Annotated in this window: 432 protein-coding genes, 5 tRNA genes, 1 other RNA gene, 21 pseudogenes and 1 riboswitch (2 of these 460 cut by a window edge); of the genes and pseudogenes, 201 read left to right on the forward strand and 258 right to left on the reverse strand. The window is 63.3% G+C overall.

The features are described from left to right. The 4 genes in view from ACHMW7_RS25115 to ACHMW7_RS25130 are tightly spaced (at most 42 nt apart) and all read left to right on the forward strand, a layout consistent with a single transcriptional unit that may run on beyond the window. Nucleotides 1-895, forward strand: partial view of an aminomethyltransferase family protein gene (locus tag ACHMW7_RS25115; protein WP_395448130.1) — the 3' portion only. Its footprint begins 239 nt before the window's first position; the window shows 895 of its 1,134 coding nt (coding positions 240-1,134); the start codon falls outside the window, past its left edge; it ends in the stop codon at nt 893-895. A gap of 19 nt (nt 896-914) precedes the next feature. After that, entirely contained in the window at nt 915-1,508 is a 594-nt protein-coding gene (locus ACHMW7_RS25120; protein ID WP_395448131.1) for a dimethylamine monooxygenase subunit DmmA family protein, read from the forward strand. Further along, nucleotides 1,505-2,470 carry a PDR/VanB family oxidoreductase gene (locus ACHMW7_RS25125; RefSeq protein WP_395448132.1) on the forward strand — a complete coding sequence of 322 codons (966 nt, stop codon included), beginning with the start codon at nt 1,505-1,507 and terminating at the stop codon, nt 2,468-2,470. Before ACHMW7_RS25120 ends, ACHMW7_RS25125 begins: the two co-directional genes overlap by 4 nt. Before the next feature lie 42 nt (nt 2,471-2,512). Then, nucleotides 2,513-3,553: a heme-dependent oxidative N-demethylase family protein gene (locus ACHMW7_RS25130; protein WP_395448133.1), complete on the forward strand. Its 1,041-nt coding sequence runs from the start codon at nt 2,513-2,515 to the stop codon at nt 3,551-3,553. Nucleotides 3,554-3,613: 60 nt separating this feature from the next. Here ACHMW7_RS25130 and ACHMW7_RS25135 read toward each other — a convergent pair whose 3' ends face one another. Together ACHMW7_RS25135 and ACHMW7_RS25140 are read right to left on the reverse strand one after the other, a co-directional pair. Further along, entirely contained in the window at nt 3,614-4,369 is a 756-nt protein-coding gene (locus ACHMW7_RS25135; RefSeq protein ID WP_395448134.1) for a nucleotidyltransferase domain-containing protein, read from the reverse strand. Between the two features lie 72 nt (nt 4,370-4,441). Beyond that, nucleotides 4,442-5,125, reverse strand: coding sequence for a helix-turn-helix domain-containing protein (locus ACHMW7_RS25140; protein ID WP_395451435.1), 684 nt, complete (start codon nt 5,123-5,125; stop codon nt 4,442-4,444). A 338-nt stretch (nt 5,126-5,463) separates the two neighbouring features. On the opposite strand from ACHMW7_RS25140, the gene ACHMW7_RS25145 reads away from it, so the two are divergent. Further along, complete coding sequence (locus ACHMW7_RS25145) at nt 5,464-6,060, forward strand: hypothetical protein (RefSeq protein ID WP_395448135.1); 597 nt, start codon at nt 5,464-5,466, stop codon at nt 6,058-6,060. 39 nt (nt 6,061-6,099) lie between these two features. Here ACHMW7_RS25145 and ACHMW7_RS25150 read toward each other — a convergent pair whose 3' ends face one another. The 7 genes from ACHMW7_RS25150 to ACHMW7_RS25180 form a co-directional block, all read right to left on the reverse strand. After that, nucleotides 6,100-7,035: a sugar kinase gene (locus ACHMW7_RS25150; RefSeq protein ID WP_395448136.1), complete on the reverse strand. Its 936-nt coding sequence runs from the start codon at nt 7,033-7,035 to the stop codon at nt 6,100-6,102. A 48-nt stretch (nt 7,036-7,083) separates the two neighbouring features. Further along, nucleotides 7,084-7,902 carry an IclR family transcriptional regulator gene (locus ACHMW7_RS25155; protein ID WP_395448137.1) on the reverse strand — a complete coding sequence of 273 codons (819 nt, stop codon included), beginning with the start codon at nt 7,900-7,902 and terminating at the stop codon, nt 7,084-7,086. A 43-nt stretch (nt 7,903-7,945) separates the two neighbouring features. Then, entirely contained in the window at nt 7,946-8,329 is a 384-nt protein-coding gene (locus ACHMW7_RS25160) for a RidA family protein (RefSeq protein WP_067965357.1), read from the reverse strand. 16 nt (nt 8,330-8,345) lie between these two features. Beyond that, entirely contained in the window at nt 8,346-9,116 is a 771-nt protein-coding gene (locus ACHMW7_RS25165) for an amino acid ABC transporter ATP-binding protein (protein ID WP_395448138.1), read from the reverse strand. A gap of 10 nt (nt 9,117-9,126) precedes the next feature. Then, nucleotides 9,127-9,789 carry an amino acid ABC transporter permease gene (locus ACHMW7_RS25170; RefSeq protein ID WP_395448139.1) on the reverse strand — a complete coding sequence of 221 codons (663 nt, stop codon included), beginning with the start codon at nt 9,787-9,789 and terminating at the stop codon, nt 9,127-9,129. A gap of 5 nt (nt 9,790-9,794) precedes the next feature. Continuing rightward, complete coding sequence (locus ACHMW7_RS25175) at nt 9,795-10,457, reverse strand: amino acid ABC transporter permease (protein WP_395448140.1); 663 nt, start codon at nt 10,455-10,457, stop codon at nt 9,795-9,797. A 72-nt stretch (nt 10,458-10,529) separates the two neighbouring features. Then, nucleotides 10,530-11,369: a transporter substrate-binding domain-containing protein gene (locus ACHMW7_RS25180; RefSeq protein WP_395448141.1), complete on the reverse strand. Its 840-nt coding sequence runs from the start codon at nt 11,367-11,369 to the stop codon at nt 10,530-10,532. Between the two features lie 149 nt (nt 11,370-11,518). Between ACHMW7_RS25180 and ACHMW7_RS25185 the strand changes: the two genes are divergently transcribed. Next, nucleotides 11,519-12,577 (forward strand): D-TA family PLP-dependent enzyme, encoded by a 1,059-nt coding sequence (locus tag ACHMW7_RS25185; protein WP_395448142.1) that lies wholly within the window; start codon nt 11,519-11,521, stop codon nt 12,575-12,577. A 65-nt stretch (nt 12,578-12,642) separates the two neighbouring features. On the opposite strand, the gene ACHMW7_RS25190 is transcribed toward ACHMW7_RS25185, so the two are convergent. Then, a complete protein-coding gene (locus ACHMW7_RS25190; RefSeq protein ID WP_395448143.1) occupies nt 12,643-13,092 on the reverse strand; it encodes a universal stress protein in 450 nt (149 codons plus the stop codon). A 213-nt stretch (nt 13,093-13,305) separates the two neighbouring features. On the opposite strand from ACHMW7_RS25190, the gene ACHMW7_RS25195 reads away from it, so the two are divergent. From ACHMW7_RS25195 to tsaA, 5 genes are read left to right on the forward strand one after another with little or no spacing between them, the layout of a single operon-like run. Then, nucleotides 13,306-14,358: an iron ABC transporter substrate-binding protein gene (locus ACHMW7_RS25195; RefSeq protein WP_395448144.1), complete on the forward strand. Its 1,053-nt coding sequence runs from the start codon at nt 13,306-13,308 to the stop codon at nt 14,356-14,358. A gap of 22 nt (nt 14,359-14,380) precedes the next feature. Then, complete coding sequence (locus ACHMW7_RS25200) at nt 14,381-15,412, forward strand: FecCD family ABC transporter permease (protein ID WP_395448145.1); 1,032 nt, start codon at nt 14,381-14,383, stop codon at nt 15,410-15,412. After that, nucleotides 15,409-16,197: an ABC transporter ATP-binding protein gene (locus ACHMW7_RS25205; protein ID WP_395448146.1), complete on the forward strand. Its 789-nt coding sequence runs from the start codon at nt 15,409-15,411 to the stop codon at nt 16,195-16,197. The genes ACHMW7_RS25200 and ACHMW7_RS25205 overlap by 4 nt, the downstream gene beginning before the upstream one ends. Next, nucleotides 16,194-16,400, forward strand: a complete 207-nt coding sequence (locus tag ACHMW7_RS25210; protein ID WP_395448147.1) for a molybdopterin-binding protein — start codon at nt 16,194-16,196, stop codon at nt 16,398-16,400. Before ACHMW7_RS25205 ends, ACHMW7_RS25210 begins: the two co-directional genes overlap by 4 nt. Nucleotides 16,401-16,402: 2 nt before the next feature. After that, on the forward strand, nt 16,403-16,894 hold the full coding sequence (gene tsaA, locus ACHMW7_RS25215; RefSeq protein ID WP_395448148.1) for a tRNA (N6-threonylcarbamoyladenosine(37)-N6)-methyltransferase TrmO: 492 nt from the start codon (nt 16,403-16,405) through the stop codon (nt 16,892-16,894). Nucleotides 16,895-16,952: 58 nt separating this feature from the next. On the opposite strand, the gene ACHMW7_RS25220 is transcribed toward tsaA, so the two are convergent. The 3 genes from ACHMW7_RS25220 to galE form a co-directional block, all read right to left on the reverse strand. Next, nucleotides 16,953-18,779, reverse strand: coding sequence for an alanine racemase (locus ACHMW7_RS25220; RefSeq protein ID WP_395448149.1), 1,827 nt, complete (start codon nt 18,777-18,779; stop codon nt 16,953-16,955). 3 nt (nt 18,780-18,782) lie between these two features. Next, complete coding sequence (locus tag ACHMW7_RS25225) at nt 18,783-20,033, reverse strand: D-amino acid dehydrogenase (RefSeq protein WP_395448150.1); 1,251 nt, start codon at nt 20,031-20,033, stop codon at nt 18,783-18,785. A gap of 211 nt (nt 20,034-20,244) precedes the next feature. Continuing rightward, a complete protein-coding gene (gene galE / locus ACHMW7_RS25230; protein ID WP_395448151.1) occupies nt 20,245-21,240 on the reverse strand; it encodes a UDP-glucose 4-epimerase GalE in 996 nt (331 codons plus the stop codon). Between the two features lie 249 nt (nt 21,241-21,489). Here galE and hemA point away from each other — a divergent pair, with 249 nt between their 5' ends. After that, entirely contained in the window at nt 21,490-22,767 is a 1,278-nt protein-coding gene (gene hemA, locus ACHMW7_RS25235) for a 5-aminolevulinate synthase (RefSeq protein WP_395448152.1), read from the forward strand. Between the two features lie 89 nt (nt 22,768-22,856). Here the strand turns inward: hemA and ACHMW7_RS25240 are convergent, their stop codons facing one another. Both ACHMW7_RS25240 and mscL read right to left on the reverse strand, forming a co-directional pair. After that, a complete protein-coding gene (locus ACHMW7_RS25240; RefSeq protein WP_395448153.1) occupies nt 22,857-24,023 on the reverse strand; it encodes a pyridoxal phosphate-dependent aminotransferase in 1,167 nt (388 codons plus the stop codon). 115 nt (nt 24,024-24,138) lie between these two features. Then, entirely contained in the window at nt 24,139-24,558 is a 420-nt protein-coding gene (gene mscL, locus ACHMW7_RS25245; RefSeq protein WP_395448154.1) for a large conductance mechanosensitive channel protein MscL, read from the reverse strand. Between the two features lie 234 nt (nt 24,559-24,792). Between mscL and ACHMW7_RS25250 the strand changes: the two genes are divergently transcribed. Further along, nucleotides 24,793-28,287, forward strand: coding sequence for a NahK/ErcS family hybrid sensor histidine kinase/response regulator (locus ACHMW7_RS25250; RefSeq protein WP_395448155.1), 3,495 nt, complete (start codon nt 24,793-24,795; stop codon nt 28,285-28,287). Nucleotides 28,288-28,347: 60 nt separating this feature from the next. Here ACHMW7_RS25250 and ACHMW7_RS25255 read toward each other — a convergent pair whose 3' ends face one another. Further along, complete coding sequence (locus tag ACHMW7_RS25255; RefSeq protein WP_395448156.1) at nt 28,348-29,004, reverse strand: response regulator; 657 nt, start codon at nt 29,002-29,004, stop codon at nt 28,348-28,350. Between the two features lie 151 nt (nt 29,005-29,155). Beyond that, entirely contained in the window at nt 29,156-29,587 is a 432-nt protein-coding gene (locus ACHMW7_RS25260) for a hypothetical protein (RefSeq protein WP_395448157.1), read from the reverse strand. 113 nt (nt 29,588-29,700) lie between these two features. On the opposite strand from ACHMW7_RS25260, the gene ACHMW7_RS25265 reads away from it, so the two are divergent. Both ACHMW7_RS25265 and ACHMW7_RS25270 read left to right on the forward strand, forming a co-directional pair. After that, entirely contained in the window at nt 29,701-30,048 is a 348-nt protein-coding gene (locus ACHMW7_RS25265; protein ID WP_395448158.1) for a DUF952 domain-containing protein, read from the forward strand. Then, nucleotides 30,045-31,121 carry a quinone-dependent dihydroorotate dehydrogenase gene (locus ACHMW7_RS25270; protein WP_395448159.1) on the forward strand — a complete coding sequence of 359 codons (1,077 nt, stop codon included), beginning with the start codon at nt 30,045-30,047 and terminating at the stop codon, nt 31,119-31,121. The genes ACHMW7_RS25265 and ACHMW7_RS25270 overlap by 4 nt, the downstream gene beginning before the upstream one ends. Here ACHMW7_RS25270 and ACHMW7_RS25275 read toward each other — a convergent pair. Then, entirely contained in the window at nt 31,097-32,455 is a 1,359-nt protein-coding gene (locus tag ACHMW7_RS25275; RefSeq protein ID WP_395448160.1) for an MATE family efflux transporter, read from the reverse strand. The two genes, ACHMW7_RS25270 and ACHMW7_RS25275, sit on opposite strands and share 25 nt — an antisense overlap. A 119-nt stretch (nt 32,456-32,574) precedes the next feature. Between ACHMW7_RS25275 and ACHMW7_RS25280 the strand changes: the two genes are divergently transcribed. After that, entirely contained in the window at nt 32,575-33,471 is an 897-nt protein-coding gene (locus ACHMW7_RS25280) for a histone deacetylase (RefSeq protein ID WP_395448161.1), read from the forward strand. Nucleotides 33,472-33,509: 38 nt separating this feature from the next. On the opposite strand, the gene ACHMW7_RS25285 is transcribed toward ACHMW7_RS25280, so the two are convergent. After that, nucleotides 33,510-33,773, reverse strand: coding sequence for a DUF6460 domain-containing protein (locus tag ACHMW7_RS25285; protein WP_214388160.1), 264 nt, complete (start codon nt 33,771-33,773; stop codon nt 33,510-33,512). 236 nt (nt 33,774-34,009) lie between these two features. Between ACHMW7_RS25285 and ACHMW7_RS25290 the strand changes: the two genes are divergently transcribed. Next, nucleotides 34,010-35,998 (forward strand): diguanylate cyclase domain-containing protein, encoded by a 1,989-nt coding sequence (locus ACHMW7_RS25290; RefSeq protein WP_395448162.1) that lies wholly within the window; start codon nt 34,010-34,012, stop codon nt 35,996-35,998. Between the two features lie 19 nt (nt 35,999-36,017). Here the strand turns inward: ACHMW7_RS25290 and ACHMW7_RS25295 are convergent, their stop codons facing one another. Then, nucleotides 36,018-37,049: a UDP-glucuronic acid decarboxylase family protein gene (locus ACHMW7_RS25295; RefSeq protein ID WP_395448163.1), complete on the reverse strand. Its 1,032-nt coding sequence runs from the start codon at nt 37,047-37,049 to the stop codon at nt 36,018-36,020. 66 nt (nt 37,050-37,115) lie between these two features. Here ACHMW7_RS25295 and ACHMW7_RS25300 point away from each other — a divergent pair, with 66 nt between their 5' ends. Beyond that, nucleotides 37,116-38,936 carry a glycosyltransferase gene (locus ACHMW7_RS25300; RefSeq protein WP_395448164.1) on the forward strand — a complete coding sequence of 607 codons (1,821 nt, stop codon included), beginning with the start codon at nt 37,116-37,118 and terminating at the stop codon, nt 38,934-38,936. Between the two features lie 97 nt (nt 38,937-39,033). Next, nucleotides 39,034-39,107 (forward strand) — tRNA-Gly (locus tag ACHMW7_RS25305). Between the two features lie 134 nt (nt 39,108-39,241). Here ACHMW7_RS25305 and ACHMW7_RS25310 read toward each other — a convergent pair. Both ACHMW7_RS25310 and ACHMW7_RS25315 read right to left on the reverse strand, forming a co-directional pair. Further along, nucleotides 39,242-40,024: an ABC transporter substrate-binding protein gene (locus ACHMW7_RS25310; RefSeq protein ID WP_395448165.1), complete on the reverse strand. Its 783-nt coding sequence runs from the start codon at nt 40,022-40,024 to the stop codon at nt 39,242-39,244. Nucleotides 40,025-40,131: 107 nt separating this feature from the next. Beyond that, nucleotides 40,132-41,220, reverse strand: a complete 1,089-nt coding sequence (locus ACHMW7_RS25315) for a 2'-deoxycytidine 5'-triphosphate deaminase (protein WP_395448166.1) — start codon at nt 41,218-41,220, stop codon at nt 40,132-40,134. 141 nt (nt 41,221-41,361) lie between these two features. Then, nucleotides 41,362-41,439: riboswitch (SAM riboswitch) on the forward strand. A 40-nt stretch (nt 41,440-41,479) separates the two neighbouring features. On the opposite strand from ACHMW7_RS25315, the gene ACHMW7_RS25320 reads away from it, so the two are divergent. Beyond that, the gene (locus ACHMW7_RS25320; protein ID WP_395448167.1) at nt 41,480-42,673 is read left to right on the forward strand and encodes an O-succinylhomoserine sulfhydrylase; all 1,194 of its coding nucleotides are present in this window, start codon (nt 41,480-41,482) and stop codon (nt 42,671-42,673) included. A 54-nt stretch (nt 42,674-42,727) separates the two neighbouring features. On the opposite strand, the gene ACHMW7_RS25325 is transcribed toward ACHMW7_RS25320, so the two are convergent. Beyond that, complete coding sequence (locus ACHMW7_RS25325) at nt 42,728-43,660, reverse strand: DUF6454 family protein (RefSeq protein ID WP_395448168.1); 933 nt, start codon at nt 43,658-43,660, stop codon at nt 42,728-42,730. Nucleotides 43,661-43,850: 190 nt separating this feature from the next. Here ACHMW7_RS25325 and apaG point away from each other — a divergent pair, with 190 nt between their 5' ends. After that, nucleotides 43,851-44,243 (forward strand): Co2+/Mg2+ efflux protein ApaG, encoded by a 393-nt coding sequence (gene apaG, locus ACHMW7_RS25330; protein WP_395448169.1) that lies wholly within the window; start codon nt 43,851-43,853, stop codon nt 44,241-44,243. A 60-nt stretch (nt 44,244-44,303) separates the two neighbouring features. On the opposite strand, the gene ACHMW7_RS25335 is transcribed toward apaG, so the two are convergent. The 3 genes and pseudogenes from ACHMW7_RS25335 to ACHMW7_RS25345 form a co-directional block, all read right to left on the reverse strand. Next, the gene (locus ACHMW7_RS25335; protein WP_395448170.1) at nt 44,304-45,296 is read right to left on the reverse strand and encodes an Hsp33 family molecular chaperone; all 993 of its coding nucleotides are present in this window, start codon (nt 45,294-45,296) and stop codon (nt 44,304-44,306) included. A 109-nt stretch (nt 45,297-45,405) separates the two neighbouring features. Further along, nucleotides 45,406-46,323, reverse strand: a complete 918-nt coding sequence (argF, locus tag ACHMW7_RS25340) for an ornithine carbamoyltransferase (RefSeq protein WP_395448171.1) — start codon at nt 46,321-46,323, stop codon at nt 45,406-45,408. 15 nt (nt 46,324-46,338) lie between these two features. Next, nucleotides 46,339-47,533: pseudogene (locus tag ACHMW7_RS25345) on the reverse strand (aspartate aminotransferase family protein). Nucleotides 47,534-47,886: 353 nt separating this feature from the next. Between ACHMW7_RS25345 and ACHMW7_RS25350 the strand changes: the two are divergent. Then, a complete protein-coding gene (locus ACHMW7_RS25350; RefSeq protein ID WP_395448172.1) occupies nt 47,887-48,405 on the forward strand; it encodes a GcrA family cell cycle regulator in 519 nt (172 codons plus the stop codon). A 110-nt stretch (nt 48,406-48,515) separates the two neighbouring features. Here the strand turns inward: ACHMW7_RS25350 and ACHMW7_RS25355 are convergent, their stop codons facing one another. The 5 genes and pseudogenes from ACHMW7_RS25355 to ACHMW7_RS25375 all read right to left on the reverse strand — a co-directional run bounded on the left by ACHMW7_RS25355 (nt 48,516) and on the right by ACHMW7_RS25375 (nt 52,836). Next, nucleotides 48,516-49,529, reverse strand: coding sequence for a magnesium and cobalt transport protein CorA (locus ACHMW7_RS25355; protein WP_395448173.1), 1,014 nt, complete (start codon nt 49,527-49,529; stop codon nt 48,516-48,518). An 88-nt stretch (nt 49,530-49,617) separates the two neighbouring features. Then, a pseudogene (gene phoU, locus ACHMW7_RS25360) lies at nt 49,618-50,344 on the reverse strand (phosphate signaling complex protein PhoU). Nucleotides 50,345-50,501: 157 nt separating this feature from the next. Then, entirely contained in the window at nt 50,502-51,152 is a 651-nt protein-coding gene (locus ACHMW7_RS25365) for an SdpI family protein (RefSeq protein WP_395448174.1), read from the reverse strand. Continuing rightward, nucleotides 51,149-51,418: an autorepressor SdpR family transcription factor gene (locus tag ACHMW7_RS25370; protein ID WP_395448175.1), complete on the reverse strand. Its 270-nt coding sequence runs from the start codon at nt 51,416-51,418 to the stop codon at nt 51,149-51,151. Before ACHMW7_RS25370 ends, ACHMW7_RS25365 begins: the two co-directional genes overlap by 4 nt. A 140-nt stretch (nt 51,419-51,558) precedes the next feature. After that, on the reverse strand, nt 51,559-52,836 hold the full coding sequence (locus ACHMW7_RS25375) for an ATP-binding protein (protein ID WP_395448176.1): 1,278 nt from the start codon (nt 52,834-52,836) through the stop codon (nt 51,559-51,561). 98 nt (nt 52,837-52,934) lie between these two features. On the opposite strand from ACHMW7_RS25375, the gene ppk2 reads away from it, so the two are divergent. Together ppk2 and ACHMW7_RS25385 are read left to right on the forward strand one after the other, a co-directional pair. After that, nucleotides 52,935-53,873 carry a polyphosphate kinase 2 gene (gene ppk2 / locus ACHMW7_RS25380; RefSeq protein ID WP_395448177.1) on the forward strand — a complete coding sequence of 313 codons (939 nt, stop codon included), beginning with the start codon at nt 52,935-52,937 and terminating at the stop codon, nt 53,871-53,873. Nucleotides 53,874-54,620: 747 nt separating this feature from the next. Next, entirely contained in the window at nt 54,621-55,445 is an 825-nt protein-coding gene (locus tag ACHMW7_RS25385) for a transporter substrate-binding domain-containing protein (RefSeq protein ID WP_395451436.1), read from the forward strand. A 17-nt stretch (nt 55,446-55,462) separates the two neighbouring features. On the opposite strand, the gene ACHMW7_RS25390 is transcribed toward ACHMW7_RS25385, so the two are convergent. Beyond that, nucleotides 55,463-55,876 (reverse strand): tellurite resistance TerB family protein, encoded by a 414-nt coding sequence (locus tag ACHMW7_RS25390; protein ID WP_395448178.1) that lies wholly within the window; start codon nt 55,874-55,876, stop codon nt 55,463-55,465. A gap of 153 nt (nt 55,877-56,029) precedes the next feature. On the opposite strand from ACHMW7_RS25390, the gene ACHMW7_RS25395 reads away from it, so the two are divergent. Both ACHMW7_RS25395 and ACHMW7_RS25400 read left to right on the forward strand, forming a co-directional pair. After that, entirely contained in the window at nt 56,030-57,679 is a 1,650-nt protein-coding gene (locus tag ACHMW7_RS25395; protein WP_395448179.1) for a lysine--tRNA ligase, read from the forward strand. Further along, the gene (locus ACHMW7_RS25400) at nt 57,680-58,147 is read left to right on the forward strand and encodes a GNAT family N-acetyltransferase (protein ID WP_395448180.1); all 468 of its coding nucleotides are present in this window, start codon (nt 57,680-57,682) and stop codon (nt 58,145-58,147) included. A 4-nt stretch (nt 58,148-58,151) separates the two neighbouring features. Here the strand turns inward: ACHMW7_RS25400 and ACHMW7_RS25405 are convergent, their stop codons facing one another. From ACHMW7_RS25405 to ACHMW7_RS25445, 9 genes and pseudogenes are all read right to left on the reverse strand, one after another. Next, nucleotides 58,152-58,964 carry a thermonuclease family protein gene (locus ACHMW7_RS25405; RefSeq protein ID WP_395448181.1) on the reverse strand — a complete coding sequence of 271 codons (813 nt, stop codon included), beginning with the start codon at nt 58,962-58,964 and terminating at the stop codon, nt 58,152-58,154. Nucleotides 58,965-58,969: 5 nt separating this feature from the next. Further along, complete coding sequence (locus tag ACHMW7_RS25410; RefSeq protein WP_395448182.1) at nt 58,970-59,620, reverse strand: helix-turn-helix transcriptional regulator; 651 nt, start codon at nt 59,618-59,620, stop codon at nt 58,970-58,972. Nucleotides 59,621-59,759: 139 nt separating this feature from the next. After that, nucleotides 59,760-60,065, reverse strand: coding sequence for a hypothetical protein (locus ACHMW7_RS25415; protein ID WP_395448183.1), 306 nt, complete (start codon nt 60,063-60,065; stop codon nt 59,760-59,762). A 76-nt stretch (nt 60,066-60,141) separates the two neighbouring features. Then, complete coding sequence (locus ACHMW7_RS25420; RefSeq protein WP_395448184.1) at nt 60,142-60,687, reverse strand: thioesterase family protein; 546 nt, start codon at nt 60,685-60,687, stop codon at nt 60,142-60,144. A 7-nt stretch (nt 60,688-60,694) separates the two neighbouring features. Further along, nucleotides 60,695-62,914, reverse strand: coding sequence for a 3-hydroxyacyl-CoA dehydrogenase NAD-binding domain-containing protein (locus ACHMW7_RS25425; protein WP_395448185.1), 2,220 nt, complete (start codon nt 62,912-62,914; stop codon nt 60,695-60,697). 22 nt (nt 62,915-62,936) lie between these two features. Beyond that, nucleotides 62,937-64,145 carry an acetyl-CoA C-acetyltransferase gene (locus tag ACHMW7_RS25430; RefSeq protein ID WP_395448186.1) on the reverse strand — a complete coding sequence of 403 codons (1,209 nt, stop codon included), beginning with the start codon at nt 64,143-64,145 and terminating at the stop codon, nt 62,937-62,939. Between the two features lie 31 nt (nt 64,146-64,176). Next, nucleotides 64,177-65,349 carry an acyl-CoA dehydrogenase family protein gene (locus ACHMW7_RS25435; RefSeq protein ID WP_395448187.1) on the reverse strand — a complete coding sequence of 391 codons (1,173 nt, stop codon included), beginning with the start codon at nt 65,347-65,349 and terminating at the stop codon, nt 64,177-64,179. A gap of 65 nt (nt 65,350-65,414) precedes the next feature. Continuing rightward, a pseudogene (locus ACHMW7_RS25440) lies at nt 65,415-67,210 on the reverse strand (acyl-CoA dehydrogenase). A gap of 786 nt (nt 67,211-67,996) precedes the next feature. Continuing rightward, nucleotides 67,997-68,449: a MerR family DNA-binding transcriptional regulator gene (locus ACHMW7_RS25445; protein ID WP_214388343.1), complete on the reverse strand. Its 453-nt coding sequence runs from the start codon at nt 68,447-68,449 to the stop codon at nt 67,997-67,999. Nucleotides 68,450-68,889: 440 nt separating this feature from the next. Here ACHMW7_RS25445 and ACHMW7_RS25450 point away from each other — a divergent pair, with 440 nt between their 5' ends. The 3 genes from ACHMW7_RS25450 to ACHMW7_RS25460 all read left to right on the forward strand — a co-directional run bounded on the left by ACHMW7_RS25450 (nt 68,890) and on the right by ACHMW7_RS25460 (nt 74,506). Further along, nucleotides 68,890-72,621 carry a peptidoglycan-binding protein gene (locus tag ACHMW7_RS25450; RefSeq protein WP_395448188.1) on the forward strand — a complete coding sequence of 1,244 codons (3,732 nt, stop codon included), beginning with the start codon at nt 68,890-68,892 and terminating at the stop codon, nt 72,619-72,621. 176 nt (nt 72,622-72,797) lie between these two features. Beyond that, on the forward strand, nt 72,798-73,724 hold the full coding sequence (locus ACHMW7_RS25455; protein WP_184771912.1) for a sulfite exporter TauE/SafE family protein: 927 nt from the start codon (nt 72,798-72,800) through the stop codon (nt 73,722-73,724). After that, complete coding sequence (locus tag ACHMW7_RS25460; protein WP_395448189.1) at nt 73,724-74,506, forward strand: TIGR02186 family protein; 783 nt, start codon at nt 73,724-73,726, stop codon at nt 74,504-74,506. Before ACHMW7_RS25455 ends, ACHMW7_RS25460 begins: the two co-directional genes overlap by 1 nt. A 217-nt stretch (nt 74,507-74,723) precedes the next feature. On the opposite strand, the gene pdeM is transcribed toward ACHMW7_RS25460, so the two are convergent. Both pdeM and ACHMW7_RS25470 read right to left on the reverse strand, forming a co-directional pair. Then, complete coding sequence (gene pdeM / locus ACHMW7_RS25465) at nt 74,724-75,440, reverse strand: ligase-associated DNA damage response endonuclease PdeM (RefSeq protein ID WP_395448190.1); 717 nt, start codon at nt 75,438-75,440, stop codon at nt 74,724-74,726. After that, on the reverse strand, nt 75,437-77,938 hold the full coding sequence (locus tag ACHMW7_RS25470; RefSeq protein ID WP_395451437.1) for a ligase-associated DNA damage response DEXH box helicase: 2,502 nt from the start codon (nt 77,936-77,938) through the stop codon (nt 75,437-75,439). Before ACHMW7_RS25470 ends, pdeM begins: the two co-directional genes overlap by 4 nt. A 395-nt stretch (nt 77,939-78,333) precedes the next feature. On the opposite strand from ACHMW7_RS25470, the gene ACHMW7_RS25475 reads away from it, so the two are divergent. Continuing rightward, nucleotides 78,334-78,510: a hypothetical protein gene (locus tag ACHMW7_RS25475; RefSeq protein ID WP_395448191.1), complete on the forward strand. Its 177-nt coding sequence runs from the start codon at nt 78,334-78,336 to the stop codon at nt 78,508-78,510. Here ACHMW7_RS25475 and ACHMW7_RS25480 read toward each other — a convergent pair. After that, nucleotides 78,507-79,418 carry a methyltransferase domain-containing protein gene (locus ACHMW7_RS25480; RefSeq protein WP_395448192.1) on the reverse strand — a complete coding sequence of 304 codons (912 nt, stop codon included), beginning with the start codon at nt 79,416-79,418 and terminating at the stop codon, nt 78,507-78,509. The two genes, ACHMW7_RS25475 and ACHMW7_RS25480, sit on opposite strands and share 4 nt — an antisense overlap. 84 nt (nt 79,419-79,502) lie before the next feature. Between ACHMW7_RS25480 and ACHMW7_RS25485 the strand changes: the two genes are divergently transcribed. Both ACHMW7_RS25485 and ACHMW7_RS25490 read left to right on the forward strand, forming a co-directional pair. After that, nucleotides 79,503-80,513 (forward strand): ligase-associated DNA damage response exonuclease, encoded by a 1,011-nt coding sequence (locus tag ACHMW7_RS25485; RefSeq protein ID WP_395451438.1) that lies wholly within the window; start codon nt 79,503-79,505, stop codon nt 80,511-80,513. A 268-nt stretch (nt 80,514-80,781) separates the two neighbouring features. After that, nucleotides 80,782-82,381, forward strand: a pseudogene (locus ACHMW7_RS25490) (cisplatin damage response ATP-dependent DNA ligase). 93 nt (nt 82,382-82,474) lie between these two features. On the opposite strand, the gene ACHMW7_RS25495 reads toward ACHMW7_RS25490, so the two are convergent. Next, nucleotides 82,475-83,569 carry a hypothetical protein gene (locus ACHMW7_RS25495; RefSeq protein WP_395448193.1) on the reverse strand — a complete coding sequence of 365 codons (1,095 nt, stop codon included), beginning with the start codon at nt 83,567-83,569 and terminating at the stop codon, nt 82,475-82,477. A gap of 230 nt (nt 83,570-83,799) precedes the next feature. On the opposite strand from ACHMW7_RS25495, the gene ACHMW7_RS25500 reads away from it, so the two are divergent. Continuing rightward, a complete protein-coding gene (locus ACHMW7_RS25500) occupies nt 83,800-84,756 on the forward strand; it encodes an NAD(P)H-dependent flavin oxidoreductase (protein WP_395448194.1) in 957 nt (318 codons plus the stop codon). 311 nt (nt 84,757-85,067) lie between these two features. Continuing rightward, nucleotides 85,068-85,143: transfer RNA gene (locus ACHMW7_RS25505), tRNA-Thr, on the forward strand. 239 nt (nt 85,144-85,382) lie between these two features. Here ACHMW7_RS25505 and ACHMW7_RS25510 read toward each other — a convergent pair. Next, nucleotides 85,383-85,631, reverse strand: coding sequence for a hypothetical protein (locus ACHMW7_RS25510; protein WP_395448195.1), 249 nt, complete (start codon nt 85,629-85,631; stop codon nt 85,383-85,385). 128 nt (nt 85,632-85,759) lie between these two features. Between ACHMW7_RS25510 and ACHMW7_RS25515 the strand changes: the two genes are divergently transcribed. Continuing rightward, entirely contained in the window at nt 85,760-86,053 is a 294-nt protein-coding gene (locus ACHMW7_RS25515) for a hypothetical protein (RefSeq protein WP_395448196.1), read from the forward strand. A gap of 198 nt (nt 86,054-86,251) precedes the next feature. Further along, nucleotides 86,252-87,007 (forward strand): hypothetical protein, encoded by a 756-nt coding sequence (locus ACHMW7_RS25520; RefSeq protein ID WP_395448197.1) that lies wholly within the window; start codon nt 86,252-86,254, stop codon nt 87,005-87,007. A gap of 34 nt (nt 87,008-87,041) precedes the next feature. Here ACHMW7_RS25520 and ACHMW7_RS25525 read toward each other — a convergent pair whose 3' ends face one another. Next, nucleotides 87,042-88,085 (reverse strand): polysaccharide pyruvyl transferase family protein, encoded by a 1,044-nt coding sequence (locus tag ACHMW7_RS25525; RefSeq protein WP_395448198.1) that lies wholly within the window; start codon nt 88,083-88,085, stop codon nt 87,042-87,044. 288 nt (nt 88,086-88,373) lie between these two features. On the opposite strand from ACHMW7_RS25525, the gene ACHMW7_RS25530 reads away from it, so the two are divergent. Next, on the forward strand, nt 88,374-88,640 hold the full coding sequence (locus ACHMW7_RS25530) for a hypothetical protein (RefSeq protein WP_395448199.1): 267 nt from the start codon (nt 88,374-88,376) through the stop codon (nt 88,638-88,640). 330 nt (nt 88,641-88,970) lie between these two features. Next, nucleotides 88,971-89,894, forward strand: coding sequence for an acyl-CoA desaturase (locus tag ACHMW7_RS25535; protein WP_395448200.1), 924 nt, complete (start codon nt 88,971-88,973; stop codon nt 89,892-89,894). Between the two features lie 66 nt (nt 89,895-89,960). Here the strand turns inward: ACHMW7_RS25535 and ACHMW7_RS25540 are convergent, their stop codons facing one another. The 13 genes from ACHMW7_RS25540 to ACHMW7_RS25600 form a co-directional block, all read right to left on the reverse strand. After that, complete coding sequence (locus tag ACHMW7_RS25540) at nt 89,961-90,215, reverse strand: GlsB/YeaQ/YmgE family stress response membrane protein (protein ID WP_395448201.1); 255 nt, start codon at nt 90,213-90,215, stop codon at nt 89,961-89,963. A gap of 113 nt (nt 90,216-90,328) precedes the next feature. After that, nucleotides 90,329-90,517: a YegP family protein gene (locus ACHMW7_RS25545; protein WP_395448202.1), complete on the reverse strand. Its 189-nt coding sequence runs from the start codon at nt 90,515-90,517 to the stop codon at nt 90,329-90,331. 95 nt (nt 90,518-90,612) lie between these two features. Continuing rightward, the gene (locus ACHMW7_RS25550) at nt 90,613-91,116 is read right to left on the reverse strand and encodes an L-2-amino-thiazoline-4-carboxylic acid hydrolase (RefSeq protein ID WP_395448203.1); all 504 of its coding nucleotides are present in this window, start codon (nt 91,114-91,116) and stop codon (nt 90,613-90,615) included. Next, nucleotides 91,113-91,904: an ATP-binding cassette domain-containing protein gene (locus ACHMW7_RS25555; protein ID WP_395448204.1), complete on the reverse strand. Its 792-nt coding sequence runs from the start codon at nt 91,902-91,904 to the stop codon at nt 91,113-91,115. The genes ACHMW7_RS25550 and ACHMW7_RS25555 overlap by 4 nt, the downstream gene beginning before the upstream one ends. After that, complete coding sequence (locus ACHMW7_RS25560) at nt 91,901-92,653, reverse strand: ABC transporter ATP-binding protein (RefSeq protein WP_395448205.1); 753 nt, start codon at nt 92,651-92,653, stop codon at nt 91,901-91,903. Before ACHMW7_RS25560 ends, ACHMW7_RS25555 begins: the two co-directional genes overlap by 4 nt. Beyond that, nucleotides 92,653-93,480: an ABC transporter permease gene (locus ACHMW7_RS25565; RefSeq protein WP_395448206.1), complete on the reverse strand. Its 828-nt coding sequence runs from the start codon at nt 93,478-93,480 to the stop codon at nt 92,653-92,655. Before ACHMW7_RS25565 ends, ACHMW7_RS25560 begins: the two co-directional genes overlap by 1 nt. Continuing rightward, nucleotides 93,477-94,463, reverse strand: coding sequence for an ABC transporter permease (locus tag ACHMW7_RS25570; RefSeq protein WP_395448207.1), 987 nt, complete (start codon nt 94,461-94,463; stop codon nt 93,477-93,479). The genes ACHMW7_RS25565 and ACHMW7_RS25570 overlap by 4 nt, the downstream gene beginning before the upstream one ends. A 287-nt stretch (nt 94,464-94,750) precedes the next feature. Beyond that, a complete protein-coding gene (locus ACHMW7_RS25575) occupies nt 94,751-96,358 on the reverse strand; it encodes an ABC transporter substrate-binding protein (protein ID WP_395448208.1) in 1,608 nt (535 codons plus the stop codon). A gap of 341 nt (nt 96,359-96,699) precedes the next feature. Continuing rightward, nucleotides 96,700-97,527 (reverse strand): ABC transporter ATP-binding protein, encoded by an 828-nt coding sequence (locus tag ACHMW7_RS25580; RefSeq protein ID WP_395448209.1) that lies wholly within the window; start codon nt 97,525-97,527, stop codon nt 96,700-96,702. After that, complete coding sequence (locus ACHMW7_RS25585; RefSeq protein ID WP_214393863.1) at nt 97,524-98,375, reverse strand: ABC transporter ATP-binding protein; 852 nt, start codon at nt 98,373-98,375, stop codon at nt 97,524-97,526. Before ACHMW7_RS25585 ends, ACHMW7_RS25580 begins: the two co-directional genes overlap by 4 nt. 1 nt (nt 98,376) lies before the next feature. Then, nucleotides 98,377-99,285 (reverse strand): ABC transporter permease subunit, encoded by a 909-nt coding sequence (locus tag ACHMW7_RS25590; RefSeq protein WP_395448210.1) that lies wholly within the window; start codon nt 99,283-99,285, stop codon nt 98,377-98,379. Between the two features lie 9 nt (nt 99,286-99,294). After that, nucleotides 99,295-100,299, reverse strand: a complete 1,005-nt coding sequence (locus tag ACHMW7_RS25595) for an ABC transporter permease subunit (protein ID WP_395448211.1) — start codon at nt 100,297-100,299, stop codon at nt 99,295-99,297. 110 nt (nt 100,300-100,409) lie between these two features. Next, the gene (locus ACHMW7_RS25600) at nt 100,410-102,005 is read right to left on the reverse strand and encodes an ABC transporter substrate-binding protein (protein WP_395448212.1); all 1,596 of its coding nucleotides are present in this window, start codon (nt 102,003-102,005) and stop codon (nt 100,410-100,412) included. A gap of 481 nt (nt 102,006-102,486) precedes the next feature. Between ACHMW7_RS25600 and ACHMW7_RS25605 the strand changes: the two genes are divergently transcribed. After that, nucleotides 102,487-104,760 carry a long-chain fatty acid--CoA ligase gene (locus ACHMW7_RS25605; protein ID WP_395448213.1) on the forward strand — a complete coding sequence of 758 codons (2,274 nt, stop codon included), beginning with the start codon at nt 102,487-102,489 and terminating at the stop codon, nt 104,758-104,760. A gap of 226 nt (nt 104,761-104,986) precedes the next feature. Here the strand turns inward: ACHMW7_RS25605 and ACHMW7_RS25610 are convergent, their stop codons facing one another. Continuing rightward, on the reverse strand, nt 104,987-105,475 hold the full coding sequence (locus tag ACHMW7_RS25610) for a RidA family protein (RefSeq protein WP_395448214.1): 489 nt from the start codon (nt 105,473-105,475) through the stop codon (nt 104,987-104,989). Nucleotides 105,476-105,668: 193 nt separating this feature from the next. Between ACHMW7_RS25610 and ACHMW7_RS25615 the strand changes: the two genes are divergently transcribed. The 5 genes from ACHMW7_RS25615 to ACHMW7_RS25635 all read left to right on the forward strand — a co-directional run bounded on the left by ACHMW7_RS25615 (nt 105,669) and on the right by ACHMW7_RS25635 (nt 107,873). Next, a complete protein-coding gene (locus tag ACHMW7_RS25615) occupies nt 105,669-106,355 on the forward strand; it encodes a TetR/AcrR family transcriptional regulator (protein ID WP_395448215.1) in 687 nt (228 codons plus the stop codon). 111 nt (nt 106,356-106,466) lie between these two features. Beyond that, nucleotides 106,467-106,790 (forward strand): ArsR/SmtB family transcription factor, encoded by a 324-nt coding sequence (locus tag ACHMW7_RS25620; protein ID WP_395448216.1) that lies wholly within the window; start codon nt 106,467-106,469, stop codon nt 106,788-106,790. Further along, nucleotides 106,787-107,197 (forward strand): SRPBCC domain-containing protein, encoded by a 411-nt coding sequence (locus tag ACHMW7_RS25625; protein WP_395448217.1) that lies wholly within the window; start codon nt 106,787-106,789, stop codon nt 107,195-107,197. Before ACHMW7_RS25620 ends, ACHMW7_RS25625 begins: the two co-directional genes overlap by 4 nt. A gap of 35 nt (nt 107,198-107,232) precedes the next feature. Further along, nucleotides 107,233-107,457, forward strand: coding sequence for a hypothetical protein (locus ACHMW7_RS25630; RefSeq protein WP_395448218.1), 225 nt, complete (start codon nt 107,233-107,235; stop codon nt 107,455-107,457). After that, nucleotides 107,457-107,873 (forward strand): DUF1801 domain-containing protein, encoded by a 417-nt coding sequence (locus ACHMW7_RS25635; protein ID WP_395448219.1) that lies wholly within the window; start codon nt 107,457-107,459, stop codon nt 107,871-107,873. Before ACHMW7_RS25630 ends, ACHMW7_RS25635 begins: the two co-directional genes overlap by 1 nt. Nucleotides 107,874-107,969: 96 nt before the next feature. Here the strand turns inward: ACHMW7_RS25635 and ACHMW7_RS25640 are convergent, their stop codons facing one another. From ACHMW7_RS25640 to ACHMW7_RS25655, 4 genes are all read right to left on the reverse strand, one after another. After that, entirely contained in the window at nt 107,970-108,443 is a 474-nt protein-coding gene (locus tag ACHMW7_RS25640; RefSeq protein WP_395451439.1) for a VOC family protein, read from the reverse strand. Nucleotides 108,444-108,719: 276 nt separating this feature from the next. Next, nucleotides 108,720-109,358: a class I SAM-dependent methyltransferase gene (locus tag ACHMW7_RS25645; RefSeq protein WP_395448220.1), complete on the reverse strand. Its 639-nt coding sequence runs from the start codon at nt 109,356-109,358 to the stop codon at nt 108,720-108,722. A 256-nt stretch (nt 109,359-109,614) separates the two neighbouring features. Further along, nucleotides 109,615-110,067, reverse strand: a complete 453-nt coding sequence (locus ACHMW7_RS25650) for a carbon monoxide dehydrogenase subunit G (RefSeq protein ID WP_395448221.1) — start codon at nt 110,065-110,067, stop codon at nt 109,615-109,617. A 95-nt stretch (nt 110,068-110,162) separates the two neighbouring features. Continuing rightward, nucleotides 110,163-110,900 carry a class I SAM-dependent methyltransferase gene (locus tag ACHMW7_RS25655; RefSeq protein WP_395451440.1) on the reverse strand — a complete coding sequence of 246 codons (738 nt, stop codon included), beginning with the start codon at nt 110,898-110,900 and terminating at the stop codon, nt 110,163-110,165. Between the two features lie 203 nt (nt 110,901-111,103). Between ACHMW7_RS25655 and ACHMW7_RS25660 the strand changes: the two genes are divergently transcribed. Continuing rightward, nucleotides 111,104-112,906 (forward strand): IlvD/Edd family dehydratase, encoded by a 1,803-nt coding sequence (locus ACHMW7_RS25660; RefSeq protein ID WP_395448222.1) that lies wholly within the window; start codon nt 111,104-111,106, stop codon nt 112,904-112,906. On the opposite strand, the gene ACHMW7_RS25665 is transcribed toward ACHMW7_RS25660, so the two are convergent. The 5 genes from ACHMW7_RS25665 to ACHMW7_RS25685 all read right to left on the reverse strand — a co-directional run bounded on the left by ACHMW7_RS25665 (nt 112,903) and on the right by ACHMW7_RS25685 (nt 115,453). Further along, nucleotides 112,903-113,217 (reverse strand): hypothetical protein, encoded by a 315-nt coding sequence (locus ACHMW7_RS25665; RefSeq protein ID WP_395448223.1) that lies wholly within the window; start codon nt 113,215-113,217, stop codon nt 112,903-112,905. The two genes, ACHMW7_RS25660 and ACHMW7_RS25665, sit on opposite strands and share 4 nt — an antisense overlap. Before the next feature lie 16 nt (nt 113,218-113,233). After that, complete coding sequence (locus tag ACHMW7_RS25670; RefSeq protein ID WP_395448224.1) at nt 113,234-114,004, reverse strand: DUF899 domain-containing protein; 771 nt, start codon at nt 114,002-114,004, stop codon at nt 113,234-113,236. An 86-nt stretch (nt 114,005-114,090) separates the two neighbouring features. Further along, nucleotides 114,091-114,540: a GFA family protein gene (locus ACHMW7_RS25675; protein WP_395448225.1), complete on the reverse strand. Its 450-nt coding sequence runs from the start codon at nt 114,538-114,540 to the stop codon at nt 114,091-114,093. Between the two features lie 108 nt (nt 114,541-114,648). Continuing rightward, a complete protein-coding gene (locus ACHMW7_RS25680; protein WP_395448226.1) occupies nt 114,649-115,110 on the reverse strand; it encodes an SRPBCC domain-containing protein in 462 nt (153 codons plus the stop codon). Beyond that, nucleotides 115,094-115,453: a helix-turn-helix transcriptional regulator gene (locus ACHMW7_RS25685; protein ID WP_214393876.1), complete on the reverse strand. Its 360-nt coding sequence runs from the start codon at nt 115,451-115,453 to the stop codon at nt 115,094-115,096. Before ACHMW7_RS25685 ends, ACHMW7_RS25680 begins: the two co-directional genes overlap by 17 nt. A gap of 130 nt (nt 115,454-115,583) precedes the next feature. On the opposite strand from ACHMW7_RS25685, the gene ACHMW7_RS25690 reads away from it, so the two are divergent. The 3 genes from ACHMW7_RS25690 to ACHMW7_RS25700 all read left to right on the forward strand — a co-directional run bounded on the left by ACHMW7_RS25690 (nt 115,584) and on the right by ACHMW7_RS25700 (nt 117,246). Then, nucleotides 115,584-116,294, forward strand: a complete 711-nt coding sequence (locus tag ACHMW7_RS25690) for a DUF6065 family protein (protein ID WP_395448227.1) — start codon at nt 115,584-115,586, stop codon at nt 116,292-116,294. 119 nt (nt 116,295-116,413) lie between these two features. Beyond that, nucleotides 116,414-116,776: a hypothetical protein gene (locus ACHMW7_RS25695; RefSeq protein ID WP_395448228.1), complete on the forward strand. Its 363-nt coding sequence runs from the start codon at nt 116,414-116,416 to the stop codon at nt 116,774-116,776. Between the two features lie 71 nt (nt 116,777-116,847). Further along, nucleotides 116,848-117,246 carry a hypothetical protein gene (locus tag ACHMW7_RS25700; RefSeq protein WP_395448229.1) on the forward strand — a complete coding sequence of 133 codons (399 nt, stop codon included), beginning with the start codon at nt 116,848-116,850 and terminating at the stop codon, nt 117,244-117,246. 12 nt (nt 117,247-117,258) lie between these two features. On the opposite strand, the gene ACHMW7_RS25705 is transcribed toward ACHMW7_RS25700, so the two are convergent. Continuing rightward, the gene (locus ACHMW7_RS25705) at nt 117,259-118,848 is read right to left on the reverse strand and encodes a trimethylamine methyltransferase family protein (RefSeq protein WP_395448230.1); all 1,590 of its coding nucleotides are present in this window, start codon (nt 118,846-118,848) and stop codon (nt 117,259-117,261) included. A gap of 180 nt (nt 118,849-119,028) precedes the next feature. Next, a pseudogene (locus ACHMW7_RS25710) lies at nt 119,029-120,523 on the reverse strand (PLP-dependent aminotransferase family protein). A gap of 263 nt (nt 120,524-120,786) precedes the next feature. On the opposite strand from ACHMW7_RS25710, the gene pgi reads away from it, so the two are divergent. The 3 genes from pgi to ACHMW7_RS25725 all read left to right on the forward strand — a co-directional run bounded on the left by pgi (nt 120,787) and on the right by ACHMW7_RS25725 (nt 123,719). Then, complete coding sequence (pgi, locus tag ACHMW7_RS25715; protein WP_395448231.1) at nt 120,787-122,436, forward strand: glucose-6-phosphate isomerase; 1,650 nt, start codon at nt 120,787-120,789, stop codon at nt 122,434-122,436. Between the two features lie 76 nt (nt 122,437-122,512). Next, the gene (locus ACHMW7_RS25720) at nt 122,513-123,223 is read left to right on the forward strand and encodes an HAD family hydrolase (RefSeq protein WP_395451441.1); all 711 of its coding nucleotides are present in this window, start codon (nt 122,513-122,515) and stop codon (nt 123,221-123,223) included. 31 nt (nt 123,224-123,254) lie between these two features. Further along, nucleotides 123,255-123,719, forward strand: a complete 465-nt coding sequence (locus ACHMW7_RS25725) for a GNAT family N-acetyltransferase (protein WP_395448232.1) — start codon at nt 123,255-123,257, stop codon at nt 123,717-123,719. A gap of 132 nt (nt 123,720-123,851) precedes the next feature. On the opposite strand, the gene ACHMW7_RS25730 is transcribed toward ACHMW7_RS25725, so the two are convergent. Then, entirely contained in the window at nt 123,852-125,021 is a 1,170-nt protein-coding gene (locus ACHMW7_RS25730; protein ID WP_395448233.1) for an Mrp/NBP35 family ATP-binding protein, read from the reverse strand. Between the two features lie 210 nt (nt 125,022-125,231). On the opposite strand from ACHMW7_RS25730, the gene ACHMW7_RS25735 reads away from it, so the two are divergent. The 14 genes from ACHMW7_RS25735 (at nt 125,232) to ACHMW7_RS25800 (ending at nt 137,420) form a co-directional block, all read left to right on the forward strand. Further along, nucleotides 125,232-125,645: a VOC family protein gene (locus ACHMW7_RS25735; protein ID WP_395448234.1), complete on the forward strand. Its 414-nt coding sequence runs from the start codon at nt 125,232-125,234 to the stop codon at nt 125,643-125,645. A gap of 28 nt (nt 125,646-125,673) precedes the next feature. Further along, on the forward strand, nt 125,674-126,084 hold the full coding sequence (locus ACHMW7_RS25740) for a DoxX family protein (RefSeq protein ID WP_395448235.1): 411 nt from the start codon (nt 125,674-125,676) through the stop codon (nt 126,082-126,084). A 23-nt stretch (nt 126,085-126,107) separates the two neighbouring features. Continuing rightward, nucleotides 126,108-126,659, forward strand: coding sequence for an SRPBCC family protein (locus ACHMW7_RS25745; protein WP_395448236.1), 552 nt, complete (start codon nt 126,108-126,110; stop codon nt 126,657-126,659). A gap of 110 nt (nt 126,660-126,769) precedes the next feature. After that, nucleotides 126,770-127,147: a VOC family protein gene (locus tag ACHMW7_RS25750; protein ID WP_395448237.1), complete on the forward strand. Its 378-nt coding sequence runs from the start codon at nt 126,770-126,772 to the stop codon at nt 127,145-127,147. Between the two features lie 63 nt (nt 127,148-127,210). Next, complete coding sequence (locus tag ACHMW7_RS25755; RefSeq protein WP_184772006.1) at nt 127,211-128,110, forward strand: LysR family transcriptional regulator; 900 nt, start codon at nt 127,211-127,213, stop codon at nt 128,108-128,110. Between the two features lie 141 nt (nt 128,111-128,251). Next, nucleotides 128,252-128,731: a formate dehydrogenase subunit gamma gene (locus ACHMW7_RS25760; RefSeq protein WP_395448238.1), complete on the forward strand. Its 480-nt coding sequence runs from the start codon at nt 128,252-128,254 to the stop codon at nt 128,729-128,731. Continuing rightward, nucleotides 128,728-130,284 carry a formate dehydrogenase beta subunit gene (locus ACHMW7_RS25765; RefSeq protein WP_395448239.1) on the forward strand — a complete coding sequence of 519 codons (1,557 nt, stop codon included), beginning with the start codon at nt 128,728-128,730 and terminating at the stop codon, nt 130,282-130,284. The genes ACHMW7_RS25760 and ACHMW7_RS25765 overlap by 4 nt, the downstream gene beginning before the upstream one ends. 11 nt (nt 130,285-130,295) lie before the next feature. Continuing rightward, nucleotides 130,296-133,175 carry a formate dehydrogenase subunit alpha gene (gene fdhF, locus ACHMW7_RS25770; protein WP_395448240.1) on the forward strand — a complete coding sequence of 960 codons (2,880 nt, stop codon included), beginning with the start codon at nt 130,296-130,298 and terminating at the stop codon, nt 133,173-133,175. A 152-nt stretch (nt 133,176-133,327) separates the two neighbouring features. After that, nucleotides 133,328-134,155 (forward strand): formate dehydrogenase accessory sulfurtransferase FdhD, encoded by an 828-nt coding sequence (gene fdhD / locus ACHMW7_RS25775; RefSeq protein ID WP_395448241.1) that lies wholly within the window; start codon nt 133,328-133,330, stop codon nt 134,153-134,155. A gap of 10 nt (nt 134,156-134,165) precedes the next feature. Further along, nucleotides 134,166-134,396 (forward strand): formate dehydrogenase subunit delta, encoded by a 231-nt coding sequence (locus ACHMW7_RS25780; protein ID WP_246485497.1) that lies wholly within the window; start codon nt 134,166-134,168, stop codon nt 134,394-134,396. 87 nt (nt 134,397-134,483) lie between these two features. Continuing rightward, nucleotides 134,484-136,046: an alpha/beta fold hydrolase gene (locus ACHMW7_RS25785; RefSeq protein ID WP_395448242.1), complete on the forward strand. Its 1,563-nt coding sequence runs from the start codon at nt 134,484-134,486 to the stop codon at nt 136,044-136,046. Between the two features lie 105 nt (nt 136,047-136,151). Continuing rightward, nucleotides 136,152-136,628 (forward strand): carboxymuconolactone decarboxylase family protein, encoded by a 477-nt coding sequence (locus ACHMW7_RS25790; RefSeq protein WP_395448243.1) that lies wholly within the window; start codon nt 136,152-136,154, stop codon nt 136,626-136,628. A gap of 69 nt (nt 136,629-136,697) precedes the next feature. Beyond that, nucleotides 136,698-137,060 carry a nuclear transport factor 2 family protein gene (locus ACHMW7_RS25795; protein ID WP_395448244.1) on the forward strand — a complete coding sequence of 121 codons (363 nt, stop codon included), beginning with the start codon at nt 136,698-136,700 and terminating at the stop codon, nt 137,058-137,060. 42 nt (nt 137,061-137,102) lie between these two features. Then, entirely contained in the window at nt 137,103-137,420 is a 318-nt protein-coding gene (locus ACHMW7_RS25800; protein WP_395448245.1) for a hypothetical protein, read from the forward strand. A 36-nt stretch (nt 137,421-137,456) separates the two neighbouring features. On the opposite strand, the gene ACHMW7_RS25805 is transcribed toward ACHMW7_RS25800, so the two are convergent. After that, nucleotides 137,457-138,074 (reverse strand): DedA family protein, encoded by a 618-nt coding sequence (locus ACHMW7_RS25805; RefSeq protein ID WP_395448246.1) that lies wholly within the window; start codon nt 138,072-138,074, stop codon nt 137,457-137,459. Next, complete coding sequence (locus ACHMW7_RS25810) at nt 138,071-138,670, reverse strand: class I SAM-dependent methyltransferase (RefSeq protein WP_395448247.1); 600 nt, start codon at nt 138,668-138,670, stop codon at nt 138,071-138,073. Before ACHMW7_RS25810 ends, ACHMW7_RS25805 begins: the two co-directional genes overlap by 4 nt. 210 nt (nt 138,671-138,880) lie before the next feature. Here ACHMW7_RS25810 and ACHMW7_RS25815 point away from each other — a divergent pair, with 210 nt between their 5' ends. Together ACHMW7_RS25815 and ACHMW7_RS25820 are read left to right on the forward strand one after the other, a co-directional pair. After that, nucleotides 138,881-139,555, forward strand: coding sequence for a response regulator transcription factor (locus ACHMW7_RS25815; protein ID WP_395448248.1), 675 nt, complete (start codon nt 138,881-138,883; stop codon nt 139,553-139,555). Further along, nucleotides 139,552-140,934 (forward strand): sensor histidine kinase, encoded by a 1,383-nt coding sequence (locus tag ACHMW7_RS25820; RefSeq protein ID WP_395448249.1) that lies wholly within the window; start codon nt 139,552-139,554, stop codon nt 140,932-140,934. Before ACHMW7_RS25815 ends, ACHMW7_RS25820 begins: the two co-directional genes overlap by 4 nt. On the opposite strand, the gene ACHMW7_RS25825 is transcribed toward ACHMW7_RS25820, so the two are convergent. Further along, complete coding sequence (locus ACHMW7_RS25825) at nt 140,931-141,704, reverse strand: DeoR/GlpR family DNA-binding transcription regulator (protein WP_395448250.1); 774 nt, start codon at nt 141,702-141,704, stop codon at nt 140,931-140,933. The genes ACHMW7_RS25820 and ACHMW7_RS25825 overlap by 4 nt on opposite strands. Nucleotides 141,705-142,023: 319 nt before the next feature. Here ACHMW7_RS25825 and ACHMW7_RS25830 point away from each other — a divergent pair, with 319 nt between their 5' ends. From ACHMW7_RS25830 to ACHMW7_RS25840, 3 genes are all read left to right on the forward strand, one after another. Beyond that, nucleotides 142,024-142,908, forward strand: coding sequence for a phosphotransferase (locus ACHMW7_RS25830; RefSeq protein WP_395448251.1), 885 nt, complete (start codon nt 142,024-142,026; stop codon nt 142,906-142,908). A 2-nt stretch (nt 142,909-142,910) separates the two neighbouring features. Next, nucleotides 142,911-145,352: an FAD-dependent oxidoreductase gene (locus ACHMW7_RS25835; protein WP_395448252.1), complete on the forward strand. Its 2,442-nt coding sequence runs from the start codon at nt 142,911-142,913 to the stop codon at nt 145,350-145,352. 81 nt (nt 145,353-145,433) lie between these two features. Further along, nucleotides 145,434-145,919, forward strand: a complete 486-nt coding sequence (locus ACHMW7_RS25840) for a CAP domain-containing protein (RefSeq protein ID WP_395448253.1) — start codon at nt 145,434-145,436, stop codon at nt 145,917-145,919. 142 nt (nt 145,920-146,061) lie between these two features. Here the strand turns inward: ACHMW7_RS25840 and ACHMW7_RS25845 are convergent, their stop codons facing one another. The 7 genes from ACHMW7_RS25845 to ACHMW7_RS25875 all read right to left on the reverse strand — a co-directional run bounded on the left by ACHMW7_RS25845 (nt 146,062) and on the right by ACHMW7_RS25875 (nt 153,600). Next, nucleotides 146,062-146,982, reverse strand: a complete 921-nt coding sequence (locus ACHMW7_RS25845) for a DMT family transporter (RefSeq protein WP_395448254.1) — start codon at nt 146,980-146,982, stop codon at nt 146,062-146,064. Between the two features lie 116 nt (nt 146,983-147,098). Next, nucleotides 147,099-147,326 carry a hypothetical protein gene (locus tag ACHMW7_RS25850; RefSeq protein WP_395451442.1) on the reverse strand — a complete coding sequence of 76 codons (228 nt, stop codon included), beginning with the start codon at nt 147,324-147,326 and terminating at the stop codon, nt 147,099-147,101. Nucleotides 147,327-147,439: 113 nt separating this feature from the next. Next, on the reverse strand, nt 147,440-148,732 hold the full coding sequence (locus ACHMW7_RS25855; protein ID WP_395448255.1) for an amidohydrolase family protein: 1,293 nt from the start codon (nt 148,730-148,732) through the stop codon (nt 147,440-147,442). Continuing rightward, nucleotides 148,729-149,670: an ABC transporter permease gene (locus ACHMW7_RS25860; RefSeq protein WP_395448256.1), complete on the reverse strand. Its 942-nt coding sequence runs from the start codon at nt 149,668-149,670 to the stop codon at nt 148,729-148,731. The genes ACHMW7_RS25855 and ACHMW7_RS25860 overlap by 4 nt, the downstream gene beginning before the upstream one ends. Before the next feature lie 169 nt (nt 149,671-149,839). Beyond that, complete coding sequence (locus tag ACHMW7_RS25865) at nt 149,840-150,889, reverse strand: ABC transporter permease (protein ID WP_395448257.1); 1,050 nt, start codon at nt 150,887-150,889, stop codon at nt 149,840-149,842. Beyond that, a complete protein-coding gene (locus ACHMW7_RS25870) occupies nt 150,879-152,417 on the reverse strand; it encodes an ABC transporter ATP-binding protein (protein WP_395448258.1) in 1,539 nt (512 codons plus the stop codon). Before ACHMW7_RS25870 ends, ACHMW7_RS25865 begins: the two co-directional genes overlap by 11 nt. A 157-nt stretch (nt 152,418-152,574) precedes the next feature. Further along, nucleotides 152,575-153,600, reverse strand: coding sequence for a BMP family protein (locus tag ACHMW7_RS25875; protein ID WP_395448259.1), 1,026 nt, complete (start codon nt 153,598-153,600; stop codon nt 152,575-152,577). A 232-nt stretch (nt 153,601-153,832) separates the two neighbouring features. On the opposite strand from ACHMW7_RS25875, the gene ACHMW7_RS25880 reads away from it, so the two are divergent. Then, complete coding sequence (locus tag ACHMW7_RS25880) at nt 153,833-155,587, forward strand: ABC transporter ATP-binding protein (protein WP_395448260.1); 1,755 nt, start codon at nt 153,833-153,835, stop codon at nt 155,585-155,587. Nucleotides 155,588-155,672: 85 nt separating this feature from the next. Here the strand turns inward: ACHMW7_RS25880 and ACHMW7_RS25885 are convergent, their stop codons facing one another. Both ACHMW7_RS25885 and ACHMW7_RS25890 read right to left on the reverse strand, forming a co-directional pair. Continuing rightward, nucleotides 155,673-157,106, reverse strand: coding sequence for an aldehyde dehydrogenase family protein (locus tag ACHMW7_RS25885; protein ID WP_395448261.1), 1,434 nt, complete (start codon nt 157,104-157,106; stop codon nt 155,673-155,675). Nucleotides 157,107-157,274: 168 nt separating this feature from the next. Beyond that, a complete protein-coding gene (locus ACHMW7_RS25890; protein ID WP_395448262.1) occupies nt 157,275-157,919 on the reverse strand; it encodes a carbonic anhydrase in 645 nt (214 codons plus the stop codon). 245 nt (nt 157,920-158,164) lie between these two features. Here ACHMW7_RS25890 and ACHMW7_RS25895 point away from each other — a divergent pair, with 245 nt between their 5' ends. Next, entirely contained in the window at nt 158,165-158,335 is a 171-nt protein-coding gene (locus tag ACHMW7_RS25895) for a hypothetical protein (RefSeq protein ID WP_395448263.1), read from the forward strand. Between the two features lie 35 nt (nt 158,336-158,370). Here the strand turns inward: ACHMW7_RS25895 and ACHMW7_RS25900 are convergent, their stop codons facing one another. The 15 genes and pseudogenes from ACHMW7_RS25900 to ACHMW7_RS25970 all read right to left on the reverse strand — a co-directional run bounded on the left by ACHMW7_RS25900 (nt 158,371) and on the right by ACHMW7_RS25970 (nt 175,030). Beyond that, nucleotides 158,371-158,544: a hypothetical protein gene (locus ACHMW7_RS25900; protein ID WP_395448264.1), complete on the reverse strand. Its 174-nt coding sequence runs from the start codon at nt 158,542-158,544 to the stop codon at nt 158,371-158,373. Nucleotides 158,545-158,794: 250 nt separating this feature from the next. Further along, on the reverse strand, nt 158,795-160,159 hold the full coding sequence (locus ACHMW7_RS25905) for a serine hydrolase domain-containing protein (RefSeq protein ID WP_395448265.1): 1,365 nt from the start codon (nt 160,157-160,159) through the stop codon (nt 158,795-158,797). A gap of 43 nt (nt 160,160-160,202) precedes the next feature. Then, the gene (locus ACHMW7_RS25910) at nt 160,203-161,528 is read right to left on the reverse strand and encodes an amidase family protein (protein ID WP_395448266.1); all 1,326 of its coding nucleotides are present in this window, start codon (nt 161,526-161,528) and stop codon (nt 160,203-160,205) included. Further along, a complete protein-coding gene (locus tag ACHMW7_RS25915; RefSeq protein WP_395448267.1) occupies nt 161,518-162,357 on the reverse strand; it encodes an ABC transporter substrate-binding protein in 840 nt (279 codons plus the stop codon). The genes ACHMW7_RS25910 and ACHMW7_RS25915 overlap by 11 nt, the downstream gene beginning before the upstream one ends. A 341-nt stretch (nt 162,358-162,698) precedes the next feature. Next, on the reverse strand, nt 162,699-163,640 hold the full coding sequence (locus ACHMW7_RS25920) for a transporter substrate-binding domain-containing protein (protein WP_395448268.1): 942 nt from the start codon (nt 163,638-163,640) through the stop codon (nt 162,699-162,701). A 24-nt stretch (nt 163,641-163,664) separates the two neighbouring features. Continuing rightward, nucleotides 163,665-164,432, reverse strand: a complete 768-nt coding sequence (locus ACHMW7_RS25925) for an amino acid ABC transporter ATP-binding protein (RefSeq protein ID WP_395448269.1) — start codon at nt 164,430-164,432, stop codon at nt 163,665-163,667. Nucleotides 164,433-164,436: 4 nt separating this feature from the next. Next, the gene (locus tag ACHMW7_RS25930; protein ID WP_395448270.1) at nt 164,437-165,441 is read right to left on the reverse strand and encodes an amino acid ABC transporter permease; all 1,005 of its coding nucleotides are present in this window, start codon (nt 165,439-165,441) and stop codon (nt 164,437-164,439) included. Nucleotides 165,442-166,091: 650 nt separating this feature from the next. Next, nucleotides 166,092-166,700, reverse strand: a complete 609-nt coding sequence (locus ACHMW7_RS25935; protein ID WP_395448271.1) for a 2-oxo-4-hydroxy-4-carboxy-5-ureidoimidazoline decarboxylase — start codon at nt 166,698-166,700, stop codon at nt 166,092-166,094. A gap of 852 nt (nt 166,701-167,552) precedes the next feature. Then, nucleotides 167,553-168,164: an alkylhydroperoxidase domain protein gene (locus ACHMW7_RS25940; RefSeq protein ID WP_395448272.1), complete on the reverse strand. Its 612-nt coding sequence runs from the start codon at nt 168,162-168,164 to the stop codon at nt 167,553-167,555. Between the two features lie 14 nt (nt 168,165-168,178). After that, nucleotides 168,179-168,802, reverse strand: coding sequence for a CMD domain protein (locus ACHMW7_RS25945; protein WP_395448273.1), 624 nt, complete (start codon nt 168,800-168,802; stop codon nt 168,179-168,181). Nucleotides 168,803-168,817: 15 nt separating this feature from the next. Beyond that, nucleotides 168,818-169,844, reverse strand: a pseudogene (locus tag ACHMW7_RS25950) (putative FMN-dependent luciferase-like monooxygenase). Beyond that, complete coding sequence (locus ACHMW7_RS25955) at nt 169,841-171,538, reverse strand: dipeptide ABC transporter ATP-binding protein (protein ID WP_395448274.1); 1,698 nt, start codon at nt 171,536-171,538, stop codon at nt 169,841-169,843. Before ACHMW7_RS25955 ends, ACHMW7_RS25950 begins: the two are co-directional and overlap by 4 nt. Further along, nucleotides 171,535-172,422 carry an ABC transporter permease gene (locus tag ACHMW7_RS25960; protein ID WP_395448275.1) on the reverse strand — a complete coding sequence of 296 codons (888 nt, stop codon included), beginning with the start codon at nt 172,420-172,422 and terminating at the stop codon, nt 171,535-171,537. The genes ACHMW7_RS25955 and ACHMW7_RS25960 overlap by 4 nt, the downstream gene beginning before the upstream one ends. Then, on the reverse strand, nt 172,419-173,363 hold the full coding sequence (locus tag ACHMW7_RS25965; RefSeq protein WP_395448276.1) for an ABC transporter permease: 945 nt from the start codon (nt 173,361-173,363) through the stop codon (nt 172,419-172,421). Before ACHMW7_RS25965 ends, ACHMW7_RS25960 begins: the two co-directional genes overlap by 4 nt. 66 nt (nt 173,364-173,429) lie before the next feature. After that, nucleotides 173,430-175,030 (reverse strand): annotated as a pseudogene (locus tag ACHMW7_RS25970) (TIGR04028 family ABC transporter substrate-binding protein). A gap of 398 nt (nt 175,031-175,428) precedes the next feature. On the opposite strand from ACHMW7_RS25970, the gene ACHMW7_RS25975 reads away from it, so the two are divergent. The 9 genes and pseudogenes from ACHMW7_RS25975 (at nt 175,429) to ACHMW7_RS26015 (ending at nt 183,508) form a co-directional block, all read left to right on the forward strand. Then, on the forward strand, nt 175,429-176,697 hold the full coding sequence (locus tag ACHMW7_RS25975) for an amidohydrolase family protein (RefSeq protein ID WP_395448277.1): 1,269 nt from the start codon (nt 175,429-175,431) through the stop codon (nt 176,695-176,697). A 51-nt stretch (nt 176,698-176,748) separates the two neighbouring features. Continuing rightward, nucleotides 176,749-177,741 carry a BMP family protein gene (locus tag ACHMW7_RS25980; RefSeq protein WP_395448278.1) on the forward strand — a complete coding sequence of 331 codons (993 nt, stop codon included), beginning with the start codon at nt 176,749-176,751 and terminating at the stop codon, nt 177,739-177,741. A gap of 37 nt (nt 177,742-177,778) precedes the next feature. Next, nucleotides 177,779-178,759, forward strand: coding sequence for a BMP family protein (locus tag ACHMW7_RS25985; RefSeq protein ID WP_395448279.1), 981 nt, complete (start codon nt 177,779-177,781; stop codon nt 178,757-178,759). 73 nt (nt 178,760-178,832) lie between these two features. Beyond that, on the forward strand, nt 178,833-179,924 hold the full coding sequence (locus ACHMW7_RS25990) for an ABC transporter permease (protein ID WP_395448280.1): 1,092 nt from the start codon (nt 178,833-178,835) through the stop codon (nt 179,922-179,924). Nucleotides 179,925-180,016: 92 nt separating this feature from the next. Then, a pseudogene (locus ACHMW7_RS25995) lies at nt 180,017-180,310 on the forward strand (ABC transporter permease); the annotation flags it as partial. Between the two features lie 172 nt (nt 180,311-180,482). Next, nucleotides 180,483-180,938 carry an ABC transporter permease gene (locus tag ACHMW7_RS26000; protein ID WP_395451443.1) on the forward strand — a complete coding sequence of 152 codons (456 nt, stop codon included), beginning with the start codon at nt 180,483-180,485 and terminating at the stop codon, nt 180,936-180,938. Between the two features lie 5 nt (nt 180,939-180,943). Next, entirely contained in the window at nt 180,944-182,485 is a 1,542-nt protein-coding gene (locus tag ACHMW7_RS26005) for an ABC transporter ATP-binding protein (RefSeq protein ID WP_395451444.1), read from the forward strand. A gap of 98 nt (nt 182,486-182,583) precedes the next feature. Continuing rightward, nucleotides 182,584-183,093, forward strand: a pseudogene (locus ACHMW7_RS26010) (LysR family transcriptional regulator); the annotation flags it as partial. Nucleotides 183,094-183,214: 121 nt separating this feature from the next. Next, nucleotides 183,215-183,508 (forward strand): LysR substrate-binding domain-containing protein, encoded by a 294-nt coding sequence (locus ACHMW7_RS26015; RefSeq protein ID WP_395451445.1) that lies wholly within the window; start codon nt 183,215-183,217, stop codon nt 183,506-183,508. Between the two features lie 59 nt (nt 183,509-183,567). On the opposite strand, the gene ACHMW7_RS26020 is transcribed toward ACHMW7_RS26015, so the two are convergent. From ACHMW7_RS26020 to ACHMW7_RS26070, 11 genes are all read right to left on the reverse strand, one after another. Then, nucleotides 183,568-184,056 (reverse strand): NUDIX domain-containing protein, encoded by a 489-nt coding sequence (locus ACHMW7_RS26020; RefSeq protein ID WP_395448281.1) that lies wholly within the window; start codon nt 184,054-184,056, stop codon nt 183,568-183,570. A 171-nt stretch (nt 184,057-184,227) separates the two neighbouring features. Beyond that, entirely contained in the window at nt 184,228-185,274 is a 1,047-nt protein-coding gene (locus tag ACHMW7_RS26025) for an XdhC family protein (protein ID WP_395448282.1), read from the reverse strand. A 1-nt stretch (nt 185,275) separates the two neighbouring features. Then, the gene (locus ACHMW7_RS26030; RefSeq protein ID WP_395448283.1) at nt 185,276-185,860 is read right to left on the reverse strand and encodes a UbiX family flavin prenyltransferase; all 585 of its coding nucleotides are present in this window, start codon (nt 185,858-185,860) and stop codon (nt 185,276-185,278) included. Between the two features lie 3 nt (nt 185,861-185,863). Continuing rightward, entirely contained in the window at nt 185,864-187,237 is a 1,374-nt protein-coding gene (locus ACHMW7_RS26035) for a UbiD family decarboxylase (RefSeq protein WP_395448284.1), read from the reverse strand. 59 nt (nt 187,238-187,296) lie between these two features. Beyond that, nucleotides 187,297-188,241 (reverse strand): amidohydrolase family protein, encoded by a 945-nt coding sequence (locus ACHMW7_RS26040; protein WP_395448285.1) that lies wholly within the window; start codon nt 188,239-188,241, stop codon nt 187,297-187,299. Nucleotides 188,242-188,259: 18 nt separating this feature from the next. Beyond that, nucleotides 188,260-189,183 carry an amidohydrolase family protein gene (locus ACHMW7_RS26045; RefSeq protein WP_395448286.1) on the reverse strand — a complete coding sequence of 308 codons (924 nt, stop codon included), beginning with the start codon at nt 189,181-189,183 and terminating at the stop codon, nt 188,260-188,262. Nucleotides 189,184-189,585: 402 nt separating this feature from the next. After that, nucleotides 189,586-190,713: a CobW family GTP-binding protein gene (locus tag ACHMW7_RS26050; RefSeq protein WP_395448287.1), complete on the reverse strand. Its 1,128-nt coding sequence runs from the start codon at nt 190,711-190,713 to the stop codon at nt 189,586-189,588. Then, the gene (locus ACHMW7_RS26055; protein WP_395448288.1) at nt 190,710-193,016 is read right to left on the reverse strand and encodes a xanthine dehydrogenase family protein molybdopterin-binding subunit; all 2,307 of its coding nucleotides are present in this window, start codon (nt 193,014-193,016) and stop codon (nt 190,710-190,712) included. The genes ACHMW7_RS26050 and ACHMW7_RS26055 overlap by 4 nt, the downstream gene beginning before the upstream one ends. Then, on the reverse strand, nt 193,013-193,495 hold the full coding sequence (locus ACHMW7_RS26060) for a (2Fe-2S)-binding protein (protein ID WP_395448289.1): 483 nt from the start codon (nt 193,493-193,495) through the stop codon (nt 193,013-193,015). Before ACHMW7_RS26060 ends, ACHMW7_RS26055 begins: the two co-directional genes overlap by 4 nt. Beyond that, nucleotides 193,492-194,355: an FAD binding domain-containing protein gene (locus tag ACHMW7_RS26065; protein ID WP_395448290.1), complete on the reverse strand. Its 864-nt coding sequence runs from the start codon at nt 194,353-194,355 to the stop codon at nt 193,492-193,494. The genes ACHMW7_RS26060 and ACHMW7_RS26065 overlap by 4 nt, the downstream gene beginning before the upstream one ends. Nucleotides 194,356-194,446: 91 nt before the next feature. After that, on the reverse strand, nt 194,447-195,841 hold the full coding sequence (locus tag ACHMW7_RS26070) for a nucleobase:cation symporter-2 family protein (protein ID WP_395448291.1): 1,395 nt from the start codon (nt 195,839-195,841) through the stop codon (nt 194,447-194,449). A 162-nt stretch (nt 195,842-196,003) separates the two neighbouring features. Here ACHMW7_RS26070 and ACHMW7_RS26075 point away from each other — a divergent pair. Next, a pseudogene (locus tag ACHMW7_RS26075) lies at nt 196,004-196,901 on the forward strand (LysR family transcriptional regulator). 386 nt (nt 196,902-197,287) lie between these two features. On the opposite strand, the gene ACHMW7_RS26080 reads toward ACHMW7_RS26075, so the two are convergent. From ACHMW7_RS26080 to ACHMW7_RS26105, 6 genes are all read right to left on the reverse strand, one after another. Continuing rightward, entirely contained in the window at nt 197,288-198,364 is a 1,077-nt protein-coding gene (locus ACHMW7_RS26080; protein WP_395448292.1) for a DUF930 domain-containing protein, read from the reverse strand. Nucleotides 198,365-198,670: 306 nt separating this feature from the next. Further along, nucleotides 198,671-199,489, reverse strand: a complete 819-nt coding sequence (nadE, locus tag ACHMW7_RS26085) for an ammonia-dependent NAD(+) synthetase (RefSeq protein WP_395448293.1) — start codon at nt 199,487-199,489, stop codon at nt 198,671-198,673. A gap of 240 nt (nt 199,490-199,729) precedes the next feature. Continuing rightward, nucleotides 199,730-200,923 carry an amidohydrolase gene (locus tag ACHMW7_RS26090; RefSeq protein WP_395448294.1) on the reverse strand — a complete coding sequence of 398 codons (1,194 nt, stop codon included), beginning with the start codon at nt 200,921-200,923 and terminating at the stop codon, nt 199,730-199,732. A 47-nt stretch (nt 200,924-200,970) separates the two neighbouring features. Then, nucleotides 200,971-201,747, reverse strand: a complete 777-nt coding sequence (locus tag ACHMW7_RS26095) for an amino acid ABC transporter ATP-binding protein (RefSeq protein WP_395448295.1) — start codon at nt 201,745-201,747, stop codon at nt 200,971-200,973. After that, nucleotides 201,747-202,715, reverse strand: a complete 969-nt coding sequence (locus ACHMW7_RS26100) for an amino acid ABC transporter permease (protein WP_395448296.1) — start codon at nt 202,713-202,715, stop codon at nt 201,747-201,749. Before ACHMW7_RS26100 ends, ACHMW7_RS26095 begins: the two co-directional genes overlap by 1 nt. 5 nt (nt 202,716-202,720) lie before the next feature. Further along, the gene (locus ACHMW7_RS26105) at nt 202,721-203,569 is read right to left on the reverse strand and encodes an ABC transporter substrate-binding protein (protein WP_395448297.1); all 849 of its coding nucleotides are present in this window, start codon (nt 203,567-203,569) and stop codon (nt 202,721-202,723) included. 362 nt (nt 203,570-203,931) lie between these two features. Here ACHMW7_RS26105 and ACHMW7_RS26110 point away from each other — a divergent pair, with 362 nt between their 5' ends. Next, complete coding sequence (locus ACHMW7_RS26110; RefSeq protein ID WP_395448298.1) at nt 203,932-204,798, forward strand: LysR family transcriptional regulator; 867 nt, start codon at nt 203,932-203,934, stop codon at nt 204,796-204,798. Between the two features lie 392 nt (nt 204,799-205,190). On the opposite strand, the gene ACHMW7_RS26115 is transcribed toward ACHMW7_RS26110, so the two are convergent. From ACHMW7_RS26115 to ACHMW7_RS26135, 5 genes are all read right to left on the reverse strand, one after another. Next, nucleotides 205,191-205,415 (reverse strand): hypothetical protein, encoded by a 225-nt coding sequence (locus ACHMW7_RS26115; protein ID WP_395448299.1) that lies wholly within the window; start codon nt 205,413-205,415, stop codon nt 205,191-205,193. Nucleotides 205,416-205,547: 132 nt separating this feature from the next. Next, on the reverse strand, nt 205,548-206,336 hold the full coding sequence (locus tag ACHMW7_RS26120; protein WP_395448300.1) for an inositol monophosphatase family protein: 789 nt from the start codon (nt 206,334-206,336) through the stop codon (nt 205,548-205,550). 56 nt (nt 206,337-206,392) lie between these two features. Next, nucleotides 206,393-207,460: an ABC transporter ATP-binding protein gene (locus ACHMW7_RS26125; RefSeq protein WP_395448301.1), complete on the reverse strand. Its 1,068-nt coding sequence runs from the start codon at nt 207,458-207,460 to the stop codon at nt 206,393-206,395. Then, nucleotides 207,447-208,241, reverse strand: coding sequence for a metallophosphoesterase (locus tag ACHMW7_RS26130; protein ID WP_395448302.1), 795 nt, complete (start codon nt 208,239-208,241; stop codon nt 207,447-207,449). Before ACHMW7_RS26130 ends, ACHMW7_RS26125 begins: the two co-directional genes overlap by 14 nt. Beyond that, entirely contained in the window at nt 208,238-209,281 is a 1,044-nt protein-coding gene (locus ACHMW7_RS26135) for a LacI family DNA-binding transcriptional regulator (protein ID WP_395448303.1), read from the reverse strand. Before ACHMW7_RS26135 ends, ACHMW7_RS26130 begins: the two co-directional genes overlap by 4 nt. A 148-nt stretch (nt 209,282-209,429) precedes the next feature. Here ACHMW7_RS26135 and ACHMW7_RS26140 point away from each other — a divergent pair, with 148 nt between their 5' ends. The 3 genes from ACHMW7_RS26140 (at nt 209,430) to ACHMW7_RS26150 (ending at nt 212,388) form a co-directional block, all read left to right on the forward strand. Further along, nucleotides 209,430-210,662, forward strand: coding sequence for an ABC transporter substrate-binding protein (locus ACHMW7_RS26140; RefSeq protein WP_395448304.1), 1,233 nt, complete (start codon nt 209,430-209,432; stop codon nt 210,660-210,662). A 147-nt stretch (nt 210,663-210,809) separates the two neighbouring features. Further along, the gene (locus tag ACHMW7_RS26145) at nt 210,810-211,583 is read left to right on the forward strand and encodes a carbohydrate ABC transporter permease (RefSeq protein WP_395448305.1); all 774 of its coding nucleotides are present in this window, start codon (nt 210,810-210,812) and stop codon (nt 211,581-211,583) included. Then, nucleotides 211,576-212,388 carry a carbohydrate ABC transporter permease gene (locus ACHMW7_RS26150; protein WP_395448306.1) on the forward strand — a complete coding sequence of 271 codons (813 nt, stop codon included), beginning with the start codon at nt 211,576-211,578 and terminating at the stop codon, nt 212,386-212,388. Before ACHMW7_RS26145 ends, ACHMW7_RS26150 begins: the two co-directional genes overlap by 8 nt. Before the next feature lie 406 nt (nt 212,389-212,794). Here the strand turns inward: ACHMW7_RS26150 and ACHMW7_RS26155 are convergent, their stop codons facing one another. The 6 genes from ACHMW7_RS26155 to ACHMW7_RS26180 all read right to left on the reverse strand — a co-directional run bounded on the left by ACHMW7_RS26155 (nt 212,795) and on the right by ACHMW7_RS26180 (nt 218,562). After that, nucleotides 212,795-213,583, reverse strand: a complete 789-nt coding sequence (locus ACHMW7_RS26155; protein ID WP_395448307.1) for an inositol monophosphatase family protein — start codon at nt 213,581-213,583, stop codon at nt 212,795-212,797. Then, nucleotides 213,580-214,602 carry a sugar phosphate isomerase/epimerase family protein gene (locus tag ACHMW7_RS26160; RefSeq protein ID WP_395451446.1) on the reverse strand — a complete coding sequence of 341 codons (1,023 nt, stop codon included), beginning with the start codon at nt 214,600-214,602 and terminating at the stop codon, nt 213,580-213,582. Before ACHMW7_RS26160 ends, ACHMW7_RS26155 begins: the two co-directional genes overlap by 4 nt. A gap of 52 nt (nt 214,603-214,654) precedes the next feature. Next, nucleotides 214,655-215,713: an ABC transporter ATP-binding protein gene (locus ACHMW7_RS26165; protein WP_395448308.1), complete on the reverse strand. Its 1,059-nt coding sequence runs from the start codon at nt 215,711-215,713 to the stop codon at nt 214,655-214,657. 3 nt (nt 215,714-215,716) lie between these two features. Then, on the reverse strand, nt 215,717-216,505 hold the full coding sequence (locus tag ACHMW7_RS26170; protein ID WP_395448309.1) for an ABC transporter permease: 789 nt from the start codon (nt 216,503-216,505) through the stop codon (nt 215,717-215,719). Continuing rightward, entirely contained in the window at nt 216,502-217,386 is an 885-nt protein-coding gene (locus ACHMW7_RS26175; RefSeq protein ID WP_395448310.1) for an ABC transporter permease, read from the reverse strand. The genes ACHMW7_RS26170 and ACHMW7_RS26175 overlap by 4 nt, the downstream gene beginning before the upstream one ends. A gap of 69 nt (nt 217,387-217,455) precedes the next feature. Continuing rightward, nucleotides 217,456-218,562: an ABC transporter substrate-binding protein gene (locus tag ACHMW7_RS26180; RefSeq protein WP_395448311.1), complete on the reverse strand. Its 1,107-nt coding sequence runs from the start codon at nt 218,560-218,562 to the stop codon at nt 217,456-217,458. Between the two features lie 223 nt (nt 218,563-218,785). Here ACHMW7_RS26180 and ACHMW7_RS26185 point away from each other — a divergent pair, with 223 nt between their 5' ends. After that, nucleotides 218,786-220,258: a PLP-dependent aminotransferase family protein gene (locus tag ACHMW7_RS26185; RefSeq protein WP_395448312.1), complete on the forward strand. Its 1,473-nt coding sequence runs from the start codon at nt 218,786-218,788 to the stop codon at nt 220,256-220,258. Nucleotides 220,259-220,428: 170 nt separating this feature from the next. Here ACHMW7_RS26185 and betA read toward each other — a convergent pair whose 3' ends face one another. The 5 genes from betA to speB all read right to left on the reverse strand — a co-directional run bounded on the left by betA (nt 220,429) and on the right by speB (nt 226,435). Further along, a complete protein-coding gene (gene betA / locus ACHMW7_RS26190) occupies nt 220,429-222,114 on the reverse strand; it encodes a choline dehydrogenase (RefSeq protein ID WP_395448313.1) in 1,686 nt (561 codons plus the stop codon). A gap of 16 nt (nt 222,115-222,130) precedes the next feature. Further along, nucleotides 222,131-223,594, reverse strand: a complete 1,464-nt coding sequence (locus ACHMW7_RS26195; protein ID WP_395448314.1) for a purine-cytosine permease family protein — start codon at nt 223,592-223,594, stop codon at nt 222,131-222,133. Between the two features lies 1 nt (nt 223,595). Next, nucleotides 223,596-223,763 (reverse strand): hypothetical protein, encoded by a 168-nt coding sequence (locus tag ACHMW7_RS26200; protein WP_395448315.1) that lies wholly within the window; start codon nt 223,761-223,763, stop codon nt 223,596-223,598. 127 nt (nt 223,764-223,890) lie between these two features. Further along, nucleotides 223,891-225,399: an aldehyde dehydrogenase family protein gene (locus ACHMW7_RS26205; protein WP_395448316.1), complete on the reverse strand. Its 1,509-nt coding sequence runs from the start codon at nt 225,397-225,399 to the stop codon at nt 223,891-223,893. Nucleotides 225,400-225,457: 58 nt separating this feature from the next. Next, nucleotides 225,458-226,435, reverse strand: a complete 978-nt coding sequence (gene speB / locus ACHMW7_RS26210) for an agmatinase (protein ID WP_395448317.1) — start codon at nt 226,433-226,435, stop codon at nt 225,458-225,460. 92 nt (nt 226,436-226,527) lie between these two features. Between speB and ACHMW7_RS26215 the strand changes: the two genes are divergently transcribed. From ACHMW7_RS26215 to ACHMW7_RS26250, 8 genes are all read left to right on the forward strand, one after another. Further along, on the forward strand, nt 226,528-227,460 hold the full coding sequence (locus ACHMW7_RS26215; protein ID WP_395448318.1) for a LysR family transcriptional regulator: 933 nt from the start codon (nt 226,528-226,530) through the stop codon (nt 227,458-227,460). A 137-nt stretch (nt 227,461-227,597) separates the two neighbouring features. Next, entirely contained in the window at nt 227,598-228,533 is a 936-nt protein-coding gene (locus ACHMW7_RS26220) for an amino acid ABC transporter permease (RefSeq protein WP_395448319.1), read from the forward strand. Further along, complete coding sequence (locus tag ACHMW7_RS26225; protein ID WP_395448320.1) at nt 228,530-229,294, forward strand: amino acid ABC transporter ATP-binding protein; 765 nt, start codon at nt 228,530-228,532, stop codon at nt 229,292-229,294. The genes ACHMW7_RS26220 and ACHMW7_RS26225 overlap by 4 nt, the downstream gene beginning before the upstream one ends. A 41-nt stretch (nt 229,295-229,335) precedes the next feature. Further along, nucleotides 229,336-230,184, forward strand: coding sequence for an ABC transporter substrate-binding protein (locus tag ACHMW7_RS26230; protein WP_395451447.1), 849 nt, complete (start codon nt 229,336-229,338; stop codon nt 230,182-230,184). Between the two features lie 22 nt (nt 230,185-230,206). Further along, the gene (locus ACHMW7_RS26235; protein WP_395448321.1) at nt 230,207-230,989 is read left to right on the forward strand and encodes a GntR family transcriptional regulator; all 783 of its coding nucleotides are present in this window, start codon (nt 230,207-230,209) and stop codon (nt 230,987-230,989) included. A 24-nt stretch (nt 230,990-231,013) separates the two neighbouring features. After that, a complete protein-coding gene (locus tag ACHMW7_RS26240) occupies nt 231,014-231,754 on the forward strand; it encodes a BtpA/SgcQ family protein (protein WP_395448322.1) in 741 nt (246 codons plus the stop codon). Next, nucleotides 231,751-232,263, forward strand: coding sequence for an ureidoglycolate lyase (locus ACHMW7_RS26245; RefSeq protein WP_395448323.1), 513 nt, complete (start codon nt 231,751-231,753; stop codon nt 232,261-232,263). The genes ACHMW7_RS26240 and ACHMW7_RS26245 overlap by 4 nt, the downstream gene beginning before the upstream one ends. Then, entirely contained in the window at nt 232,260-233,195 is a 936-nt protein-coding gene (locus ACHMW7_RS26250; protein WP_395448324.1) for a carbohydrate kinase family protein, read from the forward strand. Before ACHMW7_RS26245 ends, ACHMW7_RS26250 begins: the two co-directional genes overlap by 4 nt. A 339-nt stretch (nt 233,196-233,534) precedes the next feature. Here the strand turns inward: ACHMW7_RS26250 and ACHMW7_RS26255 are convergent, their stop codons facing one another. The 3 genes and pseudogenes from ACHMW7_RS26255 to ACHMW7_RS26265 form a co-directional block, all read right to left on the reverse strand. After that, on the reverse strand, nt 233,535-234,029 hold the full coding sequence (locus tag ACHMW7_RS26255) for a methyltransferase (RefSeq protein WP_395448325.1): 495 nt from the start codon (nt 234,027-234,029) through the stop codon (nt 233,535-233,537). 289 nt (nt 234,030-234,318) lie between these two features. Next, nucleotides 234,319-234,522 (reverse strand): annotated as a pseudogene (locus ACHMW7_RS26260) (16S rRNA methyltransferase); the annotation flags it as partial. 118 nt (nt 234,523-234,640) lie between these two features. Continuing rightward, complete coding sequence (locus ACHMW7_RS26265) at nt 234,641-234,796, reverse strand: hypothetical protein (RefSeq protein WP_395448326.1); 156 nt, start codon at nt 234,794-234,796, stop codon at nt 234,641-234,643. 226 nt (nt 234,797-235,022) lie between these two features. Between ACHMW7_RS26265 and ACHMW7_RS26270 the strand changes: the two genes are divergently transcribed. Together ACHMW7_RS26270 and ACHMW7_RS26275 are read left to right on the forward strand one after the other, a co-directional pair. Then, nucleotides 235,023-235,379: an ArsR/SmtB family transcription factor gene (locus ACHMW7_RS26270; RefSeq protein WP_395448327.1), complete on the forward strand. Its 357-nt coding sequence runs from the start codon at nt 235,023-235,025 to the stop codon at nt 235,377-235,379. Further along, entirely contained in the window at nt 235,354-235,842 is a 489-nt protein-coding gene (locus ACHMW7_RS26275) for an SRPBCC family protein (RefSeq protein ID WP_395448328.1), read from the forward strand. Before ACHMW7_RS26270 ends, ACHMW7_RS26275 begins: the two co-directional genes overlap by 26 nt. Nucleotides 235,843-236,439: 597 nt before the next feature. Here ACHMW7_RS26275 and ACHMW7_RS26280 read toward each other — a convergent pair. Beyond that, a tRNA-Arg gene (locus tag ACHMW7_RS26280) sits at nt 236,440-236,516 on the reverse strand. Nucleotides 236,517-237,053: 537 nt separating this feature from the next. Between ACHMW7_RS26280 and ACHMW7_RS26285 the strand changes: the two genes are divergently transcribed. Then, nucleotides 237,054-238,259: a succinylglutamate desuccinylase/aspartoacylase family protein gene (locus tag ACHMW7_RS26285; protein WP_395448329.1), complete on the forward strand. Its 1,206-nt coding sequence runs from the start codon at nt 237,054-237,056 to the stop codon at nt 238,257-238,259. Here the strand turns inward: ACHMW7_RS26285 and ACHMW7_RS26290 are convergent. Next, complete coding sequence (locus tag ACHMW7_RS26290; protein ID WP_395448330.1) at nt 238,247-238,525, reverse strand: hypothetical protein; 279 nt, start codon at nt 238,523-238,525, stop codon at nt 238,247-238,249. The genes ACHMW7_RS26285 and ACHMW7_RS26290 overlap by 13 nt on opposite strands. Before the next feature lie 318 nt (nt 238,526-238,843). Between ACHMW7_RS26290 and ACHMW7_RS26295 the strand changes: the two genes are divergently transcribed. After that, nucleotides 238,844-239,449, forward strand: a complete 606-nt coding sequence (locus ACHMW7_RS26295; protein ID WP_395448331.1) for a hypothetical protein — start codon at nt 238,844-238,846, stop codon at nt 239,447-239,449. 155 nt (nt 239,450-239,604) lie between these two features. Here the strand turns inward: ACHMW7_RS26295 and ACHMW7_RS26300 are convergent. Further along, nucleotides 239,605-239,682 (reverse strand) — tRNA-Arg (locus ACHMW7_RS26300). A 113-nt stretch (nt 239,683-239,795) separates the two neighbouring features. Beyond that, nucleotides 239,796-241,283 (reverse strand): ATP-binding protein, encoded by a 1,488-nt coding sequence (locus ACHMW7_RS26305; protein WP_395448332.1) that lies wholly within the window; start codon nt 241,281-241,283, stop codon nt 239,796-239,798. A 354-nt stretch (nt 241,284-241,637) separates the two neighbouring features. On the opposite strand from ACHMW7_RS26305, the gene rpmH reads away from it, so the two are divergent. The 5 genes from rpmH to yihA all read left to right on the forward strand — a co-directional run bounded on the left by rpmH (nt 241,638) and on the right by yihA (nt 245,642). Next, the gene (gene rpmH / locus ACHMW7_RS26310; protein ID WP_008833937.1) at nt 241,638-241,772 is read left to right on the forward strand and encodes a 50S ribosomal protein L34; all 135 of its coding nucleotides are present in this window, start codon (nt 241,638-241,640) and stop codon (nt 241,770-241,772) included. A 16-nt stretch (nt 241,773-241,788) separates the two neighbouring features. Further along, nucleotides 241,789-242,157, forward strand: a complete 369-nt coding sequence (rnpA, locus tag ACHMW7_RS26315) for a ribonuclease P protein component (protein WP_067965606.1) — start codon at nt 241,789-241,791, stop codon at nt 242,155-242,157. 9 nt (nt 242,158-242,166) lie between these two features. After that, a complete protein-coding gene (gene yidC, locus ACHMW7_RS26320) occupies nt 242,167-243,981 on the forward strand; it encodes a membrane protein insertase YidC (protein WP_395448333.1) in 1,815 nt (604 codons plus the stop codon). A gap of 363 nt (nt 243,982-244,344) precedes the next feature. Next, nucleotides 244,345-244,983 (forward strand): CatB-related O-acetyltransferase, encoded by a 639-nt coding sequence (locus ACHMW7_RS26325; RefSeq protein ID WP_395448334.1) that lies wholly within the window; start codon nt 244,345-244,347, stop codon nt 244,981-244,983. A gap of 77 nt (nt 244,984-245,060) precedes the next feature. Beyond that, complete coding sequence (gene yihA / locus ACHMW7_RS26330; protein WP_246591791.1) at nt 245,061-245,642, forward strand: ribosome biogenesis GTP-binding protein YihA/YsxC; 582 nt, start codon at nt 245,061-245,063, stop codon at nt 245,640-245,642. A gap of 39 nt (nt 245,643-245,681) precedes the next feature. Here the strand turns inward: yihA and ACHMW7_RS26335 are convergent, their stop codons facing one another. The 5 genes from ACHMW7_RS26335 to ACHMW7_RS26355 all read right to left on the reverse strand — a co-directional run bounded on the left by ACHMW7_RS26335 (nt 245,682) and on the right by ACHMW7_RS26355 (nt 248,807). Next, nucleotides 245,682-246,014: an antibiotic biosynthesis monooxygenase family protein gene (locus ACHMW7_RS26335; protein WP_395448335.1), complete on the reverse strand. Its 333-nt coding sequence runs from the start codon at nt 246,012-246,014 to the stop codon at nt 245,682-245,684. A 91-nt stretch (nt 246,015-246,105) separates the two neighbouring features. After that, nucleotides 246,106-246,603: a peptide-methionine (R)-S-oxide reductase MsrB gene (gene msrB / locus ACHMW7_RS26340; protein WP_395448336.1), complete on the reverse strand. Its 498-nt coding sequence runs from the start codon at nt 246,601-246,603 to the stop codon at nt 246,106-246,108. Between the two features lie 194 nt (nt 246,604-246,797). Then, nucleotides 246,798-247,349, reverse strand: a complete 552-nt coding sequence (locus ACHMW7_RS26345; protein WP_395448337.1) for a fasciclin domain-containing protein — start codon at nt 247,347-247,349, stop codon at nt 246,798-246,800. 190 nt (nt 247,350-247,539) lie between these two features. Next, entirely contained in the window at nt 247,540-248,271 is a 732-nt protein-coding gene (locus tag ACHMW7_RS26350) for an anti-sigma factor domain-containing protein (RefSeq protein ID WP_395448338.1), read from the reverse strand. Then, entirely contained in the window at nt 248,268-248,807 is a 540-nt protein-coding gene (locus ACHMW7_RS26355) for a sigma-70 family RNA polymerase sigma factor (RefSeq protein ID WP_395451448.1), read from the reverse strand. Before ACHMW7_RS26355 ends, ACHMW7_RS26350 begins: the two co-directional genes overlap by 4 nt. A gap of 178 nt (nt 248,808-248,985) precedes the next feature. On the opposite strand from ACHMW7_RS26355, the gene argB reads away from it, so the two are divergent. Both argB and ACHMW7_RS26365 read left to right on the forward strand, forming a co-directional pair. Further along, complete coding sequence (gene argB / locus ACHMW7_RS26360) at nt 248,986-249,888, forward strand: acetylglutamate kinase (protein ID WP_395448339.1); 903 nt, start codon at nt 248,986-248,988, stop codon at nt 249,886-249,888. 162 nt (nt 249,889-250,050) lie between these two features. Continuing rightward, the gene (locus ACHMW7_RS26365) at nt 250,051-250,833 is read left to right on the forward strand and encodes a DUF1194 domain-containing protein (RefSeq protein WP_395448340.1); all 783 of its coding nucleotides are present in this window, start codon (nt 250,051-250,053) and stop codon (nt 250,831-250,833) included. A gap of 8 nt (nt 250,834-250,841) precedes the next feature. On the opposite strand, the gene ACHMW7_RS26370 is transcribed toward ACHMW7_RS26365, so the two are convergent. After that, nucleotides 250,842-251,318, reverse strand: coding sequence for an Lrp/AsnC family transcriptional regulator (locus ACHMW7_RS26370; RefSeq protein ID WP_395448341.1), 477 nt, complete (start codon nt 251,316-251,318; stop codon nt 250,842-250,844). A 132-nt stretch (nt 251,319-251,450) separates the two neighbouring features. Between ACHMW7_RS26370 and phhA the strand changes: the two genes are divergently transcribed. Further along, the gene (phhA, locus tag ACHMW7_RS26375; protein ID WP_395448342.1) at nt 251,451-252,284 is read left to right on the forward strand and encodes a phenylalanine 4-monooxygenase; all 834 of its coding nucleotides are present in this window, start codon (nt 251,451-251,453) and stop codon (nt 252,282-252,284) included. Between the two features lie 4 nt (nt 252,285-252,288). On the opposite strand, the gene ACHMW7_RS26380 is transcribed toward phhA, so the two are convergent. The 3 genes from ACHMW7_RS26380 to ACHMW7_RS26390 form a co-directional block, all read right to left on the reverse strand. Then, nucleotides 252,289-253,194 carry an EamA family transporter gene (locus ACHMW7_RS26380; RefSeq protein WP_395448343.1) on the reverse strand — a complete coding sequence of 302 codons (906 nt, stop codon included), beginning with the start codon at nt 253,192-253,194 and terminating at the stop codon, nt 252,289-252,291. A gap of 142 nt (nt 253,195-253,336) precedes the next feature. Further along, the gene (locus tag ACHMW7_RS26385; protein ID WP_395448344.1) at nt 253,337-254,833 is read right to left on the reverse strand and encodes an MFS transporter; all 1,497 of its coding nucleotides are present in this window, start codon (nt 254,831-254,833) and stop codon (nt 253,337-253,339) included. 341 nt (nt 254,834-255,174) lie between these two features. Further along, the gene (locus ACHMW7_RS26390) at nt 255,175-255,936 is read right to left on the reverse strand and encodes a GGDEF domain-containing protein (protein ID WP_395448345.1); all 762 of its coding nucleotides are present in this window, start codon (nt 255,934-255,936) and stop codon (nt 255,175-255,177) included. A 195-nt stretch (nt 255,937-256,131) separates the two neighbouring features. On the opposite strand from ACHMW7_RS26390, the gene ACHMW7_RS26395 reads away from it, so the two are divergent. Then, entirely contained in the window at nt 256,132-256,842 is a 711-nt protein-coding gene (locus ACHMW7_RS26395) for a pyrimidine 5'-nucleotidase (RefSeq protein ID WP_395448346.1), read from the forward strand. Continuing rightward, a pseudogene (locus ACHMW7_RS26400) lies at nt 256,839-257,687 on the forward strand (DUF817 domain-containing protein); the annotation flags it as partial. The gene ACHMW7_RS26395 and the pseudogene ACHMW7_RS26400, both read left to right, overlap by 4 nt. Nucleotides 257,688-257,690: 3 nt before the next feature. Here ACHMW7_RS26400 and ACHMW7_RS26405 read toward each other — a convergent pair. Continuing rightward, complete coding sequence (locus ACHMW7_RS26405; RefSeq protein ID WP_108609491.1) at nt 257,691-258,530, reverse strand: LOG family protein; 840 nt, start codon at nt 258,528-258,530, stop codon at nt 257,691-257,693. A gap of 143 nt (nt 258,531-258,673) precedes the next feature. Between ACHMW7_RS26405 and dapD the strand changes: the two genes are divergently transcribed. From dapD to ACHMW7_RS26425, 4 genes are all read left to right on the forward strand, one after another. Continuing rightward, nucleotides 258,674-259,528 carry a 2,3,4,5-tetrahydropyridine-2,6-dicarboxylate N-succinyltransferase gene (gene dapD / locus ACHMW7_RS26410; RefSeq protein ID WP_395448347.1) on the forward strand — a complete coding sequence of 285 codons (855 nt, stop codon included), beginning with the start codon at nt 258,674-258,676 and terminating at the stop codon, nt 259,526-259,528. 75 nt (nt 259,529-259,603) lie between these two features. Then, entirely contained in the window at nt 259,604-259,957 is a 354-nt protein-coding gene (locus tag ACHMW7_RS26415) for a DUF805 domain-containing protein (protein ID WP_395448348.1), read from the forward strand. Then, on the forward strand, nt 259,950-260,321 hold the full coding sequence (locus tag ACHMW7_RS26420) for a DUF805 domain-containing protein (protein ID WP_395448349.1): 372 nt from the start codon (nt 259,950-259,952) through the stop codon (nt 260,319-260,321). Before ACHMW7_RS26415 ends, ACHMW7_RS26420 begins: the two co-directional genes overlap by 8 nt. Nucleotides 260,322-260,345: 24 nt before the next feature. Beyond that, nucleotides 260,346-261,044 carry a hypothetical protein gene (locus tag ACHMW7_RS26425; RefSeq protein WP_395448350.1) on the forward strand — a complete coding sequence of 233 codons (699 nt, stop codon included), beginning with the start codon at nt 260,346-260,348 and terminating at the stop codon, nt 261,042-261,044. Here the strand turns inward: ACHMW7_RS26425 and ACHMW7_RS26430 are convergent. After that, nucleotides 261,041-262,051, reverse strand: coding sequence for a 2-dehydropantoate 2-reductase (locus ACHMW7_RS26430; protein ID WP_395448351.1), 1,011 nt, complete (start codon nt 262,049-262,051; stop codon nt 261,041-261,043). The genes ACHMW7_RS26425 and ACHMW7_RS26430 overlap by 4 nt on opposite strands. A 97-nt stretch (nt 262,052-262,148) precedes the next feature. After that, nucleotides 262,149-263,936, reverse strand: a complete 1,788-nt coding sequence (locus tag ACHMW7_RS26435; RefSeq protein ID WP_395448352.1) for a diguanylate cyclase — start codon at nt 263,934-263,936, stop codon at nt 262,149-262,151. A gap of 216 nt (nt 263,937-264,152) precedes the next feature. Here ACHMW7_RS26435 and dapE point away from each other — a divergent pair, with 216 nt between their 5' ends. Together dapE and ACHMW7_RS26445 are read left to right on the forward strand one after the other, a co-directional pair. After that, a complete protein-coding gene (dapE, locus tag ACHMW7_RS26440; protein WP_395448353.1) occupies nt 264,153-265,340 on the forward strand; it encodes a succinyl-diaminopimelate desuccinylase in 1,188 nt (395 codons plus the stop codon). 12 nt (nt 265,341-265,352) lie between these two features. Continuing rightward, nucleotides 265,353-265,949 (forward strand): transporter, encoded by a 597-nt coding sequence (locus ACHMW7_RS26445; protein ID WP_395448354.1) that lies wholly within the window; start codon nt 265,353-265,355, stop codon nt 265,947-265,949. A 30-nt stretch (nt 265,950-265,979) separates the two neighbouring features. Here ACHMW7_RS26445 and ACHMW7_RS26450 read toward each other — a convergent pair whose 3' ends face one another. Continuing rightward, nucleotides 265,980-267,146: an MFS transporter gene (locus tag ACHMW7_RS26450; RefSeq protein WP_395448355.1), complete on the reverse strand. Its 1,167-nt coding sequence runs from the start codon at nt 267,144-267,146 to the stop codon at nt 265,980-265,982. A gap of 48 nt (nt 267,147-267,194) precedes the next feature. On the opposite strand from ACHMW7_RS26450, the gene ACHMW7_RS26455 reads away from it, so the two are divergent. Next, nucleotides 267,195-267,734, forward strand: a complete 540-nt coding sequence (locus ACHMW7_RS26455) for an Lrp/AsnC family transcriptional regulator (RefSeq protein WP_395448356.1) — start codon at nt 267,195-267,197, stop codon at nt 267,732-267,734. A gap of 9 nt (nt 267,735-267,743) precedes the next feature. Here ACHMW7_RS26455 and truA read toward each other — a convergent pair whose 3' ends face one another. The 4 genes from truA to def form a co-directional block, all read right to left on the reverse strand. Further along, a complete protein-coding gene (truA, locus tag ACHMW7_RS26460; RefSeq protein ID WP_395448357.1) occupies nt 267,744-268,487 on the reverse strand; it encodes a tRNA pseudouridine(38-40) synthase TruA in 744 nt (247 codons plus the stop codon). A gap of 23 nt (nt 268,488-268,510) precedes the next feature. After that, nucleotides 268,511-269,020: a GNAT family N-acetyltransferase gene (locus ACHMW7_RS26465; protein ID WP_395448358.1), complete on the reverse strand. Its 510-nt coding sequence runs from the start codon at nt 269,018-269,020 to the stop codon at nt 268,511-268,513. Beyond that, entirely contained in the window at nt 269,017-269,952 is a 936-nt protein-coding gene (fmt, locus tag ACHMW7_RS26470; protein ID WP_395448359.1) for a methionyl-tRNA formyltransferase, read from the reverse strand. The genes ACHMW7_RS26465 and fmt overlap by 4 nt, the downstream gene beginning before the upstream one ends. A gap of 101 nt (nt 269,953-270,053) precedes the next feature. Next, nucleotides 270,054-270,584, reverse strand: a complete 531-nt coding sequence (gene def, locus ACHMW7_RS26475) for a peptide deformylase (RefSeq protein ID WP_395451449.1) — start codon at nt 270,582-270,584, stop codon at nt 270,054-270,056. Nucleotides 270,585-270,687: 103 nt separating this feature from the next. On the opposite strand from def, the gene ACHMW7_RS26480 reads away from it, so the two are divergent. Then, entirely contained in the window at nt 270,688-271,953 is a 1,266-nt protein-coding gene (locus tag ACHMW7_RS26480) for a DNA recombination protein RmuC (RefSeq protein WP_395448360.1), read from the forward strand. Here the strand turns inward: ACHMW7_RS26480 and ACHMW7_RS26485 are convergent. After that, the gene (locus ACHMW7_RS26485; protein WP_395448361.1) at nt 271,950-272,354 is read right to left on the reverse strand and encodes a GFA family protein; all 405 of its coding nucleotides are present in this window, start codon (nt 272,352-272,354) and stop codon (nt 271,950-271,952) included. The two genes, ACHMW7_RS26480 and ACHMW7_RS26485, sit on opposite strands and share 4 nt — an antisense overlap. A 40-nt stretch (nt 272,355-272,394) precedes the next feature. Further along, nucleotides 272,395-273,372: a cation diffusion facilitator family transporter gene (locus tag ACHMW7_RS26490; protein WP_395448362.1), complete on the reverse strand. Its 978-nt coding sequence runs from the start codon at nt 273,370-273,372 to the stop codon at nt 272,395-272,397. Nucleotides 273,373-273,526: 154 nt separating this feature from the next. Here ACHMW7_RS26490 and ACHMW7_RS26495 point away from each other — a divergent pair, with 154 nt between their 5' ends. Both ACHMW7_RS26495 and sugE read left to right on the forward strand, forming a co-directional pair. Further along, nucleotides 273,527-273,652 (forward strand): hypothetical protein, encoded by a 126-nt coding sequence (locus tag ACHMW7_RS26495; protein ID WP_108609499.1) that lies wholly within the window; start codon nt 273,527-273,529, stop codon nt 273,650-273,652. A gap of 160 nt (nt 273,653-273,812) precedes the next feature. Further along, a complete protein-coding gene (sugE, locus tag ACHMW7_RS26500; protein WP_184773330.1) occupies nt 273,813-274,127 on the forward strand; it encodes a quaternary ammonium compound efflux SMR transporter SugE in 315 nt (104 codons plus the stop codon). 247 nt (nt 274,128-274,374) lie between these two features. Here the strand turns inward: sugE and ACHMW7_RS26505 are convergent, their stop codons facing one another. Then, nucleotides 274,375-274,803: a DUF6481 family protein gene (locus ACHMW7_RS26505; RefSeq protein WP_395448363.1), complete on the reverse strand. Its 429-nt coding sequence runs from the start codon at nt 274,801-274,803 to the stop codon at nt 274,375-274,377. A gap of 219 nt (nt 274,804-275,022) precedes the next feature. Between ACHMW7_RS26505 and ACHMW7_RS26510 the strand changes: the two genes are divergently transcribed. From ACHMW7_RS26510 to ACHMW7_RS26520, 3 genes are all read left to right on the forward strand, one after another. Next, the gene (locus ACHMW7_RS26510) at nt 275,023-276,081 is read left to right on the forward strand and encodes an LLM class flavin-dependent oxidoreductase (protein WP_395448364.1); all 1,059 of its coding nucleotides are present in this window, start codon (nt 275,023-275,025) and stop codon (nt 276,079-276,081) included. Nucleotides 276,082-276,197: 116 nt separating this feature from the next. Further along, nucleotides 276,198-277,022 carry an arylamine N-acetyltransferase gene (locus tag ACHMW7_RS26515; RefSeq protein ID WP_395448365.1) on the forward strand — a complete coding sequence of 275 codons (825 nt, stop codon included), beginning with the start codon at nt 276,198-276,200 and terminating at the stop codon, nt 277,020-277,022. Next, on the forward strand, nt 277,019-278,020 hold the full coding sequence (locus ACHMW7_RS26520; RefSeq protein ID WP_395448366.1) for an LLM class flavin-dependent oxidoreductase: 1,002 nt from the start codon (nt 277,019-277,021) through the stop codon (nt 278,018-278,020). Before ACHMW7_RS26515 ends, ACHMW7_RS26520 begins: the two co-directional genes overlap by 4 nt. A 149-nt stretch (nt 278,021-278,169) precedes the next feature. Here the strand turns inward: ACHMW7_RS26520 and ACHMW7_RS26525 are convergent, their stop codons facing one another. From ACHMW7_RS26525 to ACHMW7_RS26535, 3 genes are all read right to left on the reverse strand, one after another. After that, a complete protein-coding gene (locus tag ACHMW7_RS26525) occupies nt 278,170-279,417 on the reverse strand; it encodes a lytic murein transglycosylase (protein WP_395448367.1) in 1,248 nt (415 codons plus the stop codon). A 25-nt stretch (nt 279,418-279,442) separates the two neighbouring features. Further along, complete coding sequence (recR, locus tag ACHMW7_RS26530; protein WP_395448368.1) at nt 279,443-280,048, reverse strand: recombination mediator RecR; 606 nt, start codon at nt 280,046-280,048, stop codon at nt 279,443-279,445. A gap of 88 nt (nt 280,049-280,136) precedes the next feature. Continuing rightward, complete coding sequence (locus tag ACHMW7_RS26535; protein WP_395448369.1) at nt 280,137-280,850, reverse strand: cell wall hydrolase; 714 nt, start codon at nt 280,848-280,850, stop codon at nt 280,137-280,139. Nucleotides 280,851-281,043: 193 nt separating this feature from the next. Between ACHMW7_RS26535 and ACHMW7_RS26540 the strand changes: the two genes are divergently transcribed. After that, nucleotides 281,044-282,084, forward strand: a complete 1,041-nt coding sequence (locus ACHMW7_RS26540; protein ID WP_395448370.1) for a zinc-dependent alcohol dehydrogenase family protein — start codon at nt 281,044-281,046, stop codon at nt 282,082-282,084. A gap of 77 nt (nt 282,085-282,161) precedes the next feature. Here the strand turns inward: ACHMW7_RS26540 and ACHMW7_RS26545 are convergent, their stop codons facing one another. From ACHMW7_RS26545 to ACHMW7_RS26560, 4 genes and pseudogenes are all read right to left on the reverse strand, one after another. Further along, nucleotides 282,162-282,485: a YbaB/EbfC family nucleoid-associated protein gene (locus ACHMW7_RS26545; protein WP_395448371.1), complete on the reverse strand. Its 324-nt coding sequence runs from the start codon at nt 282,483-282,485 to the stop codon at nt 282,162-282,164. A gap of 18 nt (nt 282,486-282,503) precedes the next feature. Then, a pseudogene (locus tag ACHMW7_RS26550) lies at nt 282,504-284,316 on the reverse strand (DNA polymerase III subunit gamma/tau). Nucleotides 284,317-284,433: 117 nt separating this feature from the next. Then, nucleotides 284,434-284,530: signal recognition particle sRNA small type (ffs, locus tag ACHMW7_RS26555), an RNA gene on the reverse strand. A 67-nt stretch (nt 284,531-284,597) separates the two neighbouring features. Beyond that, on the reverse strand, nt 284,598-285,038 hold the full coding sequence (locus ACHMW7_RS26560) for a DUF1772 domain-containing protein (RefSeq protein WP_395448372.1): 441 nt from the start codon (nt 285,036-285,038) through the stop codon (nt 284,598-284,600). Nucleotides 285,039-285,195: 157 nt separating this feature from the next. On the opposite strand from ACHMW7_RS26560, the gene ACHMW7_RS26565 reads away from it, so the two are divergent. From ACHMW7_RS26565 to ACHMW7_RS26575, 3 genes are read left to right on the forward strand one after another with little or no spacing between them, the layout of a single operon-like run. Next, nucleotides 285,196-285,615: an HIT domain-containing protein gene (locus tag ACHMW7_RS26565; RefSeq protein ID WP_395448373.1), complete on the forward strand. Its 420-nt coding sequence runs from the start codon at nt 285,196-285,198 to the stop codon at nt 285,613-285,615. 29 nt (nt 285,616-285,644) lie between these two features. Beyond that, on the forward strand, nt 285,645-286,586 hold the full coding sequence (nudC, locus tag ACHMW7_RS26570) for an NAD(+) diphosphatase (RefSeq protein ID WP_395448374.1): 942 nt from the start codon (nt 285,645-285,647) through the stop codon (nt 286,584-286,586). Beyond that, complete coding sequence (locus tag ACHMW7_RS26575; protein WP_395448375.1) at nt 286,583-287,458, forward strand: phosphotransferase family protein; 876 nt, start codon at nt 286,583-286,585, stop codon at nt 287,456-287,458. Before nudC ends, ACHMW7_RS26575 begins: the two co-directional genes overlap by 4 nt. A gap of 27 nt (nt 287,459-287,485) precedes the next feature. On the opposite strand, the gene ACHMW7_RS26580 is transcribed toward ACHMW7_RS26575, so the two are convergent. Together ACHMW7_RS26580 and ACHMW7_RS26585 are read right to left on the reverse strand one after the other, a co-directional pair. Further along, nucleotides 287,486-288,322, reverse strand: a complete 837-nt coding sequence (locus ACHMW7_RS26580; protein WP_395448376.1) for a prephenate dehydratase — start codon at nt 288,320-288,322, stop codon at nt 287,486-287,488. Nucleotides 288,323-288,339: 17 nt separating this feature from the next. After that, nucleotides 288,340-289,068 carry a 3-deoxy-manno-octulosonate cytidylyltransferase gene (locus tag ACHMW7_RS26585; RefSeq protein WP_395448377.1) on the reverse strand — a complete coding sequence of 243 codons (729 nt, stop codon included), beginning with the start codon at nt 289,066-289,068 and terminating at the stop codon, nt 288,340-288,342. 200 nt (nt 289,069-289,268) lie between these two features. Here ACHMW7_RS26585 and ACHMW7_RS26590 point away from each other — a divergent pair, with 200 nt between their 5' ends. From ACHMW7_RS26590 to ACHMW7_RS26620, 7 genes and pseudogenes are all read left to right on the forward strand, one after another. Continuing rightward, a complete protein-coding gene (locus ACHMW7_RS26590; RefSeq protein WP_395448378.1) occupies nt 289,269-289,892 on the forward strand; it encodes a c-type cytochrome in 624 nt (207 codons plus the stop codon). 152 nt (nt 289,893-290,044) lie between these two features. Then, nucleotides 290,045-291,919, forward strand: a complete 1,875-nt coding sequence (locus ACHMW7_RS26595) for an extracellular solute-binding protein (RefSeq protein WP_395448379.1) — start codon at nt 290,045-290,047, stop codon at nt 291,917-291,919. Then, complete coding sequence (locus ACHMW7_RS26600) at nt 291,916-293,787, forward strand: extracellular solute-binding protein (protein ID WP_395448380.1); 1,872 nt, start codon at nt 291,916-291,918, stop codon at nt 293,785-293,787. Before ACHMW7_RS26595 ends, ACHMW7_RS26600 begins: the two co-directional genes overlap by 4 nt. A 45-nt stretch (nt 293,788-293,832) precedes the next feature. Then, nucleotides 293,833-294,939: a microcin C ABC transporter permease YejB gene (locus ACHMW7_RS26605; RefSeq protein ID WP_395448381.1), complete on the forward strand. Its 1,107-nt coding sequence runs from the start codon at nt 293,833-293,835 to the stop codon at nt 294,937-294,939. Beyond that, the gene (locus tag ACHMW7_RS26610; RefSeq protein WP_395448382.1) at nt 294,939-296,081 is read left to right on the forward strand and encodes an ABC transporter permease; all 1,143 of its coding nucleotides are present in this window, start codon (nt 294,939-294,941) and stop codon (nt 296,079-296,081) included. The genes ACHMW7_RS26605 and ACHMW7_RS26610 overlap by 1 nt, the downstream gene beginning before the upstream one ends. After that, nucleotides 296,078-297,708: pseudogene (locus ACHMW7_RS26615) on the forward strand (ABC transporter ATP-binding protein). Before ACHMW7_RS26610 ends, ACHMW7_RS26615 begins: the two are co-directional and overlap by 4 nt. Before the next feature lie 20 nt (nt 297,709-297,728). Next, nucleotides 297,729-298,672, forward strand: a pseudogene (locus tag ACHMW7_RS26620) (2-hydroxyacid dehydrogenase). Here the strand turns inward: ACHMW7_RS26620 and ACHMW7_RS26625 are convergent. The 3 genes from ACHMW7_RS26625 to ACHMW7_RS26635 form a co-directional block, all read right to left on the reverse strand. Next, nucleotides 298,669-299,529 (reverse strand): NlpC/P60 family protein, encoded by an 861-nt coding sequence (locus tag ACHMW7_RS26625; protein WP_395448383.1) that lies wholly within the window; start codon nt 299,527-299,529, stop codon nt 298,669-298,671. The pseudogene ACHMW7_RS26620 and the gene ACHMW7_RS26625 overlap by 4 nt on opposite strands. Beyond that, nucleotides 299,526-299,876 (reverse strand): MarR family winged helix-turn-helix transcriptional regulator, encoded by a 351-nt coding sequence (locus tag ACHMW7_RS26630; protein ID WP_395448384.1) that lies wholly within the window; start codon nt 299,874-299,876, stop codon nt 299,526-299,528. The genes ACHMW7_RS26625 and ACHMW7_RS26630 overlap by 4 nt, the downstream gene beginning before the upstream one ends. Before the next feature lie 168 nt (nt 299,877-300,044). After that, complete coding sequence (locus tag ACHMW7_RS26635; protein WP_395448385.1) at nt 300,045-301,409, reverse strand: leucyl aminopeptidase family protein; 1,365 nt, start codon at nt 301,407-301,409, stop codon at nt 300,045-300,047. Between the two features lie 135 nt (nt 301,410-301,544). Between ACHMW7_RS26635 and ACHMW7_RS26640 the strand changes: the two genes are divergently transcribed. Then, a complete protein-coding gene (locus ACHMW7_RS26640) occupies nt 301,545-302,354 on the forward strand; it encodes a tetratricopeptide repeat protein (RefSeq protein ID WP_395448386.1) in 810 nt (269 codons plus the stop codon). A 69-nt stretch (nt 302,355-302,423) separates the two neighbouring features. On the opposite strand, the gene ACHMW7_RS26645 is transcribed toward ACHMW7_RS26640, so the two are convergent. The 9 genes from ACHMW7_RS26645 to ACHMW7_RS26685 all read right to left on the reverse strand — a co-directional run bounded on the left by ACHMW7_RS26645 (nt 302,424) and on the right by ACHMW7_RS26685 (nt 311,366). Beyond that, nucleotides 302,424-303,440 (reverse strand): type II secretion system F family protein, encoded by a 1,017-nt coding sequence (locus ACHMW7_RS26645; protein ID WP_395448387.1) that lies wholly within the window; start codon nt 303,438-303,440, stop codon nt 302,424-302,426. Nucleotides 303,441-303,444: 4 nt separating this feature from the next. Beyond that, nucleotides 303,445-304,458, reverse strand: a complete 1,014-nt coding sequence (locus tag ACHMW7_RS26650; RefSeq protein ID WP_395448388.1) for a type II secretion system F family protein — start codon at nt 304,456-304,458, stop codon at nt 303,445-303,447. Between the two features lie 28 nt (nt 304,459-304,486). Beyond that, on the reverse strand, nt 304,487-305,986 hold the full coding sequence (locus ACHMW7_RS26655) for a CpaF family protein (RefSeq protein WP_395448389.1): 1,500 nt from the start codon (nt 305,984-305,986) through the stop codon (nt 304,487-304,489). Between the two features lie 29 nt (nt 305,987-306,015). Continuing rightward, nucleotides 306,016-307,299 (reverse strand): AAA family ATPase, encoded by a 1,284-nt coding sequence (locus tag ACHMW7_RS26660; RefSeq protein ID WP_395448390.1) that lies wholly within the window; start codon nt 307,297-307,299, stop codon nt 306,016-306,018. A 22-nt stretch (nt 307,300-307,321) separates the two neighbouring features. Then, nucleotides 307,322-308,011, reverse strand: coding sequence for a CpaD family pilus assembly protein (locus tag ACHMW7_RS26665; protein ID WP_395448391.1), 690 nt, complete (start codon nt 308,009-308,011; stop codon nt 307,322-307,324). A gap of 14 nt (nt 308,012-308,025) precedes the next feature. Beyond that, entirely contained in the window at nt 308,026-309,549 is a 1,524-nt protein-coding gene (locus ACHMW7_RS26670) for a type II and III secretion system protein family protein (RefSeq protein ID WP_395448392.1), read from the reverse strand. Then, on the reverse strand, nt 309,546-310,361 hold the full coding sequence (gene cpaB / locus ACHMW7_RS26675) for a Flp pilus assembly protein CpaB (protein WP_395448393.1): 816 nt from the start codon (nt 310,359-310,361) through the stop codon (nt 309,546-309,548). Before cpaB ends, ACHMW7_RS26670 begins: the two co-directional genes overlap by 4 nt. Nucleotides 310,362-310,492: 131 nt before the next feature. Further along, nucleotides 310,493-311,014 carry a prepilin peptidase gene (locus ACHMW7_RS26680; RefSeq protein ID WP_395448394.1) on the reverse strand — a complete coding sequence of 174 codons (522 nt, stop codon included), beginning with the start codon at nt 311,012-311,014 and terminating at the stop codon, nt 310,493-310,495. Nucleotides 311,015-311,186: 172 nt separating this feature from the next. After that, nucleotides 311,187-311,366, reverse strand: a complete 180-nt coding sequence (locus ACHMW7_RS26685; RefSeq protein ID WP_395448395.1) for a Flp family type IVb pilin — start codon at nt 311,364-311,366, stop codon at nt 311,187-311,189. 364 nt (nt 311,367-311,730) lie between these two features. On the opposite strand from ACHMW7_RS26685, the gene ACHMW7_RS26690 reads away from it, so the two are divergent. The 14 genes from ACHMW7_RS26690 to ACHMW7_RS26755 all read left to right on the forward strand — a co-directional run bounded on the left by ACHMW7_RS26690 (nt 311,731) and on the right by ACHMW7_RS26755 (nt 324,959). Then, nucleotides 311,731-312,156 carry a pilus assembly protein N-terminal domain-containing protein gene (locus ACHMW7_RS26690; protein WP_395448396.1) on the forward strand — a complete coding sequence of 142 codons (426 nt, stop codon included), beginning with the start codon at nt 311,731-311,733 and terminating at the stop codon, nt 312,154-312,156. Nucleotides 312,157-312,288: 132 nt separating this feature from the next. Further along, the gene (locus ACHMW7_RS26695; RefSeq protein ID WP_395448397.1) at nt 312,289-312,864 is read left to right on the forward strand and encodes a TadE/TadG family type IV pilus assembly protein; all 576 of its coding nucleotides are present in this window, start codon (nt 312,289-312,291) and stop codon (nt 312,862-312,864) included. A 142-nt stretch (nt 312,865-313,006) separates the two neighbouring features. Beyond that, nucleotides 313,007-313,528, forward strand: a complete 522-nt coding sequence (locus ACHMW7_RS26700) for a pilus assembly protein (RefSeq protein WP_395448398.1) — start codon at nt 313,007-313,009, stop codon at nt 313,526-313,528. A gap of 132 nt (nt 313,529-313,660) precedes the next feature. Beyond that, the gene (locus tag ACHMW7_RS26705; RefSeq protein ID WP_395448399.1) at nt 313,661-314,899 is read left to right on the forward strand and encodes a phosphopentomutase; all 1,239 of its coding nucleotides are present in this window, start codon (nt 313,661-313,663) and stop codon (nt 314,897-314,899) included. Then, nucleotides 314,892-315,782, forward strand: a complete 891-nt coding sequence (mutM, locus tag ACHMW7_RS26710) for a bifunctional DNA-formamidopyrimidine glycosylase/DNA-(apurinic or apyrimidinic site) lyase (protein ID WP_395448400.1) — start codon at nt 314,892-314,894, stop codon at nt 315,780-315,782. Before ACHMW7_RS26705 ends, mutM begins: the two co-directional genes overlap by 8 nt. A gap of 50 nt (nt 315,783-315,832) precedes the next feature. Beyond that, on the forward strand, nt 315,833-316,606 hold the full coding sequence (locus ACHMW7_RS26715; protein WP_395448401.1) for an enoyl-CoA hydratase: 774 nt from the start codon (nt 315,833-315,835) through the stop codon (nt 316,604-316,606). A 134-nt stretch (nt 316,607-316,740) separates the two neighbouring features. After that, nucleotides 316,741-317,007, forward strand: coding sequence for a 30S ribosomal protein S20 (gene rpsT / locus ACHMW7_RS26720; protein ID WP_067965745.1), 267 nt, complete (start codon nt 316,741-316,743; stop codon nt 317,005-317,007). 937 nt (nt 317,008-317,944) lie between these two features. Continuing rightward, nucleotides 317,945-319,480 (forward strand): chromosomal replication initiator protein DnaA, encoded by a 1,536-nt coding sequence (gene dnaA / locus ACHMW7_RS26725; RefSeq protein WP_395448402.1) that lies wholly within the window; start codon nt 317,945-317,947, stop codon nt 319,478-319,480. A gap of 202 nt (nt 319,481-319,682) precedes the next feature. Further along, nucleotides 319,683-320,801, forward strand: a complete 1,119-nt coding sequence (dnaN, locus tag ACHMW7_RS26730; RefSeq protein WP_395448403.1) for a DNA polymerase III subunit beta — start codon at nt 319,683-319,685, stop codon at nt 320,799-320,801. Nucleotides 320,802-320,850: 49 nt separating this feature from the next. After that, on the forward strand, nt 320,851-322,002 hold the full coding sequence (recF, locus tag ACHMW7_RS26735) for a DNA replication/repair protein RecF (protein ID WP_395451450.1): 1,152 nt from the start codon (nt 320,851-320,853) through the stop codon (nt 322,000-322,002). Between the two features lie 52 nt (nt 322,003-322,054). Then, nucleotides 322,055-322,813: a molybdopterin-synthase adenylyltransferase MoeB gene (locus ACHMW7_RS26740; protein ID WP_395448404.1), complete on the forward strand. Its 759-nt coding sequence runs from the start codon at nt 322,055-322,057 to the stop codon at nt 322,811-322,813. Between the two features lie 3 nt (nt 322,814-322,816). After that, nucleotides 322,817-323,299, forward strand: a complete 483-nt coding sequence (locus ACHMW7_RS26745; RefSeq protein ID WP_395448405.1) for a GNAT family N-acetyltransferase — start codon at nt 322,817-322,819, stop codon at nt 323,297-323,299. Further along, a complete protein-coding gene (locus ACHMW7_RS26750; protein WP_395448406.1) occupies nt 323,296-324,549 on the forward strand; it encodes an aconitase X in 1,254 nt (417 codons plus the stop codon). The genes ACHMW7_RS26745 and ACHMW7_RS26750 overlap by 4 nt, the downstream gene beginning before the upstream one ends. Next, nucleotides 324,546-324,959, forward strand: coding sequence for an aconitase X swivel domain-containing protein (locus ACHMW7_RS26755; protein WP_395448407.1), 414 nt, complete (start codon nt 324,546-324,548; stop codon nt 324,957-324,959). The genes ACHMW7_RS26750 and ACHMW7_RS26755 overlap by 4 nt, the downstream gene beginning before the upstream one ends. A gap of 143 nt (nt 324,960-325,102) precedes the next feature. On the opposite strand, the gene ACHMW7_RS26760 is transcribed toward ACHMW7_RS26755, so the two are convergent. Further along, nucleotides 325,103-326,104, reverse strand: coding sequence for a 2-hydroxyacid dehydrogenase (locus ACHMW7_RS26760; protein WP_395448408.1), 1,002 nt, complete (start codon nt 326,102-326,104; stop codon nt 325,103-325,105). A gap of 161 nt (nt 326,105-326,265) precedes the next feature. Here ACHMW7_RS26760 and ACHMW7_RS26765 point away from each other — a divergent pair, with 161 nt between their 5' ends. After that, nucleotides 326,266-326,823 (forward strand): SH3 domain-containing protein, encoded by a 558-nt coding sequence (locus ACHMW7_RS26765; RefSeq protein WP_395448409.1) that lies wholly within the window; start codon nt 326,266-326,268, stop codon nt 326,821-326,823. A gap of 73 nt (nt 326,824-326,896) precedes the next feature. Here the strand turns inward: ACHMW7_RS26765 and irrA are convergent, their stop codons facing one another. Continuing rightward, nucleotides 326,897-327,295 carry an iron response transcriptional regulator IrrA gene (irrA, locus tag ACHMW7_RS26770; RefSeq protein WP_395448410.1) on the reverse strand — a complete coding sequence of 133 codons (399 nt, stop codon included), beginning with the start codon at nt 327,293-327,295 and terminating at the stop codon, nt 326,897-326,899. 275 nt (nt 327,296-327,570) lie between these two features. On the opposite strand from irrA, the gene fabA reads away from it, so the two are divergent. From fabA to ACHMW7_RS26790, 4 genes are all read left to right on the forward strand, one after another. Beyond that, entirely contained in the window at nt 327,571-328,089 is a 519-nt protein-coding gene (gene fabA / locus ACHMW7_RS26775) for a 3-hydroxyacyl-[acyl-carrier-protein] dehydratase FabA (RefSeq protein WP_395448411.1), read from the forward strand. A 31-nt stretch (nt 328,090-328,120) separates the two neighbouring features. Next, the gene (gene fabB, locus ACHMW7_RS26780) at nt 328,121-329,344 is read left to right on the forward strand and encodes a beta-ketoacyl-ACP synthase I (protein WP_395448412.1); all 1,224 of its coding nucleotides are present in this window, start codon (nt 328,121-328,123) and stop codon (nt 329,342-329,344) included. Between the two features lie 10 nt (nt 329,345-329,354). Next, nucleotides 329,355-330,167: an enoyl-ACP reductase FabI gene (gene fabI, locus ACHMW7_RS26785; protein WP_395448413.1), complete on the forward strand. Its 813-nt coding sequence runs from the start codon at nt 329,355-329,357 to the stop codon at nt 330,165-330,167. A 191-nt stretch (nt 330,168-330,358) separates the two neighbouring features. Next, entirely contained in the window at nt 330,359-331,897 is a 1,539-nt protein-coding gene (locus ACHMW7_RS26790) for a putative bifunctional diguanylate cyclase/phosphodiesterase (protein WP_395448414.1), read from the forward strand. A 3-nt stretch (nt 331,898-331,900) separates the two neighbouring features. Here the strand turns inward: ACHMW7_RS26790 and ACHMW7_RS26795 are convergent, their stop codons facing one another. From ACHMW7_RS26795 to rimP, 11 genes and pseudogenes are all read right to left on the reverse strand, one after another. Beyond that, complete coding sequence (locus ACHMW7_RS26795) at nt 331,901-332,917, reverse strand: class I SAM-dependent methyltransferase (RefSeq protein ID WP_395448415.1); 1,017 nt, start codon at nt 332,915-332,917, stop codon at nt 331,901-331,903. 66 nt (nt 332,918-332,983) lie between these two features. Beyond that, nucleotides 332,984-333,397 carry a hypothetical protein gene (locus ACHMW7_RS26800; protein WP_395448416.1) on the reverse strand — a complete coding sequence of 138 codons (414 nt, stop codon included), beginning with the start codon at nt 333,395-333,397 and terminating at the stop codon, nt 332,984-332,986. A 140-nt stretch (nt 333,398-333,537) separates the two neighbouring features. After that, nucleotides 333,538-335,686, reverse strand: a pseudogene (pnp, locus tag ACHMW7_RS26805) (polyribonucleotide nucleotidyltransferase). A 367-nt stretch (nt 335,687-336,053) separates the two neighbouring features. Continuing rightward, nucleotides 336,054-336,428 carry a 30S ribosomal protein S15 gene (rpsO, locus tag ACHMW7_RS26810; protein WP_395451451.1) on the reverse strand — a complete coding sequence of 125 codons (375 nt, stop codon included), beginning with the start codon at nt 336,426-336,428 and terminating at the stop codon, nt 336,054-336,056. 58 nt (nt 336,429-336,486) lie between these two features. Further along, nucleotides 336,487-337,581 carry a magnesium/cobalt transporter CorA gene (corA, locus tag ACHMW7_RS26815; RefSeq protein WP_395448417.1) on the reverse strand — a complete coding sequence of 365 codons (1,095 nt, stop codon included), beginning with the start codon at nt 337,579-337,581 and terminating at the stop codon, nt 336,487-336,489. 61 nt (nt 337,582-337,642) lie between these two features. Next, nucleotides 337,643-338,590, reverse strand: coding sequence for a tRNA pseudouridine(55) synthase TruB (gene truB, locus ACHMW7_RS26820; protein ID WP_395448418.1), 948 nt, complete (start codon nt 338,588-338,590; stop codon nt 337,643-337,645). Between the two features lies 1 nt (nt 338,591). Then, nucleotides 338,592-338,999, reverse strand: coding sequence for a 30S ribosome-binding factor RbfA (rbfA, locus tag ACHMW7_RS26825; protein WP_395448419.1), 408 nt, complete (start codon nt 338,997-338,999; stop codon nt 338,592-338,594). Nucleotides 339,000-339,113: 114 nt separating this feature from the next. Further along, nucleotides 339,114-341,810 (reverse strand): translation initiation factor IF-2, encoded by a 2,697-nt coding sequence (gene infB / locus ACHMW7_RS26830; RefSeq protein WP_395448420.1) that lies wholly within the window; start codon nt 341,808-341,810, stop codon nt 339,114-339,116. Then, nucleotides 341,807-342,457 (reverse strand): RNA-binding protein, encoded by a 651-nt coding sequence (locus tag ACHMW7_RS26835; RefSeq protein ID WP_395451452.1) that lies wholly within the window; start codon nt 342,455-342,457, stop codon nt 341,807-341,809. The genes infB and ACHMW7_RS26835 overlap by 4 nt, the downstream gene beginning before the upstream one ends. Before the next feature lie 32 nt (nt 342,458-342,489). Then, the gene (gene nusA, locus ACHMW7_RS26840; protein WP_395448421.1) at nt 342,490-344,082 is read right to left on the reverse strand and encodes a transcription termination factor NusA; all 1,593 of its coding nucleotides are present in this window, start codon (nt 344,080-344,082) and stop codon (nt 342,490-342,492) included. 51 nt (nt 344,083-344,133) lie between these two features. Next, complete coding sequence (rimP, locus tag ACHMW7_RS26845; RefSeq protein WP_395448422.1) at nt 344,134-344,766, reverse strand: ribosome maturation factor RimP; 633 nt, start codon at nt 344,764-344,766, stop codon at nt 344,134-344,136. Nucleotides 344,767-345,037: 271 nt separating this feature from the next. Between rimP and ACHMW7_RS26850 the strand changes: the two genes are divergently transcribed. Further along, nucleotides 345,038-345,202 carry a hypothetical protein gene (locus ACHMW7_RS26850; protein ID WP_395448423.1) on the forward strand — a complete coding sequence of 55 codons (165 nt, stop codon included), beginning with the start codon at nt 345,038-345,040 and terminating at the stop codon, nt 345,200-345,202. Between the two features lie 207 nt (nt 345,203-345,409). Here ACHMW7_RS26850 and ACHMW7_RS26855 read toward each other — a convergent pair whose 3' ends face one another. The 4 genes from ACHMW7_RS26855 to ACHMW7_RS26870 form a co-directional block, all read right to left on the reverse strand. After that, a complete protein-coding gene (locus tag ACHMW7_RS26855; protein WP_395448424.1) occupies nt 345,410-346,924 on the reverse strand; it encodes a tripartite tricarboxylate transporter permease in 1,515 nt (504 codons plus the stop codon). A gap of 27 nt (nt 346,925-346,951) precedes the next feature. Then, a complete protein-coding gene (locus tag ACHMW7_RS26860) occupies nt 346,952-347,440 on the reverse strand; it encodes a tripartite tricarboxylate transporter TctB family protein (RefSeq protein WP_395448425.1) in 489 nt (162 codons plus the stop codon). Continuing rightward, nucleotides 347,437-348,381, reverse strand: coding sequence for a Bug family tripartite tricarboxylate transporter substrate binding protein (locus ACHMW7_RS26865; RefSeq protein ID WP_395448426.1), 945 nt, complete (start codon nt 348,379-348,381; stop codon nt 347,437-347,439). The genes ACHMW7_RS26860 and ACHMW7_RS26865 overlap by 4 nt, the downstream gene beginning before the upstream one ends. Nucleotides 348,382-348,691: 310 nt before the next feature. Further along, nucleotides 348,692-349,756: an ABC transporter substrate-binding protein gene (locus tag ACHMW7_RS26870; protein WP_395451453.1), complete on the reverse strand. Its 1,065-nt coding sequence runs from the start codon at nt 349,754-349,756 to the stop codon at nt 348,692-348,694. Between the two features lie 128 nt (nt 349,757-349,884). On the opposite strand from ACHMW7_RS26870, the gene ACHMW7_RS26875 reads away from it, so the two are divergent. Together ACHMW7_RS26875 and ACHMW7_RS26880 are read left to right on the forward strand one after the other, a co-directional pair. Next, entirely contained in the window at nt 349,885-350,559 is a 675-nt protein-coding gene (locus ACHMW7_RS26875) for a response regulator (protein WP_395448427.1), read from the forward strand. After that, the gene (locus ACHMW7_RS26880) at nt 350,559-351,950 is read left to right on the forward strand and encodes a sensor histidine kinase N-terminal domain-containing protein (RefSeq protein WP_395448428.1); all 1,392 of its coding nucleotides are present in this window, start codon (nt 350,559-350,561) and stop codon (nt 351,948-351,950) included. Before ACHMW7_RS26875 ends, ACHMW7_RS26880 begins: the two co-directional genes overlap by 1 nt. Nucleotides 351,951-352,105: 155 nt before the next feature. On the opposite strand, the gene ACHMW7_RS26885 is transcribed toward ACHMW7_RS26880, so the two are convergent. The 15 genes and pseudogenes from ACHMW7_RS26885 to ACHMW7_RS26955 all read right to left on the reverse strand — a co-directional run bounded on the left by ACHMW7_RS26885 (nt 352,106) and on the right by ACHMW7_RS26955 (nt 368,604). Next, nucleotides 352,106-352,807, reverse strand: a complete 702-nt coding sequence (locus ACHMW7_RS26885; RefSeq protein WP_395448429.1) for a tRNA (guanine(46)-N(7))-methyltransferase TrmB — start codon at nt 352,805-352,807, stop codon at nt 352,106-352,108. Between the two features lie 16 nt (nt 352,808-352,823). Further along, on the reverse strand, nt 352,824-354,131 hold the full coding sequence (gene metK / locus ACHMW7_RS26890) for a methionine adenosyltransferase (RefSeq protein ID WP_395451454.1): 1,308 nt from the start codon (nt 354,129-354,131) through the stop codon (nt 352,824-352,826). 212 nt (nt 354,132-354,343) lie between these two features. Next, a complete protein-coding gene (locus tag ACHMW7_RS26895; RefSeq protein ID WP_395448430.1) occupies nt 354,344-354,763 on the reverse strand; it encodes a helix-turn-helix domain-containing protein in 420 nt (139 codons plus the stop codon). A 141-nt stretch (nt 354,764-354,904) separates the two neighbouring features. Continuing rightward, nucleotides 354,905-356,497, reverse strand: a complete 1,593-nt coding sequence (gene lnt, locus ACHMW7_RS26900) for an apolipoprotein N-acyltransferase (protein ID WP_395448431.1) — start codon at nt 356,495-356,497, stop codon at nt 354,905-354,907. 88 nt (nt 356,498-356,585) lie between these two features. Then, entirely contained in the window at nt 356,586-357,656 is a 1,071-nt protein-coding gene (locus ACHMW7_RS26905; protein ID WP_395448432.1) for a hemolysin family protein, read from the reverse strand. Between the two features lie 26 nt (nt 357,657-357,682). After that, nucleotides 357,683-358,195: an rRNA maturation RNase YbeY gene (gene ybeY, locus ACHMW7_RS26910; protein WP_395448433.1), complete on the reverse strand. Its 513-nt coding sequence runs from the start codon at nt 358,193-358,195 to the stop codon at nt 357,683-357,685. A gap of 18 nt (nt 358,196-358,213) precedes the next feature. Continuing rightward, nucleotides 358,214-359,206 carry a PhoH family protein gene (locus ACHMW7_RS26915; RefSeq protein WP_395451455.1) on the reverse strand — a complete coding sequence of 331 codons (993 nt, stop codon included), beginning with the start codon at nt 359,204-359,206 and terminating at the stop codon, nt 358,214-358,216. A gap of 74 nt (nt 359,207-359,280) precedes the next feature. Next, complete coding sequence (miaB, locus tag ACHMW7_RS26920; RefSeq protein WP_395448434.1) at nt 359,281-360,690, reverse strand: tRNA (N6-isopentenyl adenosine(37)-C2)-methylthiotransferase MiaB; 1,410 nt, start codon at nt 360,688-360,690, stop codon at nt 359,281-359,283. Nucleotides 360,691-360,772: 82 nt separating this feature from the next. After that, nucleotides 360,773-361,573: a lysophospholipid acyltransferase family protein gene (locus ACHMW7_RS26925; protein WP_395448435.1), complete on the reverse strand. Its 801-nt coding sequence runs from the start codon at nt 361,571-361,573 to the stop codon at nt 360,773-360,775. Between the two features lie 32 nt (nt 361,574-361,605). Further along, a pseudogene (locus ACHMW7_RS26930) lies at nt 361,606-362,095 on the reverse strand (GNAT family N-acetyltransferase). Further along, nucleotides 362,092-362,775, reverse strand: coding sequence for a tRNA (adenosine(37)-N6)-threonylcarbamoyltransferase complex dimerization subunit type 1 TsaB (tsaB, locus tag ACHMW7_RS26935; RefSeq protein ID WP_395448436.1), 684 nt, complete (start codon nt 362,773-362,775; stop codon nt 362,092-362,094). Before tsaB ends, ACHMW7_RS26930 begins: the two are co-directional and overlap by 4 nt. Before the next feature lie 181 nt (nt 362,776-362,956). After that, entirely contained in the window at nt 362,957-365,128 is a 2,172-nt protein-coding gene (locus ACHMW7_RS26940) for a malate synthase G (RefSeq protein ID WP_395448437.1), read from the reverse strand. 148 nt (nt 365,129-365,276) lie between these two features. Then, entirely contained in the window at nt 365,277-367,310 is a 2,034-nt protein-coding gene (locus ACHMW7_RS26945; protein ID WP_395448438.1) for a hydantoinase/oxoprolinase N-terminal domain-containing protein, read from the reverse strand. A 102-nt stretch (nt 367,311-367,412) separates the two neighbouring features. Beyond that, a complete protein-coding gene (locus tag ACHMW7_RS26950; protein WP_395448439.1) occupies nt 367,413-368,042 on the reverse strand; it encodes a CDGSH iron-sulfur domain-containing protein in 630 nt (209 codons plus the stop codon). A gap of 388 nt (nt 368,043-368,430) precedes the next feature. Further along, on the reverse strand, nt 368,431-368,604 hold the full coding sequence (locus ACHMW7_RS26955; protein ID WP_395448440.1) for a hypothetical protein: 174 nt from the start codon (nt 368,602-368,604) through the stop codon (nt 368,431-368,433). Nucleotides 368,605-368,752: 148 nt separating this feature from the next. Between ACHMW7_RS26955 and ACHMW7_RS26960 the strand changes: the two genes are divergently transcribed. Beyond that, complete coding sequence (locus tag ACHMW7_RS26960; RefSeq protein WP_395448441.1) at nt 368,753-369,217, forward strand: hypothetical protein; 465 nt, start codon at nt 368,753-368,755, stop codon at nt 369,215-369,217. A gap of 70 nt (nt 369,218-369,287) precedes the next feature. Here ACHMW7_RS26960 and ACHMW7_RS26965 read toward each other — a convergent pair whose 3' ends face one another. After that, nucleotides 369,288-371,261, reverse strand: a complete 1,974-nt coding sequence (locus ACHMW7_RS26965; protein ID WP_395448442.1) for an NAD(P)-binding protein — start codon at nt 371,259-371,261, stop codon at nt 369,288-369,290. Nucleotides 371,262-371,595: 334 nt separating this feature from the next. Between ACHMW7_RS26965 and ACHMW7_RS26970 the strand changes: the two genes are divergently transcribed. After that, the gene (locus ACHMW7_RS26970; RefSeq protein ID WP_395448443.1) at nt 371,596-372,009 is read left to right on the forward strand and encodes a hypothetical protein; all 414 of its coding nucleotides are present in this window, start codon (nt 371,596-371,598) and stop codon (nt 372,007-372,009) included. 228 nt (nt 372,010-372,237) lie between these two features. Here the strand turns inward: ACHMW7_RS26970 and lepA are convergent. The 3 genes and pseudogenes from lepA to ACHMW7_RS26985 form a co-directional block, all read right to left on the reverse strand. After that, a pseudogene (gene lepA, locus ACHMW7_RS26975) lies at nt 372,238-374,047 on the reverse strand (translation elongation factor 4). A 58-nt stretch (nt 374,048-374,105) separates the two neighbouring features. Beyond that, the gene (locus tag ACHMW7_RS26980; protein WP_395448444.1) at nt 374,106-374,744 is read right to left on the reverse strand and encodes an NrsF family protein; all 639 of its coding nucleotides are present in this window, start codon (nt 374,742-374,744) and stop codon (nt 374,106-374,108) included. An 11-nt stretch (nt 374,745-374,755) separates the two neighbouring features. Further along, complete coding sequence (locus ACHMW7_RS26985; protein WP_395448445.1) at nt 374,756-375,292, reverse strand: sigma-70 family RNA polymerase sigma factor; 537 nt, start codon at nt 375,290-375,292, stop codon at nt 374,756-374,758. A gap of 116 nt (nt 375,293-375,408) precedes the next feature. On the opposite strand from ACHMW7_RS26985, the pseudogene ACHMW7_RS26990 reads away from it, so the two are divergent. The 5 genes and pseudogenes from ACHMW7_RS26990 to ACHMW7_RS27010 form a co-directional block, all read left to right on the forward strand. Further along, a pseudogene (locus tag ACHMW7_RS26990) lies at nt 375,409-375,677 on the forward strand (DoxX family membrane protein); the annotation flags it as partial. Nucleotides 375,678-375,783: 106 nt separating this feature from the next. Further along, a complete protein-coding gene (locus ACHMW7_RS26995) occupies nt 375,784-376,377 on the forward strand; it encodes a GNAT family N-acetyltransferase (RefSeq protein ID WP_395448446.1) in 594 nt (197 codons plus the stop codon). A 113-nt stretch (nt 376,378-376,490) separates the two neighbouring features. Continuing rightward, entirely contained in the window at nt 376,491-377,228 is a 738-nt protein-coding gene (locus ACHMW7_RS27000; protein ID WP_395448447.1) for a hypothetical protein, read from the forward strand. A gap of 230 nt (nt 377,229-377,458) precedes the next feature. After that, nucleotides 377,459-377,767: a hypothetical protein gene (locus ACHMW7_RS27005; protein WP_395448448.1), complete on the forward strand. Its 309-nt coding sequence runs from the start codon at nt 377,459-377,461 to the stop codon at nt 377,765-377,767. 165 nt (nt 377,768-377,932) lie between these two features. Beyond that, nucleotides 377,933-378,271, forward strand: a complete 339-nt coding sequence (locus tag ACHMW7_RS27010; RefSeq protein WP_395448449.1) for a hypothetical protein — start codon at nt 377,933-377,935, stop codon at nt 378,269-378,271. Between the two features lie 49 nt (nt 378,272-378,320). Here ACHMW7_RS27010 and ACHMW7_RS27015 read toward each other — a convergent pair whose 3' ends face one another. Further along, nucleotides 378,321-380,306, reverse strand: a complete 1,986-nt coding sequence (locus ACHMW7_RS27015) for a PhoX family protein (protein ID WP_395448450.1) — start codon at nt 380,304-380,306, stop codon at nt 378,321-378,323. A 248-nt stretch (nt 380,307-380,554) separates the two neighbouring features. On the opposite strand from ACHMW7_RS27015, the gene ACHMW7_RS27020 reads away from it, so the two are divergent. The 3 genes from ACHMW7_RS27020 (at nt 380,555) to ACHMW7_RS27030 (ending at nt 383,405) form a co-directional block, all read left to right on the forward strand. Beyond that, nucleotides 380,555-381,241 (forward strand): phosphatase PAP2 family protein, encoded by a 687-nt coding sequence (locus ACHMW7_RS27020; protein ID WP_395448451.1) that lies wholly within the window; start codon nt 380,555-380,557, stop codon nt 381,239-381,241. 89 nt (nt 381,242-381,330) lie between these two features. After that, entirely contained in the window at nt 381,331-381,573 is a 243-nt protein-coding gene (locus ACHMW7_RS27025; RefSeq protein WP_395448452.1) for a helix-turn-helix domain-containing protein, read from the forward strand. Nucleotides 381,574-381,659: 86 nt separating this feature from the next. Beyond that, nucleotides 381,660-383,405, forward strand: a complete 1,746-nt coding sequence (locus ACHMW7_RS27030) for a SulP family inorganic anion transporter (protein WP_395448453.1) — start codon at nt 381,660-381,662, stop codon at nt 383,403-383,405. Here ACHMW7_RS27030 and ACHMW7_RS27035 read toward each other — a convergent pair. Then, nucleotides 383,402-384,658 carry an Hsp70 family protein gene (locus tag ACHMW7_RS27035; RefSeq protein ID WP_395451456.1) on the reverse strand — a complete coding sequence of 419 codons (1,257 nt, stop codon included), beginning with the start codon at nt 384,656-384,658 and terminating at the stop codon, nt 383,402-383,404. The genes ACHMW7_RS27030 and ACHMW7_RS27035 overlap by 4 nt on opposite strands. Before the next feature lie 211 nt (nt 384,659-384,869). On the opposite strand from ACHMW7_RS27035, the gene ACHMW7_RS27040 reads away from it, so the two are divergent. Together ACHMW7_RS27040 and cysK are read left to right on the forward strand one after the other, a co-directional pair. Continuing rightward, nucleotides 384,870-385,487, forward strand: a complete 618-nt coding sequence (locus tag ACHMW7_RS27040) for a LysE family translocator (RefSeq protein WP_395448454.1) — start codon at nt 384,870-384,872, stop codon at nt 385,485-385,487. Between the two features lie 155 nt (nt 385,488-385,642). Then, complete coding sequence (gene cysK / locus ACHMW7_RS27045; RefSeq protein WP_395448455.1) at nt 385,643-386,623, forward strand: cysteine synthase A; 981 nt, start codon at nt 385,643-385,645, stop codon at nt 386,621-386,623. A gap of 21 nt (nt 386,624-386,644) precedes the next feature. Here cysK and ACHMW7_RS27050 read toward each other — a convergent pair. Together ACHMW7_RS27050 and ACHMW7_RS27055 are read right to left on the reverse strand one after the other, a co-directional pair. Continuing rightward, nucleotides 386,645-387,877: pseudogene (locus ACHMW7_RS27050) on the reverse strand (RNA polymerase sigma factor); the annotation flags it as partial. 12 nt (nt 387,878-387,889) lie between these two features. Then, entirely contained in the window at nt 387,890-388,240 is a 351-nt protein-coding gene (locus ACHMW7_RS27055) for a YciI family protein (RefSeq protein WP_395448456.1), read from the reverse strand. A gap of 226 nt (nt 388,241-388,466) precedes the next feature. On the opposite strand from ACHMW7_RS27055, the gene ACHMW7_RS27060 reads away from it, so the two are divergent. Next, a complete protein-coding gene (locus ACHMW7_RS27060) occupies nt 388,467-389,087 on the forward strand; it encodes a glutathione S-transferase family protein (RefSeq protein ID WP_395448457.1) in 621 nt (206 codons plus the stop codon). A 232-nt stretch (nt 389,088-389,319) separates the two neighbouring features. On the opposite strand, the gene ACHMW7_RS27065 is transcribed toward ACHMW7_RS27060, so the two are convergent. Both ACHMW7_RS27065 and ACHMW7_RS27070 read right to left on the reverse strand, forming a co-directional pair. Further along, nucleotides 389,320-389,472 carry a hypothetical protein gene (locus tag ACHMW7_RS27065; protein WP_184770089.1) on the reverse strand — a complete coding sequence of 51 codons (153 nt, stop codon included), beginning with the start codon at nt 389,470-389,472 and terminating at the stop codon, nt 389,320-389,322. A gap of 286 nt (nt 389,473-389,758) precedes the next feature. Continuing rightward, complete coding sequence (locus ACHMW7_RS27070; RefSeq protein WP_395448458.1) at nt 389,759-390,439, reverse strand: ArsR/SmtB family transcription factor; 681 nt, start codon at nt 390,437-390,439, stop codon at nt 389,759-389,761. 85 nt (nt 390,440-390,524) lie between these two features. Between ACHMW7_RS27070 and ACHMW7_RS27075 the strand changes: the two genes are divergently transcribed. The 4 genes from ACHMW7_RS27075 to ACHMW7_RS27090 all read left to right on the forward strand — a co-directional run bounded on the left by ACHMW7_RS27075 (nt 390,525) and on the right by ACHMW7_RS27090 (nt 392,549). Further along, nucleotides 390,525-390,794, forward strand: coding sequence for a DUF1127 domain-containing protein (locus ACHMW7_RS27075; RefSeq protein ID WP_395448459.1), 270 nt, complete (start codon nt 390,525-390,527; stop codon nt 390,792-390,794). Further along, nucleotides 390,791-391,177 carry an NIPSNAP family protein gene (locus ACHMW7_RS27080; protein WP_395448460.1) on the forward strand — a complete coding sequence of 129 codons (387 nt, stop codon included), beginning with the start codon at nt 390,791-390,793 and terminating at the stop codon, nt 391,175-391,177. Before ACHMW7_RS27075 ends, ACHMW7_RS27080 begins: the two co-directional genes overlap by 4 nt. Next, nucleotides 391,174-391,518 (forward strand): antibiotic biosynthesis monooxygenase family protein, encoded by a 345-nt coding sequence (locus ACHMW7_RS27085; RefSeq protein WP_395448461.1) that lies wholly within the window; start codon nt 391,174-391,176, stop codon nt 391,516-391,518. Before ACHMW7_RS27080 ends, ACHMW7_RS27085 begins: the two co-directional genes overlap by 4 nt. 266 nt (nt 391,519-391,784) lie before the next feature. After that, nucleotides 391,785-392,549 carry an SDR family oxidoreductase gene (locus ACHMW7_RS27090; RefSeq protein WP_395448462.1) on the forward strand — a complete coding sequence of 255 codons (765 nt, stop codon included), beginning with the start codon at nt 391,785-391,787 and terminating at the stop codon, nt 392,547-392,549. 12 nt (nt 392,550-392,561) lie between these two features. Here ACHMW7_RS27090 and mbfA read toward each other — a convergent pair whose 3' ends face one another. Then, the gene (mbfA, locus tag ACHMW7_RS27095; RefSeq protein WP_395448463.1) at nt 392,562-393,545 is read right to left on the reverse strand and encodes an iron exporter MbfA; all 984 of its coding nucleotides are present in this window, start codon (nt 393,543-393,545) and stop codon (nt 392,562-392,564) included. A 174-nt stretch (nt 393,546-393,719) separates the two neighbouring features. Between mbfA and ACHMW7_RS27100 the strand changes: the two genes are divergently transcribed. Beyond that, the gene (locus ACHMW7_RS27100) at nt 393,720-394,043 is read left to right on the forward strand and encodes a hypothetical protein (protein ID WP_395448464.1); all 324 of its coding nucleotides are present in this window, start codon (nt 393,720-393,722) and stop codon (nt 394,041-394,043) included. Between the two features lie 261 nt (nt 394,044-394,304). On the opposite strand, the gene ACHMW7_RS27105 is transcribed toward ACHMW7_RS27100, so the two are convergent. The 5 genes from ACHMW7_RS27105 to ACHMW7_RS27125 form a co-directional block, all read right to left on the reverse strand. Beyond that, a complete protein-coding gene (locus tag ACHMW7_RS27105; RefSeq protein ID WP_395448465.1) occupies nt 394,305-395,126 on the reverse strand; it encodes a DUF2066 domain-containing protein in 822 nt (273 codons plus the stop codon). Nucleotides 395,127-395,236: 110 nt separating this feature from the next. Then, on the reverse strand, nt 395,237-396,379 hold the full coding sequence (locus tag ACHMW7_RS27110; protein WP_395448466.1) for an ABC transporter permease: 1,143 nt from the start codon (nt 396,377-396,379) through the stop codon (nt 395,237-395,239). Further along, complete coding sequence (locus ACHMW7_RS27115; protein ID WP_395448467.1) at nt 396,376-397,293, reverse strand: ATP-binding cassette domain-containing protein; 918 nt, start codon at nt 397,291-397,293, stop codon at nt 396,376-396,378. Before ACHMW7_RS27115 ends, ACHMW7_RS27110 begins: the two co-directional genes overlap by 4 nt. A 77-nt stretch (nt 397,294-397,370) precedes the next feature. Continuing rightward, nucleotides 397,371-398,327 (reverse strand): HlyD family secretion protein, encoded by a 957-nt coding sequence (locus ACHMW7_RS27120; RefSeq protein WP_395448468.1) that lies wholly within the window; start codon nt 398,325-398,327, stop codon nt 397,371-397,373. Beyond that, nucleotides 398,324-399,001, reverse strand: a complete 678-nt coding sequence (locus ACHMW7_RS27125) for a CerR family C-terminal domain-containing protein (protein WP_395448469.1) — start codon at nt 398,999-399,001, stop codon at nt 398,324-398,326. Before ACHMW7_RS27125 ends, ACHMW7_RS27120 begins: the two co-directional genes overlap by 4 nt. Nucleotides 399,002-399,079: 78 nt before the next feature. On the opposite strand from ACHMW7_RS27125, the gene ACHMW7_RS27130 reads away from it, so the two are divergent. The 3 genes from ACHMW7_RS27130 to ACHMW7_RS27140 all read left to right on the forward strand — a co-directional run bounded on the left by ACHMW7_RS27130 (nt 399,080) and on the right by ACHMW7_RS27140 (nt 401,332). Then, on the forward strand, nt 399,080-399,553 hold the full coding sequence (locus ACHMW7_RS27130) for a CYTH domain-containing protein (RefSeq protein WP_395448470.1): 474 nt from the start codon (nt 399,080-399,082) through the stop codon (nt 399,551-399,553). 369 nt (nt 399,554-399,922) lie between these two features. Continuing rightward, nucleotides 399,923-400,483, forward strand: coding sequence for a CHAD domain-containing protein (locus tag ACHMW7_RS27135; RefSeq protein ID WP_395448471.1), 561 nt, complete (start codon nt 399,923-399,925; stop codon nt 400,481-400,483). Between the two features lie 51 nt (nt 400,484-400,534). Further along, nucleotides 400,535-401,332 (forward strand): YiiX/YebB-like N1pC/P60 family cysteine hydrolase, encoded by a 798-nt coding sequence (locus ACHMW7_RS27140; RefSeq protein ID WP_395448472.1) that lies wholly within the window; start codon nt 400,535-400,537, stop codon nt 401,330-401,332. Between the two features lie 12 nt (nt 401,333-401,344). On the opposite strand, the gene ACHMW7_RS27145 is transcribed toward ACHMW7_RS27140, so the two are convergent. Continuing rightward, on the reverse strand, nt 401,345-401,542 hold the full coding sequence (locus tag ACHMW7_RS27145) for a hypothetical protein (RefSeq protein WP_395448473.1): 198 nt from the start codon (nt 401,540-401,542) through the stop codon (nt 401,345-401,347). Nucleotides 401,543-401,862: 320 nt separating this feature from the next. On the opposite strand from ACHMW7_RS27145, the gene ACHMW7_RS27150 reads away from it, so the two are divergent. Next, a complete protein-coding gene (locus ACHMW7_RS27150) occupies nt 401,863-402,048 on the forward strand; it encodes a hypothetical protein (RefSeq protein ID WP_395448474.1) in 186 nt (61 codons plus the stop codon). 33 nt (nt 402,049-402,081) lie between these two features. Here the strand turns inward: ACHMW7_RS27150 and hrcA are convergent, their stop codons facing one another. Next, the gene (hrcA, locus tag ACHMW7_RS27155) at nt 402,082-403,152 is read right to left on the reverse strand and encodes a heat-inducible transcriptional repressor HrcA (protein WP_395451457.1); all 1,071 of its coding nucleotides are present in this window, start codon (nt 403,150-403,152) and stop codon (nt 402,082-402,084) included. 149 nt (nt 403,153-403,301) lie between these two features. On the opposite strand from hrcA, the gene rph reads away from it, so the two are divergent. From rph to ACHMW7_RS27180, 5 genes are read left to right on the forward strand one after another with little or no spacing between them, the layout of a single operon-like run. Continuing rightward, the gene (rph, locus tag ACHMW7_RS27160; RefSeq protein ID WP_395448475.1) at nt 403,302-404,018 is read left to right on the forward strand and encodes a ribonuclease PH; all 717 of its coding nucleotides are present in this window, start codon (nt 403,302-403,304) and stop codon (nt 404,016-404,018) included. Nucleotides 404,019-404,027: 9 nt separating this feature from the next. After that, entirely contained in the window at nt 404,028-404,438 is a 411-nt protein-coding gene (locus ACHMW7_RS27165) for a VOC family protein (protein WP_395448476.1), read from the forward strand. Next, the gene (gene rdgB, locus ACHMW7_RS27170) at nt 404,438-405,085 is read left to right on the forward strand and encodes an RdgB/HAM1 family non-canonical purine NTP pyrophosphatase (protein ID WP_395448477.1); all 648 of its coding nucleotides are present in this window, start codon (nt 404,438-404,440) and stop codon (nt 405,083-405,085) included. Before ACHMW7_RS27165 ends, rdgB begins: the two co-directional genes overlap by 1 nt. Continuing rightward, entirely contained in the window at nt 405,085-406,251 is a 1,167-nt protein-coding gene (hemW, locus tag ACHMW7_RS27175) for a radical SAM family heme chaperone HemW (protein WP_395448478.1), read from the forward strand. The genes rdgB and hemW overlap by 1 nt, the downstream gene beginning before the upstream one ends. A gap of 12 nt (nt 406,252-406,263) precedes the next feature. After that, nucleotides 406,264-406,584, forward strand: coding sequence for a low molecular weight protein tyrosine phosphatase family protein (locus tag ACHMW7_RS27180; RefSeq protein WP_395448479.1), 321 nt, complete (start codon nt 406,264-406,266; stop codon nt 406,582-406,584). Nucleotides 406,585-406,709: 125 nt separating this feature from the next. Here the strand turns inward: ACHMW7_RS27180 and ACHMW7_RS27185 are convergent, their stop codons facing one another. Further along, entirely contained in the window at nt 406,710-407,186 is a 477-nt protein-coding gene (locus tag ACHMW7_RS27185; RefSeq protein WP_395448480.1) for a GNAT family N-acetyltransferase, read from the reverse strand. Between the two features lie 95 nt (nt 407,187-407,281). Here ACHMW7_RS27185 and ACHMW7_RS27190 point away from each other — a divergent pair, with 95 nt between their 5' ends. The 4 genes from ACHMW7_RS27190 (at nt 407,282) to ACHMW7_RS27205 (ending at nt 409,663) form a co-directional block, all read left to right on the forward strand. Next, complete coding sequence (locus ACHMW7_RS27190; RefSeq protein ID WP_395448481.1) at nt 407,282-407,719, forward strand: EamA family transporter; 438 nt, start codon at nt 407,282-407,284, stop codon at nt 407,717-407,719. A gap of 317 nt (nt 407,720-408,036) precedes the next feature. After that, on the forward strand, nt 408,037-408,936 hold the full coding sequence (gene rsmI / locus ACHMW7_RS27195) for a 16S rRNA (cytidine(1402)-2'-O)-methyltransferase (RefSeq protein WP_395448482.1): 900 nt from the start codon (nt 408,037-408,039) through the stop codon (nt 408,934-408,936). After that, the gene (locus tag ACHMW7_RS27200) at nt 408,929-409,300 is read left to right on the forward strand and encodes a YraN family protein (RefSeq protein WP_395448483.1); all 372 of its coding nucleotides are present in this window, start codon (nt 408,929-408,931) and stop codon (nt 409,298-409,300) included. Before rsmI ends, ACHMW7_RS27200 begins: the two co-directional genes overlap by 8 nt. Nucleotides 409,301-409,432: 132 nt before the next feature. Beyond that, the gene (locus tag ACHMW7_RS27205) at nt 409,433-409,663 is read left to right on the forward strand and encodes a DUF3297 family protein (protein WP_115729434.1); all 231 of its coding nucleotides are present in this window, start codon (nt 409,433-409,435) and stop codon (nt 409,661-409,663) included. A 42-nt stretch (nt 409,664-409,705) separates the two neighbouring features. On the opposite strand, the gene ACHMW7_RS27210 is transcribed toward ACHMW7_RS27205, so the two are convergent. Together ACHMW7_RS27210 and ACHMW7_RS27215 are read right to left on the reverse strand one after the other, a co-directional pair. After that, nucleotides 409,706-409,990 (reverse strand): acylphosphatase, encoded by a 285-nt coding sequence (locus tag ACHMW7_RS27210; protein WP_395448484.1) that lies wholly within the window; start codon nt 409,988-409,990, stop codon nt 409,706-409,708. Nucleotides 409,991-410,077: 87 nt separating this feature from the next. Continuing rightward, nucleotides 410,078-411,448 carry a cytochrome P450 gene (locus ACHMW7_RS27215; RefSeq protein ID WP_395448485.1) on the reverse strand — a complete coding sequence of 457 codons (1,371 nt, stop codon included), beginning with the start codon at nt 411,446-411,448 and terminating at the stop codon, nt 410,078-410,080. Nucleotides 411,449-411,725: 277 nt separating this feature from the next. Between ACHMW7_RS27215 and ACHMW7_RS27220 the strand changes: the two genes are divergently transcribed. The 3 genes from ACHMW7_RS27220 to ACHMW7_RS27230 all read left to right on the forward strand — a co-directional run bounded on the left by ACHMW7_RS27220 (nt 411,726) and on the right by ACHMW7_RS27230 (nt 415,779). Next, nucleotides 411,726-412,295 (forward strand): NADPH-dependent FMN reductase, encoded by a 570-nt coding sequence (locus ACHMW7_RS27220; protein ID WP_395448486.1) that lies wholly within the window; start codon nt 411,726-411,728, stop codon nt 412,293-412,295. A gap of 208 nt (nt 412,296-412,503) precedes the next feature. Then, entirely contained in the window at nt 412,504-414,948 is a 2,445-nt protein-coding gene (gyrB, locus tag ACHMW7_RS27225; RefSeq protein WP_395448487.1) for a DNA topoisomerase (ATP-hydrolyzing) subunit B, read from the forward strand. Between the two features lie 174 nt (nt 414,949-415,122). Further along, the gene (locus ACHMW7_RS27230) at nt 415,123-415,779 is read left to right on the forward strand and encodes a Pr6Pr family membrane protein (RefSeq protein WP_395448488.1); all 657 of its coding nucleotides are present in this window, start codon (nt 415,123-415,125) and stop codon (nt 415,777-415,779) included. On the opposite strand, the gene ACHMW7_RS27235 is transcribed toward ACHMW7_RS27230, so the two are convergent. The 10 genes from ACHMW7_RS27235 to ubiE form a co-directional block, all read right to left on the reverse strand. After that, nucleotides 415,755-416,447, reverse strand: coding sequence for a response regulator (locus ACHMW7_RS27235; RefSeq protein WP_395448489.1), 693 nt, complete (start codon nt 416,445-416,447; stop codon nt 415,755-415,757). The genes ACHMW7_RS27230 and ACHMW7_RS27235 overlap by 25 nt on opposite strands. Beyond that, a complete protein-coding gene (locus tag ACHMW7_RS27240) occupies nt 416,444-419,167 on the reverse strand; it encodes a DUF4118 domain-containing protein (protein ID WP_395448490.1) in 2,724 nt (907 codons plus the stop codon). Before ACHMW7_RS27240 ends, ACHMW7_RS27235 begins: the two co-directional genes overlap by 4 nt. A 62-nt stretch (nt 419,168-419,229) precedes the next feature. Further along, nucleotides 419,230-419,799 (reverse strand): potassium-transporting ATPase subunit KdpC, encoded by a 570-nt coding sequence (kdpC, locus tag ACHMW7_RS27245; RefSeq protein ID WP_395448491.1) that lies wholly within the window; start codon nt 419,797-419,799, stop codon nt 419,230-419,232. A gap of 12 nt (nt 419,800-419,811) precedes the next feature. Further along, nucleotides 419,812-421,884 (reverse strand): potassium-transporting ATPase subunit KdpB, encoded by a 2,073-nt coding sequence (gene kdpB / locus ACHMW7_RS27250; protein ID WP_395448492.1) that lies wholly within the window; start codon nt 421,882-421,884, stop codon nt 419,812-419,814. Between the two features lie 37 nt (nt 421,885-421,921). Then, nucleotides 421,922-423,625 carry a potassium-transporting ATPase subunit KdpA gene (kdpA, locus tag ACHMW7_RS27255; RefSeq protein ID WP_395448493.1) on the reverse strand — a complete coding sequence of 568 codons (1,704 nt, stop codon included), beginning with the start codon at nt 423,623-423,625 and terminating at the stop codon, nt 421,922-421,924. 31 nt (nt 423,626-423,656) lie between these two features. Continuing rightward, nucleotides 423,657-423,746, reverse strand: coding sequence for a K(+)-transporting ATPase subunit F (kdpF, locus tag ACHMW7_RS27260; protein WP_067954606.1), 90 nt, complete (start codon nt 423,744-423,746; stop codon nt 423,657-423,659). 357 nt (nt 423,747-424,103) lie between these two features. Then, nucleotides 424,104-424,709 carry a glutathione transferase GstA gene (gene gstA, locus ACHMW7_RS27265; RefSeq protein WP_395448494.1) on the reverse strand — a complete coding sequence of 202 codons (606 nt, stop codon included), beginning with the start codon at nt 424,707-424,709 and terminating at the stop codon, nt 424,104-424,106. A gap of 106 nt (nt 424,710-424,815) precedes the next feature. Continuing rightward, nucleotides 424,816-426,033, reverse strand: coding sequence for a bifunctional phosphopantothenoylcysteine decarboxylase/phosphopantothenate--cysteine ligase CoaBC (coaBC, locus tag ACHMW7_RS27270; RefSeq protein ID WP_395448495.1), 1,218 nt, complete (start codon nt 426,031-426,033; stop codon nt 424,816-424,818). A 114-nt stretch (nt 426,034-426,147) separates the two neighbouring features. Next, entirely contained in the window at nt 426,148-427,722 is a 1,575-nt protein-coding gene (gene ubiB / locus ACHMW7_RS27275; RefSeq protein WP_395448496.1) for a 2-polyprenylphenol 6-hydroxylase, read from the reverse strand. Nucleotides 427,723-427,735: 13 nt separating this feature from the next. Continuing rightward, on the reverse strand, nt 427,736-428,512 hold the full coding sequence (gene ubiE / locus ACHMW7_RS27280) for a bifunctional demethylmenaquinone methyltransferase/2-methoxy-6-polyprenyl-1,4-benzoquinol methylase UbiE (RefSeq protein WP_395448497.1): 777 nt from the start codon (nt 428,510-428,512) through the stop codon (nt 427,736-427,738). 110 nt (nt 428,513-428,622) lie between these two features. On the opposite strand from ubiE, the gene ACHMW7_RS27285 reads away from it, so the two are divergent. The 3 genes from ACHMW7_RS27285 to ACHMW7_RS27295 all read left to right on the forward strand — a co-directional run bounded on the left by ACHMW7_RS27285 (nt 428,623) and on the right by ACHMW7_RS27295 (nt 430,969). Then, a complete protein-coding gene (locus ACHMW7_RS27285) occupies nt 428,623-429,597 on the forward strand; it encodes an adenosine deaminase (protein WP_395448498.1) in 975 nt (324 codons plus the stop codon). Nucleotides 429,598-429,699: 102 nt separating this feature from the next. Continuing rightward, the gene (gene upp, locus ACHMW7_RS27290) at nt 429,700-430,326 is read left to right on the forward strand and encodes a uracil phosphoribosyltransferase (RefSeq protein ID WP_109575914.1); all 627 of its coding nucleotides are present in this window, start codon (nt 429,700-429,702) and stop codon (nt 430,324-430,326) included. A 100-nt stretch (nt 430,327-430,426) separates the two neighbouring features. Beyond that, nucleotides 430,427-430,969 carry a TIGR02281 family clan AA aspartic protease gene (locus ACHMW7_RS27295; RefSeq protein WP_395448499.1) on the forward strand — a complete coding sequence of 181 codons (543 nt, stop codon included), beginning with the start codon at nt 430,427-430,429 and terminating at the stop codon, nt 430,967-430,969. 66 nt (nt 430,970-431,035) lie between these two features. On the opposite strand, the gene ACHMW7_RS27300 is transcribed toward ACHMW7_RS27295, so the two are convergent. Next, nucleotides 431,036-431,995, reverse strand: coding sequence for an AraC family transcriptional regulator (locus tag ACHMW7_RS27300; protein WP_395448500.1), 960 nt, complete (start codon nt 431,993-431,995; stop codon nt 431,036-431,038). A gap of 70 nt (nt 431,996-432,065) precedes the next feature. On the opposite strand from ACHMW7_RS27300, the gene ACHMW7_RS27305 reads away from it, so the two are divergent. Beyond that, nucleotides 432,066-433,280: an MFS transporter gene (locus ACHMW7_RS27305; RefSeq protein WP_395448501.1), complete on the forward strand. Its 1,215-nt coding sequence runs from the start codon at nt 432,066-432,068 to the stop codon at nt 433,278-433,280. 33 nt (nt 433,281-433,313) lie between these two features. Here ACHMW7_RS27305 and deoA read toward each other — a convergent pair whose 3' ends face one another. From deoA to ACHMW7_RS27335, 6 genes are all read right to left on the reverse strand, one after another. Further along, on the reverse strand, nt 433,314-434,633 hold the full coding sequence (deoA, locus tag ACHMW7_RS27310; protein ID WP_395448502.1) for a thymidine phosphorylase: 1,320 nt from the start codon (nt 434,631-434,633) through the stop codon (nt 433,314-433,316). A gap of 231 nt (nt 434,634-434,864) precedes the next feature. Beyond that, nucleotides 434,865-435,671: a purine-nucleoside phosphorylase gene (locus ACHMW7_RS27315; RefSeq protein ID WP_395448503.1), complete on the reverse strand. Its 807-nt coding sequence runs from the start codon at nt 435,669-435,671 to the stop codon at nt 434,865-434,867. Continuing rightward, nucleotides 435,668-436,060 (reverse strand): cytidine deaminase, encoded by a 393-nt coding sequence (gene cdd, locus ACHMW7_RS27320; protein ID WP_395448504.1) that lies wholly within the window; start codon nt 436,058-436,060, stop codon nt 435,668-435,670. Before cdd ends, ACHMW7_RS27315 begins: the two co-directional genes overlap by 4 nt. Nucleotides 436,061-436,062: 2 nt before the next feature. Further along, nucleotides 436,063-437,034, reverse strand: coding sequence for an ABC transporter permease (locus ACHMW7_RS27325; RefSeq protein ID WP_395448505.1), 972 nt, complete (start codon nt 437,032-437,034; stop codon nt 436,063-436,065). Between the two features lies 1 nt (nt 437,035). Beyond that, nucleotides 437,036-438,178, reverse strand: coding sequence for an ABC transporter permease (locus ACHMW7_RS27330; protein WP_395448506.1), 1,143 nt, complete (start codon nt 438,176-438,178; stop codon nt 437,036-437,038). Continuing rightward, the gene (locus ACHMW7_RS27335; protein ID WP_395448507.1) at nt 438,175-439,707 is read right to left on the reverse strand and encodes an ABC transporter ATP-binding protein; all 1,533 of its coding nucleotides are present in this window, start codon (nt 439,705-439,707) and stop codon (nt 438,175-438,177) included. The genes ACHMW7_RS27330 and ACHMW7_RS27335 overlap by 4 nt, the downstream gene beginning before the upstream one ends. A 167-nt stretch (nt 439,708-439,874) precedes the next feature. On the opposite strand from ACHMW7_RS27335, the gene ACHMW7_RS27340 reads away from it, so the two are divergent. Beyond that, nucleotides 439,875-440,084, forward strand: a complete 210-nt coding sequence (locus ACHMW7_RS27340) for a SlyX family protein (protein WP_184770038.1) — start codon at nt 439,875-439,877, stop codon at nt 440,082-440,084. A gap of 53 nt (nt 440,085-440,137) precedes the next feature. Here ACHMW7_RS27340 and ACHMW7_RS27345 read toward each other — a convergent pair whose 3' ends face one another. The 5 genes from ACHMW7_RS27345 to ACHMW7_RS27365 all read right to left on the reverse strand — a co-directional run bounded on the left by ACHMW7_RS27345 (nt 440,138) and on the right by ACHMW7_RS27365 (nt 443,594). Next, a complete protein-coding gene (locus ACHMW7_RS27345; RefSeq protein WP_395448508.1) occupies nt 440,138-440,509 on the reverse strand; it encodes a VOC family protein in 372 nt (123 codons plus the stop codon). Between the two features lie 84 nt (nt 440,510-440,593). Next, the gene (locus ACHMW7_RS27350) at nt 440,594-441,583 is read right to left on the reverse strand and encodes a BMP family protein (protein WP_395448509.1); all 990 of its coding nucleotides are present in this window, start codon (nt 441,581-441,583) and stop codon (nt 440,594-440,596) included. Nucleotides 441,584-441,775: 192 nt separating this feature from the next. Continuing rightward, a complete protein-coding gene (gene msrA / locus ACHMW7_RS27355) occupies nt 441,776-442,441 on the reverse strand; it encodes a peptide-methionine (S)-S-oxide reductase MsrA (RefSeq protein ID WP_395448510.1) in 666 nt (221 codons plus the stop codon). A 50-nt stretch (nt 442,442-442,491) separates the two neighbouring features. Beyond that, entirely contained in the window at nt 442,492-442,812 is a 321-nt protein-coding gene (locus ACHMW7_RS27360) for a hypothetical protein (RefSeq protein WP_395448511.1), read from the reverse strand. Between the two features lie 92 nt (nt 442,813-442,904). Next, nucleotides 442,905-443,594 carry a hypothetical protein gene (locus tag ACHMW7_RS27365; protein ID WP_395448512.1) on the reverse strand — a complete coding sequence of 230 codons (690 nt, stop codon included), beginning with the start codon at nt 443,592-443,594 and terminating at the stop codon, nt 442,905-442,907. Between the two features lie 350 nt (nt 443,595-443,944). Between ACHMW7_RS27365 and ACHMW7_RS27370 the strand changes: the two genes are divergently transcribed. Continuing rightward, nucleotides 443,945-444,034: transfer RNA gene (locus tag ACHMW7_RS27370), tRNA-Ser, on the forward strand. Between the two features lie 271 nt (nt 444,035-444,305). Here the strand turns inward: ACHMW7_RS27370 and ACHMW7_RS27375 are convergent. Both ACHMW7_RS27375 and ACHMW7_RS27380 read right to left on the reverse strand, forming a co-directional pair. Beyond that, entirely contained in the window at nt 444,306-444,644 is a 339-nt protein-coding gene (locus ACHMW7_RS27375; protein ID WP_395448513.1) for a hypothetical protein, read from the reverse strand. A gap of 9 nt (nt 444,645-444,653) precedes the next feature. Next, nucleotides 444,654-444,863 (reverse strand): cold-shock protein, encoded by a 210-nt coding sequence (locus ACHMW7_RS27380; protein WP_115729494.1) that lies wholly within the window; start codon nt 444,861-444,863, stop codon nt 444,654-444,656. A gap of 15 nt (nt 444,864-444,878) precedes the next feature. On the opposite strand from ACHMW7_RS27380, the gene ACHMW7_RS27385 reads away from it, so the two are divergent. The 5 genes and pseudogenes from ACHMW7_RS27385 to ACHMW7_RS27405 all read left to right on the forward strand — a co-directional run. Beyond that, on the forward strand, nt 444,879-445,010 hold the full coding sequence (locus tag ACHMW7_RS27385) for a hypothetical protein (protein WP_395448514.1): 132 nt from the start codon (nt 444,879-444,881) through the stop codon (nt 445,008-445,010). A 419-nt stretch (nt 445,011-445,429) separates the two neighbouring features. Beyond that, nucleotides 445,430-446,474, forward strand: a pseudogene (gene exbB, locus ACHMW7_RS27390) (tonB-system energizer ExbB). An 11-nt stretch (nt 446,475-446,485) separates the two neighbouring features. Beyond that, on the forward strand, nt 446,486-446,947 hold the full coding sequence (exbD, locus tag ACHMW7_RS27395) for a TonB system transport protein ExbD (protein WP_395448515.1): 462 nt from the start codon (nt 446,486-446,488) through the stop codon (nt 446,945-446,947). Continuing rightward, a complete protein-coding gene (locus ACHMW7_RS27400) occupies nt 446,944-447,855 on the forward strand; it encodes a TonB family protein (protein ID WP_395448516.1) in 912 nt (303 codons plus the stop codon). Before exbD ends, ACHMW7_RS27400 begins: the two co-directional genes overlap by 4 nt. A gap of 374 nt (nt 447,856-448,229) precedes the next feature. Then, on the forward strand, nt 448,230-448,346 hold the 5' end (the start) of the coding sequence (locus ACHMW7_RS27405; RefSeq protein WP_395448517.1) for an RNA polymerase sigma factor. It continues 387 nt past the right edge of the window; 117 of the gene's 504 nt are visible here — the first part of the coding sequence; the start codon lies at nt 448,230-448,232; its stop codon lies off the right edge, out of view.

The following is a 448,346-nucleotide window of genomic DNA, read 5'->3' on the forward strand; positions in this document are numbered from 1 at the left end:
GATCTACCCCGGCAAGTCGGTCTATGCCTGCATGCTCAACGACGCCGGCAAGTTCACCGACGACTGCGTCATTTACCGCATCTCGACCAACTCCTGGATGGTCGTGCACGGCTCGGGCTCGGGCCATGAGGAACTGACCCGCGCCTCGATCGGCCGCGATGTCTCGGTCCGCTTCGACGACAATCTGCACGATCTGTCGCTGCAGGGCCCGCTCGCCGTCGACTACCTCGCCAAGCACGTGCCTGGCATCCGCGACCTCAACTACTTCCACCACATGCAGACCCAGCTGTTCGGCCTGCCGGTGATGATCTCGCGCACCGGCTACACCGGCGAGCGCGGCTACGAAATCTTCTGCCGCGGCCAGGACGCTGGCAAGATCTGGGACACCATCGTTGCCGAAGGCAAGTCGATGGGCATCATCCCGACACGCTTCACCACGCTCGACATGCTGCGCGTCGAGAGCTACCTTCTGTTCTACCCGTACGACAACTCGCAGAAGTACCCGTTCGCAAATGAAGGCCCTGGCGATACGTTGTGGGAGCTCGGCCTCGACTTCACCGTCAGCCCCGGCAAGACCGGCTTCCGCGGCGCCGAAGAGCACTACCGCCTCAAGGGCAAGGAACGCTTCAAGATATTCGGCGTGCTGCTCGACAGCGACAAGGCAGCTGACGAAGGTGCCGAGATCTACCGCGACGGCAAGAAGGTCGGTGTCGTGACCTGTGCGATGTATTCGCCGCTGGTCAAGAAATCGATGGGCATCGCCCGTCTCGACGTCGATTGCGCCATCGTCGGCACGCCGCTCGAGATCCGCAACGCCAGCGGCACGGTCAAGGCAACGGCACAGTCGCTGCCGTTCGACGACCCGAAGAAGCTCAAGCGGACTGCAAAGGGCTGAAACCTTGGACAGCGCACCGGTGAAGACGATCCTCAGTCGCCCGGTCTACGGAACATTGTCACCGCAGGCCGGCAAGAGCCATCTTCTCGTAGCGGACGCCGAAGGGGCGTCCGCGATCCTGGACCTGGCGAAAAAGACGCCTGACGACTTCTTCGCCAACGCCCACATCATGTTCATACCGGGCCGGACCGGAGACAGCTTTCAGGCGTCGCTGAAGGCGTTGAAGCCGGCCCAGTATTACGAGGGTCCCTCGATCGCGAGTGCACTGCCGCGGCTGCGGCAGACGCTTGCCAACGCCCATATGGGCCTGCGCATGTATCTCGCCGGCACCGAAGGGCTGATCGGCCAGATGATGCAGGCAGCGCTCGAAGCCGGCATCGACCATGCGTCGATCCAGACCGAGCACCGCGGCTCGTGGGCGCGCCGCATCCAGTGCGTCCACTGCAAGGGCATCACCGAGAACGTCACCACCCAGCCGGCGACCTGCTCGCATTGCGGCCTGCTGCTGCTGGTACGCGATCACTACTCCAGGCGCCTGGCAGCCTTCCAGGGCGTCTGCATCAATGCCGAGGATCCGACCGAGGTCCCTCAGAAAGAGGAGATTTTCCGGTGAGCGCGGGAACAACCAAGCTGAACGTCACCGTGACCGAAGTGGTCGCGGTCAATGAACTGGTCAAGCGGTTCCATTTCGAACGCAGCGACGGCGGCAACCTGCCGACCTTCTCCGGCGGCGCCCATGTCGTCGTCGAAATGCGCGACGGCGACGTAACCAGGCTCAACCCCTATTCGCTGATGAGTTCGCCAATCAGCACGCGCGACTACACCATCTCGGTACGCCGCGACGATGTCGGCCGCGGCGGCTCGCTGTTCATGCACAACCGCGTCAAGCGCGGCATGGACATGGTCATCAGCTATCCGGTGAACCTGTTTTCGCTCGACCTGCGCGCCAAAAAGCACCTGATGATCGCCGGCGGCATCGGCATCACGCCGTTCCTCGCCCAGACAGCACAGCTAGCGGCGTCGGGCGGCAATTTCGAACTGCACTACACTTGCCGCTCCGAAGCACTCGGCAGCTACACCGAGGTGCTGCGCGAGCGTTATGGCAACCGGGTCAACCTCTATTACGACGAGCATAACGAGCGCATCCCGCTCGACCGGCTGCTCGCCACGCAACCACTGGGCACGCATATCTATGTCTGCGGCCCCGCCGGCATGATCCGCTGGGTGCGCGATACGGCAGCAGCCCATGGCTGGCCGGACGAGACGGTGCATTTCGAGCATTTTGCGGCCCCGCAACCGGGGGCGCCGTTCGACGTCAAGCTGGCGGTCAGCGGCCTGGAAATCCGGGTCGGCGAACAGCAGAGCCTGCTCGAAGCGATCGAGGCGGCGGGCGTCGACCCGCCCTATCTGTGCCGCGGCGGCGTCTGCGGACAGTGCGAGACCAACGTCATCTCCTATGACGGTACGTTCAAGCACAACGACCACTGGCTGAGTGATGAGGAGCACTGCTCAGGCAAGAAGATCATGCCATGCGTCTCGCGTTTCGAGGGCCGCTCGCTGGTTCTGGAACGGTAGAACATCCCGGGGCGTGCACCGCTCTGGAAGAGGGAGGAATTGATGGGAATTAACTTCAGGAAAGAAACGTTCCGCGACGATTTTACCTTCAGGAACAGTCCGGAACAGGTCAGGCGGTTTCCCTTCCCCTATCACGAAGACGCCTACATGTACTCGGTCAACATCGAGCCGCATGTGACCGGCCCCGAAGGCAGCGTGTTCGAACACCTGATCGATGTCGACGAGCATTATGTCTCCGAGATGCAGGACCGCGCCATGGTGCTGGCGGAAGATCCGCTGCGCTGCCAGTCGCTGCCGCACATGACGCTGGCCGGCTGGGACCTGCTCGAACTGCTGATGACCGAGATGGCGGAAAGCTATCCCGAGCACTTCACGCTGACGCGCGATGGCGACCGCTGGCGCTGGATCAATCGCCCGCTTGGCATCGACGACACCTTTACCTTCGGCGACGTCTCGACCCTGCCCTACGGGCCGATGGAATACATCACCCGGCAGAGCCAGGGCGACTACTGCATCCTCGACCAGCGCGACGGCAATCTGTGGATGGATGCCGGCATGATCACCACCCAGGCCGACTGGTCGCTCGATTTCGACATCGGCATGAACTTCTTCGAATGGCATGCACCGGTGCCGCTGGCGCATGAAAAGGGCATCTTCACCCGTGCCCTGAAATTCCTGACCAACATCCAGCAGGGCAAGCCGGCGCGGCGCCTCAACTGGACCATGACGATCAACCCGCGCCTCGATACCAGCCCGGAAAACTTCCACAAATGGGGCGGCGACCGGCTGACAGTGACGCCGGAGAATGTCGGCCAGAAGGTACATCTGCGCGTCGAGCTGCAGAGCTTCTGGCGGCTGCCGCGCTCCAACGCGCTGGTCTTCCCGATCCGCTGCTACCTGCTCAAGATGGACGAACTGGTGACCGTGCCGAAATGGGCGCGCCGCTTCCACCGCGTGCTGCGCGATCTGCCGGTCGAACTCGCCGAATACAAGGGCCTGACCCGCTATCGCCAGACCACCGTCGAGTGGCTGTCGAAATATGACGACGGCGCACCAACCTCGCCCGGCTTCAGCCCGGATTAGGACCTGAAGGAATTGGAGTACCATAGCGCCGCGTGTCCCTGGATACGCGGCGCTATATGCTTATGTAGGCAAGTCACTTTCCTTCGTCCGCCTTGCCGACACAGGCGCCTGCCTTCGGTCGCCGGCAAAGAAAGCCCCGCCATTCCGCGATAGCTCGCTTTCGGTAAAGGCCCGCAGGATGCTGCCTTGCCCGTTAGCCGCCGCGCGGAATGCTTCGTCGAATTGCACCGCAAGTTCACTATCTTGCTTGTGCAGCAGACGTGGGACCCACTTGCCCTTTCCTGACCATACGCCTCGACCCAGCAACGTGAGATCGGCAAGCGGCTGATAAAGGCTGGCCGAGATCGCACGGATTTCGGCCGCGGTGCGATCGCCGCGCAAGTCCTCCATGAGATCCGTTATGATGTAGCGAAGCTCTTTGCTTCGCGCATCGGCCAGCGAACCCGGTCCCCTCAGCATACGCTCGGCCGCGTCTTGCTTGAGGGCTTGTGCCAGCCCTTCATCGTCTCCGACCTGCTGTCCCTCGGCCACCATATGAGCCAGAACGGGGTGGCCGTTGCGCGCATCCTCGTCCATGAACCATGCCAGTGTCGAAGGGTCATGGACAAAGGCTTCGACAGGGAAGCCCCCTTGAACGAATGGCTCCCGCCATGCGGCGTCCAAGCGATCGAAGACAACGACCAAATCGACATCCGATGACGTCGTGCCTTGCCCGCGCATGATCGACCCCGCCACAAACGCGCAGGCGGCCCCGGAATATCGCTGCCTCACGATCTCCCTGGCGATTTCCAATACGCCTTCTGCCGCAGGTTGCACAACCTCTCCTTGTTCGAAAATCGAATCTCAAGGAATAGACGTCATGCGCAGAGGTGGATCAAGGCCGGCAGCTCAGTCGCCACTCGACCCTTGCGGATAGGAGATGATGGAGAGGTAGCGGATCGGCAGCCGCGTCAGCTCTTCCGGGCCGTGCGGGGCATCGGCGTCGAAGAACAGGCTGTCGCCCGGTGTCATGCGATAGAGGTTGCTGCCGTGGCGGTAAACGACCTCGCCCTCCAGCATGTAGAGGAACTCCATGCCCTCATGCTGGAACATCGGAAACACGTCGGAATCTTCCGACAGCGTGATCAGATAGGGCTCGACCACGACACCGGCGGTGTTTGAGCCGATATGGCCAAGCAGGTTGTATTGGTGGCCGGCGCGGGTGCCGCGGCGTTCGACGTCGACACCTTCACCGGACTTGACGAAGACCGCGTTGCGCTCCTCCTCGAAGCGCCGGAAAAACGCCGTCAGCGGCACGCCGAGCGCGCGCGACAATGACTGCAGCGTGGTCAGCGACGGCGAGGTGATGCCGTTTTCGATCTTGGACAGCATGCCGAGCGAAATGTTGGTCATCGCCGCGAGGTCGGCGACAGTGATGCCGAGCTTCTTGCGGAAGGCGCGGACCTCGTGGCCGAGCGCCACTTCCAGCACTTTTTCGGGCGTGTCGCGGACCGCGTGCGGGTCCTGGTGGAGCGGCGATGGCTGCGCTTTCGCCGCTATTGCGGCTGAAGCCCTCTTGCCGTCGGCAGTCAAAACGGCTGACAAACGGTCTTCTTTCACGCAGCTATCCCTCGTTGCAAAAACTCACAAATCCACCAGTTCACCCATGGTAAAATTTCTTTACAAAAGATTCAAGAGCCTGCCGATCAAACTGTAGGCAAAATGCATACCGAAACGGCAGGCTGCAGCGAAAAACCATTCCGCAGCAAAGCCTTGTCACCGTTGCGAGGCACGATCAGCTGACCAGACCCGGCTCGCTGATTTGATTAGGCCCCTCCCCCCATTCGATTGATTTACAGCGGCACCGGAGCGCGCGAGACTCCCGGCTCGTGCAATCGAATGTTGCAAGATGCATCAGCGGAGGAACTGCCATGAGGTCTGCCAGTTTCGCCAGTGGCGCCATTGTCGCCCTGGCTCTCGTCTGGAGTGCCGGCCCAACCATCAATACCGCCAGGGCTGAGGAGCCCAGCAAGGCGGAACTCGACGCCGCGCGCCAGGCCTTGGAAAAGTACCAGGATCCATACGTAGCTATCCGCGACCTCTATCTTTCGACGGTGGGCTGCGTCCACTACAGCGGCGAAAAGATCGAAGGACGGATGGAGTATCCAAAAGGCGCGATGGGCGTCCACTTCGTCAATCTCACCGTGAAGGGGCCGCCCGACCCCAGCAAGCCCAATGTACTTATCTACGAACCTGACGCTGACGGAAAACTTCACCTTGTCGCGGTCGAGTGGCTTGTTCCGCTGGACGCGGCAAAGGAGCGGCCAACAGTGCTAGGCCAGCCTTTCCAGGGCCCGATGGAAGGCCACGAACCCTTGATCCCCAAGGAGTTCGTCCACTACGACCTGCACGCCTGGCTGTTCAAGGACAATCCGAACGGGATGTTCAGCCCGACAAATCCCGATGTAAAATGCGACGGCTACCCGTTCAGCCTGCTGGAGGAGCCGACCAAGATGGTGCATCATTGAGGACTGGCGCCGTCAAGGCGACCTGTAGCGCCGCCGCATTCAGCCTGACTGCGCGGTCGCAATCGGTGCCTCGATCTCTGCCCGCCCCACCAGCGCGCCATGATGGCCGATGACAGCGGCCGCAACGTCGGCGGCGAAGCCCGCCGCCGCGTGGTGGTCGCCGGTCTGCAGGTAGTTGGCGAGGAAGGCGCCGTTGAAGCCGTCGCCGGCGCCAGTTGTGTCCAGCACCTTCGTTGCCGTGGCTGCGGCAACGAAGGACTGCTCGCCATCGAAGCTCAGCGTAATGCCTTCCGCGCCGTTCTTGACGACCAGCTTGCTTGCGCCCGCGGCACGATAACGCGCGATCGTCGCCTCGACCGAGGCATCGCCAAAATGCGTTGCCTCGTCCTCGAAACTCGGCATGACCAGGGATGAGGCTGCAGCACCTGATGTGATCGTCCGACGCATGGTCTCGGCATCGTCCCACAATCGCGGCCGGATGTTGGGATCGAAGGCCACGAGCTTTCCGGCTGCCTTGGCACGGCCGAGTTCGCCCAGGAGCGTTGCGACCGCCTCGGGTGCGAGGATCGCCAGCGTGATGCCGGAAAAGAAGATCACCTCCGAGGCGTCGATGGCCCCGCGCAGGGCATCGCTATCGTCGGCCAAAAGCCGCGCCGCCGAAGCCGAGCGCCAGTAGGAAAAGCTGCGCTCGCCTTCCTTGAGATGGATCATGTAGAGGCCGGGGCTGCGGCCCGGCACGCGGCGGATGAAGCCGGTACCGACGCCTGTGCCTTCAATGAAGGCCAGCATCTCTTCCGAGATCGTGTCTGTGCCGACAGCGGTGAAATAGTCGACCGGCCTTGCCTCGGGCAGGAAGGCCCTGACGTAATAGGCCGTATTGAAGCTGTCGCCGGCAAAACCCTGCTTGAGCAGCCCGCCCTCGGCCTGCCTGAGTTCGACCATGCACTCGCCGATTGCTAGAACGCGTCCCGCCATGCCCCTACGGCCAATCCTGATTTCTGTGGTTGTCCGCGAGCTTGATCGTCAGCGCTGGCCGGCGGCCCGGATGCCGGCGTGTTCGTCGTCAGCCGTGTGGCCGAGACGGCTCGACAGGTCGGCGGCAGCGTCGAGCAGCGTCTTGAGATAGCTCGCGTGGTTCTTGAGGCCATCCTCGCGCGGCGCCACCAAGCACAGTGTCGCTACGCAGATGCGATCGGCCTGGTAGACCGGCACGGCAAAGCAGTGGGTGAAGGTCTCGACCGCGCTGTTGAAGGTGTAGTAGCCGACGCGTGCCGCCTCGCGCACCTCTGATATGAACACCGCCGGGTCAAGCCACTGGCCGTTGGGCAGACGGAAATCGTCCTTCGGAATGAAATCGAGGATTTCCTGATCGCTCATATGCCCAACCAGCAGGCGGCCGGATGCCGTCCACGGGATCGACACCGGATCGCCGACATTCGACGAGATGCGGAACGGGCGCAGCCCCTCCTTCATCTGCGCAACCGTGTATTTGTTGCCTTCGAGCAGGCACATCTGCGCCGTCTCGCGCGTCTCCTCGGCAATGTGGGTGAGCAGCTTGTCACATTCGCGCATCAGGTCGAACTGCTCGGAATAAGCAACGCCGAGGAAATAGAGCTTGCGGCCGAGGAAGACCCGGCCATCCTCGCCGCGATACTCCAGGATGCCCTGGCGCATCAGCAGATTGACCAGTTCGTAGACCGAGGAACGCGGCGCGCCGATGCCTTGCGCGATCTCGTTGGGGCGCAGCGGCTGGCGCTTGAGGCGCAGGAAGTTCAGGATCTCGAAGGCGCGATCGAGACCGCGCGCGCGCCTGTTGACCATGTCGTCCGATACGTCGTCCATGTGCCGCCTCTTCCGGCAAATCGCCGGCAAAAACCTTATTCCGTCACGGCGCCTTGTAGGCGACGCAGTCGATTTCGACTTTGCAATCGACCATCATACTCGACTGTACGCAAGCGCGGGCCGGCGGATGGTCACCGAAATACTCGGCATAGACGCCATTGAACGACCAGAAGTCGCGGGGGTCGTCGAGCCAGACGCCGACGCGCACGATGTGCTCCAGCCCATAACCGGCCTCCTCGAGAATGGCGATGACGTTTTCCATCGTCTTGCGCGTCTCGGCAATGATGCCGCCGCCGACGATCTCGCCGTTCTCCATGGCGACCTGGCCGGACACGTAGAGCCAGCCATTGGCCTCGACGGCACGGGCGAAAGGCAATGCCTGCTTGCCCGCCCCGGTCTGGCCGGTGCCGTAGCGCTTGATCGTCATGTCTATTCTCCGAATGCTAGTTGAAGGTTGAAGTCTTGAGGAATTCCGCGAGCCGCTCGGTCTGCGGCTTCAAGAACATCTCGCGCGGGTTGCCCTCTTCGCCGATGCGGCCCTGGTTCATGAAGATGACGCGCGACGACACCTCATAGGCAAAGCGCATCTCGTGGGTAACGAGCAGCATGCTCATGCCGTCTCGAGCGAGGTCCTTGATGACCTGCAGCACCTCGTTGACCAGTTCGGGGTCGAGTGCTGAGGTCACCTCGTCGAACAGCATCAGCTTGGGGTTCATGGCAATCGCACGCGCAATCGCCACGCGCTGCTGCTGGCCGCCGGAGAGCTGACTCGGGAAGCGGTCGCGGCGTTCGGCCAGGCCGACGCGGTCGAGCCATTTTTCGGCGAGGCCGCGCGCCTCGTCGCGGCGCATGCCCTTGACCTTGACTAGGCCAAGCATGACGTTTTCGGCCGCACTCATATGCGGAAACAGGTTGAACTGCTGGAAGGCCATGCCGGTCATCGCGCGCTGGCGGGCGATTTCCTTTTCCTTCTTGCGGCGACGGGTGCCGCCCGTCGTCTCATAGCCGATCTCTTCACCGTCGATGCAGATCGAGCCGCCCTGGAATTCCTCCAGCATATTGATGCAGCGCAGCATGGTGGTCTTGCCGGAGCCTGAAGAGCCGATGATCGAGATGACGTCGCCCTGCGCCATGGTGCAGTCGACACCCTTGAGCACTTCGACTTCGCCGTAGCGTTTGTGCAGGTCGCGGATTTCGAGAAGGTTGCCGGTCATGGTTGCGGCCTCACGAGGGGATCGAGGTTTTGCGCTCAACGTAGCGGCCGAAACGCTCGATGCCGTAGTTGACGACGAAATAGAGGAAGCCCGCGAAGAAATAGAATTCGAGGCTCATGAAGGTGCGCGAGATCAGTTCCTGTGTCCTGAGCAGCAGTTCGGCGACGCCGATGATCGACAGAAGCGTCGAGGCCTTGACCATCTCGGCGGCGGTATTGACCCAGGCCGGCAGCACCTGGCGCAGCGCCTGCGGCCCGAGCACATAGGCAAAGGTCTGAGGGAAAGTCAGGCCGATCGCCTTTGCCGCCTCGGTCTGACCCTTGGGGATCGACTGCAGCGCACCGCGCACGATCTCGCCGACATGCGACGAACAAAACACCGCAAGCGCCAGCACGCCGGCCTGGAACGGGCCGAGGTCGATGCCGATGGTGCCGAGCACATAGTAGCTCGCCAGAACCAGCACCAGCACCGGGGTGCCGCGGATGAAGTCGGTATAGCCGCGCACCAGCCAGCGCAGCGGTCTGTTGCCATAGGTGAGCGCGAGACCGACGCCGATGCCCAAAATGGTGCCGACCAGGATTGCCAGGACCGAGATGGAGACGGTGACGCCGATGCCCTTGAGGATCGGGATGCGGGCGAGCCACAGCGTTTCAAAGAATGTCACGAGTTCCATGGCGATCACCGGGGAATGGACATGCGCCGCTCGAGCTGGCGCAGCAGGGCTGCGAGCACCGAGCAGGTGACGACGTAAAGACAACTGGCGACGATCCATGTCTCAATGACGCGGAAGGTCTCGACGTTGATCTTGCGCGCCTCGAAAGTCAGCTCCGGCACGGCGATGGCTGCGGCCAGCGAGGTGTCCTTGAACAGCGAGATCAGCGTGCTCGACAGCGACGGCAAGACGTTGCGCAGCATCAGCGGCATGACGATCGAGTTGCGGATCTGCGACTGCGTCAAGCCGATGGCGAGCCCCGCCTCCTTCAACCCGTTGGGCACGGCGAGCAGGCCGCCGCGGAACACTTCGGCGAGATAGGCGCCCGAATAGAGCGCCAGCGTCGCCACGAAGCTTTCGATCTTGCCAAGGCGAATGCCGAGTTGAGGCAGCGCGAAAAAGGTGAACAGCACCAGCACCAGTATCGGCGTGTTGCGGATGATGGTGACGTAAATGCGCGCGGGATGGCGCAGGGCGCCTTGCTTTGACAACAGACCGAAGGCGGTGATCAGACCAAGCACGCAACCGATGGCAATCGCCACGAAGGCGAGCCCCAGGCTGAGAGCCAGGCCCCAGAGCAGTTGGTCGAAGCTGCGCCAGACCGCCGAGAAATTGAGCGTGTAACCCATGGTGCCGTCAGGTTCCGATCAGAAGAATTGGCGCGGCCGTCTTGGCCAGGGGCCGCGCCACTTTTGGCGAGCTTACTTGTACTCGACCGGGAAGCCGATCTGCGGCGGCGCCAGTTCCTTGCCAAACCAGGTCTTGTAGGAATTGGCGTAGAAATCGAACTCGACGCCGGTCATCGCCTCATGCAGGGCGGTGTTGACGAAGTTCAGCCAGTCGTGGTCGCCACGCTTGACGCCGCAGGCATAGGTCTGCGGGTTCCAGCCATAGCCGGCATCCTTGTAGCGGTCGGGGTTCTGCTTCATGTACCAGGCCAGCGAAGACTGGTCGGTGGCCACCGCGTCGGCGCGGCCAGATTCCAGCGCCTGATAGATCAGGTCGACGGATTCATACTGGTCGACCTTCGCCTCTGGCAGTGCGGCATGCACCATCGCCTCGGCATAGACGTTCTGCAGCACCGAGATTGTGACGCCCGAGCCGGCGCCCTTCAGCGCCGCATAGTCGGCATATTTGCTGTCGCCCTTCAGCATCAGCCCGACGCCCTCGCGATAGTAGGGAATGGTGAAGGCGATCTGCTGGGCGCGCTCGCCGGTCACGGTCATGAACTGGCAGGTCAGGTCGACCTTGTCGGTGGTAATGTTGGGGATGCGGGCATCCGACGACTGGTTGACGTATTCAATCTTGTCGGGGTCGCCAAACAGCGCCTTGGCAACGATGCGGCCCATGTCGACGTCAAAGCCCTGCAGCTTGTCGTCGGCGCTCTTGAAATGCCACGGCGCATTGGTGCTGCCAGTGCCGAGCACCAGATGCCCACGCGCCAGAACCTCATCGAGCCTGCTTTGCTTTTCCTGCGCACCGGCAGGCATTGCGCTCATCAGCGCGAGTGCGGCCACGGCCGCTGACAGATACGCCTTCATCTCACCGATCCTCCCTGGAAAGATATTTCCTCTGTCCATTATTGTGGACATATGTCCTTAATAACGGATTGACGTATCAAAGTGCACGCGGCATTATTTGTCAAGCGCTTCGGAGACAGGGCCGACGCTTCGTTTTTGGAGGCAGAGGCATGTTCGACAAAATCCAGACACCCGCGGTGCTGGTGGATATCGATGTGGCCAGGCGCAACATCGAGCGCTTCCAGGCCTATGCCGATAGCCACGGGCTCAAGGTCCGGCCACACATCAAGACGCACAAGCTGCCGGCCATCGCCGAGTTGCAGCTCGACGCCGGTGCTGTCGGCATCACCTGCCAGAAGGTTTCGGAAGCGACAGCGATGGTCGCCGGCAGCGACCGCATCAGCGACGTGCTGATCACCTACAACATCCTCGGCGAAGACAAGCTGGCCGGGCTTTTGGAGCTGTCGCGCAAGGTGCGGCTGGCTGTCGTCGCCGACAACGCAACCGTGGTCGACGGGCTGTCGGCGGCCTTTACGGCTGCAGCTGCAACGCTCAATGTCTTTGTCGAATGCAATACCGGTGCCGACCGTTGCGGCGTCGCCTCACCCGAGGCAGCAGCCGACCTGGCATCATATATCGCCGCCGCGCCCGGCCTGCATTTTGCCGGGCTGATGACCTATCCGCCGGTCGGCGGCGCGGCCAAGGTCCAGGCTTTCATGACCGAAGCCAAGACGTTGATCGAGGCGAAAGGCATCGCAGTGCCAGCCATCACCACGGGCGGCTCGCCCGACCTGATGTCGGCACATCTGGCGCCAATCGCCACCGAGTACCGGCCCGGCACCTATGTCTACAACGACCGCTCGCTGGTCACGCGTGGCGTCGCCGCATGGGAAGACTGCGCGCTGACGGTGCTCGCAACCGTCGTCTCGGTGCCTGCGCCCGACCGCGCCATCATCGATGCCGGCTCAAAGACGCTGACCTCCGACCTGCTCGGCCTCACCGGACACGGCCATGTGCTCGGCCGGCCCGACATATCAATCGACCAGCTGTCCGAGGAACACGGCCGGCTCAGGACCGACGGCGACATCAACCTGACCGTCGGCCAGCGCATCCGCATCGTGCCTAATCATGCCTGTGTCGTCACCAACATGGTCGATGGCGTTTACGTCTACGGCAAGGACAAGGCGCCGGAGCTGTGGCCGGTGCCGGCGCGCGGCAAGATCGTCTGAACCGCGCTGCCAAGAAAAGGCCTCCCGAACCCGGGAAGCTTGTTTGTTTTTCTGGCCGACGTCGATTAGCGGACGACCAGCACCGGTACCTGGCTGTTGGTCAAGACGTCCACGGTCTGGCTGCCGAGGATGAGGCGTCCGAGGCCGCGACGGCCATGCGAAGCCATGACGATCAGGTCGCAGCCGTGATCTTTGGCGATCTGGTTGATCGCTTCGGCCGCCCACATCTCCTCGACATGGACAGCTTCGGCATTGACGCCGAGCTTTTCCGCCTGGGCCATGGCGGCATCCAGCACCTTGGCGCCATACGCCTCGCCGGCCCTCTGGTAGGCAACGATGTCCTCGGCGGTGGCGACCGGGCCATACATGCCGGCCGAAGCGAAGATCGGCGCCGGCTCCGAAACGTTCAGCACTGTCACCTTGGCACCCAGCCCCTTGGCCAGGCTCAAGCCATGATCGAGGCCCTTTTGCGCCAGCTCGGAACCGTCGGTGGCGATGAGAATATGTGCATACATCAGGCTGTCTCCATGAGCTTGGCATCGATTCAAGCCACCAGAGTCAACAGGACGCCACGCCGGGTCAAGGCAAAGCCGTGCCAAATCGAATGGGGCAGCGCCCGCGGACAGCCGGAAATCGCTTGACCGTTATATCGGCCTAAACATAACAATGCGCCCATCGTTATATTTGACTGAATATATCCACCTTCATCATTTACCCGGACAAATGCCATGAAACGCCGTCATTTTCTGCTTTCGCTCGCAACCATGGCTACGGCCCTCAACGGCTTTGCCACGCTGGCAATGGCCGAGGAGCGCATCTTCACCGATGCCGCCGGCCGCAAGGTGGCGCTACCCGCAAAAATCACCCGCGTCATGGCAGCCGGCCCGCCTGCTTCGGTACTGCTCTACTCGGTGGCGCCGGAAAAGCTCGTCGGCTGGGTGCGCGAGTTCAAGGACAGCGAGAAGGATTTCATCGCGGCCCCCTACCGCGACCTGCCGGTGCACGGCCGCCTGACCGGCAAGGGCAACACCGCCAATCTCGAAGCCGTCCTGGCAATGAAGCCCGATGTCATCCTCGACGTCGGCACGGTCGATGCGACCTATGCCTCGCTCGCCGACAAGGTGCAGGAACAGACCGGCATTCCTTACGTGCTCATCGACGGCACCTTCGCCAATTCGCCGCAGTCGCTGCGCCAGATCGGCGAATTGCTGGACGAAAAGGAACGGGCCGAAAAGCTCGCCGCCTACACCGAAGCGGCGATGCAGCGCCTCGACAAGGTCGTCGCCGGCATTGCCAGCGACCAGCGACCACGCGTCTATTATGGCCGCGGGCCCGAGGGACTGGAAACTGGCCTCGCCGGTTCGATCAACATGGAAGTGCTCGGCGCCGTCGGCGCGACCAATGTCGCCGAAGCCGCCGGCAAGGGCGGGCTCGCCAACGTCTCGCTCGAACAGGTTCTGTCTTGGAATCCGGATGTCATCCTGACGCTCGACCAGACGTTTCAGAAGTCGGTGCTGTCAGATCCGTCCTGGGCCAACATCAAGGCGGTGAAGGATGGTCGCGTGTTCCGCGCCCCATCCCTGCCCTTCGGCTGGTTCGACGCACCTCCCGGTATCAACCGTGCCATCGGTGTCGCCTGGCTGACGTCGGCGCTCTACCCCGGCAAGTCCGAAATCGACCTCAAGGCCGAGACGCGCGACTTCTACAAGCTGTTCTACCATGTCGATCTCTCCGATGAGCAACTCGGCAAACTGCTTGCCGACACCGGACCGAAGTCCTGAGGCTCGACCGGAAGCCGATCGCTTGTCGCACCACCGCAACCTTCTGTGCGCCGGGCCGATCTCGATCGGCGCGCTGGCGGTACTGCTCGTGGCCGTTGTTCTGGCCGCTATCCTGACCGGAAAGTATCCGGTGACACTGGGCGACATCCTTGCCGTCGTTGTCTCCAAGGCGACCGGCAGCCCGAGTGGCGTTGCCCCGAACGTCGAAACGGTGATCTGGAACGTGCGGCTGCCGCGGGTCGGCGCCGGCATCCTCGTCGGCGCATCGCTCGCCGCCGCCGGCGCCGTCTATCAGGGCCTGTTCCGCAACCCGCTGGTCTCGCCTGATATCCTGGGGGTTTCCGCCGGCGCCAGCTTCGGCGCCGTTACCGGCATCTTCCTGTCGCTGTCGGTGCTCGCCATCCAGGGCCTCGCCTTTGTCGGTGGCCTAGCGGCAGTCGCGCTCGTCTACGCCATCGGCTCGGTGGTGCGTGAGCGCGACCCGATCCTCGTTCTGGTGCTCGCCGGTGTCGCCATCGGCGCGCTGCTCGGTGCCTGCGTGTCGCTGCTCAAGGTCCTGGCCGATCCCTACAACCAGTTGCCGGCCATCACCTTCTGGCTGCTTGGCAGTCTCGCGAGCATCAACCGCGCCGACCTTCTGTCCATCCTGCCCGCCGTCATTGTCGCTCTGGTGCCGATGGCGTCGTTGCGCTGGCGCATGAATCTGATGACGCTCGACGACGAGGAGGCGCGCGCGCTGGGCGTCGAAACACGCTGGATCCGCATCGTCATCGTCGCTGCAGCGACCCTGATGACTGCCGCCGCCGTCTCTGTCTCGGGTATCGTCGGCTGGATCGGCCTTCTGGTGCCACATGTCGCCCGCATGTTCGTCGGTCCCGATTTTTCGCGACTCTTGCCGACCTCGATGTTGATCGGTGCTGCCTACATGGTCGGCGTCGATACGCTCGCCCGCAGCATCGCTGCAATCGAAGTGCCGCTCGGTATCCTCACGGCAGCCATAGGCGCGCCGTTCTTCCTCTATCTGCTTTTGACGACCGGGCGAGGCTGGCAATGATGCTTCAGGCAACCGATCTCGCCTTCGGTTATGGTCGCGCCAAGGTCGGCCAGGGTGTCACGCTGTCTGTCGACCGTGGCGAAGTGCTGTGCCTGCTCGGGCCCAATGGCTGTGGCAAGACCACTTTGTTCAGGACCCTGCTCGGCCTGCTGCCACGCCAGGGCGGCAGCCTTGAGCTCGGCGGCAAGGACATATCAAGCTTTTCGCGGGCGCAGTTCGCGCGCCGCATCGCCTATGTCCCGCAAGCCACCGGCGCCTACTTTCCGTTCTCGGTGTTCGACGTCGTGCTGATGGGCCGTGCCAGCCGTATCGATACCTTCGCCTCGCCGACGATGGCCGATCGGGCGAAAACGCAAGACGCGCTGGTGGTGCTCGGCATCGGCCACCTCGCCGCCCGGCCCTTCACCGACATCAGCGGCGGCGAGAAGCAGATGACGCTGATCGCTCGTGCGCTCGCCCAGGAGCCCGAGCTGATCGTCATGGACGAGCCGACGGCAAGCCTCGATTTCGGCAACCAGGCGCGGGTGCTCACCCGCATCTCCAGCTTCGCCGCTTCCGGCATGGCAGTGGTCATTTCCACCCACGACCCAAGCCATGCCTTTGCCTGTGCCAGCCGCGTCGCGTTGATGCAATCAGGCGCGCTTGTCGCCATGGGAAAACCCGCCGACGTGCTGACACCCCAATCGCTGCAAGCTCTCTATGGCGTCGGAGTTGCAGTGGCCTATCTCGAACAGGTTGGACGCCACGTCTGCACCCCAACCCTCAACGAAAGGAACACGCCATGAAGGTCAGCGCCCGCAACCAGATCAAAGGCAAGATCGTCGAAGTGACCAAGGGTGCGACCACCTCGCATGTCCGCATCGACATCGGCGGGGCCATCGTCACCGCTGCCATCACCAACGAGGCCGTCGACGACCTCAAGCTCGCTGTCGGCAAGGACGCCTATGCCGTCATCAAGGCCTCCGACGTCATGGTGGCGGTCGACTGAGCATGGACCGTGAAAACGAAATCCGCGACGGCGAAGCCGCCGTCGCGCTACCAGCCCAACATGACGCCGGCGTCTACTTCATCGGTCGCATCCACACGCCATGGACGTCACGTCTGATGACCCCGCGCCAAGGCCGCGCCGACGGCCCGATCTGCCACATCGAGATCTTCGAACCGTGGCAGGCCGCCGTCGACGGTGTCGAACAATTCGCCCGCCTCGAAGTGCTCTACTGGTTGCACCAGTCACGACGCGATCTCGTCCGCCAGAGCCCGGCCAATGACGGGACGTCGCGCGGCACCTTTGCCTTGCGCTCGCCGGTGCGGCCCAACCCGATCGGCACTCAGATCGTCGAACTGGTCGGCGTCGAGGGCAACGTTCTTACCGTGCGCGGTATGGACTGTCTCGACGGCACGCCGCTGGTCGATCTCAAGCCCGACCGGAGCTTGTTCAAGCCGATCGCCCCGCCGCAGCCCGGCGATTTCGAGACCGGCTAGAGCATGATCCCGAAAAGTGGGAACCGGTTTTCGGCAAAGATCATGCTCCAACAGGAAGTTAGAGGATCCTTTTGCCGAAGGCGGACATGACGAAGCTGACGGTTTCGCCGGCAATGCGCGGCTCGGTATCCACGCGCAATCCCGAGACATCCATCGACAGCATGCCACCCGACAGGGCTATCGCCTCCATCGCCTGGTGCGTCTCGCGCACCGTCATGCCACCGGAACCGCCGGTCCAGCCGGGCATCTCGGTGACCGAGGGCGAGTAGCTGACGTGGAAACCGACAGTGCCCGCAGAGGCGATGCGGATCGCCTCGCGCATCACCTCGCGCATGCCGGAGCCATCGATCTCGGCCATGGTGAAGGCGGTGACGCGCGAATCCTTGAGGATGCGCACCTCGGCCGGATCGGCCTCGCGCAAGCCGACAAGCACCACGTTTTCCGGCGACAGCTGCGGCTGCAGGGCGCCGGGCTTGTGGTCGAGGCCGAGCGCACGCGCCAGAACTGAACGTTCCGGCGCTTCGACCGCATCTTCGCCTTCCGGCATCAGGGCGGCGATGGAATCGATCCAGATCAAGCCCAGGGAATGCGTCGCCTCGGCTGCGGCGGCGAGCGCTTCGGACGCCGTATGCCTGTCGGCTCCGACATGCAGCCGCAGCAAGCCTGCCGGCGGGTGCTCGGCGTCGGCGATCTCGACGACGTCGAACTGCATCTGTTCGAGCCGCGAACCGACAGACTGTTTTGCCAGCACCGGCCCCGCCTCTGCGTCGGCGATGATCGACACCATGCGCCGGCCGGTAAAACCGGCGATGTCGTGCATCGGCGCCTTCTCGACATATTCCGAGGTCATCGCCGTCAGCAGCGCACCATAATTCATGTGGAAGCTGACGCGGTCGCCAACGACGAGCGGCGGCTCGGCATCGGTGATATCGAGCACGAGATGGTCGCTCGACGCACCCAGCACCCGCACGCCGGGATTGATCGGCACTAGGCCCTCGATCATCGTGTCCTCGCGGCCGATATTGGCGATGCCGCGCAGCCGGTCGCCTTCGTCGACGAACACCGGCTGGTTGCCGAAAGCGTCGTAGCCGGACTCGCCGATCGGCAGCGACGGCTTGAGCTTGACCTCGATCAGGTCGCCGGTGAGCCTGAAGGCGTTGAACTCCAATTCCTTCCAGGGCTCCTCCCTGAAGGTCTCGTAGCCACCCTGCAGGATCGCCTCGCCGATGCGCAGATTGTTGATGCCGGCAGGCAGCTTGTTTTCCAGCAGCAACGGCAGCGACGACGAATTGCCGCCCGATACCCAGTCGAGGCTGATGCCGGCGAGCCGCTCGACCTTGTAGGCATAAGCGACGAGCTGGTTGAGGTTGTCCTCCGTCGGCATGATGGCGCCGAAGCAGGTCAGGTTGGTGCCGAGGCCGGCGATGCGCACGCCCGGCAGTTCGAGCACGCGCTCGACGGTCGGCAACAGGTCGTTCGGCCAGATGCCCTCGCGCAGGTCGCCGAGATCGACCATCAGCATGATGTCGTGGACACGGCCGATGCGCTGGGCGATGCGCGACAGCTCGCGGATGATCTCCAGCTCCGACTGCAGGCTGATGTCGACTGTGCGCACCACCTCCTCGACACGGGCGATCGGGGGGCTGCGCAGCAGCATGATCGGGCAGCCGATGCCGCTTTCGCGCAGGCGGCGGATGTTTTCAAAACGCGACTCGGCCAAACCCGAAACACCGCCGCGCAGCATGGCACGCGCCACCTGCGGCAAACCGCAGCTGCCTTTGGTGACGCCGAATACCTTGATGCCTGAAAGTGCTGCGCGTTCGACGACTGCGCGCGCATTGCGCTCGATGCGCCCGAGATCGATGGCGACTTGTGGTCCAGACATGCCTCAGCCCTTATAGACCAGTCCCTGCGGATCAATTTCAGGCTTGCGACCCGCCACAAGGTCGGCAAGGAATTTGCCGGAACCGCAGGCCATGGTCCAGCCGACATGGCCATGGCCAGTGTCGAGATAGAGGTTTTGGAAGCGCGCGCGGCCGATCACCGGCACCGAGCCTGGCATCATCGGCCTCAAACCCGCCCAGACCTCGGCCTTGCGCGGGTTGAAGGCACCAGGGAAAAGCTCTTGCCCCGCCTTGAACAGGCGGGCGAAATCCTGGGGCTTGTGGCTGCGATCGAAGCCGGCGAATTCGGCGGTCGCAGCCAATCGCAGACGGTTGCCGAGGCGCGAATAGGCGATGAGATCGTCCTCGTCGGCGCCGCCCATCGTCGGCCCCTTGTCGGGATCGTCGAGCGGTACGGTCGCGGTGTAGCCCTTGACCGGGTAGACCGGCAGGTCGATGCCGTGGCGGCGGCCAAGCAGCCCGCTTTCCGGCCCCATGGCAATGACCACCGCATCGGCCATGACAATGCCCGCTGGCGTTTTCACGCCGCTGACACGATCGCCGTCGATCACCAGCTCTTCGACATTGGTGCCGAACATGAACTTCACGCCGAGCCGCTCGGTGGCATGGGCTGCCAGGCTTTCGACGAACATCCGGGAATCGCCGGTCTGGTCGATCGGCGAATAGACACCACCTGATATGCTGTCCTTGGCGGCAGCCAGACCGGGCTCCAGATCGACCATGCGGTTGCGGTCGACGATTTCGATCGGCAGGCCGTGCTCGGCCAGGAAGCGGTAGTTCTCGCTGCCTTCGTCAAGGCTCTTTTGCGAGCGGAAGAAATACAGGATGCCCTTGCGGCGTTCGTCGTAGCTGAGACCGGTTTCTGCCGAAATCTCGTTGATGCACTGGCGCGAATAGAGCGCGAGCCTGAGCTTGACCTCGCTGTTGGCGCGCAGCCGCGCGGTCGTGCACTGGAACAGGAAGCGCAGGCTCCAGGCATAGAAATAGGGATCGAGCCTCAGCCTGACCTTGATGCCAAGGTCGGGCGTGTAGAGCGAGCGGATGAAGGTCTTGAGCGCTGCCGGCGAGGCCCAAGCGGTGGCGTCGCCCGGCGAGACGAGACCGGCATTGGAATAGCTGGTGCCGCGCGCCGCTGCCGGATGCCGTTCGACGACTGTGACCTCATGGCCGTCGCGGGCCAGATAATAGGCGGCCGCCGTTCCGACCACACCCGCGCCCAGAACCAATATCTTCATGCTGCCACCCCTCAGAGCATCGCGCAGCGCCCCCAGGCACGCGGAAAGGATGCTCCAACTCTCTTGCGGGCATCGCAACAGCCGAATTCGGGCCGATGCACCAGGCTCTGGCGGGAACCCCTTCACCGTGCGGGGTCAGGCCCCGCACTCACCCATAGCGTCTGTCGCTGGAAGTTTCGAGAGAAAGCAGCGGATATCCACCACCTGTCGCTTATATAACGGAAGAGTTCTTGCGGCTCAGCTGCCGCTCCCAGTTGAGCGCATCGCCGACGATGGCATCGAGATCGTCATGCCTGGGCGCCCAGCCGAGTTCGCCGCGCGCCAGATCCGAATTGGCGACGACGGAGGCCGCGTCGCCCGGACGACGGGCCGTCTTTTCGACGGTGAAGTCGGCGCCATGAACACGCCGGACGCTGTCGATGACCTCAAGCACCGAATAGCCATGACCGTAACCGCAATTGGCGACGAGGTTGCCGCCACCAGCGCGCAGGCGAGCGAGCGCCAGCCGATGCGCGGCGACAAGGTCGGAGACGTGGATGTAGTCGCGCACGCAGGTGCCGTCGGGTGTGGCATAGTCGTTGCCGAAAACCTGCATCGAGCGGCGTTTGCCAAGCGCTGTTTCGCAAGCGACCTTGATGAGGTGCGTCGCGCCCTTGGTCGACTGGCCCGTACGCCCCTTGGGATCGGCACCGGCGACATTGAAATAGCGCAGCGCAGTGTAGGTCAGCGGGTGGGCCGCGGCGGCATCGCGCAGCATCCATTCGCTCATCAGCTTGGACAGGCCATAGGGCGATTCCGGCGCAAGCCGGGCGTCTTCGACCACCGGCTGGATGCCGGCCGCGCCATAGACGGCCGCCGTCGACGAGAAGATGAAATGCTTCACGCCGCAGCTCACCGCGGTCTCGATCAGGCTGCGGGTCTTGCAGGTGTTGTTCTCGTAATAACCGAGCGGGTCGGCGACAGATTCCGGCACCACGATCGAACCGGCGAAATGGATGATCGCGTCGACGCCATGGTCGCGGATCAGCTTGCCAACCAGTTCCTTGTCGGAGACATCCCCCGTTACGAGCTTGGCCTCGGGCGCAACGGCCCAGTCGAAACCTGTCGACAGCCGGTCGAGCACGACGACCTGCTCGCCGGCATCGAGCAGTTCCCAGACCATGTGGCTGCCGATGTAACCGGCCCCGCCCGTCACCAAAACCGCCATAGCAACACTCCGCATCAAATCCCGTCCGGCCCTGTGTAGCGCGACAATACCGGTAAATGCGAGATAGGACTTTCGTCACCCGATCACGTTGACCATTCGGTCGCAGCGCAATTTGATCCACATCAAGGGACGTTTCGGCGATCCGTGGTCGTTTGAAGCGTCGAGGGCGTGGCATTTTGACCAAAAACGGTCGATGGACGCCGAACCGGCCGTTGATTATGCTCACGGTTGAAAAATTGGGACGTCCAGATGAACTACCAGCGGTTTTTCGAAGAAGCGATCGACCAAATTCATGCCGAGCGCCGTTATCGCGTGTTCGCCGATCTTGAGCGCATCGTCGGCAAGTTCCCGCGCGCCATCTGGCGCTCCAACGGCAAGGCCGAAGAAATCACGGTCTGGTGCTCGAACGACTATCTCGGCATGGGCCAGCACCCTGACGTGGTGGCTGCGATGCAGAAGGCCGCCGGCAATATGGGCACCGGCGCAGGCGGCACGCGCAACATCTCCGGCAACAACCATCCTCTGGTCGAACTCGAGCACGAACTCGCCGACCTGCACGGCAAGGAAGCTGGCCTCGTCTTCACCTCCGGTTTCGTCTCCAACGAAGCGGCGATCTCGACCATCGCCAAGCTTCTGCCGAACTGCCTGATCCTTTCCGACGAACTCAACCACGCTTCGATGATCGAGGGCGTTCGCCGCTCCGGCGCCGAAAAGAAGGTGTTTCGCCACAACGACGTCGGCCATCTTGAAAGCCTGCTGCAAGCGGCCGGCCGCGAGCGCGCCAAGCTGATCGTATTCGAAAGCGTCTATTCGATGGACGGCGACATCGCACCGATCGCCGAGATCGCCGACCTCGCCGAGAAATACAACGCCATGACCTATATCGACGAGGTCCATGCGGTCGGCATGTATGGCCCGCGCGGCGGCGGCATCACCGAACGCGAGGGCCTTGCCCATCGCATCGATATCATCGAGGGCACGCTGGCCAAGGCATTCGGCACGCTGGGCGGCTACATCACCGCGACCCGTTCGGTGGTTGACGCCGTCCGGTCCTACGCACCGGGCTTCATCTTCACCACGGCACTGCCGCCGGCGATCGCCGCCGCGACCACCGCGTCGATCCGGCACCTGAAGAACTCGCAAGCCGAGCGCGACGCGCAGCAGCGCCAGGCGACGCAGGCCAAGCTGATGCTCGCCGACGCCGGGCTGCCTGTCATGGAGTCGCCCACGCATATCGTGCCGATCCTTGTCGGCGATCCCGAGCTTTGCAAGATGGCCAGCGACCGCCTGCTTGGCGTGCACGGCATCTACATCCAGCCAATCAACTACCCGACAGTGCCGCGCGGCACCGAACGCCTGCGCATCACGCCGACGCCGTTCCACACCGACGCGCTGATCGCCGAGCTCAAGGAAGCTTTGGTCGAGACCTGGAATGCACTGGGCATTCCCTATCGCACCGAGGGCCACACCGAAGTCGCCAAGAGCGAGCGCATCGTTTCGTTGCTGGTGCCGCAATCGGGCGGCTGAGCAGTCATACCGGCTCCTAAAATGGCCCGAAAACCGGCAGCGGTTTTCGGGCCATTTCATTTGGGCAACTTGCGTCCCGCCCTCAACCGCTACTGCGCATTGATCCACGTCGCCAAGCGGTGCGACGCCTCCTCGATCTGGTCGAGGCGACGGTGGAAGCACAGGCGTAGAAACCCTTCGCCACCGGCTGAAAAAGCCGTGCCGGGCGCGACGCCGACGGCCACCTTGTCGACGATATCGAAGGCCGCGGCTTCAGCGTTCTTCATCCCGTCGACGGAGAAGAACAGGTAGAAGGCGCCCGGCGGCACGCTGAAGCGCACCTTGCCGGTCTCGCCCAAGATCTTGCAGACGATATCGCGCGCCTGTTGCGCGCGCTCGACCTGCGAGGCGATGAAGGCGTCGCCCTCGTCGAGCGCGGCAATGCCGCCACGCTGCATGAACTGCGCCACGCCAGAGCTCGAATACTGGACCAGGTTCTCGAAGGTGCGGCTCAATGACGGGTGCGTCTTGAGCCAGCCGATGCGCCAGCCGGTCATCGCCCAGTTTTTGGAAAAGGTGTTGACGAAAAGGATCTTGTCCTCTGCAACCATGATGTCCATGAACGACGCGGCCCGGCTACCGCCGTAATGGAACAGCGCATAGATCTCGTCGGCGATGATCCACAGGTCGTGCCTGCGCGCCAGCTCGAGGATCGCCTGCAGCGTCTCGCGGTCGGCGGTCCAGCCGGTCGGGTTGGACGGCGTGTTGACAAAGATCGCCTTGCTGCGCGGGGTGATGGCAGCAGCGATCTTCTCGATGTCGCAGCTCCAGCCATTGTCGGTCATGTCGAGCAGCACCGGCACCGGCTTGATGCCGGCGATACCGGCGGCGCCGGCGAAGTTCGGCCAGGCAGGCGCGAGATAGACGGCTTCGTCACCGGCACCCGCCGTCACCTGCAACGCCATGGTGATGGCCTGCATGCCACCGACAGTGACGATGAACTCGTTGGCGCCGAACTCCATGCCGAAATGGCGCTTGTGGTAGCGCGAGATCGCCTGGCGCAGTTCCGGGATGCCGGCCTGCCAGGTGTAGAACGTCTCGCCATTGGCAAGCCCGCGCGCGGCTGCATCGCTGATGAAGGCTGGCGTCGGCATGTCGCCTTCGCCGGACCACAGCGGGATGAGGCCGGCGCGGTCGCGCCCATAATTGGCAACAGCCTCGATGCCGCTCATCGGCGCGAGGCGGGCCTCGGGGCGAACTGTGTCGATGAGGCTCATGATCGTCCCAGGTTGCGAGTTGCTGCTTGAGGCTAGTCCTATCGCGCCCTGGCAAACGAAAAAACCCCCGGCGGTCCAGCCAGCCGGGGGTTTTCGGGATGCCAGCGCTGGCCGGTTACTTCTTGGCAAGCAAGTCGCGGATTTCGGTCAGCAGCGCGACGTCGGCGGGCGGAGGACCAGCCGGCTCGGCGGCCTTCTGCTTCTCCAGACGCTTGCGCATGGTGTTCACGCCCTTGACCATCAAGAAGATGATCCAGGCGAGGATCAGGAAGTTAATGACCACAGTGATGAAGTTACCGTATGCGAAGACCGGTCCCTGTTTCTTCGCCTCTTCCAGCGAAGTCGCCGTCACCGCATCCGAAAGCGGGAGGAAATAGTTCGAGAAATCCGCACTTCCAGCCATGCCGATGATCGGCATTATGATGTCGCCGACCAGGGATGAGACGATCAGACCGAAGGCGCCGCCGATGATCACGCCAACCGCGAGGTCCATCACATTGCCCTTGGCAATGAATTCCTGGAATTCCTTAAGCATGAAACCCTCCTTGTACGATCTGCGGAAAGGCGAATCGTTCCCCACCATCCGTCGCCGAGCACTTCACCATAGCAAAAACCGCCGGTTGCAAAACCCGTCAATATCGACACGCGCCAGACAAGCTTCCGCACCGCGCACAAGCGTCTAGGCGACAAGGATAATAGACTTGCCGTCGCAGCTGTGATTGCCTCAGTGCAAAGGCAACAGAACGTTCCGAGGGAGTGAGAGTCTAGAGTGCAGGGGCTGGCCGTCGTCCTCATCGCCATTGCCTATGTCACGCTGCTGTTCGCCATCGCGAGCATCGGCGACCGCCGGGCCGCGAACTGGGGGCCGGGCCGGCCACGCCCGTTCATCTATGCGCTCAGCCTCGCCATCTACTGTACGTCGTGGACCTTCTTCGGCTCGGTCGGGCTTGCGTCCGAGCGCGGGCTCGAATTCCTTGCCATCTATATCGGCCCGGTGCTGGTGTTCATGTTCGGCTTCCCGCTGCTCAGCCGCATCATCAAGCTGGCCAAGGCAGAAAAGATCACCTCGATCGCCGACTTTCTCGGCGCGCGCTACGGCAAGAGTTTCGCCGTCGCCTCGATCGCCACCCTGATCGCCACTGTTGGCGCCATCCCCTATATCGCGCTGCAGCTGAAGGCGATCTCAGGTTCGGTCAGCCTGATGGTCGAGCACTATACCGGCTCGCCGCCGTCGTTCGATCCGTTCGTCAGCGACATCTCGCTGATCGTGGCACTGCTTCTGGCTCTGTTTGCGACCTTGTTCGGCACCCGCCATGCTGACGCCACCGAGCATCAGAACGGCCTTGTGCTGGCGGTCGCGGTCGAGTCGATCGTCAAGCTCGTCGCCTTCCTCGCCGTCGGCCTGTTCGTCACCTTCGCCCTGTTCGATGGTCCCGGCGACATGCTGCAGAGTTTCGCCGCCACCGAGCAGGTCGGCGACGCCATGAGCTACAGCACCTCGCTCGGCACCTGGCTGGTGGTGACCATCATCAGCGGCTTCGCCATCATCATGCTGCCGCGTCAGTTCTACGTCATGATCGTCGAGAACCGCAGCGAGAGCGAGCTGCGTACCGCGACCTGGGTCTTCCCGGCCTATCTGGTGGCGATCAACCTGTTTGTACTGCCGATCGCCTTCGCCGGGCTTTCCACCGTCGGCACCGCGACCACCAGCGATCTCTACGTTTTGTCGTTACCGCTGCTCAAGGGCCAGGACCTGCTCGCCATGATCGCCTTCATCGGTGGTCTGTCGGCGGCCACCGCCATGGTCATCGTTGCCAGTGTTGCGCTGTCGATCATGATCTCCAACGACCTCGTCATCCCGATCTTCGTGCGCCGCCTGATCAAGTTCAAGTCCGGCGACACCGAAGACTGGTCGGCGATCATCCTGAACATCCGCCGCGCCTCGATCTTCATCATCCTGTTCGTCGCCTTCCTCTATTACCGCGAAAGCACCACCAACACGCGGCTGGCCTCGATCGGCCTGATGTCGTTTGCCGCGATCGCCCAGTTCGCGCCGTCGTTCATCGGCGGGCTGATCTGGCGCCGCGCCAACGCAAGGGGCGCAGCACTCGGCATGGCCGCCGGCATCGCTGTCTGGTGCTACACGCTGATGCTGCCGACGCTTGCCGCACCCGACACGGCGATCCTCACGCAAGGGCTGTTCGGCATCGATGCGCTCAGGCCCCAGGCGCTGTTCGGCACCTCGGCCGAACCGCTCAATCACGGCGTGTTGTGGAGCCTCGCCATCAACACGCTGTTCTTCGTCTTCGGCTCGCTGTCGCGGGCGTCGGTGCCGCTCGAACGCATCCAGGCCTCGATCTTCGTGCCGCGCGATTCAAGCCCGATGCCTAGCCTGCGCCGCTTCCGCACCACCATCACGGTCAACGACCTCAAGGACACCATCTCCAGATATCTCGGCGTCGAGCGTACCGAGCGTTCGTTCCAGACCTTCCAGAACGAGAGCGGCAGCAAGCTCAACGGCAATGACCCGGCCGGCATGGACGTCATCCGCTTTTCCGAACAGTTGATGGCAAGTGCGGTCGGCTCTTCGTCGGCGCGGCTGATCCTGTCCTTGCTGTTCAAGCGCTCCGACAACTCCTCCAAGGACACGTTTCGCCTGCTCGACGACGCCACCGAAGCGCTGCAGCACAACCGCGACCTGTTGCAGATCGCGCTCGACCAGATGGAACAGGGCATCACCGTCTTCGATCAGGATTTCCGCCTGATCTGCTGGAACCGCCAGTACCGCTCGCTGTTCGACCTACCCGACGACATGGGCCAGGTTGGCGTTTCGATCGACCGCATCCTCGGCTATCTCGTGGCGCGCGGCGACATTCCGCCGACCTCGCGCCTGACCACGCTCGACCGCCTGACCAGATTCGGCGGCCCCTGGCAGATCGAGCTCAAGACCAGCGGCAGGATCATCGAGATGAGTTCCAACCCGATGCCCGACGGCGGCATCGTTGCGACCTACACCGACATTTCGGCGCGGGTCGCCGCCGACCTCGCGCTCAAGCGCGCCAACGAGTCGCTGGAACAGCGGGTCAAGAGCCGCACAGCCGAACTGACCCGCGTCAACGAAGAGCTGGCTCAGGCGCAGATGCTTGCCGAAGAAGCCAATCTGGGCAAGACGCGCTTCCTGGCGGCTGCCGGCCACGACATCCTGCAGCCACTCAACGCCGCCCGGCTCTACTGCTCGTCGCTGATCGAAAAGGCTGGCAAGGGCAATGCCGGGCAGGCCGCGCGCAACATCGAATCCTCACTGGAATCGGTCGAAACCATCCTTGGTGCCGTGCTCGACATCTCGCGGCTCGACGCCGGCGCCATGAAGCCCGCCGAAACCGTGTTCCGCCTCGATGGCCTTCTGCGCCAGATCGGCACCGACTTCCTGCCCATGGCTCGCGCCAAGGACCTCAAGCTGGTAATCGTGCCGTCGACACTGGCTGTCGACACCGACCGCAACCTGCTGCGGCGACTGATCCAGAACCTCGTTTCCAACGCCATCAAATACACCCGCAGCGGGCGCATTGTCGTTGGCGTCCGGCGTCGTGGCGACCTTGCAGAAATCCAGGTGATCGACAGCGGCATCGGCATCGCCGCAGACAAGCTCGGCACCGTGTTCCACGAATTCACCCGTCTCGACGACGGTATTCGCGAAGCGCAGGGGCTGGGGCTCGGCCTGTCGATCGTCGACCGCATCGCGCGCGTGCTGAAGCTCGAGATCCAGATCGAATCGCACAAGGGCCAAGGCACGCGCTTTTCGGTGATCCTGCCTGTCACCACCGCCAAGGAACTGCCGGCGGCGACCACCGCCCGGCCGCGCATCCAGGCTGCCGCTGCGCTCAATGGACTGACCGTTGTCTGCATCGACAACGATGCCCGCATCCTCGAAGGCATGCGGCTGTTGCTCGAAGGCTGGGGCTGCGAAGTCAGAACCTATTCGGGAACGGCGGCGTTCAGCGCCGGCGAGCCTGACGGGCCAGCGCCCGAAATCATCCTGGCCGACTATCATCTCGACGGCGAAAACGGCCTCGACGTCATCCGCGCGCTGCGCACGGGCTATGGCGAAGCAACACCTGCCGTGCTGATCACCGCCGACCGTTCCAACGAAGTGCGCGCCGCCGCCGACCAGATCGACGTCGCCGTGCTCAACAAGCCGCTCAAGCCGGCCGTGCTGCGTTCGATGATGAATAGGATGCGGCGCATGGCCCACGCCGCGGAGTGAGACTTTACGTCCCGAACATGGTCGTTGCCGAAAGCCGGCATCCACTTTTCGGGAACATGCTCATGCCGCCGGGCGCGGTTCGCCGCCGATCTTCGACAACAAGATGACCGCCTGAGTGCGGCTGTCGACGCCGAGTTTCTGCAGGATCGCCGAAACATGCGCCTTGATCGTCGCTTCCGACACGCCAAGCTCGTAGGCGATCTGCTTGTTGAGCAGGCCCTCGGCCAGCATGCCGAGCACGCGTGTCTGCTGCGGCGTCAGCGACTGCAGCCGCTTGATCAGGTCGGAGATCTCAGGGTCGCGTTCAACGCCGAGATCGATGTCGCCGGGCGCCGAAATCTCGCCTGACAGCACCGCTTCGATGGCGCTGCGGATATTTTCCATGCTCGCCGATTTCGAAATGAAGCCGGAGGCGCCGAGTTCGAGCGCGCGGCGGATCGTTTCGGGATCGTCATGGGCCGATACGATGACCACAGGTACCGTCGCGTGGATGCCGCGCAGCGAGATCAGGCCGGAAAGCCCGGAGGCGCCGGGCATAGACAGGTCGAGCAGGACGATGTCGATGTCTTCGTTGGCGGCAACGATCGCCTTGACGCTTTCGAAGTCGCCGGCTTCCAGAACGCTCGACACATCGGCGAGCCCGGCGATGGCTTGCTTGAGAGCGCCGCGGAAAAGCGGATGGTCGTCCGCGATGACGAACTTGTGGCCTGCTGGCAAATATCCCTCCCGAGGTCCCGACTGTCTGTACGCCTTGGACCGTCGGGCGCGATTATGCGGCCCGGTGGCGTCTTTTCAAGCAGTTAAAACAGATCGGCGAAGGAGACGGCCCATTCATGCTCAACTTTCAGGCGACGGACGCGATTTCCGCTCAAGTCTTGTTCGGTGCCGGCGCTGGCTGGGGCGCCTGCTCTTCCTTTTCCATGTCCTTGACGATGCCCATGAAGCTGCGGAAGAAGCGCTCCATATAGCCCATGCTCTTCTGGAATTCTTCTTCCGTCGGCAATGTCGATTCCAGTTTCTGGGTCAGCGAGTTCTCGAGCTTAACCACCCGGTCCTCGATCGCCTTGACTTCGCCTTGCAGGCGCCCGATCTCGTCCTGCAGCGCCGAGCGTTCGTCGGCGGCAAGCTTGCACACCAGCTGGTTGTCGCGTTCCTCGCAGATCGACATCTCACCAGTCTGCGTATCCATCCGGACATAACCCGTGTCGGTCTTTTCCATCTGGTAGCGCTGCGTTTCGGCGGCCGATGCCGGCCCAGCGCTCAGGCCGGCAATCACGGGAACAAACATCCAAAGGCGCATGACTGTCTCCATTCGCGGACGGTGCGCATTGTCGCGCCGCAATAGGCCCAAATTGCGGTGGGGCAAACAATGCCACTCTTTCCCGCATCATGCTTTCAGCCTATAGCGCCCATATGACGAAAACCATCTACAAGATCTGCCCCGAACCGATGTGGCGGCAAGCCGAACGGAGCGGGATTTTCGAAGGCGCGCCGATCGACCTCGCCGACGGCTTCATCCATTTCTCGACCGCCGAGCAGGCCGTCGAGACGGCCGCGAAACATTTCGCCGGGCAGGACAATCTGCTGCTCGTCGCCATCGACGCGGAGCGCCTCGGCCCGGCGCTCAAATACGAAGTCTCGCGTGGCGGCGCGCTGTTTCCGCATCTTTACGCGCCGCTTGAGACCAGTGCTGCCAAATGGGTTCGCCCCCTGCCACTGAAGGCCGACGGCGCCCACGATTTTCCGGAGCTTGAAGCATGAGCGCATTCGACCGTCTGGGCCGACATCTGCTGTTCAGCTTTGATGCCGAGACAGCGCACGGCATGTCGATCAAGGCGCTGCGCTGCGGCCTGCCAGTCGGCGGCCGCGCCCCGCGCGACGCCCGCTTGCGGGTTAAGGTCGCCGGTCTCGACGTCCCCAACCCGCTCGGCATGGCCGCCGGCTACGACAAGAACGGCGAAGTACCCGACGCTTTGCTCGGCCTCGGTTTCGGCTTTGCCGAGGTTGGCACGGTCACACCGCTGGCGCAGGCGGGCAATCCCAAGCCGCGCATCTTCCGCCTCGTCGAGGACGACGCCGTCATCAACCGGCTCGGCTTCAACAATGAAGGCCATGATGCCTGTGAGAAGCGGCTGATCGCCCGCACGGGCCGGCCCGGCATCGTTGGCGTCAACATCGGCGCCAACAAGGACAGCACAAACCGCATCGGCGACTATGTCAGCGGCGTGAAGCGTTTCGCTCGCCATGCCTCGTATCTCACCGTCAACATCTCCTCGCCCAACACGCCCGGCCTGCGCAACATGCAGGCACGTGAGCAGCTGGCCGAGTTGCTGGCCAGCGTCATGATCGCCCGCGCGGAAGCCGGCCATCAGGTTCCGATTTTCCTCAAGATCGCGCCGGACCTGCATGAGGCGGAGCTGGAGGACATCGCCGCCGAAGTGACCGAAAAGGGCATCGACGGCGTCATCGTTTCCAATACCACGATCGCCCGGCCGACACTGCGCAGCCCGACACATACCGGCGAGACGGGAGGCCTGTCGGGCAAGCCGCTGTTTGAACGTTCGACCGCTGTGCTCGCGCGCATGCGCAAGTTGCTCGGCCCGCAGCGCGCCATCATTGGCGTCGGTGGCGTGGATTCAACCGAGACGGCGCTGGAAAAGATCCGCGCCGGCGCCGACCTCGTCCAGCTCTACACCGGCATGGTCTATGCCGGCCCGTCGCTGCCGGCGCGCATCGTGCGTGGCATGTCCGAGTTTGCGGCCCGTGAAGGGCTCAACGGCATCTCCGAACTGCGCGACAGCAAGCTCGATCAGTGGGCGGCGGCATCGCTCTGAAACGTCGCGCGCGCCCGCGGCTTGAGGATCGCCAGCAGGCACAGGCCGCGCACGATCAGCAGCAGGTGGAGTGCCGCCCATAGCCCGGCATTGCCGTAGGTCGAAGGCAGCACCAGCAGTGCTGCGACAAACACCAGCAGCGAAATCACCATCATGTTGCGCATGTCGCGCGACCAGGCGGCGCCGATGAAGATGCCATCCATCTGGAAGGCGAGCACGCCGCTCAGCGCGGTGAACGCCGCCCAAGGCAGGAAGGCGATCGCTGCAGCACGGACGTCCTCGGCTGTCGAGATCAGGGCGATCAGGTCGGCACCGAAGATCAGCAGCGCCGCCGTCATGCTGCCGGCCAGCGCAAAGCCCCAGATCGAGCAGAGATAGACCGCCTTGCGAAATGCCGGCTCGTAGCGCGCGCCAACGGCACGGCCGGCAAGCTGTTCGGCGGCGGCGGCGAAGCCGTCGAGGAAAAAGCCGGCGGCAATGAAGAAGTTCATCAGCACCGCATTGGCCGCAAGCGTCACCGTGCCGAACTGGGCGCCCTGGCGCGTGAACAGCGCGAAGGCGACGAGCAGCGACAGCGACCTGATCATGATGTCGCGGTTGAGCACGAACAGCCGCCGGAACGCGGCCGCATCGAAGACGCGCTGACGCGCCAGTTTCGGCTCGCGGCCAAAGCGCCGCAAGAGAACCGCAATGCCGATGAGCATGCCGGCCGCCTCGCCGGCAACCGCAGCCCAGGCAACACCTTCGACGCCCCAGCCGAAGTGTAATCCGAGCATGATCGAAAGCACGATGTTGACGCCGTTGAGCGTCGCTTGCAGGAACAACGCGAAGCTGCCCTCGCCCCGCCCGAGGATGTAGCCGAGGATGGCGTAGTTGATCAGCGCGAAGGGCGCGCCAAGCATGCGGATGCGGACGTAATGGTCGAGTGTTTCGCTGACGCGCGGCTCGGCCGACATGAACCACTGCCCGGCAAGCGAGGTCAGCGGTGCCGTCAGCGCCAGCACGATGCCGGCGATCAATGCGATCACCACGGCGCGCCAGAAGATCGCCTGCTCTTCGGCCGCGTCGCCACGGCCGAACGCCTGGGCCACCAGTGCCGTCGTACCGGCGCGGAGAAAGTTGAAGCTGGTGAAGACCACATCGAAGGCAACGGCGCCCGCTGCAAGCCCACCGAGCAGGGCAGCGTCGCCGAACTGCCCGACAACGCCGGTGCCGACAAGGCCGATGAAGGGTGTGGTCAGGTAGGCCAGGGTCATTGGTACGGCAATCGCCAGCACCGAGCGGTTGGTGACGGAAAAAGGCGTCACGCGGCCCTCTGGCGATGCGTATTCCAACGAAAGTCCTCCCAGTTGCCGAATCTCCCGTTCGGGCACATGCCCCCGTTTCCCCAGCGCCCGCAACCATTTAAGTTGCGACTCCAATCGATTTTGCTCCCCTGGTTCAGTACTCCTCCATGCCGCTTCAGATCGTCAGCCACCCCGACTATGACGCCGGCTTTGCGGCCGACCACCGCTTTCCGATGGGCAAATACACCCAGTTGATGGCGCGGCTCGAGACCCTCGGCCTGACGGGCGGGCTCAACCGGCCCGAGGTCATCGCGCCGCGGCATCTGCGCCTGGCCCATGACGCGAACTATGTCGATCAGGTGCTGACCTGCACTGTGCCGCCCCACATCGAGCGCGAGATCGGCTTTTCCGTCTGCGAGCGCGTGTCGCGCCGTGCCCAGTTGGCAGCCGGCGGCACCTTGCTCGCCGCGCATCTGGCGCTTGGCCACGGCATCGCCTGCAACGCCGCCGGCGGCAGCCACCATGCCCGGCGCGCCCAGGGTGCCGGCTTCTGCACCTTCAACGACGTTGCGGTCGCAGCCCTTGCGCTGCTCGAAGACAGGCTGGTCGAAAACATCCTGGTGGTCGATCTCGACGTGCACCAGGGCGACGGCACCGCCGAGATCCTCGCCGGCAACCCCAACGTCTTCACCTTCTCGATGCATGCCGAGAAGAACTATCCAATACGCAAGGTCGCCTCCAGCCTCGACATCGGCCTGCCTGACAAGATCGGCGACCAAGCATATCTCGAGACCCTCGCCGGCGCGCTGACGCGGCTGCCAGATCACAGCGGCTGGGACATCGTCTTTTACAATGCCGGTGTCGATCCTCATCGCGAGGATCGGCTCGGCCGTCTTGCGCTGAGCGACGACGGTTTGCGCCGGCGCGAACGCCTCGTCATCGAGCATTTTCGCGCGGCCGACGTGCCGCTGTGCGGCGTGATCGGCGGTGGCTATGCGACCGACGTCGCGGCACTTGCGGCGCGCCACGCGATCCTGTTCGAAACGGCAAGCGCCTTTGCCTGAGCATGATCTGGAAAGACCATGCTCAACGGGGAAGATCGTTATTTGCGGTAGCTGAACAGCCTGAGGATGATGAAGGCCGGCACGACGATTGCCGCACCCAGCAGGAAATAACCGAGGAAGCGGTCGATGGCGCGGAAGCCCATGCGCCAGATGTCGACAAAGAAATCGCGAATGCCGTAGAGCACATCGAAAGGTGACCAGCCGAAGGCGCTCATGACGATGCCGACGAGGAAGGAGATGACCAGGAGCTTGATGAACACCCTGAGCGGGGTGTCTCCGAGAAAACGCGCCAATCCGGACAAGTTCAGTCTCCTGCAATTCTAGCCTGACAGGGATATCGTGATAACTCCGCACGCATCAAGGTGCGGCCCAGCCATTTCCGCGCAACGCACAACCTGCGCGTCATATGGCCGGCTGATATTTCACGCGGCACGATACCTCCGCGTTGACTATTTGGAAAACATTCTCAGGTGATGAGCACCTTCTGATGGATCGTTGGCCGCTGGGCTGACGCGCATGGTCGGGAGTTGAGCGCACGGTGGGGATCGACAAAAAATGGCGAGGACAGCGCGGTCTCAATAGCTATCTCGTGGCCTTGGCGCTCGCCTGTCTGGTGCCTGTCGTTGCAGTGTCGGGTATCGCCGTTTGGTCCGCCGGAACGGCCTATAAGGACTCGGCCGTCGCGCGATTGAACGACACCGCGCGGACGCTCGCCAATGCCATCGAGGGTGAACTGGACAGCCGCTTTGGCACCATGGCTGTCCTGGCCCAGCACCGCGAAACAGACATAACTGCGCTTGGCGAGGCGGACCTGGCCGGGTTCGGCGCCGACAGCACCGTGATGACGGTCTCCAGCGATCGCATCCAGGCCTTGCGCGCCAGGTCGCGTGCGGCAGCCGACGCCGCGCTCTCGGCCATCAGCGGGCGCGCAAACGTCGTCTCCAACGTGCTCACCACCGACAACAAGCCGCGCCTGGTGCTGGCCGTTCCGGCACCGGCCACCGAGCGCGGCGCAGCGGCATTCGTCATGTCGACCTCGCCGCAGGAATTGATCCTGACCTTGCAGCGCGGCAAGCGCTCGCTGACCGACATATTGGTGGCTGTGACCGACGGCAACGGCCGCATCCTGGCGCGTTCCCGCGATGCCGACCGCTTCATCGGCCAGGTCGCGCCGGATTGGCCGAAGCTCAAGGCGCTTGGCACCGACGCTGGACTGTTCGAGGCCAAGACCATCGAGGGTTTGCCGATCGTCCTGTCGTTCCAGAAGCTGGCGGGAACTCCGGGCTGGGTGATCATCGTCGGCGAGTCGACAAGCGTCTTCGATGCGCGCTGGCGCGACCCGATGCTGAATCTGCTGCTTGGGGCAGCCGCCAGCGTCCTGCTGGCCATTTGCGCCGCGATCTGGCTCGGCGCCCGCATCCTGCAGCCGGTCCAGGCCCTGGCGCGCTACAGCAATGCCATAGCGGACGGAAAGGAAACGGATACGGCTTCCGTAACGCCATCGTCCATTCGCGAATTCGAGACCCTGCGCGAGAGCTTCGCGCGCGCCGAGGGCTCGCTGCGCAACGAAAAGCGGCGCTATCGCACCATAGCCGAAACCGGCGCCATCGTGCTCTGGCGACGCGACGGCGACGGCGGCGCTGGCCTCGCCACGGGTTGGGAACAACTGACCGGCAGGCCGGAAAGCGAGGTCGAAGGCCAGGAATGGACCAGCGCCATCCATCCCGAAGACCGCCCCAACACAACGGCGGCCTGGAGCAAGGCGCTTGCGGAAGCCAAGCCGCTGGATGTCGAGTTTCGCCTCAAGGTCAGCGACGGACGCTGGCTGTGGGTTCGCTCGCAAGGCTCGCCGGTGCTCGACCAGGACGGACGGATCATCGAGTGGGTCGGGCTTCTCGAGGATATAGACGAGCGTAAACGTGCCCAGGCCGACATCGCCCACCTGGCGCACCATGACACCCTGACAGGCCTGGGCAATCGCACCTTGTTTCGCCAGCAACTCGAAGAGGCGCTGGCCAATGCCCGAGATGGCAAGGCCGGCGCGTTGCTGTGCCTCGACCTCGACCTTTTCAAACAGGTCAACGACACACTTGGCCATCCGGTTGGCGATGCGCTGCTTTGCGCGGTTGCCGACAGGTTACGCGGCTGTGTCGCCGAGGTAGATTGCCTCGTGCGCCTCGGTGGCGACGAGTTCGCCGTCATCCAGAACGAGCGCCTGCAGCCCGATGCGGCGGTATCGCTTGGCTGCAGCATCGTCGAGGCGCTCTGCGCCCCTTATGAGATTGGCGGCCACGCCATTACCATTGGCGCCAGCGTCGGCGTTACCTTGATTGGCGATGGTGCCGATAGCGGCACCTACTTCAAGCGCGCCGACGAGGCCCTCTACCGCGCCAAGCAGGAAGGCCGCGGACGCGTCTGCTTCTTCGATCAACACGATCTGCTGGTCGGCATGGCGCAGCTCGCTGCAAGAGGCGGCGCGGCGCATCCGACGAAGGAGACGGCTGAACGCAACAACGGCCGCGCCTAGGCCAGGTACCCGTTCGAACTCAGGAGGCGGCCGCCACGGTGGCGCTGGCAGCGTCGACGTTGCCCTCCCTTTCCAGCCGCTGCGCGGTCATCAGGTCTCGGAAGTAGGCGACCGTTCGCTGCAAACCAACTTGCAACGGCGTTGTTGGCTGCCAGCCCAGCCCGGCGGCCAGGGTGATGTCTGGCCTTCGCTGCCTCGGGTCGTCTTCGGGCAGCGGGAAAAACGCCAGCCGCGACGTGCTGCCGGTCTTCGACAGCACGGCATTGGCCAGCTCGACCATCGAGTACTCCTCGGGATTGCCCAGATTGACGGGACCGGTGAAATCCTTGGGCGAGGCCATCAGCTTGATCAGGCCGTCGACAAGATCGTCGACATAACAGAACGAGCGCGTCTGCGCGCCGTCGCCAAAGATCGAGATGCTCTCGCCTTTCAGGGCCTGGATGATGAAGTTCGACACGACGCGCCCGTCGTTGGGCTGCATCCTCGGCCCATAGGTGTTGAAGATCCGGGCGACCTTGATCTCCAGACCGTGCTGGCGCCGGTAGTCGAAGAACAGCGTTTCGGCGCAGCGCTTGCCTTCGTCGTAACAGGAGCGCGGCCCGATCGGATTGACGTTGCCCCAGTAGGTCTCGTCCTGGGGGTGGATGGCCGGGTCGCCATAGACTTCCGATGTCGACGCCTGAAGTACCCTGGCACCGAGACGCTTGGCGAGGCCGAGCATGTTGATGGCGCCGAGCACGCTGGTCTTGGTGGTCTGGACCGGATCGCGCTGGTAGTGGATCGGCGATGCCGGACAGGCCAGATTGTAGATCTCGTCGACATCGACATGCAACGGCACGCAAACATCGTGTTCGATCAGCTCGAAGCGGGGATGGGCATCGAGATGCGCGACATTGCTGCGTGCCCCGGTGTAGAAATTGTCGACACACAAGACGTGCGCCCCAGCTTCCAGCAGCCGCTCGCAGAGATAGGAGCCAACAAAGCCGGCTCCGCCTGTTACCAGTATCCGCTTTTCCGGATGCACGTAGGCCTCTGCTTTCGCTATAGACATCAGGTCCATGCAATGTCTTGCATGTTTCTACAAGCTCACCATTTCCAGGCCAATAGGCGCGACCGAATGAACTACTTCGACGGCAAGGCCTTCAGTTGGGATTGGACGTCCCGTCACATTCCCGTCTGGGAACAGCATTTGCGCGACCGATCGGACGAGCCTGTGAAGGTTCTGGAAATCGGTTCGTTCGAAGGCCGCTCGGCGGTGTTTTTCCTGCAGTTCCTGCCAAACTGTCACCTCACCTGCATCGACACATTCGAAGGCAGTATCGAGCACAAAACAGTCGGTGCGCGCCATCACACCGACATGGCCGACGTCGAGGCCCGTTTTGACGCCAACACGCGGCCATTTGCCCATCGGCTCGAAAAGCTGAAGGCCTTCTCGATCGACGCCTTGTCGGAGTTGCAGCGCGCAGCCCGGCGTTTCGACATCGTCTATGTCGATGGCGACCATCACGCGGCAGCCGCCTTCGCCGATGCCCAGCAAAGCTGGGACCTGCTTGTGTCAGGCGGCATCATGATCCTCGACGACTATCAATGGCAGCCCACCAAGCCCGCGACCGAGCGCCCGAAAGCTGGCATCGACGCCTTTCTCCTAGCCAGGGCCGGAGAGTACGAGTTCCTGCACCAGGACTACCAGGTGATCATCCGCAAGACCCGAGCTCCGGATCCGCATGCGGGGTCTGATTTCACCATCGGCGGACGCAGCGTCAACGAACTGTCAGGCGCGGCGATCAAGCCGCCGCTGGTCAGCTTCGTCGTCATCTCCTGGAATTATGCCCGCTACGTCGGCGCCACGATCGACTCCATCAAGGCGCAGGACTACGCGAATTTCGAGTGCCTGGTCATCGACAACGGCTCAACCGACGACAGTGCCGAGGTGATTGCCAGGCATGTCGCTGGCGACAGCCGCTTCACGGTCGAGAACCTGCCGGAAAACCTGGGCCAGCTCGGCGCGGCCTTCTGGTCGCTGGACAAGATCAAGGGCGGCTTTGTCACCTTCGTCGACGCCGACGATGTGCTGCTGTCGACCTACGCTTCAATGCATGTCCAGGCTCACTTGGCGCTTCGGCAGAGCGTTGCCTTCACATCCTCGAGCGTCGCGGAGATGGACGCGCTCGGAAACATCCTGGCCGCCGCCGGCGGCAGCGTCACCATCAACAGCCAGACACGAAACTTGCACCCCGAGGCGTCAACACTGCGCCTGCCGACTGTCTCGCACCAGGTATTCCAGCATCTGTCCGCGCGGACAGTGCTTGTCCCGAAGTCGGCGACCGGCTGGCACTGGAGCCCTGGCACGGCAAACATGTATCGTGCATCTCAACTGCGGCTGGTCCGGCGCGGCGGCGAGCCCAGATATATGCGTTCGGCGGACGGCTACTTCAACTTCATGTGCCATGGATTTGGCGGCAGCGCGCTCATCGATATCGTCCTGTCGGGCTACAGGTTACACGGCGAAAACGCGTTCTCGAACCATGAAAGCTCACCTTGGCTTCGGTCTGGAACACCGGAGTACTATCGGCTCGCCCACGAAGCGACGCTGACGGACATCGATTTTCTCATGGCCAACGCAGTCAGATATGTCTGGATGCTCGACGGTGGCTTCTGGTCAGTGCTGGACCTCATCACCCGCGAAACACCCAAACGGCTGCGCAGGTTCTACGGCGACCCAAAGGTGTTCGAGATATTCTTGGCCAACGCGCCAAAGCTCGCAGTCCAGTTCCGTTCGCGCGTATTCTGCCGCGAAATCCTCGCGCGCTACTCCGGCAGCCAGGCCCGCAAGATCCTGCGCGCCGGCTTCGGCGGCAAGCTCAAGCCACGTGCCTATGGCGAGATGGCGCTGTCCCGGCTCCGGAGAGCACGCGCGATACTGCAGAAACGAAAATAGCAGCGTTCAGCCAGAGCATCGAATTGCGTGCGCGGTCGCGTGGACACCTCGTTTCCCGATTGCCGTTCAGCAACGCTGATGCTAACCAGATGCCCGCGCGGGTATGATGTAATGGTAGCCTGTCAGCTTCCCAAGCTGAACGCGCGGGTTCGATTCCCGCTACCCGCTCCAGCTTTTCCAAAAAGACATTGCGCCTCATCTGAACATCGCCGGGGCTGGCGGTTTTACAGCCAGTCTTACGGTACCCCAGAAACAAAAAAGGCCGGACGCAAAGCGCGCCCGGCCTGGTTTCTCAGCCTTTACCCTCAATCGGCGCCGTAGATGTCGAAGTCGAAATACTTGGCGTTGATCTTGGCGTAGGTGCCGTCCTTGACGATGGCGTCGATGGCCGCGTTGAGCTTATCGCGCAGGGCCTCATTGCCCAGATGCACGGCAATGCCGGTCTCGGACTCGGTGCCCTTGAGATCGCCGATCATCTTGCAGCAATCCTGGCCGGTGGTCTTCATCCAGTCGACCAGCACGAACTTGTCGGCCACAACCGCATCGAGACGGCCGTTGGTCAGGTCGGCCACGGCCTCATCCTGCGTCGGATAGAGCTTCACGTCGGCGCCTGCCTTGGCGTAGTGGTCCTCGGCATAGATGCTCTGGGTGGTCGACGCCTGGGCGCCCACCGTCTTGCCCTTGAGCGCATCAGGCTCCGGCGAGGTCAGGTCGGAGGTCTTTGCCGCGATCAGCGCCAGCGGCGTTGTGTAGTACTTGTTGGTGAACAGCACCTGCTTCTTGCGCTCGTCGGTGATGGTCATCGAGGCAACGATGGCGTCGAACTTGCCACCCTGCAGCGCCGGGATGATGCCGTCCCAATCCTGGGCGGCGATCTCGCACTCGACTTTCATCTGGGCGCACAGCGCGTTGGCGACATCGACGTCGAAGCCGATCAGCTTGCCGTCGGCGGTCAGGCTGTTGAAGGGCGGGTAAGCACCTTCGGTGGCGATCTTAAGTTTTGCGGCATCCTGCGCCCAAGTTGCGCCAGCGGTCGACAACAGCGCTGCCAGCGACGCAGCGCATGCGAATTTCCACGAAATCTGCATGGTCCTCTCCATTTGCCAGGCGCCCTTATGCGAGCGTCCTGGCTCCAGCCAAGCACAGCGGCCGGAAATGGACAAGCAGACTGAGGTCTGCGCACCATGACGTAAGGTCAGTCCATGCGAAAATGCTTGGAAAGCTTCAGCCCCTGGGCCTGGTAGTTGGAACCGAGATCAGTGCCATAGAGCGCCTTGGGGCGCGCCAGCATATGCTCGTAGACCAGGCGGCCGACGACCTGGCCGTGCTCGAGGATGAAGGGGACTTCGTGGCTGCGCACCTCGAGCACGGCGCGGCTGCCGGTGCCGCCAGCGCTGGAATGGCCAAAACCGGGATCGAAGAAGCCGGCATAGTGGACGCGGAATTCGCCAACCAACGGATCGAACGGCGTCATCTCGGCAGCGTAGAGCGGCGGCACATGCACCGCCTCGCGCGAGACCAGGATGTAGAACTCGTCGGGATCGAGCACCAGTTCCTCGGCACCGTGATTGTAGATCGGCTCCCAGAAATCGACGACCTTCTGGGCGGCGCGCTTGTCGACGTCGACGAGGCCGGTGTGGTGCTTGCCGCGGTAGCCGACAATGCTGCCCGGCGCACCGGCAAGGTCGATGGAGAGCGCTATGCCGCCGCCTGAAATGTTCGGCGGGTCGATGGCCACCAGACGGTCGGACAGATGCAGCGCATGCAATTCGGCTTCTGACAGCAGCGCATTGCCCTTGCGGAAACGGATCTGCGACAGGCGCGAGCCCTTGCGCGCGACGATCGGGAAGGTGCGCGGGCTGACTTCGAGATAGAGCGGGCCGGCATAGCCGGCGGGGATCTTGTCGAACTCCTGGCCGCGGTCGGTCATCACGCGGGTGAAGATGTCAAGGCGGCCGGTCGAGCTCTTCGGGTTGGCCGAGGCCGAAATCTCGGCCGGCAGCGCGAGGCTTTCGAGCAGCGGCACGATATAGACACAGCCTGTTTCCAGCACCGCACCGTTGGTCAGGTCGATCTCGTGCAGCTTGAGCCGGTCGAGCTTTTCCGAGACCAGCGAATTGGGGCCCGGCAGGAAGCTGGCGCGGGTGCGGAATGCCGTTGCGCCCAGCCTGAGATCCAGGCTCGCCGGCTGGATCTGGCCGACGTCGAGCGGCGGCGCCGTGAGCGCGCCCGACGCAAACAGCGCCGCGATATCCTGGTCCGGAAGTATGCCCGACTGCCGCAATTGCCTCACTCCTCTGCAGCGCCACCAGCCCAAATGGTGAGCCAAGGCCGCTGGATCCCGACCATGTTCGGGGTCATGTGCGTGGCCCAAAACGTTTAGTCGACCCCGCGATTGACGCAAGCAGGCTGCGGGTCTAAAGGACATTTATCCCGTGGTGATTTGGCCGGTCGGCTTGCAGCCACGTTAAACAAGTCGCTAAAGGGCCGTCGATGGACCGGTTGCGACTTCGCGACCGGTTTTTTTGTATTTGGATTTGGCTATGAGCTCCGAAAAGCAGCGTAACTGGAAACCCCAGACCACCCTCGTCCATGGCGGAACCCTCCGCTCCGGCTTCGGCGAAACCTCGGAATCGATCTTCCTCACCCAAGGCTATGTCTATGACAGCGCCGAAAGTGCCGAAGCCCGCTTCAAAGGAGAGAGCCCGGGTTTCATCTATTCGCGCTACGCCAACCCCACCGTCGACATGTTCGAAAAGCGCATGTGCGCGCTCGAGGGCGCGGAAGACGCACGCGCCACGGCCTCGGGCATGGCAGCGGTCACGGCCGCCATCCTGTGCGGCCTGAAAGCCGGCGACCATATCGTTGCCGCCCGCGCGCTGTTCGGCTCCTGCCGCTGGGTGGTCGAGACGCTGGCGCCGAAATACGGCATCGAGGCGACGCTGGTTGACGGTACGCTGATCGAGAACTGGGAAAAGGCGGTCCAGCCCAACACCAAGCTGTTTTTCCTGGAAAGCCCGACCAACCCGACGCTCGAAGTCGTCGACATTGCAGCGGTCGCAGCCCTTGCCAATTCGATCGGCGCGCGGCTTGTCGTCGACAACGTCTTCGCCACCCCGATGCAGCAGAAGCCACTCGAACTCGGCGCCCATATCGTTGTCTATTCGGCGACCAAGCACATTGACGGCCAGGGCCGCTGCCTCGGCGGCGTGATCCTGTCGGACAAGAAGTGGATCGACGAGAATCTGCACGACTATTTCCGCCACACCGGTCCGAGCCTGTCGCCTTTCAACGCCTGGACGCTGCTCAAGGGCCTCGAAACCCTGCCACTGCGCGTGCGCCAGCAGACCGAGTCCGCCGGCAAGATCGCCGACTTCCTGGCCGAAAGTCCTGAAGTGTCGCGCCTGATCTATCCGGGCCGGGCCGACCACCCGCAGGCCGACATCGTCAAGAAGCAGATGTCGGGCGGTTCGACCTTGATCTGCTTCGACGTCAAGGGCGGCAAGAAGGCGGCCTTCGCCTTCGAAAACGCGCTCAATATCATCCTGATCTCGAACAATCTCGGCGACTCGAAGAGCCTGATCACCCATCCGGCGACGACGACGCACAAGAACCTCACCGACGAGGCTCGCGCCGAACTCGGTATCGACGACGGCACACTGCGCCTGTCGGTCGGCCTGGAAGACGCCGACGACCTGCTCAACGACATCGGCGATGCGTTGAAGGCGGCCCGCTAAGCCTACAGATGTACGGCGCTCCGCATGCCGGAGCGCCGCCCGCCTCAATCCGTCTTACGGCAGCTTGGTTTCGTAGACGTAGAGCTTGGTCTCGTTGTCTTCCGGGGCCGCCGTCAGGCGCAGGCCCGTCTCGGTCTTTTCGATCAGCACCGGATTGCCGGCGATCGACTTGCCTTTTTCCGTCCAGATCTGGATCGGCATCTGAAACAGCGGGCGGCCATCCTTGAGATCGACTGTTTCGATGCCGCCGAGGCGGAAGACCTGCCCGTCAGGACCCGGGCGGTATTCGGTGAGGCCGGTGCAGACGGCCTGGCCCGGCTTGGCCAGCGCGCAATCCTGATAGTCGATGTAGTGCGAGGGATTGAGCGTGCGTGTCTTCTCCGGGTCGAGCGCCGCATCCGGCACCGTCAGATCCTCCGTGACCTTCCAGTTGTAGAAGCGGCGCGACCCCCAGCTGACGGCGTGCAGCATGCCGTTTTCGGGATCGGAGACGATACCGCCAATGTGGTCGGGGAAACGGAAGACTTCGGTCGCCTCCAGGGTTTCCGGATCGACGCGGTAGATGATCGACTTGCTGTTCGGCCGGTATTCAGCCACCGGCACCCACAGCCAGCGACCGTCATAGTCGATGCCGCCCGGATGGTAGATCGCACCGTCGCCGAGCTTGACCTGGCCGACAAGCTTGCCGCTTGCATCGAGCTTGAACAGATGGCCGGCACCCTTGCCCTCGTCGCGGTCGAGCCCGTTCTGCGGTGCCTCGAACTTCTTGGTCCGTTCGATGATCTCGACGGACGACATGAACAGCGCATCGCCGACACGCGCGAAGCCCTGGGGGTGGAAGGTGTCGAACTCCAGCCTGGGAGATTTGACCAGCTGCCACTCGGTGCCCCTGGTCAGCTTTTCGATGCCGCTTGCCAGATCGTTCGCATGGGCAACTGTGCCGGCAAGGCAGGCCGAGGCGAAAAGAAGGGCGATGAGACGTTTCATGGCTGAGATTCCTTGTCGTTGGATGACGCAGAAACTGGCCTTGTGGCATGACAGCGGGGTGACGCCGATGCGTCGTTGACGTGAAATCCGCCACAGCCTCATCACAATTGGTGTGAATTCGTCTAACGCCAGTTGACCCGCCGCCCTGCGCGGCGGACTCTGTCGTCGTGCAGGCCAAGGAGCGCAGCATATGTATCGCGCAATCACCCGCAACATCGCGGTCGAGGTCGAGCCGTTTTACCTGGAGGAGCGTTCCGAGCCCTCGGAAAACCGCTATGTCTGGGGCTATCGCGTCACCATCGAAAACAACTCGGACGAGTTCGTCCAGCTTTTGGCGCGCTACTGGCACATCACCGACGCCACTGGCCGGGTCGAGGAAGTCCAGGGCCCAGGCGTCGTCGGCGACCAGCCAGAACTCAATCCAGGCGACAGCTATCAATATGCGTCGGGCTGCCCGCTCTCAACGCCATCGGGAATCATGGTCGGGCGCTACACCATGCGCACCGAAGCAGGCGAGATGTTCGACATCGCCATTCCCGCCTTTTCACTGGATCTACCCGGCGCGCGTCACAGGCTGAACTAGAGCATGAGCCCGAAAACCGGGCGCCGGTTTTCAAGGCCGTGCTCCGGTAGCCAGATGGAGTTACTGGACCGGTGCGAACTCGGCGGGATCGAACTCGTAGGACTTGGAGCAGAACTCGCAAGCGACCCGGATAACGCCGTCTTCGACGCTCTCGGTGATTTCCTCGGCCGTGAAGCCCTGCAGGATACCCTTGATCTTCTGGCTCGAGCACGAGCATTCGTCGGCAACACGCACACCCTCGTAGACGACTGCGCCATGTTCGTGAAACAGGCGGTAGAGAAGCCGCTCGGTGCCAACTGTCGGGTCGATCAACTCGGTCGGCTCGATGGTTCCGACCAGCGCCAGGAGTTCCTGCCAGGAATTGTCGTCGGGGTGTGCTGCCACATCGCGCTCGTCGCCGTCGCCGCCATGGATGTCGGCCACGCGCCGGCGCTCGGGTGAGTCAGGCAGGAACTGCGCCAGAAGGCCACCGGCGCGCCAATGCTCGCGCGGGCCGCCTTCGGCCGGAAGCACAAGCTTTGCCACCGAAAGCCTTACCTCGGTCGGGATCTGCTCCGACTGGCGGAAATAGGCGCGCGCCGCCTCTTCGAGCGTGATGCCGTTGAGCTCGACGATGCCCTGGTAGCGTGTGGTGTGCTCGCCCTGGTCAATGGTCAGCGCCAGGACGCCGCTGCCCAGAAGGTCTTCGGGCGCGGTCATGCCGGCCTCGATCGCCGCATCGACCCGGTCGGCATCGTAGCGCGCATAGGCGCGCAGCGAATGCGGCGTGGTGAAATCGGCGACCAGCATGTCCACCGGCCCGTCGGTGCGGGTCTGGAAGATGAACTTGCCTTCGAACTTCAACGATGTACCGAGCAGCACCGTGACCACGCAGGCCTCGGCCAGAAGCCTGGCCACCGGTTCCGGATAGTCGTGCCGTTCAAGAATCTGGTCGAGCAGCGGGCCAAGCTGGACGGTGCGGCCGCGCACGTCGAGCGGCTCCACCGCGAATGGAACAACATGGTCGTCACCGGCGAACCCATATTCGCCGAGCTTGCGTTCGATCTCAGCCACTGGAACTTATCCCGTAAAATGGTTTCCGCGACCTATCGGCCTGCCGAGGGTCGCAGAATAACGTGCAAATGTGTGATCCCGCACCAGATAGGAGCGGCTGATCAGGCATTCAAGCGCCCAGGCACCAGGCGAGCACGGCCTTCTGGGCGTGGAGCCGGTTTTCCGCCTCGTCGAAGACCACCGAGTTGGGGCCGTCGATGACCTCGTCAGTCACTTCCTCGCCGCGATGGGCCGGCAGGCAGTGCATGAACAGGGCGTCGGGCTTGGCGTGCTTCATCAGGTCGGCATTGACCTGATAGGGCAGGAACACGTTGTGGCCGCGGGCGCGATGCTCCTGGCCCATCGACACCCAGCAGTCGGTGACGATCGCATCGACGTTGCGCACCGCATCCTCGGCCGAACGGGTGATCATGACCTTGCCGCCATTGGCGCGCGACCAGTCGATGTACTTCTCTTCCGGTTCGCTGCCTTCAGGCACCGCGATATTGACATTGAAGCTGAAGCGGGCCGAGGCCTCGAGCAGCGAATGCAGCACGTTGTTGCCGTCGCCGGTCCAGGCAAAGGTCTTGCCGCGCACCGGCCCGCGATGTTCCTCGAACGTCAGGATGTCGGCCATCAGCTGGCACGGGTGGGTGTCGTCGGTCAGGCCGTTGATGACGGGAATGGTCGCGTTTTCGGTCAGCTCGATCAGCCGGTCATGCGCCGTGGTACGGATCATGATCGCATCGACATAGCGCGACAGCACCTTGGCGGTGTCGGCGATCGACTCCGAACGACCAAGCTGCATCTCGGTGCCGGTCAGCATGATGGTTTCGCCGCCGAGCTGGCGCATGCCGACGTCGAACGAGATGCGCGTGCGGGTCGACGGCTTGTCGAAGATCATTGCCAGCACCTTGCCCTCCAGCGGCTTCGATCGTTCGCCGGCTTTCAGGCGCGCCTTGCGTGCCGCCGCGTCGTCGAAAATCCCGCGAAGGTCGCTCCCGGAAAGTGCCGAGAGGTCGGTGAAATGGCGAATCCCGCTGGTCATGTAACTTCCTTGGGTTCAGCCGCCGCTGGCGGCGGCCTTGGAGAGGCTGGCAGCTCCGGCGCGAACGCGCGCTAGCGCCTCTTGGATGTCCGCGTCGCTGGTCGTCAGCGGCGGCAGCAGGCGGATCACATTGTCGCCCGCCGGCACCGCAAGCAGCTTCTGGTCACGCAACGCCATGTTCACCTTGGTGTTGGGCATGGTGCATTTGAGACCAAGCATCAGGCCGGAGCCACGGATGCCTTCGATCACGTCGGGGAATTCGTCGGCGACGGCGGCGAGACCCTGCTTGATCAGCAGCGCCTTGCGGCTAACTTCGTCAAGGAAGCCTTCTTCGAGTACGACGTCGAGCACGGCGTTGCCGACCGCCATGGCGAGCGGATTGCCGCCAAAGGTCGTGCCATGGACGCCAGCGGTCATCGCGCTGGCAGCCTCTTCGGTGGCAAGGCAGGCGCCCATCGGGAAACCGCCGCCGATGCCCTTGGCGATCGCCATCAGGTCGGGATTCACGCCGGCCCATTCATGGGCAAACAGCTTGCCGGTCCGGCCGATGCCGCACTGGACCTCATCGAAAATCAGCAGCAGGCCGTGCTTGTCGCACAGCTGGCGCAGGCGCTTCAGCGACTGCGTCGGGGAACGGGCGGATGCCGCCTTCGCCCTGCACGGGCTCGAGCAGGATCGCCGCCGTCTCGGGGCCGATCAGCTTCTCTGCCGCATCGATGTCATCGAAGGCGACCTGATCGAAGCCTTCGACCTTCGGACCGAAACCCTCGAGGTATTTGGCCTGGCCGCCGGCGGCGATGGTCGCCAGCGTACGGCCGTGGAAGGCGCCCTCGAAGGTGATGACGCGGTAGCGCTCGGGATGGCCGTTGACATACTGGTAGCGGCGGGCGGTCTTGATCGCGCATTCGAGCGCTTCCGCACCGGAATTGGTGAAGAAGATGCGGTCGGCGAAGGAGTTCTCGGCAAGGCGCTCGCCCAGCCGGCTCTGGCCGGGGATCTGGTACAGGTTGGAGACGTGCCACAGCTTGGCGGCCTGTTCGGTCAGCGCCTCGACGAGATGCGGATGGCTGTGGCCCAACGAATTGACCGCGATGCCACCAGCAAAATCGAGATATCGCTCGCCGTTCTCGGTGATCAGCCAAGAGCCCTCACCTCGCTCGAAAGCCAAAGGTGCACGAGCAAACGTCTCGAAAAGCGCCGATCCGCTCATTATATGTCTCTCCGAACCCGGAAAAAATCAAAAAGCCGCCTCAGAGCGGCGGCCTGCGGCTATATCAGGTTTTTCTGCCATGAAGTCAACGAAAACGTCGCTTAGGGCGATGCAATCCAACCCACTCGTTGCCATGTAGCCACGTTACGTCGGCAAGTTGGGGAAAACCGTAAAAACCGAATCGCAAAGCCCCCGCGACTCTTGTCACGGACTCGGCGCATCGGTAATTGTAATTGAGAAATAACTAGATTTCGTGCGGCGGACATATTCACCGAATAGATGTGGTGTCCACCCGGCTTGCCGGGACGGAAAACGATTCCGAATTCTGCGCGTTAAATCAGGAGCACTGTCTCATGAACTGGACTGACGAGCGGGTCGAACTTCTCAGGAAATTGTGGTCTGAAGGTCTGAGCGCGAGCCAGATTGCAGCACAATTGGGTGGCGTGAGCCGCAATGCCGTCATCGGCAAGGTTCACCGCCTGAAGCTGTCGAGCCGCGGCCGCGCCACGGCGGCACCGGCGCGCCAAAAGAAGACGACGCAGGCAACGACCGCGACCAAATCGGTGCAGCGCACCGTGACCGCAACGCGTACCGTGACCGCCAGCATCGGCGCCACGGCGCTGCAGGCGCAGTTCGACGTCGAGCCGGTTGCACGGCACTACATCCGCCCGGTGGAGAATGTCGTGGTGCCGATCTCGCGCCGCCTGCAACTGGTCCAGCTCAGCGAGCGGACCTGCAAATGGCCGAACGGCGATCCGCTGAGCGAAGACTTCAGCTTCTGCGGCAACGAAGCCGGCGAGAGCGGGCCTTATTGCGGCTACCACTCGAAGATCGCCTTCCAGCCGGCTTCGGAGCGTCGCCGCTCGCGCTGAGCGAATAGCGAATAGCGAATAGCGAATAGTACAAATTGGAAGGGCCTCGGATCGCAAGTGTTCCGGGGCCCTTTCTCTATTCGCTACTCACTATTCGCTATTTCGCCCTTTCACAGCCAACCGTTCTTCTTGAACCGCCAATAGAGGATCGAGCAGATGGTCACGATAGCCACCAGCACGGTCGGATAGCCGTATTCGAAATGCAGCTCCGGCATGTCGTTGAAGTTCATGCCGTAGATGCCGGCGAGCGCGGTCGGCACCGCCAGGATCGCCGCCCAGGAGGCCAGCTTCTTGGCGATTGCGGTTTCCTGGCTCTGCCCGACCAGCAGGCTCGCCTCGAAGGCAAAGGCCAGCACCTCGCGCAGATTGTCGACCTTCTCCAGCACCGTGCGGATGTGGTCGGTGACGTCACGAAACAACGGATGCATCGCCGGGCGCAATTGCGGCAGATCGGCGCTGGTCAGGCGGCGGCAGACCTCGACAAGCGGTCCCGCGGCATTGCGCAGGCGCAGCAGGTCGCGGCGCAGCATATAGAGCCGCTCGATGTCCTTCGACGTCATCGGCCTAGCCAGCACGCCGTCCTCGATGACATCGACCTCCTCTTCGATCTGCTCAAGCACCGGCATGTAGTTGTCGACGATGAAATCGAGGATCGCGTAGAGAATGAAGTCTTCGCCCTTGGCCAGCGCCGACGGGCAGGATTCCCAGTGCTGGCGGACCGCCGCATAGGACGTAGAGACGCCGTGGCGGACGCTGACGATGTAGCCCTTGCCGACGAACATGTGCGTTTCGCCGAAATTGACCCGGCCCTGCACCAGCTGGGCCGTGCGCGCGACGATGAACAGCGCATCGCCATATTGCTCGATCTTCGGGCGCTGGTGGGGGTGCTCGGCATCCTCGATGGCGAGGTCGTGCAGGTTGAACTGTCGCTGCACCCTGAGCAGCAACTCGCGGTCCGGCTCCAACAGGCCGATCCAGACGACGTGGCCTTCCTTGGCCGCCCAGTTGCCGGCTTCTTCAATGGGGATATCGGCGATGCGGCGGCCGCCGAAATAGACGCTGGACGCGACGACGCCGCCTTCCAGCTCGGGGTCCTTGTCGAACTTCCTGGCAAGTTCGGTCATACTGCACCCCTGCGAAGCTTGAGCCTCGCCTGATCAGATCGTCAGTCTAAACCTTCCACGGCGCAGGCAGAAGCCCGTTTGCCCGGGCTCATCCAGCCTTGCCTTCGCCCGACAACGTCACGCGATGGCTCTTGTCTTCCTTCGGCCGTTCGGGCGGCATCTGTTCGCCGGTGACGATGTAGTAGATCGTCTCGGCAATGTTGGTGGCATGGTCGCCGATGCGCTCGATGTTCTTGGCGACAAAACAGCAGGTGCGTGCACGGCGTGATGTTGCGCGGATCTTCCATCATGTAGGTCAAAAGCTCGCGGAACAGCGAGGTGTACATGGCGTCGATCTGCTCATCGCGATCACGCACGAAGCCGATGCGCTCGACCGAGCGCGAGGCATAGACGTCGAGCACTTCCTTGAGCTGGGTCAGCGCCAATTCCGCCAGCGCCTCAAGGCCGCGGAACAGGCTGTTCGGCTGCCGACCTTCGGCCACCGCCGATACACGCTTGGCGATGTTCTTGCCGAGATCGCCGACGCGTTCGAGGTCGGCCGAGATGCGGATCGCGCCGATGATTTCGCGCAGGTCGGTGGCCATCGGCTGGCGCCTGGCGATGATCAGGATCGCCTTGTCGTCGATCTCGCGCTGGGCTTCGTCGAGCACGACGTCGTCCTGGATCACCCTTTGGCCAAGAGCCGGGTCGGCATTGACGAGTGCGGCGATCGCCTGGTCGACCATGCGCTCGGCCTGGCCGCCCATCGCGGCGATCTTCCTCGCCAGGAACTTCAGTTCGTCGTCGTAGGCACTGACAATGTGTTGTGACTGCATGGCCGAATTTTCTTTCGTCGGTCCCCGTTCGGGAATCGTGATCCTGAATCTAGCGCTTTACGCTAGCCGCATGACGGAAAAAAGAAACCGCAGAAGCATTTAGCGAAATCCGCATTGGCAGCGCCGCCAATATACAATTTTGCCGGCTTCGGCGCGATCACCGCGTGCGATGGGCCAGCCGATAGCTGTAAAAACTGCCGACTACGAGCGGCACCAGGAAGGCTGCAAGCAGCGCAACGATCAGCCAGGTCGGGTGCTGAACCACTATTGCGCAAGCGACGAGCACGATACCGCCGGCAACGAACAACATGCCGGTGAGCCGTTGCGTGGCACGCCAGAGGGCGGGGTCGTTCATGATCCATGGCAAGCGCACGCCGGCGATGGCATTGGGCTGCGTCTTGGGCATGATATTGCCCAGCAGCATCAGCATGACGCCGAGGGACAGCGTGATGACGCGCACCATCTGGTCGGGATAACCAAGGCCGATCAGGACAATCGAGCCCTGGATCGCCAGCATCAGCCCCGTCATGGCCGGTATGAGCGTCGCAAAGGCATGCTTGCTCGACGCCATTTGCTCCGGGGCCACGCGGCCGCCAATGAAAGCGAGCAGCAGCGACAACGCTACCACTGCCGCCGGCGCCAAAAGCAGGGCCGTGTTGCGCGGCCAGAACGCGTCTGGTTCACCGCTCGGCCCCCAGTGGATCGGCAACAGCATCTCGGCTGGCACCAGTAGATAGCCGGCGAGCGTGACGGCGACGAGGGCCGCGACAAGCGCGAGGTTGACGCGCGAAAACAAAGCCTGGTTCATGTTTCCTGGTCCTTCAGGCTGAGAAGCCCAGACAGGGCCTCTTCAAGGATCGACGTGTTGAGATGGTAGATCAGGCTCGTGCCACGCCGTTCGACGGCGACCAGCGCGGCCTCCTTCAATTTGTTGAAATGCACCGACAATGTCGGCTTGGTCAGGTCGAAATGCCGGGCCAGTTCGCCAGCACTCAGCGGCCCGCTCTTGAGCAGCGCCAGGATCTTGCGCCTGACCGGATGTGAAAGAGCCTCGAAGACCGCGTTGATGCCCATCTGGCCACCGCTGATTTGTGTCGAATGGCTTTAATTAGACAATCGTCTAATTAGAGTCAAGACGAATGATTTCAGCACAATGCGTCACCTGCATCCAAGGCTGATGATCGGGCTTGGTTCGTGGCGAGACGGCTCGCCGTTCAGGTGGCGGGAAAATGCACGGTGAAGGCTGCGCCCTCGCCCAGCTTGGAGCGGATCGACAGCCGCGCGCCATGCCGGGTCAGGATGTGCTTGACGATCGACAGGCCGAGGCCGGTGCCTTTCTGGGCGCGGCTGGTCTCGACATCGACGCGGTAGAAACGCTCGGTGACGCGCGGAATATGCTCGTCCGGAATGCCCGGACCGAAATCACGGACGGTGACCTCGAGCTCGGCGTCGCTGCCTTGCCCCGTCCGCTGCATCGTCACCTGCACGCGTCCTCCCGACTGGCCGTACTTGCAGGCGTTTTCGAGCAGGTTCTGGAACACCTGGAACAGTTCGTCGCGATCGCCGCGAACCTCGAATGGCCCGTCGGCGAAATCGCGCTCGATCACCACGCCCGTCTCGCCAGCCAGCGGGCCCAGCGAGGCGATGACGGCTTCCACCGTCTGGCGCAAATCGACGCGAACACCGGGCTTGAGATAGGGCTTCATCTCCAGCCGTGACAGCGACAACAGATCATCGATCAGGCGCGCCATGCGCCCGGTCTGGTTCTGCATGATCTGCAGGAACTGGTCGCGCGCATTGGGGTCGTTGCGGGCCGGGCCGCGCAACGTCTCGACGAAGCCGGCGATGGAAGCGAGCGGCGTACGCAGTTCATGGCTGGCGTTGGCAATGAAGTCGGCGCGCATGCGGTCGATGCGGCGCGCCTCGCTCTGGTCCTTGAAGGCAAGCACGAACAGTCCCGTGCCGCGCCCCACGGCCGAGGCGGCAACGCGATAGACGCGCTCGAACGGCACGCGTTCGACATAGTCGGTCGTCTGGCCGTTGCCCTCGCCGGCCAGCACCGCCTCGATCAGCGCCTGCATCTCGGGGGCGCGGAATTTCAGCAGCAGCGGCAATTCGGGCCTGATCGCGCCGAAGGCGGTTTCGGCGGCGGCGTTGGCGTGCACCACCGTGCCGTCGCGATCGAAGATGATCAGCGGATCGGCGACCGCCGCCGCCAGCTTTTCGCCCGACAGCCGGTCAAGCGGCGAGCGATCGACCCGCGCGCTGGCGTCCGCGAGCCGGCGTGCCGCTGGCGTGCGTGGCGCAACGAATGCGAACAGCACCAACGCGGCAATGGCCGCAAGCGCGAAGGCAGTGGAGGTGCCACCGAAGGCATGAACGGCGACAACGGCGAGGATCGCGGCGGCGAGCATCCAGCGGTTCTGGTACAGCCGGCCGGCCCTGAGCCGTGCCGTCCGCCTTGCCTTCGTCTGCGTGGTGGTCTCTGCCATGCGAAAATTTCCGACGCGACAGCGCCTTCAAGAAGCCTCTGGACCGCTCCCAAGCCACCCAATAGCATGACTTGCCGAGCTGGAAAGGTGCCGAGGTCATGAAAAAAGACAAGGAAAGCAAGAAGGACAACGCCGCCGGCGCGGCGGTGAAGGTGGATGCCGTGCCAAAAGTCGGCCCTGTCGAGATCAAGATCGGCAAGGACGAGCGCAGCTTCGACATCAACGACCCAACCTTGCCGGACTGGATCGACAAGAAGGCGCTGACGTCGGGCCATTACCCTTATGACGACAAGCTGCCGCAAAAGGAATACGAGCAGACGCTCGAACGGCTGCAGATTGAACTGGTCAAGCTTCAGGCCTGGATGCAGGCCGCCGGCAAGCGCGTGCTGGTCCTGTTCGAGGGGCGCGACGCCGCCGGCAAGGGCGGCACCATCGCTGCCGTGCGCGAATACATGAACCCGCGTACTGCGCGCAATGTCGCGCTGACCAAGCCGACAGAAACCGAGCGCGGCCAATGGTACTATCAGCGCTACGTCGCCCAGTTCCCGACATCGGGCGAGTTCGTCACCTTTGACCGCTCCTGGTACAACCGCGCCGGCGTCGAGCCGGTGATGGGCTTTTGCACGCCCGAGCAGCATCGGCAGTTTCTCGATGAGACGCCAAGCTTTGAGAAGATGGTCGTCAACGAGGGCATCCATTTCTTCAAGTTCTGGCTCGACATCAGCCAGGAGATGCAGCTCAAACGCTTCCACGACCGGCGCCACAGCCTGCTCAAAAGCTGGAAATTCTCGCCGATGGACATCGCCGGCATCAGCAAGTGGGACGACTACACCACCGCGCTCAATCTGATGGTCGAAAAGACCCACACCCAGCATGCGCCATGGATCGTCGTCCAGGCCAACGACAAAAGGCGCAGCCGCATCGCCGTCATCCGCCATATCCTGCGCGCACTGCCCTATGAAGGGCGCGATCTCGACGCAGTCGGCAGGCCCGACGGCAAGATCATCGCCGAGGGCATGAAGTTCCTGAAGGACTAGAAGGCCCGCGCCGTGCGATGCGGCGTCTTCGCCCAATGGTGCGGACGCCGCCACTGCTCGATGAAGGCGCACCATGCGGCCCATGACAACATGGTCCAATACACCGGCGTGAACAGGCACAGAAGCCACAGCGCTCTTTCGGCGCAAGCACCAGCCAGCCCAGGAACAAGAAGCAGAAACAGCCCAGTATCACGCTTGTTATGGCGAGGGCGACAAGCCGCGTCTGCCAAACGCCCCATGGCTGACCAGGGGGCAGGCCGGATGCAGAAAAAGCGGGGCGGATGGTCGCGTGACTGGAGTCGAGCGCAACCATCACGCACCCACGGCCTGCGAGCCGCAAATTTGGATACTACGACAGTAATCGAACCAAGCCACGCCAGCTGCATCAAACAGCTCGCACGCGAACGTGCATCCTCCCCAAGGCGACCGGTCCAGTTCCATTGCAACACCCCCATGCTGCAATTCCCCACGGCAATTATGCATATCGGGATCGCCGAGGCCATGCCCCGAATGGGTGAGACGCCGACTAATTAAGACAAATTGTCATACTCCGTCGCGAGCTTGCGATGCCTGTCGTGCATAGCCACACAATCGCTTTGCCTGACGGCAATCGTGACGTTAAAGCTTCTGCTGGACAACCATGTCGCGCGGCCATCTGGTCGCACGGCGCAAGTGAAATTGCGTCTCGCCCCTCAAGGCGCTACGCGAGTCGAGGGCCGGAGCGCAGCCATGAACCCCGCACCGCTGATGTTAGCGATCGTCATGTCGCTCGCAGCACTGCTCGGCCCGGCCAAATCGGCCGAACCGCAGGTGCCTATGCTGTGGGACAGCAAGGAACGGTTGCCAAAGCCGGACCTTTCAACGCTGCCACGCCTGCGCTTCCTGACCACGACCGATTTCCCCCCTTTCAACTTCATCGACAAGAGCGGCCGGCTGTCGGGTTTCCATGTCGATCTCGCCCGTTCCATCTGTGCCGAACTGGGTATCGCCGAGAAGTGTCAGATCCAGGCCCTGCCCTGGGCCGAACTTGAGAGCGCGCTGAACAAGGGTGAAGGCGAAGCGCTGATCGCGGGCGTGCCGGCAACGGCCGAGACGCGCGAGAAATATGCCTTCTCGCGACCCTATCTCCAGTTCCCGGCGCGCTTCATCATGAAGAAGACGCAGGCCGTCACCGAGCCGCTCGTCGACAAGCTCAGGGACAAGCGTGTCGGCGTGCTGGCCGGCTCGGCGCATGAGCGGGTGCTCAGGGACTATTTCGGCAATCTCAAGGTCGTCACCTACGCCAAGCCGGATTGGCTCAACGCCGATCTCAAGGACGGCAAGCTCGACGCCGTCTTCGGCGACGGCATGCGCTTGTCGTTCTGGCTTAGCGGCACGGATGCCGCCGGCTGCTGCCGCTTTGCCGGTGGGCCTTATCTGGCGCCTGAATATCTCGGAACCGGGCTGGCGATCGCGGCCAAGCCGGACAATGCCGCTCTCGCTGCAGCCTTCGACTACGCGCTGCACGAGATCTCGGCCAAGGGCACCTTCGCCGAGCTTTATCTCAGGTATTTCCCGGTCAGCTTCTTCTGACCGAAGGCCCGGCCTTCTCAGGTCAGCGTGCGGTGGCGCGCCTTGGTGGCGCGCTCGATCGCCGCGACCGTCAAGGCATCGACGCTCAAATTCTGGCGCAGGCGCTGCAGGATGCGCACCTCCTCCATCCGCATTTCAAGATCGACCGATGCCACCTCGAAGGCCGCGGCATAGGCCGTCTCGTGCAACCGCTCGGGAATGACCCGCCTTGCCGTGTCGAGGACATCGTCGAGGCCGTTGTCGGCATGCAGCATCAGTTGGCAATCCTGGGCCACCGCGATCAGCCGCCTGTGGTCGAAATCCATGAAGACCGGCCATGTCTTGACCACCTCGCCGATCCGCGCCAGCTCGACATCGGTCATGTCGCGGTCGGAAGCTGACGTCGTGACCATCAGGTAGATCAGCGCCTCGTGGGCGGTCGGCAAGGGCATGGAGTTCTCCAGAGCGTTGAATGCTATTGGAACTTAGGAACGTGAACCCGCCGGTGCAACGAAAAATGGCCGGAATCGTTGACGCCCGCGGCATGCGCGCATAGAGCATGCCCTCTTCGGCGGAAATTCCGTCCAACGAAAAGGGCTCTCGACATGACGAGATCAAACATCATCGATCTCAACCCCGAACTCCTCGCGGCAGCGGCTGAAAGCAAAGCCTGGCCGTTCGAGGAGGCCAAAAAGATTGTCGAGCGCTACAAAGGCAAGGAATTCCCTGACACCGTGCTGTTCGAGACCGGCTACGGCCCATCTGGCCTGCCGCATATCGGCACCTTCGGTGAAGTCGCGCGCACCACGATGGTGCGCCACGCCTTCCGCGTGCTGACCGAAGACAAGGTCAAGACCAGGCTTCTGTGCTTCTCCGACGACATGGACGGCATGCGCAAGATTCCGGAAAACGTGCCGGACCGCGCGTTCCTCGAGCCGCATCTGCACAAGCCGCTGACATCAGTGCCCAATCCCTTCGGCGGCGACTATGCCAGCTTTGGCGACCACAACAACGCGATGCTGTGCCGCTTCCTCGACACCTTCGGTTTCGACTATGATTTCGCCAGCGCGACCGAGTACTACAAGGCAGGCAAGTTCGACGCCATGCTGCTGCGCGCCGCCGAGCGCTACGACCAGATCATGGCGGTGATGCTGCCGACGCTCGGCGAAGAACGCCAGGCGACCTACAGCCCGTTCCTGCCGATTTCGCCGAAGAGCGGCCGCGTGCTTTACGTGCCGATGAAGCATGTCGACGCCAAGGCCGGTACCATCACCTTCGACGACGAAGGCACCGAAACGACGCTGTCGGTCACCGGCGGCAAGGTCAAGCTGCAGTGGAAGCCGGATTTCGGCATGCGCTGGGCAGCGCTCGGCGTCGACTTCGAAATGTTCGGCAAGGATCACCAGACCAATGCGGTGATCTACGACCGCATCTGCAACCTCCTCGGCGGCCACGCGCCTGAGCATTTTGTCTACGAACTGTTCCTCGACGAGAACGGCCAGAAGATCTCGAAGTCGAAGGGTAATGGCCTCACCATCGACGAGTGGCTGACCTATGCGCCGACCGAGAGCCTCGGCCTCTATATGTTCCAGCGGCCGCGCCAGGCCAAAAAGCTCTATTTCGACGTCATCCCGCGCGCCGTGGACGAGTATTACACCTTCCTGTCCGCCTATGGCAGGCAGGAGTGGAAGGAGCGGCTGGGTAACCCGGTCTGGCACATGCATGACGGCAACCCGCCTGTCGTCGACATGCCGGTGCCGTTCTCGATGCTGCTCAACCTCGTCAGCGCCTCCAACGCGCATGACAAGGCGGTGCTGTGGGGCTTCATCTCGCGCCACGCCCCTGGTGTTACGCCCGAGACGCATCCCGAGCTCGACAAGCTGACTGGCTATGCCGTCCGCTACTTCGACGACTTCGTGAAGCCGACAAAGACCTTCCGCGCCGCCGACGATGTCGAACGCGAAGCGCTGGAGACACTCGAAAAAACGCTGAGCGCTCTGCCGGCAGGTGCCGATGGCGAAGCGATCCAGAATGCCGCGCTCAACGTCGCCCGCCAGATCGAACGCTACCAGGATCATTCCAAGAAGAGCCCCGAAGGCGGTCCAGGTGTTTCGGGCGCCTTCTTCCAGATGATCTACCAGGTGCTGATCGGCCAGGAACGCGGGCCACGCTTCGGCTCGTTCGCCGCGCTCTATGGCATCGCCGAAACCCGTGCGCTGATCACCAAGGCGCGGGAAGGCAAGCTGGCTGCGTAAATGCCAGATGCCGGCTCGACTGTCGCTTTCCGCTTCGGGCCGGCGCAAGCCTCTGATTTCGAGCGCCTGTTCGACATCAGGCTGCTGGCGATGCGCGACAGCCTCGAACGCATCGGTCGGTTCGATCCGGACCGGGCGCGCAAGCGCTTTAACGAAAGCTTCCGACCCGGGCATACACGGCTGATGTTTGACGCAGGCGGTCAACTGCTCGGCTGCGTCGCCTTCGGCCCGCACGACGGCGCGCTGCTGCTCGAACATTTTTATCTTTTGCCGAAGGCACAAGGCCAAGGCATTGGTGGCGCGGTGCTGCGGCGGCTGCTGGACGAAGCCGATGCAGCCGGCCTGGCTGTCCGGCTCGATGTTCTGCGCGGCAGCGACGCCAGGCGCTTCTATGACCGCCACGGCTTTGTCGAAACGCATCGCGACGCATTCGACATCTACATGGAACGACCGCCGTTCGGCGCCTGAGCGTTTACTGGATCGGCGTCTCAACCGCCGGCTCAACAGGCGGCGCCTCGACTTCGGGCAAGCTCGTCCCGGTCGGTGTGAGCGTCATTTCAATGCGTGTGGGCGCCGGCCCGTAAATACCTTTCTTCTCGGCCTCGGCCTTCTGGCCGGCCTCGGCATAGGGGCCGCCGGCGTCGGCCTTGGCCCAGCCATTGGCGACCAGCCATTCGCCGACATCCTGCTTGCCTACACGGCAGCGGGCGACGACGACGCCGCGCTCGGCATCGGGCGGCACGTCGCACACCACCGCACGTGAGCGCAGAAAGCCGCGAAACGCCGTCCGCGCCCGCGTGCCGCAGTTCCATTCCTTGCCCTCGAACGAGCAGCTTTCGCCTGCATCCACCGGGGTCACGCCCGATATCGCGACGCTGAAGCCCTTGGCCTCGATCAACCCGGCAGCCGACGCCACGGGCTGGAACAATGTGGTGCCGTCCCAATCGTCAGGCATCTTCGGCTTGGGCGGCAGTGCCAGGCTGAGTTCGCTCAGCGGCGGGCGCGGCGGCTCGCGCACGAGGTCGCCTTGCTCGACCGGCGGCGGGACGACTTCTTCGGGTGCGACCGGACGCGATGCGGCCTCGGTGTCGGACGCCTGCGGCTCGGTCAGTTCGACCGCTGAAGTGCTGCCTTCTTCAGGCGGCAGCACTTCCGGGATGTCGTTCTCGTCGATGACGTCGATGGATGGCGCTTCGATCGCGGCCAGGCGCTGCCCGCCCATGGTCACCAGCACAATGGCAATGCCGAAACCGGCGGCGGCGATGGCTATGGCTGCCGGGCGCATCGGCCTTACTGGCTCGCCCAGACGATGCGCGCGACCCATTCGACTTCGTGGGTCTGGAAACGCCTGATCGGATGCTCGGGGTTGAGCGACACCAGTTCGATGATGCCTTGCGTCTGGCGTTCGAGCACCTTGGCCATGACCTCGCCCGAGATCGTCTTGACCACGACGCGGTCGCCCTTGCGCACCATGGCGCCAGGCTCGACGATCAAGACGTCGCCGTTGCGGTAGAGCGGCAGCATCGAGTCGCCCTGGACCTCGAGCGCGTAGGAACTCTCGGTGGCGCGCGCCGGAAGCTCGATCAGGTCCCAGCCCTGCCCTGCGGGGAAACCGGCGTCGTCGAAGAAGCCGCCGGCGCCGGCCTGCGCAAAGCCGAGCAGCGGCACGCCGGCCGCCCGTTCTCGCACCTTGGCCCTGCCGACCGTCCTCGCTGGTTCGACAAAGCCCAAAAACTCCTCGAGCGAGGAATTGGTGGCCTCGATGATCTTGGCGAGCGACTCCGTCGAAGGCCAGCGCGGCCGCCCGTCGACGGACTGGCGCTTGGATTTGTTGAACGCTGTCGAGTCGAGCCCGGCCTTCTTGGCGAGGCCCGACGCCGAAAGCGAATAGCGCTCGGCGAGAGCGTCGATCGCGGCCCAGACACGTTCATGCGAGAGCATGGCGCTCCCCTTAGGACAGGAAAAAATACCTTTCGGCATTTAACCACGACTGTCGCCATTGTCCACCGCCAATGCGGGCGGACAGCACGCCGACGCCGGTGCGCCACGTAGCAATGAACGTGCAACCTGATGAAAAAAATCAGCCCGCCAGTGCGGCCATCGCCGCCGGCAGGCCCTTCCTCAAATCCTCTGCATTCATGACGGGGATCATGTCGACGCTGGCGTTGAAGCCAAAGAAAAAGCGTTCGGCGACCATCGGCATGTCGGACGCATGGGCCATGTCGATGAAGATGAACGCCGTGCGCCGCCCGCCTTCGGCGGTGAAATAGGCTGCCTCGGGCTTGAGGTCGGCCATGGCACGCTCGATGGCCTTAGGCAGCGTGCCGTCCTTTATCGCCCTGTTGCCATCTTCGGTGGGGATAGAAACCTTCAGCATCATGCGCATGGCGATCACTCCTCCCAATGCACAATCGTTCAGGCTTTATTGATTTAGCACTTTCTAATGTTAATCAGAAGAGGCGTCAGGCCTTCGACTTGGCCAGTGTCCGCAGGCCCTTGTGCGAGGCGATGAAGATCTCCTCTTCCGGGCTCACGGCGCGCGGCGTGGCATCAACGCCAAGCTGCCGCATCAGATCGCTGATCTCGACAAAGCGCCTGTTGTCGCGATCATAAACGCCAGCGCTGGTCATGATCAGGGCCGCGGTCTCGCCATTGTCGAGCACGAAGCGGTGCTTGCCGATCACCTCGGAGCCGTTCCAGGTCTCGATCGAGGACACCACCTCGAAGCGCTTCCACAGCCTGATTTCACGCACAAACACCGTCTGAAGGCCGCCGAGCATCGGCGCCCAGCCGCGCTTGCGGGCGAGTTCGATCAGGCCGCTGCGCATGAAGATGTCGATGCGGCCAACATCGGCCAGCATCATGTAGCGCGCGTTGTTGAGATGCATGTTGAAGTCGATGTCGGTCGGCAAGCAGCGGAACGACAGCCGGCCTTCATCGCCAAAACGGTAAGGGCCGCGACGAGATTTCGTCGCGGCCATACGAGCCAGTCTTGCCCAGACGTACATTCTCGCCTCAGGCCGCCTTCTTTTCTTCGACCTTGGCGTAGGGGTCGAAGCGCTGGTAGAAGCTCTCGCCCTTCTCGGCCATATCGAGCAGAAGCTTGGGCGCCTTGAACTCGGCACCGTATTTCTTCTGCAGCTCCTTGGCGATCTTGACGAACTTCTTGGCACCGATGCCGTCGATGTAGGACAGCGCACCGCCGGTGTAGGGCGCAAAGCCGAAGGCCAGGATCGAGCCGACATCCGCCTCGCGCGGATCGGTGACGATGCCTTCTTCCATCACCCGCGCCGCTTCGAGCGCGATGACGGACAGCAGGCGCTGCTTGAGCTCCTCGACGTCGACCTTTTCCGGTGCGAGCTGCGGATAGAGGTCCTTGAGGCCCGGCCACAGCTTCTTCTTCGCCGGCTTCGCCGGGTAGTCGTAGAAGCCCTTGGTGTTCTTGCGTCCGAGACGACCATGTGTATCGACCATGGTGTTGATCAGCGTCATCTGGCGCGGATCGACGGCCTTTTCGCCGAGATCCCTGATCGTCTGCTTCATGATCTTCTGGGCGAGGTCGACCGCCGTCTCGTCGGTCAGCGCCAGCGGGCCAACCGGCATGCCGGCAGCCTTGGCGGCGTTTTCGATCATCGCCGCCGGCACGCCTTCGATCAGCATCTTGAAGGCTTCCGACATGTAGCGCAGCACGCAGCGGTTGACGTAGAAGCCGCGCGTGTCGTTGACGACGATCGGCGTCTTCTTAATCGCACGCACGAAGTCCATTGCCACCGCCAGCGCCTTGTCGCCTGTTTTCTTGCCCATGATGATCTCGACCAGCATCATCTTGTCGACCGGCGAGAAGAAGTGGATGCCGATAAAGTTCTTCGGCCGCACCGAATTCTTGGCCAGCGAGGTGATCGGAATGGTCGAGGTGTTGGAGGCAAATACCGCCGACGCCTTGAGCACGGCCTCGGCCTTTTCGGTAGCGCCCTTCTTGACTTCGGAATCCTCGAACACCGCCTCGACCACCAGGTCGCAGCCATTGAGGTCGGCGTAGTCGGCCGTCGGCGTGATCAGCGACAACAGCTTTTCGCGCTCTTCTGCCTTGACCCGGCCCTTCTTGACCTGCTCGGAGATCAGGCTGTCGCAATGGGCCTTGCCCTTCTCCGCCAATTCCAAGTCGCGGTCGAGCAGAACCACCGGAATGCCGGCCTTGGCGGTAACATAGGCGATGCCCGCACCCATGAAGCCGGCACCGAGGATGCCGATCTTCTTGAACTTTGTGTCGGCAATGCCTTCGGGGCGGCGGGCGCCCTTGTTCAGCTCCTGCAGCGACACGAACAGCGAGCGGATCATCGCCGCCGCTTCCTTGGTCTGCATGATCTCGGTGAAGTAGCGCTGCTCGATGCGCAGGCCGGTGTCGAACGGCACCAGCAGGCCCTCATAGACCGACTTCAGGATCGCGGTCGCAGCCGGATAATTGCCATAGGTCTCACGGCGCAGGATGGCGATTGCCGGCGGCCAGAGATTGGCGCCCGCCGCTGAATAGACCGGGCCGCCGGGCAGCTTGAAGCCCTTCTCGTCCCACGGCTGGACCGGCTTCAAGCCGTTCTTGATCATCGCCTTGGCGGTTTCGATCAGCTTCTTGGGCTCGGCGATCTCGTGGATCAGGCCCATGCTCTTGGCCTTCTGAGGCGAAAGCGTCTGGCCCGATGTCAGCATCTGCAGCGCCTGCTGCGTGTCGGTCAGCCTCGGCACGCGCTGGGTGCCGCCGGCGCCCGGGAAGATGCCGACCTTGACTTCCGGCAGGGCCATCTTGACCTTGTCTGAGTCAGCTGCGACGCGGCCATGGCAAGCCAAAGACAGCTCGAAAGCGCCGCCCATGCAGGTGCCGTTGATCGCCGAAACCCACGGTTTTCCAGACGTTTCAAGCTTGCGCCACAGGCTGCCCATGCGGCCGGCATTGTCGAACAGCAGCTTGGCTGCCTTCTCCGGATCCTTGGCCTTTTCCTTGGCGTAGAGCTTGAGCATCTTCTGCAGCATTGTCAGGTCGGCGCCGCCGGAGAAGGTCTCCTTGCCCGAGGTGATGACAGCACCCTTGATGCCGGCATCCGCCACCACCTGGTCGATGATCTTGTCGAGCTCGTTCATCACCTCTTCGGTGAAGACGTTCATCGAGCGGTCGGGCATGTTCCAGGTGACGAGTGCGATACCATCGGCATCAACGTCGACCGTAAAGTTCGTGTAGGTCATGTCTGTCTCCTTCCGGCCGAAATCAAACGCGTTCGATGATCGTTGCGGTGCCCATGCCGGCGCCGATGCACAGCGTCACAAGCGCCGTGTTCAGGTCGCGGCGCTCGAGTTCGTCGAGCACGGTGCCGAGAATCATCGCGCCGGTGGCGCCGAGCGGGTGGCCCATGGCAATGGCGCCGCCATTGACGTTGATCCTGTCGTGCGGGATTTCGAAGGCCTGCATGTAGCGCAGCACCACCGAGGCGAAGGCCTCGTTGAGCTCGAACAGATCGATGTCGGAGATCTTCATCTTGGCGCGCTTCAAAAGCTTCTCGGTGACGTCGACCGGACCAGTCAGCATCATCGCCGGCTCGGAGCCGATATTGGAGAAGGCACGGATACGAGCGCGCGGCTTGAGGCCAAGCGTCTTGCCTGCCTTCTTGGAGCCGAGCAGCACGGCGGCTGCACCATCGACGATGCCGGACGAGTTGCCGGCATGGTGGACGTGGTTGATCTCTTCGAGTTCGGGATAGCGTTGCACCGCGACCGCGTCGAAGCCGCCCATCTCGCCCGGCATGACGAAGGACGGGTTGAGCTGGCCGAGCGACTGCATGTCGGTCGTCGGGCGCATGTGCTCGTCATGGTCGAGGATGGTCAGGCCGTTCTGGTCCTTCACCGGCACGACCGACTTCTTGAAATAGCCCTTCTCCCACGCCTTGGCGGCGCGCTTCTGGCTCTCGACCGCATAGCCATCGACGTCGTCACGGCTGAAACCATATTTGGTGGCGATCAGATCGGCGGATACGCCCTGCGGCATGAACCAGGCCGGCATGCCGACCGAAGGATCCATGAACCAGGCGCCGCCCGACATGCCCATGCCGACACGCGACATCGACTCGACACCACCGGCAATGACGATCTCGTCCGCCCCTTGCGCGATTTTGGCGGCGCCGAAGTTGATGGCGTCGAGACCGGAAGCGCAAAAGCGCGAGATCTGCATGCCCGGCGCCTTGTTGTCGTAGCCAGCCTCGAAGGCGGCCGAGCGCGGGATCACCGAGCCTGCTTCGCCGACCGGGTCGACGCAGCCGAAGATGATGTCGTCGACCTGGGCGGTGTCGAGCCCGTTGCGGTCGCGCAGCGCTTCAAGCACCTTGGCGCCAAGGCGTACCGCCGGCACTTCATGCAGCGATCCGTCCTTCTTGCCCTTGCCGCGCGGTGTGCGCACGGCGTCATAGACAAAAGCGTCAGCCATTTTTCTGCTCCTTGGTTTCCGGACCGGCTGCTCAGAGCGAGCGCGCGATCAGCAACTTCATGATCTCGTTGGTGCCGCCATAGATGCGCTGCACGCGAGCGTCGCGATACATGCGGGCGATCGGGTATTCATTCATATAACCATAGCCGCCGAACAATTGCAGGCATTCGTCGACGATCTTGCATTGCAGGTCCGACAGCCAATACTTGGCCATCGAAGCAGTTACCGGATCGAGCCCGCCAGAAATGTGACGAGCAACGCAGTCATTGTAGAAGACGCGCCCGATCGTCGCCTCGGTCTTGAGCTCGGCCAGCTTGAACTGGGTGTTCTGGAAGTCGAGGATCGCCTTGCCGAAGGCCTTGCGGTCCTTGACGTAGTCGATGGTCTCGGCCAGCGCGCGCTCGATCATGGCGATGGCGCCGGTACCGATCTGCAACCGCTCCTGTGGCAGCTGCTGCATCAGTTGGACGAAGCCCTGCCCTTCCTCGGAACCCAGCAGGTTGGAAGTCGGCACGCGCACGTCGTTGAAGAACAGCTCCGACGTGTCGTTGGCCTTCAGTCCGATCTTGTCGAGGTTGCGGCCGCGCTCGAAACCATCGACCTCGTCGGTCTCGACGACGATCAGCGAGGTACCCTTGGCACCCCTGGACGGGTCGGTCTTGGTCACGACGATGATCAGGTTGGCGTGCTGGCCATTGGTGATGAAGGTCTTGGAGCCGTTGATGCGGTAATGGTTGCCATCCTTCTCGGCGCGCGTCTTGACGCCTTGCAGGTCGGAGCCGGCACCCGGCTCGGTCATGGCGATGGCGCCGATCAGCTCGCCGGTCGCCATCTTGGGCAACCACCTCTTCTTCTGCTCTTCCGAGCCATAGTGAAGGATGTAGGGTGCCACGATCGAATTGTGCAGGGCGATGCCGAAGCCGTCGACGCCGACATGGCCGATCGCCTCGATGATCGCGCTTTCATGGGCGAAAGTGCCGCCCGAACCGCCATACTCCTCCGGCATCGAAGCACAGAGCAGGCCGGCGGCGCCGGCCTTTTCCCAGCTGGCGCGGTCGACCATCTCGTTTTTCTCGAACGCGTCATAGTGCGGCAGGATTTCTTCCGACATGAAGCGGTGCGCCATGTCGTAGAGCATCGCCACATCGTCCGCCGCCCAGGTGGGTTTGGGCAGGCTCAGAACCTCTGATGGAATTGTCGCCACGATCTCCTCCGCGTTTCGACGCCGCACCTAGAAGGACGGCCGAAAACGGCCGCCCGTATCCTTGATCAGAACGCCTCCGCGGCAAGCTCCATCATCGTCGCCGAACCGGTCGACAGACGGGCAAGATGCGCCGAGGTCTCGGGCATGACGCGCTCCATGAAGTAGCGGCCGGTGACCAGCTTGGTCTCGTAGAATTCAGCCGAGCCGTTGGCGCCGGTCGCCAGCTTGTCCTGCGCCGTCTTGACCATCCGGCCCCACATGTAGCCGAGCGCGACGAGGCCGAAGAGATGCATATAGTCGGTCGAGGCGGCACCGGCATTGTCCGGATTGGCCATGCCATTCTGCACCAGCCACATGGTCGCGGCCTGGAGGTCGTTGAGACCCTTCTTCAGCCCCTTGGTGTAAGGCGCCATCTGCTCGTCGCCGCGATTGGCCTCGCAGAACTCGCCGACTTCCTTGAAGAAGGCCTGCACCGCGCGGCCACCATTGAGGCCGAGCTTGCGGCCGACAAGGTCGAGCGCCTGCACGCCATTGGCGCCCTCATAGATCATGGCGATGCGGGCATCGCGCACGAACTGGCTCATGCCGTGCTCTTCGATGTAACCGTGGCCGCCAAACACCTGCTGCGCCATGACGGCATGCTCGAAACCCTTGTCGGTGAGCACGCCCTTCACCACCGGCGTCATCAGCCCCATGTGGTCGTCGGCAGCCTGGCGCTCGGCGCCGTCTTCGGAGCGGTGGGCGACGTCGGAGTTGATCGCGGTCCACAGCACCAGCGCCCGGCCGGCCTCGTTGAAGGCCTTCATGGTCATCAGCTTGCGGCGGATGTCGGGTGGACGATGATCGGATCAGCCTTCTTTTCGGGCGCCTTCGGCCCGGTCAGCGAACGGCCCTGGATGCGGTCCTTGGCGTAGGCGACGGCGTTCTGGTAGGCGACTTCCGAGACGGCGAGGCCCTGCAGGCCGACGCCGAGACGCGCTTCGTTCATCATCGTGAACATCGCCTTCAGGCCGCCATTGGCTTCGCCGAGCAGGTAGCCCTCGGCCTCGTCATAGTTCATGACGCAGGTCGAATTGCCGTGGATGCCCATCTTCTCTTCGATCGAGCCGCACGACACCGCATTGCGCGTGCCGGGGTTGCCCGAAGCGTCGAGATTGAACTTCGGCACGATGAACAGCGAGATGCCCTTCACGCCTTCGGGCGCGCCCTCGATGCGGGCCAGCACCAGGTGGATGATGTTATCCGACATGTCGTGTTCGCCGGCCGAGATGAAGATCTTCTGGCCCGAAATCTTGTAAGAGCCGTCGCCGTTCGGCACCGCCTTCGAGCGCAGCAGGCCGAGGTCGGTGCCGCAATGCGGCTCGGTCAGGTTCATGGTGCCGGTCCAGGCGCCCTCGACCATCTTGGGCAGCCAGGTCGCCTTCTGCTCGTCCGTGCCGTGGACGAGCACGGCTGCGATCGCGCCCTGGGTCAGGCCGGGATACATCATCAGCGCCATGTTGGCCGCCGACATGTATTCGCCGACCGCCGAGTGAACCGTGTAGGGCAGGCCCTGGCCGCCAAATTCAGCAGGCACCGCCAAGCCCATCCAGCCGCCCTCGCGATACTGGTCGAACGCTTCCTTGAAACCCTTGGGCGTGGTCACAGAGCCGTCGTCGTTGCGGACACAGCCTTCCATGTCGCCGACCCGATTGAGCGGATGCATGACGTTTTCCGAGAGCTTGGCGCCTTCGGCCAGGATCGCTTCAAGCACGTCGGGGCTGGCGTCGGAAAAGCCGGCAAGGTTGCTATAGCGCTCGTAGCCGAGCACGTCGTTGAGCACAAAAAGGGTGTCTTGGACCGGCGCGCGGAATATCGGCATTGCTCTTCCTCCAGCAAATGTGAGCCGGTTCCGGCCAGACGGTATGCGACGGGGAACCGCTTGTCGAACGGCGATTAGCAAAAATTGACGTTTGCGTAAACGTCAATTTTTGCAATTCCGCCTGCCATTCGATTTTTCCGTGGATTCAGGTGGTTTTGGAGCTGCGTCACCGGCTCTTGCGACGGCAAGAACAGATCGCGCAGGTGCAAATTCAGCTGATCGAGGACGCAGTCCCGACTATCTCCTGGAAATTGATGCGGGTGCACGGCGCTCACGATGTTGCCTGTTTCTGGACCGGCGCTGACGTCGTGACCTTCACGGCATGGATTCCCGACACTCTCCGCTCCCTGCGGTCGCTCGCGAACTCGGGAATGACGGGTCGTGGTCGCAGGTCTGCTCAGCCGACCTTCGACCCTCCCCAGATTGCCGTTTCCGCCAATCGCTGAAATGGAGACTTGCGAAGGCTTCCCCTGCAATTCGTCATTCCCGACCTCGTGAGCGAGCAACGCCAGCGGAGAGTGTCGGGAACTCATGCCGTGACAGCGTCGAGACCGGTCGGCGCAGACTTAGCTCCTGCCTATGTCCGGCCAAGAGACGGAAGCGATGCATCTACATGTTCGCCCCCGCGGAGAGGCTGCAGTCAGTGTGACGTCCGGCCTCCCCGAGCGCCAGCCGCCCATCAGACGGGGACCCACCGAAAAACAACCCGCCGCCCGAACCCCAAAACGCAAAACGACCCGGCGCAGTCACCCGCGCCGGGTCGTTTCAGAAAGCGAAGTCGCCTGATTAGCTGGCGGCACTTGCCTGCACGGCAGTGCGCTCGGCCAATAGCTGGCGAACGACGGTCATGTGGTTGTTCAGCTCGCCAATCGCCTCGTCGAGCAGCTGGCGCTGCTTCTGGAGGCGGCCGAGCTGCTTGTCCGACTTGTCGAGGGTCAGGCGCAATTGCTTGGCGTTGGTGCCGGTCGGATCGTAAAGGTCGATCATCTGCTTGACGTCACGCAGCGAGAAACCGACTTTCCTGCCGAGCAGGATCAGCTTCAGCCGCGCACGGTCGCGACGGGTGTAAAGGCGCGTTGCGCCCTCACGCTTGGGGTTCAACAACCCCTTGTCTTCGTAAAAGCGCAACGTCCGCAAGGTGACGCCATACTTCTTTGCCATTTCGCCGATGCGGACATAGTCCTCGCCGGAGAGATTGTTTTCATTGGCCGCAACGTCGGCGACCGACACAAGCTTCATCATCTACTCTGCTATCCCCAATTGCGAGCAAGGCGGCGGAGCCGGCCGGTGCTCTGATGGAAGCCGCAGGGGGCGGGGCTTCCGATCGTGGTTTCTATGTAAATGCTTCCAAAGACGGCGATCTGTACACGTCTTACGTTTACGTAAATGCTATAACGATACCGCCTACCCTACGCAAGGGAAATCTGGCCGATTTCACCGCCAAGGCGGTTACAGAACGTCGCAGTTTCTTAAGTTTGGTTAAGAGCTTGTTTACCACGTTGAGGGAAATGTACCCGTGCCGGTTCCCCCGTGGTCATCATGTATCGAATTGTTCACGGTTTCGGAGGGCGGCGAAAAGCCCCGGAAGCCAAGTTCCGTGGCCTCTCGCAGCCTCCGTTCCCGGCAAGGATTTGAGACTTCTGGTTCCGACACCAGCACTCTGGCCAACGGGCGTTTCGATGAACAGCAAGCGGTCCTATCTCGACTCCCTGAACGAAGGCAGGCAGCGCCGCCCGCATGCGTCGCTCGACCAGCTCAACCGTTCCTTGGAAAACCTCGAGGCGCGGCTCGAACGCGCCCGCGAGGAAAGTGCTGAATCCTACCGCTCACCGCCGCCGCGCCAGGCACCGCCAGCCGGCTACGCGCCGCGCGGCGAATATGGCCGCAGCGCACCTTACGAACGGCCCTACCAGACCATCGCCCGCGACATCGACCGCGCCCGCGGTCAGGAGGACGGCGTCGCCGCTGTCGGCAAGATCGCCGGTGAACTTCGCGCGCTGCGCGAAGAGATGCGCCACCAGATGAGCACCGGGTTGCAGCGCGAATTCGACCTGCTGCGCAAGGACATCGACCGCGCCAGCCAGGCCGGTGCCGCCGGCGGCCAGGCCGTCGAGCTCGGACTTGAGCTGGAGCGGCTGTCGGGCGCCATCCACTCGCTCGCCGAACGCAGCGACGACAAGAGCGTCAATACGCTGCGCCTCGAACTCGAACAGGTCCGCCGCTCGCTGGGCGAACTGGCGCGCGAGGAGACCGTGCTTTCGGTCGATCGCCGCTGGGACGATTTCGACCGCCGCTGGGTCGAGTTCTCCGACCGGATGTCGGCCGATGTCCGCCAGCGTCCCGAGGACCCGGCTCTTGCCGCTCTTGCCGGCCGCCTCGAACAGATCAACGACGCCGTCAACAGCCTGCCCGAATCGCTGTCGCTGCGTTCCATCGAAGACAAGGTCCGCACCCTTGCCAGCGCCGTCGACCAGTTCGTGCGCCAGCGCGACAGCCATGGCGACGAGATGTTCAGCCTCATCGACGAGCGCCTCGATGAAATCTCGCGCGCCATCGTCGCTTCGACGGTCGCGGCGCAAACGCCGCATTTCAATCCCGAACCGTTCGAGCGGATCGAGGTGCGCATCGCGGCCCTTGCCCACCAGATCGAAGAGATCACCGCCGAACAGCCGACCGCCGAGATCATCGACCGCCTCAATGTGCTTTCCGAGCGCGTCGACGACATCGCCCTGCGCAGCGACATTCCCGAGCAGGCCGTCGAGCGCCTGACCCGTCAGATCTCGCTGATCGCCGACAAGATCGAACGCACGCCCCAGGCACCAGACGCCGGCCTCATCTTCCAGGGCATCGAGCAGCGCTTCGACGCGCTGGCCGACGTCTTCGAGCGCCGCCAGGGTGACGCCTTCGAACACGGCAATGTGCTGTTCCGCGATCTCGAGCGCCGCCTCGAGGATCTCGGCGACCGTCTCGACCGCCAGGCCTCCCAGCCCGCCGCCGATCAGTCCGGCATCATGGAAGCCATCGACGCCCGCTTCACGGCTTTTGCCCAGCGGCTCGAGAGCAACCGCCAGCCTGATCCGGCCACCGAGCTTGCGATGCGCGGCCTCGAAGCCCGCCTCGAAGACATCTCCGGCCGCCTCGAAATGTCGGCGGCCCAGGTATCGAGCATCGACCCCGACCTGATCCGCGGCCTTGAGGCCCAGGTCAGCGAGTTGTCGAACCATCTGGCACGGCCCGGCTCGCCGCTGCCCGAATTCGAAGACATCCGTCCGCGCCTCGACGAGATCGAGCGCTCCATATCAGGCAATCATCACGCGCTTGTCGAAGCGGCCCGACAGGCCGCCGAAAATGCCGTGCGCACCTTCTCGGGCTCAAGCACCGAGACTGCCGCCGTCGCCGGTCTGGCGCAGGATCTGAAAGCACTGGAAGCGCTGACCCGTCGTTCCGACGAACGCAACGGCAAGACCTTCGAGGCGATCCATGACACGCTGCTGAAGATCGTCGACCGGCTCGGCTCGATCGAAACCAACGAAGCGCCGGCGCCCGTCGAGGCACCGCCGGCTTCCGTCGCCGAGCTGCTGTCGACCACCATGCTTTCGCCGGCACCGAAGCTCTCGCTCAGCGAAACGCCGGCGCTCGATTCGGAAGCACCGGCACCGCTGCCCGAGGCCAGCCACACCTTCGGCCGCCGCGCCAGCGACCGGCCAAACGAAGATGAACGCCCTGCCCGCAGCCCGGCCCAGGCCGCCGCCGAGGCTGCCGCCGCGGTCGCGGCCCTCGACGGCGTCCGCACTGAGAAAAAGGAGCAGAAGCCGGCCAGGACCTCGATGTTCAGCGGGCTTGCCCGCGCCTTTACCAGCAAGAAGGACAAGCAGCAGCCCGCCATTGCCGAAGCCGCCGAGCCGGTGGTCGAGACGCCGTCGCAGTCCGTCATGCTCGATGCGCCGCTCGATCCCAAGATCGCCAACCGTCCGCTGGAGCCCGGCTCCGGCGCGCCAGACCTCAACGCCATCATGCGCCGCGTCCGCGACGAACGTGGCGAGACGGTGCGTGCCAACGAGCCCGACGCGTCGAAATCCGACTTCATCGCGGCCGCCCGCCGCGCCGCCCAGGCTGCCGCGGCCGAAGCCGATGCGGCCAAGCGCAGCTCCGATCTCAAGGGCCCGGTGCGCGCGCTGCGCATCGGCGATCTCATCAAGTCGCGCCGCAAGTCGGTGCTGATGGCCGTTGGCGCGGTGATGCTGGCGCTCGCCGGCATGCAGCTCGGCAAGGCGTTCCTCAGCGACCCGATCGAAACGGCAGGCGTCACTGTGGCACCTGCCGTGTCGCAGCCGGCCAAGGTCGCCGCAACAGCGCCAGTAAAGCCCGTCGAACTCGCCGCACTTCCGGTTCGCAATGTCGACAAGCCGGAGGTCGCCAGCGCCCCACTCGTCGAGCCCGAGCAGATGGCTGACACGTCGATGAACTCGGTGCCCGCCGGTGCCGCCCTCGACCAGACCAGTACGCAGTCGATCCCGGCTCAGCCGGTCACCATCGAAACGATCAAGCCGTCGGTCACCCCGGCCGCCTTCATGCCGGAAACCGTCGGTCCGGAAGCGCTGCGCCAGGCAGCCAATGCCGGCGACGCCAAGGCGCTGTACGAGATGGGGTCGCGTTATGCCGAGGCCCGCGGCACCAATGCCGATATGAAGGCTGCTGCCCAGTGGTATGAAAAGGCGGCCGAGCTCGGCTTCGCGCCGGCGCAGTACCGTATCGGCAACATGTACGAGAAGGGCACCGGCGTCGACCGCGACGCCGCCAAGGCCAAGACCTGGTACCAGCTCGCCGCTGCCCAGGGCAACGCCAGCGCCATGCACAATCTTGCGGTGCTGTTCGCCATGGGCGCCGATGGCACTGTCGACAACGACTCGGCCAATCGCTGGTTCGTAAGTGCTGCCGAACTCGGCATCAAGGACAGCCAGTTCAATCTCGGCATCCTCGCCGCCAAGGGGGTCGGGATGAAGCAGAACCTCGAAGAGTCCTACAAGTGGTTCGCTGTCGTCGCCAAGCAGGGTGACAACGATGCCGCCGCCAAGCGCGACGAGATCGCCAAGGCGCTCAACCCCGAACAGCTCAAGCGCGCCAAGGAAACGACGGCACTCTGGCAGCCCAAGCCACTCGACCCCGCTTCCAACTCGGTCGAGGTACCTGCAGCCTGGGAAGATGCGCCTGCCGCCAACATCGACATGAAGAAGGCCGTCCACAACATCCAGGCGATCCTCAACAAGAACGGCTACGAAGCCGGCAAGCCCGACGGCATGATGGGCCAGAAGACCAAGGATGCGATCATGGCGTTCCAAAAGGACAATGCGCTGGCGCCCACCGGCAATGTCGACGCCCCCCTGGTCGAGGCGCTGCTGGCGCGCAAATAGTTCACCATGACAGGCTTTCAGTAGCCCGCCTTTACCGGCGGGTTAACTGATTGAGTTATTTTTCGTTTTGTGCTCGGCGAAGTTTGACTTCGCCGCAATGTCGGCGCAAGTACCCGGTAGCCAACAAGCTCCCAGGGATGGGCGTCGGCAACAATTCGATTTGCAGAGTCTGACGGGTGGGCATCTATCTCCCGATTGCGGAAATGTCGGTCAATGTGTTCGTGCTCCTGGCGATGGGCGCGGCGGTCGGCTTCCTGTCGGGCATGTTCGGGGTCGGTGGCGGTTTCCTGATCACGCCGCTTTTGATCTTCTACAACATCCCGCCTGCCATCGCGGTTGCCACCGGTGCCAACCAGGTCATCGCCTCGTCATTCTCGGGCGCACTCGCCCATCTCAAGCGCGGCACGCTCGACTTCAAGCTCGGCACCGTGCTGTTGATCGGCGGCATCGCCGGTTCCGCCGCCGGCGGCTTTGTCTTTGCGCTGTTGCGCGCACTCGGCCAGCTCGACCTGTTCATCTCGCTGCTCTACGTCGTCTTTTTGGGCACCGTCGGTGGGCTGATGCTGATCGAAAGCGTCAATGCCTTGCGCCTGACCAAGGGCGGGGTGCCGCCGGCGCTGAAGAAATCGGGCCAGCACAACTGGATCCACCGCCTGCCCTTCAAGATGCGCTTCCGCACCTCGAAGCTGTTTGTCTCGGTCATCCCCGTGCTCGGCATCGGTGCCGGCATCGGTTTCCTCTCCGCCATCATGGGCGTTGGCGGCGGCTTCATCATGGTGCCGGCACTGATCTACCTGCTCAAGGTTCCGACCAATGTCGTCGTCGGCACCTCGCTGTTCCAGATCGTCGTCGTCTCGGCCTTCACCACTTTGGTGCATTCCTCGACCAACCAGACCGTCGACATCATCCTGGCGCTGGTGCTGATGGTCGGCGGCGTTGCCGGTGCGCAATATGGCGCCAAGGCCGGCCAGAAGCTGCGCGGCGAACAGCTGCGCGCCCTTTTGGCGCTGCTGGTGCTGGCGGTGGCCTTGCGCCTTGGCTTCGACCTGTTCGTCAAGCCGCAGAACCTCTATTCGCTGACCGGCGTGAGCGGGCTGTTGTGATGCGGGCGGCGGCATGTCTGGCAGCGCTGGTCCTGGCTGCAGCACTTCCGGCGCGCGCCCAGGAAGCAGCCCACCCCGAAAGCATCCAGATCGGGCTCTCCACCGACCGCGTCGCCATCACCGCCGACTTCTCGGGCGCCGACCTCACCATCTTCGGCGCGCTCGAAAACGCCGACCCGCTGATCAACCGCCAGGGCCGCTACGACGTCTATGTCGTGCTCGAAGGCCCGGCCCGGCCTGTTGTCGTGCGGCGCAAGAGCCGCGTGCTCGGCATGTGGATCAACACCCAGTCCGAAACCTTCGTCAACGTGCCGGTGTCCTATTCGGTGGCGACCACCCGCCAGCCGCAGGACATCACCGATCCCAACAACTACCGCCAGCTGTCGCTGGGTGCCAACAACATCTACATGGAGCCCGAAGACAAGCGCGACAGCCCGCTGACCATCCAGGAGTTCACCGATGCGCTGCGCGAGCGCAAGCAGGCGATCGGGCTCTACTCCGACAATATCGGCGGCGTGCAGTTCCTGTCGCAGAGCCTGTTTCGCGCCACATTGCACCTTGCCCCCAACGTGCCCGTCGGCACCCACAAGGCACGCGCCTTCCTGTTTCGCAACGGCATCTTCATCAAGGAAACCTCCGCCCAGCTTGCCATCGTCAAATCCGGCTTCGAGCAGACCATCTACCGCTTCGCCACCGACCACGGCTTCGGCTACGGCCTGTTCGCCATCGGCCTTGCCATGTTCACCGGATGGCTCGGAAGAATCGTCTTCAGGAAGGACTGAGGAGGTCGACGGCGTCAACCGCTTTTGGTGGCTCGCCGTTGCGGCATGCGCTTGCCCTGCTCTGCTCTGCGATCGGCCTGATCTTCCACGTCCAACGTTGATCGGCCTCTAGAGGGGAAAGCGAAATCCTGCACCGCTACAAGTATCGTCATCAAAAGGCTTGGCGACGGTGTGAAGTGAAGGCGTAAGCGCACGTCCCGACAGCCGAAGACAGCGACTACCCCGGCCTCAGCAACGACCCGGCAATCGGATAAACGCGACTGGCACCGATCATGTAGGCGGTCGGCGCGCCATTGCGGAACATGCCCTTGTAGGCGCGGTCGAGCACGTTGAGCGAACCGGTGAACGCGCCGAATGCCGGCATCACCAGCCGCGCGCCGTCGCTGGCAAAGCAGCGGCGCCGTACCGAACGGCTGCGCTGGACGATGCGGGCGCAAGGATGCAAGTGGCCCGCGACTTCGCCCTCGGCATGGCCCTTCGACGGCTCATGGCGAAACACCAGACCGCCGACGGCGAGTTCCTGCACGGTCTCGCCGGGCAGGTCGTCGGGCGCGTCGGGATCGTGATTGCCGGCGACCCAGAACCAGTCGCGCCCCTTCATCATGCCTAAGAGGCTGTCGCGAAAAGGCTCCGGCAGGCGGGCGGCACCCTCGCCGTCATGAAAGCTGTCACCAAGGCTGACGATGGTTCTCGGCGCGTAATCCTCGACGACCGAAGCCAGCCGCAAAAGCGTCGCCGCCGTGTCGTAAGGCGGGATCAGCCGGCCGCGGCGGGCAAAGGACGAGCCCTTTTCGAGATGCAGGTCGGAAACGACGAGAAGGTCGAGCTCGGGAAAATGCAGTGCTGCGCGCTGGTCGCAGACCGCGCGCACGCCTGAAATGGCGATCGTCTCGCAACCGGCAGCCTTACCCAATTCGCGCGCCGCAATGTTCATGCGCTTCCCATTGCCTCTTCGATCAGGTCTGCCGCCTCGAGCAGCAGCGTATCGTTGGCCTCGCCATTGACCGATTCCCTGCCGATCTCAAGCATCACCGGCACCGCCAACGGCGAAATCTGGTCGAGCATCTTATGAACGATTCGGCCATGAATGCGCGAGAGCATCTCGGCCAGCCTCCTGACATCGAGCAGGCCGGATGCCGCATCGGCGCGCGTCGCCTTGAGCAGGATGTGGTCGGGCTCATGGCTGCGCAAGACGTCGTAAATGAGGTCGGCCGAAACAGTGACCTGCCGCCCATTCTTTTCCTGGCCGGGAAAGCGTTTCTCGATCAAGCCTGAAATGACGGCGCAATTGCGGAAGGTGCGCTTGAGCAGCCAGCTGTCGGAGAGCCAGGCCTCGAGATCGTCGCCCAGCATGTCCTCGTCGAACAGTTCGGCAAGCGCGGGCTGCCTGTTCTTGAACATCGCACCGAGATCGCCGAGCGCCCAGATGGCGAGCGAATAGTCGGTGGCGACGAAGCCGAGCGGCCGGGCGCCGGCGCGCTCCAGCCGCCGCGTCAAAAGCATGCCGAGTGTCTGGTGCGCCAGCCGGCCTTCGAAGGGATAAGCCACCATGTAGTGGCGCTCGCCGCGCGGAAAGGTCTCGACCAGCAGATCCTCGCGCCTCGGCAGGATCGATTTCAGCTGCTGCATGCGCAGCCAATCCGACACCTGATCGGGCAGCGCCTTCCAGCGCGCCGGATCGGCCAGCATGCCGCGCACCTGGTCGGCGAGATAGGTCGAAAGCGGAAACTTGCCGCCGGCATAAGATGGCACCAGTACGTTGCCGCCGCCGCCGGTCGAGACGTAGCACTCGTTTTCGCGGATGCCCTCGAAGCGCAGCACCTTGCCGGCGAAGATGAACATGTCGCCGATCGACAGTGTCTCGACGAAATACTCCTCGATCTTGCCGAGCACCGGCCCGCCGCGCAAGGCCAGCGACTGGGCGCTGCCAGCACCCGATTTGCCCTTGGCGCGGGTGTAGCGAACATTCAGCATCGGCGCCTCGATGATGGTGCCGACGTTGAGTCTGTACTGCTGGGCGATGCGCGGATGCGAGACCCGCCAGGTGCCGTCCTTGGTCAGCCGGATGCGGGCGTAGCGCTCATAGCTGCGCAGCGCGTAGCCGCCGGTGGCGACGAAATCGACGACGCGGTCGAAACTTTCGCGGTCGAGCCCTGCATAGGGTGCAGCCCCCCTCACCTCGGCGAACAGCTCGTCGGCACGGAACGGCTCGCCGCAAGCGCAGCCGAGCACATGCTGGGCCAAAACGTCGAGCGCACCCTCGAGCAGCGGCGGGGTGTCCTGGGCGCCGAGATAGTTGGCCTCCAGTGCCGCCCGGCACTCCAGCACCTCGAAGCGGTTGGCCGGCACCAGGATCGCCCGGCTCGGCTCGTCCATCCGGTGGTTGGCGCGGCCGATACGCTGGGCCAGCCGGCTCGCGCCCTTCGGCGCCCCGACATGGACGACAAGGTCGACGTCGCCCCAGTCGATGCCGAGGTCGAGCGTCGAGGTGGCAACGACGGCGCGCAGCACGTTGTCGGCCATCGCCTTCTCGACCTTGCGGCGCTGGCCGACGTCGAGCGAACCATGGTGCAGAGCTATCGGCAGGTTGTCGTCGTTGACGCGCCAAAGCTCCTGGAACAGCAGCTCCGCCTGGCTGCGGGTGTTGACGAACAACAGCGTCGTCTTGTGCTTGCGGATCGCCTCATAGACATCGGGAATGGCGTAACGGGCCGAATGACCCGACCATGGCACGCGCTCCTCGGAATCGAGGATCGATATCTCGGGCTTGGCGCCGCCCGACACCGTGATCAGTTCGGCCATCTCGCCTGTCGGGTTCTGGTTGACCAGCCAGCGCCTGAGTTCATCCGGCTCGGCCACCGTCGCCGACAGGCCGATCGCCTGCAGGTGGGGCACGAATTTCCTGAGACGCGCCAGCCCAAGCGACAACAGATGGCCGCGCTTGGAGGTCACCAGCGAATGCAGCTCGTCGAGTACGATGTAACGCAGGTCGGAGAAAAAGCGCTCGGCATCCGGCGATGCGATCAGCAGCGCAAGCTGCTCAGGCGTCGTCAACAGGATCTCGGGCGGTGACAGCTTCTGACGCGCGCGCTTGTGCTGTGGCGTGTCGCCAGTGCGCGTCTCCATCGTGATCGGCAAGCCGATCTCGGCGACCGGCTTGCCGAGGTTGCGCTCGATGTCGACCGCCAGCGCCTTGAGCGGCGAGATATAGAGCGTATGCACGCCGCGATGCGCCTCGCCCGGGCGTTTCTTCGGGCGCATGGCAAGATCGGTCAGTGCCGGCAGGAAACCGGCCAGCGTCTTGCCGGCACCCGTCGGCGCGATCAAAAGCACCGAATTGCCTTGCTGCGCCGTCGCCAGCAAGTCGAGCTGGTGGGCACGCGGCGACCAGCCACGCTCGGCGAACCATCGCACGAATGGCTCCGGCAGCATGGCGGCAGTCGAATTCGGCTCCAGGCGCGCTTGGCTCGTCACGCCCCAGACCTAGCGCGCGCGCGCCGCCGCGCCAAGCGGAATCTGGAACAAAAAGGGATCAAGAATGGGTCCAGCGCGACGGCTCCAGCGTCTCGTTCCGTCGCACCCCCCTCTGGCCTGCCGGCCATATCCCCCACAAGCAGGGAGATCACGCCTGCATCGGCATGATCGTCAATCACCAACATTGCAACGCTGATCTTGGGAACTCGCAGGATGAGCGACGCCGGCGACGCGACCAATCTCCCTCCTGTGGGCGCCGGCAGGCCAGAGGGGGTGGGGAAGGATCGCGATGCAACAGACTTGCATCCCAGGTACCGCCGTATCAGATGAGCAGCCCAAACCGAGAGCCGCCCATGCCCGACACAGCCTCCCACGAAGCCCGCATTGCCGAACTGGAACGGCTCGTCCGCGAGCTCCAGCAGCAGCTTGAAGCGCTGCAAAAACAAACGGGCATCACTGCGAAGCCGGCAGAAAAGCCGCTGCGCTCGCGCGGCATGCTCGGCAGCCCAAGCAGCAGCCGCCAGCGCTAGGCCGCGCGCTCCGTCACCACGATCAGCCCCTCGACCGGCTCGCGGCGATCCTGGCGGATCACCGCGTGCTCGAGCAAAACCAGCCTCAGACCGGCAGCCATGATCAGCCCATGCACATAGGCTTCGGAATGGGCATAGCGGCGCGATTCCTGCAGCTCGAAGACACCCTCGCCGGCAAGACGCTCGACCGAAAAGGCAAACAATCCGCCCGGTGCCAGCATCTTCATCACGCTCGCAAACACCTTATCGAGCGCGCCGAGATACATGAACACGTCGGCGGCGGTAACAAGGTCGGCCGTCTCGCCGGCAAATTCCAGCTCCTGCAGATCGGCCTTGTCGAGCCTGTCATAGACACCCTTGTCGCGCGCCTTGCGCAGCATCTCGGCCGAGATGTCGTAGCCGTCGAGGCGTTGCGCCACCGGCCTGAGCTTGACGCCCATCAGCCCGGTGCCGCAGCCGAGATCGACGGCATGGCCGAACTGCCGCCGGCCGGTTGCGGCGATTGCCGCCGTCAACAGTTCCGGCACGCGGTAATGCAGCGTCTCGACCAGCGCGTGGTCGAATTTTTCCGCATACTGGTCAAACAGCATCTCGACAAAGGCGCTCGGCGGACAGTCGGCGGCGGGGACTGCGCCGATCAGCTGCAGCTTGAGCGCCGCACCCGGCCGATCGGTGGGCTCGAGCTTCAGCGACATGCGCCAGGCTTCGGCAGCGGCTTCCATCTGCCCGGCGGCTTGCTGCATCTCACCGAGGCGAAACCAGCCCATCGCCCATTTCGGCGCGATTTCCAGCGCCCCCAGCATCAGCTCGGCAGCGGCCGCATGGTCGCCCGAGCCGAACAGCATTTCGGCATAGTCTGCCCGCCGGTCGGCCAGCAGGTCGTTGGAAGAGAGCTGCAGCGGCGTCAAGCGCAAAATCCACAAAAAGGAGGGTGGCGCGCATTACTGCCAAAGCGGGCTTCCACGCAAGCGGCAAATGCCTATCTTGTGGCAATGCGGCCCAGCGACCTGCTCCATTCCCGCCCCGAGGGGCTCTATTGCCCATCGGGCGATTTCTACATCGACCCGGTGCGGGCGGTGGAACGGGCGCTGATCACGCATGGCCATTCCGACCACGCCCGCCCCGGCCACGCCAAGGTTCTGGCGACGCGCGAGACGCTCGACATCATGGCGATCCGCTGCGGGCCGGATTTCGCTGGTGCCACCCAGGCGATGCCGCTTGGCGACAAGATCAAGCTCGGCGATGTCACCGTGTCGTTCCATCCGGCCGGCCATGTGCTCGGCTCGGCGCAGATCGCGGTCGAGCGCAATGGCATGCGCATCGTCGCCTCGGGCGACTACAAGCGCGCCAGGGACCCGACCTGCGCCGCCTTCGAGGTCGTGCCCTGCGACGTCTTCATTTCCGAAGCCACTTTCGCCCTGCCGGTCTTCCGCCACCCCGATGCATCGGACGAGATCGGCAAGCTGCTCAAATCGATCCGGCAGTTTCCCGAGCGCGCCCATCTTGTCGGCGCCTATGCGCTCGGCAAGGCGCAGCGGGTGATGCGGCTGCTGCGCGACAGCGGCTACGACAAGCCGATCTATATCCATGGCGCGCTGACGCGGCTGAGCGAATATTATCAGAGCCAGGGCGTCGATCTTGGCGACCTCCAACCCGCGACCGTCGAGGATGGCGACAGAAGCGATTTCGCCGGTGCCATCATCGTCGCCCCGTCATCGACCTTCGCCGACCGCTGGGCGCGGCGCTTCCCCGACCCGCTCGCCGCCTTTGCCTCGGGCTGGATGCGCATCCGCCAGCGCGCCAGGCAAGGTGGCGTCGAACTGCCGCTCATCATCTCCGACCATGCCGACTGGGACGAGCTGACCGAAACGATCAAGGACACCGGCGCCGGCGAGGTCTGGGTCACCCATGGCCGCGAGGAGGCGCTGGTGCGCTGGTGCGAACTCAACGGGATATCAGCCCGGCCGCTGCATCTTGTCGGCTACGAGGACGAGGGCGATTGATGGCCGCCATCGTATTCCTTCGCACACACTCCTGCCCGGTCGCGGGCGGCAGGACTGCCGGGCCCGCGAGACAGCACCCCCCTCTGTTCTGCCGGACATCTCCTCCGCAAGGGGGGAGATCAGCCGTCATCACCGCCTTCACCAATCGCCACCGTCGCAGGACGAGCGCCAACAGCGGAGCTGCCAATCTCCCCCCTTGCGGCGGAGATGGCCGGCAGGCCAGAGGGGGGTGGGACGGAACTCGCCCTTCGCGGGAAGCCCCCGCCCCATGAACCGCTTCGCCGAGCTCCTCGACCGTCTCGTGCTGACGCCATCGCGCAACGGCAAGCTGAAGCTCATCACCGATCATTTCCGTTCGGTCGAAGATCCCGACCGCGGGCTGGCGCTCGCCGCACTGACCGGCGAGCTCGACATTGCCTCCGTCAAGCCGGCCATGTTGCGCCAGCTCGTCTCCGAGCGCATAGATTCCATCCTTTTCGGCTATTCCTACGACTATGTCGGCGACCTCGCCGAGACCGTGTCGCTGGTCTGGCCCGAGACGCCGGGCAGCCGGCCCAACCACGCCATCACGCTCGCCGAAGTGGTCGAGAAACTTCAGTCAGCCAGCCGCTCCGACGGTCCAGCCGTGCTTGCCCGCCTGCTTGACCAGGCCGGTGTCTCGGCCCGCTTCGCCATCATCAAGCTCGTCACCGGCGGCCTGCGCATCGGCGTCTCCGCCCGCCTCGCCAAGCAGGCGCTGGCCGATCTCGGCCCGGTCGACGTGTCCGAGATTGAAGAGCTGTGGCATGGCCTCGCTCCGCCTTATATCGGCCTGTTCGCCTGGCTGGAGGGCAAGGCCCCGAAGCCGGAGAAGGCCGCAAGGGCATTGTTCAGGCCGGTCATGCTGTCCAATCCGGTTGGCGACGGCGATCTCGCAAAGCTCGATCCGACCGACTACGCGGCCGAATGGAAATGGGACGGCATCCGCGTCCAGGCGGTATCGGAAGGCGGCATCCGCCGGCTCTATTCGCGCACCGGCGACGATGTCTCAGGCGCCTTCCCCGATGTCGTCGCGGCGATGGACTTCGATGCCACGCTTGACGGCGAACTGCTCGTCGGCGTGCCGCGCGAGGCGACCGGCACTTTCTCCGACCTGCAGCAGCGGCTCAACCGCAAGACCGTGTCAGTCAAGATGCAGGACCGTTATCCCGCCTTCGTGCGCTGCTACGACCTGCTCCAGCACGGCGGCGAAGACCTGCGCGCGGTGCCGTTCACCGAGCGCCGCGCGCGCCTCGAAACATTCATCGCCACGCTCGACCCCGACCGTTTCGACCTGTCGCCGCTCATTGCCTTCGACAGATGGGAGCAGCTCGAGAAAATGCGCAGCACTCCGCCGCATCCGATCATCGAGGGCGTCATGCTGAAGCGCCTCGACTCGCCCTATCTCGCCGGTCGCCCCAAGGGTCCGTGGTTCAAGTGGAAACGCGATCCGCACACGGTCGACGCGGTGCTGATGTATGCCCAGCGCGGCCATGGCAAACGCTCGAGCTTCTATTCGGACTACACTTTTGGCGTCTGGTCGGGCGTGGAAGGCCAAGAGGAGCTGGTGCCGGTGGGAAAAGCCTATTTCGGCTTTACCGACGAAGAGCTCAAACAGATCGACAAATTCGTCCGCGACAACACCATCGAGCGCTTCGGCCCGGTGCGCTCGGTGCGCGCCGACAGGGCACACGGGCTGGTGCTGGAAGTCGCGTTCGAGGGCCTCAACCGCTCGACGCGCCACAAGTCGGGCGTCGCCATGCGAATTCCCACGGATATCGCGCCTGCGCTGGGACAAGCCGCCCGCCGAAGCCGACCGCATCGAAACGCTGCAGGCGCTGCTCGACTAGCGCATCGGCCCGAAAATCGGGACCGATTTTCGGAAATCACTATGCCTAGATTGAATCTATTAGAGTGCCCTTTGTGCATCGGATGCACAGCCGCTATTCGGTCACCGACACCCTGATCTCGTAGATGTCGACCGCCTTGCCTTCCTTGGCCAGGTCCGAATTGATGGCGATGGTGCCGGCAGCGCCGGGCTGCTTGTCGGGCACGTCCATCTCGAACAGGTATTCGCCGCGCTGGTAGCCGACGAGATAACGCTTGCGACCGCAGTCACCGAGCTCGCCGAAATTGCAATCGACGGCCATCTGCGTTTCCTTGCCGTCCTCGGCGCGGGCGACGATGTCGAACACGGCATGCTTGCCGGCGATCTGCTCGAGCACACCCTGGCCGACATCGAAGCTGACCGCCGAGCCGGTGCTGCCAGAGCGGATGCGCAGGAAGCTGCCGGTGTCGTCCTTGGCAACTTCGGCCGAGGTGCCGCTCGGCGCGCTGACGTCAGTCGGGTCGGTCGGCGTGAACACGGTGATCCAGTTGCGCGCCTGGTCGACCTGGCCCGGCCGTGCCGGCCCGGCATCGGTGGGCGAAAAATCCTCACTCTCGAGCTGCTTCGGCGGGTTGTGCACCGAGGTGTCGATCTCTTCGGCCGATTTAAACTGGTCGGTCTGCACCGCCCACCAGGCGCCGATGCCGCCCATGGCGAGCAGGGTGACGGCAAAAAACATCGCCGCATAAGGCCGCCGTCTTTCGGCACGCGCGCTGGCCCGGTCGGCCGCCCGCCGTTCCGCCCGGCTGCGCTTTTCGGTGATCTCGGTAGGCGGCCCGCCGGGCAAGGTCGCATCGGGCATGATGTCGGGCACGACGGGTGTCACACCTGCCGCCGGGTTGCCGATCGAAACGGACGGAGCCCTGGCCGCGCCATTGCCGTTGAGCGATATTTCCGGTGCCGATGCCGCATCCGCCGCGCCCAGCGAGACCGCGGGCGCCGCCGGCATGAATTCCGATTCGATCTCGGTGATCTTGGCCTGCAGCGACTTGCGGCGGTTGATCGCCGCTTCGACGGTCATCGCCGGATTGGCCTTGAGCGCGCGGTCGAGCGCGCCAAACGCGGCGCGATAGACCTTTTCGCGAAACTCGCGGTTCTCGGGATCGCCTTTTTCGAAAGCGTTCCGGATCGCCTTTTCGATCGAATCCAATCGATGCTCCTCGCAACGGCGCCTGTGTTGCCAGATGGTTAGCGGCAGAAAAGGCATCAATCAACGGCGCTGTTAGCGAATTGTCGGCCAAAACGGGGTGCAATGCGCCTTGGGGCCGGCAAAACAACCGAAGCGACGACCACACCCCGTCCATTGTCGAGACGATGCGATCTGCTATATGGAGTGACGTTTACGGAAACGTCAAAAATCGAGAGCCGGGAGAGACGAGCGTGGCGCTGCCTGAAATCCTCAAGAAGAACTTGCGTGTTCCCGTCGTCGGCGCGCCGCTGTTCATCATCTCACATCCGCCGCTGGTGCTGGCCCAATGCAAGGCCGGCATCGTCGGCTCGTTCCCGGCGCTGAACGCCCGCCCCGAAGCCCAGCTCGACGAGTGGCTGGCCATGATCACAGAAGACCTCGCCGCTCATGACGCCGCCAAGCCGGACCGCCCGGCCGCGCCCTTTGCCGTCAACCAGATCGTCCACAAGTCCAACAAGCGGCTCGAACATGATTTGCGCCTGTGTGTGAAGTACAAGGTGCCGATCGTCATTTCGTCGCTCGGCGCGGTCGAGGAGGTCAACCAGGCCGTCCATTCCTATGGCGGCATCGTGCTGCACGACATCATCCACGACCGCCACGCCCGCAAGGCGATCAAGATGGGGGCTGACGGACTGATCGCGGTCGCCGCCGGTGCCGGCGGCCATGCCGGCACGCTGTCGCCGTTTGCCCTGATCCAGGAGATCCGCCAGTGGTTCGACGGCGCGCTGCTGCTGTCGGGCGCCATCGCCAATGGCGGCGCGGTGCTCGCGGCCCAGGCCATGGGCGCCGATCTCGCCTATATCGGCTCGCCCTTCATCGCCACCGAAGAGGCCCGCGCGGCCGACGCCTACAAGCAGATGATCGTCGAATCCAAGGCCGCCGACATCGTCTATTCCAACCTGTTCACTGGCATCCACGGCAACTATCTCAAGGGCTCTGTCCGCGCCGCCGGCATGGATCCGGACAACCTCGCCGTCTCCGATCCCACCCACATGGATTTCGAGGGCGACAACAAATACAAGGCCTGGAAGGACATCTGGGGCTGCGGCCAGGGCATCGGCGCTGTCGACAAGGTCGTGCCGGTGGCCGAACTGGTCGAGCGCCTGGCTGGCGAATACGCCGCCGCCAAGGCCCGCCTCGCCGGCTGAAGTCACTGACCGCTGCGGCACGTAACTGGACGTCCAGGCCGTCGACGCTTTCGCCTCCGCGCAATGTGGGTGCCCGGACCTTCCGGGGCCCCCAACGCCTCCTGACTACTTCCGCTGGGGGGCGCCCCTCGACTTTGCGCGATGTGGGCGGCTCCGAGCCGACATCCCGTGCCGGGCTGTGGCCTTACGCCACGACACGCGGCGACTTCTTCGCCTCTTGTCAAAACCCTGCAAAGGCCGCTTGAAATCCGCGCGCAATGAAGTTATCACGCGCTCACTGTCTCGCGCCCTTCGGGTCGCGAAGCCTGGAAGCCGCTTTAGCTCAGTTGGTAGAGCACATCATTCGTAATGATGGGGTCAGGTGTTCGAGTCACCTAAGCGGCACCAAACTTCCAAATAAAACCAATCACTTGCAGTTGAGCACCGCTCCAAACGAACTCGCTCGGAGAACGTTGGGACACCTTTTCTGGGGATGGCACTTGTCGCCATATTCCCTCAATACGAGAAGATCATCTCGCACATTTTTGGCGTGCCTGCCGCTTTCGCCATCTCGCAATCGACGGCTTACTATTTCTTCTTCCGCAACAAGCGCCTTCCTTCGAGCACGGAATACTGGCGATTGGCAGCTACTGCACGGTTATCAGCGTCGGGTGGGCGATTGCATTGCTCTTACTGTCCGATTCCGGATTGGCCGACATGTCAGCAAGCTTCATCGTCTTCTTGATGGCCATGGTCATCGGCGCGCAGTTCGCTCTGCTTGCCATCTCCTTCTCGAGCTGGGTTGGCCGGAGGCTTTTGGCCATAGGGCAGCCGATGCGCGTGACAATCTCGTCCAGTAGGTGCGTCAGCGTGCGGTCGTCCCCTGTCCGCCGCATACTGCTTCCGCATCCCGCACTTTTCGCACGAGACAACGACCCTTTTTGGAAGGGAATTCATCGGCGTGGTATTCGGCGCGTCGAGCGCTATTCTCTGGCAGATTGGCTACTAAGGCTTGGAAACCTGCATGGCGGGGCTACCGGACGATAGTTTTGCAGACATCGCTCGTCTCATAGAGAGTGCCGGCACCCCATTTCCGACTTCGCATATCCGACGCATGGTTCTGCGCGCAACGTCCGTATACGAGGCCACCGAGGAGATTGCCCATCTGATCGAACGATTGAACTTCAGCCTCGATATTCTGGAAATCGTCCTCGCAGAAATCGGTGACGGCCCGAACTTCAATCGGCTCAACGCCCTCGACGATCTCCGCAAACTCGAAGCCGCGTGCGATCGGCAGCGGCAGTCTTTTATTCGATAGATAAAGGTGAGCAGCAGCCTCTAGAGGCAAAGCGCAAGGAATGGCAGGCCTGGTTAGCCAGCGAAGGGTGGACAAAAGGTCGGTGTCTTGCTGGACCAACGCTCAGCTCAAGTTGAGTTAGAACCTACTTGAACAACCGTACGTTCAATGCAAAGAGAGCCGTGGGGCTAAGCATGAACTGCATTGGGCAATGGGGAAATGTCGGAAGTTGTAAATGCGGTCTGGATCGGCCGCAAATTGGGCCCCGTGCACGCTGCGTGCCTGAGGTCTTTTTTAAAGCATGGGTATGGGGTTCTACTTCATACTTTTGAACGTCCAGAAGACACACCGGATGGTGTTGAGATCTTCGACGCCCATCAGTTGATGAAACCGGAGGAAATCGTGCAGCATCGGGCATCCGGCAGCTACGCGTTGGCTTCGGACATCTACCGCTATCGAATCCAAAGGGAAGGCATGGGACTGTACGTCGATGCGGACATGTACTGTCTTCGCCCTTTTCCGGTTTCTGATTGCGTGCTCGGCTGGGAGTCAGATAACTATCTCGGAAGTGCAGTACTTAAGTTTCCGCAACAGAGCAAGTTTCTTGCTGCTGTGATTGAATCTGCGGAAAATCCACACTTCATCCCCCCGTGGATGTCATCTGGACGACGTCGCACGCTTGCAGCGCGGCGGTTACTCGGTCGGCCGAAGCATGTGAGCAGAATGCCTTGGGGCACTATCGGCCCACACCTCATTACCTATTGGGCAAAGAAGCTCAACGCTTTGCGCCAAGCTTCTCCGATCGATTATTTTTACCCGCTGCATTACGAGCAAACGAAACTGCTGATGCAGCCAGGTTTGTCGGTTGAGGATATCGCGTCGCCGCGCTCATACCTTATGCATCTCTGGAGTTCGCAGCTCGGAGATGTCGACCCGACGCCGGGAACACCGCTTGCGGAAATCATCCGCACGTAATGGCCACTGGCAGCCCTCAACATGAGAGGGCTGCCTAGTCTTCTATCGCTGCCACGCTTGCAGCAAGAGCCTCGTCAGTCATTCCCCTGATTTGGCCCTGTGCCGCGAGGACCTGGGCCTGCCAATCTCCGCGTCGCAGGTTGTCGACGGCTTCGTGAATTGTTTCGGGACCGACATTCTCAGCGCGAAACACAAACGGCCAACCAGTTTTCCCAACCACTGCCGCAACCTTCGCCCCGCCGGGAACCTGGTCAATAGCGATGACCGGCTTGCCCGCTGCTAATGCCAAAAGCGCGCCATGCATCCGGGTGGTCAACACGATATCAGAGGCGGCGAGCTGTGCATTGATCGTCGCCGGGGTGTTTTTCGCCGACAACACCGTATCGATTGAGATTGGCTGGAACCCGTTTTGGCGAACGACGTCTTGAAACACCGTTTCCGCCAGCTGAGCCATGCCCTTGCGAGCATCGCCATATTCGCCTTGAGGCCCTCGGAGACACACGCCGACGGTGCTGAAGGTTGTTCCCCGTTGGGCAGGCGCAACAAACTCTGCGATTGCCAGGTCAAAGTAGGACCTGTCGGCGCCATCGCGGGCAACAATGCGGTCGAACCGCCCATTCATCGTCGACTGGTTCGTGAGCACACTAACGCCAACTGCTACTTTCTTGGCTCGTGCATGGATGGAGAGCAGATCGCGAAGCTCGCGGTTATCTGTGACCGGACCACATACGAAGACCAGTTTTTGAGCTGGCTGGATTGAATAAATGTCATCGACCGACAGGTGATCGGGCAATCGCAAGTCGGTGTGCGAAACGACTGCATGTTCGATTCCGCCACGCGCAAGTCGAGCCGACAGATTGTTCACAGCCATCAGATCGCCAAGCGTCGGGCCGCCTTTGTAACCGTAGCTTCCCCACCAGAACAAAAGCAGCGGTGGAGCCTCCACGGTCTTCGCCGTTAGGTGCTTTCGCTCAAACGATACCCACGCCGTCCTGAGAGACATCTCTTCGCCCTGTTGCCCGGAGCGGGTATATCTATCGAAGATACGCGATGCCAGAGCGTAGCCGACACGGTCCAAAGCGAAATTCGAAGACGTTTGAAGGGGCCTGGCGCGCCTGAACCGGGCTTCAGGCCAGAGTTGAAACGATAGCTTCAGGCGGCGTCAGCAGATTGGCGCGCGCCTGACGAAGCCGTTTTGAGACGGCACTGTGACGGTCTTTGCGCATTGCGCGGGAGAATTAACGCCACGCGTGTTTTCCATGCGCTGCGGAAACAAAAAATTGATCGGCAAAAGCTGTGTTCCATGCACAAACCAGGGACGAACAGCGCCGCATCAATCTATCGATCTAGTTGACCCAGACGATTGATGAGCGAGTATTACCGAGGGCAAAAGATAAAAAATTGGGCGGTGCTTGGCATGGCAAATCAACTATCTTACTCACAGCGCGAGGCCCGGGACGCATTGCTTCGCCGACGCGAGAGTTATTTCGCGATACAAAAAATTCTTTCACGGCCTTCGCGCGACGAAGAAGGTGGCAATCTGGAATGCGTCCACTGCCACAATCGCTTCACCGGCGTGACGGCGGCTGCCTGGAAATTCGGACTTTGCGACAATTGCCTGCACCACGACTGAATGCGGAAGACAGGTTCCCGCGACGCTGCGCTTGGCGCAACGACGGCGAACCTGTCCATTGGCGCCCAGTCGGTGACCGCGCCAGCCTTCATCGCTGACATGGCCCCACATTTGTCGGCCGGGCGATCTGCCCATCTCCTGTGATCTGGCCGCCGTTGCATCTGCCGTCGCAACAGGCCGTGCCCAACTGGCGGCTCGCCCGCCACACGCATATTTCGAGCCAATCCCGAACTTGACTTGACCATGCATTAGAAACTGCGCAACCTCGCTCGAAATGGAGGAGGTGGCTCGATCGCCAAGACGCGTTCCGGGCCACGACGGGGAGCAAGCATGTCCGACCAGACCGCGGAGTCGTCCGCCACCCACGCCGTTATGCGTCAGCCGCTGCTGGCGCGTATCGACTGGCTCAATGTCAGCGGCCTCGCCTTCTACCATCTCGTGGCACTTTATGCCTTGCTGCCGTGGTTCTTCAGCTGGACCGGTGTCATCCTCTGCATTGCCGGCATCTATGTCTTCGGCACGCTGGGCATCAATCTCTGTTACCATCGCCTGCTCACCCATCGCGGCTTCACCTGCCCGAAATGGCTGGAGCACGGGCTGGCGATCATCGCCGTCTGCGCCTTCCAGGACACGCCGGCGCGCTGGGTGGCCGTGCATCGCCGCCATCATGAACATGCCGACGAGGAGCCCGACCCGCACAGCCCGGTCATCAACTTCCTCTGGGCCCATGTCGGCTGGCTGATGGTCAGATCGCCCGACATGGAGCGCATGCAGATCTACGGACGCTACGCCAAGGACATCGTCCGCGACCCGTTCTACCGCAAGCTCGACAAGCCGCATGTCTATCTCGGCATCATCCTGGCCTCGTGGGCGGCATTTTTCGGCGGCGGCGTGGCCGCCAGCCTGATCGCCGGGCAGGCGACAGGCGAAGCCCTGCAGTTCGGCCTCAGCCTGCTGGTCTGGGGCGTGTTCCTGCGCACCGTCATTACCTGGCACATCACCTGGTCGGTCAATTCGGTCACCCATGTCTGGGGTTACCGCAACTACGAAACCAGCGACGACAGCACCAACAACATGATCGTCGGTCTGCTCAGCAATGGCGAGGGCTGGCACAACAACCACCATGCCGACCCGCGCTCGGCGCGCCACGGCCACCACTGGTGGGAATTCGATGTGACCTACCTGTCGATCCGGCTGCTTGGACTGCTCGGACTGGCCGACAAGATCGCCGAGCCACGGCGGCATACTGACTGACGTCCCAAAGAAATCGCCGGCGAAGCAGCGCTTGCCGGCGATCTCTAGAAGCTTTGGGCCGCTTTGCTACGCCTGTTTGACCAGCCTCAGCAGCACCAGCAGGATCACCGCACCGATCGTCGCGTGGATGATGGCGGCGATGATGCCCGAGCCAAGGCTGATGCCGATGGCCGGAAACAGCCAACCGGCAATCAGCGCGCCAACGATGCCGACGACGATGTTGCCGATCAGGCCGAAGCCATAACCCTTGACGAGTTGGCCTGCGAGCCAGCCGGCGACCGCACCGACGATGAGGAAGATAAGAAGGCTTTCGATACCCATATGATCTCTCCTGATTTCGCGCATCGGCCCGGAACCCCGCTCAGGTTTTCGGAAAGCTCGATACGCTGGTTCAACGATGGTGCGCGTCCAGCTGGACCCGCGGCAGTGCAGGATCAGGCGGTGGCCGTGGTCTGGTCTTCGACGGCGGCACCTGGTGCGTTCTTCTTGATCGACTCGATCGCCTTCAGCGCCGATGCCTTGGCCGCGTAGCCTTCCGAACCGAACATCACCTCGCCGTTGGACGCCCTGAAGCGGAAGCGGAACTCGCCGCCCTTGTCCTTGTAGACCTCGAATTTGTACATCGCCTTGCCTCATGTTGCCGGCCCACGACTCACGCCGGTAGCGGAATCGTCGCATGACCCGCCGGGCGAAGTCCATCGTCCCGCGATTTGGGCTTTCAGCCGTCACGGTCGGTCAGGCAGATGTGGCAGCAGCCGGAGCCGTGGCCCGGCGTCCAGGTGACATTGTCGAAGCGCACGCCGGTCGCCTCGAACAGGCCGCGATCGAAGGCACCGGCGATCCGGCACAAGGTCGCCAGCCTGTCATCGCCGACGCCGGCATCGACCCAGGCGTCCTTCAGCGGGCAACGCTTGACCTTGAAGGCGATGTGGTGGTCGCTGCGCTCGACATCGGTCGGATACATCCGCCCGCCATCGGGGCTGACAGCCAGGAACGCCTCGCCGATGGCACGCGCGTCGTTCGGTCCGAACTGGGCGAAGGCCACTTCGGCGACCTCGCGGCCGCGCTTTTCGATCGCCCGCACCAGGATCTCCTCGGCCTTGTCGTCGCCCAGATCGACAGCCAGTTCGTCCAGCATCAGCCGGTACAGGTCGGCGCGGTTGCGAAAGGCCGCGTCGAGTTCGGCGGCAAGTTTCTCCGCCCTTGCGGCATGTTCGGTCACGAAACGGTCTCCTTGGTAACAGGCAGTTCGGGCGTGGCCGCCACCAGCGCCTTGCCGGTCGCGGAAGCAGGGCTTGCGATCACCGCCCGCGCCGCGCCCTGTTCGACGATCTTGCCGCCATCAATGATGGCGATGCGGTGGGCGACGGCACGCACCGCGCCCAGGTCGTGCGAGATGAAAAGATAAGCGATACCCTCGTCTTTTTGCAGACCGGCGAGCAGGCGCAGGATATCGGCGCGCACCAAAACATCGAGCGCCGATACCGCCTCGTCGAGCACGATCAGCGCCGGTTTGGTGGCAAGGGCACGTGCTATCGCGACGCGCTGGCGCTGGCCGCCCGAGATTTCGTGCACGGCGCGCCCGGCAAGCTCGGCGGCAAGCCCGACGCGCTCCAGCAACGTTGCAATCGCCGTTGGCCGCCCGCCCCTGTCGACAATGCCATGGATGCGCAGCGGATCGTCAAGCAGCCGCGCAACCGTCGCGCGCGGATTGAATGCTGCCAGCGGATCCTGGAACACCATCTGCAGCCTTGCTCGCGTCGCCCGGAGCGCACCACCTCTTAGCCGCAGCAGATCCTCGCCCTCGAAGCGTATGCTGCCGGCGTCGGCTTCGATCAGCCGGAGCAGGATGCGCGCCACCGTCGACTTGCCGCTGCCTGAGGGCCCAACAAGTGCCAGTGTCTCGCCCGCGGCGATGGAAAAGCCGACACCGTCGAGTGCGGCAAAGCCCTTGCCGCCGCGCGAAAAACGCTTCGACAGGCCCGCGACCTCAAGCAACGCCGGGCTCATGCGTCGAGCCCCAGATGCGCGTCGAGCAGCGCGCGGGTGTAGTCGCTCACCGGTGCCGCGATCATCTCACCCGTCATCCCTGCCTCGACCAGACGGCCATGCCGGAACACGGCAATGTTGTCGGCGAGGTTGGCCGCCAATGCGATGTCATGGCTGACGAACAACAGCGCCATGCCGTCCTCGTCGACCAGGCCGCGGATCAGCGAAACGATCTCGGCCTGGACGATGGTGTCGAGCGCGCTCGTCGCCTCGTCGGCGATCAAGAGCCTTGGCCCGGCGGCAATCGCTGCGGCAATCGCCACGCGCTGTTTCTGACCGCCGGAAAGCTGGTGCGGATAGGCCTTGGCCAGCAATGCCGGCTCCGGCAGTTTGACCCGGTCGAGCAGTTCGACAGCCAATCTGCGCGCCGCCGGCCAGGCCATGTCGAGATTGACACGGACCACCTCGGCGACCTGAGCGCCGACCGAAATGACAGGATCGAGGCTCGATCCCGGATCCTGGAAAACAAAGCCGATGTCGCGGCCGTTTCGCGCCACACGTCCGAGTTCCGGCCAAGCAATGCTGCCTTCAACCGTCGCCGCCGGCGGCAGCAGCCCGGCGATAGCACGCGCCAGCGTGCTCTTGCCCGAACCGCTCTCACCGATGATCGCCAGGCGTTCGCCGGCGTCGAGATCGAGGTCAACACCCTCGAGAGCCAGGACATCATTGTCGTAGCGGACGCCAAGTCCGCGCACATGGAGCAGCGGCATCAGGCGTTCCCCCGCCTGGTGGCCGCGCTTTCGACGATGCCTTCGCCGGCGAGATAGACGCCGAGTACGGCGAGCACCAGGGCGATGCCGGGGATGATGGAGAGGAATGGCGCCGAACGCAGCACCGCCCTGCCCTCCGCAATCATGCCGCCCCAGGTGACGCGGTTGGGATCGCCCAATCCAAGGAAGGACAGCGCCGCCTCGGTCAGGATCGCGGCGGCGACGATCACCGACGACAGCGCCAGCACCGGCGGCAGCGCGTTGGGCAGCACCTCGCGGAAGGCGATTTCGAGCGGACGCATGCCGATGACCCGCGCGCTGGCGACATAATCGCGCTCGCGGATCGACAGCACTTCGGCCCGCGCGATGCGCGCCGGCCCGGTCCAGGCGCTGAGCGCGATCGCCGCAACGACGACCCCGAGCGAAGGTCCGACGACACTGACCAGCGCCAGCGACAACAGGAACCCCGGCACGGTCTGGAACGCGTCGGTGATGCGCATCAGCACCTCGTCGACAAGCCCGCCAGCGAAGCCGGCGACAGTGCCGACCACGCTGCCGACCAGGATCGAGGCGGTCGCCGCCGCAAGCCCGACGGCCAGCGAGGTGCGCGCGCCATGGAACAGCCCGGCCAGCACGTCGCGGCCGAGCCTGTCGGTGCCGAGTGGCAACGCCCAGTCCTGAAACGGCCGCAACAAAGGCGCCCCGGCAATCGACAGCGGATCGCGCGGAAACAGCACCGGTGCCAACAGGGCCATCAGCACCAGGCAACCGAGAATGACGAAGCCGGCCACGGCCTCGGGCGAGCGGGTCAGGCGGCGCAGCGTCATGCACCGGCCTCGCTGGCACCAACGCGCGGATCAAGCGCGGCATAGGCGATATCGACCAGCAGGTTGATGACGATCACCAGCACGGCGCTGACCAGTATGATGCCGATCAGCAGCGGCGTGTCGCGCGCGCCCACCGCCTCCTGTGCCAGCCGGCCGAGGCCAGGCACCGAAAACACGCTTTCGATCACGACACTGCCGCCGAGCATCGCCGCCGATTGCAGGCCGAGCATGGTGACCAGCGGCAGAAGCGCGTTGCGCGCGACATGGCGCCAGACGATACGCCTGCGGCCGATGCCCCGGGCACGCGCCGCAAGGGTAAAGTCCATGCGCCAGACCTCGGCCATGCCGGCGCGCATCATCCTGAGGTAAAGCGCGAGATAGATGATGCCGAGGCTCGTCACCGGCAGCACCAGATGGCGCGCAATATCGAGCCCGCGCGAAAGGCCAGTCTTGCCCGAGGCGATGGTTTCCATGCCGGCGAGCGGCAGCCAGCGCAGCTGCACCGAAAAGACGATCGTCAGAACCAAAGCCAGCCAGAAGCCGGGCACGGCATACAACGCCAGCGAGCCGATCGACAGGAAGCGGTCGCGAAAACCTCCCGGCCGCGAGCCCGCGACGATGCCGAGCGCGGTGCCGAGGAAGAACGAAAGTGCCGTGGCACTGCCCATCAACAGCAGCGTGTTGGGCAACCGCTCCAGCACCACCGATAGCACCGGCCGCGACAGGGCGACGGAGTGACCGAGGTCGAGATGCAAGAGCGCCCAGAGATAGGCGGCAAGCCGCGTCGCCGGCGAGGCATCGAGCCCCCAGCTCTGGCGCAGCGCCTCGATCATGCCGGCGTCGCCGCCAACGGAAACGATGTAGGCGTCGACAGCATCGCCGGGCGCTGTCTCGAGCAACAGGAACGAGCCGACGACAACGATCAGCAGCACCGGAATGCTGCCGACCAGCCGGCGCCGGAGGAGGCGAAATGCGCGGTTCATGCGCGTCCTGCCCTCGCCCTTGTGGGGAGAGAGCCCCTGGCGGGCGGGTCGTTCCTTCTCACCCCCCTCTGGCCTGCCGGCCATCTCCCCCTCAAGGGGGGAGATCGGCTGTCATCGAAGCAGCGTCTTTCCGTCAGCGTTGCAGATACGCGCGCCAAGACCCCCACCGGCCGATCTCCTGCCTTGAGGGGGAGATGGCCGGCAGGCCAGAGGGGGGCAACGTAAGGCACCACAAATGTGAAGGGCATGCTCAATAACGGGTCATCATCCCAACTGGAGAGATGATGTCACGTTTCGACATAGGTGTCCGCCCAGTTCGAAACCGCCCAGCGCGGGTTGTTGGCAACGTTCTTGACCGTGTCGCGGGCAACGGTGATGAAGCCCCATTCGGCGACGTTGATCAGCGGCAGCTCCTCGACCACCTTCTTCTGGAACTCGTTGTAGAGCTCCGTGCGTGCCTTGGCGTCGAGCGTCTCCGCCGCCTTGGCGATCAGCGCGTCGAGCGCCTCGTTCTTGTAGCCGCCCTGGTTGGAGAACGGTACGCCGTCGGGAATGCCCGACTGCACCAGGATCGTCGTCGAGATCGCCGGGTCGCCACGGAACACCGGCGGGGCGATGGCAAGGTCGAAGGCGTGGTCGGTGTAGACCGCCTTCTGATGCGCGGCCGAGTCGTTGTTGACCAGTTCGGCATCGATACCGACAGCCGCCAGCGCCTGGCGCAGATAGTCACCAAACTGCTTGGTCTCGTTGAAATAGGGTGCCGGCAGAAGCTTCAGGGCAAAGCGCTTGCCGTCGTCCTTCTTGGGATATCCAGCCTCGTCGAGCAGCGCATTGGCCTTGGCGACGTCGAAGCCATAGGCCGGCACATCTGATGTGTAGAACTGCTTGTCGTTCTGCGGCACCGGCCCAGTCGCCGGCTTGGCGTAGCCAAGGAAGATCGTCTTGACGACGAAATCCTTGTCGATGGCATGCGCGATCGCCTGGCGCACTTTGAGGTCGGCCAGCTCCTTGCGGCGATGGTTGATTTCGACCACCAGCTGATAGGTCAGCGCCTCGTAGCCCTCGGTGATGACCTTGATGCCCGGCACCTTGGAAATTCGTTCGAGGTCGGCCAGCGGTACCGCCGAAAACGCCGCCAGCTGGATCTCCTCGGCTTCCAGCGCGCCGGCCGCCGCGGCACGGTCGGGCAGCACGCGGTAGATGATCTCATCGAGCGCCGGCTCGCTTTCGCCCCAGTATTTGTCGTAACGCTCGAGCCGGTAAAATTCGCCGGCCTTGTGCTCGGCGAACTTGAATGGCCCGGTGCCAACAGGCGCGTTGTTGGCCGGGTTTGCGGCAATGTCGCTGCCCTCGTAGACGTGCCTGGGCACCACAGACGTCAGCGCCGGCAGCGCATTCTTGACCAGTTGCAGCGGCGTCGGCTTGGAGAACTTGAAGATTGCCGTGTGCGCGTCAGGGGTGTCGACCGCCTCGAGGTTCTTGAACACGACGCGGCCAAGATTTTGCAGCGGCTTCCAGATGCTGAGCGCCGAGAACGCCACGTCAGCGGAGGTGAAGGGCTTGCCGTCGTGCCAGGTCACGCCCTGGCGCAGCTTGAAGGTCACCGACAACCCGTCATCCGATCCTTCCCAGCTTGTCGCAAGCCTGGGCTCAAGCCCGCCCTCGCCATCGAACGAAGCTTCGGCCAGCGGCTCGACGACCTTGCTCGAAACGAAGAACACGCCGTTGGAGGCAACGATCGCCGGGTTCAGGTTGCGCGGCTCGGAATCAGCCGCCACGACAAGGCGCCCGCCCTTTTTCGCTTGGGTCCAGCCAATCGATGGCAGCGCCGTCGAGGCCAGCAGGAAAGCCGACCCGGCCAGCACCTTGCGCCTGGAAATTTTGAAACCCGCCATGTCAGCCTCCATGCCCTCGGCACGGCGACATCGCCGGCCCGCCTGGTGCATGACCCCGAAAATCGGAATCGATTTTCAGAAAGGATCATGCACCGATCCAACTTCACAGCGTCCGTTGCGCGTCCAAATGGACGCGCGGCGCTGTAGTCATGGCCGGGATTATGATCCGGGAATGCCGATTTGCGAGAGACGAAATTGGCTTTTTGGGGTGCTGGCCCAAAACATTGTGCTCCTTGAGCACCGCAACGCCCGCGTGATCGCCTCTCAAATGCGTCGGCCCGGAAACCGTTTCCGATTTCCGGGCCGAAGCAGCGAACAGTCAGTCGACGTCAGGTCGCCGTTCAGGCGGCCTTCTTCTTGGCCAGGCGGGCGCGGATGCTTTCGACGTCAGCGCGTGGCGTCGCCGCAAACAGCGTCTTGGTGTAGCTGTGCTTGGGGTCGGCGAAGACCTCGTCGCGGCTGCCATATTCGACCGCCTCGCCGAAATACATCACCATCACCTCGTCGGCGATGTAGCGCACCACACTGAGGTCGTGGCTGATGAAGACGTAGGTCAGCTGGAACTCGTCCTGCAGGTCGGCAAGCAGGTTCAGCACCTGGGCCTGCACCGACAGGTCGAGCGCCGAGACGGGCTCATCCAGCACCAGCAGCTTCGGGTTCAGCATCAGGGCACGCGCGATGGCGATGCGCTGGCGCTGGCCACCTGAGAACATGTGCGGATAGCGGTTGTAATGCTTGTCTTCGAGGCCAACCTTCTTCAGCAGCGCCATCGCCCGGTCGCGGCGTTCGTCGGCCGGCGTGTTGGTGTTGATGACCAGCGGCTCGGTCAGGATGTCGCCGATCTTCTGGCGCGGGTTGAGCGAACCATAAGGGTTCTGGAAGACGATCTGCACCTTGCGGCGCATCTCCGGCGTGAGATCCCCCTTGGCGATGTCGACCTTGTTGCCTTCGAGCAGCAAGTCGCCCGACGTCGCCGGGTCGATCAGCGTCAGGATGCGGCCGAGCGTGGACTTGCCGCAGCCGCTTTCGCCGACGATCGCCAGCGTCTTGCCCTTCTCGACCTGGAAGCTCACGCCCTTGACGGCATGAACGGTCTTGGCCTTCTTCAGAAAGCTGCCGGGCACATGGTAGTCGCGCACGATGTTGCGCGCTTCGAGAATGACGCTCATCGTGCAGCCCCTTCCACCTGGTCGTCGACGAAGAGTTCGGAGATCGTCGGCAGCCGGTCGCCCGTCGCATTGTCGGGCAATGCCGCCAGCAGCGCGCGCGTGTAGTTGCTCTTCGGATTCTCGAACAGCGTCAGCACGTCGGCTTCTTCCATCTTGCGGCCCTTGTACTGCACGACCACGCGGTCGGCGGTCTCGGCCACGACGCCCATGTTGTGGGTGATCATGATCAGGCCCATGCCATGGTCGGCCTGCAGCTTCATCAGCAGATCGAGGATCTGCTTCTGGATCGTCACGTCGAGTGCTGTGGTCGGCTCGTCGGCGATGAGCAGCTTCGGGTTGCAGGCGATCGCGATGGCGATCATCACGCGCTGGCACTGGCCGCCCGACATCTGGTGCGGGTAGGAACCAAGGCGCTCCGCCGGATCGGCAATGCCGACCGACTGGAACAGTTCGATCGCGCGCTTGCGGCGGGCGGACTTGTCGAGGCCCATGTGCACGCGCAGCACTTCCTCGATCTGGAAGCCGACGGTGAAGCACGGGTTGAGGCTCGCCACCGGCTCCTGGAAGATCATGGCAATGTCCTTGCCGATGATCTTGCGCCGTTCGTTGGCGGGCATCGCCAGCAGGTCGCGGCCGTTGAACGTCAGCTTGTCGGCGGTGACATTGGCCGTCCAGGGCAAAAGCCCCATCGCCGCCAGCATCGACACCGACTTGCCCGAACCGGATTCGCCGACGATGGCAAGAACCTCGCGCTCGTGGACCTTCATCGACACGCCGTTGACCGCCCGGAACGGACCGGAGGCCGTCTGGAACTCGACGACAAGGTTTTCGATTTCGAGAAGCGCCATGTCAGGACCTCTTCAGCTTGGGATCGAGCGCATCGCGCAGGCCATCGCCCATCAGGTTGATCGCCAGCACGGTGATGAGGATCGCCACGCCCGGAAGCGTCACCACCCACCACTTGCTCTGGATGAACTCGCGGGCCTCGGCCAGCATGGTGCCCCATTCCGGCGTCGGCGGCTGCGCACCCATGCCGAGGAAGCCCAGTGCCGCGGCGTCGAGAATGGCGGACGAAAACGACAGCGTCGCCTGGACGATCAGCGGTGCCATGCAGTTCGGCAGGATGGTCTTGAACATCAGCCGGGTATGGCTGGCGCCGGCGACCTTGGCGGCAACGACGTAGTCGCGGGACTTTTCGCTCATCACGGCCGCGCGCGCCAGGCGCACGAAATGCGGCTGGTAGACGAGCGAAATCGCGATCATCGCGTTGACCAGGCCCGGCCCGAGGATGGCCACCAGCACGAGGGCAAGCAGCAGCGACGGGAATGCGAGAATGATGTCCATCACCCGCATGATGGCGGTGTCGACCCAGCCGCGGAAATAGCCGGCAATGACGCCGAAGACAACGCCGACGACAAGCGACAGCGTCGTCACGATGACGCCGACGAACAGCGAGAACTGGGTGCCGTAGATCAGGCGCGAAAGCATGTCGCGGCCGACCGCGTCAGTGCCGAGCAGGAAGCCGGCGCGGCCGCCCTCCTGCCAGACCGGCGGAACCAGAACCGCGTCGCGGTATTGCTGGGTCGGATCGTGCGGCGCGATCAGCGGCGCGAAGATCGCCACCAACACGAGAAAGATGAAGAACACGAGGCCGATGACGGCGCCGCGGTTTTCGGAAAAGTAGTACCAGAATTCGGCCAATCGCGCCCGGCGGGACGGATCGGTCGAGACGGCGCTGGTTGCAGCAGCTTGTGACATGACGCCCTCCTAGTGCCGGATACGCGGATTGATGAGACCGTAGAGCAGGTCCACGGCAAGGTTCACCAGCATGATGACCGCGGCGATCATCAGCAGGCCGCCCTGGATGACCGCATAGTCGCGCCGCGACACGGAATCGACCATCCACTTGCCGATACCCGGCCAGGAGAAGATCGTCTCTGTCAGGATCGCGCCGGCAAGCATCACGCCGACCTGCAGGCCGATCGTGGTGACGACCGGGATCATGGCGTTGCGCAGCGCATGGACGCCGACGACACGGAAGGTCGACAGGCCCTTGGCACGCGCGGTGCGGACATAATCCTCCGACAGCACTTCCAGCATCGCCGAGCGCGTCTGGCGCGCAATGACAGCGAGCGGAATGGTGCCCAGCACGATGGTCGGCAGGATCAGGTGGCTGACGGCCGACTTGAAAGCGCCGGCCTGGCCTGAGAGCAACGAGTCGATCAGCATGAAGCCGGTGACGGGCGGGAAATAGAACATCAGCGAGATGCGACCAGAGACGGGCGTCCAGCCGAGCATGCCTGATATCAGCATGATCAGCAGCAAGCCCCACCAGAAGATCGGCATCGAGAAGCCGACGAGTGCCGTTCCCATCATCGCCTGGTCGGCGAAGGAGCCGCGCTTGATCGCAGCGATGATGCCAGCGGGAACGCCGAGCACGATGGCGAAGATGATGGCGCAGAGCGAAAGCTCGACGGTCGCCGGGAACAGTTCGAAGAACTGGTCGACAACCGGCCGCTTGGTGACGATCGACGTGCCGAAATCGCCGCGCACCACGCCCCAGAGATAGTCGAGGTACTGGATGACGATGGGCCGGTCGAAGCCGAGCTGGGCGGAGATTTCCGCGTGCCGTTCGGGCGACATGACGCGTTCGCCTGACAGCAGAGCGACAGGATCGCCAGGCAGCAGTCGGATGAACGAGAATGCGATGATGGAGACACCGACGAATGTCGGGATAAGGACGGCGAGCCGTCCCAACAGGAACCGGAGCATGTCGAACCTTTAAGTGAATGTTCCGAGAAAAGGTAAGGGTAGCACAAAATGTGCATTGGGGCGCTTGTGATCCAAGCGCCCCAACCCAAGGCTGGCCTGTTTAGGCAACCTTACTCCGTGATGTCAACACCGTCGAAAGCGAAGTCGCCGAGCGGGCTCTGAACGAAGCCTTCGACGCCCTTGCGCATCGGAACGATCGACAGCGAGTGGTCGATGGTTGCCCAGGGAGCATCCTTCTTGAACACGACCTGCGCCTGCTCGTAGAGCTTGGTGCGCTCGGCAATGTCGGAGGTCTCCTTGGCCTTGGTCACCAGGTCGTCGAACTCCTTGTTGCACCACTGGGCGCGGTTGTTGCCGCCGACGGCGTCGCAACCAAGCAGGGTGTCGAGGAAGTTGTCCGGATCGCCATTGTCGCCGGTCCAGCCGAGCATGACGGCGCCGTCACGATCCTTGGCCTTCGACTTGTCGAGGTACTCGGCCCACTCGTAGGAGACGATCTCGACCGTGACGCCAACCTTGGCGAAATCGGACTGGATCAGCTCCGCCGCGCGGCGGGCGTTGAGCATGTAGGGACGCGAAACCGGCATCGCCCAGACCTTCATCTTGAGGTCCTTGACGCCAGCGGCTTCAAGACCCTTCTTCGATGCTTCCGGATCATACTTATCGTCTTCGACGGCCTTGTTGTACGACCACATGGTCGGCGGGATCGGGTTGGTTGCAGGCGTTGCAGCACCCTGGAACACCGCGTCGACGATGGCCTGCTTGTTGATGGCCTGGTTGAGCGCCTTGCGGACTTCCGGCTTGTCGAACGGAGCCTGGGTGGTGTTGTAGGCGAGGTAGGCGACGTTCAGGCCAGCCTGCTCCACGACCTTCAGGTTCGAGTCAGCCTTCATCGCGGCCACGTCGGCAGCGTTCGGGAACGGCATCAGGTGGCATTCGCCGGCCTTCAGCTTCTGATAGCGAACCGACGCGTCAGGGGTGATCGCGAAGACGAGGTCGTCGATCTTCTGCTTGCCGCCCCAGTAATCCGGGTTGGCCTTGTAGCGGATGATGGCGTCCTGCTGGTAGGCGACGAACGCGAACGGACCGGTGCCGAGCGGCTGCTGGTTCATCTGGTTCATCTTGCCGTCAGCCTGCAGCTTGTCGGCATATTCCTTCGACACGATCGAAGCGAACGGCATCGCGATGTTGGCGAGGAACGGCGCTTCCTTGCGCGTCAGGGAGATCTTGACGGTCAGGTCGTCGACCTTCTCGACCGACTTGATCACTTCCGGGAAGCCCATGCCGGCAGCGTATTCCCACGAAGCGCCGGTCACGTACTTGTTCCAGGGATTGTCAGCCTTCAGCTGGCGCTCGAACGAGAACACGACGTCGTCGGCGTTGAAGTCACGGCTCGGCGTGAAGAACTCGGTGGTCTGGTACTTGACGCCCGGACGCAGCTTGAAAGTGTACTCCAGGCCATCGTCGGAAACCGTGTAGCTCTCGGCCAGGCCCGGCTCGGTCTCGGTGGTGCCCTTCTTGAACTCAAGCAGGCGGTTGTAGACAGTGTGCGCGGCGGCGTCGAAGGTCGTACCGGCGGTGTAGAGGCCTGGATCAAAGCCTTCCGGCGAACCTTCCGAGCAGTACACGAACGTCTTTGCGCTCGCCGCACCGCTGAGGACGGTTGCAGCCAGCAACGCGGCCGCAAAGGTCGTTTTTTTCAACATTGAACACTCCCTATGATTTTTCCCAAGCCCTACCCGTCAGGCTCGCAGGCGCGCATATAAGCACCGTTTATCCAGCTTTGGAACTCCCCGCCTACCTGCCCTTTGGTAAGCAGAATAATTTACCCACAGATGACTTCGAAATAGTCGAAAATTGGCGTTTTCCATTGCCGGAACCGGCATTTGCACTTCGCGTTAGATTCGGTGGCGCCAAGTTTTATCATCGCGGCGGACGGCAATTCGAACGCTCTTGCTGGTCCATCTGGATATAACTGCGAATCCTAAAATTCGTTCTGCGAGGTGACGTTGGGTGATACTTGCCGTTAACGTCATGTCGCAATACAAACAACTACAACATGCCCCGACGCGGCACTGTTCTTGCGGCGCTGCGACGTGGACGAGGGCGAAAGCCGGCGGACTATCAACGCCGGAAACAAGAACAACCAGGGAGGCTGCATTGGCTAAATCGACCGGCAAGGCAAGCATGGCAAAGACCGCAACCACGAAGGCGGCCGCCAAGCCAGCCGATGCGACCAGGCCCGAAACCAAACCCGCAGCGAAGGCCGCCGTAGCCAAAGCAGCGCCTGCCAGGACAGCGGCGGCGAAAGCCGCGCCGGTCAAGGCCGCAGCCGTGGCGCCAGCCAAGGCGACCGCTTCGCCCAAGGCCCAGTCAACCAAACCTGCCGCCAAGCCTGCAACCAAGGCACCGGCCAACAAGGCCGAGGCAAAGCCCGCCGCCGCCAAGGCCGCCGCGACTGTGAAGGCCGCGCCATCCAAGCCGGCCCCGGTCAAGGCAGCAGCAACGAAACCCGCGGCCAAGGCCGCGCCCGTGAAGTCCGAAGCCGCAAAGCCAGCCGCGCCGAAGCCGGCACCAAGGACTGCCCCGGCCAAGGCGAAGTCGGTCCCCGCCGCCAAGGTCGCGGCCACGCAACCCAAGCCCGCAGCAGCCGCGCCGGCCAAGATCGCCGAAATGCCGAAGCCAGCTGCCAAGGCAAAGGCTCCGACCGCCAAGGCCAAGCCTGCCGCCAAGGCACCGGCGGCGAAGGCAGCACCCGCGGCCAAGGCTGCCGCACCTGCCAAGGCAGTCAAGTCCGGCGCCAAGCCGTGGCTGAAGAGCTACCCGGCCAACGTTCCGGCCGAAATGCCGCCGCTCGCCCACAGCTCGATCGGCGATCTCCTCACCGAAGCCTGCCGTCAATATGCCGGCCGCCCGGCCTTCTCATGCATGGGCAAGTCGCTGAGCTATGGCGAACTCGAGCGCATGTCGACCGCCTTCGCCGCATGGTTGCAGTCGAAGGGCCTGGCCAAGGGCGCGCGCGTCGCGATCATGATGCCCAACGTGCTGCAATATCCGGTCGCGATGATGGCGATCCTGCGCGCCGGCTACACGGTGGTGAACGTCAACCCGCTCTACACGCCGCGCGAGCTCGAGCACCAGCTCAAGGACTCGGGCGCCGAAGCCATCATCATCCTCGAAAACTTCGCCACCACGCTGCAGGCCGTCGTCGCCAGGACCCAGGTCAGGCACGTCGTCGTTGCCTCGATGGGCGAGATGCTCGGGCTCAAGGGCCTGCTGGTCAATCTCGTCGTGCGCAAGGTCAAGAAGCTGGTGCCGGCCTGGTCGCTGCCCGGCCACGTCAAGTTCCTGACCGCGATGAAGGAAGGCTCCGGCCTCAGCTTCAAGCCGGTCGCGGTCAAGGCCGACGACATCGCCTTCCTGCAATATACCGGCGGCACGACAGGCGTCTCGAAGGGCGCGATGCTGATCCACTCCAACGTGCTGGCCAACGTCGCCCAGTTGGCACTGTGGGTCGAGGACGCCTACACCGTGCGGCCGAAGCCGCCGCATCTGACCTTCGTCTGCGCGCTGCCGCTCTATCATATCTTCGCGCTCACGGTGAACGCGCTGATGGGCATGCAGCAGGGCGCGCTCAACGTGCTGATCCCCAACCCGCGCGACATCCCCGGCTTCGTCAAGGAGCTGGGCAAGTTCAAGTTCAACATCTTCCCCGGCCTCAACACGCTGTTCAACGCGCTGACCAACAATGAAGACTTCCGCAAGCTCGACTTCAGCGGCCTGATCCTCAGCTTGGGCGGCGGCATGGCGGTGCAAAGGCCGGTCGCCGAGCGCTGGAAGAAGGCGACGGGCAACCACATCACCGAGGGCTATGGCCTGTCGGAAACCTCGCCGGTGGCAACCGCCAACAAGTGTTCGTCGCCCGATTTCACCGGCACCATCGGCCTGCCCCTGCCCTCGACCGAAATCGCCATCCGCGGCGAGGACGACAACGACATGCCGCTCGGCGAGGTCGGCGAGATCTGCATCAGGGGACCGCAGGTGATGGCCGGCTACTGGAACCGCCCCGACGAGACCGCCAAGGTGATGACCTCGGACGGCTACTTCAAGTCCGGTGACATGGGCTTCATGGACGAGCGTGGTTTCACCAAGATCGTCGACCGTAAGAAGGACATGATCCTGGTCTCGGGCTTCAACGTCTATCCGAACGAACTCGAAGACGTTGTCGCCCAGCATCCCGGCGTGCTCGAGGTCGCGGCCATCGGCGTGCCGGACGAGCATTCGGGCGAAGTGCCAAAACTGTTCGTCGTGCGCAAGGACCCCAACCTCACCGTCGAGACGCTGATTGCCTACTGCCGCGAAAACCTGACCGGCTACAAGCGACCGAAATACATCGAGTTCCGCACCGAATTGCCGAAAACCAATGTCGGCAAGATCCTCAGGCGCGAACTCAGGGGGTAAGTCTCCGCCCTATCCTGAACATCAATCGGCCACCGTGGAATAATTCTCCACGGTGGCCGATTTGTTTGAGGCGCGCGTTTGATCGGCCATGCCCTTCTCTACGTCCGACAAGGCTGGCTTCAGGTCGTTCGAGCCGTGGCAAAATTCGGTCGCATCATGAAGCCAACTTTCGTGAGCGACATTTGCGACAGCCGGCCTTTGGACAGCCTGAGGGCGACCGGCGCCACTACTCCAGAACCACGACGGCTTCGACCTCGAAGAGCATGGGGTCAATCGCAAGCTTGGGAACCGGGACCAGCGTCTGCGCCGGCAGCGTCTCACCAAACATTTCCTTGACGTTCTGGGTCAACACCCCAAGCTTGGACATATCGTGATCGACCACGAAGACCGTGAGCTTGGCGACCTGATCCGGCCTGGCCCCGAGCGCATCAAGCGCGGCGCGCAAGTTCGCGTAGGCCTGCTTAACCTGGGCAGCGAAGTCGGGCGACAGGGCCCCCGTGCTGTCTTGGCCGCCCTGCCCGGAGATGTAGGCCACCCTTGAATTGTTGGGCACAATCACCGCCGTGCTGTAGCCATTCGGCGACGGGTCGTGGAGGTTTGGTGGATTGACGATGGTCAACTTGCGATCAGTCTCATTCGCTGTCGTTGCAGTGGGAACTCCCATGGTCATGACGATTAGCCCTCCGATAAGCAGATGCTTGATTGCGCGTGACATTGTTTTCTCTCGGCTCCGCGGGCTGCGAGCAACGTACCCTCGCGGCCGGCATGATCGAACTTTGAGCCATCGCCATGCGATGGCTCGTACGATGTCCGAGTCATCGTATGGTACAGTGTACTAGTCAACTGCCCAGCATCGACATTGCTGACGTTGGCTGCCAAAATCGCGGTTGCGACCAGCGAGGAAACGAATGGCAGCCAAAGGTAGCGGCACCCGGAGCAAACGGTCCCGACGGCCACTCCAGCCCGTGCAGGAGCCGCGCAGTGAACCGCCGCTCTCGCGAGAACGCATCGTGGCGACTGCGGTCGAATTGCTGGATGCCCAGGGACGTGACGGATTGACGATGCGTCGGCTGGCCGATCGCCTCGGCTCGGGCGTGATGAGCCTGTATTGGCACGTCGACAACAAAGAGGATGTCTTTGACCTGGCGCTCGACTTGGCGCTCGAATATCGCGGACCGCCTGGGACGGCTGAGCCTCAGGGCTGGCGCGGAGAAGTCTTTCATATGCTCGAAGACTGGCGCGCCAGCATGCTGCGCCATCCCTGGTCGGCATCGCTGTTGCCGCGCCGGGCGCTCGGCCCGAACATCCTCGGTCGCCTGGAACTGCTGAGCAAGACACTGTCCGCAGCCGGCGTAGCGGACGCAGATCTGAACGCCGCGATATGGTCGCTCTGGAACTATGTGATGGGCGCCACCATCACCCGCGCGAATTTCGACCTCTCGGATGACGACAAGGCCGCCGCACAGCAGCGCCTTACGCGCCTCAGCGAACGCTACCCGACAATCGAACGCTCCCGCCTGCTGCTGGACAACGATTGGGACGGCGCTTTCCGGAAAGGCCTCGACTTCCTGCTCGATGGCCTCGCTCCAAGGTAATGAATGTTCCCCAAAAGGGGGAGAGCGGACGTTTGCTCATACGTCACGGGGCATTGACAGTCCCATACCCAATTGGCTATGCGTTATCTCATAGTCATTTGGGTATGAGTTATGACCGAACCTCAGGACGCGATCTTTCGCGCGCTTTCCGATCCGACACGCCGCGGCCTGTTCGAGCGTCTCTGCCGCAATGGTGACACCACCGTCGTCGGTCTCCTGGGCGAGGCCGGCGTATCGCAGCCGGTTGTGTCCAAGCACCTCAAGATCCTGAAGGCCGCTGGGCTGGTGCGTGACCGGCATGAAGGCCGCTACACCTATTACAGCGCCGAGCGCGACGCGCTCAGGACGCTGACCGACTGGACGACAGAGATGTCCGGTTTCTGGAGCGACCGATTCGACGATCTCGACAATTTACTCAAGAGGATGGACCAATGACCGAAACAATGGAAACCACGCGCTCGGTCGTGGTCGAACGCGACTTTCCCTATCCGCCCGAAAAGCTCTGGCGCGCTTTGACCCAGCCGCATCTCATCGCCGAATGGCTGATGAACAACGATTTCAGCCCTGTGGCCGGCCGCCGCTTCACGCTCTCCGCCGACTGGGGCCAGGTCGATTGCGAGGTCGAGACCGTCGAGGAGCACCGGGCGCTGTCCTATCGCTGGGACACCAAGGACCTCCGGAGCATCGTCACCTGGACGCTCGCCCCCACCCCATCGGGCACAAGCCTGCGCATGGAGCAGCGCGGCTTCACCACTGCCCAGAAGGCCTACTTCCAGGGTGCATCGGTCGGCTGGCCGCGCTTCTTCGACCAACTGGGCAACGTCGTCGCCAAGCTCGACTGACCGCAGCGACGCCATCGATTTCAGGGAGTATTGCAATGAACCAAGCGATCCGCATCATCCATCGCTTGACCTCGCTCCTGTTCAGCCTGATCGTCGCATCGATCTTTGCCGGCATGGCCATCACCACCCTGCCCGAGTGGTTCTACTATCTGCCCCTGCCCCCGCTCGCCGTGCTTCTGCCGACCGGGCTCTACATGTTCTTCCTGCCCTATCTGAGCGGGCAGCGGGATGGTGTGCCAGCTTCCAAGGGCCAAGCCTGATGGGGAAAGACCCAGCACCCAAGCTGCTTTCCGGCGGCAATCCGCAGATCGCGAAGGGTTATGGCGACGCCGTCGTCCAGTCCTACATCGACGCCATGCCCGGTTGGAAACAGGACATCGGGCGCCGCCTCGATGCCCTCATCACCGGGGCGGTTCCTGGTGTCGCCAAGGCGGTGAAGTGGAACTCGCCCTTCTACGGCACCGAGAAGGACATCTGGTTCCTCGGCTTCCACTGCCTGACCAAATACGTCAAGGTCGCCTTCTTCAAGGGTGCGTCGCTCACCCCGCTCCCGCCCGGCACGTCGAAGCAGGCCGACGTGCGCTATCTCGACATCTACGAAGACTGCCCGTTCGACGAGCAGCAGTTCTCGGACTGGGTCAGGCACGCCAGCGCCCTGCCCGGGGTGAAGATGTGAAACGCACCAGCCTGACAGGCGCTGCTTATTCAGCAGGGCCTCAGCAGCTCAAGAACGGCGATTGCGTCAATGGAGGCGACGACTCGACCAGGATCGTCAGCCGCGTCGTGCCGCCTCGATTGCAGCGACGTCGATCTTCCTCATATCCATCATCGCGGCAAAGGCGCGCTTGGCTTCACCGCCGCCAATGGCCAGCGCCTCGGTCAGCACGCGTGGCGTGATCTGCCAGTTGACGCCCCACTTGTCCTTGCACCAGCCGCAGGCGCTTTCCTGACCACCATTGCCGACGATGGCGTTCCAGTAGCGGTCGGTCTCCGCCTGATCGTCGGTGGCGATCTGGAACGAGAAGGCTTCGTTGTGCTGGAACGCGGGACCTCCGTTGAGGCCGAGGCAAGGGATGCCGGCGACGGTGAATTCCACCGTCAGCACGTCGCCCTCCTTGCCGGACGGGTAGTCGCCGGGAGCTCGATGGGCCGCTTTCACGGCACTGTTGGGAAAAATCTCGGCATAGAAGCGGGCGGCAGCCTCGGCGTCCTTGTCGTACCACAGGCAGATCGTGTTCTTGGCAATTGTCATCGCGCATACCCTTCGCTTTGAAACCAAAATTTCGGCCGTGTTTTCCGCCCACTTCCGAAATAGGCAGCCAACCGTTTTTGTCCACCCCCCGGAAAGCGACGGCCTCACCCGTTCGCAAAGGGCAGCTTACCTTAACGTCGCTGTCCGCTTTGGGTCGAGAGCCGACGATTCCCGGGGTTCATTGCAGCTATCACCGCTCCAGCGAGCACCTTCTGCCAGCAATGTGCGAAAGCGCGTCGAAGCAAGAGCGGACAGCCTTGCCCGCGGAAATCACCTCTTGCGCGCCACGATGTAGGGACGGGCCTCATTGGCCTTGGTTGCGTGGGCCTCAGTGGCGAGAATGTCGAAGCCGGCAGCAGATAGGAACTGGCTCAGTTCCGCCACGCGAAAGACGTTGGCATAGGGCGCCTTGCCGATCGCCCGCATCGCGGGCAACAAGGCAAGGCGGATGAGCAGATTCATCTCCCCGACACAAGGGGTTTTGGAGATGAACAGGCCATCGGCTGCCAGCAGGCCATGAATGCGGCGCAGCGTGCCAGGCAGGTCGCGGACGAGATGGAGATAGTTGAACCCGAGCACCGCGTCGAACTGCCCGACCCCGGGCTCAAGCGTCTCCGCGGTCGCGGTGCGGAAGGATAGCCCAGGCTTCGGGTCGACGGCGTGTTTCACCTCGGCTATCGCGATCATTTCAGATGAGATGTCCGTCGCAAGGTAGCTTTTCACGTCACCTGCAAGCAGCAGTGCCGTTGTTCCCGTTCCGCAGCCCAGCTCCAGCACCCGGGCGCGAGGTCCCATCAACGCGCGGGTCCGGTCCAGCGTGCGCTCATATCCGACCCGATCCGCAATCGCGGCCGTGGCATACTTCCGGGACGTCCGGTCCCAGAAACGGGCGTCGCTTGCCGTGCTCACAACGGGGTACTCCTTTGCTAAGCGCCGAGAAACTCGCCCGAACGGCGTGACGTCAGCAAGTCGCCCGGCTCACGCTTTCATCAGGGCCCCGGCAATCACGAACGTAGCAATGCCTGTTTGTTGCTTCTTGCGAACTCGCAGGATGGGCGCCGCCGGGGACGTGACTAATCTCCCCAGCTGTGGGGGAGATAGGCGGCAGGCCAGAGGAGAAATGTAGGATGCTACCTTGCCGCCGCCCCCCGCAGCGCGAGAAATCCTACGCTCCGCCCACCTTCTCGCCGAAGGTCGAGAAAAACTGGCCGGCCAGCTTCTTCGAGGTCGAGGTGATCAGGCGGCTGCCGAGCTGGGCGATCTTGCCGCCGACATCGGCCTTGGCCTCGTATTTGAGGATCGTCGCATCGGGCCCGTCCTCGGTCAGCGTGACGTCGGCGCCGCCCTTGGCGAAGCCGGCGATGCCGCCCTTGCCTTCGCCAACGATGGTATAGGAGTGCGGCGGCTTGAGGTTCTTCAGCGTCACCTCGCCGGTGAAGGTCGCCTTGATCGGCCCGATCTTGAGCACCACCTTGGCGGCCATCTCGGTCGGCGAACTCATCTCCAGGCTCTCGCAGCCAGGGATGCTGTCCTTGAGCACGGCGGGATCGTTGAGCGCCTGCCACACCACGCCGATGGGTGCCGCGATCTTTTCTTCGCCTTCGATCACCAGGGCCATGCGTTATCCTCCCGAATGCCTATCCTTGAGGGGTAACGCAGCGTCCGGCGCTTGTCCATTGCGGCGCCCGGATCAGGCCTTGCGGCCGATCGGGGTCAGGCCTTGCGGCCGATCGGGATGATCTCGTCCATGCCGGGCGTATAGGGCGCGCCGTGCCAGTTGCCGAGCCAACGGTCGACGACAAGCCCGGCCTCGGCCATCATCGCGGCGAGCGGTTCCTTCTCGCAAAAGGCAATGCGCGACCGGGCATGGAACTGCCGCCCGTCAATCGGGATGCGGTAGAACGTGTCGTAGGTGACGATGCCCGTCGCCTCGTCCTGGACGGCGTCGTTCCAGGCCTCGACGGCGCCGAAGGTCGGGTGCTCGATTGTGCGCCGCGAATCGTCAGGCCCCCATTCCAGCCATTCCCTGGCCAGCGGATTGCGGGTGTCGAAGATGAAGCGGCCGCCCGGCGCGAGATGGGCGGCAATGGTGTCGAGCGCGGCGCGCTGGTCCTCGGCTGTCAGGAACACCTGGAAGGCGTGGCCGGTCAGCAGCACAAGGTCGAAGCTCTTGCCGAGGCGCAGCGAACGCGCATCGCCTTCGACCCACTCGACGTGGTCGCCGCCGGGGCGCTTGCGAGCGACATCGAGCATGGCTGGCGCCGGGTCGGCGCCTGTGACGGCACGGCCGTGCGCCAGCATCACCGTCAGCGCGCCGGTGCCGCAGCCGAGATCGAGCACGCTGCGGGCAGCGCCGACGAACTGCATGATGAAGTCGACGTCCTCACCGCCTTCGTTCTCAAGGTCGTAGAACTGGACAAGCTCGGGGTCGATGTAGAGGCGGTCGTCAATCAAGGCACTGCTGCTCCCATGCTGGCGGCGTATTCATACCATCGCAACGCGGCGAGAAAAGCCTCGCATGCCGGACCAGCTGCCGGGCGAAAGTTGCGCCACACGATGTCTGGTGCCGCATCCCGCAAGCTGCATCCTTCGTCGCCCTTGCAGCGATTTGGTCCTTGCCATAACGATGCAGGTCCGGATTTCGGGAGGAATTGATGGCCGGCCAAAAGACGACGAAGAAGCTCCGTTCGCAGGAGTGGTTCGACAATCCCGACAATCCCGGCATGACTGCGCTCTATCTCGAGCGCTACCTGAATTTCGGCCTGACGCGCGAGGAACTGCAGTCGGGCAAGCCGCTGATCGGCATTGCCCAGACCGGCTCGGACCTGTCGCCGTGCAACCGCCACCACATCGAACTGGCCAAGCGGGTGCGCGACGGCATCGTTGCCGCCGGCGGCGTGCCGTTCGAGTTTCCCTGCCACCCGATCCAGGAAACGGGCAAGCGCCCGACCGCCTCGCTCGACCGCAACCTCGCTTATCTCAGCCTCGTCGAGGTGCTCTACGGCTACCCGCTCGACGGCGTGGTGCTGACCGTCGGCTGCGACAAGACCACGCCGGCGCTGCTGATGGCAGCGGCCACCGTCAACATCCCGGCGATCGCACTTTCGGTCGGCCCGATGCTCAACGGCTGGCACAAGGGCGAGCGCACCGGCTCGGGTACCATCGTATGGAAGTCACGCGAAAAGCTGTCGTCCGGCGAGATCGACTACGACCAGTTCATGGACATCGTTGCTTCGTCGGCGCCCTCGGTTGGCTACTGCAACACCATGGGCACGGCCACAACGATGAACAGCCTGGCCGAGGCACTGGGCATGCAATTGCCCGGTGCAGCGGCGATCCCCGCGCCCTACCGCGAGCGCGGCCAGATCTCTTACGAAACCGGCAAGCGCATCGTCGACATGGTGCGCGAAGACCTGAAGCCGTCAGACATCATGACCCGCGAAGCCTTCGAAAACGCCATCGTCATCAATTCGGCGATCGGCGGCTCAACCAATGCGCCGATCCATCTCAACGCGATCGCCCGCCATCTCGGCGTGCCGCTGAACAATGACGACTGGCAGAAGGTCGGCCACCATGTGCCGCTGCTGGTCAACCTGCAGCCAGCCGGCGAATATCTCGGCGAGGACTATCACCATGCCGGCGGCGTGCCGGCCGTCGTCGCCGAACTGATGAAGGCAGGGCTGCTGCCGCATCCGGACGCGATCACCGCCAACGGCAAGACCATGGGCGAGAATTGCGCTGCCGCCGAAAACATGGACCCCAAGGTCATCCGGTCGGTGGCGGACCCGCTCAAGAAGGATGCCGGCTTCATCAACCTCAAGGGCAATCTGTTCGACAGCGCGATCATGAAGACCAGCGTGATCTCGCCTGAGTTCCGCGACCGCTACCTGTCGAACCCACGGGATCCCGAAGCCTTCGAAGGCACCGCAAAAGTGTTCGACGGGCCGGAGGATTATCACGCCCGTATCGACGACCCGGCCGAAAACATCGACGAGAACACGGTGCTGTTCATGCGCGGTGCCGGACCCGTCGGCTACCCCGGCGGCGCCGAGGTGGTCAACATGCAGCCACCAGCCTACCTGCTCAAGCGCGGCATCCACTCGTTGCCTTGTATCGGCGACGGCCGCCAGTCGGGCACGTCGGGTTCGCCGTCGATCCTCAACGCTTCGCCGGAGGCTGCTGTCGGCGGCGGGCTGGCGCTGCTGAAATCGGGCGACCGGGTGCGCATCGATCTCAGGAAAGGCACTGCCGACATACTCGTCACCGACGACGAAATCACCCGTCGCCGCGCCGAGCTGCAGAATAATGGCGGCTACCAGTTCCCGGCGCACCAGACGCCGTGGCAGGAAATCCAGCGCTCGATGGTCGACCAGCTGTCGGAAGGCATGGTGCTGAAGCCGGCGGTGAAGTACCAGCGCGTCGCCCAGACCAAGGGCATCCCGCGCGACAATCACTAGAGAAACCAAGGCGCAAGCGCCTCGGTCAGTGGAGCAACGACAGCAACTGCCCCATTCGGGCGGCGCGTAGACGCGCCGTCGCAGATTGGCTGTGCCAGGATTTCGGCCAGCACCGTGCGCCGATGGGCCTCGGCGCGCGCGGCGTAGTGGCCGAAATGCTGCGTCGCAGCGGCCGCGCCGACTCCGAGGGCCAGGGCCATGGCAACCGCCGCAGCCCATCGCACCCCGCGATGCCAGCTTGACGCCGCGTTCAGCATGCGGCGCCAGGCGGCAATCCCAGCGATGATCAGCGCTCCCAGGGCGCAACACATCGGCGTCGCTCCTTGGTCAGGCGTGCTTGCCACAGCCGCAGTCGGCCGGATGGTAGCGACCGGTCGGCTCGACCATGCCGCCCTTGCCGTACATGTCGTGCGGGCGGACCCAGTCGGCGAGCAGGTGGAACGGCCCGTTTTCGTTACGGCCCTTCGGCATCACGTCGAGAAAGCCGTAAGTGCCGAGGAACTGTTCGCCGCCGCGGCCAAAGGTCGAGTAGGTGTGGAAGATCAGGCCGTCATCATCCTTGTAGAAGACGCTGTCGCCGGACAGATCTTCGATCTCGAAATCGAGCGGCGCGAAATTGTAGACCGCGCGTTTCGCCGCCAGTTGTTCGGGGGTGTAGGAGACGTTGAAGTCGTAGTTGAAGTCGCTGCCGAACGACGAGACGAAGCGGGCGCGCCAGCCCATGCGTCGTTTCAGGGCCTCGATCTCAGCCAATGGTGCACGCGCTACCGCAACGTAGCTGACATCGTGGTTTTCGAGATGCACGATCACGCTGTCGGCGTTGTCGAGTTCGAACGAGCAGCCGACGCAATGATGCACCTGCCCCGGGCCCATCATGAAATGCTTGATGAACAGCTGGCTGCGGCCCTGGAACAGGTCGGACAGCGAGAGCCTGCCCTCGGGTCCGTCGAAAAAGTACTGCTTGTCGATCCTGACCCAGGGCAGTTTGCGCCGCTCGGCGCTCAACTCGTCACGCGCCCTGGTCATCGCCTTTTCTTTGGCCAGCAGCGCACGGCGCGCCGCCACCCACTCGTCTCGAGTTACGATTTCGTGTTGCATAATGCTCTCCATCGTTTGGACACAGGTTTCCCGCCGGCCGCGGGATTGCGGCCGGTATGCTTCGCTTTGAACTGTCAGTGTCAGGGCTAGAGGTAGGAGGTCACCTCAGGTGGCCGGTCCCAGGCGTCGTTCTTGCCGTCCTCATAGATGACTGGCACGGCAGCCAGGTCCTCGGGCGATACGTCATCTAGGCAGGCAATGTTGACGGCGTGGAAGTCGCCACCCATCATTTCGAAACTCGCCGAAGCGAACGGATGAACGCCGCAGCGGCTGCAGAAAGTGTGGCGGATGGCGGTCTCGCCGAAGCGGTACTCGGTCAACGCGTCGGCGCCAGAGGTGAGGCGAAAACCGGCGGGACGGGCAAAGTTCTTCCAGAAGCGGGTCTTGGCACACCACGAACAGTTGCAGCGAAAGCTGGACGTCCACCAGACGCCGTCGAGTTCGGGCTTGGAGCGCTGGCCCGCGGGCGCCAGATCAAGCTGGCATTCGAAATGCACCGCCCCGCAATGGCAGCTGCCATGATAGGCCTTCATCATCGTCCATTCTCCCAGGCATGGCGCATCGATCCGAAGATCGGTGACGATCTTCGGCGAGCGCAGGATTCATCAGACACGTAACGAATGCCGAACTTGGCGCGCGAAGATTCAGACCACGGGACGGCCAGCGAGAGCGTCGGCCAGGCGATCGAGGCATTCACCCCAGCCACCCATGTGCGAGTCGCGGGTTTCGATATCGAGGAAAGGCTCCTGCCGGAAGGTCAGCCGGGTGCCTGTGCCTTCGGCCGCGAGCGTCACCGTCACCAGCGTCTGCCAGTCAGGGTCGTGATCCCAGGCGAAGGTGAAGACGATCCGCTCATTTTCGACGATCTCGCGGAAGGTGCCGGTCATGCCGTCCTGGACATCGCCATGGATCAGCAGATGGTAGCTGCCGCCCTTGCGGAACTCGAGCTTGTTGCAGCTCGACGTAAAGCCCTTCGGCCCCCACCAGCGCGTCAGATGTTCGGGGCTCGACCACATCCTGAAGACGAGCGCTGGCGGAGCGTCGAAAACGCGCGATAACTCAAGCGAAAGCGACTGTGCGGCGACGGTGTCAGTTCTTGCGGTCATCGGGACCTCCCTTCGGTTTGGCTGTCTGCAATTCCTTCAGATAGTCGGCCATGCGGTCAAAGCTCGCATCCCAGAAGCGGCGGTAATGCTCGACCCAGTTGGCGATGTCCTTGAGTGGCGCGGCCTCCAGCCGGCACGGCCGCCACTGCGCCTCGCGGCCGCGGCTGATCAGCCCGGCACGCTCCAGCACCTTCAAATGACGCGAAATGGCCGGCAGGCTCATGGCGAACGGTTCGGCGAGTTCGTTGACCGTCGCCTCGCCCTGGGCGAGCCGGGCAAGGATGGCGCGCCGCGTCGGGTCGGCGAGCGAGGAGAAGGTGGCGTCGAGGCGATCGTCCATCATCTTATTTAGCATTCTTGTTAATTAACTTGTTTGCTAAATACGACTGAAAGAGCGCCCTGTCAAGTGTGCTGATACGGACGGAATAGAACCGGGGTCCGCACGTTCTCCCGCCATCACGCAGGAGATCCCGATGTTTTCATTGTCGCCCAAGCCGCGCTCGATCCGCTTCTTATGCCGCCCCGAAGATGACGGCGTCATCCCGCCACCGGTACCGGCCAAGACCTTCCTGCCGGACTGGTTTCGCAAATTGCCAGCGGTCGACCCGGCCAAGCTTTCGACCGGCGACAGCGGGTTGACCATCAAGCGTTGCATGCCGTTTCTCGACGCGATGACGGCAGGCTGGATCATCAGGCTGCCGGCGACGGTGCGGATGGAAATCTCGGACGGTGGCAAGAGCGTGGACACGGCCTGGGACTTCGACCGTGCGCTGGTCAGCAATCACGGTGCGCACCAGGTTGCAGGCAACCCACGCCAGCCCGCCCCGCCGTGCAAGTTCCACAACTACTGGACCGTCCGCACGCCGCCGGGCTGGAGCTGCCTGTTCGTGCAGCCGCTCAACCGGCCAAATGGCATTTTCGACCTGGTCTCGGGCGTTGTCGACACCGACACCTACACGGCCGAGGTCCACTTTCCATTCTTCGCCACCGGCGCCGATGGCCTGCACATCATCGAAAAAGGTGCGCCGCTGGTGCAGGTCATTCCTTTCGAACGCAAGGCGCTTGAGCTCGTTGCCGACATTCGTGCCGAAGGCCAGGACGAAGGGCAGGATCGTCGCCGCGTCTTCCGCAACACCATCGCCTCCGATGGCTGGTACAGGAAGGTGGCGCGGGCGCTGCGCTAGATCGGTTGCAGCCAAAACGAAAGGGCCGGTGGAAGTTTCCACCAGCCCTTTTTGCTTGATGCCATGGCTGCGATCAGTCGTCGTCCGACGACGAATTCGAAGAACTGTTCGAACTTGAATTGGACGACGAGTTGGAGCTGGAATTCGAGCTGGAGTTGCCTGACGAGTTGGACGAGCTGTTGGAGCTCGAGTTGTTCGAAGAGTTCGACGAACGGTTGGAACTCGAATTTTTCGACGAGTTGCTGTTCGAATTCGACCAGCTCGAACCGCCCGACTTGCCGCCCGATATGACCGTCTTGAAGAACTTCGAAATGTCGTCGTCGGCATGGGCAGTGGTATGCGCCGCCGGCGCTGCGAGCAGCATTGTGCCAAGGATGGCGAACATCTTTTTCATCTGTCATCTCCTGTTGGACAATCTTGGCGATTGCCGGGGAGGAACGGCAGAGGACGACGGCTATTCCATCCGCTGGAGAAAAAACTGACCGAGGCGAGCCACCCATCTTTGAAATCCGCCACCGAGCGACTAACTGGAAACCAAAGGAACTGATGTCCCATGGCCAAACGGCGTTCTTCCCTCGGCTTTCTCGGCATGTTCGGCCGTTCGAGCGACCTGCGCGAACTGGACGCGGCCTTGCGCACATTCGACCTGCATCCCGCGCTGGTGCCGGAGGGCGTCAAGCTCACCATCGTCAACCTGATGAAGGATCACTGGCCAAACGATCCGCCATCCCAGGCGTACCCGCCGGTGGCGCAATTGTTCGGCTATTGCATCGCCGGCCCGGAGGTCTTCGCGCAGGCCAATGGGCCCGACCTTATGCTGGAGGCAGAGCAGCGCATCGAAGCCGCACTTGAAGCCGGCGACGGTTTCGATGCCGAGATCGTCCTGCTCGCCCTGCATGCCAAGCTGATCAACCCCGACGTCGTCGAGCGTTTCGAGCTGAGCACCGGTTAGCGGCGAGCCGTCCTAGCCGCCCATACCGGAGCGCGGCAGCTTGATCAGTTCGCCGAAACGGGCGCGCAGCTTGTCGTCGGTCGTTCTTGCGACATGGCGCGGGAAACGTTCGGCCAGGATGCGTTTCTTCTCGACGACCGCCTTGCCCAGCAGGTCGGGTTTGCCCTTCTCGATCCACTCCTTGGGCGAGAAGCGGTCGGCGACGGCAGGATAGAAATACTCGGTCTGCATCAATCTCAGCGTCTGTTCGTTGCCGAGATAATGGCCTGGACCGTTGAGACAGACCTCGGAGATGGTGGCGATCGACAGCGCTTCTTCGGTGACCTCGATGCCGCGCACGCAGCGCAGGCATTGGCCCAGCATGTCGTTGTCGATGATCAGGCTTTCGAGGCAAAAGCCGAGCAGCGAGGCATGCATGCCGGCGGACTCATAGACCAGATTGAGGCCCGACAGACCGGCCATGACGTTGGTGATGCCCTTCTCGTAGCCGGACTGGATGTCGGGCAGCTTGGAGTCGGCCATGCCGGCAGCCGAACCACCTGGCAGGTCGTAGAACTGCGCCATCTGGGCGCAGGCCGAGGTCAGCAGCGCCTGTTCGGCCGAGCCGCCGGACATCGCACCGGTGCGCAGATCCGACACGAACGGCCAGGTGCCGAAGATGGCGGGATGGCCTGGCTTCAATGCGTTGACATAAACGAGGCCGGCCAGCACTTCGGCGACCGCCTGGACAACGGCGCCGGCAATCGCCGCCGGTGCGGTCGCGCCCGCCTGCCCCGCCGACAACAGCAGGATCGGGATGCCGCCTTCGACGCAGGCTTCGAGCACGCCACAGGCGTCCTCGGCGAACTTCATCGGCGGCACGACGAAACAGTTGGAATTGGACACGAAGGGCCGGGCGCGGAAATTCGCCTCGCCGCCAGCGATCTCGTAGAGCATCTCCAAGGCAGGGGCGACGTTCTCGCGCACGGTGAAGCTGGTGCCGACATGCTTCGACGTGCCCGACACGCAGGCATAAAGCGTGTTGAAATCCATATCGAGCGGATCGGGAATGTCGCGCGGCACCATCGGACGCTGGAAGAAATGGATATTGTCGAGACCGTCAACGATGCGGGCGGCATCGTAGATGTCCTGCAGCAGGCTTTCGCGGTACTCGCGCTTTTCGACATCGACGAGATGCACGGCGGCACCGGCTGTGCCGTAATGCACGCGTTTGCCCTGGATCAGCATGTCATGCTTGGGGTCCTGGCCGCAAAGCGTGAAGTTGCGGGCAGCATTCTCGATCGTCGACAGGACCAGCGCGCGGGGAAAGCGGATGCGGCCGTCATCGCTGTAGGTCGCACCGACCCGTTTCAGCGCCTCGATGCAACTCGGTATGGCGTTGGCGAAGCCGACGGTTTCGAGCAGCGTCAGCACCGCTTCGTGGATGCGTTCGAGATCGCTCTGGGCCAAAGCCTTGAAGCGGCCACCTTCGAGGCCGGCACGGATGGGGCGGATGTCATCGGCGAGCGGAGCGGCACGCATCGCCCGCCTGGCTTCCCGACCGCCGGAGCGGCGCGAGCGTTGCTCCGCCGACAGGTCATGACTTTCGATGGCAACTGACATGCAGGTCCTCCGAATTCTTGTGAGGCTGGCCCGCAGTGATTATGCCACCGTCGTGTCGCCTCGTTCCCTTTGCGCGACTATGCAACGTCCATTGGCCCAGACTATGGGCCAGCAGATTCCGCCGGATATGCCAGAGCACTCATATATGCCAGCGGCACGGAGGGGCCGCCGGTAAAGGGATCACGCGGCCGCGGGACGACGTCCGGCGGCAGTCGCCAGTTCGCGGATTTCCGGGCTCGATGTGCTGCAGGGCAATCGAGGAAATACCTAGCCGCATGAAGCGTGTAGGCTTGTCGGAATGCTCGAAGAAACGCTCGCCCGGCTCGATGATGACGCTGCGTGCGGCAGCTGCCGCCGCAAGCCCGCGCGAGTCGGTGCCGCGTGGCCCTTCGAGCCACAGCGAAGTACCGCCAGCCGAGTCCGTCGACTGCCAGTCTGGCAGAAAAGCGGAGATCGCCTGGACCAATCGCTTGCGCCTCTCGGTAAAGGCCGTCGACAGGCGTCGTACCAGCGCCTCGTGGTGGCCGAGCGACAGGAACAGCGCGACCGCACGCTGGTTGTTGGCCGGCGGATGACGCAGCATGAAACGGCGCAGGGCCCGCAATTCGGCGATGAGATCCGCCGAGGCGACGATGTAGCCAAGGCGCAGGCCAGGCGCCAGCGTCTTCGACATCGAGCCGACATAGACGACGCGGCCCGAGCGATCGAGGCTCTTCAGCGCCTGCTGCGGCGCCTCGTCGAGCAACTGGCTGTCGTAGCCGTCCTCGATGATGATCTGGTTGTTGCGCGTGGCACGGGCAAGCAGGTCCTGCCGGCGCTCGGCGCTGAGCGGCACCATCGTCGGGCACTGGTGGCTCGGCGTGACGAAGACAAAGCCGGTATCCGACGGGATCGCCTGGGTGACGATGCCCGAATGGTCGACCGGAACCGGCTCGATGTCGGCACCGGCGAGGCGGAAGATCGAGCGCGCATCCGGATAGCCCGGGTCTTCCATGGCAACCTTTGAGCCCTTGGTCATCAAGAGCGTGGCCAGCATGTAGAGCGCGTTCTGGGCGCCAAGGGTGACGATGATCTCATCGGGATTGGCAAAGATGCCGCGACGCGGCAGCAGCCGCGCCTGGATCTGCTCGATCAGCAGCGGGTCGTCGCGGTCGACCATGTCGGCCGCCCAGTTGCGGATCTCGAGCACGGCCAGCGCCATGCGGTTGCATTCGCGCCATTCGGCGGTCGGAAACAGCGTCGGATCGAACTGGCCGTAGACGAAGGGATAGGACGACTTGATCCAGTTATCGAGCTTGGCCGGCGGCTGCATGTCGGAGGCAGCGATCTGGCGGCGCGCCTTCCAATCGATTTCATTGGCCTGATCGGGGCTCTTCTGCTGCGGCTTGGCCGGTGTCGCCAGCACTTCGGGATTGACGAAGTGGCCGCGACGCTCGCGCGCCACGAGGAAGCCCTGGTCGACGAGTTGCTGGAACGCCAGCACCACTGTGCCGCGCGCAACGCCGAGCTTTTCGGCGAGGATGCGGCACGAAGGCAGCGGCATCGAGGCCGCGATCTGGCGGTCGAGAATGGCGGCGACGATCGCCTGCCTGATCTGGGCCTGTAGCGTCTGACCTGATTCCGCCGAAATACGGAACAAGCCTGACCAGATCGCCGTGTCGTTTCGCTGTGGCATGGGGACGTTTCCTGCATGTCCAGTCTTTTTGACTTTGCTGGACCATAGAAAGCTATCCTTGGCACAAGCAGTTGCACCAATCAATTTTTCTAATCCTATAGATTTATGCCAGTGAACCTTTCCAGCGCCGGTTGTAAAAGCGAGCAGTTGAATCGATTGAAATTTGCCGCGATAGTCCGCCGCAACGCCTCTCAATGAGTTCCAAGGTCTGCTAGGATGATGTTGTAGGCGATGCGGGCAGAGCAAAATTCCGGAGTTCCCAGGTGATCGACCAACCCTTCCACGCAGCGCTGACCGCGCTTCGCAACCACCATCAGGACGCACCGAAGAACTTGCGGGCGGCATTTGCCTCCGACCCGAAGCGGTTCCAGCATTTTTCCGCCGAGGACGACGATCTTTTGCTCGACTGGTCGAAATGCGCTGTCGACGCCACCACCATGGCGCTGCTGGCAAAGCTGGCGCAGGCTGTCGATCTCGAAGGCAAGCGCGCGGCGATGTTTGCGGGTGCGCGCATCAATGTGACCGAAGACCGCGCGGTGCTGCACACGGCATTGCGCAGCCCGCCGGGCGCGGCAGTGATGCTCGACGGCCACGACGTGACATCAGACGTGCATGCCGTGCTCGACGCGATGTCGGCTTTCGCCGATGACGTCCGCTCGGGCAAGGCGGGGGGCGCCACCGGCAAGAAGATCACCGACATCGTCAATATCGGCATCGGCGGCTCCGACCTTGGCCCGGCCATGGCAACGCTGGCGCTGGCGCCGTACCATGACGGGCCGCGCGCGCATTTCGTCTCCAACATCGACGGCGCCCATATCCACGACACGCTGAAGGGGCTCGACGCCGGGACCACGCTGTTCATCATCGCGTCGAAGACCTTCACGACAGTCGAAACCATGACCAATGCCGCCACCGCCAGGCGCTGGGTCGAGGAGAAGCTGGGTGCCAAGGCGGTGGGCAGCCATTTCGCCGCCGTGTCGACGGCGCTCGACAAGGTTGCCGCCTTCGGCATCGAGCCTACGCGCGTGTTCGGCTTCTGGGACTGGGTCGGCGGGCGCTACTCCTTGTGGTCGGCGATCGGCCTGCCGATCATGATTGCCATAGGCCCGAAGAATTTCCGCGAATTCCTGGCCGGCGCACACGCCATGGACAGGCACTTCGTCGAGGCGCCGCTGCTCAAGAACATTCCCGTGCTGATGGGGCTGGTCGGCTTCTGGCACCGGGCGGTGTGCAACTATCCGGCCCGCGCCGTCATTCCTTACGACCAGCGCCTGTCGCGCCTGCCGGCCTATCTGCAGCAGCTCGACATGGAATCGAACGGCAAGAGCGTGACGATATCAGGCGGCGGCGTGGTGACGCCGACAGGTCCGCTGGTGTGGGGCGAACCCGGCACCAACGGCCAGCACGCCTTTTTCCAGCTGCTGCACCAGGGCACCGATTTCATCCCGGTCGAATTCCTGGCGGCGGCCGAAGGCCATGAGCCCGACCTTAAGGAACATCACGACCTGCTGCTCGCCAATTGCCTGGCGCAATCGGAAGCGCTGATGAAGGGCCGGACGCTGGAAGAGGCGCGGCGGCAGATGCTGACCAAGGGCATCAAGCCCGAAGAGGTCGACAAGATCGCGCCGCACCGCGTTTTCTCGGGCAATCGCCCGTCGGTGACCCTCCTCTACCGCAAGCTCGATCCGCATATGCTTGGCCGCCTGATCGCGCTTTACGAGCACCGCGTCTTCGTCGAAGCGCAGCTGTTCGGCATCAACGCCTTCGACCAATGGGGCGTCGAACTGGGCAAGGAACTGGCGACGGGACTGCTGCCTGTCGTGGATGGGCGAGAAAATGCCGCGCGTCATGACTCCTCGACAGCCGGCCTCGTGGAGCATATCCACCGCCTCAGAGCGCCACGCGACAATTAGGCCGCGGACGGCGCGCCAGGCATGCACCTGCGCATCGGCCCTTTCGCCGGTGCGCAAGGTCGGAGGAGTGAGTGATTTGCGGGGCATCAAGGGCATACTTTTCGACAAGGACGGAACCCTTGTCGATTTCCAGGCGACGTGGTTTGCCATCGGCGAAATGATGGCGCTGAGGGCGGCGGATGGCGACCAGGCGCGGGCAAATGCGCTGATGGAAGCTGCCGGCTACGATTTCGGGGCCCATTGCTTCAAGGCCGATTCGGTGTTCGCTGCGGGCACCAACGCCGACATCGTCGAGCTTTGGTATCCTTCCGCCAGCACCGCCGAGCGAGTGGCGATGGTCAAGCATTTCGACGAGGTGACGGCGGAGGAAGGTGCTGCCAAGGCCGTGGCGCTGCCGGGCAGCAAGGACGCGCTGGCAAGCCTGCACAGCGCAGGCTTCCGGCTCGGCGTCGCCACCAACGATTCGACCGGCGGGGCGGAAAAGACGCTGCTGTCGCTCGGCGTCGCCCAGATGTTCGATGCCGCCTATGGCTACGATGCGGTCGCCAACCCCAAGCCGGCGCCGGATGCGATCCACGCCTTTTCCGACCTCACCGGCCTCAAGCCGTCGGAGATCGCGATGGTCGGCGACAACCGCCACGACCTCGAAATGGCGAAAGCTGGCGGCGCACTGGCAATCGCCGTGCTGTCGGGCACCGGCACGCGGGAATCGCTGACGCCGATGGCCGACGTGGTGCTCGATTCGATTGCCGACCTGCCGGCATTCCTCGCATCCAACAACAGCTGAGTCGGGTGGCTGCCAAAGCCCGGGAGTTCCCATGGCATCGGAGATCATCGTTCGCCGGGCGACCGGCGAAGACCTGCCCGAGCTCATTCAGCTTTACCGGCACCTCGTTCCCGGCGACGAGCCGCTCGACGACGGCAAGGCCCGTGCTATCTGGGAGCGGTTCTCGCGCCTCGAAGACGCGTCGATATTTCTCGCGGTGCGCAGCACAACCCTCGTCGCCACCTGCACGCTTGTCGTCATCCCGAATTTCGTCCGCAGCGGCGCATCCTATGCACTGATCGAGAACGTCGTGACACACGCCGATTTTCGCGGCCACGGCTATGGCAAAGCGGTGCTCGCCCATGCTGTCGAAACGGCTTGGGCGCTGGGTTGCTACAAGGTGATGCTGCTGACCGGCTCGAAAGACCCGGCAACGCTTGGCTTCTACCGAAATGCCGGCTTTCAGACGACCAAGACCGGCTTCGAGATGCGAAGGCTGCCGCCAAGAGAGAGCTGAGGCTCGCGGCACTTACGACCAGGGAGCGTCACGTCACGCCCCCGTATCCCCCCACGAGGGGGGCGTGAAAGAACTTTACCTCTAGGCAGTCGCGCACCGCATTCGAATACCGCGCAGCGACGGAAAACGCCCCTATTCGAACACGATGGTCGGCACAGCCGCCTCGGATGCACCCTTCTCTTCCTGGATCCGCTCCCAGACCTTGGTCGCGATGTCACGATAGATCTTGGCTTCGGCGCCCTCCGGTTTCGACACCGTGACCGGCGTGCCGGCGTCGGAGCTTTCGCGGATGCCCATTTCCAGCGGCACTTCGCCGAGGAAGGTGACGCCAAGGCGCTCAGCTTCCTTCCTCGCGCCGCCATGGCCGAAAATGTCGTAGCGCTTGCCGGTGTCGGGGGCGATGAAATAGCTCATGTTCTCGACGATGCCGAGCAGCGGCACATCGACCTTTTTGAACATGTTCAGGCCCTTGCGGGCGTCGATCAGGGCGAGGTCCTGCGGCGTCGAGACGATGACGGCACCGGCCAGCGGCACCTGCTGCGCCATGGTCAGCTGGGCGTCGCCAGTGCCGGGCGGCATGTCGACGACGAGCACGTCGAGCGGGCCCCATTCGACCTCGCGCAGCATCTGGGTCAGCGCCGACATGACCATCGGGCCGCGCCAGATCATCGGCGTCTCCTCGTCGACGAGGAAACCCATCGACATCACCTTGAGGCCGTAGTTCTGCATCGGCTTGAGGATCTTGCCGTCGACGGTCTCGGGGCGGCCATGGATGTTGAGCAGGCGCGGCATTGACGGGCCGTAGATGTCGGCATCGAGCACGCCGACCTTGAGGCCATTGGCGGCTAGACCGAGCGCGATGTTGACGGCGGTCGTCGACTTGCCGACGCCGCCCTTGCCGGAAGCGACAGCGATGATCGCGTCGATGCCCGGCACGCCGCGCTTGCCCTGGCTTTGCGAGGCAGGTGCAGGCGGAACGGGGCGCGCAGCCGGTGCAGGCGCCGGACGGGGTGCTGCCGGCTTTGATGGCACCGGCGCTTCCATGCCGCCGCCCTTCTTTTCGGCGGTCAGCGCCACGACGGCGCCATTGACGCCGGGAATCGCTTTCACGACACGCTCGGCTGCGGCGCGCAGCGGCTCCATCTCCTGGGCGCGCGCGGCCGGAACGGTGATCGAGAAGAACACCTTGCCGTCGGCGATGAAGATGTCGGAAACCAATCCGAGATCGACGATGTTGCCTGAGAAATCCGGGCCGTTGACCGTCTTGAGACGCTCCACAACGATTTCTTTGGTGACTGTCATGTGTCGAACCTGCTGCTGCCTGTTGGGCATCAGATAATGCAGTTTGCCGCAAGAACCAAGCTACCCGAAATGGCAGCGGCCCCTGCCCGATGGGAAAGCCAGCCGAACGCCCCATATTGTCGGGCAAAGAAATTTTCGCCCGCATGTAGGATCGGCGCTGGCTGCATCGTCCTTGGGGCATACGAAGCGAAATCATCTTGGAGAACAGCGATGAAATTCGTCAACTATCTCTTGTTCAACGGAAACTGCCGCGAAGCTTTCGAGTTCTATGCCAAAGTATTCGACGGCGAGATCGTCGGCATGCTTACTCACCGCGAAACGCCCGCCAGCAAAGACGTCTCCGAGGAATGGCAAGACAAGATCATCAATGCCCAGCTCGTCATCGGCGACCAGTCGATCATGGCCTCCGACGCACCACCACAATACCGGACGGAGATGTCGGGATTTTCGGTGTCGGTCGATACCAACGACCTGGCCAGGGCCGAAACCATCTTCGCTGCGCTTGCCGATGGCGGCACCGTCAACATGCCGTTCAGCCCGACCTTCTGGGCCAAGGGTTTCGGCATGGTGAAGGACAAATTCGGTACGCCGTGGATGATCAGCAGTGGCAACGCCGGCGAATAAGCAGCACAAAAGATCTTACGAGGAAAACATGACGCATTCAGCCATTGAAACTCCTGCCATTTCGAACGCAGCACTTTGGACCGGCCGCGTGCTGAGCGGCGCCCTGATCGCATTCCTGGTCTTTGACGCGGTGATCAAGCTCGTGCCGCTGCAGGTGGTGGTCGAAACCACCGCTGCACTCGGCTTTCCACCTGAATTGGCCCGGACCCTCGGCGTACTGACGCTTGTCTGCACGGCACTCTACGCCTGGCCGCGGACCGCGATCCTCGGTGCGATTCTCCTGACCGGCTATCTCGGCGGTGCGATCGCCATCCACCTGCGCGTCGGCAACCCGATGTTTTCGCACACCATGTTCGGCGTCTATCTCGGGCTGATGGCCTGGGGCGGGCTCTACCTGCGTGACCCGCGCCTGCAGGCGCTGATCCCCTTCCGCCGCTGATCCAGCCGTTTCAGGAGACGACCATGCCAATTCTTGCCATCATCTTCGGACTTGTCGTGCTTGCGATCCTTGTCGTCCTGGCGATCGCCGCGACCAAGCCAGCCACTTTCACCATTCAGCGAAGGACCGATATCGACGCCGCGCCGGAGGCCATCTTTCCGCTGATCAACGACTTCCACAACTGGCGCGACTGGTCGCCATGGGAAGCGCTCGACCCCGACCTCAAGCGCAAGATGAGCGGTGCGGAGTCCGGCCGCGGCGCGGTCTACGAATGGGAAGGCAACAAAAAGGTCGGCAGTGGCCGGATGGAGATCACCGAGGTGACGGCACCAAACAAGGTGGTCATCAAGCTCGACTTCCTGAAGCCGTTCGAAGCGCACAATGTGGCTCGCTTCACCATGGCGCCACAGGGCGGCAAAACGCGCCTGAACTGGGAAATGACAGGTCCATCGCCCTTCATGTCCAAGGTGATGCAAGTGTTCATGAACTTCGACAAGATGGTCGGCAAGGACTTCGAAAAGGGCCTCGCCAACCTCAAGGCGATCGCCGAGCGGAAACGCCTTGCCGGCTCATGAACTTGCCGATCTGACGCGCAGCAAGACCTGTCACCCCACCGGGGCGGCACTATCGCTAGCTGAAAGCAGGGCTTCACCTGAAAGCGGGGGCAAACAAAGAGGAGACTGACATGCTTGGTCAAATCAATGCCGTTGCCAATCTGGCCGTCAAGGATCTCGGACGCGCCAAATCCTTCTACGAGGGCACGCTCGGCCTCAAGGAGGTCGAGCATATGGGCGCGGAGGTGTCGGTGCTGAAGAGCGGCGATACCATGATCAATGTCTACCGCTCGGATTATGCCGGAACCAACAAGGCGACGGCTGTCACCTGGGCCGTGGGCGACAAGATCGAGCGAATGGTCGAGGAGCTGAAGTCGAAAGGCGTACATTTCGAACATTACGACATGCCCGATGTCAGGCTCGAAGGCGACGTCCACGTCTTCGGCGAGCTCAAGGTCGCCTGGTTCAAGGATCCCGACGGCAATATCCTCAACCTCATCAACCAATGATTTTGATGCGGTAGTCCATTGTGAAGACTGGCTAATCCGGTCGGCGCCGGATAGCCTTCCGGCATGATAGACAAGCTTGAGTTCTTCATCGCACTCGCAAGGGAGCAACATTTCGGCCGCGCCGCAGAGGAATGCGGCGTCACCCAGCCGACGCTGTCCGCCGGCATAAAGCAGCTCGAGGACATATTGGGCGTGATGCTGGTGCAGCGCGGTTCGCGCTTCCAGGGCTTGACGCCGGAAGGCCGGCAGGTGCTGGACTGGGCGCGCCGCATCGTCGGCGACACCCGCGCCATGCGCGAGGAAATGCGCGCCGCCCGCCATGGCCTTTCCGGGCGTATCCGCATTGCCGCCATCCCGACAGCGCTCGCCATGGTGCCTAGGCTGACGACGCCGTTCCGCGAAAAGCATCCCGGCGTCACCTTCTCGATCCTGTCGCGCACTTCGATCGAGGTTTTGTCGCTGCTCGGCAATTTCGAGATCGACGCGGGAATCACCTATCTCGACAACGAGCCGCTCGGCCGGGTGACCAGCGTGCCGCTTTACGCCGAGCGTTACCAACTGATCACGGCGGTGGGGAACGAATATTCCGATCGCGACAAGGTGACATGGGAAGAGGTCAGCACGCTGCCGCTGTGCCTTTTGACCCCTGACATGCAGAACCGCCGCATCATCGACCAGCATCTCGCCGACGCCGGCGTGCAGGTGCGGCCGACACTCGAATCGAACTCGATGATCGTGCTGTTTTCACATATCAGGACCGGCAAATGGTCGTCGATCATGCCGCTCAACCTGGCGGAAACGTTCGGTTTTGCCGAACCGATCCGGGCCATTCCGATCGTCGAGCCGGATGCCAGCCACACCGTCGGGCTCGTCGTGGCGCGGCGTGATCCCAACACCACGCTGGTCCAGGCGCTGCTTGACGAAGCCATGACGCTGGCAGGCGATTTCCGCCGCAAGGCGTGAGCTATGATGCCCCTGCTTTCGTCCACTCGATAGAAAATTTTTATCATGTGACGAAACAGCTTTATTGATTCCGGCCCCAAAGATCGGGTTCAATAGGGATATAGCGCCCAAGTCAGGCGCCAGTGTCAGGGAGGGCGCTGCGTGGTCATGCAGCCAGCAAGTACCGAACTCACCGCGCGAACCGCCGCGGTGATCAGCGAATTGAAGAACCTCGAGGGTCCGCTGATCCCGATCCTTCATGGCGTCCAGGAGGAGTTTGGCTATGTTCCGCAGGAAACGCTGCCGATCATCGCGGAAGCGCTGAACCTGTCGCGTGCCGAAGTGCACGGCGTCTTCACCTTCTACCACGATTTCCGCCACCACCCGGCCGGCCGGCATGTGCTCAAGGTCTGCCAGGCCGAAGCCTGCCAGTCGATGGGCAGCGACGCGATCGCCGCCCAGATCAAGCAGAAGCTCGGCATCGGCTTCCACGAGACAAGCAAGGACGGCGCCGTGACACTGGAGCCGATCTACTGCCTCGGCCTGTGCGCCTGTGCGCCAGCGGCGATGCTCGACGGCGAAGTGATCGGCCGGCTCGATGCCGACAAGATCGATGAAATTGCCGAGGAGATCCGCTCATGAGCGTGACGATCTACACTCCCGGCGATTCGGGTTCGCTGTCGCTCGGCGCCGAAAAGGTCGCCAAGGCGGTCGAAAAAGAAATTGCAGCGCGCGGCATCGACGCCAAAATCGTGCGCAACGGCTCGCGCGGCCTGTACTGGCTCGAACCGATGGTTGAAGTGGCGACGGAAGCAGGCCGCGTCGCCTACGGCCCTGTGACGGCCAAGGACGTCGCCTCGCTGTTTGACGCAGGCCTTGTCTCAGGCGGCCAGCACAAGCTGTCGCTCGGCGACCCGGAAAAGCTGCCTTTCATCGCCAAGCAGACGCGCCTGACCTTTGCCCGTTGCGGCATCACCGATCCGGTGTCACTGGAAGATTACGAAGCGCATGGCGGCCTCGTCGGCTTGCGCAAGGCTGTGGCCATGGCGCCCGCCGACATCGTCAAGCAGGTCACCGAGTCCGGCCTGCGCGGTCGCGGCGGTGCGGGTTTCCCGACCGGCATCAAGTGGAAGACCGTCCTCGATACGCCAGGCGAGCAGAAATACATCGTCTGCAACGCCGACGAAGGCGACTCGGCTACCTTCGCTGACCGCATGATCATGGAAGGCGACCCCTTCGTGCTGATCGAAGGCATGGCGATCGCTGGCCTCGCGACCCACGCCACCAAGGGCTACGTCTACATCCGCTCGGAATATCCGCACGCCATCGCGGTGATGGAAAAGGCGGTCAAGGTGGCGCGGCGCGCCGGCGTGCTCGGCAACAGCGTTCTCGGATCCTCCCAAGGCTTCGACATCGAGATCCGCTCGGGTGCTGGCGCCTATGTCTGCGGCGAAGAGACCTCGCTGCTCAACAGCCTCGAAGGCAAGCGCGGCGTGGTGCGCGCCAAGCCGCCGCTGCCGGCGATCCAGGGCCTGTTCGGCAAACCGACCGTCATCAACAACGTCATTTCGCTCGCCTCCGTGCCCATCGTCATGGACAAGGGCGCCCAGTACTACAAGGACTTCGGCATGGGCCGCTCGCGCGGCACCATCCCGATCCAGATCGCCGGCAACGTCAAGCATGGCGGCCTGTTCGAAGTGGCCTTCGGCCTGACGCTCGGCGAGATCGTCGACGAGATCGGCGGCGGCACCGCGACTGGCCGTCCGGTCAAGGCGGTACAGGTCGGCGGCCCGCTTGGCGCCTACTTCCCGCGCGCGCTGTTCGACACGCCGTTCGACTACGAAGAATTTGCCAAGCGCGACGGCCTGATCGGCCATGCCGGCATCACTGTCTTCGACGACAGCGCCGACATGCTGAAGCAGGCACGCTTTGCCATGGAATTCTGCGCCATCGAAAGCTGCGGCAAGTGCACGCCCTGCCGCATCGGCTCGACGCGTGGCGTCGAGACGCTCGACAAGCTCAAGCAGAACATCGAGCCGGAAAAGCAGCTCGCGCTGGTGACCGACCTCTGCAACACGATGAAGTTTGGTTCGCTGTGCGCGCTTGGCGGCTTCACGCCCTACCCCGTGATGAGCGCCATCAACCATTTCCCCGAAGATTTCCGGCCGGCAGCGGTCGCCCAGGCAGCGGAATAGGAGACAACATCATGGGTCTCATTCAAGAAATCGACTTCGGCACCCCTGCCTCCAAGTCTGAAAAGCAGATCACGCTGACCGTCGACGGCTTCGAGGTCACAGTGCCGGAAGGCACCTCGATCATGCGCGCCTCGATGGAAGCGGGCATCGCCATTCCGAAACTCTGCGCCACCGACATGGTCGACGCCTTCGGTTCGTGCCGGCTTTGCCTGGTCGAGATCGAAGGCCGCAACGGCACGCCGTCGTCCTGCACGACGCCTGTCATGCCCGGCATGGTGGTCCACACCCAGACCGGCCGTCTCAAGGACATCCGCAAGGGCGTGATGGAGCTCTATATCTCCGACCACCCGCTCGATTGCCTGACCTGTGCTGCCAATGGCGACTGCGAATTGCAGGACATGGCCGGCGCTGTCGGCCTGCGCGACGTGCGCTATGGCTATGAAGGCGACAACCACGTTCGCGCCAAGAACGACGGCGTCGAAAACTTCAAGTGGATGGCCAAGGACGAGTCCAACCCCTACTTCACCTACGACCCCTCCAAGTGCATCGTCTGCTCACGCTGCGTCCGTGCCTGTGAAGAGGTGCAAGGTACCTTCGCGCTGACCATCGAAGGCCGTGGCTTCGGCTCTCGCGTGTCGCCGGGCGCACATGAACTGTTCCTCGACAGCGAGTGCGTGTCCTGTGGTGCCTGTGTGCAGGCCTGCCCGACGGCGACGCTGACGGAAAAGTCGGTCATCCAGATCGGCCAGCCTGAGCATTCCGTCGTCACCACCTGCGCCTATTGCGGCGTCGGCTGCTCGTTCAAGGCCGAAATGCGCGGCGACGAGCTGGTGCGCATGGTGCCGTGGAAGGACGGCAAGGCCAATCGCGGCCACTCCTGCGTCAAGGGCCGCTTTGCCTACGGCTATGCCACGCACAAGGAGCGCATCCTCAACCCGATGATCCGCGAGAAGATCTCCGATCCGTGGCGCGAAGTGTCATGGGAAGAGGCGCTGACGCATACCGCCAAGGAATTCCGCCGCATCCAGTATCAGTACGGCCGTGGCGCCATCGGCGGCATCACCTCGTCGCGCTGCACCAACGAAGAAACTTTCCTCGTCCAGAAGCTGATCCGCCAGGGTTTCGGCAACAACAACGTCGACACCTGCGCCCGTGTCTGCCATTCGCCGACCGGCTACGGCCTCGGCCAGACCTATGGCACGTCGGCCGGCACCCAGGACTTCGACTCGGTCGAAGACACCGACGTCGCGCTGATCATCGGCGCCAACCCGGCCTCGGCTCACCCGGTGTTCGCTTCGCGCCTGAAGAAGCGTCTGCGCGCCGGCGCCAAGCTGATCGTCATCGATCCGCGCCGCACCGAGATGGTGAAGTCGGCCCATATCGAGGCTGAGCACCACCTCGCACTGAAGCCGGGCACCAACGTTGCGGTGGTCACCGCAATCGCGCATGTCATCGTCACCGAAGGCCTGTTCGACGAGAAGTTCATCCGCGAGCGCTGCGACTGGTCGGAATTCCAGGATTACGCCGAATTCGTCTCCGACCCGCGCCACAGCCCCGAGGAAGTCGAGAAGCTTTCGGGCGTTCCGGCCGAGACGATCCGCGGCGCTGCCCGCCTCTATGCCACCGGCGGCAACGGCGCGATCTATTATGGCCTCGGCGTCACCGAGCACAGCCAGGGTTCGACGACGGTCATCGGCATCGCCAACCTCGCCATGCTGACCGGCAACATCGGCCGCAAGGGCGTCGGCGTGAACCCGCTGCGCGGCCAGAACAACGTTCAGGGCGCCTGCGACATGGGCTCGTTCCCGCACGAACTGCCGGGCTACCGCCACATTTCGGGCGACGCCGTGCGCGACATCTATGACAGCCTGTGGGGCGTCAAGCTCGACAATGAGCCGGGCCTGCGCATCCCCAACATGCTCGATGCCGCCGTCGACGGCACCTTCAAGGGCATCTACATCCAGGGCGAGGACATCCTGCAGTCGGACCCCGACACCAAGCACGTCTCGGCAGGTCTCGAAGCCATGGAATGCGTCGTCGTGCAGGACCTGTTCCTCAACGAGACCGCCAACTACGCCCACGTCTTCCTGCCCGGCTCGACCTTCCTCGAGAAGGACGGCACCTTCACCAACGCCGAGCGCCGCATCAACCGCGTGCGCAAGGTCATGGCACCGAAGAACGGTCTCGCCGACTGGGAAGTGACGCAGCGCCTCGCCCAGGCGATGGGCCTGAACTGGAACTACCAGCATCCGTCCGAGATCATGGACGAGGTCGCCAAGACGACGCCGAGCTTCGCCAACGTCTCCTACGAGTTCCTGGAGAAAATGGGCTCGGTACAGTGGCCGTGCAACGAGAAGGCTCCGGAAGGCACGCCGATCATGCACATCGACGGCTTCGTCCGTGGCAAGGGCAAGTTCATCCGCACCGAATATGTCGCGACCGACGAAAAGACCGGCCCGCGCTTCCCGCTGCTTTTGACCACCGGCCGCATCCTCAGCCAGTACAATGTCGGCGCGCAGACCCGGCGCACCGAAAACGTCGCCTGGCATGCCGAAGACTTGCTGGAAATCCACCCGCACGATGCCGAAAATCGTGGCCTGCGCGATGGCGACTGGGTGCGGCTGCAGAGCCGGGCCGGCGAAACGACGCTCAGGGCACAGATCACCGACAGGGTGTCGCCGGGCGTGGTCTACACCACCTTCCACCACCCCGACACGCAGGCCAACGTCATCACCACCGACTTCTCGGACTGGGCAACCAACTGTCCGGAGTACAAGGTGACAGCGGTTCAGGTCGGCGCCTCCAACGGGCCGTCGGAATGGCAGAAGGGCTACAACGAGCAGGCGCAGCAGAGCCGCCGCATCGCCGGCCATCTGGAAGCCGCGGAGTAGGATCGTGCACAGGACGCAAGCCTTGCCTTCTCCCCGTTCACGGGGGAAGCTGGCCTGAAAGGCCGGATGAGGGGCTGTGCCAGCCTCGACAGGTTTGCGCTGCCCCTCATCTGCCTGCCGGCATCTTCTCCCCGTAAACGGGGAGAAGAACGATGACCGACCGCCCCGCCATCACCCAGACAAGCCGTCTCGCCCGCCGGGCGAGCGGCACGACGGTGGCCAACCGCATGGTGCCGGAAGAGACGCCGATCGCGCTGTCTTACGGCGGCACCACCCATGCGGTGATGATGGCGAGCCCGGCCGACTTCGAAGATTTCGCGCTCGGCTTCTCGCTGACCGAAGGCATCATCGGCTCGGTTGATGAAATCGAGTCGATCGAGGTTCAGGACGTCGAGGCCGGCATCGATATCCAGATCAGGCTCAAGGACAAGGCCAACAAGCGCTTCGAGCAGCGCCGCCGCCGCCTCGCCGGCCCTGTCGGCTGTGGCCTGTGCGGCATCGAATCCATCGAAGAAGCGATGCGCTCGGTCGACGACGTACACCAGCCGAAACTAGGGCTTTCAGCTGATGACATCGTTCAGGCGGTGAAGCTCTTGTCCAAAGTCCAGCCGCTGCACGCCGAAACCGGCGCGGTCCACGCCGCCGGCTTCTATGTGCCCGGCAAGGGCATTGTCGCGGCGCGCGAGGACGTCGGCCGCCACAATGCGCTCGACAAGCTTGCCGGCGCGCTCGACAAGGCCCACATCGACGGCGGCTCGGGCGCCGTGGTGGTGACCAGCCGGGTGTCGGTGGAAATGGTGCAGAAGACGGCGGCCATCGGCGCGCCCTTCATCATTGCCGTGTCGGCGCCGACAGCCTTGGCCATCCGCACCGCCGAACAGGCCGGCATGACGCTGATCGCGCTCGTGCGTGGCGACGATTTCGACATCTTCACCCATCCAGACCGCGTCAGTACCGGAGCCGCCAAAAATGTCGCATGAAGAGCACAAGATGGGGACGAAGGAAAAGCTCGTCTACATGGCGAACCAGATCGCGACCTTCTTCGAAACCAAGCCGCATGACGAGGGTGTGGCCGGTGTCGCCAAGCACATCAACGATTTCTGGGATCCGCGCATGCGGCGCCAGTTCTTCGAGATGTTCGATGAAGGCGGCAAGGGCATGAAGCCACTGGTGATCGAAGCGGCCGCCACGATCCGCCGCCCCAGGCAGGACGCGGCCTGAGCGCAGCAGCGGGGCCAGGCGAAGGCCCCTCACCTTCCAGCCTGAAACCTGCTATCTTAGCCATTCCTGATGCAAGTCGCAGGCGGAATGGCTGTGCCAAGGCCGATCGCTACTCGATATGCGCGCAGCGGTGACGTCCGGATCGCCTATCAGGTGGTTGGCCAGGGTCCGCTCGACCTTGTCTTTGTTCCCGGTTTCATCTCCAATCTCGACCTGCACTGGGAAGACGAGGGCTACAGCCGGCTGTTGTCGCGCCTCTCCGCCTTCTCCCGGCTGATCCTGTTCGACAAGCGTGGCACCGGCCTCTCCGACCGTGTCGACGCGCACGCGCTACCCAGCCTCGAAACACGCATGGACGACGTGCGCGCCGTGATGGATGCGGCGGGCTCCAGCCGTGCTGCGATCCTCGGCGCTTCGGAAGGCGCGCCGATGGCAATCCTGTTTGCCGCCACCTACCCCGAGCGAACGCGTTCGCTGGTGCTTTATGCCGGCTACGCCCAGTTCCACAAATGGGTGATGGACCCAACGCGGTTGCAGGCCTTCATCGATGCGGCCGAGACAAACTGGGGCACAGGTGCTACGCTTCAGAACTTCGCCCCGGGGCGGCTCGACGATATCAGGTTCGCCGCCTGGTGGGCGCGTTTCGAGCGGCTGTCGGCGAGCCCGACCGCGGCGGCGGCACTTGCCCGCATGAACGCCGAAATCGACGTGCGCGGCGCCCTCGCCAGCATCCGGGCGCCAACGCTGCTGATTCACCGCCGCAACGACGCGCGGGTCGACCCCGAGGCCAGCCGCTATCTCGCACAGAAGATACCAGGGGCGCGGCTCGTAGAGATCCCCGGGCGCGACCATCCGATCTGGACCGGCGACGTCAACCGGGTCGCCGACCTGATCGAGGAATTCCTGACCGGCACGCATGCACCACCCGACACCGAGCGTGTGCTGGCGGCCCTTCTGGTGACGCGGATCTCGGATACGGCGCGTCTGGGCGACCGGATGTGGAGCGAACGCAGCCAGCGTTTCCAGGAAGCTTTACGCCTGCTTGTCGTCCGTCATGGCGGCCGCTTGGCCGACCAGTATGGCGACATCGCGATTTCGCGTTTCGACGGGCCGGCGCGCGCCATCCGCTGTGCGGCGGCACTGCGCGACACAGCCCAGGGCATCGGCATTGCCAGCGCCCAGGGCGTGCATGTCGGCGAGATCGAGGCGCGGGGCCCGCCTTCGGGCCTGACTGTACGCGTCGCCGTCAAGATCGCCGAGCATGCCGGGCGCGGCGGCATACTCGCATCGCGCCTTGTCGCCGAAATCGCTACTGGTTCGGGCGTGCATTTCGTTGATGCCGGTCGCATGGCGCTCGACGAGTTCGACGGCCCCCTGACACTTGTCGAGGCGACGTCGGAACAACACCTCGAACCGGCGTGCCGAAGCCGAGCGATCGCGGTTGAACCTTCAGCCCTGACGGCGCGTGAGAATGAAGTCGTGGCGCTGATTGCCGACGGCAAGAGCAATGCGGCGATCGCCGCCGAACTCAGCCTCAGCGAACACACGGTGAAGCGCCATGTCGCCAACATCCTGATGAAGCTTGACCTGCCATCACGGGCGGCGGCGGCGGCTTTCGCGGTCCGTCAGACTGGCCCGGACGGGCCATAGGACCAGTGGCCTGTTCGGGCGAAGCGGTGATGCGGCGCCCGGGACTACAGTTTTCCCATGCAGGCAGGCGGAAACAGCGCCTCGAACCTGCCAATGGAGGAAGACATGACCAAGGCAAGTGGAATGCTCACCACGCTGGCGATGGCCGCAGGTTTCGCCGCGCTGGTCGTTTCGAATGCTGTCGCCGAAGACAGCTCGGCTGCGGCAACCTACAAGGACATCGAAGCCACGCTCGGCTCGGTGCCCAGCTTCTTCAAGGCGTTTCCGGAGTCGGGCATTTCAGGCGCCTGGGCCGAGTTCAAGGGCATACAGCTCAATCCCAAGACCGAGTTGAACGGCAAGACCAAGGAGTTGGTCGGCCTGGCCGTCGCTGCCCAGATTCCGTGCGGATATTGCATCTATTTCCACACCGCGGCCGCCAAGGCCAATGGCGCGACGGACGAAGAGATCCGCGAGGCGGTGGCGATGGCGGCTGTCGTTCGCCACTGGTCGACGGTGCTGAACGGCATGCAGGTCGACTTCCCACAGTTCAAGCAAGAGGTCGACACGGCGATGGCCGCCGCCAAGGCGAAGTCGCAATAGCTTCCCGGTTCCGGTCTGGAACCACCACCAACACAGGGCCGCCCGAAGGCCGGCCGACAGGAGGATAAAATGCTTGCCACCAAGGAAGCCGTCACCGGTGCCTCGATCAAGAAGGCGATCGAAGGCCGTGACGGCCCGATGCTCTCCAGCTTTTATGCCGACGACGCGCTGGTGCGGGTCATCGACCGCAACAACCCGCCCAGCAAGCCGCGCGAAATCCGCGGGCGAGCGGCGATCACCACCTTCTGGGACGATATCTGCAGCCGCGCGATGAGCCATCGTGTCGACCTAACGATTGCGCAAGGCGACAATCTCGCTTTCTCGCAGGACTGTGCCTACCCCGACGGCACCAAGGTTTTCTGTGCGGCCATGCTGGAACTCAAGGACGGCAAGATCGCGCGGCAAACCGTCGTGCAGGCCTGGGACGAGTGATCGAATGCAGGCGAATGGTCGCCTGCAAGATGGGAGGAAGCCATGTTCGTCGCACGCTGGAAGATCGATGCCCGCTTCGGGCACAAGCAAAGCGCCATCGATCTGTTGCGCCAATGGGAACGGGAAATCGGTCCGCAGGCCGGGACCGACAAGATGGCGATGCAGATCCTGACCGGGTCGATCGGCGCCAAGGAAGCCACCGTCGAGGTCAACCACACAGTCGAAAGCCTGGCGCAGATCGAAGAGATGTTCGCCAAGATCTCCAAGATCGACGCCCACGCCCAATGGGGAAAGAAGCTCGAGCCTTTCGTGGTCTCAGGCTCGTCCTACTGGAACTTCTATCGGGTGATCCAGGACTAGACCGGCTCCTGCCTGCGGCGGGCTACCGCCGCAGGCCTAGGGATGCGTTTCGCCCGAGGGATGGTCCTTGGCCGTCCCTCGGGTACTGTGCCGCAGGCCGATGAGAAAGATGATCTCGGCGACAACGACGATGGCGATGATGCGGAAACCGATCGTCACCGGGTCGTGGTCGCTGTCGCGCATCAAATAGCCGCCGATCAGGAAGGCGGCATTCCAGATGAAGGCACCGGTCATCGTGGCGAGCGCGAAGGGCACGAACGACAGCCTGAGGACACCCGCTTCGAGCGCGAGATAGGTCCGCGCCACCGGCACGAGCTGGGCGATCAGCGAAGCTCGGAAGTTGTTGCGGCGATAGGCCTGCGTCAGCCTCTGATAGGTCGCGTGCTTGAGGAAGATGTACTTGCCGAACCGCTTGACCGCTGCGTCGGCGCGGTCAGGCCCCAGCCAGTTGCCACCGCTGTACCAGATCATCGATCCCAGGGTCGAGCCGAGCGTTGTCGCCAGCATCAGCGCGACAAGCATCGGCACATCGGGTGCTGCCGTCATGCCGAGAAACAGCAGCAGCACATGTGACGGTGGGATCGGCGAAATCTTTTCGGTGAAGGCAAGACATGCCGCGCCGAGCAGACCGAAGCCCAGGATCGATGGAATCATGCAAAACGCCAGTCATAACTCTTTGCCGGCTTCATCCTGGTGATCCGATAGACAGCCGCCGGCGGCAGATTGCGGAAAGTATGGCCAATGCGTGTCACTTCGAGATCGAGCCTGTCGAGCAGCGGCTGTTCAATAGGGCATCGGAAGCCGTAAGTGAACATATACATCGCCCCGTCGGGCCTGACATTGGCAAAAACGCCTTCGAGGATGGCCAACGTCTGGCGCGGCGGGATTGCCAGGAACGGCAGGCCGCTGATGGCGGCACCGGCGACCGGGCCGTCATAGATCGGCCGGTAGCGCAGTTCGGCCGCATCCATCTCCAGTACACGGGATTTGGGGAACCGGTGCCTGAGCAAATGGGCGAAATCGGAGTTGAACTCGATCAGCGTCATGTCGCTTTCCTTGACGCCGCGCGCCAGCATGGCGCGGGTGAACGGCCCGGTGCCGGCGCCAAGCTCGAGAACCGGTCCGGTGTCGGGACCAAGCTCTTGGGTCATCAGCGTCGCCAGGCTGGTGCTGGACGGCGTGATGGACGCGACCTTGAGTGGTGCGGTGGCCCATGCCATGAGAAAGGATAAAGTGTCATTTGCGGCCATTGCGAACCTCTTTCGAAATCGTCTGCCAGCGAATCGGTCGCCGGCCTTTAGCGAAAGCTGTTTGAGGCCACTGGATTACACATGCATTGCGTGAAAAGCACAGAACCAGTCATTTTGGCCGCTGCACCCGTTCGCCGTCTTCATTTCGCAATGCTTCTGCAATGTTGGGGGAATAGCCGGGCGGCACCGAGGGGCCCTTCGAGGAAACAAATGCGCATATTGCTTGTGGAAGACGAGCCAGAACTGGCGTCGGCTTTGAAAACGGCGTTGCGGCGATATGACATGGTCGTGGATCACGCGGCATCGCTTCTGGAGGCTGGCGATTTTGCCGCCAGCGAGAACTACGACGCAATCCTGCTCGACCGTCAATTGCCGGACGGCGACGGCCTGACGCTGGTGCCGAAGATCCGGGCGCGCGGCAACGCGACGCCGGTGCTGGTGCTGACTGCGCGCAGCGATACCTCCGACAAGGTCGACGGGCTCGACATGGGCGCTGACGACTATCTGGCCAAGCCCTTCGCCTTCGAGGAACTGCTGGCGCGTCTGCGCGCCCTGCTGCGCCGGCCGGCCAATGTACAGACGCAGGTTATCCGCGCCGGCGACCTGGCCTTCGATCTCGGCCATCGCGAGGTTCTGGTCCGCGGCGATCCGCTGACCTTGCCGCGCCGCGAGCTGCTGGTGCTGGAAGCGCTGTTGCGGCGGACGGGCCGCATGGTGCAGCGTTCGTCGCTGATGGAAGCGGTGTTCGGCCTCGACGACGAAATCCAGTCCAATGCGCTCGACACGCATGTGTCGCGGCTTCGTCGCAAGCTGGCGGAAGCTGACGCCAAGGTCGAAATCAATGGCGTGCGCGGCGTCGGCTACCTCCTGCGCGAGATTTCATGACCATTCAGAAGATCATCCGCCTGCTGGGGCGTTTCTTCCGCCCGATCTCGCTGAAATGGCGGCTGGTGTGGCGTCTGGTGATCCTGCAGGTGATCCTGCTGACGCTGCTGATCGGCATGATCCTCGGCGCCCTGATCGTCACCGGCGTCATCCCGGAGAATTACGAGGGCCGGGCGGTCGACGTGCTGCGCAAGGTGGTGCGCCGGGACGATGCCGGCGAGCTTGTGCTCAAGAACACAGCGCGCCTGCAGGATCTGCGCGAGGAAGTGCCCGACCTCTGGTTCGTGTTGCGCGACGAACAGGGGCACATGCTGAAGGAAGGCACGATCCCGCCCGAATTCACCCGCATGGCCGCCGCGCTCGATCATATCGACAACGCCAAGCTGGTCTGGAAGAAGGGCTCGACCCTGCCCGCCGCGACCGTGCAGTGGTATGACACTAGCGCTGGAAAAGTGCAGATATTCACCGGCGCGCAAGGTCGTTTCAGGGTTTCGGCGCTGCTCGACGTGACACCGGAACTGTTCCTGGAGATCATCCTGCCCATCGGCGGCGTGATGGCGGTGGCAACGCTGCTGGTGATCCCGCTCGTGGTGCGCAGTGCCTTCCGCGGCCTGCGCCAGGCCGCAGTATTGGCCGAGCGGATCGACATCGACGAACGCGGGGTGCGGCTGCCGGTGGAGCGCATCCCTTCGGAGATCGCGCCGCTGGTGAGGGCGGTCAACGGCGCGCTCGACCGCCTTGACAAGGGTTATGAACGGCACAAACGCTTCCTAATCGACGCAGCGCATGAACTGCGCACGCCGGTCGCCATCCTCAACACCCGCATCACCTCGCTGCCGGCAACACCCGAACGGGCGCGGCTTTTGCAAGATACGGCGCGGCTATCGACGCTGACCGACCAGTTGCTCGACATCCAGCGCCTCGGCCGGCAGACGCAACAATTCACCCGTTTCGATCTCGTGGCGGTGGCGCGCGGGGTCGTCGTCGATCTGGCGCCAATGGCCTTCGCAGCCGGCTACGAAATGTCGTTCGAGCCGGCACGCGGCGAGCTGTTCGCCAATGGCGACCGAACCGCCGTCGAGCGCGCGATCACCAATCTGGTGCAGAACGCGATCGAACATGGCGGCAATGCTGGCCGGATCACCATCGGCGTCAACAGCCCGGCCACCATCGAGGTTTCGGACGAAGGCGACGGCGTGCCGGCAGCGGAGCGGGAAAAGATCTTCGAGCCGTTTTATCGGCTGCGCCCGCGCGGCCATGGTGCGGGCCTCGGCCTCAATCTGGTGCACGAAATCATGCAGATCCATGGCGGCCGGATCGAGCTCGCCGGCAGCGACAGGAAGGGCGCCTGCTTCAGGCTGGTCTTCGCACAGGCCTAAGTCCTGGCCTGGCCCGCGATGGTGAGTTGCGCTCCGGCGTCGCTGAGCGCCTGGGCCAGGTCTTCGGACGGCTGCCTGTCGGTGACGAGTTCGCTAAAGCCGGAGAAGCCGCAGACCTGGACAAGCCCCTGACGACCGAACTTGCTGTGGTCGGTGACGACGACCGAGCGCTGGCCACGTGCCAGCACCACGCGGGCGAACTCGGCTTCCTCGAGATTGTAGTCCATCACCCCATTGGCGGCGTCGACAGCACCGGCCGAGATCACCGCATGGCTGACGGCGAAGCGGCTGACAAACTCGATCGCCGACACGCCGAAGGCAGCACCGCTGTCGCTGCGCAATTCACCGCCGGCCATATAGACCTTGTTGCCGTTCACTGTTGCCAGCGTGCGGGCGATGTCGGAAGAATTGGTGACGACGGTCAGCCGGCGGTGGCCGAGCAGTTCACGTGCGAGATAGCTGGTGGTGGTGCCGGTATCGAGCATGACCGACTCACCGTCATGGATGGTGGCGGCGACTGCCTTGGCGATGGCGCGCTTGGCTTCGGCATTGTCGCGCATGCGCCGTTCGAAAGGCGCCTCGCCCACCACCGACGGCAGGCCGATGGAACCATGCATCTTGAGGATCGAACCGGCGGAGGTCAGCGGCTTGACGTCGCGGCGCACGGTTTCGAGCGACACACCGAGCTTGTCGGCAAGGTCGGCGATGGTGATCGTGCCCTCGTCATTGAGCAGGCGCAGGATCTCACTATGACGCTTGGAATGGTTCATCGTTCGGCCCTGGTCGAATGGCGGCATGGCCGCAACTGAGGAAAATCCTGCCCGAGTCTACCGCAGTATCGCGAAACTTCTCAACAGATACGGTCAGAAAAACAACAAAAACCACAAACTCACATTGACATCGGCGCTTCCGCTGCGTGAGACTACCACCCAAAAAGCCTACAGCGCCGCGCGTCCAGTAGGACGCGCAAAGGACGCTGTAGAACTTTGAATCGGTGCATGCCTCTTGCCAAAAATCGATTCCGATTTTCGGGGGCATGCACGGGGCGCGACAACGGGGAACGCGCCGTCCACAGCGTGGAGGGGCTGGATGACAACAAGCGAGGACCGCATCCGTGCCTTGCCGCTGTGGAGCGGGACGGTGACGATCGCGCCTCTGAAGGGCGGCATCAGCAATGAAAGCTGGGTAGTCTCAGACGCATCGGGCCGCCATGTCGTGCGCTTTGGCAAGGATTTCCCGTTCCACCACGTCTTCCGCGACCGCGAGGTGATGGTGGCCAAGGCCGCCTATGAGGCGGGCTTTGCACCGGAGCTGCAATATGCCGAGCCGGGTGTGATGGTAACCGAATTCCTCGGCGCCAGGACCTATGGCGCCGACGACGTGCGGGCCAATGCCGCCAACATCGCCCAGCTCATCCGCCGCTTCCACGACGAGATGCCCCGCCACGTGTCGGGGCCCGGCTTCATGTTCTGGGCTTTCCACGTCATTCGCGATTATGCCCGCACGCTTGCCGCCGGCAACAGCCGCATGACAGCGGAACTTCCGCGCTATCTCGCATTGGCGGACAGGCTTGAAAAAGCGCAGGCGCCATTGCCTGTTATCTTCAGCCACAACGACCTGTTGCCGGCCAACTTCCTCGACGACGGCGGCAGGCTGTGGCTGATCGATTTCGAATATGCCGGCTTTTCGACCGCGATGTTCGACCTTGCCGGCACCGCTTCCAATGCGGGCATGACGTTGGAGGAGTCCGACGAACTGCTAAGCGTCTATTTCGGTGGCAAGCCGGACCAGGCGATCCGCCGCTCGCACACGGCGATGCAATGCGCCTCGCTGCTGCGCGAGGCGATGTGGAGCATGGTGTCGGAACTCCATCTCTCCGCCCCCGGCGTCGACTATGTCGCCTACACCGCCGAGAATCTCGAGAAGCTCGAGGTCGCGCTCGAAACCTATCGCACGCAATACGGAAAGCTCTGATCATGGCCCTCCCCTCACATGCCCAGATCGTCGTCATCGGCGGCGGCATCATCGGCTGCTCGACGGCCTATCACCTCGCCCGCGACCACAAGGCCGACGTCATCCTGCTCGAACAAGGCAAGCTGACCTCTGGTTCAACCTGGCATGCCGCGGGGTTGGTGGGCCAGTTGCGCTCGTCGGCGTCGATCACGCGCGTGCTCAAATATTCGGTCGATCTCTACAAGGGGCTGGAGGCCGAGACCGGGCTTGCCACCGGCTGGAAGATGACCGGTTGCCTGCGGCTCGCCACCAACCAGGACCGCTGGACCGAATACAAGAGGCTGGCGACCACGGCCAAGAGCTTCGGCATGGACATGCAGTTGGTGTCGCCCGAAGAGGTCAAGCGCATGTGGCCCCTGATGGAAACCTCGGATCTCGTCGGCGCTTCATGGCTGCCGACGGACGGCCAGGCGAGCCCCTCCGACATCACCCAGTCGCTGGCCAAGGGCGCGCGCATGCACGGCGCGAAACTGTTCGAGAATGTGCGCGTGACCGGCTTCGAGATGAAGGACGGCCGCATCCTGAGTGTGAAGACCGACCAGGGCGACGTCACCTGCGACAAGGTGGTGAACTGCGCCGGACAGTGGGCACGGCAGGTCGGCGCCATGGCCGGCATCAACGTGCCGCTGCAGCCGGTCAAGCACCAGTACATCATCACCGAGAAGGTGCCGGGGCTTTCGACCGATGCGCCGACGCTGCGCGATCCCGACCGGCGCACCTATTTCAAGGAGGAGGTCGGCGGGCTGGTCATGGGCGGCTATGAGCCGAACCCGCAAGGATGGACCACGGGCGACGTGCCCAATGACTGGGAGTTCCGCCTGTTCGACGACGACTATGACCATTTCGAGCAGCATATGATGCAGGCCATCGCGCGTGTTCCCGCTTTGGAGACCGTCGGCGTCAAGCAGATGATCAACGGCCCGGAGAGTTTTACCCCCGACGGCAATTTCATCCTCGGTTCGGCGCCCGAGTGCTCCAACATGTTCGTCGGCGCCGGCTTCAATGCCTTCGGCATCGCCTCGGGCGGCGGCGCCGGCTGGGTGCTGGCGCAGTGGGTGGTCGATGGCGAAGCGCCTCTCGACCTGTGGGTCGTCGACATCAGGCGCTTCTCGAACCTGCACCGCGATCGCAATTGGGTGTCGGACCGCACGCTCGAAGCCTATGGCAAGCACTACACCATCGGCTTTCCGCATGAGGAGTATCAGAGCGGGCGGCCCCATATCGTCTCGCCGCTCTATGAGCGGCTGAAACAGCTTGGCGCCGTATTCGGCTCCAAGCTCGGATGGGAGCGGCCGAACTGGTTCGCGCCTGCGGGCACGGAAGCAAAGGACGTCTATTCGATGGGCCGGCAGAACTGGTTCACACCGGTCGGCGACGAGCACCGCCATGTTCGCGAAGCAGTCGGCGTGTTCGACCAGTCGTCCTTCGCCAAATACGAGATGACGGGCAAGGATGCGCAGAAGGCGCTCGACTTCATCTGCGCCAACGACGTGTCCAAGCCGGCGGGGCGACTGACCTACACGCAGTTGCTCAACACGCGCGGCGGCATCGAGGCCGACCTCACCGTGGCGCGGCTCGCTGATGACAGGTTCTACATCGTCACCGGCACCGGCTTCCGGACGCATGACCTCGCCTGGATCAGCGACCATATCCCATCAGGGCTGGACACCAAGCTGGTAGACGTCACCGAGCAGTATGGCACGCTGTCGCTGATGGGGCCGAGTGCAAGGAAGGTACTAGAGGCTGCCACGAACGCCGATGTCTCAAACGCCGGCTTCCCGTTCGGCCATGTCAGGGAACTCGCCATAGCGGGAACGCTGGTCAGGGCGCTGCGCGTCACCTATGTCGGCGAACTTGGCTGGGAACTGCATGTGCCGATCGCGGCCACCGGCGAGGTGTTCGACGCGCTGATGGCAGCAGGCAAGCCGCACGGCATCCGCCCCGTCGGCTATCGTGCGCTGGAATCGCTGCGCCTGGAAAAGGGTTACCGTGCCTGGGGCTCCGACATCACGCCCAACGACACGCCATTCGAGGCCGGGCTGGGCTGGGCGGTGAAGCTCAGGAAGGACACCGATTTCCTCGGGCGAAAGGCGCTGGAAAAGCTCAGCGGCGCAGCGCTGACCAAGCGGCTCACGGGCTTCACCGTCGACGACAAGGATGTGGTGCTGGTCGGGCGTGAGACGATCCTGCGCGACGGCCAGCCGGTCGGCTATCTCACCAGCGGCGGCTATGGCTACACGATTGGCAAAAACATCGGCTATGGCTATGTCCGCAACGCGGCCGGGGTCAGCGACGCCTTCCTCAAATCGGGTACCTATCAGCTTGTCGTGGCGACGGAAAGGGTACCCGCCACAATCCATCTCGAGCCAATGTTCGACCCGACAGCTGCCAGGGTGAAGGCCTGAGCAGCGCTGCCGCTCGCCAAAAAGCCATGATCTGCCTTATCAACGGTCGGCCAAAGACGGCGACCAGACAAGGACTTGATCATGGCAAAGCGGATGATGGGCATGGCGACGAAGGCTGCGGCTTTGGGTGGCCTGTTTTTCCTGGCCGCCTGCCAGACCGGTTCGAACGTAGCCGGCGATGGTGCTGGCGCTTCGGCATCGGGCATCGCCTATCTCCAGACCATCCGCTCGGAGCATGGCCTGCCGCCGCTCCGCCCCGATTCCACGCTGGAACGCGCCGCGCTGCAGCAGGCAGCCTATATGGCGCGCAGCGGCAAGATGGAGCACACCACCGGCTGGGGCAAGGATTTCGCCGCGCGCATGGACGACAATGGCGTCGCTGGTGCGGCGGCCGAAAACATCGCCCATGGCGGCATGGAGCCGGCCAAGCTGTTTTCGATGTGGATGAATTCGGCTGGCCATCGCCGCAACATGCTCGACCCCCGCTTCGGCAAATTCGGCCTCGCCTATGTGCGCGAGGCCAAGGGCAGCGACAGGCGCTACTGGGCGCTCGTGCTGGGGCGGTAGCTTCGGCCTTCGATGGGCAGATTTCTTGACCGTCGGCAGGTCTCATTTCCGAGACGGTGACGAAGGCGCCGACGGGTTCAGGCACCTCAAACAGCCAGCCAATTGCAGGCCAGCACCGGCAGCCGGATGAGGGTCGACCAGATCAGTGAACGCTGGTCGGGACCGTTTCAGGCTCGGCCTTGTCCACCACCTTCTGACGGTGGAAGATGAACAGGCCGGCAAGGACGATGATCGCCGAACCGACAAGCCCCTGCGCATCGGGGTAGTCGCCGAAGAAGGCGATGCCCATGACCACCGCCCACAGAAGCAGCGTGTATTGCAGCGGTGCCAGAAGCGAGGCCGGCGCCAGCTTGAGCGCGCGCGTGATCATCAGATGCGCAGCACACGAGACGACGCCGAGCAGCAGCATCGCCGACCAGTCGAGCGCACTCGGCGTGCGCCAGTCGGCCACCGCCAGCACGCCGCCAGCGGCAAGGGCACCCAGCGTCTGCCAGGTAACCAGCGTGGTGTCGTTGGTGGCGCGCAGCTTGCGGCTGAGGATCAGCGTGACCGCGAAGGACAGACTGCCGACGATGGCAAACAGCGACGGCCAGGACAATGAAGCGGTCGATGGGCGCAGTGCGATGACCACACCACAGAAGCCGAGCACGATGGCGATCCAGCGGCGCCAGCCGACCTTTTCGCCAAGGAAGAAATGCGAAAGTGCGGCGATGTAGATCGGGCCGGCCATATAAAAGGTCATGACGTCGGCCAGCGGCAGATAGGCGACGGCGGCATAGAAAAACCCGGTATCGGCAGTGGCAAGGACGACGCGCAACACCTGCAGGCCGGGGCGCTCGACCTTGGTCAAGGGCCCGACGCCTTGCTTGGCAATCATCGGGCCGAGGATGATGAAAGCGCCGATCGAGCGGATGAACAGCACCTGCCCGACGGAGAAGCTGGTGACCAGCCATTTGCCCATGGCGTCGTTGAGCGCGAACATGAAGTCGCCCAGCAACATGAGCAGAATGCCCGCAAGAACCAGATTGTTCTTCGGGAGGGCCAAGGCTTGTCGAAATGTCATGGTGCCATCCGCCGGGCAACCCGCCCGGATGACGGCTATTTATGCCCTTGAAACGTCGATGGCGAGACCTATCTGGCCTGGACCATGCGTTGCTGCGTCGCAGCGCGACAAAGCTGCTATTTGGGCGCGACGACAACCGGCCGATAGACCACGATCGGCCTTGTCATTGGCCAGTCGTCGAGGTCGCTGCGGCGGCGGAATTCGGCGCGCCGGTCGAGCTCGATGCGCTGCAGGCATTCGGCGAAGGCGTCGTTGCGCTTGGCGAAGCCATAGGAGCGGCACTTTGCTTCGTCGAGCGTGCGCTGTTCTTCCGACGACACGCAGCCACCAAGCAGAGCGACCATGAAGAGCAAGCAAACCGTCCTCAACACCATGGCACTATTCCTTCCGCCAATCGCGCGAATCTTGAGTGCGATTGTAGATTTTATTGTGACATCCGGCCAGACGCTGTCGGGCGTCAGTCCGCCTGCTGCGGCACCACATGGCGGCGGTTGATCGTAGCCGGACGGCCTTTGATCGACAACGCCGTATCGCGCTTGGGGCGCTCGGCAACGACTTTGCCCCTGGCGATGACGCACAGCCGCTCAGCACGCAGGCGCACCGCCTCGATCGGGTTGCCGGCATCGAGCACGACGAGGCTCGCCGTCTTGCCAACTGCAAGGCCGAGATGGTCGAGCCCCATGATCTCGGCATTGACCCTGGTGACCATGTCGAAGCAGCGGCGCATGTCAGCGGGGCTCGACATCTGGGCGACGTGCAGGCCCATGAAGGCGACGTCGAGCATGTCGGCGGTGCCGAGCGAATACCAGGGATCGAGCACACAATCCTGGCCCCAGCCGACACGGATGCCGGCCTTAAGCATCTCGGGCACGCGGGTCATGCCGCGACGCTTGGGGTAGGTGTCGTGGCGGCCCTGCAGCATGATGTTGATCAGCGGATTGGGAATGGCCGACACGCCGGCTTCTGATATCAGCGGCAGCAGCTTGGAGACGTAGTAATTGTCCATCGAATGCATCGATGTCAGATGCGAGCCGGCCACCCTGCCCTGCAGGCTGAGACGCTGGGTCTCATAAGCCAGCTGCTCGATGTGCCGCGACAGCGGATCGTCGGTCTCGTCGCAGTGCAGGTCGACCATCAGGCCACGCTCGGCGGCGATTTCACAGAGCTCGGTCACCGACCGGGTGCCGTCGGCCATGGTACGCTCGAAATGCGGAATGCCACCAACGACATCGACGCCCATGTCGAGGGCGCGAATTGTATTCGTGCGGGCTGTAGGCGAGCGGTAGAGGCCGTCCTGCGGGAAGGCGACGAGCTGGAGGTCGATATAGGGCGCGATCTCCTTCTTGACCTCGAGCAGGGCCTCGACGGCAAGCAGGCGGTCGTCGCAGGTGTCGACATGGGTGCGGATGGCGAGCAGGCCCATCGACACGGCCCAGTCGCAATAGGCGAGCGCGCGCTCCTTGACCGCCTCATGGGTCAACAGCGGCTTGAGTTCGCCCCACAGCGAGATGCCTTCGAGCAGCGTGCCCGAGGCATTGATGCGGGGCAGGCCGTAAGACAGCGTAGCATCCATATGGAAATGCGGATCGACGAAGGGCTGGGAGACGAGGTTGCCGGAGGCATCGACGACAGTCTTGGCCGCAGCTTCGATCTTCGGCTCAATCGCGGCGATCTTGTCGCCCTTGATGCCGATGTCGGCAACGGTTCCATCTGATAGCGTGCCGCCCTTGACGATCAGGTCGAAACTCATCTCTCGCCTTTCTGATAGGGGATCATCAGCGCCTTGGGATAGGTGGCGCGGCGCGCCACCAGGATCAGCGCCAGGATCGATAGTGCATAAGGCATCATCAGGAACACCTGATAGGGCACGAGGCCGCCGGACAGCTGCTGCAGCCGGACCTGGTAGGCATCGAAAGCGGCAAACAGGATGGCGCCAAGCAAGGCCTTGCCCGGCCGCCACGAGCCGAAAACCACCAGTGCTATGCAGATCCAGCCGCGGCCGTTGATCATCTCGAAAAAGAACGAGTTGAACGCCGACATGGTCAGGAAGGCACCGCCGACCGCCATCAGCGCGCTGCCGACCATGACTGCGCCCATGCGGATGGCGGTGACGGAGATGCCTTGCGCCTCGACCGCCGAGGGGTTTTCGCCTGCGGCGCGGACGGCAAGGCCGACCGGCGTGCGGTAGAGAACCCAGGCGACCACGGCGACAGTGATGAAGGCGAAATAGGTCAGCGGCGTCTGCGAAAACAGCGCCTCGCCGAGCACCGGGATGCCAGACAGGCCGGGGATCGGCAACGGCTGGAACGGTTCGATCTTGGGCGGCGATGTCACTTCGGGCAGTGCCAGGCGATAGGTGAAATAGGTGAGACTTGTGGCGAGCAGGGTGACGCCGATGCCGACGACATGCTGCGACAGGCCAAGCGGCACGGTCAGCGTGGCATGCAGCAGGCCAAACATCGCGCCGGCAAGGGCAGCCACCAGCACGCCGGTCCACAGGTCACCACCGGCATAGACGGTGAACCAGCCGGCGAAGGCGCCAGCGGTCATGATGCCTTCAATGCCGAGATTGAGCACGCCAGCGCGCTCGCAGATCAGTTCGCCCATCGTGGCGAAAATCAGCGGCGAGGCGATGCGGATGGCAGCGACCCAGAACGAGGCGGTGAAGAGGATGTCGAGGGCGTCCATCAAAAGCATCCTCGCACCATGTGAAACGCCCCTCTCCACCTCGCTGCGCTCGGCACCTCTCCCCAGAGCGGCGAGGAAGCGCAGTTGCGACGCCTCTCCAGCTTGGGTTCCTCGCCCCTTTGGGGAGAGGTGGCCCGAAGGGCCGAAGAGAGGTTATTGTTGGGCCGCATCACCTCCACCTCACCTTGAACCGCGTGAGCAAGATCGCCACCACCATGGTCAGCAGCGAGGTGGCAACCATGACATCGGCGATGTAGCTCGGCACCTTGGCTGTGCGGCTCATGGCGTCGGCGCCGACGAATATACCAGCGACAAAAATGGCGGAGGCGATGACCCCAAGCGGATTGAGCATCGCCAGCATGGCGACAACAATGCCCGAATAGCCATAGCCCGGCGACAGGTCGAGCGTCAGATTGCCCTTGAGACCCGAAACTTCGGAGAAACCCGCCAGGGCAGCAAGACCGCCTGACAGCAGTGCTGTCTTCATCAGCGCGCGGTTGACCGGGATGCCGACGAAGCGCGCGCCTTCCGGATTGTGGCCGACGGCGCGCATCTCGTAGCCGAGCACCGTCTTCTTCATGATGACCCAGACGACGATCGCCGAAACGATGGCGACAACGAAGCCATAGTGCAGCCGTTTGCCCTGGATGATGCGCGGCAGTTGCGCATCGGCGATGACCTTCTGCGATTGCGGCCAGCCAAGGCCCATCGGATCCTTGAGCACGCCTTCCAGCAGCATCGAGACGAACAGCAGCACGATGAAGTTGAGCAGCAGCGTGGTCACCACCTCGTCGACGCCGAAGCGGGTCTTGAGGATAGCCGGCCCAAGCAGCAGCAGCCCGCCGGCAAGCATCGCCGCCAGCATGATGATGGGAATGAGGATCACCGAGGGCAGCGGCAAGGCGCCGGTGCCGAGCACGACTGTGACGATGCCGCCGACATAGAGCTGCGCCTCAGCGCCAATGTTCCACAGCTTGGCTCGGAAGGCGACCGCGACGGCGAGACCGGTGAAGATCAGCGGAGTGGCGCGGGTCAGCGTCTCAAGCAGGGCGAACTGCGAGCCGGCGGCACCCTTGGCGACGAGGTAAAAGACCGATAGCGGCGAAGCACCGGCGGCAAGCACCAGCAGCGAAGTCAGAACCAGCGTGGCTACGATGGCCGCCAACGGAAACAGCAAGGTGAACGCAAGCGACGGCGCAGGTTTGGGCTCAAGCCGCATGATCGCTGCGCTCCCCGCCGTGTCCGGCCATCAGTTCCCCCAGCTCGCGAATGCTGCGCTCGCCACGAGCAGAGGGGCTCGACAGCCGGCCCTTGGACATCACGACGATACGGTCGGACAGCGCCAAAATCTCTTCGAGGTCCTCGGAAATCAGCAGGATCGCAGCCCCCCTTTGCCGTGCGGCAATCAGCATGCGGTGGACATAGGCCACAGCGCCGACATCAAGGCCGCGCGTCGGCTGGCTGGCCAGGATGACCGACGGCTCGGGATCGAGCGCACGGCCTAGGATCAGCTTTTGCATGTTGCCGCCCGACAGCAGGCGGATGCGCGCCTCGGGAGACGGGCATTTGACATCGTAGTCGGCGATGATCTGTTCGGCGAAACCGCGCGCCGCGTTCCAATCGAGGAACCCCATGCGGCTGAAGCGCGGGCTGGCATAACGTTCGGCAATGACATTTTCCGTCACACTCATGTCGCCGATGGTGCCGACCGCGTGGCGGTCCTCGGGGATGCGGGCAATGCCGTGACCGAGCGCTACCTTGGGCGACCAGTCGCCAATTTGCGTTCCGCCGATTGCGATCGTTCCGCCGGTGGGGCGTTCGGTACCGGCGAGCAAAGCGGCAAGCGCCGCCTGTCCATTGCCTGAGACGCCGGCAAGGCCCGTGATCTCACCGGCGCGCAAGGTGAGCGACACGCCGTCGAGTGCCGCGCCATTGCGGCGAGCGGTGGAGACGACATCGAGTACGAGAAGCGCTGCGCCCGGCTCGACCGGCACGACCTCTGCCGGCTTGACCTCCTGGCCAACCATCAGCGCCGCAAGCTCCTTGCGGTCGGTCGCGTCTGTAGCGCGTTCGCCGGCAAGACGACCTGACCGCAGCACCAGCACGCGGTCGCTGACGGCCATGACCTCATGCAGCTTGTGCGAGATGAAGATGATCGACAGCCCCTTGGCGACGAGCAGCTTGAGCGTGCGGAACAGCGCATCGGTCTCGGCCGGCGTCAGCACCGCCGTCGGCTCGTCCAGGATCAGGATGCGGGCGTCGCGGTAAAGTGCCTTGAGGATTTCGACACGCTGGCGCTCGCCCACCGACAAGGCGGAAACGGTCGCAGCTGGATCGACGGCCAGGCCGAAATCAGCCGAAAGCTGCTCGATGCGCCGGCGTGCGGCGGCCCGGTCGAGACGCGGACGCCACAGGCTCTGGGTGCCGAGCGCGATGTTTTCCAGCACCGTCATATTGTCGGCCAAGGTGAAATGCTGGTGTACCATGCCGATGCCGGCGTTGAGTGCGGCACGCGGATCGCCTGGCGGCAGCGGCTTGCCAAACGCCTCGACCGCACCCTCGTCAGCAACATAGTGGCCAAACAGGATGTTCATCAGCGTCGTCTTGCCAGCGCCATTCTCACCCAGCAGCGCGATGACCTCGCCACGCTTGAGCTCAAAGGAAATGGCGTCGTTGGCCACGAGCGGGCCGAACCGCTTGGTGATGCCGGAGAGGCGCAGGACGGGGGAGGCAGAGGCAATGGACATGGGATGGCCGCGGCGATGGAGGTCCCTTCTCCCCGTTCACGGGGAGAAGGTGGCCCGAAGGGCCGGATGAGGGGCAGCGCCAACTTCCGAGAGGTAGAGCCACCCCTCATCTGCCTGCTGGCATCTTCTCCCCGTGAACGGGAGAAGAGCGCTGTCATCAACTCGACTTCGGCTCGGCGTCGTTGATCTCGACGGTGAATGAGCCGTCCTTGATCGCCTTTTCCTTCTCCGCGACCTTGGCCTTGATCTCGGCGGGCACCTTGCCGTCGAAGGTGCCAAGCGGGGCGAGCGAGCAGCCGCCGGCCTTCATGAAGGAATAGACGCCATAGTCGTCGGCCTTGAAGGTGCCGGCCTTGACCTCGGCGATCGCCTTGTCGAGCGTCGGCTCGAAGTGCCACAGCGCCGAAGCAACGACGGTATCAGGGTAATCGGCCTGGGTGTCGATGACGTTGCCGATCGCGAGCACCTTCTTTTCCTTGGCAGCGTCCGAGACACCGAAACGCTCGGCGTAGAGCAGGTCGGCACCGCCGTCGATCTGGGCGAAGGCGGTCTCCTTGGCCTTGGGCGGGTCGAACCAGGAGCCGATGAAGGCGACCTGGAACTTGGTGTCGGGCGCTGATTCCTTCACACCCGCCATGAAGGCGTTCATCAGCCGGTTGACCTCGGGGATCGGATAGCCGCCGACCATGCCGATGTTCTTCGACTTGGTCATCGCGCCGGCAACGATGCCGGAGAGGTAGGAAGCGTCCTGGATGTAGTTGTCGAAGACCGAGAAGTTCGGCACGGCAGCGTCCGGCTTGAAGCTCGAGCCCATCAGGAAGGCAACGTCGGGATAGTCCTTGGCGACGGCGCGGGCGGCGTCCTCGACACCGAACACTTCGCCGAGGATCAGCTTGTGGCCGGCCTCGGCATATTCGCGCATGACGCGCTCATAGTCGTTGTTGGCGGTGTTTTCCGAATAGACATATTCGATGTCGCCACGTTCCTTGGCGGCGTTGGCCGCCTTATGGATACGGCTGACCCACTGCTGCTCGACCGGCACAGTGTAGACGGCGGCAACCTTGATCGGATCCGCCGCAAACAGGCGCACCGGCAGGCCCGCAACAGCAACGGCTGCGGATGCACCCGCCGCCTTGATCAAGGCACGACGAGACAAGCCGAAATCGTTTGAATTTCTTGGCATTCTTTCCACCTCTGGCTGGTTTTGGTCTTCTTTGGCGAAGGCGACTTTTTATCGTTTGGTCAACGGTATGCGAAATCGCAGATAGCGGCAATCCGCGCCATTTCACTGTCCACCGTGCCATTACGGGCTGCGACAGTACGCCTGATGCCTCCGATCAACAGCGGTTCCCCTTCGCTGACAGGTGCTTTATATAGGCCGGCGCGGGGGATTGCGGCCCAAGGGACCCATTGATTTGCTTCGATTTTTTCGTCCGACGCAGAATCATCTGCTGATCTGGAGACTGATCAGGGAGTCATTCCGCCAGCATGCGCTTGGCTATGGCATCGCCATCATTGCGATGCTGGTGGTGGCCGGCATGACGGCGGCCAGCGCCTGGATCATGCAGGACATCACCAACGAGTTCGTCATCGGCAAGGACATCAACCGCGTCTACATGATCGCGGCCATGGTGGCGGGCATCTTCACCCTCAAGGGTATCGCCACCTTCGTGCAGGCGTTCTTCCTGAGCCGCGTCGGCAACTCCATCATCGCCGAACGCCAGCGCAACATCTACGACCGCATCCTGGCGCAAGGTATTTCCTTTTATCACTCGATCCCGTCATCAGACCTGATCACCCGCGTCACCCACAATGCGCAGGCAGCCCGGGTGGTGCTTGATGTCATCGTCACCTCGTTCGTGCGCGACCTGTTTTCGCTGCTCGGCCTGGTCGCGGTGATGATCTACCAGCAGCCAATGATGTCGCTGGTCGCCTTCATCGTCGGGCCGATCGCCATATTCGGCGTCAACCAGATCCTGCGCCGGGTGCGCAAGATCATGGAGGCCGAGTTCATGTCGCTGGCCCAGATCGTCCAGGTGATGCAGGAAACGACGGTGGGCGTGCGCATCGTCAAGTCGTTCAACCTCGAGCAGGTGATGCGCGGCCGCATGCATCGTGCCGTCTCCGATGTTGAAAAGCGCGCCAACGCGATCGCAGCGCTCGAAGCCGGTACGAGCCCGATCATGGAAACGCTGGCTGGCCTTGCCATCGCCGGCGTAGTTCTGGTCAGCGGCTATCTGGTTGTCCAGGGCGGCCAGACGCCGGGCAGCATCATGTCGTTCATCACCGCACTTCTGCTCGCCTACGAGCCCGCCAAGCGGCTGGCGCGTTTCCGCGTCTCGCTGGAAGCAGGCCTCGTCGGCGTGCGCATGATGTATGAACTTTCCGACCGACCGCTGACGCTCGCCGAAAAGCCAGGTGCCGAAGCACTGGTGCCAGGCACCGGCAAGATCGAGCTCAAGGACGTCAGCTTCTCTTATGCCGATGGCGAGCCAGTCCTGCGCGATCTCGATCTCGTTTTCCCGCCCGGCAAGATGACAGCACTTGTCGGCCCGTCCGGCAGCGGCAAGTCGACGATCATGAACCTGATCATGCGCATGTATGATCCTGACAGCGGTCAGGTGCTGTTCGACGGGCAGGACATTGCCCATGCGACGCTGCATTCGGTGCGCGACCGCATCGCCTATGTCAGCCAGGACACGTTCCTATTCACCGGCACGATCATGCACAACATCCGTCTTGGCCGCGAAGGCGCCAGCGACGATGAAGTGATCGAAGCCGCCAAGGCCGCCAACGCCCACGACTTCATCATGTCGCTCAAGCATGGCTACGACACCCAGGTCGGCGAAAACGGCGCCCTGCTTTCGGGCGGGCAAAAGCAGCGCCTGTCCATCGCTCGCGCCATCCTGCGCGACGCCAACGTTCTGCTGCTCGACGAAGCGACCAGCGCGCTCGACGCCGAGTCCGAGGCACTGTTCCGCGAGGCGCTGGAGAAGCTGTCGGCAGGGCGCACGACGATCGCCATCGCGCACCGGCTGTCGACCGTGCACCAGGCAGACAACATCGTGGTGATGCAGGACGGCAAGGTCGCCGAGCAGGGCCGCCATGTCGACCTGATCGAAGCCGAGGGCCTCTATCGCAGGCTCTATGAATTCCAGCTGATGCGCTGAGCCAAAGCCAACCAGCAACGAAATGCCAAAACCGCGACCGCAACCCGGGCGCGGCTTTTTGCTGGTCCGCAGTGCGGTTACAGCCTCAGTCGATGCGGATGAACACACCCTTGGTGTTGAGATATTCGTCGAGGTGCTCGCCACCACCCTCACGACCGTAGCCGCTCATCTTGTAGCCACCAAAAGGCACCGCCGGATCAATGGCATGGTAGGTGTTGACCCACACCGAGCCGGCATGCAGCCGCCGCGACAGCTGGTGCGCGGTTGCGAGGTCGCGGGTGAAAACACCAGCGGCGAGACCGTAAGGCGTATCGTTGGCGCGCCGCACCACCTCGTCGAGCGTATCGAAGGGCAGCGCCGAAATGACGGGGCCGAAAATCTCCTCGCGCGCAATGCGCATGGTGTCGGAGACGCCAGCAAAGACGGTGGGCGCGACGAAATTGCCGGCAGCGAACACACCATCGGCGAGCCTGCCACCTCCGGCGACGAGGCGAGCGCCCTCCTCGGTTCCGGCGCGCAGGTAACCCTCGACGCGTTGGAGCTGTCGTGGCGAAATCAGCGGGCCGATCTCGGTCGCGGGGTCGATGCCATTGCCGATGCGCAAGGCGCCGGCATAGGCGGCAAGGCGCGCGACGAACTCGTCATGAATGGGCCGCGCGACGAACAGCCTGGAGCCGGCGATGCAGATCTGGCCGGAATTGGCGAAAACCGACATCGCCGCCACAGGCACAGCGCGCTCGATATCGGCGTCGGCGCAGACAATGACCGGCGACTTGCCGCCAAGTTCCAGCGACACACGCTTGAGGTTGCCGGCCGAGGCGCGGACGATGCTCTGGCCGGTGGCGGTCGAGCCGGTGAAGACGATCTTGTCGACGCCCATATGCTCGGCAAGCGCAGCACCTGCTTCGAGGCCCGTGCCGGTGACGATGTTGACGACACCGTCGGGCACGCCAGCCTCGGCCATCAGCTCGGCGATCAAAAGCGGTGTCAGCGGCGCTTCCTCCGACGGCTTCAACACCACGGTACAACCCGTCGCCAAGGCTGGACCGATCTTCCACACCGAGGCGGCAGTCGGCGCATTCCAGGGAATGATGGCGCCGACGACACCGACGGGCTCCTTGCGGGTGTAGGAGACGATGTCGCCGGCCAGCGAGTTCTCGATGGTCTGGCCGTGCAGCGCCGTCGCCATGCCAGCGTAATAGCGCAACATACCAAGGACGCGGTTGGCGTTGCCGCGCGCCCGGACGATCGGCAGGCCCATGTCGGTGGTGTCGGAGACGCAGATTTCTTCCCAGTGGTGCTCGAACAGATCGGCGATCTTCAGCAGCAGTTTCTGCCGCTCATGCGGCTTGAAACGGCTCCATGGCCCATCGAATGCATTGCGTGCGGCCGCAACCGCGCGCTCGATGTCGCGCTTGCCGGCGCGCGGCACCGTGGCGATGACCGCGCCGGTGGCGGGATTGCGCGTTTCCATCGTCTCGCCGGACGCCGCCTCCACCCACGCGCCGCCAATGAACATCCGGCGATGGCTGCCGTCGAGCACATGGCGGATGGGGGGTGATGGTCATGACTTGGCCCTCCGTTGGCGCAGCCATGGGCACAGGCGCCCGAGGCTTTGCCGACCCGTAAAGCTAGGCCGGAGATATCAAGCCATTCAAGTCATTGAGATGAGGCCAGCCGCCAAATGTCAGGCGATGGCGGTGCGCTCGAAGTCGCCGGTGTTGCGATCCATGACCCACAACTCGCCCGCCGAAATATCGAACCAGGCGCCGAAAAGCTCCAGGCGCCCTTTCTGCTCGAGAATCTTCACGCATGGGAAAGTGCGCAGATTGGCAATCGAGTAGCGGATCGAGATCCGCTCGAGCGCGGTCTGGCGTTCGGTCTGGGTCATCATCGTGTTGCCGGTCACCGTCTCGGCGGCCGGTGCAACCAAGCTCATCCACTTGCCGATGAAATCGCCCGGCGACAATGGTGCGGCATTGGGATCGAGCGCCGAGCGGATGCCGCCGCAACGGCCATGGCCCATGACGATGATGTTCTTGACCTTGAGCGCCTGCACCGCGAATTCCAATGCAGCCGAGGTGGAATGGAATTCGCCATCCGGCGAATAGGGCGGCACGAGATTGGCGACGTTGCGGACGACAAAAAGCTCGCCAGGGCCGGAATCGAAGATGGTTTCGGGCGCAGCGCGGGAGTCGCAGCAGGCTATGACCATGGTTTCGGGCGACTGGCCTTCACGCGCCAGGGACTTGTAACGGTCCGTCTCGGCCGCATAGCGACCGGACATGAAGTTGCGATAACCGGCGAGCAGAGTCTCGGGCAAGTGCGACATAAGCTTGGCCTTAAACAAAAATAGCCGTCGCCGCAAATGCAAATGCGTCAGTTCCCCAACGTCGGTTCAGCGGGGTGCGCGGGTGCCCTGCCCGGCCAGCAGCCGTTCAGGCCGATGCTTTACCACGATGCTGGTTGGGCTATGCTGCCGTAGGGGCATTTTTGCCTGCAATGGCCTGGATTGCGCACCGCCAGGCGGCAATCTTGTGGGTATTGTCGTTCCGCCCCTGCTACAAGGAGAGTGAAATGCGCCTGCTCCTTTTCGCCTTCTCGATCGCCATTGTCGCAATCACCTCCGCCAGCGGGCCAGTGTCCGTCACCCGCGCCCAGGCTCAGGAATGCAGTGGCGAAAACTGCCCGCAGCCGAGCGGCCAAGGCACGGACTGCGAACACAAGAAGGAAAACACCGTCAGCTGAGCGGCTAGCTGAGAAGGGCGTTATCCGGCATCCCTTCACACCGTCCAATTTGCGACCAGGTCGACTTCGGCGTCGCTGAATCCGAACCGCGCCATCATCACACGATGTTTGTCGGAGCCGAGGAACGCTGCCAACGCTTGATCGACAGCGCAACGCAGCTGGTTGTCGTCCAGGCCGAAGGCAAACGACCCAAGGCGGGAGGTTTTCATCCGGGGGAACGATGATCAAGTACAACTCGGCATCCGGATGCTGTTCGATGAACCCCACATACCTCGTCCGGCGAAGGCGCGCAGTACAGGGTGGACTGAAAGGCCGGCGACGCTTTCATGATTGGACGGCTTGGTCACGGGCATCTTCTGTTTTGCCTGTTTGGCAGTTGGTGCCTTGATGGCCGCGCGAGATTACATTGGCCTCGTTGGTCGGATGACGGCACTAGGATCGAGACGACGAAGTCACCCGTCACATCCACGGCCGGTATGCCTTCACGCTGGCGCGCATTCCGTTGTGGATGTACTGCCGGGCGGGATCGTCGGGATGCCGAAGGAAATGGAACTCCCTGGTGGCCGACATGTAGGAATGCGCCCCGACTTTCCTGAACATGTCGGAGAGGCTGGCCGCGCCGTGCGGCGTTTTTTGTCCGAACCAGTTGGCTTCGTCCTGAGGTGACGATATCTCGTCGACAACAAGCTCGTTAGTTGAGGCGGGCCGTACCAGAATGGTCGAGTTCAGGCGCAGATAACGGCCCGAAAGTTCCGCGTTGGCCGGCAAGCGCCACGCGCCATACGCCTCCAGGGCGTCGCGTCGCCGTTTGATGGTCGCACGTCCAGTGCCGTTGCGCAGGCCGGTCAACATCGACTCCGCCAACTGGCCTGCTTGTGAAGCGGCCCAGACGGCATTGGTCGAAACGACGACCGTCTCGGGCCCACCGTCGGCGAGGCGAACCGCGCAGGCCTGGCCGGATGTCGTGCCGTCATGCCCCCAGGCGAGACTGCCATCCGCGAGCCGGTAGCGCGCCATCCCCATGCCCCATCCCTCGTACCGCCAGCCGATTGTCCGGGTGAGTTGGCCATCGCTGTGGAGCGGTTCCAGACCGAGCCTTCGCCGCACCGGCTTCATCAGCCTGGCCAGGTCCAGTGCCGTGGCCACCAGCCCTCCGCCCGGCGACAGCGCCAGAGGCGCATACCATCGGGTTGCCGCCAGGGGCGCGCCGCCCGGCTCCGCAGGCTTGCGGTAACCGGTCGCCGACGGCTGCAAGAGGATGTCTTCGGGACGCGCCGAAATGGAATGCTCGCCGAGATATCGAGCGACCGTATCGCGAACGGTTTCCTCCCAGCAGGTTCCCGCCAACAGATCGACCAGATAGCCCGCCAGGACGAAGGCCGGCCCCGAATATGAAAACAGCTCGCCGGGACGGGCGATGAGCGGCGTCGCGGCAATAGCCCGGGCCGCTTGCCGGCGGGCGCAATCTCCCCGGCCAAGATCCACCCACCATTGGGAATCGAGACCGCTGGCGTGGGAAAGCAAGTGCCGGACGGTGATATCGTGAAATGCCCGCTCGTTGCTGGCCTCCAGATCCGGGGCGAGTTCCACCACGGGCGTGTCGACGGAGAGCCCCTTATCCGCCAGAATTTCCAGCAGTACGAAGGCGGTGATGACCTTGGATACTGAACCGAGCTGGAACGCGGTTTCCACGGTCACCGGCGTTCGGGTGCGAAGGTCGGCTACACCACGGTTGAAGCAACGGATTTCACGACCATCGTCGATCGCCACCGACACACCTGGGGCTCCGGTCTGCTCAAGCCACGCCGTCAATTCGTCAAGCATGTCTGGTCACCCTGTTTCGGAATTTCGTTGAATTCGTGCCTGTTCATTGCAAACAGGCGTCGGCCTGATCCAGTTCAATGTGGCGAGCACAGGCCACCAGACCCGACAACGGCACCGTGATCCCGTGCAGCATCACCGAGCGTCGCCAGCCCTCGGGCGACCTCTCCACCGGAACCGAGAGACTGTCGAAGTCGTAGATGTTCGATATGGCGGTGAACCGCCCGCCCACTGCGGACAGTTCCCGCGGCGTGCCAGCGTCCTTGCGGATATCTGGCCGGGGAATGCTTGGCGTAAGCAGGATATCGAGCCCCGCTGCATGGGCCTGATCGAGCAGCCGCTGTTGATGGCCGACAAGCCGTCGCCTCGCCGCCGCCGCGTCTTTTGGTTCTATCGCCGCGCCCGCCCGCATGACGCGATAGACAGCCGGATCGTAGATCTCGGGATGCTCCGCCATCAGCGGTTGGTGGAATTTCCAATTTTCAAAGCTCATGACGAGAAAGAAATCGTCCTGTGCCTCTTGCGTCATCCACATGGGCGTCGACACCACTTTGTGGCCCATCTCCGCAAGCCGAGACATCGACGACCGCAGGGCGGACTCGGCTGCGGGATCTATGCCGCCCCATGAGACGCCTGGAACGCCGATGGTTGGCCGTTCCTTGTCAAAAATTGCCCGGTCGTCTGGCTCGACATGCAAGGAGGGACATCTTGCCAGGATCAGCGCGATATCGTCCGCGCTGCGCGCGATGAGACCAGTGCTTTGTCCCGACAGCGAACCATTGATCTGCCCCGCATCTGAAATCGATCCCTTTCGCGGGCGCAACCCTGCGACCCCAGCCAAGGCGGCGGGATGCCTCACCGAACCCGCGGCGTCACTGCCCAAGGCGAGGCGCGTGAACCCGGCGGCGACCGCGACAGCCCCGCCGACCGTCGAGCCTCCGGCAAAATACGTCGTTCCGCGGATGCTCTGCGTCTGCGCCGGCCCAGCACTTGAGCAGAACTGATTTGTCGCCTGTTTGGCCATGATGACAGCACCGGCATCCTGGAGTGCGGTCACCGCGGGGCTCTGTGGCAACCCAAGCAACTGCCCGACATCGGCCTGTGTGCCAGCCTTCGTCGGCAATCCGGAAACGACGATGGTGTCCTTCACCCCAACAGGGAGTCCAAAGAGCGACGGCTTCTTGGGAGCCGGACGGGATCCGATCCGATCGAGCTCGGAAGCCAGCCAGTCCCAGCTTGGCTCGCACATGGAATGATAGAAGGCGTCCCGGCTTTCGACGTCCGTGGACAACATCAGGTAGCGCTCGCGCAGCTGTTCGGGCTGAGTGGTCGCCTGCTCCAAAAGAGAGTGGAGAGGAGTGTCAAAGAACATCCAGATATTCCCTCAATTGCCTACCGGGCGCGATCAGTCCGCCAAGCTCCAGCGCGTCCGACCATCGCTTCACCTGATCCAGTTGGAGAGTGCTTGAGGCGGCCCACAGGTCGAGGCTCCGATGCAGCTCGACAACCGCCAGCAGCCGCCCTGGGCTTACATCTGGAAAAAAGGGAGCCAGGGCACGCGCGATCGTTTCCGTCGTCTCGGCTCGCAGCCATTTCAGGCTGTGGTCCAATGCCTGGGCGAAGCGCCGCAACAGCTCGCGCCTTGGCTCGATACTTCGCCGGTCCATCATGTAGACGCTCCATGGCAGCCGGCCTGCCTGCCGGCTCACCGGCAATGCGATACGCAGGTCGTCACGCAGGGCTGTATCGCCATCAATGAAAAGAACATCGCCGACGCCGCGGACAAACTCGCTGATCGCGTCTTCCGCGGTGTAGCCAACAATCGGTTTGACCTCCCCCAGGGAGATGCCGCTGTTGTTGAGCGCATAGGCGAATGCCGCCCAAGCCGTGGGCGTCTGGCCGGGATGAACGACAATGGCCTTACCCCGCAAGTCGGACCATTGCGGATGCCACGAGCAGTCCGCCCGCTGGGCGAGTACGTGCCGTGTCTGCTGATTGCTCTGCGCGACGACGACGGGGCTCACGCCCGTTTCGGCCAACCTGACGCCGTAAAGGCAGGTGCCTAGCAGGAGATCGACTTCGCCGCGATTGACGGCTCCAACGGTATCTTCGCAGCTGCCGTTGTTCCTGTAGAACTCGAGATGAATCGACTGTTCAGAGAACAGTCCGGTGGAAATCCCCGCGTATTGAGGCGCATACATGACGTCTTGCGCGCAAGAGATCCTCAATGTGTCCACTTGTTCATTCCGCACGTCGTCTTGAGTTAAAATGATGCACCAATGACCGTGGACCGCGCGACGTGCATCGGAGGGCGCGGTGGCCCATGCGGTGGGCGTGGTTCCATGGCCAACTTGCAAACTGTCGCCACCCCCGGGTTGCCCCGAAGTGGCGACAGTCGTCTTGCGGTCTCGGGAGAGAGACCCAGGGGTAAGCTGCCCGTTCAGACGAAGCGAACGCGTCGCCAAGATCGTGATAGGCCATTGCCATACCTGTCGGCCGCCAGCATGGTCAGCGCCGCGATCTCACGCGTGTCGCCGATGGATCAATCGATCCCGCCGGCGTTGCCGGCCGGCTCCGGCTGGTTCACCACGATGTCGTCGATGATGACATCGGGATATCCATAGTGCTCGGCAATGGCTTTGAGGGTTCCCTCCGCCTTCGTCGCCTTCAGCGCGATCTCGAGCGCCTTGGTCAACTCGGATTCGGATTTCAGTACGGCGAAGCCACCATTGGCGAGCTTCCACCCCCGCGGGCTGTTTTCCGGCTTGATGATGCGGAACTGGCCGCCGTTTTCCTTGCTGTTGAGGATCGTCGTCGCCGACACCAGGCCGGTGATCTCGGAGTCGACCGAGCCACTCTTCACCGCCAGCAGTGCGGCGTTGGGATCGGGGTAGGTCCTGACGTCGATCTTCTCCTTGCCGGCCGCCTGGCATTTGGGCTGCAGCTTCTCCTCCACCCAGGGGCCAAACACGTCGCCATTGATGCGGCTCACCGACTTGCCGCAGAGATCCATGAGGCCGTTGATCGACTTGTCGCCTTCGCGGGTCAGAACGACGAGGCCGAGTGTGGTGTAGTTGATGAAGTTGAGGATCTGCTCGCGCTTCTTGTTGTCGCCCATGCCTGCGGCGATCATGTCGGCCTTGCCGGCCTGGAGGCTTGGAATGGTGCCTTCGAACTTGATGTTGTCGAAGGTGACCTTGACGCCCATCTTGGCGGCGACGGTCTTGACGACGTCGATCTCGATGCCCGTCAGCTCGTTCTTGTCGTCGAAGAACATCCACGGCGCATAGGGCGCCGAGACGACGAGGCGGAGCGTGCCGTTGAACTTGGCGGGAACCAGCGATGCGGCTGCTTCATCCTTGGTGATTGTCTTGCCGAGAACGACCTGGTCCGTCCCAGACTGGGCGAGCGCCGTGCTTGCGAAGGCCGTGCAGGCGAGTGCGCCGGCGACGAAGGAGGCGAGTAGTTTCGTCGTGGTATGCATTACGTGTTCCTCTCTGTTGGGCTGCTAAAGAAGTCTGCGTAGGAATTCCCGGGTGCGCTCATGCTTGGGATCGAGCAGGACCTCGCCCGGCAGGCCCTGTTCGACTATCTCTCCGTCGGCCATGAAGATGACGCGGTCGCAGACCTCGCGTGCGAAGCCGATCTCATGGGTGACGACGATCATGGTCATGCCCTCCTGCGCCAGCGTCCGCATGACCTCGAGCACGTCGCCGACCAGTTCGGGATCGAGGGCGCTGGTGGGTTCGTCGAAGAGCATCACGCGCGGCTTCATGGCGAGCGCACGGGCGATCGCGATGCGCTGCTGCTGGCCGCCCGAGAGCTGCATCGGGTAGTGATCAGCCCAATCGCCGAGGCCGACCAGGCCTAGCAATAGCCTGGCATCCCGCTCCACCTCGGCGCGGGGGAGCTTGAGGACGCGGATCGGCCCTTCCATGATGTTTTCCAGCGCCGTCATGTGCTGGAACAGGTTGAAGCCCTGAAACACCATGCCGATGCTGCGGCGCTGGTAGGAGAGGACCTTGTCGGATACCTCGTGCAGCTCGCCATGCCTCACGGCGTAGCCGACCGGTTCGCCGGCAACCAGGACGCAGCCGCTGTCCTGGCCTTCCAGATGGTTCATGCAACGCAGCAGCGTGCTCTTGCCCGAGCCGCTCGGCCCGATCAGCGCGACGACTTCGCCCTCGGCCACGTCGAGATCGATGCGCTTGAGAACAACCTTGTGGCCGTAGGATTTGGTCAGGGTCCTGACGCTGACGAGTGGATGTGAGGTCATGGGATCAGCTCCTTTCGCCACCAGCGGTGACGCTGCGCAGGCGCATGTTCCAAAGGCCCCGGAGGCGGCTTTGCTGGCGAGGGGAACGGGTGCGGGCCACGGATTGGCCGAACCGCCGCTCGAGCCATGTTTGCGGAATGGTGAGAAGGGAGACCAGGATCAGGTACCAGATGCTGGCCACGATCAGCAGCGGGATGATCTGGAACGTCTGCGAATAGACGTTCTGCAGATTTGTCATGAGATCGTTGCCGGCAATGACGGAGACGAGCGAGGTGCCCTTCAGCATGGCGATCACCTCGTTGCCCATTGGCGGGATGATCACTCTGAGAGCCTGAGGCATCACCACCCGGCGAAACGCCTGAAGCCGCGTCATGCCGACGGATCTCGCCGCCTCGACCTGGCCTCTTGGAACGGAGAGGATACCGCTTCTGACGATTTCGGCCGAATAGGCAGCCGCGTTCAGCGACAGGGCCAGAATTGCCGCGACCATCGGGGTGACGACGTCAGAGGTCGGAAAGGAAAAGATGGTGCCAATGCCCGGAAGGCTGAGCGAGATGTCGGGCGTAAAGATGCCGAGATAACCCCAGAAGATGAGCTGCACGAGCAGCGGCGTGCCTCTGAAGATGGAGATGTACAATCGCGCCAGAGTTGAAAGCACGATGTTGTCCGACAAGTGCATCATCGCCAGGATGATCGCGCCGGCGATACCGGCCACCATCGATATGGCCGTCAGGTACAGGGTTACGCCGACACCCCTGAGCGTTACGTCCTTGAAGAGATATTCCAGGATAACGGCGCGGTCGACGACCGGGTTCTCGAGAAATCTCCATAGCAAGAACGCAAAAATGGCGATGCACGCGACGGCGGCCACCGGCGTCCACGGCTGAGGCCGAGGGATGAGGCGCGCATCGTCGGGCAGGATGGGAAGCTCCCATCCTTGCGAATGCGGTTTGCGATCGATTGCCGTCTCTTGACGGAGATACTTTGACGGCCGCGGCAGATTCATCATGCGAAGGCCCTTTCCCCTGTCGACGGCGAGTTCGCGAGTGGCGGACAACCCGGGATTTTGTCAGTCATGGTTTTTGAATCTGCGGCCGCTCTTTCGAGACCGGCCTGACTGCGGGCAAAGATCGACCCGCCAGCGCCTGCCCGTGGCAGGCGCCCCATATGAGGCATTGAAGCATCTCGACCCTCCCAGCCGATGTTGCGTCGTTGGCTTTGTTAGTAGCCGAATATGTATATACAAGCAAGCAATTTTCGATACAATCGTGTATACAATTATTTTTTGACGCAAAGAAAAACATTCCAACTTGCCGACCGGGGCGCCCGCCTGAGCCCTCGTCGGAGTTCAGCCGGCTATTGGCAGTTTGATGGCAAATCACATAAAAATTGGCCTTCCTGCAAGCAGAACAGGCCGCGAGCCCGACCGCCGGCGCCAAAAGTGACGTCGGCTTTTCGTTGAATTATTGTATACAATAATGAACGGAAAATGCCCTGCCATGCCTGATCAAACCAGCATGACATGGCGGAGGCGGCGATTGCGCTTTGCCCTTTGGCAAGACGTCCAACAGCAGGAATTGAGCAGCGGGAGCATATGCGCCTGACCCCGCCGCGCTAATGATCGACTTGAGCTGGGCAATCTCTGCCCTTACGAGCCGCTCAGGTGAATTGTGCTTCAACCTGAATTTGGGCCAGGCGTTCCACTTCACTGTAGGTGATGGCGAGCTCAGCTTGATGGTCGCCGACGACCCGAACTTCGAGCGAGGCGAGCAGTTCGGCTGTCGTGTAGGCACGCACCACGAAGATTGCATCAAAGCCGAATTTTTTCCGATACGCCGCCAACATGTCGAGCAACCTACCTTGCTGATAAGCGGTCATACGGCCTAGGCGCTCGGATCGAGCCTCGTCCGCGACGATCTCGGCCGATTTGATGGCGGGATCGAGCGGGGTGTAGTGCTTCAGAAGTTCGAATTTCTCGGCGTCGCCAGCCGCCCGGAACTGCTGGCGTAGCGCGGAGAATATGGTCTGGCTGTCGACCAGTGTGCCGGATGCCTCCTCATAGGCGCGCCCGGCAAGCGCCGCGCCGCCGCGGAAGCAATTGGCGAACTTTTCGACAAAACTCGCCTTGTCGAACCTGGCCTGGGTCGTCGCTGGTATCGGATTGTTTTGCATTTCGTTGGAAGCCCTGAGGACGTTTTGGAGACGCTGCGGATTCTTGCTGCTCGGTGAAGCGACCGCGCGAGCAGCTTCACCCATGAGTTTGGTCATCGAAGCGGTTTGGATTGATAAGCTTGATCCGCATGCTCTCCCCAATACGCCATGATCTGGATACAATCATCGAATGCCATTCCATGCGGCCGATCGCTCGCGCGAAAGTCGTCCTCGCCCGGCAATCCATTCGGCATCACGCTGCTTTGGAGCAGCACACCTTCAGAACCATGAGACTCAATCTGTTATGCGGTACGCCGCTGCTTGAGTTCGCCAGGCGCAGGGCTGTGTCAGCCCAGTTTAGTATACAATTATATAGCAGTATCGTATACACGCCAACGGAAGTATGTCTATACAAAAAAAGACAAGCTTCCGATTTTCCGACTCTGCGAAACGGCAACGGTTGCGCGCCAACTGGTGTATGGCCCGTCTCATCAGCCTTGGACGTGTGAGATTGACAAAAGCGCATATGACCGGAGTTCGACCACTCCGTGATACTTATGCGCGCGCTCGTCCAATCCGTGACAGCAATCGGCAATTGCGACACAACCACGATGACCGCTCATCCGCCCCGATCGGAAATTGTGGGTCAACGGTCATGCTAATTTCAGTCACCAATTTCTGCCGGAACGCTGAATGAAGCGGTACGACTCGGAACGCATGACGTTATCGACTTCTGGCGACACCATAGTGTGGTTATGGCCCGGTTCGCCGGAGAAAACGATCAACGGGCGCTAGAAGTCGCACGCAAGGTGGTTAGGACCAAGCCGGGCTTCATTCGGGGAGCTGGGAGCCGACAAGATGCCCCAAGCCTCGAGAAATTTTCGCCCTTTGGTCGCCGAGCGTCATTTGGAAATCGCCGCCGATTGGCGGCGCTACCAATTGGCGGCGTTACCGATGTCGCCTAGGGCGTCACGCCACTGAGGCCGGCGGTGTTGGCTCACCGAGGGACAGCATCAGACGGTTCGCCCAGTTGAAGAATGCGGCACCGTTGATCACGTCGACGATCGCCACGTCGTCCAGACCGGCTCGGCGCAGCTCGTCGATATGGCTTTCCGTGAAACCCTGGGGCGTCTTTGTCAGGGCAGCAGAAGCGTCAATGATCGCATTCCAGCTCGGATCGATATCCGTGTAGATGCCCTCTTCGAGGAGCTTCTGAACATCTTCGTCGCGCTTGGAATGCTGATAGGCGAAGCGCGAATGAACGGAGGCGCAGAAGATGCACCCGTTGGTGCGGGACGCGGCGGTCGCTGCGATCTCGCGTTCGGCCCGCGGCAGGCCGCTCTTGGTGTTGTAGAAGATGTCCTTGTCGGTCCTGGTGCGCGCGCCGAGGATATCCGGGTCTCGCGCCAGCAGCATGAAATAGGGTGACTTGGCGCGGGAGGGATCGACCAGACCGGCATGGTGGCGTGATGTCAGCTCGTCCTCGGCCAGCGGCTGCAGCCAGGGAACCCAGCCGAGTTCATCGCGGGTGAAGACATTCGGTTCGATGTTGTCGGGATAGGTGATTGCTTGATCGGTCATGTCGTTGATCCCTGTCATTCCGCTGCGTCGAGGCGGTCGGCGGCAAACTTCCTGTCGAGCACACGCAGGCCGGCCACCACCCTGATCTGAAAGGCAAGGAAGGCAATGATCTGCGACAGCGTGACGATGCCGGTCACACTCCAGCCGGCGTCGAGCAGCGCCTGAAGCGCTACCGGGCTGGCATCGCGCGGGTGCAGCACCAGCAGATGCGCATGTTCGAGCCCGGCCGCGAGCTTTGTACCCAGGACCTCGCGGCTCGCTTCGGCGACGCGGTAGGACGGGCCGGTCACATTCTCCCGCGTCAGCGGCCCGGCGGGATAGGCACCGTAGGGACCGCTGGCCTTGCCCTGCCGCACCTCATGCGCGATGGCGCTCGCCAGCGCCTTGGACGGCTTTTCTGCGTCGAACTTGTCGAGATAGTGCTTCGTGACCCTGTCGTCGCCATGCAGTCCGACGACGAAACTCGCGATCGCAAAGCGGTCGCGGACAGAAACCTCGCTCTGGTCGTCCGGGTCGAACAGCGCGACATAGCTCTTCTGTGCGTGGTCGCGGGCCTCGACGCGGTCATAGCGGATGAGATCGAGCCTGGAGCCGACAACAATGCCGGCAAGCTCGTCGATGATATCGGGGTTGCTCATGGTTCTGGCCTCCGTTCAGGCAACGAGTTTCGGGGAGTGTGGTATCGACCTGCCCCAGCCGAGCGCAGGCGCAACCTTCTGGGCGGTGAGTTCGATCGAGCGCAGCGTGCGCTCATGGCCGGGGTCGACCGAATGGACCTGGAACACGACGTCGGTGACACGCCTGAGGCTGGTGTCGGCCGACAGGCTGGCGATCACTGCATCGGGCGAGCCCGCATGGGTGTCGAATGCGGTCGCGAGCTCCTCGACGCTGTCGCCCGGCGCGGTGTGGCCGGTGGCGATGAAATGATCGCGCACCCGGCGCAGCCCCTTCTCTACAAGCTGCAGGGCTTCCGAATGGCTGTCGGCCACAAAGGCTGCGTGAGCCCAGAATGCGCGGGGCGACACCCTCAGGCAGTGCTGCCAGATAGGCGTCGATGATCGGGTTCTGCACCTCGTCCAACGCAGCGCTCGGATTGTCCTTGGGGCGTGGTTGCGTCCGCGACAGCATGAGGCCATCGCCGGCGAGACCGGCACGACGACCGCCTTCGATCGAGAAGGTTGCCTGCCAGATCCGGCCGGCAAGCGCCGGGGCGGCCGGATACAGCGTGTCGTCACCGGCGAACGGCTTGCCCGCAAAAGCGCTTCGCAAAACTTGGAGATGCACATCGAGCAGCTCGCCGCGCCTGATACTGTCCAGTCCGAAGGCGGTGAAGGATGAGGGCGTTCCGCCCGAACCGACGCCCAGCTCGAGCCGTCCGCCCGAGATGAGGTCGAGCACGGCGGCGTCCTCGGCGACACGCAGTGCATTTTCCAGCGGCAGCGTGATGATCCCGGTGCCGAGCCGGATGGTGCGGGTGCGGGCGGCCACATTGGCAAGCAGGATCAGCGGCGACGGCAGCCCGCCTTCGGCGGCGCGGAAATGATGCTGCGCCACCCAGGCCGCGTCGAAACCCTCTCGTTCGGCGGTGAGTATCTGTTCGGTTGCGAAACGGTAGCGGTCGGCCGGCGATGCCTCCTCGAGCAGGCGGGTGAAAAACCCGAGCCTTTTCCTCTCGGTCATGAAGCAGTTCCTTCAATTGGCCGGACTGCGCGGGCGAGGAAGCCTGCTCCAGACTTCAGCTTGCTGCCCGGGATCGCGGCGATGAGTTCGCATGTGTAGTCGTGCGCCGGGCGCTCGAAGACATCTTCGATGCTGCCCTGCTCGACCTGCTTGCCGTCGCGCAGCACCGACACGGTGTCGGCGATCTGCCTGACCACGGCGAGGTCGTGCGAGACGAACAGATAAGTCAGGCCGAGCGAGCGCTGGAGTTCGTCGAGAAGCTCCAGGATCTGCGCCTGGACCGTGACGTCGAGCGCCGACACCGCCTCGTCGAGCACAAGGATTTCAGGGTTCAGGATGATTGCCCGGGCGATGGCCACGCGCTGCCGCTGTCCGCCTGATAGGGCCGCCGGCAGCCGGGCTAGCGATGCCTCCGGCAGCCCGACCCGCTTGAGGATCGCATGGACGCGCTCCCTGCGCTCGGCCTTGGGCACCGGATCGAAGTTGAGCAGCGGCTCCTCGACGATGTCGAAGATACTCTGGCGTGGATCGAGCGATGCGAACGGATTCTGGTAGACGAGCTGGATGCGCCGACGAAACTGACGCAACTGCTCGCCGCGCAGCGACGACACATCCTGGCCATCGACGACGATGCGACCGGATTCAAGCTTCTGGAAACCTGAAATGGCGCGCACCGTCGTCGTCTTGCCCGAGCCGGATTCACCAACCAAGGCGTGGGTGGTTCCCCGCGCGACGTCGAAGGAAACACCGTCGACGGCACAGAGCTGCCGGCCGCCCGACAGCGGGAAATGCTGGACCAGATTCTCGACCACGATGGCCGGCTCGGCGTTTGCCCGGAGCTCGTTCCGCGCGGTCTTCGGCGTGGCAAAAGCCGGCGCGTCGTTGAGCAACTGCCTCGTATAGGCCGACTTCGGCGCGGCGAGCACGTCGGCCACGGTCCCCGTCTCCTGGATCTGACCGCCCTGCAGCACCACGATCCGATCGGCCCTGTCGGCAGCAACACCGAGGTCATGGGTGACAAGCAAAACCGATGTGCCGGACTCGGCCCGCAATTCGTCGATCAGGTCGAGTACCCGGCGCTGGACGGTGACGTCGAGCGCGCTGGTCGGTTCGTCGGCGATGATCAAGGCCGGCCGGAGTGCGACCGCGATGGCGATCAGCACGCGCTGGCGCATGCCGCCCGAAAGCTGATGCGGATACTGCCTGGCCCTGAGCTCGGGCTGCTGCAGCCCGACGCGATCGAGCAGTTCGATGACGCGCTCGTCGATCGCGCGCCGGTCGCCCCAACGATGCACCTTGAGGATTTCGCGGACCTGGTCGCCGATTGTCTTGACGGGATTGAGCGAGCTGACCGGATCCTGCGAGATCAGGCTCACCACCTTGCCGCGGATCGTGTCCAGGCGCTTGTCGGCCCAGCCTGAAATGCTGGTGCCGTTCAGCCTGATGTCGCCGGCCTCGACGCGACCGTTTTCGGGCAACAGCCCGATCACCGCATGCGCCGTCGTCGACTTGCCGGAGCCGGATTCGCCGACCAGCGCCACCACTTCGCCCGGCTGCACCGAAAACGAGATGCCGTGGACGACAGTTTCGCGGCGCGTCCCATGGCCATAGGAAACGACCAGCTTGTCGACTTCGAGCACAGGGGCCGCAGCATCGGCCGGCGCCGCCTTGCTGGCCAGTTTCAACTCGGTCATGCCCGGCTCCCGCCGAAGGAGCGGCTGATGCGATTGGCTGACAGCACGACCAGCACCACGACGATCCCAGGTGCCGTCGTCAGCCACCATGCTGTGGAAACGTAGTTGCGGCCTTCGGCGATCAGCAGGCCCCATTCCGGCGTCGGCGGCGGCGCGCCATAGCCGAGGAAGCCAAGTGTCGAGATGTTGAGGATGGCATTGCCGAACTGCAGCGCGGCAAAGGCGATGACCGACGTCAGCGAGTTGGGCAGGACATGGCGGAACAGCACCGATGTGAAGCTGCCGCCGCTGCCGAAGGCGGCCTCGACATAGTCGCTGCGGCGCACGCGGACCACTTCGGACCGAGCCAGCCGGGCGAAGCTGCCGATGGAGGCGGCGCCTACGGCAATGGCCGCGTTCACGGTGCCGAAGCCGAGCAGGATGATGATGGTGAGCGACAAAAGCAGGCTCGGGATCGACAGCAGCACGTCGACGATGCGCATGACGACATCCTCGACACGCCCGCCGGCGGCGGCAGCGACCACGCCAAGGGCGGTGCCGATGACGAGGCCGACGCCGACAGCGGCAAAAGCGCCGCTGAGCGAATGGACCGCGCCATAGACGATGCGTGCATAAACGTCGCGACCGAGCGCATCCGTGCCCAGAAGATGCTGCGCGCTCGGCCCGGTGAGCTTTTCGGCAGCCACGCCTTCGGTGCCGCTATAGCCGGTGAACAGCCCGGGCAGCAGTGCCCACATAACGACGATCGAGATGACCAGCCAGGCCAGAACCAGGCTGGGCTGGAGCCGTTTCAACCGTTCGGCAAAGTCTTCGCGATCGTAGGCCGCATTTGCGTCTCGGGGCTCCAGGCCGCCGACGGCGCCCAGTGAATCGATGATGGTCATGCGCTGGCTCCTGCGGGATTGCGAAGACGGGGATCGAAGACCGGGTAGAGAAGATCGACGATCAGGTTTGTGAGCACGAAGCCGGCAGCGGAAATCAGCACGATCGCCTGGAGGACAGTGACGTCCTGGGTGTTGACCGACAGGTAGGTCAGTGCGCCGATGCCGTTGAGGCCGAACACGGTTTCGGTGATGACTGCACCTGCGACGAGCTCGCCGAACAGCACACCGCCGATGGTCAGAACGGGCAGGATGGCGTTGCCCGCGACATGGCTCACCAGCACGCGCCTGTGGCTGGCACCCTTGGCCCGGGCCACTGCCACGAACGGACGCGTGCGCACCTCGTCGATGCTGCGGATGAGGATCTGCGCCAGCGGCGCCGAAATCGGCACGGCGATGGCCAATACCGGCAGCACCAGCATTTCCACCGGTCCGGGATTGATGACCGAGATCAGCTTCAGCCGGAACGAAAAGACCTGGATCAGGGCAATGCCCAGCCAGAAGACGGGGATCGAGATGAATAGCGACGGCAGCGAATGGAGCGTATTGCGCAACCACGCGCTACGACTGACGGTCGCGACATAGGCGATTGCACCGGCGACCAGCACCGACACGACAAGGGCAATCGCTGCCAGCCGCAAGGTCGTCGGCAAGGTGGTTGCCAGCAGCGACGTCACCGGCACGCCGGCGCGGACCGAATAGCCGAAATCCCCTGACAGCACCGACCCGAGGGTCGACAGATATTGCTGCCAGATAGGGGCGTCGGCGCCGTAGGCGATACGGATTTCGGCAAGCTGCTCGGGGCTGAGGCCAAGTTCCGGATTGAGGAACTTGATCAGCACGCCGTCGGCCGGCAACAGCTGCAGCAACACGAAGCTGACGGTGAAGGCCGCCCAGAGGACGAGAACGGCCTGGCCTATCCGGCCGATGACATATCGCGACATGAAGGATCTCCGTCGAAGCGATCAGGAGAATGATCCCGTCTCACCGGAGACGGGACCATTCGGACCTCAGTCGCGCGGCGACAGCCAGACGCGATAGAAGGACGGACGCCCGACCGCCTCGAAGGCGACATCATGAACGTTGGGCGCGCCGGCAAAGGCCTGTGGTTCCTCGAAGATCGGGATCGCATAGGCCTGGTCGAGCACATAGGCCTGAACCTCGCCTGATATCGCCAGCCGCTTGTCGCGGTTCGGCTCGGAGGCGAGCGCCTCGAGCAGGCCGTTGAGCTTGTCGTCGACGAAGCTCTGGACCTTGTCGCTGACGCCGCCCTTCTGCTGCAGCACGTTGCGATTCCTCGGGTAGTACTGGCTCTTGATGACATCGGGATCGGCGCGGCCGACCATCGCCGGCGCCACCGGGGTCTTCAGCGGATCGAGGTTGTCGGCTGCGGCACTGCCGGAATCGCCGGCGAGCACGGAGAGTTTCACGCCGACCTTGTTCCACTGCTGGGCGATCAGCTGCAGCGTTTCCTTGTTCTGCGGTTGCGGCAGCGATTCATAGGCTGTCAGCACCAGTTCCTTGCCGTCCTTGGCGCGCACGCCGTTGGCGCCCAGCGCCCAGCCCGCTTCGTCGAGCAGCTTGCCGGCAAGGGCCGGGTCATAGGCGAGCTTCGCCGATTGGTCGACATAACCCTGGGCCGCCTTGGCGATGATCGACGTCGCCTGCGGATAATTGGCCGAGAACAGCGTCTCGACGATCTCCTTGGCATTGGTGGCGTGCAGCAGCGCCTGGCGCACCTTGACGTCGGCAACAAGCTGATTGTCCGGCCGGAAGACGACCGAATTGTTCACGCCGCGGGTGCCGGGTGCGTAGATCTTGTAGTCGGCCGCCTCGACCTGCTTTTCGTCATAAGCCTGGACCTGGCGGATGAAGTCGGCCTGGCCGGCCAGCAGCGCGCCGATGCGCACGCTGTCCTCCGGCGTGATCAGGTATTTGATCTCGTCGAGCAGCGCCCTGCCCTGATGTTTCAGCTTGGCCGGTCCCCAGGCATAGTCGTCGCGTGCCTTGAGCACCAGTTCGCGTCCGAGCACTTCGCTTTCGACGACGAACGGCCGGAGCCGATGATCTTGGTCGCGTCACCGAGCTGCTCGAAGGGCAGTTCCAGCGTCTTCGGCGACACCAGTCCCGAGCCGATCACCGACGTGCCCTGCAGGAAGCCCGGCGACGGCGCCTTGAAGTGGAACTTCACCGTCAGCGGATCGACAACCTCGCTGCGGTCGTAATTGTTGATGACCTCCGAAACCGGCAGCTTCAGCTCCTTGTTGCCCTTGCCGAAGGTGTCGAAGTTCCGGGCCACGGCGACAGCATCCAGTGGCGTGCCGTCGGAGAAGGTGACGCCAGGACGCAGCTTGAAGGTGTATTCGGTGGCGGTGTCGTTGACCGTCCAGGATTCGGCGACCCAGGGCTCGATCTCGAGGGTGTCGGGATTCTGGTAGGTCAGCTTGTCGGTGATCTGGTTCAGCACCCCGCCATTGGGGTAGAAGCCGCCCGCCGGCGGGTAGAGGTTGGTGTGCGCCTGCTGCTCGAGATAGACCAGCGTGCCGCCTTTCACCGGCGTGTCCGACTGTGCGAACCCGTGGGCCGCAAAGCCGAGCGATGTCGCTGCCATCAATCCGATCAGCGTGAGTTTGAGTGTCGAGCGTCGTGTGTGCGACATAGCCATCCCCTTGATAACGACCGGAAATCGATAACCCTTGGGAGGATCGGGATCGCACCGGTCTGCCTGTTTGCTGTCAAAAGGATAGGCGTGGTGGCTGCTTGGATGACAGGAATTGAGTTCCATCGCGGTCATCAGACGGGAATTAATTCTACTTAGTTGATAGAAATCCTAGAATTTCTTGGGAGAGCTTCCCATGGCCAAAGGCCGAGAATGCGAGCGACGCATTGTTATCTTTTACTCATTAAAAGATTGAAATAATAAATTTGTCTAAACTAATCGCTCGTGCTCTCTTTCCCGCCATAACAAGAATGCGGGAACAAGCTGTGCGCGATATTCCAACGGCATCGATGTCAGACCTTATCTCTGGACGGTCCTTTGCACTTACCGGGGGAGCTGTCATTCAGGCAGATGGTTCGCAAGCGGTCAGCGACATCATCGTTGGGGCGGATGGGCGCTTTGTCGCAATCGGGCCGCTTCTGGACACCAAGTCCTGCAGCGCCTGCGTCGACATTACCGGCATGCTGGTTTCGCCCGGCTTCCTCGATGCGCACCAGCACCTCGACAAGACCGGAGTGCTGCCGTTCACTCCCAATCCTTCCGGTACGCTCCAAGGCGCCCGCGAGGCCTTCGCCAGATATGCCCGAACCGCCGGTCCCGACGACATCCGTAAGCGGGCGACGCGCACCATCAGGCGGTGTCTTTCCCGCGGCACGACGGCCATTCGCAGCCATGTCAACGTCGACAAGGATGCGGGCTTCCATGGCATCGAGACGCTGGCAGGCATCCGCGACGGGGCAAAAGACGACATCACTCTCCAGCTCGTCGCCTTCATGACACCGCATCCCGGCCAGGACTTCGATTGGCTGGCTGAGAACATCGACGGCGCGGTGGCGCTCGCCGATGCAGTGGGTGGCACACCTGCTGTCTCCGAAGACCCGCCACGTTACCTCGACATGTTGTTTTCTGCCGCCGTGAAGGCGGGAAAACCGGTCGATCTGCACCTCGACGAACACCTCAAGGCCGATGTGCACCTGCTGGATGCCGCGCTCGAACGGGTCGAGCGCTTCGGCATGCAGGGCCGCACGGTGTTCAGCCACGTCTCCGTGCTGAGCGCCCTGCCCCGCAAGGAATTCCAGCGTATCGCCGAACGTCTTCTGGCGCTTGATGTCGGCGTCGTCACATTGCCGGCCGCGAACCTCTACCTGCAGGGCCGCGACGCCGAGATGCTGCCGCCGCGCGGCCTGACGCGCGTCGCCGAGCTCTACCGCGCCGGCGTCACCATCGCCACAGCGTCCGACAATATCCAGGACCCGTTCGTACCGACCGGCTCGGGCGACATGCTGGAAATCGCGCGCTGGACGCTGCTCGCCGGCCATCTTCGCGGCGACGAGCTCGCAGCCGCCCACCGCATGATCACCACGGCCCCGGCCCGCCTGATGGGCCTCGGCAAGGAGCACGGCCTCAAGGCTGGCGCCCGCGCCGACTTCATCGTCACCGACTGCATCGACACCGACACGCTGGTTGCCGGCGGGCCGGATCGGGCCTTCGTCTTCTCGAAGGGGCGTCTCGTCTCGCAGAGCGCGACCGACACCATTGCCATGATGGAGGATGCATAACCGAGCGGCGACTCCGGGGGGATTGGACGTCAATCTAATGGGAGGAATGAAATGAAGAAGACCGTAGTTTCACGTCGTTCGCTGCTTGCATCCACTCTCGCACTCACCGTCGCCGGCATGGTCTGGCAGGACCGCGCCCATGCCGAAGACTTCAAGATGGGCCTGCTCGTGCCCGGTAGCGTGGCGGAAGAAGGCTGGAATCGGATCGCCTACGACGCGCTGAAGCGGGTCGAAAAGGAACTCGGCGCCCAGGTCAGCTACGTCGAACTGCCCGACAACCCGGCAGCCTTCGAAAAGGCGTTCCGCGACTATGCGAGCCACGGCTATCAGGTCGTCCTGGGCCACGGCTTCCAGTTCCAGGACGCTGCCCTGACGACGGCGGAGGATTTTCCCGAGACCGTCTTTCTCGTCTCGTCAAGCTATGTGCATGAAGGCAACGTCATCGGCCTCAACACCGATGCCAGCCAGCCCTTCTATCTGATGGGCATGATCGCCGCGAAGATGGGCAAGGGCGCGGGCCTCATCGGGGGCATGGAAATACCCCCGATCGCGCATGCCTTCGAGGGCTTCCGGAAAGGTGCCGAGAGCGTGAACCCGGATTTCCCCGTGTCCACGGTCTTCATCAACAGCTTCACCGATGCGAGTGCTGCCAAGGAAGCCGCCGTGAGCATGATGTCCCAGGGCGCCGACTTCGTCGTTCCCAACGCGAATGCCGCGGGACTGGGCGTCATCCAGGCCGCGCAGGAAGCGGGCACGCAGTCCGGCACTTTCAGCGTCTACAGCGACTATACGGAGGTCGCCCCCAAGAACATCCTCGGCACGTTCATCGCCGATTACGGTCAAGGCATCGTGCGCATCGTCTCGGGCATTCGGGACGGCACCGTGCCGCAAAGCAATGTCGACTTCGGCCTGAAGGATAAGGACGTCATCAAGTTCACCTTCAACGACGAAGCCGCCAGATCGATACCGCAGGACCTGCGCAAGCACCTGGAGGAGGTGAGTGCGAAGATCGTAGCGGGCGAGATCCAGACACGCGCGAAATAAGCGCGGTTCCTGCGAACTATCAAATGGGAGGAATGCAATGAGACTTTCAAGAAGGACGTTCCTGGAAGGAGTGGCGGCGCTGTCCATCGCCGTTTCCGTTCCGGCAATGGGGTATGCCGAAGACTTCAAGATGGGCCTTCTCGTGCCCGGCAGCGTTTCGGAAGAAGGATGGAACCGGATCGGCTTCAATGCGCTGAAGGGCGTCGAAGCGCAGCTCGGCGCAAAGATCAGCTATGTCGAACTGCAGCAGAACCCGGCCTCGTTTGAAAAGGCGTTCCGCGACTATGCCAGCCAGGGCTACAAGGTCATCCTCGGCCACGGCTTCGAGTTCCAGGACGCCGCGCTCGAAGTCGCGCTCGATTATCCGGACACCTATTTCCTGATCTCGTCGAGCAGCATCCATGAAGGCAATGTCATCGGCCTCAACACCGATACCAGCCAGCCCTTCTACCTCATGGGCGTCATCGCAGCGAAGATGGGCAAAAAGGCCGGTCTCGTCGGCGGCATGGAAATCCCGCCGATCCAGCAGGCCTTCGCCGGCTTCAAGAACGGCGCCAAGAGCGTCAATCCGGACTTCCCGATCAGCGAGGCCTATATCGGCAACTTCACCGATACGACCGCCGCCAAGGAAGCGGCCCTCAGCATGATCTCGCAGGGTGCCGATTTCGTCGTACCGAACGCCTCGGGCGCCACCGTCGGCGGCTACCAGGCGATCTCGGAATCCGGCCCCGACGTGCGATCCTTCTCGATCTTCAGCGACTTCACGCAGGTCGCGCCCAACAACATTCTCGGCCTCTACGTCGCCGATTATGCGCAGGGTGTTGTGGAGGTCGTGCGCTCGATCAAGGACGGCAGCCCGCCAACGGAAAACGTGATCTTCGGCCTCAAGGACCCTAAGGTCATGTCCTTCACCTTCCGCGATGACGGCCCGATCTCGGTGCCGGAAGACATCCGCGCCGAAGTCAAGGCGATCAGCGACAAGATCGCTGCCGGCGAGATCAAAACCGGCGCTGAGTAGCCGGCATGCGCTGCGGCCGCCCCATCCGGCCGCAGCGTATCATTGCACGCCACACCAACATCCGGACCGATTCATGGAACAGGTAAACCAGGGGCGTGAGAACGTGTATCCTCAAGCAGCCCAAGCCCTCTACCGGACGCTCTCGCAAGCCGCGATCAGCGCCGTGACCCCTGTCGCGGCGGTGCTGGTGGCGCTCGCCTTCGGCGCCGCCCTCCTGTGGCTGAACGGCTTCGACGGGACCGACGTGGTCACGGTGATGATCTTCGGCTCCTTCCAGGACGCGCGCTCGGTCGCCGAAATCCTCTTGAAGGCAACGCCCCTCATCCTTATCGGCGCGGGGCTTTGCGTCGCCTTCCGGTGCAGCATCTGGAACATCGGCGCCGAGGGACAGCTTTACGTCGGCGCGATCGCCGCCACCTATGTCGGCACCAGCATCGACGGGCTTTCCGTCTGGGTGCATGCGCCGCTGGTCATGCTGGCGGGCGCCGTGGCGGGTGCTGCCTGGGCCGGCATTGCCGGCTATCTCAAGGTCCGCTTCCGGGCGAGCGAGATCGTCACGACGATCATGCTCAACTACATCGCCATCATCCTGACGAGCTATCTCGTCACCGGGCCGATGAAGGATGCGAGCGCTGCCTATCCGCAATCGGCCCGCCTCGTGCGAGAAGCCTGGACGCCGCGCATTGTCTCGGACATGCGGCTGCACGTCGGCATCCTCGTCGCGGTGGTGCTGGCGGTGGCGCTCTATATCTTCCTGCAGAAAAGCAGCCGAGGTTTTGCGCTTCGCGTCGTCGGCCTCAATCCGCATGCGGCGCGTTATGCCGGCATGGATGTGCGTCGCAATGTGATGATCGCCATCTGTATCAGCGGGGCGCTTGCGGGACTTGCCGGCGCTTTCGAGGTGGCGGGCGTCACGCACCGGCTCTACCAGAACATCTCGCCGGGCTACGGTTTCGAGGGCATCGCGGTGGCGCTGCTTGCCAACAACAATCCCTTGGCGGCGATCATCTCGGGCGGGCTCTTCGCGACGCTCCGATCCGGTTCGGAAGTGCTCCAGATCACCTCGCAAGTGCCGCAGGTCCTCGTGCTTGTCATCCAGGGCATGGTCATCCTGTCGGTCGTCGCCTTCGCGAAGTTCCGCGACATCCTCAGGATCGTGGCTTGAAAGAATGGAAACTCCCGCAAAGCACACAGCAGCTTTGCGGGAAAACAAAACTTGGGCGACATCCCTGAAGGGCCTGTTCAATGGACGACATGATGTTTCTCACCTTCCTCGCGACGCTGGCCGGCGCTGCCTGGCGGCTTGCGACCCCACTGATCTTCGCCTCGATCGGCGAGGTCTTTTCCGAGCGCGCCGGCGTTCTCAACATCGGGCTGGAAGGCACCATGCTCGTCGGCGCTTTTTGTGGTTTCGCCGCCGCCTTTGCGACTGGCAGCGTCTTGCTGGGGCTCATCGCGGGCATCGCGGGGGGGATGCTGTTTGGGCTGATCTTCGCCTTCTTCACCATTACCATCAAGGCGGACCAGATCGTCGTCGGCGCAGCACTCAACCTGCTCGGCATGGGGCTCACGGCCTTCCTGTTTTCGGACCTACTACGTCTCGACCGGCAAGGGCATCGAGATCGCCCAGCCTGTCCATATCCCCTGGCTCAGCGACCTGCCTTTCCTCGGCGAAGCCTTCTTCCGACAGAACCTCATCGTCTACTCGACGATCCTCGTCGCGATCCTCGCCACGCTTGTCCTCTACCGCACCTCCTTTGGCCTGACGCTGCGTGCGGTCGGCGAACACCCCAAGGCCGTGGACGTCGCCGGCCGCAACGTCGCGGGCTACCGCTATGCGGCGGTGCTGGTCGGCACGGGGCTTGCGGGGCTCGGCGGGGCGTTCCTGACGCTTGGCCATTCGAACCAGTTCGTCGAGGGCATCACCTCGGGGCGCGGCTTCATCGCGCTTGCCGTGGTGGTCTTCGCGCGCTGGTCGCCGATCGGGGCCTTCTTCGTCTCGCTGCTGTTCGGCCTGTTTTATGCCCTGCAGCTCATGCTCCAGGCCCAGGCGTCCATCGTCGTGCCCTACCAGCTCCTGCAGGCGCTTCCCTACATCATGACGATCATCACGCTGGTCGTGGTCCGCGGCAAGGGTTCAGCTCCAAGCAAGCTCGGCCAGCCCTACGAGATGAGGTAATCGACATGTCCGCAAAACCTTTCCTGCGCATCGACAATATCCGCAAACGCTTCGGCTCCATCGTCGCCAGCGACGGCGTCTCCTTGGAGATCGAAGAGGGCGAGATCCACGCGCTGCTCGGCGAGAACGGTGCGGGCAAGAGCGTGCTGATGAGCATGATCTGCGGCATGGTGCGGCCCGACGAGGGCGAAATCGTCTACCGGGGCCAGTCCGTGCGCTTCAACAGCCCGCGCGAGGCGATCCGCCAGCGCATCGGGATGGTGCACCAGCATTTCATGCTCGTGCCCAATCTCACGGTCGCGGAAAACTATATCCTCGGCCAGGGATCAGCCCTCCGGGTCATCAACGACATGGACAAGGTGCATGCCAAGATCCGCGAACTTTCGGATCGCTATGCGCTGGACGTGCGCCCGGACGCGGTCATCGAGGACTTGTCGGTCGGCGAGCAGCAGCGCGTCGAAATCCTGAAAGTCCTGTTCCACGGCATCGATCTTCTCATCCTCGACGAGCCAACAGCGGTTCTGACGCCGCAGGAAACCGACCGGCTGCTCGCGCTGATGGGCGATCTCGTCAAGGATGGAAAGACAGTGGTCTTCATTTCGCACAAGCTCGACGAGGTGATGCGCGTCAGCAACCGCATCAGCGTCATGCGCGACGGGCGCCTGGTGCAAACCGTCAACGTTGCCGACACGGATGCCCGTGGCCTTGCCCGCATGATGGTTGGCCGCGACGTGGGCATGGAGCTGCCGCGCGGCGCCGCAGCGCCCGGTCGCATCGTGCTGTCGGTCGAGAACCTTACCTGCCGCAGCGAGACCGGCCTGCCTGCGGTGCGCAGCGTCAGCCTCGATGTGCGCAGTGGCGAGATTGTCGGTATTGCCGGCGTTTCTGGCAACGGACAGACCGAACTCTCGCTTGCCCTTTGCGGCCTGCTGCCCGTCGATTCAGGCCGCGTCGTGCTGAATGGCCAAGACATCACCGGGCTTGATCCCGCCCGCATCAATGCCAGCAGCTTCGCCCATATCCCCGAGGATAGGCACAAGCATGGTGTTGTACTGCAGCTCTCGCTCAGTGAGAACACGATCCTCCAGCGTTACAACGAAAGGCCTTTCGCCACCCGCGGCATGCTCAATCGCCGCCCCATCAGGGAGCATACTCGCGACCTGATCAGACGTTTCCGCATCAAATCCCGTGACGCAGACCAGCAGATCAGCGAACTTTCCGGCGGCAACCAGCAGAAGCTGGTCGTGGCACGAGAACTTGCCCGCAATCCCGATTTCATCCTCGTCAATCAGCTCGCCCGCGGTATCGATATTGGCGCCATGGAATTCGTCATGGAGGAGATGCTGAAACAGCGCGACGCTGGCCGCGCCATCCTGCTCATCTCCACCGAACTCGAGGAACTCTTCGCGATCTGCGACCGCATCCTCGTGATGTTTCACGGCGAAATTCTCGGCGAACTACCGCCGGACCGCAATCGCTTGGACGAACTTGGCCTGCTGATGGCGGGCCAGACGGCGAATGTAGTACAACCGACACTTGCCAGCTAGACAGGAAGGCCCCCTGCATCGTTCGATGGCACCAAACCATTAGATATGCATAACGGACCATCTATAGGCGGCTGGTCGCGAAAGGTGGGTGGCTCGATATGAATATAACGCTGCGGCAACTCAGGGCTTTCATAGCGGTGGCTGAATTCGGACAGTTCAATCTTGCCGCCAGCAGCCTCCACCTCACCCAGTCTGCCGTCAGCATAATCATTCGAGATCTGGAAACGGAGATCGGCGTACGCCTGTTTGACCGCCACACCCGGATGGTTTCGCTCACCCTCGTGGGCCAGGAATTCCTGCCGCAGGCCCGCAAGATACTGAAAGACCTGGAACTTGCGGTTGGCGACATGCGCGACAACGCCTCGTTGAAGCGCGGCCAGGTGACGATCGCTGCCGCAATCGTGCTCGCCGCCACCATTGTGCCGCCTATCATCGCAGCGTTCGTGAGCATGCATCCCGAAATCCTGGTCAGCATCCGCGACATGCCGGAAGAGGCAATCAGCCCGGCGCTCAAGCGCAACGAGGTCGATATCGCCATCGGCACGCTCTCAGAAGACGATCCCGAAATCACCGCTACGCCTCTCATGCGCGACAAGCTCATGCTGGTCTGCCGGGAAGACCATCGTTTCGCCAGGCAAAAATCCGTGCGCTGGGCCGAGCTGAAGGACGAGAACTCTCATTACACTCGCTGCCGCGAATCCGCTTCGGAGCATTGTCGAGCACAACCTCATCCGTGTTGTGCCCAATTTCCAGCCAAAATACGAAGTGCGCTTCTCGACCACCGCCATCAGCATGATCTCCGCCGGCATGGGCGTGGCCGTCTTGCCGGAGAATTCCAGCCAACTGGCGTCGGCGGTGCGCGTCACCACCGTGGATCTCGTCGACCCGACCGTAATGCGCAATGTCTCCCTGTTGCAACGGCGTCATCACAGCCTGTCACCGGCAGCAGAACATTTGAAAGCGGCCTTCGTGGCGGCGATGCCAACTGAAAATGCTGGCGCAGGCACGCTCGCTCACACTTAGCTGTGCGATCCAACCGCACTCATCTGGTTTTCGGCGAGTTTGCGGCTTGCCTGGACCTGTCAGGATGCACTGAACATTACGAGCTCGCGGCTCTTGAGCGCGCTGATGGTCTCTTCGGCGACACCTTTCGGCGGCTGACTTGCCGGAAACCAGCGTGCCTCATCCAATTGGCCAGAGGCTGTCACGCGCGGATCTCCGGAAATGATTGAAACTGCATAGGTGATCGAAAGTGTGTGGTTGCCACCAACGTTATCAAACTGGTCATTTATGAAAACTGCCGAGACTGGCCATGTGAGGATTCCCAGATCGTCGTGAAGGCATCGAACAATCGCCATGGCGCAGCTTTCTCCGCGCCGTATTTGGCGACCCGGCATCTGCCATAGGCAGTCAGCAGAATTCTTGGACCTGACCAACAGGATGCTGCCACGCTCATTCCTGATGAGTGCGCGAGAAGTCAGTTCGATGCGATTTGACAAAGGCGCCGCCGCGCCTTGGGGACATGCACCTGGGATGCTGCCGTTTGCTCTTGGAATGGAAACGCTCTTCATCAATTCGCCTTTCAACTGATGGCTGGCAATGCGGGCCGAGCAGGATAAGGAGCCGGCGACGCCAGGGAGCGTAGTGGGAACCCCTGAATGCGCCGCCGGCCTACGCCGGGCTTTGGGAACACGCTGGGCAAGCTGGGAGGCTTGAGGCCCGCGAAAAGCCCGGACGTATCGCTAGTCGACCACCGCGCTTGTGATGCATTCGCTTGCGTGCATGGGGTCGAAGCACTTGTTGATCTCTTTGAGCGCAAGCGTGTGGGCGATCATCGGGTCGGTCTGGACCTTGCCCTTCATGTCGAGCAGTCTTGCCTGCGCAAGGTCAGCGACGACCGAAAGGGCAAGCGAATTTGCGTCTGTCGCCTTGTCGAAGATGCCGATTGGCGCCTTGATCCGGGCCAGCGTGGTCTCGCCGTGACCGCGTTTGCGCAAGGCCTCACAACGTTTAGCGTGGGTACGGCGACTTCCCAGGGCGCCAATGTAGAAGGCGGGTGAGGCGAGAGCGGCCTCGAGCAGCGGCAATTCGCGGTCGATGTCATGGAAGAGGAGCACGACGGCCGTGTCAGCGTCCAGCTGGTCCGGCGATGGAGTTTGGCCGCGCTCGATCTTGACGACTTCGTAGCCGGATATTTCCGCCACACGCGCCACCGCGCCAGTCTCCAGGGGCGTGCCGGCAACAAGCATGCGCTGCCTTGGGCGGTAGGCTCGGACAAATTCCTCCCCTTCCCAGCCACTCACGCCCTCGCCCGGTTCGAAGAAAAGAGCCTGCCTGCCAGGATGGTACCGGAGACGCCCAGCTGCGCGGCGGTGCAGCGCGGCAAGCATATGGCGGAGCGCGGTGGCATCGCGCAGGACGTGGATAGCCAGCGTGATCCCGCCGCCACAGGGCAGCACGATGTCGAAGAAGGGCGAACCTTCGCCGAGGCGAAGCTTGCGGTCGATGCCTTTTTGGAGCGCGATCACGGCGTCAGCAGCGACGGCCGCTTCGGTGCAGCCGCCGGAGACGAAGCCGCAATAAAGGCCGTCATCGCGCACTACCATCTGCGCGCCGATGGCGCGGGCAGCGCCGCCGCGAATTTCAACGAGCGTGATGAGGGCGGCGGCCTGGCCCTGTTTGAGCGCTTCCGCGGCGAAGGCCAGGATGTCGATCGCATCGTCCGAGAGGAAGGCAGCACTGGGTTCTGGCGTGAGCATTTTCGGCTCGCTGGCAATGCGGGCGGCCATATCATTCCCCTCCCTGCGTTCCCGGCCAGCGGCGCACAATGCCGGGGTCGAGATCGAAAAGGTCGAGCACCCGTCCCACTGTGTGGTCGACCATTTCTTCAAGGCTTTGCGGCTTGGCGTAAAAGGCCGGAACGGGCGGATAGATGATGCCACCCATTTCGGTGACCTGCGCCATGTTGCGGATATGGCCAAGATGGAGCGGTGTCTCGCGCAGCATCAAGACGAGGCGGCGACGTTCCTTCAGCACGACGTCGGCGGCGCGGGAAAGCAGATTGTCGGTCGTACCAGTCGCAATTTCCGCCATGGTCTTCACCGAACACGGGGCGACGATCATGCCGAGCGTCTTGTAGGAGCCGGAAGAGCAGACGGCACCGATATCCTTGTTGGAATGGGTGACCGTGGCCAGCGCCTCAAGGTCCTGCTTGGTGAAATCCGCCTCGGCAGTAAGCGTGATGCAGGCGGCGCGCGACATGATCAGGTGCGTCTCGATTTCGAGGTCGCGCAGCACTTCAAGGATGCGCTTGCCGTAGACCACGCCGGAAGCGCCCGAAATGCCGATGATCATGCGTCTTGGCCGCGTCGTCATGGCCTATCCCACACTTTTGAGGAGTGCTGCAGCGCGGGCGGAGGCCTCGTCGCTGATGCGGGCACGGACGCCGTGGAAGTTCGGGCCGCGTGTCGCGTCGAGGCCCATGCGCGAGGTGGTGCCGATACCGCTCGCCGAAGGGTCGAGCGCGTTGCCCGGCAGGCCCTCGATGATGACCACATCCTTGTGCGGCTGGAAATGGGTGGCAAGCGCCCAGAGCACTTCGCTATCGCGGGTGATGTCGACATCGGCATCCACCACCACGACGGTCTTGAGGTACTGGTCCCAGCCGAGCAGGCCGAGCATGACCTGGCGCGCCTCGCCCTCGCGCGTCTGGTTCATCGCGATATAGGCGTGGAAATGGGTGCCGGAGGAGGGGTAGTGCACGGCGGTGATCGACGGGAAACGCGCCTTCAGCTTTTCCACTACCTCTGCCTCGCGCGGTACGCGGCCGAGATTGAGATGCTCGGCCGAATTGCCACCGGCGACGGAGATGAGGATCGGATCGCGCCGGCGCATGATGGTTTCGACGGTGAAGAGGTTGTTGGTCGAACGATCGGAGGAATAGCCGGTGAACTCGCCGAACGGCCCCTCCTCCACATGGGCCTCGGGATCGAGCACGCCCTCCAGCACGATCTCGGCATGGGCTGGAACGCGGATGCCGTATTTTGGCGTGCGCACGACCTGCAGGGGTTCGCCCATCAGGCCGCCGGCGACATCGCGCTCGTCCTCGCCGAAGGCAAGGCGGGCGGAGGCGGCGATCATGAACAGCGGATGGCCGCCAATCACCATGGCGACCGGCATCGGCTCGCCCTTCTCCTTCGCCATGTTCATCAGGCGCCAGAGATGGCCGCGCGAATGCAGCGAGGTCGCGAGCGAATTCTTCGAATGGATCATCGCGCGGTGATAGCTGAGATTGCCGGCCCCGGTTTCCGGGTGCTCGCCGATGATGATGCCACTGGTGATGTATTTCGCGCGGTCGGTGTCGAAATGCTTCAGCATCGGCAACGCGTGCAGGTCGACGGCATCGCCGGAAATGATTTCTTCCGTGATCGGGCCGCTTTCCAACATCTCCGGCGCGAACGGCCGGTTGGAGCGGGCCTGATACGCCTCATGCAGCCTTTCTGCGGTGGAGCCGAGCAGGCGGGCGATGCGGTCACGCGAGGCAAAGATGTTGCAGACGACCTCACTGCCGATGCCGGTGACATCCTTGAGATGCAGCATCGGATGTTGACCCTTGTCTGCCAGATTCCAGATCAGCGCGGTTGCGTCCTGATCGTCCGAGACCGGCCCGTCGATGGTGATGACGTCCTCGGGATGCTGGTCCCGGTAGTCGGCCAGGAAGCGGCGGACGTCTTGCTTGTGGTAGTGGGTCATGTCTCGGCCTCGATGCTGCGGGGGGAGAGCGGCGCCCCGGAGGGCGCCGCCCTGGTCAATCACGCGAACTCCAGATGCCTGCCGGTGGCGCGGTCGACGCCGGCGTAGGAATCCTTGAGGCGTGCCTGGGCATCCTTCATGTCACGCGGCGGCGGCGACGGGTCGATGCCGACGAGCTTGGCGATGTTGTTGCCGAGATAGCCCTCCAGATCGTCCTCGGAGAGGTTGATGCCGTGCGGCGGGTCCTTGCAAAGCACTTCCAGTTCACGCAGCCACATACCCGGATCGTTCGGCGGGCTGTCCGTGCCGAAGACGATCTTGTTCTTCGGCAACTGCTGGGCGAACTCCACGATACGCGACTGAAAACACCAGCCGGATTCGCAGTAGACGTTCGGCGTATCCATCGCCATCCAGAAGGATTCGAACGAGTAGTTGCCGCCCGTCTGGATACCGAAATGGCCGATGATGAAGTTGACCATCGGGAACTCACGGATGATCGGGTAGAACATCGTCGGGATGGTGTACGGGCCGTCGCCGGTGTGGATCAGCACCACCACGCCGAGTTCGGCGCATTTCTTCATCGCCGGGCGCAGCCAGTCGAGTGCGCGGTCGGGGCGGTAGCCGTGCATGTTGGCATGCAGCTTCAGCATCTTGAAGCCGTATTCCTTGACGTGGAATTCCAGCTCCGCCGCACCGTTTTCAGGGCCCCAGCGCGGGTTGTAGTTGAAGTTGCCGATGAAGCGGTCCGGGTATGTCTGGCAAAGCTCGGCGCAATAGGCCATGTAGTCGCGAATGCCGTCGCGGCCCTTGCGGTTGCCGTCGCGGTAGCCGGTATTGCCGGGCGGCGGCTGGATGAAGCCCATGTCGATCCGGCGCGGCTTGCCGTTGATCATGTAGGGGCCGTCCATCAGTTTCAGCATGCGCTCACCCGTGAAGGGCGAACCGGTATGACGCCATGCCTCGTCCACGAGGTTCGTCGGGTGAAGATGGGTATCGATGATCATAGTTCGCTCCGTTCAGTTTTACGCGGCGAGCGCAACGCCGTGCTGGCGCAGATACGCTTCGGCTTCCTCGACGCTCGCCGGCGGCTTGGTCGGCTCGAGACCGATCATGCGGGCGGTGTTGTTGCCGAGGTAATCCTCCAGCGTATCCTCATCGAGGTTGAGGCCCTGCGGCGGCTCGTGACAGAGGACTTCCAGAAGGTTGATCCACATGCCTGGTTCGTTCGGCGGCGTATCGGAGCCGAACAGGATCTTGTGCTTGGGCAGGACCTTGGCGAACTCGACGATGCGCGACTGCAGGCACCAGCCGGATTCGACGTAGACGCTCGGCGTGTCGAGCGCCATCTGCATCGGTTCGAACACGTAGACGCCGCCGGTCTGAACGCCGAAATGCGCGAGGATGAAGTTCACTTCCGGGAACTCGCGGATGATCGGGTAGAACTCCGTCGGGATCGAGTACGGACCGTCGCCGGTATGCACCTTCACCATCAGGCCGAGCTCGGCGCATTTCTTCATGGCTGGACGCAGCCAGTCGAGCGCGCGGTCGGGGCGGTAGGCATGCATATTCGCCTGCAGCTGCACCATCTTGAAATCGAACTCCTTGGCGTAGCGTTCGATTTCTTCGGCACCGTTCTGCGTGCCATAGCGCGGGTTGTAGACGAAGCAGCCAAGGAAACGGTCCGGGTGCTCCGTCACCATCTTTTCCGTATAGGCCATGTACTGGCGGATGGCGGCCTTGCCTTCCAGGTCCATGACTTCATGCGTGTAGATGGTGTTGCCTTGCGGCGGCTGGATGAAGGCTTTGTCAATGCGGCGCGGCTTGCCGTTCACATAGTACGGGCCGTCCATCATCTTCAAAAGCTTGTCGCCGGTGAACGGCGGTCCGTCGTGGCGCCAAGCCAGGTCCACCAGATCGGTGGGGTAGCAGCTTAGATCAATGATCATCCTTGTTCTCCTGTCGTAGAGGGTCCGGTCGATGCGGGGCCGCGCGATGAACCCCAGGCCGGCGAAAAGCCGACATGGAAGCGCGATCTCAGGGAATGCCGATGACAGGGAAGGAAAGTCGGTGCGGATGCCGCAGGGCGGCTGCAACCGACAGGTGTTCCTTTCGCAGTGAGCATCGACATCGCGGCCTCATCGTCCAACAGACGGTGAGCAATTGTCGGCGCTTCTACTCGCCTTTGAAGAAACCATAAGACCGACCTTATGTCAACAGACAAATTCGCTAACCTATTATTTTTAAAGGATTTTTCTTAGGATCAGCGTCGACCGCCCGCGCGCTGGAGATTGCGCGGACGGGTTCACACAGGGGGCTTGGGCAGACGGTCTATGACGGGAGAAGTGCTGCTAGGCGGCCAGGCATGCGCGCAAGTTCCTGTCTATGCCGTCACGGTCGAGATTGCGGCCGATGAAGACGAACTTCGACTTCCGCGTGTCCTCGCCCCAGCTGTGATCCGGGCGGAAATCGACCAGCTTGTGCACCGCCTGGAGCACGAAGAAGCGCTCGTCATTGGCCACCGAAACAATGCCCTTGGTACGGAAGATGTCGTCGCCGCGCTCGCCGAGATAATCCTTCAGGAAGGTGGCGAGCTTCTCGCCGTCGAAGGAGTGCGGGTAGACGAAGGAGTGGGATTTCACCGTCGCGTCATGGCTGTGCGGGCGCAGGACCGATGCTTGGCCGTGGCCGTGGTCATGATGGTGCCCGTGGTCATGGTCCGGGTGGTCGCAGGCCGCATCGTGGCATTCGTCGTGGTGATGGCCATGTGCGTCGTGGTCGTCGTCCATGTCGATGTCGAGTATTTCCGCCCGCTCGCGCACATAGGACGGACGGAACCCGTTGACACCGAGGATGTTGGAAAGATCGACCACACCGTAGCTGGAACGCAGGATGGGCGCTGTCTGGTTGAGCTTGCGCAGCGATGCCTCCAGCGAGTTGAGCGCCTCTTCGCCGGCAAGGTCGATCTTGTTGACGATGATACGGTCGGCCGCGACGATCTGGTTGACCGCCTGGTTGTCGCTGCCGTCTAGCACGGGATCGTAGAGGTGCTGGTCGATATGCATGGCATCGACCAGCGTGACGATGGCGTCCAGCTCGACCTCGTCGGCGACGCTGCGGTCGACGAAAAAGGCGGTGGCGACGGGGGTCGGGTCCGCCAAGCCCGAAGTCTCGACGATGATGTGGTCGAACTTGTCCTTGTGGCTCAACAGCTTCTTCATCACGTCGATGAGGTCGTTGCGCACGTCGACGAAGCAGCAGATGCAGCCGTTCTGCATCTGGAAGATTTCCTCATCGGAGGCGAGCACTAGGTCGCTGTCGACGTCGACTTCGCCAAACTCGTTCTCGATCACCGCGATGCGGTGGCCGTGGCGTTCGGTAAGGATGTAGTTGAGCAGCGTCGTCTTTCCCGATCCGAGGAACCCGGTGAGGATCGTGATGGGGAGTTTCTGGCTCACGGGTTCGATATGCATGTTCATGCGCCCTTCTCCCTCAAGGCTTTCAGGATGTCTTCCGGGGTGATCGGATAGTGGCGGAAACGGACGCCGATGGCATCGTGGATGGCATTGGCGATGGCCGGGCCGATGGCGATGATCGGATCTTCGCCGACGCCCTTGGCACCCCAGGGGCCACCCGGATCGGGTGCGGCTTCGAGGATGATCGTCTCGATATCAGGCATGTCCATGGAGAGTGGCATCTTGTAGTCGACGAGGCCGGCGTTGAGCGACCGGCCGGTCTTCTTGTCGATGATGTAGTCTTCAGTCAGCGTGTGGCCGATGCCCTGCTGGATGCCGCCCTCGATCTGGCCTTGTGCGGCGATCGGATGGATGACCCGGCCGACATCGTGCACCGGTATGACGCGCTTGACCTCGACGATGCCGGTTTCCGTATCGACATGCACCTCAGCGAAATGGGCGGCGAAGGAATAGGATTTCGTCGGCTCGTAGGTACCGTTCGCCACGATATTGGCGGCGGGAATGCCACGCGAAGGCCCCATCGCCTCGGCGACCGTCATGAACCGGCCGGGATCGGTGATGACGAAGACCTTGCCTTCGGAAAGGTCGATCTCGGCCGGCGAGACCTGCAGCTTCATCGCCGCGCGATCGAGAACAGCCGCGCGCACCTTGCCGGCGGCCATCTTGGCAGCCGTGCCGACGAGATAGGTCGTATGGCTGGCAAACGCGCCGATGTCCCACGGCACCACATCCGTATCGCCATGGACGGTGCCGACATCCTCGAAGCGCACGCCGAGTTCTTCCGCAACGATCTGCGCCAGCGCGGTGTGCGCGCCGGTGCCGAGGCCGGCGGCCCCGGTGAGCAGGGTCACGGTGCCGTCCTCATTGACCTTCACCGTGGCGTTGCCCTGTTCCTTGATGCCGGGATAGGCGGAGGAACCGTGCATTTCGCAGCCGATACCCCAGCCGGTGCGCATGTGGGGGCGCTTGGGATCCGGCGTACGGTCACGGCTGCGCAGCTTTTTCCAATCGAGCACGTCGATGCCATGCTGGAGGCAGATTTCAAGGCCGTGACCGAGGATCGGGTGGCCCGACGGCGCGATATCTCCAGCGCGGACCACGTTCTTAAGTTTCAGCTCCGCCGGGTCCATGCCCAGCAGCTCGGCCGCCTCGTCCATCTGGATGTCGAGTGCATAATAGCTCTGCACCACGCCATAGCCGCGGAAAGCGCCGTTGATCGGCGTGTTGGTGTAGACGCAGCGCCCTTCGAGCCGCACGTTGTCGCAGCGATAGAGCGAGGTGGCGGCCGTCGTGCCGACGATGGTGACGCCCGGACCATGCGAGCCGTAGGCGCCGGAATCGTAGACCAGCTTCATGTCACGCGCGACGAGCGTGCCGTCGTTCTTGAAACCCTGTTTCAGCCAGATCCTGCACGGGTGGCGCGAGCGGCCGGCGACGAAGGTCTCGTGGCGGGTGAACTCCATCTTCACCGGCCGGCGCGTTTCTTTCGCAAGCAGCGCGCAGAGGAATTCGTGCTGGAACAGGTCCTGCTTGGCCCCGAAGCCGCCGCCCATATGGTCGACGAGCACGCGCACCTTGGTGAGCGGCAGGCCGAGCACTTCGGCAAGGATGCCGCGCACCATGAAGGAGGTCTGGGTGGAGGTCCAGAAGGTCAGCTTGTTGGAGCCGTCCCAATCCGCGATACAGACATTCGGCTCCATATAGGCCGGATGCGGCCGCCCGCCGGAAAAGATGCCTTCGAGCACGAAATCCGCCTGGGCAAAAGCGACGTCCACATCGCCGCGATTGACGCGCACCGGATCGAGCACCAGGTTGCCGCCAGGGCCGACGTCGTGAATGAGCGGCGCACCCTGCTGGGCTGCATCTTCCGGCTCGAAGACGGCCGGCAATGGCTCGTATTCGACGTCGATCAGGTCGAGCGCCTCGTCGGCGATCTCCTCGCTGATGGCGGCGACGGCGGCGACGCCCTCGCCCCAGAAGCGCACCTTGTCATCGAGGATATACTGGTCCTTGGTGCAAGAAGCCGAGCGCGGATGCGGAGAGCCGTAATGCAGCACGCGCGGCACGTTCTCATGGGTCAGCACAGCCTTGACGCCGGGATAGGCGAGCGCCTTGCTGACATCGATGCTCTTGATGCGGGCATGCGCGATGGTGGCGCGCTTGATCTTGCCGTGCAGCATGCCCGACAATTTGACGTCGCCGGTATACTCGGCCTCGCCCGTCACCTTTTCGAGCACGTCGTCGCGGCGAACGCTCTTGCCGACGATCTTGAAATCGCGCTGTTCGATCGGGGTCGTCACATTCATGATCTTGCTGCCTCCATCTCGATCGCGGCGGATTTGATCGCGTCGAAAATCTTGGTGTAGCCGGTGCAGCGGCAGATATTGCCGCTAAGGCCGAAGCGGATGTCGTCGTCCGTCGGTCGCGGATTGTCGTCGAGCAGCTTCTTGGCCATCATCAGGATGCCTGGCGTACAGAAGCCGCATTGCGAGGCGCCGTGGCGCATGAAGGCATCCTGCAACGGATGCAGCGTATCGACGCCCGGCTGAAGCCCCTCCACCGTCTCGACCGAGCGGCCTTCGGCCTCCACCGCAAGCATCAGACAGGCATTGACCGGCTCGCCATCGACAATGACAGTGCAGGCACCGCAATCGCCGACGTCGCAGCCCTTCTTGGTGCCGGTAAGGCCGACATCGTCGCGCAGCGCATCGAGCAGCGAGCGGCAGCCATCCACCGTCATGTCGCGCGGCTCGCCATTAATGGTGAGTTCAACGATCCGTTTCATGCGAAAGCTTCCAATGCCTGTTTGATGGCGCGACCCGTCAGCACACCGACCATGTCGCGGCGGTAATCAGCGCTGGCGCGCACGTTGCTGATCGGCGTGCACTCTTCCATCGCCTTGTTGGCGGCGTTCTTGACTGTTGCCGCGTCGAGCGACGTGCCGCGCAGCATGGCCTCGGCTTCGGGGGCGCGCAGCACGGTTGCTCCGACCGCCCCGAGCGCGATGCGGATGTCGTTGCAGAGACCATCTTCCATGGTGAGGCTGACAGCGACGCCGACGGTGGAGAGTTCCATTGCCTTGCGGCGGCCGTGCTTGAGATAGGCCTTGCCGGAGTTGTCGCTGGCGGGCGGCACGGTGATGCCGGTGACGATCTCGCCCTTGGCCAGCACCGTCTTGCCGGGGCCGGTGAAAAATTCGGCAAGCGGCACGACGCGCATGTTGGTGCGGCTGTAGATGTGGATGAATGCGCCATCGGCAATCAGCGGTGGGATCGTATCGGCCGACGGCGAGGCACGACAGACATTGCCTGCCACCGTTGCACGGTTGCGCACCTGGATGGAGCCGAGCGAGGCGAAGGCCGCATGCAGGTTCGGATAACGCTGGCGCACCAGGGCCAGGCGCTCCAGCCGGCCCACGGTCACCAGCGCGCCGAAAGTCAGGCCGCGCGTTTCGTCATAGGTGATGTCGGACAGGCCCGGGATCTGCTTGATGTCGACGACGTTGCGCACCCGGCGCAGCCGTTCGCGGATTTCGACCAGAAGGTCCGTACCACCGTTGAACAAAAAGGTGTCATCACCGAGATCGGTGAGAAGACGGGACGCCTGCTCCAGCGTGTCCGCCCGATGGTATTCAAAGCGCCTCATGGCATTCCTCTTGGATTCTGGCCGCTTGGCCTCTCGGGCTGCGCGGCTCGGGGCTCCGGCGGCCAAGGCCGCCGGACTAATGCAGTGCTGTTCAGGCGAGGTCGGCAGCCGGCGTATGGTTCTGCAGCTCGCTCACCTCAGGCTCTTTCGCGGGCACGCCGTTGAAGAGGATGTTGAGGAGTGCAGCCGCAAACGTGCCGACGAGCACGCCACTGTGCAGGAACTTTTCGACTGCGGCCGGAAGCTGGGCGAAGATGTTGTCGGCCACGACCGGCACCATGGCGAGGCCGACGCTGACCGCGACGATGTAAAGGTTGCGGCGGTTTGCGACGAAATCCACCTTCGCCAGGATCTTCACACCCGTTGCCGAGACCATGCCGAACATGACGATAGCGGCACCGCCAACGACGTAGCTTGGGATCGATGCGCTGATGAAGGCAACCTTCGGCAGCGAACCGAGCAGGATCAGGATGACGCCGCCCGCCGCGACCACGAAGCGGCTCAAGACGCCGGTGATCTGGAGCAGGCCGACATTCTGCGCGTAGGTCGTGTAGGTGAAGGTGTTGAGCAGGCCACCGATGATGTTGCCCACGCCGTCGGTTCTGAGGCCGCGGGTAAGCTCAGCCTGGGTGATCTTGCGTCCAGCCATGTCGCCGACCGCCAGGAATTGCCCGGTCGATTCGATCATCATGACGGTCATGACCGCACACAGAGACAGGATCGACCAGAATTCAAAGACCGGCCAGCCGAAGGCGAGCGGGTGGATGATGCGCACCCAGCCGGCGTCCGCAACGCCATGGAAATCAACCTTGCCGAATGCGATCGCGATGGCAAAGCCGATGCCGATGCCCATCAGCACCGCAAGGTTGGACAAGAAGCCCTTGAGAACCCGTGTGAGCAGCAGGATCGACAGCAACACGACGGCTGCAACGGCGAGCGCGAAGGGTGCGCCATAGGCGGGGTTCGGGATCATGCCTTCCGGCCCCCGGATCATCGGCTGGCCACCGGCGGCCCAGTTCACGCCGACGCGCATCAGCGAAAGGCCGATGACCAGCATGACCGTACCGGTGACGACCGGTGGGAAGAACCGCACCCAGCGTCCGAAGAAGGGAGCGGCGATGATGGTGAAGACACCGGAGCCGATGACCGCGCCGATGACACCGGGCATGCCAAGGTCCGGATTGTTGCCCGTCGCGATGATCGAGGGAACGGCAGTGAACGAGATGCCCATCATGATCGGCAGCCTGATGCCGACATGGCGGCCGAAACCGAGCGCCTGGATGAGGGTGACGATGCCGCAACAAAACAGATCCGCGCTGACCAGCATCGCGATCTGATCCTTGGGCAAATGCAGCGCACTGCCGACGATGAGCGGTACGGCGACAGCGCCGGCATACATGACGAGAACGTGTTGCAGTCCTAGAGCGAAAAGGCTCGGAATCGGGTACTTCTTCTCGACGGGATCCGTCGTCTCAAGATTGGGCATTCGCTATCCTCCCAGCGAATAGTGTTCCGGCGCGGTGGGGGGCATCTTGGCCTCATGTTTTGTCACCGCACGCCGTACAAGGGGGATCATGCGGCTGGCCAAATCAGCAAACAATCGGCACAATCATATTTATTCATCTAACAACTGAATGAATGGATCGGAATGGACGTCACGCTGAAACAGCTTCGCGCCTTTGTCACCGTAGCCAATCTCGGGCAGTTCACGCTGGCCGCCGACAAGCTCGGCTCGTCGCAATCGGCCATCAGCACGCTGGTGCGGCAGCTGGAACAAAATCTCAATCTTCGTCTCTTCGACCGGCACACCCGCCTGCTGCGCCTCACCCAGGCGGGCATGGACATTCTGCCCATCGCAGCCCGCGCCGTTGCCGATATCGAAGGCATGGTGGAGAGCTCGCGGGAACTGAATGCGCTGCGGCGCGGCAAGGTCACGATGGCCGCCGGCACGGTTCAGGCCGCCCTGATGCTGCCGCAACTCGTCAACGCCTTCACCAAGCTCTACAGCGAGATCACCGTCGAGTTGCACGATGTCGCGGAGAAGACCGTACTGGAGCAGGTCGCCAGCGGTTTGGTGGACCTCGGAACTCGGTACGGTGCCGGAAGACGATTCAGAACTCGTCGGCACGCGGCTCTCCACCGACGAGTTCTTGGTGGTACTCCATGCCGATGACCCGCTGGTGAAACGTCCCGAACTACGCTGGACCGACCTTGCCAACTGCAGGCTGATCGGCCCGCAGCGCGGCAACCCGATCCGCGACCGGCTGGAAAACGAACTGGCGCGCAACGGCATCGTGCTGCCGCTCGACAAGTCGATGCAAGAAGTGGCGCTGCCGCTGACCATCATCGGCATGGTCGAAGGCGGTCTCGGCGTCGCGATCATGACCTCGGCGGTCACGCGCCTTGCGACCTCCATGGGCCTCGTCGTGCGCACACCGACCGAGCCGCACATCAAGCGCGAGGTCAGCCTGATCCAGAAACGGACACGTTCCCTCTCGCCTGCCGCACGATGCTTCCGCGATTTTCTGCTGAAGTCAGTTCATTGACCCGCGACCTGTTCGGCGCCATCTGACGTTTCTTTCGCGACCTTCTCTATCGCAGGACCGCGGTGCGCCCGAGCGTCATGCGGAAATGGCTCGCCGCCCATCGGGCGCGTCGCCAACCTGATGGTCGGGGTCAACCCGTGGGCCGTAACATCGCTAGACGTCGAGATGGGGGCGCAAGCGGAACGGCAGCTTCCGGGGGCAAATGGTAGGAGCTGACATCCAAGTTGGACACTTCACCATTGCTGGACCAATGCCGGCAGGACGACTATTCAGAAGGCACCGTCTTGCGGGAAAGCGAAGAGCCGGAGCATTGCCAGCCGACACTTTCTCCTACGTTTCCCAATTGGCGCCATAGCCAAGATCGGGATCCACTTTTCGGCAAACCTCTAGTCGTTTGCAGGGAGCCCTAGACCCGCCCATTGGTCGCGGGGGATCGTAGCTCCGACGCGGAAGGACAACGACAGGATTGTCGTCGCGTCGGTGTCGACCTCGCATCGGAAGCGCAGAGCGTGCCATGCAGTTCGCGTGCGGAAGGCAGCCTCCGGGACGTCAAGGACATTGCCCTGCTTTAGCGGAACAAGTGGCACCAGGTCGGGGGAATAGGAAGCGCCGACCAATTGCCGCTGCAACGCGCTGGCGCAGAGTTTGGCGGCCCGCTGGTCGCGCGGCACGCCGGCCATTGAGGTCGTCGCCAACGCATCGCCGGTAGCACCTTGCGATTGGGGCTTTCGAACACCCGGCAATCCCGAATAGGGCTGCGATGCGGCAACCTCCGCATTCTTGGAATTCCCCCTGGTACTGCCGTTTCCGGGTTTCGCGATCTTCGCAAGGCTGGGCTCCGACGCATTCGCGGGTCTGGGCTGTGGCGCCTTGGCCAAGGCGGGAAGCGCTATCTCACCGTCGTTGCCGGCAGCACCCAACGGCATTGGTGCCGCCGCTGTCTGCTTGTCGGCACCGTCCATCAGGCCCTGTTGTTTGTCGGTTGCCTGCTTGCCTGTGTCCTGGTTCGAGGCGGCGTCGTGCTCCTGGGCGGCCTTGGTATCCTTTGCCGCGGCTGCCTGCTTTTCGGCGTCGCTGGCTGCATCCGGCGGCATCTCGGAAGGCGGCTTCACATCGTCACCCTTCGCCTGTGAAGGCGAGGTCCCTTGAACGCTGCTTTCTTCCTGAGATTTGCCGGAGCCGGCATCCTTGTCCCCGAACCGGAAAACAGGTTTCAGGACCTCGATTTGCGCCGGCTTGGGTGGTCGACTCTCCGACGCCGGCAGTTGCTTCGACTTCGGCTCCGCAGGCTTTTCGGCAGCGGGGTCCTTTGGCGGAGGAGCAGGTTTCGGCTTCGGCTGTTCCGGCGGAGGCACGAGCGTGACGTTGACCGCCTCCTCCTGTTGCTCCTGAGCAAGCCTCGGCTGGCTGTAGGCCACCAGGACCGTGATGAGCAGCCCATGCAGGATCAGCGAGGTGGGCAAGGCCCACTGCAAGTCCCGACGTCGGTTCCTAGTCTCATCCTCCATGTTGACCGATGTGCAGCGAAAAAGAGGCGGCATCAAGCATGATCGTCGGTGTCGCGCAAAATCACCGTTGCCAGCAAGGCTTGCAAAGAAGCCTGTTCAGCTCCCGTCTCAGGAGACTCGTTGGAGGGAACGACGACCATGCTGTCGTCGCTTCCGGCTTGATGCCGCCCGCCTGTTTGCGTGCCTGCTGATCTTGCGCGATGAACTCCGCCGGCAACGTTGCCCAATGCCGCGTGATCGAAGTGCTGGCCGTTTCAGCGCTTAGTCTGGCGTGACCGGCAAGGCACGTTTGTGCGCTGTCGCCACGTGGGTCGTGAGGATTCGCTGGCGGGCTGGTTCGGCAACCGACTTACCTTCCAGAAAGTCGTCGATGTCGTCGTATGTAACGCCGTACACGTCTTCATCTGGCCGTAGCGGTGCATCGCTTTCAAGGTCAGCGGTGGGCACCTTGTCGATCAGTTCCTGCGGCGCACCAAGATGTGCGGAGATCGCACGCACGCGCCGCTTTGTGAGACCTGAAAGCGGCAGAACATCGGCCGCGCCGTCGCCGAACTTGGTGAAGAACCCCATCAGCGCTTCGGCTGCATGATCGGTCCCGATCACTATGCCGCGCACAGCGCCGGCCAACGCATACTGCGCAATCATGCGCTGGCGAGCCTTGATGTTGCCTAGATGAAAATCCAGCCGCGCCAGCTCGAAGAGATCACCTGCCTCACGACGGACTTCCGCCAACATGGCGTCGACGGCCGGCTTGATGTTGATCGTCACGGTGCGGTCGGGGCCAATCACATCGAGCGCCGTCCGCGCGTCGGCTTCATCGGCCTGGATACCGTATGGCAGGCGCACGGCGATAAACTGCGCCTCGTGGCCGTGGTCGCGCAGGCGCCGCACGGCGGCCTGCGCGAGCATCGCAGCAGTCAAGGAGTCAACGCCACCGCTGATCCCAAGGACATAGGCGCGCATCGCGGATGCCCTGAGATAGTCGGCCAGAAACGTGATGCGCCGCTCGGTCTCCGCACCAACGTCGAAGACCGAAGCCACCCTGAGGGTCCGGATGATATCAGCCTGTAGGTCAAGCACGATGGTCGCTCCCCGTTTTGGCGCGGTAATACCAGCTTTTGGAGAAAAAAGGTTCCGCTTGCGAGGTAGTTCGCAAAGCGCGGGTGGCAGTATCGATGCCCTCCCTTGACGAGAGGCATTGCCAACATTCCGAACTTTCTTTCACCTGCCGAACGACGCCAGCTCTGATGGGATGCCGGCGCCGCTTGTTCCAGTCAGTATGGAAACCGTCGAGGCTCATAAGCCGGTATTCGAGAGTGCTCAGACCAACACGTCGCCGTCACGGGCGACCACGCGTCCGCCCGAGATCACCAGACGGCGCGGCGGACAACGGATCAGTGCGTCAGAGACATTCTCGGCATCGACCAGCACGATGTCTGCTCGCGATCCCGCAACGAGGTCATGCACATCACGTCCGACGAAATGCGCACCGCCCTTGGTTGCCAGTTCCACCGCGGCAAGAAGCTTGTCGTCGTGGCGCAGCCCGCTCAACCGTGCGAACTGATGCGCGACGCGCAGCATGTCGCCGTCGCCGAAGGGCGACCACAAATCGCGGGTGCCATCGGTACCAAGCCCGAGAGGCACTGACCGTTGTTGCATCTGCTGCCAGGGAAGCGGCGCCGTCCCGCCCATGGCAACCGTCGTCCACGACACACCCGCTTCGGCGAGCTTTTCGACGATCTCCTCCTGGACATTCTGGGGCAACGTGCCGAGCACGAAACCGTGCGAGATGGTAACGCGCCCCTGCAGGCCGGCATCGATCGTGCGCCGCATGACCTGCCGAAACTCGTAGACGCCGAGTGAGCCAAACTCGTGCAGGTGGAAGTCGAGCCCGACGTCACGCTTCACAGCGATGTCGAAGAGACCGTCCAGCACAGCTTCGACATTGCCGTCGATCGTGCCCGGGTCGAGGCCACCGATGTTGTCGGCGCCAGCTTTTGCGGCCTCGTCGAGCAGTTGCATCACGCCGGGGCGGCGCAACACGCCGTCCTGCGGGAAAGCGACGGTCTCGACCTGGATGGCATCGCCAAGCTCGGCCTTCGCAGCCTCGACACACTCCAGCCCACGCAGGCCGACACCCAGATCAACGTCAACATGGGTGCGGGTCGCCGTCGTGCCGTTGCGAATGAACTGGCGCAGCACGGCAGCGCTCGATGCCACATTCGGTACGCCATACTTGTCGCGCTGGGCGCGCTCATTGGCGATCCAGCCTTCGACAGTCGGACGATCGGAGTATGTGTAACCAACCCAGGGCTTGCCCCACCAACTCTTGTCGATATGCGCGTGGGTGTTGACGAAACCCGGCATGGCAAGCAGGCCGCCGCCATCGACGCCGCCTGCTTCAGGCCTTGTGGCCGGACGGACACCGGCAATCCGGTCACCCTCGATGAGGATGTCCACCGGATCGGCGCCCCACGGGCGTACGTTGGACAGCGCGTAACTCTTGTCTTTCATGATGTTAGTCCTTGAATTGTAGTCGTGTGTCCGGGCTGGGCCAAAACTCAGTGGACTCGGCGTAGGAACGCCGCTGTGCGCTCGTGCTTGGGGTTGTCGAGTACGTCGCGAGCCGGCCCGTCCTCGAGGACGCGGCCCTGGTCCATGAACACCACTCGGTCGGCGACCTCGCGGGCAAAACCGATCTCGTGTGTGACGACGAGCATGGTCATGCCCTCCTCGGCCACTTTGCGCATGGTGGTAAGCACCTCGCCGACGAGCTCAGGGTCGAGCGCGCTGGTCGGCTCGTCGAACATCATCAGCCGCGGCTCCATCGCCAGCGCCCGGGCGATTGCCACTCGCTGCTGCTGGCCACCCGAGAGCTGGCTCGGATACGCATCCGCGCGATCGGACATCCCGACGAGGGCGAGGAGATGCCGCGCCTTGTCGACACTCTCTTTGCGCGGATGCTTCAGGATTTTCACCGGGCCGTAGACGACGTTCTCCAGAGCGGTCATGTTGCCGAATAGATTGAAGTGCTGAAACACCATCCCAATGTGTTGGCGCGCCTTGGCGACTGCCTGCTCATGCTGTTCATAGAGTACGCCGCCCCTCAGCTCGTAGCCGATGCGTTCGCCCGCCACTTCGATCACGCCACCGTCAACGGGATCCAGATGATTGATGCAGCGCAGCAGTGTGCTTTTGCCCGAGCCGGAAGGGCCCAGGACGCATACGATCTCACCTTTGCGGACTGCAATGTCGACGCCACGCAGGACATGGTTTTCGCCGAGCCATTTGTTGACGCCCTCGACCTTGAGCATCGTGTTTGTCATCGCTGCACCCATCACGCGGTCCCCCCATTCACGGCGACGGCCACACTTGTGGTCGCCGGACGTTGCTTCTTCCGGCGGGCCAAGCGCGATCCTGGCTGGGTTACATTGAAATGCTTTTCCAGGAAGTGCTGCCCGATGCTGGCGACGGTGACCAGGATCAGGTACCAGAGCACCGCAACGATCAGCAGCGGCAGGATCTTGAAGTTCTGGCCATAGACCAGCTGCGCCCTGGTGAGCAGGTCGCTGCCGCCGATGACCGAGACCAGCGACGTCGCCTTGAGCATGCCGATGAACTGATTGCCCGTGGGCGGGATGATCACGCGAATGCTCTGTGGCAAGACGATCTTGCGAAGCGCCTCGCCGCGGGTCAGTCCGAGGCTCATCCCCGCATCCATCTGGCCGGCCGGTACCGACAGCATGCCACCGCGGATGACCTCCGCCATGTAGCCGGACTCGGCCAACGATAGAGCAATCAGGCCGGCTGAAAATCCTGATATGAGGCTGTTCGTGCTGTACCCGAAGATGGTCGGAAACAGGACCGCGAGGTTGTACCACAGCAGAACCTGCACGAGCATCGGAACGCCGCGGAAGAACCAGACATACACACGCCCGATGACGCTCGCGACCTTGTTCTGGCTCTGGATCATCAACGCGATGACCAGCGCGAGCACGATGGAGATCAGCATCGCGAGCACGGACAGCTGGATCGTCACCCCGACGCCGCCGAGAATGACCGGATGGAACATGAACTGAGCAGCCACGCCCCACTCCATGTTCGGATTGGCCGCCTGGGAAGCTGTGAACATCGCCAGCAGCGCGACGACGATCAGCGCGGAGACAATCTGCCCGTACTTCATGCGTTGCTTGGCGCGCAGAGGCGTGGACTGTGCTACGGGCTCTTCGCCCGGCCGCCGCACATAGTGTGCAACGGCCGGGCTGACCTCGTCTTGTTCAGAGCCCTCGAAGTTGAGAGTCGACATGAGAGTCAGTCCTTCGCCAGATTGACCCCGTAGTCTTCAAGTTTGATGACTTCGACCTTCCAATCGGCAAGAATCTTGTCATATGTGCCGTCTTCGTGGATGGCCTTGAGTGCCGCCACGAAGCCGTCGCGCAGCGCGCTCTCCTCCTTGTTGAAAGTCATCCCAAGATAGACCTTCGGCTCGAAGTCGATCGGCAGCGAATCGAGGGTGTCCCCGGTTTCGCGGGTGAGGACAGACACAGCAAGGTCGGGCCAGATCATCGCGTCAACCCGGCCGGAGGTCAGGGCGAGGTTCTTGTCGCTGCTGTTTGGGTAAGAGACCAGCTTCGTCGGCTCCTTGCCTTCGGCGGTGCAGGCAGCGGCCATCAGGTCGACCAGGCGCTGCGCATCGCTGCCCTTGACGTCGCCGATTGTGATGCCGCAACCGCCATTCACCGCGCCAGTTATCCCCTTGGGATTGCCCTTGGCGATCATGAACACCGAGCCGGCGAGCTGATAGTCGATGAAGTCGACTTTCTCCTGGCGGTTCTTGCGGTCCGTCATGCCCGCGATCGCGGCATCGAACTTCTTGCTCTGCATGCCGATAAGGATCTGGTCGAAGGGGACTTTGTCCCACTGGACCGGCAAGCCCAGCTTGGCTGCCATCGCCTCCATGAGGTCAACGTTGTAGCCCTTGATGTCGGACTCGCCGATCGGCGTGAAGTTCGCGGGCTCGAAGTCGGGCTGGGTTGCAATCACCAGCCCCCCCTTTTCGCGATATTTCTCAGGCACTAGATTTGCCAGCGGCGCGCTTGCGTTGAACCCGGCCTCTGCGGCCGCGGCTGGGCCATGGGCGGCACCGCCGAGCAGGGTCAAGCTCGCTGCTGCCGCACCAACCATCATGCAGACACGATGCTTCCAAGGGTATGACATTGCTATTTCTCCTCCGTTTATTGCGACCGATAAACCGTGGGCCTCCTCCGGCCGCACGTCGGTCAGGGTTCGTGCTACGATCGGCTTACGGTCTCGGCTGTGATCTCGGGCGCGCGGCGGTACGCGTGGCGCGGACCCTGAAATACCCTGTGTCGGAGCGTGCTCTGTTCATGCAGTTCAATCTGTCCGAGATGGCCAAAGCGTTTGCAGTCGGCAGTCCTCAGTAGCCGCACTTTAGAGCATTTGAAAATTAAATAGCTGGATGATATCCATTCTAAAATTCAATGCCAAAGGACGCACCGCTCGTGTTCGACCCTCGCCTTCTGCGTGCCTTCGTCGGCATCCTCGACACCGGAAGCTTCACCCGGGCCGCAGAGCAGCTGCACCTGACGCAATCCACGATCAGCCAGCAGCTCGCCCGGCTGGAGGAGACTGTTGGGCATGCGCTTGTCGATCGGGATGCAAGACCAATCTGCGCCACGGCCTCGGGCGAGCGCCTGCAAGGCTACGCCCGACGCATCCTCACGCTGCAGCAGGAGGCTCAAGCGGCACTGGGTGATCCAGCGGGCTTGACGGCCATCCGCATTGGCCTGGCCGAAGACATCTTCGATGGTCCGATGGCGACGCTGTTCCGCGACTTTGCGCGGGGGCGCCGCGAGATCAGGATGGACGTGACCTCGGGGTTGAGCCGCGATCTGACCCGGCGTTTTCGGGACGGCGAATTCGACATTGCCGTGGTCAAGGAGCCCGCACCGAGTGCCGATGCACGCGCGTCATTCCCTGAGCCGATGGGCTGGTTCGAGGCAATGGATGCCGAACACGATTGGCCGGACCCGATGCCGCTGGTGGTCTTCTCCCCGGGCGGCCTATATCGAGACCAGATGTTCGAGCGTATTGAGCGGGAGCGGCGGCGTTGGTACGTCGCCTTCTCAAGCAGCAGCCTTCCGAACATCCTTGTTGCTGTCGAAGCTGGATTTGGCATCACGCTCCTGCCCGTCGCAACCACGCCGGGCCGACGGATCAGGGGCTACACACCTTTCGGTACCGAGCCGCCGATCGCCGTCTCCATTTACGCCTGGGAGCAGACCGGCCCGGTCAAGGAACTTGTCGAATGGATGTCTGCCGTGCTGGGGCTACGCGGAGGCATGTCCAACGCCGTCGTTCACCGCTGATCAGCACAAGTGATCGACAAGGCGGCCTTGACCCCGCAAGCACGGCTCCCGCTGGAGCGTAGGCGTTTCGATCTCGCCGACAGGCTCAGGAGTAGGGGTATGGAGCTTTGGCTCGATCCTCGACACTGCGGATGTTGCTCGAACGGCCTTGGCGGAGAATATCGTATTGGCACCGGGCAACGTCTTCAGCCTGGCCCAGAGCTTGGACGAACGCGCCTTCAAGGTGCTTCGCTCACCCGACGAACGCTAGATTAGACACCGCCCCGTCGGGCTCAGCCAGCAACCTGTAAAAGGCGGTAACGGAGCCAGTAGCGGACTGGCAGCCTTGCGCTGAAGCAATTGGCAGGCGGACGTTCCGCTGGCCTCCGTTCCGTTAGGCAGCGTGCGGTCTGCTACGGGATGCCAAAGGCAAACTTGCCTTGGGTGAGCGCTAGACCTTCGACTTGCGCCAGCCGGCCCACCAAGCTTCCCATTGCGAGCACTACCAGCGCTCGCCGCGCCAGGTTCACTCCCGTCTCGAGGTAATAGGACTGGCCAGGCATATGATGGATATGCTCGCCGCGTTCATTGATCTTGCCCTTGATGTTGCAGCCCGCTTTGTCACCGGCGGACGGCACTGAGGTCGAGCCGAAGGAATGAACGCGTGGTCGGGCTGTCGTCGATCGCCAGATAGACGACCAGTGTCACGCTCAGCAGTGTCGTCAGCAGCCAGCTCAACAGCTCTTCTGAGAAGGCTTGGGCGCCAGAGCTCAAATGTCGATGCCCGCCACCTCGCCCAAGGCTGAAGCCAAGGGTGGGGCGCAACAGAGAACTGGATTTCCGTCGTTGATGGCGTCGCCGCTGAAGTAGTCGCTGCAGGCAGCGCCCGCCTCTCGTGCGATCAGGATGGCAGCGCCGACGTCCCAGCAGTTGATGTGCAATTCGACGAAGCCGTCGGAGGTGCCGGTCGCGACGCGGCAGATGCCGAGCGCGCCTGAGCCCATGCGCTTGATCGAAGCGCCCGCCGATATCCCGCTTTCGATTAGCGACAGATAGCGCCCGGCAGGCACTCGAGCCGACCACCCGCATTCGATGGCCGCCTTGGAAAGATCGGACTGCGCAGAGACCCTGATGTTTGATCCATTGAGGAAAGCACCTTCGCCGCTCCTGGCGGTAAAGGTCTGATCGAGCGCCGGCGCCAGGATTATCCCGATCTCCGGTTCTCCACGGCGCAGAAATGCGATGGAAACACACCAGTTTGGATCGCCATGGGCGAAGTTCGCCGTGCCGTCGATCGGATCGATCACCCAAAGGCAATCGGAATATGCCCCACCCATTTCTTCGCCAAGGATCGAATCTTGCGGAAACAGCTCAGCAAGCCTCTCCCGGATCAACGCCTCCACCGCGCCGTCGGCGACCGTCAGCCAGTCCTGCGCGCCCTTCATCGACACATCGAGCTTGTCGCGATTCTGGAAATATCCAAGGGCCAAATCAGCGGCCTCATGCGCAACGCCGAGCGCGGCATAGTAGCGTAGATTGGTGGTCATCGGTCTGGACATGGCGTTCAAGGTTCATCCCTCTCCAAATTGATCGACTGCGCGCCTGGACGCAGGTTTCAGACCGCGGCGCTTATGCGCCGCTCTTCATTGGAAAACAGGGAGACGTCGTCGTCGCGCACTTTGAGCTTGATGTTGTCACCCCGCCTGAAGGTTCTTCGCGACAGGTCCAGGGCGATGACGGGATTGGCGCCGGCGATGCAATGCAGCAGCTTCTGCGCGCCGATGTCCTCGACGAAGTCGATCGTGGCGTCGAGTTCAGCATCCGAAACGACGAGATTTTCGGCGCGTATGCCGACGGCCACAGGTTGGTTGTCGGCCAATCCAGCACCGGAACGGGGCCTAGACAGAGACCAGCCGTTCGCCAGCGCAATGCTGTCGGAACCCGATACCCGCCCCTGGATGATGTTCATGGGCGGTGTTCCGACGAACCCGGCGACGAACAGGTCCGCAGGGGTGTGATAGATAGCGGATGGACTGCCGATCTGCGCGATGGTTCCCTTGTTCATCACGATGATCTTGTCCGCGAGTGTCATGGCCTCGACCTGATCGTGGGTCACGAAAATGCTCGTCGCGCCCAGCCGGTCATGCAACTTGCGCAGCTCCGTGCGCATCGTGGTGCGCAGCTTGGCGTCAAGATTGGACAAAGGCTCGTCAAACAGGAAGACGTTGGGTTCGCGGGCGATTGCCCGGGCGATCGCGACACGCTGCCTTTGCCCGCCCGAGAGCTGACCGGGCTTGCGGTCGAGCAACTGGTCCAGTTCCAGCAGCGTCGCAACTTCCCTGACTTTCGCGGCACGCTGGGACGCTGGCATGCGCGCCACGCGCAAGCCGTACTCGATGTTGCCGCGAACCGTCAGGTGCGGGTACAGCGCGTAGTTCTGAAACACCATCGCGCAGCCGCGGTCCTTGGGCGGCAAATGGTCGACCCGACGCCCTGCAATGTGGATCTCGCCACCTGTCGCCTCTTCCAGGCCGGCGATCATGCGCAACGTCGTTGATTTGCCGCAGCCCGACGGCCCAAGAATCACGACGAATTCGCCCTGCTTCACCTCGGCGGATATACCGTGGATCGTCTTGGCGGTGCCGAAGGCCTTTTCCAGATTTCGCAATTCAACATACGCCATGGGCTGTCTCCTGCTGCAAATCGGCCCGACCTGCCGGTCGGGGCTCCAGATTGATGTTGTGGATCACGAAGTCGGGCCCTTCGACCAACAGGATGGAATAGCCTACCGTGCCCATTGGGTTGCTGCGATACACAGGCCGGTCAAAGACCGGCATCGAAGGGCTGACCAGGGACGGAATGCAGAGGGCCGGAACCCCGGCCACGCTCCCGCCAACCGGCATGTGACAATGACCGAAAAACACAGCGCGGATCTTCGAACTGTGCCGAGCGATGCAGCGGTGGAGGTCGGCGCGATCGGACAAGCCTTCCAGATCGAAGGCCGGCACGCCGATGCTGATCGGGGGATGGTGCATCAGGACGAACCCCGGGGCGTGCGAGTGGGCAAGCGACCTTTCAAGATCTTCGAGACGTCCATTGCCGAGGCTGCCCGCGACCTGCCCATCTTCGAGCGTATCGAGCAGGTGAAACGGAATGCCACCCGGTTCGACCGTTCCCTGGACATATCCCTGGCCGCCGAAGACCTCGCGGTAGGCAACGCGGCTGTCGTGGTTGCCCATCAGGAAATGAACCGGGACGGGAAAGCCCTTCACCGCCGCAGCCAACGCGCCGTACTCACGAGGCCCGCCATCGTGGGTCAGATCGCCAAGGACGAACAGAGCGGCAGCATCGGCGTGATTGGCCGCCACGTCGGCCAGCGCCGAAGACAGCTGGGCAACGGGATCGCGGCCGCACGCCATCCGTCCAGGCATTAGGTGGGCATCGCTGAAAAGAACGATTTTCATGAAAAAAGCCGCCGGGTGGTGTCCCTGACCGTCAGCTGCACGGGGATGCGGGCGCGGATCGGCGGCAGATCAGGATCATCGAGGCGGGCCTTCAGCACGCCAATCACTTCGCCCACCACGCGGCTGACCGGATAGTTCACCGTCGTGAGCCTGTAGGTTCTGCGCTCGGCGGCGGGAACATTGTTGAAGCCGACCACGGAAAGGGCGTCAGGAACGGCGATCCCCAAGGCCTTGGCCGCCTCGATGACGCTGAACGCCAGGCGATCCGTGGCACAGAACACCGCATCAGGAGGATGGGGGGAGCCGAGCATTGCGGCGGCGGCTTCGAAGACGTCATTGTCCGTGCGCGTGGCAACCTTGACCCATTCCGCCGGGATTCCCGCGGCACCGCTGGTCGAGCAGAAGGCGTCGCCGCGTTCTTGGTCCGCCGGGCTTGGGGCGTCGAAACCGAAATAGCAGGGACGCTGGCAACCGGTCCTCAGGAGGAGCTCGGCAACCTGCCGCCCTCCATCAGCATTGTCGGCGCTGACGCAATCGATACCTTCCTCGTCGACGAACCGTCCGGCGAGGATGACCGGCACCCCTCCCCGCACCAGGGCCTGCGTCGCCTCAATAGGCATCGTGCCGGCGGCGATGATCACAGCGTCCGACTGATCGTCGAGCGCCTGATAAACGCCACCGCTGTTCTGCTTTTGCTTGCTTGCGGGCGCAACGACGAGCTTGTGCCCCATATCTGCCAGCCCTTCCGCCAATTGCTCGAGAAACAAGGCGTCGAAAGTGTCCCACATACGCCCGGTCACGAGGGTGACGGTCTGCGATCGCTGGCTGGCAAGGCCACGCGCGACCAGCGAAGGGCGATAGCCCAGGCGATCGGCCACTTCCAGGATGCTGTCACGCTTTTCTTTCGCGAGACTGCCATTGGAGAACGCCCTCGATACGGCCGAGATCGACACGCCAGCTTCCCGGGCAACATCTTTGATTGTGGTGCGCTTCATGAGATCGACATAAGACGGCAAAGCAATATTTGCAAGCGCTTTCAACGCTGCCTGGCGACATACAGCGTCCAATTCCGGCTCTTTTCACTGATCTTGTCGCAAAATTCCGCTTGGAATCCTTCACGGCTGCAGATATGGTCCAGTCGCATTGAAAGCGTTTTCAATCAAGTGTGGCGTCAGGGAGGACCCTCGCATGAAAAACATACTGAGCGGGCTTGCGCTCGTATTGATGCTGCCTGCATCGACGTCCTGGGCGGACAAGCTGGTCATAGCAGGACGTGACGGCGCCTATGGCCAGGCGCTCAAGATCGCGGCCGCGGCGTATCGGGAAAAGCATCCCGACGTCGAGTTCGAGCAGCTTGAACTGAATGGCTCCGGCCTGCTCGAAAAGGTCACCATCGCGATGCGTGAGAAGTCGTCGGCCTACGACGTCATCATGCTCGACGATCCCTGGGCGCCTGAATTCATGTCGAAGGGCTGGCTTGCCAATCTGGATACCTTGGGCGGCGGTGTGGACGACGACTTCGTTGCCACCACGCGCAATGTCGCCCGCCACCCCGTCGGCACCGGCGCCTACTTTGCAGTACCGTTCGTCGGCAATGTCGAAATGTTTGCCTACAACAAGGATATCCTCGCCCAGCATGGCCTGGCGGCGCCACAGAAGTGGACCGACGTGCTGGCAGCCGCGAAGACAATCTCCGAAAGCGGCAAGGGTCCATCCGGCCTGGTGTTCCGGGGCAAGAAGGCCAACCCGATCGTCACCGGCTTCCTTCCCATTCTCTGGGCCTATGGCGGAGACGTCATCAACGCCGACGGGCAGGCGGTCCTGGACAGCCAAAACGCAAATGCCGCGCTTGGCATGTTCCTCGAGCTTGCCAAATACGCACCGAAGGGCGTCGAGACCTATGACGCGACGGAGGTGCGCGACGCACTCCAGCAGGGCAGCACCGCGATATCCATCGAGGTCTGGCCTGCCTGGGTCCCATCGATGGACGACCCGAAGACTTCCAAGGTGCCCGGTCAGGTGGAAGTCATGCCGGCGCCCGGCCAGAATGCCGGCTCCACACCGATGCTAGGGTCATGGCTTGTGGCCGTGCCGGAAAGCTCCGCCAACAAGGAGCGCGCGCGCGATTTCATCAATTTCCTGACGTCCGCGTCGATGCAGAAGCGTCTGGCCCTCGAGACAGGCAATCCGCCGACACGCGCCAGCGTTTACGCGGATCCGGAAATTCTCGCCGCCTATCGTTGGTATCCGGCCCAGTACGCGGCCCTGCAGATCGCAAAGCCGCGCCCGCGGACCGAGAAATGGGCAAAGATCGAGGCGATCATCGGAGATTATCTGCAGCTTGCCCTGATTGGCGAGATGAAGCCCGCAGACGCCCTCGCCGAGGCCAATCAGCGCATCGCTGACGCCATCGCCAACTAACTCAAATCGATGAGGCGCAGCAGGTTCGCCTGCTGCGTAATTCCTTTCATGAAGTCCAATAGCAGCAGCTCAGCTTTCCTGATGATCCTGCCAGCGTCTGTCTTGCTGGCGGCTCTCACGGCCTATCCTTTGGGTCGGGGCCTTGCCTTGTCCTTCTTCGCCACGGAATACGGCTTTGAAGACGCGCGTTTCGTCGGGGTCCAGAATTACGTTCGCCTTGGCTCGGACAGATTCTTCCGGACGGCGATTTCCAACACGGTCTGGTTCACGATTCTTGCCACCGTTGCCGAGGTCGCGCTGGGACTGGCCCTGGCCTTGCTCGTCAACCGGCGCTTTCCCGGCCGCGCGGTGGTGATCACCCTGCTGATCGCGCCATTCGTCCTGTCGACGATGGTGGTGACGGCAATCTGGAGCGCCTGGTTTCACTATGACTACGGCTATCTGAACAACGTCGTTGCCGCTGTTGGCCTTGACCGCGTTGCCTGGCTGTCCAGCCCGCGCATTGCACTGTACTCGATCGTGCTGGTTGACGTGTGGCAGACCGTTCCATTCGTGTTCCTGATCCTGTTGGCAGGCCTGCAGTCGATCGACAAGGAAATCTACGAAGCCGCGCGGATGGACGGTGCCGGTCCGGTGCACGTGCTCATGACCGTGACCATTCCGCTCCTGATGCCGCACATCGCCCTGGCCGCGCTGCTGCGGTCGATCGACAGCTTCAAGATCTTCGACAAGGTCTTCGCGCTGACCGGCGGCGGGCCAGGTCAGTCGACGGAAACGCTGTCCGTCTACCTCTACCGTCTCGGGTTCAAGTTTTCCGAAATCGGCATGGCGTCGGCAGTCGCGATGATCATGGTGGTGCTGGCAGGAATGCTGGCCTGCATCTATGCGGCGAAGATCTTGAAGGAAGGCCGAAATGCGTAAGCTGCACTCGCCATTGGTCTATGTGGTGACGGCCGTCATGCTGCTGCCGATCATCTGGATGGCGGCGACATCGTTCAAGCCGCCGATGGAGTACGTATCGACATCCGTGGCACTGCTGCCGGATGCCCCTACCCTTGCGCACTACCAGGAATTGCTCGGCCGCGACGACGTTGCCGGCAAGATCCTCAACAGCCTGGTCGTGACGCTCGGCGCTGCGGCACTATCGCTCGCCGTAGGCTTTCCCGCGGCTTATGCCCTGGTGCGGATGCAGTTGCCCAAGCGGCTCGACGCAGGGTTCCTGATGTTTGTCCTGCTGGTGAAGCTCGCCCCGCCGCTGGTCCTGGCAATCCCGCTCTATCAGGTATTGCGGAGCGTGAACCTGCTCGACACGCATGCCGGCCTGATCTTCGTCTATCAGGTCTACACCTTGCCTTTTGCGATTTGGATGCTGATCGGGTTCGTCCGCGACGTCTCTCCAAGCTATGAGGAAGCTGCGATGATGGACGGCGCCGGCCTGCTGCGCCGACTGCTGACCATCGTCCTGCCAATCATGGCACCTGGCATAGCGGCAACGCTGGTCCTGCTGATCATCATCAGTTGGAACGAGTTCGCCTACGCGATGCTGTTCATCCAGACACCGTCGAAGTTCACGCTGCCGACCTTCATCGCGACGCTGATCACCGAGGACGAAACGTTCTGGGGGCGCCTCACTGCAATCGGACTCATTGCGTCCGTTCCGATCCTCTTCATCCTGGCGTTCTTCCAGAAATACTTGGTGCGAGGGCTGGCTGGAGGCCTCAAGTAAACCTTCCGCGGGTCGCGCGAACAGCGCCTGAACACAGGGTGGCAATTGCGGCAAGCAGACTGCCGAAGCCTTGGTGCGACGCGATGGAATCAAACCGGGTCGGAGGGTGGAGACGGCCTGGCTCGGCCGAGCACACGGACGGGTTGTTGGGGACGCATCCGGCCTGCAATGTTTTAACTGCGAGATTGTCGAAGGCTTGTCCGGCGCGTTCATAGTGCATTCGCCCCGCCAAGGTCCTAATCGGGGGCCGTCAGCGGATGGTCCGCTTCGAAAGGCAAATTGGTTGCAGCGGACCTTCGGCAAGCGACCCATCGGGCTCGTCTCCCATTGGCAGTTCAACGAGACGACCAATGCTCACCTGCAACTATCAGCCGCCAACCAGCTACACTGGTCGCTCGACTGAAAATCATACGCGGCAAAGGATATCCAATGCGGCCCTGTGGAGCTCGCCGTTCGCCGCCATCAGCACTGTTGCGTATCTCCGAGCGTCCTTGATCGGCTGCCCGTCCCAGTCGGTCACGATGCCGCCCGCAGCCTGCACGATGGGCATTTGCGGGAGGATGTCATAGTCGAAAACATCGCTTTCGATGAGAAGATCGATGCCGCCAAGTGCGAGAAGACCCGCAGCGTAGCAGTCGTGCGACAGCCGGGTGAAGCGGACACTGGCGGCAAGCGCCGAGAACCGGTCATGGCGTGGCCGGTCGAACTGTTCGAGCGCCGACGTGTAGAGGATCGCCTGATCGAGCGCGGTCCTTTCGCTGGTGCGGATCGGCTCCCCGCTAAGGATGGCCATGCCCCCCGCCCCGACCCAGCGTTCGCCCGTGATCGGCTGGTTGATCATGCCGAGCACCGGCTCGCCCCGATGGAGGAGCGCGATCTGCGTGCCGAAGGCAAGCGAACCGGAGACGAAGGATTTCGTGCCGTCGATCGGATCAAGCACCCAGACCCATTCGGCGTCGGTGCGGCAGGCGCCCAACTCCTCGCCCCTGATGCCGTGGTCGGGAAACTCAGCTTCGATCATCCGCCGCATCACGGCCTCGGCATCGCGATCGGCAACGGTGACGGGGCTGGCATCGGCCTTGGCGTCGATGGCGATACGCGTGCGGAAATGCGGGCGGATCACTTGGGCGGCGGCATCCGCCATCGCATGAGCGAGCGCCAGGCAGGCGGGGGGACAGGCGGGGCCTTGGTTCATTCTTGGGTCCTTTCAGCTTCGGCGGCGATCTCATCCAGCATCGCCCTGACGGTTTCGACCTGCCGATGGGCGGCTAGGGCCTCCTGTTGCAACCGCGCCGAGAGGTCGTCGGTTCCAAGGTCGGTGAAACTGGCGGAGCGGGCCGGAATGAACGGGTCGGGCTCTTCGGCGGTGAAGCGCAGGGCGGGAGCGAAATAGCCCTCCTCCTCCTCCAGCCCGAAGGCCAGGATCTGCGGCCGGCCCTCGCCCAGAAGCAGCAGGTCCACGAACATCGCCTGCATCGGCAGGTGGCCGCCACCCGACTGGCAGGCCAGATGCGCCCAGCCGCCACGATCCGGCATCACCAGGCAATCCTTGACATGCACTTCGGTGACATGGGGCGCCTGTGCGGCGAGCGCCGGCAGCGGCATTTCATAGGCATTGATCATGTTGGCGAAATCAAACAGCAGGCTGAGGCGAGGATTGGCGACGGCCTGCAGGATGCGGATCAGCTCATCCGACTTGAGGTCCTCGTGCTGCTCGAGCGTGAAACGCAGTTTTCCCTCGGGGTCGAGGGTGGTCAACCGGCGGAGGTCGGCGATCGTCCAGGCGATGATGTCGGAAACGCGTCCCTCATAACGCGGATAGCAGCGCAACGAGGTGGCACCGGTGGCAAGAGCGATCCGCACGGCGTCTCCGAGCCCGTCCGCCTCCGTCGTGCTGGTCTCGACATGCAGTTCCAGCCCAAGATGGCTTATCGCTGTTCCGTAGGCGCGTAGCGCCGCATCGCGCATGCGGGCAAGACTTGCGCCTTCGCCGTCCTCGACATGGATCTTCAGCCCGCAAAGCCCCTGCTCCTTGGTGAATTCGGCAAGGTGCAGCGGCGTCATGCCGCCGAAGCGCATGTTGAGATGAAAGGCATAGGCATGGGCGAAGAGCGGCGCGCTCCTTGCACGTGCGGCAAGCCGGGCGCGGCTTTGCATCGGAAGCTGTGCAATACGTGCCCGCCAGTCGGCGAACTGCGCCGTATTCCAAGGCATGTCGATCAATGTGCCAGCTCCTTCGCTGGTGATTTCAAGGCTTCGAGACCCATCAGGCGGCGAGCACCAGAAGGTCGCGCTGCGACATGCTGATATCGACCGTCGCTCCGATCGAAGGGGGCGGCCTGTCGGCCTGGTTGAACGTGTCGAGCGCGATTGAGCCGCCGCCTTCCACCGAGACGCGGACACGGATCACCGGCCCGAGGAAATGCACCTCAGTGATCCGACCCGGCAGGACGATGTCGCCTCCCCCGCGCCCGAGCGCCACCGTCTCAGGCCGGAGCGCCAGGCTGATACGCTCCCCGGCGCGGCCCGGCGGCGCTCTGTCCAGCGTCACCGGCACACCGGCCAGCCGGATGTGGCCAGCTGCGGAATCGATCAGATCGGCGTCGATAAGGTTCAGGGTGCCGACGAACTCGGCGACAAAACGCGTCGCCGGCCGGTTGTAGATTTCGAACGGCGTACCGACCTGGTCGGCGACGCCCTGGTGCATGACAACGACGCGGTCCGACATGGACAGCGCCTCCTCCTGGTCATGGGTTACGAAGATCGTGGTGATGCCGAGGTCACGCTGGATACGGCGGATTTCCTCGCGCAGGCTGACGCGGATCTTCGCATCGAGCGCCGACAGCGGCTCGTCGAGCAACAGCACCTGCGGCCGCGGCGCGAGCGCGCGGGCCAGCGCCACGCGCTGCTGCTGGCCGCCGGAGAGCTGGAAGGGATAGCGGCTGCCGAGTTGTGGCAGGCCGATCAGCTCCAGCATTTCGGCAACCCGCCGTGCTATCTCCGCCTTGCCTTCCCCGGCCACCTTGAGGCCGAAGCCGATGTTGTCCGCCACCGTCAGGTTCGGGAAAAGTGCATAGGCTTGAAACACCATCCCGATCTTGCGCCGGTTGGCCGGCAGGCCCGTGACGTCGCGTCCGTCGATGCTGGTGGCGCCCGATGTCGGCGTCTCGAAGCCGGCAACCATGCGCAGCACGGTGGTCTTGCCGCAGCCGGATGGGCCGAGGAAAGAAACGAACTCGCCCTTCTCGATGCCGAGGGTGAAGTCCTTCACGACGCGATGCGCGCCAAAGGATTTTTGCAGATGGCGAATATCGAGGAAGGACACGGGTCAGCGCCTCGCAGTGGAGAATTTGGAAAAGCGGGTGAAAAGCTGGATCAGCCCCATGCAGGCCCAGGTGATGGCGAAAGCGACGACGGCGAGTGCCGAAGGCTCGTAGGCCCGGTTACCGCCCATCCAGACCATGTAGGGACCGAAGGAATTGACGTTCAGCAGGGCGGCGAAGACATATTCGCCAATGACGATGGCGAAGGTCAAAAAGGCCCCCGACAGAACCGAGACGAAGACGTTCGGCAGGATCACAACCGCAAGGATGCGTGCCCAGCCGGCACCGAGCGACTGCGCTGCCTCGGTGAGGCTGGCGATGTCGATGGCGCGCAGGCCCGTATCCACCGAGCGGTACATGTAGGGCAGCGACAGCACCGCATAGCCACAGAGCAGCAGGATGTTCGTCCCCCACCAGCTCCCCGTCAGCGGCAGCACGGACGAGGTGTTGTAGATGCGGATGTAGCCGAAGACGATGACGATGGGCGGGATGACCAGAGGAAGCAACGTTATGAACTCGATGGCCGGCCGAAGGCCTGGAAAGCGCAAGCGTACGAAATAGGCGGTCGGCACGACGAGCAGGATGCCGAGGACGATGGTCAGCAAAGCCAGCGCGACCGAATAGCCGAAGGTCTGCTGGAACTGCGGATCGGCGAGCACGATGCGATAGGCTTCGAACGAATAGACGCCACGCTGCATGCGCATCGAGAAATCGAACATGCCGACCAGCGGCAGCAGGAAATAGAGCCCGGCGAACGCGACGGCGAGCCAGGACCACAGCTGCTTTCCTGTCATTTGAGCCACCTTTCGGCACGCATGCGCAGGAGGATGTAGATGCCGTTGGCGATGGCCGTCAGCACGATCATGGCAAAGGCGATGGCGTAGCCAAGATGCGGATCGTTGAGCACGTCGCCGCGGATCTGCGCGAAGAGCACGATCGGCGCGATTGACAGCGAGGAACCGGTGAGCGCAATGGCGGTGGCGACGGCACCGAAGGCATTGGCGAAGAGCAGCGCCAGCGTGCCGAGCAGCGAGGGCCACAGCACCGGCAGCGCCACCATGCGCCAATATTGGGCGCCGGAAGCCCCAAGGCTTTCGGCAGCTTCGCGCCATTCACGTTTCAAGCCTTCCAGCGCCGGCGTGATGATCAGCACCATCAGTGGAATCTGGAAATAGAGATAGGTGAGCGCGAGGCCGAGGAACGAGACGATGTTGAAGCCGCTGCCGTAGAGATTGATGCCGAACCAGTGGCGCAACAGCATGGTGACGAAGCCGAGGCGTCCGAGCGTCGCGATGAAGGCGAAGGCGAGCGGTACGCCGGCGAAATTGGAGGCAACACCGGAAAAGGTCAGGATGGCATTGCGCAACGGGCGCGGCAGGCCACCGAGGGTGATGGCGGCGGCAATGAGGAAGCCGAAAAGGCAGCCGAGCACCGCCGTCAGCAGGCTGAGCTCGATCGAGATCCAGAAGGCTGAGCGGATGGAGGGCGAGAGCAGCTTGCCGACGTTCTCCAGCGTGACCTGCCCCTGCGGATTGCGAAAGGCGCCAACAACGATGTTGAGCGTCGGCAAGATCAGGAACAGGAGGGCGAAGAGGAAGAAGGGGGCAACCCCGAACCAGCTGAGCACCTGCCTCGGCTGCCGCACCGATGGCAGAGATAGGGCGATTGTCGTCATCCGATTGTTCCCAACGGGCGCGATGGCGAAAGGCCCGCCGCAAGCGGGCCTTCCTACCGTGTACGCGGCTTACTTAATGTTGGCGCCGACGACCTTGTCCCATCCCCCTGTGATGGCCGTCTTGTTGGCGTCCAGTTCCTCGACGGCCGGGAAGATCGCCTTTTCATAGGCTTCGGCCGGCGGCAGCTTGTCGAGCAGGTCCTGGGGGAACTTTCCGGCCTTCAGCATGGCGGCAAAGCGCGCCGGATGGCAGTAGCCTTTCAGCCAGCCGGTCTGGCCCTCGTCGGAATAGAGATATTCCATCCAGAGCTTTGCTGCGTTCGGATGAGGCGCATAGGCCGAGATCGCCTGGACATAGACACCGGCCACCACGCCGCTCTTGGGCACTACGACTTCCATCGGCGGATTGCCGTTCAACGCATCGCGCCAGGCAAGCAGGTTGTAGTCCCAGGCGGCGACGATCGGCGTCTGGCCCTGTGCGATCGTGCCGGCCTTGCCGAGCACCGGCACGAAGTTGCCGGCCTTATTCAGCTCAGCAAACAGTTCCAGACCCTTGGCGCCGGATTCGGCACCGGGTTTGGCACCGCGCGAGATACCCGCCGACATCAGCGCCAGGATTGCCTGCGCCGAGGAACGCGGATCACCGGTGAGCGCCACCGCACCGGAATATTCGGGCTTGGAAAGGTCCGACCAGTCGGCTGGCGCCGTCGCCAGCAGGTCCTTGTTCACGCCGAAGGCCATGACGCCATAGTAGTCGCCATACCAGTAGCCGCTCGCGTCCTTGATGTTATCGGGGATCTCGTCCCAGGTGGCCACCTTGTGAGGCTGCAATAAGCCTTCCTTGGCAGCAGTCGGCGCAAAGGCGAGACCCAGGTCGACGACGTCGGGGGCCTGCGAGCCAGTGTTGCCCTTGTTGGCGCGGATCGCCTCCAACTCATCGGCCGTGCCGGCATCGGGGTTCAACTCATTGACCGTGATGCCAGGATACTTCGCCTTGAAGCTGGCGATGACCTCGCCGTAATTGCACCAGTCATGCGGCAGGGCGATGACCGTCAGCATGCCTTCCTTGGTCGCGGCGTCGACGAGGTCCTGTGCCGGCTCTGCCCGAGCAACAGCCGGCAAGGCCGCCGCGAGGGCGAGCGCGGAAACGAATGCGCGCGAGATGAAGCGGTTCATGAAGTCCTCCTGTTGACCGTCAGCGACGGTTCGTGGGCGATGGCTGCGTTGATCCTTGCGTCCGGCCGTCGGCCCTGCCGTTCGCGCCGATTCCCCTGGCACCTGTCTGCGTCCTTTGGGGGCTGCATCGGTGCGTTCTCGTGTAGGTAGAGCATGTAACAATTGGACAACAATAAAACGTCCATTATCATGCATTTGACTAGACCAATTTTAGGACATTACCTTGGCCAAGCAGTTCGAGGGCCCGATCCTGCCCTTCCTTCGCCTCGAAGGTTCCGCTTCGCTGCCGAAGTTCCGGCAGGTGCAGGACCAATTGCGCACGGCGATCCTGCGCGGGCACTTGCGCGCAGGCACGCGTCTGCCGGCAAGCCGCATCCTGGCCCAGGAGTTGGGGCTGTCGCGCCAGACGCTGGTTCGCGTCTTGGAAAACCTGAAGGCGGAGGGGTATCTGGAGGCGCGACAAGGCGCCGGCACGTTCGTTTCGACCGCCCTGCCCCGCCAGCAGCCACAGCCCGGTGCCGCACAACCACTGGGCGATGCACCGCCGCGGCTGTCGCAGATCGGTACCCTGGCGGGTGGAGTGTCGGCCGAGATCGGCAAGATGGAGCATCGGCCCTTCCTGCCCAACCAGCCGGCGCTCGACCGTTTTCCCTTCGCCCAATGGCGCAAATGCTGGAATTCAGTGACGCGCGGCGGCAAGGCAGCCATGGGCTATGGCGATGTCGCGGGTGAACTGGTGCTGCGACAGCGGATCGCCGAGTACCTCGCCCTGCACCGGCGTGATCCCTGTGACCCCGAGCAGATCGTCATTACGCCAGGAGGACACGCCGCCTTCACGCTGGCGGCGCTGGCGCTCGCCGATCCCGGCGACGGTATCTGGTTCGAGGATCCCGGCCCTGTCACCACCAGCAACCTTTTCCGCACGCTTGGCCTGAACCTGTGCCCCGTGGATGTAGATGCCGATGGCATGGATGTCGCCGGTGCCATGGCGCGCCACCCCGATGTGCGTCTCGCCTTCGTCATGCCCTCGCGACACCATCCGCTCGGGGTGACGCTCTCGCTGGCGCGCCGGCTTGCACTTTTGGAATGGGCACGGACAAACGATGCCTGGATCATCGAGGACGACTATGACAGCGAGTTCCGCTATGACGGCGCGCCGCTGCCCTCGATGCGCTCCATCGACAGCCACGGCCGTGTGATCTATGCGGGCAGCTTCAGCAAGGCGCTCTATCCGGGCATTCGCATCGGCTATCTCGTGCTGCCTCCGGCGCTCGTCGGCGCGTTCCGCAACCTTGCCGGCCTCATCCATCGCAGCGTGCCGGTGGAAAGCCAGCTCGTACTGGCCGAATTCATCGGGGGCGGGCATTTCGCCAGCCATCTGCGCCGCATGCGCAGCCTCTATGCCGAGCGCCGCGAAGCCTTCAAGGAGGCCGGTCATGCAGCTCTCGCCGGCCTTGCCCGCATCGACTGTTCCGAAAGCGGGCTCAATGCGCTCGCCTGGCTGGACGGCGGGCGAGAGGATCGGGCCGCCCATCGCGCAGCAATCGAGGCCGGGCTGCAATGCTATCCGCTGTCCGACTATGCGATCGGCCCGGCAGCCCGGGCCAATGCGCTCATCCTCGGTTATGCGGGTGTTCCGGCAGAGCGCATGAAGCCCTATCTCGGTCGTCTCGCCGAGGCACTCGCCCGGCTGTGATGCCGCTGCGATATGACCAAGGCAAACAAGCAGGGGAAGCGGGCTCGCAGCCCGCGAAGGAAGGCCTCCATGAAGAGAGCCCGATCGTGCGGCTCCTCCGGTTCGTCACGATCCTGTCGGCAGACCACATAGCCAATTCCACGTTCCACCATCCCCGCCTCCCGGCCAACTCAATGTTGGACGACGCGCATGGGATTGCCGCTACGCTGGCTGACCCCGACGCCGGGGGCAAGGCCCACCGGCGCATTGGAAGCGGCGAGCAGCGGTTTTCCGCGCACGATGTCGGAAGCCCGTTCGGCAAGCATGATGGTCGGCGCATTGAGGTTGGCGTTCGGCTCCGAGGGGAACACCGAGCTGTCGATGACACGGAGCCCTTCGAGGCCGCGAACCTTGAGGTTGCTGTCGACGACGGCCATCTCGTCCTCGCCCATGCGGCAGGAGCCGCAAGGGTGGTAGGTGCTTTCCATCGTCTCGCGGACCCAGGCGTCGATCTCGTCATTGCCGCGCACATCCTTGCCGGGGGCAATCTCCTCGCCACGGAACCTGTCGAAGGCCGGCTGTGCGACGATTTCGCGGGTCAGCCGCAGGCAACGACGAAAGCCCTCGCGGTCCTCCTCTCGGTCGAGATAATTGAAGAGAATGTCGGGTTGCTCGTGCGCCTCGGGTGAGCGCAGGCGCACATGGCCGCGGCTTTTCGGCTTGTTCGGTCCGGTCAGCACCATGAAGCCGTGGCCGTCGAGCGGCTTCTTGCCATCATAGCGCATGGCAGCGGGCAGAAAGTGGAACTGAATATCCGGCCATTCGAGCGCGGCATCGGAGCGGATGAAACCGCCGCTCTCGAAATGGTTGGAGACCGAAAGTCCCTTCTTGAACAGCAGCCATTCCGCGCCGATCAGGGCGCGGCTCAAGAGCCCCATCTTGCCGTTGAGCGTTATCGGCTCCTTGCAGGCGTATTGGATGTAGACCTCGGAATGGTCCTGGAGGTTCTCGCCGACGCCGGGCAGATCGTGCAGCACCTCGACACCCGCCTGCCGCAGCATCGCCGCCGGGCCGATACCGGAGCGTTGCAAAAGATGCGGCGAGCCGATTGGGCCGGAGGAAATAAGGACCTCTCGGCTCGCCTTGGCCACGACGCGTTCGCCGCCGAGTTCATACTCGACGCCGGCGGCGCGCTTACCTTCGAGCAGCACGCGCCGCGTCATGGCATGGGTGATGACGGTGAGCTTCGGTCGGCTCATCGCCGGTTTCAGATAGGCATTGGCCGTGGACCAGCGTACGCCGTCCTTGACGGTCATGTGCATCGGGCCGAAACCTTCCTGCATATGGCCGTTCGGATCTTCCGTCGTGATGTAGCCTGCCTCGTGGCCGGCATCGACGAAGGCCTTGTAGAGCGGGTTCTTCATCTTGTTGCCGGCATTGGTGGCGAGCGGGCCGGTGGCGCCGCGATAGGCGTCGCCCCCGTCCTGCCAGCTTTCGGCGCGCTGGAAATAGGGCAGGCAATTGGCGTAGCGCCAGCCGCGCGCCCCCAGTTCCTCCCACTCATCGAAGTCGCGGGCGTGGCCGCGCATATAGACGAGCCCGTTGATCGAGGAGGAGCCGCCGATGACCTTGCCGCGCGGACAATGGACCCGGCGGCCGTCGAGACCCGGCTCAGGCAGGGTCATGTATTTCCAGTTGTACTTGGTGCCGTTCATCGGGATGGACAGCGCCGTCGGCATCTGGATGAAGACGGACTTGTCGCTACCGCCATATTCCAGGACCAGCACCTTCGTGGCCGGATCTTCCGAGAGGCGGTTGGCGAGCACGCAGCCGGCCGATCCGGCGCCGATGATGATGTAGTCGTAGGTCTCGGTCATGGCGGTCATCCAGAGGTTAAGGATAGAGCCCCCAGCCGCGCCCGCGGGCAAACAGCCGGGTCAGGACATAGTGGACGCAGCCGGCAGCAAGGCAGGAGGGCACAGAGGCGGTCAGGTACTTGAAGGCCGGAACGCTCGCCAGCGTCTGCGGATTGAAGATCATCACATAGACGATGAAGCCGATGGCAAGGGCTGCGAGTCCGATCGGGTTGAAACCCGCGCAGAAGCGGTAGGGACCGTTTTCCTGCGGGCCATGCAGGCTGCGCATGTCCAGCTTCTGGCCGCGCAGGAAGAAATAATCGGCGATGCCGATGCCGGCGAGCGCGGAATTGAGCGCCGATGTCCAGACCAGGAAGATGAAGAAGCCGTCATACATCTGCGGATAGAAGATCACGAGGCCGAGCGGGATCAGGCAGAACAGGAAGAGGATCGTGCCCCAGGAAATGGCGCGCACGGATGCCGTTCCCACCTGCCTGAGACCGACGATGGAGGTGTAGAGGATGTTCGCCATCGAGGTCATGTTGGCGAAGGCAACAAAGAGCAGGGCGATGATGCCGATCATCGGGCCGGCGATCCTGGTCATCCAGATCGTCGGATCGCTTTCACCAAGGGCCACGGCGGCGAGCAGGCCGACGATTTCACCGAGAGCGGCGGCGCCGAAGATGCCCAGGATGTTCGGCCAGAAGGCGGTGCGCTCGTTCTTGGTGAGGCGCGCGAGGTTGCCGATATAGGGCCACCAGGAGAAGCCGGCGGCAAGGTTGACCTCGACGGCGATGATGAAGTTGAGCGTGTCGTCCTCAAAGGGCGGTGCAAGCGCCGGCATCGCCAGGAGTTCGGTGAAGGAACGGTTCTGGAGGATGAGGTAGAGCATCACGATCATCAGGATCACCAGCGCGGGCGAGACGACCATGTTGAAGAACTTGATCGAGGTCGGCCCCTTGGCGACGATGAACCAGGTGACGAGGATGGCGCCGACGGCGGCGATGACCATCTTGATGCCAGTCGGATTGGCCGCCTCGCCCGCGCTCAGCGCGGCGAGGCCATCGATCGAGCGGCCGAACATCATGGCCAGCACGGCAAGCCAACCCATGGTCAGCACGACGACGGCAAGCACATAGACGACGCGACTGCCGTTGTAGCCGAACTGGCTGCGCAGCGCGACAAACTGCTCGATACCATAGCGGCCGGAGAGCGGCGTCGTGGCGAGCGCCGTCAGCACGACTCCGACGATGTTGCCGATGACGATGGCCGCTATGCCTTCCTTCGGCCCGACGAAGAGGCCGATGGCGCCACCGATCAGGAAGGCCCAGGTGGCGATGGCGAGCGCCGAGTTGGCGTAGGTGAATTCCCAGAAGCCCCAGAGCCTTTCAGAGGGGAGAAGCGGCGCATCACCGCGTTCAGCGGCCTCACGATTGCGAGTGGCTTCCTGGCGTTCGGCTGCAGCGGTCGCAAGTCCCGCATTGACAACGTGATCGGTCATCTCACGCCCCCCAGATCCAGAATCCGACGACCAGCACGAGCGTCAGGACGGTCATGCCGGCATAGTCGAGCGTGGTCATCACACCCTCGAAGCGGCCGCCAGCCTCGATGTCCTCATAGATGCGGGCACGCCGCTCGAGTTCTTGCTGCCAGGCGATATCGGTTTCCATTGTCGTTCCCCTTTCGCGTCGCGCCTTCGGCGTCTGTCCGCGATGAATGCGGCTCCATCAGCCGCCGATCTTGCCAACCGGCCGCCCATGGGCGACGGCCGGAGAAATGCTCATCGGGCGCCGAGCCTCATGGCAGGGTGATCCACACGGCCTTCGTCTCCATCAGGTAGTCCAGCTGCTCGGGGCCAAGGTCCTTGCCAAAGCCCGAGGCCTTGAACCCGCCGAAAGGCATGGAAGGATCGATCGTGCTGTGGGCATTGACGTAGATCGAACCCGCATGCAGGCGCGGGATCAGCCCGTGCACCCGCGACAGGTCGTTCGAGTAGATCGCAGCCGCCAGGCCGAACGGCGTGTCATTGGCCAGGGCTACCGCATCATCGAGGTCGTCGAAGGCGTCGGTCACCAGCACGGGACCGAAAATCTCCTCGCGTACGATCGTCATTTCGGGCTTGCAGCGCGCGAAGATGGCCGGCTCGATGAAGTGGCCTGGCCGGTCAAGGCTCGCGCCGCCATGGATCAGCTCGGCGCCTTCCCTGCGGCCGGCCTCGATGTAGGACGAGACCACCTTCTTCTGCTGCGCCGAGACCAGCGGGCCGATATAGCAATCGCGGTCGAGGCCGGGCGCGATCTTCAGCGTTCGCGTGACGGCGACAAGTTCGTCGAGGAAAGCGTCATGCACCGAGCGCTGGACATAGACGCGCGTGCCGGCGTCACAAACCTGCCCGGAATTGAAGAACACGCCGTTCACCACAGCCTTGGCCGCGCTCGCGAGGTCGGCATCGTCGAGAACAAGCACCGGCGACTTGCCGCCCAGTTCCAGCGTGACATGCTTGAGATTGCCGACGGCGGTACGGCCGACCTCCTGACCGACTGGCGTCGAGCCGGTGAAGGTCACCTTGTCGATACCGGGATGGGTCGACATGGCGGCGCCGATCACGCTGCCCCGGCCCGTCACGATGTTGACGACGCCATCCGGGATGCCGGCCTCCTGCACCAATTCGGCAAAGCGCAGGGTGGAAAGCGAGGTCAGTTCGGCCGGCTTGACGATGACCGTGCAGCCGACCGCCAGTGCTGCCGCGAGTTTCCAGGCCATGGTCTGGAGCGGAAAGTTCCACGGCACGATGGCCGCGACGACACCCAGCGGTTCCTTGCGGGTGTAGGCGAGATAGTTGCCAGGAATGGAAGGCTCGACGGTGCGCCCGTGCAGCTTGGTAGGCCAGCCGGCGAAATAGCGGAACGTATCAACCGTGCCCTGGATGTCGATCTCGCGGGCGAAGGTCACCGACTTGCCCATGTCGATCGCCTCGATTTCCGCCAGTTCGTCGGCATGCAGCTCGATCAGATCGGCAAGGCGGTGCAGCAGGCGCTCGCGCTCGAGCGGCTTGAGGCGGCGCCAGGCCCCGCCATCAAACTGACGTCGAGCGGCCAGGACAGCCCGGTCGAGATCCTCTGTCGTGCCGGAAGGGGCGCGGCTGACCAGCCCGCCGGTCGAGGGTTCGTAAATGTCGAAGGTCGCACCGTTGCTGCTATCGACCCAGGCGCCGTCGATGAACATCTTTTGCGGTTTCGCCAGAAACCGCCGCGTCGCGTCGCTGACACCGTAGTGGTCGAGATAATTGCGGACGTTTTCGTCCATGGGCTTCCTCCTCCTCAGCCGAACGTCGTAAGCGCGCTGGCTCTCCTAAGTTCTTCGGTCAGCGTTGTTTTGACCTGGCATGCATGACGCGGCCGATAAGGTTCATCAGAACCTGCGCGGCCAGGATCGCGGTGCCGCCGGTATGGTCGTAATCAGGTGCCACCTCGACCAGATCGATGCCGACGATGGTGCCGCGCTTGGCGAGTGCGGCCAGGATCTCCAGCACCTCGTAATAGATAAAGCCGCCATGCGAGGGCGTGCCGGTGCCCGGCGCGATTGAGGGATCGAAACCGTCGATATCGATGGTGACGTAGTAGCGCGCGCCGGCGGGCACGCGTTCGGCGACGGCAGCACTTCCAAGGGCACGGATCTGGCGGACCGAGAGGATGTCGGAGCCCATCTTGCGAGCGTCTTCGTAACCCTCCTTCGCGGTGGACGAGACGTTGCGGATGCCGAGTTGCGACAGGCCACTGACATAGGGCTTTTCCGCCGCGCGCCGCATTGGATTGCCGTGGCCGTAACGCACGCCATGGCGCTCGTCGACGAAGTCGAGATGGGCGTCGATCTGCACGATGTGGATCGGGCCGTTCTCGGCGCAGTCATCGGAGAATGCGTTGACGCAGGGAATGTTGACGGAATGGTCGCCGCCGAGCACCACCGGCAGTGCGCCGGCTGCCAGGATCTTGCGCACGCCGAATTCGATGTTGGCGTGGCTCTTCATCGTATCGGTGTGCACGATGTCGGCGTCACCGATGTCGATGATGGAGACTTCGCCGCTCGGAAGGTAGGTGACGTCGTCCTCATGGTCATAGGCACCGCCGTGACCGAAGGAAAACAGCGTCGAGGCTTCGCGGATCGAGCGCGGCCCAAAGCGCGTTCCGGCGCGCCACTGCGTACCGCAGTCGAAGGGCGCGCCGAGGATCGCCACGTCAGCATCAATGGCATCCCAGTCCGGCTGATAGGGATATTTGCCGAACGTGCAGATGCCGACAAACGGCAGGTTCAGGCGCCCGGTTTCATAGGAATTGCTGGCCATATACCCTCCTCCAAAGGTCGGAGGAGTGTGCCAAATGCCGATACGTTTAAAAGCATCTATGATTGGATGTTTACTTGTGCATTAATCAATGAATGATCAACAAGGTTCGCCACCGCGTCCTCAACCTTTCGCTTGGCGATGCGGAACTCAGGCTGCTGCGTGTCTTCGCCTCCGTCGTGCAGCACGGCGGCTTTTCCGCCGCGCAATCGGCGCTCGGCATGACCCAGGCGACGATCTCCACCCATATGCGTCACCTGGAGGAACGGCTGAACTTGCGCCTGTGCAGCCGCGGGCGCGGCGGCTTCCTGCTCACTGACGAGGGGCGGCTGGTCTATGACGCAGCACTCGAACTCTTTGGATCGCTCGAAAAATTCCAGAGCCGCATCGGCGAGGCGCAGGGGGAACTGACCGGCAATCTCAGCTTCGGCACCGTCGATGCCATGATCACCAACCGTGACCTCGACCTGCAGGGAGCACTGGCAGCCTTCCACCACGCGGCCCCGCGCGTTCATCTGGAAATCGACGTCGCAGCACCGCAGGTGCTGCACCAGGGCCTGCTGAACGGGGCCTATCAGATCGTATTGATGCCGTCGGTCGGCAGCGTCACGCCGCATTTCCGAACCCAGCCGGCCTTCTCGGAAGTCCAGAAGCTCTACTGTGCCGAAAGCCACGCGCTTTTTGCCATCCCCGACGCCGACCTTACCGACGAGCGCCTCGCCGCTCAGCCCTTCGCCGGTCGCACCTATATGCTGAACGAGACGATCTGCGGTGTGAACTTCACCTGGGCGGCGGCAACGCCTCACATGGAAGGCACGCTGCTCCTCCTCCTCTCTGGCGCCTATATTGGCTTCCTGCCCGACCACTATGCCGACGAATGGGTTCGTACCGGCCGTCTTCGCGTGCTGGCGCCCGAGCGTATGGTCTTCGAGGATATGTTCCACATAGCCTATCCGCGCAACAAACCTTCACGCGCAGCCGAAACCCTGGCGCAGACCATCACGGATTCCGTGCGCAAGCCGCACTGACATCATCCTCGATCCCGCCTTTCAGCATCACCGCCCTGCCCCTGGATCTTGTGCCGCCGTCCTTCGGAGGCGCTGAACAAACGCGGCTTGACTCCATTCGGAACGCCTCATATTAAGTTGTAGGCCTAACCCTACAATTGGATGCCATATCCCAGTCGCTTCCACCTTCAACTGCTGCATTGCCGCTGGCCGATCTGCCGGCGCGCGACGTCGCCGTTCGCCGCCTGCATCATCCCGGCCGCTGGATCAGCGGTGGCATCGTGCTTCTGCTGCTCGCCGTCATCGGCCGTGCCTTTGCTGTCGGGCAGATCCAATGGCCGGTGGTCGGAGAGTTCCTGACGGCAGGCGTCATCGTGACCGGCTTCGGCTGGACGCTGCTGATCTCGGCCGTGGCATTGGCGCTCGGCGTGGCGCTCGGCTTCGCCTTCGGCATCATGCGGCTGTCGGCAAATCCGATCCTGCGTTTTGCCGCCTGGCTCTATGTCTGGGTGTTCCGCGGCACACCCGTTCTGCTGCAGTTGCTCATCTGGTTCAACATCGCGCTGGTCTTCCCGCGTCTCTACATTCCCGGCCTGGTCGACGCACGCATGGTCGACGTGGTGACACCTTTCGTCGCCGCCGTGCTCGGGCTCGGCGTCAATGAGGGCTCTTACCTGACGGAAGTGGTGCGCGGCGGTATCGCCTCGGTTGACCGTGGCCAGACAGAAGCGGCCCATACGCTTGGCATGACGCCTGGGCAGACGATGCGTCGCATCATCCTGCCGCAGACGCTGCGGCTGATCCTGCCGGTGCTTGGCAACAGCGCCATCGGCATGTTGAAGTTCTCCTCACTCGCCGCGACCATCGCCATGGGCGAGATGCTGAACGCTGCGCAGCGCATCTATTTCATCAATGGCGCGGTCATCGAATTGCTGTTCGTCTGCGCCGCCTGGTACCTCGCCGGAACCACCGTCCTCTCCATCGGCCAGTATTACCTCGAACGTCATTTTGGCCGCGATGCCACGGCCGCTGCCGGTCAACGCAGCTGGTTCAAAGGCTGGGCGCGCCGGGCTGTCGCCAGGGGGCAAGCATGAGTCTCGCGGTCAAGGCGGTCGGAATCCGCAAGAGTTTTGGCGAACACGAGGTCCTCAAGGGTCTCGACCTGGACGTCGCCTATGGCGAGGTGCTCTGCATCCTCGGCCCTTCCGGCAGCGGAAAGAGCACGTTCCTGCGCTGCATCAACCATCTGGAAACGCCCAACGGCGGCTATGTCTGGGTCGACGGCGCCATCATGGGCTACCGATACGCCAACGGCACCCTGCAGGAATTGCCGGTCAAGCATCTGCGCGCCCAGCAAAGCCAGCTCGGCATGGTGTTCCAGCATTTCAACCTGTTCGCCCACCGCACGGTGCTTGGCAACGTCATCGAAGGGCCGATGGTGGTGCGCGGCCTCAAGCGCGCCGAGGCGGAGGCCCGAGCCATGGAGCTGCTGGAGCAGGTCGGCATGGCTGGCAAGGCCTTGGCCTATCCCTCCCAGCTGTCCGGCGGCCAGAAGCAGCGCGTGGCAATCGCCCGGGCGCTCGCCATGGAGCCGCGCGTCATGCTGTTCGACGAGCCGACCAGCGCGCTCGACCCGGAACTCGTCGGCGAGGTGCTGGAGGTGATGCGCGCACTGGCCCGCGGCGGCACCACCATGATCGTCGTTACCCATGAGATCGGCTTTGCCCGCGAGGTAGCCGACCGCGTCGTGGTGATGATCGACGGCGAAATCCGCGAAATGGGGGTGCCGGGCGACGTGCTTAGCAACCCCGCCGATCCACGCGTGCGCTCGTTCCTGAGCCGCGTGCTCGCCTGACCCTTTCAGTCCAACACATGGGAGTACGGACAGTGAAGAAAATGCTACCGATGGTTTTGGGGCTCGCCTCGGCCACCTTCATCAGCCTGGCAGGCGCGGCTCACGCCGCCGGCGACGGAAAGCTGGCAGCCGCCCTGCCCGAGGCCGTGCGTTCGGCCGGCAAGCTCAACGTCACGATCAGCCTTGCCTACCCGCCGATGGAATACAGCGATGCCGGCTCGACTGACCTGAAGGGCTTCGACATCGATCTCGCCAAGGCCATCGCCGAACGCCTCGGCCTGACGGCTGAATTCCAGAACGTCGAGTTTCCGCAGCTCATCCCGCAGGTCGTCACCGGCCGCTCGGACCTGATCATGACGGCGTTTTCCGACAAGGTCGAACGCCAGACCCAGCTCGATTTCATCGACTACTTCAAGACCGGCAACGTCTTCTATTCGAGCGCCGACCATCAGGGCGAAATCAAGACCGAGACCGACCTCTGCGGCACGACGGTGGCCGTGGCGACAGGCACGAGCTGGGTCACCTGGGCCGAAGAGCTTGGCAAATCCATCTGCCCGGCGGACAAGCTGATCACCGTCATCCAGATCCCGACCCAGGCCGAGCACATCATGCAGATCCGCCAGGGCCGCGCCCAGGCATCGGTCATCGGTCTCGAGGGCCTGCTCGACCTGATGAAGCAGGAGCCGGGCAAGTTCTACCAGATCGGCCAGGTCGGTGACGTCAACCACTACGGCATCGCCTTTGCCAAGGCGAACGGCGAATTGCGTGATGCCGTGTTGGCCACGCTCGACGCTCTGAAGGCCGACGGAACTTATGCACAGATCCTCGACCGCCACGGCTTGAAAGAGGCCGGCGTGGAAGAGTTCAAGATAAACGGATCCACGAAATAACGGTACCGCGCCGGAGCCGCCCTTGACCCAACCTTCCACACCAGATGCTGCAATGACGGGTGAACGCCCCGACGACAGGCTGTCGCGCTTTCGCCTCGATCAATATTCGAGCGAACAGCTCTACCGGCAGCTCTATCGGGCGCTGCGCGCCGCCATATTGAGCGGCGATTTCTCCGAGGGGGAAGCCATTCCTTCGGAGAACCAGCTGCGCGACCAGTTCGGCATCGCCCGAACGACGGTGCGCAATGCGATGGCGCTTCTGGTGTCGGAAGGACTGGTTCAACAGGTGCGAGGCCGGGGCACGATCGTCTCGCACCGGCCGATCAGCCACAACATCTGGAACTTTGGCAGCTTCACTGAACTGGCACGCCGGCAAGGCCTGCGACCGGTGACGCAGACGCTGGAGCATCGGGTGGAAAACGGCGAGCTCCTTCTGGTGCGCGCCCGCGGCCTCGCCAATGGCGAGACGATCAACTGGCTGAACGTCGACACGTCCCAGCTCGACCTCGCGCTTTATCCCGGCATCGAGGCCTACGATTTCGCGGCGCAATCGCTCTACGCGGTTTTGCGCCGCGATTATGACCGCCATCCACTGCGCTCGGAACTGCTGCTCACCGTCGTGCCGCCGTCCGATCGACTGCGGACGGTTTTCGGCCCGGCACCTGCAGTGCCTGGCTACCTTTGCGCCAGCGGGGACGTACTCGACGCCGACGACCGATTGGTCGAGCGCACGTCGATCGTCTACTCGCCGGCTGTCCAGATGAAATTCGCTACCCGCTGGGGACGCGATACCGCGCCTGCCTGAGGGCGGCGCGCAGGAGAAGAAGAGATGAGCCGTCTTAGTCAGACATTCACCACCGTAAAGCCGATCCTCGGCATGCTGCACCTTGCCGGTGACGGCGCCGCGGCAAAACTTGTCCAGGCCGAGGAAGAAGCCCGCATCATGGCAGGCGAAGGCGTCGACGGGCTGGTGGTGGAGAACTATTTCGGCGAGGCCGATGACGTCGAGCGTGTGCTCGATCGCCTGTGCGGCCTCGATCTCGGCGCCAAGATCGGCGTCAACGTGCTGCGCGACGACGCGCGTGCCTTCGCGCTGGCAAAGCGCTACCCGGTTGCCTTCATCCAGGTCGATTCCGTCGCCGGCCACCTACTGCCGGAGGCCGACGGCCCTTTCGCCACGGGCCTCGCAGAAAGACGGGCAAGCGTTTCCGCCCTGCTGCTCGGCGGCGTACGCTTCAAATACCAGCCGGTACTTTCAGGCCGGCCCGAGGACGAGGACGTGCGCATCGGTGCATCCCGCTGCGACGGTCTGGTCGTGACATCGGATGCCACCGGGCAGCCAACGGACATGGACAAGGTGGCGCGCTTCCGCGCCGCCACCGGCGGCACTGTACCGCTCCTCATCGGTGCCGGCCTGACCGAGTCAAATGCCGCCGAGCAGCTCGCCTCGGCCGATGGCGCCGTGGTCGGCAGCTGGTTCAAGCACGACCACAAGGATACCGGCCGCGTCGAGGCACCTCATGTCGCCCGCCTGATGCACGCCGTCCGCTCCCTCAGGAGCGCTGCATGAACGTGCCGGACGCAGTCGTCGCCCAGCCGGTGACGCCAGAGAATTTTGCGCTCTACGGCAAGGTCTATGATCTCACGGGCGACGCAGAGTCCACTGTCATCTGGACCGCCGGCGACGGCTGGGACGACGGGTTCACCCGCGCCCCGCTGATCGATGGTGCGGGACACCTCGGCATCACCCGTGGTGGCGGCGCGCCATGGTCATGTGCGGCGATGGAGCGGCATCCAGGAACGGAGGAGGCAATTTTCTGCGCCGCCGAGCCCGTCATTCTCGCTGTCGCTCCCGCCTCGGTAGCCGGCGCTCCGCACCGCGACGACATCGAGGCCTTCGTGATCGCCCCTGGCCAGGCCGTGGTGATGCACCGCAATGTCTGGCACGACGCCTGCCGGGGCCTTTCTGGCCCGGCGCCCTATTACTGGATGGCAGTCTGCGGCCTCGGCGAGAGCCCATGGGTGCCGGTCGAAGGCGGACCGCGCCAGGTGCAGGCTGCGCAAGGACGGCGCCTATGACCACCTTCTTCATCGGCGACGTTGCGCTCGACGAATATTACGTCGCCGATCGCTGGCCGGGCCGGGCCGACAAGGGCATGGTCCGGGAGCTGCCGGCCGAGATCGGCGGCTCCATCGCCAATGCCGCCGTCGTGCACGCCGCGCTCGGCGGCGACACCCAGTTCATCTCGCTGCTCAATGACGGCCCGCTGTCGCGCCGGCTGATCGAAGACCTCCGGCAAAATGGCGTCGGCGTCGATCATATGCTGATCGATCCCGCAATTGCGGAGTCGCGCAACCTGATCTTCCTGATCGACGGCGAGCATGTCGTGCTGACCGTGGAGATGGGCGAGCAGCCGATGTGGCTGGCTCCGGCAACGTTGGCGGCCTTGCGCCAGCCGGGCTTGCTCTACACGACGCTCTATCGCGTCCGCCGGCTGCATGCCCAGACGCAACAGGGACTGCTCAAGCAGGCAGACCTCGTCGCCGACCTGCGGCACCACGGTCGCCGCGCCATCTTCGACCTCGACGTCGGCGGCTGCACGCCCGAGGACATGCCCTATCTTGCCGGTGCTGCGGTCGTCATCTTCAACCAGGTCGGCTTCCGCGCCGCCTTCGGCCATGACGATGTCTCCCGCATCGGCGATTGGATACGCGATCACCAGATCGGCTGGGTTGTGCGCACGCTGGCCGCTGATGGCGCCGAGGCATATGCCGGCCAAACCCGCCTGCAGGCAGCCGGCTACCCAGTCGACGTGGTCGACGTGACCGGTGCCGGCGACACATTCGGCGGCGCGCTGACCTGGTGCCTGACACAGGGCCGGCCCTTCGCCGATGCACTGGATTTCTCCATCGCCGCCGCCTCCCGCTCGGTCACCATCCACGGCCCGCGCGGCGGCAAGGCCGACGCGGACGCTGTGCATGCATGGCGTGACGAAAACCGCCGAGGCTAATGCAGAACGTCGGGTGCATGGCCGAAAGCAGACTGGCAGCTTCCGGCCGAAGACCCTTGATTGCACACACTGAGGTCGGCGTGGCCTGCTCTCGTCAGGTATGAGACAACCATCTGGGTGCTGATGGTTGCTGTCCGGGATCCGTGAAACCTGCCAGCGACGGCGCCATCGAAAGGTGGTCCCGTAGTTTCCACTTCCAGGTAGGAGCTGGTGGACCGGCACTACCTTCCCGGCCAATCCACCAGCAGGCGACAGCGAAACCGGCGACGGGCTGCTCTTGGTGCAGGTGGCCTCGACGGCGAAGCGACAGCGCGGCGCAAAGCTGCAATCTTAGGCGAGTCAGCCCGGGAGGCGCCCACGGAACAACGTGGTGCCGTCCGTCAGGCGCGACCTCGAGATGTCAAGCAATCCAGCCTCGGTCATCCACGCACGATACTGACCTTCAGTGTACGCCTCGCCGTGCCGGTAGAGGTTCAGGAAGGTGAGGTTCAGAAAGACACCCTCAGGCGGGCCAAGGCGGTCGTCATCGACGACACCCCACCCGGCAATTGCGATCTCGCCTCCGGGTGCGAGACAACGCGCCGCGTTCAGGATCGAACGGCGCGCCTGATCAGGCGGAAGCACCTGGACGACGGCCTTCAGGATCGCTAGATCGTGCCGGCCGATCGATGGCGCGACAGTGATGTCGCCCTCTTCGACAACCACGTCGTCGGCACCATATTCCGACAGGATATCTGGCGCGACCGCTGCGACCGTCGGGAGTTCCATCAGCGTTGCCGCAATCTGCGGCCGCTGCTCGCGAAGACCGACAAGAATGGTGCCTGCGCCCCCCACCGATGTCGATCGCCGAACCGACCCCCGAGAGGTCAATCTCTTGGGCCAGCTGTCGGCCGAAAATCACCCCGCCCGGTGCGAGCATGCGGCTGAAGGCCGCCGCGGACGCTGGGCCAGCTTCGGAAAAGTCGTGCAGCGCAGCCGGCCGGTTCTGTCGCAGCGACTCTGCGGTCAAAAGGTCGGCGCCCCAGAGCTCGCGCAGCAGCGCATGATCGCCGCCACGATAGCTCGGCTTGGACGCGTCGAGGAAGGCCGAAGCTTCGGCGCCGTTGCGAAACTGGCCATCCTCGACTTCGAGCAGACCGATGCTGGCGAGTGCGTAGAGCAGCCGCGACAGACGATCGGGCGCGACGTTGAGCGCGGCCCCAAGGCTGTCGGCAGTCACCGCGCTGCCACCAAGTCGGGTGAAGATGCCAAGGTCAAGTCCGGCGCGAAGCGCCAAAGCGGGGGGCACCGCTGCGATCAGCTTTTCGATCCGATCAGAACCCACCATGCCATATCCCCTTGCGCGATCCAGGCCCTTGCGCGATCCAGGACCGACTTTGAAGCAGTTCGCGAGATCGGATTCAACCGGGGCAGTCTGCGGGCAGAGCAATACGCGAGTGGCTGCGCTACTTCTCTCGCTTTTCGATCTTCAGGTTTGGGAGGTCGGGTCGCTTGGATTTCACCCCGGCTTCCTTCAAGGCCGTGTATCCCACCTTTTTGAGGAGCTTCTCTGTTTTGGCGCGCTCCTTGTCGAGGGCGCTCTCACCTTTGACCTTGGGCATCCGTCCTCCATTTGGTTCGTTGTCGTTCGCCAGCAAACAAGATTGCCAGCGCTATCGCGCGCGATGTCAGCATTGAGGCCGCGGCAGGGATCACGTCAATGACCGAAATCAGGCGCCTTGCCGAACTGGTCTAGATCTGCCGGTCTGTTGGCGGTCGGGCGACGCATACTAAGGCATGTGCCTTAATGTTCTTGACTCGCGTCATCAACCTGCATTACTAAGGCACATGCCTTACCATTCAACCCCTCTCGACCTCGCCTTTCACGCCCTCAGCGACCCGACCCGCCGCGCGGTGGTGTCGCGGCTGGCCGGGGGCGAGGTGCCGGTCAGCGCCCTGGCCGCGCCGTTCGACATGGCCCTGCCCTCCTTCGCCCAGCACCTCAAGGTGCTGGAGGAGTGCGGGCTGATCGAAAGCGAGAAGCGCGGGCGCAGCCGCTGGTGCCGGCTGGTGCCGGCGCGCTTCTACGAGGCGGCGGACTGGATGGAAGCGGAGCGCCGGCGTTGGGCCGAGCGGCTGGATCGGCTGGAAGTCTATTTGGACAAGACCGAAGAGGAGGATGAAGCACATGGCAAACCTGTTTGAGACCTGGTCGCTCGATCGCGAGATCGTGCTGGTCAAGCTGCTCAACCACCCACGCGACAAGGTCTTTGCCGCCTGGATGAACCCCAAGGCGCTGGCGCAATGGTACGGCCCAGCCGGTCTGAGCATCGAAAACCACGAGGCCGATATCCGCGAGGGCGGGGTCTGGCGGTTCGACATGGTGGGCGTGTTCGAGGGCCGTGAGCAGCGCTTCCCGAACCTCATGCGTTTTTTGGAGATCGTGCCGAACGAGCGGATCGTGATCGACTATGGTACGCCCGACCCAGACGACCCCGACCGTTTCCGCGTCACAGTGACCTTCGATGAGCAGAGCGACGGCAAGACGGTGCTGACCATGCGCCAACTCCACCCCACCGCCAAGCGGCGTCAGGTGGTCATCGGCTTTGGCGCGGTGGAATACGGGCTGCAGACGCTGGATGGCCTCGCCGCCTGGCTGGACGGCTGATCATTTGGCCACTCGGTTGCCGCGCGCGCCTTGACGGGCCACACCCGATGTCTGCTTTCCGGCGGCCGCTATCTCGATCTGAACGACAGCATAGGGGGCGCAAAGCCGACATCTCAAAAGGGACATGGAGCCGGCGCGGCTTCATTCCTCGTTGGATGCCTACCTGAAATCTGCCGATCGGCGATCAGATCAAAACATGGAGAGGTTGAGCCGGATGCGGCTATCCCACAAGGAAGCCTCTATGACGCGCCTGCTCACTCTTGTTGGGAAGGGGCTGCTGAAGACCCGACCCGCGCGAACGTCTCGTCGATTTGAAGTTACAACGCGACGAACTGACCACCGACATCGCCGAATTGCAAAAGCGCATCACCAGCGGTGACCCATCATCACACTGGGGAGATCGACCCGGCTCTGCTGTGCGACAGGCGGTCCTACGGAACCCCAGCATTGAAGCAGGCTTATGTACGGCTGAAAATGAAGGAGGTCAGTGGAAGGACAAGGAAATCCGCATTGCACGCTCAAAGGCTGTTCTTGCCAGAGCTGCCTTCACAAGGTCTGGCTAAAACCCCGCCTTCGGTTCTCTCTTTTGTTCGAAAATGGCGCGCCCGAAAGGATTCGAACCTCTGACCCCCAGATTCGTAGTCTGGTGCTCTATCCAGCTGAGCTACGGGCGCGCAACGGGCCATCAAGGAAACGGCCGGGACGCTCCGATCAATCGACCGCAGCGACCGGCGCTAACTAGCCGCTGACATGGCGAATTGCAAGCCGCCGCCTTCAAACTTTTCTGGGAAAACCTGCCGGCGTCCCGCGACGCTGCCGGGACAAAGCGGCAAATCCACTGGCGCCGGGCTCCTGAGCCGGCACATATTGGAACTTGGGACAGCGGCCGCAAGCCCGACGTCTTGAGAACGGGGCCTTGGCGGCAACGTCACAATGGCGAAGACGAGCCGGCGTTTCAGCGGATGGCCTGGCAGACCTCCCGAACGCAACCTCGTGCGGCCAACGACGCGCTGGATCAGCGCCGCGCCGCGGGTGCCAGAACAATGAGACGCAGCACATTGCGAAACAGGGCATCCGCTTCGGAACCGGGCCACCTGGCGGCGGCCAGCAAAGATCAGGGGAGATCTTACGGCCCTTGAAGCTGTGCGCGATCACGATCGACGTGTATGCTGTTGTCGAAACGTCGCTTTTCTCACAGCAAGGGCCTCGTCATGTCAAACAAGCCCAAAGAAAGCCTCGATCGCCGCGACTTCATGATCGCGTCCATTGCCACGGTCGGCGCGTCGGCTGCTCTCGCGGCCCATGTTGGCACGGCGACCGCCCAAGACGCAGCGGTACCCTCTGCCGGCGCGGCGTCGGCGGCACCGTCAGCAACGGTCTATACCGGCGATGTGATCCAGGGGAAGAAAGTCGTCAGCGCGCTTGACGTCAACGACCTGGAGCCCGGCAAGAAGCACCTGTTGTACTTTCAGGGTGTACAGATGCCCACCGGACAGCACTGGTATGTGTCCGTGACGGTCGCCAAAGGGGCCAAGCCCGGCAAGCGCGTCGTCCTGACCAGTGGCGTGCATGGCGACGAGATGAGCTCCGTGCATACGGTTCAGATGGTGATGGACCAGCTCGAGCCGGCCGAGATGTCGGGCACGGTGATGGCGGTCACTGATGTGTCCCGCCCGGCAATCGAAGGCATGCAGCGCAGATGGCCCAATTTCGGCAGGGGCAACGACCTGATCGACATGAACAGGGAATGGCCCGGCAACGAGAACGGCGCCACCGCGCCCAGCCGGCACGCCGGGCTGCTGTTCAACCGGCTGCTGCGGCCGAACGCCGACGCCGCGATCGACTTCCACACCGGGACAACCGGGTTCGATGTCACCGCATTCAACATCGGCGGCACGGATGTGCCCGAAATCAAGGCGATGCTGGAACTCTATCCAGTCGGCCAGATCTTCGACAGTCATGTCTATCCCGGTGTCCTGCACAACGCATTCGTCGACGCCGGCATTCCGGCCTTTTGCCCCGAGATCGGTGCTGCGCGTGTGCTGGACCTCGAGATGATCTCGCTGTTCGTCGAAGGAACGATGAACGTCCTCAAGCATCATGGCATCGTGGCCGGACCGATGGGGCGCACGGGCAAGGACGTGGATGTCTTTGTCGGCAACAGCGCGTTCCCGATCCTGGCGACCCATGGCGGGCTCGTCGAGCATCTGGTCAAGCTCAACGACAAGGTCGAAGCCGGACAGAAGGTGGCGGTCCAGCGCAACAGCTTCGGCGAAGTGGTTACGGAATATACAAGCGGCGTGGCTGGAGAGGTGACGGGACAGCGCAGCGACGCAATGTCCGAGCCCGGCAATCCTTTGGTATTCATCCTCTTCAACAAGGCGCCGCCGGAGGGCGTCGAGGTCTATCCCGAGTAACGCGTTAGAGCGCGGAACTGCTGCCGCATGTCCATGACGAAAGCCCGGACACGGGCGGTGCGCCGGAAATCGCGGTGATACAGTACCCAGACATCCTTGTCCGACGGCTCCTGCAGCCCGGGCAGCTGGATCAAGTCCAGGATGGCAGCGCCGACCATGACCGGCAGTTCCACCACCCCCAATGCCGGCGCATGCCGCGACCAGGCCCGTCGATTGGCCGTCCACCTTGGCGACGACACGTCCCTGCGGAAATAACGCTGAGCCACTGCGGCCTGCGCCAAATTGCCTGTCTGGCGTCAGTCAATTGCTGGCAAGGGCCCTGCTGTCCACCGCGCCTTGCCTCGCGGAACCGAAGCGCGCCCACAGACATCCAGTTCGGTCATCCAGTTCGGTGAAATACAGAGGGAAGTTGGCGCGCCCATGAGGACGAAACCGGGAAACTGCTACGCGAGCGGCAGGCGGGCGAAAACGGCAATTTATATCATAATATCAATCTATTATCGGCGCATTGGTTTGCGCCTGGCATGCATTCTGCTATGATTTCGCTGTTGCCGCTTCGGCACTTCTCCGACGTGAGGAGCCCCATGACAGCACAAACACCCGAGAGAATACTCATCGATGGTAAGCCGCATTTGTTACATGCACTGCCGCTCTATCGCCTGCTTGCTTCCCGCCGGACTAAAATAGAAGCTCCCGACGTCTGGACGACGGCCTGTCATCGTCAGTACGTGGGCACTTGGGATATTGTCGATGGTAAGTTGTGGCTCGTCGGTTTGAGTACTTATGGCGACAAGGAGCTGCCGCTCTCGGATGCCATGCGCACTTGGTTTTTGCGGCTCGTGCCAGCGAACGGATTTCCAGTATGCGCCGAGTGGTTCAGCGGTCACCTTCGCATCCCGACAGGACCAAGGCTCGTGTGGGGCTTCCACGGCGGGTCATCGTGGTTCACCCGAGAGCGCGTCATCACTTGCCGGCGAGGCAGGATCGTTCGCGACCGCGAGGTCGATACATTGGCAATGCTGGAATGGGCATTGCGCCGATGCGACGGTTTGAAGCAAAGTCTTGATCCAGAGAACAGACTCGGGGAGCCGCTGGCCTGGATTACCGACGACGACTACGAGCACCTGCGCGGAGACTGGTGGCCGCCTGAATGGGAGGGTCAGCGCACTCCGACCACTCCTGGTTCTTAGTCGTCCGTGGCACATGGTTTAGGCGCCGATGAGCCCTAGGGGGCAAGACCTACTCCGAAACTTCATTGGGTTGGTGGCGCGGCAAAGTCCGACGCAGCACAAAAATGACCAAGCTGTGACCAGGATCGGAGACTTGCGGCGTTGCAGCTTAGAATTGGCGCGCCCGAAAGGATTCGAACCTCTGACCCCCCAGATTCGTAGTCTGGTGCTCTATCCAGCTGAGCTACGGGCGCGCATCAGGCCGAGTGAACGGCCAACACGCTGCGGTCAATCGACTGCAGCGACCGGCGCTACCTAGCGGCTCGAATTGTGAAATGCAAGCCGCTGCCGGCAAAGTTTTTTACAATCAGGCCGGACGGCGCATGCCCTGACGCGCCTCGTCGAGGCGAACCGGCTGATCGGGGATGGTGACGGCGAACACCGTGCGTCCGCCAGCACTCTCGACGAGCTCCAACTGCCCGCCATGGGCGCGCACCAGTTCATAGGCGATGGCGAGGCCGAGACCGGTGCCGCCGCTGCGGGCCGAACCGCGGAAGGCGGCAAACAGGTTCTCGCGCGCCTTTTGCGGCAGGCCGGGGCCGGTATCGGCAACGAGGATGCGACTGACGCTGCCTTCGCGCTCGGCATAGACCGTCAAACGATTGACGATGGCGCTGTCGGCAGCACCGGCCATCGCCTGCACGGCGTTGCGGCACAGATTGGTCAGTACCCTGAACAACTGGTCGGGATCGGCCTCGATCTCAAATTCGGTGTCGACGGCGTTGAAGAACTCGATGCCCGAATCGGGTTCGAGGCCGAGCAGGCCGTGCACGTCGTCGACAAGCTGGCTGAGCCGCAGGCGTCGGCGCGCCGGCGCTGGTTCCTGGGCGCGGCCATAAGACAGCACGTTTTCCGAATAGGCTACGGCGCGATCGAGCGTGCGCAGCAATTTCGGCGCAAAGGCCTGCACGGCCGGGTCCTTGACCATGCGCAGGCGGTCGGACATCAGCTGTGCCGACGCCAGGATGTTGCGCATGTCGTGATTGATCTTCGACACCGCCAGGCCGAGGTCGGCCAGATGCTTCTGCTCGTGCAGCATTCGCTGCAGATGCGTCTGCATCGCCGCCAGTTCGCGCTCGGCCAGGCCGATCTCGTCGGAACGGGCTTCGGGAACGATGACCCCGGCGGGATTGTCCGGGGCATCGGAGAAGGTCAGCATCGAGCGCGTCATGGCACGGATCGGCTTGATCATGATGCGATCGATGGCGGCATAGACAAGAGCTGCGGTGAACAGCGAAATCAGAAGCGAAACGAACACGATGTAGCGCGCATTGGCCAGCATGGCCCGGTGCAGCCGGTAATCAGGGATGACGAGCTCGAACTCCTTGGCACTCTCGCCGACCCGGCCGTAGACGCGCAGCATGCGGTTGCCGCCGAACAGCAGCGTGTCGATGGCGGCCGGCATCGAGTCCAGCACGCCTTCCTTGGCGATGTCGATATGCTCGTCGACCTCGGGCGGCATGTCGGCAACGACCAGCAGGCGGGAGACGCCGCCATCGCGCACGGCAATCGCCTTGGCGCCGATCGCCGCCAGCACGTCGTTCTGGGCAGCGCGCGACAATGACGTCGGGTCGCCCTGCACCAGAATTGTCGCAACGGCGGCCGCCGTGGCCAAGCGTTCCTCGAGCCAGCGAATGCGGAAGCTTGCGACCGAGGGCAGGAAGAACAGAACTTCGGCGAAAAGTACAAAAGCGATGGTCAAGAGCAGCAGCTTTGCCGAGAGGCCGCGCGAAAGCGGAACCGAACGGTCCGCCTGTTTTCCGGCATATGCACCGGTATCGGCTGCTTCAGTCATGCTGTTCTTTGCTGCGAGGCCAATTCGAGAATGATGCGCTTCGGACTAAAATGAGTACGAACTGCCTTGCATCCCCTTTGTTGCAAAGATAGGCGATCACAACGCAGTTGCAAATTCCGCACTGCAAAATGTCACTGCCGCCGCCCAGTCCCCTGTCGCCTGCTGACAGCATAATCAACCTTCGGTAGCGCCAGGGTCGGCGGATTGACTTCGCGACACCTTCTTTCTATAAGCCCGCACACGCTCGGGACCCGCTTCCGTCGCGGTTTTTGATCGCGTCGAAGCAAGCTGAGCCAAGCTCCTGTTACAGTGTGACAGAATCAAGAAGGGCCGCACCCCGCGGTATAAAAACAAATGAAGCGTACCTATCAGCCTTCCAAACTCGTCCGTAAGCGCCGTCATGGTTTCCGTGCTCGCATGGCTACCAAGGGCGGTCGTGGCGTCGTCGCAGCTCGCCGCAACCGCGGCCGCAAGCGGCTCTCCGCCTAAGCCATAGGCGGGAACCTTGCCCGCTGACGGCAAGCCAGAGGGGTCTGCTCCGCATGGACGCGGCCCCGAACGGCTTCTGAAAAGAAAACAGTTTCTGGCCGTCCGCCGCGGTGACAAGCGGCGCGGGCGGTTTTTTCTCGTCGAGGTTCTGGATCGCGACGACAGTGCGGGGCCGCGCGTCGGCTATACCGTCACCAAGAAGGTCGGCAACGCGGTTGTCCGCAATCGTGTCAAACGGCGCCTCAGGGAAGCCGTTCGTACACATGCCGCAGGTGACATGGCCGCCGGCAAAGACTATGTGATCGTCGGGCGCGAAGATGTGCTCACCGCCCCTTTCGGCCAGATCACGGCCGAACTTTCTCGGCGCATTCGCGGAACGCGATAAGGGCTTTCGATGGAAAACAACCGTAATTTCTTTATCACCATCGCCTTGTCGGTGCTGATCCTGACGCTCTGGCAGGTGTTCTACATGAACCCCCGCGTCGAAACGCAGCGGGAAGCCGCGCGAATCGAAGCCGAGCGCGTGGCCGAGCAGCAGAAGGCCGCGCAGCCGGCGGGCACGACGCCTGGCACCGGAACGCCGGCAGCACCGCAAGCCGGCATCCCCGGCGCGCCGACGACCCAGGTCGCCGTCGCCGACCGTGCCCAGGCGATTGCCGCTTCGGGCCGCATCGCGCTCGACACGCCGAGCCTGAAGGGTTCGATCAACCTGACCGGCGCGCGGATCGACGATATCAGCCTCAAGCACTACCGCGTCGCCGTCGATCCGAATTCGCCTGTCATCGAGCTGTTGAACCCGCAGGCCCTGCCGTCCGGCTTCTATGGCGAGATCGGCTTCGTCGGCAGCGAAGCGACAGGCCCAGTGCCCGGCCCCGACACCGTCTGGACGGCCGAGAGCAACGCCACGCTGACGCCGGCCACGCCGGTGACGCTGACCTACACCAACGACAAGGGCCTGACCTTCAAGCGGACCATCGCTGTCGACCAGAACTACATGTTCACGGTGACCGACACGGTGACCAACGCCGGCGCCGCCGATGTTGCGCTGTCGAACTACGGCCGCCTTACCCGCTTCGACAAGCCGCTGCATGCCTCGACCTACGTGCTGCACGAAGGCCTGATCGGCGTGACCGGCACCGAAGGCCTGCAGGAGCTCAAGTACTCGACCATCGAAAGCGACAAGCAGGTCCTGCCCGGCAAGTCGACCGACGGCTGGCTCGGCATCACCGACAAGTACTGGGCCGCATCGCTGATCCCCTCGGGCAAGCAGCCGTTCCAGCCGCGCTTCTCCTATTTCGAAGACGGCCGCCCGCGCTACCAGGCCGATTATATGACCGATCCGATCACTGTCGCAGCCGGTCAGTCGGCAACTGTCGAGACACTGGTTTTCGCCGGCGCCAAGGAAGTGGCCAAGATCAACGCTTATGAGAAGGACCGCCAGATCAGGCAGTTCAACCTGCTGATCGACTGGGGCTGGTTCTACTTCATCACCAAGCCGATGTTCTGGCTGATCGACACGCTTTACAAATTCCTCGGCAATTTCGGCCTGGCGATCCTCGCCACCACCGTCATCGTCAAGGCCATCTTCTTCCCGCTCGCCAACAAGTCGTACAAGTCGATGGCGAACATGAAGATGGTACAGCCCAAGATGCTGGAGATCCGCGAGAAATACGCGGATGACAAGATGAAGCAGCAGCAGGCGATGATGGAGCTGTACAAGACCGAGAAGATCAATCCGCTGGCCGGCTGCTGGCCTGTGCTGATCCAGATCCCGGTGTTCTTCGCGCTCTACAAGGTGCTCTACGTCACCATCGAAATGCGCCATGCGCCGTTCTTCGGCTGGATCCACGATCTGGCGGCACCCGATCCGACGTCGCTGTTCAATCTGTTCGGCCTGCTGCCTTGGGGCGTGCCCGCCTTCCTGATGATCGGCGTCTGGCCGTTGATCATGGGCGTGACCATGTTCCTGCAGATGCGCATGAACCCAACACCTCCGGATCCGACCCAGGCGATGATCTTCACCTGGATGCCGATCCTGTTCACCTTCATGCTGGCGTCGTTCCCGGCGGGCCTCGTCATCTACTGGGCGTGGAACAACTCGCTGTCGATCTTGCAGCAGGGCGTGATCATGAAGCGCCAGGGCGCCAAGATCGAGCTGTGGGACAATCTGGTGGCGTTGTTCAAGAAAAAACCAACGCCGGCAGAATAGCCGGACATCCGAGACACAACGAAAAAGCCCCGGAAATTCCGGGGCTTTTTGCTTTTCGCGGATTTTGCGGTTTTTTCAACTGGGAGCTGAAACTATTGCCCCGACAGCAGCGTAGCTGAGCGATGCCTCTCAAGCATCAGCTTGCGGGGTGACGGTTTCTGACCATCCCCCCGGTCAGAATTGAACCGTCTCGGCAAAGGCCGGGGTTCCGCAAGCCCTTGTGGAACCCCGGTTTGCAATCCGGTCCGGCGACCGACCCCTACATTGGAAAAAACCAGACAGCGAAGATCTATGCCTGACGATGTCTTCGTCGCGGATCGCGCTATACTGTCATTTCATACGCATCCACACGGACGATAAACCATGCTCGGACCGAACCCCGCGATCAAGCACCCGATACCGATGCATAAGCGCGTCGGCTTCCTAAAATCCCTTGTCGACGCCGAAAACATCGAGATCGGCGACTTCACCTATTACGACGACCCAGAAGGGCCGGACCTGTTCCAGCAGAAATGCGTGCTGCATCACTACCCGTTCATCGGCGACAAGCTGATCATCGGAAAGTTCTGCGCCATCGCCGAGGGCGCGCGTTTCATCATGAACGGCGCCAACCACGCCATGTCTGGATTTTCGACCTTTCCGTTCAACATTTTCGGCCATGGCTGGGAGGACGGCTTCGACGTTTCCACCTGGCAGCAGGAGGTGCGCGGCGACACGGTGCTTGGCAATGACGTGTGGATCGGCATGGAAGCGGTGATCCTGCCGGGGGTTCATATCGGCCACGGCGCCATCGTTGCTGCGAAATCGGTTGTCAGCAGGCACGTACCGCCTTATGCGATCGTAGCCGGCAATCCTTCCGTCGTGGTCAAGAAGCGTTTCGACGACAAGACCATCGAACGGCTTTTGACGATTGCCTGGTGGGATTGGCCGGTGGACAAGATCGGCCGCAACCTCAATGCCATTCGCGGCTCGGATATTTCTCTGCTGGAGGCAGCGGCTTGAACCAATACACGACCAACGGCCCGGTGGATGCCGAGCTTTTCAAGCGCCCATGGATCTTCATCCGTGGCGTGCCCGCCATGAAGTTCTTGCCGCCCGAAGGGCCGCCGGAGATCGCCTTCGCCGGCCGTTCGAATGTCGGCAAGTCGTCGCTGATCAACGCGCTGGTTCGCCATGGCGGGCTGGCACGCACTTCGAACACACCGGGGCGCACGCAAGAACTCAACTATTTCGTGCCCGACGGCTATTCCGGCGAAGCCGGCGACCTGCCGCCGATGGCCCTGGTCGACATGCCCGGCTACGGCTACGCCCAGGCGCCGAAGGAACAGGTCGACCAGTGGACCAAGCTGGTGTTTGACTATCTGCGCGGCCGGGTGACGCTCAAGCGCGTCTACCTGCTGATCGATTCCCGCCACGGCATCAAGAAGAACGACGAAGAGGTTCTGACCCTGCTCGACAAGGCGGCGATCTCCTACCAGATCGTCCTGACCAAGACCGACAAGATCAAGGCCGCCGGCGTGCAGCCGCTGATCGAAGACACGCTGTTGAAGATCAAGAAGCGCGCCGCCGCCTTCCCAACCGTACTGGCGACGTCGTCGGAAAAGAACGAAGGCCTGGACGAACTGCGGGCAGCGATCGCGCTGGTGGTCAACGGCGGCTGAATAACAGCCGCCGCCGGGCGCTTGCGGGGGCGATCCGCATCATGCCTGCGTCACCTCGTGGACGAGCTGATAATAGGCCGGCGTCACGCTCTCGATCAGCGGTCCGACCTTGGCGATATGCTCGGTGAAACCTTGCGTCTGATGCACGCGCTGGTGATCGACAACCGTGTCGAAGGTGCTGATCATGATCGCCGTGTCGCCATCGATCGCCCGGTGCAGCCGGCTGCCGCGCCAGCCCGGCACATTGCCTATCGAACGATCCAGGTTGATCTTCTGCAGGGCGATGAACTCGTCCAGCTTGCCCGGCTTCAGGGTGAAGATGTTGACGAACGCCACCGGGCCGTTCTGTTCATTCTCTGCGTTCTGGCTCATTGCCGCTCTCCTTTTCGATTCTGGTTCTCGTGAGAGCGCATTCATGCAACCTCAATATATCTTGAGGTCAAGAGAAATTTTTGGAAAACGATCAGGCGGCAGCCGGCCGGAACGCCAGGGCCAGCCCGTTGATGCAATGGCGCTTGCCGGTCGGCGGCGGGCCATCGTCAAAAATGTGACCGAAATGGCCGCCGCAGCGGCGGCAATGCACTTCGGTGCGGGTCATCAGCAGCGACGTATCGACATTGGTGCCGATCGCATTGGGCAACGCGTCCCAGAAGCTCGGCCAGCCGGTGCCGGAATCGAACTTGGTGTCGGACGAATAGGCGGCGAGGTCGCAGCCGGCGCAGTTGAACGTGCCCTTACGGTGCTCGTTGAGCAGCGGGCTCGACCCTGGCGGCTCGGTGTCCTCCTGGCGCAGCACGGCAAACGCCGCGGGAGAGAGGATTGCCCGCCACTGGGCATCTGTCTTGGTGACTTCGAAGTTTTCAGCCAATGCCGGGGCGGCGATGGTCAATCGCCTCGAGACGACAAAGCCGGCAAGAACGGCGATCGCGGCACTGCCCAGCAGGAATGTACGGCGGTCCATGGCATTTCTCCTGGCCGACCATAGGCCGGCAGCAAATCACGGCGAAATCAACAGGGCTTGAGGGTCTGGCGCGTAAGCCGACGGGCCGGCGCACAACAAACCACGCCCCGCAACGGTGACCGTTGCGGGGCGCGTTGCCGATTGCGCGAGCCTCAGGGAGCGACAGCGTCGCACAACCACACTGCCCCCCGGGCTTACATCTTGGGCAGCAGAACCTTGTCGATGACATGGATGACGCCGTTCGACTGCTCGACATCGGCGATCGTCACATTGGCGACATTGCCGTTCTCGTCAGTCACGGTGACCTTGCCACCATCGGCCTTCAGCGTCAGTTCGCAACCACCAACGGTCTTGGCCTTGTGGGCACCGCCATCATCCGCGACCATCTTGGTGACATCGCCGGCCATCGCCTTGGCGCCGACCACATGGCAGGTCAGGATCTTGGTCAGCTTGTCCTTGTTTTCAGGCTTGAGCAGGGTTTCGACCGTGCCGGCCGGAAGTGCCGCAAACGCCTCGTTGGTCGGCGCGAAGACCGTGAACGGGCCTTTGCCCTGCAGCGTCTCTACCAGACCGGCCGCCTTCACTGCAGCGACGAGCGTGGTGTGGTCCTTGGAGTTGACCGCGTTCTCGACGATGTTCTTGTCGGCGAACATCGCAGCACCGCCAACCATCGGGTTTTCGGCATAGGCAAAGGTTGCAAGAGCGGAGAAAGCACCGGCGAGCAAAACGAGAGAGATCTTACGCATATTGTAACTCCTTGGGTTGTTTCCCTAGATGGAAAGGCACAAGGAATTACGACGATGAGATTATATAGTTTCACTTTCGTGCGTGAAATATCTCACTTACTTCAATATAATCTTTGCCAAACCTTATAGGTACGAACGGCATTGAGATAAAGTTTCAGCCCAGTTCGAATTCAGGCAATTTTTCTCTGGATTAGATGTCGCGCAGGTCGCCAGCGGCAACAACCGGTCCGGTCGGCTGACCGGTCGGCGAGCCGCCCGTCGGCTCGAGGCTGACGGCAAGCACGGCACCGGCAGCGAGCTTGGCGCGGATGTCTTCCTTGACTGGCATCTTCATGGTCGTGCCCGCAGGGATGACGCCCATCGAAACCGGCGGGTTGCTACCTTCGATCATCCAGAGCTCGAAGTCCTTGCCGGCACCACGTTCGCCCGCGACATGTGAAAGGCCGACTTCGCCGGAAGCAGCGTCGTACATGACCATGTACTTGACGTCGCTGCCGTCAGCGGCAAGCGATGCAACCATGCGCTCCTGCGGCAACTCGGCGGGCGGGTTGACGTAGGGGACAGCGACATAAAGGGCGAGCGCGGCGACAGCTGCCGTTGCCAGGCCACGCCAGAAGGCGAGGCTGGCCCACAAACCGGCAGAGCCTTGCGAGCTGGGCGCCGACGACGTCGCGGTCCCCGAGAACAGCCTGCGGTCGATCGCCGGCTTGACCGAGGCCGGAGGCTCGATCTCCGGGTAGGCCGCAGCAAGGGGAGAGAAATGCACTTCCCACTGGTCGACCATGCGGGCGAAACCAGGCTCGCCATCGATGCGGGTGCTGGCTTGACGCCGCTCGTCGGCAGGCAGGACGCCGAGAACGTATTCGGCGGCGACCAGATCGTCGCCTCCACGTTCCTGTCCATTGTCTTGCGCGAGCGTCATCTTTCCAGACATTCCCTAAGTTTGAGCAGGCTGCGGCGCAGCCAGGTACGCATGGTGTTGAGCGGCACGCCGTGGCGTTCCGCGAGTTCGTTATAACTCTCTCCCTTGAGATAGGCGCCGCGGACCGCAGCAGCCTTGTCCTTCTCCAGTTCCTCCAGGCAGCCATGGATGCGCTCGGCTTCGCCGCCCGCCACTGCTGCAGCCTCTGGCCCCGGCCCCGGGTCCGCAACCTCGAGCGCCTCGTCGATCGCGAGAGGCGCCTGACGCCGCGCCCGAATGCGATCGATCGCATGGTTGCGGGCGATTGCTACAAGCCACGAGATGGGGCTGAGATCAGAAACTGCGAAGCGGTCCGCTTTCGTCCAGATCTTGACGAAGACCTCTTGCAGCGCTTCCTCGGCATCTGCCCTGTCGTTCAATACACGCAGGCAGACCCCGAAAAGTTTCGCGCTCGTCTGCCGGTAGAGCAAATCGAAGGCCGCACGATCCTTCATCGAGGTCCGAACAATCAGCTTGGTGATGTCCTGCGGCGTCATGTTCGCCAAGTTACGTCGCGCAAAACTATTTGCAACTCCTGTTTAGGTTGTCGAGCGACATACAACCCTTTCCCCCTGCGCGCCGGCAAAACAGCATGCGCGCCAAACCATCGAACCATTTGCCCCCTGCCCGGTTTCCGGCTAAGACCGCGCCGACCTTTTCCACCTATCCGGGACCATGCCGATGACGACGAATGTCGCCGCCACCGCCGAAATGCAGGCTGCCCTGCTCTCCGCGGCCTTGCCCTACATGCAGCGCTACGAAAACAAGACCGTCGTGGTGAAATATGGCGGCCACGCCATGGGCAATGTCGAGCTCGGCCGTGCCTTCGCCCGCGACATCGCATTGCTCAAGCAGTCGGGCGTCAACCCGATCGTCGTGCATGGCGGCGGCCCGCAGATCGGCGCCATGCTGTCCAAGATGGGCATCGAATCGAAGTTCGAAGGCGGCCTGCGCGTCACCGACCAGAAGACGGTCGAGATCGTCGAGATGGTGCTGGCCGGGTCGATCAACAAAGAGATCGTCGCCCTCATCAACGCCGAAGGCGAATGGGCGATCGGCCTGTGCGGCAAGGACGGCAACATGGTCTTCGCCGAAAAGGCCAAGAAGACCATGGTCGACCCCGACAGCAACATCGAGAAGGTGATTGATCTCGGCTTCGTCGGCGAGCCGGTCGAAGTCGACCGCACGCTGCTCGACCTTCTGGCCCGTTCCGAAATGATCCCGGTGCTGGCGCCTGTCGCGCCGGGGCGCGACGGCCACACCTACAACATCAACGCCGACACTTTCGCCGGTGCGATTGCAGGTGCTGTGAAGGCTTCGCGGCTGCTGTTTTTGACCGACGTGCCCGGCGTACTCGACAAGGACAAGAAGCTGATCGACGAACTGACGGTCGCCGACGCCAAGGCGCTGATCAAGGATGGCACGATTTCGGGCGGCATGATCCCCAAGGTCGAGACCTGCATCGAGGCGATCGAGCGCGGTGTCGAGGGAGTCGTCATCCTCAACGGCAAGACGCCGCATTCGGTGCTGCTCGAGCTGTTCACCGAGCACGGTGCGGGCACGCTGATCGTTCCGTAAGGAGCTGCCGCAATTCCTGCCCAATGGGCAAAGACGGGCCGGCTTTTGCCGGCCTTGTCGTTTCAAGAACAGGCCTCATATTCACGAAGCATTGAAGCGGCACAGCTTTCATTTTTCCCGCATTGACGCACACTGATTTCCGGGTTCCTCGGACGACGAACAATGCTGGCTGCGCTGGCGCTGATCCTGTGCACGAGTTGCGAACTGCCTGTCGCGCCGATCATCGGCGTGGATGATCGGACAGTGGATATCGAACTGGTGCTGGCCGTCGACGTTTCGAGTTCGATGGACGAAGGCGAGTTCGCGCTTCAGCGCGCCGGCTACGTCAAGGCGTTGCGCCACCCCGACTTCATCAATGCCGTCCTGGCGGGTTCGAGGGGCCGGATTGCGGTCACCTATTTCGAGTGGGCGGGGACCGTGCGGCCAGAATCGGTCATTCCCTGGCAGATCATCGACGGCGCGGTGAGCGCCGATGCCTTCGCAGCCGCGCTCGCCGTCAAGCCCATTGGCGGATCCGGCGGCACTTCGATCTCGAACGCCGTAGCGTTCGGTGCGAACCTGCTGGAGCAAAATCTCTTCCGGGGCGAAAAGAAGGTCATCGACGTCTCAGGCGACGGACCGAACAACCTCGGTGCACCGGTGGAGGTCGCCCGCAACAATGCGGTTGCAAAAGGCATCGTCATCAACGGCCTGCCGATCCTCGTCCGGCCGACCGGAAGCCTCGAAGACATCGATCGCTACTACGCCGAATGCGTGACCGGCGGACCCGGCTCGTTCGTGCTGCCCATTCACCTGGCATCGGAGTTCATCACAGCTATCCGCCGCAAGCTGGTCCTCGAAGTCAGCGGCGTCACCGATGCGCCAGACGTCCTGAAGATCCAGGCGACTGAACCCGTCAACTGCCTCGTCGGCGAGCGTTACCGGCTCGTCTATCCAGAACCGTAGCCGCTGCCCTAGCCTCGCAAATGCGCGAGCGGCACATGGCCAGGGCCCTTGATGTTCTGCAGCACCAACTGGGTGTGCACATCGCGCACACCCGACAGACGCATCAGCCGGTGCATGACGAAGGCGTTGAGGTCATCGACGTTGGGCACCATGACGTGCAGCAGGAAGTCGTAGTCGCCGGTCATCGTCCAGCAGGCCGAGACCTCGTCCATCCGCTGCACGGCGGCAATGAATTTTTCCGGCGAATCGTCGCTATGGCTGACCAGCCTGACCTGGACGAAGACCTCGACCATCAGGCCAACCGCGCGGCGGCCGATGCGAGCGGAAAACCCCTTGATGACACCGGCTTCCTGCAGCGCCTCGAAGCGGCGCGCGCACGGCGTGTTGGACAAGCCAATCTCCTGCGCGATCTCGGAAACCGGCTTGCGCCCGTCACGCTGGAGGATGTCGAGCATCCTGATCTCGAACTCGTCAAACTGAGGCATTTCCACCATCCACTTCGTTCATTTGGGTGAATGTACCTCAAATCGCGACCAAATGCGCGCAAAGAGGTGAATTCCGCTCGACCTCAGCGCTTATCATTCCTCATCGAAGCTGTTTCCGGGGAGGATCGGACCATGAGCGTGAGTGTTCAAGACTATGCACAGGAATGTGCGGCCCAAGGGCTGCGCGGCGACTACAGCGTCTGCCGGGCGGATTTCACCGTCGAACAGAAATACGACTACAGTCCGGCCGAGCAGGATGTGTGGCGTACGCTTTGCGACCGCCAGACCAAGCTGACCCAGCGGCTGGCGCACAAATCCTATCTCGACGGCATGTCGGCCCTCGGTCTGGTCGACCGCATTCCGGATTTCCATGACGTCAGCGAAAAGCTGCGCAAGCTCTCCGGCTGGGAGATCGTGGCGGTACCCGGCCTGATCCCAGCGCAGCCCTTCTTCGACCATCTGGCCAACCGCCGCTTCCCCGTGACCAACTGGCTGAGGACGCGCGACGAGCTCGACTACATCGTCGAGCCCGACATGTTCCACGATTTCTTCGGCCATGTGCCGGTGCTAAGCCAGCCGGTGTTCGGCGATTTCATGCAGATGTATGGCGAGAAGGCGACCGATCTCATCGCGCTTGGCGGCGACGAGATGATCACCCGGCTCTATTGGTACACAGCCGAATACGGGCTGATGCAGGAACCCGGCCAGCCGCTCAAGGCATTCGGCGCCGGCCTGATGTCGTCTTTCACCGAGTTGCAGTTCGCGGTCGAAAGTCCCGATGCGCACCAGGTGCCCTTCGACATCGAGACGGTGATGCGCACGACCTATGAGATCGACAAGTTCCAGCGCGCCTATTTCGTGCTGCCGTCGTTCGACACGCTAAAGGATGCGTTCCAGAACAGCGATCTGGCCGGCATCATCAAGCGCTGGAAAGCCGAGCCGCCGCGCGATCCCGCGACGATCTAAAGGCTCAGCCTACGGCAAGCAGCACCAGGATGCCGCCGACAATCAGCACGCAACCGGCCATTTCGAGCCGGTTGATGCGCTCGCGGAAGAAGAAGACGCTCGACGCGAAGGTGAACAGCATCTCGATCTGGGCGAGCGACTTGACGATCGCCGCCTGCTGCAACGTCATCGCCATGAACCAGCCGAATGAGGCGGAGGCGCCGACAAGACCGGTGAATAGTGCCGGGCGCCAGGCCTTGGCGATGCGAGGCAACTCGTCGCGCTCCTTCCACAGGATCCAGACCAGCATCAACACCGTCTGGAAGACGATGACGACGGCAAGCGTGACTGCCGCCTGCATCATGAAATTCGGCCCGCCGAGCGCCAGCGACGCGGCGCGATAGGCGACCGCCGAAATGCCGAAAAACGTGCCCGAGGCCAACCCGATCAGCGCATTGCGGCTGAGCACCGAGGTTACCAGCGTACGCGCGGTGAACGTCGTGTGGGCGACCGAGATCAGCATCACGCCGAAGACGCTGATGGCGATGGCAGCGATTGCGCCCGCCGTCGCGCGCTCGCCGAGAAACAACAGCCCGAACAGGGCCGCCTGCGCCGGTTCGGTGCGCGAATAGGCAGTACCGACGGCAAAGTTCCGGAACGAGAACAGGTGGATCAACAGGAAGGTGGCGGCGATCTGGCCAAGGCCGCCGACCACCGCCCAGATGAAGAACGTCCTGTTCAGGGCCGGGAGTTGGTAGCCGACTACGAAATGCAGCACGCCGACAAAAGCGAGCGCGAAGGGGAAGCCAAAACCGAAGCGGACGAATGTGGCACCGGTCGTGCCCATCACGCCTTTCAGGTGCTTCTGTACCACCGACCGCAGGTTCTGCAGGAAGGCGGCAGCAATGGTGATGGGAATCCACAATGGCATATTGGTTCAGTATCGGCTGGAAAGCGGCCGGAGCGGCCGCACTTGCGCGTCTACAGCATCGCCCTGAAATTCGGAATCGATTTTCAGGGCGATGCGTCGATTCAGACGAACGGCGAACCCGGCCGAACGCGCATTCGTCCCGCTACATCTCCACGGGAACCGGCTGCCTGTCGTCGACATTTTGGCCCCGGCTGCCTTGCGGCGTTGCCGGCTTGAGGAAAATGACCATCGCCGCGACGAGGGCGAATGCCGCCATTTCATAGATAAGCGCGTGCTCCATGGCGGAGATAAAGGCCATGTGCGGATGCTCGCTCACCCTGCCGTCCAGGGTCGAAAAGAAGATCTGCCCCGTCACGGCAATGCCGAGGGCAGCACCTATCTGCTGGAAGGCCTGCACCGCCCCCGATCCCGAACCGGCATCGCGTGGCGGCACCGTCGAAAGTACGGTCTGGAACAGCGACGAGATGGCTATGCCCATGCCGAAGCCGCACATCAGCAGCGGCAGGACAAAATGCCAGTGATCGACGGCATCGCCGACGCCGGCGACGACGAAACGCAACCAGCCCATGCCAATGCCCATGACCAGCGCACCGGCGACGATGCGCCGCTGCGGCCAGCGGCTGCCCAGCCGCCCCGAGATGACCGAGGCGATCAGCACGCCTAAAGGAAATGGCACTGTCGTCAACCCGGACTGCAACGGCGTCAGCCCGAACCCGGTCTGCAGGAATACGGCCAGGACCAGGAAGAAGCCCGCAACGCCGGAGAAGAACGTCATGGTCATCACGGAGCCGAGCAGGAAATTGCCGTTGGTCATCAGAGCTACCGGCAGCAATTGGCTCTGCTCGCGTTTCGCCCGTGTCTTTTGATGCAGGAAGAAACCGACCATGGCGATGACGGACAGGCCGATCATTGCAAAGGTCCACACCGGCCAGCCATAGGCATGGCCCTCAATGAGGGGAAATACCAGCAGGAAGACTGCAGCGCTGGCGATCAGGATGCCGACCGGATCCTGGGTCAGTTCAGGCCGGCCAGGCATATCGGGAATGAGTGCCCGGCCGGCAATGACAGCCAGAATCCCGACCGGAATGTTGACCAAAAAGATCGGCCGCCAGTCGAGGCCAAACAGGTCGGCGCTGATCAGCATGCCACCGGCGAGCGGGCCGGCGACAGAGGCGAGGCCCGCGGACAGACCGAACAGTGAAAAGGCGAAACCACGTTCCTGCGGCGGAAAGATCACCTGGGTGATCGCCAGGACCTGCGGCATCATCATGGCGCCAGCCAGTCCCTGAAGGACGCGCGCGACGATCAAAGTCGTCATGGTCGGCGCCAGCCCGCACAGCGCCGAAAAGACAGTGAAACTCGCGACACCGACCAGAAACAGGCGCTTGCGGCCGACCACGTCGCCGAGCCGGCCAAACGGCAGCAGGCCGAGCGCGAAGGCCAGGACATAGGCTGCCACCACCCATTCGATCTGGCTGCTCGTCGCGCCAAGGCCGGACTGCAGGCGCGGCAGCGCGACGTTGACGATGGTCACGTCGATCAGGTTCATGAACCCGGCCAGAAGCAGGATCGCCATCGCAATCCAACGCTTGGGATAGGCGTCCTCCGGCGTTGCTGGCGAGCTATGGGAAAATGTCATTTCCGGTTCCTTTAACTGCGAAAGCTGAGCAATGCAGCTATCCGCTTATGACATCGCGTCCTGCATGCGGACAGATGTCGTTCTGAATCGCCTGATTTCGACAGGCTCAGAAAAATACTGCACCAGCCATTTCGGCAACATCCGAGAACTACGTGTCGATCTAGAGCGAATCGTTCAGCTTTCTACGCCAGGGCCTAGGTTTGGCGCCGACACGATCGAAATGAACAGCGTTTTCTTGCAGGCACTACGTCGTGCCTAGCAGCATTGGTGATCGCCAGAGCGAAAAAGGACGGCGGCAAATGCCGTCGTCCCAAAGCAAGCCATGCAGGATTCGAGCGCCGTCAGGCCGCTTCTGAAACACCCATGTCGAAGATAGCGCGGTTGCGCCCGCGGCGCTTGGCCTCGTAGAGGCGCTTGTCGGCGGCGCGCATCAGTTCCGAAACATTGGCTTCGGACTCGCATTTGGTGCCGCCGATGCTGACCGTCAGCGGGACGGCAGGCTCGTCATTGGGTTGGAAGCGCAGGCGCTCCACTTCGCTGCGAATACGCTCGGCGACGAGCTTGGCCTCGTCTTCCGAAGCACCGACCAGGAAGGCGCCAAATTCCTCGCCGCCGATGCGGCCAAGGATGTCGCCGCTACGCACGCCGCGGGTGATCGCGGCAGCGATCTGCAGCAGGGCCTGGTCGCCGGTCAGGTGGCCGAAGCTGTCATTGATCTGCTTGAAGTGGTCGGCATCGATGATCAGCAGGGCGCCACGGTCCGACTTGCGTCGTGAACCGTCGAGCGCGGCAAAGAAATTCTCGCGGTTGAGCATGCCGGTCATTTCGTCGCGACTCGCCTTTTCCGAAAGGCGGCGATGGGCGGCGGCAAGCTGGGCGTGGGCCCGCATCAGGTCGTCATGGGCGACTTTCAACTTCTGGCCCTGCAGGAAGGTGAAGAATCCCAGCGGCGTTGCGATGAACAGCGGGCAAACGAAGCACATCAGCCAGCCAATAGCGCCAACTGTTCCGCCAAGGGCCGGCACGATCGTCAAGACCAATGCAAGCGAACCCAAGATCGAAATCAAGGTCACGGCGGCTGTTTTCAGAATGACGCTTTTCATTTCAACTCCCTGCCGGCTTTGAAATGCCAGCATCAACTGAAGGTCATCTTTCATCGGTAGTTAAAATTTGACCTATCTTGGCGAATTTGGCCACAGGCCGAATCTCTCCGCCTGCCGAATTTGGCCATTGTCGGATGCGAGGCTGGCCTGATGCAGCCGCTTCCAAAATTCTCGAACCGTGCCATAAGGGGCGTTATGACCGATATTCCCGATCCCGCCCGCTTCGACCACGTCACCGACTGGGTCTTCGACCTCGACAACACGCTGTATCCGCACCATTCGAATCTGTTTTCGCAGATCGACGTGAAGATGACGGGTTATGTCGCGGAGCTTTTGACGCTGTCGCGCGAGGACGCGCGCAAGCTGCAAAAAGAGCTCTACCTGGAATACGGCACGACGCTGAACGGGCTGATGCAGCGCCACAACATCGATCCCGACGCGTTCCTCGAACATGTCCACGACATCGACTATTCCTGGCTGGTTCCAGACCCAGTGCTGGGCGCCGCCATCCGCCAGTTGCCGGGGCGCAAGTTCATCTTCACCAACGGCAACCGCAGCCACGCCGAGCGCACCGCGCGCCAGTTGGGCATCCTTGATCATTTCGACGACATCTTCGATATCGTCGCTGCCGGTTTGACACCCAAGCCGGCACGCCAGCCCTACGAGACCTTCGCCGCGCTGCACAAGGTCACCGGCGCCAACGCGGTGATGTTCGAGGACCTGGCGCGCAATCTCTCGGTGCCTAAATCGCTCGGTATGACCACGGTGCTGATCGTGCCGCGCAACTTCGAGCCGACCTTCTCCGAGATCTGGGAAAGCGACCCGACCCACGAGGACGACGTCGACTTCGTCACCGACGATCTCGCGACCTTCCTGACGACGATCGTCGAGGCCAACGCCGCTTGAGCCGCTTCACTTCCGTCGAGGCGCGGATCGATGCGGCGGCACATGCCGTGCTCGACCGCTTGCCCCGCGGAGGCTTCTACGGGACGCTTGTCGAGTTCCTTGTCTTCGGGCTGAAGCAGGCCTGGGCCTGCCTGTTCGGCGGCGCCATGCTGGCGCTGATCATGGCGACCAAGCTGTGGTGGCCGCACGAATCGGGGCTGGCGCGCTACGACTTCCTGTTCGTCTCGGCGGTTGCCATCCAATTGGCCATGCTGGCTTTGCGGCTGGAAAAGCCATCCGAGGCCAAGGTCATCCTGATCTTCCACATCGTCGGAACAGTGATGGAGATCTTCAAGACTTCGGCCGGCTCGTGGGTCTATCCGGAAGAGAACTTCTTCCGCCTCGGCGGCGTGCCGTTGTTTTCCGGCTTCATGTATGCGGCGGTTGGCTCCTACCTCGCCCGCGTCAGCCGCATCTTCGACATGCGCTACACCTTCTATCCGCCGCTATGGGCGACGGTGCTTTTGTGCGCAGCGATCTATGTCAACTTCTTCGCCCACCATTTCATCATCGACATCCGCTATGGACTGTTTGCCATCACGGCAGTGCTCTACTTCCGCACTGTCGTGCACTACCGCGTCTTCCGCTTTCGCCATCGCATGCCGCTGCTGCTCGGCTTCCTTTTGGTCGCACTGTTCATCTGGTTCGCCGAAAACATCGGCACCTGGTCGCGCGCCTGGATCTATCCCGGCCAGCACGACGGATGGACGCCGGTTTCGATCCAGAAGCTCGGCGCCTGGTATCTGTTGATGATCATTTCATTCGTGCTGGTGACGCTGGTCCACCGGCCGAGGCCGATGGACGCCGGCTCAAAGGCTGTAGAATTTGGCGATGATGTCCCAGGCCTCGTCGGCGGTGTCGACAAAGTCGATGATGTCCTGGTCACCCGGCGTGATGGTGCCCTGGTCGGCGAGGAAATCGAGATCGATCGCCCGCTCCCAAAATGACTTGCCAAACAGGATGACCGGCACGCGCTCCATGCGTCCGGTCTGAATCAGCGTCAACGTCTCGAAGAACTCATCCATCGTGCCGAAACCGCCGGGGAATACGGCGACAGCCTTGGCGCGCATGACGAAATGCATCTTGCGGATGGCGAAATAGTGAAAATTGAAACACAGCTCCGGCGTCACATAGGCATTGGGCGCCTGCTCGTGCGGCAAAACGATGTTGAGACCGATGGAGGGTGCTCCGACATCGTCGGCGCCGCGGTTGCCCGCTTCCATGACGCCGGGACCACCCCCGGTGACGACGACGAACTCACGATAATAGGACGCGGCAGAATGCTGCGAGCAGAGGCGGGCAAACTTGCGCGCTTCCTCGTAGTAGCGGCTGTTGGCCTCGAGGTTCTTGCGCTGCGTCTCGTTTTTCGCCGCCCAGGCTTCGCCGCCCGGTTCCGGGATGCGCGCGCCGCCGAACAGGATGACCGTCGAGCGGATACCGCGTTCGGCGAGGATCATCTCGGTCTTGAGCAGTTCGAGCTGCAGCCGCACCGGGCGCAGGTCGCGCTGGGTCATGAAGTCTTCGTCGTTCCAGGCCAGCCTGTAGGTCGAGGCGCGTGTCTGCGGCGTATCGGGCACGCTCTTGGAACGCTCCAGATCCTCGTCGGAGTGCGGCAGCGGCGTCCAGCCAGCCTTGTCCATTGGATTCATTATATGCTCGACCTCAAATTTCGTTGCCCGCGACATTCCGCGGCGTCACCGCGATTGACCCCCAGATAAGCCTGAAATAGGGTCCGCGCGATTTTATGCCAGCTTAGAAGCCTTAACCTTAACGGCACGTAACGGAGATGTTTATGTCGAAGCCCGATCTCGCCAGCCTGGAAAAGACCATCGATCGGGCGTTCGAGGAACGTGACGGCATTTCGACGTCAACCCGAGGCGAAGTCCGCGAAGCCATCGAGATCGCGCTCGACCTTTTGGACAAGGGCACTGCGCGTGTCGCGCAGCGTCAGGACGATGGCAAATGGCAGGTCAACCAGTGGCTCAAGAAGGCGGTGCTGCTGTCGTTCCGCCTCAACCCGATGGAGCTGATTTCGGGTGCGCCCGGCGGCGCCTCGTGGTGGGACAAGGTGCCGTCCAAGTTCGACGGCTGGGGCGCTGTCGACTTCGAAAAGGCCGGCTTCCGCGCCGTGCCTTCGGCCGTCGTGCGCAAGTCGGCCTTCGTTGCCCCAGGTGCGGTGCTGATGCCGTCCTTCGTCAATGTCGGCGCCTATGTCGACACCGGCACGATGGTCGACACCTGGGCCTCGGTCGGCTCCTGTGCCCAGATCGGCAAGAACGTGCATCTGTCCGGCGGCGTCGGCATTGGCGGCGTGCTCGAGCCGATGCAGGCCGGCCCGACGATCATCGAGGACAATTGCTTCATCGGCGCGCGTTCGGAAGTCGTCGAGGGCTGCATCGTGCGCGAAGGCTCGGTGCTCGGCATGGGCGTGTTCATCGGCCAGTCGACCAAGATCGTCGACCGCGCCACTGGCGAGGTGTTCTACGGCGAAGTGCCGGCCAATTCGGTGGTCGTCGCAGGCTCCCTGCCCGGCAAGCCGCTGCCCAATGGCGATGCCGGCCCGAGCCTCTACTGCGCCGTCATCGTCAAGCGTGTCGATGCCAAGACCCGTTCCAAGACCTCGATCAACGAATTGCTCAGAGATTGATCTTTCCCTGAATCCGAAGCAACGTCGGGCTGGCGCGCGAGGTGCGCGCCAGTATTTCAGCTTCGGAGGGGTGACATGGACTGGAAATATCTTCTGACCAGCTTCGATGGTCGCATCAACCGCGCCAAGTTCTGGGCCGGCATCGGCGTCATGATCGCCATCAGCATCGTCGCCAAGCTGCTCGACATGATGCTCGGGCTCGACATCGGCGATTCGGGCGCCGGCGTCATCAGCATCATCGTCACGATCGGGATGATCTATTTCGCGCTGGCAATCTATGCCAAACGCTGGCATGACCGCGACAAGTCGGGCTGGTGGAGCCTGATCGCACTCGTGCCCGTCATCGGCGCCATCTGGATCCTGGTCGAACTTGGCATCCTCGAAGGCACCAGGGGCGCCAACCAATTCGGACCGGACCCTCTTGCCTGACAAATCCCAGCTTTTCTGGTTGTTCTTTCGCTTCTCGGGTCGCGTCAACCGCGCGGCCTATCTGCTCGGCTTCCTGTTCATGCTGGTGGTGATGTCGTTCCCGCTCTACCAGTTCATGCGCGTGCACCCGGAAAGCGGCGCAGCCCAGGTCTGGTCGGTGCTGTTTGGTCTGACCTTCCTGATCTTCCTGTGGGCGCATATCGCCTTCAGCGTCAAACGCCTGCACGATTTCGACAAGCCCGGCCTGTTCGCCGTAGCGCTGTTCATCCCGGTGGTTTCGATCTTTGCCTTCATCGCGCTGTGTTTGTTCCCGGGCACGCCTGGACCGAACCAGTTCGGCAATCATACCAACGCGCCACAATAACCGCAGGCGAAGGGCCGGGGGGCGATGTCCTACAGAACGCTCGACCCAGCCAAGATCATCGCAACGGCCGAAACGCTGAGCCAGCGCATCACCGAGCGCTTTCCCGATGCCGGGCTGGCTCGCGTGAGCCAGGAACTGGTTCGACTGGCAGGTGACCTCGCCGCTTCGGCAAAAGCACTGGAGCAGCCGATCTGGTGGCTGCGAATCTTGATCGGCCTTGCCATCGCCACCGGTACCGGCGTTTTCCTGTTCATCGGCACGATCCTGTCGTTCGATCGCATTTCGACCGGGGCCTTCGACTTTGTGCAAGGCATCGAGGCTTCGCTCAACACGCTGATCCTCGCTGCGCTGGGCTTCCTCGCGCTGATCCGCACCGAAGAACACATCAAGCGCAAGCGAACGTTCAGGCAGTTGCACGGGCTGCGCTCGCTGATCCACGTCATCGACATGCACCAGCTGACCAAGGATCCTGCTGCATTGTCGGACAGCTTTAGTCCGACCGCGCATTCGCCAGCGCGGATCACCAAGGCCGCCGACCTCGCACGCTATCTCGACTACTGCTCCGAGATGCTGTCGCTGACCGGCAAGCTCGCCGCTTTGTTCGCGCAATCGGTCAATGACGACGTGGTGATGAAGACGGTCAACGACATCGAAGAGCTCGGCTCGAACCTGTCGCGCAAGATCTGGCAGAAGATCACGATGATCGAAACGGCCCGCCGCTAGATCTGCTCAGGCTTCAACCTGGGCGAACCCTTGCCCCTGGCTTCGGCATCACGCACCAGCGCGACGATACGCTGGGTTTGTGCTGCGCCTGTGCCGGCCTTGCGTGCGAGCCCAAGGATGACGCCTTGCAGAGCGTCGATCTCGGTCGGCCGGCGCCGCTCGAGGTCCTCCCACATCGACGACCGTGCCATCGGGTCTATCGCCAGCATGCGCCGCGCCAGGCGCAGGAACAGCCAGTCAGGCACGCGCAGCACGGTTGGCAGCAGCGCAGGCGGCACCGCCGCCACTTTGGCCGGTACGATGCCATTTGCCTTCATCGCCGCCAGCGCCTCGTCGATCTGCCCGGCTAGGATGCGCCGCCATCTGGCATCAGCCAATTGTGCCGCCAGGGGTAGACCGGACAGCGCGACAAGGGCGTTGTTGAGGTTCATCAAGAGCTTGCCCCACTGGACAGCCGGCATGTCGGCGTGGGTCGCAACCGCAAAGCCCTCAACGTCGAGCAGCTTGCGCAGGCTCTCGTCACCCGCTTCGATCAGCACCGTGCCGGCACTGGCGCGGTGAACATGCAGCGGCAACTCGCCTGCTGCCGACTGGACGACGTTGAACGGCACCATGCCGGCGACAACCCGGCGTCGGCCGAGTGCAGCCCGGAGCCGGGCGACGTTGTCGATGCCGTTCTGCAGGCTGACGACGACGGCACTTTCCGGCGTGTGCCGGGCGACAAGCTCGGCCATGGCGGCGGTGTCGCTGCTCTTCACCGCAACCAGCACGACATCGGCGTGCGAAAGCACCGAGGGGTCGACCGTGAGCGGGATGGCACCATCGCCTAGCAGGCGATCAAAGCCATCGATATCGCTGACCCGCAGGCCGCCGGCATTGATCGCGTCAGCGACGCGAGACCGAGCCAACAGGGTCACTTCACGCCCGGCCAGCGCCAGGCACGCCCCGGCGTGGCAACCAATGCTGCCGGCGCCTGCAATGACGATAGACTGATGGTCCTTGGCCATAGGCCCTCCCGCAGCCTCCTATAAGCAACGGCAGCCCCCGCCTGACAATGCTCCAGAACATGGCATCGTCTAACGTCGACATGCGCTGAGCAGCGCCTCAGGCAGACTTTCTGATCTTGCTTGCGGCGATGGTCCGGTCGCGGCCGCCGGCTTTCGCTTCCAGCAGGGCGGCATCGGCGCGCGTCACAAGTGTCTCGACCGAACCGCCCGTGGGCGAAGCTGCCACGCCTACGGATACGGAGACCGCGCCGAGAACCTGGCCGGCATGGGAGAGTGCGACGCCGCCGATCTTGTCGCGCAGCATGTCGGCAAGCGCCACGGCGTCCGCCTCGCCAAAGGACGGCAGAAGTGCCGTAAACTCTTCGCCGCCGAAGCGGAAGGCATCGCCAGCAGACGCGCAGGCTTCGCGCAGGGACTGCCCGACGAATTGCATGACGAGATCGCCCGCGTCATGGCCGAACTGGTCGTTGAAGCGCTTGAAATGGTCGATGTCGATCATCAGGCAGGCGAGCGGCTCGTCCCTGCGGTCCCGGGCGTGCCGCCGCAGCGTCTCGTCGAGGAACCGACGGTTGAACAGGCCGGTGAGCGGATCGCTCACGGCAAGTGCGGTCAGCTTTTCTTGCAATTGTAGATTGGCAATGGCGAGGCCGACATTCTCGGCGATCAGTTCGAGATAAAGCCGCGGCCCTGCCGGCTCGAGCGCGCCATCTTCGCGCTCTTCGAGATAGAGCAGCCCGATCATGTCGCCTTGGGCCGTGAGCGGAACACAGAGCGTCGCCACCCCTGGCGGATCTACATGCTGGCACGGAACGTCAGCGCCATTGACGCCACTATGATGCGAGCGTCCGCGCCGCAGGCCCCAGCATGCGGTGGCTGGAAACTCCGACGCGGAATGTTCCGGATCAAGCCACAGGCCGACGCGTGCCAATGCTGTCTTGCCTTCGTTGAGGACATAAAGGCCGCCGGCAAGCTCAGGGAAAATCTGGGGCGCAAAGCGCACGATCACATCAGTCAGTTCCACCTGGTCACGGCATGCCTGCACGCGGTGCATCATCTGGAGGATGAGGTCTTTCATATGCTGGTCGGCAAACCGTTCGGCGTCGAGCTTTTCGCGCTCGATCAGGTTTGTACGGAAGCCCTCGATCGCGTCGCTCATCTCGCCGATTTCGTCGGCCCGACGATGGATCGGGAGCTCGACGCTGTAATCCTGCCTGGCCAGCCGGCTGACGATCCCGGTCATGTGGCGCAGCGGCGTCGCCACCCGTCGGCTGAGAACGAAATAGAGCACCGCCAGAAACAGCGCCCCTGTGGTCGCCAGCATGATCTTGGCGACAAGGCTCCACCAGTTGCTGCGCTCGCGAGCCGCATCGAGTGTTGCAGTCGTGCGCGCCGCGGTCAGGTCGCGAAGATGGGCGACCGTCTGAAGCAGCACATTCTGGACCCTTTCGTGCTCGGCGCCGAAGAGGGCCTCCTGCGCGGCCGCCTTGTTGCCATTCTGGTACGCTTCGATGGCGGCGGCTTCGATCTTGTCCAATTCCTCCGCCTGGCCATCGATCGCCTGTATCGCCGCCACCTCCGCCGGCGCTGGATCGCGTGCCGCCAGTTCCGACGTGACAACCTCCAGCCGCCGTTCCGCAACCTCTTGCGTGCGGAATGCCTGGAGATGACGCTCCTCGCCACGCATCACGTAAAGTCTCGCCTCGTCGCTGCGGACTTCAGCGCCAAGGGCGAGTTCTTCGGTCAGTGTGTCGAGTGTCAGATGTTCTTCGGCCGCAGCACGCTCCTGGAGGGCGCTGTTGGACGACAGGATGAACGAAACGCCGGAAAGCGCCGTCAGGACGACAGTGATGCCGTAGGCCCAATGGGTGATCGTGGCGATTCTCATGCCTCGACAATAGCAGTCGCTGATTGCAGGAGACTTAAGAACAGGCTTAAAATCGCTGGTGTCGTCGGCCGCCGCTACCGCAGGCGCTCGACCGCGCCGTGGCCTTTCCGCAGGGCGGCTCGAGTTCACGTCACGCTTTTGCGAAGCTGGAGGCCGAGGTCGCTGGTACAATCGACCGTCGTGACAGGAACCGGCGATTCGATTATCGCTGTCGCCATGAAGCTGCCTACAGATCCCGCCGAGAACCTCGCCGCCCTCATCCGCTGCCCGTCGGTTACGCCAGCCGAGGGTGGTGCGCTGACGGCACTTGAGACCATGCTGAAGCCGCTCGGCTTCGCTGTCGACCGCCCGACCTTCTCCGAGGACGGCACGCCCGACATCGAGAACCTCTATGCCCGTCGCTCGGGCAATGGGCCGCATCTGATGTTTGCCGGCCATACCGACGTCGTGCCGGTCGGCGACGAGGCGGCCTGGACGCATCCGCCCTTCTCCGGAGCGGTCGCCAATGGCGAGATGTACGGGCGCGGCGCGGTCGACATGAAGGGCGGCATCGCCTGCTTCGTTGCCGCTGTCGCCCGCCACGTCGCGGCAAATGGCGGTCCCAAGGGCTCGGTTTCGCTGCTGATCACCGGCGACGAGGAAGGCCCCTCGATCAACGGTACGGTGAAGCTGCTCGAATGGGCTGCGGCGCGCGGCGAGAAGTGGGATGCCTCGCTGGTCGGCGAGCCGACAAATCCCGACGCGCTCGGCGACATGATCAAGATCGGCCGCCGCGGCTCGCTGTCGGCGACGATCACCGTCCATGGCCGCCAGGGCCACGTCGCCTATCCGCATCTGGCCGACAATCCCGTGCGCGGGCTGATGACGCTGGTCGATGCGCTGCTCAACCCGGTTTTCGACAAGGGCACCAAGGATTTCCAGCCGTCCAACCTCGAAGTCACCACCTTCGATGTCGGCAATGCGGCCACCAACGTCATTGCGGCCAAGGCAACGGCGACATTCAACATCCGCTACAACGACAGCTGGACCGACGAGACACTGCAGGCGGAGATTCACAACCGCCTGGACAAGGCGAGTGGGCGCAAGAAGTACCGCGCCGGGCGCAAGGAACCGATCGAGTTCGAGCTCATCTGGCGTGATCGGCCAAGCCATGTCTTCCTGACCCGCAACGACAAGCTGATCGACGCGCTGGCCGGTTCCATCAAGACGGTCACCGGCCGCCAGCCCAAGCTGTCGACCACCGGCGGCACATCAGATGCGCGCTTCATCAAGAACTATTGTCCGGTTGTCGAATTCGGCCTGGTGGGCAAGACCATGCATATGGTCGACGAGCGCGTGCCGCTTGCCGAACTGGAGATGCTGACACAGGTCTACCAGCAGTTCCTCGCAGACTGGTTCGGGTGACGAAAAGCCGTCATGCTGGCAACCGACGACATCGAGCAAAATCTTGCGGGCGCCTGGCGGCTGATGCTGGGCAAGGCCGATGGCCTGCGCCTGCTCGATCTCAGTGCAGATGGCTTCTGGAACTCATTCTTCGCCATTGTGATTGCGATACCGGCGCTGATCGTCGGCTGGGTCGGGGTTTCAAACGAGGTTGCACTGCAAACGGCAACCTTCGCCGGGCGCTTCGGCATCGTCGTGCGGCTGGCCACGGTCGACATCGGCGCCTGGGTATTGCCGCTGATCGCGCTTGCGCTTGTGGCGCCGCGCGCCGGCATCGGCGACCGCTTCGTCCACTATGTGGTCGCCAGCAACTGGACGTCGGCGATCATCGCCTGGCTGATGTTGCCGGCAGCCCTTTCGCGCATGCTGTTTCCGGCTGCGGAGAACTTCACCAACCTGCTGTCGTTGGCAGTCTTCGGCTTGGCGATGGTGTTCACCTGGCGCATGACCAATGCGACGATCGGCAAAGGTGCCGCCATCGGATCGGCCGTCTTCACCGGCATGTTCTTCGTTTCCCTGCTCGTGCTGTTTTCGCTGCAGGCGCTGCTCGGGATCGAACTCCAGAGCTGATCAGCCCAACGGGCAGCGGGCACGCCGACCTCAGCGCCAGGCAGCCGCGGCGGCAACCAGCATCAGCACAGCTGCGACGACAGCCGAAGCGGCAAAGCCGTAACTGGCGTAGAGCGGGCCGAAAGCGGTGGTGCCGACCGACACGGCGAGATAGGTCACCGCGCTGTTCAGCCCCATGATGGTGCCACGCCTGCCAGGGTCGAGCATCGACAGGCGCATGACCAGCACGTTCAGCCCGAAATGGTTGCCCAGCCCCCACAAGGCCATGGTGGCGATCAGCACGGCAAAATTGCCTGCAACGGCTGATATCAGCACATAGATTACCGCCACGCCGAGATAGGCGATCGGCATGACACGCCGGGCACCGAGCCGGTCGACGATGCCGTCGAGCAGTGCCGCGGCACCGAAACCGATGCCGTAGGAAATGGCCGCCAGGCCGTTGGCGCTGACCGGCCGGCCGAGCGCCTGGTGCAGATGATCACCCAGATAGCCATAGACACTGTAGAACGCCGTCATGAAGGCACCGCAGGCAATCAGCAGCGGCACGATTCCAGGCGTTGCCAGCGCCCCCAGCGGCGCGGGCGCGACACCTCCGGCAGGCTTGTCGTCCGCAGACATCGCTGAAATCGCCACAAGCGCGATGGCAGCGAGCAGTGCCACTGCTGCAAATACCGCGCGCCAGTGAAAGAGGTCGGCGAGCACCGCCGACAGCGATACGCCGGCAACCATGGACAGCGTCCAGCCGGTCAGCACCACGCCGATGGTTCCACTTTCCCGACCTGGCGGCGCAATCGCGGCGGCGCTGGCATAGATCGCCGGCAGTGCGATGCCAGCAGCGATGCCGGCGATCAATTGTGCTGCGACCAGCACGATGACCTGAGGTGCCGCAGCACTCGCCACAAGGGCTACGGCCAGCAGCGCCAGCGCGCATTGCAGCATGCGCTTGGCGCCGAAGCGGTCGATGTAGCGGGCGAGGAACAGGGCGCTCGCCGCGGTGCCCAATCCGAATGCCGACGCGGCCGTCATGACCATGGGCACGGAACTGCCGAAGCCGACCGCCACCTCGGGCGCGATCGGTCCGAGGACCAGCGAATTGGAGCCGATGACGGCAATGCAGCCCGTCAGCAGATAGGCGGCCCTGGGGATGCGGGCCACGGGTTCGGCAAGGGCAGGTAACAATTGATCATAGTTCGACATGAGCGCATATTCGCCGAATGATATTCAGCTTCAACGGAGAATTTCCCGATGGATGAAGAAACAGACACCATTCGGCAGAACCGTTTGCCGGAGCGCACGGTCGACGCGGCCGACCGAAGGCTGTTAGGCGTCCTGGTCGAGGACGCGACAGTCTCCTACGCCGAGCTGGGCGAAAAAGCCGGCCTGTCGGCGCCGGCAGCACACGAGCGGGTCAAGCGCTTGCGCCGGTCAGGCGCCATCCGCCAGACCGTGGCGATGCCGGATCCCAAGGCGATGGGCAAGCCCTTGCTGGCCTTCGTCCATGTCGACACAAGGGGCTGGGGCAAGACACCCGAACTGATGGCCGTTTCGTCGTTTCCTGAGGTCGAGGAGATACACACCGTTGCCGGCGACGCCTGCCTGCTGCTCAAGGTGCGGACCGAGGACACGCGCGCGCTCGAAGGGCTTCTTGCGCGCCTCTACGACACGCCGGGCGTAACCTCGACACGCAGCTATGTCGTGCTGTCGACCTATCTGGAACGGCCAGTGCAGCCCGGCATCACCCAGGACTGGCCGGCGCCCAAACACATGGCGCAGCCGCTTTACTAGGATCGTGGCTTAATAGTCGACGCCGCTGAGATAGAGCCCGTCGGGCGGGGCGACCTGGCCGCAGGCCGCACGATCGCGCGCCTCCAGCGCTGCCTGGAGGTCGCTAGCACTCCAGCCGCCCTCGCCGACACGCTTCAGGCTGCCGACCATCGAGCGGACCTGATTGTGCAGGAACGAGCGCGCCGACGTCCTGACCTCGATCACGTCGTCAATACGCGTCACGTCGAGTTGGGCGAGCGTCCGCAGCGGACTGTTGGCCTGGCACTGGGTCGAGCGGAAAGTGGTGAAGTCGTGCCGGCCGAGCAAGAGCTTGGCGGCCTCGGCCATGGCCTCGTGGTCGAGGCGCTTGGGCACCCACCAGACCTTGCCGCGCTCAAGGGCAGCAGGCGCCCGGCGATTGAGGATGCGGTAGATGTAATGACGTCCTTTAGCCGAGAAGCGGGCATCGAACTCATCAGGCACCTGCTGTGCCACAAGCACCGCCACCGTCTCGCCCGCGGCCTGCAGATGCGCGTTGACGGCGTCGCGAACCTTGTCGTTGGCCCAAGCCTTGGTCAGGTCGGCATGGGCCACCTGCGCGGTGGCGTGCACGCCGGCATCGGTGCGGCCGGCACCGCGCAACGAGATCTCGTCGCCAGAAAATTTCAGGATCGCCTGCTCGATCGCCGCCTGTACCGTGTGCAGGCCGGCCTGCCGCTGCCATCCGGCATAGGCGCGACCGTCATATTCGAGATCGAGTCGATAGCGCGGCATGTGCTGCAAGAACTCCGGCCGCGTTACGCGGCCAGAGCCGTACCGAACGCCGAGGCGTAGACCAGCTTGCCGGTCTCGGGTGCATCGCCCCAGGCCAGCGCCTGCAGCGCCTCGCACTGGTAATCGCTCTCGAACTTCGCCGCGCGATCATGCGCATAACCGAAGCGGCCGTAATAGGCCGGATCGCCAAGCACCACGGCCAGCGTCTCGCCGGCATCCTTGAGGCGGATATGGGCTTCGCGGATCAGCGCGCCGCCGATGCCGGTGCCGTGGAAATCGGGCTCGACTGCCAGCGGTGCAAGCGCGACCGCCGGAACGGTCTTGCCGCCGTTCTGGACATAGAGCCTGGAAAACAGGATATGGCCGACAACGTCGCCATCCTCTTCGGCCACCAGTTCGACGACCGCGTCGCCTTCGGCGACCAGTGCGTCGACGAGACCAGCCTCGGCCTGCTGCCCGAAGGCGTGTTCTTCAACGAGGCGGATCGCCTCGCGGTCGCGGGGCGTAGCCGCCCGGATCGACATCATGCTCATGACAACTTCATTCCTTTTTCGATCTTGGCACCGCGCAGGAATTCATCCGCGGTGACGGGTTTTCCTCCCGCCCTTTGTACCTCGACCAGCCTGACGGCAGCTTCGCCGCAGGCAATCTCCAACCGGTCGTCGAGAACCGTTCCCGGCTCTCCTTGTCCAGCGGCACGTTGCGAGCGCAATATTTTCAAGCGCTCGGCTCGTCCGCCGATTTCGATTTCGCACCACGCGCCGGGAAATGGCGACAGGCCGCGGATATTGTTGTCGACCGCCGTTGCCGGCAAGGTCCAATCGATCCGCGTCTCCGCTTTATCGATTTTTTTGGCGTAGGTCACGCCTTCGCTGGCCTGGGACGCCGTTTCCAGCCTGCCCGCTTCGAGTTCCGCCAGTGCTTGTACCATCAGCGAAGCACCCACCGCCATCAGACGATCGTGCAACGCGCCAGCTGTCATGTCGGGTCCAATCGCGACTTTTTCAAGTCGCGCCACCGGTCCGGTGTCCAACCCCTCTTCCATCCGCATGATCATCATGCCGGTTTCAGCGTCGCCCGCCATGATGGCGCGCTGGATCGGAGCCGCCCCGCGCCAGCGCGGCAGAAGCGAGGCATGGCCGTTGTAGCAGCCGAGTCGCGTGCCCTCTAGAATGGCCTTTGGCAACAGCAGGCCGTAAGCGACAACCACGGCGACATCCGCCTTGAGGTCGGCAAACGCGGCCTGCTCGGCCGCGCTTTTCAGCGACAGCGGCGTGCGCACCTCGATGCCAAGGCGCTCGGCTTCGCGCTGCACCGGCGACGGTGTCAGCTCAAGCCCGCGGCGGCCGGCGGCGCGTGGCGGCTGGCTGTAGACGGCAACGACCTCGTGCCCGGCCTCTGATATCGCGCGCAGCGTCGGCACGGAAAAATCCGGCGTTCCCATGAAGATGACACGAAGGCTCATTCGGCTCTGGCTATCCCGCAACGCCCCGGATGGCGTCGGCCGTCCGTTCAGGCGATAGCTTCAAACGGGTTTACGTGCCTAAGGTCAAGCCCGTCGGGATCTCACCCCACCATGCGGCTCGGCGGACGGTCCTTGGCGAGCTTCTTGAACTTCTTCATCACCATGTCGCGCTTGAGCTTGGAGATGTAGTCGATGAACAGCACGCCGTTCAAATGGTCGATCTCATGCTGCAGGCAGGTGGCGAGCAGGCCATCTGCTTCCACTTCCTGCGCTTTGCCATGCTCGTCGAGATACTTGACTCGCACCGTCGCCGGGCGTTCGACCTCGGCGTAATAGTCGGGGATCGACAGGCAGCCCTCTTCATAGATCGAACGGTCGTCGCCGCTCGCCAGAATCTCGGGATTGATGACGATGCGCGGCGCCGGCTCCTCGCCCTCCTTGGCAAGGTCGATCACCAGCATGCGGAGCGGCTCGCCAACCTGGATCGCAGCGAGGCCAATGCCAGGCGCGTCATACATGGTGTCGAGCATGTCGCGCGCGAACTTGCGCACACCGTCGTCGATGCGTTCGACCGGCTTGGATTGCTCGCGCAGGAGCGGATCGGGAAGAAGGATGAGCGGCTTGATCGTCATGCGCATCAACTAAGATGCCGGACGAAAACCGTCAACTGGTCTGACGCGGCGATGTTCCCGCTTTGATCTGACCCTTCAGTGCGAATCGGTTATGGTGCGCGCCATGAACGAGCTTTCCGGCATCTTGTCAGCCCCCATTGCCCAGCTTGGCGCCACCATCATCACGCTCGGCCAGGCGCTTGGATTCGCAGCCTTGCTGTTTGTCGCCCTGGTCGCCGTCCTGATGATCGCGCTGTGGCGCTCGGCCAGGGCACGCGCTGTCGCTGCGGCCGAAGCCGCCGACCACGCCCGCGATGCCGAGGCGCGCATGGCCGGCATCCTGCAGGCGCAAGCGGAGATGCAGGGCCGGCTCGGCACCGTCGCCGACATCTTCGGCGCGCGCCAGGCAGAACTGACCCAGTCGCTCGGCCAGCGCCTCGACGCGATGACCGGCCGCATCGGCCAGACCATGGTCGAGCAGACCAAGTCGACGCATGACAGCCTGGCCAAGCTGCAGGAGCGGCTGGCCGTCATCGACACTGCCCAGGGCAACATCCAGTCGCTCGCCGGCCAGGTCGTGCAGTTGCAGGCGATCTTGTCCAACAAGCAGACGCGCGGCGCCTTTGGCCAATCGCGCATGGAAACGATCGTTGCCGACGGCCTGCCCCTTGGCGCCTACGAATTCCAGGCGACACTGTCGAACAACAACCGCCCGGACTGCCTGGTCAAGATGCCGAACGGCGCGCCGTCACTGGTGATCGACGCCAAGTTCCCGCTCGAGGCCTGGAACGCCATCCGCGCAGCAGCCGATGTCGAGGGTGCCGCGGATGCACAAAAGTATGCCGCCCAGGCCTTCCGGCGCGACCTTGAGGTCCACATCAAGGCGATCTCGGAGAAATATCTGATATCGGGCGAGACGCAGGACACCGCCTTCATGTTCGTGCCCTCGGAATCGATCTTCGCCGAGATCCACGAGAATTTCGAATCGCTGGTGCATCGCGCTCACCGCGCCCGCATCGTCATCGTCTCGCCGTCGCTTTTGATGCTGTCGATCCAGGTCATCCAGGCGATCCTCAAGGATGCCCGCATGCGCGAACAGGCCCACCTGATCCAGGGCGAGGTCATCCGCCTGATGGAAGACGTCGGCCGCCTCGACGAGCGCGTGCGCAAGCTGCAGACGCATTTCGGCCAGGCCAGCAGGGACATCGACGACATCCTGGTGTCGTCGTCCAAGGTCACCAAGCGCGGCGAAAAGATCGAGGCGCTGGAGTTCGGCGCGTCGCATCCCGGCGAGGCGGACGAAGCCGCGAAACCTCAAGCACCAAACGCCCGTGTCGCCGATTCCAAGACCGGCCAGCTCAGGCTGCGGGTGGTCGAGGAGAGCGACTAGGACTGCCTCTCGACCGTCTCCATGCTGTCGAACTCGGGCAGCCAGTGCAGCGCCGAGCGGTGCCAAACCTGCTTGCGCGGCACCAGTTGCTCGCGCTGGTCGGAAGTGCCCGTCCTGAGGCCATAGACTTTCGGTCCGTCGCCGACGGAGGTGGCAAACAGATGCGACCCGCATTCGGCGCAAAAGCCCTGCGCCCGCTTGTTGCCGCTCTCGCCAACCTTGACGTAAATCTTCGGCGTACCCGAAAACGCGATCTTGTCCTCCGCTACCGGAACCGTGACGCGGAAGGCCGTTCCGGTCAGCTTCTGGCAATCGGTGCAATGGCAGATCGCCGTCTTTTCGGGGTCAACCTCGGCCTTGTAGGTGATGGCGCCACAGTGGCACCCGCCCTCGATCTTCATGAAATGCCTCCTCGTCGGAAATGGTGATGTCGGCGGCATCCTAGTTCATTTCGGGTGCGGCCGTCCCGCCTTGCGGGTTCACGATTCGCTCCCGCCGCTCCTGCCAGTGTTGCGCTGTCTGCGGCTTGACGAAAACGGCCGTCACTTCCGGCACCTCGGCCTTGAGCTTGGCCTCCAGCCGCTCGACGCAGGTCTCGATCTCGGCGGCCGAGATATGATCGACGAAATCGAGGCTGAGGCCGGCGACGATCTGCTCCGGCCCCATGTGCACGGTCAGCACGCCATTGGCCTTCTCGACGGCCGGATCGGCCTGGGCGATCGCCAGGACCTTGGCTTGCACATCCGGCAGCGCCGGTTCGCCCATCAGCAGCCCCTTGCTCTCACGTGCCAGGAACACCGCGGTAGCGGCCAGAATCAGGCTGATGCCGATCGAGGCGGCACCATCGAGCCAGGGCTGTTCGAAATATTGCGCGGCTGAAATGCCAATGAAGGCGATCACCAGGCCAAGCAGTGCCGCGCTATCTTCGAACAGCACGGTATAGACGCTCGGATCCTTGCTGCGGCGGACGGCCTGGATGTAGCCCAGCGTGCCCTTGCTACGGCGGAATTCCTTGAGCGCGACCAGCCACGAGCCGGCCTCGAACACCAGGCACAATCCAAGCACGACATAGTTGATCAGCGGATTTTCGATCGGCTCGGGGGCAAGCATGTGGATGATGCCTTCGTAGAAGGCGACCCCGGCACCGAGCGCGAAGACCAAAAGAGCGACGATGAAGCTCCAGAAGTAGAGCTCGCGGCCGTGGCCGAACGGGTGCATCAGGTCCGCCGGCTGGGCGGCACGATGGAGGCCGTAGAGCAGCAACAGGCCGTTGCCGGTATCGACGAGCGAATGTACACCTTCCGACAGCATCGCCGAGCTGCCGGTGAAGGCCGCGGCAACGAACTTGGTGACGGCGATGAGCAGATTGCCCGCTATCGCCGCGAAGATCACAAGCTTCGAACCGGAATGTGCCGCCATCTCTCCCTCGCCTTCTCAGACTGTAGCGGGGACAATTTCGCACTCAAGCATTTTCGCCCGGCGCCAGACCCACAGCCGACACCCTCAATAGCCCTCTTGCAAGCGAGCCAACTTCGCGTTTCACTTCGCGTCTCAGCAGCGGGAGAAACGAATCATGGCCAAAGGTGCGATGAAAGCCGGGAAAGAAGCCCGGAAACCCAAAAAGGATGCCAAGAAGCCAGCGCCAGCGCCGGCATTCAAGGCACCTCCGGTGCAAGCGACCAAGATCAAGGACAAGTAAGTCCCTCCTGGTTTCGCGCCAATCTACGGCGCCCGGTCTCGGCCGGGCGCAAGGTTGAACTCTTCTCCGAAAAATCCTATCTATCCGGGCGCAAGGACGACCTTGCGCTTTCCCAATAAAAACCCGGCCGGGACGACCCGCCATCCCAATGGAGCACTCCATGGCTTGGACTTATCTGTTTTTCGCGGGGATTTTCGAGATCGGCTGGGCTATCGGCCTGAAATACACCGACGGCTTTACCAAGCCGATGCCAACTATCCTCACCATCGCTTCGATGATCGTCAGCCTCGGTCTGCTCGGCCTGGCTTTGAAGACGCTGCCTGTCGGCACCGCCTATGCGATCTGGACCGGCATCGGCACGGTTGGTACCGCGATGCTTGGCATCTGGCTGCTGGGCGAGCCGGCAACGGCGCTTCGCCTCGCCTGCATCGGCCTGATTGTCTCCGGCATCGTCGGCCTCAAGCTCGTCGCCTGATCACCAGCCAACGTCCAACGGCCTGCCCGAAACGGGCGGGCCGCACCCGTCCTCCTTGCAAATCTCTCATGCCTGTCGGGATCGATTCCGATTTCCGCAGCCATGTATCAGACGCGCGAAAGCGATCCGCGCCCGGGGCTTGGCAATACCCCCGGTCGCGAATCGCTAGCGATGTGAATTTGCTATCGAGCCCGATTACCGGGCCGATGAGTCATTCAAGCGAATTTGGCTAATTAAGCCTGCGTGCTCAGCCGTAGTTGGCCGAGGGCGGCATCCGCTTGCCGCGCGCCTTGCGCGCAGCGTAGCGCGCATCGCGCTTGGCCTTGCGCTCAGCCTCGTCGGAGAGCACGCGGCTGATACGGTCGGCCTCTTCGGCCTCGCGCGCCTTGGCATCCGCCTGTGCGGCCTCTTCGGCGGCCAGTCGTTCGGCTTCAGCCTTGGCTTCGCGCTCGGCCTTCTCAGCCGCTTCGCGAGCCAGGCGTTCCTGCCTCAGCTTTTCCTTCTCGGCTTCGCGGATGGCGCGAGCCTCTAGGATGGCCTTGCGTTCGGCCTGGCGTGCCACGACCGCTGGGTCGTCGGCTGCCGGGCGTGCCTTGTACTTTTCGAGGAGAGCTTTCTTTGCGTCATTGGCAGCATTGCGCCGCTCGAAGACGTCTTTTTCCCTGTAGATTGCCAATTTGATTTCCCTGGAGTCACTTCGCGCCGTTTACATACGCGCGCGAAGGCATAGTTCAAGCGCCAAAAAGGCATGTCTCCCATGAATTCGCGCGATGTTGCGGATAGGAAACGCTCTTTGACGCCAATCTCGATATGGATTGTTCACTAGACCGCATCTGGCGGCTTTGTGGAGCGATGGCTACCTGTAGCACGAATAACAGCGACAGGACCAGCGATCATGGAACTTGGCCTCTACACTTTTGCAGACGTTAGCCCAGAGCCGAGCCCCGGTGCCATCGGAGCGCATCAGCGGTTGCGCAATCTCATCGAAGAAATCGAACTGGCTGACCAGGTCGGGCTCGACGTTTTCGGCCTCGGCGAGCATCACCGCCCCGACTATGCCGCCTCCGCGCCCGTGTTGGCGCTTGCCGCCGCGGCAGAGCGCACCAAGCGCATCCGGCTGTCCAGCGCCGTCACCGTTTTGTCCTCCGACGACCCAGTGCGCGTGTTCCAGCAGTTCGCCACCCTCGATCTGCTCTCCAACGGCCGCGCCGAGATCATGGCAGGGCGCGGCTCGTTCATCGAATCGTTCCCGCTGTTTGGCTACAATCTCGAGGACTATGACGAGCTGTTCGCCGAAAAGCTCGATCTGCTCCTGGCATTGCGCGACAGCGAACGCGTGACCTGGACCGGCACGCATCGCGCGCCGATCAGCGATCGTGGCGTCTATCCCCGTCCCTATCAGGACAATCTGCCGATCTGGATCGCCATTGGCGGCACGCCGCAGTCGGCGGCACGCGCCGGTGTGCTTGGCCTGCCCCTGGCGCTTGCCATCATCGGTGGCGAACCGGCGCGATTCGCGCCGCTGTTCGATATCTATCGCGAGGCGGCACGCCGCGGCGGCCAGGATCCGGCCAAGCTCGCGACCAGCATCAACGTGCATGGTTTTGTCGGCGAAACCACCGAGCAGGCGGCCGACGATTTCTACGGGCCACAGGCCGAAGTGATGAACCGCATCGGCCGCGAGCGCGGCTGGGGTCCGACATCTCGGGCGCATTTCGACCAGTCGCGTTCGCCCAGCGGCGCGCTGTTTGTCGGCAACCCGGAAGTGGTGGCGGAAAAGATCGTCGCGCAGCACAAGATCTTCAACAACGACCGCTTCCTGCTGCAGATGGCGATCGGCCTGATGCCGCACGACAAGATCATGAAGGCGATCGAGCTCTACGGCACCAAGGTCGCACCGCAGGTGCGCAAGGAATTGGGCACTGACATATCGCAGCCCGGTGCGGCTGCCTGACAAGACAGGCCGCAGGATGATCTCATCTTGCGGCCCGCACCGCATTTCTGATTAGGCCAGCCTTTGCGGCGGGCAATCAGCGTCCCTATATCGGAACGGCAACCGGTAGACCCGCCATGGCCGATTTCGATCTCAGCGCCTATTTCCAGCGTATTGGCTATGCCGGCCCAGGCGAGCCTACGCTTGATGCCCTGCGGGCACTGCACCTGCTGCATCCGCAAGCCATACCCTTCGAGAACCTCGACCCTTTCCTGCATCGCCCGGTCGACCTCGACCCGGCAGTTGTGCAGCGCAAACTGGTGGCAAGCGGGCGCGGCGGCTACTGCTTCGAGCACAACCTGCTGTTCATGGAAGCATTGAAAGGGCTCGGCTTCAGCGTGTCGGGCCTTGCCGCCCGCGTCCTGTGGGGCCAGCCCGAGGACGCCATCACAGCGCGCGGCCACATGCTGCTCAAGGTCGAACTCGACGGACAGACTTGGCTCGTCGACGTCGGCTTTGGCGGGCTGACCCAGACCGCGCCGCTTTTGTTTCAGCTCGGGCGCGAACAGGCAACGCCACACGAAACCTTCCGCATCATCGAAACCGACGGCCATTTCCGCACCCAGGCGAACACCGGCGGCGAATGGCGCACGCTCTACCGCTTCGACCTGCAGGAGCAATATCCGGTCGACTATTCCGTCTCCAACTATTTCCTGTCGACCAATCCGGCCTCACATTTCCGCATCAACCTGATCGCTGCGCGCGCCTTGCCCGAGGGGCGGCTGGCGCTCGCCAACAACAGGCTGTCGCACTATCACGCCGGCGGCCGCGTCGAGCGCCGCGAACTCGCGAACGCCACCGAACTGGCTGACATCATCACCACACAATTCGGCATCGACATCCCCGATGCGGATGCCTTCAGCGCCTTGGCGCGCGAGAAAATCTTCCAGGAGAAGCCATGACCACCCTGTCCGTGCTCGATCTGTCACCGGTCATCGAAGGCAGCACCGCTGGTCAATCCCTGCGCAATACGCTCGATCTCGCCCGCCACGCCGAGAAACTCGGCTTCCACCGCTACTGGCTGGCCGAACACCACAACATGGCCGGCATCGCCAGCGCCGCGACATCAGTGGTCATCGCGCACGTTGCTGCGGGCACCAGTACGATTCGTGTCGGCGCCGGCGGCATCATGTTGCCCAACCATGCGCCTCTTGTGATCGCCGAGCAGTTCGGCACGCTGGCCGCCCTTCACCCAGGCCGCATCGACCTCGGCATCGGCCGCGCGCCCGGCACCGACATGCTCACCGCACGGGCGCTGCGTCGCAATCTCGAAGCCGGGGTCGACAATTTTCCGCAGGATGTCGTCGAGCTCATGGGATACTTCGAGCCGGCGACGCCGGAACAACGCATCCGCGCGGTGCCCGGCGAAGGCGAACAGGTCGAGGTCTGGGTGCTCGGCTCAAGCCTCTATGGCGCCCAGCTCGCCGCCATGCTCGGCCTTCCCTACGCCTTTGCCTCGCATTTCGCTCCGTCAGAACTCGACCATGCGCTCGAGATCTATCGCTCGCGCTTCCAGCCCTCGGAACGGCTGGCCAAGCCTTATGTCATGGCCGGCATCAACATCGTGGCAGCCGACACGGACGCCGAGGCAAAGCTGCTGTTTAGCTCGGTACAGCAGGCTTTCGTCAATTTGCGCAGCGGCCGGCCGGGTCGCCTGCCGGCTCCGCTCGAAGGTTATGAGCGCGAACTTGATCCGGTCGCCCGTCAGATGCTGTCGCAGACGCTCGCCTGCGCGGTTGTCGGTTCACCTGAAACGGTGCGACGCGGCGTCGAGGCGTTCATCGCCCGCACCGGTGCGGACGAACTGATGGTCACGGCGCAGGTGTTCGACCACACCGCACGCAAGCGCTCCTACGAGATTTTGGCTGAGGTTGGCGCTGGCCTGTCGAAGGCGGCGTGAGCGCACCTGCCTTCTCCCTTGTGGGACAAGGTGACCGAGCAAAACGAGGTCGGATGGGGGTGTTGGGCGGAGCGCCATGCTGCCCCCTCATCCGCCTTAACTCCGTCAGGTACCTTCTTCCACAGGGGAGAAAGACGGACGTCTGCTGGTTACCGCATCGCCTCGACGATGGCTTTGTCCGGGAAACACGTCGCGGCCTGGCCATTCTTGGCCTGCCAGTCGCCGATCGAGCGTCGGGTCTTGAACCCAGGCAGTCCGTCGGCGCCGCCGACGTCGTAACCGAGCTTTTCCAGACCCCGCTGCATCGAGGCGACATCGGAGCGATAGAGCCCATCGACCTTGCCCCAGGCGCCGGTGAAACGCTTGTCGCCTGACGCAATGCGGTCGGCGCCGTGGCCGATGAACAGGGCGTAGACGTCACTCTCGTTGTATTCCTTGAGCACGTAGAAGTTGGGCGTGACAATGAAGGCCGGACCGTTGCGCCCCGCCGGCATCATCAGGAAACCTTCGGCGCGCGCCTCGTTTTGCGGGAACGGCTTGCCGCCGGCGCGAGTGATGCCCAAAGCCGTCCAGTCGGCGATCTTCTTGCCCCGGTCCGGGCCTTCGAGCGCGCAAGAGACATTGCCGGGCAGCGTCACCTCAAAACCCCAGTCGCGGCCCTTCACCCAGCCATAGTGGACGAGATAGTTGGCGATCGAGGCCAGCGTGTCGGGTGTCGAGTTCCAGATGTCGGCGCGGCCGTCACCGTCGAAATCGACAGCATGCTCGAGGAACGACGTCGGCAGGAATTGCGGCTGCCCGAGCGCACCGGCCCAGGACGAACGCATGGCCTTGCGGCTGACCAGCCCGCGCTCGACCATTTCAAGGCCGGCGAGCAGCTCCTTGCGGAACATGTCCTTGCGGGTGGCAAGAAACGCCTTCGTGCCCAGCACCTCGAAGGCATCATAGGGCATCTTCGCCGCACCGAAGCCGGACTCGCGCCCCCAGATGGCGAGCACCACACCCGCGGGCACGCCGAAACGTTTCTCGATCGCGGCAAGCGTCTTGGCGTTGGCCCCGGCGCGCGAGCGTCCGCCTGCGGTCACCGCGCCCAGCGTCTTCTCAGCGAAATAATTACCCGGTGAGCCGAACTCGGCCTGATGCTGCGTCTTCGGCGTCTTGGGCTTTTCGCCCGGCAAAACGAGGTCGGGCAGCTTGAGATTCGGCGAAACGCCTGAAAAAGCCGCGTCGAATGTTGCCTTGGAGATGCCCTTGGCCTTGGCTTCCGGCCACAGGTCCTTGATGAGCCAGACCTGGAACTGGTCGTCGATCTTGGCGGCGGAGGCGGGGATGGCGAATGCGAACAACGCTGCGGCAAGGGCGGCGAGAATTGAAAGCAGCGAAGAAAGTCTTTTCATCCAACCTCCCTGCCGGGCAATTGCGTCAAAACACGGTCCGTGATTTGAGCGCCGCCGACAGCGTGCCTTCGTCGAGATAATCGAGTTCGCCGCCGACCGGCACGCCATGGGCCAGCCGCGTGACCTTGATGTCGAAACCGGAGAGCTGGTCGGTGAGATAATGCGCCGTGGTCTGGCCCTCGACAGTGGCGTTGACGGCGAGGATGACCTCGCTGACGCCGCCTTCGGCAATCCGCGTTACCAGTTGCTTGATGGTGAGCTGGTCCGGGCCAATGCCGTCGAGCGGCGACAGCGTGCCGCCGAGCACGTGGAAACGCGCGTTCATGGCGCCGGCCCGTTCCAGTGCCCACAGGTCGGAGACGTCCTCGACAACAATGATGGTGGTCGGGTCACGGCGCGGGTCGATGCAGATCATGCACGGATCCGAGGTATCGACATTGCCGCAGGTCGAGCACACCCGCACCTTGTCGACCGCCTCGCCCATGGCGGCCGCCAGCGGCGCGAGCAGCTGCTCTTTTTTCTTGATCAGATGAAGTGCGGCGCGGCGGGCCGAGCGCGGCCCAAGCCCCGGCACCTTGGCCAGGAGCTGGATCAGGCGTTCGATCTCGGGACCAGCGATTCGCTTCGACATGGAAGCGATATAAAACGAGTAGGCAATGGTGAGTAGCGAATAGTGAAGACCGAGGCAAACTGACCGCCCCATTCCCTAATCGTTACTCTCACTCCTGCATCGGCCGATCCTGGCTGGCGATGAGCGCACCGATGGCGTCGGCGTCCGCTGGTGTTGCCTGGAACGACATCGCACTGGCCAGCGCCGCATCGGAACCGGCGGAAGCGACAGTGGTCGGCGCCTCGACCACACCGGGTAGCGTTGGCTGCCCGGCTGAGGCGACCATCGTTTCGGGCTCCATGACCGCCGGCAGCTTGCGCCTGCTGCGCTTCTCGTAGAAGGCATTGCCGCCGGCCACGGTCGTGTAGTGCATGTTCTTGTAGGGGAATTTCAGCCCGGCGGTATGGAAGAACATCACGTCGTCCTTCACCTTGGGATGGCGTTCGCCCTTGAGCACGGCGTCGGCAGCGGCCTGGACATCGGGCAGCGCCTGGGAATTCATCGGCCGCGACAGTACGCCGGGGGCGAACTGGCCTTTCTGGCCGACGACACCGCAGACTGTCTCGCCATACTCGCCCGATTTGAGCCGGTTCATGACGACGCTGCCGACGGCGACAAGGCCGTCGCGGCTTGAGCGGTTGGATTCGAAGAACATCGCCCGCGCCAGGCATTCTTTGTCCTTCGCCGTATAGGCGTAGGAACTCGAGCGTATTGAGCTCGTGGTGACCCCGTCAGCGAGCTTGCTGGTGGTGCAGCCGGAAACGACAAACGGTGAGGCAATGACGCCGACGAAGATCGGCATCTTCCATTTATTGGCGATCAAAAGCGCCCCTCTTCTAAGCCCGCCACGTCCCCAGATTGCAGCAACAATGAGCCCGTTTCGGGCAAAATGATGACCATGTGGTTAAAACTGCGTCTTTGCCGGGCTCGCCTCGGCAACGCCCGGTCGCTATGGTCGGGCCAAAGACACGAAACCGGCACGCCGTGCGGCGGCCAAAGAGCGCGAGGAAAAGACCGTGAAAGCTGTCCTGTTCGAACAGTTTGGGCAGCCGCCAAGGGTGCAGAACGTTGCCGATCCGACGCCTTCTTCGGGCGGCGTCGTCATCAAGGTCGAGGCGACAGGCCTGTGCCGCAGCGACTGGCACGGCTGGATGGGGCATGACGCCGACATCGTGCTGCCGCACGTACCCGGGCACGAGCTCGCCGGCACGATCTCGGCGCTTGGCAGCCAGGTCACGCGGTGGCGCATCGGCGACCGCGTCACCGTGCCCTTCGTCGGTGGCTGCGGCCATTGCTTCGAATGCAACTCGGGCAATCATCAGGTCTGCGAACACCAGTTCCAGCCCGGCTTCACCGCCTGGGGTTCATTCGCCGAATATGTCGCTGTCGATTTCGCCGACACCAATCTGGTGCGGCTGCCCGAAACACTCGACTTCGCCACCGCCGCCAGTCTCGGCTGCCGCTTCGTCACCTCGTTCCGCGCGGTTGTCGACCAGGGTTGTGTCAAGCCGGGCGAATGGGTTGCCGTGCATGGCTGCGGCGGTGTCGGGCTGTCGGCGATCATGATCGCGTCAGCCGCGGGGGCCAATGTCATTGCCATCGACCTCGCCGATGACAAGCTGGAATTTGCCCGCAAGATCGGGGCGATAGCCACGATCAATGCCTCCAGCACCAATGACGTTGTCGGTGCTGTCAGGGAGATCACCAGGGGTGGCGCGCATCTGTCGCTCGACGCGCTCGGCCACCCCACGACCTGCTTCAATTCGATCGCCAATCTTCGCCGGCGCGGCCGCCATGTCCAGGTCGGGCTGATGCTCGGCGACCACCATCACCCCAAGATCCCGATGGACAAGGTGATCGCCCACGAGCTCGAAATCCTCGGCAGCCACGGCATGCAGGCGTTCCGCTACCAGGCGATGATGGAGATGATCGAGACCGGCAAACTCAAGCCCCAGATGCTGGTCGGCAAACATCTCAGCCTCGACGAAGCCCCCGGCGCGCTGATGGCGATGGACAAGTTCGAGGGGCTGGGGATCAGCGTGGTGACCCGGTTCTAGCGAGTAGTTTGACGGGCGAAGGCGCCTGAACTTCAAGCGCTACCTCACTACTCCCTGCTCCCTATTCGCTTACTGGTTCAGAACGGCAGCTTCATGCCGGGCGGGATCGGCAGGCCGGCGGTCAGCGCCTTGGTCTTTTCCTGCATCGTCGCCTCGACCTTGGCCTTGGCATCATTATGCGCGGCAACGATCAGGTCCTCGAGGATCTCGCCCTCGCCGTCCCTGAGCAGCGACGGATCGATCTTCACCGACTTCATTTCCGACTTGCCCGAGAGCGTCACGACGACCATGCCACCGCCGGACTGGCCTGTGGCTTCGATCTGGGCGACCTCTTCCTGCATGGCCTGCAACTTGGCCTGCATTTCCTTCGCCTTGCCCATCAGGCCAAGCAGATCCTTCATGGTCGTGTTCCTTTCATCTCAAAACGGGTCGTCATCGTCGTTGTCGATGCCCGGATCGGGCGGCAACTCGGTGTCGATGTCCAGATCGGGCGCATCAGGCGCTGTCGGCAGGCGCACATCGATGATCTTGGCGCCGGGGAAGCGCGACAGGATCGCAGCCACCGTCGGGTCGGCCTTGGCATCGGTAAGTGCGACCTCGCGCTTGTTGGCCTCGATCTCGGCGAGCGTCGGCCCGCCCTCCTCGCGCGACAGGGAAACCATCCAGTGTCGGCCGGTCCAGATCTTCAGCTTGGTCGTCAGGTCGTTGAGGAAAGTGCGCGGCGCATCTGATGTCAGGCTGCATTCGATGTGGCCGGGCTCGATGCGCACCGGGCGCACGGCGCGGCGGATCAACACCTTGAACGCCATTTCCCGGTTCGCTTCAGCCAGGTTCGCCAATTCGGCGATCGTACGCACAGGCACGGCATCAGCAACGGGTTCCGGCGCCGGCGTCGGCGCAACGAAGGCCGCGGGCGCACTTTCCACCAGGCGCATCGCCTGGCCACCGCCATTGCTGACCGGCATGCGCGCCTGCGACACGGCCGAGGCACCAGCCCCCGCCATTGCCGGCACCGGGTGCCATGCCGCCATTTCGTGGTCCAGGCGACGGCTGCGACGGCGCGTCGCCCAGCGATTTCAGCGCTTCGTCGAGCGTTGGCAGGTCGGCGGCGTGCGCCAGCCTGATCAACACCATTTCGGCGGCACTGACCGGCCTGTTGGATGACTGCACCTCGGGAATGCCCTTCAGCAGCATCTGCCAGGCGCGCGACAGCACGCGCACCGACAGGCTCTGGGCGAACTCGACACCGCGCTTGCGTTCGTCTTCCGACAGCGAGGCGTCGTCGGCAGCCGACGGCACGAAGCGCAGGCGCGTGACCAGATGGGTGAACTCGGCAAGGTCGTTGAGTACTGCGACGGGATCTGCGCCGGTGTCGTACTGGGCGCGCAACTCGCCGAGCGCTGCGGCGATGTCGCCCTTCATGATGTTTTCGAACAGGTCGACGACACGGGCGCGGTCGGCAAGGCCGAGCATGGCGCGCACCGCCTCTGATGTCACCTTGCCGCCGCCATGCGCGATGGCCTGGTCGAGGATCGACAGCGAATCGCGTGCCGAGCCTTCGGCGGCACGCGCCACCATCGCCAGCGCGTCGTCTTCGACCTCGATGCCTTCCTGCGCCGAAATGCTGCGCAGGTGGCCGACAAGCTTGCCGGCATCGATGCGGCGCAGGTCGAAGCGCTGGCAGCGCGACAGCACGGTGATCGGGACCTTGCGGATTTCAGTGGTGGCGAAGATGAACTTCACATGCGGAGGCGGCTCTTCCAGCGTCTTGAGCAGGCCGTTGAAGGCCTGCGTCGAGAGCATATGCACCTCGTCGATGATGTAGACTTTGTAGCGCGCCGAAACGGGCGCATAACGGACGCGATCGATGATGTCGCGGATGTCGTCGATGCCGGTGTGCGAGGCGGCGTCCATCTCGATGACGTCGACATGGCGGCCTTCCATGATCGCCTGGCAATGTTCGCCAAGCACGGTCAGGTCGACCGAGGGACGGTCGATGTCCGATGTCTTGTAATTGAGCGCGCGGGCGAGAATGCGGGCGGTGGTGGTCTTGCCGACACCGCGAACGCCGGTCAGCATCCAGGCTTGGGCGATACGTCCGGAGGAAAAGGCGTTGGTCAGCGTCTGGACCATCGGCTCCTGGCCGACGAGTGCTGTGAAATCCGCAGGCCGGTACTTGCGCGCGAGAACGCGGTAGGCCTTGCTCTTTTCGGTTTGTCCGGCTTCGCTCATCCGCCCCGTCGCCCGTTCGTATTGGCGCCCCTGCCTCGGCCGCAACGGGCCGATTCCGCGAAACGAGTTTCGCCCGCACGGCGCAACGCCGTCAATGACGCGGAGAAGGGCGAAGAGGCGGGAGGCTGGAACAATGACCCGTTCCGGGCTCGTTAGGGCTGCTTCCTTCCGGACCTGACCCGGTTGGCGAGTGGATCGTCCACCACCAACCTCCCAACCCCCATATCGGCAATTGCCGCACCAATTGCAAGAGCCAAGGGTGACATGTCCGCAGGAGAGAATCAGGCAACGCCGAAATTCAGCGCCCAGAGATAGGCGGCCGTCGCAGCGATACCCAGGCCGGTGCGCAGCGCATGCAACGTTCCCCAATGTACGATCAGCCGGCGGGATGCGGCGCCGCCTTCCTCGTTCGGTATCGCCTCGAGCCGCTTGTTGGTCGGCATGATGCCGAGCATCGTGTAGGGCCAGTTGGCAAGCATCAGCACGGCGCCGACGCCCCATCGCCAGTCGGCCGTCAGCCAGGCGGCGAGCAGGCCAAGCAAACCGGAGACGACAGCAAGGCTTGCCTGCATGGTGAAACCGGCAGCATAGCTCGGCTTCCACTGCGCGAGCAGGTTCTTGTCATCTAGGCCAAGCCGCGCGGGTTGCTCGGCGAAATTGATGTAGAATGCCGCGCCGGCAAAGGCGGCCGCGAGAACGAGGGCGATCTGACCGGCAAACATCGCGTATCTCCACTGGGAGTTCGACCTATAACATATCGTCGCAACGCCAGTGCGTGTCAGCACGTCCCAAGCATGGCTTCGGGCCTGCCTATTTCAATGATTCGCTTGCAGCCACGGCAGCCACACTCTAGCCTTCGCCTAAACAAGGGAAACGCAAATGATGTCGGGGCTCAAGGCCGGGTTTACGCTGGATTCGCGTCTCGACGCCGACAGCGAACCGCTGATGTGGCTCGGCCTTTGCGAATTGCGCATCATGAACGACCGGCGCTGGCCCTGGCTGGTGCTGGTGCCGCAGCGCCCCGGCGTCGAGGAAATCCATGACCTGACCCCGCTCGACCAGGCAATGCTGACCTTCGAGAGCAACATGGTGGCGCATGCGCTGAAGCAATCCACCGGCTGCGCCAAGATCAACAGTGGTGCGCTTGGCAACATCGTGCGCCAGCTGCACTTCCATATCGTCGCCCGCTCGGAGGGCGATCCCGGCTGGCCAGGCCCGGTCTGGGGCCATGGCGTGCGCGAGCCCTATCGCCGCGACGATCTCCACCGGTTTGCCGAGCGCATCAAGACCGCCCTATAAAGCGGCGACCAATCCGGACCGAGTTTCAGATGCCTTTCAGCCTGTTTAACGCACCGCCGCGTGAAGCCAGCCATTTCCTCGGCTTCGCCGGCAACATCATCGACCGCCAATCGGAAAAGCGCAGTGACGATTCAGCACGGCTGGCGCTAGCCGAACCCGACGCAAGGCTGCTTCTGGTCGCGTCAGGGCGGCTGGTGCTCGATTTCAGCGACACTTCGCCCACCCCTTATTTCACGCTCGCGGCGGCCGAGGCACTCGGCGCCCAGACCGGCGAGGCGATCCTGCTCGGCCGCGCAGATGACATCGCCATGCTGGCCCTGCCCATCACTGCCGAACAGGAAGTCCTGCCGGAGCACCTGAAGGCCATCGACTTCCGCTCGATCCTGGCGCAACGCCTGACCGACGAGGCCGGGCTCGGCGCCCTGGCGCAGGGCGCAGCACTGCTTGCCTGGAACGCCAGCCACCGCTTCTGCGGTCGCTGCGGCGCTGAAACCGAGATGCGCGCCGGCGGCTACAAGCGGCGCTGCACGGGATGCGGTACCGAACATTTTCCCCGCACCGACCCTGTCGCCATCATGCTGACCGTGTCGGGCGACAAGTGCCTGATGGGGCGAGGCCGGCATTTCGCGCCCGGCGTCTATTCGGCGCTTGCCGGCTTCATCGAGCCGGGCGAAACCATCGAGGCGGCGGTGCGGCGCGAAACGCTTGAGGAAGCAGGCATCCGGCTTGGCCGCGTCGTCTACCATTCGAGCCAGCCCTGGCCGTTCCCCTATTCACTGATGATCGGCTGTTACGGCGAGGCGCTCAACGAGGACATCTCCATCGACGCCGACGAACTGGAGGACTGCCGCTGGTTCCCGCGCGATGAAGTCCTGCAAATGCTCGACGGCACACATCCGGGCGCACTTAGAGTACCGCCGGGCCATGCCATCGCCCACCAGCTCATCCGCACCTGGGCAGACGCAGAGTGACGCCGGAGACGACCCTCGACGCCTTCCGCTCAGCAATCGTCCGGGCCTTTGCTGAACTCGAAGACGCAAGTTTCACACTGCTCGCCCCGGGCTGGCACAGCAACGCTGTCGACGTCGACGACCGGCTGGTGTTCAAGTTCCCGCGTCACGAAGCGGCCGAACAGGCGCTTTCAAGGGAAGCCCGGCTGCTCGCCCTTGTCCGCCCGGGCGTCACCATGCCGGTGCCGGACCTGACATTACATGGCGGCCCGCCTGTATTTTCCCGCCACGACAAGCTCAGGGGCGAACATCTTCTGACAGTGCGTTATGAAGCATTGCCCGACCGTGCCCGCCACGAGCTGGCCGAGAAGCTGGCGCTGTTTTACGCCGAGCTCCACCGGCTCGACCAACCCGCGATGGAAGCTGCCGGCGCCGGGCCGATCGAAGCCTGGATCGAGCCGGACGCGATACTTCGGCGTAGCTGGCCAGTATTGCCGGAACATCTGCGGGCCTACGCGGACCGCACCATCGCCGCATGGCAGAACCTGCCGCCCGATCCACACGGCACGACATATGGCTTCTTCGACGGCCACGGCTGGAACATGGCGTTCGACCATTCAGCCCAACGACTCAACGGGATCTATGATTTTGCCGATTCAGGCTTCGGCGACCTGCAGCAGGAATTCATCTACTCGAACTTCATCGCGCCCGACCTGACGGCGCGGATCGTCGCCGCATATGAGATGCTGACCGGCCGCCACCTCGACCGGCAACGCATCGAGCTGCTCAGCAGCGTGCTCAGGCTGTCGGAGCTGGCCAGTGCGGCTGACGATCCCGAGCATCTGCCTGCGATGCTCGGCTATGTCGCCAACTGGGCTACGCGAGAAGCCTAGTCGCCGTTGTTCTGCGTGCCACGGAATTCATTCGGCCTCGTAGACGCCGAGGATGCGCACCTCGCGGGTGAAGAAGCGCAGCTCCTCCAGTGCGAGCGCCACTAGGCGATCGTCGGGATGCCCCTCGATATCCGAGTAGAACTGGGTCGCGGTGAACTCGCCACCGAGCTGGTAGCTTTCCAGCTTGGTCATGTTGACGCCGTTGGTGGCGAAACCGCCCATCGCCTTGTAGAGCGCTGCCGGTACGTTGCGAACGCGGAAGACAAACGTCGTCATCATCTTGGTGTCGGGATTGCTGCGCTCGGCCCAGCTCTTGCCTTTCGACAAAACGACGAAGCGGGTGACGTTGTTTTCGGTGTCCTCGACATTTTCTTCGAGAATATCGAGACCATAGAGCGAAGAGGCCAGCCGTGGCGCGAGTGCCGCCATCGTCGGGTCCTTGACCTCGGAGACGAACTTGGCGGCACCGGCGGTGTCGCCGGCGACCACCGGCTTCCAGCTGTTCTTGCGGATGTATTTGCGGCACTGGCCGAGCGCGTGGATGTGGCTGTGCACCGTCTTGATCTCCGAGCGCTTGACGCCCGGCAGCACCATCAGCTGGAAATGGATCGGCAGGAAGTATTCGCCGACGATGTGCAGCTTGGATTCCGGCAGCAAATGGTGGATGTCGGCGACGCGGCCGGCGATGGTGTTTTCGATCGGGATCATCGCCAGATCGGCCTTGCCGGTCTCGACCGCGTTGAATGCGTCCTCAAAGGTCGGGCAAGGCAACGGCTCCATATCGGGATAAACGTTGCGGCAGGCGGTGTCGGAATTGGCACCCTGCTCGCCCTGGAAGGCGATCTTTTTGGTCGTGGTCGGCATGGTTGACCTGTCTTTGTCTATTTCGAGAGGAGTTCGCGAGCGCGTTCGAGATGTTCCGGCGTGTCGACGCCCAACGGCACCGTGTCGACGATTTCGACGTCGATGCGCATACCGGCTTCCAGCGCGCGCAGCTGTTCGAGACGCTCGCGCCTTTCGAGCGGCGACGGGCCAAGCCCGACAAAACGCTCGAGCGCGGCACGGCGGTAAACATAAAGCCCGACATGATGATAGAGCGGGCCGTCGCCCCAAGGCGCCGTCGCACGGGTGAAATAGAGCGCCCTCATCCGCTGCGCCGACAGCGGCGAGCCAATGATCTTGGGAACGTTGGGATCGACCTTTTCCTCGTGGCGGGTGATTTCCACGCCGAGCGTGGAAATGTCGACTGTCGCTTCATCAAGCGGCCGCAGTGCGGCCTGGATGATCGCCGGGTCGATCGTCGGCAGGTCGCCCTGCACATTGACGATTGTGTCGACCGTGCCCTTCGGGTCGAGCGTGGTCAGCGCCTCGAAAATGCGGTCCGAACCCGACTCATGATCGACGCGGGTCATCACCGCTTCGAAGCCATGCGCCCTCACCGTTTCTGCCACGATCTCGGTGTCTGTCGCCACCACGACGCGGCCAAGCCCGCTTTCCGACGCGCGGGCCGCGACATGGACGATCATCGGGCGGCCGGCGATATCGGCCAACGGCTTGCCAGGCAAGCGCGTCGAGGCCATGCGGGCGGGGATCAGGATTAGGGTGGACATGGCTGGCGTGACTGTTTCTAAATGGCGTTGGAAAGTGGCAAAAGGTCTCACTGGAAGGGCCCTTATAGGTGTTGCAACCGGCAAGCAAAAGACCTAGTTTCCGCGCGATTTCACCCGGCCTGCCGGGGCGATAGACGATACCGACGAACGGCAGCGGTCGCAGAGGATGGCGATCGGCCGGATAAGGGAGCCAGGGGCGTATGGACTCATTTGAAGTGAACAAGATACTCGGCGGCCTGCTGGGTACTGCCTTTGTGGTGTTCTCGATCTCGCTGGTGTCGGACTCGATCTTCGCAGCTCCGGTTCCCGAAAAGCCGGGCTTTGCCATCGAGGCCGCTGAAGAAGGCGGCGCAGGTGCCGGCGGCGGTGAAGCCGCTCCGGCTGTCGTTCCGATCGCGCAGCTGCTGGCAAGCGCCAACGCCGAAGCCGGTGCTGCCATATTCAAAAAGTGCACCGCCTGCCATTCCATCGAAAAGGGCGGCCCCAACAAGGTCGGTCCGGATCTCTGGGGCGTGGTGAACCGTCCGATCGCCTCACATGAAGGCTTCGCCTATTCGGGCCCGATCAAGGAATTCTCCGAAGGTGGCAAGGTCGTCTGGGACTTCGAGCATCTCAACCACTTCCTGACCTCACCCAAGGGCTACATCAAGGGCACCGCGATGGGCTTCGCCGGCATCAAGAAGGATGACGAGCGCGCAAACCTGATCGCCTACCTGAATTCGCAGTCGGATAGCCCGGCACCGTTGCCCGCAGCTGATGCGGCTCCGGCCGCAACACCTGCTGCAGCTCCAGCCGAAGGCGCTGCACCGGCGACCGCTCACTAAGCGATTTGTAATCTTCGCATCTTGAAAAAGCCGGGTTTAGCCCGGCTTTTTTATTGCCTGGCGCAAACATGAGGCGACAATCGTCTAACAGTGGTTTCCATGCGCCGGGAATGAATTAGAGTGTCGCAAAGCACCGGGCGAAGGGGATTTTCATGAAGGCTTGCCTGACCAGGTTTCTTGCCGTTGCGGCTCTCGCCGCGGCGGCTCTGTCCGGCGCGGCCGCTTCCGCCACTGCCCAGGAATGGCAGACCAGCTCGTCGTTGAACGGCACTTCGAAATACGGCCAGGATTTCAAGCAATACGACTACGTCAACCCGAACGCCCCCAAGGGCGGGACGTTGAATTCGACGGTCGGCGGCACCTTCGACAGCTTCAATCCGTATATCGTCAAAGGCGCGTCGGCCGCCGGCTTCTCCTATTTCGGCGGCGGCCTGCTCTATGAAACGCTGATGGAGCAATCGCTCGACGAACCCAGCACCAGCCATCCCATGATCGCCGATGCCTACAAGTTTCCGGCCGATTACTCTTCCGCGACGTATCGGCTCGACCCGCGCGCCAAGTGGCACGACGGCAAGCCGATCACCACGGACGATGTCATCTGGTCGTTCAATTTCCTGAAGGCAAACAGCCCGCAATACGGCCAGTACTACACCAACGTGAAGGAGGCCGTCGCAACTTCGGACCGCGAGGTCGAGTTCCGTTTCGACCAGAAGGGCAACCGCGAGCTTCCCAAGATCATGGGCGATCTGGTGGTCCTGCCGAAGCACTGGTGGGAGGGTACCGACGCCTCGGGCAAGAAGCGCGACATCACCCGTCCGACGCTCGAAATCCCGCTCGGCTCCGGTCCCTACAAGGTCGAGAGCTTCAAGCCGGGCACGGAGATCGTCTGGAGTCGTGTACCCGACCATTGGGGGGCCACCGTCGGGGTCAATGTCGGACGCAACAACTTCGACAAGCGCCGCTACTCCTACTTCCTCGACGACAGCGCCGAATGGCAGGCCTTCACCAAAGGCGGGATTCAGGACATCAAGGCTGAAAACAGTTCGCGACGCTGGTCGACCCAATACACGTTCCCTGCCTTCCAGGCCGGCGACGTCATCAAGCGGGTGTTCGAGACGACATCCGGCGAGCCGTTTCAAGGCTACGCGCTCAACCTGCGTCGGCCCCAGTTTCAGGATCGCCGCGTCAGGCAGGCGCTGACGCTGGCCTACAATTTCGAATACATGAACCGCACGCTGTTTTTCGGGCTCAACACCCGAACCAGCAGCTATTTCCAGGGCCAGGATCTGGCCTCCAGCGGCCTGCCTACCGGCAAGGAACTGGAGCTGCTCACACCCTTCAAGGACAAGCTGCCGCCCGAGCTTTTCACCGAGGCGTTCAAGCTGCCGGTCTACGATACACCGCAGGCTGAGCGGCAGTATCTGCGCCAGGCAGTCGCGCTGCTTGCCGAAGCCGGCTGGCGCGCCAGCGGCGGCAAGCTGATGAACGAGAAGACCGGCGAGCAGTTCAAGATCGAGTTCCTCGGCAAGGACACCACCGACGAAGTTATTGCCAGCCCCTTCATCGACAGCCTGCGCAGGCTTGGCATAGACGCGACCCTGCGCATGGTCGACACCAGCCAGTACATCAACCGGATCAATGAATTCGACTTCGACGTGACGACGACAACGCTCAACCAGTCGTCCTCGCCCGGCAACGAGCAGCGCGACTTCTGGAGTTCGAAATCGGCCGCCAAGCCGGGTTCGCGCAACATCATGGGCATCAACGATCCTATTGTCGACGCGCTGGTCGAACGAGTCATCTTCGCTACCGATCGTGATGACCTGCTTGCCGCAACCCATGCGCTCGACCGGGTGCTGTTGTGGAACTACTATGTCGTTCCGCAGTACCACCGGGCGGTCGTCTGGCTGGCCTACTGGAACAAGTTCGGCATTCCTGAAAGGCAGCCGAGCTTCATCGGTGCCGACATCGATTCCTGGTGGATCGACAAGGACAAGGAAGCCGCGCTGGCGGCCAAATACAAGTGAGCCCGCGCCCGACCCGCCGCGATTTCCTGGCGCTCGGCGTTGCCGCTGTCGCAGCGCCATTGCTGCCGGGACGCGCCTTTGCAGCGAGCCCGACAGGCACGGGCCTGCATGGCCTGTCGGCCTTCGGCGACCTCAAATACGGCCCCGACTTCACGCATTTCGACTTCGTCAATGTCGACGCGCCCAAGGGCGGCACCTTCAACTTCTCGCCGCCCAACTGGGTTTTCAACCAGAGCCCGCTGACCTTCAACACGCTGAACACCTTCGTTGCCCGTGGCGACGCCCCACCGCGCATGGGGCTGTGCTACGATTCGCTGATGACGTCGGCGCTCGACGAGCCGGACGCGATCTACGGCCTGCTGGCGAAGTCGGTGACCATTTCGGACGACCGCAACAGCTTCGATTTCGCGCTTCGGCCCGAGGCGCGGTTCCATGACGGCACGCCGGTCACCGCCGAAGATGCGGCCTACGCTTTCGAGCTGTTCAAGAAGGATGGCCACCCGAGCCTTCTCCTGCCGCTCAGCCACCTGACCGAAGCCAAGGCGCTCGATGCCCATACGCTGCGGCTCAGCTTCGACGGCAAGCAGTCCGACCGGACGTTCCTCGACATCGCAACCTTTCCCATCCCGGCCAAAGCCTTCTTCGAGGCCAATCCCTTCGACGCTTCGCAGCTCAAGCAGCCGCTGGGATCCGGGCCCTACAAGGTCGGCCGCGTCTCCCCGGGCCAGACCGTCGAGTTCGAGCGGGTGGCCGACTATCGGGGCCGCGACCTGCCGGTCAATCGTGGCCTCTACAATTTCGATCGTATCCGCATCGAGTTCTACCAGGACAGGCAAGCCGGATTCGAGGCCTTCAAGAAGGGCGATATTCTCTTCCGCCAGGAATTCACCTCGCGCGTCTGGGCAACGGGCTACGATTTCCCCGCGCTCAAGGCAGGCAAGGTGGTCAAGCGCGAATTCCCCAGCGAGAAGCGGCCGACGATGCAGGCGACGGCGCTCAACCAGCGGCGCGAGCGTTTCCGCGACCCGCGCGTGCGCCGGGCCGTTGCGCTGTGTTTCGACTTCGAATGGACCAACCGCAACCTGTTCTACAGCGCCTACCAGCGTTCGCAATCGACCTTCGAGAAGTCGCCCTATCGCGCCGAGGGCCTGCCCTCGCCCGCTGAACTGGCACTGCTTGAACCTTTCCGCGGCCGCGTTCCCGACGAAGCTTTCGGCGAGGCGGTGCTGCAGCCGCCATCCGACGGCTCTGGTCGCGACCGCAAGCTGCTCGGGCAGGCAACGAAGCTGCTTGCCGAGGCAGGCTGGGCGCGCAAGGACGGCAGCCTGCGCAATGCCAGGGGCGAGGCTTTGACACTGGAAGTGCTTGTCGATGACGACACGTTCGTCAGGGTGTTTTCGCCCTGGATCGAGAACATGCGGGCAATCGGCATCGACGCATCCGCGCGGATGGTCGACTCGACACAATATCAGGCGCGACAGACGAGCTTCGACTTCGATGCGATCGTCATGGCCGTGTCCTTTTCGGCAACACCCAGCCGCGACGAGATCGACGGGCTGTTCCATTCGCGCGCGGCCGGCATGCAGGGCTCGACCAATCTGCCCGGTACGGCCGACCCTGCCATCGACGCGCTGATCGACGCCGTGGGTGCGGCCAAGGACCGCGATACGCTGACGGTTGCCATGCGCGCACTGGATCGGGTCTTGCGCGCCCGGCAAGACTGGATTCCAAATTGGTTTTCGGCGAATCACCGCGCCGCCTTCTGGGATATGTTCGGCTACAAGGAGCCGAAGCCGGATTTCGGCTTCCCAGTCGAGGTCATGTGGTGGTTCGACAAGGACAAGGCTGCACGTATTGGCAAGACCTGAGATTTCTTCATATGACACCACGCTCCGTGTGAGGGGCCTCGCCTGATGGGCGCTTATATCCTCCGCCGCCTCCTGTTGATGATCCCGACCCTGTTCGGCATCATGGCGATCTCGTTTGCCGTCATCCAGTTCGCGCCGGGCGGCCCGGTCGAGCAGGTCATCGCCAAGCTGACGGGCCAGGGCGGCGACGCAGGCGACCGCCTCTCCGGCGGCGGCAGCGGCGATGCCGCCGGCAACACCTTCGATGCCGCGGGCGGCGAAGGCTCGTCCAAGTATCGCGGCGCCCAAGGCCTCGACCCGGAATTCATCGCCAAGCTCGAAAAGCAGTTCGGCTTCGACAAGCCGCCGCTCGAGCGCTTCGGCATGATGCTGTGGAACTACATCCGCTTCGATTTCGGCGAGAGCTATTTCCGCGACGTCTCGGTGCTCGACCTGATCCTCGAAAAGATGCCGGTGTCGATCTCGCTCGGCATCTGGATCACGCTTCTGTCCTACCTGATCTCGATCCCGCTCGGCATCCGCAAGGCGGTCAAGGACGGCTCGACTTTCGACATCTGGACCAGTGGCGTCATCATCATCGGCTACGCCATCCCGGCCTTCCTGTTCGCCATCCTGCTGATGGTGCTGTTTGCCGGTGGGTCGTTCTTCGACTGGTTCCCGCTGCGCGGCCTGACCTCGGAGAATTTCGATCAGCTGTCGCTCGGTGGCAAAGCGCTCGACTATCTCTGGCATCTCGCGCTGCCGCTGACCGCGCTGGTGCTGTCGGCCTTCGCCACAACCACGCTCCTGACCAAGAACTCGTTCCTCGACGAGATCCGCAAGCAATATGTCGTCACCGCCCGTGCCAAGGGCCTGTCGCAGCGCCAGGTGCTCTACGGCCACGTCTTCCGCAACGCCATGCTGATCGTCATCGCCGGTTTCCCCGGTGCCTTCATCTCGGCCTTCTTCACGGGATCGCTGCTCATCGAAAACATCTTCTCGCTCGACGGGCTCGGCCTGCTCGGCTTCCGCTCGGTGCTCGACCGCGACTACCCGGTGGTCTTCGCCAATCTCTACATCTTCTCGCTGCTCGGGCTGTTCGTCGGCCTGCTCTCCGACCTGCTCTATACCTGGATCGATCCTCGCATCGATTTCGAGCGGAGGGATGTCTGATGTCGGCGGTCGATAGCGTCGCCGTGGCGGTCAAGCGGCCGTGGCTCTCACCGATCAACAAGCGGCGCTGGCTGAGCTTCAAGGCCAACCGTCGCGGCTACTGGTCGTTGTGGATCTTTCTCGTCCTGTTCGTGCTGTCGCTGTTTTCCGAACTGATCGCCAATGACAGGCCGCTGCTGATCCGCTTCAAGGGCGAGTTCTATTCGCCGATCGTCAGCAACTATGAAGAAAGTACATTCCTCGGCGATGAGGGCTTCCTGCCGGTTACCGACTACCGCATCTCGGTGGTGCAAGAGGCGATCGCCGCCAATGGCTGGGTGATCTGGCCGCCGATCCGCTACTCCTACCGCACCACCAACAACGAGATCCCCGAGGCGGCACCCGCCAAGCCGTCCTGGATGTATGCCAAGGACGTGCGCTGCCAGCGCTATCCCGCGGGGGTCGACGACCCCAACTGCACGGTCGGCAACTGGAACTGGCTCGGCACCGACGACCAGGCCCGCGATGTGCTGGCCCGCGTCATCTACGGCTTCCGCGTCTCGGTGCTGTTCGGCCTGATCCTGACCGCCGGCTCGGCGCTGATCGGCGTCACCGCCGGCGCGATGCAGGGCTATTTCGGCGGCTGGACCGACCTGCTGTTCCAGCGCTTCATCGAAATCTGGTCGGCGATCCCGGTGCTCTATTTGCTGTTGATCGTCGCCGCCATCCTGCCGCCGGGCTTCTTCATCCTGCTCGGGCTGATGCTCTTGTTTTCCTGGGTGGCGCTGGTCGGCGTGGTACGGGCCGAGTTCCTGCGCGCCCGCAATTTCGAATACGTCAACGCCGCCCGCGCGCTCGGCGTGCCCAACCGCACGATCATCTTCCGCCACCTGTTGCCCAACGCCATGGTGGCGACGCTGACCTTCCTGCCGTTCATCCTCAACAGCTCGATCTCGACGCTGACCTCGCTCGACTTCCTCGGTTTCGGCCTGCCGCCCGGCTCGGCCTCACTCGGCGAACTGCTCAAGCAGGGCCAGCGCAACCTCAATGCGCCATGGCTCGGCTTGTCCGGCTTCGTGGTCATCTCGCTGATGCTGTCGCTGCTGATTTTCGTCGGCGAAGCGACCCGCGACGCCTTCGACCCAAGGAAGACGTTCAAGTGAGCGACGCCCCTCTCCTTTCGGTCCAGGACCTGTCGGTCGCCTTCAGCCAGGGCGGCGCGACGACGATTGCCGTCGACCACATCTCCTTCGACATCGCCAAGGGCGAGACGGTGGCGCTTGTCGGCGAATCGGGTTCCGGCAAGTCGGTATCGGCCTTGTCGGTGCTCAAGCTCCTGCCCTATCCGCCGGCAAGCCACCCGTCGGGCAAGATGATGTTTGGCGGCCAGGACCTGCTGGCGCTCGACGAAAATGCATTGCGCAAGGTGCGCGGCAACAAGATCACCATGATCTTCCAGGAGCCGATGACCTCGCTCAACCCGCTGCACACGATCGAGCACCAGATCGTCGAGGTGCTGTCGCTGCATCAGGGCATGCGCGACAAGCAGGCCAAGGCGCGCACGCTCGAACTGCTTGAGGAAGTCGGCATCCGTGATCCCAAGAAGCGGCTCGACGCCTATCCGCACCAGCTCTCAGGCGGCCAGCGCCAGCGCGTGATGATCGCCATGGCACTCGCCAACGAACCCGAGCTGTTGATCGCCGACGAGCCAACGACTGCGCTCGACGTCACGGTCCAGGCGCAGATCCTCGAGCTGCTCGCCAAGCTGAAAGCCCGCAAGGGCATGTCGATGCTGTTCATCACCCATGACCTCGGCATCGTCCGACGTATCGCCGACCGCGTCTGCGTCATGACCAAGGGCCAGATCGTCGAGACCGGGCCGACGAAGGAGATCTTCGCCAACCCGCAGCACAGCTACACGCGCCATCTGCTCGCAGCCGAACCGAAGGGCAAGCCGCCGGTCGTCGATGCCTCGGCCAAGACTGTGATGTCGGGTTCAGACGTCAAGGTGTGGTTCCCGATCAAGCAGGGTTTCTTCCGCAAGACCGTCGACCATGTGAAGGCCGTCGACGGCATCGATGTTGCCGTGCGCGCCGGCCAGACCGTCGGTGTGGTCGGCGAATCCGGCTCGGGCAAGACCACGCTGGGGCTGGCGCTGACCCGCATGATCTCGTCGCAAGGCCGGATCGACTTCGACGGCCGCGAGATCGACAAGTTCAGCTTCAGCGCCATGCGGCCGCTGCGGCGCGAGATGCAAATCGTGTTCCAGGACCCGTTCGGCTCGCTCAGCCCACGCATGTCGGTCGCCGACATCATCGAAGAGGGTCTCAAGATCCACGAGCCCGCTCTCAAGGCCGCCGAGCGCGATCGCAAGGTTGTCGACGTGCTGCGCGAGGTCGGCCTCGATCCCGAGACGCGCTTCCGCTATCCGCACGAATTCTCCGGCGGCCAGCGCCAGCGCATCGCCATTGCCCGCGCCATGGTGCTCAAGCCGCGCTTTGTCATGCTCGACGAGCCGACCTCGGCGCTCGACATGAGCGTGCAGGCGCAGGTTGTCGACCTGTTGCGCTCGCTGCAGGCCAAGCACGACCTTGCCTATCTGTTCATCAGCCACGATCTCAAGGTGGTGCGCGCGCTGGCCAATGAGGTCATCGTGATGCGCAACGGCAAGGTGGTGGAAGCGGTCCGTCCGAACAGATTTTCGAGCGTCCGCAAACCGACTACACTCGGGCGCTGATCTCGGCGGCATTCAGGATCGAAACCGCGCCGACCGGCGTGGTCAGCGAATAGCAGGACTTCAAGGGAAGAGCATGTCGACCAAGGGCAAGATCCTTCTTTCGATCACCGGGTTCAATCCGCAGCGCTGGTACGAATTGCTGTCGGCGGAGCGCGACGTCGTGCTCGAACCCGATGGCGCGGCCGACCCTTCGATCGAATATGCCGTGGTGTGGAAGCAGAAGCCTGGCACGCTCGCCAAGCTGCCGAACCTCAAGGCGATCTTTTCGATCGGCGCCGGCGTCGACCATGTCTTTGCCGACCCCGGCCTGCCCGAGGTGCCGATCGTGCGCGTGGTCGCCGACAATCTCAGCCAGCATATGACCGAATATGTGATGTGGCGGGTGCTCGACCATCACCGTCAGGGTCAGCTCTACCGCGCCCAGCAGACCAAGAAGGCCTGGCACGAGCCGCCGCAGCGGCCGGCAGAGGACATTTCGGTCGGCATCATGGGCATGGGCAATCTCGGCCGCGCCGCAGCCGACGTGCTCAAGGCCGTCGGCTTCCGCATCAATGGCTGGAGCCGCAGGCCGCAGGAGGTCGCTGGCGTCACCACCTTCAGCGGCGATGCCGGGCTGGTGCCGTTCCTCAATGCAACCGACATTCTCGTCGTGCTGCTGCCGCTGACGGAAGCGACCAAGGGCATCATCAACTATGGCCTGCTCAAGGAACTGCGCCGGCGCAACGGCCTCGGCGGTGCCGTGCTGATCAATGCCGGGCGTGGCAGATTGCAGCGCGACGCCGACATTCTGCGCGCGCTCGACGACGGTACGCTGAAGGAAGCGAGCCTCGACGTGTTCGAGGTCGAGCCGCTGCCCAAGACGAGCCCGATGTGGAATCACCCAAGGTGTTCGTCACCCCGCATGCTGCGGCGACCTCCGACCCGGCGCATCTGGTGGCACCCATGCTCAAGCAGATGGATGCCTTCGAGCGCGGCGAACCGCTGGAGAATATCGTCGACCGCAACGCGGGGTATTAAGGCCGTCTGAAGCCGGTCGGGCCGCCATAGAGGTAGCCGATGCGGTCGATGGCTTCGCGCAGGCCCTCGCGGGCGACGGTCATGGTGTGGCCGTTGGCATGGATCATGTTCTCGCCGTCGGTCATGATGGCGACATGGCCTTTCCAGAAGACGAGGTCGCCGCGCCTGAGCTGTGAAAAATCCGCGCCCGCATCGACCGGTGTGCCGAGCGAAGCTTCCTGCATGTCCGAATCGCGCAACACATTGCGCCCTGTCATGCGCATCGACAGCTGGACCAGGCCGGAGCAATCGATGCCGAAGGCGCTGAAGCCGCCCCAGAGATAGGGCGTGTCGATCAGCCGTTCCGCAACTAAAACGAAGTCGTTGGCCTTGGTGTCTACCGGCGCCAGGTGCTGGGTAACCAGCGCTTCGCCCGACGCCAGCAGGCCGTAGCGCGTGCCGCGCGTCTCGGCGAAGCCGGTGATGGCGACACACGAACCGATGGACAGTTGGCCACTGCGCGGAAACTTCATGTCTGGGCCGGGATAGACGAAGGTGCGCTGGGCGGTGACGACATGTGTCGGCTCAGCTCCACGCGGGGCAAGATCGCCCGCCGAGACATAACCGACATAACCGTCGCGCTCGGCCTGGAGCCAGGCAAACCCTTCGTTCTCCTCGAAGACCAGGACCTCGTCGCCATAGAGAAGCTGGGTGTTGAGGCCGGCATCGGGACGCGGCGCCTTGCGCACGTCGGCGACGGGTACGGAAATGCGCGTCGGGCGGCCGGCGACAAAGCGCTCGGCGGCGACCTCGCCTTGAAGGCGGGCGTCGGCAAGGTCTGGACGGAAGGCGTGAAGGCGGCTGTCGCGGGCGGTCAAATCGGAAGCTCCATGGCTTTGGCGATGATAGCATCGCCCAAACGCTCGACATAGAGCGCACCTTCGACGGTGCGCCGGATCAGGACGTTACGCTTGTCACTCTCGTCGCGGTGGCGCGACACCAGCTTGAGCGCGCCCATGGTGTCGAGCGCGCGGGTGATGACCGGCTTGCTGACACCGAGCCGGGCCGCAAGCCCACGTATCGTATGCGGCGGCGGGTCGAGATAGATGGTGAGCAGGATCGCCATCTGGCGCAGCGTCAGGTCGGGCGCGTCGTCACGCACCTCGGACAGGGAAAACTGCTGCAGCAGTCTCAGCGACTGGCTCGGACGCAATGCGATCGGCATGACGCCAGCATCCACGCTAATTGTTTCGGTTCCGTTTCAGTCAAGAAGGAATTTACGGCGAAGGCAAGGCGGCCCAAGACATAACGCCCTCTCCGCCTCGCCCCTTCGACGAGCTCCAGGGCTCGACACCCCTCCCCGCAATGCGGGGGCGAGGAACTTGCGCCAGCCTCAGCCAAAGCGCGCCGAAATCACCTTCTCCAGCGCGCGGATGGCTTGCGCCTCGCCGCCGGTCGGGCCGTGCGGGCGGTCGGCGGGGTTCCAGGCGAAGATGTCGAAATGCGCCCAGCTGGACGTCTTTTCGACAAAGCGCTTGAGGAACAAAGCAGCGGTGATTGAACCGGCGAAGCCGTCCGTCGTGACGTTGTTCATGTCGGCGATCTTCGACGACAGTTTCGAATCATAGGGCTTCCACAACGGCATGCGCCAGATCGGATCCTCGACGGCAACGGATGCCGCGGCGAGTTCGGCGGCGAGCGCTTCGTCGTCAGTGTAGAACGGCGGCAGGTCGGGGCCGAGCGCCACACGCGCGGCACCCGTCAGCGTCGCCATGTCGATCAGCATTTCGGGCTGTTCTTCATCGGCAAGGGCCAGCGCATCGGCGAGCACCAGCCGGCCCTCGGCATCGGTGTTGCCGATTTCGACCGTGATGCCCTTGCGGCTTTGCAGCACGTCGCCGGGGCGGAAGGCGTTGGCGGAGATCGAATTCTCGACCGCCGGGATGAGCACGCGCAGCCTGACATTGAGCTTGGCCGCCATGATCATCGCGGCGAGGCCAAGCACGTTGGCAGCGCCGCCCATGTCCTTCTTCATCAACAGCATGCTCGACGCCGGCTTGATGTCGAGGCCGCCGGTATCGAAGCACACGCCCTTGCCGACAAGCGTGACCTTGGGCGCATCGTTCGGGCCCCAATTCAGGTCGACGAGGCGCGGCGCATCGTCGGAGGCGCGGCCAACCGCATGGATCATCGGAAAATTATGCTTGAGCAGGTCGTCGCCAAGCGTGACCCTGACCTCGGCGCCGTGGGCGCTAGCCAGCTTCCTGACCGCAGCCTCCAACGCCGACGGCCCCATGTCGTTTGTCGGCGTGTTGACGAGGTCGCGGACGAGGAACACCGACTCGACGATGCGGTTCAGCCTGATAGCGTCGACACCTGCGGGCACGGCAAGGCCAAGCTCCCGGCCCGGCTTCTTGCCGTAGCGGGTGAAGGCGTAGCCGCCGAGAGCGGTGCCAAGCGCGGCCAGTTCGGGCTGTGCCGGCGCGCTGGCGAAATGCCAGTTGCCTGCGGGCAGGTTGCGCGCGAGCGTACCGAAAGCAAGTCCGCTGTCGCCCTGGCCGGTGCCGAACAGCGCGCCTGCCAGCCTGCCGTCAGTGCCGGGGATTGCCAGCACCTTGCCCACCTCGCCGGCGAAACCGTTGGCATTGGCCCAGGCCAGGATTTCGGCGGAGAGCCCGGCATTTTCGAGACCGCCCTTGGCGACGAGGTGAATCGGCAAGGCGTCGGAGGGCTTTTGCTCGAACAGTTCGACCGGCATATCGGCTTCCTTCAGTCTCGGATGGAACAGCGTTTCAGCGCGTTCTTAACCATCCGTTAGGGTTAACAGAATATTTCTCCAAAGCGGGGAAATGGCCGGAGAATGGCCACGCGGACGAATGGAGACCCGTCGCCGATGTTGACCAATCGCTCGATGAACGCAACGGGAAAACGCCTTGTCAGGGCGGCATTGCTGACGCTGCTGATGGCAAGCGTTGCCGGCTGCGGCGCCTCCAGGATGACCACCGGTTCGATCGGCCGCGGCAAATCGGTCGACACCATGTCGACCGGCGCCATTGGTGGCTCCGCCGACCAGATCGGCCGCACCTATGCCAGCGACCCCAACAACAAGCCGGTGGCAATGCAATACGCCTCGGTGCTGCAGATGAAGGGCCAGACTGACCAGTCGCTGGCGGTGATGCGCAAGCTCGCCATCGGTTATCCCAAGGACCGCGACGTGCTTGCCGCCTATGGCAAGGCCCTCGCCGCTTCGGGCGAGTTGGAACCGGCACTTGATGCCGTGCGCCGCGCCCAGACGCCTGAATATCCGGACTGGAAGCTGGTGTCGGCGGAAGCTGCGATCCTCGACCAGCTTGGCCAGACACAAGAAGCGCGCGGCCTCTATCGCAAGGCGCTCGACCTCAAGCCGAACGAGCCGACGATCCTGTCCAATCTCGGCATGTCCTATGTGCTCGAAGGCGACCTGAAGTCGGCCGAGACCTATCTGCGTTCGGCGGCGTCACAGCCCGGCGCCGACAGCCGCGTGCGCCAGAATCTGGCCCTGGCGGTCGGGTTGCAGGGCCGCTTCGACGAGGCCGAGCAGATCGCCAGCCAGGAGCTTTCGCCCGAGCAGGCGCAGGCCAATGTCAGCTATCTCAGGGGCATGCTGGCGCAGCAGAACGCCTGGAACCAGATCAAGGCCAACGACAAGCCAAAGAAGAATTGACCGGCCCGTCTGCTTGAAATGAAAAAAGCCGCGTCGTGACGCGGCTTTTTTGTTTGTCCGTATCAGGCCTTATTCGCTGCTCGACTGCTTCGCGTCGCCGAAAATGCCACGCTCGCTGACTTGCATGCCGGCCGGGCCGAGGATGACAGCAAACAGTACCGGCAGGAAAAACAGGATCATCGGCACGGTCAGCTTGGGCGGCAAGGCTGCCGCCTTCTTTTCGGCGGCGTTCATGCGCATGTCGCGGCTTTCGGCCGCCAGCACGCGCAGCGCATGGGCCACAGGCGTGCCGTAACGTTCGGCCTGGATCAGTGCCTGGGTGACGGACTTGACCGAATCGAGACCGGTGCGGGAGGCCAGGTTCTCATAGGCCTGGCGGCGTTCGGTGAGATAAGACAGCTCGGCATTGGTGAGCACGAACTCCTCGGCAAGATCGACAGACTGGGCACCGATCTCGTCGGCGACCTTGCGCAGCGCAGCTTCGACCGACATGCCAGACTCGACGCAGATCAGCATCAGGTCGAGCGCGTCAGGCCAGGCCGCCTGGATCGACTGCTTGCGCTTGGTGGCGCGGTTGGTGACATAAAGCACCGGTGCGTAGAAGCCGGCATAAGCCAGCACCACGCAGACGAAAAGCTTCATGAAAAACGGCTTTTCCGCAAATCCGCCAAGCACGAAGACATAGAACGCACCAAGTGCCAGGCCAATGAAGGGAAGAACGAGACGAAAGAACAGGAACCGGGTCAGCGGGTTCTGGCCGCGGAAGCCGGCGATCTTGAGCTTGATGAGCGTCGCCTCGTCAACCAGGGCGCGACGCAGGTCCAGCCGTTCGACGATGTTGCGCATGCCGATCGACTGCTGCTCGCGCAGGCCCTTGTGGCGGCGGTCGGCTTCCGCAGCGAGACGGATGCGCTGCTTGGCCCGCAGTTCGTCGCGTTCGAGCGCCACAGCCTTCATCCGCCCCTTGAGCGGATTGCCGCTCAGCGAAGGCAAGACGGTAAAGACGGTGGCGAACACCGCGACCGCGACGAGCAACGCGATGAGGAAGGACGGATCGGTGAGCGATTTGACGATCTGGTCTGTCACGGTCCTAAACCTCGAAATTCATCATCTTGCGCATCACGAAGATGCCGATCGCCATCCACACGCCGGAGACGCCGAGAATGAGGTTGCCGGTACTCGTGGTGAACAGCGGCATGATGTAGTTCGGGCTTGAGAGGTAGACGAGCAAAGCAACGATGATCGGCAACGATCCGATGATGGCGGCCGAGGCCTTGGCTTCCATCGACAGCGCCTGGATCTTGGCTTTCATCTTCTTGCGGTCGCGCAGCACCCGCGACAGGTTGCCGAGCGCTTCGGAAAGATTGCCGCCGGCCTGGCTCTGAATCTGGATGACGATGCCGAAAAAGCCGGCCTCGGGGCACGGCATCGTCTCGGTCATGCGCAAGGCGGCTTCCGGGATCGAGACGCCGACCTGCTGGGCTTCGACCAGGCGCCGGAATTCACCGCGAACCGGCTCGGGCGATTCCGAAGCAATGAGGCGGATGCCGTCATTGAGGGGCAGGCCGGACTTCACCGCGCGGACGATGATGTCGAGCGCATTGGGGAACTCTTCGAGGAACTGCTTGACGCGGCGGCTGCGACGGAAGGAGACAAACCACCTGGGCAAACCAATGCTACCGGCAAGCAGCGCGCCGGGCAAAATGATCAGCGGCGCGCCGGCAATAAACAGCAAGCCAGTGACAATCACTCCACAGATGGCCGAATAGACATAAAAGCGCTCGATCGTGACCAACATGCCGGCCTGGCGAATCTGGACGCGCAGCGGCGGCTTCTTGATGTTGCGGTCCTTGGCCTTCTGCTTTTCCTCGAGCTCCTTGATCGTGTCCTGGACAGACTTGCGCCGCTTGGCGACTTCGGCGACCCGGTCGCGCGAGGCCTTGACCACCGACCGATCGGAATCGGTCTGCCGGACGGACGCAATGCGCCGATTTGTATTGCTCTGGGTCTCGATGCGGTTGAACAAAAAGGCATAGGCCACCGCGCCGGCGCTCAGACCGGCAAGGGCGATGAAGATCAGCATCATGGCGTCGAGGCCGAACATGGCGCGTCAGATCCTCATCTTGTGCATATCAGTCCGCTGCCTTTTCCATGGCTTCGAGAGCAGTCGCCAGACGCGCCTCCTCACCATAATAGCGGGCGCGATCCCAGAAGTTCGGTCGTCCGATGCCGGTGGAGACATGCTGGCCAATCAGCCGGCCATTCTGGTCTTCGCCCTTGATGTTGTAGAGCACCAGGTCCTGCGTGATGATGACATCGCCTTCCATGCCGATCACCTCGGTGATGTGGGTGATGCGGCGAGAACCGTCGCGCAGGCGCGCCGCCTGGATGATGATGTCGACGGAGCCGACGACGATCTCGCGCACGGTCTTTTGCGGCAGCGAATAACCACCCATGGCAATCATCGCCTCGATACGGTTGAGGCATTCGCGCGGGCTGTTGGAGTGGATGGTGCCCATCGAGCCGTCATGGCCGGTGTTCATCGCCTGCAGCAGATCGAAGACCTCAGGTCCGCGCACTTCGCCGACGATGATGCGCTCGGGGCGCATGCGCAGGCAGTTCTTGACGAGATCGCGCATCGTCACCTCGCCCTCGCCTTCCAGATTGGCCGGGCGCGTTTCGAGGCGGACCACATGTGGCTGCTGCAGCTGCAGTTCGGCCGAGTCTTCGCAGGTGATGACGCGTTCATCGCGGTCGATATAGTTGGTCAGGCAGTTGAGCAGCGTCGTCTTGCCCGAACCCGTACCGCCGGAGATGATGATATTGCACCGGACACGGCCGATGATCTTCAGCACTTCCGCGCCATGCGGCGAGATCGCACCAAACTTGACGAGCTGATCGAGTGTCAGCTTGTCCTTCTTGAACTTGCGGATGGTCAGCGCAGCGCCATCGATCGACAGCGGCGGTGCGATGACGTTGACGCGGGAGCCGTCCGGCAGGCGCGCATCGCAGATCGGCGAGGATTCATCGACCCGGCGGCCGACCTGGCTGACGATGCGCTGGCAGATGTTGAGCAGCTGCTGGTTGTCGCGGAAGCGGATGGAGGTCTGCTCGACCTTGCCGTTGACCTCGATGTAGACGTTCTTGGCGCCGTTGACCATGATGTCGGCGATTTCATCGCGCGCCAGCAGCGGCTCAAGCGGACCGTAGCCGAGCACGTCGTTGCAGATGTCTTCGAGCAGTTCTTCCTGCTCGGAGATCGACATCGCGAAATTCTTGATCGCGATGATGTCGTTGACGATGTCGCGGATTTCCTCACGCGCACTGTCGGGGTCGAGCTTGGCAAGCTGCGACAGATCGATGGTGTCGATCAGCGCCGAAAACACCTGGCTTTTGGTGTCGTAGTAGCTTTCGCTGCGTTCGCGCTGCGCCTTGCGTGGCTCGGGTGCAAAGGACGGCGATGTCTCGAAGGTACGGCGTGGCGCAGCTGCCGGAGCGGCAGGCGAAGGCGTCGCGGGGCGCGGCGCGACCAGCGTGTCGCCAGCCTGGGGCGCCACGGGCGGGGGCGTTGCGAGCGGCCGGAATCCCGGTGGGGCGCGGTTACCGTCGTCGTTGCCTCTCTTACCGAACATGATCGACTAACACCTCCGCCGCACTGGCGTCACTTCTTGCGGGCCTTGAGCCGATTGAGAATTCCGCCGAGACCGGACGTCTTCTTGGCTTTGGCCTCGGACCTTCCGGTCAGGACATGGGCGATCTCGTTGATCGTCTGGACGATCGCGTTCTTGGCGTCCATCTCGCCGAGCATGCGGCCATTATTGGCGGCGTTGCCAAACAACAGCGCGTCGAACGGGATGACTGCCATCGGGGTGATGCCAAGCGGCTCGGAGAAATCGGCAGGCGATATCTCCGGGCGTTTCGGCACCCCTGCCTGATTGAGGACCAATCTGGGTGGCGGATCGTTGGGTCGAAGCCGCTTCAGCATGTCGACCAAGTTCTTGGTGTTGCGCAGGTTGGCCAGTTCCGGCGTCGCGGTAATGACCACCTCGTCGGCGCGGATCAGCGTGTTCTTGCTCCAGCCGCTCCAGATATGGGGAACGTCGAGCACAAGCATCGGTGAGCTGCGCTGCGCAGTGTCGATGATCGAGGCGAAGGCCTCGGGGTCGAAATCATAGACACGCTCCAGCGTCGACGGTGCGGCAAGCAGCGACAGATGCTCGGAACATTGGGCAAGCAGGCGGTCGAGATAGACCTCGTCGACCCGCTCGGGGGCGAACACCGCTTCGGCGATGCCTTGCGCGGGATCCTGGTCGAAGTTGATGTTGGCCGTGCCGAAAGCGAGATCAAGGTCGGCGACAACGACCTCGGATTTGAACAAGGTCGACATCGCCCAGGCGACATTATGGGCGATGGTGGAAGAACCGACACCGCCCTTGGCGCCGATAAAGGCGATCGAGCGGCCGATAGGTTCGGCGTCGGGATCGACGAAAATCGAGGAAATGACGCTGACGACATCCGCTGTCGAAACCGGCGCCACCACATATTCGGAGATGCCCGAGCGGATCAGCTCGCGATAAAGCGCGACGTCATTGTAGTGGCCGATGACCACGACCTTGGAACTCGGATCGCAATATTCAGACAGCCGATGCAGCGTCTCGAGCAAGGTCTTTGGCTCGCCACGCGATTCGAGAATGATCAGGTTGGGCGTCGGTGTACCGCTGTAAACTTCGATCGCGGTTTCGATGCCCCCCATATGGACCTGAAGATGGGCCTTGGCCATGCGGCGGTCCTCGCCGGCGCGCTGGATCGGCCCTGCGACGCTATCTGTCTCGCAGAATGCCTGGATCGAGATGCGCGGCACCGGCCTCAATGTCTGCATGACATCGAGATCCTGCTGCGACAGCTCGTCGCTGCCGGGCTGGGAGTCGTAGGCGAGATTGCTCATGTCGAACTGCCTCCAATTCCCATCAGTAGGTCGTTTCTGGCTGCCAAGCGGCTGGTGGCTTTCGATACTGATCGATCACGACATTTCGATTCTCGGCATCAATCTCGGTTTGCTTGCGCGGTCCGAGCAGGTCAGCCGGGTTGGCGATCTGCGCGGCGAGATTGTTCTGATAGGAACAGCCGAAATTGGCGTAGTGCTTGTTGTCGGTGGTGTCGGCGACATCCGCCGGCCAGCTGCCGCAACGGTTGGTCTGAGCCCGCATCGCCGAATAGGTGGCCCGGATCGGCGAAGACGCCTCGGGGTATTCCGACTGATAGCTGGTGATCGCAATACGGTTCTTCGGAACGCCCGCCTTCATCGCGATGGTCATCAATCCACGTGCGGCCTTGGAGGCCGCGGCATCGTTTGCGCCCCCCACGGGGGTCATGATTGTCAGCGTCGACGCCGCCTGGCGATCATAGTTCTGCAGGAACCCCTCGAAGGTGACCTTCTGACCCTGGGTGACACCACGATCACCGACGCCGACGGGAATGTCGATGGTCTGGTTCTTTTCGGCGATGACGATCGGATGATTGGTGCGATAGTCGTCGGGGATCGAACCGACAGTGACGCTGTCGCGATTGGCGCAGCCAGCCAAAAGCGCAACCGTGGCCATGGCAAGAAGCCTCAACCGGTTGCGGTTGGCGCTGCGCTTGACGATTGCCTGAGACATGCCCCTATCCCCGCTCATTTGTAGATGAAGCCGACGACGCCGTGGTAACGGCCCATGGGCTTGTCTGTTTTCATGGTGCCGTAGACGCGGTTGACGCGGCCGAGGAACATGCCGGCGCCATCGCTGGTGGCGTTGAAATTGTCATCCGGCTTGGCGAGTTCGTTGCGAGCGGTCGGGCGGGCCAGATATGGCGTGACAATGATGACCAGCTCGGTTTCGTTGCGGATGAAATCGCGACTGCGAAACAGCGTGCCAAGGATCGGCACCTTTGACAGACCTGGCACGCCGCCCATGACCTGCTTGACGTCGTCGCGAACAAGTCCGGCAATCATCATCGACCCACCAGAGGGAAGTTCAACTGTCGTGTCGGCAAGACGCTTGCGTAGCGATGGCAGCGTCGGACCGCCGCCGCCAAGGCCTGACGATTCGTTTGTCGGCTCGGAAACCGACGTGCGAACCTTCAAACTGATACGCCCCGCCGAAAGGACAACCGGCTTGAAGTCAAGGCTGATGCCGTATTCTACTTGCTCGTAAACGAGGCCACCTGGATCGGTAACACCTTTGTCATCACGCTTCGCAGCCTCCACCTTCCGCAGCATGTTGAATTCACCACCAACGCGAAAGGACGCCTGCTCGCCGGAAACAGCTGTCAAAATCGGTTCGGCCAGTGTCTTCATCACACCGGCCTGTTCCATCGCGTTGATCGAGGCACCTAGGCCATTCTTTGCGAAACTGAACGTGCCGGCGCTGCCTACCAAGGGTGCGCCAAGACCACCTGGAATGGCGTTTTCTATGCCCCAGTTGATGCCATTGGAGTTGCCCGAACCGATCATGTTGACGCCAAGCTGCTTCATCACATTGCGGCTGACCTCAGCCACAGTGACCTTGAGCATCACCTGATCGTCGCCGATGATCTGGAGCAGATTGACGATCTTGCTTTTCTGGCGGGTCTGATCGGGATTGTTGATGTCGACGCCGCCATTGTCGGAGCCGCCGGTAGCTGTCTGCGAATACTGACCGGTCGTCGCCTCACCGCCGGTGACGAAGATCGTCGCCAGGTCGACCGCGCGCTTGGCATCAAGAGGGGTGTCGACAGTGCCGGTCAGCACGACGTTGTCATTCAACAGTTCGACCTTGATGTCGGCGCCCGGAATGAAGCGCTTGATATAGTCCTCGAGGCCGGCGACATCTCGCTCGACTGCGAGATCGAGGCTGACAATCTGCTCGCCATTCGGGCCGAAGACGAAGATGTTGGTTTCGCCGACCGCCTTGCCAAAGAGATAGATGCGGCGGGCCGTGCGCGTAACCGCGTCGGCCACAGCAGGGTTGGCTACCAGAATGTCATAAGCATCGCTCGGGAGGTCTATGACAACCGACTTGTTGAGGCCAAGCTTGACGCGCTGGATGCTGGCGGTATTCGAACTGACCTGTGCCCGCGAAGCGGCGGAGACCGGGGCGAGGTGAGGAATGACAGCGCCTGCGGCAAGGATGCCGAGGGCAGCGGTGGCGGTGGCCCAAAATCTGATGCAGGACCTCATTTCCGTGCTCCCGATTCAGAAATCTCGCCGGATTTGATGAGCCGCACGGTGCCGCGCTTGCCACTGCCCGAAACCAGATAATCGGCTTCAGCGAGGTTCTTTTGCTGCGTATCGGCAACAGAGCGCAGCGCCAGTGTGAGCCGGTCGGCCATCTGTTGCGCAACCGTGATGATCTCGGCCTGCTGTGCCGTAAGCTCCAGCGTCGCGGTTTCGCCAACCTTGACCTTCTTGCCCTCCTCGTCCTCCTGGATGGCCTGGTCGATGGCCAACACGCGGATATTGCTGAGGATGGTTTCAGTGGTGAAGCCACTGCCGGATTTTGCCGCATCCGAGCGGCGCGTCATGATGACGTCGACATAGTCGTTGGGCAGGATGAAGCCGCCAGCAGACGTATCGGCGGAGATCGTCGTGGCGACGGCTCGCATTCCGGCCGGCAGCACGGCGGACATGAAGCTCTGGCCTTCGCCGATCAGCTTGGACTTGCGCAGCGGTTCGCCGCTGTACATCGCAAGACGAGCAACCGAGCCCTTGAATTTCTCAAGCGCTTCAGGCTCGGCATTTCGGGTGATGAAATTGGGGTTGATGCCGTCACTGGGCCAGGGCTGCCAGCTGATGTTGTTTTCCACCGTAGCGCCCATCGGCACATCGCCGGTCAGCACCAGGACATCGGTCAGGGCGATTTGAGGCTGCTGGGGGCCGGATTCAACGATGACCTCGGCGGGCGGCGGCGCCGACATGTTCTTTGCGACGAAACCGGCGCCGCCTGCGGCAGCGACCGCTACGCCCAGTATCATCAATCGCGATGCAGCCATTTGTCCGAAACCTCGCCCTGGCACCCCATCAAGCCAAGCCGGACTTTGCATAGGCAATCGTCAACTTATGGTTAATGCAGTCCTTACGAGCGTGATTAATTGTTTCTTACGCAGGCCTGCTGGCCATGCAGTTATTGTGCCGCCAAACGCTCGACCGCCCAGACCACCAGCGGCGACGCGGGATAGGTGACAAGCCCGCCGAGCCCGAGTGCGATCCCGTAAGGCACGCCGCCCGCATCCTTGGAAAAATTCCTGAGAAACATGTTCTGCCCGGTGATGTGCGACAGTGCCGAGCTGCGGAAGGACAGGATCGCAAGCGTCAACAGGCCACCAAGGATCGCCGAAGTGAGAAGATACTGCATCAACGGCGCTCCGAACCCCATCCAGACACCGGTGGCAGCGATCAGCTTGGCGTCACCGCCGCCCATGCCGCCAAGTGCGAAGAGCGCGAATGTGATGGTCAGCAGCAAAGCGCCCGTGGCCAAATGCGTACCGATCCCGACCCAGCCCATGCCAGTCAGAGGCGCAACGATGAGGAACACGCCGAGCAACAGCAACGGCACACGGTTGGCGATGGTCATCGACATCGTATCGGAGACGGCCGAATAGACCATGCAAAAGGGGAAAACGACAAAGATCAGTGCTTCAAGCATGGCCAGGTGCTCGCGATCCAGAACATCTATCAATCTAACATCTCGGCGTTAAGCTTCGATGAAGTTAGCGGCAACATCTCCGGCAGCCGCAGAAAGCAAAAAGGCCACCCATGCGGGCAGCCTTCTTACGTAATTTGCCGACAAAAGCGCCGCAAAAGGCCTCAGGCCAAAATCACGGGGCCGGCACAGCCGAAAGGGTCGTAGCGACATTCGTGAACTTCGCGGCCAACTGCGTGCCAACGGCGGTAGCGCCGGTGATGATGGCGAGGGCGATAAGGGCGGCGATCAGACCGTATTCGATGGCGGTCGCGCCGGATTCGTCCTTCACAAAACGTGCGATGAGGTTAGACATTGAAAGCTCCTTGCTCCGTGTTACAGCACTTCCGCCAACATTTCTTTGTCGTCGATCGGATGACTGCAACCTAGCGGGGAGCTCTTTCAATCGACTTAATAAACAGCCTTACCGAAACCTTTCGCCGCGGCTTGGCTTCGTGTGGTTAACCGCAAACTAAGCCAGGCCCAACAATTGTCGGTGATCCAGCCGCTCAGAAGTCGCGGCTGTTTGCTGTTGCAGCTTGGGCATGCGAGCACGTCAGCGCGGTGCCGTTTCGCCCTGCGGTTGTCCTGGCCAGGCGCTTAACCGTTGGTTCACCAAAGTCGTTCATCTTCCATTGAACAGTTGACCGATACCGACAGCCGCCAAGGGGGCGCCTATCATGGCCAAGCCAAACCTATATGTCCTGGGAGCCTGCACCTGGCTGGCATCGCTTGCCGCTGCAACACATACATATGCGGGCGCGGGTATCGAAGTGACGATGAACCAGGCCAAGATCGTGCGGCTTACCCGCCCGGCCGACACCATCGTGGTTGGCAACTCGTCCATCGCCGATGCTGCGATCCAGGACGCCTCGACCATCGTGCTCACCGGCAAGGGTTTCGGCGTCACCAACCTTGTCGTGCTCGATGCCGAAGGCAGCCCGATCGTCGACGAGCAGGTGACTGTCATCCGCCATGACGCCTCGTCCGTGCGGATCTACCGGCGCTCGGAGGTCCAGACACTTTCATGCACGCCCTATTGCGAGAGTTCCTACAAGAGTGACGCCGAGCGGATGTCCGAGAGCGAGATGAACGCCAGCCAATAGTTTGGCGCATGAGTTCATCAGGCATGGTCAACGGCCGGTAAACCGAGCATGCGCAATTTTCCGGATCATTCAAACCGGGCTTCAAGAGCTTTCCCTTATACGTCGGCCTGAACCACTCGAGGCGGTCGGGACATGAGCAAAGCAGCGGCTGCAGAAAGCAATGATGTGAACGGACCGAAGCGAGGCTTCCTTGCCCGTTTCATGCGGGACCAGAGCGGCAGTACGGCGATCGAGTTCGTCATACTGGCAATACCGTTTTCGTTGCTGGTCTTCGCCATTCTGGAAAGCTGCATCGCCTTTGCCGGCCAGCAGGTGTTGTCCAACGCCGCCGACGATGTCGCCAGGCAACTGCGCACAGGGCAGGTCAGGGCGGCGACTGTTACGAAAGTCTCCTTGGAGAAGATGATCTGCGACAAGCTGGAGATCCTTGTTGCCAAGGGCTGCCCCGAGCTGGTCGTCGATCTGCGCAGCTATCCAACCTTTGCCGATGCGGCAAAGGTAAAGATCAAGCTGACAAGCGACAAGGATATCGACACGACGGGTTTCGCGGTGACGCCAGGTCCGTCAATGTCCAAGAACATGCTGCAGGTCTTCTACAGATGGCCTGTCATCACCGACTTCATGCGGGCGTCGATGTCGAACCTCAAGGGCGGCAAGTTTTTGCAATATGCGACCGTCACCTGGCAGAACGAGCCGTTTAACGACTGACTGGACTGGCCGGCCGTCAAAGACCGTGGCCTGGGAAAGGGGCAACATGTCTGTCTGCGCGAGATCCATGCTGGAGCGATGGCGGTCTTGCGCGCGCGCCCTGATCAGTGACAAGCGCGGCATTGCGGCGGTCGAATTCGCCTTGATCGCGCCGCTGCTTTTTTCGCTCTATTTCGTGACCATGGAAGTCTCGCAAGCGATCGAGACCAACAAGAAGGTCAGCCGCGCCGGATCGATGATCGCCGATCTGATCACCCAACAGCAGACCATCACCAGCACTGAAGTCGACGCGGTAATGAGCATCGGTGAGTCTATCCTGCAGCCCTACAATCGCAGTACTGGCAAGATCATCGTCACCGCGATCGAGATCACCGACGAAGCGACACCAAAAGTGCAAGTCGTTTGGTCACGCAAGCTCGTCAACGGCGTGGCGAGCGTGGATGCTGTGAAAGGGACCGCCACGACGGTGCCGCCCGCTCTCAAGATCAAGGGCACGTTCCTCATTCGCGTCGAAAGCGACCTCGAATACAAGCCGGTCATTACGTGGGCGGCGCAAAGCAAGCCTGTGCTTGGGCTTGCCGCCGCTTTCGACGGCATTTCGATGTCCGAGTCCTATTATCTACGTCCACGCATGAGCCAGAGCGTTCCCTGCACGGGCTGCTGAACGCTAAGCCTGCCCGAACATCAAACTGTGGATTTGCATCGCGACCCCTGTCAGCTGCCTTTCACCGGATAATTGCCAATACCGGCGACTGATCTTATGTCTGGCAGACTGGCAACCGAGAACCCATTGTAGATGGCGCGTGCATTCCTGTTCGTCCTGGATTCCTTCGGCATCGGCGGAGCGGCGGACGCCGCGCGCTTTGGCGACGTCGGATCGGACACCTTCGGACATATCGCGCGCGCCTGCGCTGAAGGCCGCGCTGACCGCGAAGGGCTACGCGCCGGCCCGCTCGACGTTCCCAACATGGCATCGCTCGGACTTGGCCGCGCGGCGAAAGTGGCGAGCGGCTTCGATTTCGCCGGCGGCACGCCGCTGCGCGCTGATGCCTTTCATGGTGCAGCCCAGGAAATCTCGAGCGGCAAGGACACACCATCTGGCCATTGGGAAATCGCAGCCCTGCCGGTGACCTTCGACTGGGGTTATTTCCCGCAGACCGTTCCGACATTTCCTGCTTCACTGACCAAGGCGATCATCCACGAGGGCAAGGTCCCAGGCATTTTGGGCGACTGCCACGCCGGAGGCATCGAGATCATCGAACGCTTCGGCGAAGAGCATATCAGGACTGGAAAGCCGATCTGCTACACCTCGGTGGATTCCGTGCTGCAGATCGCCGCGCACGAGACCCATTTCGGGCTGGAGCGGCTCTATGAACTGTGCCAGGTCGTCCGCCGCCTCGTCGACCCGCTGAACATCGGCCGGGTCATCGCCCGTCCCTTCCTCGGCGAGAGCAAAGAGACGTTCCTGCGCACGCCCAACCGCCGCGACTACGCCACCCCCCCGCCAGAGGCGACGCTACTCGACAGGCTGACCGCGCGCGGCAGCAAGGTCATCGGCATCGGCAAGATCGGCGATATTTTTGCCCATCGCGGCATCAGCGAAATCCGCAAGGGCGTCGGCAACATGGCGATGTTCGACAAGGCGCTCGGCGCCATGGACGATGCCCGCGACGGCGATCTGGTCTTCGCCAATTTCGTCGACTTCGATACCGAGTTCGGCCACCGCCGCGACGTGCCGGGTTATGCTGCTGCTTTGGAAGCATTTGACAAACGCCTGCCGGAAGCATTCGCGCAGCTCAAGCCGGGTGACCTGCTCATCCTCACCGCCGACCACGGCAACGATCCGAGCTGGCCTGGTACCGACCACACGCGCGAGCGCATTCCGGTGATCGGTATTGCCCAGGGCCTTCCCGGCGGCGATGTTGGCCTGAGGCCAACCTTCGCCGACATCGGCGAGACCGTGGCCGAACATCTCAGCCTGGCGCCCGGGCGCCACGGCAACTCCTTCCTCGAAACGATCGCCAGCCATGCCTGAATTGCCCGAAGTCGAAACCGTCCGGCGTGGACTGCAGCCGGTGCTGGAAGGCGCGCGCATCGAGCGCGTCGAGACGCGCCGGCCGAATTTGCGCTACCCCTTCCCCGAGCAGTTCGGCGAGCGCCTGGCGGGCAGAAAGATCACCTCGCTTGGCCGGCGCGCCAAATATCTGATCGCCGACGTCGAGGACGCCCCGCTGTTGATCTGCCATCTCGGCATGTCCGGCTCGTTCCGCGTCGAAACCGACGAGGACGCGGCGACACCGGGCAGCTTCCATCACGAACGGTCGAAGTCGGAGACGCATGACCACGTCGTCTTTCACGTTGCCGATGCCAAGGGCGTGCCGGCGCGTGTCGTCTTCAACGACCCCAGGCGGTTCGGCTTCATGCTGTTTGCCGAGCGCAACGGCGTGGAACATCCGATGCTGTCGGGTCTCGGCGTCGAGCCGACCGGCAACACGCTCGACGGCGCGCTTCTTGCCCAGCTGTTCGAAGGCAAGAAGACACCGCTCAAGGCGGCCCTGCTCGACCAGCGACTGATCGCCGGCCTCGGCAACATCTATGTCGCAGAAGCGCTGTGGCGCGCCAGGCTTTCCCCCACGCGGGCCGCCGGCACCATCGCCGGCACCGGCAAGGTCGCGCGGGAGCGGGCAACGCTGCTTGCGACCTCCGTGCGAGAGGTGATTGCCGATGCGATCGCCGCAGGAGGGTCTTCGCTGCGCGACTACGTCCACACCGACGGCTCGCTGGGTTACTTCCAGCACTCCTTCTCCGTCTATGACCGCGAGGGCGAACCCTGCCCGCACAGCGGCTGTGCCGGCCATATTGAGCGCATCGTGCAGAGCGGGCGCTCAACCTTCTATTGCCGCCAGTGCCAGCGCTGAGCTAGAGCAAAGCCTCATTGGTAGCGCTGCGAGACAGGGAGAGCCGCAAGATGGCCTATGAAACGATCATCGTGGAAACACGCGGCAAGGTCGGGCTGATCACGCTCAACCGACCGAAGGCGCTCAATGCGCTGAACTCGCAAGTGCTCGCCGAACTCCTGGCAGCCACCGGCAGCTTCGAAGCGGACCAGGGCGTCGGCGCCATTGTCATCACCGGCTCGGAAAAGGCCTTCGCGGCCGGCGCCGATATCAAGGAGATGCAGGCCAAGAGCTATGTCGACGCCTATATGGAAGACTTCTTCTCCGGCTGGGAGGCCTTCGCCCGCAACCGCAAGCCGATGATCGCCGCGGTCGCCGGCTACGCGCTGGGCGGCGGCTGCGAGCTCGCCATGATGTGCGACTTCATCATCGCCGCCGACTCTGCCAAGTTCGGCCAGCCCGAGATCACACTTGGCGTCATGCCCGGCATGGGCGGCTCGCAACGACTCACCCGTTTCGTCGGCAAGTCGAAGGCAATGGACATGTGCCTGACCGGCCGGATGATGGATGCGGCCGAGGCCGAGCGCTCCGGCCTCGTCTCGCGAGTCGTGCCGGCGGCCGACCTGATGGAAGAAGCGATGAAGGCGGCGGCCAAGATCGCCGACTTCTCCTTGCCGGCAGTCATGATGTGCAAGGAAGCGGTCAATCGTTCTTATGAAGTAACGCTTGCCGAAGGCCTGCGCTTCGAGCGCCGCGTGTTTCATTCGATGTTCTCGCTCGACGACCAGAAGGAAGGCATGGCCGCCTTTGCCGAGAAAAGGACTGCGAATTTCCACAACCGCTGACCTGAATCGCGTTGACGTTGGAAGCAAGCTGAACTATAAGCCGCACCAACTGAGGCGCCCCTAGGGACGCCCGACTGATTTTTGCGCTCTGCGGGAAGCCGCTCGCGCCCACCTAGAGATCAAAGAGAGGCACCATGGCCAATACCTCCTCGGCCAAGAAGGCAACGCGCAAGATCGCCCGCCGCGCAGCGGTCAACAAGAACCGCCGCTCACGCGTCCGGACTTATGTCCGCCAGGTCGAAGAGGCTCTGGCCTCGGGTGACAAGGCAAAGGCAGAGGCCGCCTTCAACGCCGCCCAGCCGGAACTGATGCGCGCCGCCACCAAGGGCGTCCTGCACAAGAACACCGCCTCGCGCAAGGTTTCGCGTCTGGCACAGCGGCTCAAGGCGCTTTCCGCCTAAGCCCTGCAAGCAATTGGATTTCTGATCAACCCGGCCTCACCAGCCGGGTTTTTCTTTTGCCGGCAGTTGGCCGAAAAAGCCGCCCCATGGGCCGCTGGAGCATGCCCTTAGAGGGCCAAGATCTTTGCCGGCATATGCGGCTATTCTGATAACTACAACTGTCGGAAGCAGGCCTACAACCAGACTCACCGTGTCAGAAATTCCCCTGTGATTTCATGGGCTTGTGCACGGTCATCCACAGCTTGTTCAAGCTGCCCGCAGGGCTCGGGGGACAAGTTGGTGTCAAGCGGATTCTTTTAAAATTATTTCGGGCGGGGTGCGGTTTTTTTCGATCCCCGGAAAAGGGTTTGAATCACAACGGCTTTGTCCGTTTGAAGGGGACCCGCAAGCTTTGAATCCGACGCCGAGGTAAGCAGATTCATTAAAAACGGGTTAGACTCGGCCTTGCCCTGTCCACAGCGATTTTTGTAAGGTCTTTTTATCGAAGGGACGGGCACCTAGCCCTCAGCCAAGCCAAAAAATCGGCGGCGTTCTCGGCGTGGATGGAATCCGCGTCCGGGGGAGGTATGCCCAATTCGATATATATACTTGGGGCGTGTGGGGATACACGGCATGGTGACTTTGCATTGCACCGGCGACTTCGCCGGATGGCTACGCATTTGCCTGGAGTTGCAGCCCCCGCGGCTCCAGCCAGAAGACAGCGTAAAGCGCGCTGACGACTGGCAACGACAGCGCCACATGTCCGTTCGGACGTGCAAGGACGCTGCAGCACAATGAAACTGTGCGCGGACCCTTCCGAAGATCGGTGTCGATCTCCGGAGGCCATGCACTGGGGGCTACAGCCGGAAGCGGCCAGCATCCTGAATGAAATACCGGTGGAGATGCGAGCGGCGCATCCCCATACGGCAACGAGGACCGAAGGTTAGGGATTGCGACAATGCAAAGCGGCATCGAAAGGGAAGCAAATGCGGGCTTTCTTTTTACCGGCGAACTGATCGAGGGCAACGCAGTGGCAGCAACCAGCGCCGCAGAGAAGAATTTTGACCGGGTCAAGACGCAGCTTCAGGTTCGCCTGGGCAGCGAGGTCTTCTCGAGCTGGTTTGGCCGCATGAAGCTTGCGGAAACATCCAAGGGCGTCGTGCGCCTTTCGGTGCCGACCGCTTTCTTGCGTTCCTGGATCAACAGCCATTATCTCGACCTCATTTCCGAGCTGTGGCGCCAGGAAGAGCCGGAGCTTCTGAAGCTTGAGATCATCATCCGTACGGCGACCCGCATGGCGCGTCCCGGCGTGGAAACCGAAGCCGCATCGCTGCGCAAGCCGGTGCGCCAGGCGCAGACGGCCCTTGCCACCAGCACGGCGGCGGCCGGGCGTACGGCTGAACGCCCCGCCCCAACGCGCAATGGCACCGCAGACCAGGAGTTCAAGCAGAACGTCCTCGGCTCGCCGCTCGACCCGCGTTATACTTTCCAGTCCTTCGTCGAAGGCCCTTCCAACCGCGTGGCGCTCGCTGCGGCGCGTGCGGTGGCGGAATCGAACTCGCGCTTCAACCCACTGTTCCTCCATGCCACCGTTGGCCTCGGCAAGACGCACCTGCTTCAGGCGATCGCGGCTGAGTCGCTGCGCCAGAACCCGAAGTCGCGCGTCGTCTACCTGACTGCCGAATACTTCATGTGGCGTTTTGCGACCGCGATCCGCGACAACAACGCGCTGACCCTCAAGGAGCAGCTGCGCGACATCGACCTGCTGATCATCGACGACATGCAGTTCCTGCAAGGCAAGTCGATCCAGCACGAGTTCTGCCATCTCATCAACATGCTGCTCGATTCGGCCAAGCAGGTGGTGGTTGCCGCTGACCGTCCGCCGGCGGAGCTGGAATCGCTCGAGCCACGTGTGCGTTCGCGCCTCAATGGCGGCGTGGCGCTCGAAATGTCGGCGCCGGACTTCGGCATGCGCCTTGGCATGCTCAAGCTGCGCTTTGCCGGCGCCAAGAACGAAGACCCAAACCTTGCCATGGATGAGGAGATCCTCACCCATGTCGCCCGCACCGTCACCGGCTCGGGCCGCGAGCTTGAAGGCGCCTTCAACCAGCTGATCTTCCGCCAGTCGTTCGAACCGCAGCTGTCGATCGAGCGCATCGACGAGATCCTCGGCCACATCTATCGCTCGGGCGAACCCAAGCGCGTGCGCATCGAAGACATCCAGCGCATCGTCGCCCGCCACTACAACGTGTCGAAGACCGAGCTTCTGTCGAACCGCCGCACTCGCACCATCGTCAAGCCGCGCCAGATCGCGATGTATCTGGCCAAGGTGATGACGCCGCGCTCGCTGCCCGAGATCGGCCGGCGTTTTGGCGGCCGCGACCACACCACCGTGCTGCATGCGGTGCGCAAGATCGAGGACCTGTCGGGTGGCGACAACACGCTGGCCCAGGAGCTCGAACTGCTGAGAAGGCTGATCAACGACCAGGCCTGATGGTTTGTCGGCGCAGGCGACAGTTTGACGCCTGAGACTTATCCCCAGAACGCCCGTGCAACGGCCTTGGAGTCGCTGCGCGGGCTTGCCTTTCCATAGTTTTTACTGTCAGACTCAGCACAATTCCGATCGTGTTGCGGGCTTTCCCGGGCGCATTCGAGCCCGCGAACCCGCACCTTCAAAGAAGCGAGCCTGTTTCGTCATGCGTGTTATCCTGGAACGCTCCAACCTGTTGAAGTCGCTGAACCACGTGCACCGCGTGGTCGAACGGCGGAACACGATTCCGATCCTGTCCAACGTGCTGCTGCAGGCCAATGGCGCGAGCCTCGAACTGAAAGCGACCGATCTCGATCTCGAGATTGCGGAAGCGACGCCGGCGAGCGTCGAACAGGGCGGCGCCACCACGGTTCCGGCGCACCTGCTCTACGACATCGTGCGCAAGCTGCCCGATGGCGCGGAAGTGATGCTGAAGACCGACGAGGACGGCAACGCCATGTCGGTGGTGTCGGGCCGCTCGAGCTTCCGCCTGCAGTGCCTGCCGCAGTCGGATTTCCCCGAGCTTTCGGCCGGCACGTTTTCCCATATCTTCCGGCTCGAGGCCAACGCGCTGAAGGGCCTGATCGACAAGACCCAGTTCGCCATCTCCACCGAAGAGACACGCTATTATCTCAACGGCATCTACCTGCACACGCATGAAAGCGGCGGCAAGCTGATGCTGCGCGCGGTTGCCACCGACGGCCACCGCCTGGCGCGTGCCGAGGTCGAGGCGCCGGCCGGCTCCGAGGGCATGCCGGGCATCATCATCCCGCGCAAGACCGTGTCCGAGTTGCAGAAGCTGATCGACGATCCGGATGTCGCGGTGACGACCGAGATTTCCGATACCAAGATGCGCCTGACCATCGGCGGCGTGATCCTGACCTCCAAGCTGATCGACGGCACCTTCCCCGACTATCAGCGTGTCATTCCGAGCGGCAACGACAAGAAGCTGATCATCGACCGCCAGAGCTTTGCCGCGGCCGTTGACCGTGTGTCGACGATCTCGTCGGAACGCGGCCGCGCGGTGAAGCTGTCGATCGCCGACGGGCTGGTGACGCTCGCCGTCAACAACCCCGATTCGGGCAGTGCTGTCGAAGAACTTGCCGCTGACTATTCGTCGGACCCCATCGAGATCGGCTTCAACGCCAAATACCTGCTCGACGTCGCCGCTCAGCTCAAGGGCAGCGAAGCCCGCTTCATGCTGGCGGATGCCGGTTCGCCCACGCTCATCCACGACACAGCCGACGAGAACGCTCTCTACGTGCTGATGCCGATGCGCGTGTAGCGCGCGCAACCCAATGCAAGAGCCGGATACGGGGGGAGAGCGGAAACGCATCCCCTCGACGTTTATCAGTAAGCTTACACTTACGGACTTCCGCAATTACAACTCGCTGTCGCTCGACCTCAGGCCGGGCGCGGTGGTGTTCACCGGCGAGAACGGCGCCGGCAAAACCAACCTGCTCGAGGCGATCTCGTTGCTCACGCCCGGGCGCGGCCTGCGCCGCGCGCCTTATCCCGATGTCGCCCGCGAGGGCAGCGCGGGCAGCTTTGCCGTGCATGCCGCAATCAAAGGACCGATCGGCGATGCCGAGATTGGCACCGGCACAGCACCAGAAGCCATGGGCGAAGCAGGACGGCGCGTCCGCATCAACGGTGCTGCCGCCAAGGCCGACCACATGCTCGAATGGCTGCGCGTGGTGTGGCTGACACCGTCGATGGACGCGCTGTTCACCGGCCCCGCCGGCGACCGCAGGCGCTTCCTCGACCGGCTGGTGCTGGCGATCGATCCGGCGCACGGCCAGCGCGCGCTCGATTATGAAAAGGCGATGCGCGGCCGCAACCGTCTGCTTGCCGAGGACCGTCGCGACAACGCCTGGTTCGACGCGATCGAGATCCAGATGGCCGAGACAGGAGCGGCGATCGCCGCTGCGCGTGTCGAGATGGTGCGGCTTTTGACGGCGATGATCGGGCGGATGCCTGAGACCGGCCCTTTCCCGCAGGCCGAACTGAGCCTCGCCGGAAGCCTCGAACAAAGTATCGGCGACATGCCGGCGGTGGAGCTGGAAGAGCGATTCCGGCAAGCGCTGGCCGACGGGCGCGAGCGCGATCGTGCGTCCGGACGCACGCTTGATGGCCCACATCGCTCGGACCTTTTGGTGCGTCACAAGCCGAAATCCATGCCGGCGGAGCTGTGTTCGACCGGCGAGCAGAAGGCGTTGTTGATCGGCATCGTCATTTCGCATGCACGGCTGACCGGCGAGATGGCGGGCGCAGCACCCATCCTTCTGCTCGACGAGATCGCCGCCCATCTCGATGCCGGCCGCCGCGCGGCACTGTTTTCGATCCTTGAAGAGCTGAATTGCCAGGCCTTCATGACCGGCACCGAAGCGAGCCTGTTTTCGAGCCTTATCGGACGGGCACAGTTTTTGACTGTCGACCATGGCAGCGTCAGCGCCACCGTTTTCCCGGACAGGGTGGACCGATAGATCCCGCCACTACCGGACTGACAAGCAGAACTGGCGGCGATATGGTTGTGCCATGAACCAGGCAGCACCGCTTTCCCCGGAAGAACTCGAACGCTATGCGCGCCATATCGTGCTGCCGGAGATCGGCGGTCCGGGCCAGCAGAAGCTCAAGCGCGCGCGCGTATTGGTGATCGGCGCCGGCGGTCTCGGCGCACCGGTGCTGGAATATCTTGCGGCAGCGGGCGTCGGTACGCTCGGCATCGTCGACGACGATCATGTCTCGCTGTCCAATTTGCAGCGCCAGGTGATCCACGATACCCAGTCGGTCGGTTTGTCCAAGGCGGAGAGCGCAAAGGCGGCGATTGCCCGCATCAACCCGCATGTGACGGTCGAACTGCACAAGCTCAGGCTGACGACCGAAAATGCTGCCGAGTTGATCGCCGGTTACGATCTGGTGATCGACGGTTCTGACAATTTCGAGACGCGTTATGCGGTTGCCGATGCCAGTGCCGCAGTGAAGCGGCCGCTGGTGCATGCCGCTGTCGGGCGCTTCGACGGCTCGATCACCGTGCTGAAGCCGTTCGAGACGGGTGCCGACGGCCGCCGCAACCCCGGATATCGCGACCTGTTCCCCGAACCGCCGCCGGCGGGCCTGGTGCCGTCTTGTGCCCAGGCCGGCGTGCTCGGTGCCCTGACCGGTGTCATGGGAACCTTGCAGGCGATGGAGGCGATCAAGCTGATCACCGGCGTCGGCGAGCCGCTTGTCGGCCGGTTGCTGCTTTACGATGCGCTCGCAGCGCGTTTCGACACCGTGCGTTACAAAGCCTCGTGAGCCATGACCGCTGACGTGACCATTGCCCGCCTGCCCCAGGATTTTGACCGCTGGGCTGAACTGCTCGACCTGATCATGCGCTCCTTCGCCTATATGGACGGCGTCATCGACCCGCCATCGTCGGCGCATCGGCTGACGCTGGCCAATCTGCTGGACAAGGCCAGGGACGAAGTCTGCTTCATCGCCATGCTTGAAGGGCGGCTCGTCGGCTGCATCTTCGCCGCCGAACGGGCCGAGGTGTTTTATGTCGGCAAGCTGGCAGTCGACGACAGCGCGCGCGGCGCGGGCATCGGCCGGGCACTGATGGTCGCAGCCGAGCGTTACGCCATCGAACAGGGCAAACCAGTGCTCGAACTGCAGACGCGGATCGAGCTCGCTGCCAACCACACGACCTTCGCGCGGATGGGTTTCGTCGAGTTCGAGCGTACTGCACATGAGGGCTTCGACCGTCCGACCTCGATCACCTTTCGAAAGATGCTCGGTTGAGCCTCGCACTCACAAATGACGAGCGGCGAATCGCCAGCGGCAGCGATGGCGCGGCGATGGCGATGCGCATCGTCGCCGAAAGTGCCGCCCTGCTCGGCGCGCCCAGGCTGATCCCGATTGCCTCGGCGCATATCGACGGCGCGCTCTACCATGGCGATTCGGGTACGCTGTTCGCCGAGAGGCTGGTCGAGGGCCGCGCCCACGTTGCCGTGCGTTCGACACTCAATGTCGGCGCGCTCGATCTCATGGGCTGCTCGCGCGTGCGCCTGGAAGAGCCGCAACGCTCCATGGCGCGGCGGATGATGGAAGCCTACCGCAAGCTCGGTTGCGAGCCGAGCTGGACCTGCGCGCCCTATCAGGCCGGCCACCGGCCCGCTTTCGGCGCTGATGTCGCCTGGGGCGAATCGAATGCGGTGGTGTTCTGCAATTCGGTGCTCGGCGCGCGCACCAACCGTTATGGCGATTTCCTCGACATCGCCTGCGCGATATCGGGCCGTGCGCCCGACTATGGTCTGCACCGCCAGGAGAACCGCCTGGCGAATCTGGTCTTCGACGTCTCGGCCCTACCCCGGGCATTCCTCGCTTCCGAAATCGCCTGGCCGGTGCTCGGCAGCCTCTATGGCCGCGAGGTTGGCGACGCCATCGGCGTGGTGACAGGCGTGACCCAAAGTCCCGGCGAGGACGCGCTCAAGGCGTTCGGCGCGGCGGCCGCCTCGTCGGGTGCTGTCGGGCTGTTCCATTTATCTGGCGTGACACCGGAAGCACCCGATGCCAAGACGGCGCTGGGCGGCCTCGACGCGGAAACAACGATCCGGGTGACGCCACAGATGGTCGCTTCTGCCCAGGCCAGGCTATCGACCGCCGAAGGCACAGAGCGAATCGACGCCGTCGCCATCGGCAGCCCGCATCTGTCGCTGGCCGAATTCGACTCGCTGGAGCGGCTGATATCGGGGCGACGGCTCAGCGTGCCGATCCATGCCTGCACCGGGCGACATGTCCTGACCGAGCTCGACCGCAACGGGCGGCGCAAGGCGCTGGAGGTCCTGGGCGTGGTCGTCGTCGCCGACACCTGCGTGGTGGTGACGCCGATCCTGCCTGACCGCACAAACGGCGTGCTGATGACCAATTCGGGGAAGTTCGCGCAATACGCGCCTGCCAACACCGGCTACGCCGTGCTTTATGGCTCGCTTGCCGATTGCGTCGAAAGTGCCGTTCTTGGTCGACCGGTGTTTGCGAGGCTCAGCTCATGAACACGCGCGCCGAAATCCTGGTTCCTGGCAGGACGGGCGAAGGCCCGGGCCTTATCCTGTCGGCACCTATCAGCTTCTGGGGCGGGGTTGATCCCAAATCCGGGCGCATCGCCGATGTGCGCCATCCCGAATGCGGCCAGGGCATATCAGGAAAGGTGCTGTTTTTGCCCGGTACCATCGGCTCGTCTTCGGCATCGGCGGTGTTGATGGAACTGGTCCATGCCGGCCATGCGCCGGCAGCGCTGGTGCTGCACGAGCCCGACGCCATCCTGCTGCTCGGGCTGATCGTGGCGCGCGAGATGGGCTGGGAAACGCCGGTGGCGGTGAAGCTTGGGCGGGAAGCTTTCGCGGCCTTCAACGGCAAGCAAGTGCGTGTCGGCGTTGATGGCGACATCCGTATTTCTGGTTAGATTGACGCTGCCTCACCCTTACCCTCTCCCCGTAAACGGGGCGACGAGGGCATAGACGTTGCCGCTTGTCCCTTCTCCCCGTTTACGGGGAGAAGGTGCCGGCAGGCGGATGAGGGGCAACGCAAACCTGATACGAAAGAACCTCAGGTCCTGAGCGGCAGCACGCGGTCAGGCGGGCGGTGCCCGTCGACATGAGCGCGGATGTTGATGATGACCTTCTCGCCCATGTCGATGCGGCCCTCGATGGTGGCCGAGCCCATATGCGGCATCAGCACTACCTTGCCCTTGGCAGCGAGCTTGAGCAGCTTGTGGTTGACCGCCGGCTCATGCTCGAAGACGTCGAGGGCTGCGCCGGCAAGCTTGCCGTCCTGCAGCATCTTGACCAAAGCGTCCTCGTCGATGATGTCGCCGCGGGCGATGTTGACCAGATAGGCGTGCGGTTGCATCAGCGCGAGCCTGCGGCCCGACAGCAGATGGAAGGTCGCCGGCGTCGAGGGGCAGTTGATCGAGATGATGTCCATGCGGGCGAGCATCTGGTCGAGGCTCTCCCAATAGGTCGCCTCCAGCTCGTCTTCGACCGACTGCAGCACGCGGTGGCGATTGTGGTAGTGGATCGACAGGCCGAAAGCCTTGGCGCGGCGGGCAACGGCGGTGCCGATACGGCCCATGCCGACGATGCCGAGACGCTTGCCGCCGATGCGGCGGCCGAGCATCCAGGTCGGCGACCAGCCGGCCCATTTCTTGTCACTGGTGAGAACGCTGGCGCCTTCGGTCAGGCGGCGCGGCACGGCGAGCATCAACGCCATGGCCATGTCGGCGGTGTCTTCGGTCAAGACGTTCGGCGTGTTGGTGACGGTAATGCCGCGCTTGGAAGCCGCGGTAACGTCGATCTTGTCGACGCCGTTGCCGAAATTGGCGATCAGCTTGAGATTGGGTCCGGCCTGCTCGATCAGGGCGGCATCGATGGTGTCGGTGACCGTCGGCACCAGAACGTCGGCCTCTTTGACCGCCGCGACCAGTTCCGGCTGGCTCATCGGCCGGTCGTCGACGTTGAGCCGCGCGTCGAAGAGTTCGCGCATGCGCGTCTCGACCTGGTCGGGCAGCTTGCGCGTAATGACGACGAGAGGCTTTTTTCGACCGGCCATTCTATCCTCGACGAAGATCTCGTTGAGACCTCTTTAACCAAGACCGGCGAAACTGCAATCCGATCCATGAGTGGTAATCTGTGTAACAAGCAGTGCCGCCGAAGACAAAGAAAAAAGGGTGCCCGCCCCAAGGGCGCCAAGTTCAAACAGAGGTTACGGAAGTGTCTGGTTTTGCGTCGCTCCGTCTGGCCGTCAGCGCAGCACTGATCGGCCTTGCTTTCGTTTCGCCTGATGCCGGCTTCGTCGGCCCTGCCATGGCCGCCCAGAACGGAACGCTCGGCCCGAGCGGGCTGCCGCTGCCGCGATTCGTCAGCCTCAAGTCGGGCAAGGTCAATTCCCGCATCGGCCCTGGCGTCAATTATCCGGTCGACTGGCTTTACCTGAAGCCGGGCCTGCCGATGGAAATCATCCAGGAATATGACAACTGGCGCCGCGTGCGCGATTCCGAAGGTGCGGAGGGCTGGATCAACCAGTCGCTGCTATCGGGTCACCGCACGGCAATGACAGCCCCCTGGCAACGCGGCAAGCCGGCGCAGCTCAACCTGCTCGCCAAGCCCGAACAGGGCGCGCGTACCGTTGCCATCATCGACCCCGGCGTCATCGGCTCGATCAAGCAGTGCAATGGCGATTGGTGCGAAATGAGTTTCGCCGGCACGAGCGGCTGGCTCAACCAGTCTCAGGTCTGGGGTGCCTATCCAGGCGAAAGCATCGAGAACTGATGACCTGCAGCGCCGCGCGTCCCCTGGGACGGCCAACGGGCGCCAAGAATCCAGCTGTCAGGATTGCGCGGGCTTAGGCCGGGCGCTTGGGCCTGAGCCTCACCACGATATCGACATTGGCGATTTCCATGCCTTCCGGAGGCTCCGGCAGGTTGGTGACCGTGACGGGGCCCGATTCGATATCGAATACCCGGTTTTCGCCTTCGATGAAGAAGTGGTGGTGGTCGGAGGTGTTGGTGTCGAAATAGGTCTTTGAGCCTTCGACAGCCAGGATGCGCAAAAGGCCCGACTCGGTGAACTGGTGCAGCGCATTGTAGACGGTCGCCAGCGACACCGGCACCCCGGCCGACAGGGCCTCCTCGTGCAGCTCTTCAGCCGAGAGGTGCCGATCGCCCTTGGCAAACAGGAGTTCGGCCAACGCGATGCGCTGACGCGTGGGCCTGAGCCCCGCATCGCGGACACGCGTTTCCACAGCAATGCTAGCCTTGTGGGAATCCACTCGTTGCCTCGTCGAAGTTAGCCTTCGCCCCAATTGTAGCCTGTAAACGTGCCAAAAACTGGATAGGCAGCCGGCAAGCTAAGCCTGACATATATTCTGTCACTCAAATGCGATCAATAGCGCGCATTGACCCACACGGATGGGCACGTTAATCGCAATCGCCGGTTTCCGGCTGCAAACAGTCTGTGCTAGTGAGAGCACACAAGAAGGGCGTGGCACCGCCCGAAACGTTGACGGGGAAGGTGTTCATGGCCGATCAGAAATCCAGCTACGGCTACGAGGAATTGCTGGCCTGTGCCCGCGGCGAGCTGTTCGGACCCGGCAATGCCCAGCTGCCTGCTCCGCCGATGCTGATGTTCGATCGCATCACCGAGATCAGCGAGACCGGCGGCGAGTTCGACAAGGGCTTCGTTCGCGCCGAATTCGACATCAGGCCGGACCTGTGGTTCTTCCCCTGCCACTTCATCGGCAACCCCATCATGCCGGGCTGCCTCGGTCTCGACGCCATGTGGCAGCTGACCGGCTTCTTCCTCGGCTGGCTCGGCGAGTCCGGCAAGGGCATGGCGCTCTCGACTGGCGAGGTGAAGTTCAAGGGCATGGTCACGCCTTCGGTCAAGAAGGTCGAATACGGCATCGACTTCAAGCGCGTCATGCGCGGCCGCCTGGTCCTGGGCATCGCCGATGGCTGGTTGAAGGCCGATGGCGAACCTATCTACAAGGCCACCGACCTCAAGGTCGGGCTCTCGAAGCAGGAAGCCGCAGCCTAAGGGCTGCCGGACATTCTGAAAGGAAATCTGAATGAGACGGGTCGTCGTAACTGGCCTTGGAATCGTGTCGTCCATCGGCAACAACGCTTCCGAAGTGCAAGCCTCGCTGCGTGACGCCAAGTCCGGCATCAGCTTCTCCGAATCCTTCGCCGAACATGGCTTCAAGTGCCAGGTCTGGGGTTCGCCGAACCTCGACACGACCGAGCTTGTCGACCGCCGCGCCGCCCGCTTCCTGTCGCAGGGCGGCATGTGGAACCACGTCGCCATGAAGCAGGCGATTGCCGACAGCAGTCTCGAAGAGAGCGATATTTCAGGCAACGAACGCACCGGCATCATCATGGGGTCGGGCGGTCCGTCGACGCGCACGATCGTCGAAGCGTCGGAAATCACGCTCAAAAACAACAGCCCCAAGCGCATCGGGCCGTTCGCGGTGCCGAAGGCGATGTCGTCGACGGCGTCGGCGACGCTCGCCACCTGGTTCAAGATCCACGGCGTCAACTATTCGATCTCGTCGGCCTGCTCGACCTCGGCGCATTGCATCGGCAACGCAGCTGAGATGATCCAGTGGGGCAAGCAAGACATCATGTTCGCCGGTGGCCACGAGGACCTCGACTGGACGATGTCGAACCTGTTCGACGCGATGGGCGCGATGTCGTCCAAGTACAACGACCGCGCTTCGGTCGCTTCGCGCGCCTATGACCTCAACCGCGACGGCTTCGTCATCGCCGGCGGCGCGGGTGTGCTGGTGCTGGAAGAACTCGAGCATGCCAAGGCGCGCGGCGCTAGGATCTATTGCGAACTCGTCGGCTACGGCGCGACCTCGGACGGCTACGACATGGTCGCCCCGTCGGGCGAAGGCGCGATGCGCTGCATGCGCCAGGCGCTGGCGACGGTGAAGGGATCGGTCGACTACATCAACACCCACGGCACTTCGACGCCGGTGGGCGACAGCAAGGAAATGGGCGCCATCCGCGAGGTGTTCGCCGGCAACCTGCCCAACATCACCTCGACCAAGTCGCTGACCGGCCACTCGCTGGGTGCGGCCGGCGTGCAGGAATCGATCTACTCGATCCTGATGATGCAGGGTGGCTTCATCGGCGAAAGCGCCCATATCGAAGAGCTGGATCCTGAATTCGAAGGCATGCCGATCGTGCGCAAGCGCATCGACAATGCCAAGATAGATACCGTGCTGTCGAACTCCTTCGGCTTCGGCGGCACCAACGCCACGCTCGTTTTCCAGCGCCATTCCGCATAGGGACCCTGACATGGATGGATTGATGAAGGGCAAGCGCGGGCTCATCATGGGTGTCGCGAACGACCACTCGATTGCCTGGGGCATTGCCCAGAAGCTTGCTGAGCACGGTGCCGAGCTCGCCTTCACCTATCAGGGCGAGGCCTTCGGACGCCGCGTCAAGCCGCTGGCCGAGAAGGTCGGGGCCTCGATCCTGGTGCCTTGCGATGTCGAAGACAGCGCGTCCGTCGCCGCGGCCTTCGAGACATTGAAGGAAAAGTGGGGCGGCATCGACTTCCTGGTCCACGCCATCGGCTTCTCCGACAAGAACGAGCTCAAGGGCCTCTACGCCGACACCACGCGCGAGAACTTCGTGCGCACCATGGTGATCTCGTGCTTCTCCTTCACCGAGGTCGCCAAGCACGCGGCAGCGCTGATGAACGAAGGCGGCTCGATGATCACGCTGACCTATGCAGGCTCGGTGCGCGTCATGCCGAACTACAACGTCATGGGCGTCGCCAAGGCCGGGCTTGAGGCCAGTGTGCGTTATCTCGCCAACGACTACGGTCCGCGCGGCATCCGCATCAACGGCATCTCGGCCGGCCCGGTGCGCACACTGGCGGGCGCTGGCATCGCCGATGCACGCCACATGTTCTCCTACCAGCAGCGCAACTCGCCGCTGCGCCGCACCGTGACCCTCGACGAGGTCGGCGGCTCGGCGCTGTATCTGCTGTCCGACCTGTCGTCGGGCGTCACCGGCGAGATCCATTACGTCGATTCCGGCTATCACATCGTCTCGATGCCGACGCTGGACGAGCTCAAGCAGATGGATGGCGGGCGCGATTAGTGCATGACCCCGAAAATCGAAACGATTTTCGGGGTCATGCGCAGATTCAGAACTGTTACAGCGTCTTTTGCGCGTCCAGGAGGACGCGCGGCGCTGTAACAAACCGTCTGCTGGTAAAATTGTAGACAATCGTCACAATCGATCTTAACGAGCGAATCGGTAGAAATGCCACGCAAGTTAGGAAAATCAGCATGCCTGCCGTCAGGAACCCCCGTCGAAGCCCAACGTTTCGGCTTATCACCATCGCCGCTTCAGGCATGGGCAGCTTCGTGCTGGGCATGTGGGGCCTGAAACTTGGCCTTGGCGAGAATGTCGGCGGCCTGTCGGGCGATACGATCAGCGCGGTCATCGCGGCACTTTGCGCACTGGCAGCCTCGATCGCTGCGATGTCGTTCTTCGCCGGCGTCGATGAATCCGCCGACTACGTCTTCAACGAGACCTTCTACGACAAGCTGACCGGGCTACTGGCGCGGCCGGCGATGGTCGGCAAGATCGCCGAAGCTGCGTCCGCCACCGCCCGCACCGGCAAGCCGATGTTCCTGATCGACATCGATATCGACCGCTTCAAGCAGATCAACGACGCCATCGGCTACAGCAATGGCGACGCCCTGATCCGCGCCTTCACCGCCCGGCTCAAGGCGGCCCTGCCCCGCGACATGGTCATCGGCCGCATCGGCGCCGGCGAATTCGCCATTCTCTATCCCGACCAGATGTTGCGCTGCTCGCTCGAGACGCTCATCGAACGCCTGATCCACGACCTGATGCGGCCTTACCAGTTGCAGTCCCACCAGCAGTCGGTCAACGTCTCGGTCGGCGTCGTTGCCATGCCCAAGGACGGCTACGACCCGGTCGTGCTTTTGCGCCGCTCTAATCTTGCGCTGCAGAATGCACGCGCCAGCGGCATCGGCGACTGGGCTGTGTTCCAGCCCGAAATGGGCAAGGTTGCCGACCATCGCCAATGGGTGGAATCGGAACTGCATGGCGCCTTCCAGCGCGGCGACTTCGACCTGCATTACCAGCCGCAACTCGACCTGACGTCAGGTCGCGTCGTCGGCTACGAGGCACTGATCCGCTGGCACCACCCCGAGCGCGGCATGATCCCGCCGGTCGAGTTCATCTCGGTCGCTGAAGAGACCGGCATGATCGCACCGATCGGCGAGTGGGTACTGCGCAAGGCCTGTACCGATGCACGCCTGCTACCGGAAGACTGCTTCGTTGCGGTCAACATTTCGCCGGTTCAGTTCATGACCCGCGACTTCGTCGGCATGGTCGAGCGGATCATCAAGGAAACCGGCATCGAGCCCAAGCGGCTCGAACTGGAACTGACCGAGTCGGCGATGATGCAGGACCGCGACCGCGCCGCCCTGATCCTCAAGCAGCTGACGGCAATGGGCATCTCGGTGGCGGTCGACGATTTCGGCACCGGCTACTCGAACCTCGCCTATCTGATCGACTTCTCGTTCCACAAGCTCAAGATCGACCGCTCCTTCGTCAGCCGCATGGAAACCGACAGCAATTCGGGCGCCGTGGTGTCGACGATCGTCGGCCTGTCGCGGGCGCTCGGCGTGCGTACGATCGCCGAGGGCGTCGAGACGGAAAACCAGGCGACCCTGCTCAGGGCCGCCGGTTGCCAGGAAGTGCAGGGCTATTTCTTCGGCCGCCCGGCGCCGCTCAGCCTCGGCGACCCGGCGTTGACGCAGGGCACCGAAGGCATTGCCAGCGTGCACTGACCGTCAGCGCTTGGCGGAATAGACCCTGAAGGCACTGTCGACGGCGATTTCTTCGACCGACGAAAAGGCCTGCGCCAGCACCGGCATATAGGGCAGATGGCGGTTGGCCACCATGAACAGGCGCCCGCCCGGCTTGAGCGCTGCGGCTGCCGCCTTGATCATGCGCTGGCCGATCTCCGGGTCCGCGTCACGATCCTGGTGGAAGGGCGGGTTCATCACCACCATGTCGTAGCGCCGTTCGACCGGCTCCTTGGCGAGGTCTTGCCAATGGAAAGCAGGCGCGACCGGAGCAACGGGCAGGTTGGCCTTGGCCGCTTCAAGTGCATCGAAGTCGGCCTCGAACAGGTCGAGCGCCTTGAGGTCCTTGGCACGCGTGACCACCTCGGCGGCGACATAACCCCAGCCGGCGCAGAAGTCGGCGACCTTGCCCTTGATGTCAGCAGGCAGATTGTCGGCCAGTAGGCGCGAGCCAGCATCGACGCGTTCGAACGAGAACATGCCGGGCGCGGTGTGGAAACGGCCCTCGACCAGCATGTCGGGATTGTCGGCCCGCAAGGCTACAGCGGCCGTGTCCATTTGGGCGGTGCGGCGAAACCACAGCGCGGTGCCGTGATATTTCGGCAGGTGGTCCTCGATCTCGAGCAGACCGCCGAGCCGCTTGCGCAGGCTGGCGATGCCATCGTCCTTGCCGCCGGCGACGACGATCAGCCCGCCTGGCGCCGTACGCTCGATCGCCTCGGCGACACGCAGCTCGTTCAGTCCGCGATGGCGCCCGGCCAGCACCAGCGTGATGTCGAAGCCGTCTTCCTCGGCACGCGCCGTAACATCGTGCCCAGCGGCCGCCAGAGCCAGCACATGCGGCCGGAAGCCCTGAACCAGCGAGAGCCTGGCATCGAAGCCCTGGGGCTTCCTGAAGCCCGGCTCGGCCCCGATGAACAGGGCACGCGTGCCCTGCCCCGGCATCGCCAGAAGCTCGGCCTCAAAGGGATAGAACAGCGTCTTCAGTGCATCGCGTGGCATGGTGTCTTCCGGGTGTGTCTGGGCGTTCGATCAGGAGCCAGTCTTAGCAGCCGCCAAGTCTCTCGCTTACTCGTTCTTTGCCTGACCGCCAACCTTGGCAAGAAGCAAACCTGGCAATTGTCCGCGCAGAGATGTCACCTCCGGTTGGCCGGATGTGACGAACTCCAGGACGGAGTCGTGGAAAGCGAATACAAAATGACGGTCAGCTGCAAACATCCTGTCCGAATGGCTCCGATGTAAACGATTGGCCGCCGTCATTTCAGCGATCCACTCTGAGTCCAGCACCTCATAAGCTTCGTAGGCCGTGAGCCCCAACGGCGCATAACGATGCCCGATCAGTGCCTCGTCGTTGGGATAACCGAACTTGAGGGCGCGATACGAATCGGCGCTGACAATCGCGCAAGTCTCGAACGAACCATCACCGGAACGAGGCTGCAGGTAGTAACCGAAGAGCAGGCGCTCTTCATCGGCGACAACCATTGGCGCGGGAGGCCCCGGAGTCGCAGTCCGGAACATCAATCCGTCTCAGACTTGGCTTGCGGTCACCCATGATCCCCCCAATGTAAAAAGGGGCGCGGCCATGTGGCCGCGCCCCTTCCATTATTGCATCAAGCAGCAGCTCAAGCGGCGGTTTCTTCGCCTTCGGCCTTCTTGTCGCGAGCAATTTCCTTGCCCGTTTCCTGGTCGACGACCTTCATCGACAGACGGACCTTGCCGCGCTCGTCGAAGCCCATCAGCTTGACCCAGACCTTGTCGCCTTCCTTGACCACATCCGAGGTCTTGGCAACGCGGTCGTTGGCAAGCTGCGAGATGTGGACGAGGCCGTCGCGCGGGCCGAAGAAGTTGACGAAGGCGCCGAAGTCCGCGGTCTTGACGACCGTGCCTTCGTAGATCTCGCCGACTTCCGGCTCAGCCACGATGGTGTGGATCCACTTCTTGGCCGCCTCGATCTCCTTGGCGTTCGACGAAGCGATCTTGACCGTGCCGTCGTCTTCGATGTTGATCTTGGCGCCGGTCTTTTCGACGATCTCGCGGATGACCTTGCCGCCCGAACCGATGACTTCACGGATCTTGTCGGTCGGGATGTGCATGACCTCGATGCGCGGAGCGAACTCGCCGAGTTCCTTGCGGCCTTCCGACAGAGCCTTGGCCATTTCGCCGAGGATGTGCAGGCGGCCGTCCTTGGCCTGGCCGAGCGCGATGTTCATGATCTCTTCGGTGATACCGTCGATCTTGATGTCCATCTGCAGCGCAGTGATGCCGTTGGTCGTGCCGGCAACCTTGAAGTCCATGTCGCCGAGGTGATCCTCGTCGCCCAGGATGTCGGACAGGACGGCGAAACGCTCGCCTTCCTTGATCAGGCCCATGGCGATGCCGGCAACCGGCTTCTGCAGCGGAACGCCCGCATCCATCAGCGCCAGCGAGGTGCCGCAGACGGTGGCCATCGACGACGAGCCGTTCGAACTCGGTGATCTCGGAGACGACGCGCAGCGTGTAGGGGAACTGCTCGGCAACCGGCAGCATCGGGCGCACTGCGCGCCAAGCGAGCTTGCCGTGGCCGATTTCGCGGCGGCCAGGCGAACCCATGCGACCGGTTTCACCAACCGAGTAGGGCGGGAAGTTGTAGTGAAGGAGGAACTTCTCCTTGTACATGCCGGTCAGCGAGTCGACATACTGCTCGTCTTCGCCGGTACCGAGCGTGGCAACGACCAGCGCCTGGGTCTCGCCGCGGGTGAACAGCGACGAACCGTGGGTGCGCGGCAGGACGCCAACTTCGGAGACGATCTGGCGAACGGTGCTGAGGTCACGGCCGTCGATGCGCGAACCGGTGTCGAGGATGTTCCAGCGCACGATCTTGGCCTGGAGTTCCTTGAACACGGTGGCGACCTTGTCGGCCGACCACTTCGGAGCTTCGTCGCCTTCAGCAGCGAAGGCGGCCTTGACCTTGGACTTGACCGCGTCGACGGCGGTGTAGCGGGCCTGCTTGTCAGTGATCTTGTAGGCGTCACGCAGTTCGCCTTCGACGATCTTCAGCATCTCTGCTTCAAGTTCGGAATAGTCAGGCGCGGTGAAATCGCGCGGATCCTTGGCAGCCACTTCAGCCAGCTTGATGATGGCGTCGATGACCGGCTGGAAGCCGCGGTGACCGAACATGACGGCGCCGAGCATGATGTCTTCAGCCAGTTCCTTGGCTTCCGACTCGACCATCAGCACGGCGGCATCGGTGCCGGCGACGACGAGGTCGAGCTTCGATTCCTGCATCTCGTCGATGTGCGGGTTGAGCACGTATTCGCCGTTGATGTAGCCGACGCGCGCGCCGCCGATCGGGCCCATGAAAGGCACGCCCGAGAGCGTCAGGGCAGCCGAGGTGGCAACGATCGACAGGATATCAGGATCATTTTCGAGGTCGTGCTGGACAACCGTGATGACGACCTGGGTATCGTTCTTGTAGCCGGCTGCGAAGAGCGGGCGGATCGGGCGGTCGATCAGGCGGGAGACCAGCGTCTCCTTCTCGCTCGGACGGCCTTCACGCTTGAAGTAGCCGCCGGGGATCTTGCCGGCTGCGTAGGTCTTTTCCTGGTAGTTGACGGTCAGCGGGAAGAAGTCGAAGCCCGGCTTCGGCTCCTTGGCCGAAACGACGGTGGCGAGCACGACGGTCTCGCCGTAGGTGGCGAGCACGGCGGCATCAGCCTGACGCGCGATCTTGCCGGTCTCGAGGATGAGCGGACGGCCGCCCCATTCGATTTCAACTTTGTGGTGATTGAACATGTTCTGTCCTTCGTGGCGGGAAAGGCCCACGCCGCATTCCGGCGCGCCAATTCCCTGGCTTGTTCGACGCGCCGTTAGGGAAAACCGTCTGGTCTTCCGCACGCGCCTTGGCTTCGGTTTGGCCAGCCACGGGCAAGACAACAAGAAGCTCGGTGGAATATGTGGGCCGCAAAGCGGCTGACCGAACGTCCTGCAATCCTGCCCCATGACCGTCCATGGGCGGTTCGGGCGCTTCGCTGTGGCGCTCCGGAACCTTTTTCAACGCGACCGCACCCCTGTGGCGCGATCGGGCCAATGGACCATCAAAAAGGATGGCCCGAATGCGCGACCGGCGGGCTCTCGCAGGGAGAGCCCGCCGGCCAATTCATCAGCGGCGCAGACCGAGCTTCTCGATCAGCGTCTGATAGCGTGCGTCGTCCTTGCGCTTGAGGTAGTCAAGCAGCGAGCGACGCAGGGAAACGAGCGCCAGAAGGCCACGACGGGAGTGGTTGTCCTTCTTGTGGTCCTTGAAGTGCTCGGTCAGGTTCTTGATGCGCTCGGAGAGGATGGCAACCTGGACTTCCGGCGAACCGGTGTCGCCCTTGGCGGTTGCGAATTCAGTCATCAATTCCGACTTGCGCTCGGCAGTAATCGACATCGTGTTTTTCCTTTCGATCTGGAGGAAACGGGACGCCCTCGGCCGGGATGTCGTCCAGCTGGGGCCAATGAACAAGGCACTCAAAAGCGCAATGTTGCGGCGCATATAGTGGAATTTGGCAACAAAAGCCAGTCCCATTCGCAAGCCGGCTCGGAGACGCCGCTCAGAGCCATTTCCGCCAGCGGAAATACAGCACCAGCGAGATTGCCACCAGGGCCATGAAACCAAGCGCTGCGGGATAGCCATAAGGCGACAGCAACTCGGGCATGTTCCACGGCGAGGTCGTGGGGTCGAAGTTCATGCCCCAAATGCCGGCGAGAAAGGTCAGCGGAATGAAGATCGCCGAGACGATCGTCAGGACGCTGATGATCTCGTTGGTCCGCGATTGCGACAGCGACAGCTGCATCTCGATCAGGCCGATCATCGTTTCGCGCTGGGATTCGACGGTTTCAGCCAACCTGATCGAATGGTCGAGCGTGTCGTTGAAATAGACCTTTGTTTCAGCCGAGATGAAATCTGCGTCCGAGCGGATCAGGGTGCTCAGCGCATCGCGCAATGGCATGATCGTGCGCTTGAGCTGACTGGTAGCCCGGCGCAGGCCGTGCAGCTGACTGATGTGCTGCTTCCTGGGGGCGGCCAGCAGTTCGTCCTCGATGGCGTCGACCTTGTCGCCTGTCGCGTCGACGATCGGGAAGTAGCTGTCGACCACTGCGTCGATCAGTGCGTAGGCGAGGTAGTCGGCCTTGCGATGGCGCAGACGGCTCGGATTGGACGTGCGGATGCGCTGGCGCACCGGCTCGAACGGATCACCCTCGCGCTCCTGGAAGGTGACGACGAATTTGTCGCCGAAGAAGAAGGAAATCTGCTCGTAACGGCTGGTTTTCGCGTCGTCGATCATGCTGAGCACGAAGAAGGCGTGATCGTCAAAGAAGTCGGCCTTGGGCCGCTGGCCGGTGTTGACCACATCTTCCAGCGCCAACGTATGCAGGCCGAAAATCCTGCCGATCTCCTCGATCAGGCCGACATTGGCGAGGCCAACGCAATCGAGCCAGATCAACGGCCATCCGTCGCAAGCCGCTTCGACGTCGTCGAGGCTGGCATTGTCGACGAACTCGCAGGCTTCGGGCGAGATCAGCGTCATGTTGAGCGCCGACTGGCGCGCCGACGGATCGGCGATCAGCGTACCGGGCGACGCCCCGACAGGCGCGCGCACGCGCTGGTGATGGCCACGATTGCCGGTGGTTTCAGCCAGTGCCATTGCGTCTCGTCCGCGGAATCATGTCTGCGATCCAATCGGAAACGACACCGGCATACAAGTGTCAGGCAGTGAACACCCGCTTGGGCTTGAACATGCCCTGCTCGATGGCACCGATGGCAACGAGCTTGCCGCGCGCGGTGGCGCAGGCCTCTTCGGCTTCCACCGGCGCATCGCGACCGCGCACGATGACGGGATTGCCGAGCCTGATCTTGTTGGCTGCCTCGTCGGTCACCGCAACCTGCGGCAGGCAGTCGAGCGCAGCCGAAGTGTCAACCACGAATTCATCGATGGCGGTGAAGTCCCACTTGCCCTCTTCACCATCCGGCTGACCGGCGGTGCGAGCGGCCTCGAGTTCGGCGATGGTGACGAAGTCCTCTGATGTGAACGGATCGACTTCGGTGCGACGAAGCTCCGAGATATGGCCAAAGCAGCCGAGATCGCGGCCCATGTCGCGGGCCAACGAGCGGACATAGGTGCCCTTGCCGCAATCGATCTCGAACACGGTGCGACCGGCGCTGTTTTCGATGATTTCGAGGCGGCCGATTTCGACCTCGCGCGCTGGGATATCGACCGTCGCACCCTCGCGGGCAAGGTCATAGGCACGCTCGCCGGCGATCTTGATCGCTGAGAACTGCGGCGGCGTCTGCATGATGACGCCGGTGTAATTCGGCATGACGGCACGGATCTCTTCTTCGGACGGACGCTTGTCCGAGGTCTTGGTCACCGGACCTTCGAGGTCGTCGGTCGAGCGCTCTTCGCCCCACGACACGGTGAAGCGATACACCTTGGCGCCGTCCATGACGTAAGGCACGGTCTTGGTGGCTTCGCCGAGCGCGATCGGCAGCATGCCGGATGCGAGCGGGTCGAGCGTTCCGGCATGTCCGGCCTTTTCGGCATTGAACAGCCATTTGATCTTGGAGACGGCCTCGGTCGAGCCCATGCCCACAGGTTTGTCCAGCACCAGCCAGCCGGAGACGGGCCGGCCTTTCTTCTTGCCGCGACGCGACATGTCAGTCTTCCTTGTCTTCTTCGCCGCCGAGGTCGCGCACCACTTCGGGTGAACGCAGCAGATCGTTGATCTTGGCGAAATTGTCGTAACTGGTGTCCAGCCGGAAACGGAATTCCGGCATGTATTTCATCTGCCGCAAGGCAAAGGAAACGCGGCCACGGATGAACTTGGCGTATTTGTTGAGTGCCTCGATGACGGCATCGGGGTCCTTGGCGCCGAGCGGCGACACAAAAGCAGTGGCGATCTTGAGGTCAGGCGACATGCGCACTTCGGTGATCGAAATCACCGCCGTTTCGACCACCGGATCGATGATCTCGCCGCGCTGGAGCGTTTCGGAAAGTGCGTGACGCACCTGCTCGCCGACGCGAAGCTGACGCTGGGATGGGCCGGAACTCTGAAAACGCGACATGGTCCTGAAAATCCATATGTCGCAGGAGGCGGAATGGGACCGCACTTCCTGCTGCACGAAAACGGACGGTGGCTGAACGGCCACCGTCCAAACGATTAGGCAGATGCCAGAGGCTTAGAGCCTCCGGGTCACCATCTCCACGCGGAAGCACTCGATGACATCGCCAGCGCGCATGTCTTCGTAGTTCTGGAAGGCCATACCGCATTCCTGGCCAACCGGCACTTCGGAGACTTCGTCCTTGAAACGCTTGAGCGTCTTGAGCGTGCCTTCGTGGATGACAACGTTGTCGCGGATCAGGCGGACGCCTGCGCCACGTTCGACCTTGCCTTCGGTGACACGGCAGCCCGCGACCTTGCCGGTCTTCGTAATGTTGAAGACTTCGAGGATCTCGGCGTTGCCGATGAAGGTTTCGCGACGTTCCGGCGACAGCAGGCCCGACATCGCATCCTTAACGTCATCCACGAGGTTGTAGATGATGTTGTAGTAACGGATCTCGATCCCGGACTGTTCAGCGGCGTGACGCGCCTGCGCATTGGCGCGGACGTTGAAGCCGATGATCGCCGCACCCGAAGTTTCGGCGAGCGTGACGTCGCTTTCGGTGATGGCGCCGGCGCCCGAATGGACGATGCGGGCACGCACCTCGTCGGTGCCGAGCTTGTCGAGCGCTGCAATGATCGCTTCGACCGAACCCTGCACGTCACCCTTGATGATGAGCGGGAACTCTTTCAGGCCGGACGACTGCAGCTGCGACATCATCTGCTCGAGCGAACCGCGCTGCGTGGCGTGCTTGGCGACAGCCTTGTCGCGCGCCAGACGCTGGCGGTACTCGGTGATCTCGCGGGCACGGGCCTCGTTGTTGACCACCGCGAAGCGGTCGCCAGCCTGAGGCGTGCCCTGAAGGCCGAGAATCTCGACCGGCATCGCCGGCGGAGCTTCTTCGAGACGGTTGCCACGATCGTCGACCAGAGCACGGACGCGGCCCCACTGGTCGCCGGCGACGAGAATGTCGCCCGGCAGCAGCGTACCGGTCTGGACCAGCACGGTCGCAACCGGACCACGGCCCTTGTCGAGCTTTGCTTCGATGACGACACCCTCGGCCGTACGGTCGGGGTTGGCCTTGAGGTCGAGAACTTCTGCCTGCAGCAGGATCGCCTCGAGCAGCTTGTCGAGATTGGTGCCGTTCTTCGCCGAAACCTCGACGTCGAGCACTTCACCGCCCATCGATTCCACGAAGACTTCGTGGCGCAGCAGCTCGGTACGGACCTTCTGCGCGTCCGCCGACGGCTTGTCGATCTTGTTGATCGCAACAATGATCGGCACGCCGGCAGCCTTGGCATGGCTGATCGACTCGATGGTCTGCGGCATGACGGAGTCGTCGGCCGCCACCACCAGGATCGCGATGTCGGTCGCCTGGGCACCACGGGCACGCATCGCCGTGAAGGCGGCGTGGCCGGGGGTGTCGATGAAGGTGATCTTCTGACCGTTCTTCTCGACCTGATAGGCGCCGATGTGCTGGGTGATGCCGCCGGCTTCGCCGGAAACGACGTTGGCCTGGCGGATGGCGTCGAGCAGCGAGGTCTTGCCGTGATCGACGTGGCCCATGATGGTGACGACAGGCGGACGCGTAACCAGCGTCTCGCTGTGATCGGCGATGTCGAACAGGCCTTCTTCGATGTCGGACTCAGCGACGCGGCGAACCGTGTGGCCAAATTCGGAAGCGACCAGCTCGGCCGTATCGGCGTCGATGACGTCGCCCGGCTTCATCATCTGGCCTTGCTTCATGAAGAACTTGACGACCTCGACGGCGCGTTCGGACATGCGCTGGGCCAGTTCCTGAATGGTGATGGTCTCAGGAAGAATGACCTCACGCACGATCTTCTCGCGCGTCTCTTGATGCATCGCACGCTTGAACTTCTCCTGGCGGCGACGCATCGCCGACAGCGAACGAGAGCGCGCATCACCATCCACGGAAGACAGCGCCGTGTTGAGCGTCAGCTTGCCGCGACGACGGTCGTCCTCGGTCTTGGTCTTGGCCGGACGGGCAACCTCTGGGGTCGCGATGCGGCGGATCGGCGTTGCAGCGGCAGCACCGGGACCAACGCGGCCCTTCGGCTTGGCTTCGACCTCGTCCGGCACATTGGCCTCAAGCGCTGCAGCAGGCGCACGGCGACGGGCTTCGTCTTCGGCGCGACGGCGCGATTCTGCCTCGGTCTTGAGACGGGCCTCTTCCTCTGCCTGGCGGCGGGCGGAATCCTCGCGCTCCTTGCGGCGGCGCTCTTCTTCCTCGAGACGACGACGTGCGTCCTCGACAGCGCGCAGGCGGTCTTCCTGTTCACGCACAACAGAGCCTTCAAGCGCGCGACGACGCGCTTCCATCTCGCTGCGCGACAATGAATTCAGCACCATGCCCGAACGCTCGGGCTGACGAGCAGGCCTGGGCGCCTCTCTCGCAACAGGGGCGGCCGGAGCGGGAGCTGCCACGACCGGAGCTGGTGCAACCGGCGCCATTGCTACCGGAGCCGATGCAACCGGAGCCGCCACGACAGGTGCTGCCGCGACCGGTGCTACCGGCGCAGGCGCTACGGGCTGGGGCTTGGGTGCAAAGACCGTCGCCGCTGTCGGTGTGGGCTCGTGCTTGTCGCCGGGCATGGAGAACTTACGCTTCTTCGTCTCCACGACGACCTGCTTTGTGCGGCCGTGCGAGAAGTTCTGGCGTACGGTTCCCTGCTCCGATCCCGGGCGCTTCAGCGTCAAGGTCTTCTTCGGAGTGACGCTCAACGTGTTGTCATCGCCCGATTTAGTGTCGCTCATTCCATATCCTCTGCGGCATCATCGTCGTAGGCAATCGCCGCAATCATTGCCAGATCATCCGGGGATCCGCCCCGATATCGGTCAAGCGCAACCATGCGCTTCGCGACCGCCTTGCCCGCTTCTCCCGCGAGGACGGCAGCATGTATCACATTTGTTGCCCCCAATGCCAAACTCAATTCGGCTTCCGAAAAAAGTTTATAGGCAGGCGTTGCAGGCCCGCCGATATGCACTGTGGCCTTGCGGGCCTGGGTGATCTTGCGGACGCCGTCTTCGGCGCCCTCATAAGCATGGAGTACGAAAAGCGCCTTGCCGGCGCGGACCGTCGAGTCGACCTTGGCAGCACCTAGTGCCACCAGACCGGCCTTCCGGGCAAGCCCGAGCGCGCCAAGCGCCGATCTGACGAGCAGATTGTCGACCATGGCGCCCAATTCGGGCGGCACGACGACCTGCGCCTTGAAGGCGCGGGCGAACATGCCCTTGGCCTCAGCCTTGTCGATATGTAGGCGGTCGGCCGTCACCCAGCAACCGCGGCCGGGCAGATTTCTCTTGAGGTCCGGAAAAACGGTCGAATCCGGGCCGACGACGAAACGGATCAGATCATCCGGTTCGGCGCTTTTGCGCGTGACGATGCAGGTGCGATCGTTCATCTCGTCCAAGGGGTTCTCCGGCCGGCCTCACGTCACTCACCGGCGACGTCGGCTGGCTCTTCCTCGGACACAACTTCGTCCTCGGAAATCCAACCAACCATGCGTCGGGCAGCAACGACCATCTGTTCTGCATCGGTGCGCGACACGCCGTAGTCGGCCAGCACGCCTGGGAAGAACTTGGTCTCTCCGTCCTTGCGTTCCTTCCAGCCGACGAGATCGTCGGCCGCATAGCCGGCGAAGTCCTCGACCGTCTTCACACCATCATTGCCGAGCGCCACCAGCATTGCGGTGGTGATGCCGGGGATCTCGCGCAGCTCGTCCTGAACGCCGAGCGCCTGACGCTTCTCGTCGTGTTCGGCTTCGATCTTGCCGAGATATTCGCGGGCGCGGGTCTGGATTTCGGACGCCGTGTCCTCGTCGAAGCCGTCGATCGATGCGATTTCGTCGGCATCGACATAAGCGACTTCCTCGACCGAGGTGAAGCCTTCGGAAGCCAGCACCTGGCCGACCATCTCGTCGACGTCGAGCGATTCCATGAACAGCGTGGAACGTTCGACGAATTCCTTCTGGCGGCGCTCCGACTCTTCCTGCTCGGTGAGGATGTCGATATCCCAGCCGGTCAGCTGCGAAGCCAGACGCACGTTCTGGCCGCGGCGGCCGATGGCCAGCGACAGCTGATCATCCGGAACCACGACTTCGATGCGCTCTGCGTCTTCGTCAAGAACGACCTTGGCGACTTCAGCCGGCTGCAGCGCGTTGACGATGAAGGAGGCGGCCGAAGGCGACCACGGAATGATGTCGATCTTTTCGCCCTGAAGCTCGCCGACGACGGCCTGGACGCGCGAACCACGCATACCGACGCAGGCGCCGACCGGATCGATCGAGCTGTCACGCGAGATGACGGCGATCTTGGCGCGCGAACCGGGATCGCGGGCAACCGACTTGATCTCGATGATGCCGTCATAGATCTCGGGCACTTCCATGGTGAACAGCTTCGCCATGAACTGCGGATGGGTACGCGACAGGAAGATCTGCGGGCCACGCTGTTCACGGCGCACGTCGTAGACATAAGCGCGGACGCGGTCGCCGTACTTGTAGTTTTCGCGGGGGATCAGCTCGTCGCGGCGGATGATCGCCTCGCCACGGCCGAGATCGACGATGACGTTGCCGTATTCGACGCGCTTGACCGTGCCATTGACGATCTCGCCGATGCGATCCTTGTATTCGTCATACTGGCGATCGCGCTCGGCTTCACGCACCTTCTGGACGATGACCTGCTTGGCCGACTGGGCGGCGATGCGGCCGAAATCCATCGGCGGCAGCTGTTCGGCGATGAAGTCGCCGAGCTGGGCGTCGGGATTGCGCTCGCGCGCCGAGCTCAGCGCGATCTGGATGGCGTAGTCATCGACCTTCTCGACGACTTCCATCAGGCGCTGCAGCTTCATCTCACCCGTAGTGGGGTTGATGTCGGCGCGGATGTTGGTCTCTTGACCATAGCGCGAGCGCGCTGCCTTCTGGATCGCGTCGGCCATGGCGGCGATGACGATCGACTTGTCGATCGACTTCTCGCGGGCGACCGCGTCGGCGATCTGCAGCAGTTCGAGCCTGTTGGCGCTTACAACCATTGTCTTTCTCCCGGAGCGTCCGGCCGGATCGGGTCCAGCCGCGCGGCTCTATCAATCTTCCGTTTCGGTTTCTTCGTCTTCCGGCGCATCTTCGTCTTCGCCGCGACGCTTCCGTGCTTCCTTGCGCGCCTGATTGTCCTTGCTCAGGGCATCGCGAATGAGATCGTCGGTGAGGATCAGCCGCGCCTCGGAAATCGCCTCGAAAGGCACGCGCACGGTCGGCTCCTCGCCGTAGGCAGCCTGGTCACGCTGGAGCAGGATGCCTTCTTCGTCAGCCTCGGCGATCTTGCCGCGGAAGCGCTTGCGGTCGGCAACCATGACCGAGGTCTCCATCTTGACGATGTGACCGATCCAGTTGCCGAAATCCGACTTGCGGACCAGCGGCCGGTCGATGCCCGGCGACGACACTTCGAGATGATACGCCTTTTCGATCGGATCATCGACATCGAGAGCAGGCGAAACCGCACGGCTCACTTCTTCGCAATCCTGGACGGTCATGGTGCCGTCTTCGCGCTCGGCCATGATCTGCAGCGTCAACCCGCTCTGCCCCGAAAGGCGAATGCGAACGAGGCGGAAGCCGATCGCGCGAAGGACGGGCTGAACGATCAGGGCGATGCGGGCGTCGATGCCGGTTTCGCGGATGATGCGGTCGTCGCCTGTCTGTTCGACTGCGTTTTCGGTCATAGAATCTCCAGACGGTCGGCAGGTAACAAAAAGAGCGGGACCGGGTGGACCCACTCTTCGTCATACCGACCAAGAATTTGAGGCTGATATAGCCGAAGGCGACGCGCCTTTCAAGTCCTGTGGCCGGTTGCGTCCACTGCCACTGATTTAGTCGACCATTGCAGCAGATGCATGGCAAGCATGCGCTGAGACCCCTACCGGATTCCCTGACGGCACCTATATTTGCTGCGTTGCACAAAAACGATGATGCAACGCGAAAAAGGACACCGAGATGAACACCCGCAAGCAATTTGGACGCATTGGCGAACTGGTCCGCACCTTTGGTAGCGCCGTTGCCGCGGCCGCTGCTGTCGAGCGCGGTCACCGTCCGAACAACCAGGACCTGGTCATGCTAGGCATCGATCCCCGCCACTTCGACCGTATCCGCCGGTTCTAAGGCTTCTGTTTCAGGGTAGAGAGCGCACACCGCTGCCCACGTCATTGGCGTAGGCCGAGACGTCGGCCAAGTGGGCCGTGCTCCGGAGCGGCAGGTTATTTTGGCCGTCGCTCTGTCCCTGGCAGTTTCCGCCTCCCCTGAGAGGCAAAGAAAAAGCCGAGGCCGGAAATCCGGGCCTCGGCTTTTTTGTTTCAGGACCGACCAGTCTCAGTCTTCGTTGGCGCCAAGCTGAGCCAGCACCTTGCCGCGGCCACGGGCGCGCAAATAGAGCGGCAGCAGCACCGCGGTGGCCGCAAGCAACAGCAGAATGACCGCAATCGGCGATCCCAGCAGGATCGACGGGTCGCCCTGGCTGATCGCCAGCGCGCGACGCAACTGCTGCTCGGCCATTGGCCCCAGAATCAACCCCACCACCACAGGTGCTATCGGATAACCGAAGCGGCGCAGGCCGTAGCCGAGCAGGCCGAATGCCAGAAGCATGCCGAGTTCGAATGTCGACGGGTTGGCGCCGATAGTGCCAAGCGTCGCGAACAGCAAGATGCCCGAGTAGAGCCAGGGCAGCGGGATGGTCAGGAGCCTGACCCAGACGCCGATCAGCGGCAGGTTGAGCACCAGCAGCATCAGGTTTGCAACCAGCAAGGAGGCGATCAGGCCCCAGACCAGCTGCGGGTTGGTGGCGAAGAGCAGCGGGCCCGGCTGCAGGCCGAACTGCTGGAAGCCAGCGAGCATGATCGCGGCGGTCGCCGTGGTCGGCAGGCCGAGCGTCAGCAGCGGCACCAGCGTGCCGGCAGCCGACGCATTGTTGGCCGCTTCCGGTCCAGCGACGCCTTCGATCGCGCCATGGCCGAACTCTTCGGGCTTCTTGGCCAGGTTCTTTTCCACCGAATACGACAGGAAGGTACCGATTTCAGCACCGCCAGCCGGCATGGCGCCGATCGGGAAACCGATCGCGGTGCCACGCAGCCATGGCTTCCATGACCGGCTCCAGTCTTCGCGCGTCATCCAGACCGATCCCTTGATCGCCTGGATGGTCGAATCGCCGCCCTTACTGGCGGCAACGCTGAGCGCTTCGCCGACGGCGAACAACGCCACCGCAAGCGTCGTCACCTCGATGCCGTCGAGCAGGTCGGGGATGCCGAAGGCCAGGCGCGCCTGGCCAGTCTGCAGGTCGATACCGATCAGGCCGAGCCCCAGGCCGATGAACAGCGCGGTCAGACCGCGCAGCGTCGAGTCGCCGAAGGCAGCGGAGACGGTCATGAAGGCCAGGATCATCAGCGCGAAATACTCGGCCGGGCCGAACGACAGCGCCATCTTGACGACTGTCGGTGCGATGAAGGCGAGGCCGATGGTGGCGATCAGGCCGGCGACGAACGAGCCGATGGCGGCCGTCGCCAAAGCAGGTCCGCCGCGCCCGGCGCGCGCCATCTTGTTACCTTCGAGCGCCGTGACGATCGAGGCACTTTCGCCAGGCGTGTTGAGCAGGATCGACGTCGTCGAGCCGCCATACATGCCGCCGTAATAGATGCCGGCAAACATGATCAGCGACCCCGCGGGATCAAGCTTGTAGGTGACGGGCAGCAGCAGGGCGACGGTAAGTGCCGGGCCGATGCCGGGAAGAACGCCGACAGCCGTGCCGAGCGTCACGCCGATCAGCGCATACAGCATGTTCATCGGCTCAAGAGCCGTGAGCAATCCCTGCGCGAGCAGACCAAAGGTATCCATTTAGAGCCGAGCTCCCTTGATAATCGCTCAGAACAGCAGGTGTTCGAGCGGGCCGGCGGGCAGCGAGAGCTGCAGTCCCTTGGCGAAAATGACCCAGACGACGAACGAAAGCACGATGCCGATGGGGATCGTCTTCCACAACGGCCCGCGGCCGAATGCGCGTGCTGTCGCGGCGAAGAGCAATCCGGTGGCGATCGAGAAGCCGGCCGCCTTGAGCAGCAGCATCTGCGCGGCAAGACCGCCGACGATCCACAGGATCGGGCTGATTTCTTGTTTCTCGCGCTCGGGAAAATCGCCACGCCAGGCTTCGAAGACCGTCCAGATCGACAGGCCGAAGAACGCCACTGATATCACATAGGGAAACGTCGTCGGGCCGACCCGGGCATAGTTGGCGCCGGCGCCATGGCTGGCGGTGCTCCAGGCGATGACGACCGAAACCACCATGAGCAGGGCGGCGATGGCAAGCGCCGCCCAATCGGGGCGGCGCCTTTCTTGCTGCTGGTTGTCCAGGCTCATTTCACCAGGCCGATGTCTTTCAGGATCGCGGACGTCGCCTCGGTGTCCTTCTTCAGCTGGGCTGCGAAGTCGTCGCCGGCGAGGTAGGTGTTGGCCCAGCCCTTGTCAGCGAGGATCTTCGTCCACGAGGCCGAAGTCACCATCTTCTCGACGTCGGCGAGCACAGCTGCCTTCTGCTCGGCCGAGATGCCGGGAGCAGCAGCGACCATGCGCCAGTTCTGGATCGAGACGTCAACGCCGCCTTCCTTGAAGGTCGGGGCGTCGATGCCCTCGACCTTGGCATCGGACGAGATGCCGATGATGCGCAGCGTGCCGGCCTTGATCTGCTCGGCGAATTCGCCGTAGCCGGAAATGCCGACGGTCACCTGGCCGCCGAGGATGGCAGCGAGTGCTTCGCCACCGCCGGAGTAGGCGATGTAGTTGACCTTGGTCGGGTCGACGCCGGTTGCCTTGGCAATCAGGCCCGCCGTGATGTGGTCGGTGCCGCCGGCCGAGCCGCCGCCCCAGGAAACCGCACCCGGATCAGCCTTGAGCTTGGCAACGAGGCCAGCCATGTCCTTGATGTCGGAGGCGGCCGGGACGACCAGCGCTTCGTATTCGCCGGTCAAGCGGGCGATCGGGGTGACCTGGTCGAGCGTGACGGGCGAGGCGTTGGTCAGGATGGCGCCGACCATGACGTAGCCGCCGACGATGAGCTGGGCCGGGTCGCCGCTGGCCTGGTTGACGAACTGGGCGAGGCCGATGGTGCCGCCGGCGCCCGGAACGTTGTTGACCTGGACCGAGCTGGAGATCTTCTCGTCCTGGAGCGCGGTCTGCATCGAACGCGCGGTCTGGTCCCAACCGCCGCCGGGGGCTGCAGGTGCCATGATCTTGTAGTCGGCCGCGGCGGCCGGCAGGGCAAGCGCGCCCGCGATGATGGATGCCAATACGAACTGCTTCATTGCTGTTCCTCCCTTGCCCACGCGCGCGGGGCAAAATGCTTTTTCAGTTTCGAAGCCCGCGCCTGAGGCAGCGTCTCGGAACCTGGGGAGAAGGAACTGGCCGGCTTAAGGGCCTGCCATGACAGCAGCGTTTCCCGGCTCCTCTGCGCAGCGGTGAGAACCGCCGTCGGGTAGCCTTAGCGGAAACGTGTTCGAAGTCCTCCCGAACTTTCCGAGCCTCGCCGCCTCCAACGGATGGGCCAAAACTTCCCTATCGCAGCAACCTGACATCAGACTGACACCGATGCAACAGCTTGGGTACATCCTGACGTCAAGGGTTGCGCAGGGCCTCGTTCCAGCGCTCGATGACACGGCTACGCTTGACCTGGTCGAGATAGACCATCAGGCCGGGACTGACCGGCACCGGACGCAATTGGCCGCCGAGCACCTCCTGCATCCGGTTGGCGGTGTTCTCGCCCGACACCTCCGGATTGACGGCGGCGATCTGCAATTCGCGCGCCATCACCGTCTGACCTTCGGCCGACATGAAATATTCGAGATAGCGGCGGCCGAGGTCGGGCGACTTGGCCGCCGCCGGCACCAGGCCGATGCGCGACATCACCACCGTGTAGTCCTTGGGCAGGACGATGCCGACATCGGGATTACGCGCCGCCCAGTCGGCGGCATAGGAGCCGAGGATGTTGTAGCCAAGCACGAAACGGCCGTCGGCGATGCGCTCCAGGATCGCGCCGCTTGTCGAATACAGCTTCACCCCTGCCGCCCCCATGGCGCGGATCACCGACCAGATGTCGGGGTACTGCTCCTGGTCGCGCGCCATGAACATGAAGCCGACGCCGGAGCGCTCGATGTCGTAGGTGGCGATCCGGCCATAGACCTTGTCGCCCTGGGTCTTGAGATAGTCGACGAACTGGCCGCGCGTCGCCGGTGGCGGGGCGTCCCTGAAGCTCGGCTTGTGGTAGACGAACACCGCCGGCTCGTAGGTCAGCGCATAGGCGGTGTCGCGCCAGTTGGCCCAGCGCGGCCAGCGCTCTGATAGAGGCAACCGGCTTTCCTGGGCATAGCCGTCATTGGCGAGCTTGACCTGAAGGTCCATGGCCGAGGAAAAGGCGATGTCGGCGGTGCCCTTGCCGGCGTCGGTCTCGGCGACGACGCGGTCGTAGATGTCGACGGTCTGGAGATCTTCGTACCTGACGGCGACGCCGGGATTGGCTTTCTGGAAACCTTCGATCATCGGCTTGGCCAACGGCGCGTCGAGCGAGGAATAGACGACAAGCGTACGCGCATCCGAAGCGCCGTTGAGCGCCGGGAAGACGGTGACTTCGGCCCGGGCGGGCACTGAAAGGCAAAGCAGAGCGGTGAGGATGGCCAGGCGCATGATCGCCGGACCATGCAACAGCAACGCCTGCGGCACAACGGCGAAGCACTGATGATACACATGAGGGGCACTGGACCTTTGCCTGGCGAATAGGCATCGTCCTGATGGGGCGGGCAAGGAGAATACGGGTGCGCATTCTGGTGGTGGAGGACAACGCGACGCTGGCCGGCGGGCTGGCGGCAGTGCTCAAGGGCAGCGGCTATGCCGTCGATGTCGTCGGCGATGGCGCCTCCGCCGTGGCGGTGCTGGCTACCGAGCGTTTCGACCTCGTTATTCTCGACCTCAACCTGCCCGAAATGGACGGCCTCGACGTTTTGCGTACCATGCGCGGACGCCAGCATGACGCCGCCGTGCTGATCCTGTCGGCGCGGCATTCGCTCGACGAGCGGGTCAAGGGGCTTGACCTCGGTGCTGACGACTACATGGTCAAGCCGTTCGACGTCGGCGAACTGGAGGCCCGGGTACGCACGCTGTTGCGCCGCCGCGCCGGGCTCAAGGCAGCGACAGTCACCTTCGGCGAGGTGGCGCTCGACCTCAATACACGCAGCTTCTCGTCGCGTGGGGCGGCCATCGACATTCCGGCACGCGAGCTGGCGCTGCTCGAAACGCTGTTCATGCGCGCCGGCAAGGTTGTCGCCAAGCAGGCGATCATCGAATCGCTGGCCGGCTTCGACGAGGATTTGAGCGCCAACGCCATCGAGCAATATGTCAGCCGCCTGCGCAAGCGCCTCGCCCCTTACGGCCTGACGGTACGGACGGCGCGCGGCATCGGCTACTATCTCGAAAAGATCCTAAGCCGCTGATGGCACGGACCAGACCCTATTCGCTGCGCAGCCGGCTGCTGCTGTGGCTGCTGGTGCCGCTGGTCACTATCGGCCTGATCGCGCTCGCCGACACCTATCGCGAAGCTGTCGATACCGCCAACGCCGTCTCCGATCGCGTGCTGGCCGGCTCGGCCCTGGCGATTGCCGAGCGCGTCGTGGTGGCCGAAGACGGCACGCTCGAAGTCGACATTCCTTACGTGGCGCTCGAAATGCTGACCTCGGCGGCACAGGACCGCGTTTTCTACCGCGTCGACGGGCCCGACGGTTTCATCACCGGCTATCAGGCGCTGCCGGTCATCGAGGGGCTTGAGCAGGAGGAAAGCGGTTATGCCGACGCCAATTTCCGCGGCGAGCCGATCCGGCTGACCTCGCTGTCTCGCGCCGCCTCGACGGGCGCAACCTCGATACCGTTCGTCGTCACCATTGCCGAGACGACGATCGCCCGCACCCAGCTGGCGCAGACGATCCTGCTGCGCTCGGCGCTCAGGCTCGCCATCCTGATCGGCAGCGCCGCCGCCATCGTCTGGCTCGCCGTCACCTTCTCGCTTCGTCCGCTCTACCGGCTGCGCGACGCGATTGCCGAACGCAATCCCGACGACCTGCATCCGATCGAGCAGTCGGTACCGAAGGAGGTGCGCGGGCTTGTCGACACCGTCAATTCCTTCATGGGCCGGCTCGGATCGGCGCTCGGCGCGATGCGGCATTTCACCGGCAATGCCAGCCACCAGCTGCGCACGCCGCTGACCATCATCCGCACCCAACTGGCGCTTGCCTCGCGCGCGCACTCGCTCGAGGAGGCACGCCGCGCAGCCCGCATCGGCGACGAGGCGGTGGCCCATGCCGAGCGCGTCATCGCCCAGTTGCTGCTGCTTGCCAAGGTCGATGAAGCGGCATCCGACAGGCTCAAGAACCTCGGCGCGGTCAATCTGACCGAACTTGCCCAGCAGCTCACCGCCGACCGGGTCACCCAGGCCCATGCCGCCGGCATCGACCTCGGCTTCGAGGGTGAAGAGGCACTGTATGTGCGCGGCGAACCGATAATGCTCAGCGAAATGATCCGCAACCTGATCGAAAACGTGCTCGCTTATGCCGGCAATGGCGCGGAGGCGACCGTGAAGGTGCTCGACAGCGGCCCGGACGTGGTGCTGGAGGTCGAAGACACGGGGCCCGGCATTCCGGCGGGAGAGCTTGAAAGCGTGCGCCAGCGTTTCGTGCGTGGGCGCGAGGGCGACAAGCCAGGAGCCGGCCTTGGCCTGCCGATCGTCGAGGAAATCGCCTCGCTTTTTGGCGGCCGGCTGGAGCTGTTGGCGGGCGCCGACGGGCGCGGGCTCAGGGTACGGGTGGCGTTTGCTGCGGCCACCGAGGGCTGACAGGCTCTCCGAGGGCAGATGTTTGGCGCGCAAGGACAAACAGCGCCAGTCATACAGCCTATTCCGCCCAGTCAGGCTTCCCTGCCCCGTCCATTACCCGCCTTCACTGCGTTCAGGCGCCTTGTCCCACAAGGGGATAGGGAAAGGCGCGGGGTTTAGACGCGAATGAACGTCAAATACGCCGGGGTGCGGTTTTCGCGGATCGCCTTGGCCTCGTAACGCGTCCGCGTCCAGCCCTCATAGGGCGTGTGCCAGTCGGCGGCGTCGGCCGCCTGCCACTCGAAGGCAGGATGGGCCCGGCAATGCTGCAGCGTCCAGTTCACATAGGTGTCGATGTCGGAGGCAAAGCGGAATTTCGCGCCGCTTTTCAGCACGCGGGCAAAGCGGTCGAGATTGACCGGGCTGACGAAGCGGCGCTTCCAGTGCTTCTTCTTGCGCCACGGGTCGGGATAAAGCAGGTCGATGCCGTCGAGCGAGGCCTCAGGCAGCCAGTCGAGCAACTGGGTGGCGTCTTCGTCATAGAGGCGGATGTTGGCGAGCGGCTTTTCGTCGAGCACAGCCGTCATCTTGGCCATGCCATTGACGAAGGGCTCGATGCCGATAAAGCCGTCATCGGGATTGTTCGCGGCGATATGGCGAAGGTGTTCGCCGCCGCCGAAACCGATCTCCAGCCTGACCTTCGAAACCTTAGCTTCGAACATCGAGCGCAGATCGGCGGGAGCGGCCACGCCAAGGTCGATGCCAAGGCGGGCCAGTCCTGACTCAAGCGCCTCCGCCTGATGCGGGCGGATAGCCTTGCCGCGCCGCCGCCCGAAAAAGGCTTCGCTGGTGCGCGTGCGGCGCGGTTCCTGTTCCATCGATATCACGGTCGCCTTAGGCGGCGACCGCATCCTTGATTGCCTTCACCAGATCGGTCTTTTCCCACGAGAAAGAACCGTCGCGACCGGCCTTGCGGCCGAAATGGCCGTAGGACGAGGTCTTGGCGTAGATCGGCTTGTTGAGGTCGAGGTGACGGCGGATGCCCGACGGCGACAGGTCCATGACCAGGCGCAGCGCATCTTCCAGCACCGCCTCGTCGACCTTGCCGGTGCCGTGCAGGTCGACATAGACCGACAGCGGCTGGGCAACGCCGATGGCGTAGGACAGCTGGATGGTGCAGCGGTCAGCAAGCTTCGCCGCAACCACGTTCTTGGCGAGGTAACGCGCGGCATAGGCGGCCGAACGGTCGACCTTGGTGGTGTCCTTGCCGGAGAACGCGCCGCCGCCATGCGGGGCTGCGCCGCCGTAGGTGTCGACGATGATCTTGCGGCCGGTCAGGCCAGCATCGCCGTCAGGACCACCGATGACGAACTTGCCGGTCGGGTTGATGTACCAGTTGCAGTCGTTGGCGATTTCGAGGTCGCCCAGGGCTTCGCGGATGTAGGGCTCGACGACCTTACGGACCTTGCCCGAATCCCAGCTGCCGTCGAGGTGCTGGGTCGACAGCACGATCTGTGTGACCTCGTGGGCCTTGCCATCCTGGTAGCGCACGGTGACCTGGCTCTTAGCGTCAGGACCGAGCTTGCCGGCATCGCCCTTGTTTTCGTGGCGGGCGGTAGCGAGCAGTTCGAGAATCTTGTGGCTGTAGTAGATCGGCGCCGGCATCAAATCAGGCGTCTCGCGGCAGGCATAACCGAACATGATGCCCTGGTCGCCGGCACCTTCCTCGCCCTGGCGGTCGGAAGCGCTGTCGACGCCCTGGCCGATGTCGGGCGACTGGCCATGCAGCAGCACATCGATGCGGGCAGTCTTCCAGTGGAAGCCGGCCTGCTCGTAGCCGATGGCGCGGATGGCCTTGCGAGCCACCGACTTGAACTTGGACGGATTGACGACCGGGTGGCCGGCGGCATCCTTCACGATCTGGCCGTTCTTGTCTTTCTTCAGCAGCGTGTCGGGCACGCGGACTTCGCCGGCGATCACGACGCGGTTGGTGGTTGCCAGAGTTTCACAGGCAACGCGGACCTTCCACGGATCCATGCCGGTCTTTTTGGCTTCACGGTAGACGAGATCGACGATCTCATCGGAAATGCGGTCGCACACCTTGTCGGGGTGACCTTCGGATACGGACTCGGAAGTGAAGAGATAATTCTGCCGCTGCACGGGATGTCCCCTCTGGAAAGCGATCGGCGCGATGCCGATCATTTGGCGCGACACGTGTTAGCGAAGCCTGCCAGACCTCGTCAAGCAGGCTTTCGTCGCGGAACTCTTGTTAATGCAAGGGCGTGGCGACGGCGCATCGCCGCCACCCTCGCGCATCGGCCCGAAAATCGAACTCGATCTTCGAAAACACGATGTGCAATTCAAACACCTAGAGCGCCCTTTGTGCGTCGGTTCGGACGCACGGCGCCCTGGCGTTACTGCTCTTCGTCGTCGGCCAGAACCTTGGCCAATTCGATAACTTTGCGCCGGACCTTGGGGTTGGAAATCCGGGCAAAGGCGCGGTTGAGCTGGAGACCTTCGGCACTCGAGAGAAAATCGACCACGAAAGAGGTGGACGAATCTTCCGACAGGCCTTTTTGCTCGCTGCCGTCAGCACCAGGGGCGTCCTCGAAGAAGAAGGCGACCGGAACGCTCAGGATTTGAGCGATGGCTTGCAAGCGACTCGCTCCAACCCGATTCGTTCCTTTTTCATACTTCTGGATCTGCTGGAAAGTAATCCCCAGGCTCTCCCCAAGTTTTTCTTGGCTCATACCTAGCATATTGCGTCGCAGGCGAATGCGTCCGCCGACGTATACGTCGGTCGGATTTGGTTTTTTCTTGTTCTCTTTTTCCACTGTCTTTCCTCGCCGGATTTTTCCAGCTTATTATTTGGGCAGGTAACCCACTTCAGGGCAGTTTATATCGTCCGCGCGTGGACGTTGATTGGCGCAGCTTCAGGCTGCGCGGCGACATATGAGTTTCTAACAACCGCAGTGTCAATTCGCCCTGAGCCTCTGTCTGAGCTTCAAGCCACTTGCCGCAACGGCAATCAACAACATGATCAGGAAACCGTTAACGCGCGAAGGCAGCGGCGGGGCAGCGCCAATGGCCGCCACCGGAAGCGAGACATCGATGGTGCCGCGAACATTCATCGCAAGTGCATCCACAACTCGTCCGCTTGGGTCGATAATGCCGGAAATTCCTGTGTTGGCCGCGCGCAGGACCGGCAACCCATTCTCGACTGCGCGGACCTGCGATTGCCGGAAATGCTGGTATGGGCCCGGGGTGTCGCCAAACCACGCGTCGTTGGTCACATTCACCATAATCTCAGTTGACGCTGCGTCAACTGCAACCAGACGGGGAAAGATTATTTCGTAGCAGATGAAGGCCGCCGCCTTGAGGCCGCCCGGCAGATCGAGCGGGCGCCGGTTGGCCCCGGCGGAGAAGTTCATCGGCCCGGCCACCAGTTGCGAAAGCCCGATCCGCTCCATCAGCCCGGCGAACGGGATATATTCGCCGAAAGGAACAAGGTGCACCTTGTCGACGGCGTCGACAATCTCGCCCTTGTCGTTGATGCTGACGACGGAATTGTAATAGCGGGCTTCCTCGCCGGCGCCTGATTCGCCCTCGGCACGCACGGTGCCGGCCATCAGCATCTGGCCCTCGGCCAGCATGTCGCCGATCGCCACCAGCGCGTCCGGCCGCTCGGTGAACAGGAACGGCACGGACGTTTCGGGCCAGACAATCAGGTCCGGCTTGCTGGCGCCCGGCTTGGGTGCCGCAGCCGACAGCTGAAGCATGCTGGCAAAGATGCGGTCACGGACGCGGCCATCCCATTTTTCGCTGAGGTCGATGTTGGGCTGGACGACACGGACATTGATCGTGCGGCCGGCAGGCGCGGCAGGTGTCACCAGCCTGACATAACCGTAGGCGGCGTGCGCGGCGACCAGCACCGCCGCCAGCGAAAGGCCAAGCTTGAGATTGCGTCGGTCGGCAAGCAGCGCTGGCATGGCGAAGACGAAAATAGCCAGCACGTTCATGCCGGTGACGCCGATCACCGACACGCTCTGCATGAACAGCGGCGTCGGCATGGCGGCAAAGCCGAGCGGGTTCCATGGGAAACCGGTGAACAGGAAGGTGCGCAGCCATTCGGTCAGACCGAAGGCGAAGGCCAAGGCCGCGATGCGGCCGATGCCGTCGCTCCACAACAGCCGCGCCAATGCCGCGGCGAAGCCGTAGAAGAAGGCCAGGATCAGCGGAATGCCGACAACGGCAAAAGGCAACGCCCAGGCAAAACTCTCGGCCTCGACCAGAAGCGCGCCGCCGACCCACCACAGCCCGGCAAGGAAATAGCCGAAACCGAACCACCAGCCGGTGGCAAAGGCCGGCACGAGCCGACGCAGGAAACCTGCCGGCCTGTCGGCGACGGCACCATCAAGCAGCCAGACAAGAATCGGGAAAGAAACGAAGCAGGCAGCGAAGAAATCGTAGGGTGCCTGGCCCAGGACGGCGAAGGCGCCGGCCACAAAGGCGACCAGCGCCCTTTTCCATCCCCACAGCAGAATTATCCGCCCAGCGTGGCGCTCCATCCGTGCCCCTCTTCGCAGAATCACGGATCGAAGGTGTAGCAGCACCGCAAGGCGGCACCAAATGGCGGACCGCCCGGGCAGGCAAGGCTCACGCCTGTTCAGCCTTGGCGCGACGGCGGCGCTCGCTCTTGACGCTGTGGACGATGCGAACGCGCTTGACCCGGCGTGGGTCGGCGTCAAGCACGTGGAACTCGAAGCCGGGGATCGCCTGCACCACCTCGCCGCGCGCCGGCACGCGGCCGAGCGCGTTGAAGATCATGCCGCCGATGGTGTCGACATATTCGCTGTGTTCGCCGGGCGAGAATTCCTCACCCAGCACCTTGGCGACTTCCTCGATCTCGGCCTTGCCGTCGACGACATAGACGCCGTCTCCCGCCTGGGTGATCATCGGCTCGTCGTCATCATGCTCGTCTTCGATGTCGCCGACGACCATCTCGACGATGTCTTCCAGCGAAACCAGCCCGTCGGTGCCGCCATATTCGTCGATGACCAGCGCCATCTGGGTGCGCGTCGCCTGCATGCGGCTCATCAGGTCGGAGGCCAGCATCGACGGCGGCACGAACAGCACCGTGCGGATGAGGTTCAGTTCGCCGATGTTGCGCTTGAGGTCGACCTGGGCGAGGTCGATCTGCACGTCAGCGGGCTGGGTCTTGCGCGCCCTGCCCTTCTTGACGCGCGCACCACGGGTGATGTGGGCCAGCACGTCGCGGATATGGACCATGCCGCGCGGATCATCGAGGGTTTCGACATAGACCGGCATGCGCGAGTGGCCGGACTGCTCGAACACCGCGAGAAGTTCTCCCAGTGTCGTCGACAGCTCGATCGCCTCGACGTCGGCGCGCGGCACCATGACGTCCTCGACCCTGACTTCGCGGAGCCTAAGGATGTTGTTGAGCATGGCGCGTTCGCCGGGCGAAAACGAATCGGCGTCGCTGCCGGTTTCGGCCAGCGCGTCGACAATTTCCTCACGGATATTGGTGCCGTTGCTGCGGTGACGGAAAAGCCTGGTCAGCCGCTCGATGAAGGATGGCCGGTCGGCCTGGGGGTCGTGCGTCGCTTGTAACGGCGCACTGGTACTAGGTCCGTCCTCGGTCTGGTCGGAGGCCTTTGCCGCGGTTCCCGGATCGGGCGTGGCGGCAGTCTCTGTTTTGTCGTTCATCGTCTTCCGGTCGTTGTTCGTCCCTGTTACGCGTAGGGATCGGGAATGGCAAGCCTCGCCAGCGCCTGGCGCTCCAGGGCCTCCATCTCCTCGGCCTCCTCGTCGGTCTCGTGATCATACCCCAAAAGGTGCAGGAGTCCGTGGATTATGAGGTGGGTGATGTGGTTTTCGAGCGACTTTCCTTCAAGCTCGGCCTCGCGCACCACCGTCTCGTAGGCGAGAACGATGTCGCCGAGCATCGGCGGCAGCGGGTCGCCCGGCGCCATCGGAAAGGCCGGAAAGGACAGCACGTTGGTCGGCTTGTCCTTTTGGCGCCATTCGGCGTTGAGGCTCTGGATGCTGTCGTCGTCGGTGAAAACCAGGCTGAGTTCGACGCCCTCGACGACGTCCACCTCGGCTTCCGCCAAAGCGGCAGGCACGGCGCGGTCGACAAGCGCCCGAAGCGCGTCCTCGCTTGGCCAGCCGCCTTCCTCGATCATCAGATCGATGTCGAGGCCGCCCTCCGCGAAGGAGGACGGCGTTGTCTTCTTGTCAGGCATTGCCAAAACCGTTCCCGATCAACCCTCGGTGCCGAGGCCGCGCGCGACCTTGCCGTCACGGTCATAGGCCCGGACGATCTCGGCGACGAGCGGGTGGCGGACCACGTCGGTGTCGTTGAAGCGCACCGTCACCGCGCCCGGCACACCGTCAAGGATGCGCAAAGCCTCGACAAGGCCCGACTTGGTGTTGGGCGGCAGGTCGATCTGGGTCGGATCGCCTGTGATGATCATGCGCGAATTCTCGCCGAGACGCGTCAGGAACATCTTCATCTGCATCGAGGTGGTGTTCTGCGCCTCGTCGAGGATGACCGCGGCATGGGCCAGCGTGCGGCCGCGCATGAAGGCGAGCGGGGCGATCTCGATGACCTCGGCGGCGATGGCGCGCTCGACCTTGTCGGCCGGCATCATGTCGTAGAGCGCGTCATAGAGCGGGCGCAGGTAGGGATCGACCTTTTCCTTCATGTCGCCGGGCAGGAAGCCCAGGCGTTCGCCCGCCTCGACAGCCGGGCGTGACAGGATGATGCGCTCGACCATGCCGCGTTCGAGCAGCATGGCGGCATGCGCCACCGCGAGATAGGTCTTGCCGGTACCGGCGGGACCGATGCCGAACACCAGTTCCGAACGCTCCAGCGCGCGCATATAGGCGTCCTGGTTGAGCGAACGGGCATAGATCGTACGCTTGCGCGTCGAGATCTGGGCGGCCGCCATCTTGCCCTTGCGCTCCAGCGTCGGCAGCGTCAGCTGGTCGTCAGGGGCAACTGCCATGCGCACGGCACCGTCTACGTCGGACTGGGCCAATTCGCCGCCTTTCTGCAGGATGGCATAAAGATGATCGAGGGCGCGGCGTGCCTGTTCGGCTGATGTGGCGCTGCCCTTGATGGTCAGCTGGTTGCCGCGCGAACGAATGTCGACGCCGAGTTTCTGTTCGAGACGGGCCAGGTTCTCGTCGAACTGGCCGTATAGCGCACTGGCTAGCTTGTTGTTGTCGAAGGTCAGTACGATGTGCGCCATGTCAGACGCCCCGGAGGGCAGGTTCTTGAGTTCAGCAGCGCTCAACCGTCTCTCCTCATCTGCCGTACGGCCGATCAGACCGCTTCGGCGAACAGGCTGTTGGTGCCTGTCTTCGTGATTCGCACATCAACAATGTCACCGATTTCGCCGGCCTTTTCATCAACAATAACCGGCTGCAACCAAGGAGAGCGTCCGACGATCTGTCCGGGCTCGCGGCCGGGCTTTTCGATCAGGGTCGAAATCGTCATGCCGACCAGCCCGTCGGCGAAGGCATGCTGCTGCTGGGTGATCAGCTGCTGCAGCCTCTGCAGGCGAACGTCCTTGATCTTTTCCTCGACATGGCCGTCCATTTCGGCGCCCGGCGTGCCGGGGCGCGGCGAATATTTGAACGTATAGGCCGAGGCGTAATTGGTGGCTCGCACGATCTCCATCGTAGCTTCGAAATCTTCATCCGTCTCGCCCGGAAATCCGACGATGAAGTCGCCCGACATGGCGATATCGGGACGTGCGCCACGGATGCGGTCGATCAGCTTGAGATAATCGGCCGCCGTATGCCGGCGGTTCATCGCCTTCAAGATGCGGTCCGAGCCCGACTGCACCGGCAGATGCAGGTAAGGCATCAACGCTGCGAGGTCGCGATGGGCTGCAATCAGTTCGTCGTCCATGTCACGCGGATGGCTGGTGGTGTAGCGCAGCCTGGCTATGCCGGGGATTTCAGCGAGGCGGTAAAGCAGTCGCCCCAGACCCCATTCCTTGCCGTCGGCACCCTCGCCGTGCCAGGCGTTGACGTTTTGGCCAAGCAGGGTGACTTCGCGCACGCCGGCCTCGGCCAGCCTTTCGGCCTCGGTGACGATCTGGGCGACCGAGCGCGACACTTCCGAGCCCCTGGTATAAGGCACGACACAGAAGGTGCAGAACTTGTCGCAACCTTCCTGCACCGTCAGGAAGGCGGTGACGCCGCGCTTGGCGACCTCGGACTTCCTTGGCTGCGGCAGGTGCTCGAACTTGTCTTCGAGCGCATATTCTGTCTCGACGACCTTCTGACCGCCGCGCGCCCTGCGCACGACCTCCGGCAAGCGATGATAGGTCTGTGGGCCGACGACCAGATCGACGGCCGAGGCGCGGCGAAGGATTTCGCGGCCTTCGGCCTGGGCGACACAGCCGGTGACGCCGACGATCAATTCGCGGCCGTTTTCAGCCCGCTCGGCCTTGAGTTTGCCCAGACGGCCGAGCTGCGAATAGACCTTCTCCGCTGCCTTCTCCCTGATGTGGCAGGTGTTGAGCAAAATGAGGTCGGCTTCTTCGATGGTCTCGGTCGCGGCATAGCCGTCGGCAGCGAGCGCATCGCTCATGCGCTGCGAGTCGTAGACATTCATCTGGCAGCCATAGGTCTTGATGAAGACCTTCTTAGCCGAGCCTGTTGCCGTCGAGGCCAGCTCCGCTGAGCTTGCCGGGACTATGGTAGAGATGTCATCGAGTTCCATGCGGCGCCTATTAGCGCCTTTCCGCAGCAAAAAACAGCCGGTTTAGGCCCAGCGCATCGGCGCCGTTCGGTCAGGCGGCGTTCTACCGCGCCGGCACCGGCTGACCGAGCGACTGCAGCATCATTTCGTGCACGCGCTCTTCCATCAGCCGGGTCGCTTCCTTGCGGCTCGACTTGGCCGAAAAATCGATCGGTTCGCCGAAGCGGATTTCAACGTCGAGCCCGCCTTCGGCCAGCAACTGGCCGACATGCGGCACCAGATCCATGTCGCCGATCCAGCTGGCGATCGGACGATGCTGGCGACCGAGCGGAATGCCGTGGATGCGGGTATAGGCGATCGACACCGGCTGGATGACGACATGCTCGGCTGCCCCTTCGGCAATCGCCATCGAGGCTGCGCCAAACAGCGTGCTCTTGAACGGCAAAAGCAAATTACCGTCGCCGGTGCTGCCTTCGGCAAACAGCACCATCGCATTGCCGGCGGCGAGGCGCCGGGCGATCTCGCTGGCCTGGTCGCCCGACTTGCGCTTGCGTTCGCGCTCGATGAAGACGGTGCGCTGCAGCCGCGACAGGAAACCGAAGATCGGCCAGCCGTTCAGTTCCGACTTGGCGATGAAGGTGACGTCGAACCTGGAACCGAGCGCCATGATGTCGCTCCACGAGATGTGGTTGGACGCGATCATCAGCGGCCGGGTCTTTACCATCTCGCCGACGACGTGCACCCGCATGCCAAGCGCCCTGAGCATGGCGCGGTGCCAGACCTTCAGGATCACGGTTTCCGGCCACCAGCCGGTCTTCATCGAGATGACCTGCAGCGGCACGAGCACCAGCGAGGCCACAACCATCCAAGCGAGCGCGAGCCCTGTGCGGATCTTTCCGATCATGTAGCCCTCAACGCCCCCGAACGGGCCTCTGGCTAGCGAAGATCGAGCCGCATGACAAGCGCGCCTGTCGCGCCTTGCGCCGACTGGTAATAATTCGGGCGTTTGCCGACCTCGTGGAAACCGAACTTGCGGTAGAGCCCGATTGCCGGCGCATTGGTCTCGTCGACCTCGAGGAACAGCGCTTCGGCACGCTGGGCATGCAACTCGCGCAGCACCGCATCCATCAGCCGCCAGCCCAGGCCGTAGCGGCGATGCGCACGCGACACGGCAATGGTCAGGATTTCCGCCTCGCCCGCCGCCAGCCGCGCCAGCACGAAGCCTGCCGGTGCCTCGGCGCCATGGCCGATCTGGCGCACAGCAAAGCCGAACACCGTGTCCTGTGCGAGCAGCGACGAAAACTCGTCGCCCGACCAGGGGACGAACGAAATCCTCGCGATGCAGAGGAGCGATTACCGCGCTGTCGTCGACCGAGAGCGGCTGGAGCGCATAGTCACGGCGCAGCGGCCAGAACGGCAGTTTCATTTCTGTTCCCTCGGCAAGACAAAGCCGGCTTGCGGCTTGGCATCGGGCGCGCGGAGATAGACCGGCCTCGGCCGTTCGCCAGGCTCCTTGCCAGCAGCAATGCGCGCATAGGTGCCGATGTCGGCGGTCGCCAGCCGGGGACCGAAGGCGAACGCCTTGTCGACCGCCACCGCGTCGGCGACCAGCCGCGCAGCGGTTCCGGCCAACGCCATCCGCCCGGAGGCGGCTATCGCGGCAGCCTCAGCCAGCGACAGGACCCCCGGTTGGCGCAGCACCTGTCCTTTTTCGTCATAGACAGCCGCGTGGATTTCCTCACGGCCGGCGTCGAGCGCGGCAAGCACAGTCGTCGGGCCAAGCAGGGCACGCGTTTCCGCAGCCAACGCTTCCAGCGTGGTGACGCCGACCGCCGGGACCTTCAGCGCCAGCGAAAAGCCGCGCGCCGCCGATACAGCGACCCGCACGCCGGTAAACGAGCCTGGACCGGTGGACACCGCAATCCGCCCGAGATCGGCATAAGCGACGCCAGCTTGCGCAAGTGCTTCTCCCACCACCGCCATCAGGTGCTCGGCGTGGCCCTTGCCGAGATCGCGCACGGAACGGCCAAGCTCGCGGCCGGCGTCGGCATCATGGACGCTGGCGGCACAGAGGCTTGCGGCACAGTCGATGGCGAGCAGGATCATGATGCTGGCCCGTATTGCTGATTTTCCCCTTGTGGGGAGTGAGATGCGGTCCACGAAGCGGACGAAAAGCCAATTGCTTGGCTTTTCGAGCATCGAACGCCGGCAGGCCAGAGGGGGGTGCGAAGGAACGCGTACATGCGCATCAATTTATCACGGACTGCGTCGCATTCCGTTTGAAACATCAACCCCGCGCCTGTGCCTTGAGTTCGAGGCGGCGCTTGTGGAGGACCGGTTCGGTGTAGCCATTGGGCTGGGCGCGGCCTTCGAAGACGAGGTCGCAGGCGGCACGGAAGGCGGTCGACTGGTCGAACTCGGGTGCCATCGGTCTGTAGAGCGGATCACCGACATTCTGTCGGTCGACGATCGCTGCCATGCGCTGCAGCGAATCCATCACCTGGATATGCGAGCAGACATCGTGGCGCAGCCAGTTGGCGATGTGCTGGGAGGAAATGCGCAAGGTGGCGCGGTCTTCCATCAGCCCGACGTCGTTGATGTCGGGAACCTTCGAGCAGCCGACGCCCTGGTCGATCCAGCGCACGACATAGCCGAGGATGCCTTGCGCGTTGTTGTCGAGCTCGCGCTGAACCTCGTCAGGCGTCCAGTTGGGACGGACAACGACCGGCACCGACAGGATGTCGTCGAGCCGCGCCTTGGGACGAGACTTCAGCTCGGCCTGGACGGCGTGCACGTCGACCTTGTGGTAGTGGGTGGCATGAAGGGTGGCTGCCGTCGGCGACGGCACCCAGGCGGTGTTGGCGCCGGCCTTGGGGTGGGCGATCTTCTGTTCCAGCATCGCTGCCATCAGATCGGGCATCGCCCACATGCCCTTGCCGATCTGGGCATGGCCCGACAGACCACATTCCAGCCCGGTGTCGACATTCCAGGCTTCATAGGCATTGATCCACGGCGCCTGCTTCATGTCGCCCTTGCGCACCATCGGGCCGGCTTCCATCGAGCTGTGGATCTCGTCGCCGGTGCGGTCGAGGAAGCCGGTGTTGATGAACACCACACGTTCCTTGGCAGCACGGATGCACTCCTTGAGGTTGATCGTGGTGCGCCGCTCCTCGTCCATGATGCCCATCTTGATGGTCTTCCTGGGCATGCCGACCAGGCGCTCGACACGGTCGAAGATCTCGACGGCAAAGGCCACTTCCTCGGGGCCATGCATCTTCGGCTTGACGACATACATCGAGCCCGCGCGGGAGTTCATGCGACGGCCATTGGTGCCGACGTCGTGCAGCGCAATCAAGGCGGTGATCGCCGCATCCATGATGCCTTCGGGCACCTGGTTGCCGTCGCGGTCGATGATCGCTGGATTGGTCATCAGGTGGCCGACATTGCGCACCAGCATCAAAGAGCGGCCGGGCAGCTTGACCACGCCGCCATCGGGAGCGGTGTAGGAACGATCGGCGTTGAGCTTGCGGGTGACCGGCTTGCCGCCCTTGTCGAAGGTCTCGGACAGGTCGCCGCGCATCAGGCCGAGCCAGTTGCGGTAGACCACGACCTTGTCTTCGGCATCGACCGCGGCAACCGAATCCTCGCAGTCCTGGATGGTGGTCAGGGCCGACTCCAGCACCATGTCGGAGATGCCGGCCGGATCGGTCTTGCCGATCGCACTTTCCCTGTTGACCACCACTTCGACATGCAGGCCGTTCTTGGACAGCAGCACGGCGTCGGGATTCTTGGCCTCACCGCGATAGCCGGCGAATTGTCTTGCGTCGCCCAGCGAAACTGCACCGGAAGCAGCGGCAAGCACCAGCTTGCCATCAACAACCGCAAGCCCGCTGACATCGCTCCAGCTACCAGAGGCCAAAGGTGCCGACTGATCGAGGAACGCCTTGGCCCAGGCGATGACCTTTTGGCCACGCTTGGGATTATAGCCCTTGGTCTTTTCGGCACCATCGGCATCGGAGATCGCGTCGGTGCCGTAAAGCGCATCATAGAGCGAACCCCAGCGCGCATTGGCGGCGTTGAGCGCGTAACGCGCATTCATCACCGGCACCACCAGCTGCGGCCCGGCGACGGTGGCGATCTCGGCATCGACATTGTCGGTGGTGACGGCAAAGGCCGGGCCTTCCGCCACGAGATAACCGATCTCGGACAAAAACGCCTTGTAGGCGGCCATGTCGTGCGGCGCGCCATGCTTGCGGTACCAGGCATCGAGCTTGAGCTGGAAGTCGTCGCGCTTTTCCAAAAGCGCCCGGTTCTTCGGGCCAAGATCATGCACGATATCAGCAAACCCCGCCCAGAACGCATCGACCTCGACACCAGTCCCCGGCAAAGCCTCCGCAACAACAAAGTCGTGAAGATCGCGCGCAATCGAAAGGCCGTGAAGATCGACAGTATCGGTCATGAGATGCGCTCCAGAATGCCGGCGCCGCGGGGGCGGTCAAGACAAGGTTTTCGGGCGTTTGGCACGCAAAGCGCGCAGGGTCAATTCGTCCAATGTTGCAAGGCAGTATTTGATTTGGCGCCAGCCGCCGTGCAAATCGATTTAGCCGTCAAACCGCTATCCGAGGCCTGCCGGCGGCAATTGCCACGACATGCGCCTCGATGAACATGCGCTGGCCTTCGACCGTGGAGACGTTGACCTCGGTCGCGATCTCGACTTCGGCCGCATCGGTGCCGGCATCGTTCGCCCGCACGGCGACGATGGCGCGCGCCTCGGCTTCGGCAGCGGCCATCGCCGCGTCCTCGTCGGTGAAGTCTCGCAGGATTTCGCCAACCGACAGCCGGAACAGCCCTTCCTTGGGCTGGCTGACGCGCGCCTCGGCGGTCACGCGCACCTGTCCGACCACGGCGCCAAGTGCGTTGGCAACGTCGGTATCTTCAGGCACCACGCATTCGTTGCCGACCAGTTGTGGCAGGCCGGCATAATGCAGCGGCGCGGAAGCGCCCAGGCCGATCACCGGACGGTCGAGCGCGACAGACAGCCGGGCGATGCCTTCATGGCCATCGACGGCACGCTGCACCAGCGCGTGCGCCACCGTCGCAGCTCCATCGAGCCCGTCTTCGGCAAAGGCAGTTTCGAGGATCACTTCGGCCGAGAGGCGGGTGAGCGTCGCCAGCACGCGTTCGGACAAGGCTTCCGGCGTCGCGGCGATCGGCTGGCCGCGTCCGTCGCGCTTGCGGGCGAACAGCTCAGCACCTAGCCGCGCCGCCGCCTCGTCCCAATTGGCCTGCCTGCCAAGCACATGGGCGGCGTCGGACGGGGTGAAGCCTGAGACATGAACCAGCCCGCGCGACACCAGGCGATTGAGCGTGGCGCTCTGGGCGTTGGAAGTCAGCAGCCGGTCGATAGGTTGCGGCACATCCGTGATCGTGTCGTAGAGCTTGGCTTCGGGCGGCGTCAGCCCGGCGGCCAGATGTTCAGGCACGCCGGTGCGGACAGCGAACCGGCCATCCATGCGGCCTGGATTGGGCGCGCGCAGTTGCCGCTCCAATTCGCTCGTCACCGCCTCGCCATGCATCATGCCGGCGAGCGCCAGCGGCACCAGCCGGCGCGGCCCGAGCGACATTTTGGGCTTCAGCCCGCCCTCCTCCAGCGCCACTTCCGAATCCCCGCCGAGACCGAAGGTGCGCATCGCAACCGCCTCGACCATGGTGCGGAAACCGCCGACGGTGGCGCCCTCGGGATCGAGCCGCGGCCGGCCATGCTCAAGCACGGCAACGTCGGTGGTGGTACCGCCGATATCGGAGACGACGGCATTGTCGAGCCCGGTCATGTGGCGGGCGCCGACAAGGCTGGCGGCAGGACCGGACAGGATGGTCTCGATCGGGCGCTGGCGGGCGAACGCGGCCGAGACCAGCGCACCATCGCCGCGCACCACCATCAGCGGGGCATTGATGCCGCGCATGTCGAGAAAACCCTCGGTGGCGGCGACGAGGCGGTCGATCATCGAGATCAGCCGCGCGTTGAGCAGCGTCGTCAGCGCCCGGCGCGGACCGCCGAGCTTGGCCGAGAGCTCGTGGCTGGCAGTCACCGGCAGGCCGGTCTTTTGCCGGATCAGGTCACGGGCGGCGATCTCATGGGCCGGGTTGCGGGTGGCGAAATAGGCGCAAACGGCGAAACCGGAGACGGATTTTGCAAGGTCGGGCAGTGCCGCCGCAAGCGCAGCGAGATCGAGTGTGCGGGCGTTGCCATGGACATCATGGCCGCCGGAGCAGAGCACCAGCGGGTCGGTGCCGAGCGCGGTCTTCAAGCCGTCGCGGGCGAGGTCGGCCTCGGCAAAGCCGATCATGACAAGTGCGACGCGCCCGCCCTGGCCCTCGACCAACGCGTTGGTGGCAAGCGTCGTCGACATCGACACCAGCTTGATGGCGGCGGGGTTGACGCCCGCTTTGTCCAGCACCGCATCGACAGCCCCCGAAATGCCGACGGCGAGATCGTGGCGGGTGGTCAGCGCCTTGGCCTTGGCCAGCACCTTGCCCTGCGGGCCCGATGCCTCGGACCACAATACGGCATCGGTGTAGGTGCCGCCGGTGTCGATCCCGAGAAAAAGCGGGGCGTGGCGGAGGGGATGGCTGGCGTGCATGCGCAGGAGTTCCGGAGTTCTTAATCTCCGTCCCGCTTAGCCGATATCCCCGACAAAGGAAAATTGGCCAGCTGTCTGAAACGAAGGGGGCAGCTCAGCGCGTCATGCAACGAAGCCGATCTTCTTGTGGGTGTTGTCGCACCAGGGCTTGTTGGCCGACTGGCCGCAGCGGCAGAGCCAGACCTTGGTGGCGCGGTCGACCGTCTTGCCGGTGCCGGTGACGATCTCGACATTGCCCTCGAGCTTGAGGTTGCCATTGGGCTGCGGCGTGACGACGAGCGGGCCATCGCGCGCAGCAAGCGGCAGGGACTCCTTCGGCGGCGGCTCGCCGGTGGCGGCAAAGCCTGTTTTGCTGTGGCTGCCGTCGCAGAACGGCTTATTCTCAGAGGCGCCGCAGCGGCACATAGTGGCGCGGTGGAGGGTCTCGCCGTTGAAGACGATCTCGGCATGCAAGGCGAGCGGCCCGTTCTCGCGGATGCGAACCGTGTTGACCACCGGCGGCGCCTCATCCGGTCCGCCATCCCTGCGGCGATAGGTGATGGCGCCCGAGGGGCAGCTTTCGGCGATCGTCACGATCTGCTCGACCGAGGCTGCGTCGGGGTGGATCCACTCGCCCGGCGCGTTGGGCTCGAAGACATGCGGATTGGCGAGCACGCAATTGCGCGAATGGATGCAGCGGCGACCGGAAAAGCCGACCTCGATCTTCTCGCCCTCGACCATGCCCCTGGACATCTTTTTCGCGGCCTCCGTGGATATGTCAGAAGCTTATCGCTACGGCGGGCGCTGGCAAGGGTAGCTTGCGCAAGGCGCAGATCCTGAGAGCTTGCGTTCCTTCGCCCCCCCTCTGCCCTGCCGGGCATCTCCCCCACAAGGAGGGAGATTAGTCGCGTCGCCGGCGGCGCTCGTCCTGCGAGCCGGTCATAAATCCCCTTGCGACGCGGGTGGTTAGCCGCAGGGCAGATGACAGCGTGATCTCCCTCCTTGTGGGGGCGCAGCGCACGAAAAGCCAATTGCTTGGCTTTTCGAGCATCGAACGCCGGCAGGCCAGAGGGGGTGCGAAGAAATGAACCCGAGCAGGCAAAGCGAAAGACCGTTGCAGGCGTGGAGAAGCTCTCCCCGCTCAGCCCTGCGAAATCTGCTCGTCCTGCTCGACCGTCAGCGGCTTGACGCCTGCCGGCAGCGGCTCCGGCTGCACGGCGGCCGGCGGGGTGGCCACAGGCGCGGGTGGTACCGGCGCGCGGGCAGCGCAGGCGGACAGGGTTGCCAGGGCAAGGAGAGCGGCGAGCAGTTTCATGCAACGGGCGTTAGGGGCAAGGTGTGGCGGGATCGCGGCGGCAGATGAGCCCGCAGCACGGCCAAGGTCAAGCCGCCCCTGACATCTCCTGACAGCAGCCTGTCAGCAGGCATCGGCTATGCTGCGCGAAATCCAGGGGGAGAACGGCATGAGCGGCTTTGATGATTTCGATTTCCTGATCGGCGACTGGACGGTGACCAACGAGCGCCTGCGCCAGCGGCTCGTCGGCTCGACCGAGTGGGAGACGTTTACGGCGTTCTCGCACGTCGAAAAGGTGATGCAGGCACCCGATGGCACCTTCGGCGGCAATCTCGACCAGATGACTGTACCCGAGCGCGGTTTCACCGGCATGACCTTGCGCCTCTACAGTCCGGAAACCGGGCTGTGGTCGATCTACTGGAATGACACCAAAAGCTACCGGCTGTTTCCGCCGACGATCGGGCGGTTCGCGAACGGCCGCGGCGAGTTTTTTGGCGACGATGTCGAAGGTGGTGTGCCGGTGGGCGTGCGGTTCATCTGGACGCCTGGTGCCAGCCCGCGCTGGGAGCAGGCGATGTCCAGGGATGGTGGCGAGACGTGGGAGTTGAACTGGGTGATGCGGTTTGGGAGGTGACGTGCCCGCTTGGAGGAGCTGCCTTGGCAGGTGCCCGCCGCAAGTGCTGCGGCGGGCCTTGTTGCTTAGCTCACAGCTCGATCTTATCCGCCGGCGGGCCGGGGAAGCGCGAAAACTCCGGTGCCCCTTCCGGCGTGCCGAGCAGGTCGCGGATGGCGCGGACGCCCTGGTCGATCGCCGAATGGGCGTAGGCGTAGGCGCCGCTGTCGGCATTGGCGATGGCAATGCGGCCCCATGGCTTGCGCGCGGCTTCGATGGGCAGCGGGCCGTCGGGCCAGAAGCGGTCGCCCGGGCGCATGTATTCGTAAGCGTAGCCGTGCGACCAGCGATTGCAGGTGATGGCCTCGATGTCGCGGGCGGGGTCGAAGCCGCCGCCCGATAGCGCGCGGCCAAGCAGGTCGCGGATCGAGCGCTCCATCTCCTCGAAGCTCAGCACCATCAATGCGCGGCGGCCGGCAAGCGCCTGCTCGCGCGGGGCGAGCCCCGGGCTGGTCATCACCTTGGACAAGTGCAGGACGACCGGATCCCCTGGCTTGTCGGCGAACTTGTAGGCGCCCATCGTGACAGGAAAATCGATGTCGGCGCCGCTCCAGAAATCGCCGCGTGCCCTGAAGCCGTCGATCTTGAGCTTGTCGAAGGCCTCCCAATTGCGGAGCTGGACGTTGGTGTAGATCAGCGGCACCTTCTGCTGGTCGTTGAGGGCAGCTATCTGCTCAGTGCCGAGTTCGTCGGTGAGATAGGGAATGACGCGGTGCCAGCAGGCGAGCACGACGTGACCGGCCTTGACGCCGACCGGCTTGCCGGCAGCGTCGGCATAGGTGACGGTGACCGAGCTGGCGCTGTCGGCTGTGCCATCATGGGCGACCTTGACGACTGTCGAATTCAGCCTGACGCGGACGGGGCTGTCTGCCTTGTCGAGCGCTGTGTAGTCGACAGTTTCGGTGACCAGCTCTTCCATCGTTGAGCCGGCCAAGGCGCCGGGCACCAGCGCACGCACCAGAGCGCGGGCGATGCCGGCGTTGCCGTCGGGGAAATGGTAGATGTAGTCGTCGGGGTCGGTGAAGGCGAGACGGCCAGACGGGCTGTTGTATCTGGACACGGCGTCGCCGAGATCCATGCCGTCGAAACCGGGATTGCCGTTGGCGCGCGCATCGAGCGCGCTGGCGGCATCGATGCCGACGCCGAAATAGCCATTGGTCGAGGTGGCGAAGTAGTCGGCCACTTGAGGGTCGACCTTGGCATGGTCAAGCAGGAAGGCCTTGTAGGTGATCTCCGACAGCTTCTCCAGGCGCTGCTCGGTGGTCAGGCCAGGCAGATAGTCGCCGGGCGCATCGATCAGCGCGATCAGATCGACCTTGGCCTTGTCGCTGAGCGGCGTCTGCGCCACCCATTCAGGCGTCTTGCCGGCGCGGATGACCAGTCTGTCTTCGCCCCACTGCTCCTTGGAAAAGAAGATGGCACCCGAAAGCCCGCGATCCTCGGACCACTTCTGGTCGTAGAAGGTTTCGAAGCGCTTGGGATCGATGCCGATATCGGCGAGCAGCGCATTGACGGCGGGGCTGAAGAAGGTCGGCGTCTGCATCGACTGGCTGCCGCCATAGCCGATGAGCTTTGCACCGTTGGAGGCGGTGAACTCGTTCCGCTTGGCGTGGCCGCCAAAATCCTCGAGCGGATCGACGATCAGCACACGTTTGTCAGCGCCGGCCTGCTTGCGGAACGTGTGGGCAGCGGCAAGGCCCGAAATGCCGGCGCCAACGACCACCAGGTCATAACTCTCGGCGCTATCGGCAACCGGACCGGCGCTGGACCAGAAGGTGCCGTCGCGGACGGAGTGCATGACGTTTTGCGCCGCATCGGTCTGGCCCAGCAGTCCCGTGCCGATCGGCGGATACGCGACAGGCGCGGCTTGCGCATGCGCCGGGGCAGGCCCCATGGCGCGCAACGCCATTGCGCCGCCAATCGCCATCGCAACACCATCCATGAAATCGCGCCTGGATATGGCGCGATCCATACCCAGTTTCTTATCTTTTTCAGTCCAGTTCATGATATTTCCTCTGGCAGAATGCGAGGGGAAGGCTAGCCATCTTCACGGTGTCAGTAAATCGACAGAACAGTCTATGCCGTGTGGCAATGAATAATTCGACGCTGCAATGCAATACAAGTTTGCACTGCAGGAAAACTGTTGACCCGGGCGACAACGCTATGCATCAGGCTGAGTGAGGGAGAAGGCGATGCAGCAGCTCTCATGGTGAGCTTGCCGAACCCAGGCGCAAGTCCGCCCTCATGGACAAATCCCAGGCGTTCCGCTCTACCAAGCGGCCGCGGGCGCGTACCGCATGAGTCGGGCGCGAGCGGCGGTTTCAATCCAGGGGAAAAGCATGCGCATTCGGTCGATGATGATGGGGGCAGCCGCGCTGCTGGCGGTTGGGGCGTTCGCGCAGTACGCGCAGGCCGAAGGGTTCGAAAACATCGTTCTGTCGGCCAGCGAGGACGCGGAAGCGACAGAGACGACGTTTGCGCCTGAAACGGCGAAGATTTTCCTCTCCGCCGACCTGACAGATGCTGTCGCTTCGGGATCGAAGCTTACCGTGAGCTGGATTTCGGTCGATTCAGGCGGCGTTGCGCCGGCGAACTACAAGATCGACGAGGTCAGCTTCGAAATCGGCATGATCGAAAACCACGTCGACGCCTCGATGACCAAGCCGGATGCCGGCTGGCCGGTCGGCACCTATCAGGTGCAGATCGCCGTTGATGGTACGGTGAAGGAAACGGTGGATTTTGCGGTGAAGTGATGGGGTGGGGCGAAAGCCCCCTCACCCGGCCGCTACTCGGCCACTGCCTTCTCGCTGGGAGAGGAAGGTTTGCAGCGTTTGCGCCGCCCCTCATCCGGCCCTGCGGGCCACCGCCCTCCGCTATGGCTCCGGGCGTTCGTCGCTTCAGTCGACAAATCATTGTCGACTGATCGGCCGTTGGCCAAGCACTCCTCACCCCCGTGAACGGGGAGAAGGAAAAAGAGAACGCTAGTTATCGCCCATCTTGAGCGCCTGGATGAAGGCTTCCTGCGGGATGTCGACCTTGCCGAACTGGCGCATGCGCTTCTTGCCCTCTTTCTGCTTCTCGAGCAGCTTGCGCTTGCGGGTGACGTCGCCGCCATAACATTTTGCGGTGACGTCCTTGCGCAGGGCGGAAATCGTTTCGCGGGCAATGACCTTGCCGCCGATCGCCGCCTGGATCGGGATCTTGAACATGTGCTGGGGGATCAGCTCCTTCAACTTCTCGACCATGACGCGGCCGCGCTTTTCGGCGGCCGTGCGGTGGACCAGCATGGAGAGCGCGTCGACCGGCTCCTCATTGACCAGGATCGACATCTTGACGAGGTCGCCTTCCTTGTAGTCGGTGAGGTGGTAGTCGAACGAGGCGTAGCCCTTGGAGATCGACTTCAGCCGATCGTAGAAATCGAACACGACCTCGTTGAGCGGCAGGTCGTAGACAAGCATGGCGCGCTTGCCGACATAAGACAGGTCGGCCTGGATGCCGCGGCGCTCCTGGCACAGCTTGAGGATCGAGCCGAGATAGTCGTCCGGCGTCAGGATGGTGGCGCGGATCCACGGCTCCTCGATCGCAGCAATCTTGACCACGTCAGGCATGTCGGCGGGGTTGTGCAGTTCCTTGACCGAGCCGTCGTTGAGATTCATGCGGTAGACGACTGACGGGGCAGTGGCGATGAGGTCGAGGTTGAACTCGCGCTCGAGCCGCTCCTGGATGATCTCGAGGTGCAGAAGGCCAAGGAAGCCACAGCGGAAGCCGAAACCGAGGGCCGCCGAGGTTTCCATTTCAAACGAGAAACTGGCGTCGTTGAGGCGCAGCTTGCCCATGGCCGCGCGCAGGTCCTCGAAGTCGGCGGCATCGACCGGGAACAGGCCGCAGAACACCACCGGCTGGGCCGGCTTGAAGCCCGGCAGGGCCTTGGCGGTGGGACGCTTGTCCTCGGTGATGGTGTCGCCGACGCGGGTGTCAGCCACTTCCTTGATCGAGCCGGTGAAGAAGCCGAACTCGCCGGGGCCGAGTTCTTCGACCTGGATCATCTTGGGGGTGAAGACGCCGGTGCGCTCGACCAGGTATTTGGCGTTGGTCTCCATCATGCGGATGGTCTGGCCCTTCTTGAGCTTGCCATCGATGATGCGCACCAGCACGATGACGCCGAGATAGGTGTCGTACCAGGAGTTCGACCAGCATCGCCTTGAGCGGCGCGTCGATGTCGCCCTCGCGCGGCGGCGGCAGCTGGTTGACGATCGCTTCCAGAACATCGGGGATGCCGAGGCCTGTCTTGGCCGAGATGTAGACGGCTTGCGAGGCGTCGATGCCAATGACTTCCTCGACCTGTTCCTTGATGCGCTCGGGCTCGGCGGCAGGCAGGTCGATCTTGTTGAGCACCACGACGATCTCGTGGTTGTTGTCGATGGCCTGGTAGACATTGGCGAGCGTCTGCGCCTCGACGCCCTGGGAGGCGTCGACGACGAGCAGCGAACCCTCGCAGGCCGACAGCGAACGCGACACTTCATAGGCGAAGTCGACGTGGCCGGGCGTGTCGATCAGGTTGAGGATGTAGTCCTCGCCATTGTTGGCCTTGTAGTTGAGGCGAACGGTCTGGGCCTTGATGGTGATGCCGCGCTCACGCTCGATGTCCATGTTGTCGAGGACCTGTTCGGTCATCTCGCGCAGTTCCAGCCCGCCGGTGGACTGGATCAGCCGGTCGGCAAGCGTGGATTTGCCATGATCGATATGGGCAACGATGGAGAAATTGCGGATGTGGTCGAGCGGTGTGGTCATGCGCCGCGCTTTAGCAGGGGCGGCAAAGCTTAACAAGCGCGGCTTTGCGGGCCTTTTGCTACCAGCGCAGCACGTAGCGGCCGGCGACAGCGCCGGCGATCGTCAGCATGGCGATGGCGAGCGAATACCAGGTGGCGACGAAGAACGGCGAATCGTCGAAGCAATGGGCGGCGTAGAGCGTGGCGGCGAGGCCCCCGGCGAGCAGTCCGCAGGCAGCGCCGGCGAGCGCGGGCCGCGTTGGCGCGCCCTGGCGCATGGCGGCGAGGAAGACGGCAAGCGGGCCAAGCCCGATCAGCGGGATCAGCGTCAGGCAGACCCGGGCGTTGGTGCCGATGAGCCGGGTCGCCCATTCGGCCGTCGGAATGGTGGCGAGCTCGATCAGGATGGCGCCAAGCAGGATGGCGGGTGCGACGGCGAGCAAAGCGACGCGCAGTCCGACCCGCGCATCAGGACGGGCGAGAGCAAAAGCAAGGGCGCCTGATGTGCCGACAAGCGCCAGGGTGATGACGAACTTGGTGAGGAAGCGCCAGGTTGCGGCGGCGGCGGCGAAATCGGCACGCGGGCCGGCGACAATGGAAAAGACGATCACGCCGATGACGCTGGCCACAACGAAGGCGGCGAGCAGTAGCGTGCCGGGCGAACGCTGGCGGGAAGCCGCATCGCTGGAAATCGCCTTGATCAGATCCTTCGTTTCCATGTCCGTTCCGTTCAGTCCTGTCCGAAGCGACGGGCGATCGCCTTGAGGCCGCGATGCAGTGCCACCCGCACCGCCGTCTCCGTCATTCCAAGTGCATTGGCCGTCTCGCCGATCGAGGCGCCCTCGACCGAAACCGAGGCAACGACGCTGCGCTGCACCGGGGCCAGGCCGTCGAGCGCGCGAGTGATGTCGCGCTCGCCCACTTCGTCCTTTTCGGGCTCGGCGAGCGTTTCGGCGAAGTCCGCGATGTCGACCTCGATGCGCTTGCCGCGGCGGCGGAAGGCGTCGATCAGCTTGTAGCGGGCGATGGCGTAGACCCAAGGCGTCACGGCTTCGTCCTGACGCCAAGTATGGCGTTTCAGGTGAATCGCAAGCAGCACCTCCTGCACGACATCCTCCGGCTCGACACCGCCATGGACAATCCGCCTGCGGCAGTAACCGCGGACCAATTGCGCCACGCCATCCAGAAAAACAGCGTAAGCGCTTTCGTCTCCTGAAATTGCCGCCCCGAAAAGCCGGGCGAGTTCGGCGTCATCCGTCCTCGTCAAGCTTGGCTTCCTCCTGTTCGGCTCAAAAAGCCGTTTGTTACTTCGGTCGACGCAGAAATATTATCACCAACTGCCACCTTACTCATCTGTTCACCAGGAATTTTCCCTGCACATCCAGCCAGTATCCCTATCCGGTGCCGATCCTGATGGCGACACTGGCCGGCATCGGCGAAATCGTGCTGCCTGTCCTGCTGGTGCTGGGCTCGGCATGCGCTTTGCCGCGCTCGGCATCCTCTTGATGACGGCGGTGATCCAGCTGACGGTGCCGGAAGGCTGGGCCACCTTCCATCTGCCCTGGGCGGCGATGGCGCTGGCGCTTGCCATCTATGGCGGCGGGCCATTGGCGCTCGACAGGCTGCTCGGGCTGGGCACACGCAAAAGCTGAGCCGGCGACCGGCGCGAGACACACAGGTCGGCGGTTGACGTCGCCGGCAACGCGCGCTCCTATACCGCCCGCAGCGAGGGGACGCTGTGGACTGGAGAACAGTGTCATGCCCGAGAAGGCTCACAGCGACGAGGGTTTGACTGCCGAGGCGCGGCCCGCCACCAAGGAGGACGCACCCATCCTGGCCAAGCTGGTCAACATGGCCGGCGACGGGCTGCCGCTCTATATCTGGACCAAGATGGCCGAGGGCGGTGACCCCTGGGAGGTCGGGCGCCAGCGGGCACGTCGCGAGGAAGGCAGCTTTTCCTACCGCAATGCAGTGGTGCTGGAGCACGGCAAGGTGATTGCCTGCCTGATCGGCTATCCGATCGTACCTTCGCTGCCCGATCCCGACACCCCTGCCATGTTCGTGCCGTTCAACATGCTCGAGGCCCTGGCCGTCGGCAGCTGGTACGTCAACGTCATGGCGACGCTGCCCGAGGCCCGCGAACGCGGCTATGGTTCGCGGCTTCTGGCCATGGCCGACACCATTGCCGAGGCCACCGGCTGCACCGGCACCAGCCTGATCGTTTCCGACGCCAACACCACCGCCCGCCACCTCTATGACAGCGTCGGATACCGCGCGATCGCGACGGAGCCGATGGTCAAGGAGGGCTGGACCGGCGAAGGCGAAAACTGGGTGCTGATGGTCAAGCCGTAGACGTTTCGACCTGACATGAGCGCGCTCGGGAGCCCTGCCGCATGGACTTTCCCAGATGAAATTCTGGCCCAGATGAAATTCTGCCCCAGATGAAATTCTGCGACGACACAGTCATGGCGTACGACGCGTCGCGCCGGATTTTCAGTCCAGGCGAGGCCCTGACCCTCGACGACGCCTATCGGCTCGCCCACCTGCCGCTGGTGGCACCCGGCCACCCCACGATCATCAGCGCCAAGGACGGGACGGATTATCGCAACGGGACCTACGAGACATCAAGACATTCGCTGGTCGTGCCCGTCGATGCCGGGCAACTGGCCAGATCCGAAACGTTCCGGCAGTTCGAGGCGGAGCTTCGCTCGTTTTCATTCAGCGACAAGATCGCCTGGCAGGTCGGCCGCGAGCGCGTCGGCAAGCTTCATGCGACCGTCGTCGGCGGCCTTTCCGAGCGGGATTTCGCGCGGTGCGCAGATGCCGCCGCCACCACACTCGCACCGCTGGGCGCCATTTCGCTGCGCATCGGCGGGCCATTCCTGGGGCGGATCAACACTGGCAGAATCTATCTGCCTGTTTATCCCGAATGCCGAGATGGCGAGGACGTGTTCGCGCTCGTCCAGAGCGCCTGCGGTGCGCGGCCGACCCGCTTCTACGTGATCGGCTACTACCATTTTGCCGAGCCGTTGACGGTTGCAGAGACGGCTGATCTCGCGGGACTGACGGAGCGGTGGCGCCGGGTCACACTGGCCGAACTGCCGGTGACTTCGCTCGTGGTGCAGGCGACGAACGACGACCTCGCGCTTTCCGGACGGGTCGTTGCGACGATCCCTATAGAAAGACGCCAGCCTGCCACCTGACAGGCTGGATGATGCGCGCCTCTGCACCGATGTTGCCATGCGTGACAGAGACGCCATCAAAGTCGGAAAGGCGTGGCTTGCCACACGCCCACGGCCTGATGTCGCGTGGCGAAAGGCGACGCTGGAATTCGCTCGAACTTTTTCCGTGAACCTTCTTCTCCGACCGGGACACCCATGATCGTGGCGGCCAGCGAGCTGCAAAATCAAAGGTGTCCAAAGGAGAACCTGACATGAGCATGACCAACACGATCATCCGTTCGTCGCTGATCGCGACGCTCGCTCTTTCAATGTCGGCCTTTGCCGGCGCGGCGTCGGCCGCACAGCTCAAGGCCCGCGTGCCGGCACCGCCGCCGCACCAGCTTGGCCTCAAGGCAGCGCCTGGCGGCGGCCAGGCTGAAGGCCACGTCGAGACCTGCAACAACAAGGCGTCGTGCAACCTGATGATCGCCTATTGCGCCGGCCATGGCGGCGACTGGGAAGAGACCGGCACGCCCGGCCCGCAGGGCGAACCGCAGAAGGGCAAGTGTACCTATCCCTGATGGCATCAGGGGCTCCCAAGACTTGAGCCAAGCGCCCTCCCGCCTCACGACGGGAGGGTTTTTGCGCGCCATGGCGCGATAGTGACGAAGCGTGTCGCCGGCCTGCTTGACGCCAAGGCGGCATTCGGAGCAAATCGCCAGGCATTCGTGGGAGCTTGCCTAAAAATGTCCGCCATCGGCCTTTCGCTGCTCGGTTTTTCGACCGTCATCTTCCTGATCGCTGCGATGGTGGCCAAGACCTGGGGCATCGAGCCGACAATCGGCAAGCTGGTGGTGACGCTGATCCTCTATTCGCTCGGCAACCTGATCATGCTGCGGCTGGTGCGCGACTTCGGCATGTCGGTGTCGTTTTCGCTGTCGGCGGTGATCCAGCTGATCGCCGTCAACGCCGTCGCCATCATCTTTTTCGGCGAAAAGCTGAGCGGCATCCAGAGCATCGGCGTGGGGCTCGCGGTCGTCGCTGTGGCGCTGATCACGCTTGGGCCAGCCCTGGCCGGGAAATGAAAACGGCCGCTGATCGCGGCCGTCTTCCTTCATCAATCTGTCGCAGCCATCAGACGGCGATCTTGCCGCCGCCCTGCCTGGTGATGGCGACGACGGCCGGACGCACCGGCATGTCGGGCTTGAAGTCGGGCCAGCGGGTCGACAGGTCCTCGTAGTAGGACGGACGGCCAAAGCCTTCCCAATCCTCGCCGCCGTCGCCGGGATGCTGGACGGCGACGAAGGCGGTCTGGTCGTCGGGCGCAAACAGCGGGCCGCACATTTCAGCACCTACCGGCACGCGGAAGAACAGCTTCGAGGTGGCGCGCGCCTCGCCTTCGGTATCGACCGCCCACAGGCCGTCGGTACGGCCGGTGGCCTTGGGATTGTTGCCGTCGGTGGCGACCCAGAGGCGGCCGGCGGAATCGACGGCGCAGTTGTCGGGCATGCCGAACCAGCCATTCTGCGTGGTCGAGGTCGAGAACGAGGCCCCGACCTCGGCGACCGAGGGATCGCCGCATTTGAGCAGCACTTCCCACTTGCCCTTGGTAGCGGCGAAATCACCTGCGTCTTCGACCAGCTCGATGATGTGGCCGAAGGCGTTTTCGGCGCGCGGGTTGGCGGCGTCGACCTGGTCGGCCTTGCGCTTGGTGTTGTTGGTCAGCATGACATAGACCTTGCCGTTGACGGCATTGGGCTGGATGTCTTCGGGGCGGTCCATCTTGGTGGCGCCGAGCAGGTCGCCGGCGCGGCGGGCCTCGATGACCACGTCGGCCTGGCTGACAAAGCCGTTGTCGGCGGTCAGCGGGCCCTCGCCCTGGACCAGCGGCAACCAGGCGAACGAGCCGTCCTCAGCAAACTTGGCGACGTAGAGCGTGCCTTCGTCGAGCAGGTCGAGATTGGCGGCGCGGTCGTTGGGGTTGAACTTGCCCGCGGTGACGAACTTGTAAACGTAGTCAAAGCGCTCGTCGTCGCCGAGATAGAAGACGACGCGGCCGTCGGCGGCGACGATGGACTCGGCCCCTTCATGCTTGAAGCGGCCAAGTGCAGTGCGCTTCTTCGGCAGCGCGTTCGGATCGTTGACGTCAACCTCGACGATCCAGCCGAAGCGGTTGGGCTCGTTGGGCTCCTTGGAGACGTCGAAGCGGTCGTAGAACTTGAACCACTCATAGGTGCCTTCCGGCACGCCAAGGCGCTTGTAGTTGGCGGCTTCGGGATGGTCGGCCGCAAGCTCGCCGCCGAAATAGCCGTGGAAGTTTTCCTCGGCCATGATGTAGGTGCCCCAGGGCGTGACGCCGCCGGCGCAGTTGTTGAGCGTGCCGAAGACCTTGGTGCCCGAGGCATCGGCATTGGTCTTGAGGCGATCGTGGCCGGCGGCCGGGCCAGTCAGCTGCATCTCGGTGGTCGAGGTGATGCGGCGATTGAGCTTGCCGTCGCGGACGACCTGCCACTTGCCCGCGTCCTTGCGGATCTCGACGATCGAACCACCATGGGCGGCCATCTCGATGTCGACGCGCTTCTGGTCGGCCGGCGCAACGTCGATCTTGCCTTCGACGATCTTGACGATGCCGGGGAACATCAGGTGCTCGTTGGTGTATTCGTGGTTGACGACAAGCAGGCCGTGCTCGGACGAGCCTTCGAGCTCGATGTAGCCGACATAGTCGTTGTTGTAGCCGAACTGCTTGGCCTGCGCTTCCGCCGACTGGTTGGTGGGGTCGAATTCAGGGGCATCGGCAAAGATCGGATCGCCCCAGCGCAGCAGTATGTCGGCATCGTAGCCCGCGGCGACATGGTGCTTGTCGTCGATGCCGGCCTCGATCTCGTCGAAGGCGAAGGCGGATGCCGAGGCGGCGCGGGCATCGTCGGCGAGCAGGATGGCGATCGGGCTGACGGTGGCGGCGATGGCCGAGACGGCGAGCGAGCCCTGGAGGAAGCCGCGGCGGGAGAAGCGCCGGGCGATGATGTCGCCCATGGTGCGGTTGTCGGTCGGGTTGTGGCCGGGACCGTCATTCTCCTCGAGCATCGAGGTGCGGAATTTCTGATCGTGGGGCTGGTTCATGGCGTCGACCTCTGGCTGGGTGTTCGGCTTGGGGTTCGCCGAGACCGCTAGTTGCCGAGCATAACAACAGCATGACAATTTGGTCGAAAATCCACAGCACGCCAAAGCGTGACCGGCGAGGCCGGGCTGCGACCTTTGCATGGACGCCTTTTCTTTGGGAAAGCCATCCCCACCTGTTGCGAACTGGCCCGGAAGCGGCCATCCCAAGGGCGGAACGGCCCCAAGGCTGAACGGAACGGCAGGACGCGATGCAGCAGAAACTGTGGCACAGGATCGAGTTTTCGCTTTTGGCGGCGGGCATCATCATTGCCGGCGGCCTGTGGGGCTTTGTCGAGCTGTCCGAGATCGCCCGCGATGCGGCGCCGCATGCCTTCGACACCGACATATTGCTGTTCTTCCGCGAGGCCGGCAACACGGCTGATCCCATCGGCCCTTCCTGGGTGGAGGAGGCGATGCGCGATATCACCGCGCTCGGCAGTGCCGCGGTGCTGATCTACATCACCGCGATCACCATCATCTTTCTTGGCGTCACCAAGCGCTGGGGCCCGGCGCTGTTCGTGTTCGCCTCGGTGGCCGGCGGCCAGGTGCTGTCGAGCCTGCTCAAGCTCGGCATCGACCGGCCAAGGCCCGACCTCGTGCCGCATCTGGCGCAGGTCCACACAATGAGCTTTCCGAGCGGGCACGCGATGCTGTCGGCGGTGACGTACCTGACGCTCGGCGCATTGTTTGCACGCTTCCTGCCCGGACGGGCGACGACGGTGTTCGTGTTCGGCGTCGCCGTGCTGACGACGCTGATGGTCGGCATCAGCCGTGTCTATCTCGGCGTGCACTGGCCGTCTGACGTGCTCGCCGGCTGGTGCGCCGGCTTTGCCTGGGCGACGCTGTGCTGGCTGGTTAGCCGCGCCTTGATGCGGTCGGATGGCGGCGAGGCATAGAACATGCTCCAAGCATCAATAATGATGCTTGAAACATCACTATGAATGTATGATACATTCATAGTGCGGATCGAGACGGGAACATCTCAGTGATCACAGCCGCACAGATGCGCGCCGCACGAGCGCTGGCAGGCATCGACCAGAAGACGCTCGCCGAACTGGCCGGCGTCTCGGTGCCGACGATCCAGCGCATGGAAGCGAGCGAGGGCGTGGTGCGTGGCGTGGTCGACACGCTGACCAAGGTCGTCCAGGCGATCGAAGATGCCGGGGTGGAACTGATCGGCGAGAACGAGACGGGCGGCCGGGGCGTACGCCTCAAGAAAAAGGCCTGAGGCTTCCGGCAATCCGCATGATGTAGTCGCGACGGCGACCGCCGACAGTATTGCCGACGATCCCGCCCGCGTTTCCAGTGGTACGGATGATGGATGCAGGCGGCAATTCAGGACGGTACCAGTCAGGACAGCACAGGCAACCGACCTTTGCGGAACTGTTCACGCCCAAGCTGGTGACGGTTTTGCGCGAGGGCTATGGCACAAGGCAATTCAAGGCCGACGCGATATCAGGCCTGACGGTGGCAATCGTGGCTCTGCCATTGTCGATGGCAATCGCCATCGCATCGGGCGTGTCGCCTGACAAAGGGCTGTTCACGGCAATCGTCGGCGGCTTCATCGTCTCGGCTTTCGGCGGCAGCCGGTTCCAGATCGGCGGGCCGGCCGGCGCCTTCATCGTGCTGGTGGCAGCAACCGTGGCGCGCGAGGGCGTCGAAGGGGTAATCCTCGCCACGATGATGTCAGGTGTCATCCTGCTCGCCATCGGCTTCCTCAGGCTCGGCACCTATATCAAATTCATTCCCTATCCAGTGACGGTGGGCTTCACCGCAGGCATCGCCGTGATCATCTTCGCCAGCCAAATCAGCGAGATGTTCGGACTGACGCTCGGTGGCAAGGAACCGGGTCCGCTGGTGCCGAAGCTGTTGGCGCTGACGGACGCGATGGGCACGGTCAACACCGCGGCTCTGGCGGTGACACTGCTGACCATCGGCACCATCCTGGTGCTCAAGCGCTGGCGCCCGGGCTGGCCGGGCATGCTGATCGCCGTCGGCGTCGCATCCGTGGCCGTAGCACTACTGGCCCTGCCGGTAGAGACCATCGGCACGCGCTTTGGCGGCATTCCCCGCAGCCTGCCCTGGCCTGCCCTGCCCACCTTCAGCGTAGACAAGGCGATTGCGGTGCTGCCGGACGCACTTGCCTTCGCGCTTCTCGGCGCGATCGAGTCACTGCTGTCCGCCGTCGTCGCCGACGGCATGACCGGCAGGCGGCATCGCTCGAATTGCGAACTGGTGGCACAAGGCTTTGCCAATATCGGTGCCGCGCTGTTTGGAGGCGTCTGCGTGACCGGTACGATTGCCCGAACGGCAACCAATGTGCGGGCGGGCGCGCACGGCCCGGTATCAGGCATGCTGCATTCGGTGTTCTTGCTCGCCTTCATGCTGGTGGCAGCACCGCTTGCCGCCTACATCCCGCTCGCTGCACTGGCCGGCGTACTCGCGGTCGTGGCCTGGAACATGGTTGAAAAACAGGCCTTCGCGACGCTGATCCGCTCGTCATGGGGCGACGCGCTGGTGCTGATGGTCACATTCCTGCTGGTGGTGTTCCGCGACCTGACCGAAGGCATCGTCGTCGGCTTCGCGCTCGGTTCGATCCTGTTCATCGACCGCATGGCAAAAAGCATCGCGGTGGAGAGCGATCAGCCGCTGGTGCAGGAGGATGTCGCCGACGCCACCAATGGCAGCCGCCACGCCTATGAGGCGAGCGATGCGGGCGATGCCGACACCGTCATCTACCGTATCTCGGGGGCGTTCTTCTTCGGCGCGGCCTCGACGGTGGGGGCCGTGCTCGACCGCATCGCCGACCAGCGCAAGAACTTCATCCTCGACTGTTCGGGCGTGCCGTTTCTCGATTCAACGGCGGCGAACGTGCTCGAAGGCGCCGCGCGCAAGGCACGGCAGGCAGGCGTCCGCTTCTTCATCACGGGAGCATCGCCGCAGACGCGGCGGATGCTGATCAACCACGGCGTCAAGTACCCCGCCGTCAGCTACGCCGCCTCGGTGAAGGACGCACTCGACCTGCTCAAGCCCGGGAAGGCCGCCACCCTGGAGCGTTAGGCGAACTTGCGCTGGGCGTCGAGGGCGAGGCCGAGGCCGACCGAGCCGAAGGCGTCGCCCTGGACGATCTGGGCGCCTGACACCAATGCCAGAATGCTCTCGCGTGCCAGCGGGATGGCGGTCGAGCCGCCGGTCAGAAACACTGCTGTGATGTCCTTTGCGCCAACCTGCGCTTCGGCGAGCGTGTCGGCAACGGTCGCGGTGACGCGTTCGACGGCGCCGCGGATGGTGTCTTCGAGACCTTGCCTGGTGAGCGGCGCGGTGAACTTCGCTCCTGGCAGCGCGACGTCGATGGCGGCGTCGGCAGCGTCGGTCAGCTCGATCTTGGCCTTTTCGACCTTGGTCGCCAAGGCGTGGCCGAAACGCTGGTCGACGACCTCGATCAGCCTGTCGATGAGGTCGGGGCGGGCTGCCTCGAAGCGGATCTGGCGCAGGTCGAGCTTGGCCTTGGGCGTGTAAAGCAGGTTGATGCGCTGCCAGGTCGCCAGATCGATGAAATAGCCCGCCGGCAGGTTGCGCTTGCCGTCCTTGGTCTGGGTGAGATAGCCGAGCTCGGGCATGACGTGGGCGATGCTGAGCAGGCGGTCGAAATCGGTACCGCCGATATGGACGCCGCGATTGGCGAGGATGTCGGCCTTGCGGTCGCCGGAGGCGGCACGCTCGGGCGAAACGCGGACGATGGAGAAGTCGGACGTACCACCGCCCATATCGACGATCAGCGCCAGCTCTTCGCGCGTCACCGTGCGCTCGTAGTCGAGGGCGGCGGCGATCGGCTCGAACTGGAAGTCGATATGCTTGAAACCTTGCGCGCGGGCGGCCTTTTCAAGCTCGCTCTGGGCTGCCGCGTCGGCTTCGGGATTGTCGTCGACGAACTGCACCGGGCGGCCGAGCACGACGTTTTCGACCGGGCCGCCGACATGGCCTTCGAGGCGATCCTTGAGGTGGCCGACAAACATGCCGACGATGTCGGTGAAGGCGATGTAGCGCGCCTTGATGCGGGTCTTTTCGTGCACCAGCGATGAACCGAGCACGCTCTTCAGCGCACGCATCAGGCGGCCTTCGGCACCGTCGGTGTATTCGCCGATGGCGCGGCGGCCGAGCGCTGTCTGGTTGTCTTCGAAGTTGAAGAAGATGGCCGATGGCAGCGTGACGCTGTCGCCTTCAAGGGCGACGAGCCGCGGGCGGCCGTTTTCGATCACGCCGACGGTCGAATTGGAAGTGCCGAAGTCTATGCCGCCGAAAGCCGGTCGCATCGTCTCGTCCTGAATTTTCTGCATGAATGGGCGACCCTCGCGTTTCTACCGGGCCGCAATCGGACCGTGCGCCTACACGACGGGCGGAGGAATGTCGATGTCTTCAAGGTATTTTCCGACAAAATGTGATCGCTGGCCCAACCCCCGCGACATTCCAAGCGGACCGCTTTCGTGCGATATCGGCAGCTAACAACTGAGCCGAGAAGCTGCCATGACCCTTGCAGGATTCCTTGCCTATAGCGGCGCGCTCGCGGTCGCTGCCGCCATTCCCGGCCCCGGCGTGACGGCACTCGTCGCACGCGCGCTCGGTTCGGGCTTCCGTTCGTCGCTGGCGATGTCGCTCGGACTGGTGGTCGGCGACCTGACCTATCTCACCGCCGTGGTGCTTGGGCTGGCATTCGTTGCCCAGTCGTTCGGCATGGTGTTTCTGGCGGTCAAGTGGTTCGGCGTCGCCTATCTTGCCTGGCTCGCCTGGAACTTCTGGACCAGCGGCATCACGCCCGAGACGGTCGAGGCGAAGAAGGGCAAGGGCGGGCTTTTGTCGAGCTTCCTCGCCGGGCTAACGGTGACGCTGGGCAATCCCAAGACGATGATCTTCTACCTGGCGATCACGCCGACGGTGGTCGACCTGCATTCGCTGACGCTTGGCGACTACGGCATTCTCGTTGCCATCACGGTCGCCGTGCTGATGGTCGTGCTGGTGCCTTATCTGCTGCTAGCCTCGAAGGCACGCTGGTTTCTCAAGACGCCGCGCGCGCTCAAGCTGCTCAACCGCACGGCCGCCGGCTTCATGGCGGGTGCCGCAGCCGCGATCGCCGTCCGTCAGTAACGACACCAACCTGGAATTTCATTCCTCTGATTTGGCGTTCACGGAAACATGTTTCCGTGAACCAACCCTAATCAGCACGGTACCCACTCGGAATTTGCCCGGCGACACCCTATCTTCGCAGTTCAAATCTCAGGCCTATTTCGGGAGCGAAATCGATGAACAAGCCCGTTACCTCCACGCGCGTGCCCGGTCGTGGACGCATCTATGGCTCGATCACCGAAACCATCGGCGATACCCCGCTGGTGCGGCTCGACAAATTCGCCAGGGAAAAGGGCGTGGTGGCGAACCTCATCGCCAAGCTCGAATTCTTCAACCCGATCGCCAGCGTCAAGGACCGCATCGGCGTCGCCATGGTCGAAGCGCTGGAGGCCGACGGCCGCATCACGCCTGGCAAGAGCACGCTGATCGAACCGACCTCGGGCAACACCGGCATCGCACTTGCCTTCGCCGCCGCCGCCAAGGGCTACAAGCTGATCCTGACCATGCCCGAGACGATGTCGATCGAGCGCCGCAAGATGTTGGCGCTGCTCGGTGCGGAGCTGGTGCTGACCGAAGGCGCCAAAGGCATGAAGGGCGCCATCGCCAAGGCCGAGGAATTGGTGCAGACCATTCCGAACGCCGTCATTCCGCAGCAGTTCGAGAACCCCGCCAATCCCGAGATCCACCGCGCGACTACCGCCGAAGAGATCTGGAACGACACGCAAGGGTCGATCGACATCCTTGTTGCCGGCATCGGCACCGGCGGCACGATCACCGGCGTCGGCCAGGTGATCAAGAAGCGCAAGGCTTCGCTGCAGGTCGTGGCGGTCGAACCTGAGGGATCGCCGGTTCTGTCGGGTGGCCAGCCCGGCCCGCACAAGATCCAGGGCATCGGCGCCGGCTTCGCGCCGAAGGTGCTCGACACCACTATCTATGACGAGATCATCAAGGTTTCGAACGAGGATGCCGTGGCTAACGCCCGCCTCGTTGCGCGCCTCGAGGGCGTGCCGGTCGGCATTTCTTCGGGTGCCGCACTTCAGGCGGCGGTCACTGTCGGTTCACGGCCGGAAAACGCCGGCAAGAACATCGTCATCATCATCCCCTCCTTCGCCGAACGTTATCTCTCGACGGTGCTGTTCGAAGGGCTGGGGGGATAACAATCCGACGCCAAGAGGCAGTCACCGCGCGGCCAGAGCCCGTTTTCGCTTGAGGAAGGCGCGGACGGCCTGGTCGGTCTCAAGGCCGATGGCAAGCTGGTAGGCTTGGTCGGCTTCGGCAAGTTTGCCCGCCAGCGACAGCAGTTCGGCACGTGCCGCCCAATAGGGCTGGTATTCATTGAGCCTCGCGTCATCGATGGCGTCGAGCAGGGTTATGCCCCGTTGCAACGCGCCGGCATAGGCCACCGCGACAGCATGGTTGACGGCAACGACAGGCGAGGCCGAGAGCGTCATCAGGCCGGCATAGAGGGTCGCGATCGCCGTCCAGTCGGTGCGGCCGGCGAAGCGCCGCGCCGCGTGCGCCGACTGGATCGCCGCCTCGATCTGATAGCGGCCGATGCCGTCGAAGGCGCCGGCATGCTGAAGCAATGCGTCCGCCTCGGCGATCAACTCAGCGTCCCACAACAGCGTGTCCTGTTCGCTGAGTGGCACGAAGTTGCCGGCAGGGTCGCGGCGGGCGGCGCGGCGGGCTTCGGCGTGCAGCATCAGCGACAACAGCCCTAATGCTTCCGGCTCTTGCGGCATCAGCTGGACCACCAGCCTGCCGAGCCAGATAGCTTCGCTGGCAAGGTTGCGCCGGCGCGATTCCGTTCCCGCCGGGTCGGTCCAGCCCTCGGAGAAGGCGGCGTAGATCGCCTCCAGCACCGCTGACAGCCTTTCGCCGAGCTCGGCTGTTTCAGGGATGCGGAACGGGATGCCGGCCTGTTTGATGCGCGACTTGGCCCGCACCAGGCGCTGGCCCATGGTCGCAGGTGAAACCAGGAAAGCCGAGGCGATGGTCGCGGCATCGAAGCCGAGGATCGTCTGCAGGATCAGCGGCGCGCGCACGCCAGCTTCGATCGCCGGATGGGCGCAGGCGAAGATCAGGCCGAGCCGGTCGTCGGGAAATTTCTCGCGCGCCATCTCCTGTTCCAGTTCTTCGCCGATCAGCCTGAGATGGGCCTGGCCGGCCTCGCCAGTCAGGCGCCGCCGTCGCTGGTCGATCGAGCGGCGCCGCGCCACCGTCAAAAGCCAGGCTTCGGGACGGTCCGGCACGCCTGTCTCCGGCCATTTGGCCAGCGCCGCGGCAAAGGCATCGGCGAGCGCGTCCTCGGCACCGGCGACATCGCGGGTGCGCGCCGCCAGATAAGCGACGAGCCTGCCATAACTCTGGCGGGCAGCGGCTTCCGCCGCCGCCCGTGCCTGATCAGCGCCCTCCGGCCATGCCTAGCGGGTCGGCCAGATCGGTCGCACTTCGATGGTGCCATAGCTGGCGCTGGGGCAACGCGCCGCCCAGTTGAGTGCGGCATCGAGATCCGGCGCCTCGATGATGTAGAAACCGCCGAGTTGCTCCTTGGTGGTGGCGAAGGGCCCGTCGAGCACCTCGGTCTTGTCGTTGCGCACGCGCACGGTGGTGGCCGTGGAAGGGCCTTGCAGACGCTCGCCCGAAACCATCGCCCCGGCTTTGATCAGCGCTTCGTTGTAGGCCATGTAGGGCGCGCTCATCTTGTCCCGGTCTTGCGGGCTTGCCGCGGCGAACGGCGTGTCGTCGTGGTGAAGCAGAAGCATGTACTGCATTGTCGTCTCCTGTTGTTTGCGGCCGCATCGTTGCGGCTGAACGGACGTCGCGCGGCCGCGCCGGATTTCGACAGGCCAGCAGAATCTTTTTCGGCCCCGAGCCTAACACATGGAAATGGCTGGCTGGACCGGTGAAAATTCAGCTCTGGTGGGCATCCGCCCGGCTTGAGGAACAGGATGGCGGCATGCCATATCCGACCGCCGGGGAGCGGCAGGGGGATAAAAAATGTACAGGCTTTACACGCGCGCCGGCAGCGGCGGCTTCGTCGTCGAGGCGGCATTCGAACTGGCTGGCGTACCGTTCGAGCGCATCGAGGTGGTCAAGGGCGTCGGGCCCGCCGCGGAATTCCACAACATCAGCCCGCTCGGCCAGGTGCCGGCGCTGGTGCTGCCGGATGGCCATGCGATGACCGAATCCGCCGCCATGTGCCAGCTGATCGCCGAGCGCCATCCTTATGCACGGCTGGCACCCGCAGCGGATGCACCCGGGCGCGCCGATTTCCTGCGCTGGCTCACCTTCCTGTCATCGGTGATGTATCCAGCACTGCTGCGCTACTTTTATGCACAGCGCTACACGGCCGACGCGCATGGCATCGAAGCGGTGAAGGTCGCGGCGATCGCCGAGAGCGACCGGGGTTTCGGTGTTCTCGACAAAGCTCTCGAGGGCCGCGACTGGCTTGCCGGCGAGCGCATGTCGGTTGCCGACATCTATCTGCTGATGCTGGTGCACTGGCACCCCGAGGCTGGCAAGGTTGCCGCAACCTGGGCGAATGTCGAGCGCGTCTGCGCGGCACAGCGCGACATCCCCGTCATCAGGGACCTCAACGCCAGCCACGAGATGTGGTGAGGGCGAACCGGCCCGTGGGCCGGGCCGATCGGCAAAGTGCGGCGCCCGCAAGGATGCGGCACGCCAGATCATCATCTTGTCTTGAAGCAGCCGGGCTTGCGCCGCCGGCGAAGCGCGACGGCCTAAAGGCGCGTCGAAGCAAGCGCCCGGCGTTCGCCGCGCAAGGTGGTCGAGCGGTGATCGCTGGTCGGCCGCGCGATGCGGCTTTCGTGACGTCCGGTAACGGTCATGATCAGTGGAACGTCACGCGCGCCTGGAGCGTGCTGGTGCGACGCGCACAGGCAGGTCCCGGACCGCGCATGTAGTGGCGCTCGGGGCGGTAAGTCGGTGCGATGAATTCGCGAAACGCCACAGCGGCGAAAGTAAGGTGGTTCCAGATAGCCATTGTTCTTATCCCTGTCCGCCCGGGGCTCGTCCCGAACGTGAAAGCGATCATAGCCGGCGGATGTGAATCTTCGGTGAACGCGATGTTAATCTTCGTGTGAAAATGCGCCCGATCAGGGCTGAATTGCGTTCTTTTCTGGGCATTTAGGCCTGATCGGGCGGCATTGGTTAAGATGTGTCTTTTGCGCCACGGATGTAACGGCCGATTGCCGCGAAACTATCCACAGGTTTCGAGGCGCGGTTACATCGGCAGAGGCCGATTGAAGGCCGCGGCAACAGATTTGCCGTCAGGCGAGGAAGAGTTTCTCGAATGCCTTGCGTCCCGGCGGGGTGAATTCGATGACGCGGCTGCCTGCCGGGCGACGTGCCCACTTCTCGGCGATGATCTTGTCGAGGATGGCGGTGCCGAGCGATCCCGCAAGATGCGAGCGCCTGACGCTCCAGTCGAGGCAGGCACGGCACATCGGCCGGCGCGATTTGCCAAGGCCCGACGTGTCGATGCCAACGGCGGCAAAGAAGCCCGGCCCTGCCGGCCCGAGCCGGATCGAATCGTCGTCGCGGACGATGATCTCCTCGGCGACGAAGCGGTCGAACATTGCAACGGCATGATCGCCGGCGAGGTGGTCGTAACAGACGCGGGCCTCGCGCATCGACTTGTCGCGCGGCCCTGGCCTGGCGCGTTGCGGGCCGGAATGGGCGGCGACGCCGCTGATCGCCTCGATCATGTTCGCAACCTCGGTGCCTGATAGCGCGTAGTAGCGATGCCGCCCCTGGCTTGCGACCGTCAAAAGCTTGCCGTCCATCAGCTTGGCGAGATGCGAACTTGCCGTGGGCAGGGAAACGCCGGCTTCGAGCGCCAGCTCGCTTGCCGTCAGCGCACCGCCGTCCATCAGTGCGGTCAGCATGTTGGCCCGCGCCGGGTCGCCGACCAGGCTGGCGATGCGGGCGATATCGGGACCTTCCTTCATGACGCAACTACCTCCATGGTTCGATGGTAGTCGAAGCATTCTCGTCAGGCAATGCGTATTCTCCGACCATAGAAAGGGGCATGCCATGACGACGAACACCGAAACCGCCACCGCGCCGAACCGCCCGAAACACGGGGCATTTCGCCGTGTGCTGAGGTTCCTGGCCCGCGGTTATGACCGCCACCTGCAACGGCTCGACCTTTCCGAACTGACCGACGAACAGCTCGACGACATCGGCATCAGCCGCCGCGACGCCAGCCGCGAAAGTGCAAGCCGTTCTGGCGTTAGCCTGCCACGCCATCTCGGCCTGATACTTCGATGCCCGCCTAACCGTCCTCAACGGAGACCAAAATGACCATCACCTGCTTCATCCGCTACGAGATCGACCCGTTCGGCAAGGCGGCGTTCGAGCAATATGCCCGCAGCTGGGGCCAGGCGATCCCGCGCTGCGGTGCTGACCTGATCGGCTATTTCGCCCCGCACGAGGGTTCGGCGACGACCGCCTACGGCGTCTACAACATCGAAAACCTGGCCGCCTACGAGGCCTATCGGGCGCGGCTTGCCGCTGACCCGATGGGCCGGGAGAACTACGAATTCTCCAAGCGCGAGAAGTTCATCCTCAAGGAGGACCGCATCTTCCTGAAGCTGGTTTCGGGACCGCATGCGGCCTTGCATGACCCCGAAAAGTTGCAGACTTTTCGGACAGGGATCATGCAACAGGAATGCGTGAAGCCATGATCGCCGTGATCTTCGAGGTCGAGCCGGCTGAAGGCCTGCGCGAGGCCTATCTCGGCATCGCCTCCGACCTGCGCCCACTGCTCGATGGCATCGACGGCTTCCTGTCGATCGAACGGTTCCAGAGCCTCGCCAACCCTGGTCGGTTGCTGTCCTTGTCATTCTGGCGCGACGAGGAAGCGGTGAAGTCGTGGCGCAACACGGAGGAGCATAGGCAGGCGCAGATGGTCGGGCGTGGTGGGGTGTTTTCAGGCTACCGGCTGCGCATCGCACATGTCATGCGCGACTACGGGCTGACCGAACGCACGGAGGCGCCGGCAGATAGCAGGCGGGTGCATGGGTGAGATGTCAGCGCCGCTCGCGCTCGCCTGCCGCACGTTTTTGACTGCTTCTTTGCCCGGAATGCTCCATTTCTGAGTATTTGGTGAGTACCTTACTTTTTTGTCTGTACTTGAGCATGGGAAAGTAAAGCCCCAGCTATCGGCCATGACGCCGGGCTCGCTGGATGGATCATCCGGCAGACGGCGCTTCAAAGGGGCCGGCCGCTCTTGACGGCGGCACCTCAACGTCGATTGCACCGCGGCAAAGCCGGGTCGAAAGGGGACAGATCATGAGTAGCTACAAGGGCAAGAAGGCCGTAATCGTCGGCGGCACGCATGGCATGGGGCTCGCCGTCGCGCAGGCTCTGGTCGCCGGCGGCGCCGACGTGCTGATCACCGGCCGCACCGAAAAGACGCTCGACGAGGCGCGGCGCGTACTCGGCGACAACGCCTACGTCGTCCGCTCCGACATTGCCGACCTGCGCGAGATCGCCAAGCTTGGCACCGAAGTGAGCGAAAAGCTCGGCCAGATCGACTTCCTGCACATGAATGCCGGCATTTCCGAACTCGAGCCGTACGACCAGGTCACTGAAGCCTCCTTCGACCGCCAGTTCAGCACCAACACCAAAGGCACTTTCTTCACCACACAGCGCCTTGTGCCGCTGATCCGGGAAGGCGGCGCCATCGTTTTCACCTCGTCGGTCGCCGATGATTCCGGCACGCCCGGCATGGTGGTGTATTCCGCCACCAAGGCTGCGGTGCGGTCGTTCAGCAAAGTGCTGGCCGCCGAGCTTCTGCCACGCAAGATCCGGGTCAACGTGGTCAGCCCCGGCTTCATCGACACGCCAACCATGGGCGTCGCCGGCGCGACAGCCGACGAACGTGCCGCCTTCATGGCGATCGGCGACGCAGTGACGCCGATGAAGCGCCACGGCACGCCGGACGAGGTGGCGCGCGCTGTGCTGTTTCTCGGCTTCGACGCGACCTTCACCACCGGTGAGCAGATCAAGGTCGACGGCGGGCTCGGCCAGAACCTGTCGGTTTCGCCGGACTGAGAAGAGCGCCAGCTAGGCGTTGCCGATCAACACCCCCGCCGCAAACACCAGCGCGCCGCCGAGCACCACCTGGAAAGCGGCGCGGAGGAACGGCGTCTGCATGTAGCGGTTCTGGATGTAGGCGATGATCCAGAGCTCGAAGAACACGACGACCGCGGCGACCATCGTGGCGGTCCAGAAATGCGGGATCAGATAGGGCAGCGCATGGCCGAGGCCACCCAGCGTTGTCATCAGGCCGGTGGTGATGCCGCGCTTGACCGGTGAGCCACGCCCCGACAGCTTGCCGTCGTCCGAGGCCACCTCGGTGAAGCCCATTGAGATGCCGGCGCCGATCGACGCTGCGAGGCCGACGAGAAAGGTCTGCCAGGTGTCGTGGGTGGCGAAGGCGGCGGCGAAGATCGGCGCCAGCGTCGACACCGAGCCGTCCATCAGTCCGGCGAGGCCCGGCTGGACATAAGTCAGGATGAACTGGCGGCGTTCGGCCAGCGTTTCCTTTTCGCTGACATGCTCGGGCACGTGCTTCTGCTCGAGCTTCTGGGCGAGCGATTCATGGCTCTGCTCGGCGAGCGCGAGATCGTCGAGCAGCTTGCGGGTCGAGGCGTCGCTCGTGCGCTTGGACGCCTCGACGTAGAAGCGATAGGCCTGCCGCTCCATCTGCTCGGCCTGCTCGCGCACCTTGTCGACGCCGAGCGGCCGCACCAGCCAGTCGGGCTTGCGTTCGTAATAGCCGCGCACATGCTCGCGGCGGATCAGCGGGATGCGTTCGCCAAAGCGCTTGCGGTGCTGTTCGATGAGCTGATCGCGATGGCTATCCTCCTCCTCGGCCATGTCTTCGAACACCTTGGCCGATTGCGGAAACTCGTCGCGCAACCCGTCGGCATAGGCTCGGTAGATGCGACCGTCATCTTCCTCCGATGAAATGGCAAGCGCCAGAATCTCCTGCTCGGACAAGGAATCGAAGGCGCGGCGGCCGAAGCCGAAGACACGGGACAACATCAGCGAATCTTCCAGTTTAGAATAGTTCTAAACTATGCATTTGACGCCTGCCGGTCAATGCGCGCGCTGCGCGTGATCTATTTGCCGCATGTCGAAGAAGGTGCAGCCACGTCCCTTGTTATAGGGCAATGTGTGGCTATATAGCCTAATCTCACCCGATAGAAGGATTGCACAATGGCGGCCAAGCAGCACGCGCATCACATCGACCCCAAGCCCGTGCTCGAGCTGATCGCCAGCATCGAAGCAGATCTTGCCCGCCTCAAGGGCATGCTCGAACCGCAGCCGGAACAGTTCGACCCGGCCAATCCGCACAACAAGACCTGCGACGGCAAGCTGACGCCCGATGGCGTCGAATGCTGCTACCGCCTGTTCGACGAAGGCAAGTCGCGCTACTCGGTGGCCCAGGCGATGAAGATCTCGTTTGCCGCAGCGACCCATCGCTTCAACGCCTGGCGCAAGGCAGGCGGCGAGAAGCGGGTGCGGTCGCTGCTGGGGTGAGGCGTGTTGACCGCAGGCAAGAAATGCCAACGATCTGGCTTTTCTAACGAGGAACGCCCAGAGCCATAGCGGAGGGCCGGAGGGCGTCAAAGCAAAGCCGAAGCGCCCACGCCGCCAATGCCATCGCCGCCAAATCCGCCCTCACCGGCCGCCACGCGGCCACCTCTCCCCCACTTCGTGAGGGAGAGGAAACGCCAATCTCATAGGGACCAACCTCGCAGAACCTGAATTCCTCGCCTCCACAAGAGAGGAGGGAGGCCACTAAGGGTCGGCATGCCCCGACAGCACTTGCGCAGCACCTGATACGGCGTTGCGGAAGGCATCGTCGAAGCCGACGCCACTGATACCCCAGCGCGTAGCAGGTGGCTCGTCGGCAATGCGCCATTCGGCAACCCAGCCGGCCGGCCGATTGTTCCAGACGATGGTGCCGACAAGCGCCCTCTCGCCGCCGGCCATCCGGGCCAAGGTGCCGAGGCGCGCCGGATCGGCTGCCGGCAAAGTCCTGACACTCAAGCCGGACTGCATGATTTGTGCTTGCGACGGCAGGACGAGCGGCAATGCCAGCTTGTCGGCAGCGGCGATGAGCGCGGTACGCATGTCCTGATCGCGCGGGCCAAGGCTGTCACTGGCAAGCATGCTTGCGGCCCCTTTCATGTCGCGAATGCCGATGACAGCAACAAGGCGCGGACGCTTGAGCCATGGCTTGCGGTCGAGCGACTTCAAAAACGCGTTGAGCTTCGCCTCATCGAAAACGCAGGTGAGATCGTGCGGCCGGTCGTAGCTGCCCTGCTCGTCGTGGATCGGCGTGCCGCTCATACGGTCGCGAAATGTGTAGCTGGCGACAAGCTCGCTGGCATGTCGAACCTGTTCGGCAAGGCGCGGCGCGTTGAGCAGCCTGGAGTCGCCCGTGATGCGGACCACGACATCGCGCAGGCAGGTGACAAAGCCGATGTCGCGGCGTTCGGGCGCGGTGCCACTGGTGATTGTGCCGGTCGTGTAGAGCTCGGATGCCAACGCCTGGCCAAGGCATGTGACGACCAGCAGCGCCGCTGCCAGCACGGTCCTCATTCCGCCGCGAAGCATGTGCCGCACCCTCCCTTCGGAGGGTGCAACCTAGCAGAGCAGGCAGCGATGAAAAAGGCGGCGGCACCGGACGTTGCTCGGATGCGCAAAACGATGCTGGCAAGCCGGTACTAGTCCAGCGTGCGGCGGAACCTGAACAGGGCAAGTCCGGCGAAGATGGCGACGAACAGGCCGAGTATGCCGACCTCGGCTGATATGGCCGGGAATTCGGCGCCCTTCAGCATGACGGCGCGGATGATGCGCAGGAAGTGCGTCAGCGGCAGGATTTCGCCCAGCGCCTGGGCCCAGCCGGGCATGCCGCGATAGGGAAACATGAAGCCCGACAGCAGGATCGACGGCAGGAAGAAGAAGAAGGTCAGCTGCATCGCCTGCATCTGGGTGCGGGCGATCGTCGAGATGGTGTAGCCGAGCAGCACCAGCGCCAGCACAAAGACCAGGATCGCCGACAAAAGCAGCGACAGCGAGCCGATGAAGGGGATGGCAAACAACAGCTTCGAGGCGACCAGCACGACCGTCACCTGCACCGCGCCGACGACCAGATAGGGCAAGACCTTGCCGAGCATGATCTCGGCCGGGCTCGCCGGCATGGCGAGCAGGTTTTCCATCGTGCCGCGCTCGGTTTCGCGGGTCAGCGCCATCGAGGTCATCATCACCATGGTCATCTGCAGGATCACGCCGAGCAGGCCAGGCACGATGTTGTATTGCGAGATGCCCTCGGGGTTGTAGCGACGGTGGACGACGACCTCGAGCTGGCCCTTGGCCGTCGCGGCCGCGGCGGCCTGCATGCCTTGCGCCCTCAGCAGCGCCTGGTTGGCGACGGTGCCGAGCGTCGACACAGCACCGCTCGACGCCGAGGGATCGGTGGCGTCGGCCTCGATCAGTATCTGCGGCGTGTCGCCGGCGGCGACCCGGCGGCCGAAATCGGCCGGGATGGTGACGACGAAGGCGACCTCGCCGCTGGCCATCAGTTGTTCCGCCTCGGCTGATGTCTCGGCGATGTGGTCGAAGCGGTAGTAGTTGGTGTTCTGCAGCGCCGAGACCATGGCGCGGGTGTATTGGTCGTTGCTGGTGGCAACGAGTGCCGCCGGCAGGCTCTTGGGGTCGCTGTTGATGGCGAAGCCGAATAGCACCAGCTGCATCAGCGGCACGCCGAGCATCATGGCGAAGGTGATGCGGTCACGCCGCATCTGGATGAATTCCTTGGTCAGCAGCGCACCGAGCCGCGCAAAGGAAAAGAAGCCGTTGGCGGTCATGACATATTGTCCCTGGAAGCGGCCATGAACTGGATGAAGACGTCCTCGAGGCTGGTCTCGCCCGGCTCGACGGTCACGCCTTCGCGGCTGCCGATGTCGGCAAGGGCTGCCTCAAGCTTCTGCCTGTCGGAGCCGACGACATGAAGTGTGGCGCCGAAGGGGGCGACCTGCTCGACGCCGGGCCGGCCTTCGAGCGCTGCGGCGATCTGGTCGAGGCGCGGGCCCGACACCACGAAGGTGGTCAGCCCGGCATTGCGCACGACGTCCTCGACGGTGCCCGACGCCAGCATCTTGCCATAGGAGATGTAGCTGATGCGGTGGCAGCGCTCGGCCTCGTCCATGTAGTGGGTCGACACCAGAACGGTCAGCCCGCCGCGCGCCAGGCGGTGGATCTCGTCCCAGAACTCACGCCGCGCCTTGGGGTCAACACCGGCGGTGGGTTCGTCGAGCAAAAGCAGCTTCGGCTTGTGCATGATGCAGGCGGCGAGCGCCAGGCGCTGTTTCCAGCCACCTGACAGCGTGCCGGCAAGCTGGTTGCGGCGCGTGGTCAGGCCGAGCTCTTCGAGCGTCCGGGCGACATGCTCCTCGACAGGCCTGAGCTTGTAGAGCCGGGCGACGAATTCGAGGTTTTCGCCGATCGTCAGGTCCTCGTAGAACGAGAACTTCTGCGTCATGTAGCCGACTTCGCGCTTGATCTTGAGGCTGTCGGTGCGCAGGTCGTAGCCCAGCACCTGGCCCTCGCCCTCGTCAGGCGTGAGCAGGCCGCACATGATGCGGATCGTTGTGGTTTTGCCCGAGCCGTTGGGCCCGAGGAAACCGACGATCTCGCCCTCGGCGACCGTCATGGTGACGTGATCGACGACGGTCTTGTCGCCGAAGCGCTTGACCAGATTGGTGACTTCAATGGCGTTCATTGGGTGCCGTAGGCAGGGGAGCAGGGGAATGGGGCAATAGGGCAGGGCAGCAACGCACCTGACATTGCCCTACTGCCTTACTCCCCTGCTCCCTTCTGCAGTGCCACATCGACGATCTGGCCCGGCTGCAGCGCCGAGTTGGCATCTTCGGGGCGGGCCTCGACGAGGTAGACGAGCTTCTGCCGGTTCTCGAGCGAATAGATGACCGGCGGGGTGAATTCCGGGTCGGGCGAGACGTAGCTGACCTTGGCTGTCAGCCCATCGGCGCAGCCGTCGCAGCGCACGGCAAGACGGGTGCCGACCCTGACCGAGGAAAAGGCCTTTTCGGGGATGAACAGCGTCAGCTTGACCGCACCGTCCGGCAGCACCGACAGCACCGGCGACGACGGGCCGGCGGTGTCACCGGCATTGCGGATGACATCGTCGATGCGGCCGGCCGCAGGTGCTGTCAGTGTGCGCTTGGACAGCCGCCACTGGGCCTGGCCGAGTGCGGATCGCGCCTGCTCGACCTGCTTGTCGGCGGCCTTGATCGCGTCTTCACGCGCCGGCAGGCCGGCAACGTCAAGGTTGGCTTCGGCAAGGCCGATCGCCGCCTGCGAGACCTCGACCTGCGTCTTTGCCTCATCCATCTGCGCCTGGGTGGCGATGCCGCGCCTGAACAGGTCTTGCGTCCGCACCAGGACGCGGCTCGCCTCGTCCGACTGGGCCTTGGCCGAGCGCACCGTTGCCTCAAGGGCTGCGATCTCTTCCGGGCGCTTGCCGACCTTGAGATCGGCCAGTTGCGCCTCGGCCTGGGCAAGGGCGGCCTCGGCCTGGGTCACTGCGATCCTGGCGTCGCCGCTTTCAAGCGTGACAATCGGCTTGCCGGCTTCGACACGATCGCCGCGGCGCACGGATACGGTTTCAACCTGCGCCACTTCGATCGGCGCAAGTTGGACATAGTCGCCCTCGACATAACCGACAGCGAGCGGCGCCGGGGCGGCGCAGGCCGAAAACAAGGACGCCGCAAAGGGAATCGAACAAAGGATGCTCATTTCTTTCCTGCCTTTCGCGCGGCGATGATGGCCGCGACGTTTTCCTTGGCGACACCGATGACCTTGGCGGCCTCGGCGGGACCGATGTCGGCCCAGTCCATGCGCCGCATGACGGCGGCGCGGGCAATGCGGAAGTAGACGACCTGGCCGATCATCATAAACACGCTGATGCGGGTCTTTTCACTCTCCGCCTCTTCGCCGGTGGCCGCGGCCCAAAGCTGGCACAGCCGGCGATGCACCGGCTCGAAGACGCCGGTGTAGATGCGGTCGAGCGCGTCGGTCGGCGTCGACAGCTCGCGCAGCACGAACTGCACGATCTCGCCGGCTTCGGGACGAGCGACCATGAAGCCAACCATGCGCTCGACCGTTGCGTCGATCTGTGCTTCGGCCTGTTCTGATGTCACCCGCTGGATCTGTGCGGCACCGCCGAAGGCCTGGGCGACAATGGTCCGGATCGTCTCGACGATGTAATCGGCGGCGGCGAGCCGGAGCCCTTCCTTGCCGCCGAAGTGATAGGCGATGGAGCCGATGTTGGCATTGGCCTGAGCCGCGATCTCGCGGGTCGAGGTGCCGTCGAAGCCCTGGCGGCCGAACAGCTGGAGTGCTGCCATCACCAAGGCCATCCGGGTGGCGTCGGCTGCGGAATTTGTTTGTGGGGTCTGTGTCTTGCTCATGCAGCGTATTTAATCAATCGATTGATTAAAGTCAAATGAAATGTTGCGCCGCCTGCCGGGCCGCGCTTTATTGGCGCGATGGCGAAGGAAATCGAGCGCAAGTTCCTGGTGAACGGACAGGAGTGGCGGAGCCTTGTCGAAGACAGGATCCGCATCCGGCAGTTCTATCTCGCATCGAACACCGGCAGGTCCGTGCGGCTTCGCATTTCGGATGGCGAGTTGGCGACGCTGACGCTGAAATTCGGCTCCAGGGGCCGCGAGCGCGACGAATTCGAATATGCGGTGCCCCTCGCCGAGGCCGAGGAGATGATGGATTTCGCCATCGGCCGTGTCATCGAGAAGACACGTCATCATGTTAGCCATCGTGGCCGTCTCTATGAGATCGATGTGTTCGGCGGCGAATTGAGGGGGCTGGTCATCGCAGAGCTCGAGACGCCGGAAGATGTCCCGGCTTCGGAACTGCCAGCATGGATCGGCCGGGAGGTCACCAGCGATCCGCGCTACTACAATGCGTCGCTTGCCCTCAGCGACGTCCCGGAGGCTGTTGCATGAGCTTTCGCATCGATCCGCGCCTGGCGCTTACCGGCGAGGTTCGTCGTATTGCCGGCGAAGAGATCGAAAAGATCGCCGCCTATCTGAACACCGCCCGCGACAATCCCGAAAAGGCCCTGCACAACGCCCGCAAGCGTCTCAAGGCGCTGCGCGCGCTGCTGCATCTCGTCCGACCGGGCGACGAGGCCCTGTGCCGCGCCGAGAACGACCGCTATCGCGCCATCTCGCTATCGATCGCCGGCCCGCGCCAGGCGACCGCGCTGATCGAGACCATCGACCGGCTGGCCGAAGATTTCGCCGAGGACGCAAACGCTGCCGGGCTGGCAGCGATCCGCGCCAGGCTGGTGCGCCATCGCGCGCAAAGTGCTTATGGCGAGGCGGGGGCTTGGCGCGGTGCTCGACGATGCCGTCGCCGAATGCCAGGCGGGATTCGCAGCGCTGCAGGCACTCTCCCTTCCCGACCTGCCCGAGAACGCCGCCGACGTTTTGGCCGATGGCGCGCTGGCGACATTGCGGCGGGCACGCAAGGCGTTGCAGCAGTCGCGCGAGCGCGGCGAAGCCGACGATTTCCACGACCTGCGCAAGGCGGTGAAGCGGCATGCCGCCCACCTGTCGCTGCTGCGCAAACTCTGGCCGGCGCCGGTCAAGCCGCGCCGCGAACGTGTCGAGGCGCTTGGCGAAAGCCTGGGCGAGTTGCACGACGTGTTCGTCATGCGCAGGCTGATCGAGGCCGGCGAAGCGCCGTTCGACGTGCCGGAGCCGAAACATCTGGTGAAGTTGCTCAAACGTTCGGAAAGGGCCTTGCGCAAGCTGTGCCTTGCGGACGCCGCCGAACTGTTCGAGGAAAAGCCCAAGCGCACGGTGCGCAAGCTGGCGAAGAACGTCCGCGACGACCTCAGCGAAAGCATGGCGGATACTGAAGCCGACTAGCATCCGCAGCGCTGGCATCGCCGGCCCGCCTCATGTTACGTCCTGTGCGTCATGACGCAAAAGACCGACACCTTGCTCGATCGCCTCGGCCGCTGGCTCGCCTCCCGGCTGCAGGTCGAATCCTCAGGCTACGAGCCCTACACGCCATCCGATCCGGACACGCTGCGCCGTACGCTGGAACCCGGCGACATCCTGCTGATCGAAGGCAACCAGCGGATTTCGGCCGTCATCAAGTACCTGACCCAGTCGACCTGGTCGCATTCGGCACTTTACATCGGCGATGCGCTGCCGGAGCCCGCAGACGGCTCGGAACGGCCGCGGCTGATCGAGGTCAATCTCGGCGAAGGCTGCGTTGCCGTGCCGCTGTCGAAGTACCGCACCTACAATACCCGCATCTGCCGGGCCAACGGCCTGTCTCCAGAGGATCGCGACCATGTCGTCAGGTTCATGGTCGAGCGGCTCGGCCTGAAATACGACCTCAAGAACATCACCGACATGCTGCGCTTTTTCATCCCGCGGCCACCGGTGCCGGTACGCTGGCGCCGCCGCATGCTGGCCTTCGGCTCGGGCGACCCGACGCGTGCCATCTGCTCGACGATGATCGCCGAAGCCTATGACCAGATCCGCTATCCGATCCTGCCCGAGATCACGCGCGCGCCCGGCCGTGCCTCGGCGCAATCGACCTATATGCGCCAAGAGATCATGCACATCCGCCACCACTCGCTGTACACGCCGCGCGACTTCGACCTGTCGCCCTATTTTCGCATCGTCAAGCCGACGCTGGAATATGGCTTCGACTACAGGCAAGTGACATGGGGAGAGCAGAAGCAGGCTGGCAACGGCGCGTGATCGCCCACAAGCTCATTCGTCCTGTTTGGAGAAGTCGTCGTCGAGGCGCTTTTCCAGATCGACGAGGTCCTTGGGCAGCGGCAAGCCTTGCGCGCGCAACTCGCTCAGCTTCTCGCGCAGTTGCTCCTGCAGTTCGTGGGAATCCTCGGGCTGGTTGACCATCTCCTGGAGCAGGACCGCTATCTGGGCCTTGATCTGTTCGAGCGCCATGGTCCGGTCCTCCGTGGTTTTCAACTTGCCTCAGCATGCGCGAAATCAGCCGCGCCGTACAGTCGACATCGGCAGATGGTCATGACTGAACCAAATCAGGCCAAGCCGCCAAAACGCTGGCGATAGTTTGCCGGCGTGATGCCAACCTGCCTCAGGAAGGCGCGGTGCAAGGAAGCGAGGCTGCCAAAGCCGGGTCCGCTCGGCGACATGCCCAAGCGGCCTTCGAGATGCCGGCTTCGACGAGATCGCGTTCGCCCTGACGGCGGATGCCTGGTCACGAACCTATTGATCGCAAGCCGTCGCCACGAGTTCGCGTAAAGGTGGCCAATTCCCGCCATGGTCCGCGCCTTGCAGCCGACAAGCCGCGCGCTGGCCGACAAATTCTTGCGCCGAACGAATTGCAGGGCAACGCGGCGCTCGACGCCACGCTGGAGGAAATTTCGCACCGCTATGGCCAGCCGACCGCTGACTTTGTCCGGCAGCAGCTCGAATATCCCAGACCGTAGAAGGATAGTGTGCGCCAACTGATGGCGCACAACTCAGCGCAGCATGCGCGAGATCAGCTGCGCCGTATAGTCGACCATCGGCACGATGCGGGCATAGTTGAGCCGCGTCGGGCCGATGACGCCGAGCGCGCCGACGACGCGGGCATCCTTGTCGCGATAGGGCGCAACGACCAGCGACGAGCCGGAGAGCGAAAACAGCCGGTTTTCCGAACCGATGAAGATGCGCACGCCCGAGCCCTCCTCGGCGAGGTCGAGAAGCTGGATCAACCCGTCCTGGGTTTCCATGTCCTCGAACAGGTGCTTGAGCAGTTCGATGTCGGCCTGGGCGGTGACGTTTTCGAGCAGATTGGCGCGGCCACGCACGATCAGCCGCGACGGCAGCCCGCTTTCGGCGCCGGCCCAGACGGCGAGGCCCTTTTCGACAAGATCCTGTGACAGCGTGTCGAGGGCTGCCTTGGTCTCGTCCTTGATGCGGGCGATCTCGATCCGGGCCTCGGCCAAAGTGCGGCCACGGATATGGGCGTTGAGGAAGTTGGACGCCTCATGCAATTGGGAGACGGTGACGCCAATCGGCAGCTCGACGACGCGGTTTTCGACATCGCCGTTCTGCGACACCAGCACGGCGAGCGCCTTGGTCGGTTCGAGCTGGATGAACTCGATGTGCTTGAGCGCGACCTCGTTCTTGGCGGCGAGCACGAGGCCCGCGCCACGCGACATGCCCGACAGCATCTGGCTCGCCTCGGTCAGCATGTGCTCCAGCGTGGCGCCCTCGCCCGAAGCCTTGACCTGAGCCTCGATCACGCGGCGCTCATCGTCCGAGAGATCGCCGAGTTCCATGAAGGCATCGACGAAGAAACGCAGGCCCTTCTGCGTCGGCAGGCGGCCGGCGGAAATGTGCGGGGCGTAGACGAGCCCGAGTTGCTCGAGATCGCTCATGACGTTGCGCACGGTCGCCGGCGACAGCGACGAGGGCAGCATGCGCGACAGGTTGCGCGACCCCACAGGCTCGCCGTCGCGCAGATAAGAATCGACGATGCGCCGGAAGATGTCGCGCGAACGCATGTCGAGCGATTGTAGCGTGGGATCGGGTACCGCTTTGGTCATCTGCTTCATGGTCTCCGTCCAAAATGATATAGACCCCCACAGCGCGAACACAACTGCTGCTGCAGCGGAACCGGTTTTCCTTTGCGCTGGTCCTGCCATGGAGCTACAAGCCGGCAACAATTTCCGATTTCGCTATAGAAAGTAGCCGTATGCGCCCCTCCAAACGCCAATTCGACGAAATGCGCGCCATCTCCTTCGAGCGCAACGTGTCCAAGCACGCTGAAGGTTCCTGCCTGGTGAAGTTCGGCGACACCCATGTCCTGTGCACGGCGAGCCTGGAAGAAAAGGTGCCGGGCTGGATGCGCAATTCCGGCAAGGGCTGGGTGACAGCCGAATACGGCATGCTGCCGCGCTCGACCGGCGAACGCATGCGCCGCGAGGCCTCTTCGGGCAAGCAGGGCGGCCGCACGCTGGAAATCCAGCGCCTGATAGGCCGCAGCTTGCGCGCCGTCGTCGACATGGGCGCGCTCGGCGAACGCCAGATCACCGTCGACTGCGACGTGATCCAGGCCGATGGCGGTACCCGCACGGCCTCGATCACCGGCGCCTGGATCGCGCTTTACGACTGCCTGCGCTGGATGGAGACACGCCAGATGGTCAGCGTCGACAAGGTGCTGAAGGATCATGTCGCGGCAATTTCGTGCGGCATCCATGACGGCCAGCCGGTGATCGACCTCGACTATCTCGAGGATTCCTCGGCCGGCACCGACGCCAATTTTGTCATGACCGGCAAGGGCGGCATCGTCGAGATTCAGGGCACCGCCGAAGGCACCCCGTTCTCGGAAGAAGAGTTCCTGCAGCTGATGGGCCTCGCCCGCAAGGGCATCACCCGGCTGGTCGACCTGCAGAAGATGGCGGTGGGCTGAGGCTTCGCCATGCGGCCCTCGGCGATCCTTGAATCCGCGCTCTACGTCACCAACCTCGACGCCGCAGAGGCGTTCTATGGTGAGGTGATAGGGCTGGAGCGGATCGCCAAGGTGCCAGGGCGGCATGTGTTCTTCCGCTGCGGCCAGGGCGTGCTGTTGTTGTTTTACGCGGAAGCGACACTGCAGCCGCCGAAGCCCGATGCCAGGCTGCCCGTGCCACCGCATGGCACAACGGGTCAGGGGCATCTGTGCTTTGCCGCGACGGCTGAGGGAGTCGAGCAATGGAAGAGGCGGCTCGAAGGCGAAGGCATCGCCATCGAAGCCGATTTCGAATGGCCAAATGGCGGTCGTTCCATCTATTTTCGCGATCCCTCGGGCAACTCGCTTGAAATCGCCGAGCCGAAACTATGGGGTCTTTGATGCGCAAGCTTGCCGACAACGAGATCGTGATCGCCAGCCACAATGCCGGCAAGCTGCGCGAATTCGCCGACCTGATGGCACCATTCGGCATCGGCGCCAAGTCGGCCAAGGAATACGGCCTGCCCGAACCCGACGAGACCGGCACGACCTTCGAGGAAAACGCCTACATCAAGGCGCTGGCCGCCGCGACCGCGACCGGGCTGCCGGCGATGTCGGACGATTCCGGGCTGGTGGTCGACGTGCTCGACGGCGCACCTGGCGTCTACACCGCCAACTGGGCCGAAAGGCCGGACGGCACCCGCGACTTCGCCATGGCGATGCAGCGCACCGAAGACGCCATGCAGGAGCGCGGCGCCAAGGCCAGCGACCAGCGCACCGGCCGTTTCGTTGCCGTCATCTGCCTGGCCTGGCCTGACGGGCATGCCGAATATTTCCGCGGCGAAGCCGAAGGCAATCTGGTGTGGCCACCACGCGGCGAAAAGGGCTTTGGTTACGACCCGGTGTTTTTGCCTGAAGGGTTCGACAAGACCTTCGGCGAGATGAGTGCTGAGGAAAAGCACGGCTGGAAGCCCGGCCAGGCCGACGCGCTGTCGCACCGGGCGCGTGCGTTCCAGAAGTTCGCCCGCGCCATGCTCGGTTCGGCTTGATGGGGGTTACGTCGCTCAGCCGCGACCCCGGCTTCGGCGTCTATGTGCACTGGCCGTTTTGCGCGGCCAAATGCCCTTACTGCGACTTCAACAGCCATGTCCGCCACCAGCCGGTGGACCAGGAGCGTTTTGCCCGCGCCTTCGCCACCGAACTGGCGACGATGCGCGCACGCACCGGTCCGCGCGAGGTGACGAGCGTGTTCCTCGGCGGCGGCACGCCCTCGCTGATGCGGCCAGAGACTGTGGGCGCCGTGCTCGATGCCATCGCCGCCAATTGGACGATTGCGGCCAATGCCGAGATCACGCTGGAGGCGAACCCCTCGTCGGTCGAGGCCGAACGCTTCCGCGGCTATCGCGCGGCGGGCGTCAACCGCGTGTCGCTGGGCGTACAGGCGCTGAACGATGCCGACCTGCGCTTTCTCGGCCGGCTGCACAATGTTCCCGAAGCACTGCATGCCATCGGCCTTGCGCGCGAGATCTTCCCGCGCCTGTCGTTCGACCTGATCTATGCCCGCCCCAGCCAGAAGCCCGACGCCTGGGCCGCCGAGCTTGAACAGGCGATCGGCTATGCCGTCGACCATCTGTCGCTGTACCAGCTGACCATCGAGGAAGGCACCCGCTTCTTCCAGCTCTACAATGCCGGCAAATTCGAGATCCCCGACGGCGAGCACGCCGCTGAACTATATTCGATTACGCAAGAGGTCACGGCGGCCCACGGGCTGCCGGCCTACGAGATTTCCAACCACGCCAGGCCTGGCGCCGAAAGCCGGCACAATTTGACCTACTGGCGTTACGGCGAGTATGTCGGCGTTGGCCCCGGCGCGCACGGCCGTTTTCTCGAAGATGGCACGCGCATCGTCACCATCGCCGAGAAGCTGCCCGAGCGCTGGGCCGAGTTGGTCGAGGAGCGCGGCCACGGCATCACCGGCGGCGAGACGCTGAACCGTTCGGAAGAGGCCGACGAGTTCCTGTTGATGGGCCTGAGGCTCGTCGAGGGCATCGACCTCGCCCGCTACGAGCAGCTTTCCGGCAAGTCGCTGTCGTCGGCGCGGCTGTCGATCCTGCAGGGCGAAGGGCTGGTGGCGCCGATCGGCAACTCACGCCTGCGCGCCACAGCAGAAGGCATGATCGTGCTCGATGCCGTCGTCGCCGATCTGGCGCGCTAGGCGGAAGCTGCGGTGAAGAACGTGCTCTTCGTCTGCAGCCAGAACAAGTTGCGCAGCCCGACCGCCGAACAGGTGTTTGCCGCCCGTCGCGACATCGAGGTCGATTCCGCCGGCACCAACCACGACGCAGAGAACCCGCTGACGGCGGAACTGGTGGCCTGGGCCGACATCATCTTCGTGATGGAGAAGGCCCACCGCGTAAAGCTGCAGAAGAAGTTCGCCAAGGCACTCTCGGCCCGTGTCGTCTGCCTCGACATCCCCGACAACTACGCCTTCATGGACCCGGCACTGATCGCGCTGCTGGAAGAACGGGTCCCGAAGCACCTACGCTGATATCTCCTCGACGTCCGGGTAGCCGCTCAACGTATTGGTTCGCCCGCCAAGGCCGCGGCAAACGACGCGAGCCGCAAGAAAGATCGCGTAACGACTTGAGACCCGGGGCGACGGCCGAGTCTGTTTCAGGCCCTTCGTTGCATCGAAAACACGTTGGTCCCTTCGACATCTTCCTCGATCTTCTGCCAGCCCATGCCTTCGTAGTAGGCAGTCAGGCGTGGCTTGGCGCAGAGATAGACGGTCTCGAAACCCTGCTTGAACGCGGCCTCGGCCCCTGCTCGCGCAAGTGCGGTGCCGACGCCTGACTTGCGTGCGGCTTCGTCGACCCACAACGCGGCTACCCACGGCGAGTATTGCGGGCGCGATTCAAGATCGCTGTCGATCAAGTGGGCGGTGCCCAAGAAGGTGTCGCCTTCATGGGCGACGAGCGCCATGGGCAGCCCTGTCGAGGAAAAGTTCTCGTCCACCAAACCCTGGATGAAGTCGAGCTGGTGGCCGTCGTCGCGCCACCATGCGTTCCAGATACGATCGGCGACGTCGGCCGCGAATTCCGGCCTGTCGCGCAGATCGGAGATGGAATAATGCTGGGCGTTCGTCATCATGCTTGCTGCCAATTCCAAACTTCAAAGATTGGCGAGTGGTACTAGGCGAGCAACCGACTATCCATTGGCCAACAGTTTCATTTCAGGGAGCCAACATGAATTCAGCCGCAGAATCCTGGCAATTCTGGGCCATCCTCTCGGCCACATTCGCGGCGCTGACGGCGATCTTCGCCAAGGTCGGCATCGAAAACATCAATTCCGACTTCGCCACGCTGATCAGGACTGTTGTCATCTTGCTTGTGCTTGGCGCGATCATCGCCGCAACAGGGCAATTCCAGCCGCTCGCCGAAATTTCGCGCAAGACCTATCTGTTCCTGGTGCTTTCGGGGCTGGCCACGGGCGCGTCGTGGCTGTGCTACTTCCGCGCGCTGAAGCTCGGAAATGCGGCGCAGGTGGCGCCAATCGACAAGCTAAGCGTCGTTCTTGTCGCGGTGTTTGGCGTCATTTTCCTTGGCGAGCGACTTAGCACGGCGAACTGGCTCGGCGTCGCGCTGATCGCGGCGGGGGCGGTTCTGGTCGCCACCAGGTCGTGACGGTGGGGCCGCTTTGGTGGCGGCGTCAAGGCGGGAGATGAAGGCGTCGAAACGATGGGGCATGGCCTGTACGATTGCCTCTGTTCACGAATCGCTCTCGTTCCGATCCGCGGCGGCGATTTGTTTCCCGCACTGTGGCAAAGCCATGGCGAAAACGATCACATCCTTTTGCAAGCCAGGCCGGGCCATGCCAATTAGGGGCTAGAGCCTTGCCATTCCGCTTGAAGCGGAATGGGGCTCTATTTTCTTGTTGGAGCATGATCTTATCCGAAAACCGGTTCCCACTTTTCGGGATCATGCTCTAGAAGCGAGGCGGCGTGCAGAACAACGAAAACAAGCGGGTCTATGTCATCGGCCAGACCGAGATCGCTGCGCGGCCGCTTGTGCCGGCGCTGTATCTGGTGGCGACGCCGATCGGCAATCTTGGCGACATCACGCTGCGCGCGCTCGAAACGCTGGCCGGGGCCGACCACGTCGCCTGCGAGGACACGCGGGTGACGCGCGTTTTGCTCGACCGCTACGGCATCCGCCAGCGCCCGACCGCCTATCACGAGCACAATGCCAGCGAAGCCGGGCCACGGCTGATCGAAGCGCTGGAGAACGGCCGCAGCGTAGCGCTGGTCTCCGATGCCGGCACGCCGCTGGTCTCGGACCCAGGCTTCCGCCTCGTAGGGCAGGCACAGGAACGCGGCATCCGTGTCGTGCCGATCCCCGGTGCTTCGGCGGTGCTTGCCGCACTGACCGCCTCGGGCCTGCCGTCGGATGCGTTTTTCTTCGCCGGTTTCCTGCCGGTCAAGGACGGGCAGAAGCGGACGCGGCTCGAAGAGGTCAAGGCCGTGCCGGGCACGCTGATCTTCTTTGAATCGCCGCGCCGGCTGGCCGACACGCTCGGTGCCATGGCCGACGTGCTCGGCCCGCGCCAGGCGGCGATCGGGCGCGAACTGACCAAGACCTTCGAAGAAATCCGCACCGGCACCCTGGCTGAACTGGCCACGCACTATGCCGAAGCCGACACGCCCAAGGGCGAGGTCGTCATCTGCGTCGCCCCACCTGAAGAGCGGACAGAGACAGCCGACGATGTCGACAAGCTGCTGTTGTCACTGGCCAAGGAGATGCCGGCGTCGAAGGCGGCAGCGGAAGCGGCGCGGATGACCGGCGGGCAGAAGCCAGCACTTTACCGCCGCCTGCTGGAACTGCGCGAAGGGACGGATGACTGACCGCCCCGCCCGCCAGTACGCTCAACGCCGCGGCCATCGCGGCGAGTGGCTGGCGGCATTGGCACTGATGCTCAAGGGCTACCGGATCGTTGCCCGGCGCTACAAGACCAAGCTCGGCGAGATCGACCTGATCGCCCGGCGCGGCAATCTTGTGCTGATCGTCGAGGTCAAGGCGCGCAAGACCCTGATCGAGGCGATGGAGGCTGTCGCCTACAGCTCGGAACGGCGCATCGAGGGCGCCGCCGACCTGTGGCTGGCGCGGCAGCCGGACTACGGCAAGCTCTCGGTGCGGTTCGACATGGTGGCGGTGCTGCCAAGGCGCTGGCCGGTGCATGTCGAGAATGCATTCCAGGGACGGAGCTGAGCATGGAGCGGCGCATCGTGCGACGCGATGGGCCTTTACGCCTGCGGCCAATGCCCTTAACAGGCCTCGCAAGCCCGCGTCGCGGGCAATAGAGGTTCGCGCCCGAAGGCGCCCGAGTTACTGGAGATGGCAATGTCCCTTCCCGACCGCCTGAGCAACGACCCGCGCAGCCCGTTTTTCAACGCCGAGGCGCTGCAGGCGGGCGTCGGCATCCTGTTCAACGGCAAAGAGCGCCAGGACGTCAGCGAGTATTGCGTCAGCGAAGGCTGGGTCCGCGTGCCGGCCGGCAAGTCGAAGGACCGCTACGGCGAGCCGATCACCATCAAGCTCAAGGGCACTGTCGAGGCTTTTCCGAAGCCTTGATCCAGTCCGCAGCGTAGGCGATCAGGGCTGAGCCCCTTTGGCTCAGCCGGTAATGTCGAAGCCCGCAGGGACGCCGGTCGCATCGGCCGGTTCCGGCACGACGCTCCTGACGTCAGCGCCTGGCGGGCCCTGCCAGAAAGCTTCCAGCATCGATGCGACCGCTTCGTCCGGGCCCGATATCAGGGCGGTGACGGAACCGTCGCGCTCATTGCGGACCCAGCCGCGCAGGCCGAGGCGGCGTGCCTCGCGTTGCGTCCAGACGCGAAAGCTGACGCCCTGGACATGGCCGGCGATGTGGAGGCGGACGGCTTTCTGGTCGATTGGCATCAGCTATCTCCAGATTCGGTCGGGGCAAGCGCTGCTCCTCATCCGCCTGCCGGCACCTTCTCCTCGCAAACGGGGAGAAGGAAACCTTCATCGCCTGGTCACCCGCATCGGCAGGCCGCCCTGCGGCTGGGTGGTCAGCTTCTGCACCGGCCACGGCTTGGTTTCCGCAGTCGTATCGAAGCGGAAACGCGAAAGCAGGATGGCAAGGGCGATGATCGCCTCCTGCATGGCGAAGCTCATGCCGATGCAGACGCGCGGGCCAGCGCCAAACGGCAAATACTGGTAGCGGTCGATCCTGTCGCGGTTCTCGGGATGGAAACGCTCGGGCATGAAGGCGTTGGGGCGGTCCCACAGCTTGCGGTGGCGGTGTACCGTCCAGGGCATGACCAGCACCTGCGCCTTGCGCGGGATCCTGAAGCCTTTGTATTCGTCTTCAACGATCGGCTCGCGGTTGATCGAGGGTGCCGGCGGATAAAGTCTGAGCGCTTCTTCGAAGACGGCGCGAGTGTAAGGCATGGCATCGAGCCATTTGACCGGGTCGGGCTCGCGCGACAGCACCGCATCGATCTCCTGTTCGACCCTGTCGCGCTCCCAGGTCGCCTCCGCGAGGCAGTAGATGGTCCAGCCGAGTGCCCGCGCCGTGGTCTCGTGGCCGGCGCCGATGAAGGTGATGATGTTGTCTTCGATTTCCTGGCGGGAGAGCCCGTCCGGCCCCTCGGCACGCAGCAGCAGCGTCAAGAAGTCCTCAGGCGCGCCGTCGGGATTGCGGGCCAGTTTTTCGCTGCGCATCGCCACCGTATCGGTGACGATCTTGCGGAAATAGGCCATGGTCTTGCGACCGCGCAGCCGGGTGAGGCGCGGCAGCCACTCCGGCGCGCGCAACAGGTCGAGCGGGTCGACGCGGCCCATGGTTTCGAACAGCCGGTCGATCTCGTGGGCGAAACTGCCGGCTTCGCCTGCGATTTCGCCCGAAAACAGCGTTTCAGCCAAAATTTCGTAGGTCAAAATGGTCATGTCGTGGGCGACATCGACCGAGCCAGTTACGTCTTCGTAGCGTTTGACGAAGTCGAGCGTGCGGGCCAGCATCGGCTGGGCAAAGCCGAAGATGTGGCGCGGGGTGAAGACCGGCGCCATCGCCTTGCGCGAGCGCCTCCAGACATCGCCTTCGGCGGTCAAAAGCCCGTCGCGCAGGATCGGCCTGAGGATCATCTGGCGAACGGTCGCCATCTTGTAGTTTTTGGCGTTGTCGACCAGCACGTGGCGGATGAGGCCGGGATCGTTGGCAATGACCAGTGGGCCGCCAACGCCATTCACCAAAATCCACGGTTCGTTGTAGGACGGCTCGCCCCACAGCTCGAGCGGGTTGCGGTAGACGATCCGCATCATCTCCAGCGTCGAGGGTGGCTTGGTGCGCGGTATCGGTGCTGGAGGAACGAAAGGTTCCGGCCTGGTGTCCATCAGATGTGCCTCATCGGCTGAATGTAGGCGTGGCGAAGCCATGCGTCCATGCGGCGGAGGCGCATGGTGACCCAGATGTGACCTACAGCGCGCGCGTCCCACAGGATGCGCAAAGGGTGCTGTAACTCTTTGAACGAGGCATGAGCCGTCCCGCAAAACGGAAACGATTTTCGGGGCCATGCATTAGTCACCAAAAGGTGCCTTCTTGCCATTGGAGGGTCCCGGCGACTATTTGCTGACAGTCACTATTGGATACCTGCCACCAAGGACTGAAATCTTGAAACACCAGCTCAATATCGTCGTGGCCAGCACCCGCCCCGGCCGCGTCGGACCCGTTTTTGCCCGCTGGCTCGAAGCCTATGCGCGCGAACACGGCAAATTCGAACCCGTTATCACCGACATCGACGCCTTCGGCCTGCCGATCTTCGATGAACCCAAGCACCCCAGGCTTGGCCAGTACGAAAACGAACACACCAAGCAATGGTCGGAGGCAATCAAGCCAGCCGACGCCTTCGTGTTCGTGACGCCGGAATACAACTACTTCGCCGCACCGGCGCTGGTGAACGCCATCGATTACCTCTCCCGCGAGTGGAACTACAAGCCGGCAGGTTTCCTGAGCTATGGCGGCGTTTCGGCCGGCTTGCGCGCGGTGCAGTCGGAAAAGCTGCTGCTGACCTCGGTCAAGATCATGCCTATCCCCGAGGCGATCGCGATCCCCGCCTTCACCCAGCATCTCCAAGAGAATGGCGAGTTCAAGTCGAACGCGCTGATCGACGACAGCGCCAAGACGATGCTCAACGAGCTGTTCCGCTGGAGCGAAGCACTGAAGCCGCTGCGGGCTGGCTGAGCCGCCCGAAACCAAAGCGATCCGCCGTCAAAAACCGCGGATCGCCGCCCTGCCGCCAGGGCTCGTGACGCCGTCGCCCGTCCCCAGCCAAAAGCCCCGTAAAACTTGGAAAAACCACACTTAACGCCTATATCTTGGGTACCAACGGGCGTGCGATTCGGGGCCGATTTTGCCGCGTCCTCCTGCGGCAGTCAGACGAAAGTTTTTCATGAGCGACCAGTCCGAGAACCTTCCCGGCGCAGAAGCCGAGTACGGCGCAGATTCCATCAAGGTTTTGAAGGGGTTGGACGCTGTCCGCAAGCGCCCTGGCATGTATATCGGCGACACCGACGATGGTTCGGGCCTGCACCACATGGTCTACGAGGTCGTCGACAACGCCATCGACGAGGCGCTGGCCGGCCACGCGACGCTGGTGACGGTGTCGCTCAACCCCGATGGTTCGGTGACCGTGACCGACAACGGCCGCGGCATTCCGACCGATATGCACGAAGAGGGCGTGTCGGCGGCCGAGGTCATCATGACGCAGCTGCATGCCGGCGGTAAGTTCGACCAGAATTCCTACAAGGTTTCGGGCGGCCTGCACGGCGTCGGCGTCTCCGTCGTCAACGCGCTGTCGGTGTTCCTCAAGCTGAAAATCCGCCGCAAGGGCAAGATCTTCGAGATGAGCTTCACCCATGGCGTGGCCGACGCGCCACTGCGCGAAACCGGCGATGCGGGCAACGAGACCGGCACCGAAGTCACCTTCATGCCGTCGAGCGAAACCTTCACCATGATCGAGTTCGACTATGGCACGCTGGAGCACCGGCTGCGCGAACTCGCCTTCCTCAATTCGGGCGTGCGCATCGTGCTTTCCGACAAGCGCCATGCCGACATCAAGAGCCAGGAACTGCTCTATGACGGCGGCCTTGTCGAGTTCGTGAAATATCTCGACCGTGCCAAGAAGCCGCTGATCAGCGCGCCGATCGCCATCCGGGCCGAACGCGACGGCATCACCGTCGAAGTGGCGATGTGGTGGAATGACAGCTACCACGAGAACGTGCTGGCCTTCACCAACAACATCCCGCAGCGCGACGGCGGCACCCATCTCGCCGGTTTCCGCGGCGCGCTGACGCGCCAGGTGACCGGCTATGCCGAAACCTCCGGCATCGCCAAGAAGGAAAAGGTCTCGATCACCGGCGACGACAGCCGCGAGGGTCTGACGGCGGTGCTGTCGGTCAAGGTTCCGGATCCGAAATTCTCGTCGCAGACCAAGGACAAGCTGGTTTCGTCGGAAGTCCGCCCGGTGGTCGAAAGCCTGGTCAACGAGGCGCTCGGCACCTGGCTCGAGGAACACCCGGCGGAAGCCAAGACGCTGATCGCCAAGGTGGTGGAAGCCGCAGCCGCACGCGAAGCCGCACGCAAGGCGCGCGAACTGACCCGCCGCAAGGGCGTGCTCGACATCACCTCGCTGCCCGGCAAGCTCGCCGACTGCCAGGAACGCGACCCCGCCAAGTCCGAAATCTTCATCGTCGAGGGTGACTCGGCAGGTGGCTCCGCCAAAAGTGGGCGCTCGCGCCAGAACCAGGCGATCCTGCCGCTGCGCGGCAAGATCCTGAACGTCGAGCGCGCGCGCTTCGACCGCATGCTGTCATCGGAAATGATCGGCACGCTGATCACCGCACTTGGCACGTCGATCGGCAAGGACGAGTTCAACGCCGACAAGCTGCGCTATCACAAGATCATCATCATGACCGACGCCGACGTCGATGGCGCTCACATTCGTACGCTGCTGTTGACGTTCTTCTTCCGCCAGATGCCGGTGTTGATCGAGCGCGGGCACCTCTATATCGCCCAGCCGCCGCTCTACAAGGTGGCGCGTGGCAAGAGCTCGCAATACCTCAAGGACGAAAGCGCCTTCGAGGCGTATCTTGTCGACGTCGGCCTCGACGAGGCGTCGCTGACGCTGTCGTCAGGCGAAGTGCGGACCGGCCAGGATTTGCGCGCAGCGGTGACCGACGCGCTCGGCGTGCGCACGCTGATCGACGGGCTGCACACACGCTATTCGCGCTCAGTGGTCGAGCAGGCGGCAATCGCCGGTGCGCTCAACCCCGACATCTTCAACAATCTCGGCAGCGCCAAGGCAATGGCCGAAACCATCGCCCAGCGCCTCGACCTGATCTCGGAAGATATCGAGCGCGGCTGGACCGGCCATATCTCGACCGACAATGACGGCTCCGGCGGCTACGTCTTCGAACGTACGCTGCGCAGCGTCAAGGAGAGCGTCCATCTCGACATGGCGCTTATCAACTCGGCCGATGCACGCGCGCTCGACCGCTATGCCGGCCGCCTGGGCGAGCTCTATGCCCAGCCGCCGGTGCTGCGCCGCAAGGACGTCTCGGAAAACATCGCCGGACCGATGGCGCTTCTGGCCGCTGTGTTCGCGTCGGGCCGCAAGGGCCTGACGATGCAGCGCTACAAGGGTCTGGGCGAGATGAACGCCGAGCAGTTGTGGGAAACGACGCTCGATCCGAACGTGCGCACGCTGCTGCAGGTCAAGGTGCATGACGCGACCGACGCCGACGCGCTGTTCTCGCGCCTGATGGGCGACGAGGTCGAGCCGCGCCGCGACTTCATCCAGGAAAACGCGCTCAGCGTCGCCAATCTCGACGTCTAGAACCGCGCATTCAGCGCTAGCTTTATCGCCCCCTCCCCATAATCGAGGAGGGGGCGATTGTATTTTCGGGTCCTGCTCCATCGGCGCCTGCGCCTGATCGTGTGCGCGCGTTGCAATGATCAACGACTGATGTCAGCTTGCACCGGACGCCGTTTCTGAAGGGAAAACACTGGCATGCAGCGCGGTCTCGCCTCGATCACCGCAATTGTCGCCTGGGCGGCACTTGCCCTGCAACTTGGCCTGCTCATCGGCGAGATGACCGGTGGTGGCGCGTCGGTGGCCGAAGCGGTGTGGCGGTTCTTCGGTTTCTTCACCATCATCATGAACTTGATGGTGGCGGTCGTTGCCAGCGCCATGAGCCTGCGCCCTGCAAGCGCACTTGCCGCACCAAAGTCGCGACTGGTGACGGCGGCTGCGATCGTGTTCGGCGGGCTGGTCTATTCCGTGTTGCTGCGGGCGATCTGGCAGCCGACGGGCTGGCAGGCCGTCGCCGACCATGCGCTTCATGATGCGACGCCGGTGCTGTTCTTCCTGACCTGGCTGGCCTGGGAGCACGGCGGGCTGCGCTGGCGCGATGCGCTGTGGGCGGCCGCACCACCGCTTGCCTATTGCGTTTATGCCTTCGCCAGAGGTACCGCAGACGGCTGGTACGCCTACTGGTTCCTCAACCCGGAAGCGCTGAACGCAACACAGCTATCGGCCAGCATCGTGTTGCTCACAGCGGCCTTTATCATCGTTGCCATCACCTTGATCGCAATCGACCACTTGCTGGCGCGCAGGCGCAACAGCGCGGTTCGCCCCGCCGGTCAGTCGGCCTCGCGCAGCCTGTAGCCGACGCCGGTTTCGGTGGTGATGTATTGCGGCTCGTCGGGCGTCTTTTCGATCTTCTGGCGCAACTGGCGGACATAGACGCGGAGATATTGCACGTCGGCCGAACCGCCCCAGACATGCTCGAGCAGAAAGCGGTGGGTCAGAACCTTGCCGGCATGCTGCACCAGCACGCGCAGGATATCGTACTCCTTGGGCGACAGCTTCACCTCCTGACCGCCCAGCCTGACGATACGCTTGACCAGATCGACGGAGAGTTCGCCGGTCTGAAACACCGGCTTCTCGCCCTGTTCCTGGAGGCGATGGCGGAGTGCCACGCGGATACGCGCGGCCAATTCGTTCATGCCGAACGGCTTCGACACATAGTCGTCGGCGCCCAACTCCAGCGCCTTGACGATACCGGCTTCGTCGGTGCGGCTCGACAGGATGATGACGGGCGTCTGCATGCCCTCCTGCCGCCAGACGGCGAGCAGATCGTGCCCGGCCATGTCGGGCAGGCCGAGATCGAGCAGGATCAGATCAGGCCTCTCGTCCTTGACCATGACCATTGCCGGCTTGGCCGCCGGCGCCTCGGAGATGGCATAGCCCTGGGTCGAAAGGCCGACACGCAACAGCTTGCGGATGGGCGGCTCGTCATCGACGATCAGTATCTTTACCAACGTGTTGGTCATGCAATTTCGTCCAGGTTTGGTCCGTCGAGATTTGGCCGCTCGGCCGGCACCGGCATGGTGATGGTGAAGACCGCGCCGGGCCGGTCGGCCCGGTTGGAGGCAACGATGGTGCCGCCCATCGCCTCGACAAAACCACGGCAGATCGACAGGCCAAGGCCCGTACCGGCGCGGACATGGTCGCCCTTGCGGACGCGATAGAACGTATCGAAGATACGCTCCAGATCCGCCTGTGGAATACCGGGGCCTTCGTCCATGATCTGGATCACCACCGACGTCCTGTCGGCCCAGCCGCGAATGCGGATCATCGAACCTTCCGGCGCATATTTCGCGGCATTGTCGAGCAGGTTGAACAGCACCTGCTCGAACAGCACCGGGTCAAGCTTCAGCATCGGCAGGTCGGCCGGCATGTCGACTTCGGTCTTGTGCTGGGCGGTGATCTTGGCCGCGCGGCGGAGTGCTGAGCCTACGATGTCGCCAGGATAATGCAGCGCCGAATTGGGCTCCATCGCGCCCGACTCGATCTTGGTCATGTCGAGCAGGTTGGCGATGAAGCGATTGAGCCGTTCGGACTCGTCGAGCACCGTCGAGACCAGTTCCGCCCGGCCCTCCTCGGGCAACGAGACGCCGAACTCGCGCAGCGCACCGGCCGCGCCCATGATGCTGGCGAGCGGGGTCTTGAGGTCATGCGAGATCGAGGTCAGCAGTGCCGAGCGCAACCTGTCGGCCTCGACGGCAAGCTTGGCACGGTCGACATCGGCGACGAGCTGGATGCGCTCGATGGCAACCGCCGCCTGGTCGGCCAGCGCATCGAACAGCCGCTGCTGCTCGGGTGTCAGAAGCGGTCCCTGGCGGTCATTGTCGAGACCGACGACACCCACCGCCATGCGACCGGTACGCAGCGGCAGATAAAGCCGCTTGGCGCCAGGCAAGGTGTCGGCGCCGCGGCCGGCAGCGCGGTTGTGCTCCCAGGCCCATTTGGCGGCGGCAATGTCGGCATCGACGAGCGTGTCGTCGGGCGGATAACCGGCCTTGACGGCAATGGTGCCATCCTCGGGCAGGAGCAGCACGACGCGGACCTTGAGCATCGAGGCGATCTGGAAGGCCGTTGCCCACAAGACATCATCAAGCGTGCCCGTGCCGGCCAGCTTCTTGGAGAAGAGATAGAGGTCCTCTGTCAGGCGGGCGCGGTCGCGGGCAGCGGCGGCCTGGCGCTGGACGCGGCCGGTCAGGTTGGAGGCGATGACCGCGACGATGAGGAAAAACAGCAGCGCGACCACGCTTTCTGGGTCGGAGATGTCGAGCGTGTAGAGCGGCGGCAGGAAGAAGAAATTGTAGGCGGCGGCACTCATCAGCGAGGCAAACAGCGCCGGCCACAAGCCAAGCGTGACCGCTGAACTCAACACCGCCATCAGGAAGACCAGCGCGATGTTGCGGACGTCAAGGAACTGCTGCAGCGCCATGCCGACGACAAGCGCACCGACAACGTGCAGTGCTGCCGTGAGATAAGGCCAGGGATCGAAGCGCCGCCGCGGGGTGGCCGTCTTCACGCCCTGCGAGGCGAGCGCCGCGTCCTGTTCGGTGCCTGAGGTGACATGGACGCTGATGTTGCCGGCCTGGCGGATCAGGTCATGGGTGACCGAGCCCTCGAAATATTCGCGCCAGCGCGACTTGACCGGCTTGCCGACGACGATGTGGGTGAAATTGTGCGTGCCGGCATGGCGGACAATGTCTTCGGCCACAGACTGGCCGGGAATGGTGATCGCCTCGCCGCCCAGTTGCTCGGCCAGCCGCATGGTCGCGGCGAGCCGGTCCTTGTCAGCCTCGGGCAGATTGGCCGAACGCGATGTCTCGACATGGAGCGCGGCCCATGGGCAGCGCAGGCGGTCGGCCTGGCGTCGCGCATAACGGACCAGCGAAGCGCCGCGCGGGTGCTCGTCGACGGCGACAAGCACCCGGTCGCCGGCGGCCCATGGCCCCTCGATGGCGTGCGCCTGCATGTGGGTGAGCAGTTGCTCGTCGACGCGCTGGGCGGTGCGGCGCAGTGCGAGTTCGCGCAGTGCCGTCAGGTTGCCGGGCGAAAAGTAGTTCTCGATGGCCCGGCGTGCCGTGGTCGGCACATAGACCTTGCCCTCGTGCAGGCGCTTGATCAGGTCGTCGGGGGTGAGGTCGATGATCTCGACGTCGTCGGCGCGGTCGATGATCAGGTCCGGCACCGTCTCGCGTACGGTGACGCGGGTGATCTGGGCGACGATGTCGTTGAGGCTCTCGACATGCTGGATGTTGAGCGTGGTGTAGACATCGATGCCCTGGGACAGAAGCTCCTGGACGTCGAGATAACGCTTGGGATGGCGGCTGCCCGGCGCGTTGGTGTGGGCGAGCTCGTCGACAAGCGCCAGTGCGGGCCTGCGCGTGATGATGGCGTCGAGATCCATCTCGTCGAGTGTGCGGCCCTTGTAGTCGACGGCCTTGCGCGGGATGACCTCGAAGCCTTCGACGAGCGCCTGGGTTTCGCGCCGGCCATGGGTCTCGACCACGCCGATGACGACATCAGTGCCGTCGGCGAGCCGGGCTCGGCCCGACATCAGCATTTCATAGGTCTTGCCAACGCCGGGGGCAGCACCGAGGAAGATCTTCAGACGGCCGAGGCCTTCGCGTGCTGCTGCCTCAAGCAGCGCGTCCGGCGAAGGCCTGGTTTCCTTGTCCCTGATATCGTCTGGCATCTAGTCTCTTACAGTCTGAGGCGCCGGAGTTCTTGCAATGCTGGAACTCCGGCGCGACCTTGTCAGGGCGCTATCGCTGCGTCGAGCGCCAAATTCAGCTTCAGCACGTTGACGACAGGCTCGCCCATGAAGCCGAGTTCGCGCGCCTCGACATGGCTGTCGACGAGTTTGCGGATGAAGGCCTCGTCGGCACCACGCGCCTTGGCCACCCGCGCCACCTGATAGTAGGCGGCTTCGGGCGAAAGGTGTGGATCAAGGCCGCTGCCCGAGGCGGTGACCAGTTCCATCGGAACCGGCGCGCCAGGGTTGGCCTGCTTCAGCGTATCAGCTTCGGCCTTGATGCGGTCGATCAGCTTGGCACTGGTCGGCCCGAGGTTGGAGCCGCTGGAAGCGGCTGCGTTGTAGCCATCGCCGGCGGCCGAGGGACGGCCGTGGAAATAGCGCTCGCCGGTGAAGGCCTGGCCGATCAGCTCGGAGCCGATCACCGTGCCGTCCTTGACGATCAGGCTGCCATTGGCCTGGTGCGGGAACAGCGCTTGCGCGATGCCGGTCATGCCGAGCGGATAGATGAGGCCGGTGATGACGGTGAGCGCCGCGATCATGACGAGGGCAGGTCTGATTTGCTTCAACATGATGAAGGTCCTTTACACGAGGCCGATGGCATTGATCGCCATGTCGATGGACTTGATGCCGATGAAGGGCACGATGATGCCGCCAAGGCCGTAGACGAGCAGGTTGCGGCGGAGCAGCGCACCGGCACCGATGGGCCGGTATTTGACGCCTTTCAGCGACAGTGGGATGAGCGCGACGATGATCAGCGCGTTGAAGATGATCGCCGACAGGATGGCGCTCTGCGGGGTCGCAAGACCCATGACGTTGAGTGCGCCGAGCTGCGGGTAGAAGGCCAGGAACATTGCCGGGATGATGGCGAAATACTTGGCGATGTCGTTGGCGATCGAGAAGGTCGTGAGCGCGCCACGCGTCATCAGCAACTGCTTGCCGATCTCGACGATCTCGATGAGCTTGGTCGGGTCGCTGTCGAGATCGACCATGTTGCCGGCCTCACGCGCTGCGACAGTGCCGGTGTTCATGGCGACGCCGACGTCAGCCTGGGCAAGGGCCGGGGCATCGTTGGTGCCGTCGCCGCACATGGCGACCAGCTTGCCCTTGGCCTGCTCCTCGCGGATCAGGCTGAGCTTGTTCTCAGGTGTCGCCTGGGCAAGGAAGTCATCGACGCCGGCCTCGGCGGCAATGGCAGCGGCCGTCATCGGGTTGTCGCCGGTGATCATCACTGTGCGGATGCCCATGCGGCGCAGCTCGGTGAAGCGCTCCTTGATGCCGCCTTTGACGATGTCCTTGAGGTAGATAACGCCGAGCAGGCGGGCATCGCGGACAACAGCAAGCGGGGTGCCGCCGAGCTTGGCGATCTCGTCCGAGATCGCCTGGATGCCGCGAACGGCTTCAGTGTCGACACGCGCGCCCGAGGCCGAGGCGGCACTCGATTTGACGTAGTTGAGCACCGAGTCGACAGCGCCCTTGCGAATGGAGGAGCCGTCGAAGTCGACGCCGCTCATCCGGCTCTGGGCGGTGAAGGGCACGAAGTGCGCATGCAGCGACCCCATGTCGCGGGCACGGATGCCGTAGCGATCCTTGGCCAGAACGACGATCGAGCGGCCTTCCGGGGTTTCGTCGGCGAGTGAGGCGAGTTGGGCGGCGTCAGCCAGTTCCTGCTCGGTGACACCCTTGACCGGGCGGAACTCGGTCGCCTGGCGGTTGCCGAGCGTGATCGTGCCGGTCTTGTCGAGCAGCAGCGTGTCGACGTCGCCGGCGGCCTCGACGGCACGGCCTGACATGGCGAGCACGTTGAAGCGGACAAGACGGTCCATGCCGGCGATGCCGATGGCCGACAGAAGCGCGCCAATGGTTGTCGGGATCAGCGTGACGAACAGTGCGACCAGGACGATGACCGGGATGTAGCCGCCGGCATAGGTGGCGAAGCTCGGGATGGTGGCGACGGCGAGCACGAAGATCAGCGTCATGCCGGCGAGCAGGATGTTGAGCGCGATCTCGTTCGGCGTCTTCTGGCGCTCGGCGCCCTCGACCAGCGAAATCATGCGGTCGAGGAAGGTCGAGCCAGCGGCAGCGGTGATGCGGACGCGGATCCAGTCGGACAGCACCTGGGTGCCGCCGGTGACAGCCGAACGGTCGCCGCCCGACTCGCGAATGACGGGAGCGGATTCACCAGTGATAGCGGCTTCGTTGACAGAAGCGACACCTTCAATGACTTCACCATCGGAAGGGATGATGTCGCCGGCTTCGACCAGAACGATCTGGCCGACCTTCAGCGCCGTGCCCGGCACCATCTTGTAGGTGGTGCGGCTTTCGCCCTCGAGCAGCTTGGCCTGGGTTTCGGTACGCGCCTTGCGCAGCGAGTCGGCCTGGGCCTTGCCGCGGCCTTCGGCGACGGCCTCGGCGAAGTTGGCGAACAGCACGGTGAACCACAGCCACAGGATGATCTGGAACGAGAAGCCGAGGCCGTCCGCACCTGATATCAGATCCTTGACGAACAGCACCGTGGTCAGTGCCGTGACGACGGCGACGACGAACATGACCGGGTTCTTGGCCAGGCTGCGCGGGTCAAGCTTCTTGAACGCGTCGCCCATGGCGGGGAGAATGATGCGAGCGTCGAGCAGGCTCGCAGATTTGTGGGCACTCATGTGAGAGACTCCAATTCCTTGGTTTTGCGGCGCTGCGTCAGAAGGTCTGGCCAACGATCATGGCGAGGTGCTCGACGATCGGGCCGACGGCGAGCGCCGGGAAGAAGGTCAGGCCGCCAACGATCAGGATGACGCCGGCAAGCAGGCCGACGAACAGCGGACTGTCGGTCGGGAAAGTGCCGGCGGAAGCGGGAACCGTCTTCTTCGTCACCAGCGAACCGGCGATTGCGAGTGCGGGGATGATGACCAGGAAGCGGCCCATCAGCATGGCGAGACCAATTGATATGTTGTACCAGGGCGTATTGCCGGTGAGACCGCCAAAGGCCGAGCCATTGTTGGCCGCTCCCGAGGTGTAGGCGTAGAGGATCTCGGAGAAGCCGTGCGGACCTGATGTGCCGACCGAGGCGACGGCACTCGGGATCAGCACCGCAATCGCAGTGAAGCCGAGCATGGCGAGCGGCAGGCAAAGGATGGCGAGCACCGCCATCTTGATCTCCTTGGCCTCGATCTTCTTGCCGAGATATTCGGGCGTGCGCCCGACCATCAGGCCGGCGACGAAGATGGCGATGACCACGAACATCAGGATGCCGTAGAAACCTGCGCCGACACCGCCGACGATGACTTCGCCGAGTTCCATGTTGATCAGCGGGATGAGGCCGCCCAATGCGGTGAACGAGCCATGCATGGCATTGACCGCGCCGCAGGAGGCGGCGGTGGTGATGACGGCGAAGAGCGACGACAAGACGATGCCGAAGCGCACTTCCTTGCCTTCCATGTTGCCGCCGTCGATGCCGAGCGCATGGACGATCGGGTTGCCGGCAGCCTCGGCCCAGTAGGTGACAGCGACGCCGGCGACAAACAGGATGCCCATGGTGGCGAGGATCGCCCAGCCCTGGCGCTGGTTGCCGACCATGCGGCCGAAGACGTTGGTGAGTGCTGCGCCGAGTGCGAAGATCGAGACCATCTGGATGAAATTGGCGATGGCATCGGGGTTTTCGAACGGGTGCGCCGAGTTGGCGTTGAAGAAGCCGCCGCCATTGGTGCCGAGCATCTTGATGGCCAGCTGCGAGGCGACGGGGCCAACCGCGATGGTCTGCTGGGCGCCCTCGACGGTGGTCGCGGCCACGTAGGAGCCGATCGTCTGCGGCACGCCAAGCCAGACATAGGCGAGCGTCAGCACGACGCACAGCGGCAGCAGAACGTAAAGCGTGGAGCGGGTCAGGTCGACCCAGAAATTGCCGATCGACTTGCCCGAGGCGCGGGCGAAGCCGCGGATCAGCGCCATGCCGACGGCAATGCCGGTGGCGGCAGAAACGAAGTTCTGCACCGTCAGGCCAGCCATCTGCACGAGATAGGACATCGTGCTTTCGCCGCCGTAGTTCTGCCAGTTGGTGTTGGTGACAAAGCTGACGGCGGTGTTGAAGGAAAGCTCTGGCGGCACGGCAGCCATGGCGGCCGGGTTGAAGGGCAGCGAGCCCTGGAACCGCTGCATCATGTAGAGCAGCAGGAAGCCGGCGATGTTGAACGACAGCATGGCGGCGGCATAGCCGGTCCAATGCTGGTCCTCGCGTTCACTGGTGCCGGCAAGCCGGTAGAGCACGCGCTCGACGTGGCCGAGCACGGGCGACAAAAGCGTGCGCTCGCCATTGAAGACGCGGGTCATGTAGCCGCCGAGCGGCTTCACGAGCAGAATGATGATCGCGCAGAATGCGGCGATCTGTATCCAGCCATTGATGGTCATTTGAGAAACTTTCCGTGCGAGCGCTGGACGGTCAGAACCGTTCGGGGCGGATGAGCGCGTAGGTCAGATAGGCGAGCAGGAACACGGTCACTGCGCCGCCGAGTATGTATTCGAGCAACATTTGGCGTTCCTTCAGAGGATGTCGCAGGCTTTGACGTAGGCAAAACACAAGGCGAAGAAGACGATGCCTATGGCGAGAACGAAGATGTCCATCTTCGAAAGCTCCTGTTCCGTTGAGACCTTGCACCGAGGGCACAAAGACCATGGCCACGCGCCAAACGACGGCGTCAGCATTGCTGACGACGTTGGCCGGGTCTGGATTTCGAAACGGAATATGGCCCCGGACCACATTAAGGTTCGAGACAGCGGGGCAGGGAAAGAAATAGGAATTGCATAAAGAAAACGGCCCTCAGGCGGATGCCTGAGGGCCGTTTGTCGTGCGAGCTTGGACTGCCGCGTCAGAGACGCGGCAAGCGGATCAGGCCAGGCCTTCGGCGCGCAGAGCCTTCTGCACGGCCGGGCGGGCGGCCACGGTACCGAGATAGCGCTGGATGTTGGCGAAGGAGCTGAGGTCGATGCCGACATGCTTGGCCCAGCCGAGGATCGTCCAGAGATAGGCGTCGGCCGCAGTGAAGGCGTCGCCCATCAGGTAGGCGCGGCCGTCGAGCTTGCCGTCGACATAGGCAAGGCGCCTGGCGAGCAGCTCGCGGTTGATCTCCTTGGTCGCCTCGGGCGTGTTCGGCTTGAAGAACGCACCGAAGACCTTGTGCAGTTCGGTGGCGACGAAGGCCAGCCACTGCTGGACACGGTAGCGTGCCATGTCGCCGGGCTTGGGCATCAGGCCGCTCTCGGGCTTCTGGTCGGCGAGGTACTGGACCAGGACCGAGGATTCGGTCATCAGCTCGCCATCGCCGAGGACAAGAGCCGGCACGTAGCCGTTGGGATTGGTGGCGAGGAAGTCCTGCTGGGTTTCGGTGGTCTTGGTCTTGCCGTCGACCCTGACGAGCTCGAGGTCGATACCGACTTCATTGGCAATGATATGCGGGGCCAGCGAACAGGCGCCGGGCATGTAGAAAAGCTTCATTTCGCGGGAGACTCCGAATGTTGATGCCTCCCCCTCGCACGCGCGGGTGGAGCGGCCAAGCACCCATCCGGTGAACACTCTGTTGCCGATGCCGGACGGCGGTGGCTCAAACGGTGACCGTCTTCAGCTTCTCGGCGATGAGGTTTGCCAACCGTTCGGCGACCTCTTCCTTGGAAAGATCGGGCCATTCATCGACGCCGCTTTTGCTGACGATGCGGACGCGGTTGCGGTCGCCGCCCATGACGCCGCCATCGTGACTGACATCGTTGGCAACGATGAAATCGGCACCTTTCTTGGCCAGCTTGGCCTGGGCGTTCTTGAGCACGTCCTGGGTCTCGGCGGCAAAACCGACGACCAGCCAGGGCCGCTGTTTGTGGTGGCCGATGCCGGCGAGGATATCGGGGTTTTCGACCATCTGCAGCGCGGGCGGCCCCTCGCCCGCCACTTTCTTGATCTTCTCGCCGGCGGCATTGTCGGTGCGCCAGTCGGCGACGGCGGCGACGAAGACCGCCGCATCGGCGGGCAGCAGCTGCTCGACCGCATCGCGCATTTCACGCGCGCTTTCGACATGGACGGTCTTCACGTCAGCGGGGTCGGCAATGGTGACCGGGCCGGAGACGAGGCGGACATCCGCGCCAAGTTTGGCAAGGGCTGCGGCAATGGCATGGCCCTGCTTGCCCGACGAGCGGTTGGCGATATAGCGCACCGGGTCGATGGGTTCGTGCGTCGGGCCTGAGGTGACGATGATCTTCTTGCCCGACAGCGGCTTGGGTCTGGCATCGAGCAGTGCTTCGATGGCTGCAACGATCTCCAGCGGTTCGGCCATGCGGCCTTCGCCCGCCTCGCCGCTCTCAGCCATCTCGCCGCTCTTTGGGCCAACGAAATGGCTGCCGTCCCTTTCCAGCGTCGCGCGGTTGCGGCGGGTTGCCGGATGCGACCACATCTTGGGGTTCATTGCAGGCGCCAGCAGCACCTTCTTGTCGGTGGCAAGCAGCACCGTCGAAGCGAGATCATTGGCGTGGCCGTTGGCGAGCTTGGCCATCAGGTCGGCGGTGGCAGGGGCAACGACCAGGAGATCGGCTTCCCGTGACAGCCTGATGTGGCCGATGTCGTGCTCGTCCTGACGGTCGAAGAGATCGGAGAAAACATGATCGGCGGTCAGCGCGCCGACCGACAGCGGCGTGACAAACTCCTGCGCAGCCGACGTCATGACCGCCCGCACCGACGCGCCGCGTTCGCGCAGGCGCCGGATCAGGTCGAGCGACTTGTAGGCCGCGATGCCGCCGCCGATGATGAGCAGGATGCGCTTGCCGGAAAGGATCATGCCAGGTCCGCCGTCTCGTCAGGCCGGCTTGAGCGCCGGCTCGATGTCGGTATGGAATAAGCGATGAAAGTCCGGCTTTCAATGACAGCTGGCAATACTGTCATTGATATCGTGTCAGACAATCTGCCAGGCGAGGAACACCAGCGTCGCCGCAATGACCCAGAGGGCGACACGGCCGGAGCGGTTATAGCGCGCCTCGGCCTTTCCGATGGCCTTGGCGGTCTCGGCATCGAAGCGCAGGCCGTTTTCGGCCATGGCGTCGATCTGGCGCGACAGGCGTTCGGTGCGGGCGGCGAAATCCGGGGCTTGGCGGACAAGCGACATCAGCGCGCCAAACCCGTCGCGGGCGTCGATGAGCAGGCCTTGCGGGCCAAGATTGCCCGCGATCCAGTGGCCGACCACCGGCTCGGCGGTCTTCCACATGTTGAAGGCCGGATCGAGCGTGCGAGCAACGCCCTCGACCACGACCATTGTCTTTTGCAGCAGCACCAGTTCGGGCCGTGTCTCCATATCGAACAGTTCGGTGACCTCGAACAGCAAAGTCAGAAGCTTGGCCATCGAGATTGTCTCGGCTGGTTGGCCGTGGATCGGCTCGCCGATGGCGCGGATCGCCTGGGCGAAGGCCGCGACATTGTGATGACGCGGCACGTAGCCAGCCTCGAAATGCACTTCGGCGACACGCATGTAGTTGCGGGTGATGAAGCCGTAGAGGATCTCGGCGAGGAAGCGCTGCTCCTTCTTGCCGAGGCGACCGGAAATACCAAGATCGACGGCAACGATGTCGCCCTTGGCGTCGACGAACATGTTGCCGGGGTGCATGTCGGCATGGAAGAAGCCGTCGCGCAGCGTATGCCGCAGGAACGACTGAACCAGCGTCGCGGCAATCGCCTTGAGATCGTAGCCGCCGGCGCGAAGTCCTTCGATGTCGTTGAGCTTGACGCCGTCGATCCACTCCATGGTGAGCACGTCGCGGCCGGTGCGCTCCCAGTCGACTGTCGGCACGCGAAAACCGGGATCATCCTTGGTATTCTCGCCAAGCTCGGAATAGGCAGCCGCCTCGAGGCGAAAATCCATCTCGATCTTGGTGGTCTGGGCCATCGTCTCGGTGATCTCGACCGGGCGCAGCCGGCGGCTCGACGGGACGAAACGCTCCTGCAGCCGGGCGGCGAGGAAGTAGCTTTCGAGATCCTGGAAGAAGCGGCGGCGCACGCCGGGGCGGATGACCTTGACGGCGACCTTGCGCGGCCCATCAGGCGTGTCGACCTCGGCCGGATGGACCTGGGCGATCGAGGCAGCGGCGATCGGCGCATCGATGTTGAGATAGAGATCGGAAACCTTGCGGCCGAGCGAACCTTCGATGGCCTCGACAGCTTCCGACATCGGGAAGGTCGCCATGCTGTCCTGGAGCAATGCCAGGTCGAGCGCGATGTCGTCGCCAACGACGTCGGGACGCGTTGCCAGGAACTGGCCAAGCTTGACGTAAGAGGGGCCGAGGCGCGCCACTGCATTGGCCAAGCGATCGCTGCGCACGCTTTTGCGGGCGCGGCGGCGGGTGAACAGCTTGGCGACACGCCAGCCGAATTTCGGCATGCCGGTCAGCTGATCGCCCGGCAAGGCCGCGACCACACCCTCGCGCACCAGGACCCAGCCCGCGCGCGCGAGCCGGAAAGACGCCCCGAGACTGCTCATCGCGCGCCGTCCGTCAAAGCTTCCAGCCCGAGTGAAGGGCCGCGATGCCGCCAGTGTAATTGCGGAAGGTGACGCGGTCGAAGCCGGCGCGCGTGATCATCGCGGCAAAGTTCTGCTGGTTGGGGAACTTGCGGATCGATTCGACGAGATAGGCATAAGGCTCGCCGTCGCCTGTCACAGCCTGGCCGATGCGCGGGATGGCGTTGAACGACCAGGCTTCGTAGACGCGGTCGAGCAGCGGCATGTCGACCTCGGAGAATTCGAGGCAAAGCAGGCGCCCGCCCGGCTTCAGCACGCGGTAGGCTTCCGACAGCGCCACGTCGATGCGCGGCACGTTACGGATGCCGAAGGCGATCGTATAGGCGTCGAAGGTCTCGTCGGCGAAGGGCAGTTCCTCGGCATTGGCCTCGACGAAGTCGGTCTTGTCGGCAAGGCCGCGCTTTTCAGCCCGCTCACGGCCGACGCCAAGCATCGAGCCGTTGATGTCGAGCACGGTGGCATGCGCGTTGCCATGCGAGGCATCGATGATGCGGAAAGCAACGTCGCCGGTGCCGCCGGCAACATCGAGCACCTTCCAGCCCGGACGCTTCGGCGGATTGAGCCAGGCAACCATGGCGTCTTTCCACACACGGTGCAGCCCGCCCGACATCAGGTCGTTCATCATGTCGTAGCGATTGGCAACCTTGTGGAAGACCTCATTGACGAGGCCCTGCTTGTCGCCCGCGCCGACATTGCGGAAACCGTATGAAGTTTCCATGCCGCCGACAGCTGTCGTCCGTTGTTCTGACATTTTGTTGTCCAATCAAATCCGGCGGGACCATAGCCGATCACACCAGCGGGCGCTATTGTTTGAGGCGCGGTTTTAGGCCGCGCCCGCGCCGACAAGACAAGGAACAACGAATGCCTTTGAAAGCCGAGCTGCACTGCCACATAGAAGGCGCGGCGGCACCCGAACTCGTCATCCGTCAGGCGCAGAAATACGGCAAGGACGTCTCACCCTTCATCCAGAACGGCTCCTTCGTGTGGAACGATTTCACCTCGTTCCTTGCAGCCTACGACTTCGCCGCCGACCTTTTCCGCACCGAAGAGGACTATGCCCGGCTGTCCGAACACTATCTGACCAGCCTCGCCCGCGACGGCGCCATCTATTCCGAGGTGTTCACCTCTCCCGATCATGCCATCAAGGCCGGACTGTCGCCCAAGGCCTACACCGACGCGCTCGGCGAAGGCATGGAGCGAGCCAAGGCCAAGACCGGCATCGAAGGCCGCATGATCGTCACCGGCGTGCGCCATGTCGGCGTCGAATCAATCGAGGCGGCGGCGCGCTTCGCCGCCAAGTGCAATCATCCGCTGGTGACCGGCTTCGGCGTTGCCGGCGACGAGCGCATGGGCGAGTTCGAGGATTATGTGCGCGCCTTCGAGATCGCCCGCGAGGCCGGGCTCGGCATCACCATCCATGCCGGCGAGCTGATGGGCTGGGAGAGCGTGGCGCTGGCGCTCGACCACATCAAGCCGTCGCGTATCGGCCATGGCGTGCGTGCCATCGAAAACCCCGACCTGGTCAAGCGCATCGCCGACGAGGGCGTGGTGCTCGAGATCTGCCCGGGGTCGAACATCGCACTGAAGGTATTCGACAGCTTTGCCGACCACCCGTTCGCGAAATTGCGCGACGCCGGCTGCAAGGTGACGCTGAACTCGGACGATCCGCCCTATTTCTGGACGACGCTGAAGCGCGAATACGACATTGCGTCGGAGCATTTCGGCATGGACGACAAGGCACTGCTGGCAACGACGCGGACGGCGATCGAGGCCGCTTTCGTCGACAAGAAGACCAAAGCTGCCCTGCTTGCCCGTCTCGACGGCCATAAACGCTGAAATTGGCCGACAAAACTGTGGTTCAAGGCCGGCGCGACATTGGTCGACGGCGCGCCAGCCGATAGTATGGCCTGAATTATCCGAGTTCCAGGAGCGTAAGCCATGACCGTGACCGTCGTCGACCATCCGCTTGTGCAGCACAAGCTGACCATCATGCGCGACAAGGAAACCTCGACGGCCGGCTTCCGCCGCCTGCTGCGCGAGATCTCGCTTTTGCTCGGCTATGAGGTGACCCGCGACCTCGAACTGACCACCAAGATGATCGAAACGCCGATCGAGACGATGGAAGCGCCGACGCTGGAAGGCAAGAAGCTGGTGTTTGCTTCGGTGCTGCGCGCCGGCAACGGCCTGCTGGAAGGCCTGCTCGACCTGGTGCCGGCGGCACGCGTCGCCCATGTCGGGCTCTATCGCGACCACGAGACGCTGGAAGCGGTCGAGTATTTCTTCAAGGCGCCGAGCGACCTCGGCGACCGTCTGGTGATCGTCGTCGACCCGATGCTGGCAACCGCCAATTCGGCTATCGCCGCCATCGACAAGCTGAAGGGCCGTGGCGCCACCAATCTGCGCTTTCTCTGCCTTTTGGCTTCGCCCGAAGGCATCGAGCGCTTCACCAAGGCACATCCCGACGTGCCGGTGTTTACCGCCTCGATCGACCGCGAGCTCAACGAGAAGGGCTACATCATCCCGGGCCTCGGCGACGCCGGCGACCGCATGTACGGCACCAAATAGGCCTTAACCCACGGTTTACCGCCTTTGACATTGGGATGGCCGCGTTAAAGCCGCGATCACCTTGTCTGGCCTAGGGTGACGCCTCAATTCAGGGCGTCACATGCTGCGTAAACTCATCATATTCGGCGTCTGCGCCGGTGCATCCGCGTCGGTGCCGATGCTTTGGGACAAGGACGGCGAAAAGTTCAAGGCACTGGTGCAGATGGCGACTGGCGACACAGTGCCCGCACCCCGGCCGATCGAGGTCAGCGCCGCCACTGCCTCCACCGCGGGTCGACGCGTGACAATCGACGCCGACATGCGCGGCCACTTCACAGCAAGCTTCAAGATCAACGGCCGCTCGGTCGACGCCCTGGTCGACACGGGTGCGACACTCGTGGCGATCAACATCTCGACCGCGCGGCGGGCAGGCATAAAGGTTGCGGCCGCTGACTTCACGCAGCAGGTCAACACCGCCAACGGTCCCGCGCGCGCAGCACTTGCCCGCATCGACAGGCTGCAGATCGGCCGGATCAGCGTCGACGACGTGCCAGTGGTGGTGCTCGAAGACAAGGCGCTCGACGGCACGCTGATCGGCATGAGCTTCCTGTCGCGGCTGAAGAAATACCAGGTCGAAAACGGCGCGCTGCTGCTGGTGCAGTAAGCGCTTGAGCTTTCATTGAAGCATGATCTTATCCGAAAACCGGTTCCCACTTTTCGGGATCATGCTTTAGCCTCTCGCATGATCCCCTGCCCTGAAGTGGCCAGGCGGCTGGCCGATGACGCGTTTGAAGGCGCGACTGAAGGCGGCTTCCGAATCGTAGCCAAGCCGGGACGCGACGACCGAAATGCGCAAGCGGTCGCGGACGAGCCATTGCCTTGCCTGATGCATCCTGACCTGGGTGACATAGCGCGCCGGCGTTTCACCGACGATGACCGCAAAGCGGTCGGCGAAACCCGAGCGCGAGGCGCCCATCATCCGGGCCAGCGCCTCGACAGTCCAGTCGCGGCTTGGCTCGAGATGGATCGCGGCCAGCACCTTGCCGATCTTGGGATCCCTGACCGCGGCGATCCAGCCACTCGAATCGCCGCAGCCGCGTTCGACCCATGAACGGATGATGATGGCGGCAAGCACATCGGCGAGGCGCGCGACGATGCCGGCGGAGCCGACGCGCTCGAGCTTGACCTCGCGCGCCATGGTCTCAAGCAGGTGCGTGATGCCAGGATCATAAGCCTCGAGCTCGGTGGTGCGCATGACGTCGGGCATCATGCCGAGCAGCGGGTGCAGACCGTCAAGGTTGAAATACATGCTGCCGCAGAACAGCAGCGTGCCCGGCTTGCAGCCCTCGGTCGACAGGCAAAAGACCTTCTCGCAGATTTGCTTGATCTCGTAGCCGTTGATCGGCGACGACTTGGCGCCTGGCTCGCTGGCCAGCGCATGGGCAACGCCGCGCGGCAAAAGCACGGCATCGCCACATCTGAGCTCCACCCATTCACCGCTGGGCTGGCGCAGCCAGCAGGCTTTCTGGCCGACGAAATAGAAACGCGCCGTGGCCTGGGCCGGGAACTCGATGTTCCACGGCTCCTTCAGTTCCCAGCGACCATACTCGACGCCTTCGAGGCGCAGGCCACGCAGAATGTCGGTCAGCGGATCGCTGGCAATGGGAAGTTTGGACGAATGGGCATTCATGGTGGGGTTTCTAGCATGGAAACGCCAATTGGCCACTCCCATCTTGCATGCATTCAATCGGAGACTTCTCATGACCGAACCCGCAACCGCAGTGTTGGACGGCGCTCTGCTCGATTCCGTGACGCCCAAGGAACGAACCGATCCGGCATGGGGAGCGGTCGTCTCCCTGGCGCTCGGCGTGTTTGGACTGGTCACCGCCGAATTCCTGCCGGCCAGCCTGCTGACGCCGCTGGCGCAGGATCTCGGCATCACCGAAGGCACGGCCGGACAGGCGGTGACGGCGACGGCAGTCGTCGGCGCGATCGCCGCCCCCACAATGTCGATCATCACCAAGCGCATCGACCGCCGGCACGTCATGCTGGGCCTGACGCTCTTGCTGATTGTCTCAAGCGTGCTTGCAGCGACCGCCTGGTCGCTGCCCTCGCTGCTGTTTGCGCGTGTCCTGCTGGGCATAGCGCTCGGCGGGTTCTGGTCGATGTCGGCAGCCCTCGCGATGCGGCTGGTGCCGAGCGACGTCTTCCCGCGCGCCATGTCGATCATCCTCACCGGCGTTTCCGTAGCCACCGTCTGCGCCGCACCGATCGGCGCCTATGTCAGCGAAATCTGGGGATGGCGCACTGCCTTCATGCTCGCCGCCGCAGTCGGGGTTGCGACGCTGATCGTCCAGTTCGCCACCCTGCCCAAGCTGCCGCCGGTGAGCGTGTCCAGCTTCCGCGGCCTGGTTGATGTGTCCAGGAACCCGATGGTCCGGGTCGTGCTGCTCGTCGTCCTGCTGACGGCGTCCGGGCATTTCGCCGGCTTCACCTATGTCAGGGCCTTCCTGGAACAGGTTCCCGTGCTCACCATCGAAAACGTCTCGCTGGTGCTGCTGGCCTTCGGCATTGGCGGCTTCTTCGGCAATTTCGCCGGCGGCTTCCTCGCCGAGCGTAGCCTCAAGGCAGCCGTCGCGCTGGCTCCGCTGCTGATTGCAATCGCCGCTGCCGCGCTGCTGCTGCAGGGTTCGTCGGCGACTGTTTCCGCAATTGCCGTTGCGGCCTGGGGCTTTGCCTTCGGCGCGGTTCCGGTCGGCGTGCAGACGTGGATGGTGCGCGCCGCTCCCGACCAGGCGGAAAGTGCCGGCGGATTGTTGGTCGCGACCTTCCAGGTGGCGATTGCGCTCGGCGCGGTTTTCGGCGGCCTGCTGGTCGACAATTCAGGCGTTGCCAGCGCCTTCGGCTACAGCGCCGTAGCGACCTTGCTCGCAGCACTTGCCGTCTTCCTGCTCGGCCCGAAGCGGCCGGCATAACCGGCTTTATCGAAGCCTTGCCGCGCGGCTGGCCTAGCCGCGCGGCAAAATGCGCCTGATGACAGCCTTGGCTGCCACGGGTTTGGCCTCACCGACACTGTAGGCGGCCTGTACCGCGGCCGCTGCGGCCTCGGCATCCGAAGCGTTGCGGGCATGAACCAGCGCCAGCGGCTCGCCCGCCCGAACTTCCGTGGCGACAGGCAGCAGCCTGGTGATGCCGACGGCATGGTCGACCTTGTCTTGCGGTCGCGTCCGCCCGCCACCAAGGGCGACGACGGCCAGGCCGATGTCGCGCGTTGCGACGCCCGTGACGAAGCCGTTACGCTTAGCCTTTACGGCAAGCTCGACATCCGCCCTGGGCAGATATTTTTCTGGTTTCGACACGAAACCCTTGGGGCCACCCAGCGCAGTGCTCATCCGGCCGAAGATCTCGGCGGCACGGCCATCGTCCAACGCGGCACGCGCCAAACGAAATGCCTGCTGGTTGGACGCAGCGATTCCTGCCGAGACCAGCATCTCGGCAGCGAGCGCCAGCGTCACCTGCTCAAGACGCGGATCGCGAAAGCGACCGGTGAGGAAATCGACCGCGTTGGTGACCTCGACGGCATTGCCGGCGGCGGAGGCCAGCGGCTCGTTCATGCCGGTGATCAGCGCTGTGGTCCTGAGCCCGGCGCCATTGGCGACTTCGACGAGGCTGGTGGCAAGGGCTGCGGCGTCGCGGGCCTTTTCCATGAAGGCGCCGTTGCCGATCTTGACGTCGAGCACCAGCGACTGGAGCCCGGCGGCGAGCTTCTTCGACAGGATCGAGGCGGTGATCAGCGGTACCGATTCGACCGTCGCGGTGACGTCGCGCACGCCGTAGAAACGCTTGTCGGCAGGGGCGAGATCTGATGTCTGGCCGATGATGGCGCAGCCGGCTTCGCGCACCGTGCGCCTGAACAGGGCAAGATCGGGCTGGCTGGCGTAGCCCGGGATCGAATCCATCTTGTCGAGCGTGCCGCCGGTATGGCCAAGGCCACGCCCCGAGATCATCGGCACATAGGCGCCGCAGGCAGCGACGATAGGGGCGAGCATCAGCGAGACATTGTCGCCGACACCGCCGGTGGAATGCTTGTCGGTGACCGGGCCAGGCAGGTCCGACCAGTCGAGCACGTCGCCGGAATCTCGCATGGCCAGCGTCAGCGCCACGGCCTCGTCGCGGCTCATGCCGTTGAAGAACACTGCCATGCCGAAAGCGGCGATCTGACCCTCGGAGACGGTATCAGTGGCGATGCCCTGGACGAAGGCTGCGATCTGGTCGGCGCTGAGCGTCTTGCCGTCGCGCTTGTGGCGGATGATTTCCTGGGGGAGCATCAGAGTGCGCCCGAAATCTGTGAAGGTTGGCACTCGATGTTGCCCCCCTCTGGCCTGCCGGCCATCTCCGCCTCGAGGGGGGAGATCAGCAGCTTTGAGGCTCGCACCCGTTCTGCAGCGTGGACGATTTGCGAAAGTCGATGTGATGGTTGATCTCCCCCCTTGAGGGGGAGATGGCCGGCAGGCCAGAGGGGGGCGCGAGAAAGCTCCATGCTCACTCCGGCCTAAACCTCACCCATTCAGCCCGCCCTTTTCGAACATCTTGCGCAGCACCGTGGCGAGGCGACCGCCGCCGATGGGCGCCATGTCCTTGGTCTCGCGATGCGACAGTTCGGCCCCGGTCATGCCAGCGGCAAGGTTGGTGATGACAGAACAGGCAAGCACCTTGAGGCCGAGGAAACGGGCGATGATCGCTTCGGGCACCGTCGACATGCCGACCGCATTGGCGCCGAACATGCGGGCCATGCGGATTTCGGCCGGGGTTTCGAAGGACGGGCCGGAAAACCACATGTAGACGCCTTTGTGCAGATCGATGCCGGCGGCATCTGCAGCAGCCTCGAACGCGCTGCGCAGGCGTGCGTCATAGGCCTCGGTCATGCCGACGAAGCGACGGTCGGTCGGCTCGCCGAACAAGGGATTGGTGCCGGCGAAATTGATGTGGTCCTCGATCAGCATGATCGAGCCGGGCAGCATCTCGGGATCGACGGAGCCGGCGGCATTGGTCAGCACCAGCTGGGTTATGCCGATGCCGGCCAGTGTTTCCAGCGCCGGACGCATCACCGATGCGTCGCCGTGCTCGTAATAGTGGGCGCGGCCGGCCATCATGATGACGGGCTGGCCACCGAAGAGGCCAGCGACAAGCTCGCCGGCATGACCGGTAACGCCGCTCCTGGGGAAGCCGGGCAAGGCGGCATAAGGAATGCGGACGGCGTTTTCGACCTCGTCGACGAGGCCACCGAGGCCGGAGCCCAGCACCATGGCGGTCGCCGGGGCGAGACCGCCGAGCTGTTCGACGAGACGATCGACGGCTTCCTTCATTTCAGGATCTCGCCTTCAAAACCGTAGGGCAGCATCTGCCCCATGGTCACCGTTTCAACAATGCCGGCATCGTCGCAGAGATACAGCTTGGTATCCGGGCTGGTGAATTCGGCAAGGCGCTGGCGGCAGCCGCCGCAGGGTGTGATGCGGGCCATGCGCTCGGCGACGACCGCGATCTCGGTGATCTTGCCACCGCCGGCCATGATGTAATGGCCAAGGGCTGTGGTCTCGGCGCACCAGCCCTCGGGATAGGAGGCGACCTCGATGTTGGCGCCTGAGAACACGCGGCCATCCTCGGTACGCAGCGCAGCGCCGACCGGGAACTTCGAATAGGGCGCGTAGGCCTTGGCCATTGCGGCGGTCGCCGCCTGGAAGAGATCGTGGGACAAAATTACCGCTCCTTCACATAAGGCACGCCACCGGCACGTGGCGGGATGGCCTTGCCGATGAAGCCGGCGAGCAGGATGACGGTGAGGATGTAAGGCAGTGCCTGCATCAGCTGCACCGGCACCTTGCCGATGATCGGCAGTGGTGTGCCCTGCAGGCGGATCGACAGCGCGTCGAGGAAACCGAACAGCAAGCAGGCGAACATCGCCGGCACCGGCTTCCATTTGGCGAAGATCAGGGCTGCGAGCGCGATGTAGCCGCGTCCGGCGGTCATGTCCTTGACGAAGCCGGCGTTCTGGGCGAGCGCCATATAGGAGCCCGCCAAGCCGGTGAGGATGCCGGTGCAGATGACGGCACGATAGCGCAGCCAGGCAACCGAGATGCCGGCGGTGTCTACGGCAGCCGGGTTTTCGCCGACGGCGCGCAGGCGCAGGCCAAAGCGGGTGCGGAACAGCACCCACCAGGTGAACGGCACGGCGAGGAAGGCGACATAGGTCAAAAGCGAGTGGCCCGACAGCAGGCCAGAATAGAGCTGGCCGATGACGGGCACGTCGCGCAGCGCATCGGCGCCGGGCAGCTTGATCTCGCCGAAGCGGGCTTCCGGCGGCAGCGACGGCGTACGCCCGCCCTGCTGGAACCAGGCCTGGCCGAGGATGATGGTCGAGCCGGCAGCGATGAAGTTGATCGCGACGCCCGACACGATCTGGTTGCCGCGATGGGTGATCGAGGCGAAGCCATGGACCAGCGCCATGCCGACCGAAACCAGGATGGCGACAAGCAGGCCGATCCAGGCCGAGGCGAAGACGGCCGCGGCCGCGGCACCGGCGAAAGCGCCGGCCAGCATCTTGCCTTCAAGCCCGATGTCGAAGACGCCGGCGCGTTCCGAATAGAGGCCGGCCAGGCAGGCGAGCAAAAGCGGCACCGAAACGCGGATCGTCGAGTTCAGGATGTTGATGAGCGTGTCTACGAATTCCATTTCAGGCACGCTCCCCTTTGGTCGCCGATATGCCGACCGATCGTGGACTGACGCTCGCAAAAATGCCCTGGATCGTCGGGCGGAACATGTTCTCCAGTGCGCCGGCGAACAGGATCACCAGGCCCTGGATGATGACGATCATGTCGCGGCTGATGTTGGGCATCTCGAAGGCGAGCTCGGCGCCGCCCTGGTAGAGCATGCCAAACAGGATCGCCGCCGGCACGATGCCGGCAGGGTGCGAGCGGCCCATCAGCGCCACCGCGATGCCGACAAAACCAGCACCGCTGACGAAATCGAGCGGCACGTTGTGCTGGTCGCCCATGATCGGGTTGAGCGCCATCATGCCGGCCAGCGCGCCCGAGATCAGCATGGTGACGATGATGATGCGGGTTTCCGAAATGCCGGCGTAGCGCGCCGCCTTGGAACTGAAGCCATAGGTGCGGATCTCGTAGCCGAGCTTGGTGCGCCAGATCAGCACCCAGACGAGGAAGGCCATGACCAGCGCCAGCAGGAACGAGATGTTGAGCGGCGCCGACGGCCTGACCTTGAGACCGAATTCGGCCAGCAGCCAGCCGAGCTTGGGCAACTGCCCGCCTTCGAGGAACTGGCGCGTCTGCGGCGCCATCGACCCAGCCGGCTTCAGGACGTTGACCAGCATGTAGACCATCACGCTGGCAGCGATGAAGTTGAACATGATTGTGGTGATGACGATGTGCGAGCCGCGCTTGGCCTGGAGATAGGCTGGGATCAGCGCCCACAAGGCACCGAGGAGGGCCGAGGCGATGATCGCCAGCGGAAAGACGAGCCACCAGGGCAGCGTGCTGTCGAAGGTCAGGGCAACGATGCCGATGCCAAGGCCGGCGATATAGGCCTGACCCTCGCCGCCGATGTTGAACAGGCCGCAATGGAAGGCCACAGCCACGGCAAGGCCGGTGAAGATGAAGTTGGTGGCGTAAAACAGCGTGTAGGCGATGCCCTGGCCGCTGCCGAAGGCGCCGTCGACAAGGATGACCGCGGCGCGCAGCGGGTTTTCGCCGACGAGCAGCACGACAAGGCCGGCGACGACGAAGGCGACGAGCAGGTTGATGAGGGGAATGAGCCCATAATCGGCCCAGGCCGGGAGTTTTGCGTAAGGCGTGCTCATTCGGCGGCCTCCTTGTGTTCGACGCCAGCCATCAGCAGGCCGAGCTCGCCTTCGCTGGTTTCAGGGCCGCGCTCGCCGACGACGCGGCCAGCGAACATCACCAGGATGCGGTCGGACAGCGAGCGGATCTCGTCGAGCTCGACGGAGATCAGCAGTACCGCCTTGCCCTGGTCGCGCATGGCGATCAGGCGCTTGTGGATGAATTCGATGGCGCCAACGTCGACGCCGCGGGTCGGCTGACCGACGATCAAAACGCCGGGGTCCTGCTCGATTTCGCGGGCGAGCACGATCTTCTGCTGGTTGCCGCCGGAGAAATTGGCGGTCTTGAGCCGGGGATTGGCCGGGCGGATGTCGTATTTCTCGATCTTTTCCTGCGCGTCCTTCTGGATCGCATCGAGATTGAGGAACGGGCCTTTGAGATATTGCGGCTTGTCGTGATAGCCGAGGATCGAGTTCTCGCTCTCGTCAAAGGCGAGCACCAGCCCGACATGATGCCGGTCTTCCGGCACGTGGGCCAGGCCACGATCGCGCAACTCGCCGGGATCGGCCTGACCGGTCAGGTCGATCGGCGTGCCGTCGAGCATGACGGTACCGGAGACAGCCTTGCGGATGCCGGAGACAGCCTCCATCAGCTCGGACTGGCCATTGCCGGCGACACCGGCGATGCCGACGATCTCGCCGGCACGGATGTCGAAGGAGACGTCGTCGACCATGGTGACGCCGCGTGAATCCTTGACCGTCAGGTTCTTGACCGCAAGCTTGACCGCGCCCGGCTTTGCCTCGCCCTTTTCGACACGCAGCAGCACACGGCGCCCAACCATCAGCTCGGCCAGTTCCTCGACAGTGGTTTCGCTTGTCTTGCGGGTCGCCACCATCGTGCCCTGGCGCATGACCGAGACATTGTCGGTGATCGCCATGATCTCGCGCAGCTTGTGGGTGATCAGCACCACCGTCTTGCCCTGCTCCTTGAGCTGCTCGAGGATGCGGAACAGGTGATCGGCCTCGGCCGGGGTCAAGACCCCCGTCGGCTCGTCGAGGATCAGGATTTCGGCGCCGCGATAGAGCGCCTTGAGGATTTCCACGCGCTGCTGCAGGCCGACCGGCAGCTCTTCGATGAGCGCGTCTGGGTCGACCTCGAGGCCATATTCCTGCTCCAGCCGGCGAAGCTCCGAACGCGCCTTGGAGATGGAGTTCTTGAGCAGGGCCTCGCCTTCGGCGCCGAGGATGATGTTTTCCAGAACCGAGAAATTCTCGACCAGCATGAAGTGCTGGTGGACCATGCCGATGCCGGCGGCGATGGCGTCGTTGGGCGTCTTGATGTTGGTCGGCTTGCCGTTAACGCGGATCTCGCCGCTGTCGGCCTGGTAAAAGCCGTAGAGGATCGACATCAGCGTCGACTTGCCGGCGCCGTTTTCACCGATGATGCCGTGGATGGTGCCGCGCGGTATTTCGAGCGCGATATCGCGGTTGGCGCGGACCGCACCAAAACTCTTGTTGATGCCGATCAGTTCGATAGCAGCTTCCGCCATACGACCGTCCCACCTCAGGTTTCTTATGTTCTTGTTATGGCTTGCCGAAAGAGCTAGCACGCCGATACTGCCCTGCCAATCTGCTCGCCTTGCTGCCCCATGGAATTGGCCGACCCATGACCAATTTCGGCGCACCGACCGAAATGCCGACCCAAGAGGATCGCACCATGACCACGCCCGATGACCGGCTGACGACGCTGGAAATACGCGCCGCCGAACAGGAGCATACGATCGAGGAGCTTTCCGGCCAGATCGCCGAACAATGGAAGACCATCGAGCGGATGCAGAAGAAGCTCGACGCCCTCGCCGAGCGCTTCCTGGTGCTCGAGGAGCAGACGGCACCGGACACGCCGGTGACCAAGCCGCCCCACTGGTGAATCCAGCTTTCCGATCAAGATTGAGGCCGACCAAGATTCGAGCTGACCAAGATTCAGGCCAGACCTGCCGCGTCGGATGGCTGCCACAGCTCGATCGGATTGCCCTCTGGATCGTGGATCCGACAGAACCGACCGACCTCCGAGTCCCATTCCGCTCGCGTTTCCACCGCGATTCCGGCTGCCTTCAGGTCGGACATCGCGGCATCGAGGTCATCGACACGCAGATTGATCAACCATTGCTGCTCCGGGCGGCCGAAGTACTCGGTGTCCTGGCTGAAAGGCGCGAGGATTGTCGGCCCCGCCTGTTGTTTCCAGACCTCACGCGCAATGTCGTAGATGCCGAGGTGCTTTTCGTACCAGGCAGCGAGCGCTTGGGGATCCTTGGCGCGAAAGAAGAAGCCGCCAATTCCGGTCACGGTGAACATTGACTGCCGTTCCAACGACTGGGCCACAATGACCCACGCCGCCGGACGCTGCCCGGCGGCGTGGGTTTCGATCGACCTAACCGATCAATAGGGGCACTTGTCGTCCGAAGTGTAGTCATGCACCTGGACCGTGCCGGCGATGATGTCGGCCTTGGCCTTTTCGACGGCAGCCTTCATCTCGTCGGTGACGAGCGCCTTGTTGTTGTCGTCCATGGCGTAGTCGACGCCACCTTCCTTGAGGCCGAGATTGTTGATGCCGCCTTCGAACTTGTCGTTCTTGGCATCCATGAAGGCGTTGTAAACGGCGACGTCGACGCGCTTGAGCATCGAGGTCAGCACCTTGCCCGGCTGCAGGCCGTTCTGGTTGGAGTCGACGCCGATGCCGAGCTTGCCGCCGTCGGCAGCAGCCTGGAGCACGCCGACACCGGTGCCGCCGGCCGCGGCATAGATGACATCAGCGCCTTGCGAGATCTGGGTCTTGGTGATTTCACCGCCCTTGGTCGGGTCGTTCCAGGCAGCCGGGGTATCGCCGGTCATGTTCTGGATGACTTCGGTCGCACCGGCAGCCTTGGCGCCGCCGACATAACCGCAGCCGAACTTGCGGATCAGCGGAACGTCCATGCCGCCGACGAAGCCGACCTTCTTGGACTTGGAGGCGAGAGCGGCCATGACGCCGACGAGGTAGGAGCCTTCATGTTCCTTGAAGACGATCGACTTGACGTTGGGCTTTTCGACAACCATGTCGATGATGGCGAACTTCAGGTCCGGATAGTCGACCGCTACCTTGGCGAGCGCTTCGGACCAGGCGAAGCCGGCCATGACGATCGGATTGCGGCCATCCTCGGCAAAGCGGCGCAACGCCTGATCGCGCTGCGAGGCATTGGAGACTTCGAACTCGACATAAGGGATGCCGGTCTCGGCCTTGAACTTTTCGGCGCCGTTGAAGGACGCTTCGTTGAACGACTTGTCGAACTTGCCTCCGAGATCATAGAGCAGCGCCGGCTGAACATCAGCAGCGAGCGCCGGAAGGCACATGGCGGTGGCTGCCAAAAGGCCAAGGACAATACGTTTCATGTGATCCACACCCTGTCGGTTGTCTTTTTTGCGATCGCCGCGCGAGCCGTTCCTCCGGCTGCCGCACAGCGTATGGCGGCGATTTCCCCCCGCGCATCGGCATATCTTGCACGGGCCAAGACAAAATTCACGCGGAATCTTGACCTTTTGGAAAAATGCACAGGCGTCGCAAATGGACTGTGAAACGAATGTCTAAACAGTGGCCTTGTCGGGGATCGCGCAAGCAACGCCGGTGCCCTTGAGGCCGCAATAGCCATGGGGATTCTTGGCCAGATACTGCTGATGGTCCTCTTCGGCGAAATAGAACTGAGGCGCTGCCTCGATCTCGGTGGTGATCCTTTCGCGGCCGGCAGCCTTGAGCGCTACCTGATAGACATCACGCGAGGCGATCGCTTCCGCCTGCTGGGCATCGGAGAAGCTATAGATCGCCGAGCGGTAGGTCGTGCCGACGTCGTTGCCCTGGCGCATGCCCTGTGTCGGGTCATGCGCTTCCCAGAATATCGTCAGCAGGTCGGCATAAGAGACTTGTGTCGGATCGAAAACCATCCGCACGACCTCGGCATGGCCGGTGAGCCCGGTGCAAGTCTCCTGGTAAGTTGGATTGGGCGTCAGGCCACCGGCATAACCGACAGCCGTCACCCACACGCCCGGCGTCTGCCAGAACAGCCGCTCGGCACCCCAGAAACAGCCAAGGCCGAACATTGCGGTCTCAAACCCTTCGGGATAAGGCCCCTTGAGCGGGCGTTTCGAGACATGATGTTTCGACGTTGTCGGGATAGCCCGCTCGCGGCCGGGCAACGCCTCGTTGGCAGCGGGCAGCTTGAGCTTCTTGTTCAGCATGTCGCTCAGGAAAAACATTTGGGGCATTCTCCCTCGTCGTTGCGCCGAAACCGTGTCGTGGTCCGGCGTCAGACCTCTGCCGTGAAGCGGCCCGGCCGCCGCCTGTGGCCGATCGCATAGAGCAGGAAGGCAATAACGGCGAAAATCGCGAAGCCCGGCTGATTGAGCACCGGAACGACAAAGCTGTCCCAGAAGGCTGGGCTGGCCTTTTCGCGGACGAATGTTTCGGTCGCGGCAAGGGTGGTCGGCGAGGCCGTCGACCAGCTTGTATCGAGCGGCGTCATGACCAGCCGCGAGACCGCGACAGTGCGCGTGGCGTCGAGCACAGCCATGATGACAGCGACCGAGAGCGCGATTGCGGCGGCGAGACGGAACACGAAGCGGATCATCGGCGGTCCTGGATATCGGTTTCGAAACGAGAAATAGGCCGCGTGACGTTCGGGCGCAATCGCCGACACGGCCAATTTACAGGCGATTAAGGTCAGGCCACCGCCTTCGCCTTGCGGCGGTTGACCCGCCAGACGGCGAAAATGCCGCCGGCGACGGCACCGACCAGCATGCCACCGAGGCCTAGGAAGATAATGAAGTAGCCGCAGGCACCTTCGAAGCAGCTCATGTCGGTGACCTCGGAGAGGACCGTGCCAAAGACCATTGCCAGACCAAAACCGATCGCGGCACCGACGACGACGCCAAGCACGGCAGCTATGACCGAGACCAGCAGCGTCGGGCGTTGGCGCTCATTGCCGATCAAGGCGCGCGACTGGCCCTGTCGGTTGACCAGCCAGATCATGACAAGGCCGATGGCGATCTCGCCGAAATCCCAGGCAAGGCCGACAAAACCGAAGGCGAAGTCGGGCATGACAAGGATATAGATCTGCTTGGCCAAGAGGAAGGCGACGATCGTCCATTGCCAGATGGTGAAGTTGCGCGGGAAGCGGGCAGAGCGATTGTAGACCAGGGCGAGCAGGTAGAAACCCCAGAGGATCGTCACGGCGCCAAAGCCAACCGAGGCGTAGATCAGGACCAACACCGCCGTCGGCATCGAAAAGTCCTGCATGACGGCAATGCTTGCGTCGATGCCACGTGTGCTGAGCGCCATCACGAGGCAGAGCCACGCCACCGGCAGCCAGCCCCAGATGTCCCTCTCGGGTGTTTGGTTGTCGGACGCCATCGAATCCCCCTGCCGCATTGCAGCACTTTGCGGCAAGGCGGCGCGCGCTGGCAAGCAGGCGGCCGCGACCACGACAATTCAATGCCATGTCGGCCGCATGGACACCCTGGAAGCACAAATCGTCGCCATGATCATTTCGCCAGGCAACATTTGCCACCTCAGCGCTTGGCAAGCAGCGCAGGATCGACTAGATGAGCCCCGCGGCCAGATGCTTTTGCGGTGTTCGGCGGCAGGCGATGGGTGTGAGGCAGGTTGGCTGCACCCGAAGACGGCTCGAACGAGCCGACGCCAAGGAGATGCGTGCACTCCCAACCGGCCCGGCTGAACCAGCCGGCGCAAAGCGCGTATGCGGAGAGGTGGCCGAGTGGTTGAAGGCGCACGCCTGGAAAGTGTGTTTACGGGAAACCGTAACGCGGGTTCGAATCCCGCTCTCTCCGCCAGCGATTTTCGCTTGCCCGCCAGCGATTTTTGATCACTACGCCGCTGATTTCACAGTCACGTTCCTCGAGCACATCGTTCGATGTCCAACGGTGGCGGCCAAAATTTGGTCGCCAGGCAACAGCTTCTACATTTGGATCGAAGGACGACCGCTCCACCAGCAGGCGAACGGCGAGACACCTCATCGCGCGGACGGCAGCCTATCAGAACACAACGTCATCCGACGGGGCCTTGCGGGCGGGCGCATCGAGACACAGATTGGGCGAGTTAGCCCTAACGCGAAGATTTTTTGGCGGCCGAGCCGGCGGCAAGCTCGCTGGCTTCCTTTTCCATCCGCAAGGCGCGCAAGCGCAAAGTCTTTTCCTCGCGTTCTTGAACAACCGCGTCCATCTCGGAATTGATGCGATTGCGAGCCAGGGACTGCGACTGCACTTTGCCAAAGGCTGACTCGGCCTGCTCTCGTGCCTTGCTCTGGGATTGGGTCATGTTTGTTCCCTGCGATTTCGAAGTGAGGCCTGAATGCCAAAACAAAAAAGCCAGGCAAACTGCCTGGCTTTTGTAGTTCGCGCCCCCTATGACGGTGCCGGTACATCCGTGGTCACCGAAGGGCACAAAGACCGATCAGGCAGCTTGCAGCTGGCCCGCAGACATCTTGCCCGACTTGTTGTCGCGCTCCATCTCGTAGGCGATCTTCTGGCCTTCGACGATTTCACGCATGCCGGCCCGCTCGACAGCGGAGATATGGACGAACACGTCCGGACCGCCGTTGTCAGGCTGAATGAAGCCGAAGCCCTTGGTGGCATTGAACCATTTCACTGTGCCAGTGGTCATAACAAACCCCTTTTCATGGCAATATTCATCGACCGCCATGCGGCTGCATGGCTGGTTTACATCGCGATTTCATTTGAAGGGATGTTCGTTGGCGCACAGCTTTGTTGCGCAATAACAAAAATCGAACAAGCAAATATCGACAGCTGATAATTATCTTCATCAGGCGCCGATGTCAATTTTATTATTCTGGTCTCTAAAATGAGACGTCCTGCGAATCGAAATTCCACTTTCAACACCTACAGGACCAGCGCGCGTGAGCCGCGCACCGAGACGCAAGCGCAGCCAACGCTGCCAACCATGTCGCCATGACCGTTCCATCGATGAACGCCCCCCCTGACTTCGCGTGGCGGCCAGTCCGCGTTTTCCCCATTTGCTTTTCTTGATTAAATAACTCAACAATGTTAGAGGCCGGCTCACAGGACGAGCCAGGTGACGCGGGCGCCCGCAAAGCTGCCTCGAAATCATTTGAGCTGCGATCGGAGACTGCGGACATGCAAAGCATCTGGGGCATCAAGAGCGCCGGCACGGCTTTTCGATCGCAAGGTCGCGGTCGACCCGTCCATGTCATTGCGGCAGCGCTCTGCATCGCCTTGAGTGCTGGCGCGGCTGTCGCCCAGCAAGCCCCGGCTGCGGTCGAGACTGTCGCACCTGAGGCATCCGTACCGGCGCTGGCTCCGGAAAGCCAGCCGGCGGCAGGCACCGCCACGCCGGCCACGCAGCCTGCGCCGCGGGCAGAACCCGCCGCTTCCGCGCCAGCCGCCAATCCCGCCGCGCCCGCCACCGAGGCCGGACCGGGTACTGCACCCGCTCCGATCGACGCGGTCGGCGCACCTGCCGGCACCGACGTCCCCAAGAGCCTGTTGCCGCACGACCTGTCACCATGGGGCATGTTCATGGCCGCCGACTGGGTGGTCAAGGGCGTGATGATCGGCCTTGCCTTCGCCTCGCTGATCACCTGGACCGTCTGGCTTGCCAAGTCGTTCGAGATCGCCACCAGCAAGGCGCGGCTGAAAAAAGGCGCTGCGCGGCATTCTCCATGCCCGCAAGCTCGCCGACGCGTCACAAGCGCTTGGCGATCGCGCCGGCATCGGCAGCGTTCTTGTTCGCGCCGCCGTCGAGGAGTTCGAGATGTCGGGCCACGAATTCGGCCAAGGCGACGCCTCAGGCATCAAGGAGCGGGTCGAGTCGCGGCTGATGCGCATCCAGGCGCAGGCCGGCCGTCGCCTCAGCCGCGGCACCGGCGTGCTCGCCACCATCGGATCGACGGCACCTTTCGTCGGCCTGTTCGGCACGGTCTGGGGCATCATGAACTCGTTCATCGGCATCTCGGAATCGCAGACGACCAACCTGGCGGTCGTCGCGCCCGGTATCGCCGAAGCGCTCCTGGCGACTGCCGTCGGCCTGATCGCCGCCATCCCGGCGGTGGTCATCTACAACGTCTTCGCTCGCTCGATCACCGGTTACCGCCAGGGCCTAGCTGACGCCGCAGCTGGCGTGCAGCGCCTCGTCAGCCGCGATCTCGACCGCCAGCCGCAGCGCTGCGAGCGTTCGCAACCGGCGAATGAAGCCGTGCGCGGCAACGGGCGCATTGCGCCCGCAGTCGCTGTCTAGGAGACCGAGCCATGGCCGGCGGCATCAGACAGCAGGTTGACGAGGACGACCTCCAGGAAAACCACGAGATCAACGTGACGCCGTTCATCGACGTCATGCTGGTGCTGCTGATCATCTTCATGGTGGCGGCACCCTTGGCGACGGTCGACGTCAATGTCGACCTGCCGGCCTCGACGGCAACCGCGACATCGCGCCCGGAAGAGCCGCTCTACGTGACGCTGAAGGACGACCTCAGCATCTCGATCGGCAAGGACACGGTTGCCCGGACCGCCTTCCAGCAGCAGCTCGACATCGCTGCCAAGGCCGACAAGGAAACCCGCATCTTCCTGCGCGCCGACCGCGGCGTCGACTATGGCGAGCTGATGGAGGTGATGAACCTGATGCGCGGCGCAGGCTATCTCAAAATAGCACTGGTCGGGCTGGAGCAGGTGCAAGCCACCCCACCCGCGACCAATGGGGGTCAGCCGCAATGAGCGCGGCAACGCACGACGCGTTCAGCTTCGGCGGTATCAGCCGCAGCGAGGCCCTGCTCTGGTCGACGGCGGCGGCCGTCATCCTCTCCGTCCATATGGCCGGCGCCTGGTATCTCAACCAGCAGCCGCCGATGATGATGGAAGACATGCAGGCGCAATCCGCCGTGATGATCGACCTCGCGCCGATGGCGATGGCCCCAGAGGCCGTGCAGCAGGACGCGACCGACATGGTCGACAGCGCAGCGGCCGAAAGCGTCGAGGAAATGACCGAGACCATTCCGCCCGATCCCGTCGAGCCGGTGACCGAGCCGGTGCAACCGGTCGAGCAGGTCGCCGAACTGACGCCCGAGCCACTGGAAGAGGTCACCGAGGCCGAGCCGATCGAGGACGTGATCCCCGACCTCGTCGAGGCGCCGCTGCCCGAGGTGGCGATGGCGATCCCCGAACCGCGTCCCGAGATCAAGAAGCCGAAGCCGGTGGAAAAGCCGGTCCGCGAAAACAAGCCGGTGCAGAAGAAACCAGAGCCGGTCAAGGAAGCCAAGGTCGAGAAGAAGCCGGCGCCGAGCGCTCCCGCCGCAAAGAAGTCGGCGCAGAATGCCGACAGCATACGTGCACCCTTGCCCGGCCAGGGCGGCGGCAAGGCGATGTCGCCGGCGCGTTGGCAGTCGCGCGTCTTCGCCCATCTGAACAGGCACAAGCCGCGCAGCGTACGCAACCGGGGCGTTGTCCAGGTGCAGTTCTCGTTCAATGCCAATGGCGACGTGCTGTCGGTCAGGCTGCTCAATTCGTCCGGCGACCCCGCGCTGGACGAAGCCGCCGTCAGTCTGGTGCGCCGTTCGTCGCCGATACCGGCGCCGCCGCCGGCGGTGCCGACGAGCATCGTGGTGCCCATCGATTTCAAGCGCTAGCAGCCGCTTGCCCGGTGGGCACGGGGTAGGTGCAGGCTTCATCGCAATAGTTGCGATTCACAGCCGGGCGGCAGGGCCGGCTGGCGGGGGCCTTTGCTCCTGCAGGCGCCGTGTGTTGTTTCTGCTACACCCGTAAAACTTTCTTGCTGCGACAATCGAAGCGGATCGCCGCTCGGCCGTCGCCGTTATTCCAGCAGAATCAAACACTAAACATGATAAAAATAGGAAGGTTTTAGGTCGGAGCCCGGGCAACGCCTGACATTTCCCTAAAGTGTTGGGGTTGCAGGCATTTTTTTGATGGCCTATCGAACGTCTGTCGCAGCCGCCCCCAGACATGCGCGATCGGAACTGGTGCAAAAACAAGAGTGAGAAAAATGGCACTCACCAGGCTGATGTCCAGCTTTGCTACGTTGCGTCCGCGCATCGAGGCGCTGACGCGCGGCCGCGTCGGCTGCAGCGCGACCGCCGAGGATATCGTTCAGGATACGTGG

The sequence above is a fragment of the Aminobacter sp. UC22_36 genome (assembly GCF_044056035.1).
GTDB lineage: Bacteria > Pseudomonadota > Alphaproteobacteria > Rhizobiales > Rhizobiaceae > Aminobacter.

Bases quoted from the DNA above. Each gene is read 5' to 3' on its own strand.
- ACHMW7_RS25445 (WP_214388343.1), bottom strand. From the start codon at position 68,449: ATGAAGCTTGTGTCGGTCGCCGACGTTGCGGCCAATGAAAACAATCTC.
- kdpB (WP_395448492.1), bottom strand. From the start codon at position 421,884: ATGAGTGCCCACAAATCTGCGAGCCTGCTCGACGCTCGCATCATTCTC.
- ACHMW7_RS26795 (WP_395448415.1), bottom strand. From the start codon at position 332,917: ATGCCACGCGATGCACTGAAGACGCTGTTCTATCCCTTTGAGGCCGAG.
- ACHMW7_RS25470 (WP_395451437.1), bottom strand. From the start codon at position 77,938: ATGCTGCCGGAGCCATTCGTGCGATGGTTCGCCGAGCGTGGCTGGTCG.
- ACHMW7_RS27015 (WP_395448450.1), bottom strand. From the start codon at position 380,306: ATGAACCAGCCCCACGATCAGAAATTCCGCACCTCGATGCTCGAGGAG.
- ACHMW7_RS27090 (WP_395448462.1), top strand. From the start codon at position 391,785: ATGAGTAGCTACAAGGGCAAGAAGGCCGTAATCGTCGGCGGCACGCAT.
- ACHMW7_RS25270 (WP_395448159.1), top strand. From the start codon at position 30,045: ATGAGCGCATTCGACCGTCTGGGCCGACATCTGCTGTTCAGCTTTGAT.
- ACHMW7_RS27325 (WP_395448505.1), bottom strand. From the start codon at position 437,034: ATGGAATTCGTAGACACGCTCATCAACATCCTGAACTCGACGATCCGC.
- fabI (WP_395448413.1), top strand. From the start codon at position 329,355: ATGGATGGATTGATGAAGGGCAAGCGCGGGCTCATCATGGGTGTCGCG.
- ACHMW7_RS26685 (WP_395448395.1), bottom strand. From the start codon at position 311,366: ATGTCTAACCTCATCGCACGTTTTGTGAAGGACGAATCCGGCGCGACC.
- truB (WP_395448418.1), bottom strand. From the start codon at position 338,590: ATGTCGCGTCGCGGCAAGAAGAAAGGCCGGCCCGTCTCCGGCTGGCTG.
- ACHMW7_RS25540 (WP_395448201.1), bottom strand. From the start codon at position 90,215: ATGGGTATCGAAAGCCTTCTTATCTTCCTCATCGTCGGTGCGGTCGCC.
- argB (WP_395448339.1), top strand. From the start codon at position 248,986: ATGCCGATGACGACGAATGTCGCCGCCACCGCCGAAATGCAGGCTGCC.
- ACHMW7_RS26225 (WP_395448320.1), top strand. From the start codon at position 228,530: ATGAGTCTCGCGGTCAAGGCGGTCGGAATCCGCAAGAGTTTTGGCGAA.
- infB (WP_395448420.1), bottom strand. From the start codon at position 341,810: ATGAGCGACACTAAATCGGGCGATGACAACACGTTGAGCGTCACTCCG.
- ACHMW7_RS25210 (WP_395448147.1), top strand. From the start codon at position 16,194: ATGAAGGTCAGCGCCCGCAACCAGATCAAAGGCAAGATCGTCGAAGTG.
- ACHMW7_RS25830 (WP_395448251.1), top strand. From the start codon at position 142,024: ATGACAACAAGCGAGGACCGCATCCGTGCCTTGCCGCTGTGGAGCGGG.
- ACHMW7_RS26250 (WP_395448324.1), top strand. From the start codon at position 232,260: ATGACCACCTTCTTCATCGGCGACGTTGCGCTCGACGAATATTACGTC.
- ACHMW7_RS27315 (WP_395448503.1), bottom strand. From the start codon at position 435,671: ATGAAGGAAGCCGTCGATCGTCTCGTCGAACAGCTCGGCGGTCTCGCC.
- ACHMW7_RS26065 (WP_395448290.1), bottom strand. From the start codon at position 194,355: ATGAGGCGCTTTGAATACCATCGGGCGGACACGCTGGAGCAGGCGTCC.
- ACHMW7_RS25755 (WP_184772006.1), top strand. From the start codon at position 127,211: ATGATAGACAAGCTTGAGTTCTTCATCGCACTCGCAAGGGAGCAACAT.
- ACHMW7_RS25785 (WP_395448242.1), top strand. From the start codon at position 134,484: ATGGCTGTGCCAAGGCCGATCGCTACTCGATATGCGCGCAGCGGTGAC.
- ACHMW7_RS25560 (WP_395448205.1), bottom strand. From the start codon at position 92,653: ATGCCGCTGCTCCATGTGCGCGGACTTGGCGTCCGCTACGACAATGAT.
- ACHMW7_RS25415 (WP_395448183.1), bottom strand. From the start codon at position 60,065: ATGCGCATGATGCTGAAGGTTTCTATCCCCACCGAAGATGGCAACAGG.
- ACHMW7_RS26465 (WP_395448358.1), bottom strand. From the start codon at position 269,020: ATGAGCATGATGTCGATCCGGGCGGCTACGCCCCGCGACCGCGAGGCG.
- ACHMW7_RS26390 (WP_395448345.1), bottom strand. From the start codon at position 255,936: ATGAAAAGCGTCATTCTGAAAACAGCCGCCGTGACCTTGATTTCGATC.
- ACHMW7_RS26610 (WP_395448382.1), top strand. From the start codon at position 294,939: ATGTCGGCGGTCGATAGCGTCGCCGTGGCGGTCAAGCGGCCGTGGCTC.
- ACHMW7_RS27185 (WP_395448480.1), bottom strand. From the start codon at position 407,186: ATGATGACGAACGCCCAGCATTATTCCATCTCCGATCTGCGCGACAGG.
- ACHMW7_RS26650 (WP_395448388.1), bottom strand. From the start codon at position 304,458: ATGTTCGGCCTCGACGCCATGATGCTGATCTTCATCGCCCTTGCCGGT.
- ACHMW7_RS25225 (WP_395448150.1), bottom strand. From the start codon at position 20,033: ATGAAGATATTGGTTCTGGGCGCGGGTGTGGTCGGAACGGCGGCCGCC.
- ACHMW7_RS25600 (WP_395448212.1), bottom strand. From the start codon at position 102,005: ATGTTGAAAAAAACGACCTTTGCGGCCGCGTTGCTGGCTGCAACCGTC.
- ACHMW7_RS25705 (WP_395448230.1), bottom strand. From the start codon at position 118,848: ATGTCAGTTGCCATCGAAAGTCATGACCTGTCGGCGGAGCAACGCTCG.
- argF (WP_395448171.1), bottom strand. From the start codon at position 46,323: ATGACCAGCGGGATTCGCCATTTCACCGACCTCTCGGCACTTTCCGGG.
- ACHMW7_RS26230 (WP_395451447.1), top strand. From the start codon at position 229,336: ATGCTACCGATGGTTTTGGGGCTCGCCTCGGCCACCTTCATCAGCCTG.
- ACHMW7_RS27205 (WP_115729434.1), top strand. From the start codon at position 409,433: ATGTCCCTTCCCGACCGCCTGAGCAACGACCCGCGCAGCCCGTTTTTC.
- ACHMW7_RS25635 (WP_395448219.1), top strand. From the start codon at position 107,457: ATGGGGAAAGACCCAGCACCCAAGCTGCTTTCCGGCGGCAATCCGCAG.
- msrB (WP_395448336.1), bottom strand. From the start codon at position 246,603: ATGGACCGCCGTACATTCCTGCTGGGCAGTGCCGCGATCGCCGTTCTT.
- ACHMW7_RS26950 (WP_395448439.1), bottom strand. From the start codon at position 368,042: ATGTCCAGGGGCATGGTCGAGGGCGAGAAGATCGAGGTCGGCTTTTCC.
- ACHMW7_RS27135 (WP_395448471.1), top strand. From the start codon at position 399,923: ATGGCGAGGCGGGGGCTTGGCGCGGTGCTCGACGATGCCGTCGCCGAA.
- ACHMW7_RS25170 (WP_395448139.1), bottom strand. From the start codon at position 9,789: ATGGAACTCGTGACATTCTTTGAAACGCTGTGGCTCGCCCGCATCCCG.
- ACHMW7_RS26860 (WP_395448425.1), bottom strand. From the start codon at position 347,440: ATGAGCCTGGACAACCAGCAGCAAGAAAGGCGCCGCCCCGATTGGGCG.
- ACHMW7_RS26705 (WP_395448399.1), top strand. From the start codon at position 313,661: ATGGCGCGTGCATTCCTGTTCGTCCTGGATTCCTTCGGCATCGGCGGA.
- ACHMW7_RS25510 (WP_395448195.1), bottom strand. From the start codon at position 85,631: ATGCGGCGGACAGGGGACGACCGCACGCTGACGCACCTACTGGACGAG.
- ACHMW7_RS25675 (WP_395448225.1), bottom strand. From the start codon at position 114,540: ATGATGAAGGCCTATCATGGCAGCTGCCATTGCGGGGCGGTGCATTTC.
- ACHMW7_RS26690 (WP_395448396.1), top strand. From the start codon at position 311,731: ATGGCCAAGCCAAACCTATATGTCCTGGGAGCCTGCACCTGGCTGGCA.
- ACHMW7_RS26175 (WP_395448310.1), bottom strand. From the start codon at position 217,386: ATGACGACAATCGCCCTATCTCTGCCATCGGTGCGGCAGCCGAGGCAG.
- ACHMW7_RS26150 (WP_395448306.1), top strand. From the start codon at position 211,576: ATGCGTAAGCTGCACTCGCCATTGGTCTATGTGGTGACGGCCGTCATG.
- ACHMW7_RS26635 (WP_395448385.1), bottom strand. From the start codon at position 301,409: ATGCCGGTCGAACTGTTCGAGCAAAAGCCCTCCGACGCCTTGCCGATT.
- ubiB (WP_395448496.1), bottom strand. From the start codon at position 427,722: ATGAGCAGTCTCGGGGCGTCTTTCCGGCTCGCGCGCGCGGGCTGGGTC.
- ACHMW7_RS27345 (WP_395448508.1), bottom strand. From the start codon at position 440,509: ATGTTCACCGTGACCGGAATTGGCGGCTTCTTCTTTCGCGCCAAGGAT.
- ACHMW7_RS26565 (WP_395448373.1), top strand. From the start codon at position 285,196: ATGATGTCGGGGCTCAAGGCCGGGTTTACGCTGGATTCGCGTCTCGAC.
- ACHMW7_RS26970 (WP_395448443.1), top strand. From the start codon at position 371,596: ATGCGCATTCGGTCGATGATGATGGGGGCAGCCGCGCTGCTGGCGGTT.
- fabB (WP_395448412.1), top strand. From the start codon at position 328,121: ATGAGACGGGTCGTCGTAACTGGCCTTGGAATCGTGTCGTCCATCGGC.
- ACHMW7_RS25650 (WP_395448221.1), bottom strand. From the start codon at position 110,067: ATGGCCCTGGTGATCGAAGGCGAAGAAAAGATCGCGGCACCCATCGGC.
- ACHMW7_RS25280 (WP_395448161.1), top strand. From the start codon at position 32,575: ATGCCGCTTCAGATCGTCAGCCACCCCGACTATGACGCCGGCTTTGCG.
- ACHMW7_RS25825 (WP_395448250.1), bottom strand. From the start codon at position 141,704: ATGAACCATTCCAAGCGTCATAGTGAGATCCTGCGCCTGCTCAATGAC.
- cysK (WP_395448455.1), top strand. From the start codon at position 385,643: ATGAACAAGCCCGTTACCTCCACGCGCGTGCCCGGTCGTGGACGCATC.
- ACHMW7_RS25410 (WP_395448182.1), bottom strand. From the start codon at position 59,620: ATGCTCTCGCATGAACGTGTCTGGGCCGCGATCGACGCTCTCGCCGAG.
- ACHMW7_RS26265 (WP_395448326.1), bottom strand. From the start codon at position 234,796: ATGCCCAAGGTCAAAGGTGAGAGCGCCCTCGACAAGGAGCGCGCCAAA.
- ACHMW7_RS26435 (WP_395448352.1), bottom strand. From the start codon at position 263,936: ATGAGAATCGCCACGATCACCCATTGGGCCTACGGCATCACTGTCGTC.
- fabA (WP_395448411.1), top strand. From the start codon at position 327,571: ATGGCCGATCAGAAATCCAGCTACGGCTACGAGGAATTGCTGGCCTGT.
- ACHMW7_RS25150 (WP_395448136.1), bottom strand. From the start codon at position 7,035: ATGGCGGGACGCGTTCTAGCAATCGGCGAGTGCATGGTCGAACTCAGG.
- ACHMW7_RS25850 (WP_395451442.1), bottom strand. From the start codon at position 147,326: ATGGTCGCTCTGCTTGGTGGCTGCGTGTCGTCGGAAGAACAGCGCACG.
- ACHMW7_RS25395 (WP_395448179.1), top strand. From the start codon at position 56,030: ATGACGAGATCAAACATCATCGATCTCAACCCCGAACTCCTCGCGGCA.
- ACHMW7_RS25800 (WP_395448245.1), top strand. From the start codon at position 137,103: ATGTTCGTCGCACGCTGGAAGATCGATGCCCGCTTCGGGCACAAGCAA.
- ACHMW7_RS27240 (WP_395448490.1), bottom strand. From the start codon at position 419,167: ATGCCAGACGATATCAGGGACAAGGAAACCAGGCCTTCGCCGGACGCG.
- ACHMW7_RS25975 (WP_395448277.1), top strand. From the start codon at position 175,429: ATGTCAGACCTTATCTCTGGACGGTCCTTTGCACTTACCGGGGGAGCT.
- hemA (WP_395448152.1), top strand. From the start codon at position 21,490: ATGAACTACCAGCGGTTTTTCGAAGAAGCGATCGACCAAATTCATGCC.
- nudC (WP_395448374.1), top strand. From the start codon at position 285,645: ATGCCTTTCAGCCTGTTTAACGCACCGCCGCGTGAAGCCAGCCATTTC.
- ACHMW7_RS25585 (WP_214393863.1), bottom strand. From the start codon at position 98,375: ATGGCGCTTCTCGAAATCGAAAACCTTGTCGTCGAGTTCCAGACGGCC.
- ACHMW7_RS26295 (WP_395448331.1), top strand. From the start codon at position 238,844: ATGACAGCACAAACACCCGAGAGAATACTCATCGATGGTAAGCCGCAT.
- ACHMW7_RS27120 (WP_395448468.1), bottom strand. From the start codon at position 398,327: ATGAGCATCCTTTGTTCGATTCCCTTTGCGGCGTCCTTGTTTTCGGCC.
- ACHMW7_RS25955 (WP_395448274.1), bottom strand. From the start codon at position 171,538: ATGACCGAGTTGAAACTGGCCAGCAAGGCGGCGCCGGCCGATGCTGCG.
- ACHMW7_RS26055 (WP_395448288.1), bottom strand. From the start codon at position 193,016: ATGAATGTGACGACCCCGATCGAACAGCGCGATTTCAAGATCGTCGGC.
- ACHMW7_RS25925 (WP_395448269.1), bottom strand. From the start codon at position 164,432: ATGACCTCACATCCACTCGTCAGCGTCAGGACCCTGACCAAATCCTAC.
- ACHMW7_RS25535 (WP_395448200.1), top strand. From the start codon at position 88,971: ATGTCCGACCAGACCGCGGAGTCGTCCGCCACCCACGCCGTTATGCGT.
- ACHMW7_RS27070 (WP_395448458.1), bottom strand. From the start codon at position 390,439: ATGAAGGAAGGTCCCGATATCGCCCGCATCGCCAGCCTGGTCGGCGAC.
- ACHMW7_RS25985 (WP_395448279.1), top strand. From the start codon at position 177,779: ATGAGACTTTCAAGAAGGACGTTCCTGGAAGGAGTGGCGGCGCTGTCC.
- ACHMW7_RS25205 (WP_395448146.1), top strand. From the start codon at position 15,409: ATGATGCTTCAGGCAACCGATCTCGCCTTCGGTTATGGTCGCGCCAAG.
- ACHMW7_RS26850 (WP_395448423.1), top strand. From the start codon at position 345,038: ATGAACACCCGCAAGCAATTTGGACGCATTGGCGAACTGGTCCGCACC.
- ACHMW7_RS25580 (WP_395448209.1), bottom strand. From the start codon at position 97,527: ATGAGCGTCATTCTCGAAGCGCGCAACATCGTGCGCGACTACCATGTG.
- ACHMW7_RS26445 (WP_395448354.1), top strand. From the start codon at position 265,353: ATGCTGGCAACCGACGACATCGAGCAAAATCTTGCGGGCGCCTGGCGG.
- ACHMW7_RS25565 (WP_395448206.1), bottom strand. From the start codon at position 93,480: ATGACGCTGCGCCGCCTGACCCGCTCGCCCGAGGCCGTGGCCGGCTTC.
- ACHMW7_RS25520 (WP_395448197.1), top strand. From the start codon at position 86,252: ATGTCGGAAGTTGTAAATGCGGTCTGGATCGGCCGCAAATTGGGCCCC.
- ACHMW7_RS25835 (WP_395448252.1), top strand. From the start codon at position 142,911: ATGGCCCTCCCCTCACATGCCCAGATCGTCGTCATCGGCGGCGGCATC.
- ACHMW7_RS27190 (WP_395448481.1), top strand. From the start codon at position 407,282: ATGAATTCAGCCGCAGAATCCTGGCAATTCTGGGCCATCCTCTCGGCC.
- ACHMW7_RS27040 (WP_395448454.1), top strand. From the start codon at position 384,870: ATGACCCTTGCAGGATTCCTTGCCTATAGCGGCGCGCTCGCGGTCGCT.
- ACHMW7_RS25875 (WP_395448259.1), bottom strand. From the start codon at position 153,600: ATGCCAAGAAATTCAAACGATTTCGGCTTGTCTCGTCGTGCCTTGATC.
- ACHMW7_RS26585 (WP_395448377.1), bottom strand. From the start codon at position 289,068: ATGTCCACCCTAATCCTGATCCCCGCCCGCATGGCCTCGACGCGCTTG.
- ACHMW7_RS25900 (WP_395448264.1), bottom strand. From the start codon at position 158,544: ATGAAAACCTCCCGCCTTGGGTCGTTTGCCTTCGGCCTGGACGACAAC.
- mscL (WP_395448154.1), bottom strand. From the start codon at position 24,558: ATGCTTAAGGAATTCCAGGAATTCATTGCCAAGGGCAATGTGATGGAC.
- ACHMW7_RS25220 (WP_395448149.1), bottom strand. From the start codon at position 18,779: ATGTCTGGACCACAAGTCGCCATCGATCTCGGGCGCATCGAGCGCAAT.
- ACHMW7_RS26125 (WP_395448301.1), bottom strand. From the start codon at position 207,460: ATGGCGTATGTTGAATTGCGAAATCTGGAAAAGGCCTTCGGCACCGCC.
- ACHMW7_RS26560 (WP_395448372.1), bottom strand. From the start codon at position 285,038: ATGTTTGCCGGTCAGATCGCCCTCGTTCTCGCGGCCGCCTTTGCCGGC.
- ACHMW7_RS27100 (WP_395448464.1), top strand. From the start codon at position 393,720: ATGGCGGCCAAGCAGCACGCGCATCACATCGACCCCAAGCCCGTGCTC.
- ACHMW7_RS26045 (WP_395448286.1), bottom strand. From the start codon at position 189,183: ATGATCATTGATCTAAGCTGCTACCCCACCGATCTGGTGGACCTGGCT.
- ACHMW7_RS27400 (WP_395448516.1), top strand. From the start codon at position 446,944: ATGAGCGCGGCAACGCACGACGCGTTCAGCTTCGGCGGTATCAGCCGC.
- ACHMW7_RS26120 (WP_395448300.1), bottom strand. From the start codon at position 206,336: ATGTCCAGACCGATGACCACCAATCTACGCTACTATGCCGCGCTCGGC.
- ACHMW7_RS26525 (WP_395448367.1), bottom strand. From the start codon at position 279,417: ATGAAAAGACTTTCTTCGCTGCTTTCAATTCTCGCCGCCCTTGCCGCA.
- ACHMW7_RS27235 (WP_395448489.1), bottom strand. From the start codon at position 416,447: ATGACCAACACGTTGGTAAAGATACTGATCGTCGATGACGAGCCGCCC.
- ACHMW7_RS26155 (WP_395448307.1), bottom strand. From the start codon at position 213,583: ATGAACCAAGGCCCCGCCTGTCCCCCCGCCTGCCTGGCGCTCGCTCAT.
- ACHMW7_RS25840 (WP_395448253.1), top strand. From the start codon at position 145,434: ATGGCAAAGCGGATGATGGGCATGGCGACGAAGGCTGCGGCTTTGGGT.
- ACHMW7_RS27300 (WP_395448500.1), bottom strand. From the start codon at position 431,995: ATGAATGCCCATTCGTCCAAACTTCCCATTGCCAGCGATCCGCTGACC.
- ACHMW7_RS27340 (WP_184770038.1), top strand. From the start codon at position 439,875: ATGACCACGCCCGATGACCGGCTGACGACGCTGGAAATACGCGCCGCC.
- ACHMW7_RS27350 (WP_395448509.1), bottom strand. From the start codon at position 441,583: ATGAAACGTATTGTCCTTGGCCTTTTGGCAGCCACCGCCATGTGCCTT.
- ACHMW7_RS27165 (WP_395448476.1), top strand. From the start codon at position 404,028: ATGCGGCCCTCGGCGATCCTTGAATCCGCGCTCTACGTCACCAACCTC.
- ACHMW7_RS26880 (WP_395448428.1), top strand. From the start codon at position 350,559: ATGGCACGGACCAGACCCTATTCGCTGCGCAGCCGGCTGCTGCTGTGG.
- rdgB (WP_395448477.1), top strand. From the start codon at position 404,438: ATGCGCAAGCTTGCCGACAACGAGATCGTGATCGCCAGCCACAATGCC.
- tsaA (WP_395448148.1), top strand. From the start codon at position 16,403: ATGGACCGTGAAAACGAAATCCGCGACGGCGAAGCCGCCGTCGCGCTA.
- ACHMW7_RS25960 (WP_395448275.1), bottom strand. From the start codon at position 172,422: ATGACCATCATCGATTCACTGGGCGCCGTCGGCGGCCTGGAGCCCCGA.
- ACHMW7_RS26495 (WP_108609499.1), top strand. From the start codon at position 273,527: ATGGCCAAAGGTGCGATGAAAGCCGGGAAAGAAGCCCGGAAACCCAAA.
- ACHMW7_RS26285 (WP_395448329.1), top strand. From the start codon at position 237,054: ATGTCAAACAAGCCCAAAGAAAGCCTCGATCGCCGCGACTTCATGATC.
- hemW (WP_395448478.1), top strand. From the start codon at position 405,085: ATGGGGGTTACGTCGCTCAGCCGCGACCCCGGCTTCGGCGTCTATGTG.
- ACHMW7_RS26545 (WP_395448371.1), bottom strand. From the start codon at position 282,485: ATGAAGGATCTGCTTGGCCTGATGGGCAAGGCGAAGGAAATGCAGGCC.
- fdhD (WP_395448241.1), top strand. From the start codon at position 133,328: ATGACCGACCGCCCCGCCATCACCCAGACAAGCCGTCTCGCCCGCCGG.
- lnt (WP_395448431.1), bottom strand. From the start codon at position 356,497: ATGGAGCGCCACGCTGGGCGGATAATTCTGCTGTGGGGATGGAAAAGG.
- rpsT (WP_067965745.1), top strand. From the start codon at position 316,741: ATGGCCAATACCTCCTCGGCCAAGAAGGCAACGCGCAAGATCGCCCGC.
- ACHMW7_RS26595 (WP_395448379.1), top strand. From the start codon at position 290,045: ATGAAGGCTTGCCTGACCAGGTTTCTTGCCGTTGCGGCTCTCGCCGCG.
- ACHMW7_RS27110 (WP_395448466.1), bottom strand. From the start codon at position 396,379: ATGACCGCCAACGGCTTCTTTTCCTTTGCGCGGCTCGGTGCGCTGCTG.
- apaG (WP_395448169.1), top strand. From the start codon at position 43,851: ATGTATCGCGCAATCACCCGCAACATCGCGGTCGAGGTCGAGCCGTTT.
- truA (WP_395448357.1), bottom strand. From the start codon at position 268,487: ATGCCGCGCTATCGACTCGATCTCGAATATGACGGTCGCGCCTATGCC.
- ACHMW7_RS26195 (WP_395448314.1), bottom strand. From the start codon at position 223,594: ATGACCGATCACGTTGTCAATGCGGGACTTGCGACCGCTGCAGCCGAA.
- ACHMW7_RS26345 (WP_395448337.1), bottom strand. From the start codon at position 247,349: ATGCGTAAGATCTCTCTCGTTTTGCTCGCCGGTGCTTTCTCCGCTCTT.
- ACHMW7_RS26180 (WP_395448311.1), bottom strand. From the start codon at position 218,562: ATGAACCGCTTCATCTCGCGCGCATTCGTTTCCGCGCTCGCCCTCGCG.
- ACHMW7_RS25920 (WP_395448268.1), bottom strand. From the start codon at position 163,640: ATGCATACCACGACGAAACTACTCGCCTCCTTCGTCGCCGGCGCACTC.
- ACHMW7_RS26100 (WP_395448296.1), bottom strand. From the start codon at position 202,715: ATGTCGACTCTCAACTTCGAGGGCTCTGAACAAGACGAGGTCAGCCCG.
- ACHMW7_RS26760 (WP_395448408.1), bottom strand. From the start codon at position 326,104: ATGGCCGGTCGAAAAAAGCCTCTCGTCGTCATTACGCGCAAGCTGCCC.
- ACHMW7_RS26455 (WP_395448356.1), top strand. From the start codon at position 267,195: ATGGATGAAGAAACAGACACCATTCGGCAGAACCGTTTGCCGGAGCGC.
- ACHMW7_RS26590 (WP_395448378.1), top strand. From the start codon at position 289,269: ATGGACTCATTTGAAGTGAACAAGATACTCGGCGGCCTGCTGGGTACT.
- ACHMW7_RS25515 (WP_395448196.1), top strand. From the start codon at position 85,760: ATGGCGGGGCTACCGGACGATAGTTTTGCAGACATCGCTCGTCTCATA.
- cpaB (WP_395448393.1), bottom strand. From the start codon at position 310,361: ATGGCTGCATCGCGATTGATGATACTGGGCGTAGCGGTCGCTGCCGCA.
- ACHMW7_RS25940 (WP_395448272.1), bottom strand. From the start codon at position 168,164: ATGACCGATCAAGCAATCACCTATCCCGACAACATCGAACCGAATGTC.
- ACHMW7_RS26380 (WP_395448343.1), bottom strand. From the start codon at position 253,194: ATGCCATTGTGGATTCCCATCACCATTGCTGCCGCCTTCCTGCAGAAC.
- ACHMW7_RS26270 (WP_395448327.1), top strand. From the start codon at position 235,023: ATGCCTTACCATTCAACCCCTCTCGACCTCGCCTTTCACGCCCTCAGC.
- ACHMW7_RS25370 (WP_395448175.1), bottom strand. From the start codon at position 51,418: ATGGGCATCAACGCGGTCTTCGAGGCTCTTTCACATCCGGTCAGGCGC.
- ACHMW7_RS25805 (WP_395448246.1), bottom strand. From the start codon at position 138,074: ATGATTCCATCGATCCTGGGCTTCGGTCTGCTCGGCGCGGCATGTCTT.
- ACHMW7_RS25910 (WP_395448266.1), bottom strand. From the start codon at position 161,528: ATGTTCTTTGACACTCCTCTCCACTCTCTTTTGGAGCAGGCGACCACT.
- ACHMW7_RS26580 (WP_395448376.1), bottom strand. From the start codon at position 288,322: ATGCCGACCACGACCAAAAAGATCGCCTTCCAGGGCGAGCAGGGTGCC.
- ACHMW7_RS26035 (WP_395448284.1), bottom strand. From the start codon at position 187,237: ATGACCCACTACCACAAGCAAGACGTCCGCCGCTTCCTGGCCGACTAC.
- ACHMW7_RS25615 (WP_395448215.1), top strand. From the start codon at position 105,669: ATGGCAGCCAAAGGTAGCGGCACCCGGAGCAAACGGTCCCGACGGCCA.
- ACHMW7_RS26980 (WP_395448444.1), bottom strand. From the start codon at position 374,744: ATGGAAACGAAGGATCTGATCAAGGCGATTTCCAGCGATGCGGCTTCC.
- ACHMW7_RS25790 (WP_395448243.1), top strand. From the start codon at position 136,152: ATGACCAAGGCAAGTGGAATGCTCACCACGCTGGCGATGGCCGCAGGT.
- ACHMW7_RS25325 (WP_395448168.1), bottom strand. From the start codon at position 43,660: ATGAAACGTCTCATCGCCCTTCTTTTCGCCTCGGCCTGCCTTGCCGGC.
- ACHMW7_RS26245 (WP_395448323.1), top strand. From the start codon at position 231,751: ATGAACGTGCCGGACGCAGTCGTCGCCCAGCCGGTGACGCCAGAGAAT.
- ACHMW7_RS25990 (WP_395448280.1), top strand. From the start codon at position 178,833: ATGGAACAGGTAAACCAGGGGCGTGAGAACGTGTATCCTCAAGCAGCC.
- dapD (WP_395448347.1), top strand. From the start codon at position 258,674: ATGTCGAAGCCCGATCTCGCCAGCCTGGAAAAGACCATCGATCGGGCG.
- ACHMW7_RS27285 (WP_395448498.1), top strand. From the start codon at position 428,623: ATGCCTTTGAAAGCCGAGCTGCACTGCCACATAGAAGGCGCGGCGGCA.
- ACHMW7_RS25155 (WP_395448137.1), bottom strand. From the start codon at position 7,902: ATGGACGACGTATCGGACGACATGGTCAACAGGCGCGCGCGCGGTCTC.
- ACHMW7_RS26940 (WP_395448437.1), bottom strand. From the start codon at position 365,128: ATGACCGATACTGTCGATCTTCACGGCCTTTCGATTGCGCGCGATCTT.
- ACHMW7_RS26715 (WP_395448401.1), top strand. From the start codon at position 315,833: ATGGCCTATGAAACGATCATCGTGGAAACACGCGGCAAGGTCGGGCTG.
- ACHMW7_RS26655 (WP_395448389.1), bottom strand. From the start codon at position 305,986: ATGTTCGGTAAGAGAGGCAACGACGACGGTAACCGCGCCCCACCGGGA.
- ACHMW7_RS26020 (WP_395448281.1), bottom strand. From the start codon at position 184,056: ATGAAGAGCGTTTCCATTCCAAGAGCAAACGGCAGCATCCCAGGTGCA.
- ACHMW7_RS27010 (WP_395448449.1), top strand. From the start codon at position 377,933: ATGTCCGCCATCGGCCTTTCGCTGCTCGGTTTTTCGACCGTCATCTTC.
- ACHMW7_RS25185 (WP_395448142.1), top strand. From the start codon at position 11,519: ATGTTCGACAAAATCCAGACACCCGCGGTGCTGGTGGATATCGATGTG.
- hrcA (WP_395451457.1), bottom strand. From the start codon at position 403,152: ATGACCAAAGCGGTACCCGATCCCACGCTACAATCGCTCGACATGCGT.
- rimP (WP_395448422.1), bottom strand. From the start codon at position 344,766: ATGACCGAAAACGCAGTCGAACAGACAGGCGACGACCGCATCATCCGC.
- ACHMW7_RS26945 (WP_395448438.1), bottom strand. From the start codon at position 367,310: ATGCACGCCAGCCATCCCCTCCGCCACGCCCCGCTTTTTCTCGGGATC.
- ACHMW7_RS25610 (WP_395448214.1), bottom strand. From the start codon at position 105,475: ATGTCACGCGCAATCAAGCATCTGCTTATCGGAGGGCTAATCGTCATG.
- ACHMW7_RS25905 (WP_395448265.1), bottom strand. From the start codon at position 160,159: ATGCTTGACGAATTGACGGCGTGGCTTGAGCAGACCGGAGCCCCAGGT.
- ACHMW7_RS26870 (WP_395451453.1), bottom strand. From the start codon at position 349,756: ATGCGCCTGGCCATCCTCACCGCTCTGCTTTGCCTTTCAGTGCCCGCC.
- ACHMW7_RS26695 (WP_395448397.1), top strand. From the start codon at position 312,289: ATGAGCAAAGCAGCGGCTGCAGAAAGCAATGATGTGAACGGACCGAAG.
- ACHMW7_RS27335 (WP_395448507.1), bottom strand. From the start codon at position 439,707: ATGGCGGAAGCTGCTATCGAACTGATCGGCATCAACAAGAGTTTTGGT.
- ACHMW7_RS25765 (WP_395448239.1), top strand. From the start codon at position 128,728: ATGAGCGTGACGATCTACACTCCCGGCGATTCGGGTTCGCTGTCGCTC.
- ACHMW7_RS25845 (WP_395448254.1), bottom strand. From the start codon at position 146,982: ATGACATTTCGACAAGCCTTGGCCCTCCCGAAGAACAATCTGGTTCTT.
- ACHMW7_RS26385 (WP_395448344.1), bottom strand. From the start codon at position 254,833: ATGACATTTTCCCATAGCTCGCCAGCAACGCCGGAGGACGCCTATCCC.
- ACHMW7_RS26040 (WP_395448285.1), bottom strand. From the start codon at position 188,241: ATGATCATCGATACCCATCTTCACCCGACGAACCTCGTGGACGAGGCA.
- ACHMW7_RS26200 (WP_395448315.1), bottom strand. From the start codon at position 223,763: ATGGAAACCGATATCGCCTGGCAGCAAGAACTCGAGCGGCGTGCCCGC.
- yihA (WP_246591791.1), top strand. From the start codon at position 245,061: ATGAAGTTCTTGCCGCCCGAAGGGCCGCCGGAGATCGCCTTCGCCGGC.
- ACHMW7_RS26395 (WP_395448346.1), top strand. From the start codon at position 256,132: ATGACCGATATTCCCGATCCCGCCCGCTTCGACCACGTCACCGACTGG.
- coaBC (WP_395448495.1), bottom strand. From the start codon at position 426,033: ATGATCCTTTCCGGCAAGCGCATCCTGCTCATCATCGGCGGCGGCATC.
- rpmH (WP_008833937.1), top strand. From the start codon at position 241,638: ATGAAGCGTACCTATCAGCCTTCCAAACTCGTCCGTAAGCGCCGTCAT.
- ACHMW7_RS27035 (WP_395451456.1), bottom strand. From the start codon at position 384,658: ATGCGACCGGCTTTCGGCGGCATAGACTTCGGCACTTCCAATTCGACC.
- ACHMW7_RS25165 (WP_395448138.1), bottom strand. From the start codon at position 9,116: ATGACCGGCAACCTTCTCGAAATCCGCGACCTGCACAAACGCTACGGC.
- ACHMW7_RS26905 (WP_395448432.1), bottom strand. From the start codon at position 357,656: ATGAACGACAAAACAGAGACTGCCGCCACGCCCGATCCGGGAACCGCG.
- ACHMW7_RS26350 (WP_395448338.1), bottom strand. From the start codon at position 248,271: ATGACGCTCGCGCAAGACAATGGACAGGAACGTGGAGGCGACGATCTG.
- ppk2 (WP_395448177.1), top strand. From the start codon at position 52,935: ATGAAAAAAGACAAGGAAAGCAAGAAGGACAACGCCGCCGGCGCGGCG.
- dapE (WP_395448353.1), top strand. From the start codon at position 264,153: ATGAAGCTGCCTACAGATCCCGCCGAGAACCTCGCCGCCCTCATCCGC.
- ACHMW7_RS26745 (WP_395448405.1), top strand. From the start codon at position 322,817: ATGACCGCTGACGTGACCATTGCCCGCCTGCCCCAGGATTTTGACCGC.
- ACHMW7_RS25865 (WP_395448257.1), bottom strand. From the start codon at position 150,889: ATGCGGCTTGAGCCCAAACCTGCGCCGTCGCTTGCGTTCACCTTGCTG.
- pdeM (WP_395448190.1), bottom strand. From the start codon at position 75,440: ATGAACATTGCGGCGCGCGAATTGGGTAAGGCTGCCGGTTGCGAGACG.
- ACHMW7_RS25310 (WP_395448165.1), bottom strand. From the start codon at position 40,024: ATGCAGATTTCGTGGAAATTCGCATGCGCTGCGTCGCTGGCAGCGCTG.
- ACHMW7_RS26325 (WP_395448334.1), top strand. From the start codon at position 244,345: ATGCTCGGACCGAACCCCGCGATCAAGCACCCGATACCGATGCATAAG.
- ACHMW7_RS25420 (WP_395448184.1), bottom strand. From the start codon at position 60,687: ATGTACGTCTGGGCAAGACTGGCTCGTATGGCCGCGACGAAATCTCGT.
- ACHMW7_RS26835 (WP_395451452.1), bottom strand. From the start codon at position 342,457: ATGAACGATCGCACCTGCATCGTCACGCGCAAAAGCGCCGAACCGGAT.
- kdpF (WP_067954606.1), bottom strand. From the start codon at position 423,746: ATGTTGCTCGAATACATACTCGGCGGCGCAGTGACCGTGTTCCTGCTC.
- ACHMW7_RS26755 (WP_395448407.1), top strand. From the start codon at position 324,546: ATGAACACGCGCGCCGAAATCCTGGTTCCTGGCAGGACGGGCGAAGGC.
- metK (WP_395451454.1), bottom strand. From the start codon at position 354,131: ATGATCGGCATCGCGCCGATCGCTTTCCAGAGGGGACATCCCGTGCAG.
- dnaA (WP_395448402.1), top strand. From the start codon at position 317,945: ATGCAAAGCGGCATCGAAAGGGAAGCAAATGCGGGCTTTCTTTTTACC.
- ACHMW7_RS25530 (WP_395448199.1), top strand. From the start codon at position 88,374: ATGAGCGAGTATTACCGAGGGCAAAAGATAAAAAATTGGGCGGTGCTT.
- ACHMW7_RS26050 (WP_395448287.1), bottom strand. From the start codon at position 190,713: ATGAACATGCATATCGAACCCGTGAGCCAGAAACTCCCCATCACGATC.
- ACHMW7_RS26680 (WP_395448394.1), bottom strand. From the start codon at position 311,014: ATGCTTGAAGCACTGATCTTTGTCGTTTTCCCCTTTTGCATGGTCTAT.
- tsaB (WP_395448436.1), bottom strand. From the start codon at position 362,775: ATGATCCTGCTCGCCATCGACTGTGCCGCAAGCCTCTGTGCCGCCAGC.
- ACHMW7_RS25400 (WP_395448180.1), top strand. From the start codon at position 57,680: ATGCCAGATGCCGGCTCGACTGTCGCTTTCCGCTTCGGGCCGGCGCAA.
- ACHMW7_RS26670 (WP_395448392.1), bottom strand. From the start codon at position 309,549: ATGAGGTCCTGCATCAGATTTTGGGCCACCGCCACCGCTGCCCTCGGC.
- ACHMW7_RS25895 (WP_395448263.1), top strand. From the start codon at position 158,165: ATGCGCCTGCTCCTTTTCGCCTTCTCGATCGCCATTGTCGCAATCACC.
- ACHMW7_RS25195 (WP_395448144.1), top strand. From the start codon at position 13,306: ATGAAACGCCGTCATTTTCTGCTTTCGCTCGCAACCATGGCTACGGCC.
- ACHMW7_RS26370 (WP_395448341.1), bottom strand. From the start codon at position 251,318: ATGCCTCAGTTTGACGAGTTCGAGATCAGGATGCTCGACATCCTCCAG.
- ACHMW7_RS25730 (WP_395448233.1), bottom strand. From the start codon at position 125,021: ATGACAGTCACCAAAGAAATCGTTGTGGAGCGTCTCAAGACGGTCAAC.
- ACHMW7_RS26995 (WP_395448446.1), top strand. From the start codon at position 375,784: ATGCCCGAGAAGGCTCACAGCGACGAGGGTTTGACTGCCGAGGCGCGG.
- ACHMW7_RS26490 (WP_395448362.1), bottom strand. From the start codon at position 273,372: ATGGCGGCACATTCCGGTTCGAAGCTTGTGATCTTCGCGGCGATAGCG.
- ACHMW7_RS26305 (WP_395448332.1), bottom strand. From the start codon at position 241,283: ATGACTGAAGCAGCCGATACCGGTGCATATGCCGGAAAACAGGCGGAC.
- ACHMW7_RS25625 (WP_395448217.1), top strand. From the start codon at position 106,787: ATGACCGAAACAATGGAAACCACGCGCTCGGTCGTGGTCGAACGCGAC.
- ACHMW7_RS26605 (WP_395448381.1), top strand. From the start codon at position 293,833: ATGGGCGCTTATATCCTCCGCCGCCTCCTGTTGATGATCCCGACCCTG.
- ACHMW7_RS25605 (WP_395448213.1), top strand. From the start codon at position 102,487: ATGGCAAAGACCGCAACCACGAAGGCGGCCGCCAAGCCAGCCGATGCG.
- ACHMW7_RS25430 (WP_395448186.1), bottom strand. From the start codon at position 64,145: ATGGCTGACGCTTTTGTCTATGACGCCGTGCGCACACCGCGCGGCAAG.
- ACHMW7_RS25575 (WP_395448208.1), bottom strand. From the start codon at position 96,358: ATGGCGGGTTTCAAAATTTCCAGGCGCAAGGTGCTGGCCGGGTCGGCT.
- ACHMW7_RS26915 (WP_395451455.1), bottom strand. From the start codon at position 359,206: ATGGCGCACATCGTACTGACCTTCGACAACAACAAGCTAGCCAGTGCG.
- ACHMW7_RS25670 (WP_395448224.1), bottom strand. From the start codon at position 114,004: ATGCAACACGAAATCGTAACTCGAGACGAGTGGGTGGCGGCGCGCCGT.
- ACHMW7_RS26640 (WP_395448386.1), top strand. From the start codon at position 301,545: ATGTTGACCAATCGCTCGATGAACGCAACGGGAAAACGCCTTGTCAGG.
- ACHMW7_RS25405 (WP_395448181.1), bottom strand. From the start codon at position 58,964: ATGCGCCCGGCAGCCATAGCCATCGCCGCCGCCGGTTTCGGCATTGCC.
- ACHMW7_RS25980 (WP_395448278.1), top strand. From the start codon at position 176,749: ATGAAGAAGACCGTAGTTTCACGTCGTTCGCTGCTTGCATCCACTCTC.
- ACHMW7_RS26090 (WP_395448294.1), bottom strand. From the start codon at position 200,923: ATGAAAGACAAGAGTTACGCGCTGTCCAACGTACGCCCGTGGGGCGCC.
- ACHMW7_RS25680 (WP_395448226.1), bottom strand. From the start codon at position 115,110: ATGACCGCAAGAACTGACACCGTCGCCGCACAGTCGCTTTCGCTTGAG.
- ACHMW7_RS27080 (WP_395448460.1), top strand. From the start codon at position 390,791: ATGACCATCACCTGCTTCATCCGCTACGAGATCGACCCGTTCGGCAAG.
- ACHMW7_RS27125 (WP_395448469.1), bottom strand. From the start codon at position 399,001: ATGAGCAAGACACAGACCCCACAAACAAATTCCGCAGCCGACGCCACC.
- ACHMW7_RS25935 (WP_395448271.1), bottom strand. From the start codon at position 166,700: ATGACCAAACTCATGGGTGAAGCTGCTCGCGCGGTCGCTTCACCGAGC.
- ACHMW7_RS25180 (WP_395448141.1), bottom strand. From the start codon at position 11,369: ATGAAGGCGTATCTGTCAGCGGCCGTGGCCGCACTCGCGCTGATGAGC.
- ACHMW7_RS25175 (WP_395448140.1), bottom strand. From the start codon at position 10,457: ATGGGTTACACGCTCAATTTCTCGGCGGTCTGGCGCAGCTTCGACCAA.
- def (WP_395451449.1), bottom strand. From the start codon at position 270,584: ATGACGATCAAGCCGCTCATCCTTCTTCCCGATCCGCTCCTGCGCGAG.
- galE (WP_395448151.1), bottom strand. From the start codon at position 21,240: ATGGCGGTTTTGGTGACGGGCGGGGCCGGTTACATCGGCAGCCACATG.
- ACHMW7_RS26485 (WP_395448361.1), bottom strand. From the start codon at position 272,354: ATGAAGATCGAGGGCGGGTGCCACTGTGGCGCCATCACCTACAAGGCC.
- ACHMW7_RS25425 (WP_395448185.1), bottom strand. From the start codon at position 62,914: ATGACCTACACGAACTTTACGGTCGACGTTGATGCCGATGGTATCGCA.
- ACHMW7_RS26240 (WP_395448322.1), top strand. From the start codon at position 231,014: ATGAGCCGTCTTAGTCAGACATTCACCACCGTAAAGCCGATCCTCGGC.
- ACHMW7_RS27085 (WP_395448461.1), top strand. From the start codon at position 391,174: ATGATCGCCGTGATCTTCGAGGTCGAGCCGGCTGAAGGCCTGCGCGAG.
- ACHMW7_RS25930 (WP_395448270.1), bottom strand. From the start codon at position 165,441: ATGATGAATCTGCCGCGGCCGTCAAAGTATCTCCGTCAAGAGACGGCA.
- ACHMW7_RS26415 (WP_395448348.1), top strand. From the start codon at position 259,604: ATGGACTGGAAATATCTTCTGACCAGCTTCGATGGTCGCATCAACCGC.
- ACHMW7_RS27215 (WP_395448485.1), bottom strand. From the start codon at position 411,448: ATGGACACCAGGCCGGAACCTTTCGTTCCTCCAGCACCGATACCGCGC.
- ACHMW7_RS27200 (WP_395448483.1), top strand. From the start codon at position 408,929: ATGACTGACCGCCCCGCCCGCCAGTACGCTCAACGCCGCGGCCATCGC.
- ACHMW7_RS26405 (WP_108609491.1), bottom strand. From the start codon at position 258,530: ATGAATCCAATGGACAAGGCTGGCTGGACGCCGCTGCCGCACTCCGAC.
- ACHMW7_RS25725 (WP_395448232.1), top strand. From the start codon at position 123,255: ATGGCATCGGAGATCATCGTTCGCCGGGCGACCGGCGAAGACCTGCCC.
- ACHMW7_RS26130 (WP_395448302.1), bottom strand. From the start codon at position 208,241: ATGAAAATCGTTCTTTTCAGCGATGCCCACCTAATGCCTGGACGGATG.
- ACHMW7_RS25595 (WP_395448211.1), bottom strand. From the start codon at position 100,299: ATGCTCCGGTTCCTGTTGGGACGGCTCGCCGTCCTTATCCCGACATTC.
- ACHMW7_RS26630 (WP_395448384.1), bottom strand. From the start codon at position 299,876: ATGCCGATCGCATTGCGTCCGAGCCAGTCGCTGAGACTGCTGCAGCAG.
- ACHMW7_RS25820 (WP_395448249.1), top strand. From the start codon at position 139,552: ATGACCATTCAGAAGATCATCCGCCTGCTGGGGCGTTTCTTCCGCCCG.
- ACHMW7_RS25700 (WP_395448229.1), top strand. From the start codon at position 116,848: ATGGCCAAACGGCGTTCTTCCCTCGGCTTTCTCGGCATGTTCGGCCGT.
- ACHMW7_RS27005 (WP_395448448.1), top strand. From the start codon at position 377,459: ATGAGCATGACCAACACGATCATCCGTTCGTCGCTGATCGCGACGCTC.
- gstA (WP_395448494.1), bottom strand. From the start codon at position 424,709: ATGAAGCTTTTCTACATGCCCGGCGCCTGTTCGCTGGCCCCGCATATC.
- ACHMW7_RS25870 (WP_395448258.1), bottom strand. From the start codon at position 152,417: ATGTCCATTGCCTCTGCCTCCCCCGTCCTGCGCCTCTCCGGCATCACC.
- ACHMW7_RS27140 (WP_395448472.1), top strand. From the start codon at position 400,535: ATGACGCAAAAGACCGACACCTTGCTCGATCGCCTCGGCCGCTGGCTC.
- ACHMW7_RS25855 (WP_395448255.1), bottom strand. From the start codon at position 148,732: ATGAGTTTCGACCTGATCGTCAAGGGCGGCACGCTATCAGATGGAACC.
- ACHMW7_RS25660 (WP_395448222.1), top strand. From the start codon at position 111,104: ATGGCCGGCCAAAAGACGACGAAGAAGCTCCGTTCGCAGGAGTGGTTC.
- mutM (WP_395448400.1), top strand. From the start codon at position 314,892: ATGCCTGAATTGCCCGAAGTCGAAACCGTCCGGCGTGGACTGCAGCCG.
- ACHMW7_RS25885 (WP_395448261.1), bottom strand. From the start codon at position 157,106: ATGTTCATTGGCGGCGCGTGGGTGGAGGCGGCGTCCGGCGAGACGATG.
- ACHMW7_RS26205 (WP_395448316.1), bottom strand. From the start codon at position 225,399: ATGGACGAAAACGTCCGCAATTATCTCGACCACTACGGTGTCAGCGAC.
- ACHMW7_RS25130 (WP_395448133.1), top strand. From the start codon at position 2,513: ATGGGAATTAACTTCAGGAAAGAAACGTTCCGCGACGATTTTACCTTC.
- ACHMW7_RS27365 (WP_395448512.1), bottom strand. From the start codon at position 443,594: ATGGCGTCCGACAACCAAACACCCGAGAGGGACATCTGGGGCTGGCTG.
- ACHMW7_RS25555 (WP_395448204.1), bottom strand. From the start codon at position 91,904: ATGAGCCCGGCGTTGCTTGAGGTCGCGGGCCTGTCGAAGCGTTTTTCG.
- dnaN (WP_395448403.1), top strand. From the start codon at position 319,683: ATGCGTGTTATCCTGGAACGCTCCAACCTGTTGAAGTCGCTGAACCAC.
- ACHMW7_RS26025 (WP_395448282.1), bottom strand. From the start codon at position 185,274: ATGGCCGCCCGCATTGCCAGCGAGCCGAAAATGCTCACGCCAGAACCC.
- ACHMW7_RS26480 (WP_395448360.1), top strand. From the start codon at position 270,688: ATGAACGAGCTTTCCGGCATCTTGTCAGCCCCCATTGCCCAGCTTGGC.
- ACHMW7_RS27210 (WP_395448484.1), bottom strand. From the start codon at position 409,990: ATGCCAATCGACCAGAAAGCCGTCCGCCTCCACATCGCCGGCCATGTC.
- ACHMW7_RS25890 (WP_395448262.1), bottom strand. From the start codon at position 157,919: ATGTCGCACTTGCCCGAGACTCTGCTCGCCGGTTATCGCAACTTCATG.
- ACHMW7_RS26925 (WP_395448435.1), bottom strand. From the start codon at position 361,573: ATGATCGGAAAGATCCGCACAGGGCTCGCGCTCGCTTGGATGGTTGTG.
- ACHMW7_RS26275 (WP_395448328.1), top strand. From the start codon at position 235,354: ATGAAGCACATGGCAAACCTGTTTGAGACCTGGTCGCTCGATCGCGAG.
- ACHMW7_RS27145 (WP_395448473.1), bottom strand. From the start codon at position 401,542: ATGGCGCTCGAACAGATCAAGGCCCAGATAGCGGTCCTGCTCCAGGAG.
- exbD (WP_395448515.1), top strand. From the start codon at position 446,486: ATGGCCGGCGGCATCAGACAGCAGGTTGACGAGGACGACCTCCAGGAA.
- ACHMW7_RS25685 (WP_214393876.1), bottom strand. From the start codon at position 115,453: ATGATGGACGATCGCCTCGACGCCACCTTCTCCTCGCTCGCCGACCCG.
- ACHMW7_RS25485 (WP_395451438.1), top strand. From the start codon at position 79,503: ATGCGGCCCAGCGACCTGCTCCATTCCCGCCCCGAGGGGCTCTATTGC.
- ACHMW7_RS26430 (WP_395448351.1), bottom strand. From the start codon at position 262,051: ATGGCCAAGGACCATCAGTCTATCGTCATTGCAGGCGCCGGCAGCATT.
- ACHMW7_RS26800 (WP_395448416.1), bottom strand. From the start codon at position 333,397: ATGGTTGTCGCCGATGAAGAGCGCCTGCTCTTCGGTTACTACCTGCAG.
- ACHMW7_RS26790 (WP_395448414.1), top strand. From the start codon at position 330,359: ATGCCTGCCGTCAGGAACCCCCGTCGAAGCCCAACGTTTCGGCTTATC.
- ACHMW7_RS25350 (WP_395448172.1), top strand. From the start codon at position 47,887: ATGAACTGGACTGACGAGCGGGTCGAACTTCTCAGGAAATTGTGGTCT.
- ACHMW7_RS26885 (WP_395448429.1), bottom strand. From the start codon at position 352,807: ATGGAACAGGAACCGCGCCGCACGCGCACCAGCGAAGCCTTTTTCGGG.
- ACHMW7_RS27060 (WP_395448457.1), top strand. From the start codon at position 388,467: ATGTACAGGCTTTACACGCGCGCCGGCAGCGGCGGCTTCGTCGTCGAG.
- corA (WP_395448417.1), bottom strand. From the start codon at position 337,581: ATGGCACTGGCTGAAACCACCGGCAATCGTGGCCATCACCAGCGCGTG.
- ACHMW7_RS25160 (WP_067965357.1), bottom strand. From the start codon at position 8,329: ATGACGATCAAGCGCTACGGCACCGGCCAGACCGGGGCGGGCAAGCAG.
- ACHMW7_RS25385 (WP_395451436.1), top strand. From the start codon at position 54,621: ATGTTAGCGATCGTCATGTCGCTCGCAGCACTGCTCGGCCCGGCCAAA.
- fdhF (WP_395448240.1), top strand. From the start codon at position 130,296: ATGGGTCTCATTCAAGAAATCGACTTCGGCACCCCTGCCTCCAAGTCT.
- ACHMW7_RS25750 (WP_395448237.1), top strand. From the start codon at position 126,770: ATGCTTGGTCAAATCAATGCCGTTGCCAATCTGGCCGTCAAGGATCTC.
- ACHMW7_RS27130 (WP_395448470.1), top strand. From the start codon at position 399,080: ATGGCGAAGGAAATCGAGCGCAAGTTCCTGGTGAACGGACAGGAGTGG.
- ACHMW7_RS25450 (WP_395448188.1), top strand. From the start codon at position 68,890: ATGAACAGCAAGCGGTCCTATCTCGACTCCCTGAACGAAGGCAGGCAG.
- betA (WP_395448313.1), bottom strand. From the start codon at position 222,114: ATGACCGAGACCTACGACTACATCATCATCGGCGCCGGATCGGCCGGC.
- ACHMW7_RS25630 (WP_395448218.1), top strand. From the start codon at position 107,233: ATGAACCAAGCGATCCGCATCATCCATCGCTTGACCTCGCTCCTGTTC.
- yidC (WP_395448333.1), top strand. From the start codon at position 242,167: ATGGAAAACAACCGTAATTTCTTTATCACCATCGCCTTGTCGGTGCTG.
- ACHMW7_RS26030 (WP_395448283.1), bottom strand. From the start codon at position 185,860: ATGACGACGCGGCCAAGACGCATGATCATCGGCATTTCGGGCGCTTCC.
- ACHMW7_RS26215 (WP_395448318.1), top strand. From the start codon at position 226,528: ATGATCAACAAGGTTCGCCACCGCGTCCTCAACCTTTCGCTTGGCGAT.
- ACHMW7_RS27030 (WP_395448453.1), top strand. From the start codon at position 381,660: ATGATGGATGCAGGCGGCAATTCAGGACGGTACCAGTCAGGACAGCAC.
- ACHMW7_RS27305 (WP_395448501.1), top strand. From the start codon at position 432,066: ATGACCGAACCCGCAACCGCAGTGTTGGACGGCGCTCTGCTCGATTCC.
- ACHMW7_RS26425 (WP_395448350.1), top strand. From the start codon at position 260,346: ATGTCCTACAGAACGCTCGACCCAGCCAAGATCATCGCAACGGCCGAA.
- ACHMW7_RS25570 (WP_395448207.1), bottom strand. From the start codon at position 94,463: ATGAACCGCGCATTTCGCCTCCTCCGGCGCCGGCTGGTCGGCAGCATT.
- recR (WP_395448368.1), bottom strand. From the start codon at position 280,048: ATGTCGAAGCGAATCGCTGGTCCCGAGATCGAACGCCTGATCCAGCTC.
- ACHMW7_RS26955 (WP_395448440.1), bottom strand. From the start codon at position 368,604: ATGAAACTGCTCGCCGCTCTCCTTGCCCTGGCAACCCTGTCCGCCTGC.
- ACHMW7_RS26855 (WP_395448424.1), bottom strand. From the start codon at position 346,924: ATGGATACCTTTGGTCTGCTCGCGCAGGGATTGCTCACGGCTCTTGAG.
- ACHMW7_RS25375 (WP_395448176.1), bottom strand. From the start codon at position 52,836: ATGGCAGAGACCACCACGCAGACGAAGGCAAGGCGGACGGCACGGCTC.
- ACHMW7_RS25780 (WP_246485497.1), top strand. From the start codon at position 134,166: ATGGGGACGAAGGAAAAGCTCGTCTACATGGCGAACCAGATCGCGACC.
- ACHMW7_RS25860 (WP_395448256.1), bottom strand. From the start codon at position 149,670: ATGGACGCCCTCGACATCCTCTTCACCGCCTCGTTCTGGGTCGCTGCC.
- ACHMW7_RS26060 (WP_395448289.1), bottom strand. From the start codon at position 193,495: ATGAAACGGATCGTTGAACTCACCATTAATGGCGAGCCGCGCGACATG.
- ACHMW7_RS27000 (WP_395448447.1), top strand. From the start codon at position 376,491: ATGGCGTACGACGCGTCGCGCCGGATTTTCAGTCCAGGCGAGGCCCTG.
- ACHMW7_RS25355 (WP_395448173.1), bottom strand. From the start codon at position 49,529: ATGACCGAACTTGCCAGGAAGTTCGACAAGGACCCCGAGCTGGAAGGC.
- ybeY (WP_395448433.1), bottom strand. From the start codon at position 358,195: ATGCCTGACAAGAAGACAACGCCGTCCTCCTTCGCGGAGGGCGGCCTC.
- ACHMW7_RS27075 (WP_395448459.1), top strand. From the start codon at position 390,525: ATGACGACGAACACCGAAACCGCCACCGCGCCGAACCGCCCGAAACAC.
- ACHMW7_RS25545 (WP_395448202.1), bottom strand. From the start codon at position 90,517: ATGTACAAATTCGAGGTCTACAAGGACAAGGGCGGCGAGTTCCGCTTC.
- ACHMW7_RS25620 (WP_395448216.1), top strand. From the start codon at position 106,467: ATGACCGAACCTCAGGACGCGATCTTTCGCGCGCTTTCCGATCCGACA.
- ACHMW7_RS25295 (WP_395448163.1), bottom strand. From the start codon at position 37,049: ATGTCTATAGCGAAAGCAGAGGCCTACGTGCATCCGGAAAAGCGGATA.
- ACHMW7_RS25145 (WP_395448135.1), top strand. From the start codon at position 5,464: ATGAGGTCTGCCAGTTTCGCCAGTGGCGCCATTGTCGCCCTGGCTCTC.
- ACHMW7_RS26520 (WP_395448366.1), top strand. From the start codon at position 277,019: ATGACCACCCTGTCCGTGCTCGATCTGTCACCGGTCATCGAAGGCAGC.
- ACHMW7_RS25690 (WP_395448227.1), top strand. From the start codon at position 115,584: ATGTTTTCATTGTCGCCCAAGCCGCGCTCGATCCGCTTCTTATGCCGC.
- ACHMW7_RS26665 (WP_395448391.1), bottom strand. From the start codon at position 308,011: ATGTCTCAGGCAATCGTCAAGCGCAGCGCCAACCGCAACCGGTTGAGG.
- ACHMW7_RS25945 (WP_395448273.1), bottom strand. From the start codon at position 168,802: ATGAGCAACCCCGATATCATCGACGAGCTTGCCGGCATTGTTGTCGGC.
- ACHMW7_RS26365 (WP_395448340.1), top strand. From the start codon at position 250,051: ATGCTGGCTGCGCTGGCGCTGATCCTGTGCACGAGTTGCGAACTGCCT.
- sugE (WP_184773330.1), top strand. From the start codon at position 273,813: ATGGCTTGGACTTATCTGTTTTTCGCGGGGATTTTCGAGATCGGCTGG.
- ACHMW7_RS27360 (WP_395448511.1), bottom strand. From the start codon at position 442,812: ATGATCCGCTTCGTGTTCCGTCTCGCCGCCGCAATCGCGCTCTCGGTC.
- ACHMW7_RS25965 (WP_395448276.1), bottom strand. From the start codon at position 173,363: ATGTCGCGATATGTCATCGGCCGGATAGGCCAGGCCGTTCTCGTCCTC.
- ACHMW7_RS26160 (WP_395451446.1), bottom strand. From the start codon at position 214,602: ATGCCTTGGAATACGGCGCAGTTCGCCGACTGGCGGGCACGTATTGCA.
- ACHMW7_RS27065 (WP_184770089.1), bottom strand. From the start codon at position 389,472: ATGGCTATCTGGAACCACCTTACTTTCGCCGCTGTGGCGTTTCGCGAA.
- ACHMW7_RS25390 (WP_395448178.1), bottom strand. From the start codon at position 55,876: ATGCCCTTGCCGACCGCCCACGAGGCGCTGATCTACCTGATGGTCACG.
- ACHMW7_RS25475 (WP_395448191.1), top strand. From the start codon at position 78,334: ATGCCCGACACAGCCTCCCACGAAGCCCGCATTGCCGAACTGGAACGG.
- phhA (WP_395448342.1), top strand. From the start codon at position 251,451: ATGAGCGTGAGTGTTCAAGACTATGCACAGGAATGTGCGGCCCAAGGG.
- ACHMW7_RS25745 (WP_395448236.1), top strand. From the start codon at position 126,108: ATGCCAATTCTTGCCATCATCTTCGGACTTGTCGTGCTTGCGATCCTT.
- ACHMW7_RS26170 (WP_395448309.1), bottom strand. From the start codon at position 216,505: ATGACAGGAAAGCAGCTGTGGTCCTGGCTCGCCGTCGCGTTCGCCGGG.
- ubiE (WP_395448497.1), bottom strand. From the start codon at position 428,512: ATGTCAGAACAACGGACGACAGCTGTCGGCGGCATGGAAACTTCATAC.
- speB (WP_395448317.1), bottom strand. From the start codon at position 226,435: ATGGCCAGCAATTCCTATGAAACCGGGCGCCTGAACCTGCCGTTTGTC.
- fmt (WP_395448359.1), bottom strand. From the start codon at position 269,952: ATGAGCCTTCGTGTCATCTTCATGGGAACGCCGGATTTTTCCGTGCCG.
- ACHMW7_RS26450 (WP_395448355.1), bottom strand. From the start codon at position 267,146: ATGTCGAACTATGATCAATTGTTACCTGCCCTTGCCGAACCCGTGGCC.
- ACHMW7_RS26140 (WP_395448304.1), top strand. From the start codon at position 209,430: ATGAAAAACATACTGAGCGGGCTTGCGCTCGTATTGATGCTGCCTGCA.
- ACHMW7_RS26095 (WP_395448295.1), bottom strand. From the start codon at position 201,747: ATGGGTGCAGCGATGACAAACACGATGCTCAAGGTCGAGGGCGTCAAC.
- rph (WP_395448475.1), top strand. From the start codon at position 403,302: ATGCGCCCCTCCAAACGCCAATTCGACGAAATGCGCGCCATCTCCTTC.
- ACHMW7_RS26070 (WP_395448291.1), bottom strand. From the start codon at position 195,841: ATGCCCAATCTTGAGACGACGGATCCCGTCGAGAAGAAGTACCCGATT.
- ACHMW7_RS27230 (WP_395448488.1), top strand. From the start codon at position 415,123: ATGCAGCGCGGTCTCGCCTCGATCACCGCAATTGTCGCCTGGGCGGCA.
- mbfA (WP_395448463.1), bottom strand. From the start codon at position 393,545: ATGTTGTCCCGTGTCTTCGGCTTCGGCCGCCGCGCCTTCGATTCCTTG.
- ACHMW7_RS26335 (WP_395448335.1), bottom strand. From the start codon at position 246,014: ATGAGCCAGAACGCAGAGAATGAACAGAACGGCCCGGTGGCGTTCGTC.
- rbfA (WP_395448419.1), bottom strand. From the start codon at position 338,999: ATGTCGCGTTTTCAGAGTTCCGGCCCATCCCAGCGTCAGCTTCGCGTC.
- deoA (WP_395448502.1), bottom strand. From the start codon at position 434,633: ATGCTCCCCCAGGAAATCATCCGCCACAAGCGCGACGGCAAGACGCTC.
- ACHMW7_RS25240 (WP_395448153.1), bottom strand. From the start codon at position 24,023: ATGAGCCTCATCGACACAGTTCGCCCCGAGGCCCGCCTCGCGCCGATG.
- ACHMW7_RS25365 (WP_395448174.1), bottom strand. From the start codon at position 51,152: ATGAACCAGGCTTTGTTTTCGCGCGTCAACCTCGCGCTTGTCGCGGCC.
- gyrB (WP_395448487.1), top strand. From the start codon at position 412,504: ATGAGCGACCAGTCCGAGAACCTTCCCGGCGCAGAAGCCGAGTACGGC.
- ACHMW7_RS26355 (WP_395451448.1), bottom strand. From the start codon at position 248,807: ATGACGCCGCAGGACATCACCAAGCTGATTGTTCGGACCTCGATGAAG.
- ACHMW7_RS27105 (WP_395448465.1), bottom strand. From the start codon at position 395,126: ATGCTTCGCGGCGGAATGAGGACCGTGCTGGCAGCGGCGCTGCTGGTC.
- ACHMW7_RS26865 (WP_395448426.1), bottom strand. From the start codon at position 348,381: ATGAAGCAGTTCGTATTGGCATCCATCATCGCGGGCGCGCTTGCCCTG.
- kdpA (WP_395448493.1), bottom strand. From the start codon at position 423,625: ATGACCATCAATGGCTGGATACAGATCGCCGCATTCTGCGCGATCATC.
- ACHMW7_RS25795 (WP_395448244.1), top strand. From the start codon at position 136,698: ATGCTTGCCACCAAGGAAGCCGTCACCGGTGCCTCGATCAAGAAGGCG.
- ACHMW7_RS27115 (WP_395448467.1), bottom strand. From the start codon at position 397,293: ATGAACGCCATTGAAGTCACCAATCTGGTCAAGCGCTTCGGCGACAAG.
- ACHMW7_RS25735 (WP_395448234.1), top strand. From the start codon at position 125,232: ATGAAATTCGTCAACTATCTCTTGTTCAACGGAAACTGCCGCGAAGCT.
- ACHMW7_RS27020 (WP_395448451.1), top strand. From the start codon at position 380,555: ATGCAGCAGAAACTGTGGCACAGGATCGAGTTTTCGCTTTTGGCGGCG.
- ACHMW7_RS25740 (WP_395448235.1), top strand. From the start codon at position 125,674: ATGACGCATTCAGCCATTGAAACTCCTGCCATTTCGAACGCAGCACTT.
- ACHMW7_RS25320 (WP_395448167.1), top strand. From the start codon at position 41,480: ATGAGCTCCGAAAAGCAGCGTAACTGGAAACCCCAGACCACCCTCGTC.
- ACHMW7_RS26515 (WP_395448365.1), top strand. From the start codon at position 276,198: ATGGCCGATTTCGATCTCAGCGCCTATTTCCAGCGTATTGGCTATGCC.
- rpsO (WP_395451451.1), bottom strand. From the start codon at position 336,428: ATGCGCCGCAACATTGCGCTTTTGAGTGCCTTGTTCATTGGCCCCAGC.
- ACHMW7_RS26965 (WP_395448442.1), bottom strand. From the start codon at position 371,261: ATGAACTGGACTGAAAAAGATAAGAAACTGGGTATGGATCGCGCCATA.
- ACHMW7_RS25260 (WP_395448157.1), bottom strand. From the start codon at position 29,587: ATGCGCCTTTGGATGTTTGTTCCCGTGATTGCCGGCCTGAGCGCTGGG.
- ACHMW7_RS26740 (WP_395448404.1), top strand. From the start codon at position 322,055: ATGAACCAGGCAGCACCGCTTTCCCCGGAAGAACTCGAACGCTATGCG.
- ACHMW7_RS27385 (WP_395448514.1), top strand. From the start codon at position 444,879: ATGGCAATATTCATCGACCGCCATGCGGCTGCATGGCTGGTTTACATC.
- ACHMW7_RS25810 (WP_395448247.1), bottom strand. From the start codon at position 138,670: ATGGCCGCAAATGACACTTTATCCTTTCTCATGGCATGGGCCACCGCA.
- ACHMW7_RS26005 (WP_395451444.1), top strand. From the start codon at position 180,944: ATGTCCGCAAAACCTTTCCTGCGCATCGACAATATCCGCAAACGCTTC.
- ACHMW7_RS25190 (WP_395448143.1), bottom strand. From the start codon at position 13,092: ATGTATGCACATATTCTCATCGCCACCGACGGTTCCGAGCTGGCGCAA.
- msrA (WP_395448510.1), bottom strand. From the start codon at position 442,441: ATGTTTTTCCTGAGCGACATGCTGAACAAGAAGCTCAAGCTGCCCGCT.
- ACHMW7_RS26510 (WP_395448364.1), top strand. From the start codon at position 275,023: ATGGAACTTGGCCTCTACACTTTTGCAGACGTTAGCCCAGAGCCGAGC.
- ACHMW7_RS27380 (WP_115729494.1), bottom strand. From the start codon at position 444,863: ATGACCACTGGCACAGTGAAATGGTTCAATGCCACCAAGGGCTTCGGC.
- ACHMW7_RS25300 (WP_395448164.1), top strand. From the start codon at position 37,116: ATGAACTACTTCGACGGCAAGGCCTTCAGTTGGGATTGGACGTCCCGT.
- ACHMW7_RS25915 (WP_395448267.1), bottom strand. From the start codon at position 162,357: ATGTATGCGCCTCAATACGCGGGGATTTCCACCGGACTGTTCTCTGAA.
- ACHMW7_RS25590 (WP_395448210.1), bottom strand. From the start codon at position 99,285: ATGTCACAAGCTGCTGCAACCAGCGCCGTCTCGACCGATCCGTCCCGC.
- nusA (WP_395448421.1), bottom strand. From the start codon at position 344,082: ATGGTTGTAAGCGCCAACAGGCTCGAACTGCTGCAGATCGCCGACGCG.
- ACHMW7_RS27055 (WP_395448456.1), bottom strand. From the start codon at position 388,240: ATGCAGTACATGCTTCTGCTTCACCACGACGACACGCCGTTCGCCGCG.
- upp (WP_109575914.1), top strand. From the start codon at position 429,700: ATGACCGTGACCGTCGTCGACCATCCGCTTGTGCAGCACAAGCTGACC.
- ACHMW7_RS25265 (WP_395448158.1), top strand. From the start codon at position 29,701: ATGACGAAAACCATCTACAAGATCTGCCCCGAACCGATGTGGCGGCAA.
- ACHMW7_RS26660 (WP_395448390.1), bottom strand. From the start codon at position 307,299: ATGAGCAATCTCGCCTACGACTCCCAGCCCGGCAGCGACGAGCTGTCG.
- ACHMW7_RS26960 (WP_395448441.1), top strand. From the start codon at position 368,753: ATGAGCGGCTTTGATGATTTCGATTTCCTGATCGGCGACTGGACGGTG.
- miaB (WP_395448434.1), bottom strand. From the start codon at position 360,690: ATGGAACTCGATGACATCTCTACCATAGTCCCGGCAAGCTCAGCGGAG.
- ACHMW7_RS25460 (WP_395448189.1), top strand. From the start codon at position 73,724: ATGCGGGCGGCGGCATGTCTGGCAGCGCTGGTCCTGGCTGCAGCACTT.
- ACHMW7_RS25815 (WP_395448248.1), top strand. From the start codon at position 138,881: ATGCGCATATTGCTTGTGGAAGACGAGCCAGAACTGGCGTCGGCTTTG.
- kdpC (WP_395448491.1), bottom strand. From the start codon at position 419,799: ATGTTGAAGCAAATCAGACCTGCCCTCGTCATGATCGCGGCGCTCACC.
- ACHMW7_RS25665 (WP_395448223.1), bottom strand. From the start codon at position 113,217: ATGTGTTGCGCCCTGGGAGCGCTGATCATCGCTGGGATTGCCGCCTGG.
- ACHMW7_RS27330 (WP_395448506.1), bottom strand. From the start codon at position 438,178: ATGAGCACGCCTTACGCAAAACTCCCGGCCTGGGCCGATTATGGGCTC.
- ACHMW7_RS27295 (WP_395448499.1), top strand. From the start codon at position 430,427: ATGCTGCGTAAACTCATCATATTCGGCGTCTGCGCCGGTGCATCCGCG.